The organism is Thalassoroseus pseudoceratinae (assembly GCF_011634775.1).
Lineage (GTDB): Bacteria > Planctomycetota > Planctomycetia > Planctomycetales > Planctomycetaceae > Thalassoroseus > Thalassoroseus pseudoceratinae.
Genome location: NZ_JAALXT010000004.1, coordinates 346,029 through 807,401 on the forward strand (window position 1 = coordinate 346,029; position 461,373 = coordinate 807,401).

358 protein-coding genes, 2 tRNA genes, 1 pseudogene and 1 riboswitch (2 of these 362 running past the window's edge) are annotated in these 461,373 nt (G+C 54.8%); of the genes and pseudogenes, 189 read left to right on the plus strand and 172 right to left on the minus strand.

Annotated features, from left to right (window positions below):
* On the minus strand, nucleotides 1–52 hold the beginning of the coding sequence (locus tag G6R38_RS15735; protein ID WP_166827666.1) for a hypothetical protein. Its footprint begins 341 nt before the window's first position; the window shows 52 of its 393 coding nt (coding positions 1–52); the start codon lies at nucleotides 50–52; the stop codon falls past the left edge of the window.
* 433 nt (nucleotides 53–485) lie between these two features.
* Between G6R38_RS15735 and G6R38_RS15740 the strand changes: the two genes are divergently transcribed.
* The gene (locus G6R38_RS15740) at nucleotides 486–1,454 is read left to right on the plus strand and encodes a DUF368 domain-containing protein (RefSeq protein ID WP_166827669.1); all 969 of its coding nucleotides are present in this window, start codon (nucleotides 486–488) and stop codon (nucleotides 1,452–1,454) included.
* A gap of 7 nt (nucleotides 1,455–1,461) precedes the next feature.
* Here G6R38_RS15740 and G6R38_RS15745 read toward each other — a convergent pair whose 3' ends face one another.
* From G6R38_RS15745 to G6R38_RS15755, 3 genes are all read right to left on the minus strand, one after another.
* The gene (locus G6R38_RS15745) at nucleotides 1,462–2,121 is read right to left on the minus strand and encodes a DNA-3-methyladenine glycosylase family protein (RefSeq protein WP_206028607.1); all 660 of its coding nucleotides are present in this window, start codon (nucleotides 2,119–2,121) and stop codon (nucleotides 1,462–1,464) included.
* Nucleotides 2,118–2,897 (minus strand): dienelactone hydrolase family protein, encoded by a 780-nt coding sequence (locus tag G6R38_RS15750; protein ID WP_166827672.1) that lies wholly within the window; start codon nucleotides 2,895–2,897, stop codon nucleotides 2,118–2,120. The genes G6R38_RS15745 and G6R38_RS15750 overlap by 4 nt, the downstream gene beginning before the upstream one ends.
* Nucleotides 2,898–2,998: 101 nt before the next feature.
* Complete coding sequence (locus G6R38_RS15755) at nucleotides 2,999–3,961, minus strand: LCCL domain-containing protein (protein WP_166827676.1); 963 nt, start codon at nucleotides 3,959–3,961, stop codon at nucleotides 2,999–3,001.
* Nucleotides 3,962–4,011: 50 nt separating this feature from the next.
* Here G6R38_RS15755 and G6R38_RS15760 point away from each other — a divergent pair, with 50 nt between their 5' ends.
* From G6R38_RS15760 to G6R38_RS15775, 4 genes are all read left to right on the plus strand, one after another.
* Nucleotides 4,012–4,533 carry a hypothetical protein gene (locus tag G6R38_RS15760; RefSeq protein WP_166827679.1) on the plus strand — a complete coding sequence of 174 codons (522 nt, stop codon included), beginning with the start codon at nucleotides 4,012–4,014 and terminating at the stop codon, nucleotides 4,531–4,533.
* A 116-nt stretch (nucleotides 4,534–4,649) separates the two neighbouring features.
* Entirely contained in the window at nucleotides 4,650–5,645 is a 996-nt protein-coding gene (gene moaA / locus G6R38_RS15765; protein ID WP_166827682.1) for a GTP 3',8-cyclase MoaA, read from the plus strand.
* 3 nt (nucleotides 5,646–5,648) lie between these two features.
* A complete protein-coding gene (locus G6R38_RS15770; protein WP_166827685.1) occupies nucleotides 5,649–6,812 on the plus strand; it encodes an aminotransferase class V-fold PLP-dependent enzyme in 1,164 nt (387 codons plus the stop codon).
* A 47-nt stretch (nucleotides 6,813–6,859) separates the two neighbouring features.
* A complete protein-coding gene (locus G6R38_RS15775; protein ID WP_166827688.1) occupies nucleotides 6,860–8,326 on the plus strand; it encodes a serine/threonine-protein kinase in 1,467 nt (488 codons plus the stop codon).
* 192 nt (nucleotides 8,327–8,518) lie between these two features.
* Here G6R38_RS15775 and G6R38_RS15780 read toward each other — a convergent pair whose 3' ends face one another.
* The 4 genes from G6R38_RS15780 to G6R38_RS15795 all read right to left on the minus strand — a co-directional run bounded on the left by G6R38_RS15780 (nucleotide 8,519) and on the right by G6R38_RS15795 (nucleotide 15,085).
* Nucleotides 8,519–9,850, minus strand: coding sequence for an NYN domain-containing protein (locus G6R38_RS15780; protein WP_166827691.1), 1,332 nt, complete (start codon nucleotides 9,848–9,850; stop codon nucleotides 8,519–8,521).
* A 312-nt stretch (nucleotides 9,851–10,162) separates the two neighbouring features.
* Nucleotides 10,163–12,376 (minus strand): hypothetical protein, encoded by a 2,214-nt coding sequence (locus G6R38_RS15785; RefSeq protein WP_166827696.1) that lies wholly within the window; start codon nucleotides 12,374–12,376, stop codon nucleotides 10,163–10,165.
* Nucleotides 12,377–12,485: 109 nt separating this feature from the next.
* Nucleotides 12,486–13,475, minus strand: a complete 990-nt coding sequence (locus G6R38_RS15790) for a 3'-5' exoribonuclease YhaM family protein (protein WP_166827700.1) — start codon at nucleotides 13,473–13,475, stop codon at nucleotides 12,486–12,488.
* Between the two features lie 146 nt (nucleotides 13,476–13,621).
* Entirely contained in the window at nucleotides 13,622–15,085 is a 1,464-nt protein-coding gene (locus G6R38_RS15795) for a hypothetical protein (RefSeq protein WP_166827703.1), read from the minus strand.
* Between the two features lie 165 nt (nucleotides 15,086–15,250).
* Here G6R38_RS15795 and G6R38_RS15800 point away from each other — a divergent pair, with 165 nt between their 5' ends.
* Nucleotides 15,251–17,290 carry a prolyl oligopeptidase family serine peptidase gene (locus tag G6R38_RS15800; RefSeq protein WP_166827706.1) on the plus strand — a complete coding sequence of 680 codons (2,040 nt, stop codon included), beginning with the start codon at nucleotides 15,251–15,253 and terminating at the stop codon, nucleotides 17,288–17,290.
* A 4-nt stretch (nucleotides 17,291–17,294) separates the two neighbouring features.
* Here the strand turns inward: G6R38_RS15800 and G6R38_RS15805 are convergent, their stop codons facing one another.
* Together G6R38_RS15805 and G6R38_RS15810 are read right to left on the minus strand one after the other, a co-directional pair.
* Nucleotides 17,295–18,158, minus strand: coding sequence for a succinylglutamate desuccinylase/aspartoacylase family protein (locus G6R38_RS15805; RefSeq protein WP_166827709.1), 864 nt, complete (start codon nucleotides 18,156–18,158; stop codon nucleotides 17,295–17,297).
* Between the two features lie 128 nt (nucleotides 18,159–18,286).
* Nucleotides 18,287–19,804 (minus strand): hypothetical protein, encoded by a 1,518-nt coding sequence (locus tag G6R38_RS15810; protein WP_166827712.1) that lies wholly within the window; start codon nucleotides 19,802–19,804, stop codon nucleotides 18,287–18,289.
* A gap of 195 nt (nucleotides 19,805–19,999) precedes the next feature.
* Between G6R38_RS15810 and G6R38_RS15815 the strand changes: the two genes are divergently transcribed.
* Complete coding sequence (locus G6R38_RS15815; RefSeq protein WP_166827715.1) at nucleotides 20,000–20,347, plus strand: rhodanese-like domain-containing protein; 348 nt, start codon at nucleotides 20,000–20,002, stop codon at nucleotides 20,345–20,347.
* Nucleotides 20,348–20,477: 130 nt separating this feature from the next.
* Here G6R38_RS15815 and G6R38_RS15820 read toward each other — a convergent pair whose 3' ends face one another.
* On the minus strand, nucleotides 20,478–20,777 hold the full coding sequence (locus G6R38_RS15820) for a ferredoxin family protein (RefSeq protein WP_166827718.1): 300 nt from the start codon (nucleotides 20,775–20,777) through the stop codon (nucleotides 20,478–20,480).
* Between the two features lie 442 nt (nucleotides 20,778–21,219).
* Between G6R38_RS15820 and G6R38_RS15825 the strand changes: the two genes are divergently transcribed.
* From G6R38_RS15825 to G6R38_RS15845, 5 genes are all read left to right on the plus strand, one after another.
* Nucleotides 21,220–21,795, plus strand: coding sequence for an RNA polymerase sigma factor (locus G6R38_RS15825; protein ID WP_166827722.1), 576 nt, complete (start codon nucleotides 21,220–21,222; stop codon nucleotides 21,793–21,795).
* Between the two features lie 82 nt (nucleotides 21,796–21,877).
* Complete coding sequence (gene thiS, locus G6R38_RS15830; RefSeq protein ID WP_166827725.1) at nucleotides 21,878–22,078, plus strand: sulfur carrier protein ThiS; 201 nt, start codon at nucleotides 21,878–21,880, stop codon at nucleotides 22,076–22,078.
* Between the two features lie 69 nt (nucleotides 22,079–22,147).
* Complete coding sequence (locus G6R38_RS15835) at nucleotides 22,148–22,975, plus strand: thiazole synthase (RefSeq protein ID WP_166827728.1); 828 nt, start codon at nucleotides 22,148–22,150, stop codon at nucleotides 22,973–22,975.
* A 39-nt stretch (nucleotides 22,976–23,014) separates the two neighbouring features.
* Nucleotides 23,015–23,668 (plus strand): GTP cyclohydrolase I FolE, encoded by a 654-nt coding sequence (folE, locus tag G6R38_RS15840; protein ID WP_166827731.1) that lies wholly within the window; start codon nucleotides 23,015–23,017, stop codon nucleotides 23,666–23,668.
* 19 nt (nucleotides 23,669–23,687) lie between these two features.
* Nucleotides 23,688–24,449, plus strand: coding sequence for a hypothetical protein (locus G6R38_RS15845; RefSeq protein WP_166827734.1), 762 nt, complete (start codon nucleotides 23,688–23,690; stop codon nucleotides 24,447–24,449).
* Nucleotides 24,450–24,454: 5 nt separating this feature from the next.
* Here the strand turns inward: G6R38_RS15845 and G6R38_RS15850 are convergent, their stop codons facing one another.
* A complete protein-coding gene (locus tag G6R38_RS15850) occupies nucleotides 24,455–25,174 on the minus strand; it encodes a metallophosphoesterase family protein (protein ID WP_166827737.1) in 720 nt (239 codons plus the stop codon).
* Nucleotides 25,175–25,368: 194 nt separating this feature from the next.
* Complete coding sequence (locus G6R38_RS15855; RefSeq protein WP_166827760.1) at nucleotides 25,369–27,357, minus strand: protein kinase domain-containing protein; 1,989 nt, start codon at nucleotides 27,355–27,357, stop codon at nucleotides 25,369–25,371.
* 460 nt (nucleotides 27,358–27,817) lie between these two features.
* On the opposite strand from G6R38_RS15855, the gene G6R38_RS15860 reads away from it, so the two are divergent.
* A complete protein-coding gene (locus G6R38_RS15860; protein WP_166827763.1) occupies nucleotides 27,818–28,789 on the plus strand; it encodes an OmpA family protein in 972 nt (323 codons plus the stop codon).
* Nucleotides 28,790–28,964: 175 nt separating this feature from the next.
* On the opposite strand, the gene G6R38_RS15865 is transcribed toward G6R38_RS15860, so the two are convergent.
* Nucleotides 28,965–29,369: a hypothetical protein gene (locus tag G6R38_RS15865; protein WP_166827766.1), complete on the minus strand. Its 405-nt coding sequence runs from the start codon at nucleotides 29,367–29,369 to the stop codon at nucleotides 28,965–28,967.
* Between the two features lie 222 nt (nucleotides 29,370–29,591).
* Here G6R38_RS15865 and G6R38_RS15870 point away from each other — a divergent pair, with 222 nt between their 5' ends.
* A complete protein-coding gene (locus G6R38_RS15870) occupies nucleotides 29,592–30,185 on the plus strand; it encodes a thioredoxin family protein (RefSeq protein WP_166827768.1) in 594 nt (197 codons plus the stop codon).
* Between the two features lie 69 nt (nucleotides 30,186–30,254).
* Here G6R38_RS15870 and G6R38_RS15875 read toward each other — a convergent pair whose 3' ends face one another.
* From G6R38_RS15875 to G6R38_RS15885, 3 genes are all read right to left on the minus strand, one after another.
* Nucleotides 30,255–30,680, minus strand: a complete 426-nt coding sequence (locus G6R38_RS15875) for a tetratricopeptide repeat protein (protein WP_166827771.1) — start codon at nucleotides 30,678–30,680, stop codon at nucleotides 30,255–30,257.
* A gap of 85 nt (nucleotides 30,681–30,765) precedes the next feature.
* Nucleotides 30,766–31,833: a protein arginine kinase gene (locus G6R38_RS15880; protein WP_166827776.1), complete on the minus strand. Its 1,068-nt coding sequence runs from the start codon at nucleotides 31,831–31,833 to the stop codon at nucleotides 30,766–30,768.
* Between the two features lie 125 nt (nucleotides 31,834–31,958).
* Nucleotides 31,959–32,474, minus strand: coding sequence for a UvrB/UvrC motif-containing protein (locus tag G6R38_RS15885; RefSeq protein ID WP_166827781.1), 516 nt, complete (start codon nucleotides 32,472–32,474; stop codon nucleotides 31,959–31,961).
* Nucleotides 32,475–32,686: 212 nt separating this feature from the next.
* Here G6R38_RS15885 and trpE point away from each other — a divergent pair, with 212 nt between their 5' ends.
* The 3 genes from trpE to G6R38_RS15900 all read left to right on the plus strand — a co-directional run bounded on the left by trpE (nucleotide 32,687) and on the right by G6R38_RS15900 (nucleotide 35,990).
* Nucleotides 32,687–34,177, plus strand: a complete 1,491-nt coding sequence (gene trpE, locus G6R38_RS15890) for an anthranilate synthase component I (RefSeq protein ID WP_166827785.1) — start codon at nucleotides 32,687–32,689, stop codon at nucleotides 34,175–34,177.
* Between the two features lie 367 nt (nucleotides 34,178–34,544).
* Nucleotides 34,545–35,438 carry a DUF1559 domain-containing protein gene (locus G6R38_RS15895; RefSeq protein WP_166829100.1) on the plus strand — a complete coding sequence of 298 codons (894 nt, stop codon included), beginning with the start codon at nucleotides 34,545–34,547 and terminating at the stop codon, nucleotides 35,436–35,438.
* Nucleotides 35,439–35,573: 135 nt separating this feature from the next.
* A complete protein-coding gene (locus tag G6R38_RS15900) occupies nucleotides 35,574–35,990 on the plus strand; it encodes a hypothetical protein (RefSeq protein WP_166827788.1) in 417 nt (138 codons plus the stop codon).
* 186 nt (nucleotides 35,991–36,176) lie between these two features.
* Here G6R38_RS15900 and G6R38_RS15905 read toward each other — a convergent pair whose 3' ends face one another.
* Nucleotides 36,177–36,596, minus strand: a complete 420-nt coding sequence (locus G6R38_RS15905) for a hypothetical protein (RefSeq protein ID WP_166827791.1) — start codon at nucleotides 36,594–36,596, stop codon at nucleotides 36,177–36,179.
* Nucleotides 36,597–36,815: 219 nt separating this feature from the next.
* The gene (locus G6R38_RS15910; RefSeq protein ID WP_166827794.1) at nucleotides 36,816–37,742 is read right to left on the minus strand and encodes a glycosyltransferase family 2 protein; all 927 of its coding nucleotides are present in this window, start codon (nucleotides 37,740–37,742) and stop codon (nucleotides 36,816–36,818) included.
* Between the two features lie 132 nt (nucleotides 37,743–37,874).
* Here G6R38_RS15910 and G6R38_RS15915 point away from each other — a divergent pair, with 132 nt between their 5' ends.
* On the plus strand, nucleotides 37,875–39,341 hold the full coding sequence (locus G6R38_RS15915) for a hypothetical protein (protein WP_166827797.1): 1,467 nt from the start codon (nucleotides 37,875–37,877) through the stop codon (nucleotides 39,339–39,341).
* Here the strand turns inward: G6R38_RS15915 and bioB are convergent.
* Both bioB and G6R38_RS15925 read right to left on the minus strand, forming a co-directional pair.
* Nucleotides 39,307–40,329, minus strand: a complete 1,023-nt coding sequence (gene bioB, locus G6R38_RS15920) for a biotin synthase BioB (RefSeq protein ID WP_166827802.1) — start codon at nucleotides 40,327–40,329, stop codon at nucleotides 39,307–39,309. The two genes, G6R38_RS15915 and bioB, sit on opposite strands and share 35 nt — an antisense overlap.
* A gap of 184 nt (nucleotides 40,330–40,513) precedes the next feature.
* Nucleotides 40,514–41,218: a uracil-DNA glycosylase gene (locus G6R38_RS15925; protein ID WP_206028608.1), complete on the minus strand. Its 705-nt coding sequence runs from the start codon at nucleotides 41,216–41,218 to the stop codon at nucleotides 40,514–40,516.
* 333 nt (nucleotides 41,219–41,551) lie between these two features.
* Here G6R38_RS15925 and G6R38_RS15930 point away from each other — a divergent pair, with 333 nt between their 5' ends.
* Complete coding sequence (locus tag G6R38_RS15930) at nucleotides 41,552–43,744, plus strand: diguanylate cyclase (protein ID WP_166827805.1); 2,193 nt, start codon at nucleotides 41,552–41,554, stop codon at nucleotides 43,742–43,744.
* Nucleotides 43,745–43,768: 24 nt separating this feature from the next.
* On the opposite strand, the gene G6R38_RS15935 is transcribed toward G6R38_RS15930, so the two are convergent.
* From G6R38_RS15935 to G6R38_RS15950, 4 genes are all read right to left on the minus strand, one after another.
* Nucleotides 43,769–45,349, minus strand: a complete 1,581-nt coding sequence (locus tag G6R38_RS15935; protein ID WP_166827808.1) for a DUF58 domain-containing protein — start codon at nucleotides 45,347–45,349, stop codon at nucleotides 43,769–43,771.
* Between the two features lie 219 nt (nucleotides 45,350–45,568).
* Nucleotides 45,569–46,297 (minus strand): alpha/beta hydrolase, encoded by a 729-nt coding sequence (locus G6R38_RS15940; protein ID WP_166827811.1) that lies wholly within the window; start codon nucleotides 46,295–46,297, stop codon nucleotides 45,569–45,571.
* A gap of 128 nt (nucleotides 46,298–46,425) precedes the next feature.
* Nucleotides 46,426–48,216 carry a HEAT repeat domain-containing protein gene (locus tag G6R38_RS15945; RefSeq protein WP_166827814.1) on the minus strand — a complete coding sequence of 597 codons (1,791 nt, stop codon included), beginning with the start codon at nucleotides 48,214–48,216 and terminating at the stop codon, nucleotides 46,426–46,428.
* A gap of 119 nt (nucleotides 48,217–48,335) precedes the next feature.
* The gene (locus tag G6R38_RS15950; protein WP_206028609.1) at nucleotides 48,336–51,008 is read right to left on the minus strand and encodes a PVC-type heme-binding CxxCH protein; all 2,673 of its coding nucleotides are present in this window, start codon (nucleotides 51,006–51,008) and stop codon (nucleotides 48,336–48,338) included.
* 336 nt (nucleotides 51,009–51,344) lie between these two features.
* Between G6R38_RS15950 and G6R38_RS15955 the strand changes: the two genes are divergently transcribed.
* Entirely contained in the window at nucleotides 51,345–52,820 is a 1,476-nt protein-coding gene (locus G6R38_RS15955) for a leucyl aminopeptidase (protein WP_166827817.1), read from the plus strand.
* On the opposite strand, the gene G6R38_RS15960 is transcribed toward G6R38_RS15955, so the two are convergent.
* Together G6R38_RS15960 and G6R38_RS15965 are read right to left on the minus strand one after the other, a co-directional pair.
* A complete protein-coding gene (locus G6R38_RS15960; RefSeq protein ID WP_166827820.1) occupies nucleotides 52,813–53,469 on the minus strand; it encodes a Uma2 family endonuclease in 657 nt (218 codons plus the stop codon). The genes G6R38_RS15955 and G6R38_RS15960 overlap by 8 nt on opposite strands.
* A gap of 100 nt (nucleotides 53,470–53,569) precedes the next feature.
* Nucleotides 53,570–54,826: a sulfate adenylyltransferase gene (locus G6R38_RS15965; RefSeq protein WP_166827824.1), complete on the minus strand. Its 1,257-nt coding sequence runs from the start codon at nucleotides 54,824–54,826 to the stop codon at nucleotides 53,570–53,572.
* 230 nt (nucleotides 54,827–55,056) lie between these two features.
* On the opposite strand from G6R38_RS15965, the gene G6R38_RS15970 reads away from it, so the two are divergent.
* Both G6R38_RS15970 and G6R38_RS15975 read left to right on the plus strand, forming a co-directional pair.
* On the plus strand, nucleotides 55,057–57,384 hold the full coding sequence (locus G6R38_RS15970; RefSeq protein ID WP_166827827.1) for a hypothetical protein: 2,328 nt from the start codon (nucleotides 55,057–55,059) through the stop codon (nucleotides 57,382–57,384).
* 107 nt (nucleotides 57,385–57,491) lie between these two features.
* Nucleotides 57,492–58,481 (plus strand): Gfo/Idh/MocA family protein, encoded by a 990-nt coding sequence (locus G6R38_RS15975; RefSeq protein WP_166827830.1) that lies wholly within the window; start codon nucleotides 57,492–57,494, stop codon nucleotides 58,479–58,481.
* Between the two features lie 61 nt (nucleotides 58,482–58,542).
* Here G6R38_RS15975 and G6R38_RS15980 read toward each other — a convergent pair whose 3' ends face one another.
* From G6R38_RS15980 to sucC, 3 genes are all read right to left on the minus strand, one after another.
* Nucleotides 58,543–59,070, minus strand: coding sequence for a hypothetical protein (locus G6R38_RS15980; RefSeq protein WP_166827833.1), 528 nt, complete (start codon nucleotides 59,068–59,070; stop codon nucleotides 58,543–58,545).
* A gap of 24 nt (nucleotides 59,071–59,094) precedes the next feature.
* Nucleotides 59,095–59,997 carry a succinate--CoA ligase subunit alpha gene (gene sucD, locus G6R38_RS15985; RefSeq protein ID WP_166827836.1) on the minus strand — a complete coding sequence of 301 codons (903 nt, stop codon included), beginning with the start codon at nucleotides 59,995–59,997 and terminating at the stop codon, nucleotides 59,095–59,097.
* Between the two features lie 63 nt (nucleotides 59,998–60,060).
* The gene (sucC, locus tag G6R38_RS15990; RefSeq protein WP_166827839.1) at nucleotides 60,061–61,251 is read right to left on the minus strand and encodes an ADP-forming succinate--CoA ligase subunit beta; all 1,191 of its coding nucleotides are present in this window, start codon (nucleotides 61,249–61,251) and stop codon (nucleotides 60,061–60,063) included.
* Between the two features lie 183 nt (nucleotides 61,252–61,434).
* Here sucC and G6R38_RS15995 point away from each other — a divergent pair, with 183 nt between their 5' ends.
* Entirely contained in the window at nucleotides 61,435–61,863 is a 429-nt protein-coding gene (locus G6R38_RS15995; protein WP_166827842.1) for an RbsD/FucU family protein, read from the plus strand.
* Between the two features lie 18 nt (nucleotides 61,864–61,881).
* Here the strand turns inward: G6R38_RS15995 and G6R38_RS28265 are convergent, their stop codons facing one another.
* The 7 genes from G6R38_RS28265 to G6R38_RS16025 form a co-directional block, all read right to left on the minus strand.
* Nucleotides 61,882–62,004: a hypothetical protein gene (locus G6R38_RS28265; RefSeq protein WP_261345392.1), complete on the minus strand. Its 123-nt coding sequence runs from the start codon at nucleotides 62,002–62,004 to the stop codon at nucleotides 61,882–61,884.
* Nucleotides 61,976–62,734 (minus strand): type I methionyl aminopeptidase, encoded by a 759-nt coding sequence (gene map, locus G6R38_RS16000; RefSeq protein WP_166827845.1) that lies wholly within the window; start codon nucleotides 62,732–62,734, stop codon nucleotides 61,976–61,978. The genes G6R38_RS28265 and map overlap by 29 nt, the downstream gene beginning before the upstream one ends.
* 120 nt (nucleotides 62,735–62,854) lie before the next feature.
* The gene (locus G6R38_RS16005) at nucleotides 62,855–63,406 is read right to left on the minus strand and encodes an ankyrin repeat domain-containing protein (protein ID WP_166827848.1); all 552 of its coding nucleotides are present in this window, start codon (nucleotides 63,404–63,406) and stop codon (nucleotides 62,855–62,857) included.
* A 246-nt stretch (nucleotides 63,407–63,652) separates the two neighbouring features.
* The gene (locus G6R38_RS16010) at nucleotides 63,653–63,802 is read right to left on the minus strand and encodes a hypothetical protein (RefSeq protein WP_166827851.1); all 150 of its coding nucleotides are present in this window, start codon (nucleotides 63,800–63,802) and stop codon (nucleotides 63,653–63,655) included.
* A 37-nt stretch (nucleotides 63,803–63,839) separates the two neighbouring features.
* The gene (locus G6R38_RS16015) at nucleotides 63,840–64,157 is read right to left on the minus strand and encodes a DMT family transporter (protein ID WP_166827854.1); all 318 of its coding nucleotides are present in this window, start codon (nucleotides 64,155–64,157) and stop codon (nucleotides 63,840–63,842) included.
* An 831-nt stretch (nucleotides 64,158–64,988) separates the two neighbouring features.
* A complete protein-coding gene (locus tag G6R38_RS16020) occupies nucleotides 64,989–65,450 on the minus strand; it encodes a hypothetical protein (RefSeq protein ID WP_166827857.1) in 462 nt (153 codons plus the stop codon).
* Nucleotides 65,451–65,802: 352 nt separating this feature from the next.
* Nucleotides 65,803–67,083: an adenylosuccinate synthase gene (locus G6R38_RS16025; RefSeq protein ID WP_166827860.1), complete on the minus strand. Its 1,281-nt coding sequence runs from the start codon at nucleotides 67,081–67,083 to the stop codon at nucleotides 65,803–65,805.
* A gap of 247 nt (nucleotides 67,084–67,330) precedes the next feature.
* Between G6R38_RS16025 and G6R38_RS16030 the strand changes: the two genes are divergently transcribed.
* The 5 genes from G6R38_RS16030 to G6R38_RS27865 all read left to right on the plus strand — a co-directional run bounded on the left by G6R38_RS16030 (nucleotide 67,331) and on the right by G6R38_RS27865 (nucleotide 71,867).
* Nucleotides 67,331–67,900, plus strand: coding sequence for a response regulator (locus G6R38_RS16030; protein ID WP_166827863.1), 570 nt, complete (start codon nucleotides 67,331–67,333; stop codon nucleotides 67,898–67,900).
* 324 nt (nucleotides 67,901–68,224) lie between these two features.
* Entirely contained in the window at nucleotides 68,225–69,445 is a 1,221-nt protein-coding gene (locus G6R38_RS16035; protein WP_166827866.1) for a peroxiredoxin family protein, read from the plus strand.
* A 371-nt stretch (nucleotides 69,446–69,816) separates the two neighbouring features.
* Nucleotides 69,817–70,431 (plus strand): transcriptional repressor LexA, encoded by a 615-nt coding sequence (lexA, locus tag G6R38_RS16040; protein WP_166827870.1) that lies wholly within the window; start codon nucleotides 69,817–69,819, stop codon nucleotides 70,429–70,431.
* A gap of 236 nt (nucleotides 70,432–70,667) precedes the next feature.
* Entirely contained in the window at nucleotides 70,668–70,859 is a 192-nt protein-coding gene (locus tag G6R38_RS16045; RefSeq protein ID WP_166827874.1) for a DUF6800 family protein, read from the plus strand.
* A gap of 678 nt (nucleotides 70,860–71,537) precedes the next feature.
* Nucleotides 71,538–71,867, plus strand: a complete 330-nt coding sequence (locus tag G6R38_RS27865; RefSeq protein WP_206028610.1) for a hypothetical protein — start codon at nucleotides 71,538–71,540, stop codon at nucleotides 71,865–71,867.
* 2 nt (nucleotides 71,868–71,869) lie between these two features.
* On the opposite strand, the gene G6R38_RS16055 is transcribed toward G6R38_RS27865, so the two are convergent.
* A complete protein-coding gene (locus G6R38_RS16055; protein WP_166827877.1) occupies nucleotides 71,870–72,040 on the minus strand; it encodes a hypothetical protein in 171 nt (56 codons plus the stop codon).
* On the opposite strand from G6R38_RS16055, the gene G6R38_RS16060 reads away from it, so the two are divergent.
* Nucleotides 72,039–72,860 carry a purine-nucleoside phosphorylase gene (locus G6R38_RS16060; RefSeq protein WP_166827881.1) on the plus strand — a complete coding sequence of 274 codons (822 nt, stop codon included), beginning with the start codon at nucleotides 72,039–72,041 and terminating at the stop codon, nucleotides 72,858–72,860. The two genes, G6R38_RS16055 and G6R38_RS16060, sit on opposite strands and share 2 nt — an antisense overlap.
* 18 nt (nucleotides 72,861–72,878) lie before the next feature.
* Nucleotides 72,879–74,669, plus strand: a complete 1,791-nt coding sequence (locus G6R38_RS16065; protein ID WP_166827884.1) for a TIGR02996 domain-containing protein — start codon at nucleotides 72,879–72,881, stop codon at nucleotides 74,667–74,669.
* A 1-nt stretch (nucleotide 74,670) separates the two neighbouring features.
* Here the strand turns inward: G6R38_RS16065 and G6R38_RS16070 are convergent, their stop codons facing one another.
* The 3 genes from G6R38_RS16070 to G6R38_RS16080 form a co-directional block, all read right to left on the minus strand.
* Nucleotides 74,671–76,560: a WD40 domain-containing protein gene (locus G6R38_RS16070; protein WP_166827887.1), complete on the minus strand. Its 1,890-nt coding sequence runs from the start codon at nucleotides 76,558–76,560 to the stop codon at nucleotides 74,671–74,673.
* Between the two features lie 592 nt (nucleotides 76,561–77,152).
* Nucleotides 77,153–77,638, minus strand: a complete 486-nt coding sequence (locus G6R38_RS16075) for a tRNA (cytidine(34)-2'-O)-methyltransferase (protein ID WP_166827890.1) — start codon at nucleotides 77,636–77,638, stop codon at nucleotides 77,153–77,155.
* A 69-nt stretch (nucleotides 77,639–77,707) separates the two neighbouring features.
* Nucleotides 77,708–81,343: a class I tRNA ligase family protein gene (locus G6R38_RS16080; RefSeq protein ID WP_166829109.1), complete on the minus strand. Its 3,636-nt coding sequence runs from the start codon at nucleotides 81,341–81,343 to the stop codon at nucleotides 77,708–77,710.
* 137 nt (nucleotides 81,344–81,480) lie between these two features.
* On the opposite strand from G6R38_RS16080, the gene G6R38_RS16085 reads away from it, so the two are divergent.
* From G6R38_RS16085 to G6R38_RS16095, 3 genes are all read left to right on the plus strand, one after another.
* On the plus strand, nucleotides 81,481–81,984 hold the full coding sequence (locus tag G6R38_RS16085; RefSeq protein WP_166827893.1) for a hypothetical protein: 504 nt from the start codon (nucleotides 81,481–81,483) through the stop codon (nucleotides 81,982–81,984).
* A gap of 365 nt (nucleotides 81,985–82,349) precedes the next feature.
* Nucleotides 82,350–83,447: an alpha/beta hydrolase gene (locus G6R38_RS16090; RefSeq protein ID WP_166827896.1), complete on the plus strand. Its 1,098-nt coding sequence runs from the start codon at nucleotides 82,350–82,352 to the stop codon at nucleotides 83,445–83,447.
* A 113-nt stretch (nucleotides 83,448–83,560) separates the two neighbouring features.
* Complete coding sequence (locus G6R38_RS16095; RefSeq protein WP_166827899.1) at nucleotides 83,561–85,264, plus strand: sodium:solute symporter family transporter; 1,704 nt, start codon at nucleotides 83,561–83,563, stop codon at nucleotides 85,262–85,264.
* A gap of 21 nt (nucleotides 85,265–85,285) precedes the next feature.
* On the opposite strand, the gene G6R38_RS16100 is transcribed toward G6R38_RS16095, so the two are convergent.
* The 10 genes from G6R38_RS16100 to G6R38_RS16145 form a co-directional block, all read right to left on the minus strand.
* The gene (locus G6R38_RS16100) at nucleotides 85,286–86,095 is read right to left on the minus strand and encodes a carbohydrate ABC transporter permease (RefSeq protein ID WP_166827901.1); all 810 of its coding nucleotides are present in this window, start codon (nucleotides 86,093–86,095) and stop codon (nucleotides 85,286–85,288) included.
* Nucleotides 86,085–87,338: an extracellular solute-binding protein gene (locus G6R38_RS16105; RefSeq protein WP_166827903.1), complete on the minus strand. Its 1,254-nt coding sequence runs from the start codon at nucleotides 87,336–87,338 to the stop codon at nucleotides 86,085–86,087. The genes G6R38_RS16100 and G6R38_RS16105 overlap by 11 nt, the downstream gene beginning before the upstream one ends.
* Nucleotides 87,339–87,427: 89 nt before the next feature.
* Nucleotides 87,428–88,351, minus strand: a complete 924-nt coding sequence (locus G6R38_RS16110; protein WP_166827906.1) for a carbohydrate ABC transporter permease — start codon at nucleotides 88,349–88,351, stop codon at nucleotides 87,428–87,430.
* Nucleotides 88,352–88,456: 105 nt separating this feature from the next.
* Nucleotides 88,457–89,416, minus strand: a complete 960-nt coding sequence (locus G6R38_RS16115) for a methyltransferase domain-containing protein (RefSeq protein ID WP_166827909.1) — start codon at nucleotides 89,414–89,416, stop codon at nucleotides 88,457–88,459.
* Between the two features lie 12 nt (nucleotides 89,417–89,428).
* Nucleotides 89,429–90,169 carry an MBL fold metallo-hydrolase gene (locus tag G6R38_RS16120; protein WP_166827911.1) on the minus strand — a complete coding sequence of 247 codons (741 nt, stop codon included), beginning with the start codon at nucleotides 90,167–90,169 and terminating at the stop codon, nucleotides 89,429–89,431.
* A 43-nt stretch (nucleotides 90,170–90,212) separates the two neighbouring features.
* The gene (gene gnd, locus G6R38_RS16125) at nucleotides 90,213–91,682 is read right to left on the minus strand and encodes a decarboxylating NADP(+)-dependent phosphogluconate dehydrogenase (RefSeq protein ID WP_166827913.1); all 1,470 of its coding nucleotides are present in this window, start codon (nucleotides 91,680–91,682) and stop codon (nucleotides 90,213–90,215) included.
* 133 nt (nucleotides 91,683–91,815) lie between these two features.
* Nucleotides 91,816–93,774, minus strand: coding sequence for an alpha/beta hydrolase family protein (locus G6R38_RS16130; RefSeq protein WP_166827916.1), 1,959 nt, complete (start codon nucleotides 93,772–93,774; stop codon nucleotides 91,816–91,818).
* Nucleotides 93,775–93,890: 116 nt separating this feature from the next.
* Nucleotides 93,891–94,775, minus strand: a complete 885-nt coding sequence (locus tag G6R38_RS16135; protein WP_166827919.1) for an HAD family hydrolase — start codon at nucleotides 94,773–94,775, stop codon at nucleotides 93,891–93,893.
* Nucleotides 94,776–95,008: 233 nt separating this feature from the next.
* On the minus strand, nucleotides 95,009–96,304 hold the full coding sequence (locus G6R38_RS16140; protein ID WP_206028611.1) for a diphosphate--fructose-6-phosphate 1-phosphotransferase: 1,296 nt from the start codon (nucleotides 96,302–96,304) through the stop codon (nucleotides 95,009–95,011).
* Nucleotides 96,305–96,426: 122 nt separating this feature from the next.
* A complete protein-coding gene (locus G6R38_RS16145; protein ID WP_166827922.1) occupies nucleotides 96,427–96,828 on the minus strand; it encodes a helix-turn-helix transcriptional regulator in 402 nt (133 codons plus the stop codon).
* Between the two features lie 376 nt (nucleotides 96,829–97,204).
* On the opposite strand from G6R38_RS16145, the gene G6R38_RS16150 reads away from it, so the two are divergent.
* From G6R38_RS16150 to G6R38_RS16160, 3 genes are all read left to right on the plus strand, one after another.
* Nucleotides 97,205–100,807 carry a PAS domain S-box protein gene (locus G6R38_RS16150; RefSeq protein WP_166827925.1) on the plus strand — a complete coding sequence of 1,201 codons (3,603 nt, stop codon included), beginning with the start codon at nucleotides 97,205–97,207 and terminating at the stop codon, nucleotides 100,805–100,807.
* Nucleotides 100,808–100,894: 87 nt separating this feature from the next.
* The gene (locus G6R38_RS16155) at nucleotides 100,895–101,815 is read left to right on the plus strand and encodes an ATP-binding response regulator (protein WP_166827928.1); all 921 of its coding nucleotides are present in this window, start codon (nucleotides 100,895–100,897) and stop codon (nucleotides 101,813–101,815) included.
* Between the two features lie 212 nt (nucleotides 101,816–102,027).
* Entirely contained in the window at nucleotides 102,028–103,056 is a 1,029-nt protein-coding gene (locus tag G6R38_RS16160) for a YheT family hydrolase (RefSeq protein WP_166827932.1), read from the plus strand.
* A gap of 180 nt (nucleotides 103,057–103,236) precedes the next feature.
* Here G6R38_RS16160 and G6R38_RS16165 read toward each other — a convergent pair whose 3' ends face one another.
* Nucleotides 103,237–104,157 carry a DUF1559 domain-containing protein gene (locus G6R38_RS16165; protein WP_166827934.1) on the minus strand — a complete coding sequence of 307 codons (921 nt, stop codon included), beginning with the start codon at nucleotides 104,155–104,157 and terminating at the stop codon, nucleotides 103,237–103,239.
* 154 nt (nucleotides 104,158–104,311) lie between these two features.
* Nucleotides 104,312–104,740, minus strand: a complete 429-nt coding sequence (locus tag G6R38_RS16170; RefSeq protein ID WP_166827937.1) for a carboxypeptidase-like regulatory domain-containing protein — start codon at nucleotides 104,738–104,740, stop codon at nucleotides 104,312–104,314.
* A gap of 315 nt (nucleotides 104,741–105,055) precedes the next feature.
* Here G6R38_RS16170 and G6R38_RS16175 point away from each other — a divergent pair, with 315 nt between their 5' ends.
* From G6R38_RS16175 to alaS, 10 genes are all read left to right on the plus strand, one after another.
* Nucleotides 105,056–106,582 carry a sulfatase family protein gene (locus G6R38_RS16175; protein ID WP_166827940.1) on the plus strand — a complete coding sequence of 509 codons (1,527 nt, stop codon included), beginning with the start codon at nucleotides 105,056–105,058 and terminating at the stop codon, nucleotides 106,580–106,582.
* Nucleotides 106,583–106,669: 87 nt separating this feature from the next.
* Nucleotides 106,670–107,791 (plus strand): MraY family glycosyltransferase, encoded by a 1,122-nt coding sequence (locus G6R38_RS16180; protein WP_166827947.1) that lies wholly within the window; start codon nucleotides 106,670–106,672, stop codon nucleotides 107,789–107,791.
* Between the two features lie 50 nt (nucleotides 107,792–107,841).
* Nucleotides 107,842–110,088, plus strand: coding sequence for an O-antigen ligase family protein (locus G6R38_RS16185; protein WP_166827952.1), 2,247 nt, complete (start codon nucleotides 107,842–107,844; stop codon nucleotides 110,086–110,088).
* Between the two features lie 97 nt (nucleotides 110,089–110,185).
* Nucleotides 110,186–111,397, plus strand: a complete 1,212-nt coding sequence (locus G6R38_RS16190; RefSeq protein WP_166827957.1) for a DUF1573 domain-containing protein — start codon at nucleotides 110,186–110,188, stop codon at nucleotides 111,395–111,397.
* A gap of 145 nt (nucleotides 111,398–111,542) precedes the next feature.
* Nucleotides 111,543–113,174, plus strand: a complete 1,632-nt coding sequence (locus G6R38_RS16195) for a multiheme c-type cytochrome (protein ID WP_166827964.1) — start codon at nucleotides 111,543–111,545, stop codon at nucleotides 113,172–113,174.
* Nucleotides 113,162–113,521 (plus strand): DUF971 domain-containing protein, encoded by a 360-nt coding sequence (locus G6R38_RS16200; RefSeq protein WP_240928229.1) that lies wholly within the window; start codon nucleotides 113,162–113,164, stop codon nucleotides 113,519–113,521. The genes G6R38_RS16195 and G6R38_RS16200 overlap by 13 nt, the downstream gene beginning before the upstream one ends.
* Nucleotides 113,522–113,527: 6 nt before the next feature.
* Nucleotides 113,528–114,088 carry a class IV adenylate cyclase gene (cyaB, locus tag G6R38_RS16205; protein WP_166827968.1) on the plus strand — a complete coding sequence of 187 codons (561 nt, stop codon included), beginning with the start codon at nucleotides 113,528–113,530 and terminating at the stop codon, nucleotides 114,086–114,088.
* A gap of 206 nt (nucleotides 114,089–114,294) precedes the next feature.
* Nucleotides 114,295–115,368 carry a recombinase RecA gene (recA, locus tag G6R38_RS16210; RefSeq protein ID WP_166827974.1) on the plus strand — a complete coding sequence of 358 codons (1,074 nt, stop codon included), beginning with the start codon at nucleotides 114,295–114,297 and terminating at the stop codon, nucleotides 115,366–115,368.
* Between the two features lie 85 nt (nucleotides 115,369–115,453).
* On the plus strand, nucleotides 115,454–117,070 hold the full coding sequence (locus G6R38_RS16215) for a S1C family serine protease (protein ID WP_166827979.1): 1,617 nt from the start codon (nucleotides 115,454–115,456) through the stop codon (nucleotides 117,068–117,070).
* A 145-nt stretch (nucleotides 117,071–117,215) separates the two neighbouring features.
* On the plus strand, nucleotides 117,216–119,855 hold the full coding sequence (gene alaS / locus G6R38_RS16220) for an alanine--tRNA ligase (RefSeq protein WP_166827983.1): 2,640 nt from the start codon (nucleotides 117,216–117,218) through the stop codon (nucleotides 119,853–119,855).
* Between the two features lie 9 nt (nucleotides 119,856–119,864).
* Here the strand turns inward: alaS and G6R38_RS16225 are convergent, their stop codons facing one another.
* The gene (locus tag G6R38_RS16225; protein WP_166827988.1) at nucleotides 119,865–120,935 is read right to left on the minus strand and encodes a serine hydrolase domain-containing protein; all 1,071 of its coding nucleotides are present in this window, start codon (nucleotides 120,933–120,935) and stop codon (nucleotides 119,865–119,867) included.
* Between the two features lie 6 nt (nucleotides 120,936–120,941).
* The gene (locus G6R38_RS16230) at nucleotides 120,942–122,153 is read right to left on the minus strand and encodes a MerR family transcriptional regulator (protein ID WP_240928230.1); all 1,212 of its coding nucleotides are present in this window, start codon (nucleotides 122,151–122,153) and stop codon (nucleotides 120,942–120,944) included.
* A gap of 410 nt (nucleotides 122,154–122,563) precedes the next feature.
* On the opposite strand from G6R38_RS16230, the gene G6R38_RS16235 reads away from it, so the two are divergent.
* A complete protein-coding gene (locus G6R38_RS16235; protein WP_166828000.1) occupies nucleotides 122,564–123,955 on the plus strand; it encodes an SIR2 family protein in 1,392 nt (463 codons plus the stop codon).
* 252 nt (nucleotides 123,956–124,207) lie between these two features.
* Nucleotides 124,208–125,446: a serine hydroxymethyltransferase gene (locus G6R38_RS16240; protein ID WP_166828005.1), complete on the plus strand. Its 1,239-nt coding sequence runs from the start codon at nucleotides 124,208–124,210 to the stop codon at nucleotides 125,444–125,446.
* Nucleotides 125,447–125,542: 96 nt separating this feature from the next.
* On the opposite strand, the gene G6R38_RS16245 is transcribed toward G6R38_RS16240, so the two are convergent.
* Nucleotides 125,543–126,214, minus strand: a complete 672-nt coding sequence (locus G6R38_RS16245; RefSeq protein WP_166828008.1) for a DUF1579 domain-containing protein — start codon at nucleotides 126,212–126,214, stop codon at nucleotides 125,543–125,545.
* A gap of 119 nt (nucleotides 126,215–126,333) precedes the next feature.
* Complete coding sequence (gene larE, locus G6R38_RS16250; protein ID WP_166828011.1) at nucleotides 126,334–127,191, minus strand: ATP-dependent sacrificial sulfur transferase LarE; 858 nt, start codon at nucleotides 127,189–127,191, stop codon at nucleotides 126,334–126,336.
* 224 nt (nucleotides 127,192–127,415) lie between these two features.
* Between larE and G6R38_RS16255 the strand changes: the two genes are divergently transcribed.
* The 5 genes from G6R38_RS16255 (at nucleotide 127,416) to G6R38_RS16275 (ending at nucleotide 133,807) form a co-directional block, all read left to right on the plus strand.
* On the plus strand, nucleotides 127,416–129,245 hold the full coding sequence (locus tag G6R38_RS16255; RefSeq protein WP_166828016.1) for a c-type cytochrome domain-containing protein: 1,830 nt from the start codon (nucleotides 127,416–127,418) through the stop codon (nucleotides 129,243–129,245).
* Between the two features lie 137 nt (nucleotides 129,246–129,382).
* Entirely contained in the window at nucleotides 129,383–130,504 is a 1,122-nt protein-coding gene (gene thiO, locus G6R38_RS16260) for a glycine oxidase ThiO (protein ID WP_166828019.1), read from the plus strand.
* Between the two features lie 57 nt (nucleotides 130,505–130,561).
* Complete coding sequence (dtd, locus tag G6R38_RS16265; protein WP_166828022.1) at nucleotides 130,562–131,011, plus strand: D-aminoacyl-tRNA deacylase; 450 nt, start codon at nucleotides 130,562–130,564, stop codon at nucleotides 131,009–131,011.
* 122 nt (nucleotides 131,012–131,133) lie between these two features.
* Nucleotides 131,134–132,183 carry a CvpA family protein gene (locus tag G6R38_RS16270; protein ID WP_166828025.1) on the plus strand — a complete coding sequence of 350 codons (1,050 nt, stop codon included), beginning with the start codon at nucleotides 131,134–131,136 and terminating at the stop codon, nucleotides 132,181–132,183.
* Between the two features lie 280 nt (nucleotides 132,184–132,463).
* Nucleotides 132,464–133,807 (plus strand): CehA/McbA family metallohydrolase domain-containing protein, encoded by a 1,344-nt coding sequence (locus G6R38_RS16275; protein WP_166828028.1) that lies wholly within the window; start codon nucleotides 132,464–132,466, stop codon nucleotides 133,805–133,807.
* Nucleotides 133,808–133,920: 113 nt separating this feature from the next.
* Here G6R38_RS16275 and G6R38_RS16280 read toward each other — a convergent pair whose 3' ends face one another.
* The 3 genes from G6R38_RS16280 to G6R38_RS16290 form a co-directional block, all read right to left on the minus strand.
* Nucleotides 133,921–135,435, minus strand: a complete 1,515-nt coding sequence (locus G6R38_RS16280) for a glutamate synthase subunit beta (protein WP_166828031.1) — start codon at nucleotides 135,433–135,435, stop codon at nucleotides 133,921–133,923.
* A 98-nt stretch (nucleotides 135,436–135,533) separates the two neighbouring features.
* Entirely contained in the window at nucleotides 135,534–140,162 is a 4,629-nt protein-coding gene (gene gltB / locus G6R38_RS16285) for a glutamate synthase large subunit (RefSeq protein WP_166828034.1), read from the minus strand.
* 192 nt (nucleotides 140,163–140,354) lie between these two features.
* Nucleotides 140,355–141,269, minus strand: coding sequence for a LysR family transcriptional regulator (locus G6R38_RS16290; RefSeq protein WP_166828037.1), 915 nt, complete (start codon nucleotides 141,267–141,269; stop codon nucleotides 140,355–140,357).
* Nucleotides 141,270–141,531: 262 nt separating this feature from the next.
* On the opposite strand from G6R38_RS16290, the gene G6R38_RS16295 reads away from it, so the two are divergent.
* From G6R38_RS16295 to G6R38_RS16355, 13 genes are all read left to right on the plus strand, one after another.
* The gene (locus G6R38_RS16295) at nucleotides 141,532–143,070 is read left to right on the plus strand and encodes an alpha/beta hydrolase-fold protein (protein WP_166828040.1); all 1,539 of its coding nucleotides are present in this window, start codon (nucleotides 141,532–141,534) and stop codon (nucleotides 143,068–143,070) included.
* Nucleotides 143,067–144,104 (plus strand): SMP-30/gluconolactonase/LRE family protein, encoded by a 1,038-nt coding sequence (locus G6R38_RS16300; protein ID WP_166828043.1) that lies wholly within the window; start codon nucleotides 143,067–143,069, stop codon nucleotides 144,102–144,104. Before G6R38_RS16295 ends, G6R38_RS16300 begins: the two co-directional genes overlap by 4 nt.
* Nucleotides 144,105–144,201: 97 nt before the next feature.
* Complete coding sequence (locus G6R38_RS16305) at nucleotides 144,202–144,465, plus strand: AtpZ/AtpI family protein (protein ID WP_166828046.1); 264 nt, start codon at nucleotides 144,202–144,204, stop codon at nucleotides 144,463–144,465.
* A gap of 47 nt (nucleotides 144,466–144,512) precedes the next feature.
* Nucleotides 144,513–145,010 (plus strand): hypothetical protein, encoded by a 498-nt coding sequence (locus G6R38_RS16310; protein WP_166828049.1) that lies wholly within the window; start codon nucleotides 144,513–144,515, stop codon nucleotides 145,008–145,010.
* Nucleotides 145,011–145,013: 3 nt separating this feature from the next.
* A complete protein-coding gene (atpB, locus tag G6R38_RS16315; RefSeq protein ID WP_166828052.1) occupies nucleotides 145,014–146,003 on the plus strand; it encodes a F0F1 ATP synthase subunit A in 990 nt (329 codons plus the stop codon).
* A gap of 98 nt (nucleotides 146,004–146,101) precedes the next feature.
* Nucleotides 146,102–146,401: an ATP synthase F0 subunit C gene (locus tag G6R38_RS16320; RefSeq protein WP_206028612.1), complete on the plus strand. Its 300-nt coding sequence runs from the start codon at nucleotides 146,102–146,104 to the stop codon at nucleotides 146,399–146,401.
* Between the two features lie 84 nt (nucleotides 146,402–146,485).
* Nucleotides 146,486–147,127 carry a F0F1 ATP synthase subunit B family protein gene (locus G6R38_RS16325; protein WP_166828055.1) on the plus strand — a complete coding sequence of 214 codons (642 nt, stop codon included), beginning with the start codon at nucleotides 146,486–146,488 and terminating at the stop codon, nucleotides 147,125–147,127.
* Nucleotides 147,128–147,221: 94 nt separating this feature from the next.
* Complete coding sequence (gene atpH / locus G6R38_RS16330; RefSeq protein ID WP_166828058.1) at nucleotides 147,222–147,803, plus strand: ATP synthase F1 subunit delta; 582 nt, start codon at nucleotides 147,222–147,224, stop codon at nucleotides 147,801–147,803.
* On the plus strand, nucleotides 147,766–149,301 hold the full coding sequence (atpA, locus tag G6R38_RS16335) for a F0F1 ATP synthase subunit alpha (protein WP_166828061.1): 1,536 nt from the start codon (nucleotides 147,766–147,768) through the stop codon (nucleotides 149,299–149,301). The genes atpH and atpA overlap by 38 nt, the downstream gene beginning before the upstream one ends.
* A complete protein-coding gene (gene atpG, locus G6R38_RS16340; protein WP_166828063.1) occupies nucleotides 149,302–150,186 on the plus strand; it encodes an ATP synthase F1 subunit gamma in 885 nt (294 codons plus the stop codon).
* Nucleotides 150,187–150,251: 65 nt separating this feature from the next.
* Nucleotides 150,252–151,706: a F0F1 ATP synthase subunit beta gene (atpD, locus tag G6R38_RS16345; protein WP_166828065.1), complete on the plus strand. Its 1,455-nt coding sequence runs from the start codon at nucleotides 150,252–150,254 to the stop codon at nucleotides 151,704–151,706.
* A 69-nt stretch (nucleotides 151,707–151,775) separates the two neighbouring features.
* Nucleotides 151,776–152,174 carry a FoF1 ATP synthase subunit delta/epsilon gene (locus tag G6R38_RS16350; RefSeq protein ID WP_166828068.1) on the plus strand — a complete coding sequence of 133 codons (399 nt, stop codon included), beginning with the start codon at nucleotides 151,776–151,778 and terminating at the stop codon, nucleotides 152,172–152,174.
* A 346-nt stretch (nucleotides 152,175–152,520) separates the two neighbouring features.
* Entirely contained in the window at nucleotides 152,521–152,997 is a 477-nt protein-coding gene (locus G6R38_RS16355; protein WP_166828070.1) for a hypothetical protein, read from the plus strand.
* A 59-nt stretch (nucleotides 152,998–153,056) separates the two neighbouring features.
* Here the strand turns inward: G6R38_RS16355 and G6R38_RS16360 are convergent, their stop codons facing one another.
* Nucleotides 153,057–153,800, minus strand: coding sequence for a hypothetical protein (locus tag G6R38_RS16360; protein ID WP_166828072.1), 744 nt, complete (start codon nucleotides 153,798–153,800; stop codon nucleotides 153,057–153,059).
* A gap of 265 nt (nucleotides 153,801–154,065) precedes the next feature.
* Here G6R38_RS16360 and G6R38_RS16365 point away from each other — a divergent pair, with 265 nt between their 5' ends.
* Nucleotides 154,066–154,650, plus strand: coding sequence for a methylated-DNA--[protein]-cysteine S-methyltransferase (locus tag G6R38_RS16365; RefSeq protein ID WP_166828074.1), 585 nt, complete (start codon nucleotides 154,066–154,068; stop codon nucleotides 154,648–154,650).
* Between the two features lie 17 nt (nucleotides 154,651–154,667).
* On the opposite strand, the gene G6R38_RS16370 is transcribed toward G6R38_RS16365, so the two are convergent.
* The 3 genes from G6R38_RS16370 to G6R38_RS16380 all read right to left on the minus strand — a co-directional run bounded on the left by G6R38_RS16370 (nucleotide 154,668) and on the right by G6R38_RS16380 (nucleotide 160,827).
* A complete protein-coding gene (locus G6R38_RS16370) occupies nucleotides 154,668–156,116 on the minus strand; it encodes a DUF1501 domain-containing protein (RefSeq protein ID WP_166828076.1) in 1,449 nt (482 codons plus the stop codon).
* A 142-nt stretch (nucleotides 156,117–156,258) separates the two neighbouring features.
* Nucleotides 156,259–159,354, minus strand: a complete 3,096-nt coding sequence (locus G6R38_RS16375) for a PSD1 and planctomycete cytochrome C domain-containing protein (RefSeq protein ID WP_166828079.1) — start codon at nucleotides 159,352–159,354, stop codon at nucleotides 156,259–156,261.
* A gap of 144 nt (nucleotides 159,355–159,498) precedes the next feature.
* A complete protein-coding gene (locus tag G6R38_RS16380; protein WP_166828082.1) occupies nucleotides 159,499–160,827 on the minus strand; it encodes a hypothetical protein in 1,329 nt (442 codons plus the stop codon).
* A gap of 250 nt (nucleotides 160,828–161,077) precedes the next feature.
* Between G6R38_RS16380 and G6R38_RS16385 the strand changes: the two genes are divergently transcribed.
* Nucleotides 161,078–163,969, plus strand: coding sequence for a DUF1553 domain-containing protein (locus G6R38_RS16385; protein WP_166828085.1), 2,892 nt, complete (start codon nucleotides 161,078–161,080; stop codon nucleotides 163,967–163,969).
* Between the two features lie 147 nt (nucleotides 163,970–164,116).
* Nucleotides 164,117–165,508 carry a DUF1501 domain-containing protein gene (locus tag G6R38_RS16390; RefSeq protein ID WP_166828088.1) on the plus strand — a complete coding sequence of 464 codons (1,392 nt, stop codon included), beginning with the start codon at nucleotides 164,117–164,119 and terminating at the stop codon, nucleotides 165,506–165,508.
* Nucleotides 165,509–165,540: 32 nt separating this feature from the next.
* Here G6R38_RS16390 and argS read toward each other — a convergent pair whose 3' ends face one another.
* The 3 genes from argS to G6R38_RS16405 all read right to left on the minus strand — a co-directional run bounded on the left by argS (nucleotide 165,541) and on the right by G6R38_RS16405 (nucleotide 170,763).
* Nucleotides 165,541–167,499 (minus strand): arginine--tRNA ligase, encoded by a 1,959-nt coding sequence (gene argS / locus G6R38_RS16395; RefSeq protein WP_166828091.1) that lies wholly within the window; start codon nucleotides 167,497–167,499, stop codon nucleotides 165,541–165,543.
* Nucleotides 167,500–167,706: 207 nt separating this feature from the next.
* On the minus strand, nucleotides 167,707–168,129 hold the full coding sequence (rsfS, locus tag G6R38_RS16400) for a ribosome silencing factor (protein ID WP_240928231.1): 423 nt from the start codon (nucleotides 168,127–168,129) through the stop codon (nucleotides 167,707–167,709).
* A gap of 33 nt (nucleotides 168,130–168,162) precedes the next feature.
* Entirely contained in the window at nucleotides 168,163–170,763 is a 2,601-nt protein-coding gene (locus G6R38_RS16405) for a sodium-translocating pyrophosphatase (RefSeq protein WP_166828094.1), read from the minus strand.
* 327 nt (nucleotides 170,764–171,090) lie between these two features.
* Between G6R38_RS16405 and rpmA the strand changes: the two genes are divergently transcribed.
* Nucleotides 171,091–171,348: a 50S ribosomal protein L27 gene (gene rpmA / locus G6R38_RS16410; RefSeq protein WP_166828097.1), complete on the plus strand. Its 258-nt coding sequence runs from the start codon at nucleotides 171,091–171,093 to the stop codon at nucleotides 171,346–171,348.
* A gap of 190 nt (nucleotides 171,349–171,538) precedes the next feature.
* On the opposite strand, the gene G6R38_RS16415 is transcribed toward rpmA, so the two are convergent.
* Nucleotides 171,539–172,597 carry a hypothetical protein gene (locus G6R38_RS16415; protein ID WP_166828100.1) on the minus strand — a complete coding sequence of 353 codons (1,059 nt, stop codon included), beginning with the start codon at nucleotides 172,595–172,597 and terminating at the stop codon, nucleotides 171,539–171,541.
* Nucleotides 172,598–172,890: 293 nt separating this feature from the next.
* Between G6R38_RS16415 and G6R38_RS16420 the strand changes: the two genes are divergently transcribed.
* The 4 genes from G6R38_RS16420 (at nucleotide 172,891) to G6R38_RS16435 (ending at nucleotide 177,100) form a co-directional block, all read left to right on the plus strand.
* A complete protein-coding gene (locus G6R38_RS16420) occupies nucleotides 172,891–173,439 on the plus strand; it encodes a DUF2760 domain-containing protein (RefSeq protein ID WP_166828103.1) in 549 nt (182 codons plus the stop codon).
* A gap of 139 nt (nucleotides 173,440–173,578) precedes the next feature.
* Nucleotides 173,579–175,363: an Hsp70 family protein gene (locus G6R38_RS16425; RefSeq protein WP_166828106.1), complete on the plus strand. Its 1,785-nt coding sequence runs from the start codon at nucleotides 173,579–173,581 to the stop codon at nucleotides 175,361–175,363.
* A gap of 290 nt (nucleotides 175,364–175,653) precedes the next feature.
* Complete coding sequence (locus tag G6R38_RS16430) at nucleotides 175,654–176,607, plus strand: DUF1559 domain-containing protein (protein WP_166828109.1); 954 nt, start codon at nucleotides 175,654–175,656, stop codon at nucleotides 176,605–176,607.
* Between the two features lie 103 nt (nucleotides 176,608–176,710).
* Complete coding sequence (locus G6R38_RS16435; protein ID WP_166828112.1) at nucleotides 176,711–177,100, plus strand: hypothetical protein; 390 nt, start codon at nucleotides 176,711–176,713, stop codon at nucleotides 177,098–177,100.
* A 107-nt stretch (nucleotides 177,101–177,207) separates the two neighbouring features.
* Here G6R38_RS16435 and G6R38_RS16440 read toward each other — a convergent pair whose 3' ends face one another.
* The 4 genes from G6R38_RS16440 to G6R38_RS16455 all read right to left on the minus strand — a co-directional run bounded on the left by G6R38_RS16440 (nucleotide 177,208) and on the right by G6R38_RS16455 (nucleotide 179,871).
* The gene (locus G6R38_RS16440; RefSeq protein ID WP_166828115.1) at nucleotides 177,208–177,627 is read right to left on the minus strand and encodes a hypothetical protein; all 420 of its coding nucleotides are present in this window, start codon (nucleotides 177,625–177,627) and stop codon (nucleotides 177,208–177,210) included.
* Nucleotides 177,628–177,731: 104 nt separating this feature from the next.
* The gene (locus G6R38_RS16445; protein ID WP_166828118.1) at nucleotides 177,732–178,631 is read right to left on the minus strand and encodes a DUF1559 domain-containing protein; all 900 of its coding nucleotides are present in this window, start codon (nucleotides 178,629–178,631) and stop codon (nucleotides 177,732–177,734) included.
* 134 nt (nucleotides 178,632–178,765) lie between these two features.
* Nucleotides 178,766–179,197, minus strand: a complete 432-nt coding sequence (locus G6R38_RS16450) for a hypothetical protein (protein WP_166828121.1) — start codon at nucleotides 179,195–179,197, stop codon at nucleotides 178,766–178,768.
* A gap of 44 nt (nucleotides 179,198–179,241) precedes the next feature.
* On the minus strand, nucleotides 179,242–179,871 hold the full coding sequence (locus G6R38_RS16455) for a redoxin domain-containing protein (protein ID WP_166828124.1): 630 nt from the start codon (nucleotides 179,869–179,871) through the stop codon (nucleotides 179,242–179,244).
* 194 nt (nucleotides 179,872–180,065) lie between these two features.
* Between G6R38_RS16455 and G6R38_RS16460 the strand changes: the two genes are divergently transcribed.
* The gene (locus G6R38_RS16460) at nucleotides 180,066–180,560 is read left to right on the plus strand and encodes a DUF420 domain-containing protein (protein ID WP_166828129.1); all 495 of its coding nucleotides are present in this window, start codon (nucleotides 180,066–180,068) and stop codon (nucleotides 180,558–180,560) included.
* Nucleotides 180,561–180,595: 35 nt separating this feature from the next.
* On the opposite strand, the gene G6R38_RS16465 is transcribed toward G6R38_RS16460, so the two are convergent.
* Nucleotides 180,596–181,492 (minus strand): hypothetical protein, encoded by an 897-nt coding sequence (locus tag G6R38_RS16465; RefSeq protein WP_166828133.1) that lies wholly within the window; start codon nucleotides 181,490–181,492, stop codon nucleotides 180,596–180,598.
* A gap of 300 nt (nucleotides 181,493–181,792) precedes the next feature.
* Between G6R38_RS16465 and G6R38_RS16470 the strand changes: the two genes are divergently transcribed.
* The 3 genes from G6R38_RS16470 (at nucleotide 181,793) to G6R38_RS16480 (ending at nucleotide 184,905) form a co-directional block, all read left to right on the plus strand.
* Complete coding sequence (locus tag G6R38_RS16470; protein WP_166828136.1) at nucleotides 181,793–183,046, plus strand: beta-ketoacyl-[acyl-carrier-protein] synthase family protein; 1,254 nt, start codon at nucleotides 181,793–181,795, stop codon at nucleotides 183,044–183,046.
* A 125-nt stretch (nucleotides 183,047–183,171) separates the two neighbouring features.
* Nucleotides 183,172–183,432, plus strand: coding sequence for an acyl carrier protein (locus G6R38_RS16475; protein WP_166828139.1), 261 nt, complete (start codon nucleotides 183,172–183,174; stop codon nucleotides 183,430–183,432).
* A gap of 93 nt (nucleotides 183,433–183,525) precedes the next feature.
* Entirely contained in the window at nucleotides 183,526–184,905 is a 1,380-nt protein-coding gene (locus G6R38_RS16480) for a phytoene desaturase family protein (protein ID WP_166828142.1), read from the plus strand.
* A gap of 396 nt (nucleotides 184,906–185,301) precedes the next feature.
* Here G6R38_RS16480 and G6R38_RS16485 read toward each other — a convergent pair whose 3' ends face one another.
* A complete protein-coding gene (locus G6R38_RS16485; protein WP_166828145.1) occupies nucleotides 185,302–186,333 on the minus strand; it encodes a DUF1559 domain-containing protein in 1,032 nt (343 codons plus the stop codon).
* A 783-nt stretch (nucleotides 186,334–187,116) separates the two neighbouring features.
* Here G6R38_RS16485 and G6R38_RS16490 point away from each other — a divergent pair.
* The 3 genes from G6R38_RS16490 to G6R38_RS16500 all read left to right on the plus strand — a co-directional run bounded on the left by G6R38_RS16490 (nucleotide 187,117) and on the right by G6R38_RS16500 (nucleotide 196,294).
* Nucleotides 187,117–194,082, plus strand: coding sequence for a protein kinase domain-containing protein (locus tag G6R38_RS16490; RefSeq protein ID WP_166828148.1), 6,966 nt, complete (start codon nucleotides 187,117–187,119; stop codon nucleotides 194,080–194,082).
* Between the two features lie 143 nt (nucleotides 194,083–194,225).
* Nucleotides 194,226–195,431 (plus strand): hypothetical protein, encoded by a 1,206-nt coding sequence (locus G6R38_RS16495; protein WP_166828151.1) that lies wholly within the window; start codon nucleotides 194,226–194,228, stop codon nucleotides 195,429–195,431.
* A 32-nt stretch (nucleotides 195,432–195,463) separates the two neighbouring features.
* On the plus strand, nucleotides 195,464–196,294 hold the full coding sequence (locus tag G6R38_RS16500; protein WP_166828154.1) for a zinc metalloprotease: 831 nt from the start codon (nucleotides 195,464–195,466) through the stop codon (nucleotides 196,292–196,294).
* A 25-nt stretch (nucleotides 196,295–196,319) separates the two neighbouring features.
* Here G6R38_RS16500 and G6R38_RS16505 read toward each other — a convergent pair whose 3' ends face one another.
* Complete coding sequence (locus G6R38_RS16505) at nucleotides 196,320–197,258, minus strand: HEAT repeat domain-containing protein (protein WP_166828157.1); 939 nt, start codon at nucleotides 197,256–197,258, stop codon at nucleotides 196,320–196,322.
* A gap of 183 nt (nucleotides 197,259–197,441) precedes the next feature.
* Between G6R38_RS16505 and G6R38_RS16510 the strand changes: the two genes are divergently transcribed.
* Entirely contained in the window at nucleotides 197,442–198,665 is a 1,224-nt protein-coding gene (locus G6R38_RS16510) for a protein-L-isoaspartate(D-aspartate) O-methyltransferase (protein ID WP_166828160.1), read from the plus strand.
* Nucleotides 198,666–198,698: 33 nt separating this feature from the next.
* Here the strand turns inward: G6R38_RS16510 and G6R38_RS16515 are convergent, their stop codons facing one another.
* A complete protein-coding gene (locus tag G6R38_RS16515; RefSeq protein ID WP_166828162.1) occupies nucleotides 198,699–198,968 on the minus strand; it encodes a hypothetical protein in 270 nt (89 codons plus the stop codon).
* A gap of 605 nt (nucleotides 198,969–199,573) precedes the next feature.
* On the opposite strand from G6R38_RS16515, the gene G6R38_RS16520 reads away from it, so the two are divergent.
* Nucleotides 199,574–200,032, plus strand: coding sequence for a tetratricopeptide repeat protein (locus G6R38_RS16520; protein WP_166828165.1), 459 nt, complete (start codon nucleotides 199,574–199,576; stop codon nucleotides 200,030–200,032).
* Nucleotides 200,033–200,090: 58 nt separating this feature from the next.
* Nucleotides 200,091–200,648: an HlyD family secretion protein gene (locus G6R38_RS16525; protein ID WP_166828168.1), complete on the plus strand. Its 558-nt coding sequence runs from the start codon at nucleotides 200,091–200,093 to the stop codon at nucleotides 200,646–200,648.
* Between the two features lie 47 nt (nucleotides 200,649–200,695).
* Here the strand turns inward: G6R38_RS16525 and G6R38_RS16530 are convergent, their stop codons facing one another.
* Both G6R38_RS16530 and G6R38_RS16535 read right to left on the minus strand, forming a co-directional pair.
* Entirely contained in the window at nucleotides 200,696–201,730 is a 1,035-nt protein-coding gene (locus G6R38_RS16530; protein WP_166828171.1) for a ComEC/Rec2 family competence protein, read from the minus strand.
* A 59-nt stretch (nucleotides 201,731–201,789) separates the two neighbouring features.
* Nucleotides 201,790–202,641, minus strand: coding sequence for an exonuclease domain-containing protein (locus G6R38_RS16535; protein WP_166828174.1), 852 nt, complete (start codon nucleotides 202,639–202,641; stop codon nucleotides 201,790–201,792).
* Nucleotides 202,642–202,996: 355 nt separating this feature from the next.
* Between G6R38_RS16535 and G6R38_RS16540 the strand changes: the two genes are divergently transcribed.
* From G6R38_RS16540 to G6R38_RS16555, 4 genes are all read left to right on the plus strand, one after another.
* The gene (locus G6R38_RS16540) at nucleotides 202,997–204,157 is read left to right on the plus strand and encodes a polysaccharide biosynthesis/export family protein (protein WP_166828179.1); all 1,161 of its coding nucleotides are present in this window, start codon (nucleotides 202,997–202,999) and stop codon (nucleotides 204,155–204,157) included.
* A 149-nt stretch (nucleotides 204,158–204,306) separates the two neighbouring features.
* Entirely contained in the window at nucleotides 204,307–204,846 is a 540-nt protein-coding gene (locus G6R38_RS16545; protein ID WP_166828182.1) for a hypothetical protein, read from the plus strand.
* A 48-nt stretch (nucleotides 204,847–204,894) separates the two neighbouring features.
* Entirely contained in the window at nucleotides 204,895–205,512 is a 618-nt protein-coding gene (locus G6R38_RS16550) for a hypothetical protein (RefSeq protein WP_166828184.1), read from the plus strand.
* Between the two features lie 320 nt (nucleotides 205,513–205,832).
* Entirely contained in the window at nucleotides 205,833–206,759 is a 927-nt protein-coding gene (locus tag G6R38_RS16555; RefSeq protein WP_166828189.1) for a DUF1559 domain-containing protein, read from the plus strand.
* Between the two features lie 201 nt (nucleotides 206,760–206,960).
* Here G6R38_RS16555 and G6R38_RS16560 read toward each other — a convergent pair whose 3' ends face one another.
* The 5 genes from G6R38_RS16560 to G6R38_RS16580 all read right to left on the minus strand — a co-directional run bounded on the left by G6R38_RS16560 (nucleotide 206,961) and on the right by G6R38_RS16580 (nucleotide 211,327).
* A complete protein-coding gene (locus G6R38_RS16560) occupies nucleotides 206,961–207,374 on the minus strand; it encodes a carboxypeptidase-like regulatory domain-containing protein (protein WP_166828192.1) in 414 nt (137 codons plus the stop codon).
* Nucleotides 207,375–207,467: 93 nt separating this feature from the next.
* The gene (locus G6R38_RS16565) at nucleotides 207,468–208,547 is read right to left on the minus strand and encodes a Gfo/Idh/MocA family protein (RefSeq protein ID WP_166828195.1); all 1,080 of its coding nucleotides are present in this window, start codon (nucleotides 208,545–208,547) and stop codon (nucleotides 207,468–207,470) included.
* On the minus strand, nucleotides 208,544–209,443 hold the full coding sequence (gene lpxA / locus G6R38_RS16570) for an acyl-ACP--UDP-N-acetylglucosamine O-acyltransferase (protein WP_166828198.1): 900 nt from the start codon (nucleotides 209,441–209,443) through the stop codon (nucleotides 208,544–208,546). The genes G6R38_RS16565 and lpxA overlap by 4 nt, the downstream gene beginning before the upstream one ends.
* Nucleotides 209,444–209,659: 216 nt before the next feature.
* The gene (locus tag G6R38_RS16575) at nucleotides 209,660–210,532 is read right to left on the minus strand and encodes a UDP-3-O-acyl-N-acetylglucosamine deacetylase (RefSeq protein ID WP_166828201.1); all 873 of its coding nucleotides are present in this window, start codon (nucleotides 210,530–210,532) and stop codon (nucleotides 209,660–209,662) included.
* Nucleotides 210,533–210,694: 162 nt separating this feature from the next.
* The gene (locus G6R38_RS16580) at nucleotides 210,695–211,327 is read right to left on the minus strand and encodes an OmpH family outer membrane protein (protein WP_166828204.1); all 633 of its coding nucleotides are present in this window, start codon (nucleotides 211,325–211,327) and stop codon (nucleotides 210,695–210,697) included.
* Nucleotides 211,328–211,575: 248 nt separating this feature from the next.
* On the opposite strand from G6R38_RS16580, the gene G6R38_RS16585 reads away from it, so the two are divergent.
* A complete protein-coding gene (locus G6R38_RS16585; protein WP_166828207.1) occupies nucleotides 211,576–212,952 on the plus strand; it encodes an MBL fold metallo-hydrolase RNA specificity domain-containing protein in 1,377 nt (458 codons plus the stop codon).
* Between the two features lie 43 nt (nucleotides 212,953–212,995).
* On the opposite strand, the gene G6R38_RS16590 is transcribed toward G6R38_RS16585, so the two are convergent.
* The 7 genes from G6R38_RS16590 to G6R38_RS16620 all read right to left on the minus strand — a co-directional run bounded on the left by G6R38_RS16590 (nucleotide 212,996) and on the right by G6R38_RS16620 (nucleotide 229,899).
* Nucleotides 212,996–213,508 carry a hypothetical protein gene (locus G6R38_RS16590; RefSeq protein WP_166828210.1) on the minus strand — a complete coding sequence of 171 codons (513 nt, stop codon included), beginning with the start codon at nucleotides 213,506–213,508 and terminating at the stop codon, nucleotides 212,996–212,998.
* Nucleotides 213,509–213,837: 329 nt separating this feature from the next.
* The gene (locus G6R38_RS16595) at nucleotides 213,838–221,517 is read right to left on the minus strand and encodes a tetratricopeptide repeat protein (RefSeq protein WP_166828213.1); all 7,680 of its coding nucleotides are present in this window, start codon (nucleotides 221,515–221,517) and stop codon (nucleotides 213,838–213,840) included.
* Nucleotides 221,518–221,675: 158 nt separating this feature from the next.
* Nucleotides 221,676–223,943 (minus strand): tetratricopeptide repeat protein, encoded by a 2,268-nt coding sequence (locus G6R38_RS16600; RefSeq protein ID WP_206028613.1) that lies wholly within the window; start codon nucleotides 223,941–223,943, stop codon nucleotides 221,676–221,678.
* Nucleotides 223,944–224,071: 128 nt separating this feature from the next.
* Nucleotides 224,072–225,304: a DUF1501 domain-containing protein gene (locus tag G6R38_RS16605; protein ID WP_206028614.1), complete on the minus strand. Its 1,233-nt coding sequence runs from the start codon at nucleotides 225,302–225,304 to the stop codon at nucleotides 224,072–224,074.
* A 90-nt stretch (nucleotides 225,305–225,394) separates the two neighbouring features.
* Nucleotides 225,395–227,548 (minus strand): DUF1553 domain-containing protein, encoded by a 2,154-nt coding sequence (locus tag G6R38_RS16610; RefSeq protein WP_166828223.1) that lies wholly within the window; start codon nucleotides 227,546–227,548, stop codon nucleotides 225,395–225,397.
* A 146-nt stretch (nucleotides 227,549–227,694) separates the two neighbouring features.
* Nucleotides 227,695–228,960 carry a GspE/PulE family protein gene (locus G6R38_RS16615; protein WP_166828226.1) on the minus strand — a complete coding sequence of 422 codons (1,266 nt, stop codon included), beginning with the start codon at nucleotides 228,958–228,960 and terminating at the stop codon, nucleotides 227,695–227,697.
* A 69-nt stretch (nucleotides 228,961–229,029) separates the two neighbouring features.
* Nucleotides 229,030–229,899, minus strand: a complete 870-nt coding sequence (locus G6R38_RS16620; RefSeq protein WP_166828229.1) for an STAS domain-containing protein — start codon at nucleotides 229,897–229,899, stop codon at nucleotides 229,030–229,032.
* Between the two features lie 575 nt (nucleotides 229,900–230,474).
* On the opposite strand from G6R38_RS16620, the gene G6R38_RS16625 reads away from it, so the two are divergent.
* The 3 genes from G6R38_RS16625 to G6R38_RS16635 all read left to right on the plus strand — a co-directional run bounded on the left by G6R38_RS16625 (nucleotide 230,475) and on the right by G6R38_RS16635 (nucleotide 232,436).
* Nucleotides 230,475–231,215, plus strand: a complete 741-nt coding sequence (locus tag G6R38_RS16625) for a hypothetical protein (RefSeq protein ID WP_166828232.1) — start codon at nucleotides 230,475–230,477, stop codon at nucleotides 231,213–231,215.
* Between the two features lie 158 nt (nucleotides 231,216–231,373).
* Nucleotides 231,374–232,315, plus strand: a complete 942-nt coding sequence (locus tag G6R38_RS16630; protein ID WP_166828235.1) for a hypothetical protein — start codon at nucleotides 231,374–231,376, stop codon at nucleotides 232,313–232,315.
* Nucleotides 232,296–232,436 (plus strand): hypothetical protein, encoded by a 141-nt coding sequence (locus tag G6R38_RS16635; RefSeq protein WP_166828238.1) that lies wholly within the window; start codon nucleotides 232,296–232,298, stop codon nucleotides 232,434–232,436. Before G6R38_RS16630 ends, G6R38_RS16635 begins: the two co-directional genes overlap by 20 nt.
* A gap of 100 nt (nucleotides 232,437–232,536) precedes the next feature.
* On the opposite strand, the gene G6R38_RS16640 is transcribed toward G6R38_RS16635, so the two are convergent.
* Nucleotides 232,537–233,406, minus strand: coding sequence for an SDR family oxidoreductase (locus G6R38_RS16640; protein WP_166828241.1), 870 nt, complete (start codon nucleotides 233,404–233,406; stop codon nucleotides 232,537–232,539).
* Between the two features lie 272 nt (nucleotides 233,407–233,678).
* Here G6R38_RS16640 and G6R38_RS16645 point away from each other — a divergent pair, with 272 nt between their 5' ends.
* The 5 genes from G6R38_RS16645 to gmd all read left to right on the plus strand — a co-directional run bounded on the left by G6R38_RS16645 (nucleotide 233,679) and on the right by gmd (nucleotide 242,782).
* Complete coding sequence (locus G6R38_RS16645) at nucleotides 233,679–236,228, plus strand: DUF2868 domain-containing protein (protein ID WP_166828244.1); 2,550 nt, start codon at nucleotides 233,679–233,681, stop codon at nucleotides 236,226–236,228.
* Nucleotides 236,229–236,306: 78 nt separating this feature from the next.
* Nucleotides 236,307–237,812, plus strand: a complete 1,506-nt coding sequence (locus tag G6R38_RS16650) for a DUF3482 domain-containing protein (RefSeq protein ID WP_166828247.1) — start codon at nucleotides 236,307–236,309, stop codon at nucleotides 237,810–237,812.
* A 61-nt stretch (nucleotides 237,813–237,873) separates the two neighbouring features.
* On the plus strand, nucleotides 237,874–239,307 hold the full coding sequence (locus G6R38_RS16655) for an amidohydrolase (RefSeq protein ID WP_166828250.1): 1,434 nt from the start codon (nucleotides 237,874–237,876) through the stop codon (nucleotides 239,305–239,307).
* 69 nt (nucleotides 239,308–239,376) lie between these two features.
* Entirely contained in the window at nucleotides 239,377–241,560 is a 2,184-nt protein-coding gene (gene recG / locus G6R38_RS16660) for an ATP-dependent DNA helicase RecG (RefSeq protein WP_240928233.1), read from the plus strand.
* Between the two features lie 235 nt (nucleotides 241,561–241,795).
* Nucleotides 241,796–242,782 carry a GDP-mannose 4,6-dehydratase gene (gene gmd / locus G6R38_RS16665; RefSeq protein ID WP_166828253.1) on the plus strand — a complete coding sequence of 329 codons (987 nt, stop codon included), beginning with the start codon at nucleotides 241,796–241,798 and terminating at the stop codon, nucleotides 242,780–242,782.
* Between the two features lie 29 nt (nucleotides 242,783–242,811).
* Here gmd and G6R38_RS16670 read toward each other — a convergent pair whose 3' ends face one another.
* Complete coding sequence (locus G6R38_RS16670) at nucleotides 242,812–245,865, minus strand: right-handed parallel beta-helix repeat-containing protein (RefSeq protein WP_166828256.1); 3,054 nt, start codon at nucleotides 245,863–245,865, stop codon at nucleotides 242,812–242,814.
* A 166-nt stretch (nucleotides 245,866–246,031) separates the two neighbouring features.
* On the minus strand, nucleotides 246,032–246,544 hold the full coding sequence (coaD, locus tag G6R38_RS16675; protein ID WP_166828260.1) for a pantetheine-phosphate adenylyltransferase: 513 nt from the start codon (nucleotides 246,542–246,544) through the stop codon (nucleotides 246,032–246,034).
* Nucleotides 246,545–246,902: 358 nt separating this feature from the next.
* Between coaD and G6R38_RS16680 the strand changes: the two genes are divergently transcribed.
* Genes G6R38_RS16680 through G6R38_RS16690 form a run of 3 tightly spaced genes read left to right on the plus strand, consistent with a single transcriptional unit; the run spans nucleotide 246,903 to nucleotide 248,941 of the window.
* Nucleotides 246,903–247,355, plus strand: a complete 453-nt coding sequence (locus tag G6R38_RS16680) for an Hsp20/alpha crystallin family protein (protein ID WP_166828264.1) — start codon at nucleotides 246,903–246,905, stop codon at nucleotides 247,353–247,355.
* Complete coding sequence (locus G6R38_RS16685; RefSeq protein ID WP_166828268.1) at nucleotides 247,352–247,828, plus strand: Hsp20/alpha crystallin family protein; 477 nt, start codon at nucleotides 247,352–247,354, stop codon at nucleotides 247,826–247,828. Before G6R38_RS16680 ends, G6R38_RS16685 begins: the two co-directional genes overlap by 4 nt.
* A gap of 12 nt (nucleotides 247,829–247,840) precedes the next feature.
* Nucleotides 247,841–248,941 (plus strand): DSD1 family PLP-dependent enzyme, encoded by a 1,101-nt coding sequence (locus tag G6R38_RS16690; protein ID WP_240928234.1) that lies wholly within the window; start codon nucleotides 247,841–247,843, stop codon nucleotides 248,939–248,941.
* Nucleotides 248,942–248,946: 5 nt separating this feature from the next.
* Here G6R38_RS16690 and G6R38_RS16695 read toward each other — a convergent pair whose 3' ends face one another.
* The 7 genes from G6R38_RS16695 to G6R38_RS16725 form a co-directional block, all read right to left on the minus strand.
* On the minus strand, nucleotides 248,947–249,936 hold the full coding sequence (locus tag G6R38_RS16695) for an endonuclease/exonuclease/phosphatase family protein (RefSeq protein ID WP_390881414.1): 990 nt from the start codon (nucleotides 249,934–249,936) through the stop codon (nucleotides 248,947–248,949).
* A gap of 202 nt (nucleotides 249,937–250,138) precedes the next feature.
* The gene (locus G6R38_RS16700) at nucleotides 250,139–250,774 is read right to left on the minus strand and encodes a 3-keto-disaccharide hydrolase (protein WP_166828274.1); all 636 of its coding nucleotides are present in this window, start codon (nucleotides 250,772–250,774) and stop codon (nucleotides 250,139–250,141) included.
* A 133-nt stretch (nucleotides 250,775–250,907) separates the two neighbouring features.
* Complete coding sequence (locus G6R38_RS16705; protein WP_166828277.1) at nucleotides 250,908–251,306, minus strand: STAS domain-containing protein; 399 nt, start codon at nucleotides 251,304–251,306, stop codon at nucleotides 250,908–250,910.
* Nucleotides 251,307–251,423: 117 nt separating this feature from the next.
* Entirely contained in the window at nucleotides 251,424–252,404 is a 981-nt protein-coding gene (locus G6R38_RS16710) for an aminotransferase class IV (RefSeq protein ID WP_166828280.1), read from the minus strand.
* A 65-nt stretch (nucleotides 252,405–252,469) separates the two neighbouring features.
* Nucleotides 252,470–253,288, minus strand: a complete 819-nt coding sequence (locus tag G6R38_RS16715; RefSeq protein WP_166828283.1) for an SDR family NAD(P)-dependent oxidoreductase — start codon at nucleotides 253,286–253,288, stop codon at nucleotides 252,470–252,472.
* A 42-nt stretch (nucleotides 253,289–253,330) separates the two neighbouring features.
* The gene (locus tag G6R38_RS16720) at nucleotides 253,331–253,474 is read right to left on the minus strand and encodes a hypothetical protein (RefSeq protein ID WP_166828286.1); all 144 of its coding nucleotides are present in this window, start codon (nucleotides 253,472–253,474) and stop codon (nucleotides 253,331–253,333) included.
* Nucleotides 253,475–253,508: 34 nt separating this feature from the next.
* Entirely contained in the window at nucleotides 253,509–253,832 is a 324-nt protein-coding gene (locus tag G6R38_RS16725; protein WP_166828291.1) for a DUF6793 family protein, read from the minus strand.
* A 209-nt stretch (nucleotides 253,833–254,041) separates the two neighbouring features.
* On the opposite strand from G6R38_RS16725, the gene thrC reads away from it, so the two are divergent.
* The 5 genes from thrC (at nucleotide 254,042) to G6R38_RS16750 (ending at nucleotide 258,339) form a co-directional block, all read left to right on the plus strand.
* Nucleotides 254,042–255,445 carry a threonine synthase gene (gene thrC / locus G6R38_RS16730; RefSeq protein ID WP_166828294.1) on the plus strand — a complete coding sequence of 468 codons (1,404 nt, stop codon included), beginning with the start codon at nucleotides 254,042–254,044 and terminating at the stop codon, nucleotides 255,443–255,445.
* A 248-nt stretch (nucleotides 255,446–255,693) separates the two neighbouring features.
* The gene (locus G6R38_RS16735) at nucleotides 255,694–256,647 is read left to right on the plus strand and encodes a DUF1559 domain-containing protein (protein ID WP_166828297.1); all 954 of its coding nucleotides are present in this window, start codon (nucleotides 255,694–255,696) and stop codon (nucleotides 256,645–256,647) included.
* 75 nt (nucleotides 256,648–256,722) lie between these two features.
* Entirely contained in the window at nucleotides 256,723–257,139 is a 417-nt protein-coding gene (locus G6R38_RS16740; protein WP_166828300.1) for a carboxypeptidase-like regulatory domain-containing protein, read from the plus strand.
* Nucleotides 257,140–257,287: 148 nt separating this feature from the next.
* The gene (locus G6R38_RS16745) at nucleotides 257,288–257,899 is read left to right on the plus strand and encodes a DUF3124 domain-containing protein (protein WP_166828303.1); all 612 of its coding nucleotides are present in this window, start codon (nucleotides 257,288–257,290) and stop codon (nucleotides 257,897–257,899) included.
* A 158-nt stretch (nucleotides 257,900–258,057) separates the two neighbouring features.
* Entirely contained in the window at nucleotides 258,058–258,339 is a 282-nt protein-coding gene (locus G6R38_RS16750) for a PGPGW domain-containing protein (protein WP_166828306.1), read from the plus strand.
* A gap of 48 nt (nucleotides 258,340–258,387) precedes the next feature.
* Here G6R38_RS16750 and G6R38_RS16755 read toward each other — a convergent pair whose 3' ends face one another.
* From G6R38_RS16755 to G6R38_RS16785, 7 genes are all read right to left on the minus strand, one after another.
* Complete coding sequence (locus G6R38_RS16755) at nucleotides 258,388–259,419, minus strand: AAA family ATPase (protein ID WP_166828310.1); 1,032 nt, start codon at nucleotides 259,417–259,419, stop codon at nucleotides 258,388–258,390.
* Between the two features lie 65 nt (nucleotides 259,420–259,484).
* On the minus strand, nucleotides 259,485–263,477 hold the full coding sequence (locus G6R38_RS16760; protein ID WP_166828315.1) for a hypothetical protein: 3,993 nt from the start codon (nucleotides 263,475–263,477) through the stop codon (nucleotides 259,485–259,487).
* On the minus strand, nucleotides 263,474–265,168 hold the full coding sequence (locus G6R38_RS16765) for a DUF4175 family protein (RefSeq protein ID WP_166828318.1): 1,695 nt from the start codon (nucleotides 265,166–265,168) through the stop codon (nucleotides 263,474–263,476). Before G6R38_RS16765 ends, G6R38_RS16760 begins: the two co-directional genes overlap by 4 nt.
* Before the next feature lie 29 nt (nucleotides 265,169–265,197).
* Nucleotides 265,198–267,753, minus strand: a complete 2,556-nt coding sequence (locus tag G6R38_RS16770) for a hypothetical protein (protein WP_166828321.1) — start codon at nucleotides 267,751–267,753, stop codon at nucleotides 265,198–265,200.
* Between the two features lie 52 nt (nucleotides 267,754–267,805).
* Nucleotides 267,806–270,502, minus strand: coding sequence for a BatA domain-containing protein (locus G6R38_RS16775; RefSeq protein WP_166828324.1), 2,697 nt, complete (start codon nucleotides 270,500–270,502; stop codon nucleotides 267,806–267,808).
* A 62-nt stretch (nucleotides 270,503–270,564) separates the two neighbouring features.
* The gene (locus tag G6R38_RS16780; protein WP_166828327.1) at nucleotides 270,565–271,713 is read right to left on the minus strand and encodes a prenyltransferase/squalene oxidase repeat-containing protein; all 1,149 of its coding nucleotides are present in this window, start codon (nucleotides 271,711–271,713) and stop codon (nucleotides 270,565–270,567) included.
* A 121-nt stretch (nucleotides 271,714–271,834) separates the two neighbouring features.
* Entirely contained in the window at nucleotides 271,835–273,520 is a 1,686-nt protein-coding gene (locus G6R38_RS16785) for an anti-sigma factor (RefSeq protein ID WP_166828330.1), read from the minus strand.
* Between the two features lie 329 nt (nucleotides 273,521–273,849).
* Here G6R38_RS16785 and G6R38_RS16790 point away from each other — a divergent pair, with 329 nt between their 5' ends.
* Nucleotides 273,850–274,776, plus strand: coding sequence for a DnaJ C-terminal domain-containing protein (locus G6R38_RS16790; protein ID WP_166828333.1), 927 nt, complete (start codon nucleotides 273,850–273,852; stop codon nucleotides 274,774–274,776).
* Between the two features lie 101 nt (nucleotides 274,777–274,877).
* On the plus strand, nucleotides 274,878–275,210 hold the full coding sequence (locus tag G6R38_RS16795) for a hypothetical protein (protein ID WP_166828336.1): 333 nt from the start codon (nucleotides 274,878–274,880) through the stop codon (nucleotides 275,208–275,210).
* 36 nt (nucleotides 275,211–275,246) lie between these two features.
* On the opposite strand, the gene G6R38_RS16800 is transcribed toward G6R38_RS16795, so the two are convergent.
* Nucleotides 275,247–275,840, minus strand: a complete 594-nt coding sequence (locus G6R38_RS16800) for a YcxB family protein (protein ID WP_166828339.1) — start codon at nucleotides 275,838–275,840, stop codon at nucleotides 275,247–275,249.
* Between the two features lie 232 nt (nucleotides 275,841–276,072).
* Between G6R38_RS16800 and G6R38_RS16805 the strand changes: the two genes are divergently transcribed.
* On the plus strand, nucleotides 276,073–277,239 hold the full coding sequence (locus G6R38_RS16805) for an isocitrate/isopropylmalate dehydrogenase family protein (protein WP_166828342.1): 1,167 nt from the start codon (nucleotides 276,073–276,075) through the stop codon (nucleotides 277,237–277,239).
* A 98-nt stretch (nucleotides 277,240–277,337) separates the two neighbouring features.
* The gene (lpxK, locus tag G6R38_RS16810) at nucleotides 277,338–278,423 is read left to right on the plus strand and encodes a tetraacyldisaccharide 4'-kinase (protein WP_166828345.1); all 1,086 of its coding nucleotides are present in this window, start codon (nucleotides 277,338–277,340) and stop codon (nucleotides 278,421–278,423) included.
* Here the strand turns inward: lpxK and G6R38_RS16815 are convergent.
* Together G6R38_RS16815 and G6R38_RS16820 are read right to left on the minus strand one after the other, a co-directional pair.
* On the minus strand, nucleotides 278,380–281,172 hold the full coding sequence (locus tag G6R38_RS16815) for a c-type cytochrome domain-containing protein (protein ID WP_166828348.1): 2,793 nt from the start codon (nucleotides 281,170–281,172) through the stop codon (nucleotides 278,380–278,382). The two genes, lpxK and G6R38_RS16815, sit on opposite strands and share 44 nt — an antisense overlap.
* A 380-nt stretch (nucleotides 281,173–281,552) precedes the next feature.
* Nucleotides 281,553–283,826 carry a DUF1549 and DUF1553 domain-containing protein gene (locus tag G6R38_RS16820; RefSeq protein WP_166828351.1) on the minus strand — a complete coding sequence of 758 codons (2,274 nt, stop codon included), beginning with the start codon at nucleotides 283,824–283,826 and terminating at the stop codon, nucleotides 281,553–281,555.
* A gap of 75 nt (nucleotides 283,827–283,901) precedes the next feature.
* On the opposite strand from G6R38_RS16820, the gene G6R38_RS16825 reads away from it, so the two are divergent.
* Nucleotides 283,902–284,513 carry a hypothetical protein gene (locus tag G6R38_RS16825; RefSeq protein ID WP_166828354.1) on the plus strand — a complete coding sequence of 204 codons (612 nt, stop codon included), beginning with the start codon at nucleotides 283,902–283,904 and terminating at the stop codon, nucleotides 284,511–284,513.
* A gap of 21 nt (nucleotides 284,514–284,534) precedes the next feature.
* Here G6R38_RS16825 and G6R38_RS16830 read toward each other — a convergent pair whose 3' ends face one another.
* Nucleotides 284,535–285,911 (minus strand): DUF1501 domain-containing protein, encoded by a 1,377-nt coding sequence (locus G6R38_RS16830; protein WP_166828359.1) that lies wholly within the window; start codon nucleotides 285,909–285,911, stop codon nucleotides 284,535–284,537.
* Between the two features lie 361 nt (nucleotides 285,912–286,272).
* Here G6R38_RS16830 and G6R38_RS16835 point away from each other — a divergent pair, with 361 nt between their 5' ends.
* Nucleotides 286,273–290,424: a hypothetical protein gene (locus G6R38_RS16835; RefSeq protein ID WP_166828364.1), complete on the plus strand. Its 4,152-nt coding sequence runs from the start codon at nucleotides 286,273–286,275 to the stop codon at nucleotides 290,422–290,424.
* A gap of 75 nt (nucleotides 290,425–290,499) precedes the next feature.
* Here the strand turns inward: G6R38_RS16835 and G6R38_RS16840 are convergent, their stop codons facing one another.
* The 3 genes from G6R38_RS16840 to floA all read right to left on the minus strand — a co-directional run bounded on the left by G6R38_RS16840 (nucleotide 290,500) and on the right by floA (nucleotide 293,019).
* Entirely contained in the window at nucleotides 290,500–291,558 is a 1,059-nt protein-coding gene (locus G6R38_RS16840; protein ID WP_166828367.1) for a 3-oxoacyl-ACP synthase III, read from the minus strand.
* Nucleotides 291,559–291,624: 66 nt separating this feature from the next.
* The gene (locus G6R38_RS16845; RefSeq protein WP_166828370.1) at nucleotides 291,625–291,825 is read right to left on the minus strand and encodes a hypothetical protein; all 201 of its coding nucleotides are present in this window, start codon (nucleotides 291,823–291,825) and stop codon (nucleotides 291,625–291,627) included.
* A 213-nt stretch (nucleotides 291,826–292,038) separates the two neighbouring features.
* Nucleotides 292,039–293,019, minus strand: coding sequence for a flotillin-like protein FloA (gene floA / locus G6R38_RS16850; RefSeq protein ID WP_166828373.1), 981 nt, complete (start codon nucleotides 293,017–293,019; stop codon nucleotides 292,039–292,041).
* A gap of 228 nt (nucleotides 293,020–293,247) precedes the next feature.
* Here floA and G6R38_RS16855 point away from each other — a divergent pair, with 228 nt between their 5' ends.
* From G6R38_RS16855 to dprA, 3 genes are read left to right on the plus strand one after another with little or no spacing between them, the layout of a single operon-like run.
* Entirely contained in the window at nucleotides 293,248–293,715 is a 468-nt protein-coding gene (locus G6R38_RS16855; protein WP_166828376.1) for a RidA family protein, read from the plus strand.
* Between the two features lie 49 nt (nucleotides 293,716–293,764).
* Complete coding sequence (gene aroB / locus G6R38_RS16860) at nucleotides 293,765–294,895, plus strand: 3-dehydroquinate synthase (RefSeq protein WP_206028615.1); 1,131 nt, start codon at nucleotides 293,765–293,767, stop codon at nucleotides 294,893–294,895.
* Nucleotides 294,896–294,922: 27 nt separating this feature from the next.
* Entirely contained in the window at nucleotides 294,923–296,032 is a 1,110-nt protein-coding gene (dprA, locus tag G6R38_RS16865; protein WP_166828379.1) for a DNA-processing protein DprA, read from the plus strand.
* A gap of 94 nt (nucleotides 296,033–296,126) precedes the next feature.
* Here dprA and G6R38_RS16870 read toward each other — a convergent pair whose 3' ends face one another.
* The 3 genes from G6R38_RS16870 to G6R38_RS16880 form a co-directional block, all read right to left on the minus strand.
* A complete protein-coding gene (locus tag G6R38_RS16870; RefSeq protein WP_166828382.1) occupies nucleotides 296,127–296,582 on the minus strand; it encodes a hypothetical protein in 456 nt (151 codons plus the stop codon).
* A gap of 112 nt (nucleotides 296,583–296,694) precedes the next feature.
* On the minus strand, nucleotides 296,695–298,773 hold the full coding sequence (locus G6R38_RS16875; RefSeq protein ID WP_166828386.1) for a PPC domain-containing protein: 2,079 nt from the start codon (nucleotides 298,771–298,773) through the stop codon (nucleotides 296,695–296,697).
* Nucleotides 298,774–298,840: 67 nt separating this feature from the next.
* Nucleotides 298,841–300,160 (minus strand): DUF1501 domain-containing protein, encoded by a 1,320-nt coding sequence (locus G6R38_RS16880; protein ID WP_166828389.1) that lies wholly within the window; start codon nucleotides 300,158–300,160, stop codon nucleotides 298,841–298,843.
* Nucleotides 300,161–300,417: 257 nt separating this feature from the next.
* Between G6R38_RS16880 and G6R38_RS16885 the strand changes: the two genes are divergently transcribed.
* Entirely contained in the window at nucleotides 300,418–302,889 is a 2,472-nt protein-coding gene (locus G6R38_RS16885) for a DUF1553 domain-containing protein (RefSeq protein ID WP_206028616.1), read from the plus strand.
* A 96-nt stretch (nucleotides 302,890–302,985) separates the two neighbouring features.
* On the opposite strand, the gene G6R38_RS16890 is transcribed toward G6R38_RS16885, so the two are convergent.
* The 7 genes from G6R38_RS16890 to G6R38_RS16920 form a co-directional block, all read right to left on the minus strand.
* Nucleotides 302,986–305,316 (minus strand): arylsulfatase, encoded by a 2,331-nt coding sequence (locus tag G6R38_RS16890; RefSeq protein ID WP_166828392.1) that lies wholly within the window; start codon nucleotides 305,314–305,316, stop codon nucleotides 302,986–302,988.
* 474 nt (nucleotides 305,317–305,790) lie between these two features.
* Nucleotides 305,791–306,309, minus strand: a complete 519-nt coding sequence (locus G6R38_RS16895; RefSeq protein ID WP_166828395.1) for a dihydrofolate reductase family protein — start codon at nucleotides 306,307–306,309, stop codon at nucleotides 305,791–305,793.
* Between the two features lie 33 nt (nucleotides 306,310–306,342).
* Nucleotides 306,343–307,941, minus strand: a complete 1,599-nt coding sequence (locus tag G6R38_RS16900; RefSeq protein WP_206028618.1) for a sialidase family protein — start codon at nucleotides 307,939–307,941, stop codon at nucleotides 306,343–306,345.
* A gap of 109 nt (nucleotides 307,942–308,050) precedes the next feature.
* Nucleotides 308,051–309,043: a linear amide C-N hydrolase gene (locus tag G6R38_RS16905; protein WP_315852360.1), complete on the minus strand. Its 993-nt coding sequence runs from the start codon at nucleotides 309,041–309,043 to the stop codon at nucleotides 308,051–308,053.
* 766 nt (nucleotides 309,044–309,809) lie between these two features.
* Complete coding sequence (locus G6R38_RS16910) at nucleotides 309,810–310,268, minus strand: hypothetical protein (RefSeq protein ID WP_166828413.1); 459 nt, start codon at nucleotides 310,266–310,268, stop codon at nucleotides 309,810–309,812.
* Nucleotides 310,269–310,643: 375 nt separating this feature from the next.
* Nucleotides 310,644–311,294, minus strand: coding sequence for a hypothetical protein (locus tag G6R38_RS16915; RefSeq protein ID WP_166828417.1), 651 nt, complete (start codon nucleotides 311,292–311,294; stop codon nucleotides 310,644–310,646).
* Between the two features lie 29 nt (nucleotides 311,295–311,323).
* On the minus strand, nucleotides 311,324–312,319 hold the full coding sequence (locus tag G6R38_RS16920) for an NAD(P)H-dependent glycerol-3-phosphate dehydrogenase (RefSeq protein WP_166828421.1): 996 nt from the start codon (nucleotides 312,317–312,319) through the stop codon (nucleotides 311,324–311,326).
* A 253-nt stretch (nucleotides 312,320–312,572) separates the two neighbouring features.
* Here G6R38_RS16920 and G6R38_RS16925 point away from each other — a divergent pair, with 253 nt between their 5' ends.
* Both G6R38_RS16925 and G6R38_RS16930 read left to right on the plus strand, forming a co-directional pair.
* Nucleotides 312,573–312,806 carry a hypothetical protein gene (locus tag G6R38_RS16925; protein WP_166828428.1) on the plus strand — a complete coding sequence of 78 codons (234 nt, stop codon included), beginning with the start codon at nucleotides 312,573–312,575 and terminating at the stop codon, nucleotides 312,804–312,806.
* 165 nt (nucleotides 312,807–312,971) lie between these two features.
* Nucleotides 312,972–313,160: a carbon storage regulator gene (locus G6R38_RS16930; RefSeq protein ID WP_166829138.1), complete on the plus strand. Its 189-nt coding sequence runs from the start codon at nucleotides 312,972–312,974 to the stop codon at nucleotides 313,158–313,160.
* A gap of 844 nt (nucleotides 313,161–314,004) precedes the next feature.
* On the opposite strand, the pseudogene G6R38_RS28460 reads toward G6R38_RS16930, so the two are convergent.
* Nucleotides 314,005–315,576 (minus strand): annotated as a pseudogene (locus G6R38_RS28460) (esterase/lipase family protein); the annotation flags it as partial.
* A gap of 378 nt (nucleotides 315,577–315,954) precedes the next feature.
* Here G6R38_RS28460 and G6R38_RS16935 point away from each other — a divergent pair.
* Together G6R38_RS16935 and G6R38_RS16940 are read left to right on the plus strand one after the other, a co-directional pair.
* The gene (locus G6R38_RS16935; RefSeq protein ID WP_166828433.1) at nucleotides 315,955–316,959 is read left to right on the plus strand and encodes a S1C family serine protease; all 1,005 of its coding nucleotides are present in this window, start codon (nucleotides 315,955–315,957) and stop codon (nucleotides 316,957–316,959) included.
* Nucleotides 316,960–317,039: 80 nt separating this feature from the next.
* Nucleotides 317,040–318,131, plus strand: coding sequence for a S1C family serine protease (locus G6R38_RS16940; RefSeq protein WP_166828439.1), 1,092 nt, complete (start codon nucleotides 317,040–317,042; stop codon nucleotides 318,129–318,131).
* 23 nt (nucleotides 318,132–318,154) lie between these two features.
* On the opposite strand, the gene G6R38_RS16945 is transcribed toward G6R38_RS16940, so the two are convergent.
* A complete protein-coding gene (locus tag G6R38_RS16945) occupies nucleotides 318,155–319,186 on the minus strand; it encodes a ThiF family adenylyltransferase (RefSeq protein WP_166828444.1) in 1,032 nt (343 codons plus the stop codon).
* A 402-nt stretch (nucleotides 319,187–319,588) separates the two neighbouring features.
* Here G6R38_RS16945 and G6R38_RS16950 point away from each other — a divergent pair, with 402 nt between their 5' ends.
* Together G6R38_RS16950 and G6R38_RS16955 are read left to right on the plus strand one after the other, a co-directional pair.
* Entirely contained in the window at nucleotides 319,589–320,500 is a 912-nt protein-coding gene (locus G6R38_RS16950; RefSeq protein WP_166828450.1) for a DUF1559 domain-containing protein, read from the plus strand.
* A 263-nt stretch (nucleotides 320,501–320,763) separates the two neighbouring features.
* Complete coding sequence (locus G6R38_RS16955) at nucleotides 320,764–321,165, plus strand: Ig-like domain-containing protein (protein ID WP_166828455.1); 402 nt, start codon at nucleotides 320,764–320,766, stop codon at nucleotides 321,163–321,165.
* A 146-nt stretch (nucleotides 321,166–321,311) separates the two neighbouring features.
* Here G6R38_RS16955 and G6R38_RS16960 read toward each other — a convergent pair whose 3' ends face one another.
* Nucleotides 321,312–322,370 carry a 3-deoxy-7-phosphoheptulonate synthase gene (locus tag G6R38_RS16960; RefSeq protein ID WP_166828460.1) on the minus strand — a complete coding sequence of 353 codons (1,059 nt, stop codon included), beginning with the start codon at nucleotides 322,368–322,370 and terminating at the stop codon, nucleotides 321,312–321,314.
* Between the two features lie 301 nt (nucleotides 322,371–322,671).
* Here G6R38_RS16960 and G6R38_RS16965 point away from each other — a divergent pair, with 301 nt between their 5' ends.
* Nucleotides 322,672–323,028: a hypothetical protein gene (locus G6R38_RS16965; protein WP_166828463.1), complete on the plus strand. Its 357-nt coding sequence runs from the start codon at nucleotides 322,672–322,674 to the stop codon at nucleotides 323,026–323,028.
* Nucleotides 323,029–323,096: 68 nt separating this feature from the next.
* Nucleotides 323,097–324,146: a potassium channel family protein gene (locus G6R38_RS16970; RefSeq protein ID WP_166828466.1), complete on the plus strand. Its 1,050-nt coding sequence runs from the start codon at nucleotides 323,097–323,099 to the stop codon at nucleotides 324,144–324,146.
* 78 nt (nucleotides 324,147–324,224) lie between these two features.
* Here G6R38_RS16970 and G6R38_RS16975 read toward each other — a convergent pair whose 3' ends face one another.
* Nucleotides 324,225–325,022 carry a class I SAM-dependent methyltransferase gene (locus tag G6R38_RS16975; protein WP_166828469.1) on the minus strand — a complete coding sequence of 266 codons (798 nt, stop codon included), beginning with the start codon at nucleotides 325,020–325,022 and terminating at the stop codon, nucleotides 324,225–324,227.
* 699 nt (nucleotides 325,023–325,721) lie between these two features.
* Nucleotides 325,722–326,852, minus strand: coding sequence for a glycosyltransferase (locus G6R38_RS16980; protein ID WP_166828472.1), 1,131 nt, complete (start codon nucleotides 326,850–326,852; stop codon nucleotides 325,722–325,724).
* 83 nt (nucleotides 326,853–326,935) lie between these two features.
* On the opposite strand from G6R38_RS16980, the gene queA reads away from it, so the two are divergent.
* Nucleotides 326,936–327,997, plus strand: a complete 1,062-nt coding sequence (gene queA / locus G6R38_RS16985; protein ID WP_166828475.1) for a tRNA preQ1(34) S-adenosylmethionine ribosyltransferase-isomerase QueA — start codon at nucleotides 326,936–326,938, stop codon at nucleotides 327,995–327,997.
* Nucleotides 327,998–328,026: 29 nt separating this feature from the next.
* Nucleotides 328,027–328,524, plus strand: a complete 498-nt coding sequence (locus G6R38_RS16990) for a hypothetical protein (protein ID WP_166828478.1) — start codon at nucleotides 328,027–328,029, stop codon at nucleotides 328,522–328,524.
* Here G6R38_RS16990 and hemA read toward each other — a convergent pair.
* On the minus strand, nucleotides 328,514–329,794 hold the full coding sequence (gene hemA, locus G6R38_RS16995; protein ID WP_166828481.1) for a glutamyl-tRNA reductase: 1,281 nt from the start codon (nucleotides 329,792–329,794) through the stop codon (nucleotides 328,514–328,516). The two genes, G6R38_RS16990 and hemA, sit on opposite strands and share 11 nt — an antisense overlap.
* Nucleotides 329,795–329,806: 12 nt before the next feature.
* Entirely contained in the window at nucleotides 329,807–330,700 is an 894-nt protein-coding gene (gene ccsA, locus G6R38_RS17000) for a cytochrome c biogenesis protein CcsA (protein ID WP_166828504.1), read from the minus strand.
* Nucleotides 330,701–330,915: 215 nt separating this feature from the next.
* Between ccsA and G6R38_RS17005 the strand changes: the two genes are divergently transcribed.
* A complete protein-coding gene (locus G6R38_RS17005) occupies nucleotides 330,916–334,908 on the plus strand; it encodes an adenylate/guanylate cyclase domain-containing protein (protein WP_166828507.1) in 3,993 nt (1,330 codons plus the stop codon).
* Here the strand turns inward: G6R38_RS17005 and G6R38_RS17010 are convergent.
* On the minus strand, nucleotides 334,895–336,403 hold the full coding sequence (locus G6R38_RS17010; RefSeq protein WP_166828510.1) for a SpoIIE family protein phosphatase: 1,509 nt from the start codon (nucleotides 336,401–336,403) through the stop codon (nucleotides 334,895–334,897). The genes G6R38_RS17005 and G6R38_RS17010 overlap by 14 nt on opposite strands.
* Nucleotides 336,404–336,818: 415 nt before the next feature.
* On the opposite strand from G6R38_RS17010, the gene G6R38_RS17015 reads away from it, so the two are divergent.
* Nucleotides 336,819–337,265 (plus strand): DUF4112 domain-containing protein, encoded by a 447-nt coding sequence (locus G6R38_RS17015; RefSeq protein ID WP_166828513.1) that lies wholly within the window; start codon nucleotides 336,819–336,821, stop codon nucleotides 337,263–337,265.
* Between the two features lie 108 nt (nucleotides 337,266–337,373).
* On the opposite strand, the gene carB is transcribed toward G6R38_RS17015, so the two are convergent.
* A complete protein-coding gene (gene carB / locus G6R38_RS17020) occupies nucleotides 337,374–340,727 on the minus strand; it encodes a carbamoyl-phosphate synthase large subunit (protein ID WP_166828516.1) in 3,354 nt (1,117 codons plus the stop codon).
* A 190-nt stretch (nucleotides 340,728–340,917) separates the two neighbouring features.
* Here carB and G6R38_RS17025 point away from each other — a divergent pair, with 190 nt between their 5' ends.
* Both G6R38_RS17025 and G6R38_RS17030 read left to right on the plus strand, forming a co-directional pair.
* Nucleotides 340,918–341,901 carry a YheT family hydrolase gene (locus G6R38_RS17025; RefSeq protein WP_166828520.1) on the plus strand — a complete coding sequence of 328 codons (984 nt, stop codon included), beginning with the start codon at nucleotides 340,918–340,920 and terminating at the stop codon, nucleotides 341,899–341,901.
* A gap of 29 nt (nucleotides 341,902–341,930) precedes the next feature.
* On the plus strand, nucleotides 341,931–345,788 hold the full coding sequence (locus G6R38_RS17030; RefSeq protein WP_166828525.1) for a hydantoinase B/oxoprolinase family protein: 3,858 nt from the start codon (nucleotides 341,931–341,933) through the stop codon (nucleotides 345,786–345,788).
* Nucleotides 345,789–345,847: 59 nt separating this feature from the next.
* Here the strand turns inward: G6R38_RS17030 and G6R38_RS17035 are convergent, their stop codons facing one another.
* Genes G6R38_RS17035 through G6R38_RS17045 form a run of 3 tightly spaced genes read right to left on the minus strand, consistent with a single transcriptional unit; the run spans nucleotide 345,848 to nucleotide 348,015 of the window.
* Nucleotides 345,848–346,279 carry a peptidylprolyl isomerase gene (locus G6R38_RS17035; protein ID WP_166828528.1) on the minus strand — a complete coding sequence of 144 codons (432 nt, stop codon included), beginning with the start codon at nucleotides 346,277–346,279 and terminating at the stop codon, nucleotides 345,848–345,850.
* A gap of 51 nt (nucleotides 346,280–346,330) precedes the next feature.
* Nucleotides 346,331–347,491 carry a hypothetical protein gene (locus G6R38_RS17040; protein WP_166828531.1) on the minus strand — a complete coding sequence of 387 codons (1,161 nt, stop codon included), beginning with the start codon at nucleotides 347,489–347,491 and terminating at the stop codon, nucleotides 346,331–346,333.
* Between the two features lie 26 nt (nucleotides 347,492–347,517).
* Nucleotides 347,518–348,015 carry an MOSC domain-containing protein gene (locus tag G6R38_RS17045; RefSeq protein WP_166828534.1) on the minus strand — a complete coding sequence of 166 codons (498 nt, stop codon included), beginning with the start codon at nucleotides 348,013–348,015 and terminating at the stop codon, nucleotides 347,518–347,520.
* 295 nt (nucleotides 348,016–348,310) lie between these two features.
* A riboswitch (cyclic di-GMP riboswitch) is annotated at nucleotides 348,311–348,489 on the plus strand.
* Nucleotides 348,490–348,521: 32 nt separating this feature from the next.
* Here G6R38_RS17045 and G6R38_RS17050 point away from each other — a divergent pair.
* The 15 genes from G6R38_RS17050 (at nucleotide 348,522) to G6R38_RS17120 (ending at nucleotide 364,218) form a co-directional block, all read left to right on the plus strand.
* Nucleotides 348,522–349,250 carry a hypothetical protein gene (locus G6R38_RS17050; protein ID WP_166828537.1) on the plus strand — a complete coding sequence of 243 codons (729 nt, stop codon included), beginning with the start codon at nucleotides 348,522–348,524 and terminating at the stop codon, nucleotides 349,248–349,250.
* A 67-nt stretch (nucleotides 349,251–349,317) separates the two neighbouring features.
* On the plus strand, nucleotides 349,318–350,517 hold the full coding sequence (locus tag G6R38_RS17055; RefSeq protein ID WP_390881406.1) for a pilus assembly protein TadG-related protein: 1,200 nt from the start codon (nucleotides 349,318–349,320) through the stop codon (nucleotides 350,515–350,517).
* A gap of 167 nt (nucleotides 350,518–350,684) precedes the next feature.
* Nucleotides 350,685–351,503 carry a putative hydro-lyase gene (locus tag G6R38_RS17060; protein ID WP_166828543.1) on the plus strand — a complete coding sequence of 273 codons (819 nt, stop codon included), beginning with the start codon at nucleotides 350,685–350,687 and terminating at the stop codon, nucleotides 351,501–351,503.
* A 119-nt stretch (nucleotides 351,504–351,622) separates the two neighbouring features.
* Nucleotides 351,623–352,825 carry a DUF3419 family protein gene (locus G6R38_RS17065; RefSeq protein ID WP_166828546.1) on the plus strand — a complete coding sequence of 401 codons (1,203 nt, stop codon included), beginning with the start codon at nucleotides 351,623–351,625 and terminating at the stop codon, nucleotides 352,823–352,825.
* 42 nt (nucleotides 352,826–352,867) lie between these two features.
* Nucleotides 352,868–353,659 carry a class I SAM-dependent methyltransferase gene (locus G6R38_RS17070; protein WP_166828549.1) on the plus strand — a complete coding sequence of 264 codons (792 nt, stop codon included), beginning with the start codon at nucleotides 352,868–352,870 and terminating at the stop codon, nucleotides 353,657–353,659.
* Between the two features lie 403 nt (nucleotides 353,660–354,062).
* Complete coding sequence (locus tag G6R38_RS17075; protein WP_166828552.1) at nucleotides 354,063–355,202, plus strand: arsenate reductase/protein-tyrosine-phosphatase family protein; 1,140 nt, start codon at nucleotides 354,063–354,065, stop codon at nucleotides 355,200–355,202.
* Nucleotides 355,203–355,258: 56 nt separating this feature from the next.
* Nucleotides 355,259–355,732 carry a ribose 5-phosphate isomerase B gene (gene rpiB, locus G6R38_RS17080; protein ID WP_240928236.1) on the plus strand — a complete coding sequence of 158 codons (474 nt, stop codon included), beginning with the start codon at nucleotides 355,259–355,261 and terminating at the stop codon, nucleotides 355,730–355,732.
* 134 nt (nucleotides 355,733–355,866) lie between these two features.
* The gene (gene gcvH, locus G6R38_RS17085; protein WP_166828555.1) at nucleotides 355,867–356,253 is read left to right on the plus strand and encodes a glycine cleavage system protein GcvH; all 387 of its coding nucleotides are present in this window, start codon (nucleotides 355,867–355,869) and stop codon (nucleotides 356,251–356,253) included.
* 147 nt (nucleotides 356,254–356,400) lie between these two features.
* Nucleotides 356,401–357,741, plus strand: a complete 1,341-nt coding sequence (gene gcvPA / locus G6R38_RS17090; protein WP_166828558.1) for an aminomethyl-transferring glycine dehydrogenase subunit GcvPA — start codon at nucleotides 356,401–356,403, stop codon at nucleotides 357,739–357,741.
* 75 nt (nucleotides 357,742–357,816) lie between these two features.
* On the plus strand, nucleotides 357,817–359,277 hold the full coding sequence (gene gcvPB / locus G6R38_RS17095) for an aminomethyl-transferring glycine dehydrogenase subunit GcvPB (RefSeq protein ID WP_166828562.1): 1,461 nt from the start codon (nucleotides 357,817–357,819) through the stop codon (nucleotides 359,275–359,277).
* 25 nt (nucleotides 359,278–359,302) lie between these two features.
* Complete coding sequence (locus G6R38_RS17100) at nucleotides 359,303–360,073, plus strand: lipoate--protein ligase family protein (protein ID WP_166828565.1); 771 nt, start codon at nucleotides 359,303–359,305, stop codon at nucleotides 360,071–360,073.
* 252 nt (nucleotides 360,074–360,325) lie between these two features.
* Nucleotides 360,326–361,174 (plus strand): FHA domain-containing protein, encoded by an 849-nt coding sequence (locus tag G6R38_RS17105; RefSeq protein ID WP_166828568.1) that lies wholly within the window; start codon nucleotides 360,326–360,328, stop codon nucleotides 361,172–361,174.
* A gap of 160 nt (nucleotides 361,175–361,334) precedes the next feature.
* Entirely contained in the window at nucleotides 361,335–361,544 is a 210-nt protein-coding gene (locus tag G6R38_RS17110; RefSeq protein ID WP_166828572.1) for a hypothetical protein, read from the plus strand.
* Nucleotides 361,545–361,612: 68 nt separating this feature from the next.
* Nucleotides 361,613–362,563: a hypothetical protein gene (locus G6R38_RS17115; RefSeq protein WP_166828576.1), complete on the plus strand. Its 951-nt coding sequence runs from the start codon at nucleotides 361,613–361,615 to the stop codon at nucleotides 362,561–362,563.
* 320 nt (nucleotides 362,564–362,883) lie between these two features.
* On the plus strand, nucleotides 362,884–364,218 hold the full coding sequence (locus tag G6R38_RS17120; RefSeq protein ID WP_166828579.1) for a hypothetical protein: 1,335 nt from the start codon (nucleotides 362,884–362,886) through the stop codon (nucleotides 364,216–364,218).
* A 55-nt stretch (nucleotides 364,219–364,273) separates the two neighbouring features.
* On the opposite strand, the gene G6R38_RS17125 is transcribed toward G6R38_RS17120, so the two are convergent.
* Nucleotides 364,274–364,660 carry a CoA-binding protein gene (locus tag G6R38_RS17125; RefSeq protein WP_240928237.1) on the minus strand — a complete coding sequence of 129 codons (387 nt, stop codon included), beginning with the start codon at nucleotides 364,658–364,660 and terminating at the stop codon, nucleotides 364,274–364,276.
* A 204-nt stretch (nucleotides 364,661–364,864) separates the two neighbouring features.
* Here G6R38_RS17125 and G6R38_RS17130 point away from each other — a divergent pair, with 204 nt between their 5' ends.
* Entirely contained in the window at nucleotides 364,865–366,124 is a 1,260-nt protein-coding gene (locus tag G6R38_RS17130; RefSeq protein WP_166828585.1) for a hypothetical protein, read from the plus strand.
* 93 nt (nucleotides 366,125–366,217) lie between these two features.
* On the opposite strand, the gene G6R38_RS17135 is transcribed toward G6R38_RS17130, so the two are convergent.
* From G6R38_RS17135 to G6R38_RS17145, 3 genes are all read right to left on the minus strand, one after another.
* Nucleotides 366,218–367,351 (minus strand): GNAT family N-acetyltransferase, encoded by a 1,134-nt coding sequence (locus G6R38_RS17135; RefSeq protein ID WP_166828588.1) that lies wholly within the window; start codon nucleotides 367,349–367,351, stop codon nucleotides 366,218–366,220.
* Nucleotides 367,352–367,634: 283 nt separating this feature from the next.
* Entirely contained in the window at nucleotides 367,635–368,588 is a 954-nt protein-coding gene (locus G6R38_RS17140) for a transketolase family protein (RefSeq protein ID WP_166828591.1), read from the minus strand.
* Between the two features lie 92 nt (nucleotides 368,589–368,680).
* Nucleotides 368,681–369,523 (minus strand): transketolase, encoded by an 843-nt coding sequence (locus G6R38_RS17145; protein WP_166828594.1) that lies wholly within the window; start codon nucleotides 369,521–369,523, stop codon nucleotides 368,681–368,683.
* Nucleotides 369,524–369,776: 253 nt separating this feature from the next.
* Here G6R38_RS17145 and G6R38_RS17150 point away from each other — a divergent pair, with 253 nt between their 5' ends.
* Complete coding sequence (locus tag G6R38_RS17150) at nucleotides 369,777–370,187, plus strand: anti-sigma factor (protein WP_166828597.1); 411 nt, start codon at nucleotides 369,777–369,779, stop codon at nucleotides 370,185–370,187.
* 86 nt (nucleotides 370,188–370,273) lie between these two features.
* A complete protein-coding gene (locus tag G6R38_RS17155) occupies nucleotides 370,274–370,612 on the plus strand; it encodes a DUF6122 family protein (protein ID WP_166828600.1) in 339 nt (112 codons plus the stop codon).
* A gap of 24 nt (nucleotides 370,613–370,636) precedes the next feature.
* On the opposite strand, the gene G6R38_RS17160 is transcribed toward G6R38_RS17155, so the two are convergent.
* Nucleotides 370,637–373,984, minus strand: a complete 3,348-nt coding sequence (locus tag G6R38_RS17160) for an efflux RND transporter permease subunit (RefSeq protein WP_166828604.1) — start codon at nucleotides 373,982–373,984, stop codon at nucleotides 370,637–370,639.
* Nucleotides 373,985–374,217: 233 nt separating this feature from the next.
* On the opposite strand from G6R38_RS17160, the gene rnc reads away from it, so the two are divergent.
* A complete protein-coding gene (rnc, locus tag G6R38_RS17165) occupies nucleotides 374,218–374,952 on the plus strand; it encodes a ribonuclease III (RefSeq protein ID WP_166828607.1) in 735 nt (244 codons plus the stop codon).
* A 38-nt stretch (nucleotides 374,953–374,990) separates the two neighbouring features.
* On the opposite strand, the gene G6R38_RS17170 is transcribed toward rnc, so the two are convergent.
* Nucleotides 374,991–376,310: an aminotransferase-like domain-containing protein gene (locus G6R38_RS17170; protein ID WP_166828610.1), complete on the minus strand. Its 1,320-nt coding sequence runs from the start codon at nucleotides 376,308–376,310 to the stop codon at nucleotides 374,991–374,993.
* A 330-nt stretch (nucleotides 376,311–376,640) separates the two neighbouring features.
* On the opposite strand from G6R38_RS17170, the gene G6R38_RS17175 reads away from it, so the two are divergent.
* The 5 genes from G6R38_RS17175 (at nucleotide 376,641) to G6R38_RS17195 (ending at nucleotide 383,552) form a co-directional block, all read left to right on the plus strand.
* Nucleotides 376,641–377,429 carry an MBL fold metallo-hydrolase gene (locus tag G6R38_RS17175; protein WP_166828613.1) on the plus strand — a complete coding sequence of 263 codons (789 nt, stop codon included), beginning with the start codon at nucleotides 376,641–376,643 and terminating at the stop codon, nucleotides 377,427–377,429.
* Nucleotides 377,430–377,903: 474 nt separating this feature from the next.
* Nucleotides 377,904–380,681, plus strand: coding sequence for an efflux RND transporter permease subunit (locus G6R38_RS17180; protein ID WP_166828616.1), 2,778 nt, complete (start codon nucleotides 377,904–377,906; stop codon nucleotides 380,679–380,681).
* Between the two features lie 87 nt (nucleotides 380,682–380,768).
* Nucleotides 380,769–381,647: a DUF58 domain-containing protein gene (locus G6R38_RS17185; protein ID WP_166828618.1), complete on the plus strand. Its 879-nt coding sequence runs from the start codon at nucleotides 380,769–380,771 to the stop codon at nucleotides 381,645–381,647.
* Nucleotides 381,648–381,653: 6 nt separating this feature from the next.
* On the plus strand, nucleotides 381,654–382,835 hold the full coding sequence (locus G6R38_RS17190) for an ATP-grasp domain-containing protein (RefSeq protein ID WP_166828621.1): 1,182 nt from the start codon (nucleotides 381,654–381,656) through the stop codon (nucleotides 382,833–382,835).
* A 57-nt stretch (nucleotides 382,836–382,892) separates the two neighbouring features.
* The gene (locus tag G6R38_RS17195; RefSeq protein ID WP_166828624.1) at nucleotides 382,893–383,552 is read left to right on the plus strand and encodes a DOMON domain-containing protein; all 660 of its coding nucleotides are present in this window, start codon (nucleotides 382,893–382,895) and stop codon (nucleotides 383,550–383,552) included.
* 19 nt (nucleotides 383,553–383,571) lie between these two features.
* On the opposite strand, the gene G6R38_RS17200 is transcribed toward G6R38_RS17195, so the two are convergent.
* A complete protein-coding gene (locus G6R38_RS17200; protein WP_166828628.1) occupies nucleotides 383,572–384,081 on the minus strand; it encodes a MarR family winged helix-turn-helix transcriptional regulator in 510 nt (169 codons plus the stop codon).
* 187 nt (nucleotides 384,082–384,268) lie between these two features.
* On the opposite strand from G6R38_RS17200, the gene G6R38_RS17205 reads away from it, so the two are divergent.
* Nucleotides 384,269–384,925: a sulfite oxidase-like oxidoreductase gene (locus tag G6R38_RS17205; RefSeq protein WP_166828632.1), complete on the plus strand. Its 657-nt coding sequence runs from the start codon at nucleotides 384,269–384,271 to the stop codon at nucleotides 384,923–384,925.
* A gap of 166 nt (nucleotides 384,926–385,091) precedes the next feature.
* On the opposite strand, the gene G6R38_RS17210 is transcribed toward G6R38_RS17205, so the two are convergent.
* Together G6R38_RS17210 and G6R38_RS17215 are read right to left on the minus strand one after the other, a co-directional pair.
* Complete coding sequence (locus G6R38_RS17210; RefSeq protein WP_166828635.1) at nucleotides 385,092–385,892, minus strand: hypothetical protein; 801 nt, start codon at nucleotides 385,890–385,892, stop codon at nucleotides 385,092–385,094.
* Between the two features lie 65 nt (nucleotides 385,893–385,957).
* Entirely contained in the window at nucleotides 385,958–386,416 is a 459-nt protein-coding gene (locus tag G6R38_RS17215) for a hypothetical protein (RefSeq protein WP_166828638.1), read from the minus strand.
* 283 nt (nucleotides 386,417–386,699) lie between these two features.
* Here G6R38_RS17215 and G6R38_RS17220 point away from each other — a divergent pair, with 283 nt between their 5' ends.
* The 4 genes from G6R38_RS17220 to G6R38_RS17235 all read left to right on the plus strand — a co-directional run bounded on the left by G6R38_RS17220 (nucleotide 386,700) and on the right by G6R38_RS17235 (nucleotide 390,022).
* Nucleotides 386,700–387,566, plus strand: a complete 867-nt coding sequence (locus G6R38_RS17220; RefSeq protein WP_166828641.1) for a CAP domain-containing protein — start codon at nucleotides 386,700–386,702, stop codon at nucleotides 387,564–387,566.
* Between the two features lie 88 nt (nucleotides 387,567–387,654).
* Nucleotides 387,655–388,443, plus strand: coding sequence for a sugar phosphate isomerase/epimerase family protein (locus G6R38_RS17225; protein ID WP_166828644.1), 789 nt, complete (start codon nucleotides 387,655–387,657; stop codon nucleotides 388,441–388,443).
* 8 nt (nucleotides 388,444–388,451) lie between these two features.
* Nucleotides 388,452–389,693, plus strand: coding sequence for an exodeoxyribonuclease VII large subunit (gene xseA, locus G6R38_RS17230; protein ID WP_166828647.1), 1,242 nt, complete (start codon nucleotides 388,452–388,454; stop codon nucleotides 389,691–389,693).
* Nucleotides 389,690–390,022, plus strand: a complete 333-nt coding sequence (locus tag G6R38_RS17235; protein WP_166828650.1) for an exodeoxyribonuclease VII small subunit — start codon at nucleotides 389,690–389,692, stop codon at nucleotides 390,020–390,022. Before xseA ends, G6R38_RS17235 begins: the two co-directional genes overlap by 4 nt.
* Before the next feature lies 1 nt (nucleotide 390,023).
* Here G6R38_RS17235 and ettA read toward each other — a convergent pair whose 3' ends face one another.
* The 4 genes from ettA to G6R38_RS17255 all read right to left on the minus strand — a co-directional run bounded on the left by ettA (nucleotide 390,024) and on the right by G6R38_RS17255 (nucleotide 394,158).
* Complete coding sequence (ettA, locus tag G6R38_RS17240; RefSeq protein WP_166828652.1) at nucleotides 390,024–391,691, minus strand: energy-dependent translational throttle protein EttA; 1,668 nt, start codon at nucleotides 391,689–391,691, stop codon at nucleotides 390,024–390,026.
* 126 nt (nucleotides 391,692–391,817) lie between these two features.
* On the minus strand, nucleotides 391,818–392,822 hold the full coding sequence (gene hemB / locus G6R38_RS17245) for a porphobilinogen synthase (protein WP_166828655.1): 1,005 nt from the start codon (nucleotides 392,820–392,822) through the stop codon (nucleotides 391,818–391,820).
* Nucleotides 392,819–393,748, minus strand: a complete 930-nt coding sequence (gene thyX, locus G6R38_RS17250; protein WP_166828658.1) for an FAD-dependent thymidylate synthase — start codon at nucleotides 393,746–393,748, stop codon at nucleotides 392,819–392,821. Before thyX ends, hemB begins: the two co-directional genes overlap by 4 nt.
* Before the next feature lie 125 nt (nucleotides 393,749–393,873).
* Nucleotides 393,874–394,158, minus strand: coding sequence for a hypothetical protein (locus G6R38_RS17255; protein WP_166828661.1), 285 nt, complete (start codon nucleotides 394,156–394,158; stop codon nucleotides 393,874–393,876).
* 220 nt (nucleotides 394,159–394,378) lie between these two features.
* Between G6R38_RS17255 and G6R38_RS17260 the strand changes: the two genes are divergently transcribed.
* Nucleotides 394,379–394,449 (plus strand) — tRNA-Gln (locus G6R38_RS17260).
* Between the two features lie 201 nt (nucleotides 394,450–394,650).
* A complete protein-coding gene (locus G6R38_RS17265) occupies nucleotides 394,651–395,217 on the plus strand; it encodes a hypothetical protein (protein WP_240928241.1) in 567 nt (188 codons plus the stop codon).
* A 39-nt stretch (nucleotides 395,218–395,256) separates the two neighbouring features.
* Here the strand turns inward: G6R38_RS17265 and G6R38_RS17270 are convergent, their stop codons facing one another.
* Nucleotides 395,257–395,826 carry a YqgE/AlgH family protein gene (locus tag G6R38_RS17270; RefSeq protein WP_166828664.1) on the minus strand — a complete coding sequence of 190 codons (570 nt, stop codon included), beginning with the start codon at nucleotides 395,824–395,826 and terminating at the stop codon, nucleotides 395,257–395,259.
* Between the two features lie 410 nt (nucleotides 395,827–396,236).
* On the opposite strand from G6R38_RS17270, the gene rpsD reads away from it, so the two are divergent.
* Nucleotides 396,237–396,845, plus strand: a complete 609-nt coding sequence (rpsD, locus tag G6R38_RS17275; protein WP_166828666.1) for a 30S ribosomal protein S4 — start codon at nucleotides 396,237–396,239, stop codon at nucleotides 396,843–396,845.
* A 242-nt stretch (nucleotides 396,846–397,087) separates the two neighbouring features.
* Here the strand turns inward: rpsD and G6R38_RS17280 are convergent, their stop codons facing one another.
* On the minus strand, nucleotides 397,088–397,843 hold the full coding sequence (locus G6R38_RS17280; RefSeq protein WP_166828669.1) for a Bax inhibitor-1/YccA family protein: 756 nt from the start codon (nucleotides 397,841–397,843) through the stop codon (nucleotides 397,088–397,090).
* A gap of 362 nt (nucleotides 397,844–398,205) precedes the next feature.
* On the opposite strand from G6R38_RS17280, the gene G6R38_RS17285 reads away from it, so the two are divergent.
* Complete coding sequence (locus tag G6R38_RS17285) at nucleotides 398,206–400,641, plus strand: hypothetical protein (protein WP_166828673.1); 2,436 nt, start codon at nucleotides 398,206–398,208, stop codon at nucleotides 400,639–400,641.
* A 91-nt stretch (nucleotides 400,642–400,732) separates the two neighbouring features.
* On the opposite strand, the gene G6R38_RS17290 is transcribed toward G6R38_RS17285, so the two are convergent.
* From G6R38_RS17290 to G6R38_RS17305, 4 genes are all read right to left on the minus strand, one after another.
* Entirely contained in the window at nucleotides 400,733–402,454 is a 1,722-nt protein-coding gene (locus tag G6R38_RS17290) for a di-heme oxidoredictase family protein (RefSeq protein ID WP_166828677.1), read from the minus strand.
* Nucleotides 402,455–402,735: 281 nt separating this feature from the next.
* Entirely contained in the window at nucleotides 402,736–403,320 is a 585-nt protein-coding gene (locus G6R38_RS17295; RefSeq protein WP_166828681.1) for a hypothetical protein, read from the minus strand.
* 100 nt (nucleotides 403,321–403,420) lie between these two features.
* Nucleotides 403,421–403,780: a 4a-hydroxytetrahydrobiopterin dehydratase gene (locus tag G6R38_RS17300; RefSeq protein WP_166828684.1), complete on the minus strand. Its 360-nt coding sequence runs from the start codon at nucleotides 403,778–403,780 to the stop codon at nucleotides 403,421–403,423.
* A 102-nt stretch (nucleotides 403,781–403,882) separates the two neighbouring features.
* The gene (locus G6R38_RS17305; RefSeq protein WP_166828687.1) at nucleotides 403,883–404,662 is read right to left on the minus strand and encodes an SDR family NAD(P)-dependent oxidoreductase; all 780 of its coding nucleotides are present in this window, start codon (nucleotides 404,660–404,662) and stop codon (nucleotides 403,883–403,885) included.
* A gap of 294 nt (nucleotides 404,663–404,956) precedes the next feature.
* On the opposite strand from G6R38_RS17305, the gene G6R38_RS17310 reads away from it, so the two are divergent.
* The 8 genes from G6R38_RS17310 (at nucleotide 404,957) to G6R38_RS17345 (ending at nucleotide 418,292) form a co-directional block, all read left to right on the plus strand.
* Entirely contained in the window at nucleotides 404,957–406,594 is a 1,638-nt protein-coding gene (locus tag G6R38_RS17310) for a DUF1549 domain-containing protein (protein WP_166828690.1), read from the plus strand.
* Between the two features lie 436 nt (nucleotides 406,595–407,030).
* A complete protein-coding gene (locus tag G6R38_RS17315; protein WP_166828693.1) occupies nucleotides 407,031–408,302 on the plus strand; it encodes a DUF1501 domain-containing protein in 1,272 nt (423 codons plus the stop codon).
* A 78-nt stretch (nucleotides 408,303–408,380) separates the two neighbouring features.
* Nucleotides 408,381–408,941 (plus strand): sigma-70 family RNA polymerase sigma factor, encoded by a 561-nt coding sequence (locus G6R38_RS17320; RefSeq protein WP_166828696.1) that lies wholly within the window; start codon nucleotides 408,381–408,383, stop codon nucleotides 408,939–408,941.
* Nucleotides 408,938–411,082, plus strand: coding sequence for a DUF1553 domain-containing protein (locus tag G6R38_RS17325; RefSeq protein WP_166828699.1), 2,145 nt, complete (start codon nucleotides 408,938–408,940; stop codon nucleotides 411,080–411,082). Before G6R38_RS17320 ends, G6R38_RS17325 begins: the two co-directional genes overlap by 4 nt.
* A gap of 1,116 nt (nucleotides 411,083–412,198) precedes the next feature.
* Nucleotides 412,199–413,680, plus strand: coding sequence for an endo-1,4-beta-xylanase (locus G6R38_RS17330; protein WP_166828702.1), 1,482 nt, complete (start codon nucleotides 412,199–412,201; stop codon nucleotides 413,678–413,680).
* A 74-nt stretch (nucleotides 413,681–413,754) separates the two neighbouring features.
* Nucleotides 413,755–415,548, plus strand: coding sequence for a M3 family oligoendopeptidase (locus G6R38_RS17335; protein ID WP_166828705.1), 1,794 nt, complete (start codon nucleotides 413,755–413,757; stop codon nucleotides 415,546–415,548).
* A gap of 72 nt (nucleotides 415,549–415,620) precedes the next feature.
* A complete protein-coding gene (locus tag G6R38_RS17340; protein ID WP_166828708.1) occupies nucleotides 415,621–417,075 on the plus strand; it encodes a pectate lyase in 1,455 nt (484 codons plus the stop codon).
* Between the two features lie 11 nt (nucleotides 417,076–417,086).
* On the plus strand, nucleotides 417,087–418,292 hold the full coding sequence (locus G6R38_RS17345; protein ID WP_166828711.1) for a sialidase family protein: 1,206 nt from the start codon (nucleotides 417,087–417,089) through the stop codon (nucleotides 418,290–418,292).
* 32 nt (nucleotides 418,293–418,324) lie between these two features.
* Here G6R38_RS17345 and G6R38_RS17350 read toward each other — a convergent pair whose 3' ends face one another.
* Together G6R38_RS17350 and G6R38_RS17355 are read right to left on the minus strand one after the other, a co-directional pair.
* Nucleotides 418,325–418,597 (minus strand): hypothetical protein, encoded by a 273-nt coding sequence (locus G6R38_RS17350; protein WP_166828714.1) that lies wholly within the window; start codon nucleotides 418,595–418,597, stop codon nucleotides 418,325–418,327.
* A gap of 114 nt (nucleotides 418,598–418,711) precedes the next feature.
* Entirely contained in the window at nucleotides 418,712–420,553 is a 1,842-nt protein-coding gene (locus G6R38_RS17355) for a glycoside hydrolase family 15 protein (RefSeq protein ID WP_166828717.1), read from the minus strand.
* Between the two features lie 216 nt (nucleotides 420,554–420,769).
* On the opposite strand from G6R38_RS17355, the gene G6R38_RS17360 reads away from it, so the two are divergent.
* The gene (locus G6R38_RS17360) at nucleotides 420,770–423,358 is read left to right on the plus strand and encodes a c-type cytochrome (RefSeq protein WP_166828720.1); all 2,589 of its coding nucleotides are present in this window, start codon (nucleotides 420,770–420,772) and stop codon (nucleotides 423,356–423,358) included.
* 116 nt (nucleotides 423,359–423,474) lie between these two features.
* On the opposite strand, the gene G6R38_RS17365 is transcribed toward G6R38_RS17360, so the two are convergent.
* Nucleotides 423,475–424,206, minus strand: coding sequence for a CpsB/CapC family capsule biosynthesis tyrosine phosphatase (locus G6R38_RS17365; protein WP_166828724.1), 732 nt, complete (start codon nucleotides 424,204–424,206; stop codon nucleotides 423,475–423,477).
* A 260-nt stretch (nucleotides 424,207–424,466) separates the two neighbouring features.
* On the opposite strand from G6R38_RS17365, the gene G6R38_RS17370 reads away from it, so the two are divergent.
* The 3 genes from G6R38_RS17370 (at nucleotide 424,467) to G6R38_RS17380 (ending at nucleotide 428,303) form a co-directional block, all read left to right on the plus strand.
* Nucleotides 424,467–427,331 carry a TolC family protein gene (locus G6R38_RS17370; protein ID WP_166828727.1) on the plus strand — a complete coding sequence of 955 codons (2,865 nt, stop codon included), beginning with the start codon at nucleotides 424,467–424,469 and terminating at the stop codon, nucleotides 427,329–427,331.
* Between the two features lie 151 nt (nucleotides 427,332–427,482).
* Nucleotides 427,483–427,980 (plus strand): SsrA-binding protein SmpB, encoded by a 498-nt coding sequence (smpB, locus tag G6R38_RS17375; RefSeq protein ID WP_166828730.1) that lies wholly within the window; start codon nucleotides 427,483–427,485, stop codon nucleotides 427,978–427,980.
* A gap of 11 nt (nucleotides 427,981–427,991) precedes the next feature.
* The gene (locus G6R38_RS17380) at nucleotides 427,992–428,303 is read left to right on the plus strand and encodes a hypothetical protein (RefSeq protein WP_166828733.1); all 312 of its coding nucleotides are present in this window, start codon (nucleotides 427,992–427,994) and stop codon (nucleotides 428,301–428,303) included.
* Nucleotides 428,304–428,365: 62 nt separating this feature from the next.
* Here the strand turns inward: G6R38_RS17380 and G6R38_RS17385 are convergent, their stop codons facing one another.
* The 3 genes from G6R38_RS17385 to G6R38_RS17395 all read right to left on the minus strand — a co-directional run bounded on the left by G6R38_RS17385 (nucleotide 428,366) and on the right by G6R38_RS17395 (nucleotide 434,282).
* Complete coding sequence (locus tag G6R38_RS17385; protein WP_166828736.1) at nucleotides 428,366–429,373, minus strand: zinc-dependent alcohol dehydrogenase family protein; 1,008 nt, start codon at nucleotides 429,371–429,373, stop codon at nucleotides 428,366–428,368.
* Between the two features lie 43 nt (nucleotides 429,374–429,416).
* A complete protein-coding gene (locus G6R38_RS17390; RefSeq protein ID WP_166828739.1) occupies nucleotides 429,417–431,711 on the minus strand; it encodes a hypothetical protein in 2,295 nt (764 codons plus the stop codon).
* 99 nt (nucleotides 431,712–431,810) lie between these two features.
* The gene (locus G6R38_RS17395; protein ID WP_166828742.1) at nucleotides 431,811–434,282 is read right to left on the minus strand and encodes a vWA domain-containing protein; all 2,472 of its coding nucleotides are present in this window, start codon (nucleotides 434,280–434,282) and stop codon (nucleotides 431,811–431,813) included.
* Nucleotides 434,283–434,470: 188 nt separating this feature from the next.
* Here G6R38_RS17395 and G6R38_RS17400 point away from each other — a divergent pair, with 188 nt between their 5' ends.
* The 5 genes from G6R38_RS17400 (at nucleotide 434,471) to G6R38_RS17420 (ending at nucleotide 439,279) form a co-directional block, all read left to right on the plus strand.
* Nucleotides 434,471–434,974 carry a hypothetical protein gene (locus G6R38_RS17400; protein ID WP_166828745.1) on the plus strand — a complete coding sequence of 168 codons (504 nt, stop codon included), beginning with the start codon at nucleotides 434,471–434,473 and terminating at the stop codon, nucleotides 434,972–434,974.
* 353 nt (nucleotides 434,975–435,327) lie between these two features.
* Nucleotides 435,328–436,119, plus strand: a complete 792-nt coding sequence (locus G6R38_RS17405) for a response regulator (RefSeq protein ID WP_166828748.1) — start codon at nucleotides 435,328–435,330, stop codon at nucleotides 436,117–436,119.
* A gap of 108 nt (nucleotides 436,120–436,227) precedes the next feature.
* Entirely contained in the window at nucleotides 436,228–436,533 is a 306-nt protein-coding gene (locus G6R38_RS17410; RefSeq protein WP_166828751.1) for a circadian clock KaiB family protein, read from the plus strand.
* Nucleotides 436,534–436,707: 174 nt separating this feature from the next.
* Nucleotides 436,708–438,303 carry a hybrid sensor histidine kinase/response regulator gene (locus G6R38_RS17415; protein WP_166828753.1) on the plus strand — a complete coding sequence of 532 codons (1,596 nt, stop codon included), beginning with the start codon at nucleotides 436,708–436,710 and terminating at the stop codon, nucleotides 438,301–438,303.
* Nucleotides 438,304–438,400: 97 nt separating this feature from the next.
* Nucleotides 438,401–439,279: a phosphoribosylaminoimidazolesuccinocarboxamide synthase gene (locus G6R38_RS17420; RefSeq protein ID WP_166828756.1), complete on the plus strand. Its 879-nt coding sequence runs from the start codon at nucleotides 438,401–438,403 to the stop codon at nucleotides 439,277–439,279.
* An 11-nt stretch (nucleotides 439,280–439,290) separates the two neighbouring features.
* On the opposite strand, the gene G6R38_RS17425 is transcribed toward G6R38_RS17420, so the two are convergent.
* The 4 genes from G6R38_RS17425 to G6R38_RS17440 form a co-directional block, all read right to left on the minus strand.
* Nucleotides 439,291–440,796 (minus strand): sigma 54-interacting transcriptional regulator, encoded by a 1,506-nt coding sequence (locus G6R38_RS17425; RefSeq protein WP_166828759.1) that lies wholly within the window; start codon nucleotides 440,794–440,796, stop codon nucleotides 439,291–439,293.
* 127 nt (nucleotides 440,797–440,923) lie between these two features.
* Nucleotides 440,924–441,964, minus strand: a complete 1,041-nt coding sequence (locus tag G6R38_RS17430) for a ribose-phosphate diphosphokinase (protein ID WP_166828762.1) — start codon at nucleotides 441,962–441,964, stop codon at nucleotides 440,924–440,926.
* 347 nt (nucleotides 441,965–442,311) lie between these two features.
* Nucleotides 442,312–443,070 (minus strand): 4'-phosphopantetheinyl transferase family protein, encoded by a 759-nt coding sequence (locus G6R38_RS17435; RefSeq protein ID WP_166828765.1) that lies wholly within the window; start codon nucleotides 443,068–443,070, stop codon nucleotides 442,312–442,314.
* A gap of 267 nt (nucleotides 443,071–443,337) precedes the next feature.
* Nucleotides 443,338–444,966 carry an MFS transporter gene (locus G6R38_RS17440; protein ID WP_166828768.1) on the minus strand — a complete coding sequence of 543 codons (1,629 nt, stop codon included), beginning with the start codon at nucleotides 444,964–444,966 and terminating at the stop codon, nucleotides 443,338–443,340.
* A gap of 604 nt (nucleotides 444,967–445,570) precedes the next feature.
* Between G6R38_RS17440 and G6R38_RS17445 the strand changes: the two genes are divergently transcribed.
* On the plus strand, nucleotides 445,571–446,032 hold the full coding sequence (locus tag G6R38_RS17445) for a hypothetical protein (protein ID WP_166828771.1): 462 nt from the start codon (nucleotides 445,571–445,573) through the stop codon (nucleotides 446,030–446,032).
* A gap of 196 nt (nucleotides 446,033–446,228) precedes the next feature.
* The gene (locus tag G6R38_RS17450; RefSeq protein WP_240928244.1) at nucleotides 446,229–447,491 is read left to right on the plus strand and encodes a PQQ-binding-like beta-propeller repeat protein; all 1,263 of its coding nucleotides are present in this window, start codon (nucleotides 446,229–446,231) and stop codon (nucleotides 447,489–447,491) included.
* A 64-nt stretch (nucleotides 447,492–447,555) separates the two neighbouring features.
* Here G6R38_RS17450 and G6R38_RS17455 read toward each other — a convergent pair whose 3' ends face one another.
* Nucleotides 447,556–448,353 carry a hypothetical protein gene (locus G6R38_RS17455; RefSeq protein WP_166828775.1) on the minus strand — a complete coding sequence of 266 codons (798 nt, stop codon included), beginning with the start codon at nucleotides 448,351–448,353 and terminating at the stop codon, nucleotides 447,556–447,558.
* 691 nt (nucleotides 448,354–449,044) lie between these two features.
* Nucleotides 449,045–449,980 (minus strand): DUF1559 domain-containing protein, encoded by a 936-nt coding sequence (locus tag G6R38_RS17460; protein WP_166828778.1) that lies wholly within the window; start codon nucleotides 449,978–449,980, stop codon nucleotides 449,045–449,047.
* A 43-nt stretch (nucleotides 449,981–450,023) separates the two neighbouring features.
* On the opposite strand from G6R38_RS17460, the gene G6R38_RS17465 reads away from it, so the two are divergent.
* The 6 genes from G6R38_RS17465 to G6R38_RS17490 all read left to right on the plus strand — a co-directional run bounded on the left by G6R38_RS17465 (nucleotide 450,024) and on the right by G6R38_RS17490 (nucleotide 456,142).
* Nucleotides 450,024–450,377, plus strand: coding sequence for an acylphosphatase (locus tag G6R38_RS17465; RefSeq protein ID WP_206028620.1), 354 nt, complete (start codon nucleotides 450,024–450,026; stop codon nucleotides 450,375–450,377).
* Between the two features lie 163 nt (nucleotides 450,378–450,540).
* Entirely contained in the window at nucleotides 450,541–451,476 is a 936-nt protein-coding gene (locus tag G6R38_RS17470) for an ABC transporter permease subunit (protein WP_166828781.1), read from the plus strand.
* 173 nt (nucleotides 451,477–451,649) lie between these two features.
* Nucleotides 451,650–453,701 carry an ABC transporter transmembrane domain-containing protein gene (locus G6R38_RS17475; RefSeq protein ID WP_166828784.1) on the plus strand — a complete coding sequence of 684 codons (2,052 nt, stop codon included), beginning with the start codon at nucleotides 451,650–451,652 and terminating at the stop codon, nucleotides 453,699–453,701.
* 193 nt (nucleotides 453,702–453,894) lie between these two features.
* Nucleotides 453,895–453,968, plus strand: a tRNA-Pro gene (locus G6R38_RS17480).
* A 97-nt stretch (nucleotides 453,969–454,065) separates the two neighbouring features.
* Nucleotides 454,066–455,298: an LL-diaminopimelate aminotransferase gene (locus G6R38_RS17485; protein WP_166828787.1), complete on the plus strand. Its 1,233-nt coding sequence runs from the start codon at nucleotides 454,066–454,068 to the stop codon at nucleotides 455,296–455,298.
* Between the two features lie 37 nt (nucleotides 455,299–455,335).
* On the plus strand, nucleotides 455,336–456,142 hold the full coding sequence (locus G6R38_RS17490) for an undecaprenyl-diphosphate phosphatase (protein WP_166828790.1): 807 nt from the start codon (nucleotides 455,336–455,338) through the stop codon (nucleotides 456,140–456,142).
* Between the two features lies 1 nt (nucleotide 456,143).
* Here G6R38_RS17490 and glmM read toward each other — a convergent pair whose 3' ends face one another.
* A complete protein-coding gene (gene glmM / locus G6R38_RS17495) occupies nucleotides 456,144–457,499 on the minus strand; it encodes a phosphoglucosamine mutase (RefSeq protein WP_166828793.1) in 1,356 nt (451 codons plus the stop codon).
* A gap of 313 nt (nucleotides 457,500–457,812) precedes the next feature.
* On the opposite strand from glmM, the gene G6R38_RS17500 reads away from it, so the two are divergent.
* Nucleotides 457,813–458,469, plus strand: a complete 657-nt coding sequence (locus G6R38_RS17500; protein ID WP_166828796.1) for an SOS response-associated peptidase — start codon at nucleotides 457,813–457,815, stop codon at nucleotides 458,467–458,469.
* 157 nt (nucleotides 458,470–458,626) lie between these two features.
* Here G6R38_RS17500 and yciA read toward each other — a convergent pair whose 3' ends face one another.
* On the minus strand, nucleotides 458,627–459,058 hold the full coding sequence (gene yciA / locus G6R38_RS17505; RefSeq protein ID WP_166828799.1) for an acyl-CoA thioester hydrolase YciA: 432 nt from the start codon (nucleotides 459,056–459,058) through the stop codon (nucleotides 458,627–458,629).
* 284 nt (nucleotides 459,059–459,342) lie between these two features.
* Entirely contained in the window at nucleotides 459,343–459,819 is a 477-nt protein-coding gene (locus tag G6R38_RS17510) for an RrF2 family transcriptional regulator (RefSeq protein ID WP_240928245.1), read from the minus strand.
* A gap of 99 nt (nucleotides 459,820–459,918) precedes the next feature.
* Between G6R38_RS17510 and G6R38_RS17515 the strand changes: the two genes are divergently transcribed.
* A complete protein-coding gene (locus G6R38_RS17515) occupies nucleotides 459,919–460,494 on the plus strand; it encodes a protoglobin family protein (RefSeq protein ID WP_166828802.1) in 576 nt (191 codons plus the stop codon).
* A 13-nt stretch (nucleotides 460,495–460,507) separates the two neighbouring features.
* Here the strand turns inward: G6R38_RS17515 and G6R38_RS17520 are convergent, their stop codons facing one another.
* Nucleotides 460,508–461,224, minus strand: a complete 717-nt coding sequence (locus G6R38_RS17520; RefSeq protein ID WP_166828805.1) for a flavodoxin family protein — start codon at nucleotides 461,222–461,224, stop codon at nucleotides 460,508–460,510.
* Nucleotides 461,225–461,314: 90 nt separating this feature from the next.
* On the minus strand, nucleotides 461,315–461,373 hold the end of the coding sequence (gene ndk / locus G6R38_RS17525; protein ID WP_166829156.1) for a nucleoside-diphosphate kinase. It continues 403 nt past the right edge of the window; 59 of the gene's 462 nt are visible here — the last part of the coding sequence; its start codon lies off the right edge, out of view; the stop codon is at nucleotides 461,315–461,317.

The following is a 461,373-nucleotide window of genomic DNA, read 5'->3' on the forward strand; positions in this document are numbered from 1 at the left end:
CCAAATACGGCTGGAACGTTCGCGCGGACCGGGGCGGTTCGTGGAGCTTCATCCAAACCGGACCGGTCCCCGGATCGCACGTGCACTTTTGGGCGCTCACACGACCGCTGGTTCTACGCTGCCGTCCGCACTCTGGACAGATCCAAAGGCGACGCACGTCTAAATCGAGGCGAAATCCCGGACCTTTAATGATTGGCTCCTGCTGCCTTCAAAAGGCTTTGACTCTCGACAATTGTTGACGTAACCCACACCCTGTCCGCTCTTTGCAACTTGCGACATCAGCCGGATTGGATTCGGTTGTTGGCGAGTTTTTCATGCGATCGGGCTTGGCAGATGATCCACGACAGCGATAGACTCCCGCGAATACGCACCGAAGGGGTGCCTTGAATTCAAAATGCGACGCGAATCGCGAAGCTTTAATGTGACGACTTCCTCCGACCGGAGCAAGGGAATCGTCGATTTCGCCACATTCGGGAGGGATTCTCTTGAGCGACTGGTTCAACATCATTCACGTCGGTTTCGGCTTTCTGATGGGTGGTGCCGACATCATCCCCGGTGTCTCCGGCGGTACGGTCGCATTGATTCTCGGCATCTATGAACGATTGGTAACGGCTGTCAGTCGGTTCGACACCACATTTCTTGGCCATCTCCGCAAACGGGAATGGGTGTCGGCGGCCCGCTACATCGATTTGGGTTTTCTAGTCGCACTTGGACTCGGCATCCTGACCGGCGTCGTTTTACTTGCCAACTTGATGCACTGGCTACTCGAACACCGTCAGGAACAAACTTTCGCGGCATTCTTCGGCATGATTCTCGCCTCGGCGTGGATCGTCGCCCGACTCGTGCCGCGTTGGAATGTCAGTAGCGTTGGTCTGTTGTTGCTGGGGACCGTGTTCGCGTTCTTGCTGGTCGGTGTACCGGCATTGCAAGACCCGCCCACCGGACCGATCTACATCTTCTTCTGTGGCATGATCGCCATTTGTGCGATGTTGCTTCCCGGCATCAGCGGCGCGTTTATCTTGCTCATTTTGGGCACGTACACGGATATCACGGGCGCACTCCGTGCGATGCGACACGGCACGGACCTCTCTGGAAACGGGCTGATACTCGCAGCGTTCGGACTGGGGGCGATGATCGGGATTCTGAGTTTCAGTAAGCTGTTGAAGTATTTACTCAAGCACTACGAAGCGCCGACAATGGCCATTCTCTGTGGTTTTATGTTGGGTTCACTCCGCAAGATTTGGCCATTCAAGATTGAGCTGACACCACCGGGAACGGAACTGAAAAAGAAAGTCTATCAAAATATCATGCCGGATTTTGATGCCACAAGCACATGGATTTCCTTGGGTATCTTGGTCGTCGCCGGAATTGTGATTTTCGCGATTGAGTACTTCGCTGTGGCGTACGGACACGAGCCGGAAGAAGAAATTGATGACCTCGTGGAGTCAACATAGCAACGTTTCAGCCAGCGAATGTGATGTTCTTCCGCTGAATGTATGCATGCCAAAGCAGATAGGCCGCGATCGTCCGCAAGGGGGCCCAACGGGCAATCAAGCTTTGGCTGGTTTCCATGAACTGTTCGGTAGACAACTCGAATTCGTGCCGAAGACTGTTGTTCAACGCGACATCACCCGAGGGAAAACAGTCCGTCCGGTTGAGAGCCAACATCAAGAAGACGTTGGCTGTCCACTGGCCAATCCCTTTGACTTGTGTGAGTTGCTGACGGACAACGTCATCAGAGAGTTGGGCTAGGGCAGGGATGTTGAGTTGATTCGACAACACCGCATCGGACAGTGCGTGCAAATAACGCGTTTTTTGCCGACTTACGGCACACGCACGCATGTCCTCAGTCGACAATTGGAGCAGTTCGTCCGGCGTGAACTTCGACACGCACTGCGTCAGCTTCGTGAAGGTCGCATTCGCGGAAGCCAAACTGACCTGTTGTTCCAGAATGATCCGTACTAGCGTGGTGAAGTTTGGCTCTCGCTGCCAAAGCGGCGGACGCCCGTGTTGATCGAGAATCCGCCGAAAAACTGCCTCGCGATCCGCTAGCGTCTCACAATAGGTATCGAAGTTCGAGGCGTCGAAGACCTGAGTCATATCGTCCCGCGACGGGGTCACTTCAACTTCTCTTTGAGGAAGGATTTCATGTCCGTCCACGATCGCTTATCGGCTTTTTTGTTGTAAGCGAGTGGCGGCAGGCCGTAGTCGTCGGCTCCGGGGTTTGTGAACCCGTGTTTGGCGTTTGCGTAGTAGACCATCATCCAGTCCACATCGGCTTTGGTCAGTGCTTCGCGGAATTCTTGGGCGGTCTTCTCGGGGATGAAGCTGTCACTCGCACCGTGACACACCAGAACGGCTGTCTCAATGTCATCGGCTTCCTCCTCGGAGGGAACAACCAATCCGCCATGAAACGTCACGACGGCTTTGAGTTTCTCGCCGGCAAAGGCCATCTGTAAGACTGTGGAACCACCGAAGCAGTAGCCGATAGCGGCGACGTTCTCGGAATCGACATTGTCTTGAGCGGTCAACACGTTCAGTCCACTCAATGCCCGTTCACGCCATTGCTTCACGTTTGAGCGAATCGCTCCGGACCATTCGCCCGCCTCCTTCGGATGCTGAGTCACCTTCTCGCCATACATGTCGAGAGCGAAGGCCACATAGCCAAGTTCGGCGAGCATCTCGGTGCGTTTGCGAGCATAATCGTTGAGCCCCCACCATTCGTGCACCACAAGAACCCCAGGGCGAGGCGTGTCGTACTTGTCATCGTAAGCCAAGTACCCGACGAGCTTTGTGCCATCGTGTTCGTATGGAACTTCTTTCGTCACAAGTTTGGCTTGCGTCGCGACCGGAGCTAAAGCCAGTAGAACAGTCAGAGCAGCAGTCCGAAATGTCATGAAATCATCCTCTGTAGAAGTTCGGTTGCGCTTGATTCCCGTGTTCCGCGAGAATAATCGAGTGACGTTCGGAGAATCAAGGGGCCGCTTCTGGTCGGACTTCATTCATCGATCGGACTGGAGTCAAGTTCCGACGCAGGGTCGGGCTCTGACGGTGAGGCCGGGGTCGCTTCTGGAATTTCCAACGGATCCGATTTCGGATCCTCCAAGACTTCCGGCGACACGTCGAAATCACCGGCGATACTGCGTGAGATTCGGTAACTCGCCCCGTAATTTCCCCAGGCGGACGTGGTGACGCCATTGCGGGTCGAGTTGGGGTATTTTTCTTGGCCGGGCAACAGTGTCACGCGGATCACCCCCGTTTGTCCCGACTTCAAGATGCCTGCATGGACGGCGGCCGTGGAGAGATCAGAGTCGGCCGTGTAAGTCCCCGTGCCCCAGACGGAGCCAATCGCGTCACCGGTGATCCGAAAGTAATGCACACGCTGCTTTTTCCCAGTGAAGCTGGTCAGAGTTCCTGGATCCGCCTGAATTTCGGTGGCGGGAATCACCAACGCCCGCAATGCATTCCGAACGGCAACCGCTTCCTCGAATTCTTTCTGGTCAATGAAACGGGCTAGAAGTTCCTTGAGATCCTCAACGGCCGCTTGACGGAACTTCCTGATCTTCTGATTGGCCTCCGACTGAACGGCATTGGCCTGAGCGTGGTAACTGTCGAGGATTTCCTGAGCAGCGGGCGGCACTTGGAATTCTTCGGTCTCGACAAGAGCGATCAACCGTCGCAGTTCCTCCGGCGACATTCCAGCCATCCGAGAATGAACGGCTTCCAAGAGCTGCTTTTGCAATCGCGTTTCGATAGAACTGTTGAAGGGCGTCTCAGCGGGACCATTCCAAACTTGAGCGACAGGATCTGCTGCGGGACCAATCACGATGGGCTCGGCCGCGACGGGTACCCCTGAGGGATCCTGTTCTCCAGCGGACGCAAACGGATCGAACTCAGTGACCAAAGCCAACACACCAACACCAGACGTCACAAGACAAGTCATCAGAAGGAGTTGTCGCATCGAACCAGTGTCCTTTTCCAAAAACCGCTTGAGAAATTTGAAAACTTGACGTGTTGAACGCGTATAAAGTTCCAGTGAACGCAATCGATTTCTCCCCTGAACCAACTCCGGCATTTATCAACGCCGTCAAGCACCTTCGTATCGTGGCCATCGATCTCGCACGAGCCGAGGGATGGGAACTCCACACAGAGAAGTCGAACTCAAGTGAAGCGGTTTACTGTACAATCCGGCGGAGTCGCTATTGGTACGGCATTCGGATCGCTGCTCATCGACCAGCCTATGTTTGCAGTGCCGACTATCAGCAAATCGTGGTACCGCTACGAGTTGCGGAAGTAACCACATTGGCTCCGGCCGAACGACAACTGCGTCAGGCACTCCGAAGCGGAGGACATGTGGTCGCCGACCCGGTGGAAGTGAATACGGCTTTGATCGAAGCAACGGAACGGCATTTTCAGCAGACCGGGCGAATTCGGTTGCCAAACTCCGATGCTTGTGCCATTCGGCACCGCTTGCATTTCCGCGCCCGTTGGACTTTCGACGAGGAACAAGCCAATCGGAACGGGAATCCGTGACCTGGACCATTGCAATCTGTTCATTGACTGTGAGAATGGAGTCAGAGTAATGACTCTATTGCCATTTCTGCCCCGAATTCCATCACACCACCTCGGCAGGAACAGACTTTAAGCCCATGCCCGAACGATTAGTCGATTCCTTCGGTCGCGTTCACAACAACTTGCGGATTAGCGTGACCGATCGCTGCAACATCCGCTGTTTCTACTGCATGCCTGCCGAGAACGTGCAATTCATGCAGCGGGCTCAACTTCTATCGTTCGAGGAAATCGAGCGGTTTGTGAAGTTGGCCGTGCCGTTGGGCGTCGACAAAATCCGCCTGACCGGTGGGGAACCGCTCGTGAGACGGGATTTGCCTTCGCTGATCGAGCGACTGGCCGCGATTCCGCAAATCCGTGACATTGGTATCACGACCAACGGCATTCTGCTCGCCGAACACGCCCAAGCCATGTGGGATGCCGGGCTGCGGCGAATTAATGTCAGTCTGGATGCGTTGGACCCCGTGAAATTCCAAGAAATCACCCGTCGTGAGGGCTATGAGCAAGTCTTGGAAGGAATTCAAGAAGCACAACGCGTCGGGTTCGATCCGGTGAAGGTCAACGCAGTCAGCATCCGTGGGATGACCGAAAGCGAAATCGTTCCCTTCGGGAAGTTTGCCCGCGAGACCGGTGCGGAGATTCGTTTTATCGAGTTCATGCCCCTGGATGCCGACAACGCCTGGGAACGTGAGAAAGTCTTGTATTCGCAAGAAATCATCGATGTTCTCTCGCAGGAGATTGCTCCGCTCAAACCGCTGCCAACGCAAGACCCGACCGCCCCCGCAACCGATTTCGAGTTCGCGGACGGAATCGGCCGAATCGGGTTCATCGGTTCGGTGAGTCAACCGTTCTGCCAAAGTTGCAATCGTTTCCGGCTCACCGCAGACGGCAAAATTCGCAATTGCCTGTTCAGCTTGGAAGAGACGGACATCAAGTCCATGCTCCGGGGCGAAGCCAGCGACGACAAAATTCGTGAGGCCGTCCGCGAAAGCATTCGGGGCAAATGGGAAGGGCATGAGATCAATACGGCCCGATTCCTACAACCCGATCGGCCTATGTATTCCATCGGGGGGTGATTCGTGAGTACGCGGATTTATCTCGATAACGCAGCGACGAGTTACCCCAAACCAGAGCAAGTTTACACAGCGGTTGATCGTTATCAGCGGGAACTCGGCGTGGCGGTCGGTCGTGGTGCAACACGAACTGGTAATGAGGTCTCGCGAACTGTGCGGTCTGCACGCAAACGGCTTGCGGAACTCCTGGGAGCGGAATCGCCAGACCGCATTATTTTTACAAGCAACGGCACGGACAGCTTGAACCTTGCCATTCATGGGTTGCTTCAACCCGGTGATCACGTGGTGAGTTCCGAGATGGAACACAACTCCGTGCTCCGACCGCTGGCGTGGTTGCAAGAGCATCGCGGGATTGATGTGACATTCGTTTCCGCTGACTCATCGGGACAGATCGATCCCAGCGACGTGCGCGACGCCATTTGTCCCGAAACCAAACTGATCGCGTTGACACATGCGTCGAATGTGACCGGTACACTGCAACCTCTCGCCGACTTTTGTGAAATCGCACGAACCGCCAGAGTTCGCCTCCTCATTGACGCCGCCCAGACCGCCGGAGTTGTGCCGATCGATCTCCGGCAAACCCCCATTGATCTGCTGGCGTGTCCCGGCCACAAAGGATTATTGGGCCCATTGGGAACCGGCGTGCTCTATGTGAAACCCGGCGTCGAGGAAGAACTGCAAAGCATCCGGCAGGGCGGGACGGGATCGGTTAGTGAATTGCAGTCACAACCAGAGACTCTCCCAGACAAATACGAATCCGGCAATCATAATGCTCCGGGGTTGTTCGGACTCGAAGCCGGTTTGACGTACATCCAAAAACGCACAATTCCATCAATCCGCCAGCACGAACAAGCTTTACTGGAACAATTGCTGGACGGATTTCGAGCGATCGACGGTCTGCAAATCCATGGCCCTAACGATCCAAGTCGGCAAATTGGGATTGTCAGTGTCACGGTGGATGGGTTTGAACCACAAATTCTCTCGAGTATTCTCGATGAGAGTTTTCAGATTCAAACCCGAGCCGGCTTGCATTGTGCTCCAGGTGTACACCGGCAAATGGGAACGAGTGATTTCGGCGGGACCGTGCGTTTCAGTGTGGGACCGATGACGACGGAAAACGACATCGAAACCACCATCTTGGCCATGACTGAGATCCTACAATCATCTTAGACGTACCCGTTTGAACAACATCCGCACTACAAGCAGGTGGATTGAACATGGACTCCGAAGACCGCTGGATTTGGCCGTTCGAACTTCTCGATCAAATCGGCGAAGGCGGTATGGGAGTTGTTTACCGAGCACGCTACGTGGTCAATGATCGGATTCTCGCCGTCAAGTTGCTCCCCAGAGACGTGCAAGACGAGCAAGCCCTCGCTCGGTTTGAACGGGAACTGGAAATCCTCAAGAACCTCAAGCACAAACACATCGTACGGTGCTTCGGCGGAGCCTGCGAAAACAAACGCCGATTCTACGCAATGGAACTCGTTGAAGGCGGCGCCCTGGACGATTTGCTCCGTCAGGAACGGCGGTTGCCTTGGAACAAGGTTGTCGAATTCGGCCAACAGATGGCCGCTGCATTGGCCTACGCACACGAACATCAAGTTGTTCATCGCGATGTGAAGCCCGGCAACTTTTTGATCACAAGAGAAGGGCGACTCAAACTCAGTGACTTCGGATTGGCCACCGTTGCCGCCGCTCGCAAGATCACTTCTGCCGGCAAGACGATGGGTACGTTCCATTACATGGCACCGGAGCAGATTCGCGGTCAAACGATGACCGGCCAAGTCGATTTATACGCATTGGGTTGCGTGTTCTACGAATTGCTGACCGGTCGCCCACCATTTGAAGCCGATACGCCGGCCGCAATTCTTCATAAACACATCCAAGACACCGCGAATCCAATTCGATCCCTCAATCCCGATTGCCCGGAGGCCCTTGCAAAACTCGTCCATGAGCTACTGGAAAAAAAACCAACCGACCGGCCAGCGAGTGCTCAAGTCGTTCAACGGCGTTTGGAGGAGATCTCCTCGATTGTTGTCGTGGAACCACGACGCCGAGCCAGCGAAAGCCGCGTTGGAAACCAACCGGTCGGTCGACCATTGGAATCCCTGCGGAATGCGGAACTCAACGACACCAAGACCGTTGCAACTCCCGCCACCGAAGCCGACATTCCCACGTATTCCCCAAATTGGTCGCTTCCGATAGCCGCCGGTGTGGCTGCTGTGATTGCATTCTGGGTGATCTCGTTCTTGACTCCCGCGCCGTCTTCGGCATCCGCGGAACGACTTTGGATAGACGCATTCCAATCGGGACGAACCGCGGAAATCCGTGTCGAAGCAGCCATGGCGTTGGGAGAGTTGTCGTCAACGTCCGAAAATGCCGCCGAGGTCCTGCGATCTGCATTGGAGCAAATCGAAGCCGAACCGACCCCCGTTCGAGTCGCGATCGTGGATGCGCTTGGCGAATCCGGTTATGCCGCCCGAAATAAGACCCCAGCTTTACGCAAACTTCAGAAAGCCGATCCCGAAGAATCCGTCCGCACACATGCCGCAGATGCCATCACCAAAATCAACGCGGCTGAACCTCCCGGACGTCCATGGACAGTCTATGCCAAATGGTTCATCGCGTTGACGGCAACCGGAATCATCGCCCACGCTCTTTGGAAAAACCGTCAAGCGACTTGACCACTAATGCGACGTGACAATTCACGATCGCCTCTTTCTTAGAACCGCGTTCGCTTACGTGCACAGCAAATGATGGCCTAAGTTCATTATACTAGCCCCGGACTCGACCATGTCTAGTTTTTTTTTGTGCGGGTGGCGATGCGTATTCGCTGAGAATGCCAGTTTAGACCCGCTATACAGAAGCCAAACGCTCTATCGTAGTCGACTTGTCGTGTCACCGTCATAAGTCTTCGGTTCATCGACGCTCTGCCAAATCGGTAGTACTCGCTCCAGACATTCGGTATCCACTCGTCCTAGTGATGCTTCGATCTTTTGATACATTCCTTGATAAATCTTTTGTATCACATCCGACTGTGTCGAGCAGTCTAGAAACAGTCGTTGCTCACTCAAAGGAACGCCTTGAGGGAGCCTCGCAAAACACTTCGCAGAGATCATACACGTGACGACGCCGCGAATTTCACGTTCACCATAATCAAACTCTGCAGCGAGCCCTTCAACAAGTTCAGCATAACGAATGCCTTGAACATCGTTACGATACTCAACCAAGTGACTGGCCAACTCATGTAAAACATCAAGATCCGGAACCGGGAACCGCGGTTCGATTCTTGACAACAGAGTGAAATAACTGTCAAGCGAATGAGGTCCACTGGCCCCTGGAACGCCATCCACAGTTACAAAGCCTCGAATAACGTGCTCTCGATTGATCAGTCGGTACTCACTAGGTTCCTTCAAGACGAGTTTGAGTGCCGAGCCATGAACGGTATGACGTACAAAATCAACAAACTTCGGGAATCCGCACTTGATCGGATCAAACCCAAACATTCGATACGAGAGTAGCTCCTTGTAGACGCTAATATTCAAGCCCGTTCGTGCGAGTGCATCACGGGACGAATGACTCTTGGAGAGAAACCCTAGGATTTCCTTCCCTCGATTGATCACCGAGTTGGAATCTTGAGGTTCAATACGCCGATATTTTCGACCGTAGGCAGCGACGATTGGATTATGATTCCCGCTACCTGAGGCAGAGTTTCGGGAATGCTCACTGGCCGACTCTGGCTCCTCAAGCCAGATAAAATCATCGCAGACCGCCTCGAACACTTGATTCGCAGCTCGTCGATAGGCGCAGCCAATAACCGTCTTGCTATATTCGTGTATCCTCTTCGCGAGAGAAGAGAAACCACCATCACCGGAAACGATCACGAATCGATCGATGGCAGGCTTTGTTAGCAGAACTTCCATTGCATCAATCGCTAAATGGATGTCGGAAGCATTCTTGTGTGAGCCTTTGCCGAACCCAAACATTTGAATGGGTTCAATGCCGAGTTCCACAATATCGGCTCGCAAAGTATTCAACCGAGAATCCGACCAGTTCGCATAGGCCCGTTGGATTGCAATCCCGGAAACGTCATTGTCAACGATGGCCGAATGGATGTCGGTCAGAGAAAGCTCATCAAGATATAAGGCTTTTCCATAGCCACCGATCAAATTTTCGATATCGAAAAAGATCGCCGTATTGTGAGTCATCTCAGACGAGTCCTGGCTATAGGATGCGCTCAAGCTTCCGTTTAGGTCCAATAATCGCTGAGCCGATGGCAACTACGAAAACGCTCACGTCGTTCCTGGAGAAGACGCGAGCTTCCGGATTGAAACCATCAGTTCTCAAGGATACTCGGTTACGGTTTTCATGTGTGACCATGAATGAATCGTTTGCGAGCAAAACAATGAGCCGGCGATATTGGGAGGGCATCGGGATGATGGAACAATTTTGATCGACCTACAGTCGTTCACAACATCCCACTCATCGCATTATGCCCCGGCCAGAACCTGTAAATCAACTCACTTTGCGAGTGCTCCGGTATTGTTGATGTGGTCTTTCCAGCGTCCCACCGCGGAACTGCGTTCCTGCTTCGACTCGACGAATGGGCGATAACCATAGTCGCGGCCACCGGAAAGAGTTTTTGCCCAATAGAATGCGAGTTCACGGACCACCATGTTGTCGTGATCGAGCCACGCCACGAGTTGCTTGGCAACCTCGGCATCGGAGGCTTCGGCGGGGCGGTATCCCCATAACAGCCGGTAGATCGTGTCGGGAGTCTCATCGAAGAAATAGTTCTTCATCTCGGCGAGCATGAGTTCGCCTTGAGTGGAATTCAACGCTAACCAATTCCGCAAACCGATTTCCGCAGCTTGACGTGCTTCCTCGGGCAAATTTGTTTTTGCGAGGACTGCAACCATTTCGGGCATAGCTTCCATCAAGTCCAAACATTGCACGCCCCATTCCGCAACTTGAAATGGTGTTTGTTCTTCGGCTTGTTGGACGATTTGACTGAGCTTCAACTTCATCGGCTGACCTGCCACAAACTCTTGTTCGAATGTGCTGGCTAGTCGTTCGCGGGCGGTTGTCTGCCGAGGACGACTGATACTAAGTCGTTCCGGAATACGGTCGAGCGGCCGAAACGTGACGGCAATCGGTTTGGAATCGTCGTTGGCGTCTCCCCCTGCCATGGGCACCAATAGCGGATCGACACGCATATCCTGACCACCCTCAACTTCCAATGCCGCCATCCCGATCGAGTTCACCGCGACCCGGCCAGCTTGCACACGGAACAAGCCTTCCCAATCGTCGCTGTCGAGGACTTGGTTCGGTGCAGACGGTTCACGAGGCACCAAATGGAACAGACATCGACTGCCCGGATCGAGTAATTGCACAATTAACACGGAACGACGAACGTGAATCGCGATCGTTTGAGGATCGGCAGACTCGGACGGTCGTTCCAAACTGACGACCCCACGCCGGAGTCGCACCCCCATTGCAGTTTGGTCGGTCGGAGCCAGCAACTGTGCGAAAGTGCCTCCTTCAAGTTCAATGCGATACCGTCCATTGGCGACACGAATGGAAGTCACGAAGGGAATCGGTGAAATGAGTTGCTGATCTGCTTTGAGTGGGGTATCGCTCGCGACAGTCGACCAATCATTCTCTTGGGGATCGAATGCCAACAAGACGCCTTTCGCGGAATCGTAGACCATCTCGGGCGACTTCAAGGCTGGCGGTTCCGCTTTGGGAGCCGGTTCGGCGGCAGTTGCGGGGGGTTTTGTTTCGACAACAACAGTGTCACCCTCAGTGTCTTCTGTCGGTACCGTCGGTTGCCCTGGTGTTGCAGCGATCTCGCCGGGGTTCGGTACGTCGATCTTCGGAACCGTTTCAGCATCACCTGGCGGTGCGGGGTTCATGGGAATGTTTTCACCGGTCTCTGTGAGTGCCGGTGTCTCGGTGGTGTCGACGACTTCATTCTCGGTACTCTTCGGTTTGGTAACTTCTGGCGTGGTAATGGCCTGTTCATCCGGAAGTTTGGTCAGTGTATCGTTCTGAGCAATTTCCTCTGGCTCGGTAGTCGTGTTGTTGAAGGACGGATCGTAGACGATCAACAACAACCACCCGAGTACCACCGCGACCAAGCCCGCCGGAACCAAGGCCCGTTTCCAAAACGGTGCTGGTTGGAGCTGTTTCGGTAAATGAGAAACTGGCGCTGTTGCGTGACCCGCTGCTGAATGGGTCGCCGCCTGCGGTTGACCGCTTGCCCGGGATGTCTCGTTGCTGGCGACTCCCGCATGACCAGGAATTGGTTGTCGGGTCGATGATGCCGCAGCGACGGGTGCTTCATCCGCTGACGGAGACATGCCCGGAATCAGCGAATACAAATGCTCTTTGCTAGCGTTCTCGACCGGCTTCGGCTCGGCACGCAGTTGCGTCATAATCTGATGACACGCCGCCACTTCCGCCAAATGGACATCCGATTCCAGACACTTCGCTTCCACTTCGTTGACGGCCTGCGGAGACAGCGTGTTGTCAAGATAGTCCGACACCATGTTGGCATCCGGCCCCACTGGCGGAGCGATCAACCGCCGTCGCCGCATCACGCTCTTGATGCGATTCATCAAATCGGACGCGACTTTCAACTCCGCGATTTTCGCCCCTAACGCTTTGGCCTCGGGAGGCTCTAAAACATCATCGAGATAGGCCAACAGGGTTCGCAGCGTCAATCGTAACATCGAACTTACTCCACACGGAAAAACACGCTCTCACTCTTATGAGTGGGGTTTTCCGGTGGTGTTCGTACAAGTTTTTGCCAGTTTTCTCAAAAAAACTCGGTTCGTTGTTTTACGAACCTTCGTCGCCACCACTAGCGACCACACCTTTGTACAGTTTCCGTTCAAGACGATTGACGTAGGGAGTCCAGTTCGATCCGGCGTTCGGGTCGTCTTCGATCGACCGCGAAAACTCGTGAACTTTGGCGTCGAGATTGTCCAGATAGTGCAGGGCGATCGCTTCGGGGGTCATTGGCAACTTGGCGCTGCCAAACTCGGGGCGACCGTGATGACTGAGAATCATATGCTTGAGTCGCATCGCCGTTTCGGTCGGGAATTCATCGCCGGTCAGTCGTTCGGCTTCCGCAATCTTCGCATTGAGCATCTCAACACCGATCATCAAATGGCCGAGCAATTGGCCTTCATCGGTGTAGGTGAGTGATGCATCGTACCCCAGTTCTCGCACCTTGCCGACGTCGTGCAGGAAGATACCGCACAACAGTAGTTCCAGGTTGATACTGGGATACAAATCGCCAATGCGTGTGGCGACTTCCAACATGTTGACCACGTGCTCAAGCAAGCCGCCGTGGTACGCATGATGGGCCCGAATTCCCGCCGGTGCCCGTGTGAACCCTTGCAGAAACGCATCGTCGATCAGGAAGCACTCCATCAACGTGCGAAGCGAAGGGTCTTCCAAACCGAGCATGATTTCCTTGAGTCGACCAAGCAGGGCATCGACCGCGACCGATGCACCGGGGTGGAAATCATCCGGGTCCAGGCCATCGCTGGAGATCGGCCGAATGTCGGTCACGATCATCTGCAACGATCCCTGGTACGATTGCACCTTGCCTTTGATCCGTACGAAGTCTCCGGTCTGGAAACTCGCAGTGGATTCTTCCGTGACGTTCCACATCAGCCCGCTGAGCGTGCCGGTTTTGTCGCGGAGCGTGGCAAGCAAATAAAGATTGGCGTTCCGATTGGCTCGAAGTTGCTTGTCCGCGAGGAAGTACACCTCATCTACGGAATCGCCATCTTTGAGTTCATTGAGAAATTGGCGTGACATGGTCTAGTTCGTCTGGCAAAGTGAGGAAAATGTTCCTGATACAGCGGACATTTCCCAATCGAGATGTGCGAAATGGTCATCCTAGGATTGGATCACGCGAACAGCAAGGGTGCGGGAAAGAAGAATGAGCCAGCCATCGGGGAAGATCAATCTTGAAGACCAACCAGCGCTTTGAGGTTCTTCAATTGTTCTTCCTCGGAGTTCCGTTTCGCCTCGGACTGCAGGGCGAGAATCTCTCCGACTTCTTGAATGGACCACGCCACCGTGCTGCGTCTCAGCATTTGCTGGACCTGCGAACGGTTCGGGTGATCCTCGGGAGCGATCTGAAGAAAAGCATGAGCGGCTTCCGCTTCCACTTGAGGTTCGTCTCCCATCACCAAGTGATGTAGCAACGCTCGCTGAACCCGTTCACCGCGAACTTGTGTTCCGATCGCTTCAAACGCTTTGATGCGAACTTCCGCTGATTTCGCTGTCCGTGCCACTTGCAACAATGCGTCAATGCCGAGTTGAACGCTGTGCCGATCGAGCAACTCCGCGACTGCAAGACTTCGTCCACTGTCATTCTGAACTCGTTCCCAAAACTCCTTCTCCGCCGCACTGGATAGGTTACCGCGTTTGATAGCTCGCGCGCACGCGGCGAGAATCCGAGGATCGTCCTCCGTATAACATTTACGCAAGTGTGGCAGCGTGTAGACTGGAAACACGGGAATGCGATCAATCAATTCCGCGATGTGTGCATCACTCAAGTTGTGCCGGATCGAGTGCCCCAATGCGTTCGCGATTGCCGAATCGTCATCCATCTCCCAGAGGATTCGACTGGCCTGATTGTGTATCGACAAGTCCTTATCGAGTAACGCACCCGCCAGGATACTGGTGTAGTTCGAACTCGTATCCGGCCGGAGCCGTCGAAGCAATTCGGCTTTCTGCCGTGTGGAGGCCGTGAGAAATTCCTGCCGATCCGCTTCGGTCGCGAGAAGACTGTATGGTGCAATTGCTGCCGCAATTGGCGGCGGCGGGGGATACCGTTCGGACTTCTCGGCGATCATTCGTCGGAACCCCGGTGCGTTCGGCAAGACATCTCGAAATGCTGTCCGCGTGATCTCAAGAGAGGTTTCGTCCGTAAGTTGTTGCAACAACTCATCGACTGTCAGAACGGGCGGTGCGTCGTTGGCGATCAACACATCCAAGTCCCAGGCGGCAATTGCTCGGTGAAAGGCTCGTTTCGCGGTATTGCTTTGCTGCAACTGCGCTCGCTGCCATAACTTCCGGGCAATTCGTCGTCGCTGGGAAACGGTCGCCGGTTTTGTCCGAGCACCACTCTCAATTCCGGCTTTCGCCAAGGCTTCAAACGTCAACGCAAGACGGACCTCAAGAACCGGATCGATTCTCGCGCCGCCGAATTGAACGAGGGACCTGAAGTCGGCTAGCCGGTGCAGATCAAATTCATTCATCGACTTGCGAGCGGAGAGCGTGCGGTAAAACTGGTGCTGAGCTGCGTATGATCGGTCAGCAGATCGCCCCCACTGTGCGTAGACGCTCGGTTGAAAACCTAGCCCGACGTCAATGATGAGAATGAGAATCGCAAATTGCGAGAACACGCGGCCGACCATGGACACCCTCCGAACAAGGGGACTCTAGGGGTTCCTCGACCGTATCCGGATGAGTGAACTTTGTCCAGAACTTCTCATGGATTCGCACGAATGGTTGCGACACCAGACACGGCGCGTCATGCTTCACGAGTTCAATAGAATCCTAACTCAAGGAAGTGAAAACTCATGAAACTGCGACTTGCGGTCGTTTGCTTGCTGTTGTGCTGTCTAGGCCCGTTGCGGGGTATCGCCGACGCCGACGGTCCTAAAGACAATCATCCCGATAACGTCCGCGCGGTTCCGCCAATCGGAATCGAATTGGATGCTGAAACCACACAGAAATTGTATGACCAACTTCAACCGATCGAAGATGGCATCGAACGATTGAAGAAGTCGCATCAACAGCCACAAACGATTGATTTGCTTCCCGATGTCGAGATCTTCACGCGGGCCGTTCGGGGAGCCATCGAACACCGTGAGTTCTATTCCAAGAACGACGTCAAGCACGCCGCAGAGTTGCTAAACATCGCAGCCAACCGACTTAAACAACTTGCCGCCGGAAAAACTCCCTGGACGAAAGAAACCGGCTTGGTCGTGCGAGGATTCCGTTCCCAACTGGACGGAACCGTGCAGCCTTACGGACTTGTTGTTCCGGAATCGTTTGCAACCGCAACACACACACCGCATCGCTGCGACATCTGGTTACACGGACGGGGCGAACGGTCGCTTGAAAACCAATTCCTCTGGCAGCGTTTGCATTCTGCCGGTCAGTACACACCTGCAAAAACCTTCGTGCTACATCCGTATGGACGGTACTCGAATGCATTCAAATTCGCTGGGGAAATCGACGTGCTCGAAGCGTTGGAGCACGTGCAATCGCAATACCCGATCGATGCCGACCGCATCGGCATGCGAGGCTTTTCCATGGGCGGAGCAGGGTGCTGGCAACTCGCGGTGCACTACGCAGACCGCTGGTTCGCAACCAATCCCGGTGCGGGGTTTAGCGAAACGCCGTTATTCCTGAAGTCATTTCAGAAGGAGACCCTGCACCCCAAACCCTGGGAAGAAACATTGTGGCGATGGTACGACTGCCCCGGCTACGCAGCCAATTTGACGCAGCTTCCGACGATTGCTTACAGCGGCGAAAACGACATCCAAAAGCAAGCGGCCGATGTTATGGAAGCAGCACTCAACTACGAGGGCATCGATCTGCTGCACGTGATTGGTCCCAAGACGGGACACAGAATTCACCCGGAATCGAAGACGATCATCTCGGCAAAGTGGGACAGCCTCGCAGAACGTGGACGCAACCGATTTCCGAACCGTCTCCGGTTTACGACATTCACTTTGCGTTACAATCGGATGCACTGGCTGACAGTGGACGCCCTGGAACAACACTGGGAAGAAGCTCGTGTCAATGCCCGTATCGACGGATCACAAGTCTTCGTCGAACCACGAAACGTCGCCGCGTTCACGCTTGAGTTTCCTGCTGGTCACGCTCCGTTTCCGACAGACAAACCAGTGCATGTCAAAATTGGCGAGCAAAACTTTAGGCAGCGGCCGAAATCCGACGGGTCCTGGAAATTCTCGGTCGTCAAGACCGATGGAAAATGGTCCACCGGAGAATTCGAAAAGACACTCCGAAAACAGCACGCCTTACAAGGACCGATTGATGACGCTTTTATGGATTCGTTCATCTTCGTGCGGCCGACGGGTACGGCGGCACACGCGGCCGTCGGCAAGTGGGTGGATCGTGAATTGAATCGAGCCATTGGTGAATGGCGACGCCAGTTCCGTGGCGATGTGCGAATTGTGGATGATGTCGAACTCACACCGGAACAGATTGCTTCGAACCACCTCGTACTGTGGGGTGATCCTTCTTCCAACGCCGTGATTCGCAAGGTCATCGGGAAATTGCCCATCGAATGGGATGAAGACACGCTCGCGACCGACGATTTCACTGGCACGCCCCAAACCCAGGTGCCGGTGATGATCTACCCGAACCCGCTCAATCAAAACCGATATGTCGTTCTCAACAGCGGACCGACTTACCGTGAATATGCATACCTCAACAACGCCCGTCAGGTACCGATGTTGCCGGACTGGGCGATTGTCGATGTTACGGATTCCAAGTCCGAGGAGTGGCCGCTTTCACGGTGGCCCGGACAGATCACGCAGGCCGGTTTCTTCGATGAAAATTGGCGATTCCGTAAATCGACTGACTGAGCGATCAATACGCGATGTGCACGACGGCGTCGCCTTGATGCACGAGCGGATTGTTGACGTGGCCAATGATCAGACCGGTTTCATTGGCTGCCACAACAGATTCGCCCGCACCGAAGGCGTCGCCGATTGAGCCAAGTCGCTGTTTCTTGACGACTTCCTCACCAAGTTGAATTTCCAACCGCAGAATGCCACTGCGTTTCGCCCGTGTCCATTTACTGCGAGAGAACTTTTGGACAACCGGGGCTTTTTTGCGGGGGGGAGTGATCATTCCGAGTGAACTCAACGCTCGTAAGATCCCTTTCACACCGACGGAAATGGCCTCCGAATCGAACCGAAGCGGCTCACCCGCTTCGTAGACCAGCACCGGAATCCCCAAGCTGTGTGCGGCTTCCCGGAGAGACCCGTCACGGGTGTGCGTGTCCAAGATGACCGGCGCACCGAACGCTTCGGCAAATTCGCGGGTCGCTTCCTGTTGAAGATCAGCTCGCAGTTGGGGCAGATTCGTGCGATGGTTTGAGCCGGTATGCAAATCGATCCCGTGCGTGCAATGCCGGACGATCTCCGTCATAAACAAATTCGCTAACCGCCCTGCCATAGAACCTTTTGAAGTTCCGGGGAAGGAGCGGTTCAAATCACGGCGGTCGGGTAAGTACCGAGATTGGCTGACGAACCCGAACACGTTGACAATCGGAGTGGCGATGACGGTTCCTGTGAGCTTCTTCGGATCAAGCTTTTGCAAGACCTGTCGGATGATCTCGACACCGTTGAGTTCATCCCCGTGAACAGCCGCACTAAGCCACACCCGCGGACCATCTTGCGGTCCGTGCAGCACTTCGACCGGTAACTCCAGCCACGCTTCCGTCACCATCCGCGAGACTGGAATATCAAACCGACTGCGCGTACCGGGTTCAACGGTTTGTTGAGCAATCGTCAGTGGTGTCGAGGATGCAGCCAGTTTTCAAATCGCAATTTAAAAAGATGACACAAGAAGTTTCGTTAGCCGACTCCCAACCCTTTGTCGAACGTATTCAAGTCTCGCATGAAAATTGACAGGCTCGAATGCAGCGTGTCTCGGTCGATGGTCCACACGGGATTCTCGCTCGTGTACCGATTGCAGTGATCCACCATCAACCGATACAGAAACTTAAACAGATGCCGTGGTACACGGAACCGGGCAAAAATGCCGATCAGTTCATCACGGGTAATTGTATCATCAAAGAAATCCCCGACGGTGGGATTCTTGGTCGAATTTGGGGTCGCACACGCTTGGATGCGATCGGTCGCCACGTCGTAAAGCGACTCGCCTGTCCATTCCAGCGATTGAATCAGGTTCAACTTGTCCAAACGCGACTTCTCGTAAAAACCGGCTTCTTCACGTCCCAAGTAGTGAACGACTTCGGCCGGCAGCAGCAGTTTGAACCCAATGTTCGCGTGCCGAAGGAACTTGTTGTCGAACATCGGCCAAATGAGATCCCGCATTCGCTCGGGAGCGCCGTTGATGAGGTGCGGTTCGTCCACGCGGTCGACGAGCACCATCACACCGCCATACCCCAGCGTGTCCAGGATCGAGCGGAATTTCGACAGGAGTTCGTAACGGTCGTCGCTACGATCCTTCGTCGGCATGCGTTGGCCTTCGATGTCCCGAAAATCGAATTTGCTAAGCACACGTCGCAACGTGTTTGGCTGATGATCGAAGACACGAATCTGCCGACTTGCCTGCCACGCGGCTTTCATCATGAAGAATTGCCGACGCAAAAATGGCAGCCATCCAATCAACAGGATCAACAGCGACCAGATGCTGAAAATCTGCAAAAATCCCCAGTTCACGGTCACAATGATCGTCGTCAACAAAGTGACGAACCACCCCAACCATAAATCCCACTTCGATGTCCACGTGTGGGTACTCAACCACGATTGGTAATCGAGTTTGTGCCGCAGCTCATTCCAGCGGCGATCGGGGGCCTGGTCATAAGTGTTGTTGTAGAACGCCGCGAGTAACAGCAAATCCCGCCGTTGACTGGGGGAGAGTTGTTCGACGTCTTCCACCGTCAGTTCGGCATCGGGATGCACGCCCTTTTTCTCGGCTTCCAACACCGTTCGCACGAGACGCTTGACCCCCAACGAGAGGATGGCGTCCATATGGTCGTAAAGTCGCCAATACGTCAGTGCGCGTTCGGGTTTCTTACGCCGCCCACGCAGTCGTTCGCGGAAATTATCGAGAAAAGGATTGAAGTCATCGTACTGAATGACGAAGACCTTCGAATCCGGCGATTTATCATTGTGTTGACGAATTTGATCGACGATTTGCAGCCGAAGTGCGGTCTTGCCGCTACCTTTCTCGCCAAAGACAACCGAAGTGGCCGGTTGGCCCGGTGTCCCGAGGATTTTGTCCCAAGCGGGGTGGTGCGTGCCGTTCAAGCAGTGCTCACGGAACACATGGTCCGATTGCGCGTCCTCCTGACCGAACGGGTTCTCGGCAATTCCATGATGTTCGAGTAACTCCTTGACCTTCATAGCATCCCTCCCGGTTGAATCCGTCGATCATAGATGGCGCCTTCGACTTATAACGAATCAAATCCCGAAAGTTAAGTAATCTGGCCAACGGAAACAATTTGTGAGGGCGTCTTCATGAGCCGCGTTGCGTCCACATCGGCTTCCCGCCAGAATGGGGGCTGCTTGCCAAAAAATTTTAACCAGAAAGACAAAGCCATGTCGCAAGACTCATCACTTCATCCGCTGGAAGTTAGTTGCGAAACTGTCCACCAGAAACTCGAAGCGGGAGAAGACATTCTTTTGGTGGATTGTCGCGAGCAGGCCGAATACGACACCGTCAGCATCGACTCGGCGGTGCTATTGCCCATGAGCGAGATTCAAGCCCGACTCGGCGAATTGGAATCACAACGTGACAAAGAAATTGTGATTCACTGTCATCACGGCGGTCGCAGCATGCAGGTGACGGCTTGGCTGACCCAGCAGGGGTTTGCCAACGTCAAAAGTATGGCAGGCGGGATTGACCGTTGGGCCGAAGTGATTAATCCCGAACTTCCGCGATATTAGACCGCAGACAGTCCTTCGCCGACCATTGAAACTTGTCCAGTCGCCTCCAGGCTGTCAATACACAAAAACGCCGATCCGGCATGGCCGGTCGGCGTTTTTTCTATTCGAATGTTGCGGTCGGCAAACGGAATTAGGCCGACGCACACTCGCCGCCGGTTTCAGCGAGCGAAGCTTTCTTTTCGGTGATCACCGGAGTTTGCGGAGCGAGTTCAGCGTTCAACGCTGTGTAGTCGGTCCACTCTTCTGGAAGGTTGTCTTCGTGGAAAATTGCTTCCACAGGGCATTCCGGAACGCAGGCTTCGCAGTCGATGCATTCATCCGGATGGATGTACAGCATCGATTCGCCTTCGTAGAAGCATTCCACGGGGCACACGACGACGCAGTCGGTGTACTTACAATTGAAGCAGGGTTCGGCAACAACGTGAGTCATGTTAGTTCCTTCAGAAAGTTGGTGAGAACGCTGATCTCGAGATGACTTCGAAATGACGAACGGACCCGGAGGTGAAACGGGTCTCCTGCAATGCTGATCGACCTTATACCGCGGAAGTGTCGAGTCAATTTTGGACCGGCCCGCAGGAATTTTCGCAAATCTTAGACCCGATGGAAGCACTTGTCAAGTAGTACTTTACTGAAACAAGGGCCTCCAATGACGGGGTAACATGTCAAGCAGTCTTCGACAGGGGTCCGGTTTGGTAATATGATAGTATATTGAGGGTTCAGGTTCGGCGAAACGACACCATTTTCCGGCGAACCGTAAACACAACTTGTTCCGCCATTCTGGCGCAAGTACAGTAGTTCCAACGGAGGGATCATCCATTCGCATGCATTCGACTTCCACCTCATGACCGAGGCGTGTTCCAAAGGGTTCACCTGTGGCTTTGTCCGAAAATGATCGCAAGTTGCTACAGCGTTGTCTGGCTAACGATCCGGACGCTTGGAAGGAATTTATCGATCAGCATCATGGATTGTTCGTCCATGTCATCCAGCATGTTGCGTATTCCCATAGCGTGCGGATGTCTCCCGAGGAAATCGACGATTTGTGTTCGGAAGTGTTTTTGCAAATCGTTGCGAATGACGCAGCTGTGTTGCAGCAGTTCCGCGGTCGTAGTTCGCTGCAAACCTATCTGACCGTGATCGTCCGGCGGATTGTCGTCCACGAAATCAATCGTCGGCATCGCCCTGATTCGCCTGCTCCAAGCCAAAACGGTAATCATTCCGCCCGCCTCAACAGTGACAGTGTCACTCCTGGGAACCGGCTGGAGAACCGCGAGGAAGTTCAACGATTGCTCGCTGAACTCTCCCCGGAAGAAGCACGAATCGTCCAACTGCACTACTTGGAAGGCAAAACCTACCAGGAAATCAGCCAAACACTTGGTGTGCCGTTCAATTCTCTGGGTCCCATCTTGACCCGCGCCCGCGAACGCATGCGGGGCAACCTCGGACAGTAATCGACCTGCTTGACGGTCTTTCGCCGCAGGTCTACACTCGACTGCTTGGAAACACTGTTCAAACACAGGTCGGGATTGCGTCGTGGAAATTGTTCTCAACGGGGAAAATCGTTCCGTCTCCGAAGGGCTGACTTTGGCCGACCTCGTCCGCGAGTTGAACATGCAACCTCGGTTCGTGGCTATCGAGTGCAACACGGAACTCGTTCCACGACGAAACCACGCCGAGCACGTCTTGCAACCTGGAGACCGCGTGGAGATTGTGACGCTCGTTGGTGGTGGTTAGATCGATGCCGACCACTGTCCGTCACGGTTTTCGATTTTGCGGATCATACTGAATTGACTGGCCTTGATTATGACGACTGCAACCGCGTCGACTTCGGATAAACTTCGACTGGGTTCCCACGAGTTCTCCTCACGTTTGATCGTGGGAACAGGGAAGTACCAGACGTTCGAGCTGATGCAAGAATGCCTGGAAGCAAGTGGCGCGGAAGTCATTACCGTGGCGGTTCGTCGTGAACGCCTGATCGACGCGGAGGGTCGGAACATTCTGGAGTATATCGATCTCGATCGGTACACAATCCTTCCGAACACCGCCGGTTGCTTCAACGCCGATGATGCCGTTCGTGTGGCCCGACTCGGACGCGAGATTCTCGAAGGCCTGGAAAACCCCGGTGCGGATTGGGTGAAACTCGAAGTTCTCGGCGATACCAAGACACTCCTGCCAGACCCCGTTGCCACACTGGAAGCCACCGAAAAACTGGTCGCGGACGGCTTTCAAGTTCTGTGCTACACCAGCGACGATCCGGTGACAGCGGACCGTTTGAAGAAAGCGGGAGCCACGTGCGTGATGCCGGCGGGTAGTCCGATCGGCAGCGGGCAGGGGATTCTCAACCCGAACAACATCCGAATTTGCCTGGAATACCTCAAAGGTGACGACCCGGATTATCCCGTCATTGTCGATGCGGGCGTTGGCACGGCGAGTGATGTGGCGATCGCGATGGAGCTCGGCTGCGACGGCGTGTTACTAAACACGGGGATTGCAGGTGCGAAAGATGCCGCAACAATGGCCGTCGCGATGAAGCTTGCTTGTCAGGCCGGTCATCACGCCTACCAAGCGGGGCGGATTCCCAAGAAACTCTATGCCACCGCCAGCAGCCCCGACGCGGGCAAAATTGTTTGAAGTCCTGCCTGATTTGATTCCCCAATTCCAGAGCGTTCTGTGAACGAAAACGTCCAAGACTCCGATCTCGACCGGCAACCGCCCGAGGCGACAGGAGACATAAGTGCACCGTCGAACTCCAAGGTCGATCATCCGCGAATCGAACGGGCCGTGCGGGAAATTCTCGCCGCCGTCGGGGAAGATCCGGACCGTGAGGGCCTCCTCGACACACCAGCTCGTGTGGCACGGATGTACGCGGAGTTATTCTCTGGATTGCGAACCGACCCGGCTCGGCATTTCAAGAAAGTCTTTCAAGAAGAGTACGACGAACTGGTGCTCGTGCGGGACATTTCCTTCAACAGCACTTGCGAGCACCACCTGCTACCGTTCATGGGGGTGGCTCATGTCGGGTATATCCCGCGGGGAAAGATTGCCGGTTTGAGCAAACTGGCGCGGGTTGTCGAAGAAATCGCCAAACGTCCGCAGGTGCAAGAACGAATGACGCACCAAATTGCGGACCTGATGAACAACGAACTCGACCCGAAAGGCGTGATTGTCGTGCTGGAAGCCGAACACACCTGCATGACGATTCGCGGTATCCGCAAACCCGGCAGTTTGACCGTGACGAGCGCGGTCCGAGGGTTGTTTAAATCGAATCAGTCCAGCCGAGCCGAAGCGATGGCGTTGATCACCGAACACTCCCGCCGTTCATAACGGAAATGGTTGAGACGAGATGATTGCCCAATTCGCCGCCCGTCTGATCTTCGGCATGTCGTTCACTTGGGTCTGCTTGCCGCAGCCGAAAATCTCATCGGGCTTTTTCCGCATTCAGATGCTCGTCGTGCTCGGACTCGGCGTCCTTGGAAGCTTGACCGGCAACACAGAAGAGACGATCCCAACGATCGCCTCTTCTGCCGCGTTTCTGCCGTTGTTCATCGTGATCTCGGTCCTGGCTTTTTTGGGATCGGTGTTCTGGACACTCGAACGCCGGCAAGCCGGGTGTTGGTTCGGATATGCAATCGCCGCCATTTCGCTGGCGACAGTTGTCTTGTTTGCTGCACGACCGGAAACGTCATTCCTTGAAAACCTGTTCCGCGTGGACTCGGAAGCCGCCACGTCTCTGATACTCGGCGTGACGATGGTCGCGATGTTGTTGGGGCATTGGTATCTCACGGCTCCGACGATGTCGCACGATCCATTACTGCGAGCGAACCAATTATTCGCCATTGCAGTGTTGATCCGATTCGTGATGTCAGCAATTGCGCTCGCGTTGAATTGGCAACTCGTCGGATCTGGGGCCACTCTGACGTGGCTAGCATTGCGATGGATCGCAGGCATCCTCGGACCGGCCGTGCTCGCGGTGATGGTCTGGCGAATCCTGAAATACCGCAACACACAATCCGCGACGGGTGTCTTGTTCGTCGGCGTGATTCTCACCTTCATCGGCGAACTCTCGGCTACGCTGCTGACCCGCGAACTTGGCGTACCGTTTTAATTTTCCTACCCAGGTTCGTTCGTCGGTGTCGGAAACGCTTGCCCGCCGGTTCGCAGGATTTGCTCGGCCAGTTCGAATGGAGGGCCATCCACACCGACATCCCTGAGACGCTGAACTGCGGCATCAACGTCGTATTCGAACCGACGAAACTCGACACGGCCGTCTTCAATCACCACATAGGACGCGCGGGGATCACCGTCTCGCGGTTGTCCGATACTACCGGGATTGATGACCTGCTTGTCACCGAGATCGAGATGAAACGGCATATGCGTATGCCCCACGTAGACATAGTCGGCTTCGATGTCGGCTAAGCGTTTTCGCCATTGGCGTTCATCGGGGCCGAGATATTCATCGAGCGGATCGCGGGGCGTGGCATGGACGAGAAAATGTGTGTAGCCGTCAAACTGTACATGCTGTTGCACCGGCATTTTCGCCAAGAAGGACAGGCGTTTGGTGTCGAGAACTTCCCAATGTTGCGGTCGGGTGGCGGCGGCCAATCCGCGTAGTCCCGAACCACCCAACGGAGCAACTCGTTGGGCAACCGCGTGGTCATGGTTTCCCCGCACCCAGGCGGTCGCGTTTTCGCGGACCCAATCGATACACTCCGCCGGATCGGCCCCGTAGTCGACGATGTCTCCCACCATGAAGCAAGCATCAAACGATTCATCCAACGCAGAAAGCGCCGACCAATTGGCGTGAATGTCCGCCAACACAAGTAACTTCATAAAAATGCCCGCGATTCAAACACGATGCCAGTGGACTAATCAACCGGGTGGCACCAACTGACCAAGTCGAGCCCCAATAGAGCAGCTGACAATGTCGGTTGCTGGTGATTCACAACGAATGAAGGCGACACAGAATTGAAACTCGTTCTGCAAATGCCTTCCCGCATCCAAACCTCTCCATCAGATCGCTAGATTCAAGGAATCTCCCGGATTCGTAGGTTTCGCAAGCGAATTTTGTACCGGTGATTTTGAAAACCGATATACCCCGGATCTTTCGTAACAATCCCTTCACGGTCTAAGCGATCTTGATAATACCCCCAGTCGTTGGAGAGGACTTCGGTCCCATTGATCTTCACCCAAATCCGACTGTCTTCAACACGGATAGAGGCATGATTCCATGCTTCCGCGGGTGCATCGACCGGCCGTTCACGGGGAATCACCGAGTACACAGCCCCAGTCTTCATGATTGCTGGCACGCCCTGATAGGACGGGTGATCGTCATCGAGCAGCTGAACTTCTAAACGTTGTTGATCTGAGAAATAGGTTCCGGTCCGAATGTAAACCCCGCTATTGCCACGCCGTTCGAGCCAATATTCGAACCGCAATTCGAAGTCGCCATAGGCTCTCGCGGAGACAAGCCAGGAGTCGTGGTCGGGATCCTCCAAGCGAATTTCATCGCCCACAGCGACCCATGCTTCTCGATTTCTCCCAAATACCGACCACTGCGAGAAATCACCATTGCCGGACAACTTCCGAAACCCTTCGGCATCAAGGAACACAAAAGGTTCCTCGGAGCGTGAGTCCGAATCTGCATCAGCACCGTCATCTGAATCGTTGGCCGGTCCTGGGTTAGCCGCTTCTGTGTCTAGCGTCTCGGTATGGTTTGGCGTCTCTCCATGTTGCGAACCGGTTGACGATGCTGGACCTTGGGTCGTCGCACCCGCCGATTGGGTAAATTCCGGTGTGGGGAGTGGTTCACGCCCGAAGATGATCCAGCCCAGCACCAAACCGAACAGTGTCAGCACAACTGGGCCAGCGATATACAACAGCCAACTGAAGTCCTGCGAAACGCGAGGTTTTCGGGGACGCCGAACGCGTTTTTCGGGAGCGTGTGGCTTTTCCACATCCGCCTGTTCCACGGTGTGGTCAAACAGCGACGCCCTGTGATATTTCCCCGAGGAGGTCTTCTTTTCGCCACGGAATTCGGAAAGCGATCGTTCTTCTTGAATCGTTTGGGCCTTCACCGCCGAAACCTGGGTGGCAGATTCGGACGTTTTCGTCGTGTCACGGCTCCCAAAAGTGACAATGGATTGCTGGCCCGAATCGGATTTGTTCGCTCTTAACCAATCGGTGAGGTGATCCGCCACCTTTTGCATACTTTCCGGGCGGTCTTTGGGATCTTTCGCCAGCATTGCATGACACAACCGAGACAGTTCCGGATCCACGTCGTCTCGAAACGATTGCAGGTCGGGAGCGTCAGCCGCAAGCACTTGCCCGAGAATCACCGCGATCGACCCTTGAAACGGTATCTCGCCAGTCAGCAACTCAAAGAAGATGACTCCAAGACTGTAAATATCGCTGGCCGGACCGATTTCGTCCGTTTCTCCACGCACCTGTTCGGGAGAAATATAAGCCGGTGTGCCGATCACCATTCCAGTTTGCGTAAGCCGAGCATCACTGGTTTCCAGGAGCGCCAAACCGAAGTCCATCACGACGGGTTGTTTTTGGCGATTGATCAAAATATTCGCTGGCTTTAAGTCCCGATGTACTACCCCGGTGCGATGGGCATACTCCAGAACCCCGGCGAGTTTTCGAACCAAACTCGCGATCTGTCGTTCGCTCAACGACTTGCCGCTGCCAATCAAGTCTTGGAGCGATTGTCCGTCGATGTACGCCAAGGCAATATACGGTTGCCCGTCCTGCTCGCCGATATCGTAGATCGCACACAGGTTCGGATGGTTCAGCGTCGCGGCGGCTCGGGCCTCACGGTAGAAGCGTTCCAACACCGCTTTCTTACCGTCGGCAATTTTGGGCACTTTGAGCGCCACCCGACGGTCCAATGACTCATCACGAGCCAAATACACCGTCCCCATGCCCCCTTCGCCAAGCTTCCGCTCGATGATGTACCGACCGTAGCGTTTGGGAGTGCTCGGAGAAGTCGACTTTTGCCGCGATTTCGCCATAGTCAGGGAGCTTGATCCATCAGTTGGTTTGATCACACGCCAACATGGTCGTCCTGCACACGGACTCAGTTTATCAGGGGTGGCACCGATTGTCAGCGATTCCCTGCACAGAAAATCATGCCAGACGAATCTGCCTCGCATGAGGCAAATACTCCGATCGCCGAGAAAAACCTTCGATTGGGTTGACCGGAATTGCAAGAAATTCTCGGATTGAAATTTTTTCTTCAAGTTCGGCTAGTCACGATTTCTCAATCTGGATATAACCCGCCGCGAACCGACCGGACGGGGTATCTCGCGGGAACGAGCCCCTGTCACCGAGGTTGCGTTCATCATCTCTCACTCTCCAATCTGTTGACCTCTTTCACTTCACGGATTCGCCAATCCTCAAGGTTTGTCCACGTGTATCGTCACGGACAGCGACAAGACCGGACAGGATCGAACTCTGAGAAGGAGCTTACGCATGTCCCTCTTTCGTAGTCCGTCAGAGACCCACTCCATTGGGGTTTGCTTGACGTTCACTCTGATTCTGTTGCTGATGACTGCGATCACCGGCTGCAATATGGTGCCGCAATCTCAGTTGCGACAGGCACAGTTGCGAGCCCTGGAACTGCACGAGCAGAACCAGACGATCACGGCTCAATACCAGCAGGCCGCAACGCTGGCCGCCGCTGAAACGAGCAAGAACCAACAGCTCGCACAGCAAAATGCCGGCTTGCAAGCTCATGCAGCCAGCCTGCAAAACAACATGGCTAGCCTGCAAACTCAGGTGAGTCAGAAGGATCAGGAACTCGCTGATTCGTTGGCTCAATTGCAAAATGTGCAAGGACAGCTACAGACCGCCGAGCAACGAGTTGCGAACTTCCGTTCGACGCAAGAAGAACTCGAACGACGGATGGTGCAGCTAATCAGCGAAAGCAAACGCTTGCCGAGCCCGCTCTCGGATGAGGCTTCCAAACGGTTTGAAGAATTGGCTCGGAAATATCCGAACTTTGAATTCGATCCGCTGACGGGCGTGAGCAAATTCCATTCGGACATTCTGTTCTCGTCAGGAAGCGCCCAGATTAAACGGACAGCGGCTCCGCTGTTAAAAGAATTCGCGGAAATCATGAACGAACCGACGGCCGAACGATTGCATATCCTCATCGTCGGACACACCGATGACAAACCGATCGCCAAAGCCGGTACGCGTCAAGAACACCCGACCAACGGACATCTATCGACCAACCGTGGACACTCCGTACGAATGGCTCTCAAGCAGGCCGGATTGCAAGACGGACGCATGGGTGTGGCAGGTTACGGGAAACATCAACCGTTGGTCGCGAACGTCGACGAAGATAACCGCCAAGTCAATCGGCGTGTAGAAATCTTCGTACTGGCTCCCGATGCGGTTGTTGCCGGTTGGGACCCCATCAACGCCCCCAGCCGCAATTGACGCGGCACTAGCGAAGAGCAGGGTGGCAATCCGGAAATTGCATTCAACGGAAAGAACATGTGCCAAGGCTCTAAAAGCCGTGGCACATGGAGCGAAGTCGTTTCACGTTGACGCAATTCCCCGTAACGACATACGTCGTCTTCGTGTCGTTCTCGAATGAAGATTACCAGCGTGATCAGCTGGCAAACTTGAGAATCGTCGCGGAGACTTCCGGTTCAGGAGCGGCTTCGGATTCTTCGTCTTCCAACTCATTGACTTCCGGTTCCTCGCCTTCGACATCTTCGTCGGCGACCGGACCGGTAAGGTTCTCGAGTGCTCTGATGCCCTCACCGGTGATCTGATACCGCACGCCTTCGGAGCGTCCGGCGAGTTGAAATTTGAGAAAGCCCAGCGCGAGCAGCTTGCCGTGCAGTCGGGGCAAGTCGTCCTCTTCGATGCCTTCGATCGCCATGACCCGATCCAACCAGCCTTCGAATTCCGGATCGTTGGCTTTGGCGGTGTCGCGGCATTCACGATAGGCCGTGAGGACTGTACGCCAGTCAGTGTTTTCCATGAGTTCCTGCCGTTCAAATTCTAGCATGTGGTGGATATCGGCGAAAAAATCCGCGTGATCCACACCGCATCCGCATGGCCGTAGGACCGTCAGAATCCTTCGTTGAATCGGCAAAAATGCCGTCGCTTCTTGAGAACACTCTCATGGAAGCCAAACTCCCTGGTTCCCCCGGTTGCATCACACGTCGGGATTGGTTTTACTGAAGCTAAGGATAATTTTCGAACCAATCGCTACACGGAATTGCATACGATGGTCAAAACAGCCTCGACGATGTTGCCCCTCGGCACCGCAGCCCCGGATTTTTCTCTGCCGAACCCCATTACGGGTGGCACGGTATCGAAGGCCGACTTCGCCGGCAAACCGTTGCTGGTCATGTTCATTTGCAACCACTGTCCGTTCGTCGTCCACCTAAAAGACGCACTCGGACCATTCACTGACGAATACCAAGGCAAAGGGTTGTCTGTGGTTGCGATTAGTTCCAACGATGTTGAGAACTATCCCGACGACAGCCCCGAGAAGATGAAAGAATTCGCCGCCGAGAACGGGTTCAACTTCCCGTATCTGTACGACGCATCTCAAGAAGTCGCCAAAGCTTATACAGCGGCGTGCACACCGGACTTCTTCCTGTTCGATTCCGGCCACAAGCTCGCGTATCGCGGGCAGTTCGACGACAGTCGCCCCGGCAACGACAAAGAAATCACCGGAGCCGATCTGCGAACCGCGTGCGACGAAGTCCTCGCTGGCAAACTGCCATCCGACAACCAGAAACCGAGCATCGGCTGCAACATCAAATGGAAAAGCGGAGCCGCCCCAAACTACTTCACCGGCCAACCGGCGGAGTGATCCAGAACACGGTAAATCGCTGATGATCGAGTGGTAGACAGGGTCGTGACCGAGCACGAGACCACGGCCTCATTGGAAGTGCTGGGACTTGTCCCAGCCGACTTCCTGTTCCAACCTGTACTCACCCCATTCCGCCAATTTCAACTTGGCAGCGGAATCATGCGGGGCAATCCGAACGGCTTCTTGGAACGCTCTCTCAGCGAGATCAAAATTACCAATCCTTTGATACACGTCGCCCTGACACGTCAATGAGATTGGTTCTTCCGGCATGATCTCGGCCGCCCGTTGGAACCATTCCAGTGCTTCAGTCCACTTTCCAAGCTGAAAGCACCAGTTTCCAAGAAAAAGGTGAGTCCAAGGATTGTCCGGGCATAGCGACAAGGAATGCTCGTAAGCGTCCCGCGATTCCTCATACCGCCGTTCTTGGACGTAGAGCTTCCCAAGCAATTGGAATAGCTCCGCATTTGATGGATCGTCCTCAATCAGCGAACGCACTTCTGTGATCGTTCCTGGTTGTAAGTCGTAATCCATCATGGGCGTAACTATGCAGTCAGCAGTCGCAACCTACGCCCCTGGAAACTCACTCCCGGTCATCGTCATCGTCGGTTAGCCGCAGTCGTAAGTATCCGGCTCGGGCGATGTTCCGTTCAGAGCTTTCCAACGATTCCTGCCGAATTTTCTGCAAGTGGGCGGGTTGGGTGTGGATGAACAATTCGTTGACCGTGGGGATTTCCAAATCGTCAATCAGGCCAAGATTGATGCCCATTCGCAAGCTCGAGAGCAAATGCATCGTCTCTTCAGAGGTAATCGTCTGGGCATTCTTGAGGATGCCATAAGCGCGTGAGACTTGGTCATGCAGTCCCTGGCGGTTCTCCTGAATCAACGCATCCCGCACACGACGCTCGTAATTGATGATGTTGGGCACCACATCTTTGAGTTCCGCAATGATCTGCGATTCACTCTTTCCCAGTGTGACTTGGTTGGAAATCTGATAAAAGTCGCCCATCGCCTGACTGCCTTCGCCGTACAAACCACGAACAGCAAGACTGATTTTGTGTAGCGCCTGGAAGACTTTCTGAATCTCTTTCGTCAGCACTAGGGCAGGGAGGTGTAGCATCACACTGACGCGGATACCGGTGCCCACATTCGTCGGACAGGCGGTGAGGTAACCGAGCTCATCGTTAAATGCGTAGGTGACACGTTCTTCGATCGCATCGTCGACTTGATCGATCTGCTTCCAACAGTCATCGAGTGCAAAACCGCTGTGGAGTACTTGAATCCGCAGATGATCTTCCTCGTTGATCATCAAACTGAGATTCTCTTCACTGCTGATACCCACGCCGCGAGACCCGTGGCTCTCCGCATGCTCGCGACTGATGAGCTGACGCTCCACCAGGAATTGCCGATCCAAATCGTTGAGCGTTCGCACATCAACGTAGCTCAATCGCGTTCCCACCGCCAAGTCGAACAACTGATCTTTCAGTAGCGATTCGATTTCCGTGCGAGCGGCATCGTCGGCTCGGTTCGGAAATGGAAACTGGGCGAGATTTCGGGCCAATCGGATTCGGCTGGAAATGACGATATCCGATTCCGGACCGTTCCCCCGCAACCATTCGCCACTGGTCGTTGTGAGGGAATCAAGATCCACGGGGTGTACTCCAAAAAGTTTTCTGTGGGAATCGTGCCAATCCTCGGCTCGATTTGCTGTCGTTGATTTTGACGGTCTTGTGAAACTCTGTAAACATCGACGTCGTGGCTTACGATCGTCGCCGGTTAATCATCGTCGCCGGACGAATGAACTTCGTCTTCGAGTTCGTTGATTTCATCACGAATTCGAGCGGCCATCTCGTAATCTTCCTCGTCGATCGCCGCCCGCAGCCGACCACGAAGTTTGATCAATTCGTACTGTTTTTGGCTAGCCTCCGGAGCACGTTTCGGGCATTTCCCGACGTGTTGGGTTTCTCCGTGAATATTCTCCAATAGCGGAGTCAGTTCTTTGGCGAACGCATTATAATCGTGCGGACACCCCAACCGCCCCTGACTACGAAACTCCTTGAAGGTGATTCCGCAATTCGGGCAAACAAGTTGTCCGTAGGACTCGGATTCTTCTTCCGAGACCGATTCCGACAACTTTTCCGCGAACTCGTCGGACTCGGACGTCATCGGTTCGGGTGCGGCGAGATATTGTTTCGCGCAGCTCTCACACAGATGCAGTTCCTGGGCGACTCCCTCTTGAATCTCCGTAATATGTAGTGTCGACGGCTTGGAACAACGGCTGCATTTTTTCATAATTAGCTTCCTAGGCAGCGAATGGCTGCACCATTCTAACCCTCACCCGGTGACTGTCAAGCACCGCATGAACCCGCTCGACTGACGTAACCATAAACACTGCTTTGAGATGGAATCCATACACCGCAGGAAGTTTATTCGAACTCAATCAATTCGCCAGTCCGCCGACCGGCGATGACTCTCTGTCTATTTAGCCAACTTTCCGAGACCTCATGATCCCCCACGCCCCGAATTTCGACGAATTTCAGCGACTTGCCCAGGGAGCCCGCATGGTTCCCGTGTATCGGCAATTGGTTTCGGACACCTTGACCCCTGTACTGGCGTACTGCAAATTGCAATGGGGTCCAGGTTCGTTTCTCTTCGAGAGTGTCATCGGCGGTGAGAAAATCGGTCGGTACAGTTTCTTGGGAGCCGATCCGTTTTTGCAGATTCAGGCATACGGTACCCGCGTCACGCTGACGCAGGGGGAATCATCGGAAAGCTACGATTGCGACGATCCGCTCAACGAACTTGAGAAACTCCTCAAGCAATATCCGGGAGTGCATGTCCCGGGTTTGCCTCGGTTCACAGGCGGGGCGGTGGGTTACGCCGGTTATGATTCTGTTCGTTACACCGAACATCTCCCGAACGCCCCCGAAGACGACCGCAACCTGCCCGACTTGTCGTTCGCGTTTTACGATCGAATGGTCGTCTTTGACCATGTGAATAAAACAGTCCTGGTCATCGTGACTGCTCGCACAGACGGCGACGATCTGCAAACGGAATACGATCGAGCCTGTGAACGAGTCGACGAGATTTGTCAGCAACTTCAACGCGGCACGACCGATCTGCAGTTGACCGATATCGACCCGAAAGCCGAAACGCCTTCGAAACCGTTGAAGTCGAACCGACCGGAAGGTGGATATCAGCAGACAGTCGAAGGAATCAAGGAATACATCAAAGCAGGGGATGTGTTCCAAGTCGTTCCCAGCGAGCGATGGGAATTGCAAACCCAGGCACGGCCGATCGACATTTACCGGTCATTGCGGGTCGTTAATCCCAGTCCGTTCATGTTTCTTTTGCGGACGGCTGAATGCACACTGATCGGTTCGTCACCGGAGATCATGGTGCGTGTGGAAGATGGCGAGACGACCATCCGCCCTCTCGCCGGTACACGCCGACGCGGCGCAACCGAAGCCGAGGACCGAGCACTCGCGGAAGAATTACTCGCCGACCCGAAAGAACGCGCCGAACATGTGATGCTCATCGACTTGGCTCGGAACGATGTCGGACGGATCGCCGAATATGGATCGGTCAAACTCTCTGACGTGATGGTCGTCGAACGCTACAGCCACGTGATGCACATCACGTCCAACGTCACCGGCCAACTCAAACCTGGTTTAACGGCCTTGGATGCCCTCCGTGCGGGTCTGCCAGCGGGGACGGTCTCGGGAGCCCCGAAAGTGCGGGCGATGGAAATTATTGACGAGTTCGAAACTACTCGTCGCGGTCCCTACGGTGGAGCAGTGGGGTATCTCGATTTCACCGGCGACATGGATACCTGCATCGCGCTGAGAACAATGGTGATGCAAGGTCAGACCGTCTATCTCCAAGCCGGCGGCGGTATCGTCGCCGACAGCGACCCCGAGGCCGAATATCAAGAAATCCGCAACAAAGCCCGCGGATTGCTCAAAGCCATCGAAGTCGCGGAAGCACAGCTGTGACCCGGTAGGTCAGACTGTGCCAGACACCTCCGGATCCTGAGTGACGGCATTCACAGCGCTCCCGGCATATATTGTTTTCGGGTCATTTATCCATACGATTCAAATTGAGAATGAGTCTACGTTTCACACTTGCTAAGTGTACGGTTCGTGTTATTGTGGGGGAGTCGACGAACTCGACTAGCCAACCGCAATCATTTTGCATCTGATCCCCACAGCTTCTAGCCAGCCAACTGCAAGCCAAAGTCATTTGGGGTGTTTGTGTGCTTCCTACCTGTTCGTGCTGGTACCTTCCTTGATGCGTTTTCGGTATTGAGTGACGCTTCAACGGCATCGTGCCAGCCCACCTGACACAAGCCAAGCAGTGACCATGACCAGACATCGCAATCGACACGGTTTCACCCTGATCGAACTCCTCGTTGTAATTGCCATCATCGCCATTCTGATTGCACTGCTTCTGCCAGCAGTTCAGGCAGCTCGCGAAGCAGCACGTCGAATGTCGTGTAGCAACAATCTGAAACAACTCGGTATCGGCCTTCACAACTATCTCGAAACCCATGGACGATTCCCGCCAAGCCGTGTCCGTTGGGGCAGTGGCTCCGACCGAGTGACCCATGGATGGAATGTGCTGCTGATGCCTTTCATCGAACAGTCAGCCATTCACGATAACTACGACTTCAACGTGAATTGGTACGACCCAATCAACGAGACCATTGCCCAGACGTCTGTGCCGACTTTGGTATGCCCGTCGAGCCCGAATGGCGGAGTGTTGCTCGATAACACAAGTGGCGGCACTCAGAGCCGTGCCAGCGATTACATGGCGATCGCAGGCTATCACGACCCGGTCCAAATGACGCCGACGACAGCGAATGGCATGTTGCACGACGCGAATGGCCGACCGCGTGATGTGACCGATGGACTGAGCAACACACTTTGTGTTTCCGAGCTGAGCGGGCGTCCCGATTTCTACGCGTCCGGCAAACATGTTGGCGCGTGGCCTAGTGGCTACACCTGGGCTGCCGAGTGGGGTTCATGGGCTTCGCCACAACGCGTGTTCTATGTCGGCTGGTCTCATGATGGCCTGACCAATCGTGGGCCATGCGCTATGAATTGCTCGAATGTCGAAGGCATTTACTCCTTCCATCCCGGCGGAGCGAATTCGTTACTTGGCGACGGCTCCGTTCAGTTTCTCTCCGAAACGATTCCCGTGACCACTGTCTATCGCATGGTCGACCCCGCCGACGGAACCGTCCTCCCCGACTAAGCTCACGAGGGCCGAGGAAATTCTTTTCAGCTGAGATAAGTTCGCGGTGTGACTTTTACACGCCGTGAACTCATTCGCACGATCCCTCCACGCAACAGCTTTCTGAACCAACAGAACAGATCTCAAATTCACGCCATGTTTGCATTCAGAACGTCCGCTACACTCGTGTTCGTCGGGTTACTGTTATCGGGCTGTAGTTCCAAGCCATCGTATCAGGAAGCCGATGTGTATCCGGTTTCGGGTTCGGTTAGCGTCAATGGCAAACCGGCCGCTGGCGTCATTGTGGTATTCCACCCTCAAACCGACACCGGAATGACGAAAGGCAACAAACCCTATACAACAACCGGCGAAGACGGAACTTTCCAAGTCACCACCTACGTCACAGGTGACGGGGCTCCGGCTGGAGAATACATTGTCACCCTGATTTGGCCTGTCAATCCCCGTGGACCTAGCCCCGACCGACTCAAAGGTCGCTACGCAAAACCAGAACAGAGCGAAATCAAAGTCACAATCCAAGAAGGCGAAAACAATCTGCCAAAGTGGGAACTCTAAACAAATACCGAATGGCCTCTGGCACAGCCTGACACACGAACAATACACCAACTCAAATGACTTGGTGCATCAAGACGCACCCTACATAAACTAGCTCTATTCATGACTCAAAGCTGCGTCGGGTACATCCTATCCCACACTAGAAAGCCTGGATGACGGGTGTAACTGTCATCCAGGCTTTTGATGTTAGAGCAGGGTTGTTAGTTGTTGCCACACTTCGGTGGGTTGAAATTCGAGTCCACCGAATCGGTCGAGGACGTAGAGCACGGTGGCCATGTCGACTAGTCCGAACGTGTAAGGCAACTTTCGACCGGAGAGGCTTTTAAGCCATTCCGCTTGTCGACTACGAGCTTCGAGTTTTTGGGTGGACTTGATCCAACGGGCTCGCTGCTTCTCCTTGGTTTCATACGCCTTGAGGAGTTGCAACTGTGAACCGAACGCGGTCGGTCGTCCGACTTGAACTTCGTGAGCTTTGCAGTCGGCTTCGAGGTTTTGGAAGGTTTGTTCTGCGAGTTCATAACGATCTTTGGCGCGGGTGTGCCGCAACGCTGCCACCTTCCGGAGCGTCGTCGCTAGTGCCCGCAGCAGACCATACAGGAATGCCATCGGGAATCCTTGTGGACATCAAAACCGCATTGCAGTTGTTCCTATCTTCGCAAGACAGAAAACGAAACGGTTTTGAAAAATTAAGAGAGCGGCTCGCCTTTTCCATTGCTTGACGCGAGCCAACCGGACGACAATTTGGCCAAATTGATGTCTGCCGGAATTAGACACAAGGAGTGCTAGCGGAGTTCACGTCGAACTGAACATTTTCGAGAATTTTGCTCAAACCGAAATTTCGTCGGAATCGGAACCGGGATCCTTGGGTTCAAACAATGCCGACTTTGAAAGCCCCAGGCGATGCATCCAACGTTGCATCACAACGCCAATCGTCGAGAGCCCATAACGCATACTACGACGAAAATTGATACTCGATGCTTCATCAAAGTATCGCACAGGGACGGGGATATCGCCGAGACGAAATCCGAACGCAGCCGATTGCACTAGGAATTGGCTATCAAATACAAAGTCGTCTGAATTGCGTTCAAACGGAATAGTCTCTAGGACACGTCGACTGTAGGCGCGGAAGCCGCTATGACAGTCACCGAGATTCATACCGACCGACCAGTTCTCGAACGTCGTGAGTGCCCGGTTAGCAATATACTTATAGAACGGCATGCCACCATCGAGAACTTCGCGACGGGAGCGGATTCGTGACCCGAAGACCACATCGCAGATGTCGAGCTTCAAAAACTCAACCGCTGCTCCGATCACACGTGGATCATATTGGAAATCCGGATGCAACATCACGACATAATCCGCACCGCATTCCAACGCCATTCGATAGCATGTCTTTTGATTGCCACCGTAGCCGCGATTCTTGGCATGCGTGACGACGGTGAGTCCTAGTTCATGGGCAATCTGAACGGTCGCGTCTTGACTACAGTCGTCAACTAAAATCAATTCGTCTGCGACATTCGGTGGAATGGCATCGACGGTGCGTTTGAGAGTCTCTGCAGCATTGTACGCCGGCATGACGATGGCCGTCCGTGCGGGCGGGGCATACTCTTCGGCCAATTCGTCGAGCAACGCATTCACATCTGCGGCGTGCTCCGCGTTTTCGGCATGATCGTCCGATTCCAGCAAGTCGGTAGGTGAGGGAAAGATTTTCACGGCGAACGATCCTTGAGCAGTCTCGGAATCCGAGGTCATGATGCAGTCTAAATTTAGCTCAAAAATCGAGGGGTGCTGGCTGATTTCTGTGAGATGCACGGAATCCATCAATTCGTCTGCAAACGCGTGCTATCTTTGCAACAGTCCCTTTTTCTCCCCATGAGTTTCGCGATGACCGATCCTGCTTTGAAACCAGAATCTCAACCAACGTTCTCCGTGCGGTGGGTCGCCGCTAGTGTTGGAATGTTGGCATTTCTCGTGTTCTTGCCGACGGTGAATTACGATTTTGTCAATTGGGACGATCCGTGGTACGTCATCAATAATGAACTGATCGAAAATTGGAGCTTGGAGAATCTTCACGGGATTGCGACGGAATCGGTCGCACGGAATTACGCACCGTTGACGATTTTTTCGTTTCTGGTCGATCGCACGTTTTGGGGACTGAACCCGACTGGTTTTCATCTGACGAACGTCCTGCTACACACGATCAACGCGGTGCTGGTTTTCTACTTGGTTCGGCAACTCACGGGGCGATGGCGGTTGGCGTGGGCGGTGGCAGCGGTGTTTGCGGTGCATCCGTTGCAGATCGAAACGGTCGCATGGATTTCATCTCGAAAAGGGCTGCTGAGCGGGGCGTTTATGCTGGCTTCTCTCTTGTGTTGGTTGCGTCCGGAACGGACTGGCAAACACGAAGCGTGGGGCATTATCTTTCTGGCGGCCGCGTTGTTTTCGAAGGCACTTGCGGTGGTTCTGCCGGCCATCGTGCTGAGCTACGATCTGTTCGTGCGACGACAGAAATTCGCCGAGGCATTCCCACGGCAGATTATTCCAGGGTGCCTGTCGTTGTGGGTACTCGGCGTCACGATGGGCGCACAGACGACAATCGTCGGAGGTACGCGGGCTCACTTTGATCTGAGTCGCTGGGAACTACTGGCAGTTGATGCCACCATTCTTTGGCAGTATGTGGGGATGTTGGCATGGCCGACCGATCTCTGTGTGCTGTATGACCCGCCGACCCGAAACATCCTGCTTCCCGCCGTATGTGCGGTCATTGGCTGGATGGCCGTCGCGGTTTGGGCATGGCGAAACCGCGACAGCCATTCGGACCTTTTGTTCGCATTCGTCTGCTGGGTTCTACTGCTCATTCCAGTGATGAACTTGTTCCCACTGACAACCCTCATGAACGACCGCTACTTATATCTTCCGTGCATCCCCGTGCTGACCGTCGCTTTCGCCGGTGTGCGGGTAGGGTGGTTGAAACTCGTTTCGATGACCGAGTCGGGTGAGTCCATGCGAATCGTCACGCGAGTTTCCGGAGCAATGGCAGTTGGGTGCGTGATCTTGGCGGCAACGCTGGCGACGCAACAACGCCTTCCGGTGTGGCGGAACGGAATGACGTTGTGGTCGGACGCGATCGAGAAGACGCCGACTTTGACGGTCGTGCGGATTCAGTGGGCCAACACGTTGCAGGCCGCTGGTCACACCGAAGAAGCATGCAACGTGTTGCGGGGAGCGCTCGTGGAGACCGCTCCCGATGAGATCAACACACGCCGAATTCGTGAAAAACTCGAAGCGTGGTCCGATCGCCCCGACGATTCGCAAGTCACGCTTCGTAAGCCGACTCCGCACCGCGGATAACGACTTCAAAACCGAGATCCTCAATCATCTTGAAGTCTTCATTTGCAGGTTGTCCTGGCGTGGTGAGGTAATCGCTGACGAACATCGAGTTCGCCGGATACAACGCCATGGCCTGCATCGATCGCAAGTTCACCTCCCGACCACCGGCCACACGAATTTCCGTTCGCGGATTCGTCAACCGCACGAGGCAGAGCGTTTTCAGGCAGTATCGCGGGTCAAGTTCGTCTGTGGCTTCCAACGGTGTCCCGTCGATGGCATTCAAGAAGTTGACTGGGATGGATTCGACCTGCATCGAGCTGAGTTGCATGGCGACATCGACCACGTCTTCATCCGTCTCGCCCATGCCGACGATCAAACCGCTGCAGAGTTCTAAACCCGCATCTCGTGCCGCTTGCAGAGTTTCGGTACGATCGGCGTAGGTGTGCGTGCTGCAAATTTCGGGATAGAACCGCTCGCTGGTGTTCAAGTTGTGATTGATGCGATCGACACCGGCTTCCTTCAACGCACGGGCTTGGTCGGGGCTTAGCAGACCAAGACAACAGCAGATATGCAAACCGGTTTCGTCTTTGATTTGCCGAACCGCTTCAGCGACGTGCGACACTTCGCGATCGCTGGGACCCCGTCCGCTGGAAACGATGCAGTAGGTCTTGGCTTGCGATTCAGCCGCCTGGCGGGCACCGGCGAGCAGTTTCTCATGGCTGAGCCACCGGTATTTTTCGATCGGTGCTTCGGAGCCTTTCGCTTGGGAGCAATAGCCGCAATCCTCAGGGCAGAGGCCACTTTGGGCGTTCTTCAGGTAGTACAATTGCACCTGTTTTCCGAAGAATCGCTCTCGGACCCGAAATGCGGCAGCCAAAAGCGACAGCAATTGGTCGTCATCGGAACGCAAAATTCCCAGGGCTTCTTCACGGGTCAAACCAGCACCATCGAGAACGCGGTCGGCAAGGGCGTCCCAGTTGGGAGTGGTAACGGTTGCGGTGGACGACATAAAACTTTCCTCGGATCTCAACGGTGGCCCAACAACTTTGATTTGATCTAGCGGCGAACAAGGTCTGCCCGCTCATTGGCGTGCTGATTGAACGTTCACCACCGAGCATTGGATATTGGACACTGTACTCGAATGAGGCAGAGAATAACGTTTCCGACCAATCCGAAGCAAGGACGACCCCCAATCAATGCGTTTCGGAGCTGTCCCAGTCAATCGGCTCTTGCCCGTGAGCTTCTAAAGCGGCATTGATCTGTGAAAACGGCCGACTTCCGAAAAACCCGTTTCGGGCGGAGAGCGGGGAAGGGTGGGCAGACGAAATAATTGTGTGACGGGAGTCGATCAACGACGATTTCTTCTTGGCCGCATTACCCCAGAGCACAAAAACCGCGTGTTGCCGTGACCGATCGACGGCCTTTAACATCGCGTCGGTAAGATCTTCCCATCCTTTTTTACGATGGGAATTTGCTTGCCCAGCCCGCACGGTCAGCACGGTGTTCAGCAAGAGAACGCCTTGCTCGGCCCAGCGTGTCAAACAACCATTTGGCGGTGGTTCGCAACCGAGATCGCTTTGCAACTCCTTAAAGATATTCCTCAGAGATGGCGGTAACGGCACCTCCGGTTGCACCGAAAACGCTAATCCATGGGCTTGATTGGGGCCGTGGTAGGGGTCTTGTCCGACAACGAACACTTTCGTCTTCTCCAGCGGGGTCAACGTCATCGCAGACAAAACGGCGTCCCGTGGCGGGTAGATTGTCTCTTGCTCGTATTCTCCTTCGACAAAATCGACCAAGTTCTGGAACGACTCGGTTTCGAGATGCTCCTCGAGTTCGGCACGCCAGTCAGACGGGATTTGATCGACCAGCCAATGATTGGAAATACGGGATGCCATGGATATCCGTTTCGAATTGTTTGGAAGGGTCGATTTCGAAATGCTTGACTTCGCACAACGGTGAACTAGGTTTCGGCAGTGTCGATTGAGACTGCGAGATTCCGTAGAAGCAGAATGCAATGATGGAAATCGGTTTTCAACCGCCGAGTCGAAAAATCGGAACAGATCGGTCGATTCCCGTCACCTGTGACTTTCGATGTCTCACTTTGGCAACGGGCTACTAGACGAAGTCTTGTTGTGATGTAGCAGCTGGTGCTGAGTTTTCGTTGGCGAAGACTGGTTCCGGAACGCTACCCATCATCGGAACTCGCTCCAGGAAAGCGAACACCTGCGATGCCGAACGATCTTTTGTCCCACGAAGCCACTTCAACGAAGAACCAACCCCGCCCGCAATCCGCGCAGTCGGCGGAGCTGGTGGCGACAATCGCGGAACGTCGTTTTTCCGGCAGGAATGTCGCGGAGTCATCACGCACATTGCTGTCGCTGTTGGCGTTGTCGGAAGCGGCCGAAAGCCTTGAAAACCCCGACGAATCCGACACGCTGCACGATGTCATCCAGCGGGGCGCACTGCGTTCCCTGCTTGCCGCTCTGCACGCCCGCGATGAAGGCACGGTGAATCACAGTCGTCGTGTGGCATTGCTCGCCGTTGGGTTGGCGGAACGATTGGGATGGGACGGCACACAACTCAAGCGTTTGGAAGTAGCCGCATTGCTGCACGATGTCGGCAAGATCGGTGTTCCCGACCACATTTTGTTCAAACCCGGCCAATTGAGTTCCGACGAAACGGAACTCATGGCGTTGCACTATGATGTGGGTGTCGATGTGCTGCAGGCATGTCGGGTCGATCAAAAAGTGCTCGATATCGTCGTGCAGTCGCACTTGTATTTCAAAAGTGGAAACACCAGTTCGGATGTCGTTGACAGCGAAGTGAGCCAAGGGGCACGCATCCTCGCTGTGGCCGATGCCTACGATTCCCTGCAGACACCGCAAGTTTATCGCCCTGCCAAAACGCATGACGAAATCATGCAGCACTTGATGGACTCGGCCGGCACACGATTTGACGGCAACGTTGTTTGTGCGTTGGCACGTTGGCTGAAAGAAGAAGGGTTGCCGTTCGACTGCGTTCCTTCCACGAGCGATTCGGGCACGAGTTCTCTCAGCGATTCCATGAAGGTGTTCCAGACGAATTCGCTGTTCAAGATCTTCTCGTATCTCTATGTGATGGAGAGCTTGTACGATGGCTTCGCGTTGATTGATTCCAACCTCCGCTATGCAATCTGGAATCGTGGTATTGAACGGCTGAGCGGCTATTCGGCGCAGTCATTCTTAGGGCGAACATGGTCCGGCAAACTGATTGAGTACGCCGACCGTGAGAACCAAGTCATCCCTGAGAAACGTTGCCCCGTTTGGCAGGTGATGGAGTCGGGGATTCCACAAACAGACTTGTTCCGAATTCGTCACAAGCATGGCGAGTGGGTCGATACCGAGATCCAAACGGTTCCGCTGATCGACGAAAGTGGAAGTTTCCAGGGCGTTGCACAAATCTATCGCGATGTGAGCCGAACCACACGGCGGCCCCAAGAGTTTCATGAATTGAAGATGGCTGCCACGCGAGACGCGTTGACGTCGGTCGCGAACCGGGGGGAATTGGAAACCCAATTGACTTTGTTGGTCAATCAGTGGAGCCAGGCGAGAGTTTCAGACAACGAGAATGAAGTGCCGGTGTTCAGTCTGTTGTTCTTGGACATCGATCACTTCAAATCTGTGAATGACAATTACGGACACGCCGCCGGTGACGCCGTGCTGGTGCAAACTGCCAAGATGTTGCAGAACGAAACCTATTCGGGAGAACTTGTTGGCCGATACGGTGGTGAGGAATTCGTCGTCATCTGTCCCGATACGAATCTCAAACAAGCCCGTCAGCGTGCCGAACGACTACGGTTGGCCATCAGCCGTTTGCGGTTCAAGGGTCATAACAAATTGACCGTGACGTCATCGTTTGGTGCCGCCGAGATTGAACCCGGCGATTCGGTCGAGAGTTTGCTTCGACGTGCGGATAAAGCGTTGTACCAGTCGAAGGAATCCGGACGAAACCGGACCACCACACTAACGAATGAACAGTTCATCGGAGCCGACCACACTCCGCAAGCGGAAGAACAGGGCGGCGATCCGTTTTTGGTGGAGTCGTCGTTTGCCGTTGCGGGGTCGGCCGATCTGATCGTGTGCAAACTTGGCGGGCTCGTCAACGATGACCAAGCGGTCGTCCTCAAGACCAGTCACGATGAAGCCGTTTTCCGCATGGGCACGAAATCGCTGTTTGGTGGTTGGGGCAAAACACCGGATCGGCAACCGGTGCGGATCGTGGTCAAACTCATCCGACCAGACGCCCGAAACCGTGAAGTCCGCAAACGGATTCAGCTGCACATTTCCATCTGTCCGATCGGTCGCGTGAAATCAGCGGAGGTCTTCCAAAACCGGGCCCATCAAGCACTGCGGGCAATCCGTGGTTACTTAGTAGTTGATTAACCCAGCCCTGAGGCTTGCCAAGCCTCACCGAGACTCAAACCAGAACCACGTCAGTAATTCCTCGGGTTCGCACGAAATGATGCGAAGTTCCGCCCCAGCGTCTCCTTTGGCTTGAGTTTCCTCCAAAGCGGGAATCGTGCCGTTTCGGCGGGGACGTGATGTGATCAGCAATGTCCGAGTGGTTGGACCGCGTTGGGCTCGTCCCCATGACAGCAACTCAGCCAAGTCTGGTTTTGCGGCACTTTGCAGTGTGGCCAGCAATTTCATCAGCGATTCCAACCCCGCGGGGCCGGTTGCTCCCAACCACGACTCGAAACGCTCACCGGCTGCACCGAGCATGACTCGGGAATCACGCGATCGCAACATTTGTGTGCGTGAAATCGTTGCGGCGAACGAGATAGCCAACTCAACCCGATCGATGGCGGCGGAGTCTTGGGAGTCGGGATTCCACAGGTCCAGCAGAATGACCAAGTCTTGGTTGCGGCTCTGGTGAAACTCGCGGATCATCAAGTCGCCTTGCCGAGCCGATGACCGCCAATGGATCGCACGCGGATTGTCCCCCGGCCGATACTCCCGAATCCGGTGAAATTCGTCGTCGTAGACACCACGCTTCGTGTCGGAGCGGTGCACAATTTCGTCGGCATGTCCATGCTGGCGGAACCAAGCCGGTGTGAGCCGACCGATCCGGGGAAACACAATGATCTCGCCCGGCAGGTCGATGGTAATTCCGCGTTCGACAATTCCTAATGGGTAGCGCGTTTCAATCGAAACCGGCCCTAACTGATATCGTCCGCGATCACGAAGTTCCAGTTGGTAGCGTGCGACCCGCGACTCGTTCGCGGGGATTCGTGCCACCAACGAAGACGGCTCCAAAACTTCCCGCTCGTTGGCCACCCGATCCGTCACGGTGAGCAACTGAGACGACAGAATGCTTTTCCGGTTCGTCAAATTGAGTTCCACCGTGCATCGCTCACCGGCCACCACCGACTCCGGAACCGACCGTGTCACCGACAGATTCTTCAGCATCGAAACAATGATGCCCCCGTTGAGCACAAACGGAGCAGCCATCATTGCAAAGACAAGCAGCAACATATTTGACCGTGTTTGCAGCGAACCGACAAACAACACGATCATGATCACCACATACACCGCACCTTGACGGGGCAGGGCGAAGCGATGCCGAATCGATGTCAACTCGGTCCCGGCGAGCAAGTGTTTGCTGATCTCCCGGATTCCAAAAAACAGCGACGACACAGCCATCACCGCCAAGCAGCCCCTCGCCAGGGCAATCGGCACCTTCCGGGCCATCAACAAGAATTCGACGCCGAAGAGAATGAGAATCACACCGGCCCAGGAAAACCGTTGGCTTAGGGAATCAGTCGGACGCGGTGACGCACTCGCCAATCCGAACATCGCTTTGGTTTGGGTCATCGCTCCCCAGCCGATCGCCAAGCACGCGGTGACTACGTACAACGCCCGACCAAACGGACTGACCCAAGGCAACGGCAGTAGGAATTCAAAGTAATAGAACAGCGAAACACCGCCCGCTAAGAAAGCGAACAATCCCTTCCAGGAAAATCGTGGCTGTTCCGCTTCGTCCGACATGTTCGATTCCGAATAGAACGAGATTTGGGAGCGCGATGAGTTTGAAGATCACAATCCCAGTGGAATGAAATCCAAACGAACGGTTATGAAGGTGATTCTCCTGGTTCCCGCCATCCTAACTCCTTGCCAACACCTCTTCTAGAGCGCGTTGACCGTGTATATGGCGTCTCAGGATGGTTTTTTCCCGCAGAACACATAACGCCCCTTGCTACATTAAAACTAGACATTGTCTAGCCGCTTCGCAAATGCGATCAAAGCCGCTTGGGGAATCGTGTGCGGACCGTCGAATTCAATGAACTCCACTGGCCAGCCCGATGATTGAAATAAGTCCCGCAACCACTCAGCCGCTGCGAACGGCAAAATCGGATCTTGGGTCCCGTGACTGATCAGGATAGGCAGCGAAGACCGGGCAGCAAGTCGCTCTTTCCAACGGTCTTCACAAATCAGTGTTCCTGAGAACACGGACAAGCCGGCAAACTCTTCGGAACTTTCCAACGCCACATGCGTGACCAGCATTCCACCTTGCGAAAATCCAGAGAGTGTCACAGCACTGCTTGGTACTCCGCGAGTTTCTTGGATTTCCTGAAGACACGCCGACAATGCATCAGCTGCGGCATCCAATCCCGGCGGAAATTCATTTCGGAGAATCCGTAAATCTCCCGACGCGATTGCTTGCAAACGTTCTTCCAAATCCAATGGCCACCATGCCCGGCCCCCCGGCATTCCCTGATCCGCAAGTGACAACAACGCCGCCGGGAATATGAACTGCACCCGTTCTCTAAGCGACGGAAACGCTCGCAGAGTTTCTGCCCCAATCGGAACCAAGTCGCTTCCGGGGGCACCGAATCCATGACACATGACGACGACATGCGTCGGTTGCGTTCCGTCGGGCAGTTCGTCAATGACAATGCACTGCAAACCACCCAGAGTTTCCGTTTGACGTTTCATTATTCACTTTTTGAGTTGTAGACAAAACATACGGGTGCCACGACTCTCAGGACCGTGTTCTCAAGCACCTTCGCTCGACACGTCCCACCGGACCGTGGCACACCATTACCTTTGATTGCCAGACGGAATCACTTGCCATCAACGACGGCAAACTGGGCGGACGAACCGTTCGGCTGGAACAATTCCAACTTTAGATCGTTGCTCGACCGTTTTTCGGTATCGACTCGGAACACGACGGCATGCGTCCCCCGGTCCAGTTCGGCGACGAATTCCTCATCCGATCCCATTGCCTGGCCATCCACCCAAGCGGAGACACCTTCAGCGGAATCAAGCTGAAAACCGATCCGTCCACTTGCCGTCACCTCGACATCGCCCCGCACGTACAGAACAGTTTGTTGAGTGTCCTCAGCGAGTTGGTCCAACGGCAACGTGCCGTCTACACGGGCATACGACGGTTGCCACGGAACGTTCTCCGCATGCACCAATGCATCCCCAAATTCTTCTTCGTCTGGCACCTTCTGGGCGAGCAATGCAGGGACCTTCGCCAACACTCGCCAACGTTGCATCCGTGGAGTCGACCGAACCGCGTACCGTCCCGGCTTGCCCAACTCGGAGAGGAATCGAACCAAATCAATCAACTCGTCTTGAGTCAGGAACTTCGTCAGCCCTTGCGGCATCAACGATTTTCCTTCTTTCTCGAAGTCGATATCCGCTGTGGGAATCGTGATCTCTTTTCCATTGGCGTCTTTGAGCACCAGCCGATCCGCAGCTTGATCGACAACCACACCCTGGTGAACTTCACCAGACGCCGTCAGCACCACGCGGGTCAAATACGCTTCTTTGATCGCTTGGCTCGGATAGAGGATGGAATTGATCAGATAATCCACCGGGGAACTTTGACCGACGGCACTTAGATCAGGACCAACATTCCCGCCAGCCTTGCTGACCGCATGACATTTCATACAGCTCAAATCGGCACTTCGGAAAATCGCTTCGCCACGCGCGGGATCGCCTTTCGCGACGACATCGGCAGCGAGCTTGGCAATCTCCGCCTTCGTGAGTTGTGGAGTTTCCTGGCTCACACCGGCTGCTTCGCTGAGCACATCGGACAGAGCTTTATCGTTCCGTCCCGATCCGAACAAATGTCGCAACGCCATCTTCGCGACATCCGCCGGAGGCGGGGTTTCCTGGAGCGCGGCTGCTAACAAGTCGGTTCCGTTTTGACGCACGAGGAAGGCATCAACCACGGGAGCTGGATCGGTTTTCGTGTTGGCGTTGGCTAGCACCTCGGCGGCCCGTTTCGCAGCGGCTTCCGCGTCGAGTTTCGTCAGGGCGGCGACTCCTTGGTATCGCAAACTCTGAGGATACTTCTCGCTCGTCAGTTCCAGAATCGCCGACTGAGCAGCTTCACCACCGAGTTGCGTAAGGCCGTCGATTGCCGCCGATTGCAATTCTGCATTCTCATCCGTATCAAGAGCCAACGCCTTCAACGTGGGAGCGACCGCTGTGACTTTCCATTGCCCAGCCAACTGAACGGCCAGTCCACGAGTGGCATTGTCTTGATCCTCCGTCAACAGTGTCTTCAGGGCAGCCAAGTCCCCAGCCGGTTTGACCTTCCGGTTCTGTGCCGCATCGAGCAGCGTCTTCAAAGCCGTGACGCGAGTCTCACCCGCGTACCCGTCCTTGCTAACACTTTGATCGAACAGATATTTCAAGTCGTGTTCGTTACCACGTCGTCCCACGAGTTCCACGACGCTACCGACTCGCGAGTCTGGCAAGCGACCACTCTGGAGCAGTTTCATCAGCGGTGCGACGGCACTTTGCGGTTCGTCCGCGCAGACCGAGGAAGACAAAACAACAACAAGACAGAGGCCAGAAAGCCAACGGAGCTTGCTGCCGATACGAGATTTTTCGGACATCAGACAAGTCCTCCCAATAGGTAGGAAAAACGACCCCGGCGAGAAACCGGGGTGGCGAGAAAACAATATTGAAGTGAAAAACCGGTCAGGTCAACAACGGATCATAGATGGCCTGCCCACTATTCGCTACGAGCTTCCAGCGTGTCCATCGTTTCCTTGAGTGTGTACTCAAGATAATAATCCTGCGGGTAAATTAACGACTCGACGGCCACTTCCAGAGCCTTCGTTGCTTGCTCTCCCTTGAAGAAACTCAGAGCACGAATTGCTTCCAAGCGGACGCGGGGGTGTTCGTCGTTGACCTGCGCTCGCAGCAATTCCAGCGGCTCGGAAACACGGTCCCGCCAATAGCACAACACGCGTGTGGCGGCGGCTCGGGCTTTGTATTCTTCTGCCTGAAGAACCGTTTTCAGCAAGTCCGCATCGACCATGTCGACCGCTTGATGCAGCCACAGCCACTCAAGTCGCAGTTGCTCAAAGTTGTCTGCCGATTGATCCAGTCCGGCGAACCATTTTTTCCCGGCTGTCATCACTTCTTCGACATCACGCGACCAAAGTTCCCGACGAACGCGGTAACGTGTGCGGTCTTCATAGGACGCGAGTAGGTCGAACAATTCCGGAGTCGAGGCTTCCGCGATGTTCGGACTTTTGACAAGGGGATTGTCGGTGTAGTGAATCCGCCAAACGCGACCGTGTTTCTTGTCTCGTTTCGGGTCACGGAGCGAGTGTTGCATGTGACCGATCAACGGATTGAACCAGTCGATCAGGTACAAGGCACCGTCCGGACCGAACTCCAAGTCAACCGGGCGGAAGTTCGGATCGGCTGACCGCAATAACGGTTCGACGGGTTCGGCTTTGAAGCCTGATTCGTCTTCCATCATTTTGTACTGCAGCACGCCATGAAAACCGATAACGTTGTTCAGCAGATAATTCCCTTGGGCTTCCTTCGGGAAATTGCTGCTGGAGACCAACTCACAACCGGACGTGGGACGCCATTGCTTGACAAGAAATTGTTTCATCCCTCGGTGCTGTCGTGGAAAGTCCACTTGTCCGGAGAACGCAGTCCCGTAGTAGTTGGCTCCACCGGAAGCGTCCGCGACGAAGTTTTGTCCCCAACGATCAAACGTGTGGCCCCAAGGATTTGCAAAGTTGTACGCGATGAACGCATCGAGTTTTTCCGTCAGCGGTTCGTAGCGGAAAACGCCCGCATTGGCGAGCCGAACGGGACCGTAGGGGGTTTCGATCTGACTGTGATGGAACGTGCCTTCTTGGAAGTACAACGCACCGCCGGGTCCCCAGGTGAATGCGCTGATCGCGTGGTGACTGTCGCCGGAATCGAAACCGTGAAGACGGTATTGCCGAACGTCGGCTTTATCGTCACCGTCGGTGTCTTTCAGAAATAGGATGTTCGGTTGCTGAGCGACATAAGCTCCGCCATGCCCCAGTTCAATACCCGTCGGCACGTGAAGACCGTCGGCGAACACGGTTTGCTTGTCGGCTCGACCGTCGCCATCGGTGTCTTCGAGGATCAGGATTTTGTCATCGACCGGTGTACCGGGGAGGTACATCGGATACGACCCCATCGTCGTGACCCACAATCGGCCTTTCGCGTCCCAGGCCATTTGCACGGGGTTTTCGAGTGCAGGGAAGTCCTCTTCGGAAGCGAACAGATTAATCTCGTAGCCTTTGGGCAATTTGAAGGCTTCGATCGCATCTTCTGGCGGAGTGATCCGAACTTCACTCTTGAAGTTGGTGGCGATAGTTTTCAGATCGCCGGTGTTCGAGTCATCAATTTCTTGAGGAACGTCTTTACCTTGGGCAATTTTCCAGATTCGTTCATCACGATTGTGGATCATCTTTCGCAGCTTGGCGAATTCATCGGGGAAGTTCACCACGCCGAATGGCTTTTTCCGTCCACCGTAAATGTAGAACCCGTTGATGGCTCGGTAATCGTAGAAGAATTGGAGGTTCTTCTCAGCAACTGCTGCGTGGAGTTCACTCCATTGTTTCTTGGGAAGGTCTTTTGACGCACTTCCGAAAAGGTTCTCGTCGAGAATCGGCGCGAGCTTGGAATAGCCGGCATCGTTGAGATGCACGCCGTTGATGGTGAGGGGTTCTTTCACGTCCTCGAACAGCGACTTTGTCGGATGGAACAAGTCAACGAAAACGACATCGGTTTCCTCAGCCACCTCGGACATGGCTTTCGTGTAGAGAGCCAAGTTTTCGTTGTTCGCTTTGCCATCCGATAACGTGCGGACATGCAAATCTTCTTGAGCGATCGGGGAGAACAACACGATTTGCGGGGGATCGACAGGGGCTTTGCCGTCACCATCAATCAGTTTCGGCTTGTCCGAACCACGTCGAAAATTCGTGTACGGATACTGATACTGCCGGATTTCACCGACGAACTTCTTCAGATCAGCCTTGAATTTGTCGACACCATCTGGACCGGCAAACGATTCATTGAAACCGAAGAAGGCAAGAATGGTATTTGGTTCATGGTCGTACAGAGTATGCCCATGATCATCAAAATCCTGCGACCGCAAACGGAGGTTCACGGTATCTGCCGAGAAACCGAGATTCCGAACGACCAACTGCAATTCCGGAAACCGGGCATGCAGCCGCGTCTCGAAATGATTGAAATACTGCATCCGCTCGGCGAGCGTGTTGCCGATGATGACAACCCGATCTCCCTCGCGCAGCGTGACTTTGGATGTAGAATCGGCGGCGGAAATGTTGCCTCCCCAGGAGGCAACCGCCATCACCGCAAGCAGCCCAGTGATGTGTCGAAGCATATTGAATCTCTCGTTGGTCAAAGAAGACGTCGAAAATCGGTCGCCGAAGTTTCGAATGGAGCGACCGTGGTGGGTATGTCAACCAATGTGTGGACCCACTATGCTAAACCGTCCGCCTGCCATTTGAAAACCTTCCCGTTCAAGATTATGAGACAGCCGTCAACCGCGGAACGCGTTCAATAGATTGACGAATGGGGGAAAACTCGCTCCAATAGCCCCCTCATTCGGCGTTCGAATTCTCGACGGCCAACCATATTTCATCACTTCATTCCGAAGTGCCCCTGCTTGGTTTGTATTGATTCGCTTCATTTCTCGATTGAAAAGTCTGCCCAACCGATGGAATTACAGCTCGAAGAACGGTCCTGGAACGAAGTCGCAGCCGATTGGCTCATCGTCTTGGTCTCCAAGGACGTGAGTTGGTCTTTCCCTTTGTCGGATTTAGATTCCCATCTCGACGGAGTCTTAAGCCAACTCCGAGAACGAGATGAGTTTCCCAGCGACGTTGGCGAAACCTGCAAGTTGCCGGTCGCGAAGGGGATCGCCGCGGATCGGTTGTTGCTCGTGGGATTAGGTTCCACCGAAGCCTTGACGCCGGCGAAGTTTGAACGAGCTGCGCGAATTGCCTTCCGACAAATCACGAAGAAAAAGGACCAAACCGTCGCGGTCGCGTGGCCAGGCACTCCCAATATCGACTCGGCGACGGCGATTCAAACGGCAGTGATGTCGGCCGTGATTGCCGGGGTCGGTCCAGGGGTGTACCAAAGCGAACCCAATCGACACCCGCTCAAGACTCTTACGTTGCTTCAAGAGGCATCCGACGAGAACCGTAAGAGTGGCGAAGCCGGTCACATCCTCGGCGAAACCATCAACCAAACTCGGGATCTGGTGAACCGCTGTGCGGACGAAATCTATCCGGAATCCGTCGCCCAAAAAGCCAAAGAGATGAGCGACGAGGTCGGTTTGCGATGTCGAATTCTCGATCAAGAGCAACTCGAAGCGGAACGGATGGGGTCACTTTTGGCGGTCGCCCGAGCCAGCACCCGACCGCCGCGCGTGGTCGTCCTCGAGTATCTTGGAGCCAGCAGCGAAGCACCGACACTTGCCTTGTGTGGAAAAGGCGTGTGTTTCGACAGTGGCGGGTTGTCGATCAAATCCAGCGAGGGCATGAATACCATGAAGGCGGACATGGCCGGTGCCGCGACGGTTTTCGGAGCGCTCGCCGCCATCGCCCGACTCAAACTACCAGTGAATGTGGTGGGGTATTTGGGACTCGTCGAGAACATGATCAGCGGTTCGGCGTACAAGCTCGGTGACGTGCTGACCGCTCGCAACGGTGTGACGATCGAAGTCCTCAACACCGATGCCGAAGGGCGTTTGGTCCTCGCCGATGTGCTGGCTTATGCAGTCGATCAGGGCGCGGACAAAATTGTCGACTTGGCGACCCTAACCGGTGCGTGTGTGGTGGCCCTGGGTGAGGAAGTCAACGGACTCTTCACGAACAACTCGGAATGGGGCGACGAAGTCAAAGCGGCCGCCAAGAGTTGTGAGGAACGAGTCTGGGAACTGCCGATGGACAACGACTTCAACGATCTGCTCAAGAGTGACGTCGCCGACTGCAAGAACATTGGCGGCCGATGGGGCGGGGCAATCACCGCTGCGAAGTTCCTCGAAAAATTCGTCAGCGAGAAACCGTGGGTGCACCTCGACATCGCCGGCCCGTCCTTCGCCACCAGTAGCAAAAGCCATCAAGACAGCGGAGCCACCGGCGTCATGGTGCGAACGTTGGTGGAACTCGCACGTAACTTCAAATAGTCCAATTCTGTTGGCCGTCCTGATGAACGACTTCGATGTGTGGTCGCGGTTCACCTTTCCGCAAGCGAAACGAAAGTGGCGCCGTTTCGCTTGCTAGGATTGTTCCGTTCTCAACGGTCGAGGAAGCAACGATTGCGAGTTGATCGTTCCGCAGACGATAGAGTTCCAAGCCCCAAGGATCGCGGTCGATGACTAGCAATTCCCGAGTCCCGACTGAGGCATAGAAGTCTAACTTCTCGCGAGTACGGTCATTGGGGCTAACAATCTCCACCGCAAAGTCCGGTCCGCCGAACCAATGTGTACCGCGATTTGTTGCTTTTGTGTCATTCAAGAACACACCCACGTCCGGCACGCGATAGTCTTGTCGCCAATCTTCTTCTTGGTCAGATACATTGACTCCCGCGAAGACGTGCCCGTGTGATGCCCACTGGACCGTCGCTGTCATAATCGCCGCTAACTGTGTGATCAGGTTTTGGAGTTCGTTGTTGGCTAGTGGCGACACGATGTAGACTCCATCCCAGACCTCATCGTAACGATCGGAACCGTTTTTTCGACGTTCTCGGATCACAGATGTCAGAACGGACCGGTCCTGAATGCGTAGTTCCGCGTACTCTTCCAGGATTTCCGTTTGTTCGATCGTGGAACTCATGTTGCTCTTTCAAAAGCAAAAACCGACAGGGACGAGTCTATTGCACTCGGTCCCTGTCGGTCTGTCAAGTTTTTGTATGTCCGTCGGATGACGGTTCGATCTACTGTTTCATTGCGTCGGCGAGAATCTTCGAGGTGCTCTCTCGCATGATTCGCGGGTCGACCATTTCCCCTTTTTGGAGGGTGGCACGGACGTCTTTGCCGGAGATGAAGACGGGCTTTTCGTCGGCGTGGTTTTCCATGAGATCGACACGACCGAGCGACTCGTAGAACGCGGCGAAACCGACTTTGACCGGTTGGATTTTGAGGTCGCCGTTCAGGTTGTCGAAGATTTCGTGAGCGTCGAAGTCGCCCCAAATGGCGGTGCCATCTTTGTAGGGGGCGTCGGCGTGTTTCCGACCGATCACAATGTGCGTGTAGCCCATGTTCTGACGGTAGATGGCGTGCATGACGGCTTCTTTTGGACCGCCATAGAACATTTTGATGTCCAAACCAAGCAACGCCACGCGATCTGGCACGCTTTCGCCACGTGGGCCCCAGAGTTCCGCGTCGCTATCGCCTTCACCCAAAGCACGGTCGGCGATCAGCTTCTCGTAGGTGAGCATTCGGATTTCGGCGGAGACGTCGTCGCCTTTGGTTTCACCGATCAGCGGATTGAGCACGGCACCCGCATTTTTACCGTCGCGAAGCAAGGTTTCCAAGCCATAAACCAAAGCGTACTCGTGAGCACGGTGCAGGGGGTTGCGGGTCTGGAACGCAACGACGGCATCCCAACCTTTGTCCGCGATGACCGCTCGCACTTCCTTCGGCGAGAGAACGTATTTGCCGAAGGCAGCGTTCTTCGGTTGTGGAAGGGCTTGAATTTCACCGCCGATCAGGTGTGTCTTGTCGGCATCGTTCACCAACACCATGTCGGCACCGGGATGATCGGTGCGATCCGTTTGGTACACGCTGCTGATGTATTTCTGTTTGTCCCACTCATAGACATCGGTGATGTCGAGCGTGGCGACGATTTCACCTTCCGGGTTCGTCAACGCGACTTTCTGTCCCGCGGACAGGGTGCCCGCCAATTCGGTCGTGACAGGAAACGCCAACGGAATTGTCCAAGCGTATTTCGCACCGTTACTCTCGACAACGGCTTCATCCAAGACGAGGTTGTAAGCCTTGGAATCCATCGGGCCGGTCAGCGGGCTGAGTGTGCCGTCCGCCAAACGATAGACCGTGGACAAATCAGCCGTCGAAACCGGAACTTGCGGCAGCGTTTTCGCTTCTTCGAGGAACGCGGCTTGTTGGTCGGCGGGAACGGTACGGTTGACGGGTTCGGACAGACCGCCGTGAGGGGCGATAAGATCAGCCATGAGTCATTCTCGTTGTCAAGTGAAGGTGGGTCTACAATCGCTCGAAACTTAGGGAAACCGAGCGAACACGTCAAGCCGCCTCAGAAATTCAGGGCATTGTCGAAAACTTGACCGGTGACACCACGGCTGAATCGGCGTTTCTTCGTGGGATTTGTCCATGACTGGCCCACAGCGAAATTGAAATCGGTACAATATGTTGTGCGGGTGCAATTCCAAGGAGATTTTCGACCATGACCCCCTACCGATTGACCTTGATCATCACGGCGTGCGTGTGCGGGATCGATCCGAACGCAACCACATTCGCCCAAAGCGAATTCATACTTCGGGTTCCCGGTCAGAATGGATTGACCTCGACCGCTGTGGTTGACGAGTCCCAAATTGTGATTCGTGACTCTCAAGGGCAACGCTTTGTCTACACACGGGATCGCCGAATGGATACTCGTAATGGCGAATATCTCGGCTATTACTCCCGCGGAACGCGACAAGCGTTGCGTTGGCCGGTCGATTCTCGCGGATCAATGTTGATCGGCGATCCGGCTGGCAACTGGCGACGAAGTCAGCAGCAAATTCAACCGGCCGGTCGTCGAGCGGGTCCTCGTGGAAATCGACAACCTGCCCCCCGGCAATCCATGACCAACAATCCGCCGGGATTGGATCAATTCTACGATCCGCGACAAATCGACCTGCGGGGATTGGGGTCACGCCCATCGAATTCGCAGTTCCCACAGCGAGTTGAAGCACGACGCCCCATCGTCGATCCACGTGATCGACAAACCGGACGACTTCCGGAATCGAAATCCGCTTTGCGTCGCTCGCTAGCGGAAGTGGCGTTTCTGCCGCGTCAACGAGATACGCTCGATGTCGGCTACATCGACGACCGAGGCCAATACCAACTTTATCGCGGTTGGAAAGACAAATGGAACCAAGTTTCCGTGCCCACGCGAGAGCGTCTCGTGCCCGGTGCACCGCTGGCCATGTCCACTTGGAACAACGACCAATCACGAGCCTACACCGTTGCAACCGATGGACGACTCATTGGACTCGATGACAGAGGGCAAATCGAACCGCTGACGAAAGCGAATGTGTTTGAACCGGGAAGCCATTTGTTGGCTCATCAGAGCGGTGCGAACATCAACGGGTTCAGTGTCGATCGAAAAGGCCGACTCTGGCAATTGGATTTCGACAACGTGCAGCAACACCGGCTGATCGATCCTCAACCGAACCGTTTTGATCCCGGCGTCCCATTGGCATACGTGAACGACGGACTCGGTGGTCAGCCGGAACTCTTTGGAGTCGACCGCAATGGTTCGCTTGTCAGTTATGCCCAATCGGGAAATCGGTGGTCCGGGCCGAATGTGGTCGGCAATGGATTCCCTCCCGGCGCACCGCTGACGGCGATGGCGTACACAGACGGCGGGAACCGCACGGTCACGTATGCCGCCGCTGTCGACACCGTCGGCCGAATGCAACTTCTCAGCCGACAAGGCCGCCGATGGAATGCCCGACCAATCGTGCAAAGCGGATTAGCTCCGAATGCCCCTGTTTCTTTAGTCAACACGCCGAACGGTTTGATGCTTTCCAGCGTGGACGGTCGCGGTGAATGGCGGAATTGGGTGCAAGGTGCGAACGGCTGGACGGCTCAGCAGGTTGCCTCCGGGTTCGCAGTCGCTGCACCGATTGCAGTCGATCCACTTTCAATGACCGGGTTTGGAATCGACGCTACTGGTCGTCTGCTTGCAAACACTTACGGACCACAGGGTTGGAACTCTTACCTTCTGCTGCCAGGATTGGATTACACACCCCGAATTCATACCCGTCAGTTGGTGGCAGCCGCTCCATTGCCGCCAGCGCGAGTCAACTTTGTGAACTCGGGTGAAGAAGAAATGATCATGCAGTTGGCCGACTTGTTCGCCCCCGGTCCGCCGTCGCGTCACAAAATTCCGCCACGTGGGAGCATTCCGATCGACATTCCTCGCGACTCCGGCGGCGTGCTGCGGGAAGTTTACTCGGTGCCCACGCCAGCGGGTTGGGTCGAAGAAGTCAACGAGTTTTCGCTCGCACCGCAACAACGGTTTACCGTGGTCGCCTGGGCGAATCGCACGACCTATTCCTACATCGATCCCAAAGGCGTCAGCGTGCTGCCCGACTTCGACTTGAAAACGGCAGTCAGTCTGGGCGTGTTCGATCTACCACCGGGCGAGTTTCTCCGCGATGGTGAAACGATCGATGTCTTGCAAGTCGCACTTGCTCAACGCAATCCCGGAGCGGCTCAGTTCTTCGAGTATCCGCAGGAACAACCGGAATTTATCCCGCGTGAAGCCCCGTCCGATGCGTTGCCGCCATCACTGCGACGACAATTCGAATTGCCGCGAGAGACGCCCCTGCGACCGTTACCGGAACAGCCCCGTTCCGAAACCCGCATGACGTCACCACCGCTGCCAACCCCATTGGCCCCAGAAACCGAGGTCCCACAACGCAAAAGCCCGCAACCGGTTCCAGAACGAAACGAAAACGATCCGAACGATGGCCCACAACTCGTGCCACCGTTACCCAACTGATTGTGATTCGGTGCTCATCGGTGTTCGCCCCGCTTCGATTCACAGATCGAAGCGGCTATACTTCTCGAATCAAATTGTCCGGTCCACAGCAGTAGGCAAACGCAACCATGAGCAAGATTCGATGGGGCATCCTCAGCACCGCGAAAATCGGTACGGTCAAAGTCATCCCGGCAATGCAAAAAGGACAGCTTTGCGAGATTGCTGCGATCGCTTCGCGAGGCGTTGACCGGGCCCAAGCCGCCGCCGATGAACTTGGGATTCCCAAAGCTTACGGCAGCTACGAGGAACTGCTCGCCGATCCGGACATCGACGCCGTCTACAACCCGCTGCCGAACCATCTGCACGTGTCGTGGTCGATCAAAGCACTCGAAGCCGGTAAACATGTTCTTTGCGAAAAGCCAATCGGGTTGACCTCGGCCGAAGGTCAGGAGTTGGTCTCAGCGGGGAAGGCTCATCCAGAATTGAAGTTGATGGAAGCCTTCATGTACCGCCATCATCCCCAATGGCAGAAGGCGAAGGAACTGGCAACGAACGGATCCATCGGCCAACTGCGAACCGTGCAGACCGCTTTTTCCTACTTCAACGACAACCCCGACGACATCCGCAACCAAGCCGACGCGGGCGGCGGCGGGCTAATGGACATCGGCTGCTATCCGATCTCGCTCTCACGGTTTATCTTCGACGACGAACCCGAACGCGTCATCGGCGAAGTCGAATTCGACCCGAAATTCCACACTGACCGGCTCGCGTCTGCGATTCTGAAATTCCACAACGGAACAGCGACATTCACCTGTTCAACCCAACTCGTTCCGTATCAGCGAGTCAACATCTTCGGCACCGAAGGCCGCGTGGAAATCGAAATCCCCTTTAATGCACCGCCCGACAAACCCTGCAAAATCTGGCATCAACGCGGCAGCGAGATCGAAGAAATCACCTTCGATGTCTGTGATCAATACACCATCCAAGGCGATCTGTTCTCGAAAGCTATCCTCGAAAACACGCCCGTCCCGACGCCCATCAAAGACGCCGTCGCCAACATGCGCGTGATCGAGGCCATCCTAGCAAGTGCCCGTGATTCCCAATGGATCGTGCTGTAGATCAGTAGGCTGGGTCGTGACCCAGCATTCCACTCGAATTTGTGCTGGGTCATGACCCAGCCTACACAAATTCTGTGTCGTCAGAATCCGCGAAATCGATGATGCCCATCGTCGTGAATGACGACTCATCGACGGTCGGCGGCGCGAATGCTACACAATGTCGGAGTTCGACGTGCGTGGCGATTTCATCGTCGGACCGGCAAAAATAAACTCGCTGATCACACTCTTCGCAATATCGCACATCACTTGTTTCGGTCGGTTCCAAAGACTCCCAACGATTGGGGCAGCGAAAACGAAAAACAGGCTCGCAGTTGACGACTTTTGCTGATCGTGCCCGATAGTGAAACTCAACGGCTTCTTCGACCAACGCTCTTTCGGCAGTATCGATGTTCAACCGATAGCCAGGAAAGAGAAACTCAAGATGGGCGATCTGGCTGAGCAGCTGGCGAGTCTGAGGAAGAATCAGTTGCAGCGAATCGGAAGTCGCTGCAACTAGTAGGGCAGGGAATTCGAATGCAATTGAACTAGGAACGACATCCAACGCTTCATACGAAACTTCAATCTCTTCCAGCGAAGTCAGATGAGCCATTTCGTCGTTCCTAGTTGAAGAAAACTAACTGGCGGCCACTCCCATCGCCTTCTGCACGGCGGCTCCCATGTCGGCGGGGCTGCGGGCGACGGAAACGCCGGCTTTTTCGAGGGCGGCGATTTTTTCTTCCGCGGTGCCGGCTCCGCCGGAGATGATGGCTCCCGCGTGGCCCATCCGTTTTCCAGGAGGAGCCGTCTGACCGGCGATGAAGGCGGCGACTGGTTTCGTCACGTGAGCGTCGATGTACTCCGCTGCGAGAATCTCCGCGTTTCCGCCGATCTCACCAATGATCAACATCGCTTCGGTGCCGGGATCGTTCTCGAACATTTCGAGCAGTTCGATGTAACTCGTGCCGATGATCGGATCACCACCGATACCGACTGCGGTGCTCTGGCCGAGCCCAACGTTGCCGAGCTGCCAAGTCGCTTCGTAGGTGAGCGTGCCGCTCTTACTGATCAAACCGATGCTGCCCGGTTTGTGGATGTATCCCGGCATGATACCGAGTTTGGCAATGCCAGGCGTGATCACACCGGGGCAGTTGGGGCCGATGAGTCGGGCTCCGCTGCCTTTGATGCAATCTTGCACCTTGAGCATGTCCATGACTGGGATGCCTTCGGTGATGGCAACGATGAGTTCAATGCCTTCATCGGCGGCGGAGATGATCGCGTCGGCGGCGAATGGTGGTGGCACGAAAATCAGCGAAGCATTTGCTCCGGTTTCTTTGACGGCGTCGGCCACGGAATCGAAGACTGGAAAGCCATCCACATCGGTTCCGCCTTTGCCCGGCGTAACGCCGCCCACGATGACATCGTCACCCGGGCGGACTTCCGCGGCGTATTCCCGACACTTCTGGCTATGAAACAATCCCGCCTTACCGGTAATGCCTTGGGTAATCACACGGGTGTTTTTATCAACTAAGATGCTCATTGCTTTGAAGATTCAAAATGTGAATTCGAGGAGTAAAAAAACCGCAACCGCCAACCATTCGACTTACGCGTTCAACGTCGCGACGACTTTCTGAGCCGCGTCGGTGAGGTCGGTGGCGGTGGTAATTTGTTTGCCGCTTTCGCTGAGCATCTTGCGGGCGAGTTCGACGTTCGTGCCTTCGAGGCGAACCACCAACGGCAGCGTGATGCCGATCTTGTCATAAGCGGTGAGCAGGGCTTCCACGATCGTGTCACACTTCATGATGCCGCCGAAGATGTTGACCAGAATCGCTTTGACGTTGTCGTCGGCGAGAATGATCCGGAAGGCTTCGGTGACTTGATCGACGTTCGCTCCGCCGCCGACGTCCAAGAAGTTGGCCGGTTCGCCGCCATGGAGTTTGATCAGGTCCATCGTGCTCATGGCGAGTCCCGCACCGTTCACGAGACAGCCGATGTTGCCATCGAGTTTCACGTAACTCAAACCGGCTTCGGCGGCTTGGACTTCAGTCGGTTCTTCTTCAGTCAAGTCACGGAGTTCTTCGACGAAGCTTTTGTGACGGAACAAGGCGTTTTCGTCGAAGGACACTTTCGCATCGAGCGCGACGAGCTTCTGATCTTTCGTGACCACAAGCGGGTTGACTTCCGCCATGCTGCAATCGCTGTCAATGAAGAACTGGCAGAACTTCGTGAGGAAGTTCTCGGCACTGCGGACGGCGGTGTTCGACAGTCCCAAGGCGTAGGCCAATCGGCGAGCTTGATACGGTTGCAAACCGTAGGCGGTGCCGAATGGTTCTTTGATGATTTTTTCGGGCGTGTTGTGGGCGACTTCTTCGATCTCCATGCCGCCCTCGGTCGACATCATCACCACGGGCGAGCCGTGTTCACGATCGACGACGATCCCGAGATACAATTCATTCTCGATCGGCAGGCCTTCTTCGACGAACAGTGTATTGACCTGCTTGCCTTCGTCGCCGGTTTGAATCGTGACGAGTGTGTTGCCCAGCATTCTTGCGGCATTTTCCTTCGCTTCGTCGGCAGAGCGAACCAGCACGACACCGGCTTGCTCGGGCTCTTCCTTGAAGCGACCTTTCCCGCGACCGCCGGCGTGAATCTGGCTTTTCACCACGGCCAATTCACCGCCTAATTCGGTAAAAGCAGCGGCGGCTTCCTCAGCGGATTTGGCCACGATGCCACGCGGCACGGGCACCCCGGCTTCCCGGAGAAGTTGTTTGGCTTGATACTCGTGAATCTTCATGGAATCGATAAATTTCAGAGGTATGTGAGCGATGCAGTTGTGGCAGGTGTTCGATTGCGATGTCCTCGATTGCTCTCGAACCGAACCGCCGTATCATAGCCGTCTTGGAGCAGGGAATCCACTTGCTCCGATGGGTTTTCGATCGACTCCCGAAACTCGCCGTATCTTTTCAACGAGGCCGTCATGCTCAACGGAATCCCGCCGATAATCTCCCCGGAACTGATGTACGCCCTAATGAAGATGGGGCACGGCGATGAAATCGTGCTCGCCGACGGCAATTTCCCCGCCGATTCGCACGCTCAACGTGTGATCCGAGCCGACGGACACGGCGTGCCGGAATTGCTCGAAGCGATCCTGCAATTTCTGCCGCTGGATGATTTCGTCGACTCCCCCGCCGCAGTCATGCAACCGGTCGACACCACCGCCGAGACGCCACCAATTTGGACAGAGTTCGAACACCACATCAATTCGACCGCCGAACGCCGGATCGAATTGGAATGCGTCGAACGCTTCGCCTTCTACGAACGCGCAAAAGCTGCCTACGCGATCGTTGCCACTGGAGAAACGGCGATTTATGCGAATCTGATTTTAAAGAAGGGTGTCGTTTCGTAGGCTGGGACGAGTCGCCACCTACACGGCTTCCCATTCGACAGCGACGGTGGACGAACTTTGTCGACGCAGCACATGCTCACGCAAAGCCACGAGCATGCCCCCCGGCGAATTGTTAGCCGCCGGAAGCAGAAAGCGTCGCAACAATGGGCGCTCCATTGGTGATAATGATCGTGTGCTCATATTGAGCCGACAAATTCGATCTGTGACCAATCAATGCCCAACCGTCCTCGCCCTCACCAACATGAGTGCTTCTAGTTGATAAAAAAGGCTCAATGGCAACGACCTGACCTGCGTGCAATTTCCGAGAGTCATTGTGATCGTAATAGCCAATTATGCCTGCGGGCTCTTCATGTAAGGACCGCCCGATACCGTGACCTGCCAGATTGCGAATGACCTTGAATCGATGTGCTTTTGCGACAGACTGAATGGCTTTTCCAATCCGATTGATCTTCGCTCCAGCGCGTGCCTCAGAAACTGCACTTTTCAGGGCGACCCGTGTTGCATGACATAGTCGTGCTCTTAATGGTGCGATCGGTGGCACGACTGTTGTGCCACCCGTATCGGCAAAATATCCATTCAAGCTCGCCGACACATCAACATTAACAATATCGCCTGCACAGATCACTTTCGAACCAGGAACCCCGTGTGCAGCTTGCTCATTGACACTAATGCAAGTTGAGCCAGGGAAATCATATGTGACCTTGGGTGCTGACAGTGCTCCCGCTTCATCAAGCAAGCGTCCGCCTAGGTCATCCAACTCTTGCGTAGTCATCCCTGGTTCGACCGCTGCAAGCATCGCATCTCGTACCGTCGCAACAACACGACCTGCGGCCATAATGCCGTCAACATCAGCTTGGCTTTCTATTGTCATTTACCTTCTCGTTCAGTTAATGAGCGGCGACCGACCAAAAACACCGAGTTGCCGCCAGCGACGTTGATTTCAGATTCGGACCGGACGGCAACTCCGGTGCACTGCATTTTTGCACACACTTCAGGTTGACGCCTTGGAAGCGAGTGCTCCGTGTTGCCGCAGTACATTCGCGACAGCATTGTTTTCGTTGTCGATCGCTTCATCCAATGGTGTTCGCTGCTTATTTGTCCGCCGGTTGATGTCGGCGCCATTGGCGATCAGTATTTCAGCCGTTCTTTCATACGCACCCGGATCACCTTTGCCTTGGGTTGACCCACCCATTGCGACCGCGTGGAGGGCAGTTGTTCCGACAATGGCATCCTGATTGACATCGGCGCCGCGTTTTAACAAGAGTTCAACCGCCTCAGCGCTACCGGCATCCGCGCCCCATGAAAGTGGTGTCAGCCACCAATCGCTGACCGAATCATTGACGTTCGCCCCGAGGTCGAGCAATCGCCCACAGAGTTCGGTCGCGTTACGGTGTGCGGCCCAGTGAAGAGGCGTTGCCCCGTGAAGCTGCCCCGATCGTTCCGTACGCGTCTTGGCGAGCGCTGGAAACTCGTTAAGCATATCCAGAGCTTCTTGATGGCGATTCTGACGGATCAACTCAATGAACGCCTCGACGTCTTGCATGATCCTGTCCGATTGAATTCAGAGTTCGCTTCCCGATGTCGGTGCACAACTATGTTCGTATCACAAATCTCTCGGATATTATTTCAACGCGAAACAACGGTTCAAGTCATCGTCGAAATCTGGGCCAGTCGAATGCCCTTGATCAAATGACAGAGCAAAACGCGTGTAGCGTCTGCCATACACTTCGCTTTCGATAACGACGGTAGACGAACTTCGTCAATCCAAGTCTCGACGACGGGACGATCCTCATTGCAGGCCACCGGGCAAGATGATTTTGGCGTACACCGGATTGGCTTTTGGTTGGGTTGCTTTCTTCGGTGTCGGTTCCTCCGCGTTCCCTGCGTCAGGAACGAGAATGAGCGTGCAGACGATCAAGAACAATAATCGCCGAGTCACAGTATCCCCCTCTTTGACCGAATACCTGAGTTCACTCTCAGTACGCAATTTTGAGGGTAACGACGCCCGCGATGATCAAGGCTACGCCGAGATACCGTAGGAAGGAGGATGGATCTCCGTAATGCAGGACCCCGACGGCAAAAGTGCCTGCGGCGCCAATGCCTGTCCAGACTGCATAGGCAGTTCCCATGGGGATCTGACGCTGTGCAAGCCAGAGCATAAACCCAGAAACGACCATAAACCCCACGGCTACCGCAATGCCACTCCACCGAGTTTGTGGCTCCTGAGACATCTTCAAACCAACCGGCCAACCAACCTCAAACAGACCGGCGAGTACCAAATACACCCAGCTCATATCAGTATGCCTCTGAGGCCTAACTATGATTATCCTTCAAATCGCTTGGATAATAGGCCAATGCGAAGAGTGGGTCAATTTTTTAGTTGGAGTAGGAGGCAAGATTGGTTGGACATCCTCGGTGAATGGGCAGGGTAAAACTTCCGCAGCACGTGGGATGTTGATCGCTTTGAATGAGTATGGTTCAACGCACTTCGTCAATGCAACGCATGCTCACGCAAAACCGTGAGCATGGCACCCTGCGATCCCGTGCACGACCAACTCATTCTTCTCACTACCTGAGGCTGGAGCCGTCCCAGGTATGTTCGGGATCAGGAACAAAGGTGATTCCAAAACCGGCGTTGTTCTGAAGGCTCGTTTTGCCCGTCACGAGCCAACCTCCGGGCACCTTTGAACGGGAAATTGTCGTCCCATTGAGGCCAACCGCGGCAATGGGCCTAAACGCCAATTGCGGTTCTGGTGATCCGGTCCTTTTTGAAGGGGAGTTTTGCGCGGATACATTCCTGTCACTCAAGACCAGGGGGAGGCTAGCAACCAAGAGCAAGAGAGCGATCAAGGTTGTTGCAATTCGTCGAGACATTGATTTCCGCTCCAGGTAGAAAGACAGAAGTGTTGAAGAGTTGATCACCTTCCTCCAGTTTTACATCAAGTCGGAAAGACGATCAAATTTTTGCGGAGTGCCGTAGTTTGGGACATGCCCCAGGCTTTGCTCGCGATAAGTTCACTCAACATGCTGAGGCGTGATCGTGCCTACTTCATAGACTTCATTCGTTGGATGCAAACTCGATTCGTCAGGATGACATATTACAACGCGTTCGCGGCTGTGCTTCGTTAGACGGAAACACTTTGAAAGAGAAACTCCTTGCGGCTCGGCTCATAAGTGATGAAGGGATTCAGCTCGTCGAACTCGTGGCTTACAATGACAGCCTTCCCAAGAGTATCGCCGACTAGTCGCAAATAGCCTAGCAACTCATTGAGTGCCACCTCCGAAGTCACATCGCGAGGGGAAATGTCGAACTCAATTGCAGTCGTGCCAAAGAAATGACATGCAACCAGGATACCGCCAACATAAAACCGCAGAAATGGGCTTGCGGTATTGCGAGTGTCGAAAACCTCGTCGACGGTTAATGGAACTGGCTGTGCTGTGTGATCGACTGAATACTCCAATGTGTAGGATGCACGGAGCACATCGAATAATATCTGCCAATGCTTGATGGTCGTATCAAGAACGTAGATGTCACGAAGTGCTCCATCAGGCTCAAACTCTTGTCGGCATGTGTCCCAGCGAATCATGGAGACACCCTAGTTTCGTAGGCTGGGGCATGTCCCAGCGTGTGCCCGCGTTGAGCCTGCTCATCTTGCTGGGTCATGACCCAGCCTACAAGATTTAGAATGAGCAAGATTCGCAGGGTGGCCCAGGTTGCTTGCAACCTGGGATCACAAAGTGATCAAGAGGTTGCAAGTCAGCCGCCCCCACTCGAACAACCTCTTGCTGATTTGCAGCCCAGAAAGAAATCTTTCTGGGCCACCCCGCGAAGAGACTATCAAATCATTGTGAAGAAACTAGATAGCAAGTAAGGGCCGCACAGCGGACCCTACTTGCTCAACGTGCTGGGTCACGACCCAGCCTACAATACTGTCCTGGTCACACAATCACGGTTTGCTCGCGGTCCGGGCCGACGGAGATGATTTCGACGGGGCGTTCGACGAGTTCGGCGAGGGCGTCGAGATATTCGCGGGCGGCTTTGGGGAAGTCGGCGAGTTTTTTCACGCCGCAGATGTCTTCGGTCCAGCCGGGCAGGGTGCGGTAGACCGGTTTGGCTTTGGCGAGGTCATCGATGTGGCTGGGGAAATCGGTGGTGCGTTCGCCATCGATTTCGTACGCCTCACAGATGCTGAGTTCCGGCAATCCGGTGAGGACGTCGAGTAGGGCGACGGCGATGCAATCCACGCCGCTGATCATTGCACCATATCGGGTAGCGACGGCGTCTAACCATCCGCAGCGACGTGGACGCCCGGTGACGGTGCCGTATTCTCGGCCCACGTCGCGGATGCGTTGACCGGTTTCGTCGTGGAGTTCCGTCGGGAACGGTCCGCCACCCACGCGAGTCGTGTAGGCTTTGACGACGCCGATCATGCGGTCAATGACACGCTCCGGCACACCACTTCCGCCATGGATGCCGCAACCGGAACTATTTGACGACGTCACAAACGGGAACGTTCCGTGATCGATGTCCAGCAAACTTCCCTGGGCACCTTCGAACAGCAGCTTCTTGTCGGCTTTCAACTCGCGATGGAGGAGGGCGGTGGTATCGGTAATTCGAGGACGCAGACGATCCGCGTACGCTTGGAATTCCTCGTAAATCGCGTCGGCACTTAGTGGTGTGGCATCGGGATCGAGGGCTTTGATGATGGTGTTCTTTTGCGGAACGATCTCTTCCAACCGTCTGCGGAAGACATCGGGACGGATGAAATCGCCCATGCGGATCGCGTGTGTGCGACCGGCTTTATCGCGGTAACATGGGCCGATTCCCCGCATTGTCGTGCCGATGGCCTCATCTTTGCGGGCTTTCTCGAGCGCCGCTTCTTCCAGTTGGTGCCATGGGAAGATGACATGAGCTCGGTCGCTGACGACCAAGTTATCCACTGTTGCACCGTTTTGCTTCTCGATGCTGTCCAATTCTTCCAAGAACGCTTTGGGGTTGATGACCACGCCACCGGCGATCACCGAGGTTTTCTCCGGATGCAACACACCAGCTGGCAGCAAAGAAAGCTTGTACGTCTTTCCGTTGAAGACAACCGTGTGCCCCGCGTTGTTGCCTCCGAGATACCGCACGACAACGTCGTGATCTTCGGTCAAGAGGTCAACAATTTTCCCCTTCGCCTCATCCCCCCATTGGAGACCAATGACAGCCGTTGCAGCCACGATAGTTCACCTTCAATTTTGGATTCCAGCGTGTTCATCGAAGATGCACGCCAGCCGATGCGATCAAAAAGCCCGAACGAGTCTAGGGGAACGGACGCCACTTCGCGAGTGTAAACGGTGTTTCGCTCTTTTATCTTCGCGAGCTTGCCTGAGTGTGAACAGCGTTCGACCTTGTGAGAATTCTCACATCGTGGCAAATCGTCCACTCCCGGGTGCATTTGATCGGATATGAAAAGATGGAAAAGATTTGCGGAAGTTGCTGTCGGATTTCCAGACGAGTTGGCGATTCCTAAGCGGATCGTCCGATGAATACAGAGCCAACCCAACCGCCTCCGAAGCCTGCCAAGAGGAATGCGTGATGACCACTCCGGATGTAAGTCGCGTGGATTCTGCCTCGAAAACGTGTCGCATGCCTTGCTCGAAATCGTCGCCTACCAAACGTCGTGTGCTGGTCGTTGAAGATGACAGCTCCATCGCCGAGTGCATCGAATTTGTTCTAGCGAGCCGAGGTTACGAGGTTTTTCTAGCCGGCGATGGCACGGAAGGGCTCTGCCGGGCGGAGCGAGATTTCCCGGATTTGATCATTCTCGATGTCGTATTACCACGACGCAGCGGTTTAGTATTGCTGGAACGCACTCGACATTGGCACCCCGATCCGCCGCGGATCATCTTGATCACTGGGAACGACGAACCCCGTCACCGCGACTTCGCTCTCAGCCGAGGTGCAGACGGCTTCTTCGCCAAACCGTTTGATGTCGAAGATCTCGCCAATTCGGTTGACCGCCTGTTTGCGGTTCCGACCCGAACGAGCGCCTAACTTTGAGCGTTCTGTTTCGCACTCCGACGCATCGAAAGGACGTTACAAATGTCCCGGCCTCGGATGATTCTTGAGAAAACTTGAACCTGATCTTCCCATAGTCGAAAAAATTCCCTAAAACCCCGCCAACGCCGTATGCCCATTCTGCGGGTGGTCGCGCCGTGGTGGTGCGGGAACGAGGCGGCTAAAGCATTTTGCTTTCCGCTTGGCGTGTACTGTCTCGTGGAGAGATCGCCCTCATTGGCGGTTGAATCTACCGCAGATACCGAGGCCGGAGCACGGTCCAAGGGATTTTCGTCGTTTTTTCTCAAGGATGAGGAACTCATGAGCGCGACACGGAAGTGGATCGAAACTGTTGGAATCGCATGTTTAGGCGGAGCATTCGTTTGCGGAACTTCAGGTTGTGGCAAGGACCGACCTACTCCGGAACAAACGGCAAGTCAACTGCCCACTCTGTCGATTTCGAGCCCCAAAACGACGCCGAAAATTGAAACCGGTCCCCCGGTGGATTCTGCGGAGTTGGCACTGCAAGAAATCACATTGCTGCGTCTCAAAACGTTGCCGACCGAGGCGTCGGTTGCGGAAATCCGAGAGTTCCAACGACAACGCAACACCGAAATCGTGGCACTCGCTCAACACGCCATCGCCCGATCACACGCTGACGAAGCAAAATCGTCGGAATACCGCCAAGCGGTACACCACCTGCTCGAAGCCCGCACTCAGTTGGCTTTGCAACATCCCAGTGGTGAGGAAGCTGCTCGAAACGCAGACATCGAAACGCTTTACGATCATGCTGAGCAAGTGATTGCTGCCGATCCTAGCTCTCCGGCAGCGTTGGAAGCGGGGCTGTCCTTAGTCGCATTCGCCGAGACGATGGCTCGAAAATTCGGCGGCGAGGAACCCCGATGGCTGGAAGAATACAGTCGGCAAGCCCAACTCTTTGCCCGACGTTTCCCCGGCGAAACGGAACACGTGATCAAAACCCTCGATGCGGCCGGTTGGAGTTGTGACGCCCATGGACTCACGGAGGCGGCCGCTGCTTGTTACACCACGCTTCAGGAAATGTGTCCCGACGACAAACGAACGGCACACGTCTCAGCTATCCTGCGACGATTAACTCTCGTTGGACAGCCATTGAAATTGGCGGGTCCCACGATCGATGGCGGTTATGTTGACCTGGAACAATTCCAGGGAACACCCACAGTTGTCGCATTCTGGGCCAGTGAAACTGAAGGTGCTGAAGTTCAACTCCCCGAACTCAAAAAACTCGCCGACCAATTCGCCAACAACGGCTTGAATGTTGTCAGTGTGAACTTGGACTTCGACGAAGCAATTGCCAGAGATTTTCTGTCCCGTCACCAAATCGAATGGCCAACGGTGTTCTACGCCGCTCCCGATCAACGTGGCTGGAAGAACCCGATCGTGAAGTACTACGGTCTCCGTCGGATTCCAGCGTATTGGTTGGTCAATGCCGACGGAACCGTCGCCAGCACCTTCACGACACTCCCAGAACTCGCGGAACACTGCACCGACCTACTGAAATAAACCGCACACATGATCAAACAGGCACAATTCGATTGTGCAACCAAGTGTCGACACCGATGGTCTAGAGACCATCGGTGTTTTTTTGTAGGAAATGTCACAGATCGGCAGTGTTCAATTGATCAAAAATGGCATAAAAACACTGAACACGCGGTTTTTTTAGCGGAAAATGGGGGGTAACGATATTGTTCAGGCTTGAACTATGTATGAGAGTCCATTAGTATTTCCCTTAGTGAATCTATGTTTGACCCCACACCTATTTAATGTCGCTCCCCATATCAACTCCGTCATAAACAACCGTTTCATTGGAGTTATGAAGGTTTTGAAAAGGCACTATAGACCTTTTCAACTTTTGCAACAAAGGACACAGTAGTATGGTCGATGGTAACGGCACGAAACGTCCCGCTTTGACCCCGAGACAACGTGAAATTTACGAGTTCCTCAAAGATAAAATCGTGAATCGCGGATACGGCCCAACGGTTCGCGAAATCGGCACGCATTTTGAAATCAAAAGCCCCAACGGGGTGATGTGCCACTTGAAAGCCCTGGAGAAGAAGGGCTTGATCACTCGCGAATCTCACATGTCTCGTGCGATCCAGTTGACCGACTCCCCACAAAAACGCATGAGCCTCCCGCTCGCCGGACAGATTGTGGCCGGTCACCCGGTGGAAGCCGTCGAAGATGTGGAACGAGTCGACTTTGCCAACCTCTTTGATTCCGACGATCATTTCTGCCTAAAAGTCAAAGGCGATTCGATGATCGAGGACTCAATCGCGGAAGGCGATTACGTCATCGTCAACAAGCAGAACGATGCTCGGGAAGGCGAGATTGTGGTTGCATTGGTCGAAGGCCAAGACGCAACCCTCAAACGCTTCTACCGTGAGAACGACCGTTTCCGCTTGGAACCGGCGAACTCAACTATGCAACCGATCTACGCAGATGACGTTGAGGTTCTCGGCGTTGTTGTCGGTGTTGTCCGCCAATACTAAATCCCCCAAGTCCATCAGCCGTGAGATACGAGTCACGGTGGAACTTGGTTCTGATAGGCCCCCGACCAGCACGTTCGGGGGCTTTTTTTGTCATTCCGGCGGATTCACGCCCTCCGAACAATTCTCCAGAGTTGACGGACACGAGAACGCCTGATAATTTGCTGGTTTGCCAACCATGCGGTGAATCGTTGTTGGTAATCCGTACAACTGTCTTTTCTTTGTGAGATTGAAGTGTCATGGGACGAGTGGAACGGCAACGGGATTTAGCTCGAAAACGCACACGACGGGCCAAGCTACGCCGATTGCGAGAAAAGTATCGCAAAGCGAATGAATCCGAACGCCCTGAAATTATCGAGAAAGTCCGTCTTGTCAGCCCGCTTGTGAACTTGGTCGAAGAAGAAGCCAATCAGGAAAAAGCGGAATCCTAACGGACATTTCTTGCCTGAGGCATCTTAGGCAATTGAATCGAGAAGCTATTTGCAGAGCGGGGTGGCAGTATCCACTCCGCTTGCTGCGTTTCTTGAGGTGGCTTTCCTGCTCCAAATCATTCGCTTGGGCTGTCAGCAGCACACACGAGCGGGCGAGAGCATGACGTGCTCCCCTGCATCGAGATCTTCTAGCGCCCCACAATTGCGAGATTCTGGAAATCGCATCAAGCTCAAGCATTTGAATGCGTTTCGGGCTTACCTCTCTCCGCAATGTATGTCATACACAGAACTGGTGCGCAAACACGGCTGGAAGTCGAATCGGCGTGCGATCGACGAGAACCTGGCCACGTCTCCACAGAAACCGCTTGCGTAAACCCCGACTGATCTGATAGAGATCCACAGAGCCGTCGTCAAACGGAGTTTGGGACCGCGTTTCGAGCAAACTCGTTTCAGGCGGACAACGGCGTTCCAATGCAATCGATCGTGCACGATTATGAGACTTGAGTCACTCGTGCAAACGGATCCCCCGGGTCATTTTTTCAATCCCGACGACGCTGTTTGAAGACGCTTGACACGGCCTTCGAACTTTTATAAGCAACACCATCTAATGTGTGCGTCGTGCCACAAGTTATTTGTCGTAAGTAGCGAGAAGAATTCGTTTTCAGTGAGGAAGCCAATATGGCCGGAATCGGCATGGGTCGAGAAGACTTCTGGAATGGTGGTACGGACGATCTGCTCGATTTCGACCAGGCTAACCCGTCCGATAGCATCTACTTGAGCGATGAGGACGACGACTTCGACGACTTCGATGATGATGACGACGAAGACGACGACTTCGATGATGATGACTTCGACGACGACTTTGATGATGACGATGATTTCGACGAGGACGACGAAGACTTCGATGACGACTTCGACGATCTCGATGATGATCTAGATGACGACGACGACTTCGATGATGACGACGAAGACGATGATGATTTCGACGACTTCGACGACGATGATTAGTGTCACAATCGAAGCCGGAACAACATTCCGGCTTTGATTGTTGCGGCCGTCTCATCGACAGAGTGGTAGGGACGACGTTTCTCGACGATACCGGAATCGAGCGAGTTCCATCGGTGGTCTCGCAAATACTCAATGAATCGCACGCTGTTTTGCGAAACGGGTGGAACCCTCATGCAAGGTTTGTCTGAGCAAATTGCCGAAGCCGTTCAGGCAATCCGAGAGCATTGGACTGAAACGCCCCGAATCGGTCTCATTCTGGGAACTGGTTTGGGTGGATTGGCCGCGGAAATCCAGGCGGACGCCAAACTCGCCTACTCCGACATCCCCCACTTTCCGACGTCGACCGTCACATCGCATGCTGGTCAACTCGTTTGCGGGACACTCAAGGGCATGCCAATCGTGGCGATGGAAGGTCGCTTCCATTACTACGAAGGTTACTCGATGCAGCAGATCACGTTTCCCATCCGTGTGATGAAAGCTCTCGGGGCGGAAATTTTGATCGTCACCAATGCCGCTGGTGGGATGAATCCGCAAATGTCGCTGGCGGATATCGTCATCATCGAAGATCACATTGATTTTCTGCCGGACAACCCATTGCGGGGAGTGAATGACGACAACCTAGGCCCGCGATTTCCGGATATGCTCGAAACCTACGATCGAGAATTGATCGCACTGGCCCAAAAGACCGCCTTGGAGAAATCGATCCCGGCTCAGAAAGGCGTGTTTGTCGCGGTTGCTGGACCGAACCTGGAAACACGAGCTGAATATCGCATGTTGCGTGGCTTCGGTGCGGATGTTGTCGGCATGAGCACCGTGCCCGAAGCGATTGTCGCCAAACATGCGGGCATGCGGACGCTCGGATTCTCCATCGTCACGGATTTGTGCCTTCCGGACGCGCTCGAACCAGTGGATATTGATAAAATCATCCGAGTCGCCGGTGAGGGTGGTGAGCGTTTAGGGAAACTGATCGGCGGAGTACTGGAACAACTCTAACGGCAACCGGGAGCTCTTATGCCCCAGTCCTCGGCTCCCTTTCTGCAAGCAATTGTTGACGATCCCTATAACGACACGCCGCGTTTGATCTACGCTGACTGGCTCGATGCACAAGGACAATCGTCCCGAGCCGAATTCATCCGCTTGCAATGTGAATCGGCTCGATTGCGAAAGGGCAGTTCGCGGCGGCAGGCGTTGGAGTTACGAGCTGACGAGTTGCTGTTCGAGCACGAATCGGAATGGCTCGGCGAGAAGTCGGAGCAAATCGTCCGCTGGAAATTCCGCAGAGGCTTTCTGCACTCCGCGACGATGACCGCCAACGCATTCTTAAAGCACGGCGAATCCGTCTTCCAAACCGAACCGCTGTGGCGAATCGGTTTCGTGGACGATGACGGCGAACCGCTGCAAACCGACGCACTCAATGAAGTGGTTTCTCATCCAACGTTTGGTGCCGTGCGATCACTCGACATTATCGGGGCCGCGCCTGTCTTTGAACCGCATTGGCATAGTCAATGGTCTGAACCGCAAGTGCCACTCGCCGACTGGTTGCACGCATTGGCACAAGCAACGCATGTGCGAAACCTGAAGAGTTTCGTTCCCGGAACCTGGCTGCGGTTGTTCAACCCGTTTGGCGAGGAAACAGGGACCGCCGCATCGGCTTTGGAAACATTCTGTCAGGCCGAGCATCTGCGGACGCTCCGTCGACTCAGCCTCAATGGATGCCCAATGGCCCCTGCGAGGCAATCCGACCAGCTGGCAGAATTGGTCGCGAACGCCTCGTTTGCTAGGCAACTGAAACGATTGAACTTAGAGAATTGCCGACTCAACGATACAGCAGCCCAAACGCTGGCCTCCTCGACAAACCTGCGAGGTTTGACGCAACTCACGTTGTTCGGCAATTCGCTGACCCAATCGGGATGGGAAGCGTTGTTTCAATCTCCCCATTTAAAACAGATCCGCGACGTCGACGTGTTTGGGGCCGATTTACCAGTGTTTGCGAAATCTCCGCTGACGAACCAACTTCGAGATCTCACTTTAGGTTGGAGCGATGAAAGCGGGACACCGGAAGTCGAAGCCGCATGGTACAAACTGATCAAAACCGCCCGCCCACCGCGACGATTACACCTGATCTGCCAGGAAATCAATTCCGAAATTATCGAAACGATGGCAACAAGCGGATGGCTGCGAAATTTGCGGTCGTTGTATATCGACAACGATTCCCAGTCCGAAGGATTTTTCCATCCAGAAACGATCACCGAATTGCTTCGGTCCAATGCCGCTCCGAATCTGGTCGAGTTGCGAACGCATGAATTTGCGGACCAAAAGTTCGTGCAGTCCCTCGGTGATTGGGACGGACAACGACGGCTCGAATCTCTGGACCTATCCGATGATTACTACGGTCGTGGCACAGCCAAGGACGTTTTTGAGCCTTCGAATCTTTCCCCGAATTTGCGGGAGCTCAAGGGATTTCGGATTCAAACCCAGGATGACGTGAACAGCGTTCTCAGGAGCAAGGCTGTCCTCACTCACGCCGCGTTTTGCATTACCGGCGATTTGACGGAAACGCAAACCCGGGCAATCTATGAATCACGTTTGCTGCGACACGTCGAATTCCTTCGCCTCTCGTTCCTCATCAGTTACGGCGAACAAGGCAACATCAGTGACGAGACCGTTCGCAATTGCTTGCGACCGCTTGCTTTGCCGCAAGTTCTTCCGCGACTACGCGCCTTCCGAACCTACGTATTTGGTGACGATCCGCCAGAGCTTGACGCCGTCAAACGCCGACTCGGTCCGCGAATGAAATCGTGACTTACGGTTTGGCGACGAACTTCAGAAATTCCTTGCCGTCTTCCATGTTCCAGATGCGAATGGTGCCGTCGTAACTGCCGGCGGCGATTCGCTGTGTCGACGGTGACGCAGCCACACTGTAAAGCCATTCCGGTGAGCCGCTGAATGTTTTGGCAATTTGCCCCTTCGGCCACGCGACGAGTCGTGCCGTTTTGCTCGCCTCGGCGGTGGCCGTTTGTCCGTTGGGAAGTTGTTCCAGATCGAACACAGCTCCCGAAGCCCGCACCGTTTTGACAGCTTTGGCATCCGCGACTTTCCATAGCCGAATTTGCCTGTCCTCACCTGCACTCACGACTTGTTTACCGTCTTGACTGAAGGCGACCGCATAAACGGCATCGGAATGACTGTTGAACGTGATGACCGCCTCTCCGGTCTCTGCGTTGACGACCTTCGCCGTCTTGTCACGACTGGCGGAGACGAGCTGTTTACCATCGGGACTCCAAGCCACGTCCATGACCCAGTCTGCATGGTCTTCGACATGCAGTAGCTCAGCTTGAGACTCAAGATCGAACACTCGTACGGACCGGTCGGCACCGGCCGAGGCCAATCGAGTCCCATCGGGACTTAGTGCAATCGCGAAGACGGAATCCGGCGTGATCATCAGGTCGGCAAGTAGCTGACCATCCGCAACCGCAAACTGCTTGACCTCGCCAATCTGTGCCGGTGTACCTGCCGCGACGACAATCGTGGCCCCGTCCTGACTAAACTGCACATCGTACACACGCTCCGCCAGGTTCGAGATCCGACGTACAAGCGATCCGTCTTCGGCATTCCACAACAGGACCTCATGATAGCCGGAACTGGCCAGCAGTTTGCCATCTGGACTATACGCCAACGCGGTGACGGGAATCGTCGCCGCATAGGATTCCGGTGGCTGCGGTTGTTCCGGCTTGGGCATGATTGTGAGCAGAGAGGCATCCGCTGGCTTGCCCGCATCGAGTACCGCTCCCGTCTCGATCCATCGACGAATGACGGCCATCTCGTCGGCGGTGAGCGGGTCGGCGTCTTTGGGCATTTCGCCAATTTCGATCATCGTCCACAGCATCGACGAATCCGGATCGCCTGCAACGAACGATTCCCCAGACTCGCCCCCCTTTGCCATCGCCGCAAACGTTTCCATGTTCAAACGCCCCTGAGCCTGCCGTGCGTTATGACACGCCACACATCGCCGATGAAAAATCGGAGCGACCTTCTCGGAAAACGACACCAGCTGGTCATGCTCGATCAGGTGCGATTCCACAGCTTGCTGATCTGCCAACCATGCCGCGGCAATGGTCTCGTAGGCCTTTTGACGCTCATCACGGTCTTGCCGAGCTTTTTTCAGAGCCGTTTCCGCGTTTTCGATTTTTTGCGGTGCGTCTTTCTTAGCTTGCTCTGCGGCAGTCCGTTTGGTTCGGATTTCCTGAAGCGATTTGTTGGCCGTCTCAAGCAGTTCTTGTTGCTTCTTGAGTTCCGCTGTGGTCGCAGCTTGCTGTTTCTCGGCGGCAGTCTTCTTCGCTGCATCCTCGCCCGCGTCTTTGACTACCTGGTCAGCTTTCTGTTTGGCCAGCTCGGCTTTCTGGACAGCTTCAGCCGCTTTCTTGATCGCTTCTTCCTGAGCCTTCAGCGACTTCTCCGTTTCGGAAAGCGTGCGATCCGCCTGGCGGGGAATGGATTTGGCCCGCAGCAGGTCTTCCGTCGCCTTCTGCACGCTTGCTTCCGCTTCATCGAGATTTGATTTGGCCTTGTCACGCTTTGTCTTGGACTCCGCAGCGGCCTTCTTGAGCGTCGAAAGCGGCAATTCGTCGGCAACAACACCGGATGCTACAAAAGAGAGGAGGGCGGTGAGCAGCACAGTTCGGCGAGCAAACATGGCGGGAACCTTGGGTGGTCGGGAGAGAGAGCACGCAGGTTCTTGACCGCATGACGGTGGTCTCTGTTGGCGGTGGAGGCAAAAAAGTCATGGCCTCGCGGCATCCACGAGACAAAAACCCGCGACGATCAATCGGAACCTGCACTAACAGATTGATTGACCAACCCGAGAGTGTCAAGGCATCAAGAAGGATTGATAACTTCCCGCAACGGCATGGCTGATGGTCCACAAAAAAAGCCGCAGGAATTTCCTGCGGCATGGACTCTACGGAACAGAATCGAAACGGTGTTCCATCGAGATCAACGGAGTTCGGCGTGCCTTTTCAAGCACTCGAACATTGCCTTCCTCATGGACGCGAGAAAACGTGATGTTCCCAAAATCCACAAGATCACCCAAAGACCGACAAAACTGCCTTAGTCTTTACGGTGCCGAATCTTAGCTCGGTTTCGGCGTTTCTTGCGACCCAGTTTCCGTCGACCTTTTCCTGACTTCTTCACACCCATTCCGATTCGTCTCCTATTCGTTTGAGAGTCTGCATATTGGTAATCGTGCAAACTAAGTATACCGCCAAAACCACTATTCGGCAAGTGTTTCAGTCCACTCCCGGCAAGCCACCGAATTGTCGAACCGCTTCGTACACGATGGTATTCGCGGTGCTGGCCAAGTTGAGACTGCGGACTTCCTCGTACATCGGCAACCGCAGATTACGGGTATTGTCTTCCCTCAGAATCGAGGCCGGCAAACCGCGACTCTCGCTGCCAAAGAGGAGCACATCGCCAGGAGAGAACTCCACGTCCCACGCCAACCGCTTGGCCGTCTTGGTCAGACACCAGATTCGCCGATTCGGCAGGTGCTCGACCAATTCCTGATAACTTTCGACCGCTTGCCAGTCCAAATGTTGCCAATAATCCATGCCAGCGCGTTTCAGGTAACGGTCATCGAGCCGAAATCCCAGTGGCCGAATCAGCCACAACTTCGCTCGCACCGCCACACACGTCCGACCAATGTTGCCGGTATTCTGCGGGATGTCCGGCTGATACAGGGCGACATGCAGCAGCGGTTCAGTGGAATCGTTCATGCAAGACTATTCTCAACGGGAAAAAGGATTCGGGCAACCAAACCAGCGAAGAACGGAATTCGTTCGAGTTCAACACACATTGATCGCCAATGCGATTTTGTGATCGCCGACATTCACGGTCTTGGGAGCCTCCAGTTTCCCATTCGACTCAATGCCATCCGCTCGCGTTTCGCTTTGAATGGTCTCGCCCCAAGCGGAAACCGCTTGTTCGACGGTAGCCTCGTCCGTCTGGTAACCGATTTGGATTCGTTGGTTTTCTTCGAGCTCGTTCTCCTTCCGGAGTTGTTGAACATGCCGAATGAAATCCCGAGCCATGCCTTCGGCTTCCAATTCTGGGGTGAGTTCCGTGTTGAGTGCGATTTGCAACGTGTTTTCGGAAGACGTCAACCAACCGGCCGCTTGTTCGGTTTCGGTGAGCACATCATCGGGTGTGAGTGTGATCTCCTCGCCGCCGAGCGTGATTGTGACCGACTCACCATTTTGCAGCGGAGCCAGCTCGCCCGCGTCAACGTTCGGCAACTCCTTACGAATCACACCGAGCAACTTGCCATACTTTGGTCCGAGCGTTTTCAGGTTTGGTTTGTATTTGTAACGCACCAAATCGCCGAGGCTGTCTAGAAAAGTGACCTGCTTGACGTTGAGTTCATCGCGGATCAACTCGCTCAAGGTTTTTACGGCGGCGGCTTGCGCAGGATCACTGGACGCAATCCGCAACTCGGCAAGCGGTTGTCGCACTCGCAAACCACTTTCTTCCCGCAGCTTCAACGCCAACCGCACTACTGCTTGAGCTGTCGATGCACGATGCGTCAAATCGTGATCGAGCAGGTTTTCGTCGGGTTCCGGGTAGTCGCAGAGATGCACGGATTCCGGCACGCCATCCACTGAAGACGGCTGCCCCGCATCCTCTAAGTTTCTCCCCAAAGCCAAGTTCTGATAAAGCCGCTCCGACATGAAGGGCACGCACGGCGCGAGCAATTTCGTCAGCGTCAACAACACATGGTGCAGCGTTTGGTATGCAGCGAGTTTGTCTTGTTGGTTCTCACTGGTGGCGTCTTCGTTCTTCCGCCAGAATCGACGACGACTGCGGCGAATGTACCAATTCGACAAATCATCAACGAACGCCGCCGCCGCACTACACACGCCGGGTGTATTGAAGGCTTCGAATTCCTCGCGGCACGTCTTCGTCAGTTGCTGCAAGTTCGAGAGAATCCAACGGTCGATTTCCGGACGGTCGGCCACTGGCACATCGGTCGTGTTCTGCGGATCGAATCCATCGAGAGCCGCATAGTTCACGAAGAACGAATAACTGTTCCACAGCGGGATCAGAATTTGTCGTCGCACTTCATCGGCGGGCGTGCTTGTCACTTTACAGGTGGGCAAGCCTTCTTTCGTTTCGGAGATTGTGCCATCCGGTGTCTCCAATGCCACCGGATCGTCAGGATGTCGCGTTCCGAATCGTAAGTCCGACGCCGGGTTTTGGGCGAGATACATCCACCGCAGCGTATCGACGCCCAACTGCTCGGCCGCTTCCTCGAACCAAATTGCGGTGCCGTCAGATTTGTGCATCGGCTGACCGGCTTCGTCCATCACCAATCGGTGACCGAGCAGCGTTTTGAATGGTCGTTTTTCCTCGGCGTTTTCGGTTTCGTCGTATCGCATCATCGTCGACAACGCGAGCATCGAATAGAACCAGTTGCGGAATTGGCCCGGGAAGCATTCGGTGACGAAATCCGCCGGATACCACTCGTTCCACATCGCCGGGTCTTCGCGGTAACCCATCGTCGAGAATGGCGTGATCCCCGCGTCCAACCACGGATTCCCCACGTCAACAATTCGACTCAGAACGGCTCCGGTTTTCTCACTCTTGATTTTGACTTTGTCGATCCATGGACGGTGTGGCGTATTCCCTTCGAACTCGTCCCAACCCTCGACGGCGCGTTCCTTGAGTTCATGCAAAGAGCCCATGACTTCAAAGTCAGACGGATCTTCCGGATTGACCCAGATTGGGAGCGCGAGTCCCCAGAAGCGTTTCTTGGAGATCATCCAATCCCGCATGTTCGAGAGCCATTCGGTCTCACGTTCCTTGCCCTGAATCGATTCCGGCAACCAATCGATGGTCTGCGTGACATCCATGATCTCCTGTCGCCAGTCCATGTTGATGAACCACTCATCAACCAGCCGGAAGACAAGTTCATCCCCTGTCCGCCAACAGTGGGGATAGATATGTGGATACTTCTCGACAGCCAGCAGCAAACCTTTCTCTTTCAGTTGCTCGAAGACCAAATCGGCGGTTTCGGAGTCGATCGCTTCCCGACCGGTAAACGGACCGAAACCCTCCGCGAATCGGCCGTCTTCCTTCAACGGAGCGATGCTTGGCAGACCGAGACTTTCCCCGAGCGTATGGTCGACATCCCCACAACCGGGAGCGATGTGCACAATCCCGGTTCCCTCACCGGCGGTGACCATCGGATTGCCTTTGTTGTCGCGACCGCCATCGATCACCTGATGCGAACCAGTTGCCGACGGCTTCGACGCATCTTCCGCCGTATTGCGTCCGCCTTCGAATGCGAATCCGCCCGGCGTTTGTTGAGCTTTCAGTTCATCGAACGGCCCGCGATATCGCCAACCGACCAGTTCGGAGCCTTTCAGCGTGTCCTCAATTTCATAGCCGCCTTGCTCCTTGAAGATTTGAGCGAGCGATTTCAACTTCGGCACACCGTCGGGCCATTTCCATTCGGGGCGTCCGAAACCTTCCTTGAACTCGGTCTCCATCCGCTTGGTGTCTAAGTTGGCTTTGGCGAAGTAGTAGATCGAGCCATCACGTTTGGACTTGAGCTTGACGTAATCCAAATCCGGATTGACCGCCGCCGCGACGTTACTGGTGAGCGTCCAAGGCGTCGTCGTCCAGATCAACAGATTCTCGTTGTCTCTATCGACGAGCGGAAATCGCACGAACACCGAACGGTGCACGGTCAGCTTCCGTCCGTCGGCGACTTCCATCTGCGAATACGCACTTCCCGCCCGACCGGACCAGGGCATCACGTCGTGACCGCGGTAGACTTTCTTTCGCTCAAAGCACTTCTTGAGAAACGTCCAAATCGTTTCATTGTTCTCGGTGGAGAACGTGAAATAACTCCCGCCCCATTCCGGATTGCCGAGCCGGGCGACCAACTGGTGAGCCGGTCCGGTTTCGGTTTTTCCACTGGGAGACGTAATCGTGACCGTTTGATCGGTCCCCAGAGCTTCCGCGAGATCCCGCAGTTGATCGGGATCGTCCCAATCCATCCAATAACCGAGCCGGATCGACTGCTCCGTCTGCCGAGCCGCGAACCGCAGCACGCGTCGTTTGCACTCGTTGACGAAATGATCGATGCCGTAATCCTCAATCGCCCGTTTCGTGCCGAAGCCCATTTCCTTTTCGACTTCGACTTCCACCCACAACCCCTGGCAGTCGAACCCGTTCTGATAACGCAGTTCGTGCCCGGTCATGGCGAAGTACCGCTGAAACGCATCCTTGTACGTGCGTCCCCAAGCGTGATGCACGCCCATCGGATTGTTCGCGGTGATTGGCCCGTCGAGGAAACTCCACTTCGGCTTCCCGGCGTTTTTCTCCCGGAGCTTCCGAAAAATCTCCGCCGCACCCCAAAACCGCAGCGCGTCGTGCTCACCGCGAAGAAACTCAGAATCACCAGCTTTTTGAAACATCATGACAGTCGAATACGGTAAATGGACGCGGAAGAACGAAAACGGAGCGTCAATTGTAGGTGGCCATCCCACGAATGGAAGCGTCGGGCTATGATCGCCGGCTATCCGCGAGATACTCAAACTGCAATGATATGCACTTGCATGCCGAAGAGATGCCCGCAACGAGTACGTTTTTTCCTGATAGAACAGATCTCGCAAAAAGTGAGGCAACCATGAGATCGGTTTTTGTATTCCTGTGTGACGCGTCTGAGGAAGAAGTATCAGCCCACCTCGATCACACTTATCCAACCCAGCGGGAGCCATGGTTATCATCCGTAGGTGATGATCCGTACTTGTACATCGACTTTTATCGTGAAGGGCCTACTGAATTTGAGCCGGAAGAATGGTCTGACTTGGTCGAACGGTGCAATGGCAAGCCACCAGTTGGAGTGATGGCCGACGTATCGGGTAGGCACCCAGGCGATCAGCAAGCGCTAGATTTTGTGACGAACATGCTCACCCACTTTAATGGCTTTGCAATGGATGATTACACGGAACACTTATGGTCACTCGAAGAGCTGCGAACTGGGATACGTGTCTTGGGACATCCATTCTTTGACTACGACGGTTGGTGGCTTGAGCGTGGCAGCACCTGGTTCTGAGAAGCGAATTCCAGGCCAATCTTCGTTATACTCGCTAGGCAAACGAATGCCGGATTGTTGATTCCTGCGAGACGCCCATGTTTGCTGAACTTGCTGCCGGTTTGACGTTTCCCGATTACTTCGTGCTCGCCGTTTTCCTGGCGGGGGATGTTGGTCATGGGCGTGGTAATCGCTCGCAAGCAGCAAACGAGTGACGACTTTTTCGTCGCCGGTCGCAACATGCCCACGTGGGCGGTGGGCATTAGTTTGTTCGCTTCGCTCCTGTCCACAATCACCTACCTCGACATGCTGGGAGAAACGTTCCGCACAGGCGTGGCGATTCCGGCCCCAGATTCGAATCTCAACTCTTTGGGAGAAACACCGCGATGCTTCGCTGTATCATCTACCTCTTGGCGGCGACTTGGCTGTCAACCGAAGCGAGTGTTCTGCAAGCTGCCAACATCGCTCCGCAACGCTTTCCGGTCCAATGCGGACGGCCAGGCGTCTTTGTGCCGTACGCCTCGGATGGCCCGATCGACCAGTCCAACGACAAGATCACGCGCATCATTGTGGGCATTCACAGCAGCGGATTCGATGCCGAAAAATGTCTCCGGGCACTGCTGTTGGCAGCATCGAAGGTGAGGGGGGCAACCGAATCGACGCTGATCGTAACCCCTCAGTTTTTCGATGTGAACGCCATCAAGCAGCCGATTCCGCAGGGGCTGCTCGCGTGGAAGGTGAGTCCCTATCGAGGCAGTTCATTGGCTTGCATCGGTCCGCAGAAAGAAGGGATCGGTTTCAGTGCGTATGACGTCATGAATCAGCTTCTTCCGGCCGTGGCCAATTTGGAACGCTTTCGGAATCTCAAGACGGTGGTCGTCTGCGGTCACTCGGCCGGCGGGCAGATGACCCAGCGGTACGCAATCACGTCGAAGTTTCGTCCTCCAAAGGGAGTCTCGGTTCGGTTTGTGGCCTCTGGCGCTTCTTCGTTCGCCTATCTAGACAGCAAGCGACCGCGTCAGCAGGGTCAGGAGATTGTTTTCGAAGAACTCCCGAGTGAATTCTTGGAGAAATACCCCAACTACAACAACTGGGGATATGGGTTGGATGCTCGCTATCGCGCCTTTCGCCGGGCCTCGGACGACTATCTGCGGCAGCGTTACGCCAAGCGACGCGTTCTCTATTTGTGCGGATCGGAAGACAACAACCCGAACGATTCCACGTTGTCCAAGGCGTACGGAGCATTGCTTCAAGGTCGCCAGCGGCTCGAACGCATGAAGCTGTTCTTTGCACACTTGATCGATGTGTATGGTGAGGACATCAAGAAGACACATGCGATGGCAATCGCTGAAGGGGTGAATCACAATGGCTTCGACGCCTACGCATCAAACGCAGGGCTCAAGTTTCTATTCGATCATTCCCACACCGATACTGACAAAGACGGAGAAACCGACTGGGAAGAGTGGTTGGCTGGAACCGAATAGTTACCCAATCCAACATTTACCGAATCCGCTTCCCAAGCCGCGAAACTCCGGCAAGTTGGCGTTATACTCGCTAGGCAAACAAATGCCGTTTTGTTGATTTGTGCGAGACGCCCATGTTTGCTGAACTTGCTGCGGGTTTGACGTTCCCCGACTATTTCGTGCTCGCCGCATTCTTGGCGGGGATGCTGGTGATGGGGGTGGTAATTGCTCGCAAGCAGCAATCGAGCGATGACTTCTTCGTCGCCGGTCGCAATATGCCGGCTTGGGCGGTCGGCATTAGTTTGTTTGCCTCACTGCTGTCCACGATCACTTATCTCGGTATGCCAGGCGAGATGTTTCGCACCGGCGTGGCGTTTCTGACCCGACAGTTGCCGATTCCGCTCGTATTGGCGGTCGTGTGGGGACTGTGGATTCCCTTCTTCATGCGACTCCGGCTCACCAGTGCCTACGAATACCTAGAGCGACGCTTCAACTATCCGGTTCGCGCATTTGCTGCCGTGTTTTGTCTGCTGCTGCTCTTTGGTTGGATTTCCGTCGTGGTGCTGACGGCGTCTCGAGCGATGGCGGAAATCACCGTACCGGCCATTGCCGATCCCGTCGCGAGAGCCGAAACACTCAACCGCATGATGTTCGGAATCATCATCGGGGTCGGACTATTCTCCGTGCTATACACAACTCTCGGCGGAATTCGCGCGGTCGTCTGGACCGATGTCATCCAGTTCACCGTGTTGCTCGTCGGTGCCGTCGTCACGATGATGTCGATTGCTTCCATGACGGGCACCGGCATTAGCGACTGGATCACTGCAAGCCAAGCGTATCAGCACGAAGAAGTTCAGTGGTTCGATTGGAGCGTCTCCAACCGGTCGACTGTGTTCACGATCACGGTGAACATGTTCTTTTGGTTCATCTGCACACACGGCGCCAACCAAGTCGCCTTACAACGTTATTTCACCGTTAAGGATGCTTCCGCCGCGAGACGCACTTACCTCGTCAGTGCGGTCGCTAGCATTCTTATCGGCGTGTTGCTAGCCGGCGTCGGAATTGCCTTGATGTCGTTTCTACAGATGTCCGACCTACCAGTCAAAGAGGAACTTCTCAATTCCCAAGTCGGAGCAAGAGGTGACTTGCCGGATCAAGTGTTTCCGCAATTCATTCGGATGTACTTGCCAGCAGGGATGAAAGGACTCGTGGTCGCGGCCTTGTTTGCAGCTGCAATGTCAACTATCGATTCCGGTGCGAACTCGGCTTCCACAATTATCACCGTCGACTTCATCCGCCCGTTTTCCAAAACACCAGCTTCATCAACGAAGGAATTACAACGTGCCCGAAAACTCACCGCTGCCGCCGGTGTGACGGTTGTTCTCTACACAATGCTGCTCTACCAAATCTCTAAGGGCACAAACATTATCGACTTAACCCAAAAAGGTTTCAATTGTTTTCTCGGTGCCTTAGGTGGATTGTTTGTTCTAGGGATGTTCTCACGTCGCGTGACCGCTTCTATCGCCCTCATTGCATTGCTAGTTGGTGAAGTCTTCGGAGTGGTGACAAGCTATTTCCGAGAGATCACTAGCTGGCTAGCGAACACCCAAGGCGGGTGGTGGGCCGAAAATCTCGGTGGAAAGTCAATAGAGATTGCTGGCATCCTAAACTATGAAGGCACACCGTTCTCGACTCACCTAGTCGTACCGGGCGCCTGGGTTGTCACGGTCGTAGTGGGCATCACTCTAGCATTCATCTTCCGCACAAATTGCACAGAGACCCAAAGCAACTGGACATGGAAGAAGGTCGTCCACGGCCATCAAGACGAGACAAGATAGACCTCCAATCGGCCGAACGATTCAGCCTTTGAGACCGCTCGTTGCAATGCCTTGAATAAACGTTTTCTGTGCCAAGAAGAACAACAGAATCACAGGCAGCGTAAACAGAACTGCTCCCGCCATTAGCGGACCAAACTCCGTGCGATAACTACTCAGGTATTGTTGCAACTCGTACGCCAACGGCAATCGCTTCGGATCATTCAAGTACAAAAGCGGTCCGGCGAATTCGTTCCATGTGTGCAGGAACTGAAACAAAGACACCGTCGCCAACGCCGGCCACGACAATGGAACGACAATTGTCCGTAAGATTGTCCACTCACTTGCGCCATCTAATCGAGCGGCTTCAGAAAGTTCTTCCGGAATCGTCAAGAAGAACTGCCTCAACAGAAAGACATAGAATGCTTCGCCAGCCAGAAAGCTAGGCAACACGAGCGGCCACCAAGTATTGTAGAGTCCCAGAGTAGCAAACAATTCAAACCGAGGCAACATCGTCACATGAAACGGCAACAGCATCGTGGAAATCAACAGAAAGAATAGCCAATCTCGCCCTGGCCATGTCAGCCGCGAAAACCCATAGGCAACGAGAGTACAACTAACAACGGTCCCAACCACGTTCAAAACCAAAAGCAAAATCGAATTCGCAAGGCTTTGCAGGTAATTGCCAGACTGAACAGCAATGCGATAGTTTTGCCAGTAAAGTTCACTCGGCCAAATTTCGGTTTCAAGCTGCCCCGGTGGTTTGAGTGACCCTAGTACCATATATAGTAACGGTAGCAAGAACGCGACCGCGACGAGGACTAGCAAGGGGTGCGTCAATTTCCTAGCGCTCATTTTGAACCTTGTCCAACTGCAGTTGCACATCGCGAGCCGCGTCTTGTAGCGCCTGAGCGGGTGTCTTTTGAAGAGTAAGAGCTTCATCAGCCGCTTGGTTAACGCGTTCATAGTAATACGCTTGCACGGGAATCGCAGGCGTAGGAACTTGATACTCAGACTCTGCTAACTCGACGAACAACCGAAAGCGAGGGTGTTGATCGAGATACTTTTGAAAGTGAGGATGAGCCGTCACCGAGGGACTCGCGGGGATCCATCCCCCAGAACTCGCAGTGAGCGCCGCATCCGCCTCGTGACCATCAAACCCCGACCAAAACTTGATAAACTCCCACACGCCGCGTTTCTTCTGGCAGTCTTTCGGAACCACGAAAAAATTTCCATTCACCCAACCTGCGTTTGGCCGCCCGCCAGATGGATAGGGCAGGGGAGTCACACCGTACTGAAAGTTCCCTGAAGATTCCTCTCGCACCCGATCAAGTTCAGCCACTCGCCATTGACCATCCATCATCAAACTGTAGCGACCATCTCTTAGCATGGATCCTGCACCGGCCTCTCGGTTTGTACTACGAAATGCTCGAATTTGATCGAGTCCTAGATGGTCTGTGTAAGACGTCATCCACTCAAGAGCTTCAATCACTTTCGGATGATCCGGCGTCACTAGTTGCTGTTCTTCATCATAAAAATCTCCGCCGAATGCGATTCCCCAAGCCCACAGGCGGCGGTTGTCTGGCAGGTACGCAATTGAGCGTTCTCTAGTTGCCGGCCGTTTGGCGATTTGATCAAGTTGTGAGATTGTCTTAGGTGGTGAGAACGGCTCAATAGCAGACTCCCGGTAAAACAACAATCGGATATCGAGTGCGTTGCAGATTGCATAGAGGTTGTTGTCGTAGGTCCCAATCTGTCTTGCAGGCGGATATAGCCAATGTTCGAGTCGGTGATAAGTTTGTTCGTCGGGACAGAGTTCCCGTATTGGCATGAGCACACCCGCATTCGCCCACTGCGCGATAACCTGATCGTCTTGATTCAGTAAATCCGGTGCATCGCCACCTTGCAGCGACATGAAGAACTTCATATCCAAGTTCTGCCCAGGAACGGCAATTTCATCAACCCAATACAGATCCTGTGAATCGTTAAACCGTCGAACAATGTCTTGAACAATCGTTCGTTCCGTGCCACCCCAGAAATGCCAAAACACAATCCGTTCTCGCTCGGACCGAGTCACGGCAGATTCTGAAAACTGCATGGAAACAGACCAACTAAGAGCTAAGCCGATGACGGTGACTAGTAGTATGGTCTGAATTCGGAGACGATGCATGACAACCCGAATAAAATTTAGCTTCGGTAGTGAACCCAGTGTCTCGAAGATCGAAACAACATGACAGTTAGAAACACGACCACCATAAACAGTGACCAGCAAACTGCACTTGCGTAGCCCGCGTCGAGGTATTTAAAGGACCAAAGAAAGACGTGCAGTGAAACCACAAGTGTTGATCCGTCAGGCCCACCGGTTCCACCACTGATGACGTAAGGTTGTGTGAAGTATTGCACGCTTTGAACAATCCCCATCACTGCATTGAAGAAAATGACAGGCGTCAACTGTGGCAATGTCACATGCCAGAACTTGCGGAGGGAATCCGCACCATCGAGTTCGGCGGCTTCATACAACTCTCGGGGGATGTTTTGCAGAGCGGCTAAATAGATCAGAATGAAATTGCCGACACCCCAGAGCGACATTAACACCAGGGCATCCTTAGAACCCACTCCTGCCATCCCTGTCACGATTTGACTAGGATTAAACAGTTCCGCCGAACTATTGAACCAATTCGGTGCAAGGCCTAGTAGACTCAGCAATCGATTGGCTAGCCCCTGTTGTGGATCGAGCAACCAAATCCAGACCGTCGCCGTCGCAACAGTCGGTATCACCGAGGGAATAAAAAACAGAGTCCGAAAGACCGATTGACCCCAAACTTTCTGATTAAGTAAAACCGCAAGCCCAACCCCTAGCAATATGCTTCCAGGAATCGCAAGCATTGCGTAGTAACTCGTGTTCCAGAGTGCTTGCCCGAAACCTTGTCCGCTCCGAACTTCATTAACGAGCCGTTGATAGTTCTCCGTCCCGATCCATTCCGGCGAGGTCAACAAATCGTAGCGACAAAAACTCCAGTACAATGTCGTGATGAATGGATAGGCAGTCAGTAGAAGAAAGCCCACGACCCATGGTGAGACAAAGATGAGTCCATCACGAAGTTGACGCATTGATTCCTGCCGAATCACAAATCTCGAGAAATTGTCAACACGCCAAACCTAAGACCACTTAGTCGAAACATACAGTCGATCATTCCCCGTATGATGAGAATGCAGTTAGTCGCATGGCATTGGCTGATTCGAGAGTGTCCGTGTGCCTTGCACGTTGACACCGCTGCCGATGATCAGGTTGTTCTGATAACACCAGCGATAAAACCGCCCGGTTTTCTCAGGGGGAAGGACTCGAATATCCTCAAACCCTGCAGACCGGAACCAATCCATCAATTCAGCAACGGTATGATGATGCTGATAGGCGGGGGCATACCAATCAAAAGTATCACAAATCCGGTTTTCACGACTTGGATGATTACTAAAGTTGACGACCTTGTTGAGTGTTCGGTTGAGAACGGGAATTCCGCCGAGCGTGGCACCAAAGCGAGACCACCGCTCAAGACGATCGTTACTCCATCGCACAGTACGGTGACGCAGTCGGTTATTGATCCACTCCTGCCACCACTGATTTCGACGATAGAGCCAAACCGCAAGTCGTCCGCCGGGTTTCACCATTTTAGCGGCTGCGTTAAATACGTCTTGAGTCTTGGCGTCGTGGTGCATCACACCGATTGAAAAGACAGCGTCGAAACTCTCAGGAGCAAACGGTAGTTTCTTTAAGTCGGCTTGTACGAAGTGAGTGTTCGGCTGGTCTTCGCAGAGTTTCTTGGCCTTATCGACGGCATTGCTATGATCGGCTCCGTAGACTATGGCTCCGGCTTCGGCAAGGATCTTGCAATAACGTCCGCCTCCACAACCTGCATCAAGAACTCTGAGGCCGGACATTTCCGACAACCGAAACCCTGTTTTGGCTTCGAACGTCGCACGGTCCTCGTCGGCATGCGCGACTTCATAGCGATTCCACTGGAAGCCAAAACTGGCTAGATGTTGCGACTCCACAAACCGCGGAATGCCGTTCTCGATTGGGTACTGCGTGCCACAGGTCGAGCAAACAAGTTTCTGGTCCGACTCGACGAGGGTGCCGCCATCAGCAGGACATTGGAGTTGCGTCAACCAGGTCGACATGGATTGACACTTTCAAAATTCGACAGTCCAAGGATCGCGAGCGAGTTCGGTATTTGGAAAGATCTTGCGAACGCCTTCAATCCCGATCGGGTCATCTTGTGGTTGATCAGGCCCAAAGTGCGTGAGAATCAAACGCCCAACCGACGCTTTACGGGCGAGTTCCCCCACGGCGGTTGAGTGACTATGACCGGTGGGCACTGTGTACTCAGCCATCGCGTCGGGAAAGTTGCATTCATGAATGAGAAGATCGACACCTTTGATGAAATCAAAGTACTTCTCACTGTCACTTGTCGTTGTATCTGTGATGAAGGCCAGCGACTTGTCTGGCCAATCAATCCGATACCCCATGGAACCACCCGGGTGCGTTAGTGGCCGATGTGTTAACCGACCACCTCCCGCCACTTGCCACTCGGCATCGAGTTCCAAGTATTCAAAATTCAATGGAGCCGGGAACAATCCGCTCGACAGCAAATGCGACTGAACCGTCTCTAATGTTGCGGCATTCGCGTGTACTCGCACCTTGTCAACAATGCCTTTGAGCATTGGAACGAGGAAATACGTCAAGCCGCAGACATGATCAAGATGAGCATGCGAGAGGAACACATCTAGTTCGCGGGTCTGCACGTGCTCCTGCACACGAAAGAACCCGGTGCCCGCATCGAAGACAATTCCTACCTCCGGCAACATCACACACGATGTGTGCCGTTGTTCTGTCGGATGATGTCCGGAGGTTCCTAGGAATTGAATTTTCATGGGCTAGTTCTGAATTTGATAGAGATCGTGTTCAAACGGTCGACTAGCTCAAATTGCGTTCGCGAATCCAGTCGGTGTGGAAGGTTTCGCCACGAGGTTTGTCGATGCGTTCGTAGGTGTGAGCACCAAAGTAGTCACGTTGTGATTGCAGCAAGTTCGCTGGCAACCGATCGCGACGATAACCGTCATAGTAAGACAACGCGGCGGCAAATCCTGGGACTGGCAAGCCGAGTTCCACGGCGGCGGCGACCACTCGTCGCCAACTGGGTTGGGCTTCGTCGATAGCTTTCTTGAAGAAATCATCGAGCAACAGGTTTTCCAAGTTCGGTTCTTTGTCGAACGCGGCTTTGATGTCTTGCAAGAACCGGGACCGAATAATGCAACCGCCACGCCAGAGCAGGGCGATGCTACCGTTGTTGAGTTCCCAACCGAACTCTTCGGCGGCAGCGTCGAGTTGCACATAGCCTTGGGCGTAGCTCACCAACTTCGAAGCGTACAACGCTTGACGAACATCTTCGATGAACTGCTTCTTGTCACCCTGGTATTGGCCGTCCGGTCCGGACAACACTTTCGAAGCTCGGACGCGAGCGTCTTTCTGAGCTGACAAACAGCGGGCGTAGACCGCTTCAGTGATCAAAGTCGTGGGCACACCGAGGTCGAGCGCGTGTTGGCTCATCCATTTGCCGGTGCCTTTTTGCTTGGCGGTGTCGAGGACTTGGTCGACGAGATCGTTGCCCGTTTCCGGATCTTTGACGGTGAAGATGTCCCGCGTGATTTCGATGAGATAACTCTCGAGTTCACTCTCGTTCCAGTCTTTGAAGACGTGGTAGAGTTCGTCGTTGCTCAGGCCGAGAGCGTGTTTAAGGATATAGTAGGCTTCGCAGATCAGCTGCATGTCGCCATACTCGATCCCGTTGTGAACCATCTTCACATAGTGACCGGCACCAGCTTCGCCGACCCAATCACAGCAGGGAATGTCGTTGTTTTCGCCGACTTTGGCGGAGATCTTCTGCAGAATGTCTTTGACGAACGGCCACGCCTCGGGGTCACCACCGGGCATGATGCTTGGGCCTTTGAGAGCACCTTCCTCACCGCCAGAAACGCCCGTGCCGAGGAACCGCAAACCGGCTTCTTTGAGCTCTTTGTAACGGCGGTTGGTGTCTGCGTAGTCGGAGTTACCACCGTCGATGATGATGTCACCGGGATCGAGCAACGGCTTGAGTTGATCGATGACCGCATCGACAGGGCCACCAGCTTTGACCATGATCATCACCCGGCGTGGGCTCTTCAGGTCTTTGAGCAACCCTTCCACGGAATCATAGCCAACCACCCGATCGGCGGTGCCTTCATGGACGACATCTTCCGGGCGATCTTTCAACCCGCCAACGAAATCATCGGTGGTTGCTTGAGTCCGATTGTAAACGCCGACGGAATATCCATTGTTCGCCATATTGAGGACAAGATTTTGCCCCATGACGGCCAGGCCGATGAGTCCGATATCGTGTTGTGCCATGTTCGTTGGTCTCTCTGAAAAAGCAGTATCGTCTGTTGTCGCCCCACTCTAGCGAATCACGCCAGATTTGGAAGCATCGCAAATAGATTGAGGAATAGTGTTCGTGGTCTTTGGTCAGTGTGTTAATCGAGCGTTACGGCTGTTCGGTTTCTAGACGTTCGACGGCGCCAAGTTCGAATCCGGCCTTTTTCAATGCAGCTTCGGCGTTGGCGGTATTTGCGTCGTCTCCGCGAATCGCAACGACAATCCGCGATCGCTTAGCTTCCCACCGAATCAGCGGACGACGGACCCATTGTTCTCGGATGAAGGCTCTTTGCATGGCGAAATACGGGTTGATATTCCCCTCATAGCCTTTGACGTTGAATACAACGGCTGACATCCCTGGAGGAATTTTGGGCCCCATATCACGTTCAGGCAAAGGTCGGCTCGGTCTTGGAGTCGAACCATTTCCGGGAGTCGCCGAAGGAGGCGTGGCTCCCGGTCGTGTTCGCATTGGGATCGGTGGCCGTGTTACAGGGCCTGGCTGCGGTCGCGGTTGCACCGTCGGGCTTGGCTGAGGTTGCGGCGGTTTGGGTTCCGTTTTCGCAACGGTTTGCGGAGGTTCTGGCTTCGTTTCCTTCGGCGGCTTGGGTTCTCGCGGCATCGGGTCGACAGGCTTTGTCTGAACGACCGGAGTGGACGGTTTCGATGGTGCGGTTGCCGAAGGTGCCATTTGTCGCAACCACTGTATCCCGGATGGGATGCCTTCATCGATCATCGATTGATAATGATCCCCGGTGTTCACAAGTTTCAACGAGACATCTTTTCCGAGCGAACGCAACTGATTCGCAAACTGTTCCGTCGTGACGTATGGCTCGTTGCTGTCGTCACGTGCATGGAACAAGAACGTCGGGCAGTTCAGCTGAGCGGCATGCGTCTTCGGCGAACTGCGAGGAAGGAACTCGGCAATCCCAGGCAGAATCGAGGCCGTTAACGGATTGCTGGCGACCTCGCCCAACCGAGCCATCACATCTGTTGCTGGTGCATATGCAATGCTACCGGCGAGTCGTGGTTCGTGTTCGGCCAATAATAAGGAGAGCGTTCCTGCCGAACTATGACCGGCCGAAAAAATGGCTTTCGGATTCACTTGAGGAAGCCGAGCCAACGCGAACTCCAACGCATTCCGACCATTCACAACACCGGCGTAAGCATCCTTGAATTCGCCGTACGCTTCGGAGATTTCCAAATCGGTGGCGGATTCCAAATCCGCGATCCCGCCGTCGATGGAGTACATGATCACCGCAAACCCGGCTTTGGCGTATGGTTCAGTTTCGTCGTGATAGCTAGAATCGTCCAAGCCGTTGCCGCACAAGAGGTTCGATCCAGCCGGAGCCACAAGAACACACCCCAGCGAACCGGGCGCGTGTTGTCCCGGCGGAAGATAGATCCGCATCTGCATCGCACCGCCGGGGACGCGGGTTTGATTCATTCCCACGTTGTAGACGGTCACACCGGACGGCAATCGCTGACCACCCGCAGGCAGCGGCGGAAATTGAGGAACGGCGACACTACCGACCGGGAATAAGCCCCCGCTACCACTTTCAGCGGCAAAGTTCCCGTTCGCATTTCCATTGCCGTTCCCGCCACCGTTCTTCATGGAAGCCACAGTCATGGCCCACCAGATGCCCGACAGAATGATCATCACCGCAATCACACCGACGGCGGTGTAGCGAAATTTATCGCCATCGAAGACGTCGGCTGGCGGAGGTGCAGACTTGGAACGGCGGGAACGGGAAGAGCTTCGAGAACGGGTTCCAGACCGTGATGACCGCGGGGGAGCATCGTCGGCCGATCGCGTGCGTCTGCGACCTGCGGAACTACCTGACGATGCGGTCGTTCGCGACGAAGACCGCGACGAACGACTGCGACGAGACGGGCTGGAAGTGTCCTCCCCGAACATATCGTCGAAGTCGTCATCGGCAAAGTCTTCCGCAGCTTCCTCAGGAACGCGGAATTTGGCACCACATTCCTTACAGGGCAGGGTGCGGCCGGCGAATTTCTCTTTAATCTCGTAATCGCGACCGCACTTGCGGCACTGGACGTGAATCGACATCCGGAGCGTCCTCCCCGATTGCAACGCATTGACTTGGGAACAAAACCAAACTCATTATGCGGGATCACCCTACCACCGGGAAGAACAACTCCTCAGGAACGTCGGTTGCAATCCGCCTACTTCTTCCAAGGCGGAATTTCCGGGAGGTATTCGTCGAATTCGGCGATCAGGGCTTTCTCGTAATCGCCAGCATACTCGCCATTGAGAAACTTGTCACAAGATTCATTGAAGAATCGTTCCCAACTGGCTTCCTCATTGCCGGGATTGATTGGATAGAACAGAGCCCCGACAGCCTTGGCGGCTTTCATATCGCCGGGAGCATCCCCGATCATCAAAACCTTGCCGTCTTCGTAGCCCATGTCTTTGGCTTGGCCGAGGGTTTCCTTCTTGCTTCCGGCTTCTTGACCACAGATCGCTTCAACGAATTCCGAAATGCCGTGCTCGTCCCACTCTTGCTTCAGAGCCGCATTCGGAGTGGCGGAGCAGACAATCATGTCAGCGACCGGGGCCAACTTCTGCAACGATTCACGGACGTTTGGGAACGGAGAGACGCCGTGCACCATGTCAGCGACCATCTCGTTGACAGCAACCGACCAATCCAGAGCCCGTTTCAAGTCGGGATCGTTGGTTTTTTCGACTTCGGCTTTCAGTGCTGGGTTGCCGAGTTTCGTTTCGCGTTCGATCCAATCCCGCACGCCTTGCAGCTTTGGAATTTTGACGCCGCGTCGTTGCACGTCCGGCCATTCTTCCAGCAGGTCGAGCGTCATGGTCAACGCGGGGAAACGGTTGATGCCACGCCATTTGGAGTACAAGTTCACGAACTCCGCCGCTTCTCGAGCGAACTTCGAGCACGGTTGCAAATCGAAGTATTTCACGGTGTTCGGAATGAAGCACTCTTTGTGCTTAATTTCCATCGTGTCGAAAGCACAGCCATCGGAATCGATCCCGATGAGAAATTCGTTCTTCTTGGCAAAGCCATCGTTCAGTGGGTTATCGGACATCGGTTTGGAATCCTGTTTGGGTCGGGTATTTTCGGTGGTGCAGACATCTCTGTCTGCCTGAAGTTTTCGGAGGGTGCGTCGTAACGCACCATCATTCGATCCGGTTTGGTATTCAGTAGTGCGTCGCTCATCTCCAGAGGATTCGTCAGGCACAGCCGGCCCTACAAATTCTGAATTTGTTATGGCGGGCTGGTTCAGGGCGGATGGGAATGTCTGCCCTATCCCACCAGTTTTTAGCGGTCGCTCTGTGGCACGTATTTATCAAGCTTTTGATCGGCGAAGATCTTCTTGAGCCGAGCAAAGCGGATGCGGCCGTCAATCATTGGGACGGAAATCCAGTTGTCCCCGATGAGCGGACGGGCATATTTGACGTACTCGTCGGTCACGTCGGTGCCGTCTTCGCTGATCCAGTGACTGGGGAACTTACGATCTTTTTCGGCGACTTCGCTCAGCGGAGCTTTGTCGTAACGTGGTTGGTAGTTGTCCCAGTCGGCTCGCAGAATCGTCGCCATGTAACCATGCTCACCGGCACCAGCCAACAACGCGGCTTTCTGACCGACGTAGTAAGACTCTTCCAAGTCGACCGTCGATGCGTAGGCCATATCGTTGCGTTGGTGCGTTCCCGGCACATTGCAGCGAGCGGCTCCTTTGACGGGGAGTTTCTCTTCGTTCAATGCGTTGGTCAGCATTTGAGCAATCGTGATCTTGCTCGATGAGAGCATCGCATGACCGAAGGAATCGCGGACGATAAATTCCTCAGGAATCTTGAGTCCTTCGATTTCGAGCCCTTCGCTGACCACCACGATCGCCCGGCCGTGCTCTTTGAGGCTGGAGTTGATGTTCTCGCGAATTTGATCGAGCGTGACCTTGCGTTCGGCGAGATAGATCTGCAGCGGCATTTCGCGGTTTGGATCGCCCAACCGAGCGGCGGCGGGGATGTAACCGATCTTTCGGCCCATTGCCTGTAACACCAACACGGGGTCAGCCGGACAGGAACCGTTGTTCTCTTCGTTCGATTGTTGCACGTAGTGAGCCCAATACCGTGCAGTCGAACCGTAACCGGGCGTGTGGTCGACGAGTTTGAACTCGCTGTCGCCGACATCGTTGTCGATCGTCTTCGGTCCGCCGATGCCGCATACATCCATGCCACGTTCGCGAGCCATGTTGGCAACTTTGTTGGCGGTATCCATCGAGTCGTTCCCGCCGATGTAGCAGAAGTAGCCGACATCGTGGGCTTTGAAAACTTCCATCACGCGATCGAAGTCTTCGTTCTGACCTTCCTTCAATTTGTACCGGCAAGTCCCGATCGAACCGGCGGCGGGAGTCGTGCGGAGCAGGGCGATCTCTTCCGGACATTGAGCGGAGAGATCGAGCAGTTCTTCTTTGAGAACGCCTTCGATTCCATGCCAACCAGCGTAGACGGTGCCGATTTCATCCATCTGCCGAGCCGTCTCGACAATTCCACGAAGCGTGTTGTTAATCACAGGCGATGGCCCACCGGATTGAGCCACAATCATGTTCTTCGGCACGTTTGATCTCCTCGATTCTTGTCAGTAACTGATGTGTGCCACGGCTCCGTGAGCCGTGCTTTCCATATGTGAATCGCTTGGCACGGCTTACAAAGCCGTGGCACTGGCGTATCTTCAATTCGTTATGGTTTGACGGCTCGGTCGCCGTTCCAGTCGTCTTCGGTCAATAGCGAGACTTGCATGCCCGCGTGAAAGAACCGCCGTGGGTGTTCGCGGTGGCATTCGTAGAATTCCATTGTGCGTGTCAGTTCCTCGCGTCCCAAACGCGTCAGGCAGTAACGTCGGGACTGCATCCGTTTGCGGAACCGTCGCGGCAATTCGACTTCCGTTTCCACCAATCCAGCAGTCTCCATGCGTTGCATCAACTGATAGAACGCCGACTCACTGAGATTGGCTCCGTGTTCCTGCAACAAGCCGAGCAGTTCGCGAACCGTCAAGCTTTCCCAATACGGCGAATGCAACGCCCAACAAACGAGGGCTTGCAAATGCGTGAGATTCGGTAGCGGAACAGGCTTGTAATTCACAATTCGCTAACAAGTTAGAGACGGAAGCTGAGCAATGTGCGAGAGCGTATCGAAGGCAAACAGCATCGTCAACACACCGCATACTTATCCAGCATAAACAAAGTAAATTCATTTGGCTGGGCAATGCGTGTGTGTTCGATCGGTTTCGCCGTCTTCATAAACTCTCGTGATTTGAGGGACAGCGTTCCGCTCTTTTCAAGCTGGGAAAACTGGGAATTGTTGCATCGTGACGTTGTGGGGTGTACGCTGAAGTGAGGTCGGCCATTCGGACCGACGAATTCGATCTCAATGCGTTCACACGATTTCTCACAGTTGACCAACAATTCCATCCGATTTCCTGCCCGGCTTGCCGGTTCAGGTAGGCAATGGATCTCCAATGGCCGTCACCGATCCTGAAGTCGCGTTAAGCTTGTTCCGCCAGATGGCTGACGCGATACCGCAGCCCATTTTGGTGCTCGATCGCGAAGGGCGACTGGTCCTCGTCAACAAGTGTTTGGAGAAACTCTTCAAGCACGAAGCCCAATCACTCATCGGTCAACCGGCCACGAATCTTTTGCCCAATTTGTGGTCTCACTTTGGCGACGACATCGACGAAACCAAGCTCGAAGAGCACTGCGATTCTCTGGCGGGAGGACGCGAAATTGACGTGCTCACCTACCACGGCGAGCCATTTCATGCCGAGGTGGAATTCAACCCGATTCGCACGGAACACGGTTTCTATATCTTTGGTTCGATCACCGATGTCACGGACCGTCGTCAAGCCGTCGATGCCCTACGCGACAACGAAGCCGAGTATCGCTCATTGCTCGAGAGCCTGCCGATCAATGTGATTCGCAAGGATCGCAATGGCAAACTGACCTTCGTGAATGGCTTGTACTGCAAAACGATGAAGCGTCCCGCGAAGGAACTCATCGGAAAGACGGATTTCGACCTTTTCCCACGAGAGTTGGCCGAGAAATACACCAACGACGACAGCCGCATTATGTCCGAAGGAATCGTTCTGGAGGATGTCGAGCGGCATCGCCGGACCGATGGTCCGGACCTTTTCGTGCATGTGCTAAAAAGCCCCGTATTGAATGCGGACGGGGAAGTGGTCGGTTTGCAGGGGATGTTCTGGGATGTGACCGACCGGAAGCAAGCTGAGGAATCGCTCAAGGAAAGCGAAACCCGGCTGCGAGCCATCGTCAACAGCACATTAGATTGCATCGTCACCGCCGATGCCGAAGGGAAAATCGTCGAGTTCAACCCCGCGGCCGCTCGCACCTTCGGATGGACCAAAGAAGAAGCCATCGGCCAGGACATTCACGAGCTGTTGTTCCCACCAGAGTCGCAAGAGCGTCAGAAAGCGAACACGAATCAATACGCCAGCGGTCGCGGCGAGGGTTCGTTGATGGGGCAACGAGTCGAGCAATCGGCAATTCGCAAGACCGGCGAGCGATTCATCGCTGAGATGGCGATGCAAGCCAGTTCGCTGCAAGGCCAACCGGTGTTCATCTTCTTCATCCGCGACATCACCGAACGAAAAAAGGCGGAACAAGCCCTCAATCACGAGCGGTACTTGCTGCATTCGTTGATGAACAACCTGCCCGATCATATCTACTTCAAAGATCGTGCCAGTCGGTTCACACGCGTCAGTCGGGCTCTCGCCGAGCGATTCGGTCTGAAGCACCCGCGCGATGCGGAAGGCAAGACCGATGCGGATTTCTTCTCACCAATCCACGCCGAGGAAGCGTTGGCCGATGAACGAAAGGTGATGGAAACCGGCGAACCGATTCTCTCGAAAGAAGAGAAAGAAGTCTGGAACGACGGCAGCGTTACGTGGGCATCGACGACGAAACTCCCGTTGTATGACCATGCAGGGCGGATCATCGGGACTTTCGGGATTTCCACCGACATCACTCGGCAACAAATGGCCGCCGAAGCCCTCCGTGAGGCGAAGGAAGCCGCTGAAGCCGCCAACCGGGCAAAGAGTGATTTCCTCGCCAACATGAGTCACGAGATCCGCACGCCGATGAACGCAATCATTGGCATGACCGAACTCGTCTTGGACACATCACTGACACCGGCTCAACGCGATTATCTCTCAACGGTTTGGGAGTCTGGCGAGGCATTGTTATCGCTGCTCAACGACATTCTCGACTTTTCCAAGATCGAAGCCGGTAAACTCGACTTGGAACGCACGGAGTTCAGTCTTCGAGAATGCCTCGGCGATACCATGAAATCCCTGGCGTTGCGGGCTCATCGCAAGGGGATCGAAATTGCATTTCATGTCGATGTCGACCTTCACGACACCTACCGCGGCGATCCGACTCGGCTTCGGCAGATCATTGTCAATCTGGTCGGCAACGCGATCAAATTCACCGACAACGGGGAAGTCGTGCTGGATGTCACCGCTAGCGACCAATCCGATTCGCAGTCAAACGCCCAACCGAAACAGAAGTTGCAATTCAGCGTTCGCGACACCGGAATCGGCATCCCGAAGAAGAAGATGAAATCCATCTTCGAAGCGTTTGAACAAGCCGACACATCAACCACACGCCGATTTGGTGGTACGGGATTGGGGTTAACAATCTCCTCCCGACTGGTCGACTTGATGGGCGGAAAAATCTCTGTCACCAGTGAGGTCGGGCAGGGCAGCACATTTACGTTCACTGCCCAATTCGACATGGTTCCCGAACGTGATCGATCCCGCGATCGCATGCCGGCTATGGTCGGTGGCACACGAGTCCTGATCGTGGACGACAACGACACCAATCGACTGATCCTTCAGGAAATGGTCAGCAATTGGGACATGAAACCCGTCTGCGTGACCGGTGCCGACGAGGCAATCGACGCCATCCGCGAAGCACACCAGGATGGCAATTCGTTCGGTCTGGTCCTATCCGACGTCAACATGCCCGATGTCGATGGCTTCCAACTGGCCAAGAGAATCAAGGATGATACCGAACTGGGTAGCACTGTCATTATGATGCTCACCTCGGGCGATCGTCCGGGAGATGTCCTCCGCTGTGAAAACTTAGGGGCAGCGGCTTACCTGATGAAGCCGATCAAGCAGTCGGAGTTATTCGACGCCATCATCTCAGCGATGGGCGTGATCGCTCCGGAAGATGAACGGGAAATCTCAAAAGCACGCGCCTTGGAAGATCATCCACCACTGAACGTGTTGCTCGCCGAAGACAGCATCGCCAATCAAAAGTTAGCTGTTGGCGTACTGAAGAAATGGGGACACAAGGTTACCGTCGCCAACAATGGTCGCGAGGCGTTGGACTTGCTACCGCACAACCACCCCTTTGATCTGGTCCTGATGGATGTGCAAATGCCGGAAATGGACGGCCTGAAAGCGACCCGAGCGATCCGAAATCGGGAAGCGGAGTCCGGCAGCTACCACACGCCGATCATCGCCATGACAGCCCACGCGATGAAAGGTGATCAAGAACTGTGTCTTTCCGCAGGCATGGATGCATACGTCGCCAAACCGGTTCGTGCTCGGAAACTCCATGAGACCATCTGGAAGATGATCGAACTGATGCCAACACGCGACGACACCGTCGAACTCACCCGTACGCCAGCAACATCGTCTTCGCACACATCGAACATCGCCGACGAAAACGGAAATCCGGAGAACCGTTTGGACTGGAAATTCGCGTTGGACAGTGTCGACCAAGATGATGAACTTCTGTGGGCCGTCCTTGATGCGTTTCTGATCGAAGGACCGGAAAAAATCACCGAGGCGGAACAAGCCTTGGCCAACGCCGACACAGTGACTTTGCAACGTGCGGCCCATACAATTAAAGGCGCACTCCGAATTTTCGGCGAACCCGATGTCATGGCGACCGCGGAGGAGTTGGAAATGATGGGAAAAAACGAACAACTCGATCAGGCGTCTGAAGTGCTTCAACGCCTGTCGAGTGAACTACAAGAAACACTCTCCGAGATCAGCCGGATGATGAACGCCCCGGACGGCCTCGGCAAGACATAGATTGCCAAAGAGACGCTTCACCGAATGCAACATTGACGCCCAACATGACGATGTAATCGCGGCGGAGCAAATCTGGGAGATGCACTGATGACACACATCCTGGTCGTTGACGATTCGGAAACCGATCGCCGACTCGCCGCTGGCGTGCTCCGCAAGAATCCGGAATGGAAAGTCCTCTTCGCGAGCGACGGTGAAACTGCGTTGGAACAGATGGAGCTTCATGTTCCAGATCTTGTCCTGACCGACCTGCAAATGCCGGGAATGAACGGTCTCCAATTGGTGGACCGTATCCGTGTCGACTACCCGCTGATCCCTGTTTTGCTCATGACCAATAAGGGCAGCGAAGAGGTCGCGGTGCAGGCCCTGCAACGCGGGGCGGCGAATTACGTCCCCAAGCGGAAACTCGTGCGAGACCTCCGCCCGACGATTGATCGCGTTTTGCAGATTTCGTCGGAATCACGGTCTGGTTCCCGGTTGATGAACCGCATGACCATGAGCACCACCGCGTTCGAAATCGAAAACGATCTGACTTTAATTCCCGCCGTCGTTGGATACCTTCAAGACATCGTCAGCCGCATGCGATCCCCGGAAGAATCCGAACTTCTTCGGACAGGCGTGGCATTGGAAGAGGCGTTGTTGAACGCCTACTACCACGGAAACTTGGAAGTGAGTTCCGAACTGCGTGAACAGGATCATTCCCTCTACTACGAAACTGCTGAATCGCGGGCCCAGGTGTCACCGTACAAAGATCGCAAAATCTATGTTCATGCGGAAATCACCAAAGAGCAGTCCATCTACAAAATCCGTGACGAAGGCCCCGGGTTCGACCCGTCGAGCCTACCGGACCCAACCGACCCGGCCAACATCGAACGTCCCTGCGGTCGAGGGTTGCTTTTGATGCAAACGTTCATGGACGACATTACCTTCAACCCAACCGGCAACGAAGTCACTATGGTCAAGCGTCGCCAGTGTGCGGAAGCACCGGTTCTCGCGACCGCAAGTAGTTGAGACCACGTTATTAAGATAGGGACGCGGCTAAAAATCCCATCTTGTTCTCGATGCCTCATCCGGATATAAGCACCGCCCCGATTGGACCGGTTGGGTAGGGTGCATCCCTTCGCGAGGGCTTTCTCAAGCGAATCGCTTTGCTGGACCGATTGCGAATATACAAGCCGCGCTCTGACAAATTCCAATTTGGTTCCTTCTTTCGATCGCTTGCCATGCTGCCGTTTGATGCATCGTCCGTTGCGTTCCCAGCGTTCCGGTCCCATCCCTTCTTACGCAACGGCCATTTGCAGACAATCGTGGCCAACCTGCTTCCACATGGACGACACGAATACACCGCCGAGCAGCACCACGTCTCCGTGAGCGACGGCGACACCGTTGTGCTGCATGATGACACACCCGAAAATTGGCAGCCCGGTGATGCGGTGGCCGTCCTTGTTCACGGTTTGGCCGGTTGTCATCAGAGCGGCTACATGGTGCGGACCGCTAGCAAGCTCAATGATCGAGGCGTTCGCACCTTTCGCATGGATCTTCGTGCGGCCGGGGCCGGAGCCGAACTTGCGAAACTACCGTACTATGCCGGATGCTCACCCGACGTGCTGGCCGTAGTCCGGTACGTCTCCAAGCAGTGTGGCGGCTCTCCAGTCGTTTTGATCGGTTACTCACTCGGTGGCAATGCGGTGCTCAAAACCCTGGGCGATCACCCCAACGAACTTCCCTCAACCGTCGCTGGAGCCGTCTGCGTCAACCCGGCCATCTGCCTGAAAGCAGCGGCGGAGCGGTTGGCGACATGGAAAAATCGACTCTACAACCGATTCTTCGTCCGCAAGCTCTGGCAGCAAATCTGTGAACGCCCCCACATGATTCTTCCAGAAAAAATCAAAAATTCAGCATGGCGGCCGCGTGATTTGGAACAGTTGGACGACGAATACACCAGAACCGTCCGCGGTTTTAGTTCTTTGGCATCTTATTATCAGTCCAGCGGAGCCGGCCCCAGCCTCAGCCGGATTCAATCTCCCACCCTCGTTATCACATCCGATGACGACCCAATCGTTCCCGTCTCGCTGTTTGATCGCTACCAACGGTCAAGCTCTGTTCACGTCCACGTTACACGAGGCGGAGGCCATCTCGGCTTTCTGAGCCGAAGCAACGATGACGGCGACTTTCGATGGATGGAATGGCGAATCGTCGAGTGGACACTCGCGCGGGTTGCCGTCGAGACCCGCGTCCGTCGAGCAGCGTAGACTGCAAAAGAACACAGGTTGCCAACGTCATTCTGACGTGACAACCTGTGTTTAGGCGTCTGAAATCTCCAAAACGCTTACCGTGGGATTCTTATCTTCGTTGCGAGTTCTGCCTCACAGAGACCAGGCAAGACACGCTGTTTCAGGGCCCTTGCAGACAGAGAAACCCTGCAATGCGGTCTAGAACTCGCCGAGAACCTCGGAACCTTGTGTGGTTCCCAAGCCACGCCACGTATCCAAATCCACGTTTTCGGAAATGAACCGAGCCGAGCCGTCACAAAGCACAACCTGGACACCACCAGGGTGTCGGCTGCGAGACCCGAACATAGTCGGATTACTGCTAGAGGAAGTCGTACACGGTAGATTCAAATTCGGCTGGTTGTTGCAGTAACTGGACGAGTAAATCGTATCCGGTTGCGATGAGTTCGGTGCGAGATACGTCGAAAAGCTCGATGCATCCCCCCACCAAGTGAACCCGCGTAAGTCGCTGCCCTTGCCTTGCAAGACTTCCGCGACGAGCAATGTGTTTGTCGTGCCGTCGAGAATGTCCCGCAAACCGTACACCTTGTTCGACCCATTTGCGAAATACGCAAACGGAGCCCCGCCGAAGGTCACACCATTGAGCGTGGATTGCTGTGCGTACCCCGTATTCCCGTAGTTGGCCGCGTAGTTGTGGGAGGTGATGTCTCCGATCGGGGTGTTCTCCTGGTCACTGGGGCAAGTCAAGCTCGGAATTCGCTTGGTCGTGACATCGGTATTTTCTGATCCGCCATACCGGTACTGCCCAGCTCCGTACTTGTTAGTATGGTTGTACAGGTCATACAAGTTGCCTTGTTCAATCTGTGGCAACAAGGCGACTTGCCAAGTCCCCCAGCAACAGCCATACGTGCCGACGGGGAATTTCTCGAAGGTGTCGTGGTAGTTGTGAAGCCCAATTCCAATTTGTTTTAGGTTGTTCTTGCACTGGGTTCGCCGGGCTGCCTCACGGGCCTGTTGCACCGCAGGAAGCAGGAGGGCAATTAGGATAGCGATGATGGCAATCACCACCAACAATTCGATCAACGTAAACCCGCGACGTGTTGAAGTAGAAACGTTTTTCATGTTCAACCCTTTCCAAAAGAAACGAAGAATCCAAGCCAAGTGAAATACTGGAAGAGACAAAGAGACTGGAATTCCAAAGTGGGGATTCCCACTTGAGACTTAACGTTTTCATCAATTGCTCACTCAAAGCGTGAGCGTGGGTTGGCCCGTTGGACTACGGAATTTTGAGTTCGAAATGGTTCTGGTCGCCGTCTTTGACTTCAATCGTTTGCTCGCTGGCGGCGTTCCATTCCGGTGGAATACGGTCAGGCGCGAGTTTTCGCGATTCCCCTGGCATTTCGATCTTCTCGCCCTGTTCGTCGGCACTGAAAACGCGAACAAGGTAAGTGCCAGGCGGAAGCCCACGTTCCTGCTTGATTTCGAAGTTGCCGTCTGTGATGGTCGCTCCGCCTCCAACGGTAGTTCCGTCGCCTTTGGGCTCGAAGGAGATCGAACCGGTATCTAAGGGTTCACCCTTAAGAGAAACCATTCCAGACACAGCTTGTCGGTTCAACGGATCATCAGAGCCACAACCAACCAAAGTGGCTGAAATGCACAACAAACAGGCACACGCAAGTTGATTCAGCAACGTAAGTGAATTCATTGAAGGTAATCCCGACAGAAAATATGCTGAAAACCAGGGGTGAACGAAGAACACGCTCAAGAAAGTGAATTCAGTACTGAGATAACTCCACTTATATGCATATGGTGATCCAAATTCAAATGATCTTCATCAAATTGAGAGAGATACCTACAAAAAAGCCGCTGACGTACCGCAACCTTGAATGGAAATCTTGAACACACACGCCGAGTGGAGGGTGAAATCTCGCCGAACCTGTTGCAGATCCCCCAGCGAAAACCCATGATGGAACCGGAATCAATTCCGACCATCAAATTTCGCCGCGAGAGGACAGGTGCGATGCGTTCACAACTTCCCATCTACTTAGGACTGCTTGGACTTTTCCTAAGTGGCGGCTTGGTGAATTTGCCAGCTGCGGAACGTCCGAATATTCTCTTCGTGTTTACGGACGATCATGCGTCACACGCGATGTCGTGTTATGGATCGAAAGTCAACCAGACGCCCAACTTGGATCGAATCGCCAATGAGGGCATGCTTTTCGAGAACTGCTTCTGCACGAATTCGTTGTGCGGGCCGAGTCGAGCGGTCATTCAGACCGGCAAGTATAGCCATCTCAATGGGTTTCTTCGAAATGGGAACCGCTTCGATGGCTCCCAGCAGACGTTCCCGAAACTCCTTCAGGAAGTTGGCTACAAGACGGCCGTCGTTGGAAAGTGGCATCTGGCGACGGAACCCCAAGGCTTCGATTTTTACGAAGTGCTCTATGGGCAGGGACCATACTACAACCCGCCGATGAATCGGAATGGCAAGCGGGTCAAACACGTGGGATACACGACTGATATCATCACCGACATCACACTCAATTGGTTGAAGTCCCAACGCAGCGAGGACCAACCATTCATGCTGATGTATCAGCACAAGGCTCCGCACCGGAATTGGCAGCCCAGCCCGAAGCATCTGACGATGTATGACGATGTCACCATTCCCGAGCCTGACAATCTCTTCGATGACTACTCCACACGGGGGACCGCTGCAAAGACACAGCAAATGGAAGTTGCCACGCATCTGAATGCGAACGACTTGAAACTCAAAGCCCCTGGTAACCTCACCCCCGAGCAACGCAAACTCTGGGATGCCGCTTACGAGCCGAAGAATAAAGCCTTCCGTGAGGCCAATCTAACAGGAAAAGACCTTGTCCGCTGGAAGTACCAACGGTACATGAAAGACTACCTCCGATGTATTGCATCAGTCGATGACAATTTGGGACGAGTGCTCGACTATCTCGACGAGACGGGACTCGCCAAAAACACGGTTGTGATTTATTCGTCGGATCAGGGGTTTTATCTCGGCGACCACGGATGGTTCGACAAACGATTTATGTATGAAGAATCGCTACGGATGCCGATGCTCGTGCGTTGGCCCGGTGTGATTGAAGCCGGATCAAAAAACGACGACCTCGTCTCGAATCTTGATTTTGCAGAAACCTTCCTCGACATCGCCGGCACAGCGATCCCCGCCGACATGCAAGGACGCAGTCTTGTGCCCTTGTTCCGTGGGCAAACTCCCACCGATTGGCGTGATAGTTTCTACTATCACTACTATGAATATCCCGGGGCTCATATGGTGCGTCGTCACTATGGTGTTCGCACCGACCGCTATAAGCTCATGAAGTTTTACAACCTTGATGAATGGGAACTTTATGACCTGGAAAAAGACCCGCGTGAGATGACTAACGTCTACTCGAACCCTGAGTACGAAAGCATCACCAAGCAACTCAAAGCGGAACTCAAAACACTCAGGGCACAATACCAAGTCCCGGAAAAAGATCCCGTCCAGAGCAACAAGCCGAAACGCAAGAAAAACTAGCAACTGCCTCCTTTCAAAATGATGTTGTCCTGTCGAACGGAATTGAACGCCTCTTCGATTGTCACCTTGGAACCAGTCTAACCCCGAATGCTATTTTTTGTCATTGCCTGCCTGGTTCCATCGTGCATCATCTCCGCGATCACGACCGCAATTGTTAGACGGAAGTCTTTCGCCTGGGGGCTTGTGGATCAACCGAATTCTCGCAAAGTCCATGAGTCTCCCACACCGTTGGGCGGTGGCATTGGAATTTGGCTTGGGGTTGTCGGTACGATTGCCTGTGCTCAACTCTCTGCTTGGTTTATCCACGATCGTCCGGAACTCGTGGCGAAGTTACCTGAGATCATTCGGCCTCATCTGGACGGCGTACTTTATCGCTCGGGACAACTCTGGGCCATCCTCGCGTGTGCCACCGTGCTAGCGGCAATGGGGTTGATTGATGACCGAAAGAACATTTCGTGGCTTCCCCGACTCATTATCCAGATTCTTGTGGTCGGAATCCTGGTGTTCGGAGTCGGTGTTCAAAGCACAGTCTTTGTTCCATTGCCGCTCGTCAGTCAGCTTTTGACGATGCTATGGATGCTAGTCTTGATTAACTCATTCAACTTCCTCGACAACATGGATGGGCTTAGCAGTGGCATTGCATTGATTGCAGCGATCCTGTTTGCCACCGTCATGCTGATGGGCGAACGCTGGCTCGTCGGCGGGGCATTGCTTGTGCTAGCCGGTTCGATATCCGGTTTCTTGTTTTTTCACAATTGGCCTCCCGCACGAATTTTCATGGGAGATTGCGGCAGCTATTTCCTGGGGGTGATGTTGTCATCGATGACAGTTCTCGGGACATATTTCGACTATGGGGATCAATCAAGTCGGCATGTTATTCTCGCGCCGTTTTGTATCCTCGCGATTCCGCTCTATGATTTTTGCTCCGTGATGATCATTCGAATCCTGCAACGTCGCAGTCCATTTCATCCAGACAAAAGTCACTTCTCACATCGGCTCACTGATCTCGGATTGTCCCGCCCGAAAGCCGTCTTGACGATTCATCTGGCCACACTGACAACCGGCCTGGGTGGGCTGTTGCTCTATTATGTTTCCGGCTGGGTCGGTGCTGCTCTCGTTTGCGGATTGATCGCCTGTGTGTTAGCGATCATAGCGATTCTCGAAACAACAGCTCTCCGAACAACTGCTATTCGCGATTCACAGAGCTAACAACGCAAGAGTCATCCCCCTAATCAACAACGACGGAATGAGACTTCGCGATGGCATCTCCTTCGGCAACCGGTCACAAGTCATCGCCCGTGCAGCCCGACTTGTATTCACTGATACAATGTTTGATCGCGGCACTAGTAACAGCTCGGCTACTAGTGCCAACTGAAGGGTCCGTGCTCGGCGATACGCTATGGTTGACACCACTCTGGTTTCTCACAGCAGCGCTTTGGGCTTGGGATTTGTTTCGACGACGAGACTTCCACATTGTTGCCGACCGAATTGACCTTGCGGTTTGGCTGATTGTCCTCGGCCATTTGATCTCCGCAGCCTATGTTTTCGCAACCGCAGGTGATCAACGAGCTGTTCTCAATATGACGTGGGAATGGTTAGCGTTAGGAGTTTCCTTCGGACTGATTCGACAGGCTCTCCGCACAGGAGTGGGTAAACGTAGTTGGCTGACCGCGTTTGTTTGCCTAGCCGCAGGGTTGTCGGTCTACGGACTCTGGCAGCACTATGTGGAATTCCCGGCAAATGTGAATCGTGTAGAAACCTTGGAAACGGAACTTTCCGAACTTGGTTCCACGCCCTCGCGACGAGCGATGGAGATTCAACACGAACTCCGAGCTATGGGGGTCCCGAGTGATGGTCCCGCGAAACGACTCTGGGAAGACCGATTGCATTCCACGGAACCGTTCGCGACTTTCGCATTGGCGAACACCTTCGCAGGATTCCTTGCATGTTGGTGGATCGTGGGCATCGGTTGGTGGTGGCAGGCACGATCCGTGGGACAATCCCGCACCGCACTCGCTATGGGTTTGGCAGTGCTCTTGATTGTTGGATATTGCTTGATTCTGACCAAAAGCCGGACAGCTTGGGCAGGACTTCTTGCGGGAGGCGTATTCCTGCTCGGCATGAGTTTCCGCAGACGTTCGCCGCAAGTGGGTCGATGGATACTCTACGGTGTCGCTGCGATGTTTGTGGTCGGACTCTTGTTCGCCGTCGCGACACTCAGCGGAGGGTTCGATCGCGAGGTGCTTTCGGAAGCCCCAAAGTCGTTGAGCTATCGTCTCGAATATTGGCAGGGAACCGCTGCGGTCATTCAGGATTCACCATTCTTCGGCACAGGACCAGGCAATTTCCGAGCCGCCTACCTGAAACACAAATTGCCAGGCGCCAGTGAGGAAATTGCCGATCCTCACAACTTCGGACTCGATCTCTGGGTCAGTGGTGGCTTGCTCGCCGTGTTGGCAGCCCTGTGGCTTGCCTGGTTAACGATTCAACAGTTCTCTGCCAACAACACATCGGATCTCCAACCGGGGAAGGGCAGTGCAGGATCGGAATCGGGGTGGACGCCGATCGACACGGGCGTTCTCCTGGGATTTCTGTTGGTACTTGGGCACCGATTCTTGTTCTTAGCACATTTCGATACCCGCACGATTTGGCTTGCGATCGTATGGTTGTTGGTTCGCGGCCTTTGGGTTCCGCTTCGACGTGGACAAGCGGCGATTCCCGGCGTCGTCATTGGTGCCGCATTGATAACGCTTCTGGTACATCTGCTGGGGGCAGGCGGAATCGAAATGCCGGCCATCGTGCAGTTGTTGCTGCTCTTGATCGCCATTGGAGTGGGTCCGCAAACGCCGCGGGACACCTCAGCCGTGACCGTGGGAATACTTGGCGGCTGTGGAATTGCGTTGGCAGCGGGATGCGTGTTGACGTCCACGTTGCCGGTGCTGCAACGTGAAGCAGAAGTTGCCGGGGGTGATTTGGCCTGGTTCGAGAACCAAAACTTCGCCGCCGCTACCCGATTCTACGAAGACGCCGCCGCGAGCGACCCGTACTCCGCCGAACCTCTTATTCGACTGGCCGACTTGAGTTTTCAGCGGTGGAATCGAGGTCATCAAAACAACGAACAGGATTTCTGGAAGGCAATCGAATACGGCAAACAAGCGATCGAACGCAATCCGACAACGGCCTTCGTTCACCGGTCCGTTGGGAAGTATTTCTTGCAGCGATATGACGTCACGAAAGTGAAGACCGACGCGGAACAGGCGACTGAGTTTCTCGCCGAAGCTGTCGAGCGGTACCCGTCGCTGCCAGCTCTCCAGGCGGAATATGCGATTGCGTTGAAAGCGGCTGGCGAGACGACCGCTGCTTCTGAAGCCGCTCAGACTGCTGCTTCGCTCGATGATCTTTACCAAGCCGGCGGGCATATTGACAAAGTTCTTTCGACAGCGGTGCGGGACGAGATGGAATCGCTGATTGATTCAACTCCCACCTCAAGTTCCAAATCTCAGTGAAAGTTCCGCATAACGGGCTGTTGATCCAGCTTCCGGACCGTTTAGAATGAGGAAGTTCGCACCGTCTTTTACTTCATTTTGTTCTTAGAGCCTGAAGATGAACTTTCCCACAATCTTGGCGGTTATTTTAGTTGGAATCTCTGCGGTGGCGGGGATTGTTGCATTCACAGGTGGTCCGGTCGCGACGGAGGAAGTGCCGGTCGAGGAAGTCTCAACGGATGATCCGTACGACAACCATGGATTGAAAATTGCCAAAGAACCGCCGTATCCGAAAGCGGCGCTCCAAGAGGACGCTCATCACGAGTTTGGCGTCATGAACGTCGGAAGCACGGGAAGTCACACGTTCATCATCAAGAACGAAGGTGAAGCACCGTTGCAGCTGAAAAAAGGGGACACGACCTGCAAATGTACGCTCAGTGAACTTGCAGAAAACGAGATCCCCCCCGGCGAAACTGCTGAAATCAAACTCGAATGGACCCCCAAAGAGCCGACGTCGCAATTCCGTCAGCAGGCGGACATCCACACGAATGATCCGGAAAACAAAACGATCGCTCTTAATGTGATCGGAGCCGTCGACGATTTCCTGCACGTGGTGCCAGAGAGTTCTTGGGAATTGCCCATTCTTGGGGACGATCAGCCGCGTTCCATGGAGGGGTTGGTGTACTCGACGGTTTTGGACGATTTCAACATTCAGTCCATCGAAACACCCTCGGACTACCTGACTGCGGAATGGCGTATACTCGAAGAAGACGAACTTGCCCAATACAACGCCAAATCCGGATACGAAATCACAGTGACGGCTCAACCGACGATGGAAGTCGGAAAGCACTCGGACCTGGTCACCATCACAACGGATGTCGAGGAACGCGAGCGGCTTTCGATGACGGTTTACACAAAACGCCCAGGACCTGTTCAAGCGGCGAGTTATATTCCGCCCGGCAAATCGGGAGCACACTTGAAGTGGCGACCTGAACTACCGGCTCTGAACCTCGGGCAGTTTCGCTCGGAAGATGGACAAGTTGGCTGGTACTCGCTTGTGGTTCGCGGAGTGAAAGACGACGAAGAACTCGTCGTCGAGGACATCGAAAAGGTCATCCCGAATTTCAATCCCGATGATCTGGAAGTCGAAATCAAGCGGGACGAGACGGCGAACCTGCCGAACGCACAGCGATATCTCGTGACATTCCGTGTCAAACCGGGAGCCAAGAAAGGTTCTCACTTGATGAAGGAATCCGCGAAAGTCACCTTGAAGACAAACATCAAAGGGCTGGAAAGTTACAAGTTCTACATTCAGTTCATTGTGATCTAACACGCAGGTCGGCCAGACGACGTTTCTTGAGTAATGTCGCTTGGCCGTCGAATCGTTGGCGGATATGATCCGTCTGCCTGCTCCCTAGGCGATCCGGGAGGGATCGCCGATTTGCCCTGATGCGTTTGAAAAGGACGAAACGCGGATGTCGCTTCGCCACGCAAGGTTTCATACCCCTCGGTTGATCCGTCTATCTGTTCTGCTTTTGTTCGGCGGAATGGCTGGAGTCTTTATCGGATGCGAAAAAGATTCCCCCAAAGACGTGCCACCGCCCACCAATTTCCCATCCAGCACAGATTCCGGGGTTCGCACATTGCCGCCCCCGCGATTCAAGAAATGGGACAAACCCACGGTGGCCGTCGTGCTGTCGGGAGAGCAACACGGTTATATCGAACCGTGCGGTTGCTCCGAGTTGCTCTCGGGCGGGCTTTCGCGTCGGGCCGATCTCGTCAAGCAATTGCAAGAACAATTCAAAAATGTTGTGGGTGTCGATTTGGGCGGAACGCTCGAACGTGATCGCTACCAGAGCCAGTTGAAGTTCAACCTCACGCTGAATGTACTCGAAGATCTGGGCTATCAGGCGATCGGCATGGGCCCGGAGGAACTTCGACTTGGCGTGGACACGTTGATCGGGCAGCACCAAAATCGGTTGACTGAACAGGCCACTCAGGAACCGAGTTTCGTGTGTGCCAATGCCACGATCTACGATACACCGGACCTCAGTCCCAGACGCAATGACATCATCACCGTTGGCGACGCGAAAATCGGTATCACGGCGGTGATCAGCGAAAGCTACCGCAGGAAACTCTCCGCGGCGGACATCAACGACGAAACACGGTTGAAGATCACTCCGCCAGCGGATGCATTGGCTGACGTGGTGCCAAAGTTCGAGGAAGCCGGCACCGATTTCAACATTCTCCTGGCACAAACGCCGCTCAAGGAAGCCGAGGCGTTGGCCAAGCAATATCCGCAATTCGCGGTGGTCCTGAGTGCGGAAGGCGGTGACGAACCCCCTAGCGAACTACACAAGGTGGGCGACACGCTGATTGTGCAAATTGGCCGCAAGGGAAAATACGCCGGTGTGCTCGCCTACTATGCCGACAAGGCCGAAGAACCGTTTCAGTTCGAGTTGATCGACCTCGACAAGAAACGGTTCGAAAATAGTCCACTCGTCGAGAAACATCTTCGCGTCTACCAACGGGATATCGAATCGAATTTGCAGCAGGTGTTCGCATCGTTACCGAAAAGTTTTCATCCGTCCGGTCAAACTTTCGTAGGTGCGGAGACGTGTGGGAAATGCCATACGAAGGCGTTCGCAAAGTGGAGTAGCACCAAACACGCCCACGCTTATGAAAGCATCGTCAAAGGACGGGAAGGGCAGTTTACCGAGCCGATCGCCCGCAACCTCGACACGGAATGCATCGGCTGTCACGTCACCGGTTGGGACCCTGAAAACGACTTACCCTTCGACAGCGGATTCCTCCCCGAACAATTGGCGACAGCCAAAGGTGAGCCGCAGAGGTACGAACACCTCAAAGGTCAACAATGCGAGAACTGTCACGGACCGGGCAGCACGCACGTTGAACTTGAAATGGCTTGGAAGACCGATCGCACGAACACCGATGAAAGCCGCCTCAAGGCCAGTCGGCGACAGATGACACTCACGAAAAAGGTCGCCGAAGATCGGTTGTGCATCAAATGCCACGATCACGAAAACAGTCCCAAATTCGAATTTGCGAAGTATTGGGAAGAAGTCAAACACCCTTGGCGAGATTAAGATTCATGGTGGCGAAGGCGTCTCCGAAACACATTCGCGCGATCCAAGACGAAGGTCTGCTCGAAATCGAGTGGACCGACGATCGCATCCGGCGGTATCCCTACAAGTTCTTGCGGGAAGAATGTCGGTGTGCTCAATGTGTCGACGAGAATACCGGGCGGAGAATCCTCGATCCTGATTCGGTCCCGCACACGATTCGACCGGAACACGTCAGTTTCACCGGCAACTATGCTCTCAAGTTCACCTGGAACGATGGTCATAATACGGGCCTTTACACCTGGGATCACTTCGAAGAGATGGATGCCTCGCCACGCGTTCTGAACATGCCACTCATGTCGCCGGAATAATTGCCGATGCCTTACGAAGTCGAACTCAAATTTCCGCTTACAAACGTTGAAGATGTGCAACGTCGGTTAGCGGATTTGGGGGCGAGACCCGACAAGACCTGCGAACAAGTTGACACGTATTTCGCCCATCCACAACGCGATTTTGCGACCACTGACGAAGCGTTGCGGGTGCGACGGCAAGGAAATGATGTTTGCATCACCTACAAAGGCCGTCGCGATCCGGGACCGGTGAAAAGCCGACGGGAAATTGAATTACCGGTTGGGGCAGGGGATGAACATTCCGCGAGTGAATTGGCCGATCTCCTCACGCTTCTTGGCTTCCAAGCCGTTCATGACGTAGTGAAGCATCGGGAGTTCTACCAACTCCACTGGCAGGATCGGCAACTCGAAATCTGCCTCGATCAAGTCCAAGACCTGGGCGATTTTCTCGAAATCGAAACCCTAGCGGACGAAGCCGATCGCGACGCCGCAGCCGCGGTTGTATTGTCACTTGCCAAGCATCTGGAACTTGGCGAGCCGGAGTCGGCTTCGTACCTTCATTTACTTTTGACTCGGCAGCCTCAATAATGTGGCGTGCGAGTTTGTTCGCCGCTTGGAAATCAATTCCACCAAATTTCGGAAAAACACTTCTTTTTTGAGGATCTACCCCTACTATTCCTGCGTATAACAACCGTGCGTTTGTACAATACATCCACCCACCGCAGGAGATGGTGATGGTCGCCACAGTTTCAAAACGATCCTCGACTCAAAAAAACGAAGCAAAAGACAATTCCATGGCTAAGAAATCCGCCAGCCGATCCCGCTCCAATTCGACAAAGAATACCGGCAACGGAGATTCGGATGGCATGCTCAACAACGCCCTCGGTCAGATCGAGAAAGCTTTCGGCAAAGGCTCGATCATGAAATTGACCGATCAAGGTGCCGCCGTTGACGGCATCTCGACCGGTTCCTTGTCACTCGATTTGGCTTTGGGTGGCTACGGACTTCCGCGCGGACGGATCATCGAACTCTTCGGGCCGGAATCCAGCGGTAAAACGACGCTCGCTCTCCATGTGATTGCGAATGCCCAGAAAAATGGCGGTGTCGCCGCATTTGTGGACGCCGAGCACGCGTTGGACCCATCTTGGGCGAAGCGACTAGGTGTGAATCTCGAAGAACTCCTCGTCAGCCAACCAAGTTATGGTGAGGAAGGGCTGCAAATTGCGGAAATGTTGATCAAATCGAATGCAGTCGATGTGATCGTCGTAGACTCCGTGGCCGCTCTCACACCGAAGTCCGAACTCGACGGGGAAATCGGTGATTCCCACGTCGGCTTGCAAGCTCGAATGATGAGCCAAGCGATGCGGAAGCTCACAGGGGCGATTTCGAAGAGTAAGTCGCTTGTGATCTTTATTAACCAGATCCGCGAAAAAATCGGCGTGATGTTCGGGTCTCCCGAGACAACACCCGGTGGACGCGCGTTGAAGTTCTATAGCTCCTGCCGGATCGATGTCCGACGGATCAGTACCCTCAAAGACGGCGACAACACCACCGGCATTCGCATGAAAGCCAAAATCGTCAAGAACAAAGTCGCTCCACCGTTCCGGGTCGCGGAGTTTGATATGCTCAGCGAAGGCGGAATCAGTTTCAGCGGCGACCTGCTGGATCTCGCGACGGATGATCGAATCGTCGAGAAGAGCGGAAGTTGGTTCAGTTACGGTGAAACCCGGATTGGCCAAGGGCGTGAGAAAGCTCGCCTTTTCCTTGAGGAGAACCCGGAGATCATGGCGGAAGTTCGACAGCGAGTGTTGGAGAATCGCGGCTTTGCCGACACCTCGTCTGCCGCCGCGAGCGGGGAAGAGGAGTAAACCGCAGGTCCATTCCAACAAGCCGCTTCGCGTTGTCGTTGGAAACGGAAGTGTTCGTGATTATTCACACGGAAAGCAGCGTTCGATGAGTGCGTTTTGGGATGAGATGAAACCAAGGTCGCAACCGAACGCAGCGGGAATGTTTTGCACACTGTTGGTGTTCTGGGGAGCGTGTTTCGGTTTCCAAACCGGACACGCCGCCGAACCAAATGCGTTTGCAATTGCGTTTCAGGAATCGCTTGTCAAATTGATCGCTGATGTGGAACCGGCGGTGGTCAGCATCGCTCGGGTCAATCCGGCGACACGCTACATTCCGCGGGAAAATTTCAATCAGTTCGGCCCGCCCAATCGAAATCAAGAGGCGAGAACCGACCCATTACACCCGGAGTTCGTACCAAACGAATTCGGAGCCGGGGTGCTTTTCACACCGCAAGGTGAGAACGCACTCGCCCCACGTCTCATTCTGACGGCGTATCATGTCGTTAAAGGAAGCCGGGTTTATGAGCAGAACCGTCCCGGCGCGAGTGAATTGGTGGTTCGCTTCGCGGACCGATCCGTCTGTCATGCCGCCATTGTTGCAGCGGACCCGCGTAGTGACTTGGCAGTTCTTCGGCTATACACCCCCGCCGACCGCTTGAACCTGTCCGATCGTTTAAAGAAGTACACCGGCGACATTCGCAAATTGCCAAGTTTGCCGATTGGACAAGGGGAATCGGTCAAAAAAGGCTCGTTTGTTCTGGTCTTTGGCAATCCCTACGCGATCGCACGTGATGGATCGGCCAGCGTGGGGCAGGGGATGGTGAGCAATCTGACCCGACGCCCCGCACCACCCGACGCCGAAGCCGACGTGGAAACCATCCATCACCTCGGCACGCTGATGCAAATCGACGCGCGACTCAATCTTGGCAGTAGCGGGGGAGCGGTGGTCAATCTTCGAGGCGAACTTGTCGGGATCACAACGGCACAAGCAGCGCTCGAGGGTTATGATCAGTCCGTCGGCTACGCGATTCCACTCGATGAGGGAATGCGACGCGTGGTGGATGAGTTGGCCTACGGTTATGAGGTCGAGTACGGTCTACTCGGGATCGAACCCAAAACGACGACGCTCTCGCAAGTACTCCCCGCCTCGATCCGCCAAGCTTCGGCGGCGGAGATCACAAGTGTTATGCGAAATTCCCCCGCAATGCAGGCGGGATTGCAGCGCGGGGATGTCATTCTCTCAGTGCAAGATCAGCCAGTGTTTTCGCAGGTCGATCTTCGACGTGAGGTGGGTATGCTCGGTCCGGATGCCAATGCTCGATTGAAAGTCGTGCGAGGAAGTGGACGCCAGGTGCTCACTGTCTCGGTCGCGTTGGCGAAGTGGCCATTGCTTTCTGATGAGCAAGTGGTGGCGACACGCTTGCGGTATGGTGCCCCGTACCAGCTTGGAATCGAGTACGCGAACGTACTGGTGGACTACCCTACCGGACGCCAGGAGTTTTTCGACCGCAATCAATACAACAATGCGGTCGTCATCACGCAGGTCGAACCAATTCATGAACGATTCGACACCCTACACGTCGGTGATCTTGTCACACACGTAAATCGGCGTCCGGTCCGGAATCCGCAACAATTCGCTGCTGCGCTCGCCGCTGCCACCGGTCCGGAGCTAACGCTCACGGTCCTCGGAAAGCCGTCGCCGGTGGTGATTGATCGCGAATAAAAGCCATACCTTCCCCGGCTTCTGAACCCTCACGCTTGACATCGTGTCGACATTCTCAGATTCTCCGAAAGCTGCAGGCTGATTGTTATGGGCATCTCCGGATGCTGGCCTGCGCCGAAAACTCTCGTGCCCGAGAAAGTCGACGATGAAAACAGACGAAATCCGCGAAAAATATCTCTCGTTCTTTGAAAAGCAAGGCTGCGTTCGGCGGCCCAGTGATGTGTTGGTGCCCCGCGAGGACCCAACCGTGCTGTTCACGCCCGCCGGGATGAATCAGTTCAAAGAACAGTTCATGGGCATCAACATTGATTACACCCGAGCAACCACCTGCCAAAAATGTCTGCGAACGGGCGATATCAGCAACGTCGGTGTGACGGCGTATCACCACACCTTCTTCGAGATGCTGGGCAATTTCTCGTTTGGTGATTATTTCAAGAAAGAAGCGATCCACTGGGCGTGGGAATTCCTGACCGGCAAGCAGTGGATGAACATCAATCCGCAGCAGCTCACAGTGAGTGTTTATCAAGGCAAACACGGATTCGATGAAGAAGCGTACCGTATCTGGCACGAGGAAATTGGTCTGCCGGACAATCGGATCGCGAAGCTCGAAGAAGACGAAAACTATTGGCCGGCCAGCGCTCCGAGTGAAGGTCCCGATGGGGTTTGTGGACCGTGTAGCGAGATCTTCTATCATCCCGATGGGGACTCGAAGGAAGTCGAGATTTGGAATCTCGTTTTCACACAGTTCAACCGTGTCGGTGATCCGCCGGACAACCTTCGCCCACTTCCCAAGAAGAACATCGACACCGGCATGGGGCTGGAACGGATGGCTTCGGTCATGCAAGGTGTGCGGAGCAACTTCGAGATCGACACCCTCAAGCAACTGTGTCTCGCCGCTGGCGACGTTGTTGGCAAGAAATACAGTTTCGACGATCCGGCCGGTCGTCCGCTGCGACGCATCGCTGACCACGTGCGAGCGGTGACATTCGCCATCCACGAAGGTGTGATGCCCGACAAGGAAAAAGAGAACTACGTCGTTCGGCAACTCCTGCGGCGGGCGGTGCTTGAGGGCTATTTGCTTGGGAAGACCGAACCGTTCCTGCACCAACTCGTTCCAACAGTTGCCGAGGTCATGACGTCGGCCTATCCGGAACTCAAAGAGACGGTGGCCAGCGCTCAGGGGACAATCAAAGAGGAAGAGTCGCAGTTCCTGGAAACTATTGATCGCGGACTTCACCATTTCGAATCCGCTGTGAAATCAGCCGGCAAATCAAAGAGCAACCAAATTTCCGGCGACGACGCTTTCACCCTCCACACGCAGGAAGGATTCCTGATTGAATTGGTGGAGGCGATGGCCAACAAGAAAAACTTGAGCGTCGACCGCAAACGTTTTGACGATTTGATGCTCGAGTTCAAGGATACCAGTCGAGGCGGAGAGTCCGGCTTCGATTCCGTCATGGCCGAAGGTCCGCTGGATGCCATCCGCAAAACAAGCGGACCGACCGAATTTCTCGGCTACGACAGCACAACCGCAGACGGGAAAATCGTCGGTATCATTGCCAACAAGCAATTGGTGGAGTCGCTTGAAGAAGTCGGCCATGTCTTGCCGGTGGCTGTCATTCTCGACCGCACACCGTTCTACGGGGAAGCAGGCGGGCAAGTCGGTGACAGTGGCGTGTTGCAGGCCGACGGGCTGGAATTTGAAGTCCTCACGACCCAGAAACAGAAGGAGCTCACACTTCACATCGGTCATTTGAAGCAGGGTGTTCTCAAGCTGGATCAAGCCGTGACCGCCGAAGTCGTATCCGACCGACGGGAAGGGATTCGTCGTGCTCACACCGCGACTCACCTGTTGCACTACGCCTTGCATCAGACAGTCGGGAAAGACGCTACGCAACGCGGCTCTAAAGTCGACAGCGATGAACTTCGCTTCGACTTCGCTCATGGCAAGTCATTGACGGATGACGAAATCCGCCAGATTGAAGACATCATCAACGAGAGAGTCAGCACCGGGGCCAGTGTCGAGACAGCCGTCATGCCAATCGAGGAGGCCAAGAAACTGGGAGCCATGGCGTTGTTCGGTGAGAAGTATCCCGATCGCGTGCGAGTCGTGAGCATTGGTGAATTCAGTCGCGAATTCTGCGGCGGCACGCATCTAAGCAACTCGGGACAAGTCGGCCTGTGCAAGATCACCAGTGAAGAACCCGTCGCCAAAGGTGTGCGGCGGATCAAAGCCCTTACGGGGCCAAAGGCACTCGGACAGATTCGCGAAACGGAAAACCTGGTCAAAGAGCTTGTGACCCTGCTGAAGACTCCTGGACCGGCCGAATTGCCGCGACGGATCGAACAGTTGCAGGAAGAACTTCGCCAAACACGCAAGGAAGTTCAGAAGGTTGCCAGCCAGAACGTTTCCGGACTCGTTGATGAACTGATCCAGAATGCTGAGACGGTTGGTGACGTGAAGATCGTCACGCATGTCGCGGAGAACATCACTCGCGAAGCGTTGCGAGATTTCGTCGACCAACTCCGACAAAAAGGCGGACCGATCGCGATTTTGTTGGGAGCCGAACTCGACGGTAAAGCCGCGTTGATCGCCGGTGTGAGCAAAGACCTGATCAAACAAGGCGTGAAAGCGGGAGATGCAGTCAAAGTCGCTGCGAAAGAAGTCGGTGGTGGTGGCGGAGGTCGACCAGATATGGCCGAAGCCGGCGGAAAAAATCCGGCGGCGTTGCCAGCTGCCATCAAAGCGGCTGCAGACTTCTACCGCGAAAAACTCGGCGGTTGAGCGGGAGCCCTATTCGATCGCGTCTTTCCCATCGAAAACGCGATCGACCGCTTTCTTTAACACGTTCAAATCATCGTGGATTCGGTCATCACGTCGCGCGTTGAGTAAAACGGCAATGTTGAATCCATCGCTGCGTTGTCGCGCCATGGCCGTCGTCCCCGGTAAGCTGCCGAAGAATGTGTAGCGATAACTCGGGCCCGGCTCACGCGGTTCCCCGCTGATCCAATACGCATCGAGAAATCGACACAACGCCGGTGCCGACGCGATCATTCCGCCGTGCGCATCCATCACGTCGAGCAGAAAAGCACTATCGCGGATTGGATATTCCACTTCGTTTTGCGGCCGTTTGCCGGAATCACTTGTGCCCAACCGAACCTCGTCGATGGTCTTCGGTTCGAAAACCAATTTTTGCATGACTTTGATGAACGGCTTGTCATAGGTTTTTTCCAAAACCCGGCCGAGCACGCAGTAGCCGAAGTTCGAATAGACGGACTTTTCACCGGGCGTGAACTGCAACGGCTGCTGCCACATGTATTCCACGACATCACTGGCGGTGATGTTCGCATCCGGTTGGGCCGTTTGCAGGATTCGCACGCCTTGGAACATGGGATCGAATCCAATATCACGATCCCAACCGCCTTCGTGTTTCAGCAAATGCCCGATGGTGATGTTCTTCAATCGTGGGTCTGCGGGTTCACCGTGGGCTTTTGACATCTCCAACAACTCAAACGCCTTGGTGTCGAGCGAAAGTTTCCCGGTGCGGATCGCCGTCTTGATTGCCGCCGCGGTCATGGGTTTGCTGACACTCGCAATGCGAAACAAAGCCTTCGGAGAAACCGGGGTTTGCTTGTTCTGATCGTGAAACCCGAAGCCGGCGGAGTACAGCAGCTTCCCGTTTCGCGAAACCGCCACCGTTGCCGCCTTGGCATCGACGAGACTCATAAAGTCGATGATCGCAGATTCCAACGCGGCTTGAGTTTCGCGATCAATCATCGTTGCGGCCTCATTCGCGACTTGGCTGTTTGGCTGTGCGGAAGGAAGAGAAACCAACAACAGAGCGATCAAAACGGCGTGCGTCATGATGGATCATTCTTCGTGTTCGATTTGTTGCAGACGATCTTTAGCTTCCTGAGCCCACGGGCCACGCGGGTCGCAATCCAAATAGGCTTGCCAATGGTGCCGTGACTCGTCTTCGCGACGCAATCCGTCGAGTAAGGCAGCTTTGTGACGGTGGGCGTCGGGGTATTCGGAGTGGATATCCAAAGCCGCGTCGAATGCCATCAATGCGGATTCCGTTTCCCCAGTTTCCTCAAGAACGCACCCGAGTTGCGTCCACGCTTCGATGAACTGGGAATCATGTTCTAACGCCGCGTAGTACCGTTCACGAGCAGCGGCGGTTTGGCCAGCTCGGTACAACGTTTCCGCCAAATGAAAATGAACGACCGGATCGGTGGCCTGTTCCATCAAACACAAACGAAACGCGTTGATCGCCGATGGCAAATCGCCGGAATCGCTGTAGTCGCATCCTTCTTGAAACCAACGCTCGGCGGTCCACGTCTCTTGTTCCGAAGTTTGATCGCCAGCCTGTTCGCCGATCGCAATCGGACCGGGCAATGTCGCGGGAGAGTCGTCCTGCTCGACTTGCGTGAAATCGAAGTATCGTTGACGGCTAACAGGCTCGATCAAACCGGCGTCGTCTCGATAGAGCAGGGTGGTTCGGTTCTGCATCAGCACTTCGAGTTGTGCCAATGGTCGATCGACGTGTGGCAACAGTTCCCGAATCTGCTCCAAGCTCGCTTTGAGTCGCGTGCTGGAGACCCCCGCCTCAAGCAATTCACTCAACCGCCGAGCGGCAGACACTTCGGAGAAATCGAAGTACGCCAACCGGAAGACCTTCTTGACTGGACGAATCAACCCAACGCGTTCCCACCGGCGAACCATCGAGACGGAAACGTTCAGCAACTGACTCAGCGTTTCGCTGGTACACAGTCGCCGTGTCTGCCGGGACGGATCGGTCAACCCGATGAGTCGAAGCCAATCCGACTCGGCGACCAACCGTGATTCCGCTCCACGTTGCTGCCATTCCAGGAAACGAACGAGTCGCTGCGTTGGTTGCCCATCGGTGTCGAGCGGGCACCCCTCATCGCCGACAACCAGCATCGTCGTTTGCTTCGCGACATGCTCCGTAGCGGAACCTCCGTTTTGCTCGACGAGTTCGCACGCCTCTCGATGCGTCATCGAGGCCAACGTACCGGTAAACGCGACCAGCTCTCCTTGTAACGGCGGAGAACTTGTCATCGTAACATTGGAAGCCGGAGGCGATGGGGGATCGCTTGAATCTGGGGGATGTGTCGCAGCCATAACGTCTATAATCGACCAAACTCCCCGAGGTTGTCAATTGGCGTCGAGCAATGTTTGGAGAGTAGAGAGCAGGACATGAACAAAGCGATGAAAACGGGCTCGGCTCCTCGCCGCCCGCAAGAGCCACCGATTCCTGAACACGCTGCTAGAGTTGGAATTGCGCCGAGTCCCTCGCAGCTGTGCCCGGTCGCGAAATTCTTCCCCCCATTGGCTCGTTCTGCCATGTCAGCCACGCTTGCGGCTGCCTTTGCCGGGATATATCCTTTCATTCATGAACAAATACATCAGGGTTCTGTATAAACATAAGTTACGCCTACAAGACGTACATAACCTAGATTGACTCATAGATGACAGCGTACGCGGATTACCAAGAACATTGCATCACGATGATTAGAGGTATCATCAGCGATCGTGGCTGCCAACCGATCCTCTTCGCTGGCTCGGGACTCTCAAAGCGTTTTTTTGATGCTCCGAGCTGGGATGAGTTACTCGACCATCTTTGCAATTCATGCCCGTCGATTAAGTACGACTACGGATACTACAAACAAAAGCACAACGATCTTCCTACGATCGGGTCGGAGATCGCTGAGCATTATCGGGAATGGGCTTGGTCAAAATCAGGCAAGAAAAGATTTCCCTCAGAACTATTCAGTTCCGAGCAGCCCACTGACATTTACCTAAAACACTGCGTTGCCGAACACTTCCGTAAAATTACACCTACGCCATCCCGAATAAAGACTGCGGCTGCCAAAAGAGAGTTAGAGGCACTTCGAGAAATACAGCCTCATGCAGTGATTTCGACGAATTACGATGAATTCTTGGAACGTGTGTTCCCAGACTTCGAGCCGATTGTTGGCCAACAAATCCTCCGAGCAAATTACGTTAGCGTCGGAGAGGTTTTCAAGATCCATGGTTGCGCAACAGATCCAACATCACTGGTTCTTACATCCGAGGACTACAGCGAGTGGACACGCAAGAAGAAGTACCTAAGTGCCAAACTTCTCACTTACTTCGCGGAGCATCCACTGGTCTTTCTTGGTTATAGCGGATCCGATGACAATATTAGAGCAATCCTTTCCGACATTGACGAGATCCTCGCTGAACCAGATGGCTTAGTTTCAAATCTGATTTTCGTAACATTCCGACGTAATGCGAAGTCGGCTGAAAGTCTGCCAGTCGAAAAGCTGATTGAACTTCGGGATGGCCGGTCGATTCGCGTACGGAATATCGACGCATCCGACTATGAGTGGATATTTCGTGCTCTTGGTACTGGAGCACCGATCGAGAAAGTCGATCCAAAAATTTTGCGTGCATTACTCGCAAGGAATTATGACCTCGTGCGACATGACATTCCGAGAAAGACCGTGCAAATCGATTTTTCGACGCTTGAGCATGCCGTAAACACTGACGGGCAATTTGCACACTTGCTTGGGATCTCGACCTTAGATAATCCGAGCGTCTTCAATGCCGTCTATCCATATACGCTGACAAGTGTCGCAAAAGAGCTCGGGTTCTCGTACTGGTCGCATGCAAACAAACTTCTAAAGCAGATCGAAGACGAGCACGGCGTCGATATCAAGAGCTTTGATAACAAGTATCACATTACCGTAAAGGTCGGCGCTTCAGACACGTCGGTCGCACAAAAGTATTCGCAAGCCTGCGTCGACCTGTTGGCAGCTGTGCGTGACGGTTTACCATATTCAGTTGACCATACAGAACTCAGCGGCCCAGAGCAGTAGATTGTCGTAACAATGCGTTGCACGCCGAGTCGCCGAACGATCCGTTTTGGCAATGAACAATCCTTCGCGGCGACTGGATGATCGCCGCCGTTGGCTGGCTGTTGCTGAACCTCACAGGTTTCCGGTTAGGACGACACTTGCCCCCAGTCGCGTGACAACTCTCTCGGAAGAGACGTATTGAGCAGTGGCAAATTCGCTCGCTGAGAACTATAACCGAGCGGAACAATGTCGATTTGAACCAGAGGTGAACTTATGTCATTGCGAGATGCCGATCCGTCTGTTTGGGATATGATTCAGCGTGAGGAAACCCGACAAGTTGAGGGATTGGAACTCATCGCGTCGGAAAACTACACCAGTGCCGCGATTCAGGAAGCGGCCGGCACGGTGCTGACGAACAAATACGCGGAAGGTTATCCCGGTCGACGATATTACGGCGGATGCGAATTCGTCGATGAAGTCGAAACGTTGGCTCGCGACCGTGTGCGGGAACTGTTCGGAGCCGAACACGCCAACGTCCAACCTCACGCCGGTTCCCAAGCGAACATGGCAGCTTACATGTCCGTGTTGAAGCCGGGCGATACCATTCTCGCAATGGATTTGGCCCAAGGCGGACACCTGACTCACGGCATGCACCTGAACTTTTCGGGTCAGTTGTACAACGTGGTCCACTACGGCGTGCGTGAGGACGATCACCGGATTGACTTCGATCAAGTGGCCAGTCTTGCGAAAGAGCACAAGCCAAACATGATCGTCGCGGGCGCGAGTGCGTATCCGCGAGAAATCGATCACAGCAAGTTCGCCGACATCGCCCGTGAAACGGGGGCAAAGTTGATGGTGGACATGGCTCACTACTCCGGTTTGGTGGCGGGGAAAGTCCACAACAACCCGGTGCCGGTCGCCGACTTCGTCACCACGACCACGCACAAAACGCTTCGTGGTCCGCGTTCCGGCATGGTCCTTTGCAAGGAAGAATACGCCAAAGACGTTGACCGCACGGTCTTCCCCGGTCTGCAAGGTGGACCGTTGATGCACATCATCGCCGCGAAAGCCGTCTGCTTCGGTGAGGCGTTGCAACCATCGTTCCAAGAATACGCGAAGCAAGTCGTGTCCAACGCGAAAACGCTGGCGGAGACACTGGCGGCCGGTGGACTTCGCTTGATGAGCGGTGGAACCGACAACCACCTGATTCTGACCGACGTGACATCAATCGATCTCACCGGAAAAATCGCCGAGAAAGCACTCGATCAAGCGGGCATCACGGTCAACAAGAACATGATCCCTTACGATCAACGCAAACCGCTCGACCCCAGTGGGATCCGCATCGGAACGGCGGCGCTCACCACCCGTGGCATGAAGGAAGATGAAATGCAGCAGGTGGGGCAGTGGATTCTCCGCGTGATGAAATCCGCTGACAACGACGCTGAGATTGAGAAAGTTCGAGGCGAAATCCAAGAGTTCGCCCGCAACTTCCCTGTGCCGGGAATCAAGTAGGAGTTGGAGTTGTCGGTGGTCCTTCGATCACCAATGATTAGTGGGGCAGACATCCTTGTCTGCCCCACCTGACAACTCATGTTGAAGCACTTCGAATCACTCGGTCGCGTCCGTCGCCTTCTTTTTGTTGCGACGCTGTTTGGCCGGCTTCTTCGCTTTCGACGCGTCTCCCGCCTGACGGGTATAAGCGATTTCCATCGACTTCATTTCCGGCATGCCGGGCACGGTCATGAACATCGTGAAGGTGAATGCGTCGTCCGATTGGTAATCGGTCACCATCCGGAATTCGATCTGCCCCAGCGGACTGTGGGAAGTTCCACTTTCGACCATTTGGTGCGTCTCTTCGTTGTATTTGCCGGTCGTGGACATGATGCCGGTGCCCATGGTGTCCATCCAACTGCCGACATACTTCTTGGTCGCTTTGTCGTATCCGCTGATCCCAATGCCGGTATATGGCTTGCCTTCGTATTCGCCTTGGAACCGCTGTTGCAGAAACCGCCCGCCTAAAATCATGCGGAACTTGGCCGATCCTTCGGTCACGGTGGGTTTCTCGGGGTTGGGGTAGTAGCTGGTGGTTTTTGTTTTCCAATCACCAACCATCCGCCGAAACTGTTTGTGCTCTGTGCCGGGAGTTGCGTACTCCTCGAACAGCTTTTCCATCTCCGCAGGGTCGAATCCCTCGGCCGCCTCCGATTTATCTTGGGACCATGCTGTTCCCGAACTACTCAAGATCACCGCCAACGCAACGAGCCAACACGATTGACGCATCTGAACTCTCCTGCCACAGGGAAATAGAATCTCACTGAAAATTCTTCTACCATGGCGTCTGCCGACGAACAAGTGTTCGCCACGTGAGAAATCGGTGAAGCAGATGATCAGAACCGGCGTCAACTGGAGAATCGCTGGAGTTGCTCGACCGGAATCACGACGTTCAGACTTCCGGACCGAAACCCTTCCAGATCGACCGTCACGAAGCGAAAACCGAGACGTTTGAATTCCGCGGTGACGCGTTCTCGGTGTGAAGGCTCCAACAGTGTTGGCAAATCGGCAAGTGGCACTTCGATTCGGGCAAGCTCGCCGGCCTCATGACGGACCCGAAATTCTCGGAATCCGAATGTCTGACGCAGAAATTGTTCGGCGGCATCGACTCGACGAACCCGTTCCGGCGTGACCTCCACACCATACGCGATCCGACTGGAAAGGCAGGGCATGGCAGGTTTGTCCCAGACCGGTAAATCCCACGAGCGGGCGAGTTCTCGGACGTCGGTCTTGTTGAGACCGGCCTCGATAAGCGGACTCCGCACATGATGCTCACTCGCCGCTCGCATTCCGGGCCGGTGATCACCTCTGTCGTCCAGATTCGCCCCGTTGACAATGACGACATCGTTCCCGACCGACTCGGATAGCAACCGCTCCAACTGATCATACAGTTCGGTTTTACAAAAATAGCAACGATCGGGGGCGTTCTTGGCGTAGTCGGAGTTTGCAAATTCTTGCGTGTGAATCACCCGATGTCGAATGCCGATCTTCGCCGCAAGTTCTTTCGCTTCATCGAGTTCGCCACTCGCCAAGCTTGAACTGACCGCCGTGACCGCTTCCGCGTTCTCGCCGCACGCCAACCAAGCCGCTTTCGCGACAACCGTACTATCGACACCTGCCGAAAACGCAACGACCACATGCTCGTAGCCTTGCAAGATTTCGATCAGCCGGTCGCGTTTGGTGTCTAAGACGGTCGGGGAGGGCATACGATTCCATGACTTGAGAAGATTGGGCCGCTATCTTCATCGTAAGATGAGAATTCCCCCTAATCAACTGCCTGAATCGGTCCCATGTTTCCGGAAAGCGACGAACAAATTGCCGATTAAGTGGGTAAAGTAGCGGAAGATGGCCTACGCCGTCAGATTTCATTAAAATGAAGTCACAACTCAGAAAATGTTTTAGTTGATCCCAAAGCGGGGAAATCAGTTCGATGGGAATACGTCTAGTTGCGATAGCGGCCGTTCTGTTCGGCTTGGTTTTGACGAGTGGCGATGTCGAGGCGGCGTTGAATTCAGCTCAACGGCGTGAGTTGCAAACGCTGCAACGGGAGTTGTCCAAAGTTGCGTCGATGGTGCTGCGTAAAGACGTTGAGGGAGCGGAGAAACTGCTTCAAGAGACGCAAAAGCAGATCGACGAGATTGTCAAAGAAGCCAAGGCCGAAGACGATCGCTTCGTGAAAACCTTGCGGCAAACCATCGACCGCCATCAGAACAAGATTCGTTCGCTTAAAGGCGAAGATCCTGCCAAACCCGAAAATGGCGAAGCGGGCGGCATGAGTTTCAAGGACGATGTGCGGCCGATCTTGGCAAAATACTGCGGTGGCTGTCATATCGACAACGCCCGTGGGGGGTTACGGTTGGGATCGGCTGCCGCAGCGGTGCAGGGGGGGCAGAAAGGTCCTGCCGTTGTACCGGGCAACCCGAACGGCAGTTTGATGCTGCGACGAATTGCGGCCGGTCAAATGCCGCCTGGTAATCGACCAAAGCCGAATCCGCAGGAAATCACGGTTCTGGCGAAATGGATCGCCGACGGTGCGAAAGAGGGCGGGCCATCGAAAAAATTACCGAAAGTGGACGTTCCCAAACCCACCGGCAACGAAACCGTCTCCTTCAAGGAAGACATTGCACCGTTCATGGTCAATCTGTGTGTGGGGTGTCACAGCGGCAACGATCCACGCGGCGGACTGAATCTCACCACCGTTCGCAACATGATGCTCGGCGGCGACACGGGAATGGTCATCTTGCCTGGAGATTTGGAGAACAGTCGGATGTATCGGCTGGTTGCCGGTAAAGAAGCGCCACGAATGCCGCAGGGACAAGCTCGAATCACTCGAAAAAACCTTAATGACTTCACAAAGTGGTTTGAGGAAGGCAATAAGATCGATGTTGATGACCCCGATAAGTTGCTTCGCGAAGTCGTACCGACTCCCGCCGAGTTGTTGGCTCGTGAGTTGGCAGCGTTGACACCCGAAGAGTTCTCGCAAAGGCGACTCCAGCGCAGTCACGACGCGTGGAACCGGGCATTGCCGAAGCAGAATTATCGCATCTACGAAACACGGGATTTCGCCGTTCTTGGCAACGTGCCCGGTGAGCGTTTGCGTCAAATCGGGGACTGGGCGGAAGAGCAAGCTGTCACGCTGCGAGACATGTTCGGTCACAAAGCTGACGAAGAACTTTGGAAAGGGCGGTTAGCGATCGTCGTCTTGAAAGATCGCTACGAATTCGGTGAGTACAATCTCATCATCGAACGCCGTGAAAGTCCCGCTGAAATGACAGGATATTCGCGGGTCACTTCCAATGGTCAAGACGCCTACGCGGTGTTGCTCGACGTGGGTGACGAATCCAGTGCTGCCAGTCCGGGGATGCGAGTGAATGTGATTTCACAGATCATCGGAGCATATTTGGCACGTGGGGAAGGGCAGTTGCCGGAATGGTTGAAACGCGGCACGGGGTTGGTGATCGCCTCGCAGAGTGTGGAAGAAGACCCGTACCTGCAAGGTTTAAAGAAGGCCGCTCAGACGCCGTTGCAACGATTGACGAAACCGGCGGACGTGTTCGCCGACGGCCAGTTCTCGCCCACGGAGGTCGGACCGGTCGGCTATGCCTTGGTCGACTTTCTGATCAAAGGCGGAACGAAGCGGAAGTTCGGCGAGTTCATTCGGGCATTGCAATCGGGGGCGAGCGTTAATAACGCCATCCAAAGTGTCTACCGAGCTACCCCGCAACAACTTGCGATCAACTTCTTCGCAACATTTCGCTAGCAGACTTTGTTGCTCGTCGGCTGGGTTCGCATCGCATGAGCCCAGCTTCGAGCACGCTCCAATGTGAATGAGTGTAGGGACTTGTCTCAGCGTACAATTTGGTGAGATCTCGCGGTCAATCAACGGGATGAATGTGAATGGCGGATGTGGTGGTGATTGGTGGCGGCGTGATCGGCTTGTCGCTGGCTTGGGAGTTGGCCGGGCAGGGGGCGAAAGTCACGCTGCTCGATCGGCAACCGCTCGGGCAGGAAGCCTCGTGGGCTGGTGCGGGAATGTTGTCGCCGGGGAAAGTTGGCCCTGTGATGAATCCCGAGCAACGATTGCGAGCCCACAGTCACGAACTATGGAAACCACTCAGTGAAGCTCTCGCTGATCTCACCGGTATCGACAACGGTCTTCGAAATTGTGGGGCGATCGAGGTTGGTTTTGCTGGCGAACAGGATCGGATTTCGCGTGAGATCGACACGTGGAAATCGGAAGGCGTGAGCGTTGAACCGCTCGATGCCGCAGACTTCCCCAAATACGAATCCGCTCTGAGTCGCGAAACGGAATCAGGATACCTTTTGCCGGAGATGGCTCAAGTTCGCAATCCCCGACACCTCAAAGCGTTGGCAGTAGGATGCGGCCTGCGTGGCGGCGTGACGGTGCATTCCGATCTTGAAGTCATTGGTTTCGAGACCGAAGGCGACCGTGTCACATCTGTACGCACTCCTTACGGAAATATCCAAGGGGATCAATATTGCCTCACGGCGGGAGCGTGGTCGGCGAAATTGGCATCCCAACTGGGACTGGGAATTTCGGTGTCTCCGGTGCGTGGGCAGATTGTCTTGCTTTCCACGGTTCCACGTGTGCTGAGCCGAATCGTACAACGCGGCCGACGGTATCTCGTGCCACGCCCCGATGGCCGATTGCTGGTGGGAGCCACCGAGGAATACGACACCGGATTCAAAAAAGAAAACACCGCGGGTGGTGTGGCGGAGATGCTTCGATTCGCCGCAGAGATCGTCCCAGCCTTGGAACTTGCCAAGATCGAACGGATGTGGTCCGGACTGCGGCCCGGTTCGCCGGATGGACTCCCCTACCTCGGGAAAGTCCCTAGCTTCGAGAATTTCTTCGTTGCCGCCGGGCATTTCCGTTCCGGATTGCAAATGTCACCGGCGACGGCTCGCGTGATGAGGCAACTCATTCTCGGCCAAGAACTCGACTTCTCCCTGTCCGGATTGGAATGTGACCGCGACACACGCGGCCGAAACGACTGAACCGATCGGGCAACACGTTCCGAGCATCACCCCTTCAACTTCTTCATTCCCGAAAATATGCGTGCGGTTGTTCAACGAGTTACGGAAGCCAGCGTCACTGTCGAAGACGAGACGGTCGGCCAAATCGGGCATGGGTTCCTGGTGCTCCTGGGTGTTGGTCAAGACGACACCGAAGCGGACGCGGATTATCTCGCTCAAAAAATCGTCGGTTTGAGGGTCTTCGAAGACGATGCCGGGAAGATGAACCGCGGGTTGCTGGATGTTGGCGGGGAACTGTTGGTGGTCAGTCAGTTCACGCTTTGGGGTGATTGTCGCAAAGGACGCCGCCCCAGCTTTGTCGCTGCGGCACCGCCAGAAAAGGCCGACCCGCTGTATCAACACTTCGTATCGGCTGCCCGGTCCGCCGGGGTGACGGTTGCCACCGGTCGATTCCGGGCGGAGATGCAAGTTTCTCTGATCAATGATGGCCCGGTGACGTTACTTCTCGACAGCCGTAAGGAATTCTGAGCGGACAATCTGCTCTTCTCAACGGACGTGCGAAGTGGTTATACTCCGCGCGTGACCCGCCTCTGACGCGATCGGATGCGGGAATTTCACGTCTCAAGGAAGTCCCAGCGGCAGGAAGCCCTATGTGGTACGACTTACTGATTGCCTGCATTCTCATCTATGCGACTTTGCGTGGTGCGCAAAAGGGAATTACCTGGCAGCTGGCCGTCATCGGTTCCGTGCTGATGTGCTTTGCATTCGCCGGTTCGCTTTCGGAAAAGATGGCTCCGTTCTTCACTGTTGAGCCGCCATTGAATAAATGGCTTGCGATGCTAGTGCTCTACGTGATTTTCTCGATCATCTCGTTTGCGATTGCTCGACAATTGCGATCACTGATCGAGAAAATGAAATTCCAAGAACTCGACAGTCACTTGGGTGCTGTCCTGGGACTCGCGAAAGGGGGACTGATCGCGTTTATTCTGACGTTCTTTGCCATCACATTGACGCAGAAGTTTCCTCGGCTACGCGACGAAGTTTTTTACTCCTACACGGGGCATTACGCGGCTGTTGTGGCCGACCGTTTACACACGGTGATGCCAGAAGAACTTTATGGAATTGTGCATCCGCATTTGGACCAACTTGATCGCACTGGAATCGATCTCCACGCACATTCGGACGATGACGTAACCGACTCCGACGACAACCATCCGCATCCTGATCATCCAGACCACGATCGACGCGACCAACCACCGGCTCCCATTCGGATCATTCCACCGAACGATCCGTTGGCAGAGAACAACGGCTGGGAGAGCGATGGCAACAAACCGTTTCCTTTGAATCCGCCCGCGAGAGACAAGAACAGCGATAGCGATCTCGTTGCCCGTCGGGAGTGGGAAAAACTATTGCGGGAAATCGGTTCGGTTTACTCGGACGACCCCAGTGCTCAAAATGCAATTACTGACGAAGTCAGCGATGCGTTGGGCGGTTTGCCAGATCGTGTGAAGCTCGCGGTCATCAAAGATTGGTACACCGACTTGCTCGTCTTTGATCGCTCGTCCGATCCCGACAAACAAACCGATCTCAGCAGTCCGCTCGACGAACGGATTGTGCGGCAACTCGAACGCATTGGAGTGCCGCTCTCGACATTGTCGGCTGACTTGCAGACCCGGTTACGAGGCCAACTTCGACGATGAGAAGTGGAGTTTCCGATTCCTATTGTTCGATGCACAGCCATCGCCGACGCCCGTGAGTTCCAGGCCATTTTTACGCTGAAGGTAACATAAGGGACATTATCGGACGTTGGGTCCTACCGTATTTTTGCGGGTCGGTCCTTATCGATCGAGATGCTTCGAATATGAAAAAACCGTTTGGGCGGCTGACCGCTCAAGCGGTTTTGTTGTGCTCGGCTTTGCGAATCGGCTACAGTGCCTTCGCGCGAATCACTCCAGTTCAAACAACCGAAAGTCTCTTGAGATGGCCGACTCACACTCACGTTCCCCCCGCCGACTTTTGACCGGGATTGTGTCAATCGCTTTGTTGGCATGTCTGCTCTGGTTTTCTTCCCGACCGAGTCAGCCGACGACAATCGCAGCGACATTGGAAGCCAGCGGAGCCACCAAGTGGTATCGAGGAAACATCCACACACACTCGCTGTGGAGTGACGGCGACGACTATCCGGAAATGATCGCGAAGTGGTACAAGGACCAAGGTTACCAATTCCTCTGCTTCACCGATCACAACGTGCTGGCGACCACCGAACGTTGGATCGATGTCGAAAAGAACAAAGGCGGACTCAAAGCCTTCAACAAACTCAAACAAGCATTTCCCAAAGACTGGGTCGATGAGCGAATGCGAAACGAGCGTCGGCAAGTTCGACTAAAACGGTTCGACGAAGTCTCGAACAAGTTCAACGAAATCGGAAAGTATCTTCTGATCCAAGGAGAGGAGATCACCGACCGATTTGGAAATCTGCCGATTCACATGAACGTCAGCAACATCAAGGAACTCATTCCACCGATGCGTGGCGAGAGCGTTGCCGACACCATGCAGAACAACGTGAACGCTGTCGAAGCTCAACGACAACGCACGGGCCAGTCGATGATGATTCACCTCAATCATCCGAACTTCGGTTACGCCGTCACCGCGGAGGATTTGATGGGGATTGTGGGCGAGAAATTCTTCGAGGTCTACAACGGCCACCCCGGTGTTCGTAACTCCGGTGACGACAAACACGCGGGCACGGAACGCATGTGGGACATCATCTTGACCAAACGACTTGGCGAATTCGATCTGCCGGTTATGTACGGTTTGGCTGTCGACGACGGACACAGTTACCACAACATTCCGAGCCGTTCGAGCAATCCCGGTCGTGGTTGGGTCATGGTGCTCGCGAAGGAACTGGAATCGGAAACCATTGTCGAAGCCATGGAAGCCGGTCAGTTTTATTCATCCTCGGGCGTGGAGCTACGAAAGGTCATTTCGAGTGACCAGGGGTTGCGGGTCGAAGTCGAACCGGAAGAGGGCGTGACCTACCAGATTGATTTCATCGGCACTCGCACCGGTTACGATCCGGAAGGCAAACCCGTCCTCGATGCGAAAGGTCAGCCCATGCGTGTGACCATGCAGTACAGCGACGACATTGGCAAAGTGCTGAAGACAGTCACGGGGACGACGGCGGACTATCAGTTTGAAGGCGACGAACTCTATGTCCGTGCTCGCGTGACTTCGTCGAAAGCCCACCCGAATCCGTCGGAAGTTGGCGAGAAAGAACGAGCCTGGGTGCAACCGCTCGTTGGGCCGGCAACCAAAACCAAATAGGTTCAACCGACAAAACAACCAACGAAAAATCCGGAGGCAGGGTGTTGATTCACCCCACCTCCGGCTTCTTGATTTTGGACGTCACGTCCCCTGGTCTCTTACTCCTTGACGGACTACGGCAGTTGCGTTGAGCCCATGAGATAACGATCGCATTCGCGAGCGGCTCCGCGACCTTCATTGATGGCCCATACGATCAAGCTTTGACCACGACGGCAATCGCCCGCTGCGAACACACCTTCGATGTTGGTTGTGTATTTCTCGAATTCGGCTTTGTAGTTCGTTCGCACATCGAGTTCGAGATCGAGCTGATCGGAAATCACCGCTTCCGGTCCTAAGAACCCGAGAGCCAAGAGAACCAAGTCGGCGTCCCAGATTTTCTCGGTGCCCGGAATGACCGTGAATGGCGGGCCACCTTCGGTGACTTGGTTCCAATCGACATCGACCGTCTTCAACGCTTTGACGCGTCCGTTGCCGTCGTCGATGAATTCCACTGTGGAAATGCAGAACTCTCGTGGGTCGTCCGGAACTTTCTTGAGTTCGTTATGGCTGTAATCGAACTTTGCAGCGGCCTCGGCGTGACCGTAATCAACGCGGAAAATCCGTGGCCATTGAGGCCAGGGGTTGTTGTCCAACCGATCCTGCGGCGGTCGCGGGACGATCTCGAAATTCACCAGCGATTTGCAACCATGCCGCACCGATGTCCCGAGACAATCGTTCCCGGTATCCCCCCCACCGATCACGATGACGTTCTTATCTTTCGCGGAAATGTAATTCCCGTCGGCCAACTCGGAGTCGAGCAGACTTTTCGTGTTGGCGTGCAGGAATTCCATCGCAAAGTGAACGCCATCAAGCTCACGGCCGGGCACGTTCAAATCGCGAGGACGAGTCGAACCGGTACATAGCACGACGGCATCAAAGTCGTCCACGAGCTGTTTCGCGGTGATGTCTTTGCCGATCTCCGTATTGGTGACGAACTCGATCCCCTCGGCAGCGAGCAGATCAACACGGCGTTTGACGATATGCTTTTCGAGCTTCATGTTCGGGATGCCATACTCCAGCAACCCGCCGATGCGGTCAGCCCGTTCATAAACGGTGACCTTGTGCCCGGCTTGATTGAGTTGAGCCGCACACGCCAACCCCGCTGGTCCTGACCCAACAACCGCAACCGTTTTGCCGGTGCGTTCCTTCGGAGGGTTTGGCTGAACCCAACCTTCCTCGAATCCGCGATCAATAATCGACGCTTCGATGTTCTTGATCGTCACTGGTGGTTCGATAATCCCTAGCACGCATGAACCTTCACACGGAGCGGGGCAAACTCGCCCAGTGAATTCCGGGAAGTTGTTTGTCTTGTGCAGCCGATCAAGCGCTTCCCGCCATTGATCGCGGTAGACCAAATCATTCCATTCCGGAATGAGGTTATTGATCGGACAACCACTGGCCATGTTGGCCATCAGATCGCCGGTGTGACAGAACGGCACTCCACAATCCATGCAACGCGCCCCCTGCTCTTGCAAGGCGTCGACATCCATGTGTTCGTGGAATTCGTTCCAATCAAGGATCCGCAAAGCGGGGTCGCGGTCGGTCGGGACTTTTCGTGTGAACTCTTTAAATCCGGTCGGTTTACCCATGATGTATCAGTCTGCAAAAAATGATCGCTTGGACGAATGATAAGAAACTGGATGGGCCACAGCTCACGGAACCGTGGCCCCCATTGTTCGTGAACACTCTATGAAGTCGCCATTTCGGTCTGTTGACCGCCGGCTTGGGCAGCCATCTCCTGCAACGCCCGTTTGTAGTCCGTTGGCATGACTTTCACGAATTGCGACACCGACGTTTGCCAATTCTCAAGAATCTTCTGGGCAACCGTACTACCGGTGTACTTCTCGTGGTTTTCGATCAATTCCTTGAGTTCCACGATGTCGGAATCTTCCAGCCGTTCCAGTTCCACCATTTCCAGATTGCAGTTAATGCGGAACTGATCTTCAGGATCGTAAATGTAGGCGATTCCGCCGGACATCCCAGCCGCGAAGTTTCGCCCGGTTGGTCCCAGGATGACGGCACGACCGCCAGTCATGTATTCACAACCGTGATCCCCAACGCCTTCGACAACAGCCTTCGCCCCGGAGTTTCGCACGCAGAAGCGTTCGGCGGCCATCCCGCGGAAATACGCCTCACCCATGACAGCCCCGTACAAAGCCACGTTACCGATGAGAATGTTCTCTTCCGGCACGAAACCACTGTTCTTCGGAGGGGCAATGATGATCCGTCCGCCGGAAAGACCTTTACCGACGTAGTCGTTGGCATCGCCTTCGAGTTCGAGCGTCACTCCCGGTGCCAACCACGCACCAAAGCTTTGCCCTGCCGAGCCAGTCACGTCGATGTGAATGGTGTCATCGGGTAGCCCGCGAGATTCCCACTTCTTCGCAACTTGGTGCGACAACATTGTGCCGAATGCGCGGTCGATGTTTTCGATCGGAATCGAAAACCGAACCGGCGTGCCCTCATGGATCGCGGTCCAGGCTTTCTCGATCAGCTTGTTGTCGAGAACCTCATCGAGCCCATGATTCTGTGCCATCGTGCAGTAGGTTTGCACATTGTCATGGGGTTTCAGAGCCGGGGTGAGAATCGGCGTCAGGTCCAATCCCCTGGCCTTCCAATGCTCGATGGCGTCATCCGCTTCAAGCATATCGACTCGTCCGACCATTTCGTTGATCGTTCGGAAACCCAGCTCCGCCATGATCTGCCGACATTCCTCAGCGACCATAAAGAGGTAATTGACGACGTGCTCGGGCTTGCCGGAGAACTTCTTACGGAGTTCCGGGTCCTGCGTGGCGATGCCGACCGGACAAGTATTGAGGTGACACTTCCGCATCATGATGCAACCCATCGTGATCAGCGGAGCGGTCGCGAAACCGTATTCCTCGGCACCGAGCAGTGTCGCGATCGCGATATCCCGGCCGGTTTTCAGTTGGCCGTCGGTTTGCAGACGGACCCGGCTTCGGAGATCGTTCATGACCAGCGTTTGGTGCGTCTCGCTGATGCCAAGCTCCCAAGGCAACCCGGCGTGCTTGATACTCGTCAACGGAGACGCCCCCGTGCCACCTTCGCATCCGGAAATCAGAATGTTGTCGGCGTGCCCTTTCGCCACACCGGCGGCAATCGTACCCACCCCGACCTCAGACACCAATTTCACACTGATGCGAGCCGACGGATTCGAATTCTTCAAATCGAAGATCAGTTGCGAAAGGTCTTCGATGGAGTAGATGTCGTGGTGTGGTGGCGGACTGATCAACCCCACGCCCGGCGTCGAATGCCGAGTGGCGGCGATGATGCGGTTCACCTTGAAACCGGGAAGCTCACCGCCCTCCCCTGGCTTCGCTCCCTGAGCGATCTTGATTTGTAGTTCGTCGGCATTCGTGAGGTAATACGCGGTCACGCCAAACCGACCAGAGGCAATCTGCTTGATCGCCGATCGTTTGCTATCGCCGTTAGGCATGGGAGTGAAACGGTTGTAGTCTTCTCCGCCCTCACCCGTATTGCTTTTGCCACCAAGACGATTCATGGCGATTGCCAGCGTCTCGTGCGATTCGGCGGAAATCGAACCGTAGCTCATCGCACCGGTGCAGAATCGCTTCACGATTTCGGCAGCCGGTTCGACTTCCTCGATCGGAATGGAATTGCCCGGCTTGAACTTCAGCAAGCCCCGCAACGTGCAATTGCGGTTTGCTTCCTCGTTGACCGCTTCGCTGAACCGTTGGTAGGCGGTTGCATCGTTGGTGCGAGCGGCGGTTTGAATCGCAGCAATCGTATGCGGATTCCAGGAGTGCTTCTCGCCAGTTTTGCGATAGGCGTACAAACCGGGGTTCGGCAGCAGTGGCAGTTTGGCTTGGTCACGTTCCGGAAAACCGATCGCATGTCGTCGCAGCGATTCCTCGGCGATCACTTCCAATCCAACGCCTTTGATCCGGCTTGCAGTTCCCACGAAAGCGGTTTTGATCACGTCTTCGTTAAGCCCGACCGCTTCGAAAATTTGGGCACCTTTGTAGCTGGCCAATGTCGAGATGCCCATTTTGCCCATGACTTTGAGCATGCCCTTCGCCACACCTTTACGGTAAGCGGCGATGATTTTCTCATCGGTCCAAGTCTCGTCGAGAATGCCATCGCGACGGGATTGAATCAATGCTTCCCACGCCATGTACGGGTTGATGGCGTCGGCACCGTAGCCAACCAAACAACAGTGATGGTGAACTTCCCGAGCCTCGCCGGACTCCAAAACGATCCCCACCTTGGTGCGTTCCTCGTGCGCGACGAGGTGATGGTGCACCGTACCCGACGCCAACAACGACGGGACCGCAACCTGCTCATGACTCACGGCCCGGTCAGACAGAATCACCAAGCTGTATCCATCTTGAATCGCTTGCCGAGCTTCATCGCGGATTCGGTCAAGAGCCCGCAACATTCCGTCGGCTCCTTCGGAACGCGGCCAGGTGATGTCGATGGTTTTCGACTTCCAACCCCGATGATCAAGCTGCTTGAGCGCGGCCAATTCTTCGTTGGTGAGAATCGGATGCGGAATTCGCAGACGGTGACAGTGTTCCGGCGTGACATCGAGCAAGTTGCCTTCCGGACCGATGTAGCACTCCAACGACATAATGACTTCTTCGCGGATCGCGTCGATCGGCGGGTTCGTCACCTGAGCGAACAGCTGCTTGAAATAGTCGTAGAGCATTCGTGGTTGATCGGAGAGACACGCCAACGCCGCGTCGTCACCCATCGATCCCAGCGGGTCTTTCTTGACATTGACCAGCGGAATCAACATGAACTTGAGCGTTTCGATCGTGTAACCGAACGCTTGCAAGTGATCGAGCAGGAAATCGGGGTCCGGTTGTTCCGGAACATTATCGTGCGGCAGTTCGCTCAGCTCGATCCGTTGTTCCCGCAACCATTCGCCGTAAGGTCGTTCGGAAGCAACAGCGTGTTTGATTTCTTCATCCGGGATCAGACGGCCCTGCTCGAAATCGACCAGGAACATCCGGCCGGGTTGTAGACGACCTTTGATTTTGACGTTCTCGGGTTCGATATCCAAAACGCCGACTTCACTCGCCATCACAACGCGATCGTCGTGCGTGACGTAATACCGACTCGGACGCAAACCATTGCGGTCCAAAACGGCTCCGATGTAGTGCCCGTCCGTAAACGAGACCGATGCCGGTCCGTCCCACGGTTCTTGGACGGCCGAGTTGTACTCGTAAAACGCCCGTTTTTCTTCCGGCATCGTGGCGTGATTCTGCCACGCTTCGGGAATCATCATCAGCACAGCTTCGTGCAGTTCCCGACCGGAGTGGTACAGCATTTCCAAAGCGTTGTCGAAACGGTTCGAGTCGGACCCACGCGCTTCGATCACTGGGAAAAGCTTGCGGATATCGTCTTTCCACAGGTCACTTTTCATCAAGCCTTGGCGTGCGAACGTCCAGTTTGCGTTCCCACGAACGGTGTTGATTTCACCGTTGTGTGCCATCATCCGACATGGCTGAGCCCGGTCCCAACTCGGGAAGGTATTCGTGCTGAATCGGGAGTGCACCATCGCCAGATGGCTGGTGTAATCGGGATCACGCAAGTCGGCGAAGTACGGCATCAACTGCGAGGGCATCAACATGCCCTTGTAGATGAGAATGTTCGGCGACAGCGAGCACACGTAGAACATCAACCGCTGCGAGAGTTCACTCTCTTCCCGAACGCGACGGCTGATCCACTTGCGAATCAGGAAGCATTGTCGTTCGAAGGCTTTGGTTTCGATCCCGTCTTCGGCACCGATGAACAGCATTTCCATTTGCGGTTCGCCAGCCCGAGCGGTCGGGCCGATGTTCGCGTTGTCAGCATCTTGGGGAACGTCCCGCCAACCGAGAAGTTGCTGCCCCTGCTCTGCCACGATCTCCGCGATGAGGCGTTTGCATTCTTCCCGTTCGGCTTCGTCGGTTGGCAGAAAAACCAAACCGGCTGCGTATCGCCCGCGTTCGGGAAGTTCGATTCCCGCTTCCGGTGCGACTTTCTCCAGAAACTCATAAGGCAACGCGGTCAACATGCCGGCTCCGTCGCCGGTGTTCTCTTCACAACCGCAAGCTCCACGGTGGGTCATGTGAATCAGAATGCGATCCGCATCGTCGAGAATTTGTCGCGAACGCTTGCCTTTGATATTCGCCACGAATCCCACGCCGCAGGAGTCGTGTTCGTTTTCGGGGTCGTAGAGCCCGTGAGCATCGGGCAATCCGTTTTTAGCGATCGCATTCCGGGCAGGCGCACCGGAAAGTGGATTGGAAGCGTCAAAGCGATCGGAAGGAAACGGAAGAATTGTCATGAGGTTACTCGCTAGATCACGCAAAATACTGAGCTGGACTTTGATAGCAGCCGAAATATGTGGTTTCAGACTGGCTTCGAATTATCTCGACGTTGTGGTCTCACAAAAACTTTCAATCGGAACGGTTGCGGTTGCCATCGCTTCAATAGGCCCTATCTGGTGGATATTGCTGGGGTCTCGAATCAAACGACTTTAAACGACTGCCGGGATGTCACTTCTGAGCAGATCGATGAATCGTTGGGCAGCCGATGAGAATGCTTTGTGCCGCTTGTGCACAATCCCGAGTGGGCGAGTCCATTCTCCATCGTCGTGTTCCACCTGGGAAATGTCCAGGCGAACAACCGCGAGCGTTTGGGCATCGCGTTCTCTGAGGACTGTCGGCTCGGGCAATAGGGAAATTCCCGCTCCGATCTCGACGGCCCTCTTAATCGTTTCAACATTATCAAACTCGTGCACGACATCCACCGCAACCCGAGTTCGTCTCAACCAACGGTCAATGCGGCGACGGAGCGTCAATTCCGTCGTAAAACCAACAAACTTCTCACCGTCGATCTGCCCCGGTTGTATGGACTCTTGTTTCGCAAGTGGGTGCGTCTTGGGAACGACCAACACCAATTCCTGGTTCTGCCAGGGAATCGAACCAATTTCGCCCCCATCTCGCGGAAAGGACACAAGCCCTAAATCCGCTGCATCATTTAAGATGCGTTCATAAACCTCGTCGGGATGCAGATACTCCAACTGCAACTCCGCTTCCGGATAGCGACGCTGGAACTGCTTGACATAAGCATCCATTTGCAGCAGTCCCACCGAGTAAATCGACGCCACACACACGCGACCGGCGACAAGATTCTCTGCTTCCCGGGCTTGGTCTTCGATCCGTCGGAAACCATCAAGCAGGTCCCGACAACCTTCGTAATAAATCTGACCAGCAGCGGTGAGTTCAAACGGGCGTTTCGATCGATCGATCAGTTGCACGCCCAACCGTTTTTCCAGATGATGAACCGACTGACTGGCCGCCGACTGTGAAACGTGATGAACCTCCGCAGCTTTCGAAAAGCTCCGACGACTCACGACCTCACAGAAAATCTCGACGTTCCGCAAATGCATGGATGGTCAGCAGGTGTTCGGGCCAAGGTTTCGACGGAAACATTTTCCTGACCGCTCGTGGAAGACGATTGCGGTCGGGACAACAGGTTGCGATTTGTTGGGTCCATCCAAGACATTAGCAAAAGTAATTATCAATCCAAAAGCGAATCAAAATTCAGGATAAAGGTACCGTCTTCGCCACCGATTCGTCAAGCGTCTTCTTTCGGCTGATGCATTGGTCAACCGCGAAAACGTGGCCGCCTTCCAATCGAGGATTTTTCATATGATTTCGCGTCTTTGTGACCAAACTCGCTTTCACGGACTCCGCCTGGCATTTTGCCTGATCTGGCTCGTCGCCCATGCCTCTCGTGTTAGGGCTGACGCCCCCACATTTGAGTTGCGGTTTGATCAATCCCTTCGCAGCCGCCCCTACACCGGGCAAGTCACCATTTTCTTTGGGAAGTCCAACCAAGAACCCCGATTCGGCCCGAACTGGTTTCATCCGGAACCCTTTGTGACAAAACACGTTACAGACTGGAAACCTGACGAACCACTAACAATTTCACTCTCCGCCCCAGACCTCGCCACATTTCCCCGCTCGTTGGATTCCATTCAATGGACCGACTTCAAAGCACAGGCGGTGGCCCGCTGGAACCCCTGGGAACGCGAAGTTGGAACCGGCACGGGCAACGCCTACAGCGATGTCGTCGAACTCACAAAGGACAACCTGGACAAAGTCGTCTTGCGACTCACCAAAACCGTTCCTGAGCGACCTTGGCCCGATTCCAAATGGACCAAATTGCTGCGAGTTCACTCGGAGTTGTTAAGTGATTTTCACAGAAAAGATGTCTTCCTCCGGGCGGCCGTCATCTTGCCGGACAGTTACTACAACCAACCGCAGCGACGATATCCCACGATATTCAATATCCCGGGCTTTGGCGGAACACACCGACATGGGTACCGAAACCGCCCCGTTAAAGAGGACAACCCCGAGGGCGTAGAGTTCATTCGTGTCATGCTGGACCCGAGTTGCCCCCTGGGACACCATGTGTTCGCCGACTCCGCCAACAACGGCCCATTTGGGACTGCACTCGTCCAAGAGTTTCTTCCGGCGTTCGATCGAGAATTTCGAACGATCGCCAAGCCAACCGCTCGCTTTCTTACAGGCCATTCTTCCGGCGGGTGGAGCAGTCTCTGGGTGCAGATCACACACCCGGACACCTTCGGCGGCGTATGGAGCACCGCTCCGGACCCTGTCGACTTCCGCAACTTCCAAAGAATCAATCTCTATCAACAAGGCGAGAACATGTACCGCGATGCCGACGGCAAACGGCGTCCCTTGGCACGACGAAACGGTGAGGTCTTGGTGTGGTACCGGGATTTCGCGGACATGGAAGACACACTCGGTCCGGGCGGACAACTCCATAGCTTTGAGGCGGTATTTAGCCCAAGAACCGCCGCCGAAACCCCTGCCCTGCTCTGGGATCGCGAGACCGGTGAAATCAATAGCGATGTCGCCAACGCCTGGAAGAAGTACGACATCCGTCTGTATCTCGAGCGTAATTGGGACAAGCTCAATGAAAAACTGGCCGGGAAAATCCACGTCTTCATGGGAGAAGAAGACACCTTCTATCTTGAAGGGGCGACCAAGCGGCTCAAGGAATCTCTGAAGAATTTGGGCAGCGATGCCGTCGTCGAGTTGCATCCCGGCAAAGATCACGGCACGCTGATGAGTCAGGAGCTACGCCAACGCATCCGCAAGGAAATGGCCGAGCAATTCCTTCAGCACCATTCCGTGAAATCAGGATCGCCGCAACCATGACAACCAGACTCGCTCCAAGCCTTCTACTGATGGCACTAATCGTCGGCACGACATGCCCGTCTTCATTCGCCGCCGATGCACCAACTGGCGACTCCTCCATTCTGCCGAAGAACGCGGAGCTGGAAGAACTCTGGAACGAGGGAGAATTCACCGAAGGCGTCGCTGTGGCTCCCGATGGAACGATCTATTTCAGCGACATCGCCTTCGCGGAAGACGGCGTCGGTCGCATCCTCAAGTTTGACCCCAAAACCGAGGCAACCAGCGTCTTCTGCAAAGATAGCGGCAAGAGCAACGGACTGATGTTCGACAAGAACGGCCGACTGCTCGGCTGCTGCGGAGCGATGGGCGGTTTGCGGGCGCTCGTCGAAGTTCGCAAAGACGGCTCAGTCCACTCGCTCGTGAAAGAGTTTGAAGGCAAACGCCTCAACTCTCCGAACGATCTTGTTGTCCACCCAAATGGGAGCGTCTATTTCACCGACCCCCGCTACGCCGGAGATGAGTCGGTTGAAATGGACGTCATGAGCGTGTACCGACTCGACACCGACGGCAGCGTCCATCGTGTGACCAAGAGCAAAGGGAAGAACGGGATCGAAAAACCGAACGGCGTGCATGTTTCCCCAGACGGCAAAACGCTCTATGTGGCCGAGACCAACAACGGCAGCCTCGATGTGCGGAAGACCGGTGGTCGCGACAACCCAGGACGCATGACGCTCAACGCGTTTCGGATCAAGCAGAATGGTTCCTTAGGGAAAAAAACCGTGCTCGTTGACTTCGGCAAGCAAACCGGAACCGATGGCATGACCATCGACACCGACGGTCGCATCTACGCCGCCGTCCGACAGCCGGAACGTTTCGGAATCATTGTTTACACACCGAAAGGCAAAGAACTGGCCTACATCCCAACACCGGACCTGCCAACGAACTGCAGCTTCGGCATCGGCGACCAAGCCAACACACTGTTCGTCACGGCTGGCAAGGGACTGTACCGCATCAAACTCAAGACGACCGGTTTTCACACCACCCAAAAACAGTAATCTCGCGAATCTTGCTTCTCACTTTTAAGAAAACGGTTGGAATCTCCAACACGGCTTTGACCGCGCCTCATCGCCTCTTTACACTGCGAACTCGAATATGCCTAATGACCGCAAACCCGCCACTTCACCGCTCGCCGCGGGAATGGCATGGGTCGCCCGCATCACCACCGTTGTTGCGGAGATGGTCATCCCCGGTCTATTCGGACGTTGGCTCGACTCCACTTGGGGTACCCAATACTGCGTCGTCATTGGTTTCATTTTTGGACTCGTGATTGGAATTTGGCACCTTCTGCGAATGACAAGTTCATTCAATCCGCCAGCATCACAACCACCTGACTCCGGAAAACAAGACGAATCATAAAGTTTTAACTAAGTCGCTTGACTCTGGCTGACAGTAAGACTATTCAGGTGACTCAACATCACATTCATGCCGACTCGAATTTCGCCAACGATCTTGTGAGCGTTTCCACCCAACCATCGCAGGCAAGCCCCGCCAAACGCGCTATTGCGTCATGTGGGCTATTGACCGCCACGGTCGTGCTTGCACTGCCATTGGCACTGTGGTTCTTTGAATCACGGTATGGCGTCGATGGGGCATGGGCGGCTGGCTTCGCTGCTCTCATTTGTTGGCTCGGCGGCCTGTTGGCTCTCGCTGTCCATGTCTTGTTTCGGAAGCCTCAACACGCGATCGCTGCCGCATTCGGCGGCATGCTCGTCCGAACGGCTTTTGTCTTTACTTGGGCACTGATTATCCTGAAACGCTGGGAAGCAGCCGAACAATCCGGCTTTCGGTTTGCTGTTGTGGCATTCTTCCTGCTGACATTAACAGCAGAGACAGCACTCAGCTTATGGTTAATGAGGTCGCAGTTGGCATCGACAAGCTCTAACGAGGTGGAGGCGGTCTAAGCAATGGCAAGCGATCTTCTTCACATCAAAGATAGCTACTACTTTGAGGTTCCCAAGTTCCTTTGGAAGCCGAACTATCAAAGTTTAGATGACGTCCCGGAGTTCTTGCTGGAACTCCATAAAGATGACTTCCACCTCACTAAAGAAGGTGGCGTCACCAAGGCTCCAACCGAAGCCGAAACCGAACACGCCCTGCATGAGTTCAACACTCAAATGGCGGGCAAGATTCTCATCCCGCAACCGCCGGGTGTGAAACTCAAGTCACTCTACCGCTCGGAGACGCCCTTCGCGTTCTCAAAGTTTATGGTGCTTGAGTTAGCAGTCGCGATCTTTATGATCCTGCTCTTTCGTTGGATGGCAAAGAAAGTCAATTCCGACGGTCCACCAAAAGGGCGATTGCCGAACCTTGTTGAAAGCGTGATGCAATTCGTCCGCGTCGACATCGTCAAGGCGAACATTCATCACGGGGCATCAAAGTTCCTCCCCTTGATTTGGACAATTTTCTTCTTCGTTCTCTTCTGTGACTTGCTCGGCTTGGTACCGTGGATGGGTACCGCAACCGCCGCATTGAGTTGCACACTGGCTCTTGCCTTCGCAGTGCTTGTCGCCGTCTTTACGGGCGGGCTTCAAGAATTTGGGCCGAAGTGGTTATGGTCAGGGTTTGTTCCAACGATGGACTTGCACTGGACCCTTTCACCGCTCAAGGTCTTTATCTTCCTGATTGAAGTCTTAGGGATGTTCATCAAACACGCCGTGTTGGCACTGCGTTTGTTTGCAAACATGGCTGCTGGTCACTTAGTGTTGTTAGCGATCCTGGGTTTGGTGATCACTGCGGCGAAAGACCCTAATATTCCTTACGGAATTGCAGCCTTCTCGGGCGTCATTGGAACGACTGTTCTGAGTTTGCTGGAACTCTTTGTTGCTGTGTTGCAGGCGTATATTTTTGCTCTGCTCGCATCACTCTTCATCGGTTCGGCAGTACACGAACACTAAGGTTTCATTGAAGCCATAATATTTAAACTGTAGTCAACAAATTGGTTGAAGACTTTCAAAGGCTTTTTCTTTTTCCCACAACTAGGGAGACGTGACTCGTGAACAAGTTGGTACGTATTGGCTCGCTCGTGGTTGTATTGCTCTTGGTCTTCGCTGCTCCAGCCATGGCGCAAGATGGTGAAGGCGAAACCGGCCGGGCAGCCATTGAATTCTCAAGTGCGTTTGGTGCAGGTTTGATCGTGATCGGTGCTTCCTACGGGATTTCCCGAATTGCCACCGCTGCACTGGAAGCAATGGCGCGTCAGCCCAGCATTGCTGGTAACGCTCAGTTGGCCATGATCATCGCGGCAGCACTGATCGAAGGTTTCACCTTCGCCGCTTTGTTCGTCGGTCTTTGATTCCGAAGATGCATTGCTAGCTCGTTGCTTCTTCGTATCGAGACAGCGATTCGGTTCCAGAAACTTGCGTCAGGAGCTTCGGCTGTGAGATTTTGTCTAATCATATTGCTTCTTCTGAGTGCTTCCATTCAGCCTCGCTGGGTTGTGGCAGCAGAAGAGGGACACGGACACGGTGACCACGTCCATATTGGTGTCGCCCCCGAAGATGAGGCCGCTGAACTAGTGGACCTTGAAGCGGGGCTCGACCCACGTGCCGACTTGGCTGTCTACACTTTCATCGTGTTCATCCTCTTGCTGGTGATCCTGACATCGACTGCCTTCCGGCCGATTTCCAAGGCGTTGGCGGAACGCGAAGATCGCATCCGCAACAACATCGAGGAAGCGAAAGTCGAACGCGAGAAAGCGGAACAGCTTCGCAAGGACTACGAAGGACAACTGGAAGCCGCGGACGATCGCGTGCGAGAGATTTTCGCCGAAGCCAACGCAAAAGCCGAAGCTCTGCGAGCCGAGAAACTCGCCGAAGCCGACCGCGAAGCGGAAAGCCGAAAGCAGAAAGCTCTCGAAGAAATCGAACGGGCAAAGGATCAAGCAGTTCAAGAACTATTCGATGCGATGTCAGCGCGAGTTGCTGATGCCACCGAACATGTTCTTGGCCGAAGTTTGTCGGACGAAGACCAATCGCGACTCATCAACGATGCTCTCGCTCAGTTTTCGACAAAGCGTTAATTGTTTAGTTCTCGAGTCTTAACGTCTCTAGTACGGCGTCGAAAGTCAGGTTATGACCGAGTCGGAATCAATACCAACCAAGATCCCTAGCATTATGCAGGATCCAAGTGCTCAAGCAGTTGCAAAGGTCTATGCCAATGCCCTGCTAGGCGCTGCCGATGGGGATCAGATTCTCGAAGAAGGTCAATCCTTTGTCGACGACGTACTCGACAAGAATCCTGCATTCCGTGACCTCCTGTTTTCAACAGTGGTCAACCAAGACGATAAGCTAGGTTTCATCGAACGGGTTGTTGCTCCCCGTAGTACGCCCCTGTTCGCCAATTTTCTGCGAGTCCTCGTTCGCAATCAACGGATGGAACTGCTGCCATTAGTGATGAAAATGGCAGCGATCGAGAATAATCGACTCCATGGACGCCAACCCGTTGTGATCCGGACGGCTCGAGCGTTAACGGATGAGCAACATCAGCAAATTCAGGATCAGCTACGAAGTCGTTTACCCTTCGAGCCGATGCTGGAAGTCGAAATTCAACCGGAACTCCTCGGCGGACTCATCATCCAAATTGGAGATACTGTTTACGATTCATCACTCCGCAGTCGCATGAAACAGCTGCGCGGGCGGCTGCGTCAGAGGAGCCATCATGAAATTCAACGCGCAAGAGATCGCTTCAGTTCTTGAAGCGGAAATTCGCGATTTTGAAGGTCAAATCCAAACCACCGAAGTCGGGCGTGTGCTCGAAGTTGGTGACGGGATCGCTCGGGTCTACGGTCTCTCTTCCGCGATGGCGGGAGAAATGGTCGAGTTCCCGAACGGCGTGAACGGATTGGTCTTCAACCTGGAAGAAAACTCCGTCGGGATCATCCTGCTGGGTGACTATAAGACGATCCAAGAAGGTGACGAAGTCCGTGCCACCGGTGAATTGCTCTCGGTGCCAGTTGGGGAGTCACTGATTGGTCGTGTTGTCGATCCACTCGGAAATCCGATTGACGGTCAAGGCCCAATCGCTGCCACGGAAACACGCCCGTTGGAAACTGCCGCACCTGGTGTGGTGGCCCGCCAGCCGGTGAAGCAGCCGATGCAAACCGGGATCAAAGCTGTCGACGCCATGACGCCGATCGGCCGCGGTCAACGGGAACTCATCATTGGTGACCGCAAAACCGGGAAAACCGCGATTGCGTTGGATGCGATCATCAACCAAAAAGGCGGCGATGTTATCTGCATCTACGTCGGTTGTGGTCAACGCCAAGCGAACATTCGACAGGTTGTGGAAACACTCAAAGAGCACGGAGCGATGGATTACACCATCGTCGTCTCCGCTGCAGCCTCCGACCCGGCCCCGCTGCAATACATTGCACCATACGCCGGTTGTGCGATGTCCGAGCACTTCATGTACAACGGCAAGCACACGTTGGTGGTCTACGATGACTTGTCGAAACAAGCCCAGGCTTATCGACAACTGTCGTTGTTGATGCGTCGTCCTCCGGGGCGTGAAGCCTATCCGGGTGACGTGTTTTACGCTCACAGTCGCTTGCTCGAACGGTCCGCAAAACTGAGCGACGAGCTTGGTGGCGGTTCGCAGACGGCATTGCCGATCATTGAGACCCTAGAAGGGGAAGTCTCGGCGTATATTCCGACCAACGTGATTTCGATTACCGATGGTCAGATTTACCTCGAGCCGGACTTGTTCTTTGCGGGTGTTCGTCCGGCGATTAACGTGGGGATTAGTGTGTCCCGTGTGGGTGGAAACGCCCAAACCAAGGCCATGAAGAAAGTGGCCGGCGGGATGAAGCTCGACCTCGCGGCCTTCCGTGAATTGGAAGCGTTCGCCCAACTCGGAACCGAACTTGACCCAGCGGCTCAACGGCAACTGGATCGTGGTTATCGAATGGTCGAACTGCTCAAGCAAAAGCAGTACAACCCGATGGATACGACCGACCAGGTCATTAGTATCTACGCGGGAACCAAGGGCTATTTCGACAAAGTTCCTGTCGACAAAGTGCCGGAAGCTGAAGAAGAACTCCTTCGGTACATGCGGGACGAGAAGAACGAGTTGTGGAAAAAGCTTGATGAATCCAAGGCTTTGAGTGACGAGCATGAGACCGAGTTGAAAGAGGCTCTCAAGCACTTCTCCGACTGGGCAGCCCGGACCTACAAGACTGAAGAGGAAACCGCTTAGATGGCTAAAGCCCGAGCGATTATCAAACGTCTGCGGGCGGTGCGGAATATCCGCAAAATTACCCGCACGATGGAGTTGATTGCCACCGCCCGCTTCAAACGGGCGATGGACCGCGCCACCGAAGCGTCGGCTTATACCAAGAAGATCAACGAAATCGTGGCGGATCTGGCCCAAGCAGATCTCAAGATCGAGCATCCGCTGTTGCAACAGCGTGATGAGGTCAAAAACGCAATTGTCCTCGTCATTACCGCAAACCGCGGTTTGTGTGGCGGGTACAATGCCAGCGTCTTGCGTCAGGGAATTTCCCGAGTCCAAGAACTGCGGGGTTCCGATGTCACCACGCAAGTGGAAGTCGCGGGCAAGCGTGGAATCTCGGTGATGGGATTCCAAGGTTATGAACTCGAACGGACTTACACGCACTTTGAAGATAAGCCCTCGTTTGAGGAAGTCAACGAGTTAGCCGAACGATACATTTCCGAGTTCACGGACGGTACAATTGACCGACTGGACGTGGCCTGGATGGAGTTCCGAACAGCGAGTCGTCAGGAAGCGTTGGTGGAGACCCTGCTTCCGATCGGCAACCTACAAGGAAGTGAAGAGGAACAGGAAGCGGAGCCTCAAGCGTCGGTGGACTACGAGTTTCTGCCATCCGCGAACGAGATCCTCGAAGAAATCGTTCCCGCTGCGTTCAAGGCTCGTTTATTCAAGTGCTTTTTAGATGCCGCTGTCAGTGAGCAGATCTTCCGAATGGTTGCCATGAAGGGCGCCACGGAAAACGCAGACGAGATGATCGGCGCTCTGAAACAACGTTACAACCGAGCAAGACAACAACAAATTACGAGCGAGTTGGCTGAGATTATCGGTGGAGCCGCAGCCCTCGAATAGATACCGATCGGGTTTGATCGATCGGACTTAGCAGACACCAAGCGACTGAATTTGGACTTACACTTATGTCTACAGCCACAGCGACCAATGTCGGTCAAGTCACTCAGGTGATCGGTTCAATTTTCGATGCCGAGTTTGATGATTCGCAATTGCCTGACATTTACAACGCTTGCGTTGTCGATACCGAAGTCAAAGGCGTCCCGATCAAAGTGACCGGCGAAGTGCAACAGCACCTCGGTGGGGGTCGGGTTCGTTGTGTGGCATTGGGATCGACCGACGGCATGGTTCGTGGCATGCAAGTCACCGATACGGGTGCTCCACTCTCCGTTCCCGTTGGAAAAGGAACACTCGGTCGCGTGTTTAACGTTCTCGGTGAGCCGATCGACGGTCGCGGGGATGTCGAACACGATGTTCGCTGGCCAATTCACCGCCCTGCCCCCGACCTGACGAACCTCTCGGCCAAAACCGAGCTGTTCGAAACCGGGATCAAAGTGGTCGACTTGCTCACCCCGTTCGTGCGTGGTGGGAAAGCTGGTTTGTTCGGTGGTGCCGGTCTTGGTAAGACCGTCATTTTGACCGAGTTGATCGCCCGTATCGCCAGTCAACACGGTGGTTACGCGGTCTTCGCCGGCGTCGGTGAACGAACCCGCGAAGGAAACGACCTCTGGCTCGAAATGCAAGAAACGGAGATGGGGAAAGACGAAACCGGCCGGATTCGTCACGTCATCGAGCAAACTTGTATGGTCTTCGGTCAGATGAACGAGCCACCAGGTGCTCGTTTGCGGGTGGCTTTGTCCGCTCTCACGATGGCCGAATGGTTCCGTGATGAAACCGGGATGGACACCCTGCTCTTCATCGACAACATCTTCCGTTTCTCGCAAGCTGGTTCGGAAGTGTCGGCGTTGCTTGGACGGATGCCGTCCGCTGTGGGTTACCAACCAACCCTGGGAACCGAACAGGGTGAACTGCAAGAACGGATTACCTCGACGAACAAGGGAGCAATCACGTCGGTGCAAGCCGTCTATGTGCCTGCGGACGACCCGACCGACCCTGCTCCTGCGACGGCGTTTAGCCACTTGGACGCGTTCATCTACCTGGAACGACGAATTGCGGAACGTGGTTTGTACCCCGCGATCGACCCACTGGCGTCTTCCAGCCGAATTCTCGACCCGCAGTACGTCGGCGAACGCCACTTCAACTGTGCCCGTCGCGTGCAACAAATTCTGCAACGATACCGTGAACTCCAAGACATCATCGCGATTCTCGGGGTCGATGAATTGAACGAGGAAGACAAGCAGGTCGTGCATCGTGCTCGTCGAATCGAGCAATTCCTCTCGCAACCGTTCATCGTCGCCGAGCCGTTCACCGGCAAGCCGGGTGAAGTGACCTCGCTGGCCGACACGATCCGCAGCTTCGAAGAGATCTGCGACGGTAAATGGGACCATCTCCCTGAGTCTGCGTTCCGATACGTCGGGTCGATCGAACAAGCGGAAGAACAAGCCAAGAAGATGCAGGAATAGGCACGCTTGGCGGCGACTAGCGTGGAAACTTTTTGAGACACTCAACTTCGTAGATTTGAGCAGAACGGCATGGCCGATTCCGATCGATTACAACTTGTCGTCACGACTCCGGAGAAGACTGTGTTGTCGACTCCGGCAGATTCGCTGCAGTTTCCTTTGTACGACGGCTCCATTGGTATCTTGCCTAAGCGAGCACCGTTGGTTGGCCGATTGGGATACGGCGAGTTGAAAGTGACAATCGGCTCGGAGCATAAGTCCTACTTCATTGATAGCGGATTTGTTCAGATCGTTGATGGTGTGGTCTCGCTGCTGACAGAGCGTGCGATCGCCAAAGATGACTTGCAGCGATCAACGGCAGAAGAAGCCTTGACCGCTGCCAATGCCCTACCCGCGTCCACCGACGAAGAATACGCTCATAAGCTCCGCGAGCAAGAACGAGCACGCCGCATGCTCGACATCGTTTCGTAACATCGAGGACGTGTTCGAGATTTCAGAGTCGCTGGCAATACGTTCGGAGACTTGCCTGATCGATATAATCGGGCGCAAACCGAACGCTGCCGAATCTCTCATGCGATCCCTCGTCAATTGACGAAACCTCTTCTGGTTGGTTTGGTCGATCGCCGTATTTTGCGAGACCTGCGAACCATGACCAACCATTGGGTTGCAGATTCTTTTCTGAGTTGACAGTTCCGATACTTCTCAAATGCCCGCAAGTCTGCGTGCAGACGAAGTTCGAGAATCTGTTTTATGCAGGTGGTTCGTCCACCGTTTGCATCGCTCATGCCATATTCGGCTGAATGCCAAGGATTCCAATTTGGCTTTTAATACCGATGACCGATTGCAGTTGGAAGGCTCCGAAGCTGGGACTGGCTTCGATGAAGACAGTCTCAACGAGCTTTCCGTCCTTGAACTAGTTGAACTCATCGAGCAGGAAGAACAGCTGGTCGACGCGTTTGAACGAAACCGGGAGCTTGGTGCGAGTGCTTTGCTGCACCGAGTGGCGAATTTTTCGGTGGAACAACAAGATGCTGCCCCTGCTCTTGAGGTGGGTGGTCAGACGACTGAATTGCTGGACGAACTCCACGATCTCATCGATCAATTGGAAGTCGTCAGTGATCAGCTTGATCAACGCTCGGCTTGTCTCGATCAGCAAGAAATCGCACAGGCGGACATCGCCGCGATGTTGTTGGAAGCGCAGAAACAGCTTTCCATCCGAATCGATCAAGCACACGCATCAGTCAGCGAAGAAAAACGCGGTCGCCGACAGCACACATTTCGGCGTGCTGCCTGACAAACCGCGGAATGGAACAAGATTTTACCGAAGCGTCTTGTGACTTAACCTAAGTCGTCTCAGCGGGCCGAGATGGCTTGGGCAAGCGGTCGAAGGACTTGGTCGACCACGAACCGGTCCAGCAATTCTTCGCACTTGGCTCGCAGAACGGCCAATTCGCTCTCGTAGGACGCGCCCGGGTCGAGGCTGCCGTATTGGCGGACGGTAAAGTAAACGCTGATTTGGTCTTCGGAGAATTCACCGCGACGCAATTGATAGGGCGTTGTCCGCGTTTCGACCAGCAAACGTGCCCACTGGCGACAATCCTCATCCAACACAAGCGTCATGGACGGCTTGTAGTTGAGAATTCTTGCTCCCGGTACATCCACCAGACCATCAAATGCGGGTCCCGCTCCGAGTGCCTCGGCGACCAACTGATCGTGGTTGCCTTGGTAGGAGAAATCGAAGCCCATCATGTAATCCAAGGCTTCGCAGTCCAGCGGGCTCACGGACAGCATGTACGGAACCAATTGCAACACGGTGGAATGTTGCTCGACAGCCAAGTCCACATCGGCGGGGTTCACCTGACCGCTGCAGATACAACGTGGCTCGAGAGATAACCACCGCTGGCTGCCCTGCTCCTTATCCTCTTCCAACACGAAATCCCCGTTCTCTCGGGTGTAGAAATTTCGCATGGTCGGGTAGGTTTTTTGGATCCGTTCAAAGAAATTGAGTATCGTTTCGCGGCTTTCCGGTAGCTTCATCTCCGTGCTGAGATTCATGTTGATATAAAATTCATCCGCGATCGAATCGTAAAGATTCATCGGATCCACCTCATCAATTCAGGGCACGTGGTCCGCCCGACATGAGCCGTCGCCTCGATGGCTTGTCGAGTGATCCCCCGCGCGTGAGTGAAAGTCTGGGCGTGCACATCTTGCTCGCACGTTTGCCCATCCATGCATCATGCTAAACGTCGTGTTTAGCCGTGAAGATCAAAATTAGTTCATCAGGGTCGAACGGAATTGTGCTTGAGTGTATTCTATCTTGGTTGAGAAATGAGGTCAAAGTCCCACATTTATCGAGACTGCCATGGAAACTCAGCCAACGATGTCCGCAAACGAAATGCCATCCGGTTATGTTTTCTCGACCTCGTTGGGCTGGTGGGGCTATGCGCACGTGGATGGAGCGATTATCGGGGTCGTGATTGGCCATCGGACCGAATCCGCGGCTTGGAAGGCCCTGAAGCAGCGAGTTCCGGGCTTGAAATCTAGGAACAACGACGGACTCTTGTTGCAAAATCGGTTCAAGAATTACATCGCTGGGGAGATCGACGACTTCCAGGACATTTTGGTGCGACGGTCTCGCCTGACCTCGTTCCAATCGAATGTCCTAACCGCTTGCCGAGCGATTGAACACGGCGAAACCGTAACCTACGGAGAACTGGCCCGTCGCGCCGGATCACCAAAGGCAGCCCGAGCCGTCGGAAGTGTGATGGCAAATAACGTCATGCCGGTGATCATTCCCTGCCACCGGGTTGTTCCCTCAAGTGGACAGTTTGGCGGTTTCTCCGCACCGGGTGGGGTGACACTCAAGAGACAACTGCTCGACTTGGAAAGCCGTTGTCATGTCCCCTCAGAAGGCCACGCCCGCTCGTTGTTCGCGGAATTCGTGTGAGTGAAGTCAGTCTCTCGTTAGGCCAGAATCTCCTCGACGACGTTGCCATGCACGTCGGTGAGGCGGAAGTCTCGACCTTGGAAGCGGTAGATCAAACGTTCGTGGTCGATGCCTAAGCACCGCAGAACGGTTGCGTTCAGATCGTGAATGTGGACGGGTTTGTCGACGACGTTATAGCTGAAGTCATCCGTTTCCCCATACGTGATGCCGCCCTTCACGCCCCCGCCAGCCATCCAGACGGTGAAACAACGCGGGTGATGGTCGCGTCCGTAATTCTGCCGAGTCAGACCACCTTGGCAATAGATCGTGCGTCCGAATTCGCCGCCCCAAATCACGAGCGTGTCATCGAGTAATCCGCGTTGCTTGAGGTCTTGAACCAACGCGGCCGCAGGTTGATCGACATCGCCACATTGCAACGGCAGATCACGTGGCAACGCACCATGATGATCCCAGCCACGATGGAAAATTTGCACGAATCGCACGTCCCGTTCAGCCAGACGGCGAGCGAGTAGACAGTTGGCCGCAAAGGTGCCTGGCTTGGTGACATCGGGGCCGTACTGCTCCAGGATGTGTTTCGGTTCGCCACTGAGATCCATCAAATCCGGGACGGACGTTTGCATCCGGTAGGCCATCTCGTACTGAGCGATTCGCGTGTTGATCTCTGGATCGCCAACGGTATCGAATTGCTGCTGGTTCAGTTGTCCGAGTGCGTCCAGCATGGTCCGACGCGTTTGCCCATCGACGCCGGGAGGATTCGACAGATACAATACCGGATCGCCTTTGGAACGCAGCGACACCCCTTGGTGTTTGGACGGCAAAAAGCCGCTGCCCCACAATCGCGAGTAAATCGCCTGGGCGTCACGTTTGGCGCTCCAAGTCGAGTGCAAGACCACGAAACCCGGCAGGTTCTGGTTTTCCTGGCCGAGTCCGTAAGACAACCACGCTCCCAAGCTCGGACGGCCCGGTTGCTGTGAGCCGGTTTGAATGTAGGTAATTGCGGGGTCGTGATTGATCGCTTCCGTGTTGACGGTTTTGATGAACGCCAAATCGTCCACGATCTTCGCGGTGTGCGGCAGCAATTCGCTGACCCACGCGCCGCTCTTGCCGTGTTGAGCAAATTTGAATTTCGACGGTGCGATCGGAAAGCGTTTTTGACCACTGGTCATGGTGGTCAATCGCTGACCTTGCCGAATCGAATCCGGCAGGTCTTTGTCGAACATCGCGTCCATCTTCGGCTTGTAGTCGAAGGTGTCGAGTTGCGACGGCGCTCCGGACATAAACAGATAGATGACCCGTTTCGCTTTCGCAGGGAACGGCAGCGAACTCAGCACGCCGCCCGTTTGTTGCGACGGCTCATTCGCGGCGGCCGAGTTCGAGGAATTCAACAGCGAGGCCAATGCCGCAGTGCCGATACCGGTTGCCGTGCGACTGAAGAAGTGTCGGCGAGTTTGCAAAAGCGGATGCATGATTGCGTTCCTGAAATGTCTATCAACTTGTAATCGCCAAACTGCATTTGTTGAGTCAATATGTGCCACGACTCTGCGAGCCGTGTTGAGCAATGTTCCCGGTGAAGCACAGCTCATAGAGTCGCGGCACCAGCATCGTGACTCACCCTTTGGTGATGGCTTCATCGAGATTCATCAGCAAACTGCCGATCATCGTCCACGCGGCTTGCTCGCCGGGATTGTCGGCTGGGGTTGCTGGTGAATCTCCGACAGCCAACAACTTCGTAGCCGCTTCCGGTTGATCTTCGTATTGCTGACGATACTGGTTCAGTACCTTGGTCAAGACGGTAAGTTCCTGCGGTTGAGGAACACGCCCCGTGGTGATTCGGAAACCGAACGTCAGTCGCCCCTCATCGGACTCGCCACCTTCTTGAACAATTCGCGAACCGAAATGCCGAGCCGCTTCAACGTACTGCGTGTCGTTCATCAGCACGAGGGCTTGCAACGGAGTGTTCGTTCGCGGACGCCGCACGGTGCATGCTTCACGTGTCGGGGCATCGAAAGTGGCCATCGACGGCGGCGGGCTCGTTCGCTTCCAGAATGTATACATGCTACGGCGATACAGGGCGTGACCGGCGTCTTGCTTGAAGTTCGCGGTATTGCTGGACGTGTACCCGACGGCTTTCCACAACCCGCCCGGTTGATACGGCTTCACACTTCTGCCGCCAATTTGTTCGACCAGCAAACCACTCGTGGCGAGGGCATAATCTCGAAGCATCTCAGCGTCTAAACGGAAGCGTGGACCACGCGCGAGCAGGCGGTTTTCGGGGTCTCGCTTGAACGCCTCACTGGTCGCATGGCTGGACTGTCGATAGGTGTGCGACATCGCGATTTGTTTCTGCATCTGTTTCACGTTCCAACCACTCTCACGGAACTCGACGGCAAGCCAATCGAGCAATCGGGGATGAGATGGCCAATCGCCCTGGGCTCCAAAATCCTCAGCGGTTTTGACAAGCCCGGTTCCGAAAAACCTCTGCCAATACCGATTGACGACCACGCGAGCCGTTAGTGGATGCGTGTCGCTGACTAACCACTGGGCAATTGCCAAGCGGTTCCTCGGGGCGTCTTCCGGCAATGCGGGCAACACGCTGGGCACGTTCGGGAAGACTTCCCGCTCTTTGTCCGGTTTGTCGTATTCGCCACGCTCCAACACGTAGGTCGGTCGCAACTTGGGTTGGTCTGCCATCACAAGTGTGCTGGGAGCGTTCTTTTCGATCGCGGCAATTCGCTCGCGAGTCTGCTTTAACTCCGTTCGCAGCTGATCGAATTCCGGTCGGGATTTCGTGTAAACTTCGCTGATGAAATAGGCTTTGACGAGTTCGCTTTGCGATTCGGAACGCTCTGCCGATGTGACCTTCAGGGCAGCCGTCAAATCGGGAGCGAGACCGTCATAATTGCGAGCGGCCACCGATTCTTCCCAAGCCGTTTGCGAGGCGAATCCCGCTCCCGCTTGGCGATTCTGCGAGATGATTCCCGCTTTGTCCCAATAGACAGTGCCACCGAACTGAGTAAATGCCCAGCCTTTGATCACACTGTTCGGTTTCAATCCGACGTCCTGCGTCTTGACTTCCAGACGGACCCACTTCCCGGGTTCTGGTAGCTCTCCGAAGAAGCGACGACTGGGGGTGTCCTTCTGGCCCCAATCGATTTTGTCGGCTCCCCAAACAGCACGGTGATCCCAACTGCCGTCGTTGAATTGCAGCATGATTTCTTGCGGCGGATTCTTCGGATCGAGATACACATACGCAAACAGCGTGTCGTTCTCGCCAATCAGCAACCCCGGTGATGCGTCTTGAAAGAAATGCTGGCTGAGTTCTTTTGCTGTCCGTTTGCTGGCTTTCTCGCCGCTGAAGACGGGGTCGGTCACGAACTCCCAGGGGGAATTGCCCATCGGTTTCGCCCCCGATGGAAGACCGTCTTCGATCCAAACAAACTCGTGCAGTGATCCCGCAGACTTGTCGGCGTCGGGGCCAGGATCTTGGTAGGGATAGTGAATCGCCTTGGTGGTCAGTGTGTGTTCAATTTTCGTGACCTTCGCTTGCAAGTCGGCGATTTCTTGGAGTTGCTCTTTCGTGGGAACTCGCACAGACGGCGGCGGCAGAAGTGCGTTGCCGTCCATCGCTTTGTCGGCGGTGCTGTTGTAGTAGGCATAGAGTTGGAAGAACTCGGCCTGAGAAATCGGGTCGTATTTGTGATCATGACAGACCGCACAACCGACGGTCAGTCCCATCCAAACGGTGCCTAACGTTTCGGTGCGGTCGATGGCGTACCGGACACGAAATTCCTCGGCGATTGAACCGCCTTCGCTGGTCGTCACGTTGCAACGATTGAAGCCGGTGGCGATCCGTTGCGTCAACGTCGGTTCCGGCAACAAATCCCCCGCGATCTGCTCGACGGTAAACTCGTCGAACGGCTTGTTGTTGTTGAACGCATCGATCACATAATCCCGGTACGGCCAAATGCTGCGTTCGTTATCGAGATGCAAACCGTGCGTGTCTCCGTAGCGGGCGGCATCCAACCAATACCGCGCCATGTGCTCGCCATAGCGGGGTGATCGCAACAGCCGATCGACGACCTTCTCGTATGCATCCGGCGATTCATCTGCAAGAAACGCATCGATCTCGTCCAACGTCGGCGGCAACCCCGTCAGGTCGAAGGTCACACGACGAATCAAGGTTTCTCGATCAGCTTCCGCAGACGGCGATAGCCCTTCTTTCTCCAAACGTGCGAACACGAACCGATCAATGGGATTCTTGACGAGTTCTTCCCACTTCGTCGGTGGCAAATCCGATTTGCGAGGCTCAATGAAGGACCAATGATTCGCCCACGGTGCACCAGCATCAATCCAACGCCCAAGCGTTTCGACTTCCTCTTTCGAGAGTTTTCGTCCCGAATCCGGAGGCGGCATTTTCAAGTCGGGATCGGTCGAAGTGATTCGCTCCCAAATGGCCGACTGATCGCGATCACCGGCCACGATGGCGTGGTTGCCGTAATCGGTTTCCGCCAATGCACCTTCTTCAGTGTCCAACCGCAAACCGGCTTCGCGATGTTCGCCGTCCGGACCATGACAGTGATAGCAACGATCCGACAACAACGGGCGGATGTCCCTGTTGAAATCCACGGGCTCCGCACTTGCGGCCGTTCCAGGGATCGAAAGCAAAACACCAATCGCGGCGAAATAACAGAAACGGATTTCCATGAATGAAACCTCGTGTCGTATGGGCACAGTCGAAAGACTGAGAACCAGCGGTCACAAGTCAGCAACCTGCTTATCCACCGACGACTCAGACGAAAAGCTGAGCACCGGTTGCATGGTCTTCAGTAACGCATCAATTCTATCAGATCAGTCTAGTGATCGGAAACCAGGCACTTCCGTCCACTCCAAAACGATCCGCCGGTTATCGGGATCGACTTCGACCAACCGTCCAACTCGCAGTCGTTTCGCGAACGCCGACACATCTCGAACGGGACCCACTTGGCTCGTCCAATGCTTTTGTCCCGGAAGCTCCAAAACATCGGCATCCCCGGCGATGGCGGCTTCCAAAGCAAGAAACAGCACGTCCTCCGCGGACTCATCGAGTTTTCCCCGCACCTCGACCGTCACATAATCCTCTTGGGTGGCGTTGGTGATGGGAACCGGACCGGCATTCTCAGTTAATGTCGTCGACTCGTCCGTAGCGGGTCCGGTCGTGGTGATGGAAGTCTCGACGCCAGCCCAGGTGCGGAGTTGTCCGATGATTTGATCACGCACCACCGCATTCACATCCCGCTCCCAAATCTCAGTGAACTTCTTCGCGGTCGTCGCCGCTGTCAGTTCGGTCAAAACTCGGTCGGCTTGTCGCAGTGATTGCAAACGGTTCTCGACCGCTCCCAGCGGTTCGGTTGTCGATTGCAACTTTCGTCGGGCCAGACGCACTTGCTCCCAGACGGCGAGCCAATCCGCCGGCATCCACGAACGCTCGTGACGAACCCACAATTCGTCGCGAGTCGGCTCTTCGGCACCCGCTTGTACCCAACCAATTCGGGCCGTCGTTGCGTCTTCCGTCAACACGCGTGGTTCCGCATTCAGCGGGAAAAGCCATTCTTCACCGAGTCGCGACGGCGAAGAGTCATTCACATCCTCGATGGACGAAATCCACTCCGCTCCATTCGCTTTGAGAAATTCTCCAATGCTGATTCGGCGAAGTTTCGTCAGGCTCGACAGGTCGCTTTCCAAAATCGTCTGCAACATCCCAGCGACTTCGACCAGCCGATTCCGCAGTCGTTCCTGTTCGACCGAGCTTAGTTCTTCAAGCCCCGGCAGATTGAGGACGAAGTCGGTTTGTTGATCGAGAACGGCATGCACTTTCCGCCAACTGTTGAAGGCGTTTCGCCAAAGTTCCTCATCGACTCGGTCGGCGAATTCGTGAATGAGGGATTCTACATCGTCGCGGAATCCAGACGGAAGCAAATACCACGGAACTTGCAATTGGCGATCACGAATCCCCTGACGCATTTCCAAAACCGTCGCCAACACCGTCCGTTTCGATGTGGGGGCGAGTTGCGGTGTCGAGCCGTTCGCATTCTCGGTCGGTTCGGGATTTGCGGACGGTGCCGGTGGTTCGGGCGGATCGCCGGAACAACCACTCCAGACGAGCGTACTCAGCATCACCAAGCATGCCAACTTTTTCATCGAGGATTCCCCATTCCAACCGGTCCACAATTCCCCGAGTGTACGCGATTTCCTCGCACATCGCGACGACAACACCTTCCACGAGAACGCATAAAGACATGGACAAATTTCACATTCGATTTGTCAGCGCCTCAGAATTCGGTTAGGATTTGGTGTCAAATTTTTGTGAGGACATGAATTCAAATCTCGATTTCTTCCCTCGCAACGATGCTCCACGCCCGCCTGGCTTCCTTCCATTTGGGACGCTCTGATGGAAATTCCCGCGCTCCTCACCGTTCGCAAACTCGTCTTGATAGTCCTTGGTTTATTCTCTGCGGGCACTTTGCTCGCGGACGATGCCGAACAAGCTGAATTCTTCGAAAGCAAAGTTCGGCCGTTGTTGTTCAAACATTGCTACGAGTGTCATTCGGCGGAATCCGAAGAACTCAAAGGCGGTTTGGCGGTCGATACCAAATCCGGGTGGGTCACCGGCGGCGACAGCGGACCAGCGATTGTTCCCGGCAAACCCGATGAAAGCCCGCTGATTGACGCCGTCAAATATCTGACGTTCGAGATGCCCCCGCAGGGCAAACTCTCAGACGCCGAAATCAAAATTCTGGAAACGTGGGTTCAAACCGGAGCCTACGATCCACGAAAAGATGACGGCCATGTGAAAGCAGTCCGAAAAGGATACGACTGGTCAACCGCCCGCGATTTCTGGGCCTTCCGTCTACCGGAATCGTCGGGACCGCCAAGCGTCACGGATTCGAAGTGGCCGAACGATGATCTGGATTACTTCGTGCTCGCTCGATTGGAGTCCGAGGGCATGTCCCCTGCCCCGGATGCCGACCGTCGAACCTGGCTACGACGCGTGACCTTCGACCTCACTGGTTTGCCGCCGACAATTGAGGACCAACAAGCGTTCCTAGCCGACACAGCAAGCGATTCCGTCGCCAAGGCGAAAGTCGTTGACCGCCTACTCGCATCTCCACAGTACGGCGTGCGATGGGGACGTCACTGGTTGGATGTCGCCCGCTATGCCGACTCGAACGGCAGCGACTTCAACGCGAGTTTCTACAACGCCTGGCGATACCGCGACTACGTCGTCAACGCCTTCAACAAAGACAAACCTTACGACCAATTCGTCCGTGAACAACTCGCGGGCGATCTTCTGCCATATGCCAATCGTCACGAGCAAGCCGAGCAACTCACCGCGACCACGTTCCTGAACATCGGAGCGAAAATGCTCAGCGAACGCGACAAGAAAAAGTTGCAGATGGATGTCGTCGATGAGCAAATCGACACCGTCGGCAAAACCTTCCTCGGGCTTACCATCGGTTGCGCCCGTTGTCACGACCACAAATTCGATCCCATTCCGACCGCCGACTACTACGCTCTCGCCGGGATTTTCAAAAGCACCATCACGCTCGAAGGCGAAAGCCAGCAGTATGTTTCCGCTTGGAAAGAAACCTCGCTGCCAGTCTCCCCCGAACATGCAGAAGCCCTCAAAAAGCACAGCGAGTCCGTTGCGGCGATGAAATCCCAACTCAATTCAGCCAAGAAATCGCTCGACAAAGCCAAGAAAAACCTGGGACGACTTACCAGCAGTTACGAAGGCATCGTCGTCGACAACACAGAAGCCAAAATCGTCGGAGACTGGAAGGAATCCACATTTAGCCCGAACTACGTGGGTGAAGGTTATCTCCACGATGAGAAGACCGATCAGGGACAAAAATCCGTCACCTGGACACCAAAACTCCCGCACGCCGGACGCTATGAAGTTCGCATTGCCTACGCGGGCAGTTCCGGCCGTGATGACGCCGTTCCAGTCACCATTCAACACGCCGGCGGAGTGCATGAAGCCAAACTCAACCAAGCGAAAGCCGCTTCCATCGATTCGCTCTTTGAACCGCTCGGGACATTCGAATTCCAAGCGGGAACACAAGGTTCGGTAACAATCTCCAATACCGGCACCACGGACTATGTCATCGCGGACGCCGTCCAATTCATTCCCGTCAAGAAGCAGACAGTCGCGGCAGCCGAGTCTTCAAAAACGACCGATGAGACCGCAAAACTCCGCCAAGAAGTGAAGGCGGCAGAGAAGGTCGTCAAATCACTCGAGAAAGAATTGAAATCGTTGGAGCAGAATGCCCCCGCTCCGGCCCCAATGGTTATGGCTGCTCGTGAAGCCCCGCAAATTGATGATTGCAACATCTGCATTCGTGGTGAGGTAAAGAATCAAGGCAAGAAGGTTCAGCGGGGATTCTTGCAGGCACTCGATTCCGGACCTCGTCACATCCACAACTCCGAACAAAGTGGACGGTTGGAGTTGGCTGATTGGATCGCTCGCACCGACAATCCGCTAACGGCCCGTGTGATCGTTAACCGGGTTTGGCATCACATGTTCGGAGCGGGCCTCGTCCGGACAGTCGACAATTTCGGCCACCTCGGCGAACGTCCTTCACATCCCGAACTGCTGGATACACTCGCTGTCGAGTTTGTCGAAAACGGTTGGAGCATTAAGCAACTCATCCGAAGAATTGCGTTGTCTCGCACCTATGCCATGAGCACAGAATTCGAAGCAGACTACGCTGAATCCGACCCCGACAATCGACTCCTTTGGCGATCCAACCGCAAACGCCTCCAAGCCGAATCAATCCGCGATGCCATGCTGTTTGTGAGTGAAGAACTCGACCTCACCCCCAACGAAGCCCCAATGAAAGGTTTTCGATATTTAGTAGTCAACAACAGCAGTCAAAGTGCGAGCGGTTCCAAAAACACGTCGCTTCGCCGCAGTGCTTATCTACCGATTATTCGGAACCAACTTCCCGCATTCCTGACAACCTTTGACTTTGCAGACCCTGATGTTGTCGTCGGCAAACGCTCCCTCACGAATGTCCCGGCACAAGCGTTGTACCTATTGAACTCACCATTCGTCGCCGCCCGTGCGAAAGCCATGGCGGAGAAGTTGACGCAAGACGAAACACTGACAATCACCGACCGTTTGATCCCGCTCTATCAAAAAGTCTACGGACGCACGCCAACCGCAATTGAAGTGGAGCAGTCCGAACAATTCCTTGCCGATCAGACCGATGCAAACAGTGCCTGGACACAACTGGTCCAAGCTTTGTTTGCAACAACAGAATTTCGCATGCTCGACTAGCATTTTCGTCGAGAACCAAAACTAAGATCCGGCCAATTTTCGTTTCATATCTCAGCCGATGCTGTGTTTCCGATGAAGAACGATAGTTCCTCGATGCGACACAGAATCGAACCTTGTTCTAGCACTCACAACAGAAGGTTTCTTCCCATGCGTTCCCAACAACCAACAGCGACTCCGCTTACCCGCAGACAACTGTTGCAATCCAGCGCATGCGGATTTGGATACCTAGCCTTCGCCGGCATGGCCGCGGAAGCCGCTAGTCAAGCCGACCGACTTCCACGCCCGCACCACGCACCACGTGCCAAGCGTGTGATTTTTCTGTTCATGCATGGCGGCCCTAGCCAAGTCGACTTATTCGATTACAAACCGAGACTTCAAGCCGATGATGGTAAGAACTTGCCATTCGATCCGGCTCCGAACATTAGTGCCAAACCCAAGCTGATGAAGTCTCCGTGGAAATTCGATCGGCATGGCGAAAGTGGGCTTTGGGTGTCCGAACTCATGCCGAATGTTGCCAAGCATGTCGATGACTTATGCGTCGTGCGGTCGATGCATAGTCGTGGGCAGTCACACGGCCAAGCTGTTTGCATGCTGCACACCGGGACCGACAATTTTGTCCGCCCGAGTGTCGGCGCATGGGTGAGCTACGGACTCGGTGCAGAAAACCAGAATCTCCCGGCCTTCATTTCCATCAGCCCCCCAAGCGGACACGGTGGACCACGCAATTACGGTTCCGCGTTTTTGCCAGCGGCACATCAAGCCACAACAATCGGTAGTTCCGGCCGACTCGGTAGCGGAAAAATCGAAAACCTCTCCAGCGGTGATGATCTCACAACCCAACGAAAGCAGCTTGATTTACTCCAGAGTTTCAACCGCAACCACTTGAAACGTTCCGTTCAGGACGAGCAAATTGAAGGTGCTATTGAGTCCTTTGAACTGGCATTTCGGATGCAACAAACAGCGCCGGATGTTCTCGACTTGTCTCAGGAACCGAAGTCGATTCAAGAGCTATATGGAGTTGATAAAAAGGAAACGAGTAACTTCGCCAAGCAATGCATTCTTGCAAGGCGATGTGCCGAGGCGGGCGTGCGGTATATTCAAGTCTCGACCGGCAATGTCTGGGACCAGCACGGCGGATTGCGAAAAGGACATACACGAAACTGCCTCGCGGTGGATCAACCGATCTCCGCATTGCTAGCCGATCTCAAAGCCCGTGGGCTTTTAGATGACACGCTCGTTGTCTGGGGTGGAGAGTTCGGCCGCACGCCAATCGCCCAAGGCAACGATGGTCGCGATCATAATCCGCAAGGCTTCACGATGTGGTTGGCCGGTGGTGGCGTGAAAGGCGGCATGGCTTACGGTGAAACCGACGACTACGGTTATTACGCCGTCGAAAACCGTGTGCACATGCACGATCTGCACGCCACCATCCTGCACCAACTCGGTCTCAACCACGAACAACTCACCTACCGTTACTCCGGCCGCGACTTCCGTTTGACGGATGTCTACGGCAACGTGGTGCATGACATTCTTGCGTAGGTTGTCCGTGTTGAGGTCTTGGCTAGCGAAGACTACATACGTTCGCAGGTTTCGATGCCTAGCAGTGCGAGTCCTTGCTGCAACACGCGACAGGTCAAGTCGCATAGCAACAGTCGGCTCTGCTGGACATCACCTTCACTCTTGAGAACCGAGCACTGCTCGTAAAACGTGCTATACTTATTCGCGGTTTCGAATAGATAGCTCGTCAAGAGATGCGGACGTAGTTCGCTGGCGGCATCATCAATGGCTTCACCGAACTTGAGTAATGCCAATGCGAGTTCGCGTTCCGCTGGTTCTTGAAGTTGGATTGTCGCGTTGGAATTGCGAATCGTTTCGCGATCGAACCCACCTCGACTGAAAATGCCGTTTACACGTGCATACGAATACTGCATGTAAGTCGCAGTGTCTCCGTTGGTGGCTAGCATTTGATCCCAGTCGAAGACATAGTCGCTCTCGCGATTGATATGCAAGTCGGCATACTTCACACCGCCAATCCCAACCTTCTCGGCAACATCTTTGCGAGTTGCATCGTCAAGTTCTGGACCATTCGGTTTTGATTTGTCATTCTCGGTCACAATCTGATAGGCGCGATTGACCGCCTCGTCGAGCAAACTTTCCAGCCCGACGGTGTCCCCTGCTCTCGTCTTGAACGGTCGTCGATCCTTGCCTAGCACTGTGCCAAAGTTGACGTGCTGAAAATTCTTGTCGTGGCCCCATTTTCGAGCTGTTTCAAACAGCATCTTGAAATGGTCGCCTTGACGCGAATCGACAACATATAGCATCGCATCCGCGTTGAACTCGTTCACACGGTATTGAATGGTCGCGAGATCTGTCGTGGCATAGTTGTAGGCACCGTCGGACTTGCGAACAATGAACGGTGCTTCGAACTGATCGAGAAACACACACGTGGCACCTTTGCTTTCCGATGCAAGCCCCTTCGCTTCCAACGCTTCCACGACTTCGCCAAGCATCGGATCGTAGAAACTCTCACCGAGTGTGTGATCGAATGAAACTCCGAGTCGATCATAGACTTTTTGTAAAGCGGTAAGACACGCCGGAAGAAACTCATCCCAGAGTCTTCGATTCTCTTCATCACCACTGTGCAGTTTAGCAGTTTCGAGTCTTGCAAGCCGTGCGATATCCGGATGGTTGTCCGCAAGTTCTTTCAGTTCCGGATCGGCTTCAAACTTTTCGATCGACTGCTGGAGTGACTGCACAGCCTTCTCTTGCGAAGTGACACCTGCTCGTAGTTTCTTGAGTTTTTTCTTTGCTGACTTTTCTGCGGGGTCAGAGTTCGCTTCTGCGTCGGCGAGTTGTTGCTCGAATTCTTGCAATCGCTGCTTCGCACTAGGCAACTTTTCGTTGACGTTCTCGTGATAGTCGCTCAGTATATTGACGAGTCGATAAAGTCGCGCAAGTTCCGTTACCGCATCCGCTTTGTAGGCTTCCGGATTGAGGAAATTCTTATAGCCATAGATGATCATCCCGAACTGAGTGCCCCAGTCGCCGATGTGATTGTCGCTGATCACCTTGTGGCCTTGGAACGTCAGAATTTTGTACAAAGCCGCTCCGATCACACTGCTACGCAGGTGTCCGACGTGCATCGGCTTGGCGACATTGGGAGCCGAGTAATCAATGACAATCGTTTGCGGATTCGCAACGGGCTTCACACCCAAGCGATCATCATGAGTGACCGCGTTGACCTGTTCGGTCAGCCAGTCTGTGCGGAGTTTCAAATTGATGAAACCGGGGCCGGCAATCTCGGGAGTTTCGCACAAGTCCGAGACGTCCAGGTTCTCGACAATCTTCGCGGCGACATCGCGAGGTTTGTCCGAGAGTTTCTTGGCCAATGGCATGGCACAGTTCGCTTGATAGTCGCCGAATTGGGTATTCTGAGCCGGTCGCACGAGAGCGGCGTACTCAGCCGGATCGTCCGTTAGCGTGGCAAGTGCGGATTCAAAACGACGACGCAGTTCAGCAGAAATATTCATAGTCGGACCAAGCGACAATCCGTCGCGGTGTTCGGTGAAAGGAGAGAACAAATAAAAACGCCCTCCAACGTCTAGCGAGTGGAGAGCGTTCGTTCAAGGTCGGCTAGATCAGTTGACGTTTCGAGGTCGCAGGTTCTGTCGCCTGATCGCCCGTCAGCAATTGACGTGACGGACTGACCACAGGCAGAGAACCCTGTTCGTTAAAACCTATTCAACAGCACAGTTCTCGGAACTGGATTCTTCCAAAACGCTTTGCCAATCGATGCGCTTCGCGTCGGCCCACAACGACTCGAGGTCGTACATCTCTCGCGATTCTTCGGTGAAGACGTGCAAGATGATGTCGCCATAATCTTGCACGATCCAGGTGCTTTCGTCGTAACCTTCGCTGCCCCGCTTGGCAGTCCCAGACGTCCGCTGCAATTTGCTGACCTCGTCAGACAAGGCATGCATCTGCCGACGGTTCGTGCCAGTCGTGATGACGAAGTAATCGAAAATCGGTGTGATGCCGATCATTTCCAGCACCAGCGTGTCGCGACCACGCAAGTCTTCACAAATGCGTGCACACCGACAGGCTTGAATCAGAGACTGCTGTTGTTCGGCCGTGCGTTGTGTTTGAACTTGTTCGATCACGATTAATCTGGACTCCCAGTTTGCGGTAACGGTTTAGAAAATTCGCAGTGCACATTGCACGATGAAACCGGCGAAGACGACGGACACCATGCTCATCAATTTGATCAAAATGTTTAGGCTCGGGCCACTGGTGTCTTTGAAGGGGTCGCCCACGGTGTCGCCGACGACGGTTGCCTTGTGAGCTTCCGTCCCTTTCCCACCATGTGCACCAGCTTCAATGTACTTCTTGGCATTATCCCATGCCCCCCCGGCATTTGCCATCATAATTGCTACCGCGAAGCCGGAGGTCAATCCCCCCGCGAGCAAACCCATCACTCCGGGCACACCCAAAATCAGCCCAACAATGATCGGCACGCCGAATCCGATTGCCGACGGAACGATCATTTCACGCTGAGCGGCACGCGTACTAATAGCGACACACCGACTGTACTCCGGTTCGCTGGTTCCCTCCATGATCCCAGGAATCTCACGGAACTGGCGACGTACTTCCTCGACCATATCACTCGCAGACCGCCCCACCGCCTTCATCGTGAGTGAACAGAACACGAAGGCCAGCATCACACCGAGGAACATTCCCACCAACACCGCCGGATTCATCAGGGTTACGTTGTAGTACCGTACAAAGTCCGGCATTGTCGCGGTCGAGTTCTCGACGATGGCTTCGTTGGTCACCATCTCTTGGAGATTGGCACTGACAGTTTGACCAATCTCTGCGTTCTCAATCGCTTGAACGGATTCGCTGGGATTCCGACCGACCGGATAGAGCAAATAGGCATGGTTTTTCTCGCCATCGTTGAAGACAAGTACGTCACGATCGATTTTGAGTAGCGTGGCATTTGTTTCGCTTTCGCTGGCGACCACTTCGGACTTCACCGCCCACCGCTCGAAACCGATCCGAACTTCCTCCACATACGCTGCCAGCAAAGCCAACGCCGTCAGAGCCGCGGAACCAATCGCAAAGCCTTTCCCGGTGGCGGCGGTGGTGTTGCCGAGACTGTCGAGGGCGTCGGTGCGTTGTCGGACGGTTGGATCTTGATGACTCATCTCGGCATTGCCACCGGCGTTGTCGGCGATTGGCCCGTAGGCATCTGTCGCGAGTGTGATTCCGAGTGTGCTCAGCATTCCGACGGCTGCAATTGCCACGCCGTAAAGCCCTAAGGCAAACACGCGAGGGTCGGCATAATTGAAGTTAGTGGCGAATCCGAAGGCGAGCAGAATTGCCACGCCGACGGTCACAATCGGCACCCACACCGAATAAAACCCTTCAGCAACACCACCAATGATCACCGTTGCCGGACCAGTCACGGACTGATCGGCGATTCGTTTGGTCGGTGCGTATTCCTCGCTGGTGGAATACTCCGTCCACTTGCCGATCACCCACCCCGCGAGCAAACCGGTGACAATCGACCCGTAGACCCAGAACAGCCCCCACCCTTTCGGTAAGTTTTCACTGGCATCGGCGGCGTAAGTTAGGTTGTTGGAGGGCAGAACGAGTGTGATGATCACCAAAATCGCTGCCACAACCGCTACACCGATACTACTTCCATTGATTCCCTTCGCCAGAGCGCTGAGCAAATTGCGTTGGGTCGCCCCCTCTTCCGTGCGAACCAGGTAAATCCCGCCGATCGAAAGACCAATTCCGCACGCCGCCAACAACATTGGCAGCAAGAGCATCATGAACTGCATTTGCGATGAAACACCGTGGAACGCAGCCACACCGAGAGCGGCACTGGCGAGAATCGAACCGCAGTAGGATTCATATAGGTCGGCTCCCATCCCGGCAACATCTCCGACGTTGTCGCCCACATTATCTGCGATGGTGGCGGGGTTTCGTGGGTCGTCTTCGGGAATATTTGACTCGACTTTCCCAACGATATCCGCCCCCACATCAGCCGCTTTGGTGAAAATTCCACCGCCGACACGTGCGAACAACGCCTGAGCACTCGCCCCCATACCGAAGCACAGCATGGTCACGGTGATTTCCGCCAGCTCCATTTTCCAAATCCAATTCAGAAAACCGAACCATAGGCAAATGTCCAAGAGCCCTAATCCAACGACGATCAATCCCATCACCGCGCCGCTACGAAACGCGACTTGCAAACCTTCGTTGAGGGAATTCTTTGCCCCTTGCGTGGTGCGGGAACTGGCCATTGTGGCGGTCTTCATGCCGTACCAACCGGCTAAACCGGAAAACGCCCCACCCGTGAAAAACGCGAACGGCACCCAAGTCGACTGCTGACCGAAACCGAAAGCCAAGATCGCCAACAACGCACACACCAAGACGAAAAACACCGTCACGACTTTGTACTGCTGGAACAGATACGCTCGTGCTCCCTGCCGAACGTGTTCGGCAATGCGGATCATGTTTTCGTCGCCCTCGTCCTGGGCAGCCATCCAGGTGTAAAATTTGTAGGCCACAAACAACGATGTTAGCGAGGCCAACAGACTGAACGCCCATCCAATCGCAACGGGCCAACCGCCGGTATCGTGTGCCAAATTATCCGAGGCTGCCTCTTCAGCGGCCTGGCAGATATCGACATGACCGAACAAAGCGAGCGTAAATGCCAATCCCGCAAGAAGACTCAACCGAACTGATAACTTTGACGAAAATGATGAGCGACGATGTGTTTGCATCCGTGTTGCCTACTCTCTGTCTTGAAACCAAGGGAAGAATGGAAACGTCTGCTGATGAAAGTTGATGGAAGTTCCCACTCAACTTCTGTTGGGAACACACTTTCCGAAAGTCAACTTTGATGGGATGTGAGTGTATCCACCGAAATTTCCGATTGTCAACTAGGTGGGAACCGCGATGAAGCAATGAAGATTGCTCGGTTGGCCAAAATCCCAGTCACTCAGCCTTGCATGGGATAAACCAAAACATCAAAATGCGGGACTCTGTCACAAATCCGATGGTAATTTGAATCGTCCCCCCAACGGCGGACGTGTTTGAAGGATGAAGCAATGGCACATAAGAAGGGGCAAGGGTCCAGTCGTAACGGACGAGACTCAAATGCACAACGACGCGGCGTGAAGAAATTTGGTGGCCAAAGCGTCATTCCGGGGAACATTTTGATCCGTCAGTGCGGAACCAAATGGCATCCTGGCCAAAACGTCGGCATGGGACGGGATTACACGATTTACGCATTGGTTCCCGGCACGGTCTACTTCGACCGCAATGGTCGTCGCGTGAACGTTGCTCCCGCTGAAGCCAACGCATAGTTCGAACTGTGGTCGCTCAACACTGCAGACCGCGCAACCTCACGCGACCGTACGCAGGCTGGGTCGCCTTGCTTGGCTGACCCAGCTCACCCGACTGCACCACAGTCGCCTGTGTGCGTGATCGACGCGAAAACCCTGCTATCCCCTGGTCTCTACGAAACAAAACTCGCACTGACCGAGCAAGACTGCTTCAGTCGGCAGCTTCATCTTCGGCAAGTTTGCGAAGCGTTTCTCCAGGGTCGACGAAGTCCAAATCTTGAAGCGTTTCAATCGCTCCGGGTGTGGCTGCGGTGAAGGTACGGACATGCCGATCGCCGAATCGACGATCACTGACCCGAAACCGCCATAACGTGATGCTCAGCCCAATGGCAATAGCCACCGCAAGACCGATCACGTAAGGTATCAACCCCTGCTCCGTGGGCCCAACTTCTTTCGGGCGAGATTGCACGACAAGCGGCTCGATCATGGGGCCGATCAAAGTCGGCGTTTCCTTGACGCCATCGTTTGATTCATAACCTTCACGCTTAAACAGATAACCGGTGAACTGCACCGGCACTTCGATCTCCATGCCCGTCGGCAAGTCATCAGACACATTTGCAGCAATGATGCGATACGGGAACAACCCCGAATCCTTGGTCATCACCCAACCTTCCCAAAACTCAGCCACGTTGGCAGCATTTGTGACCGCCTCCGTCCTTTGCAGACGGCGAAGTGTCCCGCGAAGATGGACTGGCTCACCACGAAATGCCGCGGTTTCATCCATGAGAACCGCGTAAGACAATCCGTCTTCCACGACAGATTCAAGCTCCTGGGGTTGCACAGAATCGGCGTAGTCCAGGATGTGAAAGAAGATCTCTCGTTCAGCCGCACGGACGCCCACGGAACCATCGTTGACTTTCTGTTTCAATTCCCGCCGTAACGACAATGGCAAACTTGGCTCACCTTGAGATTTCGTCTTCGCCTCGTTCTTCCGTCGTTCGGCCGGTTCCGCGATTGCGACATTGACACCGGCCTCATCGTCGAGAGAAAACTCTCCGATCCGATCGGCTGCCCCGGAATCAGTCCCCTCCGGCGTTGACGAATTCTTGGCTTCCTTCGGGAACATCCATTCCCAGGTGCTCGGCTTGGCAGCGTACTGTGCCGCCAGCACGACGGCCATCAACATGCCCACCATCATCAACATCCGTGTTTGATCACGGCGGTTGAAATAGGGAGTCGAAGAGTTTGATTGCCGACGGTCAAAACGCATTCGCACACTTTCGTCGTACACGGGATCAGTAACGCGATCACAAAGGTTCTGGCTTGTGGAGGCCAGCAAACAATGGTTTTCTCGAAGACCACTGCAGACAAAGAAGACCGGATTCCGGTCATTATTCATTCTAGACGTGACATCGATGCGTCTCAATCAGAACACGGGGATTCTCAGTCGGAATTGAGACATGCAAGCGAAAGCCGACCGATCGGTACCCAGGGCCGACTTCAGGCTCTACAATAGAGTTCGATTGGAATTCACCTTAGTTTTTATTGATTCGATTGAGATCCATGGGACGCATTGGAACCGCCTTTCGGGCATTCTTCGGCAGTTTGTTCAATCCGGAAACGGCCACGCGAGTTGGGCAGGCACTTGCGGATGAACCAGCCAAAATCGAACCGTCAGAACAGCCTACACCCAAACCGCAACCGACCCCGCCCGCCCCCAAGCCGCCGGCACGCAGTGAAGCGGTCACGTTGTTGGCCACACTGCAACGTGAAGCCCGCCTGATTGACTTCGTGAAAGAACCGCTCGACGGTATTCCCGATGCCCAAGTCGGTGCGGCAGTCCGCGAGATCCACCGGAATCTGGCCGAGTCACTGAACCGGATGTTCCAAATTCAACCCGTCCTGACCGATGCCGAGGGAAGTTCGGTTGAGGTTCCATCCGGATTCAATGCAGGACGGTATCGGCTTGTGGGCAACGTCACCGGAGAAGCACCGTACCGGGGCACGTTGGCTCATCACGGCTGGCTTGCAAACTCGACCCAACTGCCCGACTGGACCGGCAACGACGACAGTGCCGACATCATCGCCCCGGCAGAAGTCGAATTGAAATAACGAAATCGAACACCATCGTGTTTGCCGAGACCGGCCGTCCGTGTTCGCAGTGGACGTGAGAAAGCGGTTGCTTCCTGGCCTCCACGAGACAAAACCCGCTACGATCAATAGTCAACAGCTTTAGAGGAAGTACGCACCGATGTCCGCGGACTTTGTGATTGGGATTGATCTCGGCACGACAAACAGCGTGCTTTCGTACTCGGCTTTGAACGCTGAGAAGCCAACAATCGAATTGTTGCCGATTCCTCAACTGGTGGCCCCTCAGACGGTCGAACTGCACACGACTTTACCGTCGTTCCTGTATCTGCCGACCGATCAGGAAACTGGCGGCGTTTACGACTTGCCTTGGCAAGCCAATCCGAAGACGGTCGCCGGGCGTTTGGCGCGTCAGCAATCGGCGGATGTGCCAGACCGAACCGTGGGAGCCGCGAAGTCGTGGCTATGCCATAGCAAAGTCGATCGGCACGCGGCGATTCTTCCCTGGAACGCTCCGGATGACGTGCCGAAGGTGTCTCCCGTCGAAGCATCTCAACGGTACCTGGAGCACCTCGTCGCTGCTTGGACTGACGCATTCCCGAACGCTCCGATTGCAGATCAAAATGTGGTACTCACGGTGCCCGCGTCATTTGACGCCTCCGCTCGGGAGTTGACTCGTGAAGCAGCATTGGCGGCTGGTCTTCCAGACGATTTGGTGCTTCTGGAAGAACCGCAAGCCGCCGTGTATGCGTGGTTGCAAGAAGTTGGCGACGAATGGCGGAAGATCCTGACCGTCAAAGACACGCTACTTGTTTGCGACGTCGGCGGCGGCACGACCGATTTGTCGCTGGTCACAGTCGTTGACGAAGACGGCGACTTTGTCCTTCGTCGCTTGGCCGTCGGTGACCACTTGCTGGTCGGCGGGGACAACATGGATCTTACCCTCGCCCACTACGTCGCGGGATTGTTCGAGGAAAAAGGAATCTCCCTCGACCCTTGGCAATCGGTTTCGCTGTGGCACTCCTGTCGTGCCGCCAAAGAAGCCCTGCTCGCTCCCGATGGACCGGAAACGCATACGGTGTCCGTCCTGGGTCGTGGCAGCCGACTGATCGGCGGAACCGTTTCCGTCGAAGTCGAACGAAAAGCGGCTCAGCAGATTTTGGCAGAAGGATTCTTCCCGGAATGTGCACTCAACGATCGACCACAACGTCAACGAGCGTCTGGGTTTCAGGACATCGGCTTGCCATTTGAATCCGACCCCGCCGTCACCCGGCATTTGGCGGCCTTTCTAGCGGCTCATGGTGGTGACGAAGCGATTCGGCCATCGCACGTGTTGTTCAACGGCGGTGTTTTCAAAGGCGAGAACTTAACGACCCGCTTGATGAGTGTGCTTGGAGATTGGTTCGATCAAGGCGGCGAAAAGCCGCAAATCCTCGAGGGGGCCCACGACTTGGATCACGCGGTCGCTCGAGGAGCGGCGTTCTACGGGTGGTCGAAAAAGACGGGCGGACTGCGAATTCGCGGCGGCACCGCTCGGGCGTACTATGTGGGAATCGAAACCGCCGGCTTGGCCATTCCCGGGGCACCGCGTCCGTTGCGTGCCCTTTGCGTTGTTCCATTTGGCATGGAAGAAGGCACCGCCGCCGATGTGCCCTCCGGAGAAATCGGCCTCGTCGTGGGTGAGGCGGCGCAGTTCCGGTTCTTCAAATCGTCGGTCCGCAAGGAAGATCAACCTGGCGACACCCTCCCCAACGCGCCAACCCACGAATTGGAAGAAACGGATCCCCTGGAAACCGTTCTCCCTCCGGACGAAGACAGCGAAGACCCATTCGTTCCCGTCAAATTTCACTCGAAAGTCAACGAGCTAGGGCTACTGGAACTCTGGTGTGTATCCACACAATCGGACAAACGCTGGAAACTTGAATTTAGCGTGCGTGAAGAGGACTGACAAACCGTCTTAGAGCCTGACCCCGGGATACCACATATCAAACAAGTGCGTTTCCTAAAAATTCTGTGAGCAAACTGGAAAATCTTCGAAGATTTTTCACATCAGTCGGGTTTTACGGGTAAGATGGGTGACCAGATTTCCCGGGTGACATTCCGTTCAATTAACACCACACTTGTTAGGTCTGTTCCTCGCGGTCGTCTGTTAAAGGTTGAGCATTTTTTCTTCGCCAAATTTCATGTTGGTGATGCTCTGTCATCTTTTTCTTAATGTCTTTTTGAGGCTCGTCAATCATGCGAAAACCTACGCACCGTCATGGATTCACGTTGATTGAGTTACTGGTGGTGATTGCCATCATCGCCATTTTGATTGCACTTTTGCTGCCCGCGGTTCAGCAAGCCCGAGAAGCGGCTCGGCGAACGCAATGCAAGAACAAGTTGAAGCAAATCGCCTTGGCGTTGCACAACTATCATGATTCTGTGGGTGTGTTTCCGTTTTCGACAATCTGTGGGATCAACACTAACAACACGGGAATCTCTAACAGCAACTCTCGGCAGTCTTGGTTTCACATGGTCTTGCCATATGTGGAACAGGACAACCTCTACCAAGACATGCTCGTTAAGATCGAAGCCAACCAGTTCCCTGGTGGCTGGAATCCAGAAGCCTCGGTCGTCGTCGACACCTTTATGTGCCCGACAGATCCTGTGAACCCGAAGACCACACAACAAGGGTTCCATGGAAACTACATCCCTTGCCACGGAGCCGGTAATACGGGAAGCGGAACAGGAACCCCACCGGCCAATCTCCGGGGAATGTTCTACCCGCTGTCCAAGACGAAGCTCACCGACGTCAAAGACGGAACGTCAAACACGATCATGCTCGGTGAAATTCGCTTGCAGGAAGACAGCGTCCCAGCGTCGGGGAGTGGTAACGTCGTCTGTGGTGGTTCTCACGACTTGCGGGGGCGGTACCACAATACGCGTCACGGCAACTCAACGTTCACAACCTTGCGTTCGCCGAACACTCCTACCGGTGACGCCACACAGTACTGCAACGGCACGGAAGATGTCCCCTGCCGCGAATGTCGCTCGACCAACGGTGAAATTCACGCTCGCAGTTGGCACGCGGGCGGCGTTCAAGTTGCGATGGGAGATGGCTCGGTTCGCTTCTTCTCAGACAACACAGACCAAGCCACGTTCCAAGCATTGGGCACAATGCGAGGGAAGGAAGTCATCGATCTCGATTGAGAGCCCCGTCACGGTTGTTGATTCAATTGAGACCCCGCGTTTCGGCCTGCGGATGGCGGGCCGATTCTCGCTTTTGCTAATTCCCACACCTAGAGATTGACCCATGCGACTCTGCCTCAGACTCTGTGTATTCTCTCTCACCCTGGCTGTCCTACATGGCTGCGGTGGTTCCGATGAGATCGAAAAGTTCCAAGTTACTGGCACCGTCACCTACCAAGGCAAACCGATTGAGAAAGGCAGTATCACATTCGACCCTGCCGACAATCAGGGCATTTCCGCGATGGGTGGAATTGAGAACGGCCAATACACCGCCGAAGTGCCACCGGGTGAGAAAATCATCCGAGTCAGTGCCGTTCGCGTGACTGACGAAAAAGACGAGTACGGTGAAGCCATCACCGAAACCTACATTCCTGCAAAGTGGAACCAAGACTCTCAGCTCAAAAAGACCGTAAAGCCGGGCGAAGAAAACAAATTCGACATCGCGCTCGACTAGACCAATTGATCAAAACGAAAAAGAAAGACCATGCGGCGATCGTATTGAACGCTGCATGGTCTTAGCTTTTGGTACTGACTGCGTGAGTCCCCGCCCCGAACCAGTGATTAGGAAGCGTAGTTTTCTAATTCAATATCACCCAAGTCATGACTCCCACCCACCTCGTCTTCGGGGATTGTGACTTCGATGGGCGTTTCCTCCTGCGAGAACTCCCCTTCCAACGCATCTTTGCCGTAGCCGGTTTGATCGTGGAAGATCGCAATTTTGTATAAGCCGGGTGCGATTCCTTTCCCTGGTCCAAGCAACTGAAAATTGCCTTCTGTGTCGAGTTCCGTAGCCTCCATCCCGGTGTCGTTGGTATCATTCACTGGATGGAACTGCACTTCGACCCTGCCAAGTGCAACTTCGGGACGATCCATCTTGAGAGGTTCCCCACTCTGAAGGATTCGCCCGGTGACAATGACGCCCTCAGGAACTTCCGGGTTGGCATTTCCACCACAACCCACCCCGAAGACAGGAAGTACCATCACCAATCCCAACCAGTAATTCGTTATCGAACGCAATGTAATATCCCCTGCAAAAAGAACGATGGAAACGCTGACTTGGTTCAGTTTGTTGAACGCTAAGTCGCTTAGGGGAACGTGGTGACATTGCCATCGCCACGGTAACCGAGATCTCGGAAAGTGGCATTGTCGATGTTGTAGCTAATGAAGTGAACGGCACCGTCCGTAAACATTGCGTGAAGCCCTCCCGGATGTGACGACCCGAAACGGCTATCCCCCGTTCCAGACCGTGGATCGGGTCGCGGTTCTCGGTTACTAAACCGAATGACATCATGGTCCCACCCCGAGGTGTATCCTTCGTTGTCATCCGATTGGTAGCGTCCCAAATTCGCGATATTCAAGCGTTTTTCACCGATCGCAAAAGTGCTGGAGGTGCCATCGGTGATGTCGCGGAACGCGATCACTTGTCCGGTTTGGTCACTGTTCGTGCGAACGATGACACCGTTGCTGTTGCTGCCGACACAGCCTGCATAGTCAGTTTGAGCGTGCTCATAGGTACCGCTGGGACCGTACCAACTTCCAGTCGGGTCCAATGCGATTGCCGCACGTCGGCTTGGGCAGTGAAGTCCTGCAACCGGAGTGGAAATCGCCTGACGTTGCCGATCTGCATTCGATGCCATGCCACTTCCGTCCCAGAGGTTCGTCTGCTCCATAAAGGGCAAGATTTGAAACCCCCAACCGGCCCGTTGACGTGGAGCAACTTCCGGGGTGCCTTCGGATGAGTAGTCGGGCGCGTAGGACCAGTGATGCCCGCCGGACGGCAAGAACCCGTAGGTATCGTGGTGGTTGTGGAAGGCAATGCCAAGCTGCTTCAGATTGTTCTTGCACTGAGTGCGACGGGCCGCTTCTCGGGCTTGCTGAACTGCCGGGAGCAATAACGCAATCAAAATCGCGATAATGGCAATCACGACCAACAATTCGATCAGTGTAAAACCGTGTGGAGATGAAGACGCACGTTGACGACGCATAGGAGAACTCCTTGAGAATGAGATGGACCGAACGATCCGTATACCTGAATTGGAGTCCTCAATATAAACAGAATTTTCGATTTTTCGTATGGTCTTTGCGTACCATCCCTATTTTTGTTGCAAAAAGTCGACACCTACGGAGCCTGAACCGATTGCGCAACGGCACGATGGAACGATTTCTGCCGCAATCGTTGCTCAGGGTCGGGTTGATAGAGATGCACGTGTAGCGTTTCGTAAGTTCGCAGGTCGCGGTAGCTGGAGACGAACTGCAGCAGTTCCGTGACGAATGCCTCCGCTTGACGGTGATCGGTCTCAGGATTGAAGGGCACTTGCATCACGATGCGGAAGGTGAGCGGGCCATTCTTGTGGGTTTTGTGACGACCGGCTTCCACGCGGGGTTTCGAATCCTCGTAACGAGCGGCGATTGCATCTTGCACGTCACTAAATGGAGCCGTGTGCCATTCCCAATACAGGAACAACAAGGACGTGGCGGAGAGGCCGAAACAGAACATGCCCAGCACGACCCAATGGCCACTCGTCAGATGGACTCTGGAAGGCTTGGACATCAGAAACATTTACCATCGAGGTCGAATTTCACCACCACTGCGGATCATAACCCGTCATCGCTACCCGATGCCAATGCATCGATTGTTTGCATTGGGTCAGCCAACGGAATCGGTCGGTCGCCACGGTAAGGAATCCGCCCTGCTCGGTCAATCAGGAAGACACCGGGCAACTCTCGTAGCGATTGCATCGTTTGGGTTTTTGGCTTCGAGGAGTCTTCGTCGATGCGTCGGTACGCTCGCTGTGTGGCGAAGGTTGGGTCCGAGAGAATTGGAAACACCCACCGCGGTTGATCCGGATTGATAGTCTTCATCCGCCCCCGATTGGTTTGGGGCAACGCGGAACTCAATGCGAACAGCTTGATTCCTCGCGATTCCAACGCATCGGCGGACTTCGTGAGCTTACGAATGACGGGGTCACTGTCGAATGGCTTCTGCCCATCAAAGAAGACAAGCAGAATACGATGCCGCCCTAAGTAACTCGACAGCCGCACCAATCGTTGAGGCTTGCGAGCATCGTAGACGGCGAAATCGGGAGCTTGTCGAAGGGTAATCGTCGATTGATCACTCGCCGGATTCTGTGCGGGCGGCTGGCTAACCTTCCAAACACACAACGCAATGATGATCGCTGCCGAAATCGGCAACACCAGGAACCGAAAACGTTTCGCTCCACGCATAAAAAACCGTCGTTTCGCAGTAGCAGCGTCGATGGCACGAAGATTGACACGGGTCGCCGAGAACACCGGGAACGACGACGCAAAATTGGCAAGGATACTATTCGCTTCTAGGATCTGTTATACCGTCTCGACCGCAGAATCAACACACGCAGCCCTTGATCGACCTGACTCCTTCGACAAATCCGAGCGAACTGATGAAGAATGGATTTCTGGGATACAACGCCTCCTTCATGCTGGATTTTGTGGTTTCGGCCTTGGTGCTGATCGTTCCGGTGTTGATCTGGAGCATTTGGCTTGTCAAATATCGGCAGTCCTTTTTGCTGCATAAGCGTGTGCAGATTGCCCTCTCCGCGGTGCTGTTGCTGGCGGTCGTCGCCTTTGAAGTGGACACGCAGTTAGTACACGGTGGTTGGCAAGCAATCATCAACAAGCCTGATCAGCCACCACTACGAACCGAGACGCAACTCGTCGAAATCTCCGGTGTCCTGAGAATTCACCTCATCTTCGCCATCAGCACACCGGTCTTGTGGGCGATCACCCTCGGACTGGCATTGCGAAGGTTTCCCGAACCGCCCACACCGGGACAGCATAGCCGTCTTCACAAGACGCTCGGCTGGATTTCAACGGTCGATCTCACGATGACGGCGGTCACAGGGCTTTGGTTCTACTACGTTGCATTTGTTGCGTAGCCAAAACAACTTCCGCGCTCCAAGCGTGAACCCCTCTATCGCCGGGGAACCGCTGCGGTTTGACGTTCGTGTTCGTGAGCATGATCCGACACGAATTGCTCAGCCGGGATCGACGGACCTTTCAAGGCGTGTTGCGAAGCCCATTCGATACGAATCATTCGGTCGCCGAGGTAGTCAATCCGTTTGGCGACTTCCTGAGAAGTTTGCTCCAAACCGCCCGAAACCAACGTAATCACGCCGAGAAACAACAACATTTGCCCGGTGATTGTGACGAGCCAACCGGTCGGTGTGTATTCCTGCCATTCCGTGCTGCCGAAGTAACCCATCAGCAACATGGCGGCACCGATCGTCAATGCCAGCACACCACCGTACGCGAGCATCTGACCCCAAAACGCCTGCAGATTCGACTTAGAATCCAGTTGACCAACCGATTGAACATCAAAATGCGGTGGCCGTTCACCGATGGCGTGAGGATCGTGCATCCGAGCCGGTGCGGACCATCCCGCTTCGGGTTGTGGAGGAACCGCGTAGTTCGGCGGAGTCGGAGCGGATTGCGTAACATTCTGAGCGCCAACAAGTTGCGCATGATGAGCGACATCGTCCGACGAATGATTTGGAGCGGACTGCGTCTGCGAACCGGACTGATGCGGCAACGGGTGTGCAGAATCCAATCGATACGCCGGTTGCGTCGAAGCTGGTGTGGTCGGCTTGCCTGATCGGTTGCCAGTGCCAGCCTGATCGTCCGACTCAACTCCCGGCAGTTGCGGACCTTGCGACCAGCGTTGAAGCAACTCCCGAGCGTGAGACGCCGAATCGCTGGCACGCGATGCATTCGCGGTCGGAATCACCGTTCCACAATTTGCACACCGCGCTTGACGGTTGTCGGCTGTGACTTCCGCCGCCACGTCGGCTTCACATTTGACGCACCACATCCTCACCGTCCCTGCTGGATGAACCGCTAATCCGATCGTTCACAATCAAAATGGACGCCCGCCGCAAACCATTTGCAATTGATTCCGGCTGACGACGCATTCCTTGGAAACTTGGGGTCTTACCCCAATTTCAGGCTTTAACGCAAGAGGTTTTTCCGGAAGACGGGAAAGACGAGAACAGAAAACGGAGAGTAACCCGGCGTCAGCGCCTTGCTTGTCAACGGCGAAAGGGTTAATCTGCGGTGCTGTCAAAAAGTCACATTTCTCGGCGGTTTTCGAGCAGACACACACGGCAACAGGATGCGTACACCACTGGCCGACCACGAACGTGTGGTGATAACCGGTGTCGGCTTGACCGCACCGAATGGAAACAATCTCGCGGAGTTTCGATCCGCCTTGCTAGCCGGTGAATCCGGCGTCGTCCCGTTCGAAACTCGATACATGGGCGAAGTGTTAGCAGGCGTATGCGATTTTGAAACGACCCGCTATCAAAAAAGACGCGAAGTCCGTCGGGGGACCCGTGCGGGATCGGTCGCCGTCTACTGTGCCAATGAGGCCATCCGCGACGCGAACCTCGATTGGGAAACTGTCGAGCGAGACCGCGTCGGTGTGTATATCGGCATCACCGAGCACGGGAACGTCGAAACCGAAAACGAAATCTGGGAGATTTCGCAATTCGATTACGATACGACGTGTTGGTCGCATCACCACAACCCACGAACGGTGGCGAACAACCCAGCGGGTGAAGTCACACTAAGCCTGAAGATTACCGGCCCACACCTGACGATCGGTGCCGCCTGTGCCGCTGGCAATGCCGGTTTCATTCAGGGCGTGCAGATGCTGCGTCTCGGCGAAGTCGATATGGCGATCGCTGGCGGGGTTTCGGAAAGTATCCACACGTTCGGCATCTTCGCGAGTTTCCAAAGCCAAGGCGCACTGGCTCGGCATGACGACCCCGCCAAGGCGTGTCGTCCTTTTGATACAAATCGCAATGGAATTGTCGTCGCAGAGGGCGGCGGGCTTTGCACACTCGAACGTCTATCCGATGCAAAGGCACGCGGCGCCAAGATTTATGGCGAAATCGTCGGATACGCTATGAACTCCGACGCCACCGATTTCGTGCTGCCGGACTCCAATCGGCAAGCCGAGTGCATTCGTCTGGCGTTGAAACGAGCGAACCTCACGCCGGAAGACATCGACATCGTCAGCAGCCACGCAACGGCCACCGAACAAGGTGACATCGAAGAAGCAACGGCATTGCACGCGGTATTCGGTGAAAGCAAGAACACCGTCGTGAACAACACCAAGAGTTTCATCGGCCATGCGATGGGGGCGGCTGGAGCACTCGAATTGCTCGGAAATATTCCATCGTTTGACGATCGAATCGCACACGCTACAATCAACCTCGACCAACGTGATCCCAATATCCCCCTGCAGAACATCGTGGCAAACGAACCACGGTCGCTCGATCGGGTGGATCACATCCTGAACAATTCGTTCGGCATGTTGGGCATCAATTCCGTGGTCATCGTCCGACGATATTTCGGAGAGTAACCAATGCGAATGGGGTCGCCCGTTCGCCTTCCTTTTTTGATATTTGATAACTCGGCAGACTGAATTCACCCTCTTTGTCATCCGTGATGAAGTCCGTCGCCGCGATCAGAGAATCGGAGTTTTGCATGAGTCCCGGAGAGATCCGACAGGTCATTCTCGACATCCTCGACCAAATTGCCCCCGATGAGGATCTGTCCGACCTCCAAGACAGCAAACCATTTCGGGAGCAAATGGAACTCGACAGCATGGACTTCCTCGACATTGTCATGGAACTCCGCAAGCAATATCGAGTCCAAATCCCCGAAGAGGATTACCCCGCCTTGGCTTCGATGGACAGCACCGTCGAGTACCTCAAACCAAAGCTGGAAGACGTCCCGAAGCGTTAACAGTATACTTGATGATGTGATGAGGTCTGAGGTGATGACGGGAACATCCGATTCGGACCTCTCCCGTGATCCCTGCCCCGCGATCTGACTACCGTGAAATACGATACCATCATCATCGGAGCCGGGTTGTCGGGTTTGGCGGCTGGGATTCGGTTGGCTCACTTCGAAAAACGAGTCCTCATCCTCGAACGGCACACGACCATCGGCGGGCTGAATTCGTTTTATCGGTTGCGGGCGCGGAATCACGATGTCGGTTTGCACGCCGTCACCAATTATGCCAAACCGGGAACGAAAAAAGGTCCACTAAGCAAGTTGCTTCGGCAGCTTCGGCTATCGTGGGATGATTTCGGCCTGTGCCCGCAAGTCGAGTCGGCAGTTGCGTTTCCCGATTGCACCTTGCGATTCACGAACGAGTTTGCGTTCCTAGAATCGCAAGTGGCCGAGCGTTTCCCGTCGCAGATCGATGGATTCCGCCGGTTGGTCGAGAAAATCGACCAGCATGACGCACTCAGTCTCAACCGTGAGCCGGTTTGGTCACGACCGATTCTGGCAGAGTTCATTTCCGATCCCCTTCTGATCGAAATGCTGCTGTGTCCCCTGCTCCTCTACGGCAGTGCAACGCCACGGGACATGGATTTCAACCAGTTTGTGATCCTCTTTCAAAGCATCTATCAAGAGGGATTCGCCCGCCCGTACGGTGGTGTGCGACAGATGCTCAAACCCTTGGTTCGCAAGTACAAAAGTCTTGGGGGCGAACTTCGACTTCGATGCGGCGTGAAGACGATCCACACACATGGTGATCGGGCGGTATCGGTGGAACTCGATGACGGTGAAATCATCGAAGCTGATAATGTTCTCTCATCAGCTGGTTCCACGGAAACGTTGCGACTTGTCGAAAATGCTCAGAGTGAAGCTCAGGAGTATAAACCCGGCGAACTATCGTTTGTGGAAACGATTTTCTCGCTCGACCGCGAACCGCTCGATTTCGGTCACAAAGAGACCGTGATCTTCTACAACTCACTCCCGAAGTTTCATTACGAATGCCCCAGCGAACCGGTTGATATTCGTAGCGGGATCGTGTGCTCGCCAAACAATTTCCAGTATGACGAACCGCTTGATGAGGGCCGAATCCGGATCACCGCGTTGGCGGACCCCGATCCCTGGATGAGTTGGCCGGAAGAAAAATACGTCGCGGAGAAGGAACACTGGTGTGCGGCGATCGCCGAAGCCTCGCAGCAATTCATTCCCGATTTCCGCCCACATATCGTGGACACCGACATGTTCACGCCCCGCACGATCACCAAGTACACCGGGCACTTGAACGGTGCGGTCTATGGTGCTGCCGAAAAAGTCGTCGACGGTCGCACGCATTTGGAGAATCTGTATCTCTGCGGTACCGATCAAGGCTTCCTCGGCATTATCGGTGCGATGCTCTCAGGCGTTTCAATCAGTAACGCTTACCTGCTTCGATGATTCTTCGAAACCCTTTGACTGTCTACCGCAGTTTGCCTTTCAGGAACTCTGCCAAGCCGAAAGCGACCAAGACGAAGTTGTTCCGTCTTGATCACTCTCGGCTTGAAGTTAACGCAGATTGAACTGTCAAAAGGGCACAGTTAACTTTCACAACTCAGTGCGAATTCCCTTCACGGTTCTAGACGTTCTTCGCCACCAGGGTTGTTGATGTTGACGTCATCCACATCAGCGACTGGTTCCTCGTCGTCGGGAGACTTTGTATTCGAGGAGCACCCAGCGAATGACACAATGCATAACGAAATGCTCAATATCAGGCTCGGAAGCCAATGTTTTCGATCCAATGGAGTCGTCCTCCTAACAGCGTTTACACAAGAGGCCAAGGGAAATGAATGCCGATTATTGGTCATCAGTCACTTGCCCGTCGTGAATTCGAGTCAGCAACGCATAGGTGCTTTGATCCATGTTTTCGTTCAGGAATTTGACGGATCCGTCTCCAAAGAGATACTGGGCACCGCCCGGGTGAACGCTTGAGGTCACGCCCACGTGACTACGAGAATCGGTCGCTGTCGATGGTCCATTGATGTGATACCGAGTGTTATTGTTGTGGTTGGGGTCAATGTTCGGGTGGTTGTTGATGAAAGTCCCATACCGCCGATAGCCACCCCAAATTGGCGTATAAGCATCATTAGTTCGGTTTGCAATCGCGAGCTCGCCGACAGCAATTGTGCTACTAAGACCATCACGCACAGCAGCGAACTTGGCAGCACCGTTGAAGCCAAACATTCCTTGATACTGAATGCCCGTGCGTCCATCCGAGAGGTTGCTGGCACTCGTTTGGTACACTCTGTAGTAGGCCCCCCCCGGCCAACCGTTACCATGACCGCCAGCGCAGAAACCATAGTTGGTTCGGGCATGATTGGCATGGTAACCTGTGACATCTGAGCGGACCTCAAGATCGTCGCCGATATCCGACGGACATAGCAACATCGGAATCTTCGTTTGGACAAGCGTCACATTGGGGTTCGATGCCGCGTCCCAAACACCGGCAGGACCGGTGGCATTTCCTGGGTTGCTGTCCAGATAGTTGTTGGACATCTGGTTAAAGTCCCATTGCTCATGCATGTTGCCTTGCTCAATAAATGGCAGCAACAAAACCCAACCAGTGTGATTCAAAGCTACGTGGGGTGGGTCGACTGAGTGGCTCCGCCCCGCATTGATCACGCCCGAAGGAAAGACGTCATAGACATCATGGTAATTGTGAAGTGCGATCCCAATTTGTTTGAGATTGTTTTTGCACTCAGTACGCCGAGCCGCTTCCCGTGCTTGTTGAACAGCAGGTAGTAGCAACGCGATGAGGATTGCGATAATTGCAATCACAACGAGCAACTCGATGAGGGTAAAACCACGACGGAGCGATGTTCGTGACATCACAGCCTCCAACAGAAAGGAAGAGAGAAGAGATGCGGAGAATCCGCGTTAGTGTGACATGATGCCAAGGGAAGGCGATATCCTCCCAATAATTTTCAAGTTATCGACGATTTTCGATTTGTCCACTAAAATCAACAGAAAAGTAAATTCATTTGATGCAACCCCTATACATGGCATTAACTTCCGAATTCCTAACAACTCCAAAAAAAATTAGAAATTCCGGCAACGAGTAGCACACTTGTCAAGCGTATTCACGACGTCAAGTTTGACTGGTCCCTGAGAACAAGACGCGATGATTCCAGCAGTGCAAAGTTGCTAGCATCACTCGAAAAGCACGCCGAGATCGACAGACGGAACTGCACTTATTCAAGAAAGCATCGTGTGCTACGAAAGACGATTTCGCCGATTCTGCGTGTTCTTAATGTCTGACAAGTTAAGCACGTCCTACGATCTCGCACGGCGAGACCAATGTTGCGGAACGAGTACGAGACCGCTTATTCCGAACGATTCACGTAATCCTTACGTACGTTGAATTAGCCGGACTTCCGAGAAAGTTCCTAAGTTGCCCATTGAGACGGGTCTCTATAAGGATGTACTATAGTAGGGCGAACGCGCTTTGTTCCGCGGGGAGTCCGAGTTGCGACGAATGGATGTGTCGAAGTGATCCTCGAAGCGGAATGGTCTTCAAGAAGGACATACGAAGACCTGAGTTAGCGATTTTGATCGCTCTCGAAGAACTCAACTCATCATCCAATCGGTTTCTTCTCGAAGCTGGGCAGCGACATGGCTAATTGTCCTCAGTGTCAGGTCAATCTCTCTCAAGACGATCTCGAAGCATCCCGGTGTTCCCAATGTGGATACCAGTGGAATGCCGATGAAGTTCCTGCGGATGTTCCCGCACCAGATGCCGCTGCCGGCCATTGGTCCGATGACCAAGACGACGGTGGCGTGACGATCGACGTGCGCGAGATGTCGAGCCAGGAGATCCAGCGTCTTGAACAAGTGTGGGGCACATCCGCAAATCAAGATGCCACACCGGGAATGACGATCAAGGCCCGGGACGACCAATACCTCGATGAAGACTTCAACAAGGGTGGCGGTGGTGCACAATCCGCGGATAGTGGTCCGAACGGGGACTCCGCGACGGGCGATAGTGAAAAAACAATGACCGCGCCCGGTTACGCAGCCGATCTTCCGCCGGCCAGTCCCGAAGACAAGGAAACCAACCAAGCCAGCCCGACCGACGAGGTGCCACCAGTGGATCCTTCGGACTCCGCTGACGATGACGAATGGTCCGCGGACAGCCATGAAGTGACCGTCGAATCCAACGAATTCATTGACGAAAGTCAATCGGCCGACGATTTGCGAACCATTCCCGATGTGGCTGCGGGCGGCGATTCGGAAGAGATTGACCACGAATCGGCCACGTTCGCATCGGATGAGTTCATCTCGGATGACGCGGCGGAATCGGCATCGGATTCCGGCGACGAGAACGACAGTTACGATCAAACCATTATTTCAGACGAATTCGGTGAGTTCGACGAATCGCCCGATTCGAAGACGTACGAGTCAGACGCTGATCTCGAAAGCGACTTCGACGAACTTGGAGCGACCATCCCGGATGTCGGTTCCCTCGGTGCCAGTTTGCCGCAAGAAGATCGAGGCGATCAAACAATCGTCTCGGATAGTTTGGAAGTTGAAGGTGCCGATTCGGCCGACCAAACGTCCAAGACCGACGAGTTCGATGCTGCCGGGTCAATGGGACCACCTCAGGACGACAGTTACGATCAGACAATCGTTTCGGATGAATTCGCTTCGGACTCGAAAACGTTCGACTCGAACGAGTCTGGTGGAGTCTCGAACGATCGCACGGCTGCGATGGATGCCGACGATTTGAAACGTTCGTTGTCGTCCGGTGGGTTGGTCATCAAACGCCGTTCGCTCCGTTTGGAGGGAACTCCACGAGCCGAAGATGCCGACTATGTGTTGATGAACCTGCTCGGCGAAGGCGGGATGGGCAAGGTCTACAATGCCCGGCAGACATCGGTCGACCGCTCAGTGGCCGTCAAGATGTTGAAGGTCAAAAGCAAAAAACTCCGCGAACAACAAGCGAAGTTTTTGACGGAAGCGGTTGTCACCGGTGACTTGGCCCATCCGAACATTGTGCCGATCTACGATGTGGGCCAAGACGAAGAGGAAGCGTTGTTCTATTCGATGAAGCACGTCACGGGGAATCCGTGGATTGATACGCTTCGTCAGAAACCGTTGGATAAGAACCTGGAAGTTCTGATGCGAGTCGCCGACGCCATGGCGTTCGCACACTCGAAAGGCGTGGTCCACCGCGACCTCAAACCCGAGAACGTGATGCTCGGTGAGTTCGGTGAAGTCCTGGTGATGGACTGGGGCCTGGCCATGCCGACCAAAGAATTCTCTCACGGCAAACGGGGGATCACGCCCACGAACAGCATGGGCGGGACGCCCGCTTACATGGCACCGGAAATGGCGACCGGCCCGCTGAGTTCGATCGGACCAGCCAGCGACGTTTATCTCCTGGGAGCAATTCTCTACGAAATTGTCACCGGCGCTCCCCCGCACCGTGGCAAGAACGCCATGAAGTGCCTGATGGCGGCGGCGAAGAATGTCATCCATCCTGCGAAAGAAGAAGGCGAGTTGATGTCGATTGCCATGCGGGCAATGGCGACCAACCCGCGAGAGCGACACGGCAGCGTCCATGAGTTCCGCACAGCGGTGGAGGATTACCTCACTCACAGCGAAAGTTACGAACTCTCTGATCGAGCCGAAGACGACCTACGGGAAGCTCGGGAAACCGGAAACTATCAAACCTTCAACAAAGCGGTATTCGGTTTCGAGGAAGCACTTCGTCTGTGGAGTGGAAACAAAACCGCCGCGACCGGTCTTGCAATCACTCAGGTCGCATACGCCGAACGTGCGTTGGAGAACTCCGACTTTGACTTAGCAGCCTCGCTGTTGGATCAGAATGATCCCGACCATCAACCAATTTTGGCCACGATCGCCAAGTCCAAGAAGGAACGTGACGACCGCATTCAGAAATTGAAGCGGGCGAGACAGGTCGGATATGGATTGGTCGCAACGATCTTGTTAGTCGTTTCGGCGGCGTTCTTGTGGGTGAATGCAGCTCGTGCGGAAGCCGAAGAACGACGAGTTGCGGCCGAGAACAGTGAACGTCGGGCGGCAGGATCGGCTGCAATTGCCGACTTCAACGCCATCGAAGCGGGAATCCAAGAAGAACAAGCACTGAGAAACTTGGCGATTGCGGAAGCGGCGAAGGAAGCCGAAGCGGTTCAGGCTCGTCGGGCGGCCGGTGAAGCCGCGATCGCGTTCTTCAATGCCATTGAAGCCCAAGCTCAGAAGAAGCAAACCGAACAGGCGTTGCTAGCGGCTGAACTGGCTCAAGCGGCCGAGGAAGCCCAAGCGAGAATTGCAGCGGGTGAGGCCGTTATTGCGGACTTCAACGCGGTTCAAGCGACGGTCCAGCAACACAAAGCCGAACTGGCTCAATTGGCGGAAGCCATCCAAACACGAATTGCCGCCGGTGAAGCCGCCCTCTCTGACTTCAACGCCGTTCAAGCCTCCGTTGAAGAGCAGAAAGCTGTGGCGGCTCAGAAAGCCGAAAGCAAGCAACGCAAACGGGCGGCCGGTGAAGCCGTGATTGCGTTCTTCAATTCGATCGAAGCTCAAGCACAGCGAAAACAAGCGGAGATCGCTCGAGCCGCCGAGGTGATTCAATCTCGACGTGCAGCGGGTTCGGCTGCGTTGTCAGACTTCAATGCGGTTCAAGCCTCCGTCGAGGAACAGAATGCCCGTGTCCAAGAACAACGAGCCGTCGCCAACCTCGACTTGGCGTTGACCGAACGGAAACGAGCCGACGGTGAAGCCGCTGTGGCTCAGTTCAATGCCATCGAAGCTTCCGTTCAACGGACCATCGCCGAAGTCGAGCGGAATGAAGCCATCTCCGCTCGTCGCCGAGAAGAAATTGCTCGGAAGGCCCAAGAATACGAATCTTACGGGGCACTGATCGGTTTGGCGAAAGCGAAAATCGAAGAGAATTCGTTCGATTTCGCCCGGGACTTGCTCAACCAAACCAACCCCTCATTCCGGAACTGGGAATGGGGTTATCTGATGCATTTGTGCTCGCAAAGTGAACGTGAGTTCGAGCAAGGCAAGCGGATCGAATCCATTGCATTGTTCCACCAAGACGATCGCTTTGCCATTGGTGGAGCCGAAGGATTGGCTCGAGTTCAAAACCGATTGGACAAAGACGATGTGCAAGACATCCCCCTGCCCGCTTCGGTGAATGTTCTCTCCATTGCCGTCTCGCCCGACAACCGTTTCATCGCCTTGGGAACCGACGATACACGCAACGGATTCATCAAGTTGTGGAATGTCGATAACCAAGAATTTGTCGAAGAATCATTCGGACCGCGAGACATTTTCTCGATCGCTGGCAACGAAGATCAACGGATGGCGTTGGGTCACCTGAACCATGTGGTGAGTGTGGAATTCTCACGCGATGGCCGACTCTTGTTGACGGCATCCATGGACCGAACGGCTCGACTGTGGAACGTCGCCACCGGCGATCTGATCCGCACGTTTGACGCTCATAGCGACTGGGTCTGGGATGCCACGTTTGCCTCCAACGACTCCGGGTTGGAAACGCAGATTATCACTGTCAGCGAAGACGGAACCGCCGTGGTTTGGCGAGACCCCACCGGACAGTGGACGGAAGAAGCGAACGTCAGTTTCTTGTTGCCGTTCCGAGGACACACTGGACCAGTTTACTCGGTCGCGTGTTCACCGGACGGTCAAACCGTCGCCACCGGCGGATACGATCGGAAGATCCTGGTCTGGCAACCGGAAGACATTCCACAACTCACGCAGAAGGAGTACTTCGCGAAGCTCTACCGCAGAGAGCCGGTTCCCCGAACGAAGTTCACAGTCCTCAGCGGACACTCAGCGCCTGTGACAAGTGTCAGCTTTGCTGATGCCACCTCGTCACCGTTCAATACCTCTCAAGATTTCTTGGTGGTCCTCAGTGGTGCGAACGACAATCTCGTGAAGGTCTGGAAAGTTGCGCGAGGGACCACGACCGCTCAGATCACTCCTCAAGTGACGTTCAAAGGACATGGCGGCTGGGTCCGTGATTGTGTCTTCAGCCCCGATGGAACTTGGATTCTCTCGACTGGTCATGATGGTTTCGTGCGACAGTTCAGTACCGGCGAGAACGCCGAAGACGCCATCTATCTCGTTGATGGCCCCGAACTCGGCGGTCACGCTGCTTCCATTGAAGATGTCGCCATCACGACCCGCGACGGTGAACGACGAGTCGCCACCGTCAGTCGTGACAAGACAGTCAAAGTCTATAATCTGAACCGGAACCAATCCGACGATGCTCTCACGGAAACGCTCACCGAAGGCCATTCGCCGGATGCTTCCGTGCCATCGGGGATGTTCCTGTCGGATGGGCAGACGTTCGTCAGTTCCGCTTCTGATTCAACGACACGCATCTGGGACCTGACTTCGGGCACTCAGCTGATGACGTTGGAAGGAACCGGCGACGGCTCCGCGTTGGCGGTATCATCGAGCAAGGGTCGATGGGTCCTCACCGGTGGCGGCCAAATTGATCCTGAAGACCAATCCAGCGCATGGCAGGCAAAACTTTGGGACGTGACCGACCTCGGATCGTCGGATTCGTCATCGATCAATACCCCACTGGTGAGCTTCGCCGAACACCCGACGCCAATCAACGCCGTCGCGATCTCGAACGACGTGAATTCCAATGGCCAACTCGTCCTGCTCACTGCCGACCGAGCCGGCCGGATGCAGCTGTGGGCGTGGAAGCCGGGAGCGAAAACGGTCACACTATTGCGTGCTATCGCCCCATTTGAAGGCAAATACGCTCACAAGGGCGCTATCGTGGCGGCGAAGTTCCTGCCCAACGACGATGTCCTCGTGACAGCCGGTGCGGACCAAGTTGTTTCCCTATGGAACGTCTCGACGGGTGAGGAAATCACAGACCGTCGAATGCCACACCCGGGGGCAATTTTCTCAATGCAGACGACCCCCGATGGCAGTCGTATGGTCACGGCTTGTGCTGATGGAAAGGTTCGTGTCTGGGATCTGGCAACCGCGGAAGTCGAGCGAGTTTATGCACCGCATGGGGGACTGAAGACACTTCTCTCAAACGTACGACAGGAATTTCGCTCGAAACGCCACTCGACCGAGATCATGGAGCGAGCGTGGCAAATCGTCAATGCCAATGGTGACTTGTCGAACTTCCGCGAGCGAGGCGGTTGGCAACAGAACGTGGTGACTTTGCTCTATCAATTGCCCAAACGGGTCGCCCAGACAGCTGCGAACAAAAATCTGTCGACGGACTCCGTAGCCGCCGAATCTCGTTTGGCCAAGGAGTTCGCCGAGCAATTCGCAGAGGAAGTTTTCGACGGTGTCAGCGTGGATTCGCTTCTGCAACCGCGAATCGGATCGGTGGCGATCTCCCCGGATGGCGGGATCGTGCTCGCCACAAATTCCCAAGATGCCTGGACGCATCTTTGGAATGTCGAAAACTCAGCGAACGAAAACGCGACTGCCGACCAACACCTGAATGCGAACGGGCGACTTCTGCAAGGCGTCATCTTCTCACCGGAACCTGGTGTGAACCGATTTGCTTTGCTGGGTCTGGCTGATGTCCAGGTCTTTACGATTGAAAAGGGCTTTGAGGATCAATCGAACGTCCAGTTGGTGATGTCCTTTAACGCTCACGATCAAATTGTCTCCGCCGACTTTGCTCCCGACGGTCTGCACCTCGTTGCAAGCGGTCTCGAAAACTCGGCTCGCGTTTGGGACGTGCAAGCACGCCGCACGATTGTCAAACTCGAAGGGGCACATCGTGGACCGGTTCTTAACGCTCGTTACTCTCCCGATGGCCAACGTATTCTGACAGTCAGTGCTGATGGCACGGCGAAACTGTGGTCGATCGAGCCGGTGGATGTCGATGGCGAAACCCGCCTGAAAGCATCGGTGGTTCAGTCATTCACAGGTCACCGCAGTGACGTGACCGACGGGGCATTTTCGCCAGATGGGCAAACCATCGTCACCGTTTCCAAAGACCGAACCATTCGCCTCTGGGATGCTGCCACTGGAAAAGTCCAGTTCACCAGCCCGGCCGAGGAAGACTCGCTGTTGTGCGTCGATTTCTGTGGTGACGGTCAGCGAATCGTGGTCGGTCACAACAACCGTATCGCGACCATGTGGAACCTCGAAAACCAAAACGGTGAGTTGTCACTTCAGAAGAAAATGACATTCGCCGGCCACTCGGCAGCCGTTACGGATGTTGTGTTCTCGCCGTTGGAAGACTTCAACAACAACGGTCAGCAAGATGAATTCGAAACCTACGGGGATCGTATGATGTCGGCCAGCGAGGACAACAGCGTGATCGTCTGGGACACGCGAATTCCTGAAGAGGACGGCGTGGATGTGCCACAGGCGAAACAAATTCTCACGCTTCGTCGACATACTCGTGCCGTGACGTCAGTCCGCTTCGCACCGGATGGCCGATTGGCTGTGACCGGCAGCGAAGACTCGCGAGCCATCTTGTGGCCCACGAAAGATTGGCGAACGGAAAAACACGAGGAACTACTCAAAGAAAAAGAGCAGAACGTAGCCGATCGTGTGCAACCCGCGAAGGAAATCGAAACCGCCGAGCGGTAACTGAAGTTTGCAGACCTCGCCGCAACCGTGGTTGCCCGTGAGTCGGTTTAAATCGGAGACTTGTCGAAATACAAGTCGATTCCAATTCACGACGGGTTTGGCGATGATAGCCCTGCCCGTCGTTTTTTTGGAGATTCGATTTCATGAGTTTCATGGTGGCGTATCTTTCGCGAGGTCGGTTGTTGGTGCAATCGCCTGGCGAATCGGCTCGCGAAGTAGAAAGTCTGTTCGCTCGGCAGACGCAAGAACGTCGTGAACGCCAACGCCAAGCTCGAGGATGGCAAGAGTCCAGCGGCCTTTGGGGCAACATGGCGATGGAGGAAAACCCGTTGGAAGCGATGGCCGCAAACGTGGCTGTCCGCCGACCGATCCGGTTCAGTTCGCTCGCACCGGGACATGATTCCGGAGATGTCTTCTATCTGCTCGATCTTCACGGCGTGAACGGATTGTTTCGCTATAACGCCGCACGGGATGAAGAAACTCGGTTGATGCACCGCAACGACTTTCCGGCTCGCGATTTGGCTTACCATGCCGCATCGAAGAGCCTAGCTTTTTCACTGCCTCGGGAAGACGGTTCGGTGGGCATTGTTGTCGGTGAGAATGACGGGCGGTTCCTGCGTGACATCACTCTCGGTGATTCCCTCGACGAAAGTGCCCAATGGGTGCCCGGAGAGAAACGCCGGCTCGTGTTTCAGTCAGCCGGATTTTTGCGGGATCACCTGGGCTATCCGCGAGGAATGTCGCCGTACCGCATCGAGCAAGCCGATTTAGAATCCGAAACATTCGAAGTCCTGCTGGAAGAGTCGGACTCCGATTTGTTGCACCCAAGAGTTACTGACGATGGCGATTTGTATTTCATTCGACGACCGTATCGCTTCCAGGGGCCGCAACGTCGCAAACTCGGAACAACGTTGAAAGATATCGTGCTGTACCCGGTCCGATTTCTGATTGGGATGCATCACTTTTTTAGTTTCGTCACAACGGCTTTCGGAGGTCCCCCGTTGATTTCCTCCGGTGGTCCGAAGCGTCAGCAAACGCCGGAAGCTCGGTTCATCATGCTGTCCGGGCAAGCGATCGATCTGCACAAGCTTCAACAGAAAAGCACTCCCGACTCCCCCGCTGGATTGGTCCCGAATGATTGGCAACTCGTTTGCCGAAAACCCAACGGAGACGAAACCGTTTTGGCCGAGGGCGTGGTCCATTACGATTTGAATTCCGCGGGTGAAATCCTTGTGACCAACGGCAGCGTGATTCGCAAAATTTCGGCCGACGGAAAGACCGATCGCATCGCCACCGACCAACTCATCGAGCGAGTGGCGTTCGTGCCGGTCACGAATGACGAACATTAGTGTGAGTTTCCGATCATTCGTCGGTTATAGTGATGGCTCTTGTATCCGCGTTCGCCTTTGAGTTCAAAAAAACCATGGTTTTGCTGCTGACCGTTTGTTGGTTCGCCTGTGTGATTCTCATCAGTCAGGCCATTACGCGGATGGTGACGTCGGCCACAAACGGATTCGTCTTTCGGCTACTGGTTTTTCCGGGCGTGTTAGTTCACGAGCTTTCCCATTACGTCGCATGCAAACTCACCGGAGCGCGGGTCGAGAAAGTTCAGTTGTTCGGGCGGCTTCCAAGTCCCGACTCTAAACCCGTCTACGGTGGCTACGTGATGCATGGGCCATCGAAGCTGCCGCTGGTGGGTGATTTGCTGATCTCGTTCGCCCCCGTGTTCGGGGGGTTGGGCACGATGACTTTGCTCACCGTCCTCGCTGGCGATCCGCTTGGACTTGATCAAAGCCCCGCCGAAGCTGTCAGTGACGATGCATTGCCTCAGCACAATCTTCAAAGTGCATTCTGGGGGATGATCTTCACGATGGGACGGCTACCGATGAAAATCTACGAGAACTTCACGAGTTGGAGTTTCTGGGGATACCTCTATCTCACCGCGTCTATGGCGGTCGCGTTGGCGCCGAGTCGGCAAGACTTCGCCAACTCTTGGCAATATCTTTGGAAAAATTTTCTCTGGCTCGTGTTGCTCTTGGGCGTTATGTATCTCGTGAGCCGGATTCTGGGAACATTTATCGACAGCGTGATCGCCCCGTATCTGGTGGGACTGTTCGCGTACACGATTTCGATTCTGCTGATCGTGCTCGTCCTCACAACCATCGTCACACGGGTTTGGTTGCTAATCCGTCGTCGTCCGAAATCGTCGTGAACAGACCAAACGTGCGTTCAAGGTTCTATTGTCTTGCCGTCGGCACTGTCGCCATGAGATCGAGCGTGCGTTTTGCCGCTTCACGGACATCGGCACTTTCGTCTTTCAACGATTCCCGGATATCCGTCATCGCAACGGCGGAATGTGGCCCGAGATTGCCAAGCGCGATGAGTGCCATCAACCGATGATGCTCTGCCTCGGACTTGAGCAACCCTCGCAAAGCCGGCACCAGTTGCGGCGGCGGATCTTGGAATAGCGACAACGCTGTTGCAATGTTAATCCGCACATCCGCCGACGGATGACTCAACGCTGTCGGCAAGACCTGAAAGACACGAATTCGCAAGTCGTCGGGAAATGACGGATCGACCAACAACGTCTCCGGAAGAATCTGCAAGAGCATCATGGAGGCCAACTCTTGCTGGGTTGTCGATTCCGTGGTGGCATTCTTCGCGGCGAGTCGATCGAGCAACACCGGCACTGCATCGGGACCGAACCGCAATAATTTTGCCTCGGCAACTTGGTAGTCGTCCGGCTTTTGACTTTCGTACGCAACCTGCATTTCTTGGAAGGTGTGTGCGGCGGCGGTCATCTCGGCTTCACGGGTCGGAACCCGCAGAATTCGAGTATGCGGCAAGAGGTTCGATGCTTCCACACGTTCCGGCGTTGCGACCGGTGTGGACGTCGGCACCGGTTCCGGCGTCGGCAATTCGGTTGGGAGTTCCAACTCGGTTGGAATTTCCAGAGACACCAACTCAGTCTCCGCTGGTTTCTCGGGCACGACTGGTCGCGTTGGAGATGACGACTCCACAACGGGGCCGTTTGCAGCGGTTGCACTGGCGTTCGGCGTTGGTTTTTCCACAACCGGTTGGTCCGGTGTCTCCGACCCGCAACCCGGACCGACAATCATGCCGATCACAAGCAATCCGGACCACTGATTTCGTTGTGAACTCGATGTTCTCTGCATGGTTGCGCTCCTTCGCAATACGGATGCACTGTCTGTTTCGGTTGGTTGGGTCGTGAGATTCGAGCGCAATTCGCCGTCTGTGCGCATTCTTGATGGAGCCGGTTGGTTCAAGCATTTGAGTTGGACGCGACCGATAGTTCTCATTAGTCTGTTTGTAGGGATGCTGCTGATCAGGAGGAACTCATGATACACCGCACGCAATTTCGATTGGTCTTCGGTGGACTACTGGTCCTCCTGTGTCTTTCGGAAGCGGCCCAACCACAGGACCGCTTCGAAGAGGCACGCAAACAAATGGTGCAGCGTTGGCTGCGGGATGAGGGCATCTCGAACCGACGTGTGTTGCAGGCGATGACGAAAGTCCCGCGACACGAATTCGTCACGCGGACTCATCAGCGATCCGCCTACACGGACCAGGCGTTGCCGATCGGTCATCGGCAAACGATTTCGCCACCGTTCATCGTTGGCTACATGACGGAATCGATTGATCCACAACCAACCGACAAGGTTCTCGAAATCGGTACCGGCAGCGGATACCAAGCGGCGGTGCTGGGGGAACTAGCCGATGAAGTCTACACAATCGAAATCGTCAAGCCGCTCGGAGAATCTGCCGCTCGGAGATTGAAGGCGTTGGACTACGAGAATGTCCACGTCAAAGTCGGCGATGGTTACCAAGGTTGGCCGGAACATGCTCCGTTCGACAAAATCATCGTCACGTGCTCCCCGGAGAAAGTGCCAATTCCGTTGGTTCAGCAACTTCGCGAAGGTGGCACAATGATCATTCCGCTCGGCGAACGCTACCAGCAGGTGTTTCATCTGTTAAAGAAGAAGGACGGCAAACTCGAACAGGAACGGCTAATCCCCACGCTGTTCGTGCCAATGACGGGCATCTCGGAAAACAACCGCGAGAAACTGCCTGACCCGAAAAATCCAGAACTCGTCAACGGCAGTTTCGAGCACGACGACAACGACGACGGACGAGCCGACGGTTGGCATTATCAACGTCAAACAACGTTAGAAACCCGCCACGCTCCCCACGGAAAACGCTGTGTGACCTTCGAGAATGAAGAGCCGGGGCGATTGGCTCAGATGCTGCAAGGCATGGCGATTGATGGCCGTGAGATTGCTCGGTTGCGATTTCGCATGGCGATTCGGATGGAGAATGTCCGTCGTGGTCGGCAACGCTTTCAGCAACCCGGTCTGGTGATGCATTTCTACGACGACATCCGCCGTCCCGTGGGGGAAATTAGCATCGGTCCGTGGTTGGGCTCACAAGATTGGGAAGTCTACAGCCAAACCATCGTCGTGCCTCCACGTACTCGTGAAGCGGTGATTCGCATGGGACTCAATGGCGGCACCGGCACGCTGAGCATCGATAACATTCAGATGGAACTTGCACGTCGTCAGTGAACCTTCTGCCCTGTTCGCGCCTCGATACTGGTGTTACGGCACAACCAACCCTGAGCCACGACACGCTTGGCAAGGTTCGACGTGAATCAGACCGACGTACTGCCCTCGTCCACCACAATCGGTACAACGATGTCGGGGGAACAGCAGGAACTGAAGATGTCCGCGGTGGTAGTCGCCGTTAATTTCGACTCGGCCGCAGTTCTCCGGTAATCGCTCCTGGTGCTGATCGAGTAACCCCTGAAATGCAGCTTCGGCCGAATGACCGACAAACTGCACATCGGGAGCGTTCTCGAATCGAGCCACCCATTCATCGTGGCGGATCCGTTCGACGCCTACCAAAATTTCACTTGTGTCGGGAGTCACTGTCATCGAATTGCCAGACCAATCCAGACAAATGAACAGAACGCTGCAAAGGTCGAATTCTCCGCGAACGCGAAAATCACGACTCGAAGATGAAAATATTATCGCCAAGATCGCGGCGACAGCGACATGGAAGTCATTCGATTCCACTATTCTTGGAAATGCCAGTGTCGACTGGCACTTCAGCACCAATTTTCAGGATTTTTCGACTCTGTTCACGCTGCGAACGCTAAATCCGTCCAGCTTCCCGAAATACGAGCTGACTCCGCAACGGGTTCCTTGCGATTTGCAGCTACAACCCTGGCACTCTGCAACGAAATCGCAAGAGTCCCCAAAGAAGCCCTGTCTTTCCTTCGGTCCGCTGCATAGGATTCCCGAAGAAGGAAGAGGAGAAACATCGGCAGGAGGTCGAACCGCGTTTCCTTCCCCATTAGTTCCCATTTGCAAATAAGAGTTGCATCTTGACATTTTTTCCCTCCAGTGGGGCCAACAACCGGCCCTCTTCGAAGTCTGGCAATCCCATTTCGAGCTTCTGGACAGGTGCCGGCATGAATGTTCCCGCGAGTCCGAAATTGATGAAGCGTCTCTCAGCGGCGGAAGGATACCTGGATCTCGATTTACCCGAACGAGCATTGATTGAACTCGATGCCGTCCAAGATCCGGGCCCATGGGAAGCCACCGTTGAGTACATGAAGGGTGAGGCGTTCATTGCCGCCCGGCGATTTGAAGAAGCGATCCCCCCGCTGAAAAAAGCCGCCCAGCTCATTCCCGCGCCACACAACAAAAGCGTCTGGCAATCGTTGAGTGAATGCTACCGCAGCCGTGGCGACGACGAGATGGCGGAACTCACGGAAATGTTCGCCGACAACCCGCAGGCCGAATCCGCTCCCAATGTGATTCAAGTCTTACAAATCACATTGATGCTTGAACAAATGGTCGAGCACGAAGAAGATGAAGACGAGGCAGCCTTCTGGGACGACGACTTAGATTGGCAAGACGAGGACTGAGATCAGCTCCCTCGAAAGCCTCAATGAATTCCCAATGGATTTTTTGAGGAGACGAGGGATGTCAACCCGCCGGTTTTCGCTGTTGCTAACACCAATCACCCTGCCCTGTCTGATTCTTGTCGGTTGGTTGAGCGTTCCGGAATCGTCCGGAGCAAACCAAGACGCCGCCGACGAGAAACCTCTTGTCATCGAGCTTCGCAACCAAATTGAATTGGCCGAAATTCAAGTCGCCATCCGCGAGCAGATGGTGAAAGTTGCGGAAGCGGAAGCAACAGCCGATCCGGCGGAAATCCTCAAGACGGAAGCGGAACTAAAAGCGGCTAAGGTCGCTTTGGAGAGTTCCATCAAAGACGTCAAACGTGTTGAGGCTCTTTTTATACGCGGTGCGACAACCGCGTCGGAGAAAAACGCAGCGAACGCGATGGTGTCCCATCACGAGAGTCGCATCGGCGTTTTGGAAGCCCAACTCAAAACGCAAAAGAAGCCGTCGCGTGCTGACGTCGAACGCATCCGTTTACTTGAGTTGAAGGCTAAGAAGGCCAGAATCAAACTCGACCATCTGCGTCAGAGTTTGAAACGATTCCTGTCATCGATTTCCGGTCCAGCGTTGCCTTAATAAGTTCGGCCAAGACACCTCTGAGCGGCCGCTTCCCACGCTATCACCTACCGCGTTTGGTAGGTGCGTTTTTTTCCGTCGGGTCCGATTTGCACGGTGTAGCTTTTTCCGTCTGCCGCAACTGAGGCTTTCACCCAGCGACCGGGGCACGTGTTGGTCCGCTCGCTGTTAGCGATGAACTCAGGCGGTGCTTGACCGGAATCCGGCACGGCGATGTTGCGATGGAGTTGATACAAGTCCTTTAGTGATTCCACCTGTCTCAACGTCGCCAGCGTTTGTGGATGCCCTCCCTTCTTCGGTCCATTGCACATGACTGCCACGACTGGATCGATGGCTTTCACCAGAACCGGATTATTACTCACCGGCAGCCCGTGGTGCGTGACCATGAACATGTCGACTTTGCCAATCGGATTGTTCGGAGTCATTAATTTCGCTTCGATGTTCCAAGTCAGATCCCCGCAGCAAAGAAACTTGAATTCACCGAACGACAGAAGAAAACTTAAACTGTCGGCGTTGTCGCTTTTGTCTTCCGGATTCGGTTTGTGCTCGGCCGCAAACGGGTTCGGCTCGCCCGTATTGGGAATCACCTTGCGACCACTGGTGATGATCTGAATTTGCAGCGGAGTGTCCTGCGACTTCAGCGGCAATTGATCCCCGACCGATAACGCGTTGGATTCGTTCTGAGCCGCGGCGCGGTAGGCGAAGATTCGTTCGGAGAAATTCTTGTCCTCGGGGATGTCATCGGGAATGCCGCGATCCCAGAAGGTTTTGATGGGGATCATCGTCGACAAAGCTGCATGGTTGCCGTAATGATCGAGATGCCAATGCGTGACAGCGGCATGATCGAGTTGATCCAGCTTCGCCACGTTTTTCACCACGTCGAGAATACGATCCCGATCGCGACCGTTGTTGTCTGGATAGCCGGAGTCGATCAGCAACGATTCCCCTGCCGGTGTCACGAACAGTGTGGCCGCTCCACCTTCGACATCGATGAAGTAGATATCCAAGCGACCGTCCGCTTCACCTGCGAAAGTGTTACACGCGCACAACAAAATCATAGCAACGGATGCGAAACGCAACATCGAGAAACTCCGGAACACAGGGGCTAATCAGACTTGTTGAAAATCGACTCTCAGCAAAGTTACTCACCGCTATCGACATGAAAATCTCGGATACGATCGAGACGATATTGCTTCTCTTTGCGGTCTGTATGGCAGAAAGCCAATAGATAAACGGTATTGCGAAACTGCACAAACTTACGCGGCGTCACGGAGCGTTCCGCCACGCCTCGTTTGGCACTTTGGTATTTCATGAGCACCGTAGAACGGCTATCGGCAGCGGCTTGGAGAGCGGCAAATTCGCTCGGCAAGCACGGTGTTTTTTCCGGAGGTTTGGTCGCACGAAAAAACTTCGGTTTCGCCAGCCGCAGAAAGTCGCCGACGGTCTCGACAATCAGTCCTTCTCGCATCACTCCCAGAAAGACATCCTTCAACACCAGCGAATCGGACAACCCGCGGTGCTCCACGTAATCGGCTACGCCGAAGTGCTGTCCCAACGCCGCTAAGGTGTAGCGTCGGCAATTGTGAACCCAGCGACGCGATAACCGCACGGTGTCAATCACCGGAGTCAATGGGCACACCTCGTTGCAGCGATGAAGGGCTCGATTGAGAAACCCGACATCGAAAGCCGCGTTGTGAGCCATTCCAATCGCCTCCGCATCGCCCAGGAATTTCAGAAACTTTGGCAGAGCTTCCTCGATCGGCGGTTGGTCAGCGACCATATCATCGGTGATTCCATGAACCGCTGTAGTTGCGGCGGGAATCCGGCAGCGTGGATCCACCAACTGTTGAAACCGTGCGATTTCGGTTCCATCCAATCGAAACCGAACGGCTCCGATCTCCACGATCTCACTGAAGTCCGGCGAACAGCCGGTGGTTTCCAGATCAAACGCGATAAATTCGGCATCAAGAATTGAACTGCTCGGGTCCAGCATCCAGCGTTCCCATCAGAAGAAAATTCAAATAGGCAATCTGCCCAGTTTAACGGTTTCATAGGCGGGAACAACCAACGCACGTCTCGCAAGACCGCCCAGACGACACGCATTTTGCCGCAACAATCCCAAACATGATATACATAACACCAGACAAATTACAGATGGCGTTGCAGTCGTTCCAATCGGTAGAACCCGAAAAGACCGTGCGAATCGGTAAAGTCGACGCATTTTATCAAAGAGCAAGTATGCTCTGGACCGATGAAAGACACAGTACCGAATCCACTGGATTTGTGCGCAGAGTGTATCGGAGCCGAAATTCGGGTCCTCGTATCGACGTTGACGGTGAGAGGAACAAATGCGATCGCCATCTCAGACTTTGCGTTCGTCGATCTGCATTCGTTTGGTCGAATACTTCGGAATTCTCCTGTTGCTGCCGGGGTGCGCTGCCCCGTTGGTAACGACCAATTACCAGGAGGTTTGTCCTCCGGACGCGATCGAGAGTGAATCGTACGTTGGTCATTCCGAATTCGGAGTTTGTGAAGCTCCGCGAGAACTGAACAAGGTTTCGTTGCCTCGGTACACGGTGGAACCGCCGGATATTTTGCTGGTGGAATCGACCCACAACTTACGTCGTCACGATGCCCCGCTCCGGGCAGCCGATCAACTGATGATTCGCGTGGCCAACACTTTGCCGATCGACCCGCGAGACGGCGAAATCATCCAGGGCTTCAAACAGATCGACGGTGTTTTCGTCGTTCAAACCGATGGGAGCATCGATTTCGGTCCGGAGTATGGGAAAGTTCGCGTGGCCGGTTTGGCCATCGACGAAGCTCAGGCGGAAATCGAGCGGCACCTTCGCAACAACAGTAACCTGGCCCATCCGCAATTGATCGTCTCGTTGATGCAGCCGGACGGCAAACAGCTCATCTCCGGCGAACACCTCGTTCGTCCGGACGGCATGCTTTCGCTTGGCGTGTATGGCGAAGTTTATGTGGCCGGGATGACGTTGGCGGAAGTCAAAATGCAGATTGAACGGCATTTGTCGCGATACTTGCATCACCCGGAAGTCAGTGTCGACGTGCTCGCGTACAACAGCAAGTTTTATTACGTGGTGACGGATGGTGGAGGAGCCGGTGAACGGGTCCACCGTTTCGTTTGCACGGGCAACGAAACCGTTCTGGACGCGATTTCGCAGATCAACGGTTTGCCGATTGTCTCGTCGAAGAAAGATATCTGGATCGCCCGCCCCACACCCGCAGGCGGCGGATTCGACCAAGTCCTGCCGGTTGATTGGGATGCCATCGTCCGGGGCGGCCAGACAGATACCAACTACCAATTGCTTCCCGGCGACCGCATCTACGTCAAAGCAGATCACTTGGTCAAGTTTGACACATTCGTGGCCAAGTTGACGGCTCCGGTTGAACGGGTGCTCGGTTTCGCGTTGCTCGGGAATGGATCGGTGCGGGCGATTCAATTTGGACACCGCTTCAACGGCGGGACCGGTGGCGGATTCTAAACCGTATTGCGGTCATCTGTGTCTGTAGTGGACGTGAGAAAGCAATTGCTTTCCAGCCTCCAAGAGACAGAACCCGTTTCGATCAGAAGTCTAGTGGTCTGAATATATCCGGCAACGACTGTTGAACCATCGACGATTGCGGGGAAAACATGACGAATTGGATTCGACTGGGTATCGCAGTGCTTGTCATGAGTGTCAGCCAGTCGGCTTGGGCTCAGTACAACGGATATCTCCCGAATGCACAGGCGAATCCGTTTGGCCGTCCTACGGTGAGTCCGTATTTGAACTTGCTTCGACAACCCAACAATCCGGTGTTGGATTACTACGGCATCGTCCGACCGAACCAGCAATTGCAAAGAGAAATTGATCTCAATCGGCAAAATGCCGAACCACGCTACCTCGCCCCTGGAGACGGGTTGATTCGGAATCCACAAGCGTTCCAAAGTTTGGCTCGCGGTGGTGCCCCGTTGCCACGAACCGGACACTCCACCCAGTTCCGCAGCAACTTGGGAGGCAATGACATCATCGTCAATCAGACGCTGAAAGCTCGACGAGCCGCCGTTTTCGATCGTGCCCAAAGGTCTGCGAGTCTCCTGCCCAACAGCGGACACCACGCCTTTTTTGGCAATCATTACCAGTACTACGCGAAGCCGTTGCAACCCGTCTACGATGCCAACAATCCGCAGTGATGAACGCTCCGCAGATGCTTCCATTCCCGTAATCGACAGGTGACAAACGTGCCCAAAGTACACCGAAGTTTGGTTTGGACCGTCCTGCTAGCCACGGGAAAAGTGTTAATGTCTTCATCGGCGGCTTCGGGGGGGATCTGCGACTGCTGTTCCAGCGAGGAAGAACGCCCCCGCTACGTTCCGGCATACGACCCGTCCTATGGATTTCATCGCACTGGCTGGCGACCGTGGAACCCCGAACAACTGCACTGGCATCCAAATGTCAGTCAACCAGTCAGCGGGCCAACCAATTCCGGTCCCGAACCAACTCCCTCATTGGCCCCTGCACCGACGCCAATCATGCCACACTGGATTCCCCAACCGACGGCACCTCCACCATCGCTTGTTCCACCGCAACCGTCGCTGGAATCTCAACAATTCCCCGCGATGCCACAATCCCCTATGACACGACCGCCACTCTCTGAAGACTCAGCCGCGGAAATACCTTCGACACCGCCGCCATTGCCCACATCGCAGTTCGAGCGGGAGGCCCGTCCGGTTGTTGGCAAACTTCCGATGCTATTCGTCGGTCACAGCACGTTGAAACCACCCAAACCGGCAACACAGCCGAATGCGGTCCCCAGCCAAGCGAATCCCTACGGCGACTACCGACAAACGCAACCGTAAACCCTGCCAAACGACTCACACAATCGTCAATTTCAAACCGGTTGGTCCGCTTATTGCTCGGGCCGACCGGTTTTTCGTTTCGTACCCCGTATATCCAGGCAAGTTAACCGGTTCAGATGAGTACATCACCACGAGCGAACACCCCCGCCAGCACATAGATTCCCCGAAATTTCATCGGGAATATTAATTGTCTTCATATCTTCACTTGCATATGATTCGACTCCAACTTGCTCGTCGAGTACCTGCCTAGACCTCACCCTCAGGCCCTTACCACCGACGATTCCACAATTTCAACTTTCTTTGATTGATTAGGATTCTGAATGCGCACACCGTCCGTACGTACACGCCACGGGTTCACCTTGATTGAACTGCTTGTCGTGATTGCAATCATCGCCATTCTCATTGCATTGTTATTGCCCGCCGTGCAGCAAGCACGTGAGGCCGCACGCCGAACCCAGTGCAAGAACAACCTGAAGCAAATGGGATTGGCGCTACACAACTATCACGACACCTTCGGGAAACTGCCGCCGGGGATTACCACGTCCAATCAATTGGCTTGGAGTTCGAAAATCCTTCCGCAAATCGAGCAAACGAACTTGTTCGAGGCGATCAAAGAATCCGGAGCATTCGATCAACCCTGGGAAGACGTTCCAGAGATGGTCACAACGGGAACCACCCCGTTCGCGAAGACGATCATTCCGGCGTTCATCTGCCCTTCGGATCCCGGCAACGAACTGAATCAAGACTTGGGCGGTGGCGGCTCTGGCAGCCAGACGTTCGGCAAGTCAAACTATGTAGGCGTCTTCACGGCATACCATAACCCCACGGACCCAACAGCGACCAACGGCAGTGGTGGAACTGATCGATACGCAACTTTCTACGATAACTCTGCAGTCCGGTTTCGCGATTTCACCGACGGCCTCAGCAACACCGTCATCGTGGCGGAGCGAGGCACGGGCGGTAACCCAGCGGGTTCACTTTGGGTCGGGTATCACAACGATCACGGTGGAGCCATCAGCGGATCGGTCTCCCAATTCCAAGTTCGGTTGCGGATGGAACGCTCCTCAAACGATACCGACTACATCATCAACGGAACGACCGTCTACAACCCAGGTAGCGAACACGCCGGAGGAGCCCAATTCCTACTTGGCGATGGAACCGTGACGTTCCTGAGCGAAAACATCAACCTGCGAACTCAAGCTGCCTTGGGAACTATCGACGGCGGCGAAGTGATTGGTGAGTACTAGACCAGAATTCGGACTTCCGTACTTAAGCTAATCAGGAAAACGCTGTCGTTTTCCGGCCGCCTCAAAACAGAACCCGCAGGGTCCGAGCGGCAACTGCTTGAACTGTTTTGACGGTCAACAAAATTGATAGCGACGAAAATAAAGAAAGCCCGCCGTCCTGTTTTGGGACGGCGGGCTTTTCTTTTTGGACGGGAGGATCGATCACGATTTCAGATCGAAGTTGTGCTCGTTGCCACCTGACTCGACTTCGACTTCCAAGGTCGTCTGAGTGTTGTACTTCGCTGGGATTTTTTCTGTGTTCCCGGCTGCCGATTCCTCACCAGAGACTTGTCCGGTTGAGATTTCGACGGTGTGTTTTCCCAAAACTGCCCCGGTGCGGTCTTCGGTGTACTCCAATTCGTAGTCACCGTTGGCATTCGTAGTTCCGAACGATGGGCGTCCGCCTTCGACCGGAGAAAACTTGACCGATGCCCCTTCGACGGCGTTACCATCCAGCAGGACGCGACCACTGACTTCCCCCAGTTCCGGTCCACTTTCGCCACCACAACCAGCAAACAAAGCCGCTGACCAAAGGGCGAAAGCCGCGATCCCCAGGTGATGTTGAATCCAATTCATATTTCACGAGCGTCCGTTCGAGTTCAAAATTTGATCGCGGATCATAGAAGACCGAAGCTCCCATGTCCAGAATCGCGATGAACTCACGCTCGCTTAACCGGCTTTACGTTGCGGTGTACTGAATGTTGCGTGCGGTCCGATGGCTCCGGTAGAGGTGCCGTCCCATTGGTGTGTTAACACGCAGCGTTGGACGCGGTCGGCCACTTCCATCGCCTTCAGAGCATCTTCGCCAGAACACTCCGGTCGCGATCCGGTTCGCACGCTGTCCGCGAAACTTGAAAGTTCGGCAGTCAACGCATCGCCTTCTTCCACGGGAATCGAATCAACCGTGACGAATTTGCCGAAGACGTTGCTTTTGAGTTGCTCAATGTTCGCTCCCGGTTGTTGCGAACGCTCCAACGGGGATGTGCCGAACAACAGCGTTTCGGACGGAGCATACCGAGTGACTTCGCGACTGGTGAAGTCCACCGTCGTCGTGCCTTGCGGAGACCAAATTTGCATCGACCGACTGCCGCTGGGATTGATCCGGCTTGCGGTCAGATCGGCAATACAGCCGCTTTCGAAGATCAACCGAGCTTTGACGACATCCTCGTTGCCGCCCATGACACACATGCCGAACGCTTGAACGTCGCGGACCGGTGAATCGACAACATCAAGGACCAAGTCGATATCGTGAATCATCAAATCGTGAACCACGCCGATGTCGGTCGAGCGGAATGAGTATGGACTGAGTCGCTCGGCCGAGATGTACTTCGGCGTGCCGCAGGCGTTTTTCGCAGCGACGGTTGCCGGGTTGAAGCGTTCCACGTGGCCGACTTGCAACGGGACATTCATCTCCGCCGCCACTCGGCAGAGTTCGCGGGCTTGATCAACGTCGATCGCCAACGGCTTTTCGACCAAGACCGGAATTCGCGCTTTCAGGAACGGCAAGGCAACATCAAGGTGATACGTTGTCGGGACGGCAATTGAGACTGCATCGATCACAATCTCCGACCCGAGTAGGTCGCGGTAATCGTCGACGCATTGGCAATGACACGACTGAGCAACACGCTCTCCGTTTGGGCTGGGGTCGGCGACAGCCACCAGTTCCACACCGGGCATCTCCGAGAGAATTCTCGCGTGATGTCGCCCCAAAGCTCCCACACCCACCACTGCCATCCGCAACCGTTTCATGCCGCTCTCCGATGAATCGTTGTGTCCTGCGGACTCGCTTGCGCTGCTGAATCCGCTGGAAGGGTCTCTTTTGGTTTTTCCACACTTCGGACGGCCTCACGCGACCGCCCCATTTTTCCATGTTGCTGGGCTTCGACGAAATCGAGCAGCATCGTCAACTCGTTGGGAAGCTCAACCCCCAACTCGGCTGTGAATGTCTTACGAATGGAGTCGAGGCGTTTGTGTTCCCGATACAACAGACGGTGCGCCCGCTTGATGACGCGAATCGTGTCGTTCGAAATTCCTCGGCGTCGCATACCAACAATGTTGATCGTCTTGATTTCCGGATTGTCACTGCCGGCGGTAAGCATGAACGGAGGCACGTCGTGCGGCACACGACATCCACCGCTGACAAAGCAAAGTTTGCCCAACGTGGAAAAGTGATGCACCACGGAATTCCCCGAGACGATGGCTCCATCGTGAACATGCACATGCCCACCGAGCAGCACCCCGTTTACCAAAATCACGCCATTGCGGATATGGCAATTATGAGCCACATGAGAGTTGATCATCAGCAAGTTGCCGTTGCCGATGCGAGTTGTGTGGTCTTCTTTTTCCGCACCCCGGTTGACGGTCACGCCTTCACGGAATTGGTTTTCGTCACCAATTTCAACGTACGTCTCACCTTCCTCACGGTAACTGAGATCCTGAGGAGCCGAACCAATGACCGATCCGGAGAAGAATTCATTCCGCTCACCAATTTTGGTGTGGCCGACGATCGTCACATGATCGTGCAATCGCGTTCCGTCGCCGATTTCGACGTGCGGGCCAACCACGCAAAACGGACCGACTTCAACATCGTCACCAAGCTGGGCGTGCGAATCGACGTGAGCGAGGGGGGAAATCTTGCAAGACATAGCATCGTCCTTGTGCTACGACACGACTGGCCGACGCAGTCCTTGCATCGCCCCGATTGGTCATGCAATTCACCTCATGACCAAAGTCGTTCGATCCGAATTGAGGTTACCTTTGTTTGTTCTTCGGCACACCTCACCCCTTGCCAGGAGTCAAGAAATTTGAATTCGGCACTTTCGGTAAACTTTGCCGTTTCGAGACACTCATCAGGGCCGATATCAAGCCGCGCGGTTCTCGATGGCGACGGCATTCTGTTGGCTCAGGAGGGTTCGCACCATCTCACGGTTCATTTGGTGTCCCGAGCGAACCGCTTGGAATCGACCGCTCAGAGTTGTACCGGATAATGCAAAATCACCGAGACAGTCCAAGATCTTGTGTCGAGCACACTCGTCGGCGGCTCGGATCTCGTTCCCGACGACACCATTCCGTCCGAAGATCAACAGGTCGCTGGCTTTCGTGCGTTTGCCGTAGCCGAGTGCCCGCAAGGCTTCAATTTCTTCTTCGAGAATAAATGTCCGAGCGAACGCGATTTCGTTGATAAACGTTTCCCGCGTGATTTCGAAAGTACGGGACTGGGCCGGAATTGGCGAATCCGGGCCATAGTCGAGCGAATAACCAATGACGAGCTTTCCGCCCTGTGTCGGTTCCGCTTCGACCCGACTGTCCTTCCCCGAGACCACCAGCGATCTTCCGACAGCAATTTGGGAGCAATAGGCATCCTGCTCGACCACCCCACCCTTCAGCAAGGCTTCCACAAATGCTTGCGAAGAGCCGTCACAACCGGGGGGTTCGGCGGCATTGAGTTCGACCAAGCAGTTGTCGATCTCCAAACCGGCCAGAGCCGCCATCACGTGTTCGGTGAGTTCCACCGTCACACCGTCCATACTGATCGCGGTTCGACGCTCGCGCGGAATCGCGTACTCAATGCGGGCGGGAATGGCCTTCGATCCCGGAACATCCGTCCGTAGAAACCGAATGCCATGATCTGGCGCGGCGGCATGAAAGTACACGCGAACATCGGCACCGGTGATAAATCCGATTCCGTCCGTCCACACCGAATGGGCCAAAGTTTGCTGACGTCGTGGCGTCACGAGTGCTCTCCCAACCGCGGGTGCTCACGTCCATTCCAGAGATTCTGGGTTCCACTGCTGTCTCGTTCAGCAATGCTTCCAGCAACTGACAATCCGGTCTGATTCGTCGAAGCCCGGAGGATACAAAGATCCCCCGGGCTGAAGATTCGACGAGCGTTCGCACTATTTGGTGCTGGTGCCGGTTCCGCCTTGAGCGGTCATGTACTTGCGGTTGAGGTACTCGAGAACCGTGTCGGTGATGTCGAGTTCTTTGCCGAAGCTGACAACCTGACGGTTCATGCTTTGCAGAATTTGTTGTGGGTTGCCACTGGCGTCTTCAACACCATCGCGGCTAAATCGCATGATCAACGAGTACTTGTAGTGGTTGGCGTACAGTTCGACGGCTTCGCTGACTTCGAGGTAAACCGTCTTGTAGATTTCGGCTTCTTTTCGCAGGAAATCTCGTTGAGCGATTTTACGGAAGGCTTCGAATTGGGACGCTTTTTGAGCCAATTCTGACTCGAACTGTTTGAACTCCGAGCTGCCTTCTTTGAACTGCTTGGCTTTCTCCTGGATTTGCTTCAACTCACCAGCCATTTGCTTGGCTTTGAGATCGCTTTGTTCGATTTCCGCTTTCAAATCATTGCGGAGAGCTTCGAACTTCTTGTAGTTCTTGAACACGAAAGCCATGTCGATCAGACCGACTTTGAACTGACCGCTGCTGGCGGCCGGCTCGGCTTGTGCGAACGCCGCTGGGGTGGCAGCAAGTCCGGCGACTAAAACGAACGATGCAACGAGGGTTGTGAACTTCTTCACGGCCTGCACTCCTTTGCTGTGCCGAAGAACCCCAGTGAATTTCACTTCCCAGGGGCTACGAATGGAAATTGGCGTCTCGATCGGTCAAGAAGACCGTCGCCGAACATCGGCGGAAATGTTGCACATTCGAACCAATGGGTCAACACCATTCTCAAGTTTCGGGATTGGGAAATTTGAAATTGAGTTTAGGATGCAGGAACACCGCCAACACGTAAGTCTTTTCACTCCTTCAAGAATACGTCAAACCCATGCAATTCACCTCCTTCGGAGCTGCGGGCGAAGTCACTGGCAGTCAGCACTTGATCGAGACGGAGTCCGTCCGCTTGCTACTCGATTGCGGACTCTTCCAAGGTGAACGCGCGGAAACCTACGCCAAGAACGCCCATTTCCATTTTGAACCGAAGAAACTCGACGGCGTGATTCTCTCGCACGGCCATATTGACCACTGCGGAAATTTGCCGCGGTTGGTGAAGCAAGGCTTTGCCGGTCCGATCTTCTGCACACCAGCCACGGCGGATGTCGCGGAAGTCATGTTGCTCGACAGCGTTCACATTCAACACGAAGACGCCGCGTATCTCGCGGAGAGTCTTGGTCCGGATGCTCCCCCCATCGAACCGTTATACACCGAAGCCGACGTGCGAGCCGCCTGCGAGCGGTTTGAAACGTTGGAGCCGGGGGATTGGCATCGCGTGGGCAAACCCCTGCAAATTCGTTTCCAACACGCCGGTCACATTCTTGGTGCCGCCATCACGGAATTGGAAATCGAAGACGACCGGGAACTTCGGCGGGTCGTTTTCACTGGAGATTTGGGGCGTTGTGGCATGCCGCTCCTACCCGACCCGCAACAGGTCGATGCCTGTGATGTCTTGATTGTCGAGTCGACGTACGCCAACACCGTCCATCCACCGTTAGCCGACCTCAAAGACCGTCTCGCGAAGATTGTTCATCAAGCAACCGAACGGAATGGGCGTGTCATCGTGCCCGCATTCAGCTTGGGACGCACGCAAACTCTGCTGGCGATCTGGCGGGAACTTCAGGAATCCGGCCGTCTGCCCGAGATGCCTCTGTACATCGACAGCCCGTTGGCTCATCGCTTGGAAACCGTTTACGAACGACACCCCGACGCGGTGAAGTCGCCGGATACTTCGATCTTTGCCGATCTTCCAAACGTTCACACCATCCGTACACAACGCGACAGCATGGCATTGAATTCTCGGCAAGAACCATTCGTGGTCGTTGCAGCGAGCGGGATGTGCGAACACGGGCGGATTCGACATCACCTGTTGCACGCCCTGCCCAACGAGAACAACACAATCGTGCTGATCGGATTCCAAGCCCGAAATACGCTGGGCCGCTCACTGAGCGAGGGAGCGAAAACGGTTTCCATTCTCGGATACGAAACCCCGGTCCGGGCCGATGTCGAAGTTCTTTCCGGACTCTCCGCCCACGCTGACGCCGAAGACCTGCGTTGGTGGTTTCGCAGCATGACAGAAACCGGCGGTGTCGGCCAAGCGTTCATCGTTCATGGCGAACCTCAAGCCGCCACTGCATTGGCGGCTCAAATTCGCGACGATTGCAACGAAGACCCAATCATCCCTGAATGGCGTGAGACATACACCACATGAATTTCACGCATGGAAGGTGATCGTCAACGCGAACGTCTGGACATCATTGCATTTCGTCGTCGACTGGGAAACCATCCGGACCGAAGACCACCGTCCGCATGTTTTTCTCTTTCGGTGCGGAACTCGCCGCCTCACTTGGTTTTTCATCGCTGGACCGTTGGAACGGACCTGCGGAATCCGACTTCGATTGCTCTGCCACCACTGGCTCGGGCGGTTTTGGTTTGGCGGGCTCCTTCGGTTCTGGAGTCGGCTCAAACGTCGGAGACTTCGGGGCTTCCTTCTTGATGTTCTTCAGAATCGGCCCGCCAGCTTTCATCTGAGCATACTTGCGAACACCTTCCAACTCAGGAAGCTTTTCTTCGGTAGCCTGCAAATCTTCGTTCACGGCTTCCAGCAGTTCATCAAGCAATTCCGGCCGCAGTTTCGATTCGGACAGGTCAGCTTTCTTCCGTTCGACGTACGACTGAATGCCCTTCAGCTCGACAATTTCCAACTCGGCATCTTCGATATCTTTTTGAACATCTTCCAGTAACTGCGAGAAATCAATGCCCGACATGAGATGACACCTTCCAATCAAGCCGACCGACCGATCCTTGCAGCCCAGACCGATCCAAAATTGTGAGACCCAACTTCGCCGAGATGGATGAGTATCCATCACAGACGGTTTATCGTAATCGAAACCGGTACGCGTTCAACCCGAGTCCACCCGGTTCGATTGTTTCCTCACAGACAAGATCACATTTCGAGGATTCGGCAGGACAGGCAAAGTTGGTTGGTGCCCAGCTTGATCGACCTGTCCCACCTCTCAAAACCATTCTCGTCGAAGTCGCTTGAAAAGACGAGCAAATTCGCCGAACGGCTCGATTGATCGCACCTTTGCCTCGCTTACGGTGCGTCGATGCTGTTGGCGTCGGCTTCAAACTGCCGGAGCATTTCCGGCAACGCTAGCCGACCACGAGCGTACTTCGCGGCCTCGCTTTCGGGGTAATCCCAACGACACTTGTTGTATCGTCGGTACGCCTCCCGATTATTCTTCGCCATCCGGTAACTCTCGCCCGCCCAGAACAACGCATCCGGTGCCAGAGCGGCATCGGGGAATTGTTTCGTGAACCGGTCGAACGAAGCCCCACCATCACGGAACTGTTCTGCTTTGAAGTGACATTGCCCAATGCGGAACGCCATCCGCGAAGCATGCTCATGAGAAGCAAACTTGATCAAGAACCGCTCCCCAACCTGAGCCGCAATGTCGTACACCTTGTTCTTGTAGAAGTGATCGGAAATACGAATCATCACGCTAGCGATCAGTGGGCTCTTGGGATAAGTCGCGGCCAAAGTCACGTAGGCTTCCAACGCCGCATCGAAGTCTCCGGATTCTTCATGGGCCTGAGCCAGTTTGTATTGAGCATCCGGAGCGAGCGAGTGTTCAGGATGCTGATTGACGATCAACTGATAGGAGTCGATCGCCGCATCCCATTCGCCCAGTTCTTGCGAAAACTGTCCCAATAAGTACGCCACGCGTGGAATGTACTTCGGATCGGGATAATCCTCCATCACTTCCTGCAGCAACCGACGACCCGCTTGCAGGTCCGCTTGTTGTTCGTCTTTGCGACCGAGATCCTTGTGGCTTTTGAACAACTCGAAATAGCTTTCCGAGATGTGGAACTTTGTTTCGACGGCCAACTTCTCGTCACTGAAGGTCTTACTGAACGCAGCGACCAAGCCATCGGTTCCAATGACAACCGGAATCGTCGTTGATGTTTCCAACTCGCCGGACTCCGTGCTCGCCGCCGGATCAGTGTACGTCACGGTGAGGGAATCGCCGAAGTACGTTTCGATGGTCGGATCGTCGAGACTCAAATTGCCGGGTGTGGGTTCCTCGCTCGCTTTGAGCGTCAGCGAACCGGTGAAGATTCCCGAGTGAGCCAACGTCTCAGCCAACAGCACTTCCTCGGCTTCACCGCGTTCGGTCGTTACTTGCACGGTGGTGGTGTCGCGTTTGTCGGACGTGTCCCGGTCGGCATCGGTCACCATCAGGAACAGTTTCTCGCCGACGTGTAATTGTTCGACCGGATTTTCGTAGTCGCGATCCACACAAGCCAACTCGCCATTCGAGATCAGCCTCCCCTGTGTCGTGACGGCAGAGTCCCCATCTTTGGCATGTCGTTCATCGGGATAGGTCGCGGTGATCACGTCCTGTCCGGTGAGGTTCAACACCTTCGTCACGAGATTGCGATCAAAATCGGAGAGGCTGTCGTCATCAATCGGCGGACCTCCGATGAGATTCCGTGGCATCTCCGCCGACAATGGCACTAAGACCGGACTACTCGCCCCACCAAGTTGCAGCACGACTTGCCCGACAAACCGCCCTTCCCGCAGTGGCCAATTCTTCGGCCCCGCATTTTGCTCCCGAGTGGCAAACGCATTCGAGATGACACATTCCAAATCAACGGTCGCACCATCAGTTGTCGCGAGTTGCAATTGAACCCGGCTCCGACTGTCGCGAGCCGCATCGGGGTCGATCACCTCGATCGTCAGCGGGGCCTCAAACGCGACCCGGCTCAACTTCTGATCTTCGTCTGGCAGTTCGTAGCCAACCCGTGGCGGTCGATTGGAATTGGGTGGCGACGGGATCAACCGAGTTTCGAGAATCCGAATCTTCGCGGTCGACGGTTTCGCCACATACACAATACTTTCACGTGGCACGGAATGACCTGGGAACGTGTTCTGTTCATCAATATACCGGCAGAAAATCCGATCCCCGGCCTGAACTATCAATCCGTCATCGTCTGCACTTTCCGCGGTATCGACCTCCTTCGTGAACACCCCGGAATACGGCTCCGTTTCTGTCGCGGTGAACCGAACTGGCTCACCATCGTTGACGACCACCTCGAATTCGACCGTATCGCGTTCGCTGGTTTGATCACGGTCGTAGTCCACGATTTCCACGATAATTCGCTCGCCAGGATCGATTCGCATGAGTTCCTTGCGGACTTCATCCACGGCCCCGTTCCGTTGCTTGACGAAATCGTAGGCAATCGGCGTGATTGCGGCGTTGAAGTATGTAGCGGTCAGTTCGTCACTGAGCAACCGACTTCGCCCCCCTGCACTTTGCGTGAACTCGTCGGTGTACGTGGCGGTGACGACATCCCCACCCGCAATTTCCAGCGTGTTGTTTGAGGCCAACGCTAAGACATCGGTTTCCGTAGGAATATACGGTTCCGCAGTTTCGTTGCGAATCTCGATGTTGCTCACCGCGACCGCTTCGCCGAGATACTCGTCGATCGAAAACCGCACATAACGCACGTCTTTCTCAGGGAACGCGAAGGACCAATTCCGGTCGGTCAACACGACGCTCTCGCCGCTTGTCGGCTCCAATGTGACACCGAACAGGTCCATCAGACCGCCACCGTTGATCGTCTCCGGTTTGATCGAAAGCGAGTGGGCCTCCGCCGCGGTCAACTCGACAACGCCGATTCGCAACGGTCGTGAGCGATTCCAGTCGCCTGTGTTGGGAACCTCGAACGAGATGCGTTGGTCGCCCAATTGGAAGATGCCCCGACTACGACCGCCGCCGCCATGCGAAACTTCCAGCACAACTTCGTACCGACCGGCTTTCGCAACCGGAGTCTTCATCTCCAGCCAGTCTTCCGTGTTCTGCCAATAGCCAATGGCCTTCCGTTTGTCTTTCATGTCTTGCAGGCCAAACTGTTCTGTCTTCTTGTGAATCTCTGCAGATTCGACCGACAGCAGTATGGGTTCGCCGGTGGCTTCCGGTGACGACGCAACCGGATCGATCTTGGCGGCAGGTTGGGTTAGATCGAAATCCGAATGGCGAAACGCATGAAGTTGAATCGACGACGCCTGATGATCGGCCCGCATCAATGTCGCGGTGAGCTGCCGAGTCGAAGTTGTGGCCGCCGCGAAAATTGTGAGCGAATGCCGACCGCGTTCCAACCACACGTCGGCGGATCGGGAACCGTTTGCCACCGGCAGGTATAGTCGTCCGTCGACGGCGAATGCTGTTTGCTGTCCTTGGACGGCGATCCGTACCGCTCCGGCTCGCTCCTGCACGAAGCCACCGTTCCAAATCACTCCATAGGAATCACCACGTTCACCCTCTTCCAACTGCTCCTCTTCTTCGCGAATCCAACTGAGGGTTTCGACTTCCTTCTGATCGATAGCCGTGCCATTGTTCGCAAGATTAAGAACATCGCTCCACGAGTCTTTTCGGTAGTGATTTCCCTGGTAGACTCGCCGCGTCATCTGAAGCGTTTCCCACTCGGGATGCTCGACGCTGGGTAATTGCGGATGACTAGCGAGATGGAACCACAACAACCCATCATTGCTGCCGTACACACCGCCCCGCACAGGCCGATATTGATCCGCCTGCGGTGTCGTGACACTTACGCGGGAAACCGATTTCAAATCCTTCATATCCACTGTGAGCCACTTCGGTGTGGCGCCATCGGGTTCACTCAGCCAGAAGGACTCCGCATCCTGATCGATCGCCATCAGCGGGCTATGTTCAATCGCGGTATCACTGGCGAGGGCACCGGCAGGAAGTTCCTGCGTGCTCAAAGTCCCCTCGAACAAGCCAGCGTGTGACTCCGTTTCGGTCAAGGTGACTTGGACTTCGTCTCCACTATCCGCTTTGACTTTCACAGTCACCGCGTCCGCTTCCTCGGAAATATCCCGGTCAGGATCGGTAACCCGCAGATAGACGGTGTTCCCCGGCTTCACCTGGTTGGCCGGCCGCACCTGGGAAATTGGCTGATCGGAGTCCCGCAGAGCTTGTTCTCGCGCAAGCCGTTCGCTGAAAGTTTCCTCGTCTTCGTCAACGATTTGACTACTCGCCAACTCGAACTCCGCATCGGCAGCCACTTGGATTTCCGCATCCGACAAAGCCACATTCTTGAACTCTTGCTTGAACTGGTCTGGGTAATCGCAGGTAATCACATCGCGACCAGAGAGTTGAAGCACATTGTCACCAGACTCGACGGTGCCCAACTTAGTTTCAAGATCGGCACGGAAGAGTCCTTTACCCGCTCCCCCACTCGTTAGGTAGATCGTTTCATCATCACCGCCAGGCACCGTCCGGATGCGAACCGGAATCTTGTTGTGCCCGCGGCTAATTCCTAAGTCACTGTCTTGAACGACAATCGACAATGGCGTTCCAGGCCGATGCCAACGTTTGCTGGCCCGCCCCAGTCGTCCCACGGTTCGGAGCAAGTTTAATTGATCCATATAGCGTTCTTCGTCGCCATAAACTTCCGCTAAATTGAACAACGCCTGATTCGCCAGCGTGACGTTCGGCACCCGGTCCAGAACCGTCCGAAAGATTTCCCGAGCGTCATCCCGATCACCCCGACGGTAGGCAAGCACACCTCGCAGGAACTCGGCCCGCACCGTGACATCCGCCTCGCGACTCGCAGCGAGTTTTTGAAAAACCTGCTCCGCCTGGTCATAGACCTTTTGAGCCATCAACGTCTCGCCAATGCCAAACTCCGCTTCGATGGCTTCTGATGTGTCGGCATAGCGATTGAGAACGGTTTGATACTCACTTCGAGCAACATCGTACCGTTGAGCTTTGACATAACTCTTGGCAAGCAAAAGTTGAACTTTGGCTTTGGTCTCGGCGTCGTATTCCTTCGACTCACTGTTCTTGACTAGCCAAGCTCTTAGGAGATCTTCCACGCGTTGATAGTTCTCGTCCCCACCTGCTGCCAAGTGGCGATCACTCACAAACAGCAAGAGGTCAATCGGAACTTGCGTTTGATACTTATCGAACAGAGCCCGATTCGCCCGGTAGGTTTCGTCAGCTAATGCACGATCGCCCAACCGCAAATACAACGCTGCTTGCAAGAGTGGTGCAATGGGGCTGTTTTCGTCAATCGTCAGCCCAACGGCCCCCATACGTGAATACGACTGAGCGACTAACTCTCGTCCTCGTTCCACCCGCCGCGATTCGACATTTTGAATATTGGCTAGCATTCCCGTCAGCAGCGTTGCGGCAACTTGATACTGTTTTTGTGTCATTGCCGACTGCACACTCGAAAGCACGACATCCCACTGATGGGAACCATCGCCAACAATTCGAGTGACATCTTGAAAGTCCAACAATTGCTGAAGCGACGGAGCCCCCTCGCCAAGTTCCGCCTGCAACAACAAGAGTTCCGCCGCAGCAGATCCCCACGACAACCCCAAGTCACGGACGGCGGCAAAAACGCGGTGTTGATCTTCCGGCGTCACTTCTTGATCGGCGGATTGCACCAAGCGAATTGCATTGCTCGCAAGCCCGTCGTCGAATCCACTATTGCGAAATGGCCGTTCGTCTTGCCGCGCACGAGCGTCCGCATAGACTTTCAAAAAGGCATCGTAGTTCTTCAGTTTCAAATGCTCGTATGCCAGAAGCTGCGAATAGCGCCCATGAAAATCAGACTCGACTTGCAATCGCTTTTGGAGGAATTCTTGCCGCTGTTGAGTTTGTTCGGCTTCCATCCGACTCAGCAACCGATCAGCACATTGATAGCAATCGTAGTCCGTTTCACTTAAATCCAGATGTTTCGTCCAATAGTCGACTGCGTCCTTTTCCAACTCCAGGCGTGTCAGCACGTCACCGATAAAACTAGCCGCATACGCGGAAGGACCGTACTTACTTTCCGCCGTTTGAATCCATTTCAAGGCACGTTTGGCTAGCTGTGCATCTTGATTTTTGTCACTCGCAATCATCAAACGTCGCCACGCATCCGCTTCCTGTGATTGTGGCTGAAAAGTCAGCAAATGCTCGGCGGCTTGTTTCTGGACTTCAGGGGGAGCCGTATCAGTCGCAGCTTGCAGATACCAAAGTGCGATGTCGTATCGCTTCGGAAATCGCTCCGCGAGTTGACCATACAACTCGGCCGACCGTGAACGCTGGTCGCTAGGAGAATAGTGCCGATAGTAATATGCCTGCTGATACAAGACCTTCTCGGCCTGAACATCGCTCAATTGAGAATAATAGTCTTTCCGCAATAAGCGACTTCGAGCCGCGATAGATTCCTTTTCCCGATAACCTTTGATGTCCATCCAAACTTTCACATAGGCATCTTGATTCTGCTGATTGAGTTGCTTCTCCAAGTAATCCGCGTGAGTTGCGGTTTCCTTCCGACGCTTAGCGTTCTTGATCCATTGCCGAAGATAACCTTCTAGCCGGTTGAGATGGATATGTTCGCGTCTTGACTTGAGAATCTCTGAAACGACGGTTCGAAATTTCCCCTCGTCTTCTACATTCGACAACAACCAACTCATAGCGCTCGAGGTGTAGTTGTCATTACTTGGGGAATCGAGCACAAGTTGTCGCAGGGTTTGCCGAGTTTTCGACTCCTCTTTCATCCGATCTCGATAGAGTGTGTAAGCAAGCACATACCGCAAGTAAGCGCGATGTTTTTCATTTTTCTGAACGGCCACTTGCAGAGTTTTCTCGACATGCTTCAATCGGTCTGGCTCGGTGCCGTTCCACTGAACGAAGTACTGGGCTGCACCATGAGACTGTGCATCGTGTGGCAGGCACTGCTCAAGGATTTGAGCCGCTCCTTGTTGGTCACCACTCTTGGCGACTGCGTGTGCATACCGAATTCGTTTCGACCAGCGATCGTCCGCGTCAGGGTATTTTGATTCGTACTGTTTGACCGCAGCTTCAATTCGATTGATGGGAGCTTCCGACTGATAGAGTTGATCGACAAGCTGCCCCCGCAGATATTGGTCATCTCGGATCTTCAAAGCCGCTTCGATACTTTGTGCGGCATTCGCATGCTGACCGAGGGACCAATAGTTCTCGGCTGTATAACGGTGCAACGTCCACTGTCGCTCCTTATCTTTGGGCAATCCGGCTTTGGCCAACGCCACGCCAATCTGGTTGCTCTCCGCCCGTTTCCCGATGCGTCGCCAATCCCAGAACGCTTTCCATCCACACTCTTCCGTGAACGACCCTGCCGGCAACGCATGAAACATTTCCGCAGCGAGTTTGGCCCCTTCGTCGATTGATTTGGAATTGTTGACGCGGCTATAGAACTCGACCGCTTTCACACCAGCCTCACGTCCTTTTGCATTCGGTTGCCGACTCCACACTGCGTGCCATGCCCGTGCAGCCGCGAGTCGGTCGTCCATTTGGCTTAACGTTTCAGCGAGCCGTCGTTCGACATCAGGGCAAGCTGCGGATTTCGGATACTTAGCCAGAAGTTGTCGAGCATAGATTGTAAAATCTTGATTTCGACTCGTTGCCTCAAGACCGTCTAGCAGCTTGAGCATCACCGCCTCATGCCGAGGGTCATTCGGGTGAGAAACCGTAAACCGCTGACCGATCCGAATGAGCCCGAAAACCCGCGAATTCTTGTGGTACAGCTCGACAAGCTTCACCATCACATCGGCAGCTTCAGGAGTACTATCGTTGTACTTCCCGAGTTGCGCCTCTAAGTCTGAGACTTGCTGACTGACATCGTCGGCTTGCGTATCCTCTTGGGACAACGCCATCGAAGCTGGAGTCAAACATAGACTAAACAGCACAATCCATATGAGTCGGTGTGACATCGTGGGTGGCTTTCAATAATTTTGATTGACTAGGTAAGTCAAAGCGAGTCGACAAGTTCTAAGACCCACAAGACCAAATCTAGTTTTCGTGTCGCGACTGACGTTTCATCTTCACCAGAAAACACCAAATCGGACGCAACACACATCATCAATGTGATCTAGACACCAGCTCTCGCCAGAGCATCGGAGATCTTCTTCGCATCAGTGGCAAGCGGACTTTCGGGGAACTCGGAGATGAGTTGGTCAAATCGCCGCCGAGCATCGGCACGCCGGTTCATGCGATACAAGCATCGCCCATAGTTAAAAAGAATCACATCAAGAAACTTCGCGTCTGGGTAGTCCGTTAGCACAGTTTCGAACGTATCGATGGCTCGGGCGTAGTCTTGTTGTTGGTAGTAATGGTTCGCCATCTTGGAAACGGCTTCACCGACTCGTCCACTTTCGGGGAACTGATCAAAAACCTTTTTGTACTCCTGGAAAGCCCGGTCGAGAAGTTGTGACCGTCTTGCTTCATCGGTGTCTTCGGCGAGTTGCTCGTAGCAAGCCGCGATTCCGAATTGCGCTTCGCCACGCAGGTCACTACTTTGCATGCTTACCAGACGGTTGTAGATACCGATCGCACGGTTGATATTGCCTTGCGTTCGAGCCACATCCGCGAGTTGTAGTAAGGCGTCGTCAACGAACCCGCTATTAGGAAACTCGCGTTGTAGTCGTGTCGCCATTGCCGCTGCGAGATTGAGATTATCCATCTCATAATAGATTTCCCAAAGCTGCACGTAAGTCTGTTCGAGCAGTGCCCCACCGAGTTTGACGGCATCGCGAGTCACGTCTTCACAAACTTCCAACGCTTGTTGATACTTGGCATCCGCTTGCTTTTGCAGTCCAAACTCTTTGTAACGGTTACCGATATTCGTAAGGGCGTCAGCGGTTCGCAGTCTTGTGCGAATTCGCAATTCTTCATCGCTAATTACGCTTCGTGTCACGCGTACTCCACCGAGGTTTCCGTCAACGCACTTTGCGGACGCCTGAACCGAGTTTGCACCGGCACTAGTGTTTTTCTCGTCGAGATAAGTCACGCGGATGACATCGCCCGTGAGTGCTTGCAGAATGTCGTCATCACTCACGACGGTTTCCGCTTTAATGAGTGGAACCGTGGTTCGGAACACTCCGGTAAACACCCCTTCGACAGTAGTCTCCGAAGGACTATCAGCCGCCTGGTCTTCATCCTGCAATGACTCAGCGAGTTGAACTGTCTTTGATTCCGTCAGCGATAGTTCGACCCGGTCGATGAGTTTGTAAGGGTCCGGTTCGATGGCTGCTTCGGAGTCTTGAGAAACTTCCACAGAGTTTGCACCGGCTAATGTCGCGATCTCATCGTTGAGTTCTTCTTCAGTCTTGCGACGATAGACTTCAGCGACAGCCGTTACCGATTCCACACTCGCGCCACGATCTCGATCGTAATCCGTGATTTGCACATTGACTGGTTTTCCCAGCACAACGCCTTGCAGTGTTTCGCGATAGGCACCATCCGTCATTTGCACAATTGCGTTCGCGACAATCGGAATGTTGCGGGTAACCGGGCGATTGAATTCCCGGTCGGCGGTGTGTTCATCGATGTAGCTAATAGTGATGGAGTCATCACCCTTCACTTCCAATGTCTCGTTGTATTGCTGTGGCGGTCCGAGTTGCGTGGAGATGTTGCCTAGCATTACACGCACATTGCGCCCCAGTTGAAAGCAACGAACTTTTTCGCTGTCCCCACCACTCGTTTCACAGAGAACTTCAATGGATTGGCCTGGCTCTAAGGCGGCGAGGTCGGCATCGTCGATTTTGATAAAAAGCCGTTTGCCGGCTTCCGCTTTTTCGCGGCGGCTGTCGTCTTCGGTCAACGCCGTGCCGACCTTCTCAAGCGAATCAATCGCCCGACTGTAATGCCCCAACTGGAAGTGCCCGAGTCCGATGTAATAATAAGCTCTGTTAACTTCGCTACTCACCGGGTACTGCTCGATCACATCCCGCATGATCGCGAAACATTTCCCGTAATTGCGAACCTCGTAAAAACAAATTCCCATTTGCACAAGAGCTTTGGCTCGTGCGTCGGCATCTCGATTTTCCTCGTCGGCTGCCGCTTGGAACTGGGCTCGTGCGCGGTCGTAAGCTCGTTCACGATTGAGAAAGAAATCGCCCAATCGCATGTGGGCCTCGAAGCGAACTTTGCTCCGTGGATAGCGTTCGATCACACTTTGCCAAATTTCGACTGCCTTGCGTGTTTCGTCCGCTTCCAAACGGGCATCACCGGCTTCGAGAAGCTTTTTGGCGGCACGGTCCTCAATGAACGAACCTCGGCTAGGCCGTGGCGACTCTTGGGCCACGAGTGATGTCTGTCCAAGAATGACCAACGTAACAAGGAGAAACAATCGAGCCATGAGCATGACATTATCCAGGCAGATTCGAAACACGATCGGTCAGCAAAGAACCATTCGTATTTTGAACAGTCGATATTGAAAAAGCCACAAGCGAATCGCTCGTGGCTTGTCGTAGAATTTTGGACACTTTAGCTAAACAGTTCGGAAACTGGCGTGCCGTTGTCGACCAGTTTCATCGGTCGCTGTAATGGTGTGAGGACTTCCTTGTCAGGATCAATCCCCAATGTGTGACAGATCGTGGCGTGCAAGTCGGCGACTTGTACTGGCCGATCATGCGGATCGAAACCGTCGGCATCCGAGGAGCCAATCACCTGCCCGCCTTGAATCCCACCACCAGCAAGGAAACAACTAAACACGTTCGGCCAGTGATCACGACCGGCGTTCATGTTAATCTTGGGCGTTCGGCCGAATTCACTAAGCATGATGATCAGTGTTTTCTTCAGCATGCCGTTCTCATGCAGATCGGCGATCAACGAAGCGAGTGCCGAATCCATCGCCTGGCCATGCCCACGCATCGCCGGGAAATTGTTGGAGTGCGTGTCGAAACCACCACGGTTGACCTGCACGAATCGCACGCCCGTTTCAATCAACCGTTTCGCCAATAGTGCCCCTCGACCGAACGTGGTATCGCCGTAGCGGTTTAGTGTTGTCGTGGGTACGGTGTTCAACTCAAAAGCTTCCAACGCAGGCGACCGCATCAACGTGACGGCATCGTCGATGGCGGTTTCTGTGGCAGTCAGTGCGGCGGCTTGCTTGTTGCTAGCATACCGATTGTTGTACTTCGACAGAATTTCCAGTCGGCGATCACCTCGTGTCCGCGTAATTCCTTCGGGGAATGCCAGATATGGGTCCTGAGCACCAGGCCGGGGGACGAAATAGGCTTCGCAGCGTTGTCCAAGATACGAGGCTTTCCGAGCCCGACCGCTGATCGAAACAAATGCCGGCAAATCGCCGATTTTCTGTTTCTCATGGGTCACCACCGAACCGATCCCAGGGTGCTGAATGTTCGGCGTTTGCGTGTAACTGGTTTGCAGGTTGTACGTCGCTTGACCGTGGGCACCTTGTGTTCCGGCAATCGAGCGAATCAACGCGGCATGGTGCATTTGCTTGGAAAGTTCGGGGAAGATCTCCGAAATCTGCACGCCTTCGGCCGAGGTGTCGATCGGCAGAAACTCCCCAGCGGTGGGCCGCCCCGGTTTGGGATCCCAGGTGTCGATGTGGCTCATGCCGCCGCCATTCCAGAACAGAATGACGTGTTCGGCCTTCTGCTCGCCAGCTGTTCCGGCGTAGGCCAAAAGGTGCCGCACTTGCAACCCTAGCAAAGTTGCGCCGGTCGCTCCCAGCATGGCTCGGCGAGACATTCGATAATCTGCACATCCTCGACTCATACCTGGCACCCTTTGCATCCAGAAAGGAATTGGTGATTTGACATCAAGACATTGTGTTCGGCCTTACGGCAAGAACCGAAACTCATGAGAGTTCAGCAAGACCCAACGCAGATCGGCCAAACCTTGCTTCGGTGTTTCGGCGAATCCGATAACTTCCCGACCGTTCTCCAAGTCAGATTTCGTTGGTTTTCGGGTCAGAATTTCGCGGTAGGCCAAACGAATTGCGGAATCCAGATCAGGACTCTCGCCGGAGATGTAAGGATAGATCGGCTCAAGTTCCCCAACACGAGCCGCTTCATTCGTCAACTTGCCGTTGAGAATCATCAAGGCTTGCCGCATCGTGGGGCTTTGATCGCGTTCAGCACCGAGTTCGTTGCGATCGGTTTGACCGAACACTCGCACGAAGTGCCCATCAGGTGCCGGTGACTGCATCCGCATGGCGGTGGAATAAACCGGGTTGTCATCGACAATCGCTCGAGTAAAGACATCGACATACCCCATCCGCTGACGCTTCATCTCGTTCGCAAGTCGTTCAGCTTCGAGTTCTTCCGGTGTCTTGACGGTCATCTGTTCGACTTCGATGGCATCTTCAGTCTTGGCATCCGCGAGTACGGCATCGAAGTCGATCTCAATGGCCTTCTCAAAGTCATACCCAGACTGCTTGGAAGACATCGCTTGCGGCCCGGACATCGTTTTTGACATCGCCGCATTTGTTTTAGGTTTCGTCTGAATTGCAGCCAAATCGATGGAATCATTCCCTGACGGCTTCTTGGTCAGGCGGCTTTCTTTCCAGACCGTTTTGAGATTTTGCCCTTCCGGATGCTTCACCTCAAAAAGATGACCGGCGGTGATAATACTGTCGTAAAGAACTTCACTGATCATGCGACGCATCGGAGCTGCTTGGAAATTGCGTTCCAACGCCAATCGCTCGGCTTCCGGCAAACCGTCGGCCCGTGAGCGGCGGTAGGCATCGCTCAGTACAATCATCTTCACGAGTTTTCGCAGATCGAAACCGTTGGCAACAAACTCATCCGCGAGAAAGGCGAGTGTTTCAGGATGGGTAGCCGGATTGTTTTCGCTGAAGTCATCGATCGGCTCCACGAACCCTCGCCCTACCAACTCTGCCCACACACGATTGACGAATGAGCGAGAGAAGTACGGGTTTCGCGGGTCGGTGATCAATTCGGCGAGCTTTGCCCGCAACTCGCTGTTTCGATAGGCAGCAGCTTTGAGATCGATCCCGCGAACATCGTTCTTGGCTTCGTCAAAGACATCGAGTGAGCCCAAAGACCCATCGGTTTGCCGCTCGGCTTTTTTGGCCGCACCGGCGAGCAGATCATCAAGCGAGGGCTCATTCGAGGCGACTGGCTCTGGAGCCTCATCCTTTTGACGAAGTTGATTCAGCCGAGCCAACGGACGATACCGGCTCTCCTCCTCCACAAAGGAAATTGGAAAGACGGGCGGCATCGGCTGACGCTTTTCGGTGTCGGCCGCACCTTCCGGCGGCCACATGACGGTCGATTGTGGAAGCTCGGTGGTATAGACCCCGAGAACACGATCGTTGATGCGTCGTTCTTGACGTCGCGTTTTTCCGAAGTAGGCCGCGAATCCGTAGAAGTCCTTCTGGGTCCATTTGTCGAACGGATGATCGTGACACTGGGCACAGGAAATCCGAATACCCATGAAGACTTGCGACGTGATCCCAGCGAGCGCCATGGGATCAGCGTCGTCCCCCAAAATAAAGCCAACTTCAGGAACGGCCCCGGCTTTTCCGCCGGAAGAAATCAATCGACGAGCCAATTCATCGTAGGGCATGCCCTCTTCGACAGCATTATGGACATATGCGATCAACGCGGCTCCGCCTTCGGCGTTACTCCGCAAACGAAGCAGATCGGCATAGAAAGCGGTCCATCGGTCGGAAAAGCGTTCGTGTTGAAGCAACTTCTCGACGACTTCCTGCCGACGAACGGATTTTGGCCACGCCATGTACTCGTCGATTTCCGCTCCAGTCGGAATTCGGCCAATCAAATCGACACTGACTCGTCGCAAGTACGCCAAGTCGTCGACTGGGGACAATGGCTCGGAGTCGACTCCGCCGCGTTCAAGCTCTGCTTGCAGAACTTCGTCAAGCGAGGGAATTTCCGCCGCCGATCCCACGGAAACGATTCCGCAGAAAGCGACGAACAAGCCAATTGTCCAACGGGAACTTGTGATCATCCGAGAATCCTCTCCCACGAATCGTTGGAACGAATATCCAAGTTTTGGAACGTGTGGTTATCAAGGAATGAGCATTCTCAGAGCAGCGTTACCCCAAAACCGAAGTTTTTCGACATTTTTTCCTGGGAATCGTCTCAGAAATTCCGTCAGGACCGGTTTTCGCCGAGCGTTGACGACAACATCAGACGATGCAGTTCCTCAATACTGGTTGTGCCCGCCAGAACTTTCTTTCGCCCGGCGGTCTCAAGGGTCATCATGCCGTCTTGCATGGCGAGTTCGCGAATCTCGCTACTGCTTTTCCCTTTCAGAATCGCCTCACGTACCGACTTGGTGATCGCCATGACTTCGAACACCCCAACTCGTCCCGAATAGCCGGTGTGAAAGTTTTCGACAGAGGGAATTCCCCGTGCCAAGTTCACGGAGGCGGCGTCTTCAGGATCGATGTCCAAGATGCGACATGTGGCTTCATCGGGATGGTACAACTCGCGGGCTTTGGTACAGACCCGCCGCACAAGCCGCTGAGTGATGATGCACCGCACACTGTCAGCGATGAACATGGGGGGCACGTCATATTCGCGGAATACGTCAATGGTGCTTGCACAATCGTTTGCATGCATCGTGCACAGAACCAACACGCCGGTCAAAGCGGCCCGGCAGGCAATATGCGAGGTTTCCGCATCACGGATTTCGCCGATCATGAGCACATCGGGGTCCTGCCGCAATACGCCCCGCAATGCCTCGACAAATCCGAAGTTGATCTTGTTGTCCGTTTGAACCTGCACGACGTTTTCGAGACGGCGTTCCACGGGATCTTCGAGCGTGGTCAAACAGCGGTGCGGATCGTTGAGACGTTCCATGCAGTTATACATGGTCGTGCTCTTGCCCGACCCGACGGGGCCGACACTCAACAACATTCCGTAAGGTGACTCGAGTTGTTCACGCAGCACCTGCGCCTGCTCCGGTTCCAGCCCCAAGTCTTCCAATTCCTGGAACCCGTCCGTTTGGGGCATTAGTCGAAGAACAATTCGCTCGCCGTGAATTGTGGGCCCGCTTCCGACTCGGATGTCCCGAGGCTGATCAGCCATGGAACCTGAGATTCGGCCATCCTGTGCCAACCTTCGCTCGGTGAGGTTCATGTTGGCCATCAGTTTGACACGAGAAATCACGTGTGAAGTCATTGATGGCGGGAGCTTGACGATATCGTGCAGCAAACCGTCAACTCGCAACCGAACCCGAAGTCCATTACTGGTCGGGTCGAGGTGAATATCGGTGGCTTTCAGTTGGAATGCCCGTTCCAAGAGCAAATCGACCAACGGCCCCGGACCGACCACGTCTTGAAGTTGGTTCAATTCGGCCCGCAACGCATTCTGCCGGCCCTCCAAATCCGAATTTCCCTGATTACTCTGGTTCATGGGGAGATCGTCTCTTCAATTCTAGATGGCGGTTGAGGCATCGATTGCGGAGATACTCTCAGTGTTTTCTCATTTCAGATCGTCTTCCGGCAGACTTCCTTCGTCTTCACCACTCCCATCGGAGGGTTCCAAGACCGCCGAATGCGGGTCGGCACCGGCATCGTCTTTCCCGACTTCGTTTTCACCCTCGATGACGGGTTCTGCGTGCTCGACGGCGTTGGTATTCTCGATGTCTTGCTCGACGTCATTGGCATCGGGATCGGCCAGGGCATTGCGAAGAGCCGCCCGCAACGATGCAGGATCGACTAACTGGCTCATTAGGATCGTGCAAACCGCGACAGCCACCGTGCACGCTCCCAACACGCGAAGACCACCTTGGTATTTCGCGATGCTCAACACCCCGAGAATTGCCGCGACCGTCGCATTCCCGATGATCAACGTCGTCCAAACCAACTGATTGAATAGCGTCGGCTTCAACCAAAACAGGATGCAACAGCCGAATGCCACGATCGCCATCAGCGGAGCCGCCACGGCGACGACCTGACTTTCCCGTTTTTCGATCTGAGCCTGACGCGGTTGCCCGAGCTTCTCCAACCCCTCCTCTCGCGAGTCGGCGGTTTCCCAGACCTTCAGTAGTCCGGCGATCTGCAAGACCTCCTCGACAACCGGATGAGTCGTGACCACAATCATGCGACCACCGACGGCATTGACCGATTTCCAAATCCGCACCACCAATGCCACCATCGTGCTGCTGATGTAATTCAGCTTGGTGAGATCGACGAGAACCCCTGGTTCAGTGTCTTCTCGGATCAGTTGAATCACATGGCTTCCGGCGGCTTCGACGTCGGTCCAAGGAGCATCGGCAAGCACGGGATTGAGCACAACGACATGCCGCCCCGAAAGTGTCTCATAGTGCAAAGTGGACTCACCTGTGGACACGAGAGACCCTCCTTATGACGGGCCGACGATCTGAAAATCACAAACGAATGATTGATGCTGAATTGGACGGAACAGTGGCTCCGTCGAATGGCCCGACCGACAACCGTTGATAAGCATAAAATTTGGAAATAGTTGAAGATAGATGTCTGAATCAAGAGTACAATCTTGAAGAAACACCCTCAGTCATCATGGTCGGCACCAGCGTGAAACGCAATGGTTCCCCTGGGGAATTTTCTGGGAAGTTCCTCTTCACCTTTTCCGGGGATTCTGCCGCGAAAGTTTCGTCAGCGATCCGGTCGCGCCCGTTGGAACGAAAACCGTGATCGTGGTGACGGTATCAATCGTTGCAACAGTTGCCCAGGACTTGGCTTCCGACTTGATCAGTGGTCTGGAATTTGTTTGACAGCCCCTCGATTGGCTCGTAAGATCAAAAAGTGCAGGGTTCCGTGCCCAAGTCACATAGATTCAGATGTCACACAACGTCCCCAATCACAATAAGGATTGCCTCCAATCCCAACTCAGCGGGACGCCAACTCGATAACCTCCCCGGTTGATTCAACTCTTGAAGGTGCGGTGTGTTAACGACAATCAGCAAAGTGTTAGCGGTTCTCGTCACCGTCTTCAGCCTCGGATTCCTGGCCATCGCCGGGGTTGCGGGTGTGGGTGGTCCGAACTGGAAGGGAATCGCCGAAGAAGAGCTTCCCGAGTACCAGTTCACTCGCTCGGAAGGCGAAAACCCGACGTGGTCGGTCAAGAACTTGGAAACCGGTCAGAACGTGGGTTCCCCATCGCCGGTTTTGGCTCAGAAGATCGTGGATGCGTTCAACGAAAAGAAGCAAAAACAGCAAACACGAATCACCGAGTTACAGCAAGGCTCGCCCCAGCAACCGAGCATTCCATTCTTGAAACAAAGTATTGCAACGACGCAAAACTTTATTCTCGCTGACATTAAGTCCATCGAACTCACGCAAGACAATCTGCGAAAGCAGATTGCGGGCCTGAACCAACAAGTTCACGACGCCCAAACCCAATTGGCCCAGAAGGCTCAGGAAGCCGAAGCCCTGCACGATGAAGCGAAGTTGCGTCGCGATGACGTGTTCCGTCTGCAGAATCTCGTCGAGGAACTGGAAGCCGACCGCTTCCGAATCGTTGAGTTGCAACGGAAACTACGCGATGTCCGCGAACGCTATCAGGGCACGATCAATCGGCTCGAGAATCGACGCGAACAATTGAAGACTCGGCTGGCAAAGCAAGATTCGGACAAGACCGTTAGCTCGGTCCCCACTGCCTCAGCCGTTACCAACGAGCGTTCGTGATTCGAGTGTCGCGGTTCATGGAACCTACAGTGCGGTTCGTCGCACATTGGCATTCGGGTCTCGAAGGCGTTCACCCCATAGGAATTCGTTAATTTTTTCCGATCCCGTCAGTTTTGCAGCCCAAACAGACGCCGATCGATTTGACAAGGAGCGGCAGGATGACTTTCGTTGGAAAAATTCTGGTCGTTGTGCAAATGATTCTCAGCGTTTGCTTTATGGCATTCGCGGGAGCCGTGTACAGCTTCCAAGAAGATTGGCAAACCGCCTACAACAGTTCTCAGGATGAAGTCACGAAGCTCAGCGGCCAACTCAGTGAGGCCAACGAGAAAATCCGACTGATGGAAGCCGACGAGGCAGCAGACGAGGTCATTGAAACCAACCTGACCGAATACCTGCAACAAGGCCGCTTCGATGAACTCACCAGCCACATCGCCACTCCGGGCGTGAAGGCCCAACTGAAGCAGTTGGCCAACAACCTGGCGGATGCCCAAGCGCAACTGCAACGACTTGACATGGATTTGACGAATACCAAAGTCGAGCTGGAACGTCAAAAAGAGGAAACCAATCGGCTGCAAGTCCTCTCCGACCTCAACCAACAAGAAGCCAAACAACGGGCGGTTGAGGCGAAAGAATACAAAGACATCAACGCCAAGTTGAACGAAGAATTGAATCAAGCAGTCGTGAAGATGCAGGACTTGCGAGATCAAATCTTCAGCAAAGAAACCCAACTCGAGCAAGTGGCCGCGAAGCAAACCAAATTGCTCGACGAAATGGCGAACTACGTTCAAGCCGTCAACCAAGCTGGCATTGATATCGATGAATTCGTTGCCGCTTCCGAACCCCCGCCGGCTGTGAGTGGTAAAGTGGTTCGCACTCGGAAATCCGATGGCGGAGTCGTGTTGGTGGAAATCACCATCGGTAGTGACGACGGCATCGCCAAAGGTCACGTGATGGATGTTTACAACACCGACGGACGCGGAAAATACCTTGGTCAAATTCAAATTCTGTATACCACGCCGGACGCCGCCGTTGGCCGCGTGATTGACGAAGTCCGCAACGGCAGAATTCGGGAGAACGACGATGTCACCACGAAGCTCTAATGAGCCACCATCCCTGGGAATTTACACCGGCCTGATGCTCGTGGCGTTCCTTTCGCTCGTTCTTGGCTGCGTGATGCTCGTTCTGCAACTCGGTCAGTACAACTGGACCGCCGCGAATTAGCCCCATCATTGAATACTCAAAAAGCCCGCCAATTTCCTTGGCGGGCTTTTTCTGGCTTCGTTCTGTTGTCGGGATATCGATTCCAGGATCGCAGAATGGTCTAGAACGGTGTCTGACCACCGGTTGCGCCGTAAACCTCTCCAGTCACGTAACTGGCGTCTGGCGATGCAAGCCACACGAAGAGCGGAGCCAACTCGGCTGGTTGGGCTGGCCGCCCGAACAACGTTTGCTGACCGAAATTCTCGACTTGTTCCTTCGGCATTGTCGAGGGAATCAAAGGCGTCCAAACCGGCCCTGGTGCGACCGCGTTCACGCGAATCCCTTTCGAGATTGCTAGTTTCGCAGCCGCTTTGGTGAATCCGATCAACGCGGATTTGCTCGACGCGTAAGGCAGCAGCATCCCAGACGGGTCGTAACCTTGAATCGAGACGGTATTGACAATGCTCCCACCGGGTTGCAAGTGCGACAACGCCGCTTTGCATAGGTAGAACGGCGCGTACAAGTTCGTGCGAATGATGTCGTCGAAGACTTCAGATGAGAACTCCTCGATTGAGTCGCGTGTCTGCTGGTAGGCTGCATTGTTGATGAGCACATCCAAGCCACCCAGCTCATCGACTGTCTTCTGAATGACCTGTTGACAGTGTTTCTCGTCTTTGAGATCGCCAGGAATCAAGACTGCCTTGCGGCCGGTGGCTTCGACAAGTGATTTCGTCGTCTCAGCATCTTTGGTTTCGCTGAGGTAGGCGATTGCAACGTCCGCCCCCTCTTTCGCAAATGCGATGGCCGTTGCTCGTCCGATTCCGCTGTCCCCCCCAGTGACCAGTGTGCGGTAGCCCGAAAGCTTGCCACTGCCCTGATAAGATTCCTCGCCATGTGCGGCCGGCGGATTCATCTTTTCATCGGTGCCTGGCACCTCTTGAGGCTTTTGCGGAAACGGAGGTTGTGGATACAGTGTCCGTGGATCCTTCATTGGCTGTTCCTTTCAAGTGAATTTCGCTCACTTGCGAATTATAGAAGCGGCCTGACACAAGACGATTCGTGCGAAGCCCCATTCTGCGGTGGGTTATCTCCCCGGGCGGCATCTGAGCGGAACCGCAAGTTGTGTGCCCGATTCATCGTCACCGTCTTCGCGGAAAGCGAATTTCCTGATTGGCACAATCGTCGCAAACCTCATATGATGAGGGCGAACTGATACGCTCGAATCCATGCCCTTTCGCATTCTGTCTGTTCCTGTCTGGTGCTATGACTTCACCTCGCCGTCGGCTTCCATTCGTCGATTTACTTGCCGTGCAGACAGTCCGACGGTTGGAAAACGAAACGCCGAAGTATTACCCCGATATCGATTTGCGTCTGTCTGACGAATCGAAGCGGGGCGGCGACGGTCATCTCACAGAACCGGAAGGCGTGCTCGCCGACCGTGCGGGTGAGATTCTCCAAACTCGCTATGGATTCCAAACCGGTTGGGTCGGCGAACTCGTCGGCTGGTTGAAAGTCTCACGGGTGTTGGGATGCATCCTGGCATTTGCGTTGGCGTTCAGTGCCGCCGAGCCTTGGCTGAGCGATGGCGAAGTGGTGAATGTCGAATGGATTTTCGGCTTCCTTATCACGCTGGTGCTGTCGATGGCGATTGCCACACTGCTGATGGTGACGGCCATTTTTTCTCGACGCGGTACTCAATCCGAAGCGGGACTCGCCACGCGGTCGCTTTCGAAGTTGCTTGTCGTGCATTGGGTCATGTCGTTTTTGATCCGCCAAGTGCTTCCGTGGGTGCAGCGACGCATCCTCAAACGCGAGAAGGACCGCACACCGGAGCAAGTTCAGCAGACAGAAACCCTCTCGAAAGCCGCCCTGGAAACCCTGAGCCAGCAGTCCCGGCGATTCGCCTTGGAGACAGCCGCGACGAGCAACTTGATCTGGTTGCTGATCAGCCTCGGAATTTTTGTCTCGCTCGGCAAAATGGGGCTGTTCCGCGAATACAATTTCCGATGGCGAGCTACAATTGTTTCCAGTGAGTTCATGTTGGAGTCAACGCGAGCGTTGTCGCAACCGATTCAATCTTGGCCGATGGTGATGGTGCCGGACGCGGCTGATGTTCATTGGCTGACGACTGGCGAAATTCCCGCCCCGCCCGATGAAAAACTCAGCGAAACGGAAATTGCGGAACAATCGCAAGCCGCCCGACAAGCCTGGGGACGATTGTTCCTGGCGTTTGTGCTGTATTACGGTGTCTTGCCCCGTTTTCTGCTGACGTTGATCTCGTTTGCCCTCGCACGACGTGGTTGGCGGGAACTCGTTCCGAAAACGAACGAACCGTACTTCCGGCAAATTCTCGATTGGATCGAAAGTCCTCCATTCCGCACGGAAGAACATCCATCACCGCAACCACCAACGCCAGTCACTGTTGTCTCCCCTGCTCCAGTTTCGGCACCAACCGTCGACGATTCCCCCGCTGATGCAGACATCGAGACCGAACCACCACTGGGAAACAACGTGGCCGTCTTTGGATTCGACTTGGATTCGCCGAAGAACGGCTGGGAGACCGCTCTGCCGTTGCGATTGCTTGGTCAGCCGTTGGATCTTGGAAGCGGTGCTACCCGCGATTCCCGCAAACGAATTCTGAACACACTCGCCGAACAGCAAACGGAGATCGGGAGCGTCGTGTTGGTCTCGAACTTGACCGACAATCCCGATGGATTGTTCGAAGACTTCGCTCGTAAGGTCGTCGATGCCCTCGATCATCGCACGAGCAAAACGATGCTACTCGCGGGAGGCGAGCGTTTGCGACAACGGTTCACTGGCGATGCGTCGAAGATTTCCGCCCGTGTCGAATTGTGGACGCAACGAGCGGTTCAATCGGGTTTTGAAGAGAGCGGGATACTGGAATACGATTTTGAGAATGCGACCGCGACGGCACGCTCGGCGTTGGAAGATCGGTTATCCAGACTCGCGGAACTTCGCAATGGAAATGGCTCAGCGAGTGCCTCGGTTCAATCAGCCGGACATATCCGCAAAGCGACCGCGTTGATCTCCGGTTACGCAAGCCGAGACACCGCGCAAAAAACGGAAGACGAACTGCGAAGCGATGCCATTCGTTTGCACGACGAACTCCGCGGGTTGTACCAGAAACAAGCGAGTCAACTCGAGAACGCGTTTCGGAATGTGTCGATCGATACCAATCGATTGCAAGCCGCCGTTCAGAAAACAACCGGAGCCGTCGGCGGGCAATTCGAGAAACTCGAACACCTCAGCCGCATGAGCGAAACAATTGGCCGATACACGCAACGACTTAGCGGCAAATGGGCCGTGGCGGGTGGGGTGTTGTGCGGTGTTGGCAGCGGAGCACTTACCATGATGGCTTCCCCCGCGCTGATCCCTGCCATTGTTCCGGCGGCCATGATCGGGGCGAAAGCGGGAATGCTGGGTGGAGTGGTCTCGGCTCACGCTCCACATTTGGCCGCCAAGTTCGGCTGGTCGGGCGACGACGCCGCGACAGAAACTCCGATCGAAACCGAAACGGAATCAGCAATCCCAGCATTCACACTCGACGACTTGGTTCGGCCGAACGCATTGTGGGCGTTGATCCTCGAATTCCAAGGCACGGCGGAAGAACAGATTGCCCGGATGTTGGAGCAAATTCTCGATCCGCTGTCCGACGATCCGTTGACGACCTCCGAACAGACCCATGCCTGGTTGGAAGAACTCGCCCGGCGGACGGAAACCATCGTTGCCGAATCGACGGTCGCAAGCGATAATCATGCCAGTCCGGCGGTTGGAAACTCTGGGCAGTCGTAAATTGCACTCTTCAACCCGCCGTGATTTCCAACAATCGTCTATTTACCATTCGTGTCGTTTGAAACGAAATGATCGGAAATGAGCACCGGTTCGGCTTCCCACCATTCCACGCCGGGCAATCTCGATACCCTTCTGCACGGCTATAGCTTTGCGGATTTGGAGCAGATCAACGAAGATCCGATTGTTGTGACGGTCGCCGGTCACGCGAACCATGGGAAGACGTCGATCATACGGACGTTCACACGGGATCGCAAATTCGGTGAAGTGCGGGACGAACCCGGTGTCACTCAGGAGGTTGGTTTCACAAGGTTCATCTTGCAAGGCAAGACCTATCTGAAGCTTTACGACACACCCGGCTTCCAATATTCCAGCCTAGCGATCGAAGAATGCGGTGAACTCGCGCAGATCGAGGACTTCGAGCGATTCTTTCAGGACGACCGATACCGCCACGACCGGTTGGCTCTCGAACAGGCAAGGAAGAGCCATATCATTTTGTATGTGATCGATGTCAGTCAACCGCCGAGCGAACGACTCCGCGACGACTTCCACATCCTCTCGAAATGCTTGGTCCCGGTGTTGCCATTGTTCAATTTTGTGGGGAGCGAACGGGAAAACCACGAGCAAGATTGGAAAACCACACTCCGACGGTTCAATTATCACGAGTTCACCCGCTACGACGCTCACCACTACAGCCCTGCACACGAGCAGCAACTCTACAAGCGGATGATCGAGAAACTCGACGACGATCCGCTTCATCGCAAGTTTCTTCAATGGCGATCCGAGGATAGCCGTCGTCGCAATGAGGAAATGGCCAAGCACGCTCGACGAGCAATTGCGGAAATGCTCCTCGATTGCGTTTCCTATCGGGAGAGCGCGACGAGTGTCACCAAAGAAACACGCAAAGACGTGGAAGCGATTGTTGTCGACAAATTCCGCAAGCAAATTCAGGATCGGGAATTTCAAGCCTTCCAACGGATTCTAGAGATCTACGACATCGAACCCACCCGTTTACACAACCAAGGCGATGCCGGTCGAGCCGCCCCGCTGTGGACTCGGGAAGTCTTCAGCAAAGACTCACTCCGCGTGTTCGGCAAAGGTGTCGGTGGTGGCGTGATTGGGGGAGCAACAACTGGCGGGACGATTGATGCATTCGTTGGCGGCGCGTCTTTCGGAACCGGTGCGGTCATCGGCGGATTGATCGGCGGGTTGGCGGGCTTTTTCGGAACCGCCATCGACAAACGGCAATACGACGAGGAAACCGGCACGGTGGTCATCCAAGCCGATCGGGATATGTGGCAAATGCTGACGGGTCGGGCGGCGGCGTTGCTCAAAGACGTTCAACACTGCGGAGCCGCCAGCGATGCGGAGTTTGAAGTCACCACTAAACCACCCCACTTCTCAAAAAAACAACTCAACGACCTCAATCAAATAATGTCGGAGATCGCCACTCAGCCACGGTTCACAGATAGCCAACTTGGTCGCATCATCGCCCGTCCGCTTGCCCCACGATTGGAGGCTCAACGAACGGAATTCCTCACCAAAATTGAACAATGGCTTCGGGGGAATCTCGAGTCTTCCTTCTGATCTCCCGTCATGTTGATTGCCGGCTTCTCCCTTCACTTTTCATTCGAATCGACGGTTTTTCATGGTTCAGCGTCTTCAGGGTTTGATCGTCGTTCTGGCTTTCTCGCAGGGAATCTGTTTTGCCCAGCGGTCCGAGTTGCCCAAAGCGATCGAAAAACGTGCCGATACCGATTGGCAAACGGCCCGACAAATCTGGCAATGGGCGGAACCGGGGTATCAGGAGCGGAAGTCTTCCGCGTTGTTGGCGGAGCAATTGGAACAAGCTGGACTGAAAGTCACTCGAGGCGTTGCGAATATCCCGACCGCCTTCACCGCAGAATACGGTTCCGGCAAACCGGTGATTGGGATTCTCGGCGAGTACGATGCCCTGCCCGGTCTGACGCAAAACGCAGTTCCGTATCGGGAGCCGAACCCCAAGGTCACGTACGGACACGGTTGCGGTCATCACCTGTTCGGTGTGGCATCCGCGGCGGCGACGATCGCTATTGCGGAACAAATCAAAGCCGGTGAGTTGCAAGGAACCGTGCGGTTCTATGGATGCCCGGCGGAAGAAGGCGGGAGTGCGAAAGTCTTCATGGTCCGCGAGGGATTGTTCAAGGATTGCGATGCCGTCCTGCATTGGCATCCCAGTTCGCAAAACTCCGCGGGGGACCGGTCATCGTTGGCACGAATGGCCGTGAAGTTTCAATTCATCGGACGCAGTGCCCATGCGGCGGGGGCTCCCGAACATGGTCGTTCGGCTCTCGATGCAGTTGAACTCACCAACTTCGCCGCTCAACTTCTGCGAGAACACACGCCGGACTTCACCCGCATTCATCACGTCATCACAGCAGGCGGCGGAGCACCGAACGTGGTCCCAGACTTCGCCGAAGTCTACTACTACATTCGACACCCCGAAGGCGAAGTCGTGCGGGGTTTGTACGAACGCTTGGTGAAATGTGCCCAAGCCGGCGCCCTTGGCACGGAAACCGAATTGAAGATTCGCTTCGAAGGCGGCATTCGCGAGATCATGCCGAACAACACGTTGGCTCAGATTGCCAAGAAAAATCTCGAAGAACTCAACGATTTGAAATACACCGATGAGGAAATTCAATTCGCTCTGAAGTTGCAAGCGACGATGCCGCACGCAAAATCGCTCGATGAGATTCACCAAGTCAACGACCGTAGCGGGACGATCGGAAAGGGATCAACGGACGTGGGTGATGTCTCCTGGGTCGTGCCGACCACGGGGTTTTCGACCGCGTGTTGGGTGCCGGGCACACCGGGACACTCTTGGCAAGCGGTCGCGTGTGGCGGAACCAAAATCGCAAAGAAAGGCATGGTGCTCGCCGCGAAAACCCTTGCGGTGACGGCATGGGACTTGTTCGAAAGCCCCGACGTGCTCCGAGCCGCAAACAAGGAATTGAAACGTCGACTCGGTGACGGTGAGTATCAATCACTCATGCAACCCGGTCAGAAACCACCACTGGATTACCGCAACCCCGCAAGCCGCTAAACCCGAATCATTGGGTGGCATGCCCATGGCTTTGCATGGGCATGATTCGACGTTCGTAACTGAAATCTCATGCCCACCCAAAGCTGTGGGCATGCCACACTTTGCCGATTTTGTGCGGCTCATGTTGTCATGCCCGATGATCCCCTGCTAACTCCGCTGCAATATCTCCCCGGTTGCGGGCCGGATCGTGCGGAGTTGTTCGCTCGGCTCGAGTTGCGAACCGTGGCGGATTTGTTGTGGCATCTGCCGCGGGAAGTGCTCGATCTGACGCACATCAGTGACCCACGAGAACTCGTGCCCGATGTTGTGCAGACGGTGCGGGGCGTGGTCATCGATCGCGAGAGCCGCCCGACTCGCAACAACCGCACGCTGACGAAAATCCTGATCGATTGCGGCAGCGAATCCGTGCGGGGAACATGGTTCAATCAGCCTTGGGTTTTGCGAAAATATCAGCTCGGACAGGTCGTCACCTTCGCGGGGAAACCGAAACGGAGCCAAGGTCGATGGGAGTTCACGCACCCGATCGTGCAGGAACTTCAGAACATCGACGATGAGACCGGTGGCGAGATGCTCGCACGATACGGTCTCACCGAAGGCTTGCAGCAAAACCACGTTCGGCGAGTGATGCAAACCGCAGTGGAGCAATACGCCGACGCCATACCCGAACATCTGCCGGATACGTTTCGCGAAGCACACAACTTGCTCCGACTTCCCGCCGCCCTGCGAAGCGTGCATTTGCCGGAGTCGTCCGACGAATACCAAGCGGGCTTGCGGCGGATTCTGTTCGACGATCTCTTCGAGTTTCAACTTGCGTTGGCGTTGCGTCGACGGGCTTGGCGAAAGCGACACGCCGCCCCGGTTCTGCCGATCACAGCCAAGATCGACGCTCGTATTCGTCGGCTGTTTCCCTTCCAATTCACAGCCGGTCAGGACCAAGCGATTGACGATATCACGCGAGATTTCGCCAGCGGTCAAGCGATGCATCGGCTGTTGCAAGCTGACGTTGGAGCGGGCAAAACCGCTGTGGCGGTCTATGCGATGTTGGTGGCGATCGCGGCGGGTTATCAAGCGGTGCTGATGGCCCCCACGGAAGTTCTCGCTTCGCAACATTGGGCGACGTTCGATGCGGCACTTTCACACAGTCGCGTGAAACGGGTATTTCTCACCGGACAGTTGACGGCGGCTCAGCGGCGGCGAGTGTTGGACGACATCCGCGTCGGGGCGACGCAACTCGTCGTCGGCACGCAAGCGGTCATTCAAGAGGGCGTGAAGTTCGGACGGTTGGGAGTGGCCGTCATCGATGAACAGCACAAATTCGGGGTCATGCAACGAGCGGGTTTCTCGACGGACGAAGAGACATCGCCACACGTTCTTGTGATGACTGCCACGCCGATTCCGCGGAGTCTGTGCCTCACACAGTTTGGTGATCTTGATGTCACCGCCATCACCGATCGCCCCCCTGGTCGGCAAAAAATCGTGACCAGTCGCGTCATCGGACCGAAATCCCGCGAGCGGGCCTGGAAGTTCATCAAGGAACAACTCCGTAAAGGTCGGCAAGCGTATGTTGTGTGTCCTCGGGTGGCGAGTGAAGACAACGACGAATCGATCGCATCCCCTGCACCGTCGCAAGATGGGAATTCTTTGTCCGCGAGTGCCGAGGACGTTTACGAGCAACTCCGGACCGGCGAACTGGCGGATTTTCAAGTGGGGTTAGTTCACGGGCAACTTGATCGCCAAGTCAAAGCCAACGCGATGGACGCCTTCCGCGAGGGCGAGACGCAAGTGCTCGTTTCGACGACGGTGGTGGAAGTCGGTGTGGACGTGCCCAATGCCACTATGATGATCATCAACCAAGCCGAACGATTCGGGCTGTCCCAATTGCATCAGTTACGCGGTCGGATCGGGCGAGGACGGTTCCAGGGATATTGCTTCTTGTTTTCCGATGCCGAAACCGACGAAGGAAACAAACGTCTGACGGCGATGGAGCAAACTTCCGATGGTTTCCGGATCGCCGAAGCTGACTTTGAACTCCGCGGCCCCGGCGATATTCTCGGCACCCGACAGCATGGCCAAATGCCACTGAAAGTCGCGGACCTGCGGCGAGAATTCGATCAGAAAATGCTACGGGAAACTCGGAAGGTGGCGTTTCGAGTGGTTGAAGTGGGTGACTTCGATGCCCCCGAGTTCGCTCCCACCAAAATTCGCGTACTGGAGCGTTTCGGAGAACTCATGGACTTGCCACAAACCGGGTGATCCGCCCGCCTTCACCAATTCGATAGAACCGTCTCCGAAATTGTAACATCCGAGGAAACGGCGGTCATAGGCGTTGCCAGTGGACCGAGTCGTAAGTCATAGTGCGTAACACATTCATGTGTAGCGTCCACTGAGGGGTATTTCTCAGGGAATACCCAACTCCATCCGCTACACTATAACGAGACTTGGTCTAGCAATTGACGATACTCGCAGGACAGTTGGGAACGGAAATTCAGTGAAACGTGTGGCTTTGATCACCGGCATTACCGGTCAAGACGGTTCGTATTTGACCGAATTCCTGCTGGAGAAAGATTACGAAGTGCATGGAATTTCGCCGTGCACTTCACATGGATTTTTCAATCACGACTCGACGATCCACTTCGCCGACTTGGCCGACGGCACGAATCTGCGAGAGATCGTCGATTCCGTCAAACCGGATGAAGTGTATCATCTCGGAGCTCAAAGCCATGTGAAGTTGTCGTTTGAGTTGCCCGTGCGGACGGCGGATGTCACCGGAGTCGGCACCACACGCATCTTGAATGCCATTCACGAACACCAACAGCACACCGGTCGACAAGTTCGGTTTTACCAAGCGTCTTCGAGTGAGATGTATGGCAAAATCGTCGAGTCGCCGCAGACCGAAACCACCCCGTTCCATCCGCGAAGCCCGTACGCCTGTGCGAAGGTGTACGCCTACTGGCAGACGATCAACTATCGAGAAGCGTACGGCATGTTTGCCTGCAACGGGATTTTGTTCAATCACGAATCTCCGCGACGTGGTCAAGCGTTTGTGACTCGCAAAATCACGCAGGCGGCCGCTCGCATCAAACTCGGACTGCAAAAGGAACTGCGGCTCGGTAACCTCGACGCAAAACGCGATTGGGGTTTCGCGGGTGACTATGTCGAGGCGATGTGGCTGATGCTACAGCACAGCGAACCCGATGACTACGTCATCGCCAGCGGCGAAACGCATTCCGTGCGAGAATTTCTTGACGAAGTTTTTGGACACCTCGACCTCGACTGGCAAGATTACGTCGTCGTCGATCCGGAATTCTTCCGCCCCAGTGAAGTCGACCACCTGCATGGTGATTTCGGCAAAGCCCGTCGTGTGCTTGGTTGGGAACCGAAAGTCAGTTTCCGCGAACTCGCACAAATCATGACCGACCACGACCTTGTCGCCGCCAAGAAAGAAAAAGTCCTCGCCGACCACGGAGTCGAATGATCGGCTGAGGTTTTTGAGATGGCGACCCGTTAGGTGTTGACGCCGAGATCCGAAAACGCACGACGGTTTCGCCCGGTAATCGGATCCCAGAAGAACAAGCCGTAGCTGAACAATCCGTCTTCGGCTTCGACGAATACCGCCTCGATCTGGCTGAACTCGCCATTGATGGCGGGCGACTCGATCGGTTCAGCGTCGATCGAGAACGACACGACATCTGCCGCTGGCTCGGTCGAGTTCAACAGCAATCGATTCCGTCCACTCCCGGACTGAAACGCGAACACATCGTCGATTCCGTCTAAGTCGTAGTCCCCGACAACGAGCATGGAAAAGTCGTTGCCATTGATTGCCGCCGGTTCGATTGTGTTGTTCGTGAGCCGATTGAATGTGAGAAACCGCTGATCGGTGAACCGCGTTGTCGAAGGAAGGCTGTCCAACTCCACCAATCGATTGCGTCCCGAGGCGAAATCGACAAACAAGAGTTCGCTCAGACCACCCGAACGAAAATCTCCGGCAACGACCTGATCGAATTCCCCGTTGATCGACGAACTCGGGATCACATCCCGTTGAGCCGACAAACGAATTCGCTCGCCTGCGTAATTGGTCGGCTTGAGTCCTTGATTGAACACGAAAACCAAGTTTGCCCCTGAACGTCGATTCCAGAAAAACAAATCGTCCGAGGAATCCGCATCGAATCGAGCCACGATCAACTCGTTGTACTCATTGCCATTGATCAGAATTGAAGGGATGACATTCGTTTCAAACGTGGCTTGTGTGTTTCCAGTCGTTTGTTCAAATCGAACAACTCGGTTCTTTCCGCTCGTGAAGTTCCAAAACAAAATTTCGTCCTGCCCCTCACCATCGAAATTGCCGACGATGAGATCTTGGAAATCGAAGTTAATCACACTCGGGTCGATCACGTTGGATTGAATGCGACCGTCTCCAAAGACCAACCGATTTTCTCCCGTAACCGGGTTCCAGTAGAAGAAATCGTCGTCCTGATCCAACCCTGGCGACGAGGTATTGTTCCCAAAATTCCCGACAACTTGCCGCGTGTAACTTCCGTTGATGACGGTCGCGTCGATGGGTTCGTCCTGAATTTCCCCCAACGGATCGACTTGAAAACCGGCCTCGACGAAAGAGCTTTCAACCGCACCGATATCCACTCGTGAACCGACAATTCTCGGAAAGCCCGCCCCCCGTTGATCGGTGGCGGCTCCGCCGGGAATTTGCAAATTGTCACCCGCACCAATGGCGGGACTATCATCCACCAACGCATGAGTCCGAGTCGTGCCACCGTTGTGGGCCAGGGTTGTTTCGATCACGGTGCCAATGTCACGTGTCCCGCTTCCACCGTTCCCCACCTGATTCCGATTAGTTCCATCGACGAGCCCGCCCGACGTTGCCGCGTCTCCAATCAGGTTTGAAGAGCTGCTGGCATCAACAGTACCGTTGTCCAAATCGTTGGGTGTGCCGTCACCGAGTTGATTGCCGGCGACAATCGAATTGTGCAATCGCGTGACGGCAAAAGAGTCCGAATCCGTCCAGATTCCGCCGCCCACACCAGCGTCCATTGATTCAGAATCCGCCGTATTGAGCACGAGCGTGGAATTCCGAAGTGTGACATCGCCTTGATTGCCAATGCCGCCACCGACACCGTTGGCAGAATTTGACGCGACCGTGGAATTGTCGATCACGACCGTGCAGCCCTGGTCAATCCAAAAACCGCCGCCGCCCCGCGTTGAAACATTCTCCGAGATTTCGCTCTGCGAGACCAAAACGGTCGCTTGCTCCCGGGCAATGATTCCACCGGCGGCAACATCGGTGACGTTGTTCGAGATCTGCGACCGCACGATATGGACTTCACCACCGGTCACGTAAACCCCACCGCCAGCGAAGCGGATATCGTCGCCGACAATGCCGTTGTCAAGCGATTGCGAATCGAACACGTTGGCTCGAATGTACTCAAAATGGAACCCACGACCATCGTTGGATTGGACGCGTGTATTCTGAACGGTGACGTGGGCGTCGTTCGCAATCGCGGCGTCGGTGTTTTGAATAAATCGGAGCCCACCGAATCGGTTCCCAGTTGAACTCAAACCATCAACAATCGCGATGTCGTTCAAATTGAAGACGTCGAATCCATTCGCCGTGTTGTCATTGACGGTTGTGGAATAGACTTCGAGGGTGTCAACTTCCGACATGAAGACCCCGCTAACCCGTTCACCACTCGGGAGCGGACCGTTCGCGTCGACCTGACTCTCGCTGATGACAATGGAACCAGTCACACGTGCGTCGAATCCGTTGTCGACATTGCGGTTGAACTCCGATTCAGAGATCTCAATCGTGCCATTGCGTGAGGCGTAAACGCCTTCGCTTTGGTTGTCGTTGAACTGGCTACCGAAGAGAAAGACCTCGTCAGTCTCGCGAATGTCAGCACCGTCCCGGGTATTTTCCGATGCATTGGAATCCACGATCGCAACGGAACCGGCGTTAAACACAAAAATCCCGCGGTGGCCATTTTCGGTCAGATTGCTGCGAAAAACGCTTGCGATGCCGACATCGATGGCCGCCACTCCGCTGAGCTGATTCGTACGAGCATCGACATCTTCAAGACGCAGCGTCCCTAAGTTTCCACCGGACGCCACGCCCTGGATTTTGATTCCGTCGCGTCCACCAATTAGGGTAAGATTTGCCAGGTTGAATGACTGCCCGCCCGACGCTTGAATGTTCACCGTGTCGGTCAGTGTTGCCGCTCCACTACCATCGATGACGACATCACCGCGATCCTGTCCAAGTCCACGAAAGGACAAGTCGCCGTCTTGCCCGCTGATCATCACATTCTCAACGTACGTGCCGGGAGCAATGGTGATGGCGTCGTCTTCACCGTTGTTCGCCGCTGCATCGACGGCGGCTTGGATCGTCGTAAAGTCCCCACCGCCCGTCGCATCGACCAAGAACGTGGTCAGCATCGTTCGGTATTCCAACCGTTCCACCGCCTCGATCCCCGGATGGCGTCGCCGTCCGATTCGAGCTCGGCGAGCGATTGGACGAGACAATAGACCACTCAATCGGGACACAATCATTGCGAGCAACCTTGGTAGGAAACCCCGATTGAGAAGTCGGGACTTCAGCTTCGACGGCGAGAAATGCTTTCAAGTCAAAACTACAGCCGGAAGCCAGCAATTGTCCAGGTGTCACGGAAGAATTCATCGCAAATTTACAGACTCTCGATCATCTTGATGCACGCATTCAGGACGGGCGAATTTTCTCCAAGAGAGCCGGAATAACATTCGCGGGGACGAAGTTTTCCAGTTGTTTCGCAGTGCCTTCCCCTCCCATTTGCGCGATTTGCTTGATGAGCGAACTGGATATGTGCGTGTATTTCTCACTCGCCATGAGGAACACCGTTTCCAACTCCGGCGAAAGGACACGGTTGGCCAACGACATCGTAAATTCTGCTTCGATGTCCGTCAGCGTTCGCAATCCGCGGAGCATGACTTTCGCCCCCAAGCTGCGGACAAAATCAACCGCCAAGCCGCTGAAGGACTGAACTTGCACATTGGGCAAGTCTTCGAAAGTCGACCGGATCAGCGTGATTCGCTCCTCGACTGTGAACAATGGTGATTTCGAAGGATTGATCCCCACGCCCACCGTAAGAGAGTCGAACACATCGGCACCACGGCGGATCAAATCCTCGTGCCCCAGCGTCACAGGATCAAAACTACCGACATAGACCGCATGGCGAGAGTTCTGCGTTGGCATCGGTCCCACTTTCCAAAAACGGATTCATTGATGTCGTAGCTTATCAAAAAATGATCCGTCGGTTGGAAATAATCAGGACGATCCAATATCTGCCAAAATGTCAGATTCCTCTCTAAACAGCCCTAGCGACACCTAACAACACAAACCCAATAACAAAAACAACTTACAACAAACAACCGTTCACAACAAGCATCATCGAAGGCCCCATCTTCCTGTTGGCACGAAAAGTGCATGTCGTAAGCTACGAACGTTATTTCAATAAACCGGCCGATTGGTATGCCAACATCAGGGCATCTTTCTCGACTGCCTGTGATCTTTGCCGGATTGTTAGTTGATAGTGGAGTGAGGAGAGCCGATCATGCCCATATTCCGTTGGGGGCAGGCTTGGGGCGGTGCCTTCCGCGATCTCGAACGTGAGGTCGATCGGCTGTTGCAAGGTGTGAACCTGACTTTTGAAGGCGTCCGTTTTGGGCGTCAGTACCCACCGCTGAACCTCTACGAACTGCCGGACGAATACCTGTTGACCGCCGAATTACCCGGAACGCGGAGCGAAGACCTGGAGCTGACCGTCGCCGGTGGCATCCTCACGCTCAAAGGACGCCGGGACGAACTCAAAGACGTGCCTGAAGAGAAATTCCGACGCAGCGAACGGTTCCACGGCAATTGGCAACGATCCGTGACCATTCCCGACCGTGTTCGCGACGAGGAAATGACTGCGGAATTCAATGACGGCATCCTTAAGGTCCATCTACCGAAAGGTGAAGAAACTTCGCCGCGTCAAATCCCGGTAGTGGAAAGTCACGACTCATGACCGATCAACCCGATTCCACACGATCTGGGGACGAAGTCCCGATTGAAAAACAACCGGACGATTCCAAGGCCCTTCCCACCAGCGACGCACCGCCACGGGAAGGTGAGGAATATTCGGGCGAAGATTACGGCAGCGAAGAGCGATTCATCTTCACTCCGCCGATCGATATCTACGAGACAGATGAAGGACTCGTCCTGCATGCCGATCTGCCGGGAGTGTCGCTGGAGACACTCGACTTGCAGGTCCAAGACAATAAGCTCACACTGTTCGGACGGGTTTCGCCCCCGGCTCCGCCGGAAGCCCAATTGACCCACTGCGAGTACCGGGTGGGCGATTTCCTGCGGTCGTTCATTCTCAGTGATGAGGTGGATCACGACCGCATCCGAGCCACACTGAACAACGGTGTGTTACGTGTTGTCCTTCCGAAGGCCAGAAAATCCGAGCCGCGACGGATTCAGGTCCAAACCGATTGAAAGCCCCTGTTTGTGATTCAAGAACCTTTTGGCAAGCCGCTGGCGGACCTCGATACGCCGGCGATGTGCATCGATCTCGAAGCGATGGATCGGAATATTGAGCGGATGGCGTCCCACATGCGGGAACGCAACGTTCAATGGCGACCCCACCAAAAATGCCACAAATCCCCTGCGATCGCCCACAAATTGCTGGATGCCGGTGCGATTGGGATGACCTGTGCGAAGGTGTCCGATGCGGAAGTGATGGCCGGTGCCGGGGTACGGGACCTGCTGATTGCGAACATGATCGTGGGGGAACAAAAACTCGAACGATTGGCCAGTCTTTGCCGCTGGGCCGATCCCGTGGTCGCCTGCGATCACTTCGTGCAAGCGGAAGCACTGGCCGAAGTCTGTCGACGTCGCGGTGTGACTTGCCGCATGATTATCGAAGTCGATATCGGCATGAATCGAGTCGGAGTGCGTCCCGGGCGTGACACGCTGGAGTTGGCTCAGGGCATCGACAAGCTCGAAGGCGTGCGTTTGGCCGGCATCATGGGATACGAAGGGCACCTTCTGCGAATTGCCGATCCCGACGAAAAACGACGGCAAATCAACGAAGCGATCGGCACGCTCTTGCATTGTCGCGATCGTCTGCTCGAGAATGGTCTGAATTGCGACATCGTCTCCGCGGGCGGCACGGGGTCTTACCGAATCACTGCCGACTGTGAAGGTGTGACCGAACTGCAAGCTGGCGGCGGCATTTTTGGCGATCCGTTCTACCGTCTCGAATGCGGACTGTCTGATCATGAATCCGCGTTGACCGTGTTAGCCACAGTCGTGAGCCGTCCGACTCTGACGCGTGCGGTACTCGATTCCGGACGCAAAACGCTCCACTCGGATCTGCAACTTCCGATCGTCAAGAATTTCCCCGATGCGATCGTCCAATCACTTTCGGCGGAACACTGCCTGGTGGAACTTGGACCGGAATCGCAAAACTGGACGATCGGCGACAAGGTCGAGTTATTCGTCGGCTATGCCGATCTCACGACGGTCCTGCATGACCGGTTCCATGGCATTCGAGACGGCATTGTCGAAACCGTGTGGCCGATCCTCGGTCGTGGGAAGCTGCAATAAACCCGCTACCAAGTGAGTTCCGTCACCACCGCTTGGTGATCGGAATAAGGTGACGTAAGATGCCTCGTGGTGAGACTATGAATGTCACCGGCCAACCAGATTTGATCGAGCGAAAGAACCGGTAGCGGTCTTGGCCAAGTTGCCGATTGGCCGCGTCCGGATTCCTCGAACGCGTTTCGCATCGACGGTCGCCACGTATCAAAGAACGCAGAATCCGTCGGCGTATTGAAGTCGCCGAGGACCATCACAGGATTCTCCGTGACGCTTGCAATCCGATCTTTGAGCGCGTTCAAGGCATTCGCACGGTGCGTGCCCCAAGCCTTGCTCTTGATATCAACAATAAACACCGTCAGCGTCTTGGAATGCAATCGGAGATCAACCCTGCCAAAGAACGATCCCGGATGGAGCACGCCCTGCTCCGTAGCTATCACCTCGCCTTGCGTCATGACGACCATTTGATGATCGAAAGTGACAACCGTTCGATCGTCAAATTCCCGGTTCCAAAACTCGTGGTGATTCGTGATGATCGGTGCGGCTTCCACAAGTCCGATGATCGGTGCATCGTGAGCGCGAATAAATTCCGCGATCTTCAGCCAAGAGTGAGCCCCCCGTTGCGTGTTCCACAGAAGTGCCGACATTTTCGGTGTTGCGTCGGAGCTGGCATGCAGAAAGACGCAGGAATTCAGCCACCAACCGGAACACAGGACTGCAAACACCAGTGCCCATGTGGCCCGACGCCGTTTGCGACGAAACCAATACACAACGGCAACACCAAGATAGCCCACAGCCAACATGATCAAAGGCGTCATGTAGTACACAACCGCGAGTCGCGGGATTCGGTCTTGGAATGTGACCCGAAGCAACAACCCGACGATACAAACAACCGCAGCGGAGTTGGCAATCCACTCGAGGAATTGGGCGAACCCAGAATCCCGGCGAAACCGCAAACCGTTCCACGAGGATGACGCGTCGGGTGGAGATTCGGTTTCAAGCATCGCGGGCACTTGAAGGGTTCCTCAAACCTGGAGAGACGATCGTGAAGCCTACCTTCCGGCAACTTTAATAGCATCCCTCGCAGCGAGATCGAAACCACCATTCTGTTGGCAGAAACCGTCGAAACCAACAAAGTTGGCCCGATCGAAACGGAATAATCGTCTCAACCGGACCATCTTAAACTTCGCGAATAGCCAAGAGTTGTTACTTGGACTCGTTCAACGGCCGAATTTTGATGCTGCGGTAGTAGACAACGCTACCAGGATCGTGCGCTTGCAACGCAATACTGCCGGAACTGAGTTTCCGTCCGCCTTTGATGTCAGTGGGCTCGGTGTAATCGACGATGGTTTTTCCATCCACTTTCAGCGTGATCTGTTGACCTTCGACTTTGATATCGTAGGTGAACCACTTGTTGTCTTCATGCGGACATTTGAAGTTCTTTTCCACGTTGTACAAGCTGCCGGTTTTGACCGGGTCCTTGTGCGTGCAATTCACCTGAGCCTCGTGCCCCAATTCCGGCCAACCGGATTCTTGGAACTTGGTGTGGAAATAGATTCCCGAGTTACTGCCGGGCGTCGTCATGACTTCGGCTTTCAATTCGAAATCTTTGAATTGTCGTTTCGTGAACAGGTGAGACCGCTCACCACTGACGACGATTTTGCCGTCTTCAACTTTCCACTTGCCATTCTCGCTGATCTTCCAGCCGGTCAAATCTTTGCCGTTAAAGAGATCGATCCAACCGTCTTCGTCGGCCGCTTTGTCTTCGGCGTACACGGCTCCGAACGAACCGCATGCGATTGCAACCACTGCCCAAACACTCAATTTCCAGAACGTGCGCATCAATATTACCCTTAGAAGATGGAGTTTCCACGAGCGCGATCAGAAACGACTTCGCGCCAAAGCCAGGACTTAGCCTAATCGAGGTCCGTGAGCCAAGCAACACAGCCGGAATCAGCCGATAACAGACAACGACTCAGACAGCCGGTTCGAGTTCGGCCAAAGCGTCTTCGCGGGTGGGGCATTCGGACCATAGAAAACTGAATTGGTCGTTCTCAATCAGTTGCGACTTCTTGAGCAGTTCTCGCACGCCGTCGTTGATCCCACACAGCCGGGACTGCCCTTTGCAGATCTTGGCTTTCTTGGCCAAACTGAGGCACACGCCGATGAACGTGGAATCGATGAAGTCAATTTGCCCGAAGTCAACCACGAGGTTCTTGATCTCCGGCTGCTCGAACAAATGGTAAATTCGATTATATTCGGTTTGAATATCGTTGTAGCGATAACCGAACGCCTCCCCTTGGGGAGTGACGACGATTGTGTGTTCGCCCTGCTCGGCTTTGAGGACTTGATGAAATTCGAGAACCGATTGCAAAATGCTGAGTCTCCGAGAATACGGATTTGGGAGCCCGTTGGTGGCGCGTCCCCTAGGGCTTCGTCAGATTTTAGCAGTCCAATTCACTCGATGCTATCGGCTTGAGATTTCGATTTGTCAGTGATCGGCACGAACCCGCCCAGCGGTTGCTTCACGTTCCAACCATTCTTTTCGGCGGTTCGCGAAGTTGTGAGCTTGGGCGACAAAGTCCACGTCAACGAACGATTTCCAAGCGGTTTGCAGTCGTCGATAGACAGGACCGGGACGCCCATCGCCAATTGCGCACTGTTGAAATGTCGTTCCGTATAGTAAACAGAATGACGTGGCCGTGCAAAAAATTTCGTCCGCTTCGTGGAAATTTTCGATCGTCAATTCGGTCTCATGGGTGGTGAGTCCGATTTCCTTCGCCAGTCGCAACGTGTGAAACCGGCTGACACCGTCCAAAACCAACCGCGTCGATGGCGTGAGCAATTCCCCGTCACGCACCATGAAGACGTTCCACGACGGCCCTTCCGTAACCAGCCCGTCGGCGGTGCAGAGCAACGGCCAAGCTCCCGGCTCGATTGCATTCGCCTGCTGAATCGCCAATTGGGTGTGCAGCCGACTGCGGGTCTTCACATGCGGATTTTTCAGGTCCGGTGGCATCGCGTGCTGCTCAGGAATGACCAATTGAACGCCGGTCTCATAGAGATTGGCGAATTTTGCAAGCCGTGCGATCAGTGGGAAACACTGGATGCAAACGGTCGGCCGCAGCTCTTCATCGGCGAACGCAACCCGATACTCACCGCCCGGCCCGGACGAAATGTTGTGCAGGATCTGCCATTCCATATCCTCCGTTTCGGTGGCCTTGTTGAGTTCCAAAGTCTCCAGTGTGATTCGCTCGATCTCCGCGAGCGATAAGCCACAGTCAATGCCCAACGAACGCAGCGAACGATCCAAACGCCGCAGATGATGCCCGAGCTCAAACGGTCGGCCGCCGAACGTGCGGGTGGATTCAAACGCCATCTCGCCCCACAACACGCCCGCATCGTAAAACGATACACGAGCCTCGTGTTCCGGAACGAACGATCCGTTGAGATAAGCAATACGATTCGGCATGACTTGGGCAGATGAGGGATAGATGACGAAATGCGGTCAACGCTGTGTCATCATATCATCGACGATCATGCTGGCCAGATTTGACTACCGCCGTCGACCCGGAGAACTTGTCCGCTGACGAATGCACCATCGGGGCCAGCGAAGAAGCGAATCACGCGAGCGACTTCATCGACGAGGGCAATCCGGTCGAGTGTCCCGCCTTCCATGAGTTTGTTCGGGTCGGCTTGCCGGGTGCCGAGATACCGTCCGGTTCGGGTATCACCGGGGGCGAGCGTGTTGACGTTCACGTTGTGCGGGCGGAGTTGCTCAGCCAAACACCGCGTGTATTCAACAACACCGGCTTTCGCGGTCGAATAGATCGCACTGTTGGCGTTGCCTTTGAACGCGGCGATCGAACTGATCGTGATGATCCGGCCTTGCTTGCGTTCCATCATGCCAGACGCGACGGCTTGGCAGATGTAGACTGTCGTGAGCAGATTCCGTTCGAGCACGCTGCGAACGTCTTCGGGTTTGATGTTGACGGAATCGTTCGGGTTCGGTTTCCCGCCAGCCGCCGCGATGTCACCGCCAGCGTTGTGGACGAGAATGTCAATCGGCCCGAGTTCGCTGGTGACTTCAGCGACGATTCGTTGCACGTCCTCCGGTTTCGTCAAGTCGGCGAGTACACGATGTGTTTTCACGCCGTGCGTCTCGCCGATGGCTTTTGCGGTATCGGTCAGGGTGGTGCCTTCGCCGTATTCGCTCGGCCCATGCTCTCGCATGCCATGCACACCGATCTGGCAACCCAACGCTGCCAATTGCTCCGCGAACGCACGCCCCAACCCTCGCCCCGCACCCGTAACGAGAGCCGTCTGCCCCGACAATAACCGTGTTGAATCAGCCAACGAACCAAGTTCCTTCGATCGAATGATGGCAAACAAAGCGAATTATGGAATGTTACCGTTGAGCAAATTCACTAGCCCAAGCGGACTAAAAAGAACGGCCCACGTCAGAAAGACAGCCAACACGGAAACGAAGATGACCATCACCCAACCGAGCGGCGTGATTGATGGTTCTGGTTTCTTTGGCATTTTGACTTTTGACTCCCGTCCGCAGTCTTCTGCACTACCAGCCCAGCGACATGTTCGTCTCGATCGCCCGCTGAGCTTCGTGGAGGTCGGAGCCGGTGTCTTGCATGAACAGTCGGATGGCGTGGAGTTTGTCGCCGCGAGCCCGAGCCAGGCAATCACGGGCGATGTCCGAGGGCTCCGACGTTCCTTGCACGCCGAGCAGGGCTTTGGAGATCACCCAGACGTCGCGTGGTCGAACCGTCGTTCGCAAGACTTCATCGTCAGGATAATTTTCTTTGGCGAGCGCGACGGCTGCGTCTTGGTCGTCCGCCCACCCAATCATGATGTGTGCGTTGGTTTCAATTTCGTAAAGCGGCATGGTTGATCTCCTCTTCCACCAACGTGTCACTGATTGCCCCACCATTTGGCGCATTTTTCCGATGCGGATTATAAACGGACATCCGGAAATTCACCATCCTACCGCGAATCGTTTCTGGACCCCGAAACCGGGTTGCCAGCGATCGCCTGGATAATCAGAATACACGTTTGAGTCGGCTTCTTCGCTTCGTTATGGGAATATTGTCTGCGATGTCCACAACACTCCACCAAGAGTTTGCGTTTCAACGTTCGATTTCGCCGACCGCGACCGAGCAGTACAGTGTCGATGAAGTTCATCACGCCAGCCCCGAAGATGGCGAATTGCTCGATGTCGTTTACGACTGGGATCGCGTGCCGGTTCCGTCGTCGTTGAAGGAGTTCGGTGCTCGGCGAGCGAACGTGCAGAATCCGTTGGATGTCAGTGGAGTTTGGCGATTCCGGGAACTGCTCCCCTTTGCCCCCGATGAGCAAATCGTCACGATCGGTGAAGGGCAGACGATGCTTCGCCCATCCGATGTGGCCGCCAAGCACGTCGGTGTGGATGTGGGGAATCTCTTTTTGCAATACGAAGGACTGAACCCCAGCGGCAGTTTCAAAGATAATGGCATGACGGCCGCTTCGACTCACGCGCGGATGGTTGGTGCGAAAATCGCCGCGTGTGCGTCCACGGGAAATACGTCGGCGTCATTGGCGATCTTCGCCAGCGCGACCGGGTTGTTTCGAGCCGTTGTGTTTGTCGGCAGTGGAAAAATCGCTTACGGCAAACTCTCGCAAGCGTTGGATTACGGTGCACTCACGCTGCAAATTCTCGGTGACTTCGACGATGCCCTCTCCCGTGTACGGGAAGTCTGTCGCGAGCGGAACATCTATCTGTGCAATAGCGTGAATCCGTTCCGTCTCGAAGGTCAGAAGGCGATCATGTATCGCGTACTGGAAGGGTTGAACTGGGAAGTGCCGGATTGGATCGTTGTTCCTGGCGGCAATCTCGGGAATTCCAGCGCCTTCGGCAAAGCGTTCATGGAATTGAAAGAACTCGGCCTCATCGACCGGATTCCGCGATTGGCTGTCATCAACGCCGCCGGTGCGAACACGCTGTACCGTTTGGTTGAGGAAGACGGACTCAAGTGGAACGGTGGCGACGTCGAACGTTCACTCGTTCAGAAATTCTACGGAGACATGGACAGCGAAAACCGTCGTGCTTCGACCTTGGCCAGTGCCATCGAAATCAACCGGCCGGTAAATCTCACCAAATGCTTGCGTGCGATCGAAGTGTGTGATGGCGTCGTCCGCGAAGTGCCGGATCAAGCCATTCTGGAAGGCAAGGCAGTCGTCGGACGTGGCGGCTTCGGTTGTGAACCGGCGAGCGGCGCGAGCGTGGCCGGTGCGAAACTCCTCCGCGAACAAGGCGTGATTGCCCCCAGCGATCGCGTGGTTTGCATTCTCACCGGTCATCAACTCAAAGACCCCAACATCACAGTCGGTTGGCACATGAGCGATACCGATAAAATCAACGCCATCCTCGGCCAAGAAACCATCCAAGCCACCCCAAATGCTAATGGCCCGGTCGTCGTCGAGAACGATCTCGAGAAGATCATTGCGGCTTTAGAGTCCTAAAACTCCCCCACCCCATTCATCGCTGAAATCATTTCTGCATGAAAACCACGTATGGACCGACTCTGTCCATACAACGCGACGAAACGGCCTAAACACATCAAGAAACCAGGACATTTTGCGGAACCACACACATTCCGCAGGGTTAACGTTTCTTATCTATTGTGCTTTCACTGTGAAAATTTCTACAGTTCTTTCACATGAACATTGGCTAAGTCGCGTTTTTGTAATCTTTAGTACAGGAGAGTTGGATGCCACACCCGTTGCGACGTAAAGGATTTACCCTGATTGAATTGTTGGTCGTAATCGCGATCATTGCGATTTTGATCGCGCTGCTGCTCCCAGCCGTTCAGCAGGCCCGAGAAGCGGCTCGGCGAACTCAATGTAAGAACAACTTGAAACAGTTGGCCTTGGCCCTTCAAAACTACCACGACACGTACCAAAAGTTTCCGGCTGGTTTCGCCCGTAACGCCGCCCGACTTGCCGTGAGTTCCTGTCCGGAAGGCCAATGTGCCAACTGGTCGTGGGGTGCCGCCATTCTGCCGCAGATCGAACAAGACAATCTGTATGAACAAGTCGATGTGGGCAACGCTGCTTTCGAGGCCGTTGTCAACGACACGAACTTGCGTCCGTTGTTGCAAACCCCCATCACCGCATTCCGTTGCCCTTCGGACACCGCACCGGATCTCAATAGCGATCAACACGTTCCCGGCAATGGCGATGCCAACTGCGCCGGAAGTTGTCAACCGATTGCGACCGCCAACTACATTGGTGTCAACAACAGCTACGAATTGGAACGAGACACCCACAACGGGATTTTCAACAACGAACAGCATTACATCGGTATGCGAGACGTCACCGACGGAACCAGCAACACGCTGATTCTCGGCGAGCGAGCTTGGCAAATCGGTGGAACGTCATTGCAAGCCGCCGTGATTTTCGGAACGAATGGCGATAGTGAAAACCACAACGATCAAGGTTTGGTCTACGTGATGGGAGCCGGTCGCTACCCCATCAACGACAACTGCACCAACTGCACCCGAGGCTTCAGTAGTCGACACAGCGGAGGTGCCCAATTCGCCCTGACTGACGGCTCGGTGATCTTCATCAGCGAAAACGTCGATCACAACACCGATTCCGCCGTCAACAGCGTCTATGAACGACTGATCGGTCGCGATGACGGTCAAGTCATCGGTGAATACTAGACGGAATGACGGTCGACTGTGTCCACAGTGAACTCACTCCGATCAACAATGAACTGTTCTAGGATTAATCATCGAATGCGTTTGAAGCTGTGTTTTGTGCTCGCTGTGTGTGGATTGACGGGTTGTGGCGGTGGGTCAGATGACATGCCGGATGTCGGGCAAGTCACCGGCGTCGTGACGCTCGACGACGCTCCTCTTGCCGACGCGCGGGTGTACTTCAGCCCCACTGAAGGCGGCCGAACGTCGGAAGCCGTGACCGATGCCGAAGGCAAATATGAACTTCGCTACATGCGGGACATCATGGGAGCCAAAGTCGGTCAACATTCCGTGCGTGTGACCACGGGTTCCCCCGCTGTCATTGGTGACGACGGGAAAGTCGAAACCCCGGCTATTCCTGAGAAAGTCCCCGCCAAATACAACACCGAATCCACGCTCACCAAAGAGGTCACGGCTGGCGACCAAGAAATCGACCTGCCACTCACCTCATCGTAATCCGGAACGCCGTTCCGTTGATTGCTACCAGTTTTCTCCATCAACGCGTATCTTGGGCAGACGAATGTTGACCGCATTCGCCTGCCCTTTTTACTTTGATGCACCATGGTCGGATGCGGCTTGAACCAATCACGAGGAGGATTCAATCATGAGTCGGCGTTCCGAGGAAGACGTTTATCAAGTGGTTAGTCAGATCAAGGTCTTTGTGATTGTCAGCATTGTGGGGCTGCTGGGATTGACCTTGGTGGTCATCGTATTGGATCGGACAACCGAGACGTTCGAGCAAGCCGCCCGGTATCGTCCCCCCGTTGAGAGCGCGAACCCAGGCCAAGGGACGCCGTCCGAGTCCATCATCAACCCGGTACATGGCCAATTGGTTTATGTGCCCGCCTACTCACACATTTACCACAAGGATGGCTCACCAACACTGCTGACCATTACTCTCAGCATCCGCAACACCAGTCTCGACCATGGAATCGTGATCGACTCGGTCCGCTATTTCGACACCAACGGCAAAGAGGTGAAGTCGTACCTCAAGAAGCCGATCCGTCTCGAACCACTGGCGACCACGGAATTCCTTGTCGAAAGAGACGACACGAGCGGCGGTAGCGGTGCGAACTTTCTCGTTCGGTGGACGGCAGAGGACTTTGTCTCAGCTCCCGTCATTGAAGCCGTCATGATCGACACCGAAATCCAACAGGGCATTTCCTTCGTCCGCAACGGAACCGTGATCGAAGAAATCGGCTCCGAGACGAATTAGGGACCTCGTTGCGGTCCCTCACAACACCAACCCATGCCCGGAATTCCCCTTGTTCGCACAGATTTCACGATCTGCGGACACGAAATTCGCAGAAGCCTCCAAGATGTATGAGTTGAGATTCCCTCACGAATTCGTGACAACCGCAACTCATTCCATCAATGTTGAACATTCTGCTCCAAATCGGCGGCCTTCTGGTGCTCATTGCTGGGCTCGCCACGCTTCCATTGCCACTTCCCATCGGTTTGGTGCTGATCGTTGTGGGGCTTTCCCTGTTGGCGACATCAAGCCAGCGAGTTCGGAACATGATCCGTTCATGGAGAAAACGGAATACTCGCTTCAACGAAACGATGCGGAATTCCGAACAAAACTCCCCTAATTGGATCAAGTCCGCCATCCACGAAACCGATCCGGATGGCGAATTCAATGAGTCAGAAAGCTGAGTTCACCAACCGAACCCGATCAGCGGCTTCCACCATCAACACTTCATTTCACGCGGCGGGGCGTTCGTACTTTTTGTCGGACGGAATTTCCTTCAGCAGCATCTCGATGAGTTGTTCGCTACCGATGTCATTCGCTTGAGCGGCGTAGTTACCGGCGAGACGGTGTCGCAACGCGGGACCCGCAACAGATTTGACGTCTTCGACGGTTGCATGGTAGCGGCCGTAGAGAATGGCACGGGCTTTGGCAGCGGTCACGAGTGTGAGCACTCCCCGCGGACCGGCTCCCCAACTCGCCCATTTGTTGATGAACTCCGGAGCTTCCGCCTCACCAGGCCGAGTTGCCCGCACGAGTGCCCAGGCATAACCAAGGACTTGGTCACTGACAGGCACACGATTCACAAGATCCTGATACTTGATGATTTCCTCACTGCCCATCACCGACGAAATTTTCCCCATGTGGCCCCCCGTGACCCGTCGAGCGATTTCCCACTCCTCCGCCCCGGTCGGGTAGCCAACACGGATGTAGAGCAGGAACCGGTCGAGTTGGGCTTCCGGCAATGGATAAGTTCCCTCTTGCTCCAACGGGTTCTGCGTGGCAAGCACGAAGAACGGTCGTGGCAACTTATGTCGCGATCCACCGGCGGAAACTTGCCGTTCTTGCATGGCTTCGAGCATTGCCGCCTGCGTCTTGGGAGGTGTCCGATTGATTTCGTCTGCCAGCAGCAAATTCGCGAAAATCGGGCCGGGAAGGAAAGTGTATTCCCGCCGTCCGGTTTCCAGATTCTCTTGGATGATTTCCGTCCCGGTCACGTCGGACGGCATCAAGTCTGGTGTGAACTGAATTCGTTTGAACGTCAAGTCGAGCGCTTCCGCGAGCGAGGAGATCAGCAGCGTTTTCGCCAACCCCGGCACACCTTCAAGTAAAGCGTGTCCACGGGCGAAGATGGCAATCAAGACTTGCTCGATCACTTCATCCTGGCCCACGATGACTTTGGAAAGTTCATCACGGACACGGTTGTAGGATTGCTCACAAGCTTGAACGGCCGCGAGATCATCGGGCGAGGCGGTGGTGTCGGTCATGGTCAAATCTTTGTTGGTGCTAAGTGAACTTTGATTTTCGAGAGTTCCGGTTGTACGCGTGCGGGCTACTCGATGCTTTCGAAGTACCGTCGCAAGCGTTCTTCATATGCCCGCGGGGCTCGCATGGTGCTTCCGGAACGGATGGCGTTTCGGATTTCCGGCGGAAGTTTGGTGAGCCAAGTATCACGTCGAAAACGTCGCGATTGGGCGTTGGAATCCTTGTCGCTACTGGCGGTCCGGCTATCACCCTCGTTTTGCGGGGGCGAATCGTCGAGTTCGCCATCTTTCAATCCGTCATTCTCAGCGGACGTTCCTGCAACCGAAGTACTGCCACCGATCGCCGTGGGAGACGACGCAGCGGATGGTGCCGCGGGAGTCGGTTGGGCCGCGGGTGTTTGCCCCGGCATGGGTGGCCCCGGTTGTCCCGGCATCGATGGACCAGCCGGGCTCGCAGCGGCCATTGCCATTTGAGCGGCTTGCGGACCAGCCATCATTTGAGCCGTCAATTCAGGTGAGTTGGGAATGAATCCCGTGCCCAAATTCGGATCGATTGGCTGAGCCACTGCTGGTTGATCCCCTTGAGCCACCGACGGTGGTGCGGGTTGGCCTGGTGCGGATTGCCCAGGTGTGGGTTGTCCCGCTGGAGTTCCCTCACCGGCGGGTGGTGCTTGACCTGCTTCTCCAGTTGCGTCGGCTGGCATCGGTGTGCCTTCCGGAGGTGCGAACGGATTCAGATTCGAGGCCAATTCCAACGCTTCCCGAATCGGTTGATTCGCGATTTCTTCCTGACCGGCAATTTGAGCAGCCCCCTGTCCCGTCGCCCGCTGAGCTTGTGCGAACAATTCCAATGCTTTCGCCAGATTCGGGTCAATCGGTTTCGCCGGTTCGTTCATTGGCTCCCGATTGGCCGCGATTTGCTCGGCGGCGTCTTGTTGCTTCTTTGCCAAGTCGGCCAATGCTTGGGCGATCGCTTTGTCCTGTTCGATTTGCTGCTCCTGAGCCGCCAAGTTGGCGACGGCCCGCTCCATTGCTTCCTGAACAGCATCGTCGGCATTCGCGACAGCCTCGGCACCGGTCTGCTGAGCGGGCATGGGCTTTGCCGACTTTGCGGCTTCGCGAAGCGCGGATGTGGCCCCTGGATCGACGTTCGCCGCCTGCTGGGCCAACTTCATCGCCTGATCAGATTGCTGTTCCATCTGAGCGTTCTGCTGCTCCGCCAGATCCTTCAAAGCCGAGTCAATCGCTTCCTTCGCATCGGCTAGGGCCTCGCCGGCATCTTTCTGAGCAGGTTTGGCGGCATCGGCATTCTCGTCTGCGAGTGCTTCAGCGGCCTTCTTCGCTTGTTGTTCAGCTTGGGCGAGTTTGCCCGCAGCGGAATCCGATTCCATTTGAGCCAATTCCGCGGCCTCACCAGCGTTCTTTGCAACTTGCTGCTGAGCCTCGGCGTCGGGATTGCCAGTTGGCTCGGATTCAGCAGCTTTCTTGGCTTCCGATTCGGCCAGTTCACTGGCTTGATTCAACGCTTCCCGAGCTTCATCACGAGCCTTTTTTGCGGCTTCGGTGTTGCCTTCAAGTGTTTGCTTGGCCGCCTCCGCTGCCGCTTGTTGAGCTTTCGCCAGAGTCTCGGAAAGTTCGTCTTTTTCCCCGGCCTCTTTCTTCGACTGAGCCGCGTTCCGATTCTCCGCATTCTTTTTGGCGTCTTGGAGAGCGTCGGCGACTTCCTGTTGATTCGATGTGGCATCGAGCGGAGTCGCGGCATTTCCATTGGCCAACTCGTTCGCGGATTGATCAGCGGCATCCTGTTTCTGCTTCGCTTGCTCAATGGCTTCGGCGAGTTCCATTGCTTCGGCGGCTTCGGGGCGACCGTTCGCTTTCTGCTGTGCGATTTCGGCAGCGGCCGTCTTGGCTTTGGCGTCTTCGAGTCGCTGAATTCGTTCCGACAACGACTTCGGACGCTCGTTCAACGCATCCTCGACCGCCTCACGAACCGGCGCGACCGCTTTAAGCTGCTCATCACTGACGGCGACCAACTCGTTTGCGGTTTTGCCGATTTCCTCACGCAGAGCATCTGCAGCTTTGGAAAGCTCTTCTGCGGTCGCGTTCGCTTCCTTGGCGACCTCTTTCGCGGCTGGCTTTGACTCCTCACCGGGTGCCTGTTTCGCTTTGGCTAACGCATCCTTGAGGTTCTCAGAGTTCTTCGTCGACTCGTCCAAGGCTTTCGCGGCCTCGGGTGCGGTTTGTTTCACCCCTTCGGCAACCTTCTGAGCAATCTCGTCGACTTCGGCTTGATCGGATTCCAAGTCGGCAGTGTCTTCGGCTTGCAAGCCTTCGTTCTCGGCAGCCTCGTTCGCTTTTCGAGCAATCTCCCGTTCGACAGCGGCAGCACGTTCGAGCGACTCGGCCGCACGAGCCAACTCACCCACCTTGACGGCTAACTGCTTTCGTTTCGCCTCCGCAAGCGTGGCTTCGATTTCAGCAGCGGCACGTTCCAACGCTTCTTCCGCCGTTTGGACGGCCTGCTCTTTTGCAGCTTGCTCGTCACTTTCCGGCTTTGCTTTGGTTGCCTCTTTCAATGCTTCCTCGGCCGCCTTCGCCGCATCGCTGGCTTCGGCAAGTCGGTTTTCGACGTTCTCCGGAAGCTCCCGTTCTTTCGCGGCTTCCTCAGTCTTCTTGGCAACTTCCGCTTCCGCTTTCATGGCTTCTTCGGGTTTTTCAGCCGCTTTTTCACTGGCTTCCGCCTGTTTCTCCTGAGCGGCTTTGACATCCTCGCGAGCGGCTTCCAAGTCTTCGATTGTCTTGGCCAACTCGTCGGCACTTTGATCGGCCGAATTGCCATCCGACATGTCTTCCAGCAATTCTTCCAACGCTGACAAATGCCCCAAGATTTGCCCTTGCTCTTTCGCGGCTTCTTTTTTGTTTTCCTCGAAGAGTTCCATCGTCGCTTTTTCGGCGGCCTCGCGGGCTTGATCCAAATGCGTTTCCGCACGCGGTTCGTCCGTCAATTCGGCGGCCAGTTCGGCGATGTCTTTTTGAATCTCGGCTTGTTCCTCGACCAATTCTTTGGCCGCGTCCATCTTGGCGAGATCGGTCTTCTCAGTTTTTTCACGAAGTTCCGTTTGCTCGTCCTGCAGCTCTCGGACTTTCGCTAGCAGTTGTTGCCGCTCTGTTCCGATCAAACCTTGGGCTCGCTCGACAACTCGTAAGAGCTGCCGCAAACCGTCGATGACTTTCTGCTCATGAACGACTGCCGCGGTATACTGAGCCGTCTCCAGTCGCGCGAGTGTTTCGTCGAGATGCATGCCCGTTTCGGCAGCCGCAAGAATACGAATTCCCTTCGCAGCACCAGTCGCGAGTGGACCATCCCAACGACTGACATCCGCTAACGTTTCCAGCAAATTCAAAAAGAGTTTGTTGATGTCGCGTTGGTCTTCTTGAAGCGTGAGAGCCAACTCTTCGCGGCGTCCCGGAGTTTCCGAGGGCACTTGTTTCGTTTTGTCTTGAACGGACGTTTCCAGACGAATCAATTGCCGCACCAACTCGTTGATCTCCGCAGCCTTCAACCGCCGTAGCAGTTTCCGACGCTCAACCGACAACTGAATGATGATCCGGCGAATCAGTCGACGAGCTTCCACGATCTTTTGTTGTCGCCCGTTCGCATCCGCTTCCTGGGCATCCGCGAGGAGTGCGACGACTTGGTTCATTTCGTTTTCAACGAGCGTGCCGATGTTGGCTCGCATCGTCCGGATGTCGTTGTAAATCGTTTCCTGCTGCAACCCGTTGATTTCGAGTTGTTGCAGTTGCGTGTCGAGAATGTTGGAGAGAAGTTCCCGGGCCAACCGCCGAGCACGACTCTGAGCCGCCTGCCGAGCGCGGATGTCCCGATCGGATGCCCCAGGCTGACCGAAGGCGGTTGGGCTTTTAGTCGCAGCGAATAGCATCACCAATGCACACGACAACAGAACGACTGACCAACGAGTTCGTATCACAGTCTCCATCGCGATCTCCGGACCTTGGTTCATGGTTTGAGCGGTGTTGCCAACGGTTTTTGAGCGGTTCATTCGGTATCCCCTGCTCCCAATTCAATGATCGTCCCCAGGTCGGCCGCCGCTTTCTCGTCTCCTTCGCCGAGCGCTGCCAAAATCCCCTGGAGATCGGTAATTTTCATCACCAACGGTTCACTGAAATTCGATTGTGGTGGAGCCTCGCCCCGGTAATCAAATGCTTCCAACGTGAGCTTCAACTCATCGCCCTTTTCCAATTGAAAGGGCTCCAAATCGAGACGATAATTTCCCGCCAAGGTCCGCTGCGGTTGATTGGATTGCGGAACCACGATGAGTTCTTGTTCCCGAGTTTCCATCTCTCCATCGTTTCGCACAACCTGCACTCGCAACCGGATTTGGGACAGGCCGTAGTCGTCGCTGGCCTGGTAGGACACCATTTGCTTGGCGGTCGGTAAGACTTGTTTCGTTCCCAAGAGGACGTTACGCAAAATCGGCTTTCGGTCAGCCCGAATTCGAATGGTTCCCCGAATCGGATGTTCCAACTGCAAGCCGTCCCCATCTTCGACCTGAACGGTGTAACTGACGGACTCGGTCACGTCCCACAATGGAGATTGCTCACCGGCCAATCGCCACGCGTGACCGTCTTTGTCGGATTGTTCCAGCGAGAATTCCTGTTCATCGACGGTGAGCCAAACCCGTTGAAGCGGCTTGTTGTCGCACTGCACATCGATGACAACATCGGTTCCCTCGATGACGGCCAGTTGCCGAGTGCCCTCCCGTGCGACGAGTGAATCGTCCTCAACCAAAGTGGCGTAACGCGGAGGATTGGGCGTGAGATTCACGGAAACCACCGGTTGCGGAATGACTTCGATGGTCAGCGGATCGGTCCATGCATCGCCAAGAAAGACCTGATACTGCACCGTATCAATCAATTTCGAAACGCTGCCCGCATAGGTGTTTTGGTCAGTGGCTTGCGAACTCTTGAGCTTCGGAAGTTCTTCCTCGACGGAGAGCCCGTGTTCGGAGTTGGTCATGCGGACGCGGCCTACGTCTGGCAACACACCAGACGCCTGCACTTCAAACGCCAGCGGACGGCCATAAGGCACCGTGAGTGTGTGATTCTTCGCATCTTCACCGGCTCGGAATGTAGTTTCGCCGTTGATCACAATGGCATCAATTCGCGTGTCAGTCGGATAGTGTGCCGAACCGAACAGCATGCGATTGCCAAACACTCGGAGATAGGCTCCCCAGAAAATCGCGAGAGTTCCGAGCACGAAGATCGTGACCAACAAGGCGATCACACGGCGACGAAAACGACGGTATCCAAACCCCTCGAAGACATCCAAACTTGGACTGAATTCAGCGACGTAGTTGACGACAGCTTGCTTCAAGTCAGCCGACCCCCAACTGCCGGACTCCGCTTGCTCGAACTGCAACGCTGCCACGAGATCGCTGTCAATATGCTGACGATCTTCGACGATCAACGCGACATCGAGCAGGTCTTCTCGGTGTCCCAGCCAAGGCCAAGTGTATCGTCGAAACACCCACGCAATCGCAAGACCGGCGAAGACTAACCCCACAATCCGTTGCGGCACGCTCATTTCGAGCAGCCAGTCCAGAGCGAACAACACCAACACCGCCCACAGACACGCCAGGATCGTCGCCGACCAAGCTGTTGCCCAGCGTGTTAGCAGGCGACGCCGACGGAGTCGGTTGAGTTGTGTTGTGAGTACGGAAAGTTGAGACATTTCGAAAGTCGGCTTAATGGGCGTTCAAATTACGGAAGGCTGGATAGTTTCCGAATCCACCATTCACTCAGACACAGCAGCACCAGCACCACGAAACACGGCCAAGTGGCCCAGAGCGGGCGGATGTCGGTCGTTCGTTCGGTGAGCGCAGGGGCTTCGGTGTCGGTCAGGAAATTCGGAAGCGTATCCAGTTCGTAGGACTGGCCGTTCGTGGCAGTTGCCAAACCGGTTTGCACCGAGACGTTTCGTGTCGGATTGCGACGTTCCACAGACAGACTCGCCACCTGGAAGTTTACCGGATCAGCCCATTCCGAGGTCACCGGATCACGAACTTTGAGCGTATATTCCCCCGGCTGAAACACCGGGATGCGAGCTTCAAACACCCCAGGCCGAAGTTCGGAGACACGACCTTGTTGGACGTTGTCCAAATCAATGCCCTGATTCGGCGGCAGCAGTTCGTAGTCGAGACTGCGTTGCAGCGTCATAAATTCGACATCGTCTTCACTGAGAGGTTGAAAGTCTTCATCGTAGGCTTCGATCGAGAGCAACACTTTATCGTCGGCTTGGTATTCCTTGCGATCGGTCCGCACGACGAAGCGTTTCTGTTGGCCAAGTGCATGACTAAGCCCAAGTCGCTTAATCAGCGGCCCCCAGAAGTTCCGGTAGTATTTTTCACCGTAGAGTCGTCGGAGTCGCCACAATTCATCGAAGGCAATGTAAACGACTTCGCCGCGTCCGTATTGTCGGACGGCAATCAACGGTTGCTTCGTTTGGCCGTTGAGACACATGTCGGTGGGATGTTCCGCCAGAACCGTGGTTGCGGATGGTTCTACGGCTTGCACCGGCTGATACCAGTTGAGCCGTCCCATGTTCTCCCATGCCTTCTGAGTTTCCTCCGGAGTTTCGCCGAGCTGCATGAAATCGAATTGCGACGCCGAGGCAATCGGTGTCCGCTGGATGCGGAACGGACGGTCGGTTCGCGGACGGGCATCCGGATCGACGAACACCGGCAGCATGTCGGCCAGCGGCGTTTTCGCCAGTTGACCAGGACCGAAACGCGAACCGGCAATCACCACCAAGCCGCCACCGAACTCGCTAACGAATTCTTTCGTCATTTCACAGAATCGCGTAGACAACGCATCCGCCGGCATATCGCCGAGGAAGATCACGTCGTGACTAAAAAACTCGTTCCGCGGCAGCGTGAGACTCGGTAAAAACAGTTCGTTACTTTCACGGACGATCGGATCGGAACTCCGCAAGAACGTGCGAAACCCTCGCATCCCGACCAATTCATCCCGGTGAAACACTTCTTTCACGAACCGCCATTCCCAAGTCGGTTCATAGGCGACATACAACAGCCGCATGAAGTCGTCGATGACGGTAATTTCCCGCGTGGTGGCGTTGTTCTGACTGACGATTTCCTCGCCCAACGGTTCGATGGCCGTGAGCCCTTGTGGATCGGTGCGATCCCCGATTTGCCCGACTTCCGCGGTCAGCACATAACGACCGGTCTCGCTGGGTGTGAAGGGGAAGTCGACGGAAAGTTTGTTGGAAGCAAATTGCACATCCTTTTCACCAATGATGATCGGTGCAGCCAACGTACCGGAATCCCCACCAATCGCATGAGCCGACAACCGCACATGCACCGTTTCACCGGGCAACTCTTGTTGACGAATCGAGACGGAAATCGTCGACTGCTCGGCTTTCTTCAGTTTCACAGGGCTTTCGATGTGATCAATTGCCAGATCAATCGCGGACTTCGCTCCCAACCCCACCGTGTAGACCGGCGTCTTGAGTTTCTTCGCCGCCGGTTCAGGAAGCGGTCCGGCGTTGCGGTTGAAGTCTGAGAACACCAGCAAGCCGGCGACTTGTCCGCTGGCATGTCGAAGCGCCAAATCTTCAAAACCCGCGCCGAGTGCCGTCACCTCGCCCGTCGCCGTCAACTGTTCAGCCACGAGGTTCGCATCGAATTGATTGTCGGAATCCGTCAATTCAATCGCTCGCACACCGTCGGCACGATCCAGCACATACCCTCGCAGCCGATAGCGTTCCGCGAGACTCTCGAAAAAATTTCCTTCCGTTTTTTGCACGAGAGCCTGAAGGTAATCCATCCGGGTCGGCGTCTCAGGGAGTGCATCACCATTCGCTTCTTGTCGTTTGCGATAACCGCCCCAGTCCGTCGCGGTGGCAAGTTTCTCCTGTTGGTCAATGGGGAGTTTATCTTCGATCGCCATACTCTCCGTGCCATCGAAGAGGACCCAGAGAATTGGTTTCGGGTGATCGACCAAACGAATTTCTAGGATCGGATCGGCAAGGACGAACAACAACAGACACATCAACACCGCTCGAGACACGCCGAGACACACCCGGCGTCGGCGTCGCCCCTGTTTCTGAAACTTCAGATAGAACAAGACCGACAGCACCGTTAACGCCAGACATCCGAAGATTAGCCACGCCGGACCGTTGTGCGCCCAATCGGCTCCGAAACTGACCCGCCAGGATTCAATCCGCGAGACGTTGTCGTAACCGAGCGCCCGCCCGATCCAAGTGGTCCAAATGTCTGTTGTCGATTCCGAGCCGTTCATTCCCAAAGTTCTGTTAGAAACCGAGTGCGAGGGGGTGACCAATTCATCAATGTCAGGTGGCGTTCGCTTGATCTCCAAGAGCCGCGTCTGTGGACTGGTGCAAATGAGGCCAAGCCAAAATCAACATTTCCGCAAGCAGCCCCACGATGACGAGGCCAATCAACACACGCCAATAATTGCGTCCTTGAATTTCAGCCCCTTCGATGGTGATTTTCTCACCAGGGCCGACCCAATGCCAAGGTGTGCCGTCATTGGAGCCGAGCCGTTCCGCGAGGCTGGTCTCATCGAGATATGCCATTTCCGATTCGCTGACCGGAGCATTGACAACCAAAGGAATCGTCTGCTTGCGAGATGTCTCATCCAATTCGCTGCCGTCACCTTCGGTTCGTACCAGTTGATAGACGCCACTTCGATCGGCGTTGGTGATGCCGACACCGAATTGGTCTCCGCCGAGTGCCTCGACCGTGAGCGATTCGGTGTCGCCATCCGGCCGGTGGAGCGTGTAGCGAAATCGGCGATCTGGCGTAATCGGCAATACGATGCGTTCGCCGGATTCGAAATTTCGATCGGGGAGTGTCTCTTCGATCAACCGACGCAAAATTCGGTCGAACATCCCGATGTTACTGTTCTTTCCTGAAAGCGTGTTCCAACTCGAATACACGCCCGACGAGAAGAACAACACCCGCCCTGCTCCCACGTTTCGCTCGACCAAGAACGGCAGTGGTCCGGAAGTGGAATCCGGCGAGGCCACGTCGAAGGCCGCCAGAACTCGGGGTTGCATTTGCCGAGCCACGGAGTCGATGGCCTCCGTCGAGCTTGGCAATTCGGCCGCTCGTTCCGCTGCCCACAGCAACCACCGGGGAACGGCCGTTGATTTCGCAGTCTCTTCCGGTTTGTCGGAATCCAATTCTTCCACGGTCGTCGCAGCGTCGGTTAACCGTTTTCGATCCGCAACCAGTAATCGTTCCAAAACCTCGTCCGACGTCTCCGCGATCACGGCTTTGAAAAAGAGAGTCTGTCGATACCAGTCGTTCAGAAACTCGTCGTCTTCGTTTTCCAATACGAAGTACGGATGCTGCATCGTGCTGTAATCTAGATGGAACAGCTTCAAGGAATCCAAATTGGCTTGCAGCTCCAATTGTTCGGGTGTTTCGCCGAAGGTGTCGCTGTCGAGTGGAACGGGCAGAATGCCGGCCCCATCGTGCCAAGCCATTTGAGTCCAAATCGCTGGATCGAATTCCCCGCCCGCGGTGATCACGAGCGACCCGCCCTGCTCGACGAACTCTCGCAGGATTTCCACGGTCGGTCCCGGTGATTCGATTCCCGAGACGACAACCAACCGAGCATCGGCGAGAGCTTCAACGTCGACTTCGTCAATCGTGAGATGTCGCACATCGATGAGTTGACGTTGGTATTCATCGCGACTCAGCTTCGGTGCCAAATAACGACGAAGCGGATAAGTCTCCCCGACTTCACCACTGGCGACATTTTCTTTTTCGCCAATTGCATCGACAAACACTACCGGCAAACCGGCGACCACGGGAACAATCAACGACCGGTTGTTATCTCGTTTGAGTCGATCACCATCGACGGTCGGTGTTTCAACAAGTAGTTCCGCCGTCACAAATTGCGGTCGCCCCGGTTCGGCAGGGATGTCGATTTGATATTTGAATTCAACTTGGCGTCGCTGACCCGGTTCAAGATCAACCGACTGACTTGCCACCGACATGCCATCAAGCGACAGCGTGACTTGCAAGTCTTCGAGTGGACTCGCTCCAGAGTGCTCGAGTTCGGCGAGAAAGGTGGACGGTGTTTCAATGTCCGCCACGCCACTCGCTAAGCGAAATTCCGAGATCCAGACGTTTTGCGGTTCCTCGGGCGCCACTTGCACAATCTGAAGTTCCGGGAGCCGATTCAGATCTTCATCCGCCTTATCCGTCGGCCAGCCGGAGGTTTGTTGATCGCCAAAGAGGACCACCCGTTTCGCTGCTAATTCCGGCAGACGGTCACACGCTTCCGCCGCCAACGCGAGCGCGTTCGACACCGAGGCGGACTGGTCAACAACATCGATTCGACCGACTGCATCCCGTGCGTCGTCTTTGTTTCGATAGGCGTCCAAACTGAACGACTTCCCGGTGCCGCTCGTGGGAAGCACACTGATCCGGCTGCCCGATGGCAGTTGATCGATAAACTCGGCGGCTTGGGCTTGGGCACGATCAAGAAGATCGCCTTCCAACGTTTCGTAGGCCATGCTGAGACTGTTGTCGATCACGATCACGGCGTGCACTGGTTGACGGCTATTTGTCGCCGAATCCGCTACCATTCGCGATCGAGAATTCTGAAAAACTCCCCAACCGGCGAGACCGGTAAGCAACAATGCAATCCCGGCGGTAACCACTTTCACAGGTTTCGTCGATGCCACCACTGCGCCAATGCCGGCAACAATGGCTCCCAAGGCAACCACCCACGGCCAAACAGTTGCGAAGAGCGAATCGCTTCCACTGTTGCGAAAAAACGGCTGTGCCAACGCCAATCCAATGCACAACACGATCAGACAGCGGAGCAAGAGCAGCAACAAGTCGCGTAGTTGCAGCACACGACGATTGCGTTGCATCGCCTGTCGTAGGAAGTCCATCGCTGCCCAAGAGACCGTCCGAAACCGCCGCCGATTGAGCAGGTGGATCAAGATCGGTCCTGCGGCAGCAATTGCTCCAGCGATCGCAAAGGGTTGGGCGAGAAAGTCGATCATCGCGACAAGACAATTCGATTGGTGAAAAGAAAAGTATCCGTTGACGAGGCCGGCGAAAGAATTCAATCGAGCCCAAGTTTCTGCGTCAGCCCTTCGATTTTGCCTTCCTGAAGAATGGGAAGATACCGATTCGGAATCGCCAGAATGAAACACGCGACCGCAGTCCCGTAGAGCCGTCCTGGTTTGCCACCGACGTGGCCAGTCGCGTCCCAGGAACCGTGTTCATCAACGTCGCCCGGTTTCAGTCGTTGGCAACCGATGAGATGGTCACGCAGCTTCGGATAGTTTCGTCGCCAGTAAGGCTCGTTGATGTCTTCACGGTCGCCGACCTGATACAACGCCTGACCGACGTAATACAGCGTGTACGCATCGAACGGCAACCGACCGTTATGACTATTCTCAACTTTCAGTCGCTCGATTTCACGAGAAATGAGCGTCATATTTTTGGGAATCCGCCAATCGTCGTATTGCCCGTATTCCTGCAAACAAACGACACCCGCGGCCGCCATTGCGGTTGTGCCTCGGTTTCCGTCGTAGGTGAATTGCCCTGGGCCTTCCTTGACTTTCGGGTTATCGAGGCCACGAGTTCCGTTCTTTGCTTTGTAATGTTCGCGGACACTTTGAATCGCCAGCGGGACAATACCGGGAGGCACCGCTAACCCACTGTCAGCCGCACTGCGAATCGCTTTGGCCTGCATCACGGCGAGGCTCAAGTCGTGCCCCCGATCTTGCCGACGGGCTTCATAGTCCCAACCGCCGTCACGGCATTGTGTGTTGTAGATGAGCTTCAAAGCCGCATCGAGTGTGCGGCCGATCCGGGCGTCATCGGTCATCCCATAGGCTTGACCAAGCACAAATGTCGTCAGGCCATGGTTGTACATATCGCGATGCGGAATCGAGATATTCAGAAGCCCAGACGGTTTTGCATTTTCAAGGATGAAATCGAGAGAGCGATCTACGTTGTCCCCGTACGGACCGTGTCCCGGCATGTGTCCGGCGGCGAGAAACGCTAGCGTGCCCATCCCGACCAAACCGAGATCGTTGGAACCCCAATTGCCTTTCGGGCCCTGATTGCGAGCCAACCACTCTAAACCACGCTCCAACGCGGCTTCGGCTTCCGGGTTCGTTTCCCATGGCCCGACTGCCCAAACCGGACGTGCGACGAGCAGCACAAGCAATCCACCGATGAACGCTATTCGAAATCTGCCCACGAAATTTCAACTCCCTCAGATTCAAAGAATCAATGTTGTAGGGAGTTGTCGAAAGGGCCAGCGACGTTACGAAGCTTTTGCAAAATTCCGAGATTGCCAGAGACGTGTCGGAACTGCAAGTTCAAGCGGCCCCTGCATCTTCCGGCAATGGCGGCGGAGGCGGTTGTGGGTCTTGAGAGACCAAGATAAACAACAATTGCACCGGACGCTCCGACTGTGCGGAGGCCTTCAACTCGTTCGCTTTGGCAAGAGACCGAGGCGAAGATTTCACTCGCATCCGGCCAGGCGGTCGAGGGGCTTCCTCACCACCAAACCCAGTATCAGCAGCAGCAGCAGGTTTGCCCGGCGCCTGACGCAACGCCGACGCGCCCATAGCACCACCGATACCAACACTGCCCGCACCGCGTTTGTCACTCGGTACCAAAACCTCGTTCCGGACGATCAAACGCCGCTGACGAGCACGCGAGGCCAATTCCACTTTTCGCTCGGTCTGGTCGTCGACGGACTCTACCTCAGTGGCGGGAATTCGATCGGGTTTGGCGGACGACTCCTCAATCTCCGGTTCACTCAACGCACGGCGGGCCGCCGACTTCCGCATGGGTCCGGCAAACGGTTGAGTTCTCGGCTTGTCGGCCGATTGAGCTGCGAACGGTTTCCCTTCCCTGACAAACTGATCGTTGTCGGAAGCCATCGCCAGTTGGGTGGGCGAGATTGACGGACGCTGTTTAATCTCTGCAACCGCGGCCGCAGATCGTAATTCGGCAAGAGCGGCCTGCAGTCGATCACTTGGAGCTTCCACGTGAACGGCCAACAACGCGTTTGGCGTCTTGGGGGAATTCGACTGGGTCTGCGGGGAATCCGTTTTCGCAGTCGCCAGCTTTTCTGCGGGTCGGTCCAACGGAATTCGATGACGAGCCAACAACAACTGCAAATCTTCCAAACCTTGCCGCCGATCGACGACCGTCAATTCCACGACGATCACTTGATCATTTTGCCGCTGCAAAGCTCGGACGACCTCTCCGACCTGAGCGGTCTTCAAATCATCCTTAAATGCGAGATTCGCATCAGCTGGCAAACTCAACGTCTCCGCTGCCGAGGCAGCCGCGGGACTGCCCTCGACCGCCATTTTCTTCAACTCCCTTGGCTGCTCCGGAGCCGCACCGGCCATGTCCGACATTGTAGCGGACGGAGCCACCTTCGACCTCGCTAACATGGGAGCCATTTCCCTCTCGGCATCTGATTCCACGCCCGCAGGCGCCCGTAACGCTTGTGGTGGAGGGAACGATTCCTGCATCACCACGCTGTCGGTAAGTTCTGCCTCTTCCGAGACCCCGTGTTCGGCTTCTCCGGTCCGGGAAATCGGCATCAATTCGTCCGGCAATGTGCGAGTCGCGGCAGATTCGCGATCGCTGTTCATCGCCATATCCATCATTTCGCCGCCGGAATTCCACCAACTCATCGTGATACCGACAAGCACCACCGATGCCAACAAACCACCCATGCCAGCCCAGACAGCCAACCGTGAGCGTTTCGACTTTGGCTGCGGGTCGGACTGGGGCGCCGCCGGGCGAACATCGTCCAGAAGCATATGCTGTTCGCAAGCATGCAGAACTTCCGCTGGGAAAGTTTCCGCCAACGAATCCGATGGTAACGAAATTAGCAGTTCCCGGACCTGACGAAGTTCCGCCAGTTCTTGCCGAGCCGCTGGTGATTCTGCCAACAGCGACTCCACAACCGCACGCTCCTCGGGCGACAATTCGTCGTCGAGATAAGCGGAAAGTTGTTCGTGAGCCGACTGTTCGTTCATCTGTGGCCTCAATGACCGTTTCTGGAGAACTCGATTTTATCCTGAACCATTAGAGGTCTATTCGGTTCCAATCGTTCCCTGTATTTGCGTGAAAATCAAAAATCCCAATTGTGATCGATCCCACAGCCGATTCAAAGCCTAAGTTACGGAGGAATTGTCAAGTCAACAACATTTCATGACTAGTGCCCAAATCCCCACCACAGTGGAGAATCCATGTGGGAACGACCATTCAAACGACTTTGCGGTTGACGCTTGTGTTTTCCTGGAAATGATAGAACCATCATCCGATACGGCATCGGTTCATTGAATACATCAAGATCGTTTTAACCATGGCCTCAGACGACTATTACCAGACACTCGGCGTTTCCAAATCGGCTTCCGAAGATGAAATACGTAAAGCCTACCGGAAATTAGCCAAGCAGTACCACCCCGATCGCAATCCCGACGACGCCTCCGCTGCGGAAAAATTCAAGGAAATCGGCGAAGCCTATTCGGTTTTGAGCGATCCGGAGAAGCGTTCCCAATACGACCGGTTCGGCAAAGCGTTCCAACACGCTGGCGGAGCGGCAGGCGGTCCCGGCGGTTGGCCGGGTGGCGGAGCGGGCCCGATCGACTTGGGTGATTTGTTTGGCGGAGAGCTTGATCTCGGCGACATTTTCGGCGGTGGCGGTGGACGACGCCGACAAACCCGCCAACCGCGACCGTCTGCCGGTCAGAACATCGAAATGGAAGCCGAAATCCCCTTTCACATGGCGGCCGAGGGCGGCAACTACGGCGTGCCCATTCGTCGTCCAGATGGATCGACGGAACGCATTAGCGTCAAAATTCCCGCCGGTGTGCAAGACGGGGCGAAAATTCGACTTTCCGGTCAAGGCCATCCCGGTCAGCACGGCGGACCGGCAGGCGATGTCCTACTGAAACTCAAGATTTCTCCGCATCCGTACTTTCGACGCGAGGGCAACAATCTGCTCATCGATGTTCCGTTGACGCCCGCCGAAGCCGTTCTCGGGGCCAAAGTGGAAGTTCCCACGCTCGCCGGTGATCGCGTCACATTGACGATCCCCCCCGGCACATCAAGCGGTGGTAAACTTCGCATGGGGGGGCTCGGCGTAGCCGATCGAAAAACCGGAACACGCGGAGATCAACTCGTCGTCGTAAAAATCGTTGTGCCGAAACAAGTGGATGACGAAACCCGCACGCTCTACGAGCAACTCCGCGATCACGACACCCACCAACCACGTGAGGGACTGTGGTGATCTCAGTCATCACCAGAGACGAACGTGTGCCACGGCTCTGTGAGCCGTGCGATAGTCCTTGCGCTGAAACGAGATTCACTCGGTGGCTGTTTCCGTTGGTCATGCTGTTCGCAGTGATGTTCAATCAGCATTTACACGCCGCGGACGTCAACAAGCCCTCGCCATCTCAGGCATCGTCTTCCGAAAGTTCCGAGAAAGACACCGACGACACCCGCGACCGCAAAGAGCAATCCGCGATCGTCGCGGGTTTTCTCCTGTTGTTGCTGGTGATCGTCAGCGTCTCTGCCGTCGCTCTCCTCGCGATTTGGGGACGAAGAACACGCCGTCTCGCCCGCCAACCGCTCCCGAAAACCAGCGAACTCGATCCGATGTGGTATCTGCGGAAACCGAACCGCTCAAGTGCCGAATCCGAAGACTCGACACCGCAGGAATGATCGCTGCCGAGACGGTTCGCGGGATTCGCAATCAACTCAAACCGCAGTCGCCCGATACACAACCTGATCGGGCGACATCTTCGCGGTCACCAATTCCCGCAGTCGTTTGGGGTCGTCTTCCCCGTCAAGCGATACGTCCGAAAACCAATGAATTGTATTCGGCTTTTTACAGAGAAGCACGCCATCGTCGAAAATCACGGCTTTAGAAAATGCGTGCCAGGGAATTTCGGCTTTCTCGTAGACCGATTCGATGAAAAACCCTTCGTCCGACAGGTGAACAGTGACATCATAATCAAGGTTCGGCATGTTCCGAATCCTGTTGGTTGAGAAGTGTTGCCCGACCATCGGGAGAACGAAAACCACAAGGACCAGAACGAAAGAGACAACCAGTCCGAACTTTGGCATGTGATAGAACAATAATCCCAACAGGCCACTGACGATAAAAAGTATCCAGCTCCATGTGCCATCGCTGGGCCAACCTTCCGGTTGCTCACTCTGATACCGCTTCAAACTTTCCAAGTAAAGTTCGCCCGTGACTTGGAATGTTGCGGTCACGGTACCGGGAGATTTTGCATTCGGAACACCAATCTTTTCCGAGGATTCCGGGAATTGCGGTTCGCTGGGGTTCACGAGATTTGACAGGGAGTGAGGAACGGTTGTTGACCAAAATCGGAACCAATCGGCCCAAGTATCGCTGGCTTTGACATAACGTCAATTCCCGATATCGAGATTTCCATAAACTTTGCCCTGGCCTAAGAGCTTCGTTTCGTTCGGACATAAGCCGTATCGGCCAATACTTGCAATCGGAATTTCCCTGTGTTAGCTTCCCGACGGACCTCATCCTCTTTTGACGAAACGAATCATGTACCGAGTAACGCTTATTCCCGGTGACGGGGTTGGCCCGGAAATCGCTGAAGCAACCCGGAAGTGTATCGACGCCACCGGCGTGAAGATCGACTGGGACCACCAAGAATGTGGCATCGAGGTAATCGAAGCCGAAGGTGGCGTGCCCCCACGCGTTCTGGAGTCGATCCGCAGTACCGATGCCGCACTGAAAGCCCCGATCACCACGCCGATCGGCAAAGGCTTCCGCAGCGTCAACGTGTATCTCCGACAGGAACTCGGCCTCTACGCGTGCGTTCGTCCCTGCAAAACCTACAAGGGTGTGCGGACGTTCTTTGAAGAAGTCAAAGTCGACTTGGTCCTCATCCGTGAGAACACCGAAGACTTGTACGCGGGCGTTGAGTTCAAAGCTGGCGAAGACAAAACCGCCACGCTGATCGACCAAATCAACGCCGCTGCGACCGGTAAGAAGATCAACACCCCCGCCGCAGAAACCGGCGTCAGCATCAAACCAATCTCCGTGCCCGGCACGCGAGACATCTGCAAATACGGTTTCGATTACGCCATCAAGCAGAAGCGGTCTTCCGTGACCAGCGTCTGTAAGGCGAACATCATGAAGTTCACCGATGGCCTGTTCTACGACGAATGTCGAGCCGTCGCTTTGGCTTACGGTGCCAAATTTGAATGGGACGAACTCGCTGAAGGTGTGGAAGCTGATCCCACGCTCAAAGGTAAAGTCGAAGACGCCAGCGGCGTAACTTACATGGAACGACTCATCGACAACATGTGCATGCAGTTGGTCCAAAAGCCCGAGCAGTACGACGTGATCGTCACGCAGAACCTCTACGGCGACATCTTGAGCGACCTGTGTGCCGGCCTCGTCGGTGGATTGGGTGTGGCCCCCGGTGCGAACATCGGCCCAGACGCCGCCATCTTCGAAGCGACTCACGGGAGTGCTCCGAAGTACAAAGGTCAAAACAAGGTCAACCCGACCGCGTTGATCCTCTCCGGCAAAATGATGCTCGACCACCTCGGCGAACACGAAGCCGCCGCGAAGTTGGACAACGCCGTCGCGGAAGTCATTGCTGAAGGGAAAGATGTCACCTACGACATGAAACCCGATCGCAACGACCCCACCGCTGTCGGCACTCAAGAAATGGCCGAAGCGATCTGCAAAAAAATGTAAATCAACGCAACTCGGCATATGGCACGGCTCTGTGAGCCGTGCCATTCAACTTTCAGCCCCAGGACAACCCGCCTGGGGCTTTTTTGTGGACGACGGGCATGGATACCGCTTCGTTTCTCGATCTGATCTCCGGCCGAAAACAGGGACTGCTCGCCAGCGGAAGTCGGCTCGGACTACGAATCCTCTCCTACGGTTATTCCGCCGCGGCTCGCATTCGCAATCTGTTGTTCGATGTCGGCTGGAAACGTTCGCATGAGGTTTCGGCGTCGATTATCAGCGTCGGCAATCTCACCACCGGCGGGACCGGGAAAACACCGTTTGTCGCGTATCTGGCGAACTACTTCACCGAACGGAATATCAAAGTCGGTTTACTTAGTCGGGGGTACGGTTCGCTTGACGGCGAAGAGAACGACGAGAAGCGCGTCTTGAACCGTCTCTGCCCTGGTGTCCCGCACCGCCAGAATCCCAATCGTGTCCAAATTGCACGAGAATCGGTTGCCGAGGATCACACTTCGGTTTTGATTCTCGATGACGGTTTCCAGCATCGGCGACTTGCGCGGGATTTCGATATCGTGCTCATCGACGCCACTAACCCATGGGGATACGGACACATCTTGCCGCGAGGCTTGCTCCGTGAACCCCGTACCGGATTGAAGCGGGCGAGTCTCGCGGTGATCACGCGTGTCGATCAGATCTCGCCGGATCAACTCACACAATTACGGACCGAGATCAACCGAATTGCTCCGGATCTCAAGGTCATCGAAGTCAGTTACCCAGCCGATCAATTCATCGGCCTCGACAACGAACTCACACCACTCGTTGCCCATCCGAACGAAAAGGTCGTTGCATTCTGCGGGATCGGTAACCCGGATAGTTTCTACCAAATGCTAACACACGCCGGTTTTGCCCTGGCACCGGAGACGTTCCGCATCTTTCCGGACCATCACGCCTACTCAAAAACCGATTTGAATTCGCTCGCGGAATTCGCACACCAACACCACGCCAGCAGCGTGCTCACGACGCTCAAAGACCTCGTTAAAATCTCGCCCAATGATTGGACCGGCCCGCCGTTGAAAGCCGTCAGCATCCGCACGCAGATTCACGCCGGAGCCGACGAACTTCATCAGCACTTAGACCGGTTCATTCAACCGAAGCCTGCGAGCGATCCCGACGCACATGGATAATTGCCGGCGCCGACGCCTGCCCGCCACCCGATCCGGTATTGAGATGGAACGTTCGCGTGCCTTCCCGTGTGATCGGCGATGCGGTAATAAAGAACACGCGTTCGTTCTTCTCAGGCATGATGAGCAAACCGTTGAGTCCGATGTTGTCCACAAACGCCCCGTGCGGCAGATTGCGACCAGAATCATCTTTGCCGAAACTGATCGGCCCGCCCACACCGTTGCGTTCAATCCGCACACGAGCCGCAATTGTTTCTCCCGGCGAAACCGTGAGTTCGAGTGGTTTCGAGGGATCGAACGACGTATTCGGGTCGGCGGGGAGCAACTGAAGTCGCAAACTCGGTTTGTCGACCCGTTCCAACTGCCCCAGGCTATTGACGGTTTTCGTAATCCGCTCTCCATGGATCTCCGCAGATGCAGTGACTTTGATGGCAGGCGGCGTGTCGGCCGGTGTCTCGGCGTTGTCGGGCATCTCTGCTTTGGCGGTCACAACACCGTAAGCAATCTCCTGACCGGCTTCGATCACCAACGGCGTCGTCACTTCGAAACCCGGCGGTACGCTGGCAATGTCCACTTGAATCGGGCCGCTGAAATCGTCTAGACGTGTTGCTTCGACCCGGAACTCTTTGCCGCTCCCAGCATTGACCTTGGGGTTTGCTCCGACCAATCGCACTCGAAAATCGGGTTGGCGAGGCCGAATGGTGAGCTTGTATTGATAGTTCGCCCCTCCAAACCCACGAACATCTTGAATGCGAACCAAGTAATCTCCATCTGCCGGAGCGGTGAAGGTCAGTTTGGAATCCGCACCGAGTTTGCGTTGGCCGTCATCGTCGTTTTCGAAATAGATTGGAAACACCGGCAACCCATTGGGTACGACTTCCTCAGTGGGAGGAATCGGTCGCACGATGTAACCCGGCTCGCCCAGTGCATGCGACAAAGCGGGCGTATCAAAGTACGTGTATCGTTTCCCCCGGCCAGGGTAGACTTTGAATCCCGAGTCCGGCCCGCGAGGGTACAACCAAAGCCGATTGACCTCGCCATTCGAGAAGAAGTATTCGTCGAGTTCCATTTCCTGCCAATTATGCACGCGGAAGTCGTCGCTGGTGTTGGAGTCCTTGCCACGGAATGTGAAATAAGAATCCCGAACAGCTTGCAATTGCGTTCGCAAGATCGGATCACCAATCGTGGTGAGCACTTCAATTTTTGTATCGAGCGGCGACTTGGAGCGGGCGGCGTTCGTTTCAATCACCCACTGCTCACCCGCCTTTGCCGACCAACGAAATAGGTCAACTTCCCCGGCGTCTTCGATCACACCTTGAATTTCGGCGGGAACCGAAACGGGCGTGGCGGTCCCTGGCTGATTGTTCGGCTCTGCTTCCGTGACCTTCTTTGTCTCACCGGCAGACTCGACCAATCGAGCCTCAATCTTCGCGGCATTCGGCTGTGAATTCGGCTCAATCGTGGGGACGGTGCGTGTCGACAATGTGCCATCCATAAGCCCCAACACAAACTGCCGACCATCTGGTGAGAATGCCAACGTTTGCACGACATCCGCCTGATCTTCCCAGGCTTGCAACTCGGTATAGCCGTCTGTTTCCCATAGTTTGACAACTCGGTCTTCCGAGGCCGTCAGCAATCGTTTGCCATCCGGCGAAAATGCCATCGCGACGACTGCTCCTTCATGAGCAAATCGAGCATGCAGAAGTGGATTGATTCGCTGCTTCGTTCGCGAGACAAATCTCCAAACGCGAATTCGATTGTCAGCCCCCGCAGCAACAACCTGATTGCCGTTCGGGTGAAACGCGATGACGTATTGTTCGGCCTCCGGTTGAGAGAGCGTGTCGAATCGACGCCCACTTGCAACATCCCAAATCTTCCCAGTTTCGTCGCCACTAGCACTCGCAAGCAATTTGCCGTCTGGGTGAAATGCCAAGTCGTAAACCGCCCCGTTGTGGCCTTCGAGCGTTCGCAACGGCTCACCGGTTTTCACGTCCCACAGAATGATCTGCCGATCGTACCCCGCAGTGGCAAGCACCGAGCCATCGGGACTTAGCGTTGCCGCGTACAACGTATCACGATGCCCTCGAAACTCCTGAACAACGGACCAATCTTTGGTATCGAAAAGAAGAACCTGTCCATAAAGTCCCGAGACACCGGTCGCAACGAGCAATTGTTTGCCATCAGCAGTAAATTCCAGATCGTTGACGGCCCCGTGAGGTATTTCGAGTGGTTGCGGTTGCCCGTTACCACTCCTGGGAATGATATTCACTCTTTGAAAAGTTCCCGTCGCAACCGTATGCTCAGACGACCAAGCCACCGCAGTGATCGCCGGACTCGTTTTGGCCGGAGTCAGTTTCGGCACGAGCAATGTTCGACGACTCGGTTCTGCGCCTTCTGGTCCCTTCGCACCTGACTCGACCCACGATTTCAGAGTCTCGATTTCCGCTTCCGTAGGGACATCCAAACCATCTGGCGGCATAACAGGCTTCGCTTTGCCAGTCATCATGGCAATCATGCGACTGGAGTCCACACTTCCCGCGGTCAATGCTGGTCCGTGTTTGCCACCGGCGTTGATCTGGGCAAACGTCTCTAGTGACAATCCGCCTTCCTTGTCTTCCTGGTTGTGACATCCCGTGCAATACTTCCGCAGAATCGGCGCCACATCCTTGGCATAGTCCGGTTCGGGATCCGCCGCTTGAACGATCGAAGCTAGTATGCAGTTCAAAGTCAATAGAATATGTGAAAGTCTCATAGTGTATGCCTGAGTCTAAAACCAGACTTGTAGGCTGGGACTCGTCCCAGCTTTCATTTGCGTGAAGTATGTATCAAATGGCTTGCATCATTAAAAACGTCAATGGACCGAAGAAAACAAAAACGGAAACAGTAAGACCAATGACAAACCCCACCACTGCTCGTTACTGCTTCTCAACTCTTTCATTCCGCTTTGTTGTGACGATTCCAATCAAGGCCCCGATGAATGGAGCCGAAAACATCGACAGTATGACAAGCAAAAACAACGGATCCATATATGATGTCCAACTAGCGAACTTGTAGGCTGGGACAAGTCCCAGCACTTCACGTGTTGAGTTGAAATCAAAAGCTGGGTTACGCTGCGCTAACCCAGCCTACAAGTTAGTGGCTAAACAAGAATTCTTTACTCGTCAAAACAGCCCAAAACAAGTCTTCAATCGCTGTGCGTTTCTCTTGTTCCGGCGCCGCTTCGATCAAAGAGGTCAGCTGTTCTCGTTCACGAACAGTTGGCAGCCGAGACAAAGCCGATAGATAGACTGTCTCGACAATCTCATCAGACGACTTCTTCTCATTGAGCAACTGAGTGACTCGGCTATCGTTGGCTCGCAGTTTCTCGTTGACTGTATCCCCATTCGAAAGATGCAAGACTTGGACCATGCTAGGTTCCTCGCTGCGTTCACACTCACACGTGATATCACGCGGGTTGCGGCCGAATGTTTTTAGGAAATAGGAACGCACAGCCGAATCATAAAGGGCAATCGCACGCGTGCCGGGCTTGTAAAAGTCTGTCTTGCGAACATCGGCACCGGGAAACTCAATCTCTTTAAACTGAGTTGGTACGGACGTTACCTGGGAGATGCCGTCCAACAGAACCTCTGCCATCATTCGCTCCGGATAGTACCGACTGTAGTACCGTTGTTCGTCCTCGTTTTCCGGTAGCGGCTGACTACTGCGTTGATAGGTCGCCGACTGCAAGATAGTTCGCATCAGCGATTTGAGATCAAAGTCATTTTCGACGAGATGGTTCGCGAGTGCGTCAAGCAACTCTTCGTTGCTAGCAGGGTTTGACTTTCGCATGTCATCAACGGACTCAACCAGCCCGACATTCATAAAGTTCGCCCATACTCGATTCGCAATCGAACGTGAGAAGTACGGGTTCTCCGGTGAAGTTAGCCAGTCGGCAAGTTGTTCGCGTCGGTCCCCTGGATCATCGAACGGCAGCGGTTCGCCATCGAGTGGGGTTGGTGGTTGGGGTTTGCCGGTGAGCGGCTGAACTAAGTCGCCACTTGTTGCGACATACAACGTCCGCAAGCCATCGCCATTGCGTGAGTCCCCGCCCCAACCTTTGGTTCGCACTCGGGCAAAGAGATTCGCCATTGCATAGTATTGGTTATTCGTCCACTTCTCCAAAGGATGATTGTGACATTTCGCACACGCAATCGACAGACCAAGAAACGCCTGTGAGACATTCTCTGTCATATCCTCGGGAGTTTGATGCAACGAATAGAAATTCGTCGCCCCGTTCTCATAACTCGATCCTTGAGCCGTCACAATTTCTCGAACGAACTCATCCCAGGGTGTATTCCGTTCGACGTGCGAGTGAATCCACTGATAATATGTTTCTAATGCTTTTGGCCGAAGCTTAGTGCCGCTGAGCAACAAAATGTCAGACCACTTGAGAGTCCAATAGTCATTAAACTCCGGACGGGCCAGGAGATGGTCAATCAAACGATCGCGTTTATCGGGGCTCGTGTCTGCCAGGAAATCACGAGTTTCGTTAGCGGTGGGCAAAGTGCCAATCGTGTCAATATAGGCGCGACGAAGAAATGTTGCGTCATCGGCTAGTGGGGACGGTTTGAGATTGAGTTCTTTCAGTTTTTTCAGAACCAGGTCATCAATAAAATTGTGGCGTTCGGCTGTTGTATAGACTTCCGCAGAGATGTTCTGATCATAGGGAACCGTCATCCGAGCAACTGAGATTTGGCTTGAGAACCAAACCGTCACTGCACCTTCTCCCGAACCGACCACATTGACGACTCCCTCGTCATTGACACGGCAGACGGCTTCGTTGGTCGACGTAAACATGGCCCAGCGGGTCACGTCTTCGACACGGCCATCGGTATAGTGAGCCCGCACGGTCAACGGTTGCTCGTCTTGGGGTTTGAGTGTGATTCGGTTCGGTAGAACTTCGAGTTTCTTCAATCGCGGATCGTCGGCCTTTGGGCTTGGTGCACCGGCAGAGATCCAGTCGGCAAGGATTCGATAATCCGAGGAGTCCGGTTCAAACCGAAGTCCACCTTTGTGCGGGATGGCACCGGTTGGTTTCGCGAGGAGCAAACTCCGTCCTGGGTCACGCGGAGCGATACGGCGTCCGCGAGCTTGGCGAGTAATCACATAGTGATCACGGTCGGGATCGTACCCGCGAAGCGACAACTTGAAACCGCCCTTCCCCGCCAACGCCCCGTGACACGCTCCAGAGTTGCAACCGTATCGCGAGAGAATCGGCAACACGTGATTGCGGAAACTCCAACCGCCCTCAGGGGCGTTGATCGTTGTTTCGTCTGCGTTCAGAGATATCGGATCGAGTACACTGCTGAGTGCGATCAGCATCCCGATACCGAGGGCGAATGTTCGCGGAGTGCCCATTGTGTTCATGATTGAAGCCCGTTACAGTTTTTGAACCACTCGCTCAAGTCGTCAAGACAAAAACCAAGCTAAGATTCTCTGCCGATGAATAGTCGATCTGCCGGTGTCATTGCCTGTCTGTTGTTACTGTCGTCTTGCGCTGCTCCCGAGGAGTGGCGGACAGTGACTGACAAAACCGGCGAATACAAAGTCGATTTGCCGGCGGATCCGCAAGACATCGCCCGAACGGCTGACGCCGACGGTCTGGAAATCTCGGTCATCGGCAAACTTTGTGAAATCGATAATGGATATATTTCCTGTGGTGTGACCGTTAGCACGTTTCCCGACGAGTTCCTCAAGGATGTCGATGCTTCCGTTCTACTTCATGCTGTTTCCGACCAACTGGATGCTAGCTTGGACAAGGTTGAGGTGACGGAAAATCCGGAAACGGAGTTCGACGGCTTCCCGGCTCGGATGTGTGTGGCAACCGCTGGTGAAGCCCCCAAACAAGATCGAATTACCTATCGTGCCGTCAAAGTCGGCAACCGTGTGTATATGCAAATTCTTGCCGAAACCTCGGGAAGACGATTGCCCCCAAAGTCTCGAGAACGATTCTTGAACTCTTTCGAGATCACCGCCGCCAAACCGACCGTCGAGACGAAATCGAAAGCTCCCGATCAGACACCGACAGAACCAGCCAAGGCAGAGACCCCGTAGCGAGTTTGGTACTCGTTGCCGTCAAAACAATTCGTGGATTTCCTTGTGACCGAAATCAACAAGCGGAAACGGTCGACCCGCGGGACCGGGCAAAGTGGATTCCAGATCGAAGCCTAGACTGTGATAGATCGTTGCGGCGATGTCGGCGGGTTCACAGGGCCGATCGGCGGGAACGCCACCGATGGGGTCACTCGCACCAACGACGCGTCCCCCCTGAACGCCACCGCCCGCGAAATATGTGGTGAAACACTGCGGCCAGTGATCGCGTCCGCCAGCCGGATTGACTTTCGGCGTCCGGCCGAACTCGGCCAAATTGCACACCAAGGTGTTTTCCAGCAATCCACGATCGACAAGATCCTCGATCAACGCCGCATACGCTTGATCGTACATCGGAGCCACGTTGTTCTTCATGCCTTCAATGCTGGTGAACGGCTTAGAGCCGTGGATGTCCCAGGTCAACTCATTGAAGACGGTGAGGAAAGTGTTAATCGTGATGAATCGCACGCCAGCTTCGATGAGTCGCCGAGCAAGCAAACAACACTGGCCGAAACGCGTCATTCCGTATTTTTCCCGAAGCGACTGCGGTTCTTTAGAGAGATCGAACGCGTCTCGGGCTTGCGGGCTGGTCATCAAGCGGAAGGCGGCGTGGAAGTTGTCGTCGAGCAACTGAGCATTCTCGGTGGCTTCGAAGTTGCGGATGGTTTCGTCGACAATGTCCCGCATTTTCCGCCGACGGGTCAACCGGGCTTCCCCCAATGTCTTCGGTGGGAGTAAGTCCGGCACTTGGAAATTTGGTTGGGAAGGATCCGCCATCAATGCGAACGGATCATGAGCTTTACCGAGAAATCCCCCGCTTTGTCCGTTGGGCAGGTTTCCACCGCCGCGCCCCATCGTTTCCGGCAGGACCACGAACGGCGGTAAGTCGGTTTTTCGTCCGCGAAGGTAACTCACGGTGCCGCCGATGTGAGGCGTGTTGACGCCTCCGGTGAACAACCGACCGGTTTGCATCATTTGCCAACCAGCATCATGAACGGCCGCACCACGATGGTGACACGAACGGACGAACGAGATCTTATCGGCGATCTCCGCATGTCGTGGTAGAATCTCGGACAGATGCAAATCCGGAACGGCAGTTGAGGTCGGTTGGAACGGTCCGCGAATTTCGGCTGGTGCATCCGGTTTCATGTCGAACGTGTCGAGCTGACTCGGTGCCCCCAGGTTGAAAATCATGATGCAAGCGCGGTCGTCTTTGGAACCATCAACCGTACCGGCAGCTTGGGCAGCCTGATAGTCAGCGAGCGTCAAGCCGGTGACACCCAGCGTTCCAACCTGAAGAAAATCTCGACGATTCAGGCCGTCACAGGTGTGTGCTGTTCCGCGACCGGTTAGGTTCAACATGCTATCATGTCCTTCGTGGCCTAAGGCATTCTTGGTAGTCGAAAGACGGGAGTCTTTCTACTTTCCCCACTCTAAACCGATTTTTCGAGAATTCCTTGTAGGATGTCCGCATTTTTTGGCATTATTTGCGCATCAAGCAGATTGAATCAGTCTCTCCAAGTGCGCGATGAGGAACAAACGGGGTGAGGGAATTTGCTCGATTTGGAACGCCGAAGTTGAGCGGAAGGATGCGGTTCGGGTAGCAAACACGATTGGTGCGGACTCTCGCCTTTCCAAAGTGAGGCTTGGTTGTTCTACTTGACACTTATCAAATTGAGTTTTGGACAAGAACACGGTCGGTTTTCGGTCGTTTGGTTGAAACATGGCGCAACGGAAGACGAAATCCTCACAGGCGGCTGCCGGTCACACAACCCCGGTGGCCAACATCTCTTTAATGGGGTACTTGAACTTCTCGCGAGGTGAGGCGAACGCGGAATTTCAGCGAGGAGTCAACGATCTCTGCCGCGAATTGGGGCCGGGGTGGCGACCACACGAACTTCGAGATTCGTTGCTGGCGTCGTTGGAGCATGCGCCGACTCAGAACGCAGCCTTTCAGGATGTCGGGCAGGCAAAAGCCGTCATCGACTTGACGCTCAATCGTTTGCTGCCGACGTATCGAGAATTCCATCATGACCTGTTGTTTCACCTGTCCGACGAGGATTTCGCGCACCCGTTTCTGCTGACGCGAATGTTCGAGGCCGTTTTGTCGCAGGGGCCAAGTTGGGACGAGACCGAACGCATCGTGCAAGGTGCGTTGGATCAATTGAACGACTACCTCGGGTACCGTCCGCTGGCCGTGCTTGAAAACGGTCAGCAAATGCAGCCGTACCCGCACGAACGCTTCCGGCCGGCCCCGCTCTACATCCGTGATGCCGGCGTGGCATTCGGACCGTACGAGGAATTGATCACACGCACGTTGGAGTTCTTCGAGCGAACACCTGCAAGCATTCAGCAATCGTCGTTTTTCGATTTGGCTCAGTTAGATGAGATCGCTCTCGATCTACGGGCTCACGATCACTTGCACCCCGCTAACAAACGCACGAACTATATGTTCGGTGAATGGGACCCGCATTTGATCGACAGCAAAGGCTACTTCAAACGATTTGTCCTGCGGAAAGTCATTCTCGATGCCTTGCTCACCTGGATGACCGACGCCGCTCGCCGCCAACGCGGAATCGGACGAGACGAACTCCTCCACGATGCCTCAGCGGTTCTGTGCGGCACGATGTTAATGGCATCGTCGATCAGCGGCAGCGGACCGGGCATGCACGATTCGCTCACAACACTCACGTCATTGCTGCCGAAGGTGGCTCGTCAGCGAGATGCGTTCTATGAACGACTTTTGCAAGAAGCCAGCGGTGCGCGAGCAAAGCGATTGAAGCGTGAGGCCCGTTTGACTCAGCAACCGTTTGGTCATGTGCGACAGCGGTTGAATATCGAACTGGCGAAATACGGAGCCCGACAAGTCCAAACGCGACACCTCGGGCAACTCTACGCTCGTATGGGATACTACTCGGCTGCCCGCAAACAGGCATTGGCCATTCCGGTTCCGTCCGCTCGTTTCGAGTGCGAAATTCAGTGCCTGATCACCGAAACGCATCTCCGCAGTGAACGCGGCGAATTGACGAAGGCCGTGGAATGCGTTCGCTCGATCGAGGACATGCTTCATCGAGGCATCGAATGCGGTGCGCTGATCGACCCGTGGAATATCCTCGGTTTTCAGGGACAGTTCCCGTTGTTTCATACACGCGAGGATTCGCTCCACGACATGCGAGCGGAATCGCTGATCGAAATGATGGAACGCATTTTCCGCGCCCATAGTCACGCCCTGACAGAGTCCGCTGCCCGCGGAAACTCGGAACTTGGGCGGGAGTTGTCGCAGCGATTCGGCCGGCTGGCGGACTGGTGGGACCGGTTTGCCACCACGGTCGTCGAGGATTTGCCAGACGTCTCCGGTGCGGAGTCCGTCAGTTCCGCTCGTCACGTTGCGGCGGCGTTGTCGGAATGGCAAACGGCGGGTGCAGAGGCGGGAGATATTTCGTTCTGGCGACAACACGTGGACGATTTCCAATCCTCGAAAGCGTATGCCGTCGTCGTAGATGCCCTGCTCGAACGAAGTGACCGCGTGGCTGCGTTGGGATTGCTGATGCAATGGCTCAGCGAAACCGAGGACATCGGCCTGGAATCCGGCACGTATTCGCTCACGGTCCGCTTGGTGCGTTGGATGCGATTGGTCACCGACGATGCCGTCACCAATTCCGACAGCAGCTCCCTATCGACGGTCGTGCGATTGTTCGCCTTGTTGGAAGCCAATGCCGAGCATCTCTGGCAACCGCCGAGCCTCGGTGACGCTCTGGGTTACGGCAGCACTGACGACATCGACGAAGACTCAGATGAGCACGAATCGCTCGACGATGCGTACGAAACCGGCGATTGGGACGATGACGACGACGAACAGGATGAACTCTTCGGAGCCGCCTACGATGACGTTGTTTTCAAAGACAGCGCGGACGACGGATTCGACAGCGACACCGTCGATGAAGGCAACCGCAGCGGCGATACCGCCATTGAGCAACTCGCCGACCAACTTGAACCACGACTGCGATTTCTCGAAACACTCGCACAACTGTGGGAGATGGCCGCTCAACCCGTTGCAGAGCGATTGCGAAACGTCACGGAACCGCTCAGTAACGAATCGGACGCGTTGTTAAATCACGTCCAGAGTTGGATTCAACACGTCAACCGCTTGCAACGCGGCTTGCAAAAGTTGATGACGAACATCTGGGACTTCGATATCCTGCCGTCCTCGGGCGATCCGGATTCGAACGTCGAATACGACGAGCAGGTGCAAACGCAGTTCTACCTCGTGCAAACGATCATGACGACGGCAGTCGGTTTGCAAGGTGCGGAACGTTCGCTACGAAGTTGCATTCCCGTCGGCATCAACCTGCTGGGCGAGTCTCGTAAACGATCGGCCGAGGAAACCGCCATCCTCGAGGTTTACCGCGGAATCCTCACTCGCAAACCGACTCAGGTGCAACAAGCGTTGCCACGTTTGCTCAAGCATCTGTCGCGAAAACCACTGTTGTATGTCCCGCTGAGCAACGACGGCGACCCCGAACTGATTCGCCAAGTTCAGGGCTTGCAATCCTTGATCCGGTTCTTGCTTGCGCAACTCCCTGGGCTGGGATTGTTGCGTGAAACTTGGCAGGTTCTGCAGACGGCGTTTCGGATGGAGCGATCATCGCGTCCGATGGGCCAAGCCGTGACGGAGTTTGATCAACTCTTCCGCATCGCATTGCGAAGTTCCGTCGACAGTGTGATTCGTTCGTCCTCAAATTGGCAATTCAATACCAAACAACCTCGATCATCGCGGCGGCGACGATCCCAACGACAACAGCACCAGCCGCGAATTCGTCACCGTCGTCGTCGTGGTTTAAACCCTCGACGTCAACAGCGAACACGCGAGCAACGGAACGCAGCTTTGGTGGAGATTGTTTCGGTCATCGTGCAGCAATACAGCGGACTTTGGCTAAAACACAGCCAGACGACGCGGCTGTCCACGGTTGAAGGCTTGGCGGACGCAGGGCTCTGGAAAGACGTTAAGGATTTTATTCGCCGATACGGAGCCGACCTGTTCCACGCCCGCATGCTGACGCTCGGGAATGTGCGGACGATTCTCCACAGCGGCGTCGATTTGTTCCTCGACTACCTCGAAGAAACCGCCGACCCGTTGCGGCCGATGAAGCTGATTGACGACATGGACGACGGCACGATCGACCGGGACCAAGTGGTTGAGTATCTCGAACTCATCTACGGCACGCTCGTCGACCGGATTGATCGGTTCGTCGAGTACAATTCAACGACCACGCAGTCCGATTACGGCGAGAAATTCTATTGTCTTTTGGATTTCCTACGAGCGGAAGCGGCCTACGAACGCGACGCTTGGAATCTCACGCCGTTTGTTGTTGCTCATGAGCAACTGGCGGCCCACGCCGAACCAGAAGTCGCTCGACTGTGGGAATCGGTTTTTGCACGTCGCAATCAGGAAACTGCCGAACAACACGTTCTACGTTTGCAACGCTTGGAAAAACTCCATGGCATGCATTTGCCGGCATTGACGGACCGCATTGAAGAACGTTTCGTCAAACCGCTAGCGGTCAATCGGATGCTCGCACTCGTCGAACCGGCGGTCGAGGATGCCCGCAACAATCGGCAACCGTCGGCCGCATTCGAGGCACTCCGTGAGGAAATTCAGAACTATTTGGAATCGACATCGGGATCGGGAATCGATGTCGCACCGTGGCTACGGAACATCGAGAAAGAAGTCGAGCTAGCCGACCCCTTCGGCAGTTTCGCCGAACGCCCCTTCGGCCCCCGCCGCACCACCGACTCCGTCCGCCTCAACCTCCCCCAACTCCACCGCCAACTCAGACGCTGGATGAAAACACGAAAACGTGCGGGGGGGAAGTAATTGCTGGCAGACAGCGACGCGTTCCCAGTATTATTCCGAATCGTCATCGAACTCGATGCCAGGTCGCGTTTCAGTCTACTTCGTGCCGTTCCACTCTAGGCCGAGCATCAAAGCGTTCAAACCACTGCCGATGCCGAGGAGGGCGAGGCGATCGCCTTGCGTGATATGGCCGGCTTGGACACCTTCGGCCCAAGCAATCGGAAGTGCCGTGGAGCCGGTGTTACCGAAGCGTTCGACGGTGGGGAAATCTTTCTCCAACGGAATGCCGAGTTCGTCAAGCAACAGTTTTCGATGCGCCCGCCCGACTTGGTGCGTGCAGACTTTGTCGATGTCGTCGGCGGTCCATTCGAGTGTGCCGAGGAAAAACGGCCACAACTCTTTCGCCAGTCCGACGCCGGCGTGCAGCAAGGCTTCGGAGTTGGTTTGCATGCGGGGACGGTCGTCGCCATGTGTCGCGGATTCCACGCCACCGGCACACAATTCGTGACTGGCGGTGTCGGCACGGTAGAGTCCGCCGACCAAGCGGTTCCCAGTTTGCGTCAGACGTTCATCGCACATCACGATGGCGGCGGAACCGGACCCGATCGTCAGCGAGGCGAACTCACCTTTCAATTGTTTGCGGGAGAGATTCGGATCGGCAAGGAGTGAATCAATCGTGCCTTCGACCAACGGGCGACCGATTTCGGTTCCGACCACCACACCGGCCCGCACTTGGCCGAGTTCGATCATGTTCGCCAGCAGAATCATGCCATTGAGCAAACCAAGACACGCATTGCTGACATCCAACACTTGGCACGCCTGTGGAAGTCCCGCGTGATGATGCACGCCGTTGGCGGTCGCAGGCTCCATTTGGTCCCGACAAACTGAGCCGTGAATCAAGGCTCCCAAATGACGCCGATCCACCCCAGATTGCTCAATCGCCTTTTGAGCGGCGACTGCGCTGATTTCACCGGGACGGGTGCCCGGCGGAAAAAACCGCCGTTCCCGAATACCGGACATCAGTTCGAGTCGGCCTTCGGGAAGACGAAGACGCTCGTAGACCGGTGCCAACCGGTCTTCAATATCGGTCGAGGTCACCACTTCCGGTGGTACAACCGTCGTGACCGATTCAACGTAAACATGCCGATAACGCATGACTCCATCCACCTATTGAGGGGAACGCCCAATCGAGCCTCTTGCGACGTTCGGCGCGGTGTTTGTTCAAGCGTGCACGGCTTTTTCGCGGCTTGAGAAGTGTTCGATCAAGGACTCGACTTCCTGCAGCTTGGTTTCGCGGTCGGCCCGAACGTCGTCGGACGGAAAACGCGGCTCAAGCAAAATGCTGCTTCGCAGGAACCGCAGCCCCCGCACGACAAGGTCAAGTTGTTCGGTATTTAGGCCGATGGTGTTGGTTTCGGTCATTAGAATTCAGCCTCAACGAGGAATTTTCATCTCGAATAATAATTCGCCGGTTGGACCAGCAGTGATGTTTCGAGCGGACTTTGCATTATCCTACGGTGCGAATCCGGGGTTCTCAAGCACGGAGGTTCCTGGCGCGCGAAGAATTTCCAGAGTGTGATCCATTCAAACAGGCTAGTCAAACTATGCCGATTACGAAAAACAGAGGGAAACGACTCAATTGGTATGGTCGGCCGAGCCATTCTGATCGGGATCGGCTCGGAGGAAACCGGCTCGGAAGGCGTCCGCCATCGCCCGTGGAACATCCGCTTCCGCCAAAACCACATGGGCCTGGTTTTCCTTGGTGAGCGCTTTCATTTCCTGTTCTTGAGCAACCGCTGCCGCCCGTCGTTCTTCAGCTTTGGCCCGAGCAATCCGCACGTCGGCTTCCGCTTGGTCCATTTGCAGACGAGCACCAACGTTGTCACCGACATCGATATCCGCGATGTCGATCGAAACGATTTCGTACGCGGTTTGGGAATCGAGCCCTTTATCCAAGACGCGACGGGCAATCATCATGGGATTGGCCAACACTTCGCGGTGATTCTCACAAGAGCCGATCGCGGAGACGATCCCCTCCCCCACACGAGCGATAATGGTTTCCTCGGTCGCCCCACCGATAAGCTGTGACAAGTTCGTGCGAACCGTCACACGAGCCCGTGCTTTCAACTGAATCCCGTCCCGGGCGACACCATCCAAGGTGTTCCGACCATGCCGACGCGGATCGGGACAGTCAATGACCTTTGGATCGACACTCGTTTGCACCGCTTCCAACACATTCCGTCCGGCCAAATCGATGGCGGCGGCGGTTTCCCATTCCAGCTGAATGTTCGCACGGTGGGCAGCAATCAGTGATTTCACCAACCGCTGCACGTTTCCGCCAGCGAGGTAGTGCGCTTCCATTTGAGTCGTGCTGATCGACGACAAACCCGCTTGCACGGCCATAATTTTCGCATCGACAACCACCTGCGGATTGACTTTCCGCAACGACATCGACACCAAACTTAGCGGGCCAATCCGAGCTTTGGTCACGAAGGCACGCAACCACAGCTTGAAATACCGGCTAAACAGAATCAGAAAAGCCAAAAAGAACAAGCCGAAAATGGCCACCGCCACAAAGATGAAAATCATCAACGTGCTGTTGTTTCTCGGGTCCATTTAAGATTGGCCTTCGTAATTAAAAGGATCAACACAGACGTGCGGGATCTCATTCTAGACATGCGCCCGGTAAAGTGGCAAGGATGGGCGACCTGTGATTGTCCGTTAACGATTGACTCAATTCTGTAGTTTCGATTGGTTTTCCATCGCCAAGTGCTTATCCTTGACGGCAAATTCACCACGCTCGAACAACCGTTCCGTAATGGACTCTAGAAAGACAGACCAACGATGAGTGCTGACGCCCGTATCGAAGAATTGAAATTGGAACTTCCGCCCGCTCCGAAACCAGCTGGTGTTTACAGCCTGTGCGTGCAAACAGGATCACTTTTGTACGCTTCGGGACACGGCCCGCTGAATTCGGATGGCTCGATGATGACCGGCAAAGTCGGTCTCGAAGTCGAAGAAGCTCACGGGAAAGCCGCGGCCCGTCAAACCGGACTAGCCATGTTGGCTACGTTGAAATCACAACTCGGCAGCTTGGACAAAATCGCTCGCATCGTGAAAGTGCTGGGCATGGTCAACGCCGCTCCGGAATTCCAAAATCACCCCCAAGTCATCAACGGTTTCAGCGAATTGATGGTAGAAGTGTTCGGCGAAGCGGGGCGAGCCGCCCGAAGTGCAGTCGGCATGGGATCGTTGCCATCGAACATCTCGGTCGAAATCGAAGCGATCTTCGAAATGCATCCTGATGCTTAGGTTGATTCCGTAAGGAGTCAGTGAACACGACAGTTCCAAGGAACATGAAATGACGACATCGGTTGCGCAAAACAGCGTGCAGGTTTATCTTGGCTCACGAAGTTATGATGTGTTCATCATCACGGATTTTCTAGCCTCTCTCGGGGCGGGAATTGAGCCTTGGTTCGAAGACCGAGCTGATATGCCTCCCGGTCGCCGGCAAGCGATGATCGTCACCGACCAGAACGTGGTTGATCCGCACGCCAACAATGTGCGAAAGAGCCTGGAGGCCAACGGTTGGCAGTGCGGACTTCACGTGATGGAAGCGGGCGAGCAGTCAAAATGCTTAGAAACCGTTTCCGAGATTTACGATGAACTTGTCGAAATGAAAGCCGGTCGCCAAGTCGTCATTTTGGCGGTTGGTGGCGGTGTGGTGGGTGATGCAGCCGGGTTTGTGGCGTCCACTTACACACGCGGCGTGCCCGTCATCCAAGTTCCAACAACGTTACTCGCCCAGGTAGACAGTTCGATTGGTGGCAAGGTCGGCATCAACCACAAAAAGGGCAAGAATCTCATCGGGCAATTTCATCAGCCGTTGGGAGTGGTGATCGACACGGCCACCCTCAACACCCTGCCCGACCGCGAATACCGTGCAGGCTTGGCGGAAGTCGTCAAATATGGAGTCATCTTAGACGACGAGATGTTTGCTTACTTGGAGAAATCCGTCGATGGACTGAACAATCGTGATATGGATGTCCTCCGGGAAGTCATCCGACGAAGTTGCCGCCACAAGGCTGATGTCGTCGAGGAAGACGAGTTTGAAACCACCGGTCGACGGGCCATCTTGAACTACGGCCACACGTTCGCTCACGCCTACGAAGCCCTTACCCAATACGGTGCATTGTTGCATGGCGAAGCGGTGTCGATTGGCATGATCCACGCCAGCCAACTCGCCGAGCGTTTGGGCATGGTCGACTCCACCGTCACCGAACGGCAGCAGAAACTGTTGAATGCCTTGTCGCTTCCAACGGAACTGCCAGAGTCAGTCGAATTCACCGCCGACGATGTACTCGACCGAATGAAGTTGGACAAAAAGAACGTTAGCGGGAAATTGCGATTTGTCTTGCCAACTCGGATTGGCGAAGTCCGTGTGGTCACGGATGTGAACCCAGATGACGTGCGAGCGGTGCTCCCGGTTTGAACCGAATTCTCGCCGGAGCGGACCAAGATGGACTCCGACATTCTCAACGCGATCCAACTCAACTTGATTCCCGGTATTGGTCCGCGAATGCGACAGGCGTTGTTGCATCGCTTCGAGACTCCCGCAAATGCGTTGGCTGCGTCGCGTCAGGAATTGCGGAAAGTGCCGGGAATCGGCACAAAACTAGCCGCCGCAATCGAAAATGAGCAAGACCCGGTCACTGCCCAACGGGAACTGGATCGCTGCCGGGAACGGGGGTTGCAACTCGTCCTCCGAAACCAACCGGAGTACCCGCCGCTATTGGAAGAAATTCCAGACCCGCCGACCCTGCTCTACTGTCGGGGTGAACTGACGCCAGCAGATCGATTGGCGGTGGGAATCGTCGGTTCCCGGAAATGCACCCATTATGGTCGCACGCAGGCCGAGCGGTTTGGTCAGATGCTTGCGCGAGCGGGAATGACCGTCGTCAGTGGATTGGCTCGCGGGATCGATGGAGCCGCCCATGAAGGAGCGTTGTCAGTGGGCGGACGCACGATCGCCGTCACCGCGACGGGGCATGGCACGATTTATCCGCCGGAACATGCCGACCTCGCAGAACGCATTTCGCGAAGCGGTTCCGTCGTCACGGAAATGCCCTTCGATCAAGCTCCTACTCCGGGACTGTTCCCGCAACGCAATCGGATTATCAGCGGGCTATCTCAAGGCGTTTTGATTATCGAAGCGTCTCGCAACAGCGGCGCGTTACACACAGCAAGACATGCCATGGAACAAGGACGAGCCGTGATGGCGTTACCCGGTCCGGTGCACAGTTTGGCCAGCGAAGGTTGTCACGATTTGATCCGCGAAGGTGCCACACTCGTCCGGCATGCCGATGATGTACTGGAAGCCCTCGGTCCACTCCCTGAACCGGCTCCCCGTGAGAACAACGAAACCGTGCTCAGCCCGCGAGAACTTTCCCTTTCCGATCAAGAAAGAATGGTCCTCAACCTCGTGAGTACCGACCCGCAACCGATCGACATTATCCTGCGTTCCGCCGACATCGAACCCTCTCGCGTTTTGGCCACGCTGACGGTATTGGAGATGAAACGCTTCATCCGCCGACTCCCCGGCAGTCGTATGGTTCGCGTGCCGACGTAGTTTTAGGGCGTGTTTACCGTATGTGTAGCGTTTTAGGATGGGTTTTTCCCACAGAACATATTGCGCCACCCGCTAAATTAAAACTAGACATGGTCTAGTGGATCGAGTTGGTTCGTCGCTTCACCAAGCCGGAAATGAGAGAAGCAACAACCGCAACCGGAAGCGTCGCTGCCAACGGTCCAGTCAATGTCCAGAGTTCTGCGAACAGAAACCGAACTTGGTCGCCGTTCGACAAGTCGATTCCCCTAAACTTCAGGTAGGTGCTTGTCAGAACAAGCAAGACAAATGGAGTCAGTGTGATCAGCACTCCTAGACCTGCCACAGTAATTGCGGGAGCGAGTTTGCCAGTCGCCCCCGCTATCCCACAGATCACCACACTCGCAATCAGCGTGCCGCTTAAGGAAGCCAAGTAGAACGACTGGCTAACCATTTTGTTAGGATTGCGTTTCGCCACGGCATCGGCTTGGTCGTGGGCAATCGTGTAACCCAATCCCACAGCAAGCAAAACGCCTAGAAAAGCGCCGAACACTCGGGATTGAGATTCGTTCATGATCGTGACCGATAGAAGTCGAGATTGAATCGGTGGTTCATCAGTCCACGATATTCACATCAAGCCACGAGCGGAAGACACTGTTTTGATGGCAGCCTCACATCAAGAACTGCTATTCAGCCGAAACTGTCACGAACAACGGCTCGCTAGCATAGGTGGCTTTCATCACGAAATTGAGAGAGACGTTAGCCATTACGACCGCTTGCTGTTTCTCGACTGGTGAACTGTCAGCCGCACACGTGAGGGTGATATGCCCTTTGGTCGCGCCGGCGGTGAGCAGCGTCTGACTGTTCTTGGTGTCGATACTCACCCCCTTCGGCAATGGATCGGCGTAAGTCCGACTAAGATGCCGAAATTGCAAATCGAGTTGGACGTTCTTATCGAACCCTTCGGCTCGTTCGAGCGTGACTTCGATTCGTTTCGACTCACCGGGCTTGAGCGAGATATCGTAAGTCGAAAGCGTGACACGTGGTACATCGGCCGCCACGCCAACAGCCACGGTATGCCAATTCACCGGCCATTGACCGCGTCCACCGCCCGGTTGATACGTCTCCTGATACGGAGCTGCCACACGCGTGATTTTTTCCTCGTCGTCGCCCACAATCGCCGAGCCTGTGATCCGGACATTCGCCATTTCCGGTTCCGCAGTTTCATGGGCCTGGAACACGATACATCCGGAATCCCGCCCCGGAAGAATTCGGCCGCAGTGAGCGATCATGCCCGTTGGCATGTCGTCGACGGCTAAATCAATTGCGTCTTGAAAACCGTTCTTCCGAACGACATTTACAAACACGACGCCGCAACTGCCTGGGAAAACTTGAGTCTTATCGGTATCCAAATACAAGTCGAATGTCGGCTCGGCTCGCGTGACCTTAATAAAGTACGGGAACGTGTCCCCGCCTCGCAGATGCAAATCGCGAATTTCAATGATGTAGTCGCCGTCCGCGGGAGCCGCCCAGTTTTCAACGCCTGAGTCGGCATACGTTCGGCGGAACCGGCGGAGGTCGTCGTTCTCCGTCAACCGCTTGCCATCGGCATTCAGGATTCGCAAGTTGGAATCGAGTTCCGACTGGAACTCTCTCGCCAAAACTTCAAAGCTGAATCGTTCGCCCTTCTTGGCGGTGAATCGGTAGCAGTCGATGTCCGCATCGGTGCTGATTCGTCCGTTGATTCCACCAGGAATCGACACGGGCATGGCGGATTCCGGCGTGTTGTTCTCGTCGGTCGACTCGGTGATCAGCGGCAAATCGCTGATCACGACTGGCACCGGATTGGTCGGTTGGTCACCGAATTGAAGCGGTAACTCCATCACCTGTGTGCCCACGGCGGCGGGTGCGGCGACGGTGGCAGTTTGATCGCCTGGAAGATTGACACCTGCCGGTTGAACAGTTCCCGTTTGCCCGGCCGCCACCCCCAACGGAAACAACGTTTGCACGAATGGGCGGTCGTGGACTTCAATCGCATACTGCCAATACGTATTGCCTTGGTAACGGACATCGCGAACTTCCAGGAGGTATTCCCCATCCTGCGGCAACTCGACAGACATTAGCGGATCAGCGGCGAAGTGGTTATCGACGACGGCGATCGTTGTGCCACTTGCGTTGCGAAGGGCAATCAACGGATCCGCATGTTTTTGCAGATCGTGGATTCGATCCTGCAACCGCATACACCGCACATGGAAGACCAACCTTGCCCCCGCTTTGCCGGTAAAACGGAAGAAATCGACATCCTCGGCTCGCTCGATTCGCCCACAAATTGTCGCGGGCAACGTGACTTCTTGAGCCTCCGCAGCTGTGTTGTTCTTGGCGATTTCGTAGACGACGGGATCGCGAACCACGACCAACTGCCCGAGTGTGCTGGTGCCCCGTGGCGTGAGCAACCGTAAATCCCGAACGCCCAGTTGGGCATCTTCGGATGCAGTTATTCGCAGATTGATCTTCTGAAGCTTCGGCGGGTCTTTGTCTGGCGGGAAGGTCATATCGGTAATGACTTCCGCCGTCACCCCTTCCCCGCTGACGAAAACGGTCGTGCTGCCGTGCATGCTGTAACGCGAGTTGACCGCAACTTCCGAAACCTCACCCGCCTGCACCGCCACCGGTTCGATGCTCATCAACATCGGATACGAGGTCTGCGCAAGAACCGGGCCAACACTCCCCACGAAAACCATCAACAGTGATAGGAGGTAACGCATTCGATTCATGGTCGTCAGGCTTCGGTCAATTGAGGAAATCGTCAATCGCAATCGCGTTGGGTGCCGATCAAGTCCATTCGCGGATTGGTTCGCCTTCGATGAGCCGCACGGGACGCCCGTCGGGACTTTGCACAATCAGATCGGTAGGAATGCCGAGTTTGTGGTAAATCGTGGCGGCGATGTCGGCGGTGGTGTATTCATTGCGGATCGGGCGACCGCCTTCGTCGTCCGTCGCACCAAGCACCGAACCACCGGGGATACCGGCCCCCGCCATGATGGCAAACCCCGAACTCGCCCAGTGATCGCGACCGCTGGCCGAATTGATCTTCGGCGTGCGACCGAAATCGGTCAGCCACAGCACTAATGTCGTATCCAACAACCCGCGTTCTTCCAAGTCGGCCAACAATTGTGGCAGGGCTTGATCGACGGGAGGAATGCGATTGGTTTTCAGGGATTTGAAGTTGTTTTGGTGGGTATCCCAACCGCCATCGGTCACCGTCACAAACCGCACGCCGGATTCGATCAATCGGCGAGCCAAAAGACAACTTTGACCAAACCGATGCCGACCGTAGGCATCGCGAAGTGAATCGGTTTCACTTTGAATGTCAAAGGCTCGTTTGGTTTCTGGAGCCGTAATCATATTTAACGCGGCTTTGTAATGTTCGTCGAGAGCGGCGAATGCGGACGGTTGCACATCCGTTTGTCGTTGGAGATCGTCAACTTGGGCCAGCATTCGCTTGCGGCGTTCGACACGGTCCATCGACATACCATTGGGCGGCGTGATATCTCGCACGGTGAACGCTTTGGCGTTCGGGTCGGCATTCATCGTAAACGGGCTGTGTTCCAAACCGAGAATCCCGGGAGTCCCGCCACCAAAGCGGTTGTCGACTTGCTCCCCCAGTTGCACAAACGGAGGCAACGCCGACTGAAAACCATGCTGGTGACTCACGACCGATCCATACGTCGGATACGCCACAGCCGCATTGAACTTCCGGCCGGACATCACAAATTGATCGGCCATTCCGTGGCTGCCGTTCTGCGGGTTCCAACTCCGCAGCAACGCGAAGCGGTGCAGTTCCTTCGCCATGTTCGGCACGATCTCTGTGAATTGCACGCCGGGAACGGCCGTCGAAATCGCACTGAACTCTCCCTTCACACTCACCGGAGCTTCAGGTTTCGGATCGAATGTGTCGTGGTGGCTGGTTCCCCCACGTGTCCACACGAGAATACAGTTCGTGGTCGGCTTGGTCGATTCCGACGCCATCGCTCGAGCCGCCATCCACGACGGCAACGACAACCCCAACCCCGCCAACGAACCGACTTGCAAGAAACTTCGACGGCTTTGACGTTCACAATCCGACATCGTACGGGTGAGAAAGTTTAGCATCGGAGATGCTCCAGGTAGGTCGAGAATGTGGATGGCAGGAAGGCAGGTGGATAACGGAATTATCCATCATCATTGCTCTAGTTTACTGAAAGCACCGAAGACAAATCAACACTTCGTGATACGAAAAATCTTCGATATCAAAAATCGTTTATCTATGGAATCGGACGGTCACGCCTGACATAATGAGACTTTGAATCACTTGCCGATTTCCTCCCTCAACCGTCCCGACCGGACACCCCGCCTAGGAGGTTCGTGACATGGCCAGCAACATCACCGATTCGATTCGCAGCCTCGCCTGCTTGCTAATCGCAGCGGTTTCGCTTCTCGGAACGACAAAAGCACATGCGGGTTTGATCGTGAACCCGGCGGAAGTCACGCTTGATGGAAATTTCGCGCGGACACAACTGCTCGTACGCTCGGAAGGCTCGGCGATGCGGGCATCCGATCGAACGCATCAAGTGAGTTATGCATCGTCGGACGATACCATCGTGACCGTCGACGACACCGGTCGTCTGCTCGCCCATAGCAATGGGACAGCGACCATAACAATCACAGCCGACAACGAAACCGTTTCGATCCCCGTCACCGTCAACAACGTTGCGGAGTTGGCGACCGTGGCGTTTGACCACGACGTTCGACCGGTCCTCAGCAAAGCCGGCTGCAACATGGGAGCTTGCCACGCGAGCCAATACGGCAAAGGCGGATTTGTGCTCTCAGTGTTTGGATTCAATCCGCAAATGGACTGGAACAGCATCGTGCGGGATCGTCAAAGTCGTCGCACGAATCTGCTCGACCCCGAACGAAGTTTGTTTCTGCTCAAGCCAACAATGCATGTCCCTCACGGCGGTGGGCAACGACTGAAGAAGAACTCCATCGATTACCAAATCCTGGCGGAATGGTTGCGTGGTGGCGCGGCCGCTCCGATCAAAGACGCCGCCAAAGTGACGGAAATTCGGGTCTTGCCGGATCGCCGAGTGGCTTCGATTGGTGATCAACAGCAACTTCGCGTGGTGGCCACTTACAGCGACGGCACGACACGAGACGTCACACATTGGTCCAAGTTCGACACACTCGACGATGCCGTGGCCAGCGTTTCCGATGACGGAATCGTCACAGCCGCCGGACGTGGACAAGGCCCCATCATGGTGCGATTCGAACGCCGAGCCGCTCTGTCAATGTTTGTGGTGCCATACACGGAGTCGTTCGAGCTGAAAGATTGGCAGAATCAAAACTTCATCGACGAACTCGCGGCCGCCAAATTTGAAGAACTCGGTTTGCAACCCTCCCCGCTCTGCGATGACGCAACATTTCTGCGGCGGGCATACCTGGATGCCATCGGCTCGGTTCCCACGCTCGAAGAAACCAAAGCGTTCTTGGAATCGACTGATCCCGACAAACGCACGCAATTGGTCGATCGGTTGCTGGGGCTCACCGGCGACCCGACTCTCGATATCCACAACGACCAGTATGCCGCCTATTGGACATTGAAATGGTCCGACCTGATCCGCAACAGCAGCCGGACCGTCGGCGAACAAGGCATGTGGGCGTTGCACAACTGGTTGAAGGCCGGCTTCCGCACAAACAAACCGTTCAACGAATTTGTAAAAGAGTTGGTCACAGCGAAGGGGTCGATCTATTCCAATGGACCGGCGAACTACTTCCGTATCAATCGGACTTCCACCGATTTGGCCGAATCGACGGCTCAATTGTTCCTTGGCGTGCGGTTGCAATGTGCGAAATGTCATCACCACCCGTTCGAAAGTTTCAGCCAAGCCGACTACTACGGATTCGCGGCGTTCTTCTCCCGCGTGGGCACAAAGAACAGCGAGGATTTCGGGCTATTCGGTCGCGAATCCATCGTTCTGGTCAAGTCTTCTGGCAGCGTCCGACATCCCCGCACCGGTCAGGTCATGGAACCAACCCCACTGCAAGGCGAACCAGTCACGCACGATTTGGATCTGCGAATTCCGTTGGCTGAGTGGATGACTTCGCCAGAGAACGACTATTTTAGCAAGGCGGTTGTCAATCGGTATGTGTCGTATCTGCTTGGTCGTGGTCTGGTCGATCCCGTCGATGATTTACGAGAAACCAATCCCCCCACCAATCCCGAAATACTCGATGCATTGGCGAAGAAGTTCGTGGATGACGGTTTCGATATCAAGCAACTGATGCGGACAATCATGACGAGTCGGCTGTACCAACTGAGCAGCGAACCAACACCTCAAAATGCCGCAGACGAACGGTTCTACAGTCACTACCAAGTCCGTCGACTTCCCGCCGAACCCCTCTTGGACGCGATCGATATCGCCACCGGCAGTAGCACCAAGTTCAAAAGCTTGCCCCCCGGCACACGCGCGATCGAACTCCCCGATGCCGAATACCCGAACTACTTCCTCACCACATTCGCCAAACCCCGCCGAGCGACAGTCTGCGAGTGCGAACGCATGCCCGACGAGAACTTGGCTCAGGCATTGCACACTCTCAACGGCGACATCCTAGCCGACAAAATCGCCGCGAAAGACGGCCGCATCGCCGAACTTCTCAAGTCCGAAAAACCGCCGGAAGAAATCGTGACGGAGTTATATCTCGCCACGCTCTGCCGCCAACCCACCGCAGCGGAAATCACCGCCGCGAAGAACTACCTCGACGAATCGCCGACCCCCAAAGAGTGCTACGAAGACATCCTATGGGCATTGCTCAACTCAAAACAATTCCTGTTCACACATTGATCTAGGTCAGTTTGCTAGGGCACGCCCTTTCGATACCATCCCACACGCAAGTGGGCTGGGCTATGCTTCGTAAACCCAGCCCACTTGCTCGGGCCTTTAGTCATCGTAGGAAACCTTCGTTGTCTTCAGTGTGCCTGTGAACTTGAAGGGTTTTTGGTCATAATAGAATTCAGAGACGGGGGAGCCGAGGTCGCTACCTAAGTCGAGGCAGTCATTCGCTGTGAACGTTAGCGGAGCTGAGCGAGGCACCTGACCGCCAGCGACTTTTTCACCGTTCACTTTCAATGTAATCTCGCCGACAAGGTTTGGCTTGACGAGCCTGAACTTGCTGACGACTTCAAACTGAACTTCCCCGGCGGGCACTCGTTCCTTTGATCGGAACTTCGTGCGTTCGATCTCGAATAAGTTGTACTCATAGCAGAGGTAGCCGTCATCTAGGTAGCATGTCAGCCCACCAGAGAAACCACCCAAAGCGTAGAGCACACCGTTCGCTTTCTCAGGCACGATGGCTTCGATAGTCACAGTATTCGGTCGGGCCCCGAGCGCTGGAGCGGCGAATTCCGGCATTCGGGTGATGGCACCACTAAAAGTCCATTTGGTATATGGAGGAGCGGGTTTGTCTTCGGGATGCAGCACCGGCACCCAGAGACCTCCACCAATTGGCAAGTTTTTGTTCTTTGTCGATTCGATCAAGAACAATTCTTTCATATCCCGAACCTTCTCAGGCATCTTCGCTGCCAAGTCGTTGGCTTGACTCCAGTCCTCTTCTAAGTTGTAGAGTTCCCAAGTGTCGTCACGTGGGTCCCACACCGACAGGTCCGGCGAGCCGGGCGTCCAAGGCGTACGGGGGCCAAACGTGCTAGCGATCCAACCATCGTGGTAAATTGCTCGGCTCCCCATAATGTCGAAAAACTGCGTTTTCCGCTGACCTTCCGCTTCGGGGTCGCTGAAAGTGTATCGCAAGCTGATTCCGTCAATCGGATCCTGAGGTACACCGTTGATCTCACGAGGCGGGGTGATATCTAGGATTTCGTAAATCGTCGGTGCGATATCGACGACGTGATGAAACTGAGGTCGTGGCGTTTTGTCAGCTCGTAGTTTTTTGGGCCAGCTCACTGCCATCGGCTGACGCGTTCCGCCGAAGTGCGCAGCGACTAGTTTTGTACTCTTGTAAGGAGTACTCCCCGCCCATGCCCATCCAGCGTGATACATGTTGTCAGTTTTTGCCGTGCCTAGCACGTCGAGACCACCCAACTGATTGAGAGCCCGAATATGGTCTTCGACTTTCGTTGCAATGCCGTTTTGAGCTAGCAATTCACTGATCGTACCGTGTTGGCCTTCGGCACTGGAGCCGTTGTCCCCCCAAATATAGAAGACCAGCGTATTGTCAAGCTTCTCTAGCCGTTCGAGCTCGTCAATGATTCGCCCCGCATGATGGTCGGCATGTTCTGAAAACCCAGCGAACACTTCCATCAGACGGCGTTGGAACGGCTTTTGATCTTCGGGGATTGAGTCCCAAGCGGCTAGCGAATCGGGACGTGAAGTTAGTTGGGTGTTCTCTGGAATCCAGCCAAGTTTCTTGGCCCGTGCAAACACCCGGTCGCGATACTTGTCCCAGCCATCGTCGAACTTGCCTTTGTACTTATCAGCCCACTCTTGCGGAACCTGGTGAGGACCATGGGATGCTCCGGTAGCCCAATACATAAAGAAAGGTTTATCCGGAGAAAAAGCCTGTTGTTCACGGAGCCACAGAATTGCATCGTCGGCGATATCTCCCGTCAAATGATACTCGCTGCCGTCGTCAAGCTTTTCAGGAGTCTCAACGCTAGTGGTGTTTCGAACTAGATGCGGTTCATACTGCGAGGCCTCACCCGCTAAGAATCCATAAAAGTACTCAAAGCCGTAGCCTGTTGGCCAATAATCAAACGGGCCTTTCGATGTTGTTTGTGCCGCTGGCGTATTATGCCACTTCCCCCAAGCCGCGGTGTTATATCCATAATCTTTAAGCACCTCGGCCAATGTGCCGCTCGACTTAGGAATCGTGCCGCTGAATCCATCCCAATCGTTGGCTAGTTCAGCGATCTGCCCGTTGCCGACTCGCGTATGATTGCGGCCAGTCAGTAATGATGCCCGCGTCGGAGAACACATTGCCGTCGAATGAAAACGATTGTAGGAAATCCCCGCGTTTGCAACTCGCGAGAGATTCGGGGTATGGATTTCACCTCCGTAGGTATCGGGGGTTCCTGGTCCAACATCATCGATTAAAATGATCAAGATATTTGGTGCATCCGCTGGAAGTCGGCGTGGTTCCACACGTTTCTTGTACACCGATTCCTGCATCGTAGGACCAGCAACAGATGCCGAAGGTGTTGGCGGGAACGGCAGCAATTCTTGCGCATGATTCAGTTCGGTCAATAGCAGCGTCATACTGCAGAATATCAGCGCACTAAGCTTCCTTATCATCTCGGGCTCCAGCAAAAGTAAAATGCATTGAACTAGCTGACCGCAAACACAGTGCAATCAAGCATATCCGACTAAAAATCCGAACAGCCGAAGATTGAACATTTAAAGATATGCCATCTCCAGCTGGCATGGCCCGACCAACACCGGCATAGCATACCGAGATGCACCTACAATGTCATCTTTAACCTCGGGTCCGCCCCCGAAATTTACAATTCTCCTTACTGCTAGAGAACCGATATCATAAACGCTAGGTTGTACAACTAGCTTGCGTCGCAGTATGAGGCATTAAACCTCTGCAAGTCACCGGGCGAGAGCGAGTTTGGAATGTGTAACGTGTGCAGGAACAGTTAATATCCAATGAATATGCAGCGAAAATCACCATACTCAAACGACACCGGGTCTAACCCAGCTGATATGCATCAATGCTGTCGTTAGTACCTAAAAGCGGACTGTGATCGTCTTGAAGCCGTTTTTTGATTCGACAGTCTTTGATTGATGCGGAATTTCAAGGAGCATGTGATCGGAGAACAGCGGGATGCCGTTTCCCAGTTTGACTGGAAGTTGTGTTACGCAAATTGTGGTGATTAGTCCTCGATCCAGGAACGCAGACGCCAACTGACCACCGCCGAGCAACCACATATGCTTCACACCATAACTCGTCGCAGCATTGATGAGTTCTGTCACTGAACTGGTGGCATGCAGATTGGCGTTGGGAAGTCGGTCCAGAGGTTTGCTCGTACAAACCCACGCGGGAGCGGCTCCGTAAGGCCAAGCACCAAAATCAAAGACGAAGTCGTAGGTCTTGCGGCCCATTGCGATCCCGTCAATTTCGGCCATGAACTCCGTTATGCCGGTTTCCTCCAGATTGATGTCTGCCTGTTCGAGCCAAGTGACATCGCCATCGGGACGTGCAATCAACAAATCCTCACTCGCCGCGACATGATAGGTAATCTGCATCAGACCGCTCCTCAAAATCTGCACCACTTGGCATCACCGATCAGACGCGGCAGGTGTTGGCGCGGGGATCTCTGAAACGAGGACGGCCGTGTTAGGTTCTTTGCCAGAGTAAAACGAGAGGTAGTGAGTGTCACCAATTTTGGTTGCGTTGACGTTGCCAGCATCGAACTTCACTCGACTACCAACCGCCACCGCTTCGGCATCTGGCCAATCGAGCGGATGACCGAGAATCTTTTGGGGATCGACAACACGACGACGAAGAACACCTTCGCCGCGATGATAGTAATAGTTGCTCAAGAGTCCGGTTTCTGTATCGTAGACGAGACTCGGTGTCGAGGCGGCGACATCTGTGATGTTGGTTTGCGAACGTGTCCATGTGACTCCATAGTCTGTGGATTCCAATTGAAATTGAGATCGCACCGTCGAAATATCGCCTAACTCAGTCCGAGCAACTGCAATGATTCGGCCATCGCCGAGATAGGCTGCAGACGGCTCGGTTGGCCATTGCGATCTGGCCAAATCCGACTCGACCGTATTCTGCGTCCAAGTCGTTCCGTTGTCGCGACTTGTCAACGTTCCCCACGCGTTCGGCCGTTTACCGCTATAGCTTCCACCGAACCAGAGACACATCAGACCGACCTCGGGAACAGCAAAGACATCGGTAATTTGAATGGGCTGGACTTCAAATTTCGGCGTCGCTACGAGAGTGAATGTCACACCGTCAGTGGTCCGATACAAGTCGTGCTGCCAATCCGGCCCCACTCGTCGCACCCAAAGCAACATCGCCCCATCGGAGTCGAGCCCTTTTCCGACTGGAACTTCACCGTAATTCGGCGTATCGGCGACGACCGTTTCTGGCGTCCAAGTTTTCCCACCATCAGTGGAAGTTCGGGCATAAGTTGCGCGGGCGTCTTCACTAATGGTGTGCTTCGCACCGCGACTGTAAGTACAGACGAGTTTCTTACCAATAGCCTGCATCATTGGCCAAGAATTATAGCCATTCACATCTTGCACCACATGAGACTTTTTAACCTTGGCGACCGGAGTGACTTTAACCAATGCTAAGCCGGTCGGACGAATAAAAGTATCCGCTGGATCGCCAGGCTCCCGCTGAATACGGATCGCAAGAGGTGCATTCGGAACAACCTCGTAATAGGGGTCTAATAGGATCGTCCGAGTCTGAAACGGAGCATCTGGAAGTTTCGTCCGCACCGGCCGGCCTCGATAGTACTGAGACGTGAACGACGCATTCTCGACCATCTGCGACAGGTGAACGCGGTAAACGTCCTCGAATCGACTGCTGGTCGAGGCATCGGTTGTGGTGACAACGATTTCAACCTTCACGGCGGCACAGTCATCAGGAAGTTCTCCGACAAGACCGGCGACAGACTGCCCAACGGTTCCCCCGGACATCGACCAAATCGGAATATGGACCGACCCCTTCGACATTGGCACAAGCGATGGCTTGCCTGTTGCAATCGACAAGTCATTCGCAGCCAGCCATACGGACGGTTTGCTGTTCGACACGGTATTCGCAGGACGCGTCGGACTTGTGTAATCCTCCTCCGCAACCCCCAATGTCGCAAACGCCCCAAAGGCAACAGCGATAACTGCAATCGGTTTCAATTTCACCAAACTCTCTCCATCACAGTTGAACTCACTCGTCCTCACACTAGCAGTTCCCTGCTAGCTGCCATTCAGTGTGAAATATAGGGACCGCTGCACTATCCTAGTCCGCTCACTAGAACGGTTGTGCGGCTTTTTCAAATCTCTGGCTGACACTTCCTGATAGTTCGATGTTATCGGGATCAAGAACTTGCACATCTGAGCCTGCTGACAGATCTACCTTCGCGAGATCGACCCAAATGACGTTCGGACTCGTGGTCAACTCAAAGAAGTACCGCCGGCCATTCAGATTGGTGACCGTACGATACTCGGTATCATAGATCGTTCCGACTCTCTTGTAAGGCGCGTTGAAAGGAACTGAAGCATTCCGAGCGATGGAAAACACAGTCGCGATCGCGGCCCGTTCGTCCTGGGGCTCTCGAAGCGTTTGCAGGAAATAGTTCGCCCGCACAAACCGATCAATTGGATTCACGTTTCCTGGTAACGGCGTCTCGCGTGTTGCGTCCTTGAAATTCCACTTTTCCAGTTGGCGTAACTGCTCATCGTACGGCGGGTCATTGGTCATCACTCGATGTTCCGGCCCATGGTAGATCTTCAGTTCACCGGCAGCGTATTCGATGATGGCCGAGTCCCCCGTTGCGTCTTCAATCGCAAGATGCAAGGACGTCTTGAACCCGCCATGCTCGACCATGACCGGTTGAATCTGTTCATGCAGCTTCAATGCCTCTTCCACGGTGGATGCGTTGTCGAGCAAATACTGTCCCCAAAGCCCTGCGTGAACTCCCGCTTTCTCTGGATCGCGTGGCCCAAAATCAGTCGCGGTGAGAAACAAGAGATGCATTCCCAAGCCGACTTCGTTGATTCCATCAACGGAAGCAAGCCCGTAAGCCGAAACCACGACCGACCCATACTTCGAAGTCCACTTGGCTGGATTCTCCGCAATGACGTTCACAGGTCCGACACGCCCACCATCTCTCGCGAGACCTTTAGGAAGGATATAAATCCTTGGTTCTGTCGATTCCGCCCAATCCATTGTTCGGCCGACAGATGTCGCCACCGTGTTGGTATTCCACAAGATCCGCGTACACATAACAAACAATGACTCCATGAACGTTCAATGTAACAGCAGGCTGCGTGATTCATTCTCGTTCGTGAAGTTTACTCGCATTCGCGGTTTCTTTGTAGCCGTCGGCAGACTGTCACAAAGTTAATCAACCGCTTCATTGACATGGTGGGCAAGATATGCAATCGCCGTCGCGGACGCACCCAATACCAAACAAATTGCACTCCATATCACCAGCAGCATGGCTGTCGATGGAGCTTGGTATTGCAACCACAGAGAAAAACGGCCTATGGAGATGAAACGAAGAGCAAACATTAACGATGTGCCACACCCGTAAATATACGTGACGGAATACTTTGCTCCAGCAGTCGCAAGGCGACACGCCCCAAACATCAGGACAGCGAATGCGGGAGCAATTCCGGACCAATTGTTTGAGTGGCTGGTCGCGGGCATCGTAAGGAGAAGAAGGAGGAACGCTATCGAATAAAACGTAATCCATATAAAAGCGATTGAGCGCCGATTTGGCATGTCACTTGTTCGGGCAGTAGCAGACGCGTGATACGGATTCTGTTCTTCGGTCATAGCACCGCACGAACCTCGCCAGTCGAAGACAGTAGGGTGCGTTGCAACGCACCATCATTGACGTGTTCTCCAAAGTGGTGGGTCACGACGCACCCTACGACTACTTCGCATCGTCAAGTGTGATGCCGGGACCGTGAATACGTGTCAACAGATCATGTAATTCGTTTAGCGTAGACTCACTCATGTGTTTTTTGTTGGCGAAGGCCCTATTGAATAGTACAGGTTGCGGCTATTGCTCCGAACGGTTCGAACGCAAGTAGTCGAGAACGATTTGATTTGGCTCTCGGCTTCGCCAATGACTATCTGTGCCATCAGCGAGTGTGATGACTCGAAAGCGTGCAGTCTCAGCGTCTTTTGACTGTGCCAACAATTGTACTGGATCAACCTGCCAATTAACTTCGGTGCGGGTCGACAATTCGGCGAACGACCAGGACTGTCCCGAACGCTCAATACATATTTGATAGTCGTCCCTGAGATCTTCCCAGCCCTGCGGCCACTGATTGTTGTTGGATTTCATGTGTTCAACGACCATGTTGGCGACCCACCAGACCGCGTACGAATTGCGAACACCTTGGTCGAGGCGGTGGAGATAATATCCGGCAGCGAGAATAAGGGCGGCGGTGACTAAGCAGCCAATTAGTAGCGTTGAGCGCTTCGTATTTCCAGATTTCGGGTCTGCAATTGACATGACTCCGGTCTTTACCAGCGAACGACTAAGGTCACCCAGCGGGTGCCACTGCTGGCTCGTCCAGCAGTGCGAGTATAGAGTGAATGACAACAGCCGTGTCTGCCCCAATGCAGGCCCGGCTTCTCTTCGTTTCTAGTTCCGCTGACAGTGAGCGATTTAATACGAAGTTACAGGGTGACGCTCCGTTAGTCCTGCTTATGGTGCTACCCTTGGGGCAACGATCTCGAAGCGGACTAGATCACTCGCCGCGCGGGATGCCATGCTCATCGTCTGCCTTGAGCATGCTTCAAACCACAAACACCTGCCGGTCGCCAGATAACTTTGCCCCCCCAAAGCACTGCTGGACGAGCCAGCAGTGGCACCCGGCGTTTCGCTCTACGAGAGCTGAATTCGCCGTATCGCATCAGTGATCAACTCACGGGCTTCTTTGTTACAGTAGTTAGGATAGGTTCGATTAGCGGCAGCGCGAAGTGACGGTAACGCATCGCTAGCGATCGGCCCCAGGAGGCCTAATGCCTCGACAACCACAGTTGGATCTTGGATTTCAGAATTATCCAATAGTCGAATCATTAACGGGATGAAGAAAGAAATATTATCGCCTGGGCCAAAATCAATCACGTATTGCGCATATCGTTCAACTTCGATGTAAGGTGGACAACCACGGAGCAGTCCCAAAGCAGTTCGTTCAAAAACATCAATCCATGTTTCGAGTCGTCTTGTGTCGTCTGGCGTAATGAGGTTGTTGCGTTGAAGCATGCCGTCGGGGTGGATTCCCCAAAAACGCATTGATGACGAAGTTGACCAAAGCGATTCGATAAGTGGTCGGTCGACCATCTCTGCATTGTGAATACGTTCGCCGACAACGAGCAGTGCTTCCATGACAACATGGAAATTGCCCTCGATCAAACCACGATACGGGCGAAGCATCCCGCAAAAACCCGTATCCAAAAAGATCGGTTCTCCGGCCTGATCGAAAAAACCAGAGCCGTGCACCAATAGTAAATGTCTGGCTTCGTCATAGTTCATTGGTGTGTGAGTTTGCAAAGTTAGCTAGATCACTCGCCGCGCGGTGGCCGTAACATCAGCGTGTCGGTGCCCTCCTCCGGCGATTTGTTGTCGAAGAGGACGCGGTAGACTTCGGTGGTGATGGGCATGTCGATGCCGCGTTGTTCGGCGAGTTCGAAGACGCTACGGGTGGTCGTCACGCCTTCGGCGACGGCGTCCATGCTTTCGAGGATTTGATCGAGCGTTTCACCTTTGCCGAGACGTTCGCCAACTTTGCGGTTGCGGCTGTAGGGACTGATGCACGTGGTGATCAAATCGCCGATGCCGGCCAGTCCGGAGAACGTACTCGCTTCCGCACCGAGGGCGACACCGAAGCGGGTCATTTCGACCAAGCCGCGGGTGAGGAGTGCACTCTTGGCGTTGTCTCCGTAGCCGAGACCGTCGCAAATCCCGGCGGCGATCGCGATGACATTCTTCAATGCCCCGGCGAGTTCCACGCCGACGATGTCGGAGTTCGTGTAAACGCGGAAACGATCGGTGCTGAAGATTTCCTGCACGCGTTTGGCGAGTGTCACATCGCCACTCGCAGCCACGACGGTCGCGGGTAGACGACGGGCAATTTCCTCGGCATGACTTGGGCCACCGAGCGTCACGACCGGACGGCTGCCGAGCACATCCTCGATGACTTCACTCGGTCGCATGAAGGTTTGGTTCTCGAGCCCTTTGATCACACTGACCACCGATCGGTTGCCGGTGAGGTGCGGTTTGAGACCTTCGAGTGCTTGCCGAAGGAACTTCGTGGGGATCGCGATGACGAGAAAGTCCGCATCGGCAACGGCGGCGTCGATATCACTGGTGATTTCGACGGAGTCCGGAATCGGCACTCCCGGTAGCAGGCGACGATTCTCACGATGCGTCCGCATGTCGGCGGCTCGGTCGGCATTCCTCGCCCACAAGGAAACGCGTTGATTGGGGTTTTCGGTCAGCAATGTGCAACAAGCCGTCGCCATTGCTCCGCCGCCAAGAAGGGCAATTTTTGTCGTCATGGGTGTCCGCTTGTCCGGCTGGCGAAAGATAAAAGCCGCTTGAATAGGAATGTCCCGAAGTGTTTTTCCGACATTGATTCAGAAAAAACATTTGCGAGCATCGGATTCTGGACCTAGGTTCTTGCATGGCCCACTCTCGACCGTATCACGGTCTTCTGTGTCTGCGGTGAGAACAACCTCAACTGTGCGTCGACGCACCTCCGCGAGACAGAACCCGTTACGGTTCAATGTGAACCGCTCTAGGAGTAGTTTAATGAATACCGTGACCGAGCAGAAGTCAACGTCGTTTGTCGATCGTCGTGAAAACCGCGATTCCAATTATTCCGGCCCGAACCGCCGACAATTTCGAGACTCGCATGACACGCTGCGTCCTGAGGTCCGAGAACTCGCCGAAGCAGTCGATGAATACAAGGCTGTGAACCGCCGACGGTTCATCACGTATGAAGAATTGCTGAGCGTGATCGAACGTCTTGGCTATCACAAGTAGAAATGCTCGCAATCGGACAAATCTCGCCAATTGAAGAGAATTCTTCAGTCGACATTTGGCCGACGAGCGCTACCATACCTGGTCGAATGAAGAATTCGTCAACCGAATACGTTTTCACTGGAAGGCGATCAGGATCGGTAGCGTTACTCTGAAAGGAATCAGATGATGTTGGTACTCACACGGAAAGTGGGCGAGCAAATCCAGATTGGTGAGGAAATTCAACTCACCATTACGCAGATCAAGGGCGATCGAATCCGCTTGGGGATTGCGGCTCCACGGGAAGTCTCTGTGGTTCGACGCGAGTTGCATTCTCCAGACGAGGCAACCGACTTTGCGACGGTTGGCCCGGAGTAATCACGGGAACGACAACCCGTTTCGGTGGAGCGGGCGTGCTTGGCATCGGTTGAGTTGACGCTGGCAACGGATTTTCTTGCCTTCGCCCCGGTACGATAGTTGGCCAAACTCTTGGTGACGTCGACGGCTCCACCTGTTCGGTTCTTGGCTGAGTCGCTGACTGTGTTCGCGATGACCACACCCCTTGCGGTGGTGACGTGGAATCCTCCTGCGGGATGGCATCTCGTAACTGCGAACCTGACTTCCCTTGGGACTCCCACTGCGTGATGGAGTCCTCGAACGATTGCGGCGTTGAATCCGGGACGGCAGCGAACTGCGGTGGCGGAATCGTGCGAGCCGGTCGAATTTCCTGCGGAGCTTGTTGCCATACCACACGGGATGGCGTTCGCGAATGCTGCGGCAATGGCGTGGATGTCGAGCTTCCCACGCCGCTCGGTGGCGTCATGATTGTCGGCCGCGGAGTCAACTCCTCGTGATCCAACAGTTGGATCGGTGAACGACGGCTGGCGGTTTCCGCGAGATGCTCTCGTAAGATCCGTCGAAGTTCGAGAATTGTCCTGGGATGTCGATGGACCTTACTGTGATCCGCTTGCACGACGATCTCGGATGCCACATCCTCACGGTGAGCACTCAAATATGCGACGACGCCATCGCTGTTCTGTTCAAGCGGCCGATCTTTGTGTTTCACCCCAACCACGTTGTGGTAGATCACGCCTGGCGGTTTTGGCGTGCTGTGCATGACTTGGAGGATCGGTGAATCCGGTGAGAGCGAATCGATGCTGGTCGATCCTCCCAACGGACCGTGGTGCCGAAACGCACGCGGATTGAGCGTGAGCAACTCTTGTGTGGTCTGCAACGTAAATTTCGGAATAGCAATGAGCCGTTTGGCCAACCATTTCGTAAACGAATTGGCGTATTCGCTGCCCTGGTGCGGACTAGCAATCGTCACTACACGCCGCACCGCCGAGTCCCCGTCAAAGTAATAGAGCCGCTGAAGATCGCGTTTGACCTCATCCGAGGCACTCACCTGAGCCAACGGCGTATTGCTGACGGCAGCCCAATAATTGTCCTGACTGTCGTAAGTGATCAGTCGAGAAATCAGCCCACCCATACTGTGACCGACGACAACCATCTCATCGAGTTGATTGTCCGGATCGCGACTTCCAAAAGTCAGACGAACCTCCGCCAGATCCTCTCGCAAGTCCGCCGCGGATTTCCAGAATGGTTCGGCAGTCGGGTACAAATAGAACCAAAACTGATAGTTTTCCCGCAAAATGGGATCGTTGCGTAGGTCGTTGAAGGCTTCCATCCAGGTCATTGGGCTCGACCACAGACCGTGCACCATCAGCACCGGAATTTTCCCCGGCTGATACGGTTGTACCATATACAACCCGGCCACTTTGCGAATCTTCTCCGGCCGAAGCAAACCGAAGGTCTCTACCTGATGGACCTCGGGATTGTCGAGCAAATACGCCAAGGGCGTACTGACATCCGATTCGATCGGCACCGCACGGTCGGCAACCCGCACTTGTTGAATTTCCAGCGGGTCGTAAAGTTCGACCGTGACTCTCAACCGATCGTTCCCGGTCGCAGATTCCTGCTGTTCCAACCGAAGAAAAGCCGTCACCGGGAAGCTAAACCCTTTGGCGTAATACTTTTCTACCTCCGGACGATGCACACCCGATCGCCGAATCGCGATCAACGGAACTCCAAGACCACTCTGCCGATGATGGTTCGCCAACCGTTTCAGGTTGTAGTCCGAGACGAACTGAAACGACTCGAAATCGTCGGCTTGCCAATTAAAACCGCGTGGTTCGATCGAAACATCAATCGTTCGCCCACAGCTTTCGATGCTGTATTGAGTTCCCGGCGTGAACCGACCGCGGGACTGTGCAATCCGCAAGCACTTTTCCAAAGCCGTGTTGTAGACAACACTTGCGCCACGGAACTGCGGATCGTATGGGTTGCGTCCGTTGTCCAGACGTGGATCGAAGAGATACCCATACGCGAACGCCACCGCATTCATGTAGAAGTCGGCTGCTTGGTCGGGGTTGAGCAACTCCGCTTTGGCGGCAGCGACGTAACTCAATTCAGCCAAAGCATATGCAGTTTCCGGGGTTGGTTCGGTATCGTGGAATTTCGATAACGCTTCGATCGTTCCCCCGATATCGCGTCCCCCATCCGGTGGCAACGCATACCGTCGCAACACCGAAACGGTTCGCTTGCTCGGTTTCGGACCACCACGTGCATAGAGATTCAACGTATCTGCAAGCGGATTCCGGGGTTCGGACCGCAACTCAACGAAACGATCCGACGCGCACCCAGTCAGTAGATGGACCCCGAGCCAACCGATCACGAGGGCAATCATTTGCCGACGGATCGCCGCATTCACAGAGCATCTCGCTGAACCGCTCATGTGGCACACGAGAAAAAAGGAGTCCGAAGAGTGGGATTGGTGGTTATATCAATGGTAAGATCAAAGCAGGTGATATCAGCAGAATGGGTGGGAAGGATACGTATTTCCGAAACCGCGTCAATGTCAGCCGAACGGAGTCAGTCGGAACCACCATGCTCGCCGAAGCCTGCGACAACCTTGCGAATAAGCCAAGTGTCGGGTTCGTATGCGAAAACGATGATTGGTCGAAATGGCGGCTTTTTTTCACTCTCAGGGCAACATCGGTGGAAAATAGTTGTCAAACGCCGACCCAGACGTTTAACGTAGTACGTTGACTAAACGCGACACGTCCCGACCGGAATACCGAACGGCGGCCGCATGATTGACGAGGGAAATCGCATGTTCCGAACTCTACTGGTTTTCGCAGTTGCATTTGCAACCCGATTTCCACTCGCCCCACACGACTCCGACGCGCTCCGTGCCGAAGAAGTCGTGACGGCTTACCGGAAGTTACTGCCGGAATCCATCAACGACCTGCGTGACTTGGAAAAAGCCGTTCGGAAAGTCACCAAACGTGTCATCAAAAGCACGGTGGGCGTTCAAGTCGGTCCATCTCAAGGCAGCGGAGTGATCGTCAGTGAAGACGGCTATGTCCTGACGGCGGCTCATGTGGTTGGCGGAAGCAGTCGATCGGTGGTCATCACCCTTTCGGACGGTCGAGAGGTCAAAGGGACGTCGCTGGGTTTGAACGCCAAGAGCGACACCGCACTTGTGAAAATCAATGAATCTGGCACATGGCCGGCCGTTAAAATGGCCGAATCGAACGATGTGCGAGTTGGCGATTGGTGCTTGTCTCTAGGACATCCCGGTGGATACCAAGAGGACCGGCCTCCAGTGTTACGGGTGGGACGCGTCCTGCTGAAGTATCGCCAGGTGCTGCAAACCGATTGCACGCTCATCGGTGGTGACTCCGGCGGCCCGCTGTTCGATCTCAACGGCGAAGTGATTGGAATTCATAGCCGAATCGGGGAACGAACAAGCTGGAACTTTCACGTCCCCGTCGAATTGTATCGAGAAAATTGGGACCGGCTCGTCGTCGGGCGACCGTTTGATTTGGCTGAGGAATCCCTCGAAGTGGCTTACCTCGGAGTCGGCGGCGACGATCACCAGCAAGGCGTGCTGCTCACCGTCATCGGTGCCGACACCCCAGCCGAAGCCGCCGGGCTGAAAGAAGGCGACATCATCGTAAGTGTCGACGGAAACGCCGTCACTGGTTTCAACAATTTGGCTCGGCGAATACGGCGTTATCAACCCAACGACAAGGTTGTGCTCGAAATCATTCGAGACGACGAAAAGCGTAATCTGACGGTGAAATTGGTGGGTCGTCGAGTGACTGCCGAATGACCCATTCGAGTGTCTCCACTCGTCGTTCAATAATTTTCAAGCTGGAAACAAACCGAGACGGTTCAACCTGGAATAAGCATATGGGAACTCAGACCGGTCATTACACTTCTCCTTTCCGTCGGCTATTGCAATCGTGCTTGTTACTCGCCGGGTTGTGTCTTTGCCCGACTCTAGGGTCGGCGGAAGAAGCGTTGCGGCCGGCGTTCTACAAGAATGCTCCCGCCTTTCGCAGTGCGTTCAGCCGGGTGGTGGCAGACGTCAACACATCGGTCGTTCGGGTGATTTCCGATGAACGTCAACGGGCGTTGGGAACCATCGTGGATGCCAGCGGGTACATCCTCACGAAAGCCAGCGAGTTGCGTGGGGATATTGAAGTCGAACTCCGCAATGGGAAAACCTATGCCGCTGATTTGGTTGGTATCGAAGAAGACTACGATCTAGCGATGCTCAAGATCACCGCCGATAACTTATCAGCCGTGAGTTGGGCCGCCGAAGAAACTATTGAGGCGGGTCAGTGGTTCGTCAGTCCGGGAATGGATGATTCGCCATCATCGATTGGTGTCGTCAGCGTTCCCCTCCGCAAGCTACCGCCCGCACGAGGCATCTTAGGAATCGGCATTGAAAACACGCCGGACGGGACCACGCAAATCACCACCATTTATCCGAACAGCGGTGCCGAACGGGCCGGGCTGCGGGTTGGGGATGTCGTTTCGCGGGTGGCTGGCAAATCGATTCGCTCTGCCGATGCCCTGGCAACGGAAATCGGTAGCCACCGGCCTGGCGAGATCATCGACTTGGAAGTCACTCGGAATGAGAAGTCACTCACCATCCGCGCGAGATTGGGACAAGCCGAGCCACGAATGTTGTTCGATCGGCAGCGTTTCCAAAACCGAATGGGTGGCAAACTGAGCCGACGTCGCACGGGATTCCCCACCGTCATTCAGCATGACTCGGTACTGGACCCGCAAGAATGTGGCGGACCGGTTTTGGATATTTCGGGAAATGTGATCGGCTTGAATATTGCCCGTGCCGGCCGCATTGAATCCTACAGCGTTCCCGCGAGTATCGTACTCAGCTTGCTCGACGACCTGAAATCCGGCAAGCTCCGACCAGAGACGCCGGATGAACAACTCGTTTCCGAGAAAGCCGACCCGATTGACGACGTCAAATAAGGGGCAGCAGTGGAAACGGGTTTTCAAGAACCAAGGTACCGAGCGTAGAGTCCGCGTGCGACCGCGGGATCTTCCGTGCCCTGAATGATCGCGCGACCGTCCCGAAAAACGGTAATTTCGTAGTCGGGGTCGCTCAGCGTGAGACGCAACAGAAATTTGTTGGCAGTCACTGGGCCAAGCCCTTTCAGTTTTTCAGCCAACCGTTCAAAGTCCGGTTTGTTGGTGTTCGGCGGGGAGACTTGAACCGAGTTCCGTCCGCAAAGGATCGTGCTCTCGGCTCCCTGTTTTCCCTCGAGCCAATCTCGTTTTCCTTCGTGACAAGCGGGGCAATTCGACTGTTCGCGAAGGTTGGCGACATTCATCTGTCGCAAAGTGCCATCCCAGACGTCAACGATGGTCAGCTTCGGTTCGACCGCATCCCGTCCGCCAGCGAGAATTTTCATCGCCGTCACCGCTTCGAGCGATGCCACAACATTCACCGCCGGCCCGAGCACACCCGCAGTGTCGCAAGTTTCCGTGGTTCCTGGTGCGGGGACCGATTCGATTAAGCACCGCAGGCACCCGGTCTCGCCAGGGAAAATCGGCATGGTCTGTCCGTGACTGCCAATAACGCCCGCATAGACCCAAGGCAACCCGGTGGCGTGCGAAGCATCGTTGATCAGAAATCGAACTTCAAAATTGTCCGTGCCATCGAGAATCAAATCGACATCGCTGGCAAACTGCAAAATGTTTGTGTGATCGATATCCGCGACAATCCCCTGCACGTCCACATCGCGATTGATCCGACGCAATTTCCGCTCCGCCGCCACCGCCTTGGGAAGTTGCTGCGCGATATCATCCTCGTCGAACAGCACCTGTCGTTGAAGATTACTTAATTCGACGAAATCCCGATCAACGAGACGAACACTACCGACACCCGCACGGACAAGCGATTCAGACAGAACACTCCCTAAAGCGCCGCAGCCACAAATCAAGACCCGACTCCGAACAAGCGCTGCCTGCCCCTGCTCTCCCAACCCGGTGAACAAAGTCTGCTTGTGGTAGCGATTATGCATTGAAGTCTGAGTTGGCGGCACGATTGCGTCTGACTTTCCAACGAACATCTTAACTTGCAGGTTCTTGCTGCAGTCATAGCGGGTTCGAATTCGACTTTCAATCTGTGGGTACTTATCCGTTGAACGCAAGTTTATTGTGCAGCACTGCCCACGATGCCTACACTCACCACCGCCAACATATCAGCAGTTTTTGAAATATCTTCAAAAAATACTGGCGAAATTGAACAGCGGGCAGTACGATCGAATCCATCAAGCAGACGGCATACGATTTGCGTTTTTCTAAAATCGGATGATCTATCCGATGCAATCAGTGCCAACGTAATCCTTTTTTGAATGGCATTCGTCCTTCATCGTTTTCGGAATCAATTCCAATTTCACTTCCTTACTCTCTAGGAGCAAAGCATGCGTAGGTTACGTTCTGGGTTTACGCTTATCGAATTACTCGTCGTAATTGCCATCATTGCAATTCTCATCGCACTCTTGTTACCTGCGGTGCAACAAGCGCGAGAAGCCGCCCGGCGAACACAGTGTAAGAACAACCTCAAGCAACTGGGTTTGGCTCTCCACAATTACCATGACACCCATCGAATTTTCCCACCGTCCGCGATGAACCCAGGGGAATCGGGATCGGCTGCTTGGATTCCTTCCGGCCAAATCCGCAACCACACTGGCTATATGTTTATTCTGCCCTTCCTTGAGCAGAACAACCTACACGAGCAAATTGACTTCGGCCGGGCAACCGGGCAAGCGGACTGGGAGAGCGTTGGTGGCGGTGAATATCAGCCTGTCACCGAACAGAAAGTCGCCGTCTTTCAGTGTCCATCGGATACCGACTTCGATAACCCGCACAACTACACGACCCAGAATATGTATACCGCACAAAATGCCTATCGTGCGAGCTACGGTTTCGTCTCTTGGACGACCGAATACAGCATGAACAAGTACAAGATCACATCTGGTGCTGAGTCGGCTTTTGGTTTCAACGGTGCTGCTCGAATTGCAGACTTGGCTGATGGTACGACCAACACGCTTTTGATGATCGAAACGCCATTGCGAAAAACAAGTACGTCATACGGGCCGTACTGGAACATGTACACTCACACGCACGTTATCGTTCCAAGCTACGGGATCAACAAACCGTATTCCGCAACCAACCCACTCCAATATGCTTGGCGAGCCGGAAGTGCGCATCCCGGTGGATGTCAGGCGTTGCTGGGCGATGGCTCAACAGTCTTTCTCAGCGAAAACATGGATCAAACAACCCTCAACAGTATGGTTTCCATCGCTAAGGGTGAAGTCATTAGCAACAACTAATCGGCATCGCAATCTCTAGCGTAGGCCAGTCCAAACACGCGACCGAGTATGAAACTAAGACAAGACATCTTAGTGAATGCCGTTTGAAACCAACGTCCAATCGTTTGACTCAATCGGGGAAGTTGTCGCACTCTTTGTCTGCTCGTCTTCGACGGCTGACCTGACTAGGAGGCTTCCCCGACTATTTTGCCGGATCCTTATCAATACAACCGCAGCAAAAATATAGTTTGTGGAGCCTCAGAAGAATGCCGCTCAGGACTAAGATGCGTTTTTTTGTTTCGATGGCGATGTTGCTGTCGATGACACTCGTTCTCAATGGATGCGGAGGGGGAGCCTCGGATGTGCCTGACGTGTATCCCGTGTCAGGTCTTCTCAAAGTCAATGGACAACCCGTTGCCGACGTGCAGGTGACATTCCAACCAGACTCAGGGCCAATGTCTGTTGGAGTCACTGACGAAGAGGGCAAGTTCGAGTTGCTACTTAACGCTGATACAATGGGTGCTGTCGCCGGTCAACACACCGTCAGCTTTAGCAAACGCGGTGGTCCCGCAGGCACGGATGAACTCATCCCGCCGCAGTTCGGAACTCATAGCCAACTCAAAGAAACCGTGTCCGCTGATGGAGAAAACGAATTCGAGTACGAAATCTCCGCTGAAAAGCTCTGAGTGAGAAATTCAAAGTCCTGATTACCCCAAGGCGACACGTATCAGTCGATACTCAAGCCGCAACATATGAAAAGAACTTCGACGAACTATCGTCGAAGTTCTTTTTCATTTCGAATGGGACTGTCAGACGAACCTTGACCCAGACTTCAAACGTTCGCCGTTTCCGTGGCTAGTTCTTCGTAAGCGGCAGTGATGATGTCGGCTGTTTCATCCCAACCGATGCAGCCATCGGTGATCGAAACACCATACTCGAGTTTCGCGGGGTCATTGAGCTTCTGATTCCCGGCGTGCAGATTACTCTCAAGCATCATGCCGATCACGGTGTCGTTGCCGCCAATTCTTTGTGCCAGCACGTCTCGCCAGACATCACCTTGCTTGCGGTAATCTTTGTTGGAATTTGCGTGACTACAATCGACCATGAACCGTGAAGGCAAGTTGGCTGCCGCGAGTCGTTCGGTGGCATCTTGGAGATGCTTGGCTGAGTAGTTTGGGCCCGATCGCCCCCCTCGCAGAATCAAATGGCCGTCTGGGTTGCCGGTTGTTTGCACGATGCAGGTTTTTCCCTCCGCGTCGATGCCCAGAAACGAGTGTTCCGCACGGGCCGCCCTCATGGCATTAATGGCCACGTCCAGATCGCCGTCGGTACCGTTCTTGTAACCGACTGGCATAGACAGCCCGCTGGCCATCTGGCGATGCGTGGGGGACTCTGTCGTGCGTGCGCCGATCGAAGCCAACGAAACCAAGTCGGCAATGTACTGCGGGGTGATTGGTTCGAGCATTTCCGTCGCCGCGGGCAATCCGAGCTTGGCGATTTCGAGAAGAATCTCACGGGCGCGGCGGAGACCAAGACCGATGTCGAAAGTGTCGTTGAGATGCGGATCGTTAATCAACCCCTTCCAACCGACCGTGGTTCGCGGTTTCTCAAAGTAGACCCGCATGACCAGCAACATTCGGTCGGCAACCTCGTCCGAAAGTTTCTTCAGACGCCGGGCGTATTCCAATCCGGACTCACGATTGTGGATCGAACACGGTCCGACCACCACAATCAAACGGCGATCTTCCCCCGCGAGGATTTGCTTGATACTTGCACGAGCCGTATCCACGCCATCATAGAGTTTTTCGCTTGCGGGAAGTTCGGTCTTCAGATCGTTCGGCGAAACAAGCGGCACGGTGTCTCGAACGTGTAAGTCTTGGGTCTCTGGCATGATCAATTGAACTATCAAAACGCGAACGGGCAGAATCCATAACGGCGACGATCATCCCGACGCATTTTCAGCGGTGGATGTTCGCGTTTATCTTAGACTGTTCTTGTGACCTTGCAAAAGGGAGAGAAGCGTGCGATCTTACAATTCTTCCTGCAAACCCAGCCGGAAGGTCTTGAAAAGACCGAATCACTTCACCGACTTTTGGGACCATACCCCCCAGCAAAGGCCCATGTTTGACCGATTGTCACATAACATGACCAGCCTACCAGACTTGCGTAACTCGATGGGATAACCGATTTCGATGGCCCGCTGCGACGAAGGCTACCTCTGTGACGTGTGCGGTGATGAAGTCAAAAACATCATCGAAAGCGATCTGTACCTTCGTTACGTGCTTGGTGAAATCGATTCACGGTCACTTCTTTCGGGCGCGGAACGACACATCCGCTGCAACCCGACACAGGCCCAATTCATCGTTGACGAAGCTTTCAAACCGGTCGTGGTATCCGGCCCATTTTCCAAGACGGAGTTGGATGCGGAGTCCGTGCGGGAGCGAGAGGAGTTCGTTACACGCGGCTGGCGACGACTGCGAGAAGTTCACCGTCTCGGGTTGCCGATCAGCGAATATCCGTTGGCAAAAGCCGATCGAAAGCCAAGCTGATGAACCTGTGGAAAGCTGCCCCTGTATTCTATTCCCGAAGCGTCGGCTGAGCACGAGTATCGACAGTAATGAATCGCCCCCTACGTGCCGATCGTCGGATACACCGATTCCGCCCTCAGCGGTCGCGTTTTTCCTCGGGGATTTTCACAGTTGCTGCGTTGTTGTTCCTGCTCACGCTGGCAGGAACGGTTGGGCTGAAGACCGTCGTCAACGATGCCACGTGGTTCGACTGTTTCTACATGGCGATCATCACCCTGACGACCGTCGGGTTCGCCGAGACCGTGGAACTGGGCCAAGCCGGCCGGTTGTTTATTGTCGGGTATTTGATCGTCGGTATCGGTGTGTTCACGTATTGCGCGTCGCAAATTGGCAGCTGGATTGTCAACGTTCAAATGGGACGCTTGCTCGAAAGGCGGAGGATGGAACGCGAATTGGCAAATTTGAGAGATCATTACATTATCTGTGGCCTCGGAAGAATGGGCGAGATCATCGCCTGGAAACTCGACCAACGTGGTTTGCCGTTCGTCGTCGTTGATATCAACGAGGATGTGCTCGATTCGACCTGCACCGAAAACGGTTGGCTCTTCGTGTTGGGTGATGCCACGGATGATGAAGTACTGCAGAAAGCCGGCATCGAACACGCCGCTGCATTGACCACGGTTTTGCCGACCGATGCGGATAACGTCTACGTTACGTTGTCTGCACGAATGAACTCCGCAAAGATCCAGATCATCGCCCGATCAAGCACCGAAAAGGCCGTTCAAAAATTGGAGCGAGCTGGAGCCAATCGCGTGGTGAGTCCCTTCACGACCGGTGCGATGAAAATTGCTCGGTTCATGCTGAATCCGGCGATCGAAGACTTCTTGGAAGTCGCCGACCACCACGGGAACGAACTGGAACTCGCCGACGTACAGATTGACGAGACCAGCCCGTATGTCGGTCAACGACTGATGGAAACGGACCTCCGCGAACGAGGAGTTATGATCGTGGGAATCCGTCGTGCGAGTGGGGAACGATTGATGCCCCCGCCCGGCACCGCAGCGATACAAGCCGGGGATAGTCTCTTCGCGTTCGGCAGCAATCAGGCTATTAGCCGACTCGTTGAAAGAGACGACTAAGCCGTATCACCACGTTCTGTGTCTGTGCGATCACAGCACAGACCTGCGAGAATCTATCGTCGCATACAGGCGAGCCATTCACCGTTTGCGAAGAACGTACATCACATCTTCGCTGTCGGGTCCGATGGTGACCGGGCGTTTCAAGTCGTACGTAAAGTCGTAGGTATCAAGAATCTCCCAACATCCGGCATCGTCGATCAACTTCTGCATCTGCTTGGCAGAGTAAGTCCGAAAGATGGTTTCATCTTGAATTTGAAACTGTCGGGTCGGTGTGTAGATATCGAACGTCATTCCGATCCGCTCTTCGCGTTTCTTTTCGTCGATACCTTTTGACCACAGATACGAATTCACCGCCAGATGCCCACGTCGGGCAGACCAGGCTTCATCGGAAATCGCTTCGCCTTCGCTCGGCTTGAGATGCAACCCCAGCAAATACAGCCCGCCCTTTCGCAACACATCCCCGACGCAACGCAGATGATTCCGAGCTTCCTTTTCACTGAGGAGATGGCGGAAACTATTGATCGGATTGAAAGCCGCGTGGAATAGCGATCGCGTTCCAAAATCGCGAAGACGGAAGTCACTCATATCCCCAACAATGGCGGGAGGAGCGTAGCCGTTACGGACGAACCGCGCGTTGCAGAACTCGACGGCCTTCTCGTTCAAATCCAAGCCAGCGGTCTCGTAGCCTCGCCCTGCCAGACGGACAAGCAGTCGGCCAGTACCACAGGCCGGTTCGACCAAACGCTTGATTGGTCGGTTGCTGTATTTCTCGAAACACCCTAGCAGGAAGCGAAATTCCGCCGCCCAATCCGACCCAAAAACGAGGTCGTAATATTTGGGAAAGTCATAAAGGTTCTGCTGGATGACTTCCGGCATGCGAATTCTGTCGATCTGACCAGGTGATGACGAAACTCGTGGTCAAAGTCTGCCACGAGGCGAACAAGGTTGATCGTGATCGTAGCCAGTCGGTTCCATTTTGGAAACCATTGCTCGACATCTTCAAGAACGTCTCAAGCAAAATGCCTATAGAAAAGCCTCTGACGGAGTCCGTTCCGCCGTACGAGGCAAATGGACGAAAACTGACGGGGGCCGTCGATCATCACCCATTCATTCAGCGCCATTCCATGGCGTTCAGCATTCAATTTTCATGTAGACTCAACAAGATTGCGGAAGATATGCAGACCAATGGCATGTTCCGAACGATCAATGGTTTCGCATCACAGCTTGATAAGAAAGCGATCAGTTTTGGAGAGAACCCTCCCCGCTGGTCACGGATTTTGTGACCCAAAAAATACTGTACCTTCCTCGCACTCTGTCTTTGCTTAGAGAGAGATTTTCAAAGGATGTCGATCAAGTAGGAGTTGGATTGGCCAGCCGTCTGGATGTGCCTAACGTGTTGAAAACTGACCGTTGACCAACACTCTACATATCCCGATGAGCCAGTCAAGTAATTGGATTGAGGTGATACATCGAATGACCGAGTAGAATACGCGTAGGTTGTTATGCTGTCTCTAATTGGATCAATTTGAAGAAATTTTAACCCCTTCATGGAATGGGCAATTTGGAACAATTTGTTCACGATCCTGACACCAATTCATGGTAGAGACTGTCGTACCTTTTCGCGAACTTCTCCCACGTAAACTCTTTCCGACACATATGTTGTGCCGCTTGCGCGATCTTGTCGGCTTCGTTTTGATCATTCAAAATTGACACCATCGCGGATTGGCAACCCGTTAGACATTCACTTTCGAACAGGCTTCCGGTGACGCCGGGATCAATTAGTTCGGTCACGCCGTCCACTGCCGATGCCACCACGGGCAGCCCGGCAGCTTGGGCTTCCAGAACGACGTTTGGCATCCCCTCCCAACGCGATGGCAACACCAACACAGTTGCCCGCTGCATCAACGCCGGAATGTCAGATCGGCTCCCTAAGAACTGCACACGATTCTGCAATCCGAAGGACAGCGTTTGGTTCCGTAATTCCGTATCGAGCGGTCCACTGCCGACGAACACAAGACGCGTATCGGGGAAATCGGACGCCAGACCCGCGAACGCTTTGAGAAGCAAGTCGGGATTTTTCTGCGGGTCGAGTCGGCCGACGAACAACAGCACTCGGGAATCCGCTGGGATGCCGACTTCGGAAAGATCAGCCGGACGTGCGGAGGCGAATCGCTCGGCATCAACGCCGTTGGGAATGGCGATCAGCTTTCGTGTTGGCAGGCCACCGACCTCGGCGGAGAAGTTCGCCACGCTTTGACTCACACACGCATGGTGTTCGACCAGAAAGTCAGTCCAACGGTCGAGGCGAAGACGGAGTCGACTGCGACGTTCCGCCACCCGGATGCCGGAAACGACATGCGGCACACCGGCCAATCGAGCCGCCACTCGACCTGCCATGTTCGCGTGATACAACCAAGTTTGTAGAATTTCTGGACGGAATCGGCGAAGTGATTTCACAAGCCGCCACAGGACTCGGAAGTCGGCTCGATGACGTACACCGAGACACTCGACATCAATCTCCGCGTCTCGCAACTCATTGACTAACTCCCCTTCCCCCGACAAACACAGCACAAGCGGCTGCCATTCCCGACGATCCAAACGCCGGACAAGCTGCACAAGTGCGTTCTCTGCCCCACCCCGATCCAGCTCGGTGATGCAGAATGCGATTCGACGGTGAGACGGCTCGGACGAAGAAACCTGGGACATGGGCCGATTCTAATGCTGTTTCGAGGAAGATTCAGTATACTGAGGCCAAGTTTCCTCCCAAGTTCTCCCCCACGCAACCGGCTATGGATCAACTGTCCGACTACGACTACGAACTCCCTGCGGAACTGATTGCCAGTCATCCGTTGCCCCAGCGAGATGCGTCTCGGTTGTTAGTGGTCGACCGGGAACGCCAGCGGCTCGAACACCGTTCGATCGCCGACTTGCCGGAATTTTTGCAACCGGGAGATTCTCTGGTTGTGAACGACACGCGAGTGCTGCCGGCTCGGTTGATCGGTCAACGGACCGCTACCGGTGGTCGCTGGGAAGGTCTGTTCCTGAACACAACCACCGATGGCGACTGGCGACTAATGGGGCAAACACGGGGTCGGCTTCAGATCGGTGAAACCGTGACGGTCAACCCGATTCACCCCGACCGTGCAACCGACGACGCTCAACTTGTGCTCACCCTCATGGAGCGTGCCGACGACGGTGTTCAGATCTGGCATGCGGAAAGTGACGAATCGGCAATCACGCTGCTGAATCGGTTCGGCACCATGCCATTACCTCCGTACATGCAGCGAAAGACGGCGGACTCATCCGACTTTGAACGCTACCAAACCGTGTATGCGCAACATGCCGGTTCGGTCGCGGCCCCCACCGCCGGGTTGCATCTGACCGACGAACTTCGCCAGCGGTGTCAGCAAGCAAAAATTGGTTGGGAACAAGTCACGCTGCATGTCGGGATTGGAACGTTTCGTCCGATCAAAACCGAACGGCTCGACGAACACGTGATGCATCGCGAGTGGTGTGCGATCGACGAGGCGACCGCGAAGCGATTGCAAGCCGTCCGAGATGCGAACAAGCGGGTTGCTGCCGTCGGCACCACCAGCGTGCGAACACTGGAGACTGCCGCAGCGAACGGCACGATTCAAGCCTTCGAAGGCGAAACCGATCTGTTCCTCCGACCGGGATCGGAATTCCATGCGGTCGATATCTTGCTGACGAACTTCCATCTCCCGCGTTCATCGCTGCTAGTTTTGGTATCCGCGTTGGCTGGACGCGAACTCATCCGCGAAGCGTACAAGGAAGCCATCCGCGAGCGATACCGCTTCTTCAGCTATGGCGACGCGATGCTGATTCTGTAACCTCAATTTTCTTGATCCGACTCGATACCATGCGAAGTTTCTCGTTGATGATGGCTCGGTTTCTCGTTTCCGCGTGGTGCGGTGCGGCGATTCTGTATGTGATCGTTTCAGTCACCGAAATTCGCTATCCGCTGTTCGACTCTCGTATACGAGACATGCTCGCGTTCGTGCGATTTCCACCGTACTACGTCTGCGGTTTTGCGACGATTGTGTTCGCGTTGATTTTCAATCTGATCGCCATCGGACACCGAGCAATCGGCGAACGCCGTAGCTTGATCTCATTGGGCATAGTGACAACCACGCTCGCATTGATGACGCTGGATTACTACTTCGTGTACAGGCCGCTGTCGGAAATGATTCGCCCACCCGGCGGACCGAAATCCAGCGAGTTCACGAGTTATCATCGTTGGTCGGAAATCATTAACACAGTCGAAGTCGTGCTGTGTCTAATCGCGGCGGGAGTGTTGAATTGGCCAAGAACCGTCGATGACAACGAATCATCATCCACGCGGGTCTCTACTCAGTGAGATGAAAGAGCCGTTTGAGTGCGTTGAGCAAACCGTCTGGTGGGCCGGCTTTCGCTTCGTCTTTCAACACAGACAACGGTGGATGCAACAGCTTGTTGATGATCCGCTCGACGGTTTTTTCAATGGCTTGCTGATCGGCTTCCCCGAGGTGAGGCAACTTTCCGAGCAGTAAATCGACTTCCTGCTGCCGAATCGCGTGCCATTCTTCACGCAACCGCTGGATAATCGGCCCGGTGGCACGGTGATAAATATTGTGCATGAACTTTTCGGTTTCGTCCTGCACAATCCGTTCGGCTTTTTCGATCTCTTTCGCGCGGGTGTTACGGTTCCGCTCGCAGGTCGCTTCGAGATGGTCGATGTCGTAGAGAAAAACGTTCTCGTCCAACCCGCCAATTTCGGGTTCGAAATCCCGCGGGGCTCCCAGGTCGAGAATGAAAACGGGTTTGCCGTCGGATTGCTCACGGATCTGCCGGAATGTTGGCACATCCATGATCGGTCGATCCGCACCGGTCGTGCTGACGATCACATCGGCTTTGGCCATCCACGTGTGAAGCTCATCCATGCCCGCCGCCGAACCGCCCCAAGTTTCCGCGAGCTTGGCGGCACGTTCAGGGTTGCGGTTGATGACGACCACTTCGCGGACACCTTCGTCCTTGAGATACCGCAGCGTTTCCTCGGCCATTTCGCCAGCACCGACGATCAATACAAGCTTGTCATCAAAGCGGTCGAAGATGCTTTTGCCGAAATCCCCAACCGCAACGCTCGCGATCGAAACTCGGCCGCGTTCCACTCCCGTTTCGCTGCGAACCCGCTTAGAAACCCGGATCGCCCCTTCGAACAAGGCACACGTCAGCGGACCACAGGCATCGTTCTCCTGGGCACGCCGATAGGCTTCTTTCACTTGATTCACAATCTGCGGTTCGCCGAGCACCATGCTGTCGAGACTGCACGAAACTTGGAACAAATGCCGCACCGCTTCCGGTCCTGCATGTCGCAGTAAGTCGTCTGTGAAGACATCCAACGGAACGTTGTGAAACTCGCTAAAGAACTGAGCGATGTCGTCGCGCGAGGGGGTCGGCCCGGTTCCTTCTTGTGCGGTATAAACCTCGACACGGTTACAGGTGGAGACCACCACCATTTCCGAGGTGGGAAACCGATTTCGCAAGGCTTCATACGCTCGCTGAACCTGTGTTTCAGTCGCGAAAGCCAACTTCTCCCGTACGGAGAGATCGGCGGTATGGTGATTGCAATAAACGACTTGTAAATGCATCGGCGGCTCTCCTCAACCACCGACTACAAGAAACGGAGACTCGACGGGACCGCCGCCGTGTTGGGTGTCGAGCACGCGTCCGGACAACAATGAAAGACTCAAAATTGTTGCCAACAAGAACCCGCCCGCCCCGAGTGTCAACCACGCCACTTGCTTTCCGGTTGGCCGACGTGTGGACAGCAACCAAACAAACAGAACCATCATGACCAACCAACCGACACTGTTGCCGATAATCACCGGATCGCTGACCCAGGACATCGGTGCCACGCTCTTTGAGGACAGAATCAAACCAATTCCGGTGGCCATGCCGAGCGTCAACAACGGGACCGCGAGCACGACGGCCCACCAATTCCAACGGGCCAATTTTTGCAGATTCGGCAGGGTGAGACCATTGATCATGGTTTGGGCGGTTTTCAATCGACGGTGTTGGACCAAGTACATCAAACTCAAAATAAATGCCGACGCAACTCCGGCCATGCCGAGGACTAACAACGAGGCGTGCAACATTTTCCATTCGCGTTCCGCATCGAGCAAATCCTGCGGAGTGCTCTTGACGAAGGCACTAGCCGTGATCAAAACCAAGACCAGCGGCAACAGGAAGGGTCCCACGATGACGTCCCGATCCAAGGACATCAAGACCACGTAGAACATCATCGCCAACCAAGCCAGTACCAGCAACCAATCGTGCACGGAGCTCAACAGTGGTGGTAGGTTCGCATGTTGCGACCGCACCATCAAATACGCCGTGTGCGCGACCAGTCCTGCAACCGCGAACCCCAACATCAGCACGCGATTGACGGTCGACTGGCGAATCAAACGAACACATTCCAACCCGAGCGTCACTCCATAGCTCGCCAGGAAGCAGAACAGCGTCACCTGATTCAGGGAGGAAACCAATCCGCCCATACGAAAGCACTCCTCGGTCACATCGTACAAATCAATTCCATTGAGTCCAAGTTATTGTATGCTTTCAGTCCGGCCGGACAAAGGGTGAGAGAAATGGTGGCCGACCGAGACGATCCATACCGACTGCGTTTGTGCAGACATGTTCACGCAACCGTGGAAGGTGAAAACCGGGACGGTTACAATCGGGTGCCCTCTTTTACATCGTGCGGAGTCCTATGGTTGTTCCACTCGAAGCCTACGCCAGCTATGTGCCACGGCATTTGGTGGAGCGGTTCCAAGCCGACCCCGCTCCCCCACATGAACCGCGTGAGGAGAATCGAACGGCGGTTCTCCTCTTCGCCGACATTGCCGGCTTCACACGACTGACGGAAACCCTCGCCCAGGAAGACTCGGACGGAACCGAGAAACTCACAGGGATTCTGAATCGGTTTTTCGGACAGTTAATCGCGGTCGTTGAAGGCTTCGGCGGAGACGTGATCAAGTTTGCCGGTGATGCTTTGCTGGCGGTTTGGTCGGTGAAAGATGACGAGTTGCTGTCATCGGTGATGAGGAAAGCCATTCGATGCGCGTTAATGGCTCAACAGAAGCTCACGCCGTTTGAAGCCGAAGGCCAATCGCTCGCCATGCGGATCAGCGTGCATGCCGGTCCCGTCCGACTCTTGGAACTTGGCGGAGGTTTGGGACGCTGGGAACTGCTGATTCTAGGTGATCCCCTGCAGAAACTGTGCGGCACGGATTTACGATCCGACGTGGGAACCGTCGCGGTGTCTCGATCGGCTTGGGAACCAGTGAAAGATCAATTCGCAGGCGAGATTCGCGAAAACGGGTCTGTGGTCCTTGAGCCGTCCGTATCGAATGTCTCCATCGATCAGGCGACGAATCTCCCCATCGCACCGTCCATGGAAAGGGCGCTCCGAGCATTTATTCCCGGTGCTGTTGTCACACGGTTGGCATCCGGTTTGACCGATTGGCTCGCGGAACTGCGTTGGATCACGGCATTGTTCATTCATCTGCCGATGTTGGATTTCGACGTTCCCATTGAATCCGCTCAAGCGGTGCTGTTGGAATTGCAGCGGGTGATTTACCGCTTTGAAGGCAGCGTCAATAAGCTCTCGGTTGATGACAAAGGTGTGACAATGGTGGCGGCGTTTGGGTTGCCACCATTGTCTCACGAAGACGATCAACGACGAGCCGTGCAAACCGCGATCGCGTTGCGTGAGTTTCTCGACCAACCTGGTTGCGGCATTGGCATTGCCACGGGGCGAGTGTTTTGCGGTTCCGTCGGAGCACGAAGTCGGCGGGAATATACAATCATCGGCGATGCGGTGAATCTCGCCGCCCGATTGATGCAAGAGGCCAACGCCGACAATCGAATTCTCGTTGATGAATCGACGTGGCGAGCCTGCAAAAACAGTTTGCCATTTGGACCGGCGAATACGCTCCACTTGAAGGGCAAAGAGGGAGCAATCACCGCGTACGAACCGTTGCCAGACGTCCCCCCCACGCACGACAACGACTCGGAACCGTTTTCGTTTGTCGGCCGCCACGCGGAACGGGATATCATTCAGCATCGAATCGCGGCATTGGCACAGACTGAGAAACATGGCGTTGTGATCATCGAAGGCGAGGCGGGAATCGGAAAGAGTTTTCTGATCGATGAACTCATCCGGCAAGCGAACCACGAGGGAATTCGCGTGTGCCTGGGTGTTGGCAACGCCATCGAAAAATCGCTGCCATACGTCGGTTGGCAAGCGATTGCCGAAGAGTTGCTCACCGATGACTTCCAAGAAACTCACAAAGAACTCGCGGAAGTTTTTTCCTTGATGAACGCGATTGTGCCGCTCGGATTGCCGGAGACGGAAACGACTCGGCAAATGAGTGCCGCCGCCCGAGCCGACAACACGCGACAAATCCTGATTAAACTGATTCGCCATGCTGCCTCGAAGAATCAACTTTTGTTAATCCTCGACGATGCCCAATGGATCGACTCGGCATCCTGGGCGATTGTTCGATCGCTGGGCCCGGTGATCGAGCGATACAAACTACCGATCCTGCTTGTCATCGCCACACGTCCGTTTGATGACCAAACGCCAGAGGAATACGCCGCACTTCGGCAGTCGCCACAGGTCGACAAAATTGATTTGCTTCCGTTTTCTTACGAAGACTGCCAACGTCTCATTTGTGACCAACTGCAGACCGAATCGGCACCGAATGAGGTTGTCGATTGGATTTACCGTCGCAGCGAAGGTCATCCGTTGTATTGTGCGGAGCTGACGCATTTGCTCTGCGACACCGAACGGCTCCATGTTCAAGACGGTCTTCCCGAGTTGCAATGTTCGTTAGAGGAATTGGAACGTCTCAATTTTCCCGAAGCCGTACAGGGTGTTATCCGAGGCCGCTTGGACCGCCTCACGCCCGAACAACAAATGCTCGTCAAAACCGCGAGTATCGTGGGACGGATTTTTGAACTTCGCGTGGTGCGGTCGGCCTATCCCATCGAAACCAAACGCAACCTGCTGCCCAACTATTTGCAAACGCTGCAGCAGCGTGACATCACCATTCCAGAGCGACGTGTCGAACCGGCTCACGCCTTCAAACACGCCTTGATTCAGGAAGTTGCCTACAATTTGATGCTGGCCGAACACCGTCGGCGATTGCATCAGAGCGTGGCTATTTTCTACGAACGGTTGATCGAATCGGGCGAGCCCGTCGAAGGGTTGGCCAATGCGTATCCTCTGTTGGCATATCATTGGCAACGTGCCGAAGATGATCAGAAAACGCGGGAGTATGAACAACTCGCCGGTGAGTACGCCTTGCAAAACGCTGCCTATCGGGAGGCGAAAGCGTATCTCACCGATGCGTTAGCCAACTGGCGTCGGCATGTTGGTTCGGTCCCCGCGTTGCGACTAGCACGTCTGGAGCGACAAATTGGGGAAGCGTGCTTCGGATTAGGACAACTCACCGAAAGTCGACAACACTGCCTTGCTTCGCTTGAGGCACTCGAGGAAAGCGTTCCGACAACTAGCCTGGGTCAAGCCGGACGAATCGGGTTGCAAGTGACCCGCCATTTGGGACGCTGGGCATTGCGTGCCGCGAGGCTTCTTCGGGAATCGAAGGAAACGCCTGATCCGAACGAATCGCCAACACTCGAGGCGGCACGAGGATTCGATTTGCTCATGGAATTGAGTTATTTGGCGAACGATTCCAACGCAATGTTGTTTTCCGCAATGCGAATGCTGAACCTCGCCGAGCAAGCCGGTCCGTCACCGGAACTGGCCCGTGCTCGGGCGACCGTCGGGCTCACCGTTGGCCTGGTTCCGCTGAAACGTTCGGCAAACGCTCATTTCCGTGCGGCACGTCAAACGGCCGACGCGACGAGTCACCTGCCGTCGCAAGCGTGGGTGGCATTGCTCCAGGCGGTTTACCATGTCGGCCGAGGCGATTGGCAAATTGCTCGGGAATGCGTGGCGGAGTCCCGGGACCACTATCGTCGACTTGGAGACCGACGCAATCAAGGGTCATTATTTGCCATTGAAGGAGTCACGTATTTCTTCCGTGGCGACTACCAAACTGGTCTCGATATTTGGACCGACCTCCACGAATTTGCTAACCGAGGTGATGATGTCTTACAGCAAGCATGGGGGTACGGCGGACGGGCGTTGAACACGCTTCGACTGGGGGATGCCGCGACCGCAGCGGAATTGGCTCATCAAGGTTTGGAGCGGTTCCGCACCAATCGTGATTTCATTTCGGAAGTCACAACGCGAGGTGTTCTGACCGTGGCGAGTTTGCGGCTGGACGACTGGGACGCCGCCGCCACCGCGGCCGATCGAACTTGGCAGCAACTGCAAGAACTCGGACGACCATCGGCGTACTATCTTTTGGAAGCGTACTCCGCCGTCATCGAGTACCGAATGGCGACGGTTCGTCAGCGACATCGGACCGATGCGGAGACGATCAACTCTGTTCGCGAAGCTCTGCGAGCCCTGCAAACTTACGCGAAGGTGTTTCCCATTGGGCAACCGAGAACCTTGCTATGGAAAGGTCGATGGGCACTCCTGCAAGGTGAGAAATCTCAAGCCATCCGAAACTGGCAGCGAGCAATGACCATCGCCCGCGAACTGCAAATGGATGCCGAGGAACACACCGCGGAACGCGAACTGATGGCAGTCGATGCCAACCAACCCGCTGCGTCTACAGAACTTTGACGACGACCATCGTCACATCATCCTTCTGTTCGAAATGATCGGCAAACTCCACCGATTGTTGATAGAGCCGTCGAATGATCTCCCGGCTGCTCTCCGCACGGGATTCGTACAGCAAATCCAATGTTGGTTGCCAACCTAACATCTCTTGATCGGAATCAGACGTTTCCCGCAATCCATCGGTCGGAATAAACAAGATATCCCCCTGTGATAACGACACCGTTTCCGTGGTCGGTGAGGCATCGTTACGCAGCATTCCCAAAACCATTCCCGTATTCACAAGTTTTTCGACCGTCCCATTCGATCTCATCAAGCGAGCATCGTGACCGGCTCCCGCGTAGCGAAGTTTTCGTTTCCCCGGTTCGATCTGAACCAAGAACAACGAGACGAACGAACCTTCCGCCATGTCGTCGCAAAGATGACGATTTAGCTGGTTCAGACTTTCCGTGAGATCAAGCCCGCTCTGCAGCAACGCCCGCAAACACACACGGGTTTCCACCATGTGCAATGCCGGCCCGAGTCCATGCCCGCTCACATCGCCGACCGCAATCACCACCGAGCCATCGGCCAATGTGATAAAGTCGTAGTAGTCACCGCAGGCGAGTTCCGCAGAGTAGGCAGCTCCCGCGATTTCAAAACCCGGAATCACCGGCGATCCGGACGGATAAAGACGCTGCTGCACGCGTTCGGCCGCTTCAAGTTCTGCCAAAGCATGTCGATGTTTCATGCTGTCGGTTAAGTCGCGAAACGTAACGACCACACCAATCGTTTCATCACCGTCCTGAATGGGCGAAGCCGTGTACTCGACTGGAAAACCAGTTCCATCGGATCGCCAAAAAACTTCGTGGTCGACCTGCCGAGGTTGGCCGTCTCGTAGAACCGAATGAATCGGACATTCCTCGACTGGGTACGGGCTTCCGTCGGCATGCTTGAAATGCAAAACGTCGTGTTGTTTTTTTCCAACTAGTTCTTGCGCTGGCCATCCAATCATTTTGGCGCCGGCGGCGTTGATGAATGTTGTCCGCCCTTCGCAATCCAATCCATAGACGCCTTCGTTCACGGAATCCAAAATCAGCTGCAACCGATGGCTGACTTGCTCGCGTTCCTGTTCCGCCGCCACTCGATCGGTGATATCCGTAGAAATCCCCGACATCGCATAGATCCGACCTTGTTCGTCTCGCAGGGGAAACTTCACCGAAAGGTAAATGTGGATTCCATCGTCTTGGGGAACCACTTCCTGAAATTGGATCACTCGCCCTTCTTCCGCCACGCGACGGTCGTTCTCCTGAAAGGCAGCAGCGGTTTCGGCGGGGAAAACGTGATAATCGGTCTTCCCAACCATCTCCTCCTGTTCGACGGAAAACAGTTCGGCCCACTTCCGGTTGATGTGCAGATAACGCCCAGCCAAATCCTTCACGTAAATGACAGCGGAGGTATTATCGACCAAATCCCTCAGATACGGCTCACCATCGGGAACTGGTGGAAACTCCGCGTTCATAGAATTGGTTTCAGATTGGTCGTGTGAACCCACGGGGAACCTCGAAAGGATAGACGTCGTAACTGAATAGTCGACGACTGCACTCTACTTTACGAGAACTTCACGCTTGTTTCACGTGATCACCCGCGATTTTTGACCTGGAACACCGAAAAACAACACCAGAACAAAAGCACATTTTGATCCATATTCGTCCCCCCCATATCAGATTTTCGAAGAATCCCACAGACATTTTGGTTGCCTCTACGACAATCTGGCCGAGATTCACCCAACATTTCCTTGCGAACCGCCACCACCTGAGAACACACAAAGCCAACCAAGATAATGCCTTACAACACAAGCACCACCTTCCTCCACCTTCGGCACGCAATCTGCATCAAGGTTGATTCATAATTGAGACCACTACTGAGGACTTACCATGACAACCGCTACAGAGCTCGAAAGCCAAAAGCCAGTTCGCCGCGTGGAACCGCACGAGATTCAGAAAGACGCCCGCACCGCACCGCCGCTCTCAGACGAACAACGGATGGAGCGGTTGCGGAAAGTGACACGAACGATGGACGAAGCCTTCTCGCTGCCGGGCACGAACTTCCGTGTCGGTTGGGATTCCGTGATCGGCCTCGTTCCCGTCGTCGGCGACTTGGCAACCACGGTCGTCTCGGGATGGGTGATCCGGGAAGCTCGGCAAATGGGTATTTCCCGCTGGCAAGCCGTTCGGATGCTCGGCAACGTCGGCATCGACATGGTTGTCGGTCTTGTCCCCGGTCTGGGAGACGTGGCCGACGCCGCGTTCAAGGCCAATACGAAGAACATGAAGATTCTGGAAAAGCACGTCGAGAAGCAACAACGCAAAGCCGCGAAGTAGTGTGTTAGAACGCTCGACCTAAGAAAAAAGTCAGAACGCTGGGTTACCTGATCGTAACCCAGCGTTCTTTTTTGCAATCGCCGTTTTCAGCCAGTCGTGGGCGACCGATTAATCGGTGTTGCCGGCCCACTCTTGTAGGGATTTCACCTGTGGGATCGGATTCGCAGCGAGTGCTTCCAGGGCTTGGACGACAGCCAAACAACCGGGGAGCGTGGTGACACACGGAACGCCATAGGCGACGGCGGCGGAGCGAATTTGTCCTTCATCGGTGCGAGCACCTTTGCCGCTGGGCGTGTTAAAGATGAACTGCACTTCGCCGTTAGCCATCTTGTCGAGAATGTTCGGTCGCCCTTCTTGCACCTTGCGGACCGTCTCAATCTCCACACCGGCTTCGCGGATCGTCTGAGCGGTCCCCGATGTGCCGATAAGGTTGTAACCCAGTGCGTGCAACCGTTTGGCCGCGTCGACAACTCGGGACTTGTAGCGGTGAGCCATCGAGATGAATACCGTTCCTTCCATCGGCAACGATGACCCGGCAGCAACTTGGCTTTTCGCAAACGCGAGCGGGAAGGAATCGTGAATGCCCATCACTTCGCCGGTCGAACGCATCTCCGGTCCCAGGATGATGTCCACACCCGAGAACCGATTGAACGGGAACACGCTTTCTTTCACCGAGCAGTGCCCGGGGGTGATTTCTTCGATGATGCCTTGATCCGTCAGTGAAATTCCCGCCATGACTTTCGCGGCGATTCGAGCCAGCGAACGGTTGGTCGCCTTGGAAACAAACGGAGCCGTCCGGCTGGCACGCGGGTTGACTTCCAAGATGTAAACCGTGTAGTTCGTGCCCGCGGACCAAATTCCGCTGGCATCGGCAGGTGGTTCGTCTTCTTCCCCAATGTCGATTTTGACCGCGAACTGCAAATTCATCAGTCCACGCACATCGAGTTCTTTGGCCAGGGCGTAAGTCGCTTGCTTAATTTCGTCGATGACTTCGTCGGGCAGTGAGTGAGGCGGCAATGCACACGCGGAATCTCCTGAGTGGACACCGGCTTCCTCGATGTGCTCCATCACGCCGCCAACCAACGCGATTTCACCGTCGGCAATACAATCGACATCGACTTCAATCGCGTCTTCCAAGAACTTGTCGATCAGCACCGGTTTCTCCGGCGAAGCATCGACGGCTTCTCGCATGTATCGCACGAGTTGGCTTTGATCGTAGCAAATCTCCATGGCTCGTCCGCCGAGCACGTAACTCGGCCGCACCAAGACCGGATACCCGATTCGATCCGCAATGGCACGGGCGGCATCGGCGTTGGTCGCGGTGCCGTTCGGCGGTTGACGCAAATCCAGTTTCTGCAGGATCGCTTGGAAACGGTCGCGGTCTTCGGCGGCGTCGATCATGTCTGGACTTGTCCCGATGATCGGCACCCCCGCGGCTTCCAACCCCCGAGCCAAGTTCAGCGGTGTCTGCCCACCAAACTGGACGATTACACCATCCGGTTCGAGACGGTCGTAGATATTAAGGACGTCTTCAGTCGTGAGCGGTTCGAAGAACAGCATGTCGCTGGTGTCGTAGTCGGTCGAAACCGTTTCTGGGTTCGAGTTGACCATCACACTTTCGATGCCGAGTTCCTTCAACGCGAACGCCGCCTGACAGCAGCAGTAATCGAACTCGATCCCCTGCCCGATCCGGTTCGGTCCGCCACCGAGGATCATCACCCGTGTGTGCGGCGAGGAATGGTTCGCATGTTCCGGAATCGGCTCCCCCTTCGGTCCGCGTTCGGTGCCGGGTGTTTCGTCCTCGTCCTCGTAGGTGGAATAGTAATACGGTGTGTAGGCTTCAAATTCGGCCGCACAAGTATCGACCAGTTTGAACGTCGCCGCGATCCCCAGCTTCTTCCGGCGACGACGGACATCCATTTCGGTGGAATTCCACCAGAGCGCGAGTTGTTTGTCTGAGTACCCGGCGCGTTTGGCTCGACGAATCAGATCCGCGTCGATGTCTTCCAACCGCTCGAACTGACGAAGTTCATCTTCCAATTCGACCAATTCACGGATGTGATGCAAGAACCACGGGTCAATTCCGGTAAGTTCCTGAATGGTCTCGACGGTCATTCCGGCTTTAAATGCAAAGCGGAGGAAGAAGATGCGATCGGATTGCGGCACGGAAAGTTTCCGGCGGATTTCGTCTTCGGCCGGCTGATTTTCGCCGCCCCACAAGTCGGGTTTGCCCCCGCTGAGGCCGAACGCACCGATCTCCAACCCTCGCAACGCCTTCTGGAACGATTCCTTGAACGTCCGTCCGATCGCCATGGTTTCGCCAACGCTTTTCATCGAGATCGTCAGCGTGGGGTCGGCTTCGGGGAATTTTTCGAAAGTCCAACGAGGAATTTTCGTGACGACATAATCAATCGTCGGCTCGAAACAGGCGAGCGTTTCGCGAGTGATGTCGTTGCGGATTTCGTCCAAACGATAGCCGACCGCCAACTTCGCAGCGATTTTGGCAATTGGGAAACCGGTGGCTTTCGAGGCGAGTGCCGACGAACGGCTCACTCGCGGATTCATTTCGATGATCGTCATCCGCCCGGTTTTCGGATTGACGGCGAACTGCACGTTCGACCCGCCAGTTTCCACACCGATCTCCCGCATGCAGGCGATCGTCGCGTCCCGCATGCGTTGGTATTCTTTGTCAGTCAGCGTTTGAGCCGGGGCGACCGTGATGGAATCCCCCGTGTGCACGCCCATCGGATCGAGGTTTTCGATGGCACAAATGATGACGACGTTGTCGGCCACGTCACGCATCACTTCCATCTCGTACTCTTTCCAGCCGAGAATGGATTCCTCTAACAGCACTTCGCCGGCTGGCGAAAGTTTCAGCCCCTGCCGAACTTTCGACTCAAATTCCTCTTTGTTGTAAGCAACACCGCCGCCCGCGCCACCGAGCGTGTAGCTCGCACGGATGATCATCGGCAGACCGATCTCACGAAGTGCCTGCCGGGCTTCATCGAGGTTCCGCACGATCTGGCTGCGTGGTACATCCAAACCGATTTTGACCATCGCTTCCTTGAACGACTCGCGTTCTTCGGCCTTGGCGATGACTTCCTCTTTGGCACCGATCAGTTCCACGCCGAGTTGCTGCAGAATCCCACGGCGTGCGAGATCCATCGCCGTGTTCAAGCCGGTCTGGCCACCAAGTGTGGGCAAGAGCGCATCGGGTTTTTCTTTTTCGATCACCTTCTGGACGTATTGCCAGGTAATCGGCTCCACGTAGGTGCGGTCGGCCACCTCCGGGTCAGTCATGATGGTCGCCGGGTTGGAATTGACCAGCACAACTTCGTACCCTTCTTCCCGCAAGGATTTGCACGCTTGCGTTCCGGAGTAGTCGAATTCGCAGGCTTGGCCAATCACAATAGGGCCAGAACCGATGATCAGAATTTTTTGGATGTCGTCGCGTCGAGGCACGGGAGGATGGCGGGTTGGAGGATGAATTCAGGATGTGCGCATTCGCAGCGCAAAATTTCACCAACACTAGCAAGCTCCGCCGGAGATTCAAGTTTGAACGACCTGTTTGAAGCGAGTTGACACCGAATTCGCGAGTGAAACCGGAAGAGCCGATCCGAATACGCCAAATTTCAGGAGTATCCACAAAACCATGAGCCGATTCGACGCCCCGATGTTTCAACCCCATTGGTTGATTCGTGGCGGGCACGCCCAAACGATTGCCGGAACGTATCTGCGATCGGTCGACAAACTCGAAGAAACGATCGTCCATCGCGTATCGCTACCCGACGGCGATGTGCTCTTGCTTCACGAAAACCGTCCCTCGTCTTGGCAACCGGAAGACCGGGTCACACTGCTACTTCCGGGCCTAACGGGTTGTCACCAAAGCGGTTATCTACGACGAACAGCGTGCAAACTCAATACGCGTGGCGTGCGAACCTTTCGGTTTGATCCGCGTGGATGGGGAGCTGGCGAAGGCATGTCGGTCGGTTGGGCACACGGCGGTCGCACGGACGATCTGGCCGCCTGCATCGACTTCATCGTCAACCTTGCACCGCAATCGATGCTGTCGGTCGCGGGGTTTTCGCTGTCTGGGAATATCTTGTTGAAGTATCTCGCAACTTTCCCAAACCGGCCAAAACAACTTGAACGAGCTATCGCATCGTGCCCCGCGATTGACTTGGCTGCCTGTGCCGATCGCCTGGATCAACCGTTGATCAACCGCACGTACGGCCGACATTTTCTGCGTTCCCTGTCCGCCCATGTGCAAAAACGCGGCGAATGGCCAACGGAATTCGAAAAAACCGCTTGGCAGAACTGGACACTTCGTGATTTCGACGAACGCCTGACCGCTGCACGGGCCGGTTTCGCCAGTTCCGCCGACTACTACCGCGAGAGTAGTTCCAAACCCCACCTGCCGCAAATCGACGTTCCGACACTGATTATCGCCGCCGAAGACGACCCCGTGGTCCCGGGTGACTCGTTCGCAGACCTGAAGATCTCGCCCTGCACGAATCTGCATCTCACGAAATACGGCGGCCACCTCGGTTATATTGGGCGACGTGGAATTGACCCCGATCAGCGTTGGCTCGACTGGCGAATTGTCGATTGGCTCCTGCCCGACGCCTCTAAATAACTCCTAATTACCTACAAGCCATACACCGCATGAACACAACGAACCGCTGGGAATTCTGGATCGACGTCGGTGGCACATTCACCGACTGTATTGCCCGTTCCCCGAAAAACGAACTGCAAACGCTGAAAACACTGAGTTCCGGTGTCATCAAAGGGCAAATCGAATCCCTTTCCGATTCGACGACGTTCGTTGATCCCCTAAGCATCGTCGGACCAGCCGATTTTTGGCGGGGCTACGACGTTCGATTTCTAGATTCCGCCGGTCGCCCGACGCACACATCGCGTGTGAGCCAGTCCGAGGGACCCACGGGAACTCTCACGCTCGCAGACGAGTTGCCGGACGGTGTCGGTGTCGGCACGTCTTACGAACTGACATCCGGCGAACCGGCACCGATCGTGGCGATTCGTCGAATCCTCGGCGTGCGATTGGACGAACCGATCCCGCCCGTTTCGCTGAAACTCGGCACCACTCGCGGCACCAACGCCCTACTCGAACGTAAAGGAGCCCGTACAGCATTCATCACGACCCGTGGTTTTGCTGACGTGCTGCTCATTGGGAACCAGAACCGCCCGCGATTGTTTGACCTAGCGATTGAGAAACCATTTCCGTTGTTCGAAACGGTGGTCGAAATCGACGAACGACTCGCCGACGACGGCTCGGTTCTCTCCCCGTTAGACACCGCTGCCGCTCGGAACGAGTTACAACGATTGCACGCCGATGGTGTGGAATCCATCGCGATTTGCCTGCTACACGCCTTCGCGAACCCAGAACACGAACAGCAAGTCGCGGCGATCGCCCATGAGGTTGGTTTCGACGAAGTCAGTGTGTCCAGCCGATTAGCCCCGTTGATCAAGATCGTCTCACGGGGCGATACCACGGTGATGGATGCGTATCTCAATCCGATCCTCCGAGATTACGTCAGCACCATTCGGCACGCGCTCGGTGACTCGAAATCCGAGTCGCGGTTGCAACTCATGACCTCGGCCGGCGGATTGGTCGGTGGTGATCAATTCGTCGGCAAAGACAGCATTCTCTCAGGACCGGCCGGTGGTGTGATTGGATTTTCCCGCGTCGCGATGGCGGCGGGATTCCCGAAAGCGATCGGTTTCGACATGGGTGGAACCAGCACCGATGTCGCACGTTTTGACGGTTCACGTGGCGATCATCGCTACGAAATGGAATACGAGACCGAAAAAGCCGGTGTGCGGGTGGTGGCTCCGATGCTCGCCATCGAAACCGTCGCGGCGGGCGGCGGAAGTTTGTGCGGATTCGATGGTGTGAAACTCTTCGTCGGACCGGAAAGTGCCGGTGCGGTGCCCGGTCCGGCATGTTATGGACGCGGCGGACCGCTCACTGTGACGGACGTCAATTTGTATCTCGGTCGAATCCTCCCTGCTCGATTCCCCTTCCCACTCGATCGCGAGGCTGTCGAACAACGGTTGCAAACGCTCTGTGACCAAATCGCTGCTTCCCCGTTGGGAGCGGACTACACGCCGACGAAGCTCGCGGCTGGTTTCGTCGAAATCGCCAACGCAAACATGGTCCGGGCGATTCGGCGAATTTCCGTCGCCAAGGGTTACGATCCGAGTGAATATGCCCTCGTCACGTTCGGGGGTGCGGGGGCTCAGCATGCGTGTGAAATTGCCGACCAACTCGGTGTTCAACACATCCTCATTCACCCGTTCGCAGGTATTTTGAGTGCCTATGGAATCGGCTTGGCGGATGTCCGCCGATTCGCGGAACACTCGGTGTTGCAAGCGGGAACCGATGACGCGCTTCAAGAACTTTCCGCAACTTTCGAGGAGATGGAATCGCGTCTCAAAACGGAAATCGAAGCGGCTGGCGTTCCCACCGAGTACATCCAACCGCCGCGACGGTCGCTGGATTTGAGGTATGCGGGCGTGGAGTCGGTCATCAATATCCCGATGGAAAAGGCCGACACGATTGCGGACATTCGCAGCCGATACGAACAACAACACGAACAGCGTTACGGTTACGCTCATCGCAGCCGAGAACTGGAAATCACCGCCGCTCGGGTTGAGATGATCGGTTCCACACCCGAACCGCCGGATCGAATTGCCGATCGCGTGCCCCGCACTCCAACCCCCACCGAGTCGACCCGCGTGGTCTTTGGTGAGACGGAACACGCAACCGGTGTTTATCTCCGATCCGACTTACAACCCGGAGACACGATTGCCGGGCCCGCGATCATCTGCGAACCAACCTCGACGGTGATCGTCACCCCCGACTACACCGCCACCATTCAAACTCGCGGCGAAATCTTGTTGGCACGGCAGAACGCCAACTCCGGCCCCATCTCACGCGACTCGGGCTCCAAGGCCGACCCCGTTTTGCTAGAAATTTTCAACAACTTGTTCGCGTCCATCGCCGAGCAAATGGGACTCACGTTGCAACAGACGTCGTGCTCGACGAACGTCAAGGAACGCCTCGATTTTAGTTGTGCGATTTTCTCGCCGACAGGTGATTTGGTCGTCAATGCCCCGCACATTCCGGTGCACCTGGGAGCGATGAGCGAAACCGTCAAACGGATTCTGAAAGACTGCGGTCCAGAGATGCAGCCGGGCGATGTGTTCGTCACCAACGATCCGTACCGCGGCGGCTCCCACCTGCCGGATGTCACCGTGGTCACGCCGGTTTACGATGAAAGCGCAGCCGAACTTCTGTTCTTCACCGCCAGCCGAGCCCATCATGCGGAGATCGGCGGTATCGTGCCGGGAAGCATGCCGCCGTTCTCGAAGAACTTAGCCGAGGAAGGCGTGTTGATCCGCAATGTCAAGCTGATCGCACAGGGCGAATCGCGGGAAGACGAATTACGAGCGTTGCTGCAAAGCGGATCGTATCCATCACGATCCGTGGCAGACAATCTTGCCGATGTCTCCGCTCAAGTGGCGGCCAATACGAGTGGAGTCCGGCAGCTTCGCGACTTGATCGAACACTATTCGTTGCCGGTCGTGCAGGCGTACATGGGACACATTCAGCGGGCGGCGGCCGAGAAAATGCGGCTCGCGTTGCGGGGCTTGCCCGACGGCGAACACCGCTTCACCGATCACCTCGACGACGGTTCGCCGATTTCGGTAACGGTGTTTATTGATGGCGACTCCGCCCGAGTTGATTTCACCGGCACTGGTGAGGTGTTGCCGACGAATCTGAACGCGAACCGGGCCATCGTCACCGCTGCCGTGTTGTACGTGTTTCGATGTCTGATCAACGAAGACATTCCCCTCAACAGCGGCGTGCTTGATCCCGTCGAAATCGTGCTGCCGGAGTGTTTGCTCAATCCGCCCGAACACGACGATCCCGCCGAGTGTGCCGCAATGGTCGGCGGGAACGTGGAGACGTCGCAGCGGGTGGTCGATGTGCTACTCGGTGCCCTTGGACTTGCGGCGGCCAGTCAAGGCACGATGAACAATCTCACCTTCGGCGACGACACGTTCGGTTATTATGAAACCATCTGTGGCGGCAGCGGAGCGACCAAAGACGCTGGCGGAGCCGATGGCGTGCATACGCACATGACGAACACGCGGCTGACGGATGTGGAAGTCATCGAACGTCGCTATCCGGTCCGGATTCACTCGTTCGGTATGCGACGGGGCTCCGGCGGAGACGGCCAGAAAACCGGCGGTGACGGCATTGTTCGCGAAATCGAATTCTTGAAACCGCTTCGTGTGTCGATGCTCTCCGAACGTCGCGGGGAGTTCACACCGTTCGGTTTGGATGACGGAACAAACGCCGCCGCCGGTCGCAATTCACTGCGTCGCGGCGGCGGGTCGGATGTCGAAGACTTGGGTGGCAAATTCTCGATCGATGTCGAGCCGGGCGATGTGCTCATCATCGAAACACCCGGTGGCGGCGGGTTTGGAGTCTAGGAATCAGGAGGCAAGCATCAGGAGTCAGCGAATTGAACTGTCCCCTGCCTCCTGACCAACTACTCGACCGTGACTTTGGTCATCGTGTCGCCGACTTCGATGCTGTTCACGACATCTTGGCTTTCTTGATCGACAACTTTGCCGAAGACCGAGTGACGGTTGTCCAAGTGCGGCGTGGGCACGTGCGTGATGAAAAACTGGCTGCCGTTGGTATTCGGGCCGGCGTTGGCCATCGAGAGAATGCCTGGCGAATCGTGCTTCAAGTCGGGATGGAATTCATCCTCGAACTTGTACCCCGGTCCCCCGGTGCCTGTGCCTTGTGGGCAGCCGCCTTGGATCATGAAGTCCTGGATGACACGGTGAAATTTCAAACCGTCGTAAAATCCATCCTTGGCGAGTTTCTCGAAATTCTCCACAGTTTTTGGGGTCTTGTCGTCATAAAGTTCCAGACGAATCGTGCCTTTGTTGGTTTCGATCGTCGCGTTTTTCATCGTCACTATCCTGTCATCAAATTCCTGTGTGGGTCCATTCAACAGCGGTCACTATAGCGAATCCCCATTCAAGGCACCACTGGCCGACTCGTCGTCGATCCGGCGGATCGGTTCGGTAGTCGCTATCTTTCGAGCTAGGAGATCGCAGGCGATTCCGAAGATGGTCCACAGAAACAACATTGCCACGATTCGCGAGACCCAATCCGCACCGTTGGCGGTTAAGGCGTATATTGAGGTGTACGCACCAAACACCAGGAAAAATCCCCAACGGACGGCACGATGTTGTTTTTGCTGCTCGTCATGCGGCTTTCTGGATGGGCCACGCGGATGAGCGTTCCACGGCCACAATGCAGCCACATACAAAAAGATGTAGAATGCGCCGAACATGGCAATCGTAACCAAGACACGTGCTGCAAGATCGGGATCGTGGAAGAGGAATGTGAAAACCGGTTTGGCAGATTTCATCCCAAGAAACCAAGCGGCTGGCCCTAAGAACAGCATGGCCGCCCCCGCCACGTTCGCCACCCACTTCCACGCAAACCGATGCTCCCACGCCGTTCGCCGAGGCAAATCGATGAAGGTGAGAAAGTCGATCCACCGTTTTCTCGACTCTTCGGTGAAACCCACGGATGCCCGGTATTCTTGATACTCGTCGCCGGGGAATACCAACAGCAATGCCGACGCGTTCGGATAGAGTTTTTTTCCACCGAAGGTCGTGTGCCAGGACGGCCCCAGATACCATTCGACTTTCGACAGGCTAGCGTATTCAGACCGTTGATTTCCGAGGCGGATCGTTAAATGTCCGTTATTCACAAACACACGCGGTCGACCCAATCGGTAGCCCAATGCTTGGGCCACACTGTAGAGCAGACACATGGGAGCGAAGAATACTTGCATTGCCAATAAGGCTTCGACAGCTCCTTCCCAACCTGCTCTTCGAAAGGCGAACCAGAACATGAGGCCGCCGAAGGTCAGGTTTGTTGAAAGCCAATAGAACAAGAACGATTGCCCGAAAGCGGTCCAAGGGCTGAACGGCATGGTTTCTTCGAGTTCGAGGCCAGACTTCGCCGCGGAATACAACGTCTGCGAATGGGCCTTCAAGCACGCTTCGCAATAAGCGTGGCCATCCCAGAGCGGTAGAATTGGCTCGACGTCGGTACTGGCACCACAGCGATGACACTCATTTGTTTGTCTGACTGGTTCCCGATCCACAATTCTGAACTCCGAACCGATGATTCTCAATCACTGCTGATATTCTCTTCGACAACGACCGAATCACCCACACGGATCTTGCCGCCTTGGATGACGATGGCGGTGATTCCGCCGTGACCGCGCATGGCGTTGTAGCCGCCGGGGCCGAGTTTTTCTTCCATCAGCGAACACGGCACACACAGGCCGCTGCCTTCCAAGAGGCACTCACCGATGCGGAATCGGCGGTCTTTGAGAGCGAGCAGATTGATGTCGGAGACGACAAGGTTTCGCCGCAGCAGTCCCGGTCCGACGGACTCGCGATGCACGAGTGATGCGACCGCCGGCAGATGCTCCGATTGGATTAGCGTCACTTGGCGTTTCGATTGGCCACTGTTGGCGTGATGCTCACCGACGATGCCCGTCCCAGCTTGCAGTTCGGCTTCCTTCAGTTCTGCAAGCGGTGCACGACGCGACGGAGCTGCACCGATCCAGCCCAATCGTCCGATTTGTGGCAAAGTCGATTTATAGTCTTCGATTGTCTTCATCCGGATCACCTTACATCACGTCAAAACGCACGCATGAACTACATGTATGCATAGGGCAAGTTGTTTTTTGGCAACACTTTCATTTTATACAACATCGCGTTTCAAAAGCGATACAGCTTAAAAAAACTGCAAAATCCGCTGGACAACGTCAGAACTTATACTAGCTTTCATCTAGCGATTTTTGGAGTTTACTAGGAACTGAATAATTTCAACATAAATAATTACGGGCCATTCGTGAGATACATCTGGACGCCGCAACGTGCAGCGTCCTAGAGGACCTTCTGAAACCGTGGGTCTTCGATAAAGGCACCCTCGTCGTGAGACGAGTCCGCAAAGCTATGGATCTTGTTCTGAAGTGAGTTTTCAATCATTCGGGATCTTCTGAGTCGACTAGCACTCGTACGTCCTAGTCAACTCAGTCTGAATGCCCAACCGCTTGAAATCCGCCTTGCTCAAGACCGCCAAGCTACCGAAAAGGTTTCACTTCATGACAGAAGGGACCGTAAATGGACCGCATCACCTCACCAGTCTATCCACAGACTCCTGCTCCACCAAAACGGTGTGCAATTCGCCGCACTACGCAGTTGAGCCGACTCGTCTTCGCGGGATGCATCGCTGCACTCTGCATTTCAAGCCCACTATGGGCTCAAGACGCGCCTCAACCGGACGTCTTTCTAATTGAAGAAGATTGGGAACTCAAAATCGGCGTACCCGACCCAGCGCTTGAGGCACCACAAATCACTGCCACAATTTCGCCGCGTGGCAATCTCAACGGGATTCACTCCGTTTTAGAACTCAACAACGCCACATTAGACGAATATGCGAGTGGGGGAATTCAACTGCAAAGTTGGATTGGTGAGTTTGATGGAAACATTCGCAACTTCCCTAAGTTTCAATTGCTATCCACCCCTGATGAAACAATTACGTGGACAATGCAAATGAAGCATAATGGCGACCACGAGGTGAAGTTTGAAGTCCTTAACGGTCGCTCTACGACCTGGGGAAATTTCGGTGGCCAAGGGTTCCTCAAATTCAATGCGTCTACGGTCTTGCATGACCTCAACCAATACGATCCTGATGTTAGCGTGGCGAATTCTCGTATCGGCTATGCCTCTCATCGTGTCAAACTCTTCTGCCTAAGTGAAATTCGCTACTATGACGCGAGCGGCCAACTCATCAAAACCGACACCACTGATCGCTGCATTCATCAATACAACCCGACCGAAGTTCAATAGAAGTTCGATTCAACCATCAGTGCCATCACTTTCTGAATCACTTCTTTTTCAACAGGGTTGATACACCATGCGAAATGCAACTATTAGATTCTCCAGACGACAGAAACTCACAACAAGACGCGGAGCTGTCGTATGCCTGGCAGCTGCAATGATGATTATGATTCTCGCATTCCTCGCATTTACGGTTGATGTGGGATTCATCGCACTCACAAAAGCCCAGATGAAAGGCTGCTCCGATGCGGCGGCATTGTCTGGATCTCAAGAACTTATTCCACTCTTTAAACCCGGTGCGACCCTGACGTATGGACTCGCCCAAGACAACGCGGGACTAGCAGCTGAGGATATCGCAACTTACCATCGTTCAGGCGACCACAAACAGGCCTACTTAGAACGTAGTCGAGACGTCAAATTCGGCCAGTACTATCAAGACGAAAATAGCGGCGCCATGGTCAAACAGTATGATGTATGGCCGGCTAACTTTGTTGAAGTAACAACACGTCGTGATCAACCTCTCGGTCAGGGCGAAACGGCGGGCACTGGTAGCCCTGATTCATCACTTCCCCTGTTCTTCGCTCCCGCACTTGGCACACGCAGTGCTGATCTCCGTGTGCGATCCACAGCGGCTATGTTGCCGGGGATCGGTTTCCGCAAGCCCCCCGGAAACGGGCAAACCGTCGACATCCTGCCAATCGCACTCGACATCGAAACCTGGGAAGACCTACTTGCAGGTGTTGGGGACGATAACTTCAGTTACAACGAGCAAACCAAGCAGGTGTCATCAGGCACGGACGGAATCCTGGAAGTGAACCTGTACCCAACTGGTGATGGCTCACTGCCCCCGGGAAACCGAGGAACAGTCGACATCGGTGGCGCGAACAATAGTACGAATGATCTCAAGCGTCAGATTCTCTATGGAATTAGCCGTGAAGACTTCGACGAACTTGGGTTTGAACTGCGGTTCGATCAACAGTGCATTCTCAACGGCGACACTGGTCTGAGTGCTGGTATCAAAGCACAACTTGAAGCGATCATCGGCCAACCGCGTGCGATTCCACTTTTCAGCGACGTTTCGGGCCCCGGAAACAACGCGAACTATACGATTGAAAAATTTGTTGGTATTCGCATCCTAGAAGTCAAACTGACTGGCAGCCCAAAGAAGAAACGAGTGATTGTGCAGCCTTGCGAGTTTGTCAGTTCCTACGTCATCCCTGGCCCCGGCACGATCCAAGTCGACTCCATCCTGACTACACCAAGACTCATCGAGTAAGCATGGACGCTAGTCCTCTGAGGAGCATCGGCATTGTCTTACGACATGCCGATGCTTTTTTGTTGACTACACCTTGAGGAATTGCAATCGGCGGTCGAATTCGTACTTGAGGGGAGCTACAATGAGATGAGTCAGAGTTCGCTCTGATGAAGTTACCGAAATCATCAATGACAAAAACAGGACCACGACGATTGAAACAGATTGACCAAACACAGTCGGCGTCCGCGGTCCGTGAGGCTTGCCGTGCGGAACTCTGCACGGGTCCAACGTCAGGACTGGCAGCGGGATTCACCCAAGCGAATTTGGTCATCTTGCCAAGTGATTGGGCGGAGGAATTTCACGAGTTTTGTCGACTCAATCCGAAACCGTGCCCGTTGTTGGATGTCTTACCGGCCGGCGACCCGCACCCGCGAAAATGGGCCGACAACGCCGACATCCGCACTGATCTGCCTGCCTATCGTGTTTGGAAGCATGGCGAACTTGTCAGCGAGGTGACAAACATCGTCGATCTTTGGCAGGACGACTTTGTCAGCTTTCTGATTGGTTGTTCCTTCACATTTGAATCCGCACTCCTTGCAGACGGGCTGCCTGTGCGGCATATCGAATTGGGCACGAACGTCCCGATGTACCGCACAAACCAGCCCTGCACACCCGCTGGTCGCTTCCAAGGTAACCTGGTGGTTTCCATGCGTCCGTTCCAACCGGCCGACGCAATTCGGGCGGTGGAGATCACATCCCAGTTTCCGCAAGTTCATGGTTCACCGGTTCATATCGGTCTGCCGGAAATGATCGGTATTCACGACCTGCACCAGCCAGATTTTGGAGACCCTGTCCCGGTCCATGCCGATGAACTTCCGGTATTCTGGGCCTGCGGTGTGACACCGCAGGCGGTGTTGATGGAATCGCGTCCGCCGCTGGTCATCACCCATTCACCGGGCTGCATGTTCGTGACGGACCGCCGAAATTGCGACCTCCGTTCAGCGTGAGTTTCGCGGGAAATTCGTTTTGTCTTCGTGAAATCAACATCGACACATGCCAGGATCGCTCCACCCTCTCGGTAGCGGATTGTTTCCGTTACGCGAACGTTTTTGGTGGAGATCCTTGGATGTTTTTGGAATCGCTGACGGCGTTACAGTTTCGGATGGTCCATTCCCGAAACTTGGTTTACAACACATGTTGGGAAGATCCCCGTCTTGACCGTGTCGCATTGCAATTGGGTGAGAACGACACCATTGCCATGATCACCTCCGCCGGTTGCAATGCTTTGGATTACGCCTTGGACAATCCCAAGCGGATCGACGCGATCGACATGAATCCCCGCCAAAACGCCCTGCTGCAATTGAAGCAAGCGGCGATCCGAACGTTGGATTACTCCACGTTTTTTCAACTGTTCGGTGAAGGTCGACTGTTGAACTGGCGTGACATCTACGAGGGCAACTTGCGAGACATGCTGCCCGCTGAATCACAACAGTTTTGGGATCGTCGCGGCCACTCGTTCTTCACCGGCAAAGTGCGTCGCAGCTTCTACTTTCGAGGGTCCTCGGGAATATTCGCCTGGTTTGTGAACCACTATATGGATCGCGTCCTTCGAATTCGCGAAGCACTTGCGAACATGCTCTCGGCAAAGACGGTCGAGGAACAATGCGAAATCTATCAACGCGAACAACTCCGAAGTCGACTGTTCAAACCATACGTGCGATGGCTCGTGCGACGGAATTCGGTGCTGTCTATGCTGGGTGTGCCGAAGGCTCAACGGTTGCAGCTCGAACGAGGCCACGAAGGCGGAGTTGCTGAATACATCATGGATTGTATCGAAGCCGTCTTCGCCCGTTTGCCATTGCACGACAATTACTTCTGGCGGGTCTACATGACCGGAAGTTACACCAAGGATTGCTGCCCGGAATACCTGAAACGCAAGAACTTCGAGCGTCTCAAAGCCGGTCTGGTCGACCGCATCCACACGCACACCACAACTGTGACAGACTTCCTCAACAATCATACGGAACCGGTTTCGCGGTTTGTACTGCTTGATCACATGGACTGGATGAGCGTCGGACATCGGCAAAAGTGGTTGGCTGAAGAGTGGCAAGCCATCGCCGATCGATCTGCCCCCGACACCCGACTCATTTGGCGAAGTGCCGGTTTGACGGCGGACTTCATCGACTCAATCGAGATCGAACGCAACCAGACGCGAAACCGTGTGGGAGACTGGCTCGAATACGACACTGATCTAGCCACCGCACTGCACCCGAAGGATCGCGTCCACACGTACGGCAGCTTCTACATCGCCAAGACGACCAATTCTTGACGCGATCCCTATTGAAACTCCGGCCTCCAGATTGCTCGATTGATGACTTCCGAAATCTCGAAAACGGCCTCATCCTCCACTCCGCCGCGGTTTAACGATCTTCGCATCCTGTGGCACATGGTGGTGACGAGAGGTCGCGGAAAAACGCACCAGGAGCGACTGGAACACTTCTATGAGGGCCAAGCCGCGGGTTACGACGCCTTTCGTCGCCGCTTGTTGCACGGCCGAAGTGAAATGATCCGCTCCCTGCCCTTCCCGGAAAACGGTGTCTGGGTCGATCTGGGAGCCGGCACGGGAGAAAATGTCGAACATGCGGTTGAGAAACTCCCGAACTTGAAATCGGTGTACTTGGTCGATCTGTGTCGCCCACTGCTGAAAGTCGCTGAACAACGGATTTCCGATCGCGAATGGGACAATGTGGAAGTCGCGCACGGCGATGCCACAACGTTTTCCCCACCCGATGGCGTCGCCGATGTGGTAACGTTTTCCTACTCGCTGACTATGATTCCCGACTGGTTCGCAGCTCTGGAGAATGCACGTCGACTCCTCAAGCCTGGGGGAGTCATTGGGGTTAGTGATTTCTATGTATCGAGGAAACATCCTCCCGAGGGACGTCGTCGACATGGATGGGGAACGCGGACCTTTTGGCCGACTTGGTTCGCCACCGATGATGTCTTTCTCCATCCGGACCACCTCCCGGCGTTGCATCGGTATTTTGAACCGATCGACTGTGTTGAGGGCCGTGGAAAGGTTCCATACATCCCGTTTTTGCGGGCCCCGTACTACTACTTCATCGGTCGAAAAAAGGCCGATGCGTCTCTTCCGAACACATAACCTGAGACATCCCAATATCTTGCCAACGTAACAGGTCTCGTTGCGTGAATTTGTTGCCAACGGTTTGCAGCTTGAATAGGTGTGTCAATCTCCGTATACTCTGTGCGTTTGAAGCACACACCTAAGCTTGAAGTGTCAGCCGAAACCATTTGCAATCATCATCTCTTCCTACGTTGATGCGGTTGCCAACCGGCGAGCGTCGGTTTTTCGCAAAGCCGCTTCCAACAACCTTTCCCGCGGAACGGCCGCAAGCGGACTGCAATCGCCGACTCAAGAATTTGAATGCATCGCCACTCGCCAATCCTGTTGTGAGTTGAGCCAATCGACGCACCAGAATTGATGACTCGCGATCACGTATTGCACGCTTTTACCATCCTTTATTTGAAAGCCTATAAGTCGCGACATGACCGAGGTAGTTCCCTATCAGCAAACCAATGACCCCCGGGACGTTGTGCATCGAGCCGCACAACTTCTCGCACAGGGACATCTCATTGCGTTGCCGACAGATACCGTGTATGTCGTTGCTGCATCAGCACTTCAGGCAGAAGCCGTTGAGAAAATGGCGAAGGTCTTCCCGGATTCTCAAGCAGATGAGTCCGCTCCTCTTGCTCAATTCGCAGTGCGGAGCCGAGACGAACTTGAAGACTACATTCCCGAAGTGTCCGACGTCGTGAAACGGCTCATGCGTCGTTGCTGGCCGGGACCGATCACGCTTTCCTTGCCCACGGCTGCCAATGAGGGCCTGCTCGGCCAACTTCCAGAGCGAACACGCCAGGCAGTCACGCACACCACATCCGGTCGTGATCCGCATTTATGGTGCCGGATGCCCGATCATCCGTTCATTGACGATTTGCAATCACTGATGAAGGCGCCTTTGGTGCTTTCCCAAGACCGTTTCTCGGGTTCCTCGACGTGCGACGGCTTGATCTCACAAGTCGGTGATCATTTGGCAATGGCCATCGACGACGGTGACACTCAATACGGGTTACCGGCGACTGCCGTTGAAGTTGACGGCGAGCAGTGGCAAATTCTTAGCGAAGGTGCTGTATCGGCAAATCTGCTGAAGCGACTGACCGGACGAGTCTACCTATTCGTCTGCACCGGAAACACTTGTCGAAGCCCCATGGCCGAAGGTATCTTCCGCAAACTTGCCGCAGAGCGAATCGGTTGTAGCCAGGAAGAACTGGCCGACCGGGGCATTTTAGTGGTCTCCGCGGGACTGGCCGCCCATCGTGGCAGCCCAGCGAGTCCGGAATCGGTCGAAGCAGTTCGGGGATTGGGCGTCGATTTGGTGTCCCACTCCAGTCAACCATTAACATCCGACCTGCTCGATCAGTCAGACCACGTATTCACGATGACACAAAGTCATCTGGATTCGATTTTGATTGCCCGGCCCGACGCCGCTGACCGAGTTCGCATGCTCACGCAAGATAACCGAGATGTTCCCGATCCGATCGGGGGTACTCAAGATGACTACATACATTGCTTTCAAGAAATCGAACGCCAAGTCCGGGCCATTGTGGAAACCATCCCACAACCGTAATTCGTTACGCCCCGTCTGGCATGTCTTTAAATTTCTCAATCTTCCTTTGTGAGTCCATGATGAAAATCGCCATCGCGAGTGACCATCGCGGACGTTCTGCCAAAAGTCAAACGGCGAACCAACTTCGGGAACTTGGTCACGAAATGACTGACTTCGGTCCCGCCGATGACGAGAGCGTCGACTACCCCGATTTTGCCTCTGAAGTCGCCCAAAAAGTGAGCGCCGGTGAGTTCGATCGAGGAATTCTGATCTGCGGAACCGGGATCGGAATGTGCATCACCGCCAACAAATTTCCGGGAATTCGCGGCGTCAATTGCCATGATGAACTGACTGCCGAAATGAGCCGACGTCATAACGACGCCAACATCTTGTGCCTCTCGGGCGACCTGCTCAGCGACCAGTTGGTGGCTCGCATCGTGGATGTCTGGCTCAAAACGGAATTCGAGGGCGGACGGCATGCCCGGCGAGTTGACAAAATCTCACAGATCGAAACGCAGTTGAATAACGAGAACTCGACCAAGCCGAACTGAGTTCACGGTACGAATGAATCGCAACGGCATTAGTTGCCCAACGATCCCTGATTTTCGCGGATTGTTCTCTTGCAATCGAGCGGGCGTCTTGTCACCTTCAAACGCATTCGCACTTTTGCCCACAAGGACGCGTCATGGATCCCCAAACACTGCGGTTCGCAACGACACACGAATGGGTTGCTGTCGATGGTGACACTGCTACCATCGGCATTTCCAAATTCGCCGTCGATCAACTCACGGACCTCGTCTACATCGAACTTCCCGAACCGGGAACAACCTTTGAGAAAGGTGACGAGTTCGGTGTTGTCGAGAGTGTCAAAGCGGCCAGCGATTTGTACGCACCGATCAGCGGCGAAGTGGTCGAAGCCAACACCGCCTTGGAAGAAGACCAGTCGGCACTTTCGGACGACCCCTACGGTGACGGCTGGATTCTCAAGGTGAAGATTTCGTCGCAGGATGAAATCGAGCAACTACTTGACCATGCCGCTTATCAGCAGCACTGCGAATCGGAATCTCACTGAAAAACCGATTCAAACCCTGTTTTTTCGCAGCTTGCTGACTAGAATCACGCAAGCCGCGCTCTGATCCTTCACAAATTTTTGCTTCAGTTAGTCCCACCGAACTCGGGTTCCGGCCCAAGATCGGCAAGGACAGGAAGACATTCCGCCGTGCCCTATTTGTTTAACACTCCCGATCAAAAAAACGAGATGCTCGAAACGATCGGCGCCCGATCGGTGGATGAGTTATTCCAACAAATCCCTGCCCCGTTGCGGTTAGATCGCCCGCTCGACTTGCCAGCCCCACGGTGCGAACTGGAACTCGAAGCAGAAATTCGGCAACTGGCGGCGTCTAACGCGAACACAGCGAACCGTGTCTGCATGATGGGGGGCGGTGCTTACGATCACTTCATTCCCTCTGCGATTGATGAAATCGCGTCCCGCGGGGAATTCTACACCGCCTACACGCCCTACCAAGCGGAAGCCAGCCAAGGCACGTTGCAGGCGTTCTTTGAATACCAATCGCTGATCTGCCGTCTAACCGGCATGGATGTCTCCAATGCCAGCCTTTACGAAGGCGCGACGGCTGTCAGTGAAGCGGCATTCATGGCGATGCGAGTGAAGAACCGCTATGACCGAGTGGTCATGCTCGGCAGTGTTCATCCTGAATATCGGGAAGTTTTGGAGACGTACTGCTCCAACTTGCCAACCGAGATCGTCACCGTTCCCACACCGAACGGAGTCGCCGATCCCGACGCTGTGCGGGAAGCGATGAGTGAATCCACAGCTTGCCTGGTCATTCAACATCCGAACTTTTTCGGTTGTTTGGAAGACGCGAAAACACTGACCGACATCGCTCACGAATTCGGAGCGCTCGCGGTCGTGTCTTTCGATCCCATCAGTCTCGGGCTACTGCAAAAACCTGGTGAATATGGTGTCGATATCGCCGTCGCGGAAGGGCAATCGCTCGGTGTGCCTTTGCAGTATGGTGGACCATACTTGGGCATCTTGGCGTGTCGTCAGAAGTTCCTCCGCAAGATGCCAGGACGATTGATCGGGACCACCGTGGATCGTGACGGCAAACCCAGCTATGTCTTGAACTTGCAAGCCCGCGAACAACATATCCGTCGAGACAAAGCAACCAGCAACATCTGTACGAATCAAGGGTTACTCGCGTTGCGGGCGACGGTTTATCTGTCCCTGATGGGTCCACAAGGTCTGCGTGAGGTCGCGGAATTGTGTTGTCAGAAAGCCCATTACGCAGCCGAGCAACTCACGCAAATCGACGGTTTAGAACTCATGTTCTCGGGACCGTTCTTCAAAGAATTTGCCATTCGTTGTGAGCACGATCCGACCGAAATCCTGGAGAAAGCCCAGGCCGCTGGTTTCGACGTCGGCCCGAATTTGAAACAGTTCTCGACCATTGATTCCGGCAACGGTTTCCTCGTGGCTATCACAGAGAAACACACCAAGGCCGACATTGACCGCCTTGTGAACGTGCTCCGTGGTTAGGCCGTGTCACCCCGACCGACAAGATTGAATACTCTCCCGCTCGCTCTCCCCTGTCATTGAAATCTTCGATTGCACATGCGAAATACTCTCGCAACTCAAAGTCTGTTTGAACTCTCCCATGCCGGGCGGCGTGCGACTCAACTCCCGGAATGCGATGTCCCGGCTCGCCCGTTGGATGAACTACTCCCGGCGGAAAGCCTTGCAGAAGCACCGCCGGAGTTGCCGGAGATCACGGAGCCGGATGTGATTCGGCATTTCGTGAATCTGTCGACGTTGAACATGTCGGTGGATACGCATTTCTATCCACTCGGCAGTTGCACGATGAAGTACAACCCGAAGCGTCACGAACGCTTTGCGGGGATGCCGGGAATCGTGGATTTGCATCCATATGCGCCGGAGTCGGTCAGCCAGGGCATGTTGCAGATCATGTTTGAAATGCAACAGATGCTCGGTGAGATCGCCGGTTTGCCGGCCGTCTCCCTGCAACCGGCTGCGGGAGCCCAAGGTGAATTCGCGGCGTTGCTCACAGCGGCGGCATACTTCCGCGACAAAGGGGAAGACCGGCGGAAAGTTTTGTTCCCGTCTAGTGCGCATGGCACTAACCCTGCCAGTGCGGCTCTCGCAGGTTTCGAAACGGTGCAGCTGGAGGAATCTCCCGGCGGACTGGTTTCCATCGACGAGTTGCAATCGCACCTCGATGACCAAACCGCGGTGTTCATGATTACCAACCCGAACACTCTGGGGTTGTTCGAGCGGGACATCAAAGAGATTTCCAAGCGATTGCACGATGTGGGCGGCTTGGTTTACATCGATGGCGCGAACATGAACGCCATTCTGGGCATCACCCGGCCGGGCGACTTCGGTGGCGACATGATGCACTACAATGTCCACAAGACTTTCACCGGTCCACACGGAGCGGGTGGTCCGGGTGCCGGTCCGATTGCCGTGCGGGATTTCCTGGGCGACTACCTCCCCGGCCCGATCGTCACGCAAAGCGAGGACGGCACTTATCAACTGACCGACCCACCGAAGTCGATCGGACGAATGCGGTCCTTCTTTGGGAATGTTGGAATTCTGTTGCGAGGGTACTTCTACCTGCGAACCCTCGGACCGGACGGCCTGCGAGCTGTCTCCGAGAATGCGGTTCTCAACGCGAATTACCTCAAAGCATTGCTCAAAGATGTGCTGCCAGTGCCTCATGGCGAGTTCTGCATGCACGAATTTGTTGCGTCAGCCAAGGCATTGAAGACCGATCGTAACGTTTCCGCAATGGACATCGCCAAACGCTTGCTCGACTTCGGATTCCACGCCCCGACGGTTTACTTCCCGTTGGTGGTCGCCGAGGCGATGATGATGGAACCGACCGAAACCGAGTCGAAAGAAACACTCGACGCCTTCGCCGACACCATCAAGACCATCGTTACTGAAGACCCCGAGTTCCTGCGAAACGCACCGCACTCGACCCCGGTCAATCGACCCGACGAAGTGCACGCCGCCCGAAATCCCGTACTTCAATGGGTTTCCGGTCCTGCATAATTCGATCAACCAAGACGAGGACGACGTGACATCAGAACTCTGCATTGTCGAGCACACGCCAAATTCCGGGGCGTGGAACATGGCTTTGGACGAAGCGTTGCTCGAGGCGGCACTTGCGGAGGAGTTCGTCGTCTCGCGATGGTATCGCTGGTCGGAACCCACGTTATCGCTGGGATATTTTCAATCCCCCGATGATCCGCTGATCGACACGCGATTCCGAGATCTTCAGAAAGTCCGGCGGTTGTCGGGTGGTGGCGCGATTTTGCATGATCGCGAATGGACCTACTCCTGTGTGATCCCACCGTCGCACCCGCAATCGGAAACTCCGCTGCAGGTCTATCACCAAGCCCACGATGCGATCATCAGCGTTTTGAAACGCCATGGCGTTCCGGCGGCCTTGCGTGGTGAATTTCTCGACGCGTTGGAAGGGAATTTCCTCTGCTTTCAACGTGGCGATTCCCGAGACATCGTCTGCGATGGCAAGAAAATCCTGGGAAGTGCCCAACGCCGCCGACGCGGAGCAGTCCTGCAACATGGAAGTTTGATCGTCGAGGCCTCACCCGTCGCGCCGGAAATTCCCGGATTGAAAGAACAAGCCAATCTGGACACGTTGGATAACGACATCATCACCGAATTGGCCCAGGCACTTCATTCAGTGCTGCGGATAAATGAATTGGAATCCGGCAACCAGCTTTCCGATGAAACAGCGTATCCGCAATCCATTCTCGATCGGGCTACCGAACTCAAACACGAACGCTACGACGCTTTGGCCTGGGGTCGTCGACGAAAGTCATGAACCCTATTCCTGATGTCTTGATCACATCTCCACTCGATAATCGTTGTAATCGGGTAAACTGCTGAACTCAACGATTCTTCTCCGATCTTTCCAATCGTCTCGTTGACAGCCTCTAAGTCGGCTGATAGCGTGAATTTGATACGGGAGTATTCTTTTCCCGTTCACCGTGTCCGTGAGTCGTTACCAACCAGCTTCGCGGATGTACGATGTCAGCCCTCCGTTCTGAACGATTTGTTCCTGGAGCCGTCACTTATGTACAAAGTCCGCCTCAAAGCAATTGGCGGGAAGCATGATGGCCGCACGATCGCTGTCAAGAAGAACAAGTTTCTCATCGGTCGTGAACAAGACTGCCACCTACGCCCGAAGACCGACCTGGTGAGTCGCCATCATTGTGTCTTTTCGATTGACGACTATGGCGTCCGCCTCCGAGACTTGAGCAGTCGAAACGGAACATTCGTCAACGGCACGCAACTAACCGAAGACCGCAAGCTCGAACATGGCGACAAAGTCAGCTTTGCAGGTCTCGATTTTTGGATGATCATCAAGGAAGTCGAGTCGGACGAGTTGCAGCAATCGACTCCTTCTATGGAGCCGAGCGAGTTCAGTGAAGGTGCGGACGCGTCGGAACAAACGGCGGAAATGCCGATTCCGCAACTTCCCGAAGGCGGAGACCCCAACCAATTCCAGCCACAACCGCAGCAGCCGGGTATGCCGATGTCAGCGGAAGGCCAACCAATGCCCCCCTGGCCGGGTTACGGCATGCAACAACCACCAGGAGGCTACCCGCAGCAAATGCCACCGTGGGGATATCCGCCGCAACAAATGCCGCCTTGGGGTTATCCGCCGCAGCAGATGCCGGGATATCCACCTCAACAGTACCCTTATCCCCAGCAAGGATACCCCGAGCAACCTCCAGTCGAGGAAGAAGAACCGGAATCTGACGAAATGGAGTTGGACATTCGTTTGCCCGATCCGGATGAAACCGGAGCCGTCGAAGAGGAGCAAAAATCGGATGCCGGTCCGCCCCCCGAACGGGAAGGCAAGACCCCCGCGGAATTGGCGGCAGAAATGCTGAAGAAAGGTCGACGCGGTGGTGGTTAGATCGGACCGAAGTTGAGTCCAGCAAACGGTTCTCGACCATCCGCCGGACGATCGGATTCCCCCGAAAACGATTTAGGCTCTGGCGGATTGTTGGTCTTTGCATTAGGATCTTGGGTATCTCTATTCAGTGTCCTCCAGGTTTCCGTTCGGGAGACGAGTCGTGGCCGAGACAACAGACGCCCAACGTGATCAACAACGCCGCTACCGAGAATTCCTTGATTTGCTACCGCTAACGCTTTCTCTCGCAGGTCTTCCTGTTAGCGATCACGGAAAGTACTACACCGAAGACCAAATCGAAGCGCGGCTATTCACAATTCGCCACGCCTACAAATTCGCTCGGCAAGTTGCCCGGGAATGTATCAAAAGCTAGGCCGGAGTGCTGGCTTTGTGGTGTCGTGCTGTCTGGCTTCCGCGATTCTGAACGGGAAAACCTCTAAGATGCTGCGATTCGGTTTGCTTGCGATGTTCCTCGGCGTCCTCCTCGGCGGATGTTCCGGTGATTCCCCGTCACAGCCACAGAATACCACCGAAAACGAGGCGGCTCCGTCGCCCAACCCGGATGAAGTGGCCGACACGACTCCGTCCGATCCAGCAGCAACCGAACAAACGGAACCCCCAACTCCCAAACGGGAATTCCGTCCGATTCAACTTGGTGGCGGCACTTCGACGGACAACACACCATCCGCAACCGGCGATCCGAATGCCTTGGCTTCGACAGAATCGATTGAAGACGTCTTCAATGCTCTGCAACCGTTGAACATCCTCATCGGTGGTTGGGATACGACCACTCGAACGCAAGGTGCTGGCAAAGCCTCATGGCGAATTGCCCCCGAAACCGCACGCACCCAGCCAACATTGGAGATGACCACCGAAGACCACCCGTATTTTCAATCGGCCAAGCTGACGTATCTTCCCAGTCGGCAGGTGTTCCGAATGCTCGCTACCGACCGCGACGGAAAACAACGGACCTATGAAGGACAATACACCAAGAAACCCGAACTGAATCCGGGTGACGACGGAAAGTTGCAACGCACCTACGAGTTGGAACTTGCGGAAATCGGAAATGAGGACGCAAGAAAACTCGTAGGGGTCCGTTTCAACCAACAACGGAACAATCGGATGCTGATGGTTGTTCTGCGGCGAGTCGGGCAACGCATGCTTGTCCAAGACACGGTTGCAAACCAACGTCAAAACACGTCTTTTGCGATCTCCGACACCGATTACGGCGAGCGAGAGTGCATCGTTTCGCAAGGCTTGGGAACGTCGACAGTTAGCTTCATGGGGCGAACTTATTACGTGTGCTGTAGCGGCTGCCAAGCGGCTTTCAACGACAATCCGGAGTTCTGGATTGCCCAAGCCAAGGAACGCAAATCCAAGTCCGACAACTAAAGCCGTAAGATTTGCCCAGTCGACCGCACCCCGGTGAAATTCATCAAATCTTCTGAATTCGCGAATCGGTTGCTTGGCGGAAATCGTTCAATCGCTTAATCTGTAGCATAATTGTCACATTGGCGATGCTTGGGAAGCTCCGAAACATTCCCATTCCATAGCCTACTGACCAACATACAACGCTAGAAAACCATTGAATCACATGATGACCCCGCACGGGATGTGCGATGGAACTTGCTTCCAAGAATTGGGTTAGGGACATTCCTCGTGAATTTGTCATCGTTTCCCTACCGTTTTGTTTGCTTCATTGAGGAAGCTCCATGGAAGATGTGCTGCCTCCTTTCGATTCGCACCCTACCACATGGCTGACGCTGTCATCCCTATTGGTGATCGCAATCTTTTTTCGCTTTCATCGGTTGTGGTCGCTACGTAACGTGGATTTGTTGCTGCTGACTGGCTTCTCACCAGCGTTGCTGTTTCTACGGTCTGACCCCATGATCGCGAACACATGGTTGTTTGCATTGTCGCTGGGACTTTTGGTCCGTTTACTTTGTGATGGCTTGTTCGTTCGTCGGCCCAAACTGGACCAGAACCTAAACGCGACCGGTCTCCTTTTCTTGACGATTTGCGGAACCGTTTTACTTGTTGTTCGCGTGGTCACGCTTCCGGTTCCTAACTCGACATTGAAAACCGTGGAACGCAGCGAGCAAATGCGAAACCGGGTGGACGCTTCGAATGAAACGGCCGCGGCCGGCCCGACACCGACAATTCTGGCAGCCCAAGTTGGAGCCATTTCCGATGCTGTTGCGGCTGCCGACAACGTGACGACTGCCCCGACGATTCCGTCACGGAAGGCCGTCATCGCGGCTCGTGGGCTGGCAATTGTCGCTCACTTGGGAACAATCCTCGGTCTACTGGTTCTTGGACACCGAACATTTAGCGATGGTTCGCTTGGCTATGCGATGGCCCTGCTCTACTTGCTTCTGCCTTGCACGTTCTATCAATGTAGTGAAGTGATTCACGTCCTCCCGGCGGGTCTGGTTGTTTGGGCGTTCGTGTTCTGGCGGAAACCCATCGTCGCCGGTGTGTTCCTGGGACTCGCCTGCGGGACCTTATTTTTCCCGATTTTCCTCCTGCCGGTTTGGGTGGCGTTCTACGGGCGAACGAAATTCCTTCGCTTCGCGACCGCGTTGCTGATCGTCGGCACCTGCCTGCTGGGAAGTCTCGCACTGACCTCCGCAGACCCAAGCTCATTCGGTCGACAGACATTCGGAGCCATCGACTGGAGCGTATTGAGCTTTCAGTCCGCCGGTGCCAACGGATTTTGGGGAGCCGGAATGAACGCCTATCGTCTTCCGGTATTCGTGGCGTACGTGATTATGCTCGTCGCACTGACCGTCTGGCCGCGTCGGAAATCCCTGGAACACTTAATGGCATCATCGACGGCCTTAATCGTTGGCACTCAGTTTTGGTATCCGCAAGCTGGCGGAGTGTATTTGCTCTGGTATCTTCCCCTGACACTCGCCGTCTGCTTCCGACCACGCCTCATTCAGCTTCAACTTGAGACCCCAGTACTCAACGACCGAGCCACCACACTCGGACCTGCCGGGCGACAGTTGGTGAAACCCACCTCAACCACCGCCCTCTTCCGCTAACGCCGTTGACTTCCAATCGAGACAGTTTCTGTCTCGTAGAGACCCGCAGGACGTATCATTCGTTGGCAAACTGCGTTGGCATTCGTCCCAGACTGACGATGCTACACGCTTGGATCACAGTCAGACCAAGCTGTTCGGCCTCCGCTACGACTTCATCGCTTTCGCTGCCGGGGTTCAACCACAGTTCGGCGGGGTGCACTTCAGCAATCTGCGGTAGCAACTCCAGAACGACTTCCGGTGGCAAATAAACGCTGACACGGTTGAGGCGTTCGACCGGGATATCGGCAAGCGTTTTGTAACAGGGGAGCCCTTCAATCTCTTCCGCCGACGGGTTGACCGGATAAACGGCGTACCCTTCCGATTGGTGGGCCCGGACCGCCTTGTTCCCAAACTTGTGACGTTGCCGGCTCGCACCGAGAATTGCAACCGTTTTCTCACTCACAGCATCCCCTCCTGATCCAAGAACAGCGTTCATCACGTGCCCGCGATTTCCGGTCCTGCCATACTATACCAAGAACCGTGGAAAGTAGAGGGAAGATAAATCCTGACTTCAACTGGGAATGATGGCATGGTGTGGGGGGATTCCTTACAATGCCAGCCCGAAACGACATCACCTCAGAATTTCCCAGACAGGCATGACAAGACGATGGAACGAGTCATTGAGCCCTCAACCGTGGAACTCGATCGGTTACGGTATCGACGATTGTTCCCATGGATTCACCTGACCCGTGCCTTCCGGATTGCACTCGATTTTCGCAAGCTACTGCTTGGCGGACTGGCCCTCCTGCTTTTGTCGCTCGGGCAACAGGCAATCGTGCATTTGCCGATCGGTCCCCCCGATGGCATGCCGAACGTCTCGGCGGTGGAATTCACCCCCACAATCCCGGTGACTGGTCTCGGAAACCCGGCGACTTGGTTCACAAGCTGGCCGATTTTAGTCTCGCCGTTGCAGTCGATCTGGAAACCGGCCGCGATGTTGCTTCAACCGGAACTGACCTGGACGGAAGCCATAGTGGCATTGGCCCTGCTCCTCTGGGCAGTTCTTGTCTGGTCGTTTTTCGCAACGATGATCACACGAATGGCGGCCGTGCAGTTTGCGCGAGATGAAAAGATCTCCCTCAATCAAGCAGCACGGTTTGCCATCGCCCGATTCTTGCAGGTCTTTTCTTCCCCCCTGCTTCCAATCGGGTTCATTTTCGGATTTTGGATTCTGCTGTTTTGTGGTGGAATCATCGGCCGCATCCCGGCAGTTGGGCCGGTTCTGGTCGGCGTCTTCTGGGGAATTGCCCTCGTGTGCGGGCTCGCAATGACGCTGCTTCTGATCGGTCTTGCCGTTGGTTGGCCAATCATGATCGCCACCGTCAGCACTCAGGGCACCGATGGATTCGACGGGTTTAGCCGTTCCTTTGACTACGTGTTCAGCCGGCCAATCCACTTTGCGTGGTTTACAGTCGTTTCAATCGGCCTCGGTGTGCTGAGTTTGGCTTTGGTTTCTGTCGGGGCATTGCTCATCTTGTATTTGGCGTCCTGGCCAATCACGCGGGGAATGGGTGGTTCCGATCTCGTGACCTGGAACACGATCTTTGAACTATTCACCTCGAAAGGCTTTCCCAGCCCACAATACCCTGCAGTGATGGCCCTCACGATTTGGCTGCGGGCTTTTGGACTATTGGTGGCGGGGTTCGTGCCAAGTTACTTCTGGACATCCAGCACAATCATGTTCTTCTTGCTGCGACAAAGTACGGACGCCAATGAACTGACGGAAGTCTGGATGCCACTCGATGACGAGGACGACGAGAACCTCATCCGCTTGGCTGGAGTGGCCGCGACTGATCACCCGGTCAGCGAACGTCCCGTTCATCCGGAAGGAAGCAGCACTCCCGATCCTGGAGAGAACAACGAGTAAGAACACAAACCGCGAGTGGCTCGGACCGGCAACGGTCCGACTGCAGCGGGTCTGTCTCGTGCCAAACGCGGAGACGGTAAACGGTGATATCGTCTAAGAGATTTCTGTGGGACGATCGTCGTCCATCAGATTGCCGATGTCCGTCAGCGTTGTTTCACTCTCGATGCCCTGCTGATCGAACACGGGCGGTTGGATAGCGGTTTCGCCGTCGTCAAACGGTGCATTGTCGCCATCCGCCTGGTTGGCGGCCTCCATGGAATCCACGGATTCGCCATCTTCAAGCAGCCGGTAGACAACACCCGTATCAACCTGCTCAAACCCGGCGGATTTCAGCGTGGCCATCGCAGCGGAGTTTGTCTCACTGGCATGAGCCTCCACGCGAGTCACCATTTCTTCCCGCATCCGGCGACAAACTTCGACCAAGAGTGCCTGACCATAACCTTGTTGCCGTTCCGAGTCGGCAACTTCCAGGTTCGTCAGACCGATCGCACGTTCTTGCCAACGATCCAAATAGAGATCGAGTCCAAGAACAGTCACTTCAGCGACAGGGACATTATCCCCGCGACCGACGAGGTGAAACCGCACTGTGTCGAGACGACCAAGCCGCGTGATCCACCACCAATCAAGTGGTTGCCGTTGGTAGGCGATCGCGAGCTGGGTCTTTCGCCGCACACCTGCCAAACGCATATTGACCGGATCGGTCTTGTTGCACAAATCCCTTTGGAAAATCGCGTGTCGTTCAAACGGAGCGTAACCGACGGACCGAAAGAAGGGGTCGGCAGCAGAATCGGAAAGCAGAAAACCCGATGGTTGACTGCCACCGTACATCCCGAAGTAAAATGAGTCGAGCGGTTCCGCTTGACCGGCGAAGATGGTCGCAGCACCGCGATCTCGCAGATAAGCTTCCGCTTTCCGCACGAGTTCACGACCAATCCCTTGGCGACGAAAGTCCGGGTGGACCAACACCATGCAGATCACACCGGTTTGCTGATCCAGGTTGGTTTGGTCCTCATTCACACCGAAACCAGCGTGAACCATGCCAACGACGTTTTCTTCTTCACAAGCGAGGATCAGCCCCGCACGGTCGAAGTAAGGTTGGGCAAAGTTCAAGTATTCGAACGCATCGGTCCTGAGATTTCCGGCGGCACCGCGACCCAAACCGCTGTTTTCCCATAACTCGGCGACCTGTGGTGGGTCACCGTTTTGGAACGTTCGATACTCAATCACGAAGCTGACGCCTTCCGCAAAGTGCAAACGCCGTTCAGATGAACCACCAACCGTGGGACGGGGACGTCAATCACCCGATATCTCATCACCAAAGGCCCATTGTAACAAATCGACGCGCGGACACGTTCCGGATTTCTTCAAACCCATCAGAAGAACGACATTTTTGAAACAGCGACTTCGTCAGCAAGTTCGAATCTCGGTCAATTTCCCGCCAATGAGCGTGGACGATATTGCTCGGACGATTGGAATCGAGCTGCCACGCTGCATTGCCTGGGCCAGAGAATTAGAGAATCGATCGTGCGGCTTCGACGATGTTTCCTGCCGTCAAACCGTATTTTTCCAACAAACCATCCGGGTCGCCACTTTCGGCGTACTGGTCGCCGACGTTGACGAAGCTCATGGGCACAGGTCGCGTGCGAGCTGTCACCATGGACACCGCGGAACCCAATCCACCGGCGGCGAGGTGTTCTTCGGCAACGACGATTCGACCGGTTTCCGTGGCCGCTTTGATGATTGCTTCTTCGTCAATCGGCTTGACCGTGTGCATGTCGATGACGCGAGCAGCAATTCCACTGTCTTTCAGGCTTTTCGCTGCATCCAACGCCATGCCGACCATCAGACCGTTGGCGATGATGGTGATGTCGTCTCCGTCAGTGAGCTGAATCGACTTGCCGAATTGGAAATCGCAACCATCTGGGTAGACAACCGGAGCTTTCGGACGTCCCAAACGGAGATAAACCGGCCCGTTGTGCTCCAACATGGCCTTGGTCGCAGCTTGGGTGCTGACAGCATCGGTTGGAACGCAAACGGTCACACCGGGCAAGCAACTTGCCAAGGCGACGTCTTCGATCCCCATCTGCGAAGGACCGTCTTCGCCGATGGAAATCCCAGCGTGCGAACCAACAAGTTTGACGTTCAAGTTCGGGAACGCGACGGACATCCGAATTTGGTCGAACGCATTGTTCAGTAGAAAGCACGCAAAGCTTGCGACCACAGCGGTTTTGCCCTGTGCTGCCAACCCGCCAGCCACACTGACCATGTTACTTTCAGCAATACCGACGTTGAACGATCGGTTCGGGAACTTCTGCGCGAACCATTCCGTTCGGGTCGAGTTTCCAACATCGCCGTCGACCGTCACTACTTCCGGGAACTGGTCGCCCAAGTCTCGCAACGCCTCGCCGAAGGCATCGCGGGTGGCCTGCCCCATTTTCAACCCACTAATTTCACCAATTGCCATGGTGGGATCTCACTCTTGTAATCTAAATGTCTTGTGAACGAAGGAATGCGACTGTCACAACATCCGCGTGTTTCCGCTTGACTGCACTGTCTTTAGGACAGCATTGCCAAGGCTTTTTCGGCCATTTCCGGTGGCAGCGGTTTGCCGTGGAAGTTCGTGTCGCCAGCTTCTTCGAGTAGCGGCAGAATCCCGAAGCCTTTTTGCGTTTCAGAAACAATGCAGGTAGGCCGATCGGTCACGGTTTTTGCCGTTTCCAGGGCTTTGACGACGGCTTCCATATCGTTGCCGGGAATCGTCTGCACATGCCAACCGAACGCTTCAACCTTTGAGGCGAACGGTTTTTGATCGAGCACGTCTTTGGTGGCACCGGTTTGTTGGTAGCCGTTTTGATCGATAATCGCGGTCAGGTTGCCGGTGCCGTACTTCTGAGCGGCAGCCATGGCTTCCCAGACCTGTCCTTCGCCCATTTCGCCATCGCCGATCATGACGTAAACTTGCGAATCGAGGTTGTCCATTTTGCAGCCGAGCGCCACGCCCAAGCCGATCGACAACCCTTGTCCGAGCGAACCGGTGGAAGCTTCGATGCCGGGCATCCGCTTCATGTTCGGGTGGCCTTCGAACTTACTGCCGAGTTTTCGCAGCGTCATGGTGTCTTCGACGGGGAAGTACCCCCGCTCTGCCATGGCCGCATACAAGACGGGCACTGCATGGCCTTTGCTCATGATGAACCGGTCACGAGCTGGGTCCGTTGGGTTGTCCGGGTCCACGCGGAGGAAGCCGCCGAAGTACAACGCCGTGACCACTTCCGTCGCCGAAAGGCTACTGGAAGGGTGACCGCTCCCGGCTTCTGTTGTCATCCGAATAATTTCTTTGCGGATGTCCAACGCTTTGGATTTTAGATCGTCAAGAGATAGTTGTGTCGCTGTAACACCCACGTTCGGTCCTTTGGATCGAGTCAGCTACAGAAATGGTTATCGCGAATGCCAGTTTTCAGAGAAAAGCGGCCGACGGATTGCCGTCTTCGCGACCGTCTCAACATGCTAACGACCCCGGTTCCGACTCGCAAGCAGCGCAAGCGGGGTTTGTCGCGCCCGTTCCCGAGATTCCCTGCACCGAGACTTGCCGATCAGGAACCGAATGCGTGAAAATGAGCAAAGATGCCGACCCCCGAATCATCGGAGTCCCCACATGCACGACAGTGAACTCTCGGACGATCAACTCCTCGCTTGGTTAGATGAAGCGTTGACTCCGGAGCGGATGTCGGAGATCGAAAGAGAACTTCGCGACTCGGAACCGCTCAGAAATCGCATGGCGGGCCTGATTCGTCGACGCGATGACGGCGTGCATTCCGTGGGAGAAATTTGGCGGCGGCACCGCCTCACCTGCCCGACCCGAGTCGATCTCGGTAGTTGGCTCCTGGGATCGCTCGATACGGAATACGCAAAGTATATCGACTTCCATATCCGTACCGTCGGATGTCGCATTTGTTCCGCCAACCTGACTGACCTGGAAAACTCTGCCCAACCCACCGAAGACTCCACCCGCCGACGCCGCCGCTTCTTCCAAAGCTCCGCCGGACATTTACCGAAACCCGAATAAACGCGTTCCACACAACTCGTGCAGAAAGAAACGCGAGACACAGCCCGGCGGCCACACAGACACCAACGAGGAAAGACAGCCACTCAATGCCGGTTGACACCGAGATATTTCGCCATCTGATTCACTACTCCTGCCACCTCATCGTGCCCTTTGCTTTCGCCAAGCTGTTTTGGGGAGGAAACTGGCGGATGGCCGGGTTCATTATGCTGGCCACCATGTTGATCGACTTGGACCACCTGCTCGCCGACCCCATTTTCGATCCGAATCGGTGCAGCATCGGTTTCCACCCACTCCACACGATCTGGGCTGCCGTTGGGTATGGCTGTCTACTCCTGATCCCATCTTGGAAATGGCGGGCCGTCTCGGTCGGCTGCCTCTGGCATCTTTGCGTCGACCTCATCGATTGCCAACTCGGCGGGTTGTAGTCGTCGCGATTGACACACCCGCGATCACGAAACCGCAACGAATTCTTCTTCCGGTTCGGATTCGCTGACGGCTTCTTCGGATTCCTTTTTGCCAGTGACGAGGTAACGCAGATCGAAGAAGACCATGTTCAAACACGGTACAATGATCAGCGTTAGAGCGGTGGCGAACATCAGGCCGAAGGTGAGTGTGACCGCCATTGGAATCAGGAATTTCGCCTGAAAACTCGTCTCGAACATCAACGGCGTGAGCCCGGCAACGGTCGTGGCGGTGGTCAGAAGAATCGCTCGCAAGCGGAGCTTCGCACCTTGCACGTTGGCTTCAAATTCCTCAATGCCACTGCGAATCCGACTATTGATAAAGTCGACAAGCACGAGTGAATCGTTCACAAGAATGCCTGACAACGCGACCATACCGATGAGGCTCAAAATTGTGACGGGGTTGTCGGTGACCCAATGTCCGATCACGGCTCCGAAGAAACCGAACGGAATCGCACTCATCACAACGAACGGTTGTGCGTAGGACCGAAACAAACCGGCCAACAACATAAAGATCAGCAGCAAAGCAACGGGAAACGCGATTCGCAAGCTCGAAAATGATTTGCTCATTTCTTCGGCTTGTCCCAGGAATTCAACACGAACGTCCGGATGGGTTTTGGCAAGCTCGGGTAGGAATTCGGCTCTTAAACCGGCGAGCACTTCTTGCGATTTGATCTTCGCCGGGTCGACATCGCCGAACACGCTGATGGCTCGTTGCTGCTGAGCGCGACTAATGGATGCGTAACTCTGATCTTCGGTGACATTCGCGACTTCCGAAAGCGGAATCCATTTCCGATCCAACGGGGTGGCTCCGACGGGAATCCACATCGACTCGATATTGTAAACGCTTTGGCGGAATTGCTCGGGATACCGCACCATGATCTTGACATCTTCCCGATTTCGGGTCAGCCGGCGGGCTTCGCGACCGTAAACCGCCGACCGCACATGCATCCCAAGTTGCCCGACGGTCACACCGGTCGGTTCGGCGGATGGTTTCAGACGCAGACGCACTTCCCGCAAGCCACGGTCGTGGTTGTCATCCAAGTCTTCCACGCCATCGTATTTCGACAACGCCGCCTTGAGTTCATCCGCCGCGACCACAAGTTCATCGAGATTACTCCCACTCAGGCGAATTTCCAAATCCTTCCCGCCCGGACCACCGCTCTGAGCTTCCCAGGCGACGGAATTTACGCCCGGCAACTTCGCGGAAACCGCCCGCAGTTCCACCAGAATTTCCGTGCTAGATCGCATGCCGAGCTCGTCCCGTTCGTCGGACGGTTTGAGCTCAACGACGATTTGCCCCAAGTGGGACTGATCACTCGTGCCGACCGCCCCTGCTCCACCGAAGTCGTATTGTCGAGCGACGATCATCTGCACGGAGTCCACTTCCGGCAACGCGACGGTGGCATCACTGAGAGCTTGCAACCGGGCTTTCACCACCTCGGCGTTGGTGCCGACGGGCATTTCCATTTGCGCGATGAGGGTTTCGCTGTCCATCTTTTGAATGAACTCAAACGGCACGATATTCCCAATCACCAATCCCCCGGCGATCAACAATAACGAAAACGCCGTCGTCAGCGTGACGTATCGCCATCGCATGGTGAATCGCAGCAGCCGTTCATATTGCCCAGCCAACCAACCGTGCAGGAAGGCATCTCGAGAGTGCTGAAACCTTGCCCAGCGGGATTCATGTTCGACATCCGCCGCTGATTTCTTTTTCGGCGAGGGCAGATGGCACAAGTGAGCCGGCAAAATCACCAGGGCTTCCAACAACGAAACCGACAACGCCGCCAGCACGACCAACGGCAACTCGCCCATGAAGTCACCGATTTGCCCCTTAATGAACAACAACGGACTGAAGGCCGCAATCGTGGTGGTGACGGCGATAATCACCGGCCACATTACCTCTTCCGTGCCGTGCACCGCCGCCCGCATGGCGGGCATCCCCTCCTCGACGTGACGGTAAATGTTCTCACCGATGACGATGGCATCGTCGACGATAATTCCCAGCACGATGATCAATCCGAACATCGAAAGCAGATTGATCGAAACTCCCAGCCAACCCATTACGATGAACGTGCCGAGAAACGACACCGGCAAACCGACCGCCGCCCAAAACGCAACCCGCCAGTTCAGAAAGAGCATCAGCGAAATCAACACCAACAGCAGCCCGCTTTGCCCGTTTCGCAGCATCAAATCCAATCGACCTTCGACGAAGCGAGCCAAATTGTTGTGCATGGCGAGTTGGTAGGAATGTCGAAACGGATTCTGCTTGCTGCGTTCGTAGTACTCGACGGGGTCCGGTTTGCCGCTGATCTTGTTGATGATCGGTCCCAGCGACGCCTTCACCAACAGGAACGGCTTGCTGTACCACGGTGCGGCGTATGCTTCGTCATAACCATACGGATCGAACGGCAACCCCTGCTTACCTTTAACGTACCCCCGCACCAAGTTGGCAATTTGAATGGCGTCCTGCGTGGAGTTCTTGAAGACCGTACATTCGACGGCCGGGTAACTGTTGAAGTAACTTTCCAAGTCTGTCTCGATAAACTCGTCCCGCACGATCGCGAGATCGCTCACCGTGAGACTCCGACCATCCGGCATCGTGCGGACGACGATATCTTCCAGCTCGAACCCCTGGCTTTCCTCCCCAAGTGTTCGCACGGAGATATTCGCCCGATCGCCTTTGAGCCGTCCCCCCGAAACATCCAAGTTTGTGCGGCGGATGGCATCGGCGACTTCATCAAAGGTGACGTTGTATTCCAGCAATCGTTCCGGCCGAATTTCCACGCTGATTTCATCATCGCGTGTGCCTGTGATGCTCACGTTTGTGATGCCGGGCAGCAGTAACAAGTCGTCCCGCATCTCCCGAGCGGCTCGCTTCAAACCGGCCTCGTCGCCACTACCGAAAATCGCCACACTGATCACCGGCAACATCGGCTCGAGTTTTCGGATCGTGATCTGCTCGATCTCGTCCGGCAAATCCTCGATCGCATCGACTTGGTTTTTCACTTCCTGCAAGACGGGGTTGATGTCGTTCACATCGTTGAACAACGTCACGGTGGTGCTGGAGAAACCTTCGGTCACGGTTGAGTCGATCTTCTCGATCTCGTCGATCTCCCGCAGAGATTCCTCGATCTTGATGGTGACGGCTTTTTCGAGTTCTTGTGGCGATTCGGCCGGGTAGACCACCGCGATGGACAGTTTGTCCGGCCGGCTTTCGGGAAACATCTCCCGCACGAGCGTCACCGCGAAGACGCCGCCACCTATCAGGACCACAAGCATCAGCATGTTGACCAACACGCGGTTTTCGACGCTAAATTTCGGCAATGACATGGACAGATGGTCTTCCCAAGTCGACACAGGAGAACAAAACGCACGCTCGCGTCTCAATCATATCTGGCAGGCAATCGCTTGAACAACGTCAAACATCCCCCAGATCCCATTGCGGAACAGATCGGCAATCCGTTGACAGCGAACACGCAGAGGGATAGCTTGTGGACATCTCATTCACTATTTCTTTGGAACCTACCCGCTCAACCTGGGTTCGTAGACACGAGAGTCGCGGCATGTCGAACGCACCGCGGATCGAGACGATCGCCGATCGATTGGAACTCTGCCAACAGCAAATTGGCTATCAATTTCGCGACCTCGCCTTGCTTCAACGGTGTCTGACCCACGCCTCCGCCGCCAATTCCCGCGAGGAATGCAACGAACGCTTGGAATTTCTCGGGGATGCCATTCTCGGGGCCGTCGTTTGTGATTTGTTGTTCCAAATGTTCCCTGATGCCACCGAAGGCGAACTCACACGAATCAAATCCGCTGTCGTCAGTCGGCACACGTGTGCGATTGTCTGTGGCGAATTGAAACTCGAATCGTGCTTGATTTTGGGAAAAGGTCTGAGTGGTGGACAGCGGGTTCCCTCCTCAATTCGGGCAGCGGTGATTGAATCTCTAGTTGCCGGTGTCTACTTAGATGGTGGATACCCCGATGCGGTGGCGTTCGTTTCACGAATCATGAACCGTCAGATCGAACAAACCGGCCAACGCAGTCGCACACGAAACTTCAAAAGCCAACTGCAACAACTGGCTCAAAAGGATCTCGGCGAGACCCCCGTCTATCGGTTGCTGGACGAAAAAGGCCCCGACCATTCCAAATGCTTTGAGGTCTCAGCGATCATCGGCCAACAGGTGTTTCCACCCGCCTGGGGACCAACCAAGAAAGAGGCCGAGCAACAAGCGGCCTGCAACGCCCTGCACGATATCCAAAAAACCACTGAAGAAGCCGAGTCAGACGATTTCTAACCGGCCTCCCCTCTCCTGACGGTTCGCGAAACCCGTGCTTACCTCATCGCGCGGACCGAAGTTGCCAAGCGTTTCATCGCCTCGTCAATCCCCGCCGGGTCTTGCACACCAAAACTGAGTCGCATGTGATTTGTCGGCCGGTCGTCGCCGTTGGGATCGCCGGAGGCAAAACAAATCTCCCCCGGCACGTACATCATACCGGTCTCGTGCACCGTATGATGGAAAAGCTCGCTGTCGAAGCCGGTCGCGATTTCCTCCGGCAACGACATCCACACGTACAGTCCGCCTTCCGGATGCATCCAATGCACTCCGGGAATGTCGGAAAAATACCGATCGGCAGCGGTCAGCATGGCATCACGTTTGACGCGATAGGCGTCACGGACGGACTCCACATGCGGACCGTACAAACCTTGCTCAAATACAGTTGCCAACAAGTGCTGATTGAAATTCGCCGACCCGAAGTCTTCATTTCCCTTTCGGACGCAAACTGCCTGATGCAAGTCCGCCGGCACGACTCCAAACCCGACTCGCAGACCGGGCGAAAAACTCTTGGAGAACGTTCCGGCGTGAATCACGTGTTCGCCATCCGGATCCATATTCAACAAGCTCGTTTGCGGAGAACCGTCGTAACGCAACTCGCGATACGCGGCGTCTTCGAGCACAAACAACCGATGCTCACGGGACCATCGCCGGGCAATTTCGAGAACCGCTTGCCGACGATCGTCAGATAAACAGTATCCGCTCGGGTTCTCAAAATCGCTGACCAGATACACCAACTTCACGCGATCCAGTTCCCCAACACCTTTCAAGCGTTGAAGTTCCGATTCCAACGCCGCCGGTTGCATGCCATTTTCGTCGGTCGCTACGGGAATCGCCCGCGCTCCAACGCCATCAAGTACCCCAAGAAACACAAAATACGTCGGCGACGCCACCAAACAGATATCACCCGGATCAAACAACACTTCTGCCACCAATGACAGTAACTGCTGCGATCCCGTTGTCAGAACAAACCGATCGGTGCCCAATCGCGGATCATCCGGCGACATGCCCTCTCGATTCGCCAAGTGACTCACCAACTGTTTCCGCAGCCGCATAGCCCCGGATGTGGTTCCGTACTGCAACGCCGTTCTCGCCAATGCATCGTCGGCCATCATGGCTTGAAAAGCGGATCGCGTCGTGGACACCGGCAGACTCCCCGGGTCAACCAATCCTGCCGCCAGCGAAATGACATCGGGGTTCTCAACACCCTGCTGCATCAAAAAACCGATCATCCCCTTGCTCGCCCAACGCCAACGCTGGCTAAGTTTCGCGGGGGGACTCGATGGATCACGCGGTTCGATGGTGGCCTTGTTAGTCATGGAAGTCCATTCATCATGGGAACTTGGGTCTGCTGTGAGAATCGCACTCGGCGAGACAAACTTCAAGACTATGAGGTTCGGTTCGGAAAACCAGAATGATCATTTCCTGGATTCGCAGAATGAAGGGACTAGAATTCCACGGAAAGATTGCACAGAATCCACGCAATCACCGTTTTCAATCCCCCCTTCGAGTCATACGATACGGACCCCGAAGGGAAATTCCGCACTCGGTGTGCATCACACGTGAGCACCTGATTTCCGAGACTCACGGCAACTTTCATTGTCACAGTGACGACGAGCCGGGCAACCACCCGCACGGAGCAAATAGGCATGGAACCGAGACGTGAAATATTTCCACACGTCATCGAAATGAACTACCAAGCCCGAAGACGTTTGGGCTGCTGTGTTTATCTCGTCTTCGACGACAACAACAATTGGATGCTCATCGACATCGGCTACACCGACACGGTGGATGAAATCGTCGAAATGGCTCGACGCATGGACTTCCCGCTGGCGAATTGTCGGTACTTGGTCGCCACTCATGCGGATGTCGATCACATCCAAGGACTCAAACGTGCCAAGGAATTGCTGCCGGAAGCAGAAATCGTTGGTCATCCGGACACAGCGGAATTGTTGCGAGAAGGTGATCGAATTGCCACTTACGCAGAGATTACCGCTCAAGACATTTCGCTCGAAATGCCGCCTGTCAAAGTCGATCGGTTGATCAACGAAGGCGACACCCTCACCGTGGGGAATTTGGAATTCGAGGTCTGGCACACCCCGGGGCACACGAACGGCCAACTTTCTTTCCGAATGGGTAACCTTTTATTCAGCGGCGACAATATCTATCGTGACGGCTGTGTTGGGAACATCGATGCTCATCATGGATCGGACATCCCGGATTTCATTGAATCGCTGACGCGAATTCGCAATTCGGATGCCGAATGGTTACTGCCCAGCCACGGACCGCCGTTCCGCAAGGATGACAAACAACTTCAAGCCACAATCGACCGTCTCGACGGATACCAACACATGGCCGACTTCGGTACGTGTGCCGTTGACTGGCCGTTGCTTGACGAATGGGAAGACGAACTTGTAAAAGGGTTCCAACCCGATTAACTGATCAAGCAAACACAAGTCAATCCACTTAACGGACACAGCCAAATCCCGGTCTCTTCACAGGATTTTTTCTAAAAGTTGATTGAAGATTCGGTTTTATGGGCGACTTCCAGACTCCATCACGGTATCTAATTAATACAACTTGTATAATTGTTTTGGGCCAACCCCCCAAATAAATGTCGGATAAGCATTCGCTTTCTTCATTCTATTATCAAATGAAGTCTTAACGGCGTTTGATCCGATCCTACCTAAATCGTACGGCAGCCATTCGGAATCTTGGTGATCTCCGAATTTGAAAGTTGAAATCGACCTCGCAACAAGAGCGTGAGGTGACTTTTGCACGCCGAACGACGCTTGCCGATCACTTCGAATGCTAACCCATTGCGCAGCCTGTAAGCTGCTGGTTCGCTCGACCAACGGTCGAAACAGCCACTGTGAAATCGGCAAATCTCTGACTTTGCAATTTCGATGACAATGAAGCATTTCTTTGAACGACGCGATTTCTGGGGCAACCACAGCGCTCTTTGGGTGCTGGTGGGGATGGCATTTATCCTGCCAATGAGCTTAGCCGCGTTGCGCACCCTGGAAATTGACAACGACGTCACCGGTTGGTTGCCAAAGAACGACCCACAAGCTCTGACCTACCAGTGGTATCAAGAAGTTTTCCCTAGCGAAGACCAGATCCTCGTCTCGTGGGACAACAGTTCGCTCAACGATCCCCGACTCGCAGAATTTCAGAGACGACTGTCCCCACCAACAACCGAACACAGCTCGCAGACCGGCGAAGTCCCCTACATTCGCAGTGTTCTCAGCCCGCATGATGTCATTCAGCGGATGAAGAATGGCGGAGTTAGTGAACAAAAAGCAATCGAGCAACTCACGGGAGTCCTCATTGGTGAAGGCTCCCTGAAAGTCCAACTCGACGCATCAGCGAAGCCCGAGTTGGAAACCGTTGAAGCCGCTATTGTTGAGCAAGTTCGTGATCAGGTCGGTTTGGATGTGGTCATCGAACGACCAATCCCATATGCCACCGAGGAAACGGACGGAGCGGAAGACTCCGATCAACCAACCTACCCACGAAAGCCATTCGACTTCGCAGTGCGTTGGCCGGGAATGCACTCGCAAAACGGGCAAGTTGATGATGTCCGCAATGTTGTGAAGAACGTGGCACTGTCTGACGGTTCCCAACCGATCGACGCAGTCTTCCAAGAAGCCGGTGATCCGATCGCGTTGGGTGTGGTGTTGTCTCCAGCCCACCATGGACACACCCAAGATGTCATTCGGACGATCCGCGAAGCGGCCAAGGCGTCGGGAATTCCTCCAGAGACCGTTCACATGGGCGGCCGAGCCATCGCAGGTTCCGAGTTGAACCGCAAGGTGAATGAAACCATTTGGGACGCATCCGTTCCATGGTGGCAAATCCACCGGAGCTCCCCTGTCCTGCTGTCGATGCTGGTTTCGGCAGTTGTGGTATTCTTTATGCTGCGAAGCGTCCGATTGACGACGCTGGTCTTAGTCGCCACTTCGTTCGCCGTTATTTTGAGCGTCAGCGTCATTCCTTGGACCGGCGGAATTGTGTCGACCGTCTTGGTGGTGATGCCACCTCTGTTGGCGGTTCTGACGTTGTCCGCGGCGATTCACGTTGCGAACTACTGGAAACACGCCGCCATTTATTCCCGTGAACACGCCATCGTTCAAGCGTGCAAGATGGCCCGCCAGCCATGTATTCTTGCCAGCCTGACGACCGCGATTGGTTTGGTTTCCCTGGCAACCAGCTCGCTAAGCCCTGTCAAGAACTTCGGTTTGTACTGTGCCAGTGGTTGCGTGATTTCGCTTGTTGTCGTCTTGTACGGTTTGCCGGCGTTGCTCGTCTATTGGCCTTGCAAGCGTCCTTATCGCGCGGAAGTCGAGCACACCCGATGGCAACAACTCGCGGATGTGCTGGTGGACCACTGGCGAAAAATCTCTCTCGCTGGCATCGCTTTCTTCTTAGTTTGCGTTTGTGGATTGTGGTTCTTCCGTACGGAAACGAAAGTCATTCGGTACTTCGCAGAAGACTCCGAAGTCGTTCAGGACTACCAATTCCTTGAAGATCAACTTTCGGGAATCACTCCGGCCGATATCCTGGTTCGGTTCAGTAAAGACGCTCAGAGTGAATTGAATTTCTACGAGCGGTCCGAACTGATCCGCAAGATTGAACACGACTTGCGTGACCATGCGGAAGTCAGCGGCACGATCTCATTGGCTGACTTTCTTGCCTTTGAACCACCTAGCGATGAAGCGACCGGTCGGGATCATTGGAAGTTCAACCTTCGCGTGAATCACACCCAAAAGCGGTTGCGAGAAGGTGACGAAGTCGGGGCCTCCTCGTTGTACACGGTTGCAGAAGCACCGTTCATCCTTGAACAAGCGGGTGGCCAGCGAACGCAGGTGTTTCCTGGCGACGAAATCTGGCGAATCACCGCTCAGGTCTCCGTGCTCTCCGAACGTAGTTACGCCGAGTTGGTGGGTCGATGGCATGATCCGGAGACATACCCCGGTGATTTGAACGTCATCGTGCAATCGAATCTGAAAGACCACGCCGGGACGTTCCACGTGATCACGGGAATGGTTCCGTTGTTCCTGCAGACCCAGGAAGCCGTGCTAAGCAGCTTGATCAACAGCTTCGGCATCGCATTTTGCATCATCGGCGTGATCATGATGATTTTGCTGCGAAGCATGACGAGCGGTCTCATCACGATGGTCCCGAATGTTCTGCCGGTGGGAATCGTGTTCGGATTGATCTCCTGGTATGGCTTGCCAGTCGACATTGGCACGATGGTCACAGCTTCGGTCGCATTGGGAATCGCGGTGGACGGAACCCTGCACCTGCTGACTTGGTTCCGCAAAGGCATTCTGGACGGAATGTCCCGTCACGAGGCAATTGCACGGGCTTTGGGTCATTGTGGACCGGCACTCTGGCAAACGAGTGCTACCGTCGCGATCGGAATGTTAATGCTCTACCCCTCCGAATTGCTGATCGTCAGCCGGTTCGGATGGCTGATGGCGGCCCTCATTTCCGCCGCTTTGGTCGCCGACCTGATAGTCCTTCCTGCATTGCTAGCGGGACCGCTGGGAGCACTTATCGAACGGGCGGTTTGGCAGCGTCATGGCGAACCGGTGCCGGTGGGTTACGTGCATCCCCACCTTCCTACAGGACCACACACCCACATGGTTTCGGTCAGTCCACACGAACATACCGTTATCGACTGACCAATCATCCGCTGATGCTTTGTGTTGGCAAACGGCATTGTGTTTCGTAGATTCGATTCCCCCGAAACACACATCGAGTCCGTTTCCATGCGTAGTGACCCTGAAGTGCAGCAAATGGCCGACACCTGGCAGCTTGGTTTGCCACGGATGCCGGTCTCAGGACGGGCCGGTGAACTGCTTGGACGCGGAACGGGGAGCTCGCTCGAATTCCAAGAGCATCGCGAATACCTTCCCGGCGACGACATCCGCCACCTCGATTGGGCCGCTTACGCCCGTGCGGATACACTAATGCTGCGAATGTACCGGGAAGAAATCAGTCCCCGTACGGAAATCTTTCTCGATTGCAGCCGGTCCATGCTGACATCACCGCCAAACGCGGGCACAGCGGTTTCGATGAAATCGGTCGTTGCCCGACAGTTGGCCGGGTTGTTTGTCTTATTGGCGGCTCGATTGGGGGGACGTCCGCAGCTGACGTTGCTCGACGATCACACTCCACTTCGACGCCTTGAACTTGAGTCGCTTGAAGAACTCCGAAACCTCGATTTCTCCGGCCTGCGTCCAATGTCGGACACCGTCGCACAGAACTTGATTCCACCGGCTAAGCAGTCGGTACGAATCGTGATCAGCGACTTCCTGTTTCCCCACGACGCCGAACCGATGATTCGCCGATTGGCGACCGGGTGCAGTGCGTTGTGGGTGCTACAGACGCTGCATGCGTGGGAAGCTGATCCGACGCCGCTCGGGGGGCGACGGCTGATCGATGTCGAATCGGGTACGGAAAGCGATTTGGTTCTCGACGAAGCGACAATTCAGGGATATCGGGAACGCTTCGGACGGATGCAAGCGGAACTATCGCGAAACTGCCGACGGATGCACGCCCGATTCGTCCCGGTCATTGTCGACCCCGGACTGGCCGAGGTCTGCCGAGGACCGCTCGCCCAATCCGAACTCATTCGACCGGCGTGATCGGCAATGGATTCGTCCCGTTCGCTGACCATCATCGGTGCCAGCACACGAGCCGCGGCAATGTCGGCTGTTCGCGGCGGTTGGCAACCGTGCTGCATCGATGCGTTCGCGGATGTCGATCTCACCCGATTGGTCAAAGTCATCCACCTCCCCGAATATCCACGTGGCATCGCCAAGGCCGCTCGAGAACTTCCGCCAGCTCCATGGATCTATACAGGCGGTTTGGAAAATCGTTCCCGACTGGTCCATGGGATCGCGACAAGAACTCCACTATGGGGAAACTCCGCGGAGGTCTTGCGGCAAGTTCGTGACCCGTTTCATTGGACCGCGATATTACACCAAGCAGGTTTCCCGACGCTTGACGTCAGGCCTTTTGACAACCCGCCCCGCCCCGATGGCACGTGGCTTCGCAAACCAATTCGAAGTGCGGGCGGAATTCAAATCGAACGCTGGACTGATCCGAAACCAACGTCCCGAAGGTTCTTCTTTCAACGAATTGCCAACGGCGTTTCCTACTCTGCGACGTTTCTTGCGACTTCCTGTACTCAAGGAAACGATGTCAGATTAGTTGGAATTGTCCGGCATATTGCAGACCGTCACGGACTTCATGCGCCGCCGTTTGGCTGGTGCGGCGGGGTCACGGTTCGAAAACTCGCCGGTGTTGCAACGGAATCGATCACGCAGGTGGGACGAATCCTGGCGAATCAATGTCGGCTGACAGGGCTCTTCGGAATTGATTTTCTCTGGGATGGCGAGACGGTGTGGCCGGTGGAAATCAATCCCCGTTACACCGCTACGGGGGAACTTTGGGATGCCGTCTACCAACGTTCGCTCATCGCGGACCACATCGACGCCTGCAAAGGAATCGCAAGTTGGCCCACTGAAATGGAACCAACCGCGACGGCCGCCAAGTTGATCGTCTACGCACCGCGGACTCTCATCATCCCCAATCAATTCCCAGAAGCCATGTTTCGGCAGATCACGCAATCGAACAGTCGCGAACTACCACCGTTCGCCGACATCCCCCATGCCGACACAAATATTCCCGCCAGTTGGCCGATCTGCACAGTGACGGCGGTCTCAGACTCGGAATCTGCAACACTCGGCATCCTCCGAAAACGCCTGGCGTGGTTAGCGGAGCAGCTCCCAAGTAGTGAACAAGATATCGCATGGCATTGCCAATTCTGACCGCGTCGGCTATCACCGAATTATCGCACTGATTTCGCCATTCCGATGAGAACTCCGATGTCGCCCGTCATTCCACCGAGCTTTCTATTCCGTTACGAAATTCCGGTCCCCCGGTTGAAGTCGCTCGATCAGACCGAAGAAAAGTCGGTGCTGTTACCGAAATTGTGCCAGATACCGTGGCCAGCCGGATTGAATGGGAAAGCATTGTGGGCAGATGTCCGTGTTGGTTGGCATCCTGATGGCTTCGCGGTTTCCTTACTCGTCGAGAACAAAACCGGTTTCCCAGCCTGCAACCCGAGTGAACCGGAACAGTCCGATTCACTATTCGTGTGGATCGACACACGCGACACTCAGACAATCCACCGGGCCAGTCGATACTGTCACCTCTTTTACTTTCTGCCAACAGGCAGCGGACGAGGGGCAAAAAGTCCGGTCGGGCAGGAAGCGGGAATCGCTCGGGCGAAGGAATCCCATCCGTTGGCCGACAGCAGTGACCTCAATGTTCAAAGTGAGGTCCGCAAGGATGGTTACTCGCTACGTGCGGAAATTCCGGCCAAATGCCTGAAGGGATACGATCCCGAAAACAGCCCGCGTCTTGGGTTCTACTGTGCAGCGTTCGACGTCGATCACGGCGCACAAACCTTGAGCGTGGACAGTGCGTTTCCGTTCGACAACGACCCGAGTCTGTGGTCAACGCTGCAACTGGAAGACGCATAACCCGTGTGGCCGCGTGACCTCACTCCGACTCCGCCCCGCGAACCGATTCCGCGCGAACCGATGGGGAAGTGGCCGGGCCGTCGCTATTGATCGAACAATCGTCGTTGAGATTTGTCCGCAATTGATGACACACGCGACGGAAGGTTTCCAAGTCGTCCTGACTGATCCCATTCGTAGCTCGACGCCGCACACGTTGGCAGCATTCCACAGTCCGGTTCCAAACCGCCTCGGCTTTCGGAGTGGCTTTGAGGCGTTTTCGACGACGATCGTCGGGACAACAATTGCGTTCGAGCCAACCGTCTCGTTCCATTCTCGCGATGATTCCCGCGAGTGTCGGCGATTCGATTCCCAAGCAGTCGGCAATCTGTGTTTGTGATGGCTCCCCGTGGACGGCAATCCAGGCCAATACTTCCCACTGCCGAAGCGTGATGTTCTCTTTTGCGAGTTCTACTTCTAACGCCCGGCGAATAGCATGCGATGCCGTACACACCCAATAACCGACGCTTTCCTCCCAATCGAACGAAAGCACAGTTTGTCCGCCTTCCCAAATCTCGCAAAATAATACGTTTTGTGATTTATCACACAAAGAAGTGTAAGTAACGCCCTGCTCGACCGACAAGGGTCAATCTTGCCGCACACCTCAACTTGCGGGTTTTTCAGGCGTGAGGTATCAAGAAGACATCGACTCTACTCGCCCGACACAAGGGACAATCCGCATGACTGCATCAAACCCGGACCCGAAGTACCAACCAGATGAACCGCCTCGACCGCACGATCTGGATGCCGATGTCGTTGTCAGTCCGGACACCCACCGTGAGAACCGCATCCCGCCCGGCCAAACACGCACACGCAAATGGCCCGTCCTGCATGCGAGTGATGTTCCGAGTGTGGCCACGGAATCGTGGACGTTGGAGATCAAAGGCCACGTCGAAACACCAACGACACTCGACTGGAACAGCTTCCGTGAATTGCCAAGAACAACGGTCTTTTCCGATTTTCATTGCGTGACGACTTGGTCGCGGTTGGGCAATCTCTGGGAAGGTGTATCCGCCAAAGCGTTGATGAACCGCGTTGGCATTCGCCCCGAAGCCAAGTTCGTGATCATCACCGGATACGATTGGGGCTGGACAACCAATCTATCGTTGGAAGAATTCCTCGCTGATGATGTGCTTTTCGTCGACACTCACGACGGCGAACTCATTGACGCAAACCACGGTGGCCCCGTCCGCTTAGTCGTGCCGCGATTGTATGCCTGGAAAAGTGCGAAATGGGTCAGACGAATCGAACTCACCGACCAAGACCAACCCGGATACTGGGAGCAACGCGGCTACCACAACACCGGCGACCCGTGGAAAGAACAACGATTCGGATAAGTCGTGATTGACAACAATCAAGTTCTCTAATTGCATTGAGAGCGCATGAAAAACGGCTTGGCATCAAGAATTGTGCCAAGCCGTTTTGCGTTGCTAAACGATGTTGAGTTTTTCGTGTCCGCTAGTCGATAACAGCTTCTCAGCAATACACGAAACTAGGCTTACTCTAACGGTTTCGTCGCCGATTCCGTTTTGGAGATTCGCCAAGATCTTCATCAGCGTCCTCAACAGCATCCTTCACGAACTTGGGACGGATATATTTGATATCAACCGTTTTTCCGTCCGCGTGAACACGTCGAGCTGCGATAACACGCATATCTTGTGCTTGGAGACTTTGTCCCTGCACAGATAACCGCTGACCTTCTTTGATATCCCAAGCTTCGAGATTTTGTTTTGGTCCGAGATCAACAATCTTCCGGCCACCGAAATCGGTCTTCAATCGAACGACCAAGTGTTCGGTATCGGTCCCATGAATCGGTACGGTCTTATGATCGGTGACTTCGCCACTAACTTCCTGCAAACCGTCATGATCTGGGAACTGATGTTGATTACGTAGCTGGTGACGCATCCGCTCACGCTGCTGTTGCATTTGCTCAGGCCGTTTAACTTGCGAGTCGCGTTCTTTACGGTCTTGGGACCGCTTTTCGATCGTCTCAACGATCACTAACGCTGAGTCATCATAGCCATCGTAATAGCCCTCACTATATCCGGCATAGTAACCTGCAAGGAAATGTTGCAGGGCTTCCTGACGCTCCGATGAACTTCGGCGGTCTGATGAACTTGTCTCGCTACGGGTATTGGACCGAGTTCGCCGGTCTGTCCGGCCCTGACGATCACCTCGGTCTGTGTTATCAATTGCTCTCGACTGATTATTGGTTCGCTCTGTGCGATCCTGGCTATATAGTGGACTAGTTCCAACAACTAGCAAACTCAATGTCGGGATCGCTGCTTTCCATGCCATTTTCATATAGTCGTTCCTTTCAAGTAGATACTTTTGATCTGTTCGTCATCTGCGTAGACTTTGTTGACCGACTAGTCAATCAACGCATCACTATCCCCATCGAAATAGTCGCTGTAGCCATAGTCGTATGGCGAATAGTCTGGCAGATCTTGACCGTAGCTAACTCCATAGTCGCGGTCATAGAAGTCGTAGTACCAGTCATCATTCCGATCAAGATCGTTGTACCGGCCATAGCCATAGGGGTTTAATCCATAGCTCGTATAGGGGTTATTGGAGACGCCATAGCCGTAGCGATAGGGATTACGATTATGAAATGCACGGGGATAACCCGCATTGTCAAAACCGTTGTTTAGCCCATAGCCAAAACCGTAACGTCCGTAGCTTAACCCGTAGCGTGGTCCGCCAGCCCCATAATAGTTGTAGTTGAATCCGCCCGTACCCACGCCAACCTGAGCCTGGCTAGGTTCGGGCATCATGGCAAAGCCAATGAGCCCGATCCATGCAACGATGGCTTTTGAAGTCAGTTTCATTCCATTCCTTTCTGATTCGCTTGTCCTAAGAACTGCGTTCGAGTTCAAGGACGATTTCCCATCCGGAGAACATCACTTGAACTGCGCGCTTCATTGTGCAAACCGTGTTCCACTGGCAGATCTCCTTGAGTTGCTGCTAATTCGTGTTAACGCTGGTGTCGAAACTGCCAAGGTGGTTGAAATGACCACACATAGTTTTTTTTGGTGGTGTCTGATCGCTCCTCGCTATACTTAAAAGAGTGTAATGACTAAACACGAAGTCGAATCAAACTTGGAACATACGATGAATAAAATCGCTCTCTATAGCTTAGTACTGACGCTATTCCCAACACGCGTGCCAATGGCAATCGCAGAGACGGACGAGACAACAACCGCCCAAGAAATCACGGTCGAGAAGGTCGGGGAATATCGGCCGAAATCGATGGCGGACAAAGCAGAAGCCGCGGCCCTGATCGTGAAACAGACCAACGAATTTCGTAAGACGAAGGAACTTTCCATCCTCACAACTAACGAGACACTCACTCAAACCGCGAAAGAGTTCGCCGAATACATGGCTCGTACGGGACGGTACGGACATCAAGCGGATGAGCGGACGCCCGCAGAACGTGCCAAAGATCAGAAATACGACTTATGTTTCATTGCTGAAAACATCGCATATCAGTTCCGGACGACTGGTTTCGCGACCGCCCCCTTGGCAGAACGTTTTGTCGAAGGCTGGAAAGAGTCGCCGGGGCATCGTAAGAACATGCTGCGAGAGGCCGTCATCGAAACCGGCGTGGCTATCGCGCAGAGCGAGACAACGGGCGTGTACTTCGCCGTACAACTGTTCGGTCGCCCCAAATCTGCGGCTATTGATTTTCAAGTCACGAACCAAGGTGATCGAGAAATTCGATACCGAATTGGCAACCGAAAATTCCGTTTGCCGTCACGGTTCACTCGAACTCACCATCAATGTCAGCCCGGTCACCTTGAACTCCTTGCGACGTCCGAGAACAGCGAAGGCTCGAAAATGGTGACCAAGATCAAACTCCGAACCCAAACCAAGATCATCGTGACACAGGGAACCGATGGAACTCTCGAAACCGAGATCGAGGAAATTGAGGCGAGCGAGCTGAAATTGAAGTCCAGCGAAAACGATTCGCCAAAGTGATCCGCTTCCTGGTCCACGGTTCGCGCCGCTGCCGGTTGGTCGCTACAATACCGCTGAAGTGACCGCCAATTTGAACTGGACCCAATCGATGCGACCGTTACGCTTTGCTGTGGCGACCCGATGTTTTCGCCAACCATTGAAACACGCGATGCAAACTGCTGCCGACTCCGGTGCGACCGGAATCGAGTTGGACATCCGCAACGAAGTGGTTGAGTCCGAACTGTCGGACACGGGGCGTCGTCATCTGCTGCACTTCCTCGGCGAACATGGTTTGACTGTTGCAGGAACGACATTCCCACTGCGGTCCTACTTGCTCGACCCAAACCATTTGGATGCCAGAATCGGGGGCGTGAAACGCGGTTTGGAATTCAGCTATCAGTTGGGTGCCAAAGTCATGACGGCTCGTCTGGGCCGTGTGCCGACCGATCCGGACTCCCCTGCTTTCCAGACCGCTGTGGAAGTCTTGAACGACATCGCCCGCACCTCAAACCACATTGGTGTCGTCCTGGGACTGACGCCGTCGCGTGACTCGGCTAGCGATGTGCACCGATTGCTGTCCGCCGTTGATCAAGGACCAATCGGCATTCACTTCGACCCAGCAGGCATCGTGATGGGTGGCGAGAACGTGCCGGCAGCCTTTGTGACCTTGCATGAGTTCGTGCAACAAGTCCAAGTCCGCGACGCCGTCTCCGATGTGGACGGCGGCGGTGTGGAAGTTGCGGTCGGTCGAGGCGATGTCGTCTGGGATGAGTTCCTGGCCATGCTCGATGAAGCCCCTTACAACGGTTGGCTTGTCGCGGAACGCACCGTTGGGCCCGACCCGATCGGTGATATCCCCCGTGCCATCCAATACGTGAAGAATGTGGGACTCGGATAGCACCAAGCATGCCAGAACTCGAACCACTGACAGTCACAGAACTCACGCAGCAGATCAAAGGCGTGATGGAAATGACGTTCCCCCACATGGCGGTGTTGGGGGAGCTGTCGAATTGCGTACGGGCCGGCTCGGGGCATGTGTATCTTACGCTCAAAGACTCTGACGCCCAAATTCGGGGTGTCATCTGGCGACGAGCAGCTTCGAAGATCAAGTTTGATTTGGCCGACGGTTTGGAAGTCGTCGCGGTCGGCGGAGTCGAAGTATATCCGCCACGCGGACAGTACCAGTTGATCATTGAGGAGTTGTTGCCACAGGGCATCGGTGCACTAGAATTGGCATTTCGCCAGTTGCAAGAAAAATTGGCTCGCGAAGGGTTGTTCGATCCAGAACGCAAACGCCCGCTGCCCCGATTTCCCAAGCGAATTGCCATTGTCACGAGCCCTACAAGTGCCGCTGTCCGCGACATGTTGCAGGTCATCACCCGACGCTGGAACGGCTGCAACATCGTGATTCTTCCCGTTGCCGTGCAGGGTGCGAAAGCCGCCGGTGAAATCGCCAATGCGATTCGCTCGGCTCCGTCGATTCCGGATGTCGATGTGATTATCGTTGGACGCGGTGGTGGGAGCTTGGAAGACCTTTGGTCATTCAACGAAGAAATCGTTGCCCGAGCGATTTTCGATTGTCCCTTGCCGGTCGTCAGCGCAGTGGGACACGAGATTGACGTGAGCATTTCCGATCTGGTCGCCGACGTACGAGCGCTCACTCCCAGCGAAGCCGGTGAACTTGTGGTGCCACACCGTCAGGAAGTCGCCGCGGAAATCCAACGCTTGCAAGACCGGCTGATTGATGGACTTCGCGGTCGCATCACGACAGCTCGCAGCACGCTCGAAAATTTGGCTTCCCGTCGTGCCTTCACGCGACCGCTTGACCGCGTTCATCAGGAGACTCGAACTGTCGATGAGTTGTCCGAACGCCTGAGCAAGTCGATTCGCCGGGTTGTCGCCACACAGAAACAACGAATTGACGGCCTGTCCGAAACCCTCGACAGTCTGAGCCCGCTCAAGGTTCTTTCGCGGGGATATTGCGTGGCTCGCAATCCTGCATCGGGCGACGTGATCCGCAGTGTACGTGATGTTGCCCCCAACGAACCACTCGAAATTCTCCTCCGCGATGGCCGCTTGCAGAGCCGCATCGAAACGGTGGAACCAACCGAAACCGATCCCCCTTCCGCGAATCAACAGGACTCATGAGCAAGAAATCACAGCCAGAAACCGAACCATCTTTCGAGGAATCACTTGAGCAATTGCAGGCAATTGTTCGGCAACTCGAAGATGGCACGCTCGGCCTGGATGAATCCATGACGCAGTTCGAACAAGGCGTCAAACTGCTGCGGAAATGCTACGCCGTTCTTGATCATACGGAACAGCGGATCGAACTCCTCACCCGCCTCGACGACGACGGCCAACCCGTCCTCGCCCCTTTCGACAACACCGGCACCGCCGACACCAAAGAGAAATCCAAGGCGGGTCGCCGCAAACGTGCGTCAAAGACCGAAGACGAGGATAGCGGTCTCTTTTGAATCACGCCGTTGCCGGTCGGTAGCGGAAGCGTTTTGGTGAGCCGTCTTCGCCGTCGCGTTTTTTCTTGGCGTTTTCGTAGCTTTCAAAATTGCCTTCGTGGAAGACAACTTTGCTATCCCCTTCAAACGCGAGAATGTGGGTCGCCAGTCGGTCGAGGAACCAACGGTCGTGGCTGGAGACCATCGCACAGCCGCCGAAACTTTCGAGACCTTCTTCGAGTGCCCGCAGGGTATCGACATCGAGATCGTTCGACGGTTCGTCGAGCAGAAGAAGATTCCCGCCGGAGCGGAGTAACTTCGCCAAGTGGACGCGGTTACGTTCCCCACCGGAGAGTTTACCAACCTTCTTTTGTTGGTCGGTGCCTTTGAAGTTGAATCGGCCGACGTACGCCCGAGCGTGAATCCGGGTGCCCCCGACTTCGAGTTGATCCACCCCCCCGGAGATTTCCTCATAAACCGTTTTATCGGCGGCGAGAGCGTCGCGATTTTGATCGACGTAGGAAATATCTACGCTATCACCGATGCGGAGTGAACCGCCGTCAGCTTCTTCTTGCCCAACGATCAACTTGAACAACGTGGTTTTCCCGGCCCCGTTCGGGCCAATGACGCCCACGATTCCCCCGCGTGGCAAATCGAAGTTCAAGTCGTCGAACAACAACTTCTCGCCGAAGGCTTTCTTGACGTTTTCAGCACGCACGACCAAATCGGACAGCGGACGTGCGACGGGAATTTGAATATCGGGAGCGTCGTCACGGGCGTCGTATTGCTGAGCGGCAAGTTGCTCGTAGCGGTCGAGTCGCGATTTGCTCTTGGTCTGCCGAGCTTTCGGCGACATTCGCACCCATTCGAGTTCGCGGGCCAATTCTTTTTGCCGTTTCGATTCGCGTTTCTGTTCGACGGCAATCCGGGCGGCTTTCTTTTCCAGATAGGTCGAGTAGTTACCTTCGTACGGATAACCATGGCCGCGATCGAGTTCCAAGATCCAACCGGCGACGTTGTCGAGGAAGTACCGGTCGTGTGTGACCGCGACGACAGTACCGGGGAACTTGTGAAGATACTGCTCCAACCAGGCCACCGATTCCGCGTCGAGGTGGTTGGTCGGTTCGTCGAGTAGCAGCATGTCCGGTGCCTGCAACACGAGTCGACACAACGCGACTCGGCGTTTCTCCCCCCCGGAAAGATTTGTGATCTTCGCGTCCGACGGCGGAACGTTGATGGCATCCATCGCGATTTCGACTTGCCGATCAAGTTCCCACAAATTGTTGGCGTCAATTTGGTCTTGGAGCTTGGCCTGTTCGGCGATGAGGTCGTCCATTTCGTCGGGATCGACCTCGGCGAACTTCATGTTCACTTCATTGTACCGGTCCAGAATCGACTGCGACTCTTTCACGGCATCTTGGATACATTCGCCAACGGTTTCCCAGTCGTCCAAACGCGGCTCTTGCGGGAAATACCCGATGCGAATGCCCTTCATCGGGCGTGCGGTGCCCATGAAGTCTTTGTCTTCACCGGCCATGATTTTCAGAAGCGTACTCTTACCGGAACCGTTGTTCCCCAGGACGCCAATCTTCGCGCCGGGATAGAACGCCAGCCAGATATTGCTCAGAACTTCCTTATCGCCAAACTGCTTGGTCAGACTTTCGATCGAAAAAATGTACTGCTGCGACATGGAACAACTTTTCGGGGGGGTAAGAATTCAGGGCAAGAACGCGGGTATTCTACGGAGTCTGTGCGTGAAGTGTAGAGAGTGAGGGTGAGAGTCGAGAGTTTTCTTCGACTCTCGCCTCTTCACGCCCTACGCTCCGCCTCGCAACAACCGGGCCGCTTCGATGGCGAAGTAGGTCAGTACGCCGTCGGCACCGGCTCGTTTGAAGGCGAGCAGGCTTTCGAGCACGACCCTGTCACGATCCAGCCAACCTTGCTCCGCCGCACCGGCGAGCATCGCGTACTCACCGCTGACTTGGTAAGCGTACGTTGGTAAACGGAACTCCGCTTTCACGCGATGCACGATATCGAGATACGGCATTCCCGGCTTGACCATTACCATATCGGCTCCTTCGGCGATGTCGAGAGCGACTTCCCGAAGAGCTTCATCACCATTGGCGGGGTCCATTTGGTAGGTGCGTTTGTCACCGCTACCAAGATTCCCCGACGAGCCAACCGCGTCCCGAAACGGACCATAAAACGCGGATGCATACTTCGCGGCATAAGCCAAAATTTGCACGTCATCGAATCCGGCTTCGTCCAAAGCGGAGCGAATTGAGCCAATGCGTCCGTCCATCATGTCCGATGGGGCAATCACTTGGCAACCGGCTTCGGCCTGCACGACCGCCTGTCGACACAACATCTCGACCGTCTCATCGTTGACAACATAGCCATTCTTCACCAAGCCGTCTTGCCCGTGACTGGAATACGGATCGAGTGCAACATCACAAATGATGCCGATATTCGGAACGGCTTCGCGGACGGCTCGCACGGTGCGACAGACGAGATTCTCCGGATTGGCGGCTTCGCGGGCATCGCTGGTCTTGAGAGACGGATCGGTCGCAGGGAAAATGGCCACCGCAGGAACCCCCAAGTCAGCCGCTTCACCGACCGCATCGACAAGAAGGTCAATCGTCAGCCGTTCAACGCCGGGCATTGATGGAATCGTCTCGCGTTCGCCCTGCCCCTCTTTCACAAAGACCGGCCAAATCAGATCGTTCACGGTCAGCGTGTGTTCTTGCACCAACCGTCGCGACCAATCATGACGCCGATTTCGACGCATCCGCGTCCCGGGAAATTGTCCGTAGTCACTCATGATGCATCCGCCTCATCGGCCTTCAGAATTCCCATGCGTTGCAGTTTCGCTCGGCACTCGTCGCGTTCGCGACAACGCTTCAGATCCTTCCAAGTTGCATCCTGACACTGCAAAAACAACTCGTCCGTGAATGGTGGCGAAAGACTTTCTTGCCCGCCCGTTGCCATCAACTTGGCAATGACTTCCTGATCCAACCGCGTGAGGAACTGACCACCGAGCCGGTAATCTTCAAAGGCTTCCCAAACAACCGGGAAGAGTGGCTTGACGATTTTCTCACCGATCGTCGTGGCGTACTCGCGGATTTCCAACTGAGCGTGAGAGTCCATCCGTAAGCTTAGAAAGTGCAACAAGTTGTGCAGATCGATTTTCCAGTAGGCCTCCGTGTAAGTCGAAAGCGGCAAATCCTTTCGGGCCTGCTCGCGGGCCACACCGGCATCAATGCGGTTCTGATAGAGTGTGCGAGAGCGATCTTGGAAGTCTTTCTCCGCCGCAGTCAATTCCTCGCCAACTTCCGATGCAAGAAAGTCGCCACTTCCCTGACGATTGGAGTCCGCCTGACTTCGCCATTCACCTGGCAATGTCGTCTGGGCGGCGTCGATCGCAAGGGAATACCGCGTACTGTATTCGTTGACATTGGCGGTGCGATGACGAATCCACTGTCGCCAGCAATCCATCGGAACCCGAACGAGCAGTTTGATTTCCGCCATCTCAAAGGGCGTGCTGTGCCGATGTCGCATAAGATAGCGAATGAGCGTGCGGTCGTCGGAAACCTTTTTGGTTCCTTCGCCATAACTGACCCGAGCTGCCTGAACGACAGAGGAATCGTTGCCCATCACATCAACAAGGCACACGAAACCATCATCGAGGACGGGAAATTTTTCCCAACGGAGTTCTTCCATGGACGTTTCAGTCGACGGTGCAGTCATTTGCGACCATCCTGATCAAAATAAGGGGCGACAATTTTCAAGACAGCATAGAAAAAGACGCCGCAGCAACAAAGGCTACGGCGTCTTGAGTTTTCATATGGACTCAACAGAGCCCGATGCCAAGATTACTCTGGCAATTTCTCGACGTCTTTCTTTTCGCCGGAACCACCTTCAGGTTCTTCAGCGGGCGTCGGCAGTTTTTCTTCTGGCTCTTCGGTCTCGGCCGGTTCTTCGGTTTCCGCTTCGGCGGGTGTTTCAGTGCCTTCGGTTTCTTCGCCTGGTTCGGCGGGAGCTTCTTCTTCACCAGTCGCTGGTGGCTCTTCCTTTGGTCCACAACCGACGAAACCAGCGGTCATGCCGACCATGAACAACATTGCCAATCCTTGCGCGAACAATTTACGCAAATCCATGAAAGTGTCCTTTCGTAGCAAATTCAAAAGCGCGAATAGAAATCCCAGACGGGGATTGTGCCATCAATAGGAGTGGTTTCAACCCAATTTATTCCGCTCAATTCCAGGATTTTTGCGAATTCTTGAGCAATTTCGCAGGAACTGGCCAACCAACCGTCGAGAAGGATTGCCAGATTTGTCGCGAATGTCTAGAATCCTCCCGCACGACCGAAAACATCCTTACCCGGTAGTGTAACGGTAGCACCACGGATTTTGGTTCCGTTAGTCCAGGTTCAAATCCTGGCCGGGTAACTTTCTTTTCTTGGCCGTCGTGCCCACGCTGGCAACCGCTTTTTGCCACCGACCGTGTTCAAGCGAAAACACGAATCAACCCCCTTTGATTTCTCCTCAAAATTGGGGTTGTTGCATTTTGGCGATTCTGCCAAACTCCCGCCCTTCTCTCAGCGGATTTCTCAACCTTTTCCATACCCTATCTCGAATGATGCGGTTCTTATGCCTCATTCTTGTGCACCATTCTGGCTTTGTACGCTGGTTGTGTTGGCGAGTGGTTGCCAACTCATGCAGACTGCGTCCGCGCCACCGAACAACGCACCCTTGTATGTCGCCACGACCAACCAAGACTACCTCTGGGAACGCACGGTCGATGTCCTCCACGAGTACCCGTTCGAAGTCGAGCGTGAAAGTCGGTTGGACGGCATCATCGAAACGCGTTACAAGATTGGCTCGGGGATCCAGGAGCCGTGGCACCGGGAGTCGATCGGTCTCGAGAACCGACTCGAAAGCACGTTTCAATCGGTCCGACGCAAGGTCGTCGTCCACATAACACCGGTCGATGGCGGCTACACAATCGCAGTCGAAGCGTACAAGGAACTTGAGGACGTCGTCGGTTTAGCGGCCAACTCGGCTGGCGGTGCGACCTTCCAAGACCATACGCCACTTCAACGCGACCTGAATGCAGTTGTCGGTCAGACCGCACCATCAGGATGGATTCTGCAAGGTCGAGACGTGCTGCTCGAACGCGACATCCAACGCCGACTGCAACGAATCTTTGCCAAGTAGAAAACCGATTCTCGTCCGCTGGTAATCAATCCTCGGCGATCAATTCCACTCCGGATTCGCAGGCCAGGACGGAAGAATCCGATTTTTCTTCGTCAATCGAGACATTTGCTCGTCCCAAAGTTCATAGGGATCGGTCTCGTAGAGCGAATCGGAATCGGCGGGCAAGACGTACCAATCTCCACGACTGAGTTCGCTTTCCAACTGCCCGGACCCCCAGCCGGCACATCCGGAAAATACCCGGATTTGCAGCCCTTCACGGGTGCCCGCCGCAGCGGCTTGAACCACACGCGAGAACGCCTCCGCACTCCCACCGACAAACACATGAGGAAGCACCGAGGACTCCTCCTCATCGAGATCCCCCGCATTGTGCAATACAAAGAGCGCGGACGGTTCGACGGGCCCACCGAGAAACACAACTTCATCAGTTTCCGGGTAGGAAAAATGCTCCGACAACGCATGGGATACGCGGATCGACGAAGGACGGTTCACCACTAACCCCATCGCCCCATCATCGCCATGCTCGATGACCAAAACGACAGTCTTGAAGAAATTCGTATCGCGAAGCTGCTTGCCCGCGACGAGATAATGGCCGCGCAGAGACTCTGTCATGCAAACATTGTAATGTCGATTCCTTTTGGATGCGACTGTAACGCCAATGGATGCCTCATTCCGCATCAGATGCTTGAAATTTAGTCAAGCACCCTGTTCTCACCCCTTGCTTTTCTGCTGCGGAGACATTAGCTTCACCCTTTCCCAGTTCGCGGCTGCCGTGCGCGTTGATCGCGGTGCGGAGTCTGGGACTTCAACGAGAATGGTTGCAAGAGACAAGGTGGAGCCCCAATCGGGCGGCGTTTCCTGTTCTCTGAACATGAATGCAAGATCGGTTTCGCTTGCGATCTCCGATCTTCCCACGGTCTGATTCCTTCAGCCGCCAATCATTCTCATCGGTTGTGAATTGATCGGTCTTGGCGGTCAAGACGATCGACACAACAGGAAAACTCATTGGGAGTTAAGACAAGATGGGGCGTTACGCAGGTCCGAAAGGTCGGATCAATCGTCGATTGGGAACCCAGGTGTTCGAGAATGCCGGTGCTATCAAAGCACAAGAACGGCGAGACTTTCCACCGGGAATGGCTCAACGACGACGGAAGATGTCAACCTACGGTTTGGCACTCCGTGAAAAGCAGAAGATTAAGTTCTATTACGGTTTCCGCGACAAGCAACTGTTGAAGTACTTCAACAAAGCCCGAGCGATGAAAGGCAACACCGGCGAACAATTGCTGGTGCTGTGCGAACGCCGTTTCGACAATGTTGTGCGACGAGCTGGTTTCACCAAGACTCGTCCGCAAGCTCGTCAGGGAATCGTGCACGGTCACTTCATGATCAACGGACGTAAATCCGACAAACCTTCGATCATGATGCGTCCGGGCGACGTCATCACCCTACGGAACCGACCGAACCTCAAGGGATTGTACTCCAGCATCATCGAAGAGGGGTCGCCCGAACGTTGCAGCTGGATCGATTTCGATGCCAACAGCCTCACGGCAACCGTTTCGACGCTGCCAACATTTGAGGACGTGAGTCTTCCCGTCGATGTCGGCCAGGTCGTGGCGTTCCTCTCGCGATAGGCATTGGTCTTTCGACGAGTCGACAGCGACCGACAAATACAGAAAGCCCTGGAGAGCAATCTCCGGGGCTTTTTCTTTGGCCTCTCCGCTGGGGCAAATACGAAACCGTTTCGAGTTGTGTCTTGCTAAGCAACAGAATCGCGGGACGACAGTCAATAAAAACGGACCGGCCGGGGTGTTCCGAGGAACTCCCTGACCGGCCCGTCTTGAATCGTCCGATCACCAAGAATTTGCGTTCGCGATTAGTCGTCGCCTGCGAACATCATGACGAGGCGAATCATGTACCAGAACAGTGTCGCGATGGAGGCGAACAACTCCAGGGATGCGGCCACGTACATGTGCGTCGGGAAGTGATGCAAGATGTTCGAGGTGTCGTAAAGAATCCAACCACTGAACAGCACAACCATCGCCACGATGAACCACAAACCCAGGGAAATTGGGGTGAAGAAGCTTGCGACGATGAGTCCGAGAGCAGCCATCGTGATGACGCTGAGGATGCCTCGCATGAATGAGAAGTCGGTTTTCGTCAGCAGCACGAAGGCGGTCAGCCCACCGAAGATCAGCAAGGTGAGAAATGCGGCGGTAGGAATCACATGAGGGCTACCACCGACGGCGGCAAACCGAGGATCGCTTCCCGAGGCAATATGTAACAGCGGGGCAAAGAAGAGTGCCTCTGCAAACACATACACACCAAGCCCGACATACTGCGTTTGTTGGGACACTTCACTGTAGGCCCATTTGTGGCAGATCCAGCTGACGGCAATAAATCCCAGCAGGATCAGGCCGTTGGTAGCCACAAACATGCCGAACAATGCGTCGCGGAGGGGAGCGATATTCAAAATTACCGCTTCCAAGGCAATGAAGGCGACGATCGCACCGAAGACGTGAACGTACACCTTCCGCAGGAACGCCAGCCGATGTTCAAGCGACAAATCCGCGGCAAAGGCATTCTGGCCGTCGAACCGATCTGACTCGGCGTACTCTTGTGCGTAACCCATCTGCATGGTCCCTAACAAAATTGGTGACGAGAGAAACTTTTTTCATTCTCGCAAGTTCAAGTGTGAATATCCACAGTGATTTTTAGTTTTTTCGGTCTGAAAATTCGATCAGTCAACAACACTTGAGTTAACTTCTTCGCCAACTTCCAAAGTCGAGGTCAACGAGCCTGATTCTGCGGTTGAGTTTGGTGATATCGCTGCCCCATAAAACTCTGATGGAATCACAATCCCTACAACCGATCCCAGATGGTATTCGGTGAAGATCGGTTGCAACCCGATCCGATTTGCCGAAAGCCGGTGATATTTTCGCTTGCTTCAGACAAGCGTCCGGCGTGGGTATTCAATCGGTTGAAAGGGATTCCATGACCGACGCTTTTCGGCTCCGAACCGTTCGCGGTCAATACGTGTTCTTGGTCTACCTGGGAGTCGCTTGCATCGGCGTGGGAGGTGTGCCCGACGTGAAGGCACAGAACCCGTTCGGCTCTCGTTTCGGCAACACCAAAAAAACGAGCACGAGTGGGTTGCAGGGGCTTCATCGCCGCGGCGTCCCCCTCGGATTGCAACAGGCAGACTTCGATGGTCTGGAAAACCGTTGGCAACCGCTCGCCAATCCGATCGTCAAAGATATCGTGGCGTTCTTCAACGAGAAGCCCGACAGCATCGCGGCACAACGCAAAGCCCTCGAAACTTTGCTCCAGCACGCGAAACAACTTCGGCAGGCGTCTCGAGAGGAAACGGATCCCAGCCAACAAGCGTTGCTGCTCTCGCTCTCGGGACAGCTCAAACGAAAAGCCGAGTTGTACTGGAAGACCCTGCGAGTCTTGGAAACCAACGCTCTCGCCAACCCGCTGCTAGCGGCACGCATCCGGTTGGACAATCTGGAAGACCACCTTTCCAATCAGAAGGGCACCGAGAACGACAACAGTGCCGGCTGGACGAAATACCTTAAGCTCGAGGACCTCGATAAATCGCTGAACCCCGAGCCCGAAGACGCCCCCGACAAAAACGACGACCAAAAAACGAAATCGGAAGCGGGGTCTCGTGAGGCTGTGGAGGTCACTCGAGAACGGTTGCGCCCCCTGCCCTCGCATTCGGAATTGGTCCGCGAGACTTTGTCATCCCAACCGTTCAGCGCCCTCGCGAACGCCTTGGATTCGCTGCTCAACCAATGGGAGTCAGCGACCGCCAGCAACAACGATGCAATCATTCGGTATCGGAAACTTCGCGATGCCGTGTCTCGCAAAAACCCGGAGGACGCGTACGACCGGTTGGGTTTCCTGCCGACGGTTTCCGATTACGAGAAAGCGCGGATCGAACGTCGTGTGAACGGACAGATGGCGATCGACATTCAAACCGAATTCCACAATGTTTCGGAAGTTGCCGAGGAATCGGCGATGCCGTTGGGACAATGGCTGCGACGGACCTATTTCAATTACGACACTCACACCACGGCCTTCGAAGGTGCGTTGCAAGATCTCGCGGATCGTCGGGACCGCCGAATCGAACCAGTGCAAGAAGTGGTCGCCGGTGCCCAAGTCAGCGGACACAGCGACACGGTCACGACCACAACCATCGACGTGATCCCCAATGATTCCGCCGCCGAACTCCACCTGCTTGTAAACGGCGTGACGAACAGTCATACCGTGGGCGAACGCTGCAACATCAGTGTGCGGAATGCGGGGCGGGCGGACTTCAAAGCCACGAAGCCGGTTTACATCACACCGGATGGTTTTCGCACCGCTCCCGCTGGTGCCGGAGCCCAAGCGGGCAACATGCCATACGATCCGCAAACGCCAATTAGTTGTTTGCCGGTCTTCGGTACGGTGCTGGAAAACTTGACGCTCAAAGAGGCCCGCAGTCGCATCCCGGATGCGAACGCCATGACTCGGCGTCGGGTCGTTACCCGCTTGACACAAGAACTCGATGAACAAGTCGGAAACGGTCTGATCGAAGCGGAAAAGATGCTTCGCGAAGGACAGTTGGCCCGACTCGAAAAATACGATCTACACCCGAAAGCCGCCGAGTATCGTTCCACCGATACGCTCGTATTTCTCACGAACCGGATTACACGGTCCGATGAGTTCGGGGGCGGCGAATTGCCGGTTGATTTCGTCGAGGAATCTGGCTTTACGTTACACGTGCACGAAAGTGCGATGACCGCCTTCGTGGATCGAGCCAGCTTGGAAAACCGCACGATGGACGAGAAAGCCCTGCGAGCCGAATTCGAACGCTACTTCAGCGACCTCTTCGGCCAAGACCTCGACTTCTCCGCCGAAGTCACCGGGCCCGACAAGTTCACGTTCTTCGAGCAAGACAACATCCGAGTCGTTGTCGAAGGTGGCGAAGTTTATGTGCTGCTGCGTGCGAAGTTCGAAGTCGAAGAAAACGTCTCCCCGCAACTGATTTCGATTCCATTCCGATTGGATATGAAGGGCGACAAAATCTTGCTTCGTCGTGGCAAAGGCCAAGACATCTACGCCGAAACCCTGCCGGAATACGAAGAAGACGATGACGTGCGACAGAATCAACGGTCGGGCGTGTTGGTGTCGACGGGAGTTCGGAACCAATTCGAAAAATCGATTCCCGCCACCATTGAGTTTCCTCGCTTCATCGAATTGAAGACGCCGGAAGAACCGATTCGGTATTTCGTTCGTCGGATCACGGCGGTGAATGGCTGGCTGTCGGCGTGGTTGATTCCCGAAGACGATGCGGCGTCGGTCATCGCGAGTGAAGCGGAACCCAACATCCCGCTGCCGGAAGCACCGGAAATCGAAACCGCACCATCACCGGAATCGTAGGACGATCGCGGAAGCCCAAAAACACAGAAAGCCCGCCGAATTTGCTCGGCGGGCTTTCGTGTTGGTCGTCATACTAGTTTTCGTCGGCAACCTATCGAACGGCTAATTCGGCGGTCGGAGCCGATAGAGATTTCAAGAACGAAATCAGTTGCAGTCGTTGTGATGGTTTCAGGCTGAAGAACATCTGAGCCGACCGATTGGCTTCCCCGCCGTGAAGAGCGATGGCTTGTTCCAAAGTGTCGGCACGACCGTCGTGCAAATATGGTGCGGAGTCGCGAACGCCCCATAGCGGTGGAGTTCGCCATTCCTGCTGCAACGCCCCAATGATTTTGGTCGCTTGAGCTTGTTCGCCTTGTGCGCCGAAATCTTCGGCTACTTGCTGTGTTGGCTGCATCATTCGCTTGAGTTCCGTGAGCTGCGGAACGGGGCTCGCATCTTCACTACCGGGTGAATTTGGAACGAACACACCGTAGCTGCCGGTGTCACCCAGTTGAGCCCCCATATCATGCAACAGAAGATCGCTGTAGATGTCTTTGGCGTCGCCAAGTTCCGGGGTGTGACAGGTTGCACAGCCGACTTGTTCAAAGAGCTGTTCGCCGGTCGAAAGGTATTCCACTAACGGTTTCTCAGCGGGTTGGTTTTTGATTGGCGCGGGCAAGTCGTGCAGATAGTTCACGAGTGAATCGCATTCCGCCTTGGTGAGGTCATAACCTTCGCTGGTGTATTCCGGATCGAGAGGATTACCGGACTGGGCATGCCCTGGCACGTTCAAACCGAGTTCGACGGCACAAGCTGTGAGGGTGAAGTCTTCGAGAGTCGCTTTCTGAGCTTTCCAACCGAACCGCCCGATGCGACCATCGGCCAATCGTGCCACTCGACCGCTGACTTCCGGAAACTTCTCGAACTTGCGTTTCGCGGCGGCTTCGAGAGCTTCATCAGAAACCTGATCCATCGCCCCGATGCCAAATAACGCCGTCGGATTTCGTTGCGTGACTGTCACGGTGAAGTTGCCGTGCTGCATCACATGATTGGCGATATTCCGGGCCTGCATTTTGGCGTTGTTCAATGCCTGCCAATCGACCGCCTGTTGCACGGGTTGGTGTGTGTGTGAATGGGCTTCTTCAGGGACGGATTCCAACGCGAACGCCTCAATGTCCTGAACGACTGCTTGAGGAGCATCGAACGACTCGTTCAGAATCAAGGCTTGATTCGGCGCGGCGAACGTTTGGACTCCTTGAAACTGATTGAATCCGTTGTTCAGGAACTTCGATCGCCAATTCGGATAACCATCTGCCGTCGAACCATGATGCACCACGACGCTGCCCGCCGTGCGGAAACCAGGGTGAATCGCGGCGACTTCATCAACCAATTGCTTCCGCCGTTTGGCGACGGTTTCATCGTTGATCTTGATCACACGGGGTTGCCGAGCGTTGTTGTCCAAACCGATCAGCGAGCGGAAAAGTTGCTCCGGAACGGAACGTCTCGGTTGCGGGATCATGCCGGGAGTGGTGACACCGTTGAAGACGGCAGAGATAATGTTGACGTTCTTACCAAGCGGTCCACCGCCGCCGGCTCCGCCTTGGTTATGACACGCCACACAAGAAGAGTCATTGAAGACCGGCCCCAACCCGTCGCCCCCATGGCTTCGGCTATCGTCGGGCAACCATTCACGTTGGAACAACTCCGCCCCCGAGATTTCCGCAACCGCGGTTTTCTCCTGGGATTCGGTCTCCTTCGCGGTACTCCAAATGGGTCCGGCGATCAAACCCAGAACCAACAATCCACCGGCGATCAGGCATCGACGACGCGTCATGACCAACTCCTTCGAGTGCCTTGTCAAGGCTTTGATTGTGGAAGCGGGTTGACGTAACCCGCTCCGTTGTCGCTGCTCGCAGATTGTTCAACACGAAAACCAGCGTGTGACGCTCTCCGAGGACGAATTCGGTTAACCTCTTTTCAGGTATAACGAGTTCAACCCGGAAATCACGCAAAAAATAATTGATTGTTACAATCGCGTGACGGAGATCGGCGGTGAAGGACCGCTTCGAAACCGTGGTCCGAAAGTTGAAATGTCAGACACAGCCTGAGCTACGACTATTGCCGCGCGAAACCGTATTTCGGGAATTGGTAGTCAGCCGGAAAGTCAGGGAGAAGTAATTGAGTACCGTTTTTCTCGATGTAAGCACCATCGACGTACTTCCAATCGGTCGCTCCGAACCTTTGAACGCCAACCTGATAACCAACCGCTTTGATTCGCTGGTCACCAAACGTGACAACACTTGTGAATGGGACAACCGAAAACCGATTGGCCTTCGATTGGAGAAAAGTCGGAGCTTCATGAAACGTGACCGACTCGACCTCCATATTTGCCGATTCGAATTCCGAGTAAACCTCTTGGATCATTGCTCTCAACGGTTCTTCCCCACCTGCCAACTTAATCACTCTGGGATGAGTGTAGTCGAGGACTGTCTGCACCTCTGAGTCATAGACCGCTTCCACAACAGCCCGCAACTCTCGCTGAATGCGATCGGTCTCCGATTGAGAGTCGGTTTCTTCCTGAGTGTTCTGATCGTCCTGGGCTTTCTGAGTGTTCTGATTGCCTGGCGTGTCCCTCGGTGGTTCTTGTGAGCCACATCCAAGAACGAGTAGAAGCCCCAACAGCACGATTTTGGTCCGCACAGAACACTCTCCTCACCCTGGCCTGTTGGCTAGTCAAAACATCAGGCAGATCCTGACCGACGATGGACTGGAGTTGAAGGCCATTTTTGCGAGTTGGAAACTACAAGCTCTTCAGATCAATGCCGTCGATTTTGGCGGCGAGGATGAAATCGTTTTCGGAGAGGCCGTCGATGGCGTGGGTGGAGATTTCGATTCTCACATTCTTGTAGCCTTCCAAATGCAAATCGGGATGGTGCTGCTCCGCCTCCGCGACTTCGCCGACATGGTTCAAGAAGTTCAAGCATTGTTGGAAGTTCTTGAAAACCCACTTCTTTTCAATCCAGTTGGCATCCCGCGTCAGCTTCCAACCGGCCAATTCGATGATTTGTTCTTTGGCCTGCTGCTGGTTCATCTTCTGCACGCCACCTTCGCAGGGCTTGCAGGTTTTACCTTGGAGTTGATCAGGAGTTTGTGTCGCCATGGAAAAGGGCTCCTTCCATTCAAGGAATCAATGAATACACACGGGTCACCATTTGAGATTCCCCGTGTTGACCTCCGCGATCTATGGGGATTTCTCCGATTTTCACTTCGGTGGCACGCCAAGCGATTTGCCACCATCGATGGCGATCGCGGTTCCCGTGACCATCACGCTGACATCACTGACGAGATACAAAATCGACTCCGCAACCTCCTGCGGGGAAATCATGCGATCGTAAGCGGCCGCCAACGGGCTGGCTCCGATAAACTTCTTCGCCTCCGCCTCACGATCAGGAGCTTTGTCCAAATCCGCGTTGACCATACCAGTATCACCGACCGGACCCGGACAGACGCAGTTGATGCGAATCCGATCTCCAGCATGACATAACGCCAAACTCTTCGTCAACGCGACCAGCGACATCTTGCTGATCGAATAAACCGGATCGTGAGCCCGGGGCAACAAGCCGGCATTGCTCGCGGTGTTCACGATCGCCCCGCCCTCACTCATGTGCGGAATCGCCGCTTTGCACCCGAAGAAGGCAGCCTTCAGATTCGTATCCAGACATTTGTCCCAATCGTCTTCACTGACATCGCCAATCTGCTTGACCATCGCAATGCCAGCATTGTTGACGAGAATATCCAACCGCCCGGTTCGCTCGGTGGCTCCGTCGATGAGTCTGGCGATCGCATTGACATCACGGACGTCGCATTCTTGCTGTTGGATACCAAGTTCACGGAATTGGTCGTCGTTCGCCGGGTCCAAACGATAATCGCCGATGGAGACTTGCGCACCATGTTGAGCGAGCAGAATCGCGGTGGCTTTGCCGATACCGCTCGCACCACCCGTCACGACGGCCGTTCGGTTGCTGAGATCAATGGTTGTCATTGGAACCTATAGGGAGGGATTGTCGGAATTACGAACTTTCGAGACATTGCGTTATCTTGGCAGGTCGATAGTCTTCTGGCAAATCGCAAGCGGAGATCGCCGGTTTCGCCCACGAATCCGCAAAAAAATCCTGGCAAACGTAAAAACCGTAAGTGTATAATGAGCAATGGATTAGCGTTTTCGCGAGAACCTGTCCCCAACAATTCCTTCAAATTGACGACGCAGGTTTCTCAGGCGAAATGGGTTTACTGGTAGAGCAACAAAATTGCATCGATAACACGAGGAGAATCAAGCATGGGAACTGTCTGGGTGAGATGCCTGGCCATCGCGTGTGTGTGCTGGCCGATCGGGACACTCTCGGCGGCCGATTCGGATCGGGCCTTCACAACCGGTTCGTCAGACGCGATCGTCGAGTACATCAATTCCCGTATCCAACAAGGATGGACGGATAACGAGATTTCCGCCTCGGCAGTCGCCGATGATGCGGAATGGGTTCGCCGCGTGTATCTGGACATTGTCGGCCACATCCCTCCCGCAGAAGAAGTCGCGGAGTTCCTTGAGAACGATGACAAAGCCAAACGAGCCAAACTCATCGACGAACTTCTGGATTCTCCCGACTACGTCCGCAACTGGACCAACATCTGGACGAACCTCACCATCGGTCGGCAAACTCCCGATCGTGTGAGCCGACTAGGCATGCGGAAATTCTTCCGTGAGTCATTCACCAAGAACCGCCCTTGGAACGAAATCGTTTACGATCTCGTCTCCGCCAACGGCCACTTTGAGCAAAATGGTGCGGTGAACTACTTGCTTGCTCAAATGCAAATGCCCGACGAAGGTGTGCAAGCCACCGCTAAAACGACTCGGCTGTTCATGGGCATTCAGGTGCAATGCACGCAATGCCACAACCACCCCTTCAACGATTGGCAACAAAGCCAATTCTGGGAGTTCAACAGCTTCTTCCGTCAAATGCGGCGGATCGATCACGAACGCTACGACGAACGAACCGGACGGATGGTCGACGACTATTCCGAATTGGTTCAGTCCAATCTGATGAAACCCTACGTCACCTACGAGAAACGTAGCGGCGTGCTTGAGGTGGCTTATCCAAAGTTCTTTGAAGACACGATCGAAGAGGCCCAAACGGACCTTTCGATGGATCGTCGCGAGAAACTCGCGGAGTTGATGTCGAAAGGCGATCAACCGTGGGTCGCCAAGGCAATGGTCAACCGCATGTGGGGTCACTTCTTTGGCTACGGCTTTACCCGCCCTGTCGACGACATGGGACCACACAACCCTGCGAGCCATCCGGAATTGCTGGATCGTCTCGCCGATGAATTCATCAAGAGTGGTTACGATGTCAAACAACTTGTCCGTTGGATTGCCAATACCGAGGCGTATAACCTGACGAGCAAGTTCAACAAATCCAATGACATCGACAACCCTGGTGCCGGCGAAATCCCACTATTCAGCCACATGTATATCAAGGTGTTCTCGCCGGAGCAGTTGTACGATTCGCTGATCATCTCGACCGAAGCTCACAAGAGCGGACGCACGAGTTGGGATTCCGCCGAGCAAGAACGTCAACGCTGGATGCAGCAATTCGTGATCGCCTTCGACACCGATGAAGCCGACGAAGTCACGCAGTTCAACGGGACCATCCCACAGGCGTTGATGATGATGAACAGTGAACTCATCCGGAACGCAATTAACTGCCAACCCGGTAGTTATCTGCACACGGTTCTGACCGGTCCCGGCAGTGCGTCGAAGAAACTCAACACCCTTTACCAAGCCACGTTGGGTCGCAAGCCGACGCGAACAGAGATTTCCAAGTTCAACACTGTCACACGGGGTTACACCAGCCAACTCGACGCCTTCCAAGACGTCTTCTGGGCTCTGCTCAACAGTAACGAGTTTATTCTGAACCACTAATTTCTTAGCAAGTGCGTGGAGCAATGCGAAACGCACTCAAGACAGTCTATTGAAATGACAACGACGAAATTGCCAAAAGATCGAAGTTTCGATCGCTGCAAGAAATGCGGTTATCTCGCTTCAATCCAAGTCGATGAATCTGCTCGGATGCACGATCAAGTCAATTACGAATGCCCGCGGTGTCATGGTTCGAATGTGACAACATTGGTCATGCGTAATGCTTATCGTGGGGCCGGGTTTTTCTTGAGCGGTTTCCTGTGTGGCGAGGCCGAGCACATATCGACGACTCGTCACAATGCCAAGCGACTGAGCAAACATTTGAAAAGAAGAATGTTCTAAGCCGAAATGGTTCGGTGCGTTACGCTTCGGTGCACGCACTCTACAAAAACACAACCCACAACCAACCACTGACAACTCACTCTCTCTGGAGCTACTGATGAATCTTACGATCCCGCGAGGCATGAATCGTCGTCACTTTATGCAGCACTTGGCGACGGCGGCCACGACGATTCCGACGATGCAGTTTCTTTCGCACTTGCAAGCGAACGCCGCTGAAGTCAAGAAAAAGCAAAAAGCCTGTATCTTGATGTGGATGGGTGGCGGTCCGCCGACGATCGACATTTGGGACCTCAAACCCGGTTCGAAGAACGGTGGGGAGTTCAAGCCGATTCAAACCGCCGCTCCCGGTGTGCAGATCAGCGAACACATGCCCAATACCGCGAAGGTGATGGACAATCTTTCGATCGTTCGTTCGATGAGTACTCGTGAAGCGGATCACGGTCGCGGTCGGTACTACATGCACACCGCTTACGTTCCTAACCCCACGGTGACTCACCCAACGTTCGGTTCGGTTGTCAGTCACGAATTGAGCAAGCAACGTCCGGAACTCGAAATCCCGGCGTTCGTTTCGATCGGTGGAGCCAGCAACGGTCCCGGTTTCTTGGGCATGGCTCACGCTCCGTTCGTGGTGGACTCCAACGGCAACATCCGTAACGCCGACATGGGCGGCTTGTCCAAGCAACGGCTCAACTCCCGTTTGCAAATGCTCGACGTTGTTGAAACAAACTTCATCAATTCCGATCGGGGCGACACACCGAAAGCGCACCGTGAAGTTTATCAAAAAGCGGTCAATCTGATGACCAGCGATCAGATGAAGGCGTTCAAAACCGCCGACGAAACGCCGGAAACCGTTGAAGCCTACGGCAACAACAACTTCGGTCGTGGTTTGTTGATGGCTCGGCGATTGGTCGAAACCGGTGTGCCGTTCATCGAGGTTAGCCTCGGCGGATGGGACTTACACAACGATGTCTTCAACACCCTCCGGGACCAACGTCTGCCGGTTCTGGACCAAGGGATCGCTGCTCTGACGAACGACCTCAAACAACGTGGCATGCTCGACGATGTCGTGCTCGTTTGGATGGGTGAATTCGGACGAACACCGCGAATCAACCAGAACGTCGGTCGCGACCACTGGGCCGCCAGCTGGAGTGTGATGATCGGTGGGGGTGGCCTCAATAATGGCCAAGCTGTTGGTGAAACCGATGCCGATGGTGTGCGAGTCGTCGGCAAGAGCTACCAACCCGGCGATGTCTGGGCCACGGTTGCTCATGCGTTGGGCATTCCGCTCGATACGGTCTTCACCAGCAAACGTGGTCGTCCAATGCGAATTGCCAACGGTGCCGCTCCAATTCCGGAACTGATCGGTTAATCGCCACTGAGGTCCAAACTCTCTCTCTGCTGAGCCGCCGGCCTGTCGGCGGCTCAGTTTTTTCCAACATCAAGACTCATGACGACCTCCGAACCATCATCAACCGATGGACCATCGGAACCGCCGGTTCCCGAGGAGTTCGTACAGCTATTTACACGGAACCAACGAAGGCTTTACCTGTTTATTTTGGCACAATGCCCGAATCCGGTGGAAGCCGAAGAAATCTTGCAGGAAACCAACGTCGTCATTTGGCGGAAGTTTCGACAGTTCGAAATGGGGAGCAGCTTTCTGGCATGGGCCGGCAGAATTGCCCATTATGAAGTGCTCAAATTTCGGGAACGTCGGCATCGAGATCGACACCGTTTCAGTGATGAGTTCGTCAAGCATGTTGCTGAAGAAGCCCTGGAAGAATCCGACCAACTCGAAGCCCGACGAATGGCGTTGTTAAATTGTTTGCAGAAACTGCGAGCCTCCGACCGTGAATTAATTCGGCATCGCTATGCCACTGGCCACAGTGGCCAGGATGTCGCTGACCAACTCGATCGTCCCGTGAATTCGATCTACCAATCATTGAGTCGAATTCGCCGCACACTCATGGAGTGCATCAATCGACAGTTGTCGACGGAACGCCCCTCATGAAGAACTTTGAATCCCCAACCAATCCCGACTTGCTCACGCTACTGGAACGGCTTTGCGAAGACCGTCTCAGTGACGACGAATGCGAGCAACTGGAACAATTGGTGCTCTCAGATCCCGCTGCGTCGCGGATGTACCTCGATTACATCCACCTCCACGGTGCCCTGCACTGGGATGTGGGTTCCGCAGCGGATCTGCCAGCGATCGACCTTTCAGAAGCGCTGCCGACACCAGTTCCCGTTCCTTCACCACGAAATGGGCGACGAATCGCGACAACTGTGGCTGCCATTTGTGCGATCGTCACGTTGGCTGTCGTTTTGAATCGAACGCTGTTCTCCCCGACCGACGTCGTCATTGGTCCGAACGAGGATCTCGCATCGCAGCCAGATGAAATCGCTGCTTCTGATGCGTTGGAACCGATGGAAAATAACCGCCGTCCGAATCGCGTGATGGAACCGGTCCGTCTGATCCAACGTGACGACAAACCGGCCCCACAACCGCATCGGGAACAACCCGCAGCCGTGGCAGAGAAGTCGCCCGATGCAAAATCGTCGGACTCGCTCACTCCGAGACCAACGGAACCGTCTGGATTTTCGACTTCCGAAATGGTGGCGTTTGTTGACGGTCAAATTCGACAAGGTTGGGAGGCGGCGGGTGTCGCCCCGACTGATCGAGCGAGCGATGCCGAGTGGGTGCGACGGGTGTATCTTGACTTGGCTGGACACATCCCGCCCGCGATTGTCGTTGAAGAGTTTCTTGCCGACCCCCAGCCGAACAAACGCGAACAGTTGGTCAACGCATTATTGGATGACCCCGACTATGTGCGGCATTTCGCCACGGTGTGGACGAATTTGCTCGTCGGACGTTCGACGGAACGCCCGGTGCATCGCGAGTCGCTTCACCAGTTCCTGCGACGAAGTTTCGCGGCGAACCGGCCGTGGAGTGAAGTGGTTTCCGAACTCGTTGCGGCCGAAGGCACGCCAGTCGAAAACGGTGCCGCCGGTTTTCTGCTGGCTCACTTGAACAACGAAGCCGTCCCGGCAACGGCGATCACGGCTCGATTGTTTCTCTGCTCTCAGGTGCAATGCACGCAGTGTCATGCCCACCCATTTAACGAAGCCGACCAGAACCAATTTTGGGAACTCAACAGTTTCTTCAAGCAGACGGAAATTGAAACGAAACGCGTGCGGGATCGCCGAACCGGTCAAACGGTGATGCAAGATGCGTTGGTATCGCGACCGGTGGGCGGGCCGACATTGTACGAGAATCGTCGCGGTGTGATGCAGGCGGCTTACCCGAAATTCGCGGGTGTGTCGATCAGTGACGACGCTGTCATTAACCGTCGAGAGCAGTTGGCCCATTTGATGACTAGCGGCGAACGGCCACCTGTGGCGCGGGCGATGGTGAATCGAATGTGGTCACACTTTTTCGGTGTCGGTTTCACGAATCCCGTGGACGACATGGGACCGCACAATCCTCCCACGCACCCGCAATTGCTCGACCGACTCGCGGAGAAGTTCGTCGAAAGCGGCTACGATGTGAAGCAGTTGATTCGTTGGATTTGCCTCTCGGAAGCTTATCAGCTTTCGTCGGAATTGCGATCACGGTCAAAGAGTGATCCACAAGTCACGGCCGATGAACTCGACGAGCGGCTTTTCCACCGCATGCCGGTCCGCCCCATGACTGCCGAGCAATTGTACGATTCACTGCTTGTCGCCACGAAAGCTCATTACGTGGGCAGCGAAAGTTGGGAAGACATCGAACTTCAACGCCGCAAGTGGCTACAACCATTTGTGACCACGTTCGACACCGAAGAAAACGATGAAGCCACCAACTTCAACGGAACCATTCCTCAAGCACTCATGCTGATGAACAGCGAGTTGGTTGATCGGGCATTGAGTGTCGATGGTGGCACGTCGTTTCGGGATATCGTCACCAAGCCGGTCAGCGATGCGGAGAAGATTCGCCAACTCTGTCTCGCGGCGCTCTCACGTGAGCCCCTGCCCCGCGAGTTGTCCGCAGCCCGGAAGATGTTGCGGAGCCGAACCACTCAAGTCGGCAATCGGGAACAAGCCAAAATCGAAGCCTTCCAAGATATTTTCTGGGCATTCTTGAACTCCGCCGAGTTCGTTTTGATCCACTGATGTCACAGTCTCGCGACTCGTCACTTCCGTTTGCAGCCAAGCGGTTCCCTCATCGACGAACTTCCAGACCACGGCGGTCACGCATAGAACCGTCAGTGTGCCGACGACGGTCTCGAACCATTCCAGCTGGAACAAGACACTGAACACCCAAAGCTGAATTGTGAGCAACACAATCACGATAGCCAACCAGATTAAGATCCCGACGTCACCCAAATCGCCCATGACCACGATGGGAACTCGGTTGAACCAGAGCACCATACTGCTGGCGACCACCCAACCGAGAAACGCGATCGTGCGGTGAACCGCGACTCGGAAATCGGAGAAATCCAAATCGAGACCGGTCGCGAGCAACAACAGGGCCAACACACTCAGCGGCAAACTAATCAGCCAAACGCTCCCCGCCATCAACAACCGATACCCAAACGCGTCTCGACCGTACGGGTCACGAATCGTGAGAATGGGTTGTTCTTGTTGAAGCGTGTCATTCGTTTGCACATGAACAGCCGCAATTTCCGCGTGATCGACTGGGGACCGGTACGGCAGTTCTTCACCGTCCTTCGTTTTCACGACCATTAGCGATGTGTCGGCGTTCAGAAGATCTCCCGGTTGGACAAGGAGCTTCAAAACAGTCACGTCCGAACGCATCAGCCCACCGACCGCGACTCCGGTGAACGGGACAATCCGCTGCCCGGAAACGAACCAGGCAGTCGGAATAAGCATCAGGAGCCCGAACACCAGCAAGACCCAAGTCCGAGTCCCCCGGTATTCCGGTTCAGCGATTGGGTTGTCCTCCTCAATCGGCGGACGGGTTGTATCGTCCTTGAACATCTTCAGGCCCCCGAATTCGTAAGAGAATCCATCTGCCAGCCCGCAGTGTGGAATATTTGTTCCGTCATAACGGACCGTTCTCTCGATGACAATATGTCGACGAAGTGTTTTTGACTTCCGGCTTCTGAATTCGCCGGTCATTCAAGTTTGCAATCGCTGATGCTTGACGGATGCCGTGCCGATTGTTGAACATTTGCAAATGCGAGATTACACTGACCCGCAACTGCGACGTGTTGTATTCTTCACCAATTTTGCCAGCAATGCCACCGGGGACGCCGGATGGGAGTGATGCGGTTTTCGATCCACCCAGTGGATCAACTCGACAACTGGCCCGAAATCCGACGTGCTTACGTGCGCGGTTTCGACGGTCGGGTGCACCCCACGCGTGTCGAAATCGATGGGAACGTCGTCGCGTATCGGCGTCAGAACTCTGACAGTGGAAAGTTGCACGTAGCGTTGCCGATTGAAGGCTTCGGGCGTCCGATGGCCAGCACCTCTTCGCTGCCCGAGCGTGAGGAACCCTACATTTTGCTGGTGGAACTGGCGCGAGGGAAGTTGGCACAGCTTCGCGATCAACTCGCTGCTTGGAACATGGCGGGGATGGATGTTCCCAAAGATTTCCCCCCACTCATGCAGGAGTCGCACGAACTGTTGGCTGAGGCTGTCTCGAACCAGGACGACGCACCGCGTGCCAGCGAAGTTGCTCGACAGTCTTTGGAGACGACATTCCGAGCGGCGGACGTGCTTTCGAAATCGTATATTGCTCAGCGGTTGGCAGTCCGGCGTGCCCGCACGACTCACTTACCGGCTTCGCTCGGATGTGGCTTAGGACATGCCCCGCCCAATCCGGACTGGGAAGACTCGTTCGTCAACGCGTTCAACGCTGCCTTGGTTCCGATTGAATGGCGGTTCATCGAACCCGAAGAAGGCAAATACGAATGGGACACCAACGACGCGCAAGTGGAATGGTGTGAGAAAAATCGATTGCTCATGACCGCCGGTCCGCTGCTTGATCTCTCACCGGAAGGACTTCCCGACTGGTTGTGGCAATGGCAGCATGAAGTTCTGAATTTGCAAAGTTTTGTCAGCGATTTTGTCGAGACGGCAATCACGCGATATGCCGGACGGATTCGATTTTGGGAAGTCGCCGCGCGTGCCAACACCGGGGGAGCCCTCGCGTTATCGGAGGAAGATCGGCTATCGCTTGCAGCCCGCACCTTGGAAATTGCCAGCCAAGTTGATCAAGACAACCAACTCATGGTTCGTGTGGATCAACCTTGGGGAGCCTATCAGGCGAAGGGCAAACATCGCTTCAGCCCATTGCAATTCGTGGATGCACTCGTGCGATCCGGCGTGGGTCTTTCGGGGGTGAATCTCGAAGTGGCCATCGGCTACCACCCAAATGGATGCACCCGACGCGATTTGCTGGACTTTTCTCAACTAATTGACCTGTGGAGTTGCCTACAAATTCCGTTACGGGTCACGTTGGCATTCCCGTCGAGCGTCCAGCCGGACGAATTCTCCAAGCAAAATCAACGTCTCGACGGTTCCGCCGGTGCGAATGCATGGAGCGACCGGATGCAGGCCGATTTCGTCGAGAATTTCCTGCCGATGCTGATGAGCAAGCAAGTCGTTGTTGGCATCTATTGGACGCACATCAGCGACGCGGTGCCCCATGATTTCGCCAATGCAGGTCTGGTTCGTCCGGATGGTGGCCCCAAACCCTCGCTCGACCGCATCATTCAATATCGTCGTGAATACTGGACGTAACCGGCAGGTCGGCCAAAACGCATCCACCACACACGCATGACGCCCGCCCCTTTCAACTGAGACGCTGAAACATCATGACTTACCCGATTCAATGGGATCTTGATTCCCTGCTGCCACACCCGGAAACCGACGAATTCCGCACGCAAGTCGAGACCGTCAAAGCGGAATTGGAGACCCTCGCCAAACAATCGGAAGAGTTGCCGGAACCATCCGGAGACCCGAACGTGGTGTCGGCATGGCGGGACTTTCTCAAAAGTCGTGAAACGACCGCAATGCGGATGACGAGTCTTGATCATTTCGTGGGCTGCCACGCCGCCGGAGACGCGGGCAACAAGTTGTTTCAACGATACGAAGCACAGTTGGCTTCGTTGGCACCGCTTCGGGAAACGATCGCGACGAACCTGGAATTCGGTCTCAAGCACGCGAGTGATGAAGACTACGCCGCCTTCGTGAACGGTGACGAGTGGCTCCAAGAAATTCGATTCGCTCTCGATGACGCCCGGAGTAACGCGGTTCTACGTTTGCCGAAAGAACAGGAACTGTTGGCCGCCGATTTGGGTGTTGATGGCATTCACGCCTGGGGCCGATTGTACGATCGGCTTTCCGGTGAACTTCGCGTGCAGGTCATGGAGAAAGGCGAACTCGTCGAGAAATCGGTCAGCCAAGTCCAAACCGATTCGTCACAGCGAACCGTCCGCGAAAACAACTTTTACGCCAGTGACAAAGCGTGGAAAACGCTCGAGGATACGTGTGCGGATTGCCTGAACCACATCAGCGGCACACGGCTCTCGCTGTATCGGCGGTTGGGATTGCAAGACCACCTCGACGCCCCGCTGCGATACAATCGGCTCAAACGCGAAACACTCGACACGATGTGGAACACGATTTCCGCACGGAAGTCGATGCTGGTTTCCTACCTGCAACGGAAGGCTCAATTGTTGGGTGTGGATCGTCTCGCGTGGTATGACGTGGCCGCTCCCCTGCCAGTCGGAACCGGCTCGAATACCGAGTTGGATTGGGACACCGCCTGTCAAACCGTCGTGGAAACCTTCCACGGGTTCAGTCCCGACTTCGGTGAGTTCGCGGAGATGGCGTTGCGTGATGGTTGGATCGAAGCCGAGAACCGTGCCGGCAAACGCCAGGGCGGTTTCTGCACCGGTTTCCCCACGCACAAGCAGTCACGGATTTTCATGACATTCACGAACTCCGCCGACAGCATGTCGACGTTGGCTCATGAGCTCGGGCATGCCTACCACAGTTGGGTTCTCAAGGAACGCCCGTGGATGCTACGACATTATCCGATGAATCTTGCCGAAACCGCGTCCACGTTTGCCGAAGCTGTACTGGGCGAGCAACGTCTAGAACGCAGTGAAAACGACACCGATCGCTCATTGATCCTCGACAATATGCTTTCGGATGCCGTCGCGTTTCTGATGAATATCCACTGCCGCTTCCTGTTCGAAGATGCCTTCCACAAGGAACGTGCCAGTGGCGAAGTGCCGGCGGATCGACTTTCCGAATTGATGCTATCCGCCCAGAAATCCGCCTACTCCGACGCCCTCGCCGACGACGGTTGGAATCCACGATTCTGGGTGTCGAAACTGCACTTCTACATCTCCGGTTTGCCGTTCTACAACTTCCCCTACACATTCGGCTATTTGCTGTCACTGGGTATTTACGCCCTGCGAGATGAGATCGGCGACGAGTTCCCCGAACGCTATCGGCAATTGTTAATCGCGACCGGTTCGCAGACGACCGAGGACGCCGTGCAGTCCACTTTTGGCTACGACCTGACCGCTCCCGACTTCTGGAACAAAAGTCTCGATATCGTCGAGAACCGGGTCGGGCTGTTTCTCGACGCGACTTGAATCCCCCCGCACATTCGCCCACACTGATGCCAATCCATTGATCAACGTCTTCGCGCGAAAGGTGAAGTCATCATGCGAATTGGCCATGCGTTCTTGCTATTCGGATTCTTGCTAACGGGCTTTCCGACTGACGGCTTGGCTCAGGAATTGACGACCGAATCCGTTACCAAGACGATGCGGAAAGCGGCGAGATTCTACCGGGAAGACGTCGCCACACACGGCGGATACGTGTATGTCTATGACATCGACTTAGACCGACGTTGGGGCGAAGGCGAGGCGACCAAAGATCAAATCTGGGTGCAACCGCCCGGCACACCAACCGTCGGCCTGGCGTATCTCAAAGCGTATCAAGCCACCGGCGATCAATACTTTTTGGAAGCCGCTCGTGACGCGGCAAATGCGTTGGTCTATGGGCAAGTGAAGTCCGGCGGTTGGACGAACTGCATTGATTTCGATCCCCGTGGCAAACGGGTGTCGCAGTATCGCAATGGGCGTGGTCGCGGCCGGAATACGTCTTCCCTGGACGACGGTCAAACCGCCACCGCGTTGCTCTTCCTCATCCGGATGGATGAAACGCTGAAGTTCCAAGACGAGACAATTCACGAAGCCACGAAATTCGGTTTGAACGCGTTGCTCGATGCGCAATTCCCGAATGGTGCCTTCCCGCAGGTCTGGCAAGGCGAACCGAATCCTGATCCGCCCATCGTGAAACCAAAGTTCCCCGATTACGATTGGCGAACCGAAGGTCGGATCAAAGCGTATTGGAATCTCTACACCCTCAACGACAACGTGCCCGGCACCGTCGCGAACACGTTGATCGCCGCCCATGAAGTCTACCAGGACGAGAAGTACTCGGAGGCCCTCAAGAAGTTGGGCGACTTTCTTATCCTCGCACAAATGCCGGATCCGCAACCGGCGTGGGCTCAGCAATACAATTACGACATGATTCCCGTATGGGCTCGCAAGTTCGAACCACCGGGAATCTCAGGGGATGAGTCTCAGGAAACGATCAAAACTCTGATGCTGATCTACCGCGTGACCGGCGATCGCAAATACCTCGAACCGATTCCCGCGGCCCTTGATTACCTGGAGAAATCACTGCTGCCAGACAATCAACTCGCCCGCTATTACGAATTGGAAACCAACAAACCGCTCTACATGCAACGACGCGGTAAGGTGTATTCGCTCACGTATGACGACTCGAATCTACCAGACCATTACGGTTGGAAAACGGGATCGAAGTTGCCTTGGTTTCGGCAGGAGTATGCCAAGCTTTCCGGACGCGAGTGGAAGCCAAGCCGTTTGAACAAACCTCGTGAAGTCAGCGACCAAGAGGCTCGTCGGATCGTCGAAGACCTCGACGAGTTTGGTCGATGGGTCACCATCTCGAAGGGTGAGAAACTCATCGGTGACAATCGGTTCGCCAAGGGAGAGCCGTATCTCGCTAGCGAAGTCTTTAGCAAAAACCTCGAACGACTCAGCGACTATCTTCTCACCACCGATCAAACTCGACGCTCGAAGAATTGAAGGTTTTGAACATGCATCATTGGCGACAATTCGCAATTTGTCTTGGTTTGTGTCTCCTGACCACCGCAACGGTCTTCGCCAAAGAATTCTCGGCGGTCCCAGTCTTTGAAGCCGGTCAGGACGGCTACAACGTCTACCGAATTCCCGCGATGATCAAAGCAGCGAATGGCGATTTGCTCGTCTTTTGCGAAGCAAGAGTCGGGGGAGATGCGAGCGAAATCGACCTTGTCCTAAAACGCTCAACCGACTCCGGCAAAACCTGGGGGCCGTTGCAAGTCGTGCAGGAAAGCAGCGACTTTCAATCGTACTTCCCACAGGATGCCAAGGTGGACATCACCATCGGCAACCCTTGCCCTGTTGTCGACCACATGGACCCGGATCATGCCGGTCGCATTTGGTTGCCGTTCAATCTGGAGAACGATCGTGTCTTCGTCACGTACAGCGACGATCACGGTCAAACGTGGGCGAAGCGGCGGGACATCACCAAAGATGTGAAACTTGAAGGTTGGGGTTGGTACGCGACCGGTCCCGTTCATGCGATTCAAATTCAACGCGGACCGCACAAAGGCCGATTGGTGGTGCCGGCGGATCATCGCATTGGCAAGCCGGGACAAGACCGTGGCGTGAACGGCGTGCAAGTCGTCATTAGTGACGATCATGGCCAAACGTGGAAACTGGGAGCCGTCGACGACAGCTACGATGACGGGCTGAACTCCAATGAAACCACCGTCGTCGAATTGAACGATGGCAGCTTGTACTTCAACACCCGGGACCAACACGGCTCCGCACCTGGCACGCGAGGCGGTACCATCAGCCGGGACGGCGGCGAGACGTTCGAGAAGTCGACCGACTCGAAACATTCCCCATTTGTGCCCGTGCTCGATCCGATCGATCCCCCCGTCGTGCAATGCGCGTTGTTGCGAGCCGCCTCCAAATTGGACGGCGACAAACAGAATTTGATTCTGTTCTCCGGCCCCGATGAAAGCGGACCGACCGGCAAAGGCCGCAGTGATATGCGAATCCGTTACAGCACCGACGAAGCCAAATCCTGGCAAGACGGCCCGCTGATCTACACCGGACCGGCGGCCTACAGCGACATGGTCAAGCTCGCTCCAAACACCTTCGGAATCGTCTTCGAATCCGACAAACCCGGCGGAAAACTCTACACACGCATTCAGTTCACGCGATTCACCACACAGGACGTGCTCGGCCAATAGACACGGTTCCAACCGAGTTTTCGCCCAGGCTGCTATGCGGCTTTCGGAAGCTGACCGGCATTGAACGGCAGGATTTCGGACTTTTCGACAATTCCGAGAGTTCTCAGCCGCCTTGAGACGGTCACAAGATCCGCCGAACGCACGGTGTTTTCGTTTTCCGGTGCCGTTAGCGCAATGACTGTGCCGGTTTCGGTGTGATGAAACGCCAGCGTTTGGTGGATTTTCGCGGGCTGTTCAAATCCCACGCGACACAGATATTGCTTCAATTCGTCGAAGCTCAGTTCACTTTGGATCACGTACGACATCGCGGAACGCTCCCTCATCCCCACAGTTCGATCAGCAACCGGAACTGTATTCTTCGGATAGATCGCGATGGACCTTAACGAACAATTTGGTTTCGGTCTTAATCTTTTTTGGCCTTAATCTTTTCCGCCGAGAGCACGGTCGAGATTGAAGCCCGCACTGATCAATGCAAGGTGTGTGAAGGCTTGCGGGAAGTTGCCGAGAGCTTCGCCACTGGCGCCGGTCTCCTCCGCGTACAAACCGAGATGGTTCGCGTAACCAAGCATCCGCTCGAACAGAAGTCGAGCTTCATCGAGTTTTTCGGGGTGCGTGTGCCCGGCGCGTGTCAACGCTTCCACCAACCAGAACGAACACATATTGAACGTGCCTTCGCCGCCTTCAAGTCCGTCAGGTGAGCGTTCCGCGTCGTAGCGGTAAACCATACCGTCGGAGACCAAACCGCCTTCATGCGGAGGCCGATTGGTCGCGTCGATGGTCGCCAACATCTTGGGATCGTTCGGAGCCATAAAGAAGACCAACGGCATGATCAAATTCGAGGCGTCGAGACAGTCGCTCTCGTAATGCTGCGTGAACGCCTGAAGTTTGGGGTTCCATCCGCGGGTGAGAATTTCTTCGTAAATTGTGTTGCGAACGGTTCGCCAATGCACCTGATCGGCTGGCAGCGAGCGTTTTTCGGCGAGTCGCAATCCCCGATCCATCGCGACCCAACACATCAGCTTGGAATACACGAAGTGCTGGCGACCGCTGCGAACTTCCCAAATCCCTTCGTCTTTACGATGCCAATTTTCGCAAAGCCAATCGAGCATGTAACGCAAATCGCACCAGGCATCGTAGGAAATTGGTTCGGCGTACTTGTTGTAAAGGTAGACCGAATCGAGCATCTCGCCGTAGATGTCGAGCTGCAACTGCGAATGAGCCCCGTTCCCAATACGGACTGGCGTGGAATTCCGGTATCCTTCCAAGTGTTCGAGCGAGGTTTCCGAAAGATCGGTTCGGCCGTCGAGACCATACACAATCTGCAATGGTCCCTCATCGTGGGCGTGCCGATACCGTTCGCGTAACCACTCCATGAACGCCTTGGCTTCCTCGGTGAATCCGAGTCGGAGAAACGCATAGACGGTGAACGCGGCGTCGCGAATCCAACAGTAACGGTAGTCCCAGTTCCGTTCGCCGCCGATTGATTCCGGCAGACTACACGTGGGAGCGGCGACCATTGCTCCGGTTGGCTCGAAGGTAAGCAGTTTCAGCGTCAGCACCGCGCGGTTCATAATGTCTCGCCATCGGCCTTTGTAGTTGGACCTCGAAAGCCAATGACGCCAGTAACTTACGGTGCGTTCGAACATTTGCTCGGCTCGTTCCTCGCTTGGGCAGTGAGCCAGCGATTCCCCCGGTTCCACGGGTCGGAGAATGAACGTCACTTCCTCGCCCTGCCGCAATGTGAACCGCCCGCGAACGCCGCCTTTGTTGGTCGGTTTCAATTCGACTTCGGTCGAGAGCCCCATCGTGAGTTTTTCGGTTTCGAACGCCGCACCGCAGTCTTCGAGAATGTGCGTTTTGTGCGTCCCACGGGCATAATCAAACGCCGGTTCGCAGAGGATTTCGAATTCCATCTCCCCCCGTGAGACCCGCACCCGTCGGACCAATTCATCGTGCCGATCGTCGACGTCCGCTGCTCCGACCGGCATGAAGTCTTGCAGTTCACCGACCCCTTCCGGCGACAGAAACCGCGTGACCAGCACGTTCGTGTCGGGCCAGTACAGTTGCTTCGTGTTATGACCGTTGTGGACGGGCGAAATCCAATACGAACCGCCTTTTTCGCTGTCCAGCAACTTGGCGAACATGCTGGGGGAATCGAAATACGGGAAGCAATACCAATCAATCGAGCCGTTGACGCCCACCAACGCCGCGGTCCGCATATTCCCGATGATGCCGTAATTCTCGATGGGTTGATAAGTCATGAGTGCCTGCTTCGCGTCGAATTCTGGTTTATTTTGGGATTCGCTACGTGCTTTGTAGTCCCGTTTGGCGGTCGGAACAAGTACACGGAATTGGTGAGTGGGTTGACCGACCCCGTCTCGGAAACGATTCTAGTAACCTACATTTCACGGATTTTCACGGTTTTTGACCGTGCGAATCTTTGAATCCACACACAATTGAATCTGGGGAGAGTCCGTATGCCACGTTGGCTGACTGTTTGTTGGGTCGGTTGTTTTTCGCTGCTTGCGACGGCTGTTCAAGCCGCTGAACCGCAGGCAACACCGATCAATTTGTTGAAGATCAAAGATGGTTTTCAGGTCGAATTGTTGTATTCGGTCCCCAAGGACAAAGAAGGGTCCTGGGTGAGTTTGTGCACCGATCCGAAAGGCCGATTAATTGTTTGCGATCAATACGGCGGGTTGTTCCGTGTGACTCCGCCGGGAATCAACAACAGCGAAGAAACAAAAATTGAGAAGATCGACGTCCCGATCGGGGAAGCCCAAGGATTGTTGTGGGCGTTCGATAGTTTGTACGTGATGGTCAATCGCGGCAAGAAATACGCCAGCGGACTGTATCGTGTTCGCGATACCGACGGTGATGATCAACTCGATTCTGTTGAAACGCTGAAAATCCTCGACGGCGGAGCCGAACACGGTCCGCATGCGGTGTTGCTCTCACCGGACAAAAAGTCGCTGCACGTCGTCTGTGGGAACCGCACGAAACAACCGAAGCTCAGTGAATCCCGTGTGCCGGAGGTGTGGGATGAAGACCTGTTGTTGCCACGGATTTACGGTCGTGGATTCATGAAGGGCACGCCCGCCCAAGGCGGATTCATCTGCCGAATCGATCCCGATGGCAAGAACTGGGAATTGGTCGCCAACGGCTTCCGCAACCAATACGACGCCGCCTTCAACAAAGATGGCGAACTCTTTGCCTACGATGCCGATATGGAATGGGACATGAACACGCCGTGGTATCGCCCGACGCGGGTGTGTCACGTGGTCAGTGGTGCCGAATTCGGTTGGCGAAACGGAGCGGGCAAATGGCCGGTTTACTATCCGGACAGCGTGCCGCCCACGATCAACATTGGCCCCGGTTCACCGACTGGCGTGACTTTCGGTTACGGTGCGAAGTTCCCCGAGAAATACCAAGAAGCCCTGTTCTGCTGCGACTGGAGTTACGGCAAACTCTACGCCGTCCATCTGACGCCGCAAGGGTCATCGTACACAGCGAACCTGGAAGAATTCATCACCGGCACACCGCTGCCGTTGACGGATATCGTCATCAACCCGCAAGACGGTGCGATGTACTTCACCATTGGCGGACGCCGCGTGCAATCAGGTTTGTATCGCGTGACGTACAAAGGGGGCGAGAAGAAGCAATCGACCGAGGAATTGGCGGCGAATCCCAAAGCCGCCGCCGATGCCCGAAAATTGCGGAAGCAACTCGAGTCGTTCCACCTCCAAGAAGACCCGCAAGCAATCGCGTTGGCATGGCCGAATCTGAGCAGTAAAGATCGTTTCCTTCGATATGCCGCACGGGTCGCAATCGAACAACAACCGCTCGATCAATGGCGTGAGAAAGCACTCGCTGAAACGAACCCACAAGCCTCTTTGGAAGCGTTGTTGGCCTTGGTGCGACAGTACCGGCGTCCGGATGCCGTTCGTCGTGATCCCGAGTTGGACACCGTCCCGCCGACCTGGACCAAACAAGACGCGAAAATGCGAGCCGCCTTCAGTGGTGAAGCAAAAGCGACTCTCAAGGACGTTCTGAAATCACTGGAACGCTTGGAGTGGGATTCACTCAGCCAGCGGCAAAAACTTCACACGTTGCGAGTGTTGGAAGTGGCATTTAGTCGTCTCGGACCGCCAACGATGAAAGATCGCAAGCAGATCATTAGCCGTTTCCGTCCGCACTTCCCGGCCAAAACTCCGGCGTTGAATTTGAAGCTGATGGAATTGCTCGTGTACTTGGAAGCCGATGACTTGGTGGAACCATCGCTGAACCTGTTGCACGCCGCTCCCACGCAGGAAGAGCAAATCGCAATTGCCAAGACACTGCGAGAACTCAACAGCGGTTGGACAACCGAGTTGGCAACTAGCTACTTCAAATGGTTCTTGGAAGCTGCGACCTACAAAGGTGGTGCGAGTTTCGATCTGTTCGTGCAGTCCATCAAGAAAGATGCCATCGCAGCGTTGGACCCGGCTACCAAAAAGAAGCTGAAACCCCTGTTGGAAGCCAAAGCGGAAGAAACTCCAGAAATCGCTGCCGAACCGCGTGAATTCGTGCGGGACTGGAAAATCACCGAGCTGCTCCCGAAAGTCGAAGCCGGACTCACCGGACGCGATTTCACACAAGGCCGAGCGATGTTCGCCGCCGGAAAGTGCTACTCGTGTCACCGTTTCAACAACGAAGGTGGAGCCATCGGTCCCGACCTGACAGCGGTTTCCGGCCGATTCAATCCACGGGACTTGCTGGAGTCGATCATCGAACCGAGCAAGACCGTCAGCGATCAATATCAAGCCATGAAGTTCCTGATGGATGATGGCAAGGTCATCGTGGGGCGAATCGTCAACTTGAGTGGCGACACCTTCCGCGTCAATACGGACATGCTCAATCCGAACGACTTGCAAGGCGTCGATCGCAACAAGATCGAAATCATGGAACCGGCTACCACGTCGATGATGCCCAAAGGTTTGCTCAACACACTGAGCGAAGACGAGGCACTCGACTTGATTGCCTATCTCCTCTCACGGGGCAATCCGGACAGCCCAATGTTCAAGTGATGAGATTCGTGATTTGAATCTGAGATTTTGAGGGAGAATCCATGAACGTCATGGGTTCTCCCATTTTTTTTACTCGAACAAATTTCCGCAGACGTGACGTTTGCTGATTCGTGGCGTTACCCCGCGAGTCCCAACACTTCTTTGGGACCGTGATGCAGCAGTTGGTGCAGCTGTTCTTCACCGACAGTCGCCTCGATGGCATTCAATCCCCGCAAACGCTCGTCGAGTGCATGCGTGCCGTGAAGATCGCTGGCAATGATCCGATACCGATCGGACTTGAGCAATTCCATCCCGCGAGCCAGCGCCAGACTGCCCTCGTAACCGGCGAGGCAACGCAAGTTCCCTTGCAGCCACACCCCCAGCGTTTCCAAGCGATCAATCACCGCTTGCCATTCCTCATCGTTGAAGTCCATCCGCTCGGGATGTGCCAAAACCGGCTGAAACCCTTCGGATTGCAAGTATTCGATGGTTTCCCATCCGCAATCCGGCCAATGCCGCCCGAAATAGTCGACCAACACGCAGCGTCCTGGCCCAATCGTCGGTATGCCATGCCGTTCGAGATCGGCGATGCAATGGTCGGAAATTCGCACTTCGCCACCGGTCCAGAGTTGGTACCCCGGCACCTCACGTTCCACAATTGTCGACCACCGCTGAAGTTGTTCCTCAATAAACGCAGGCGTGTTCTCAAGGAACGAGGAGACGCACACATGAGGCGTGCACACCGAACCCACGAACCCCGCAGCTTGTATTTGCTTCAGACACGCGATCGTTTCCTCGATGCGTTCGCATCCATCATCGATCCCGGGAAGCAAATGGGAATGCAAATCGAAAAAATTTCGCTCGGGCACACCGCTCTCCGTTGGGGTGAATTCAATCCATAGGAACGCTCTACTTCTCCTGTAGCGAACTGAACCGATCAGGAAAAGGGTATCGACAAAGTTCCCAGATTTGCAGGGCCCTCCAGTTCTTCACAACTTGCCCGTTAAACCGTTACGACTGTTAAAGTTCCTTTAGCCTACTAACCGATTCGAGAGTAACGACTGATTCATTGAGTCGTGTTTCGGGTCGTGCAAACACACGTTTTGCGAATTTGGGGCGGGGACAAAGAATGAGCAATCGACGAGCGAAGCGAACTTTCGTGCTCGCGGTGACGGCTGTTCTCGGGTCGTTTGTGACATCGGGATGCAATCGCTACGAGTATCGGCAAGAGGCCGACGACGAAGCTTATTGCCTCATCCATGAGAAAGACAACGACCCTCGATGGGACTCGCCAGGGTTCACCATCGAGATGGACCCACGAAGTCGGTACTACGACGTCTACGACGAAGTCGAACCGCCGATGCCACCGGACGATCCGGTGTCGCATACCTTCATGCATCACGTCGACGGCATGGACCATTGGCCATATTGGCACCAGTTCGGCGATCGGCCCGATTTGGAAAATCCGTTCTGGAAAGAAGAACTCAGAGCGTCTCACAAAATCACTGACGAAGGCAAAGTCCGCTTGGCTTTGGAAGATGCCATCAAGCTGGCATTGATTCACTCGCCGGACTACCAGCAACAATTCGAAACGGTTTACTTGTCCGCGCTCGACGTCAGCACGGAACGATTCCGATTCGATGTGCAGTTCTTCGGAAGTTTCGATCCAGCGTTTACAACGGTCGGTGAAGAACGCGCGAACGTGTTCCGATCTGTGCCCCCGCGAACCGGCAACATCTTCACACCGGCACGTGACGGCAGCAACCAAGTCTCGCTCGATTCCGGTCTGCGAGCCGAACGACAACTCTCGACCGCTGGTGAAGTTCTTGTCGGATTCGCCAACTCGACGGTGTGGGAATTCGTTGGTCCGAACCGTGGATTTACGACCTCGCTTCTCAACTTCAGCTTGGTGCAACCACTCCTGAGAAACGGTGGCCGAGCATTTGCGTTGGAACAATTGACGATCGCCGAGCGGGCGTTGCTCGCGAACTTGCGAGCATTGGAACGGTACCGTCATGGTTTTTACACCAACTTGGCAATTGGGAACTCCGGGGTTAGCGGACCAAGTCGACGCGGTGGTTTCTTCGGCGGCACCGGTTTGACCGGGTTCACCGGTCAAGGGAGCGGCGGTTTCGGGGGTGTCGGCGATGCCACCGGATTCGGTCGCGGCTTCGGCGGCGGCACCGGCGGAACGGGTGGCGGCAGCGGAACCACTGGGTTCGCCGGGGGTGGTGCCGGAACGCTCGGCGGATTCCTCGGTCTGCTGCAACAGCTGCAACAAATCCGCAACAGTGAGCAAAGTCTCGAAGCCCAACTTGGCACACTGGAATTGCTTGAGGCCGCGTTGGATGCCGGTCTCATCGACATCGCTCAGGTTGACCAGTTTCGACAAAGCATCGAAACCGAACGGGCCACCCTGCTCCAAGCACAGAACAACTATCTAGATTCGTTGGAAGGCTTCCTCACGGGTAGACTCGGCCTGCCTCCCGACACCCCGGTGGAACTCGACGACGAAATGCTCGAACCGTTTCAATTTGTCGGCGACGACATGATCGAACTGCAAAACGCATTGTCCGAACTCGCCGGTGACTTCGGGGATATCGCAGACGAACCCACCGCCGAAACGTTGACGGAATACATCGAAAGAACTGTTGATCTCTCCGGGAATATCGAAGCCCTGATCCAGCAAACTCGTGATGAGTTGGACGAACTCGAATCCAGTGCCTTGGCTCGATTGAATACCATGACTGAAGCCGAGCAAGGACTGTTCAATACGGATCGTCGGCGTTTGAAAGAAGCCTTCGAAAACTTGCGGACAGAATACGCGCGGCTGGAATCCGCACTCGAAGCGTTGCCGAAAGGGCTCGAACGTGACGGTGTGAAGCCATCGCGAAACAAATTGGTGCAAATCCAGACCGATCTCGAAAACGTCGTTGGCGAACTCTCGCTGATTCACGGACGGGCACGGTTGGAGACCATTACGGTCGATCCGGTGAACCTCGATCCGCACCACGCCTTGGAAATCGCACGACGCTACCGCCTGGACTGGATGAACAACCGAGCCGCTCTCGTGGATACCTGGCGGCTGATCGAGTTCAACGCCATTGCTCTCAAGTCCGACATCACCGTGCGGTTTGAAGGCGATCTGCAAACACTCGGTGGCGATAACCCGCTGAAATTCCGCGACGACACCGGCACCCTCCGAGCCGGACTCGAATTCGACCCGCCGTTCACACGGCTTGTCGAACGCAACAACTTCCGTCAGCAATTGATCGAATACCAACAATCGCGACGCCAGCTCATTCAGTACGAAGACAACGTGCACCAAACGCTTCGGCAACTCTTGCGACAACTCAACGAGTTGGAAATCAACTTGGAAATTCAACGCCGAGCCGTCGCCATTGCGATTCGCCGAGTCGACCAGACACGGGAAATCCTCAACCAACCGGCTCCACCCGCTGGTCCGGATGGAGCGGCTACGAGTCGGGGATTCGGACCGACGGCGGCACTCAACCTGCTCACTGCTCTCTCCGACTTGCGAAGCACGCAGAATAACTTTCTCTCAGTTTGGCTGAACCATTACGCCACGCGGATGGTACTGATGAGGGAGTTGGGCTTGATGCGAGTCGACGAAAACAACATCTGGATCGACGAACCACTCGACCTCGCGATTGCGACGGCTGAAAGTTACGTCTGTGACGAGCTTCCGCCGGAAGTGATCGGCACCTGGTTGGAACCGGTTCCGAAACCGGGCGTGAATCGGCCGGACGCACAAACCGCTCCGGCACCGGCACCGGCTCCGCTGAGTGAAGAAGACGAGGATGACGACAACACGCGATCGGTGCCACCAACACTTCCGATGCCGAACACGCTGCAACCAGCACCGGCGGAAACGATTCAGAACATCCGACCGATTCACTTCGAAGAACCGGCGAGCCCATCGCCGGAATCGATTCGTCACTTTCCGCGGTCACGGTTCGGAACCAACCGTTAGGAATCCGAACCTTGGTTCCGGCTTGGCCTCGGTATATACTTCCCATCGCGTGGCCGAGACTGTGAATTCGGCCACGCGACACGGAACCATAATCCATCGTCAGGCACCGCCTGACCTACTTGCGGAAGCGTTTTGAACGTATAATCCGACGATGAGTAAATCCAAGAAGAAAAAGAAGCAGTCGGCAAGCGACGATCCCAACAACCGCACCGTCACCCGCAATCGCAAAGCGAGACACGAGTACGAAATTCTTGAAGACCTCGAATGCGGCGTTGTTTTGCAAGGCAGCGAAGTCAAAAGCATTCGCAACGGGAAGGTGTCGATCGAGGAAGCTTACGGGCGAGTTCGTGATGGAGAGTTGTGGCTCGTCGGTGCGGATATTGCCGAGTATCCGCAGGCGAACGTGATGAATCACGAACCGAAACGCTCACGGAAGCTGTTACTTCACCGTCGGGAATTACGTAAGTTCGCCGAGTCCGCCGATCAAACCGGCCTCACGATCGTGCCGCTCGCGTTGTACTTCAAGAACGGCCGCATCAAAGTACAAATGGCCGTCGGTCGTGGTCGCAAAATGCACGACAAACGCGACAAACTCAAAAAGCAATCCGACCGCCGTGAAATGCGTGGAGCGATGATGAAACACCAGTGAGGTGTGATGGCATGAGTGAGGATAACTCAACCACGACGGCATGGACGATGGCGGCGGAAGTCGTTCTCCTGCTATTCACATCGTTCATGGCTATGGTGTCAGCGATCAACGCCCAACCCGACGGCCTTGGTTTTGGACCGCTGCAGTTCGGTTTATATCTCTTGGTTGTACCGTCGGGAGCTCTTGGGATCGTCTGGTGTATATTGGGAATGGTCTTGCAACACAGGCAGCTTCCTGTACTGGTTCGCTACTTCGTTTTCATTCCATTTTTCGCGTTGGCCTTGTATCTCGGAAACTGGGTTGCCGCTGCGATCAATTTTTAGTGAGGTCGGCTGGGACAAGCCCCAGCATCATCCGCACGCAACGTGCTGGGTCACGACCCAGCCTACAGCTCGCTGATCTTGATCAACACTTTCCCACCGCGACCTCGCTCCTCGGAAACTCGGACGGCTTCGGCGACGTCTTCCAGCGGGAACACATGACCGACTTCGGACGTTAACACGCCGTTCGAAATCAACTTCGCAACCTTCCGTACGGTGTTGATCCGACCAAGCAGGCCTTGTGCGTCCATCCAACGGGCGAGCCAAAAGCCTTCAATTCGCGTTTCCGTGCCAATGAGATGACGCGGTGAAAATACGGCGTCTTCTCCGGACAGCGTGCCGAAGCAGAGCAACCGTCCGCCGACCCCCAAACATCGCACGACCGCCGTTGCCGTCGTTCCACCAACGGGGTCGATGGCGTACTTCACTCCCTGGCCATCGGTGATCTTTGCGACTGCATCACGCAGTTGATCCGGTTCGTGATCGGCACCATCGAAGACTACGCACTCATTGGCACCGGCGTTTCGAAGTTGCTCCGCTTGCTCCTCCCGTCGCACCACGCACAATGTGCGAAACCCCAGGTGTTCGCCGAGTCGAATGACCATCTGCCCCAATGCGGAACCGGCGGCGGTTTGCAGGAGCCACTCGCCTTTGGGAACCGCCAAGACTTCCTGCGTCATCACGTAAGCGGTGGTCGGGTTGACGAAGAACATCGCCGCCTGTTCCCAAGGAATGCTGCTCGAAAGCGGCACGGCTTGCCGAGCGGGAATCACCACCTGTTCGGCCCAGTTCCCGCCCTGCTTGTTAAGCACCGCAATGCGTCGGCCTTTCAATAATTTGCCGAGAACTCCGCTGCCGTCTTCGACAATCCCGACGCCTTCGTAACCGGGCGTCGCAGGCAATTCCGGTTCGATGCCGTAACCACCACGCACGGTCATCAAGTCCGAGGGGTTCACCGGCACACCGATCATCCGCACGCGAACGTGCCCGGATTGCAATTCGGGCGGTGAGACATCTTCACACGTTAGCACTTCACTGGGTTCGCCGAACTTATGGAATACCGCCGCCCGCATAGTTTGTCCTTGATGATGTGATGAGGGGTGATGTGAAACGTCGTTACACCAAGCCGCGTTTTTTGCGGAGGGCCCATTCCAACGTGAGTAGCCCGACGAATGCCAACAGGAACCACCAGTTGTCCCAAAGTCGAGTGGACTGCACTTGCTCGGCGAGACTTTGCGGCGGATTGGCGATGAGGTCTTGAAGGTATCCCGGCAGTTCTTCCGGCGTGAGGAACCGTCCACCGGTAGTTTGGCTGATCTCCCGCAACAACTCCGGATTGGCCGACGGATTGTCGAGTTCCAAGTCACGGGATTCGACGAGATACCGCGTCCAAGCATCGGGACCAAGCGATTGCCCGTCCTTCTCGGCGCTGACACGGACCCAATGATCGCCGGACGGTGAAGTCTCGCGAACTGTGGCCGTGTGGGTGTCCGCCGTTCGTCGGGGTGTAACTTTTCGTTCGGTGGTGTTGCCGTCTTCGTCTGCGGGTGGCAATACGCGGACCGTGAAACTAGCATCGGGAATGGGTTCACCGGTCGCGGTGCGAGCACCGAATTCCAATTCCACCGGTTGACCCGGAAACACCCGACGCGCTCGCGACATGGCCCAAACTGGTTGGTCGGCATCGAGTTCTTTGTGCGTGAGATACAACAGCATTTGACGCCAGAACTGTTGATGCGGTTCCTCCTCGCCAGCCATGACCCACTGCCAAGTCGTGTCGCCGGCGAAGGTCATCACACGAGCCCCACCCACATCCTGCGTGAACAACAGCGGAATCCCGGCTCGGGGATAATCCGGATTTGTCGCAGCCAGCACCTGCACTGCGGCGTTTTTCTCGCGAAGTCGGTTGCCACTCTGAAGTGCCGGGAGTTTCGCCCAGGCCCTTTGAGAGTCCGCCGCCCCCAACCGCATCACGAAGTGATTGACGCCCTCGCGGGTCGGACGCATCGGCAAATCTTCGAGGTAGTGAGCCGCATCGGTATCGGCTCGCAGGTCCACCGGCAACAACGGTTCCAACGCGGACCCCGCGTAACCACCCGGTCCAAGCGTGTTGAATCCGCCGAGCATCAGCAAACCGGCTCCGCTACGAACACGGTCGGCGAGTTGCTGAAGATTCTCGTCACCGAAGACTTCGCGAGGAACATCGCCAATGATGTAGGCGTCGTAATTCTCGGCACCTTGGTCTTGGAAAATCGTGGGATCGAGTTTGTTTTGATTGGAAAACGGCGTTGGTCGGATCGCGAAAAAGTCGATGTCGATTTTCTTCGACGACCCGGCCAGCCGAATGTATTTCTGCTCCCAATACGGTTTGTCGAAGTAAGCGATTTTCAGTCCGCCCTTGCTGACGTTGATGATCGTCGCCCGCTGGTTATTCGTGGTTTTCAATTCGCCTTCGAGTTCCTCGACTTGCACGGCGAGCTTGTACTCCCCGGCTTGGGGCGGCACGAACGAAAGTTCAAACGGGATCATCTCCGCGTTGCTGCGTGGTTTGAGTTGCATCACCGGACGCGAAGTACTGGTCGCGGGGATCTCTTTGAGTTCGCCGGTCTCTCCCGGTTGTTTGCCACTGCGGTCTTCGAGGAGCACCCGGACTGTCAACGTCCGTCCCGCCGCTCCGGTCGTGCGAATCCGTCCTGTCACCGGCACGGTGGTTTTGACAAAGACTTCACTAGCAACATTGACCTCCTCCACCGCCAAGTCCGAGGCACCTTCGAGCACTTCGCTTCCGAAACCAATCGTCGAAACCGGAACCCGCCGCACCGGATGCCCAGCGATCTGTTCGGCAATCCGGCGTGGGTCCACATCGTTGGGCGGTAGTGCCCGTTGCGTGCCATCACTGAGGACAAGAATCGCCGCGAGGTCTTCCCGATCGACTGTGTTCAACGCCTCTTCTAAAACATAGCCGATTGCGGTCTGTTGGCCCTTGGCATCGGTGGTGACGGTCTCAGTCGGTTGAAGGTTCTCGGCGAAATCGAAGAACCGGACATCGACAATTTCTTCCAGGTTCGTGAACAGACCATCGACGCTCTGCAACGTCTGCTGAACCGACTCCCGTCGCGACGCCCCCCCCGCGATGTCACGGGTTTGCATGCTGCGACTGGCATCACTGAGCACAAGCATCACATGACGCTCGTCATCGTCATTGTCATCTTGTTGCCGCAACTCCGGACGGAACATCGCCAGAATCAACACCAATGCCACGAGCAACCGCAAACTGAGTAGCGATCGTCGCCAGAGCGGGGGCAGATGCCGAATTCGCGGCGGATAGGTCCGCAGCACTAACGCGATCAGTCCGACGGCTGTCAGCAGAACACTCGACCAAGACCAAATCGGATTGAAGTGCAACGTCATGAGGGCTTCGGTGATTCCGGTTCGCGATGATGATTGAAACGGTCGGGTACATCTTGACGCACTCGACGGCTTGATTCAAAAATTCCTAACGGAAATGGTTTAACCTTCGGTTTGCAAATCGCCACCATAGAATCGATTCGCGACGAGATGCTCAAGACAAAACACAAGGATCACAATCGTCAGGACGTGCGGATAGAGTTCCTGCCCCAACCGACCGACCGTGATCATCCGCTCCAAGTCTTCAAAGTTCGTGCCAATCCGGTAACCATCTTCGCCGAAGAACGTGGCCAACTCTTCAGACGTGAGTTTTGTTAGGTCACTTTCTTCGCTGCGTCGGTTGATGCTGAAACCGGTGCGAAATTTCGACTCCGGTTCTGAACTCAGAACGGTGTAGGAACCGACGACATCGGTGTCGGGCACGATGAGCCAATTCTCGTCACCTTCGACAGGCACGACCGACTGTGCACCATCCGGCTTGCGAAGAATGTATTCCGAAAGCGTCACGCCGTCCGGTAACGGTAGCACGATTTCCTCACCAGCCGTTCCGTTGACTTCGACCGTGTCGCCAGCGTTGAGGTACTGCATCATTTCATGAGCGAACACGAGAAACTGCCAACTTGGTTGGGCGATGTTGCTCCATCCTCGCGGCGTGATGGCGGTCGTCAACATCACAGTTTTCCCGGCAACGTGCGGTCGACTCAGCAAGGCGGGGATCGCGGGGCGACCGAGATCGGTGCGGGTATACGAGGTGAGCACCACCGCTTCTTCATGCGGTTCCACACTCCAACACTTTTCCACATACCGCGACGACAATCCGGTGACACCATCGAGTTCAAATAACCGATCCAAAATCGGATGTCCCGCACGATCGAGAGCCAACGATTCCGGTGGATCGAATTGATGAATCACGGAGAGTTCCGCAGGCAGGAATTCCTGAGCCGTCACGGAATTCCAAGAAACGGAATCCTCGACGTTTCGCATTCCCAAAAACGCTGCCATGCCGCCGCCGCGTCGCACGAACTCCTCTAACGCTCGCCACGACGGTTCGGGAAAACCGGGCACATGCACCAAGCAAACGACATCGTATTGGCCCAGATCATCGCGATGCGAATTCAACCAATCCGCTTGAAACTGATCGACTTGAAACGGTGCTTGGCCCAACTCCGCCAACCGCGACGGTGCGAGTGCTTCCTGAAGGTAATCGCCCTCCCCGTCTCTTCCGGAAAGAATCAACACTCGCGGCGGCGGTTGAACTCGCACGGTGAAGTGGCGTTCGTTGTCGGCATCGAGTGGGTCGCCGGTCGTCACCATCACACGTCCTTGGAGATACGCCCCAGAAAGGTCGTCCAACTGAAACGACTCCACAACGGCTTCGCCGGGTGTAATGGTCACACTGCGTTTGCGTTTGGTCGCCTCCTCACCGCCGGGAGCGGTCGTGCGAATTTCCACAGTGCGGGACTGCGGTTGTCGCCCGTCCGCTTTCATCGTGACATCCACAGTCAACGACTCCCCACCAGATAGCGTCTCGTCGGAAAGTTCCAGTTTCGAGACCGCGACGTTCACCGGATCGGCCACGCTGACATCAATCAAATAGACATGCACAAACGGCAGGCGTTGCAACTCCGCTTTGAGCTGTTCGGCTCCTGACGTTTGCCAACCGGAAGCGGCCACGTCGGTAAACAGATAAATCTCCCGCAAATACCGATCAGACTGCGAAGCGGCATCTGCTTCCATCGCCGGAGTCGCAACCGATTCCAATAATCGCCCCCGATCCGACTCTTGTGCCAACGCCGCCGCACGAACACGTTCATTCAGCGGAACACTGACTGCTCGCGGCGTCAGCATGTTGAGATCATCTTTGGCGACAACCAAATCGTCTCGAAAAACCAGCGGCTCCTCGTTTTGGGAACTTGTCACGGCAACGCGACTGCCCCGTGGAAGTTCTTCGAGGTAATCCGCCGCCGCCGTTTGAGCCGCTTCCAACCGGGTTTCCCCTTTGAAGCGGTAACGCATGCTGTCGCTGGTGTCAAAGATGAACACAGCGGCGACCGGGAGATTGTCTTTGAGTTCCGCCACCGGGGCATCGACTTCGGCGGCAATTCGCCGTTGGTATGGCCATGCGACCAGCAACGCAAACAGAATGAGTGCCATCGTCCCCACACCGCCACGCAATACGGAGCGACGGTACACAAACGTCTGCGGTGGCAGCCGTTGACTTTGCCATCGCCGTACGAAAAACAGATACACTCCGGCCGCAAGCAACACAATCCCCGCCAGCACAGCGGCTTCAGTCATCGTCAGACTGTAATTCGCTGCCGGCAATGATGGCCGTGCAATCGCCAACACCAACAATGCGATCACCAAAACTCGCAGCAAGAGCAACCACAAATGCCGAAGCTGCAAACGCCGAACGGTTTGTTTGCGACGATTCTGCAGCAATCGCAATGCCGGAAAGGGCAACCGCTTCGGCTGACTCTTGAGCAGAAAGTGCAGCACGATCGGCACGGCAATAAACGCCACCCCCGCGAGCAATCCAGGATTCAAGAACAGATTAGGACTAAAAAACGACATGGTTTCCGTCTTGTTCGCATGCGTCCATTGGGCGTTGCTAAAGTGAGGAGTCTCCGTCCTCCACGGAAATCTCGTGGATTTGCTGAATCAACGCACCAGTCTCCTCAACGTGTTGATTATACTCAAACGAATCGTTTGCCGAACCCGTGCATGAAAAACTTCCCACAACTTTGAATATCGACCACACCATGAAAACCGGATTGCTTGCCCTTTGCGTTGTCGTCAGTTGGGCCGACGTCAGCATTGCGGACCGTTTTGTTTTTACCGCGAGAGTTGAAAAACAGGAGTATTGTCCGGTTTACACCAGTCGCCGTGTGTTTCCCGGTAGTCGTGTCGAGCGGTATCAGGGCATCAAAATTTATTTCAGCAGTGACGATGCAGCTCGAAGGTTTCTTCGCGACACGCATTCTTACTTGGACAAGAAAACCTTGCCGCAACTCAAGGGATTGAACCTTCCCGTGCGGCCATTGAAACAGCAATTCTGCCCGATCAATCCCACGCGACGTGTGTCGATTCTCGATCCAGTCGTCATTTACGATCACCATCAAATCCATCTGTTCGATCAGCATTCCGTACGGGTCTGGAATCGTAATCCCGACAAATACGCCGACCCGGAAATCCTGGTGCAACTCAAGAAAGAACCTTCCGTCCAAAGCGAGACGAGCGAGGACGATGCCACCGATTCTCCATAAAATCAAATGAACCCTTGCAATCCCTATGATCAACATATCGAAAAAAACCGGGTTTGGTATTGCAGGACGATTTGATTTTCGATACAAGGTACGGTTGACTCGTGACAGCTGATTGCACAAGGACGTGCAAAACGCATCACTTTCCAGCAAGGAAGCCGGAAGTGAACCGATGCGGTGGAGACTGAATGGCAGAGAACGCCCTCATCTCCAACCGGCTGAGACAGGAATGTCGGTGTTGCGTTTGGTGAAGCCCCCCCGCACACCAAGGCAACCATCCCTCGATTCACAAGTCCGACATCGACTGATCGTGAGATTGTTCTCAACGATTTGTATTCTTGGTATGGAGACCCACGATGCTTGTCTTAACACGTCGCGAAAATGAACGGATTGTGTTTCCCGAGGTGGGAATCACTGTCGAACTTGTTGCAATCAACGGTTCCCGCGCCCGAATCGGTGTGGATGCCCCTTCTGAAGTCCGAATTCTTCGTCACGAAATTGCTGAAAAAGAAGGCGTGACGTCCGAAACACCTAGCTTGTCGATCCCCCTCCAACGTCACCCAAAGTTGGAAAAGCTCGGCAAAGCTTCGCATGAAGTTCGGAACCATCTCAACAGCACGAATATCGCTGCGCAATTGCTCCGACGGCAAATTGACGCCGGAATGCTCGACGACGCGGAATCCACCGTGCGGACCCTGCTTCAAGAACTGGAATTGCTGCAAACCGAGGTGCTTCAACCTCAGCCGAAAGCAGTGCCCGCTCCAGAATCGACTGCCACTCCGCCATCTGCATTGCTGGTCGAAGACGATAAGAACGAGCAATCGCTGCTCGCTGGTTTTCTGCGAATGGCCGGCTTCGAAATCATTACCGCAAGTGATGGTCGAGAAGCTCTGGACTACCTCTTGAACAACGAACGTCCGGATGTTGTCCTGATGGACATGCTCATGCCGCATGTCGATGGTCCAACAACCATTAGCGAAATCCGCCAGCACCCTGCTCTTCGAGACCTGAAAATCTTCGCGGTCAGCGGAACCTCGCCAATGAAACTTGGCGTGGAAACCGGCCCCGAAGGAATCGATCGCTGGTTCCACAAACCGATTGACCCCGAAGAACTCGCCCGCGAGATGGCTCGGGATTTGGTATCGTAACCTTTATCCGGGCGTCCAAGACGTCTGAGATGCCAGCTCTCGGACTACCGAGAACTTCGTGACTTCAACCTTTTTGCGTTGGGCCGAATTCCAAGCATTCATTGAAAAATGAACGTCCGCCGTCATCGGGCAGTCGAACTCGCCCTAACGCTCTACGTTTCTCGCCTCGATTCCGACCACGAGTGCATGGTTCGGTCTCTACGAGAAGCCATAGAAAATCGGCTCAACACGGACCAGACCTACGCACTTGAGGTCATCGATGTTTCCACGAAACCCGAGTCAGCGCGGGAACACATCGTCTATGCGACGCCAACGTTAGTCAAAATATCTCCCGCACCGGAACGAAGAATCGTGGGAGATCTCAACAACTGCCGTGAGATTCTCGAGGAATGGATGCTTGTCGAAGAACAATAACTCACACTGCACCTATGGGATGTTTTCCGATTGATAACATTGGCGACGTCGTGTTGATACACCAGCTTCGTCAGCCGAAATTGCTACCTCATCCTGATTCGATTCAGTTTCCATTACCCATCAAGGTTGGGCATTAGTACTGGGTTTTATGCGATAGAAGGAAGGAGCCGCACGATGCGGCGTTCCAATCTCCGAGAAGGCGATACGTGGGAATGGTCTCGCTCTGGATGCGACGATGCCGCCCGCATTGCAGATCTTGAACGTGCTTTGCAGACGTGCAACAACGCGTTTCACAGCATTGTCGATCGGTCGGGCGATGGCGTTCTGGTCATTAATCTCGAAGGAAAAATCTGCTACTCCAACCCGGCAGCCCGCAAACTCCTGGCAACGCCGCGTGATGCCCTGCTTGGTGATGCGTTCGGCATCCCCGTCGCCGCAACCGAGCGAACGGAGATTACAATCCTCCGAGATGGACTTCCGCACCGCATTGCGGAAATGCGGGTGACCAAGACCGAATGGCAGGGAGAACCCGCCTATTTGGCAATGCTTCGCGACGTCACCGAACGAAGACAGTCCGAAGATCGCTCCAAAGAAGATGTGCGGCGGCGTGATGTCTTCCTCGCAATGCTCTCCCACGAATTGCGAAACCCATTGGCGGCAGTTTCGAACGCCGCCCGATTGATGGCTCGCCCCAATATCACTTTGGAGATGTTCCATGAGGCCCGGGAAGTCATCGAACGCCAATGCGGGCAAATGACTCGGCTTCTTGAGGAACTCCTGGATGTCTCACGCATCTCCCAAGGAAAAATTGAGCTCCGAAGAACGTGCGTCGCACTCCGCGGATTGTTGGATGACGCCGTGAAAGCCACCGCGGGAATGTTTTCCGAGCGTGAGCAAACGCTCAAAGTTGATTTCCCCGAAGAAGAATTATCCATCGAAGCCGATACCGTTCGTCTGCATCAAGTCTTAGTGAACTTGCTTTCAAACGCTTCCAAATATTCCGAAAGCGGCCAATCGGTTCTGCTCCATGTCGAGAATATGGGGCAATCCGTCCGGATTGCCGTTCGAGATGAAGGCGTGGGCATGTCCGCCGATCAACTTGAAGATATCTTCGAGCCGTTTGCCCAGATCGACTCCTCGCTTTCACGCTCCGACGGTGGACTTGGCATCGGACTGTCGTTGGTTCGCAGCCTTGTCGAACTCCACGGCGGAATGGTTGAAGCTCACAGCGAAGGACCAGGAACCGGCAGCGAATTCATCCTCCATCTTCCCTTAAGCGCGGAATTGCCGGACGAGCCGGTCCTCGACCGTCTCACGGAAACTCCCAAGACGTTGCGAATCCTTCTTGTGGAGGACAATAAAGATGTCCGCAGAATGCTGCGGTCCCTCCTGCAAATGGAAGGCTACGAAGTCGAAGCGGCTGAAGACGGGACGAGTGGGCTCGAATTGCTCTCGTCTTTCTCACCAGACCTGATGTTCATCGACATTGGTTTGCCGGGCATTGACGGTTACGAAGTCGCACAGACCATTCGTCTCGACCCTGCGAATGAGCACATTCATCTGGTCGCCTTGACGGGTTACGGCCAACCAAGTGACCGAGAAAAGGCCGAGCAGAGCGGCTTCGACACTCACCTTTCCAAACCGATCGACTTTACGCTGCTCGCTGAATTTCTTGGCGAGCGAGTCCGTCATCTTCGGAACGCGGAACCTGTTGTGCTTGATCGCCCGACGGCGGTCGTCAACCGCACGGAACCCACCGATTCCGCCTGAAAACGCGAGTTGTGCCATCGCTCGCCGGTCGGGCTTGCACATTCCGGCAACGCTTGCCATATAAAGAGGAACTCACAATCCCAGCAACGAGTTCCCTATGTCTGCACTGATCAATACAAACCTCCCCGGACTCACGCCGCATCGGGGCAAAGTCCGTGATATTTACGACTTCGGTGACCAACTTCTGCTTGTGGCGACCGACCGAATCAGCGCGTTCGATTGGATTCTCTCGGATGGCATCCCCGACAAAGGACGACTGCTGACGCAACTCAGTCGATGGTGGTTCGACAAGCTGGAAGTGCCGAACCATCTTCTCGACGCTGACCTGACGGATCTCCCACTCCCATCCGGCACGGACTTGGCATCGCTGGAAGGTCGGTCGATGGTCGTGCGACGGGTCGACATCGTCCCGATCGAATGTGTGGTTCGCGGCTACTTGGCGGGGTCGGGCTGGAAGGAATACCAAGCGAGTCAGACGGTTTGCGGGGTTCCGTTGCCGCCGGGACTGGTGGAATGCAGCCAACTTCCCGAACCCATCTTTACCCCGGCGACGAAAGCCGAGAGTGGTCATGACCTCAACATTTCGTTTGAAGAGATGCAATCGCGAGTCGGTCGTGAGTTGTCAGAAAAACTCCGTGATCTGAGTTTCGACATCTACAACAAAGCCGCCGCCATCACCCAGGAAGCAGGAATTATTCTGGCCGACACGAAGTTCGAGTTTGGTCAAATCGACGGCGAATTGCTGCTGGCTGATGAAGTGCTGACGCCAGACAGTTCCCGCTTCTGGCCGATCGATCGGTACCAACCGGGACGCAATCAACCGAGTTTCGACAAACAGTTCGTGCGTGAATGGCTCGAAAGCACGACATGGGACAAGAACAGTCCACCGCCGCAAATGCCCACCGAGATCGTCCAGAAAACCCGTGAACGATACCTCGAAGCTTATCGCCGTCTCACTGGTGAAGACTTCGCCTGAGTTAATTGCGCTCAATCATCATCGGCCTCTTCCATCCCGAGTTGACGCATCTTGCGATACAAATTCGAGCGGTGCAGCCCAAGCGATTCGGCGGCGGTGCTCATATTGTTTTGGCATTGGCGGATGATGCGGCGGATGTGGTCTTGCTGAAATTGCTGCGTCGCGTCTTTCAAATTGGCCTGTGGAATCGAAACCGTCGCCGAGGATTCCGACGGGGTCTGCAAATTTAGATCGACGGCCTGCAAGCGATCGCCTGTCGCCCTCAGCATCGCATGTTCCATCACGTTTCGCAGTTCGCGGATATTGCCCGGCCAGACGTGTTCTTGCAACCGTCGTCGGGCATCCGAGGTGAGTGGAATGGGCGACCGCCGCAGTCTCACGGCAATCTCTTTCACGAAGTACTCCGCCAGCAACAGAATGTCTTCGGGCCGGTCGCGGAGTGGCAATAACCGTTGAGTGACGACGGACAATCGAAAGAAGAGATCGTCGCGGAAGCTTGCCCCGTTCGATCGGTTTCGCAACTCGTCACTGGTGGCGGCGATCACTCGTGCATTGACCGGAATCAGTTGTGTCCCGCCGACCCGTCGGATTTGCTGCCGCTCGATCGCTTCCAAGAGTTGCGTTTGGGCCGCTCCACTGAGCGAACCGACTTCATCCAAGAACAGTGTGCCGCCTTCGGCTTGCTCGAACCAGCCGGGACGCGTTCGTTCATCCTCCCGCAACCCTTTGTCTTGCCCGAACAGTTCCGCTTCCAACTTCGAAGGCGAAAGCGAGGCACATGGAACCGAAATAAACGGAGCCGCCGCTCGCGGTCCGTGAATGTGGATGGCCCGTGCAATTCGTGACTTGCCCGTTCCGTGTTCCCCGACCAGCAACATCGGCAATTCCGACGTGGCCAGATCGGGAATCGTCTTCCGCAAGGCCACCAAACTGGGGTTGTTGCCGATGAGCTTGGTTTCGTCGCGAACAGTTTCCAACGACAGCCGATGCGACCGCTGCATAGGTCCGTCGGCGATGGGTATGTGTCGCGACTGCTCGACCATCGTCGCAATCTCGCAGCACGCGCCGAGCAACCGACCGACCGCAACCGCCATCGGCAAGTCGTCCGCTTTCAAGTGACGTCCCGCGAGTGCCAAGAGTTGTGGCGTGGGCGTGTCACAGGTTGGCACGACGATCAACGTCCAACCGGTCGGTTTTTCCAGACCGCAACAACCGCCTGCTTGTCGTGATCGACAACCAGAAAGCAGATGTTCGGGAATGTCGCCCGGTGCTTGCCGACCACATTGTGCGATCGGCTGCCACCCTGCATCGGGCGTCTCGCTCCAAACCGCGATCCATTGGACCGCGAACTCAGTCGCGATCATGGGAAGTTCATCTTCGAGGAATGCAGCGACGTTTTGCGTTTCGGTCGCTGCTTGCAACAACTGATCTGCGACCGCAAGTGCGACACCACTTCCATCCGCGCGGGCAAACCAAGGCAACTCGTCCCATGTCGTCCACAGGGTTTCGGAATCCATTCGCCACGCCCCACCGGTCGGGTGTCGTCAGTTGTATCGAGACGAGAAGTCAAATTGACATCAACGCACACATTGCGTGATCATAACGACTTCACTAATCCGAACAACCGCACTCAGCGATGACCGTTCAGTTGAGCAGTTCACTGATCGAACCACCTTCCTCATGGGTCCGGCGGATCGCTTGGGCGAACATCATTGACGTTGGGATTACGAACAGTCGGTTCGCGAAGGCGTCGCGGTCGAGTCGGAACGGGTCGATGGTGTCCATGACGATGACCCGTTCGATCTGCGAGAGATTTTCGTTCGCTTTCCCAACGAACAGACCGTGCGTGGCACAAGCGGCCCAGACTTCGCCACCGTGTTTCGCAACGGCACCGGCGGCGATCGCAATCGTACCGCCGCTGGAAATCATATCGTCGAGAATGATCACTCGTTTGTCTTTGACGTTCCCCACGATTTTGCTGCCGGCCACTTCGCTTCCGCTGAGTCGCTCTTTGTCGAGGTACGCAACATCGATGCGGTTGGGCGTTCGAAGGCGTCTTTCCAAGGCGTTCCGGAAGCGTTTGGCCCGACCCATTCCCCCGCTATCCGGAGCCAGCACAACCAGATTGTCCGGATTGTCGATGAGTGGGTCCGGTGCGTGAGCTTCCACCGGAAGTTGGCTGTGTCCACCGGCATCGACACCACAGAGAAAGTCCGCGATGAGATTCTTCGCTTCCAGCGTATCGGTCGGGATGCGAAAAGCATTCTGGAACGCAGAAAGATTATGCACGTCCATGGTCAACACCCGACTGGCTCCAACCGCTTCCAGCGATTGTGCCAAGTATTTGATGCTGATCGGAGCGCGACTTTCGGTTTTGCGGTCCTGACGCGCGAACGGCAAATACGGCGCGACCACGGTGATACGTTTCGCGGACGCGTCGACCAAGGAACCGAGGAAGAACAACAGCTTCGCGAACTTCTCGCCAACCGATTGGTTGCTGTCGGCGTACAGAGACGAAATCACGTAGACATCGCACCCGCGAACGTTGACGTTACTGCGAATATATGGTTCGGTATCTTCGAAATGCTGCTCGACATGGCTCGACACGGGTTCATCGAGGAAACGCGACACATGCTGAGCAAACACACGTGAGCCGTCGAGACCGAAAAGACGGAAATTGTGCAAGGGAAAATGTCCTCATGCCGGAAGGTTACGACCGTCGATCGAACCCACGTTCATTCTCGGTTTCACGACATCGACGTTGACAGTCCAGAGAGTAAAGACCGGCATCTTTGGTGGTCAAGCGAGTTGTCAAGAATTCATGAAGATTGACGGTTTCTTCAACAAAAGACGCGACGCCCCCAACCTGGGCTGAATGGCGTCCTACCAGACCGCATGACGGCCCTTTGAATCTGCGGTGAACTCAAAAAATTTAGGTTCCTGGCGTCCATGGGACAGGACCCGCTGCGACGATCCAGAAACCTCTCTCAGTGAACGTTATGCCCCCTGACCATAATGATTGAATTCCATTGCTACGGTGCAAACGCGGACCGGGAAACAAGCTGACTCACGGGCGAATCAAGAGATTCGGTATGAACTTGCTGCCGGCGTGGTTGCAGTCGATCGGTTGCCAATACGGTGGACAATACAAGTCCATCACGTTCTTCGAGTCGCCAATGCGGAATGTACACGGCGGGCGAAGAATCGTAATGAACATGCCATTGTTGACCAGAAATCGGCACCGCTTCGACACGTCGCGGTACGAAACTTTCTCCACGATGACAGGATTTGTACGCCGCTTCTTTCATCGCCCAAATCTGAGCGGTTCGCCAACAATTTCCTTCTTGAATTGCAGTTCGTTCCCGTTCCCCAAACCAAAAGACCAAACTTTGCGCGGCCAATTGGAGCGGTTCGGCTAAGTCGACGCCGATTCGGAATCCCGGTTCGCGTGTGAACCCAATGAGTACCGATTTTGGGGAATAGGCGATCGACAATCCCCACGGCTTCAATTGGCCATCGATTCGCACTTGCGGGCGGATTCGGCCGCCCGTGGCGTCCCGAGAAAGAATCTCAATGCTGGCGTTTCGTTGTTCGATTGTCGCGAGAGAATCTTGAACGACCTGCTTGGCCACCCAACGACCAATCCTCCAACGCTCACGGGATTCGGAATCGGGGAGTCGTTCGCATTCTCGTCGCTCCGCTAGCGTTAACCAATCGAAACGCTCGGGCAAATGTTGTTGACGAATATCGTCAAACAACATGTACTGCGTACTGTAAGCTGGTGATTGCATATTGATTACTCAACAACGGTGCCACCAGCCCCCGTCGCGAAAATCATGGTATGGAAGGAAGTTGGGGAGCCGGCGTCTCTAGGGTGTCGATCAATTCGCGTGTCAGAACTCCCCTTGCGGAAGCTCCACCCATCAAAGACTTCACATCCCGTTCCTGAATACGCCGACCAACGCTTCCACAGCGCGGATTGGCAGAGCCAATCTAAAACCAATCCGTAGAAGCGGCAAAGAAGTTCGATTCGCTCTAACCGGCGTACCCGAACTGTCCTATTCGCTCGGCGGCGGGAGACGTTTCTTTTTGCGTCGCTTTTTCTTCCGTTGGGGAGCGTCGGATTCCGGCGGGTCTTCGTCGGACTCGTCGTCGGTTGCGAGCATTGTGGATGCTCCCCAGGCCAGACGACCAAGCATTCGGGGATAGACCATCAGGAACGCCGCCAACATCGGCCCAAGCAAGAACGCCGCGAAAAACGGATACGCCAACAAAGCCTCACCAACGAGAGCCATGCCGAGAACCCATCCGCCAGTCACCAGGTGAAACAGCAACCACCCCTGCGGATAGAAAATAAGCGTTCGGAGAATTGGCACGGTGAGCGGGGTCAGCGGGTGATTGGCTTCGAGTGAAGACAGCAACACCACTGGCGCAATCAACAAGAACGCAAACGCCGTCCAGGCCCAAGGCGTTCCAAGAAACATGCCGATCAACCGCCCGAGGAAAAACGCCATCACATTTGCGACGAACAATTGAAAGACGACAAAAACCAGCGAACCGGCCCACTCTTTCCAATCACGCTCGGGCCATTCGTCGATGCGATCGCTGCCGCTGGCGGTTTCGATCAGAATGCACAACCCACCGGAAGCGGCGTAAGCGAGAGCCCCCATGAGAATCCAAAATGTGGGCATCGCGAGAAACGCCACGCCCAGAATGCCGCCTTGCTGCTGCGTGCTGTACAGCAAGAACATGGCTGTCATCAACAGCAACGAGAGTGTCAGTGCAACCGACAACACACTCCATCGAAACCAAGTCTCCGGACGCCATGGAAAGCTGAGCGTTCCGGAAAAGAACGTCCAACGTGGCGGCGGGGCAACTCCGACTTGCCGAATTTCCGCCATCCGATCGAAGACTCGGCCGACAGCCTCACGATTGGTCGTCGTCGGATTTCGAGAATCGTCTGTGGAATCCCGATCCGACCGCTCGGCGGTTTTTCGTTTTTTCTTCCGTGTCCGTCGTCGAGAGGGATTCGCTCGCGACTTCGGAGCTTCCGCTTCGAACGGGATCTCCTCAGCATCGAAGACCGCGTCACTCGAAGAACTCACTGATTGCTTAGGAGTTGATTTTCGACGCGACATCCTTTTTTTGGTTGTCTGCTTCGGCACCTCGGATTCGGCCGGGACGGGAACGTCTTCCAAGCATTCCGGGCAAAGAACAATCTGTGGTTGATTGATCAAAGTCGGTGCGAACGGAGTATCGCAAGAGGGACAGCGAACGACAAAAGCGTTTCGATCCGGTTCCGCGACCGGTTCCGCCTCGACACCGGAAGATTCGTCATCCAATCCATATTCCGAAAATGTAATGTCTTCCGGTGGCGAATTTTCGGACAAATTCCCAACTGGCAACCGGGGTGATTCATTCACAGGAGACGGCGCCCCGTAGCCCGACATTTCAAGGCTGTCTCGCACGTCCGGCGGCAAAGACAAACTATAGGTGCCCACGTCTGGTTTCTGCCGATTCGCCTTCGGCAGCTTTGCGATGACCTCCGCTCGTGATGGCACAGGAGCCGGCGTAAAGCAGTCGTGACACTTCACTTCGTAGGCGGTTTCTCGCAGATCCGGGTGCATCCGCGTGCCACACACTCGACAAGTGACCAGAACATAATCCGGATTGTTCTCATCTGTCACCGGTCTGGCCTATCCATTGTAGAAGTCATGAAATTCGACCGAAGATTCGGTCAAACAAAGAGTATCATCGCGACGCACAGCATTTTCCGTAGAAATTCGCACATGGTCAAGGATATTCACCTTGGTGACGTCCAATCCCCAAAACTGCCCGTCACGCATGTTGTACAACTTCAAACCGATCAAAACGAATCACCAGGGCATTTTGCAACACCTTCCGGAACCTCGCTCAAGAGCCCCAAAATAAATCCAGAAAACACAAACCCTTTCACGTAAAAACCTTACGAACAAAGACCAAACAAACACCTCAGAACGGTACGTAACGTGCAGCTAAGAGATATCAACGCGGAGGAAAGGGCGTTGGCCCGCACTCTTTCCGAAGCACACGAAAGCGTCTCGAGCATTTTGTTCGGGACGCTTTTCTTTTTTTCGCCCCATCTCTTTTTAATTTTCCCATGAACCTCTGAACCGGGAATACGTTCTTATTAGTAGAGGGTGTGGTCGTCCACAAAACACCACATAGGGAAACTCTTTTACTACTTCAAATTTAAGACAGACAAACCGGCCTTTCATGGCCAATCTCTCTTCATTGATGGGGAGGTGCGTGATGCGAAAATATTTGAACAATTCTTATGTAAAACTGATGGCGGGTCACTTGGCGGTCATACTGCTGATGATCGGTTTGCCGCTCACGATTATCTTGGCGGCCACCGAGGTATGGGCGTTGCCATTCGCAATGTTGGCGGTCTTGAGTATCGTTCACGTGGCAATTCTGGCGTTGCAAGTCAGTATTAACGGTCGTCTGATTCCAGAGAATTGGAACTGTGCGTTCTTCCTGCCGCTGCCGATTTTTTCGGCTCAGTATACGGTGAATATGGCGGAAACTGGTCTTTATGCATGGGCGGTTTTGGGATTTCTGCTCACGGCCGCCAGTGCCATGATCGTCGTATTGATGGTTTTGAACATCTGGCAGAAGTTCAAGAATCCAAAACGCAATTCGACCGTGGTTGCGGTCAAGCGAGTGACCTCCGATTCGCAACTGCCGGACGAAGAACCCATGATTTACTAACCATTCCAGATGACCGTCCTCGCAACATTCGAGGATTCCATCACGAACAGCGAAGCCGTCGGGGAGTGATCCTCGGCGGCTTCTTTCTTGGAATGGTGGGTGGAGTTTTTTTCAGAGCAGGCTTCCCGTAGACTGGCTGAAACCGTTTATCGGAAACCCCTACCCATTTCACCCCGCCTGCAAGAAGGAAACTGCTGTGTCTCGATTGATCAATAGAATTGTTGCGGCCATCGTTGTTGTTGCAGCGACAACCGCCACCGCAAGTGATTGGCCGCAATGGCGGGGACCGGAACGAACCGGCCGATCCGCCGAAACCAATCTGCTGACCGAATGGCCGGCCGGTGGCCCCAAAGTCGCCTGGAGTCGCAACGATCTCGGCGAAGCATACTCATCGGTTTCCGTGGCCGGTGGTCGCGTCTACACACAAGGCAATATGGCCGACGAAAATGGCAATGGCGACAACCAAGAGCACGTCATTTGTCTTGAGGAAAAGACCGGAGAACTTCTCTGGTCCGTTCCCCTACCCACAGGAAAAAAGTCATACGCGAAAGGCAAACGCGGAGCCGGTCCTCGTGGCACTTCCACGATTGACGGCGACTACCTTTACACCGTCGGTGCTGGTGGCACGGTAGCGTGCTTGGAAGTAAAGACCGGCAAGATCGTTTGGCACAAGCACTTCATCGACGACTTTGGAGCGAAAGGCGTTCCGACCTGGGACTTCAGCGAAAGCCCACTGATCGACGGTGAAAAGTGCATTGTCACTCCCGGTGGAAAAGAGGGCACCATCGCTGCGCTCAACAAAATGACCGGCGAAACCATTTGGCGAAGTACCGATGTGACCGACGCTGCCCACTACTGCTCCGCGATCGTCGCGGAAGTCCATGGCGTGCGGCAGTACATTCAATTCACGAAGGATCGCCTCATCGGTGTCGAAGCCGAAACCGGCGCGTTTCTCTGGAGCTACGACGGCACGGCCAACCGCACCGCGAACATTTCGACCGCAATCTGCATTGACGATCTCGTATTCAGCGCATCCGCATACGGAACCGGGGGCGGGCTGGTCAAACTCATTAAAGACGGTGACAAGTGGACCGCGAAAGAACAGTGGTTCGAGAAGAAAATTCAGAACCACCACGGGGGTGTGATCTACGTTGACGGCTACATCTACGGCACCGGCAGCAACACCCTGCTCTGCTTGGATTTCAAAACCGGCGAGATTCAATGGCAATCCCGCGGAGCCGGTAAGGGATCAATCACCTATGCCGACGGCTACCTGTACCATCTCGGCGAGAACAACACAATGTGCCTCGTCAAAGCGAACCCCGAAGAATACGTCGAGACCGGCCGCTTCAAAACCCCCAGCACGTCGATGCCCGACTGGGCCCACCCCGTCGTCGCCAACGGCCGCTTGTACCTACGCGATCAGAACTTACTAAACGTCTACAACGTCGCGAAGTAGGCTGGGTCGCGACCCAGCAAATAGTGCGGTTTCGGTATCAAAATGTGCTGGGACGAGTCCCAGCCTACGAGTTTTTCTTCAAAAAGAACCGGCTGACAGATTCGAGTTGATCGGCCCAGAACTTCGCGTCTTCGGTATCGAGGTCGCGGAGTTTTTTTGTGGCTTCTGTCAATGCCGCATCACCATCGGCTCGTGTAGATTGATCCATTTGTTGAACGATGGCGATGTACCCACGGGCCATCCATTCGCGATCGGTGAGATTTGCTTTCTTCGCGATTTCTGCGGCTTGCGTGAATTGCTCGCTCGCCTTCTTGATTTCACCGGCAGCCAGCAATTGCGCTCCGATTAACCAATGAGCATCGGTCATCGGAACGGCATCGCGTTTGAGTTCAATCGCGAGTCGCAGATTCGTGCGAGCGGCGTCGAGGCCGAATGCCATGTCGGATGCTGTGATCGTGATACCCTCGTCTTCCCAAGCGGGCCACGTATTCACACCGACGTTGAAGCAGATCTCTTTCGCGGTCGATTTGAGTGTGTTTGCTGTCTCGGGTGACTCCGCACGCTTGGCTTGCTCAAGTCCGAATTGAATTCCTCGGCGGCCGAACATCGTCATCAACGGAACGTTCTTTTCTTGGTAGTAGCAGACTCGGACGAGCGACGAATACCAAGTCACCACTTCCTCCGGCTTGCCGCTCGACTCAAGATGCACAAAAGCCGCGAACGAGTCTTTCGACTTCGCTAGTTGCAGTGTTTCCTTGAGGATTTGTTTCGTCTGTTGGTCGAGTTGCTGCTGCGCCAAGGTCGTCTCCGCAAAAACAAGAAATCCAAGGATGACGAGTCCTGTACCGCACATACGAATCATATCTTGGATCCCCAGGCGTTTACCTGATTAATGACATGCGAACCCGCGACTAAAACCTGTTGTGGTCGGGCTGTCGCTAACAAGCCACCTTTTCGCGCCGACGCATAGCCAGGCCGTATCAGAGCGTTGACACTAACAAACCGCAACTTTCAACTTGTGGAGATCAACAAACGCAAAGCGTACACGTTCCAAATACATAAAGCTAAACAAAGCGTTGTACCTGCTAGACACCAAAACTGTTTTTGTTCTACCCAATCAGCCGCAAGCAAACTACGACAATAAAACCACAGAACGACGACAAGACTCAAGAAATGGAGGACCAGAGGCCATCCTAGTAAAAATGAGACATATGAGCGCTTCCTTTCCAAGTCCATGGTACCTCGAAAGCTTTCCAATTGCGCCTTGACTTCCGATGCAATCTCTTCTTCACTCATCTTATATTCAGAGGCGACATTAAACGTCCTTAAAATACTATTCACGTACGCTTTGATTATTGTTCGTTCGGCGGAATGTCGTATCTTCCTCCCTGGTTCACGAGGCAGTATTTCGGTTCCACGACTACTGACGACCAAGTGAATCTGGAAAACAACCGACATGCTTGCGACTAGCAAAATGGCTACTGATCTCATTAGTCTTCTTTACACGCAGGCTTGAGCAAGCCTTGTCTAGACAAGACGGCTACGAGCAATCATCAATACTCCCCCACGGTTTCTCCACCCGCTCGGGTTGCGAGGGCATCGTACACGTTGGCGTTCATGGTTTCACTCAGGAATCGCGCTGAACCGTCGCCGAGGAGGTGGAAGACTCCGCCGGGGTGTTGGCTGGACGGTCCGTAAAGTGCGTCGATGGCGCGATAGGTCTTGTTGCCGTCGCCATCGCGTTCGACTTCGTAATACGGCTGGTAATTCAACGGTAATTCGGGACCGGCGTAGCTGGGGAGGTTGGTGGAATCGTACCGGCGTGATGCGAGGGCGGCCGCTCCACCATCAATCCAGACGGCCGAACCGGTGTCGCGGGTCTCGGCGATGAACACGGTGTTCGAGAGCCCGTCGGTGATGTCGGCGAAGCGGGTCTTCGACAGCGGATAGAACACGCCGTCCGCGTTCTGCCAGAGTTTCCCGATGTCGGAAGCTCCCATCGCCGCGTAATTTCTGAGCGCGTACGGACTTCCCATGTCGGTGTAGAGCGGATCATCACTGAAATCCGGGCCGGAATAACTCGGACAGCGATACACTGGCAACACCGTGCCCGCCGCCGTTTGGTTCACCGGGTCGAGAGCCGAGACGTTGTAATCCACCAGGTTCTGCAAGTTCGTTTGCTCCATCTGCGGGAGAATCAAACTCGCCCAACTGTGGAGGTGGTAACGAAACGGCCGATCTCGCCACACGCCCTTCTCGACATCACTGGTACTGCTTGGCGGGAGGACCTGGTGCGTGTCATGGTAGTTGTGGAGGGCCAAACCGATCTGCTTGAGATTGTTCCGACACTGCACACCCCGAGCGGCCGACCGCGATTGCTGCACCGCCGGCAACAACAATGCGATCAGAATGGCGATGATTGTGATCGAAACCAACAATTCGATCAGTGTGAATCCGGAACGTCCGGCGGATGGAGAACGCTTCAGCATCGGGAATTCCTGGTTGAGGGCTGTCGACAGAAGCGGTGTGGATATGTTACTCAAAACGAATTCGACCACGGAACTTCAACAAGATGGCCAGAACATGTCGGATGCGGACTCGAAGATTTGCCGACGTATCGTGTTTCACGGGCGTGTCCAAGGTGTGGGGTTTCGGATGACCACCGAACGCTTGGCACAGAAATACGAAGTCGTCGGGTACGTCAAGAATCTCACGGATGGCACCGTCGAAATGTTGGTCCAAGCCGATGCGGACGAAATTGAACGGTTTCTCAATACCGTTCGGCAACGGTTCTCCGGTTACATTGAGGCGGAAGAATCATCATCGTGTGAGGAATCGATGAAGAAAGCGGCAAACGGGTGCCGTGCGTTCACCACTCGATACTGATTGGGTTCAGAAAATTCAGGCGTGTGGCGTTTCGTTCCGCGAATCCTCGATTTTCTGCAGTGACTGCGCTTTTCCCGTTAGATCACGCTCGATAGATTGAATAGACATACCTCTTTTTTGATTTGCGTTGAACTTTGTTTCTCTGTCTTGAGGTCTCGAATCGATGGACGAAGTCGATTTCTCCACAGCTGTTTCGCAACTTTTCCAGGGAATTTCCCAGGATTGGATTATCGCTTTGGCCGTTTTGGTCGGGTTGATCGCGACGCTGATTGCGTTTTGCTATACCACTCAAGCCGGCGTGATTGCCCGCGCGACGACCAAAGAAGCCGTTCGGCAACCCATCTTTTTCCTGATGTTGTTCTTGGCGATGACTTTCCTGCTCTTGAACACTTTCCTCCCCTTCTTCTCGTTGGGTGAGGATTTGAAGATGTTCAAGGACGTCGGGCTAATCACGATCATGTTCTGCGGGATGTTTCTCGGCATTTGGACGTCGAGCATCAGCATCTCTGAGGAAATCGAAGGAAAAACCGCGATGACGCTGTTGTCGAAGCCGATCAACCGGCGACAGTTCATCACTGGAAAATACTTCGGCATCATGAATGGCGTGATTTTCCTGATCGTGCCCTTGGTTGTCGTGTTCGCGGCATTGATCTACTACAAGGTTGGTTACGATGCCCGTGAGGGTTCGCAAACCGGCATTACGGCCGCCGATCGACTGAGAGAAGTCATCCAAGTTCTCCCCAGCACATTGTTGGTGTTTCTGGAAGTTGCTGTGATGACGGCCGTCAGCGTGGCGATTTCCACTCGACTACCGATGATCGTCAATATCGTGACCTGTATGGCGATTTTCGTCGTGGGACACCTCACGCCAGTTTTGGCTCAGACGGTGTTCGCGAAGCTTGAGTTCGTGAAGTTCATGGCCCTCATGATTGCCACCATTTTGCCCGCGCTTGAAGCATTCAAGACAGACGCCATCGTCGCCACCGGCAAAATTGTGCCCCCCATGTATTTGGGGACCGCATTGGCCTATTGCGTCTTCTACACCACTGCCGCAATCCTGTTGGCGTTTATCCTGTTTGAAGACCGCGACCTGGCCTGATCAACGGGCGGTTTCGCGAATTTGCCCGAAAACACGGATGCTTTTCCTTCAATTCGGGGTTAGGATCGAAGATGAGGACCGATTCGCGGTAACTGCACGCAGGTCCTCAACATCCAACGGAAAACTCACTGAATTCCCACGGACGATTTCCTCCTGAAAGAACGGCTGAATTCGTGGAAGGTTTAAGCCCCGCATCCGTCGATTCCTTCGATCGCCTGTTCCCACGTCGCGAATTGTTTCGTGGGAAAGCGTTGGCATCGATTCTTTGGTCGTTCTTGGATACCTGTTGTCTGGTTCTTGCGTTATTCGTCATCTTTCTAGTTGTTGATCTACTCGAAACGAGTGGCGAATTGGTCATCTCGGCCCATCAGCCGACACAAACTCTGGCAGAAAACAAAGCAACCGCCGAAACGGAATGGGCCGAGCTGGAACCGATTATCGGGCCGGAAAACTTCGCTGCCCTTGCTCCACGTGTTTCCACCGGCGAAACCGAATACCGGATGACGCTGGACAACACCGGCGTGCTGCCCACGGTTTGGAAAAGTCGACATCATTGGTGGGGCGGACTGATCGCCAACGCGTATCGCATGTTGCCCTCTCTGCGATCCAATCGACCGGCGTTGGCAGCGTTGGTGTTCATTGGCATTTGTTTGGGTCTCGTGCGAACGCTGTTCGCGACGTTGGCCCGTCGAGCTCGCAGCGACGCCGCTTTGCAGGTCGCGGTTCGATTGCGGCAGATGATTCACCGACAACGGTTGCGACTTGGTCCTGGCGACCTCACCGATAGCGAAGCACAATCCGTCCGCGACATCTTCATGAACGACACGGAAGTTGTGCGTCGAGGGATTTACGATTGGATCGGGCGTTTCGGGCGGTACCCGCTCACATTGGCATTGCTGTTCTTGTTGGCGATGTCCATTCACTGGCGATTGACGCTGCAATGCATCATTCCGCTTGCGTTCGGCTGGTACCTGCTGCAACGACAACGATTCTCGACCCAACAGAAAGCCCGCTACGCCGATAGCCAATCGGAGGAGCAACTCCGAATCCTCGCCGACGGTCTGGACAAAACTCGCCTCATCCGTGGATACGGGATGGACGAATTCGAGTCCGCTCAGTTCCAACATAACCTGGAGCGATATCGAGCCAGCACATCGCAAATTAGCCGAAGCGAACGAGGTTCGCAGTGGATTTCGCGATTCATCGTGATCCTTGTTGTGAGTGTCGTACTGATCATACTCGGCCTGAAAGTTCTTGAACCGGCGGGAACACCGTACGGACTGTCGCTATCTGCAACGTTGGTTCTCATGACGATCTTCGCATGGATGTATCGTCCGTTGGAGGAATTGTTTCACGCCGTCCGTGCACGTCGGGATGTCGCCACAATTGCCGACCGAATCTATCGCTACCTCGATCGCGTTCCGACCGTCGGACAAGCCGTGGGAGCCAAGTTCCTTCAACCATTGTCGAAACGAATCCACTTCGAGAATGTTTCGTACACTCTGAAGAATCGTGGCCGACTGCTGAACCAACTGGAACTCAAGATTCCGGCAGGCAATTCGGTCGCATTGGTTTCGCATGACCCGCTCGTACCGAAAGCCTTGGCGTATTTGCTGCCCCGATTTATCGAACCCAACGAGAACGGTGGTCGGGTGCTGTTCGATGGTCAGGATATCGCCTGGGTCACGCTGGAGTCATTGCGAGCGGAAACCGTCTACGTCAGCGGTTCGGACCCCCTGATGACGGGAACGGTCCGCGAAAACATCGCCTGCGGACGGTCGGACCATTCGCTGCAAGATGTGATGGCCGCCGCGAAGCAAGTGCACGCCAGCAAGTTCATTCTGGACCTGCCTCAAGGTTACGAAACGATGCTCGGCGAACACGGCGAACAGCTTGATCCTGGCCAAAGTTTTCGTCTTGGGCTGGCCCGTGCGATGCTCCGCGACCCGGCCTTGCTGATCATCGAGGAACCGGTTGCCCAGTTGGACGAAGACACCAAAGCCCTTCTCGACGACGCGTACAACCGGATTTTCCGGGACCGAACCGTGATTCTGCTGCCATCGCGTCTCTCATCCGTGAAGCGGGCGGATCGGGTCGTCTTGCTGCACAATGGCCGCGTGGACAGTATCGGACCACACGCCGAACTCGCCAGCACTTCGCAGCTCTATCGGCATTGGGAATACCTCCGATTCAGCGCGATGAGCAAGGAAGTCACCAGTCGATAGAGAAAAATTGTCGACGGGTTTCGGCTCGAATTCGCCGTTAACGCCCTGACAACTGGTGGAATTTTGATACCTGCTGATTCCACAACCTGGGAAAGCTTGACTTTCCAGACTTGTGTCCGGAATCGGTAGTGACTATTATTCCGCCGGATCGGAACTCACAAACACTCTGTTTGGTGTCCGAGCAATAGCCAATCGGGACGTAGCTCAGCTTGGTAGAGCGCCTGCTTTGGGAGCAGGAGGTCGCACGTTCAAATCGTGTCGTCCCGACTTTCGCTGTTCAATTCAAACGAACAACATTCTTGGACGCCGAGTTAGGACGACTGACTCGGCTCATTTTCATTCTGCTGACTCAACTTAATCTGTCATGCCTCGGATCAACGATCACTATTTGAAACTCAAGGCGGGCTACCTGTTCCCAGAGATCGGCCGTCGAGTCAGAACGTTCGCGGAAGAGAATCCTCAGGCGAACATCATCAAATTGGGCATTGGCGATGTCACCGAACCGCTGCCGAAGGCCATCAGCGATGCCATGCACGCTGCGGTCGATGAGATGGGCACGCGGGAAACCTTCCGTGGGTACGGTCCGGAGCAAGGCTACGACTTTCTTCGCGAAGCCATCGTAGAGAACGATTACAAAGCTCGTGGCGTGGACATTTCCGCCGACGAGATTTTTGTGTCCGACGGTTCCAAATGCGATACCGGAAACATTCTGGACATCTTCGGCCCCGACAACACCATCGCCATCACCGACCCGGTGTACCCGGTGTATGTCGATACCAACGTGATGGTCGGGAACACTGGCGAGGCCAATGAAACGGGCCAATACGACGGCCTCGTTTACCTGCCGGTGACGGCGGAGAACGACTTCATTCCGCCCCTGCCCGATCGCCCCGTTGATTTGATCTACCTCTGCTACCCCAACAACCCGACGGGTACGGTCGCCTCGAAAGAAACACTCAAAACCTGGGTCGATTACGCTCGCAACAACAACGCGATCATCTTTTTCGATGCCGCCTACGAAGCATTCATCACCGACCCGGAAATTCCGCATTCGATCTTCGAGATTGAAGGCGCCCGTGAGGTTGCGATTGAGTTCCGCAGCTTCAGCAAAAAAGCTGGATTCACCGGCGTACGATGTGCGTTTACCGTTGTTCCTAAAGAACTGACCGGACGCACCGCCGACGGTAGCGAACAAGCCATCCACCCATTGTGGAATCGTCGACAAAGCACGAAGTTCAACGGTGTGTCTTACATCGTTCAACGAGGTGCAGCCGCTGCGTATTCGCCGGACGGTAAGAAGCAAATCCAGGAACTCGTTGACTTCTACATGCAGAACGCCTCCATTCTTCGTGAAGGACTGGAGAAGCTCGGCATCTCGGTCTATGGCGGCGTGAATGCCCCGTATGTTTGGCTGCAAACGCCGAACAATTTGCCAAGCTGGGACTTCTTTGACCAACTGCTGACCAAAACGGAATTGGTCGGGACTCCTGGCAGCGGATTCGGAGCGGCTGGCGAAGGCTACTTCCGCTTGAGTGCATTCAACAGCCGAGCCAATGTCGAAGAAGCCGTCGGACGTCTCAACAAAATGCTCTCTTGATTTCCTGTGATCCTGCTTGCTCAAGGATGAGCGACTCATGACCGTCGGAGACTACGCAGAAGCCATCATCCTGGGAATTGTCCAGGGAATCGCGGAGTTTCTTCCGATCAGTTCGTCGGGCCACTTGGTCATCATCGGCGAGATCATCCGTAATCTCACCGGACGCGAAATCGATCCGGAAGCCAATGTGCAACTGATTGTCGCGTTGCATGCGGGAACGTTGTTGTCGATTCTCGTGGTCTACCGAAATCGACTGTTGGCGATCCTGCGTGAACGGTGGGTTCTGATCGGCATTGTGGTCGCGACGTTACCGCTGGTCATCATCGCCCCCACACCGATCAAAGATTTTCTCGAAGAAGGTATGGCAACTCCGATGGTTGCCGGCTGTTGCCTACTCTTGACCGCGTTCCTGCTGTTAGTCAGTCGATCGATGGAACGCGGCGAACGATCGCTCGAGCAGATGACACCGCTCCACGCCTGGCTGATCGGGCTGTTCCAACTTCTTGCGATTTTGCCGGGCGTCTCGCGATCGGGCAGCACGATTTCCGGTGGTTTGATTCTCGGTTACACCCGGGAAGCGGCGGCAAACTTTTCCTTCTTCATTGCAATCCCGGCCATTCTTGGCGCGACGGTCTTGAAAGCCGCTGATATGCTCGGTGGAGACGCCACCGGTGCGAATTTCCCCATCGGACCGCTCGTCGTGGGCACAGCGGTGTCATTCATCGTTGGCTGGCTGACGCTGAGTTGGCTGCTGTCCATCATCGCTCGCGGCCGACTCCATTGGTTTGCGATCTACTGTGCCATTGTCGGCATCGCAACGATTGTCTGGCAATTGCTGGTCTGAGCTACTCCATTCCAACTGCAGCACGGACGGTTTCGACCGCATCGCTGCAAAGCTTCTCCGCATCGTCTTTCTGAGGAGCTTCGGCAATCACACGGAGAATTGGCTCGGTATTGCTGGCCCGCACCTGCACCCACCGATCATCCCAATCCAACCGCAAACCGTCCCCGGTCGTGGCGGCGGCATCGGGATACTCCGCCTGCAACGCAATGCAAGCTGCCTCGACTTCGGTGCGAGGACAGGTCAGCTTGTCTTTGACAATCGTGTATTGCGGTAGCGAATCTGCCCAAGTCGCGACCGATTCCTGCCCAGAAGCCAAACCGTCAAGCACATAAGCCATCGCCAGAAAACTGTCGCGGACGAAACCGACTTGAGGATCGATCAACCCGCCATTGCCCTCACCACCCAACACCGCCGAAACGGCCTGCATCTTGGCAACGACGTTCGCTTCACCCACGTGCGACCGGTGAAACTCGCAACCGTGTTTCTCCGCGATGTCGGCAGTCACGCGACTCGTCGAACCATTCACAACCACCGGACCTTTGCGACGACCGAGCACATGATCGGCACACAAGGCAAGTGTTAGTTCCTCACCGATATACCGGCCTGTGTTGTCCACAATCGCGAGACGATCAGCATCCGGGTCCTGAGCGAACCCCACATCCGCCCCACTCTGCTTCACACGCTCGCAGAAAGAAGCAAGATTTTCTCGCGTCGGTTCCGGAGTGTGTGCGAATTGACCATCCGGTGTGCCGCCGAGCACTTCGAAATCGCAGCCGAGTTGCTCCAGAAGAGTCGGCCCCAACACCCCGCCCGATCCGTGATTGCAATCCAAGAGAACCTTGAATCGACGGCTGCGAATCGCTTCGATGTCGACCAGTTTCAATACCCGATCCAAATGCGGTTGCCCTGGGTTCGCCAATGTTTCGACACGCCCTAGCCCGTCGAAACTCGACAATTGGAATGAACCATTTTCTAAGATCCCCAGCAATCGTTTCCCAGCCGCAGCGTCCAAGACCGAGCCAGTCGGCAGGAACGGTTTGAGTCCATTCCACGGAGCCGGATTGTGACTGGCCGTAATCTGCAAACCACCCGCTGCCTGGTGATGCGTAACCAGCACACCGCAGGTCGGCGTCGAGGCGATATCGGCATCAAGAACGCGACAGCCAGTCGCCAACAAACCGGCCACAACGGCATGCTTCACCATTTCGCCACTGGCCCGACCATCACGGCTGAGCACAATCGTCCCGCCCTTGGTCATCGTTCCCAACGCCATGGCAAACCGCGTCACATAGTCCGGTTCCAGACCATCGCCAATGATTCCTCGCAAACCGGAAATACTGACAATCCGTTGTGTCATCGTTTTTGCCTTTCGATGGACCGATCCTGTCACTGGCTTTTTAGCGAATCTGTGTTGCTTCCGGAACGGTTGATGCCGACCAATTTTCTCGTCAACCAATTCTCTCATCGACTAACCAGAGCCCAGAACGTGCAAATTATCCAAAGCGAACCGCAATTTTCGAGTCTTTCGCCACGGGAGATGACAGGAGTAACGAGCGTGGCTCCCACTCCACACAGATAGTCCTGACGTTATTTAGCTCCCAACACGGGCGAAACTTGAACCATCGTCAGACCGCTGGACTTCGAGGCAAAATTTCGAGACGATGGATACCATGTGCGGACGTTTCAATCTTCGAACCAACCTAACCGTCATCGCGGACACATTCGGTGTGAAACCGCGACAGATGGAATTGCCACTCCGATTCAACATTGCCCCGACTCAAGACGTGCTGGCGATCCGGCAAGGCGACCAAGAGCGGGAACTGTTCCAACCGCGTTGGGGGTTGATACCGTCATGGGCGAAAGACCCGTCCATCGGCAACCGCATGATCAACGCCCGCTGCGAAACGGTCGCCGAGAAACCATCGTTCCGGTCGGCCTTCAAACGCCGTCGTTGTCTAATCCCCGCGACTGGTTTCTATGAGTGGAAAGGGAAAAAGTCGCCGAAACAACCCTTCCACATCCACATGCAAGACGATTCCGTATTTGGATTCGCTGGCCTATGGGAAACTTGGAAGAGTCCGGATGGGCCAACCGAATCTTGCACAATCATCACGACGGAACCGAACTCGTTGACCGCGGAAATTCACGACCGCATGCCGGTCATTCTTCACGAAGACGACTACACGATCTGGCTCACTGACGACGAACCTGACGAACTCCGGGGCCTGCTGATGCCGTACCCTGCTGATGAAATGGTGGCGGAACCGGTCAGTCGACACGTCAGCAACGCTCGCAATGAAGGGCCGGAGTGTTTGAATCCAGCGTGACTCCGACCATCACAAGTTGAACTTTCAACGACGAAGCCAACAGTGCACCGGATGGTTTGCTCGCTTCGAGTCGCCGCCTGCCACGCCTTGACGTCGACCAGCACCGCACGCTGGCTGCTGGAATTGTGGACACGCAAATCCGAATCGCCGACTCAATTCACACGGTGGTCGAAGCGACTTTCTTGATGCGTGTTTTGTTTCCTGCATCGTCGATGGCGACATAGGTAAAGTCAGCTTCGGTGACCATGAACCGGGGGCAACGAAACTCTTCCTGCCGAAGGACCGGCTTGACCCAGACTTCTAAATGAATTGTGATTGAGGTATTCCCAACCCGTTGAACGGCACCGTAACAACAAACCACATCGCCAATTTTGACCGGTTTGTGAAACCGCATCGCCTCGACTCCCACGGTCACCATGCGTGGATGGTTCGCAGCTTCCTTGGAAAGAATGCCCCCCGCGATATCCATTTGCGACATGATCCAGCCACCGAAGATATCACCATTGGCATTGGTGTCGGCGGGCATAGCAAGCGTTCTCAACACCAGTTCCCCATGAGGGTTCAGGCACTCTTCCGTTTCATCGGTCATGACGACTCCACTTGTAGGTTGCATATCTTGCCGAGGACAGTTCAGGTCAGTTTGGCATCGATCGAAAGGCAGCTAAAACGTCTTACCAATAGTTCATGCGACGTTGTTTCCAAGACCGAGCCGCCCGAACCCGTTCCTGCCCCACTTTCAACGACCATACCGTCAAGCAGCGGTTCCGACACGACCCAAAAACACTCACACGAGAGAAAACTGGATTTGAGCACCAGACGAAGTCGGGGTAGATCGCTTCAAACTCACAATCCATCGTGCGATTGAAATTTCTTTTACTTGGCTTCCTGATCGCTCACGCTGGGAAAATCACAGAGCGGAATGCTGGTGGATGGCTCCATCAGAATATCTGCGAGCGTTGTCTCGGCGAACGCTTTCTCGACGCTCTCCAATGCGGAATCGAGGCGTTTGTGTAGCGGGCAAAGTTTCGCGCCGTGGGCGGAGAGTTCGAGTGGGCACGTTCGGATTCGAATGATGGGATCGACGGCATTGACGACTTCGAGAAGCGTTAGTTCTTCCGGCGTTTTGTGAAGCGACATCCCCCCACCGACACCACGTTGCGAGCGAACGACCCCACCCCGCCCCAAAGCCTGCAACACCTTCGAGAGATACGCCGGCGGAATTCTCGTCGCTTCCGCAATCTGATTGGTCGTGGAAGCCTCCGGTGCTTCACTCGCCAGAAAAACAACGGCACGAAGCGCATATTCGACAGTTTGTGAAAACAAATTCACTCCCTCGTTAAAACTGGACATTGACATCCAATATTAGAGGATGTACGATCCGATCAAGCAATAGAGTCACTTTAAGATTTGTTATTCAGTATAACAGTTCCACCAAAACCGAGCAGTCCTATGCAAACCATCGACGAAGCCAAGCTGGAATCCGATCTCGCCTATCGATTCGCCTACCTGACGGAATTTATCGGTCTTGGAAAGGACGACATCGAAGCCATTCACGCGTCGGCACCGCTTCTCGCTCCGCTCGTGCCGGCTTTGGTGGACGCCGTTTACGAGAAACTCTTCAACTACGACGCCACCAAACGACACTTCGTCCCGAAGCAATCGGGATACGAAGGCGAGACGCCGGAAAGCTTGGAATCACTCACGCTCGATCACGAGATGATTCGCTTCCGCAAGCAGCATCTCGGCAGGTACTTGGAAGCCTTGGTCACCCGCCCGTACAACGACAAAATGGTTGCGTACCTCGACATGGTCGGCAAGATTCATACTCCCAAAGCAGGCAGTGATCAGCTCGACATTCCGCTTGTGCAAATGAACGCATTGATGGGCTTCGTGGCAGACGCCTTCAACGCGACCATCTTCGGATTGAACCTCGACCGAGACACAGAAATCCGTACCGTCCGCGCCTTCGGCAAATTGCTGTGGGTGCAGAATGATTTAATCACGCGACACTACGCAACGACGTAGACGCAGATGACTTCTAACTGAATGTTGGATTTTCAAAGCCGAAGCGTTCGCCGGCTTTCCAAGCGTTGCGGTCGTTGCCTTCATTGGGGATACCGCCGGCGTCTTTCAACATTCGGGCAAGGTGCAGACAGTTCCAAGTCATGATGGTCGTGTTGCGTTGAGTAAAGTCGTTGTCAAAACCGACTCGGGTCCCGTCCTCATTTAAGTCTCCGTACGACAGACCGGGACCGGCTTCGCCAATCCAACCGCAATCGGCTTGGGGCGGTATTGTGTAGCCAAGATGGTTCAAGGCATAGCCAATGCTCATCGCGGTATGCTTAATGCCATCTTCGTTGCCGGTGATGATGCAACCGCCGACCTTGTTGTAGTAGATCGATTGTCCTTTCGCATTCAATTCGCCGGACATAGCGTAGAGTCGCTCGATGAGAATGCGGCAAATTGAACTTTCCTCGCCAAGCCAAAGCGGTGTCCCGACAATGAGAATGTCTGCCGCTTTGACTCGCTCCCAAAGTTGCGGCCATTCATCGGTGTTCCAGCCATGCTGTGTCATGTCGGGATAAATACCCGGCGGGACATCGTGAGCAGCGAGATGAAGATGCTCAACCGCAACTCCATTCTTCCGCAGGATCCCCGCAGAGGCATTCATCAACAACCGGGTATGACTCTCGTCCGCGTTTTTCTTGAGTGATGTGTTGATATACAACGCTGACAAATCTGGCGATCCAGCCATGATTCCTCCGAAACAAGATCAGATTAACGTCTGCAATCTTCGAGGCATGGGCTTTGTTAATCAGTGCTGAATCGCACAAAACACCAACGATTACTTCTCGTCATCCGCGCAGGTCAGAGAATCGAGGTTTGTTGGGTAGTCGATGAGTT

What these genes read in the sequence shown, in the direction of transcription:
- G6R38_RS16845 (WP_166828370.1), bottom strand. Translation starts at nt 291,825, where the DNA reads ATGACCGAAACCAACACCATCGGCCTAAATACCGAACAACTTGACCTT.
- G6R38_RS16290 (WP_166828037.1), bottom strand. Translation starts at nt 141,269, where the DNA reads ATGCATTTGCGGAACGTCGAGATTTTCTGTGAGGTCGTGAGTCGTCGG.
- G6R38_RS15930 (WP_166827805.1), top strand. Translation starts at nt 41,552, where the DNA reads ATGCCGAACGATCTTTTGTCCCACGAAGCCACTTCAACGAAGAACCAA.
- hemB (WP_166828655.1), bottom strand. Translation starts at nt 392,822, where the DNA reads ATGAGTGACTACGGACAATTTCCCGGGACGCGGATGCGTCGAAATCGG.
- G6R38_RS17390 (WP_166828739.1), bottom strand. Translation starts at nt 431,711, where the DNA reads ATGACGTTGCACTTCAATCCGATTTGGTCTTGGTCGAGTGTTCTGCTG.
- G6R38_RS17335 (WP_166828705.1), top strand. Translation starts at nt 413,755, where the DNA reads ATGACTTACCCGATTCAATGGGATCTTGATTCCCTGCTGCCACACCCG.
- G6R38_RS16520 (WP_166828165.1), top strand. Translation starts at nt 199,574, where the DNA reads ATGAATGTTCCCGCGAGTCCGAAATTGATGAAGCGTCTCTCAGCGGCG.
- G6R38_RS17235 (WP_166828650.1), top strand. Translation starts at nt 389,690, where the DNA reads ATGAGCAAGAAATCACAGCCAGAAACCGAACCATCTTTCGAGGAATCA.
- G6R38_RS15905 (WP_166827791.1), bottom strand. Translation starts at nt 36,596, where the DNA reads ATGGCATTCCTGTATGGTCTGCTGCGGGCACTAGCGACGACGCTCCGG.
- G6R38_RS16765 (WP_166828318.1), bottom strand. Translation starts at nt 265,168, where the DNA reads ATGTCTCAACTTTCCGTACTCACAACACAACTCAACCGACTCCGTCGG.
- G6R38_RS16945 (WP_166828444.1), bottom strand. Translation starts at nt 319,186, where the DNA reads ATGCATAATCGCTACCACAAGCAGACTTTGTTCACCGGGTTGGGAGAG.
- sucD (WP_166827836.1), bottom strand. Translation starts at nt 59,997, where the DNA reads ATGAGCATCTTAGTTGATAAAAACACCCGTGTGATTACCCAAGGCATT.
- G6R38_RS17300 (WP_166828684.1), bottom strand. Translation starts at nt 403,780, where the DNA reads ATGGCGACACAAACTCCTGATCAACTCCAAGGTAAAACCTGCAAGCCC.
- thyX (WP_166828658.1), bottom strand. Translation starts at nt 393,748, where the DNA reads ATGACTGCACCGTCGACTGAAACGTCCATGGAAGAACTCCGTTGGGAA.
- G6R38_RS15795 (WP_166827703.1), bottom strand. Translation starts at nt 15,085, where the DNA reads ATGGTCGGCCGCGTGTTCTCGCAATTTGCGATTCTCATTCTCATCATT.
- G6R38_RS17360 (WP_166828720.1), top strand. Translation starts at nt 420,770, where the DNA reads ATGCCACGTTGGCTGACTGTTTGTTGGGTCGGTTGTTTTTCGCTGCTT.
- G6R38_RS17140 (WP_166828591.1), bottom strand. Translation starts at nt 368,588, where the DNA reads ATGGCAATTGGTGAAATTAGTGGGTTGAAAATGGGGCAGGCCACCCGC.
- alaS (WP_166827983.1), top strand. Translation starts at nt 117,216, where the DNA reads ATGAAAACAGACGAAATCCGCGAAAAATATCTCTCGTTCTTTGAAAAG.
- G6R38_RS16870 (WP_166828382.1), bottom strand. Translation starts at nt 296,582, where the DNA reads ATGAACGAATCTCAATCCCGAGTGTTCGGCGCTTTTCTAGGCGTTTTG.
- G6R38_RS17395 (WP_166828742.1), bottom strand. Translation starts at nt 434,282, where the DNA reads ATGTCGTTTTTTAGTCCTAATCTGTTCTTGAATCCTGGATTGCTCGCG.
- G6R38_RS15835 (WP_166827728.1), top strand. Translation starts at nt 22,148, where the DNA reads ATGACGACTGCAACCGCGTCGACTTCGGATAAACTTCGACTGGGTTCC.
- G6R38_RS15755 (WP_166827676.1), bottom strand. Translation starts at nt 3,961, where the DNA reads ATGCGACAACTCCTTCTGATGACTTGTCTTGTGACGTCTGGTGTTGGT.
- G6R38_RS16105 (WP_166827903.1), bottom strand. Translation starts at nt 87,338, where the DNA reads ATGCAGTTTTCAGAATCTGCCGTGACTCGGTCCGAGCGAGAACGGATT.
- G6R38_RS16700 (WP_166828274.1), bottom strand. Translation starts at nt 250,774, where the DNA reads ATGCGCACGTTCTGGAAATTGAGTGTTTGGGCAGTGGTTGCAATCGCA.
- G6R38_RS17180 (WP_166828616.1), top strand. Translation starts at nt 377,904, where the DNA reads ATGAAGCATTTCTTTGAACGACGCGATTTCTGGGGCAACCACAGCGCT.
- G6R38_RS15900 (WP_166827788.1), top strand. Translation starts at nt 35,574, where the DNA reads ATGTTTGCATTCAGAACGTCCGCTACACTCGTGTTCGTCGGGTTACTG.
- G6R38_RS15975 (WP_166827830.1), top strand. Translation starts at nt 57,492, where the DNA reads ATGAGCAAGATTCGATGGGGCATCCTCAGCACCGCGAAAATCGGTACG.
- atpD (WP_166828065.1), top strand. Translation starts at nt 150,252, where the DNA reads ATGTCTACAGCCACAGCGACCAATGTCGGTCAAGTCACTCAGGTGATC.
- G6R38_RS16820 (WP_166828351.1), bottom strand. Translation starts at nt 283,826, where the DNA reads ATGAACACAATGGGCACTCCGCGAACATTCGCCCTCGGTATCGGGATG.
- G6R38_RS16385 (WP_166828085.1), top strand. Translation starts at nt 161,078, where the DNA reads ATGGAAATTCCCGCGCTCCTCACCGTTCGCAAACTCGTCTTGATAGTC.
- G6R38_RS17115 (WP_166828576.1), top strand. Translation starts at nt 361,613, where the DNA reads ATGCTGCGATTCGGTTTGCTTGCGATGTTCCTCGGCGTCCTCCTCGGC.
- trpE (WP_166827785.1), top strand. Translation starts at nt 32,687, where the DNA reads ATGATCCCCCACGCCCCGAATTTCGACGAATTTCAGCGACTTGCCCAG.
- G6R38_RS16645 (WP_166828244.1), top strand. Translation starts at nt 233,679, where the DNA reads ATGACTTCACCTCGCCGTCGGCTTCCATTCGTCGATTTACTTGCCGTG.
- G6R38_RS16070 (WP_166827887.1), bottom strand. Translation starts at nt 76,560, where the DNA reads ATGTTTGCTCGCCGAACTGTGCTGCTCACCGCCCTCCTCTCTTTTGTA.
- G6R38_RS16090 (WP_166827896.1), top strand. Translation starts at nt 82,350, where the DNA reads ATGCTTCGCTGTATCATCTACCTCTTGGCGGCGACTTGGCTGTCAACC.
- G6R38_RS16190 (WP_166827957.1), top strand. Translation starts at nt 110,186, where the DNA reads ATGAACTTTCCCACAATCTTGGCGGTTATTTTAGTTGGAATCTCTGCG.
- G6R38_RS15965 (WP_166827824.1), bottom strand. Translation starts at nt 54,826, where the DNA reads ATGGCTGATCTTATCGCCCCTCACGGCGGTCTGTCCGAACCCGTCAAC.
- G6R38_RS16005 (WP_166827848.1), bottom strand. Translation starts at nt 63,406, where the DNA reads ATGCAAGACGTCGAGGCGTTCATTGAGTTGATCCGTCAGAATCGCCAT.
- G6R38_RS16470 (WP_166828136.1), top strand. Translation starts at nt 181,793, where the DNA reads ATGCGTACACCACTGGCCGACCACGAACGTGTGGTGATAACCGGTGTC.
- thiO (WP_166828019.1), top strand. Translation starts at nt 129,383, where the DNA reads ATGGCGGATGTGGTGGTGATTGGTGGCGGCGTGATCGGCTTGTCGCTG.
- glmM (WP_166828793.1), bottom strand. Translation starts at nt 457,499, where the DNA reads ATGACACAACGGATTGTCAGTATTTCCGGTTTGCGAGGAATCATTGGC.
- G6R38_RS17035 (WP_166828528.1), bottom strand. Translation starts at nt 346,279, where the DNA reads ATGAAAAACGCGACGATCGAAACCAACAAAGGCACGATTCGTCTGGAA.
- G6R38_RS16475 (WP_166828139.1), top strand. Translation starts at nt 183,172, where the DNA reads ATGAGTCCCGGAGAGATCCGACAGGTCATTCTCGACATCCTCGACCAA.
- G6R38_RS17325 (WP_166828699.1), top strand. Translation starts at nt 408,938, where the DNA reads ATGAAGAACTTTGAATCCCCAACCAATCCCGACTTGCTCACGCTACTG.
- G6R38_RS16450 (WP_166828121.1), bottom strand. Translation starts at nt 179,197, where the DNA reads ATGTCCAAGCCTTCCAGAGTCCATCTGACGAGTGGCCATTGGGTCGTG.
- rpsD (WP_166828666.1), top strand. Translation starts at nt 396,237, where the DNA reads ATGGGGCGTTACGCAGGTCCGAAAGGTCGGATCAATCGTCGATTGGGA.
- G6R38_RS16815 (WP_166828348.1), bottom strand. Translation starts at nt 281,172, where the DNA reads ATGAGACTTTCACATATTCTATTGACTTTGAACTGCATACTAGCTTCG.
- G6R38_RS16545 (WP_166828182.1), top strand. Translation starts at nt 204,307, where the DNA reads ATGACGAATTGGATTCGACTGGGTATCGCAGTGCTTGTCATGAGTGTC.
- G6R38_RS16350 (WP_166828068.1), top strand. Translation starts at nt 151,776, where the DNA reads ATGGCCGATTCCGATCGATTACAACTTGTCGTCACGACTCCGGAGAAG.
- G6R38_RS16435 (WP_166828112.1), top strand. Translation starts at nt 176,711, where the DNA reads ATGCGACTCTGCCTCAGACTCTGTGTATTCTCTCTCACCCTGGCTGTC.
- G6R38_RS16175 (WP_166827940.1), top strand. Translation starts at nt 105,056, where the DNA reads ATGCGTTCACAACTTCCCATCTACTTAGGACTGCTTGGACTTTTCCTA.
- G6R38_RS17280 (WP_166828669.1), bottom strand. Translation starts at nt 397,843, where the DNA reads ATGGGTTACGCACAAGAGTACGCCGAGTCAGATCGGTTCGACGGCCAG.
- G6R38_RS17160 (WP_166828604.1), bottom strand. Translation starts at nt 373,984, where the DNA reads ATGTCATTGCCGAAATTTAGCGTCGAAAACCGCGTGTTGGTCAACATG.
- gltB (WP_166828034.1), bottom strand. Translation starts at nt 140,162, where the DNA reads ATGACAATTCTTCCGTTTCCTTCCGATCGCTTTGACGCTTCCAATCCA.
- G6R38_RS16115 (WP_166827909.1), bottom strand. Translation starts at nt 89,416, where the DNA reads ATGTCGACCTGGTTGACGCAACTCCAATGTCCTGCTGATGGCGGCACC.
- G6R38_RS16160 (WP_166827932.1), top strand. Translation starts at nt 102,028, where the DNA reads ATGCTGCCGTTTGATGCATCGTCCGTTGCGTTCCCAGCGTTCCGGTCC.
- G6R38_RS15935 (WP_166827808.1), bottom strand. Translation starts at nt 45,349, where the DNA reads ATGTCGGACGAAGCGGAACAGCCACGATTTTCCTGGAAGGGATTGTTC.
- G6R38_RS16225 (WP_166827988.1), bottom strand. Translation starts at nt 120,935, where the DNA reads ATGACGCACGCCGTTTTGATCGCTCTGTTGTTGGTTTCTCTTCCTTCC.
- G6R38_RS16170 (WP_166827937.1), bottom strand. Translation starts at nt 104,740, where the DNA reads ATGAATTCACTTACGTTGCTGAATCAACTTGCGTGTGCCTGTTTGTTG.
- bioB (WP_166827802.1), bottom strand. Translation starts at nt 40,329, where the DNA reads ATGTCGTCCACCGCAACCGTTACCACTCCCAACTGGGACGCCCTTGCC.
- G6R38_RS16505 (WP_166828157.1), bottom strand. Translation starts at nt 197,258, where the DNA reads ATGCAGAGAACATCGAGTTCACAACGAAATCAGTGGTCCGGATTGCTT.
- G6R38_RS16830 (WP_166828359.1), bottom strand. Translation starts at nt 285,911, where the DNA reads ATGTTGAACCTAACCGGTCGCGGAACAGCACACACCTGTGACGGCCTG.
- map (WP_166827845.1), bottom strand. Translation starts at nt 62,734, where the DNA reads ATGACAATAGAAAGCCAAGCTGATGTTGACGGCATTATGGCCGCAGGT.
- ccsA (WP_166828504.1), bottom strand. Translation starts at nt 330,700, where the DNA reads ATGGGCGGATTGGTTTCCTCCCTGAATCAGGTGACGCTGTTCTGCTTC.
- G6R38_RS16230 (WP_240928230.1), bottom strand. Translation starts at nt 122,153, where the DNA reads ATGACAAGTTCTCCGCCGTTACAAGGAGAGCTGGTCGCGTTTACCGGT.
- G6R38_RS15850 (WP_166827737.1), bottom strand. Translation starts at nt 25,174, where the DNA reads ATGAAGTTACTTGTGTTGGCGGACATTCACGCCAATTGGTCGGCGCTT.
- G6R38_RS17320 (WP_166828696.1), top strand. Translation starts at nt 408,381, where the DNA reads ATGACGACCTCCGAACCATCATCAACCGATGGACCATCGGAACCGCCG.
- G6R38_RS15855 (WP_166827760.1), bottom strand. Translation starts at nt 27,357, where the DNA reads ATGGCGAAATCGCGGCAAAAGTCGACTTCTCCGAGCACTCCCAAACGC.
- G6R38_RS16960 (WP_166828460.1), bottom strand. Translation starts at nt 322,370, where the DNA reads ATGCCAGAGACCCAAGACTTACACGTTCGAGACACCGTGCCGCTTGTT.
- G6R38_RS16670 (WP_166828256.1), bottom strand. Translation starts at nt 245,865, where the DNA reads ATGATTGTGTCCCGATTGAGTGGTCTATTGTCTCGTCCAATCGCTCGC.
- G6R38_RS16275 (WP_166828028.1), top strand. Translation starts at nt 132,464, where the DNA reads ATGGCCGACTCACACTCACGTTCCCCCCGCCGACTTTTGACCGGGATT.
- G6R38_RS17460 (WP_166828778.1), bottom strand. Translation starts at nt 449,980, where the DNA reads ATGCTGAAGCGTTCTCCATCCGCCGGACGTTCCGGATTCACACTGATC.
- G6R38_RS17435 (WP_166828765.1), bottom strand. Translation starts at nt 443,070, where the DNA reads ATGCAATCACCAGCTTACAGTACGCAGTACATGTTGTTTGACGATATT.
- G6R38_RS17130 (WP_166828585.1), top strand. Translation starts at nt 364,865, where the DNA reads ATGGAACGAGTCATTGAGCCCTCAACCGTGGAACTCGATCGGTTACGG.
- G6R38_RS17515 (WP_166828802.1), top strand. Translation starts at nt 459,919, where the DNA reads ATGCAAACCATCGACGAAGCCAAGCTGGAATCCGATCTCGCCTATCGA.
- G6R38_RS15775 (WP_166827688.1), top strand. Translation starts at nt 6,860, where the DNA reads ATGGACTCCGAAGACCGCTGGATTTGGCCGTTCGAACTTCTCGATCAA.
- G6R38_RS16490 (WP_166828148.1), top strand. Translation starts at nt 187,117, where the DNA reads ATGGCTAATTGTCCTCAGTGTCAGGTCAATCTCTCTCAAGACGATCTC.
- G6R38_RS16885 (WP_206028616.1), top strand. Translation starts at nt 300,418, where the DNA reads ATGGCCAGCAACATCACCGATTCGATTCGCAGCCTCGCCTGCTTGCTA.
- G6R38_RS17030 (WP_166828525.1), top strand. Translation starts at nt 341,931, where the DNA reads ATGAACACAACGAACCGCTGGGAATTCTGGATCGACGTCGGTGGCACA.
- G6R38_RS16825 (WP_166828354.1), top strand. Translation starts at nt 283,902, where the DNA reads ATGAATAGTCGATCTGCCGGTGTCATTGCCTGTCTGTTGTTACTGTCG.
- G6R38_RS16235 (WP_166828000.1), top strand. Translation starts at nt 122,564, where the DNA reads ATGACAGCGTACGCGGATTACCAAGAACATTGCATCACGATGATTAGA.
- G6R38_RS16110 (WP_166827906.1), bottom strand. Translation starts at nt 88,351, where the DNA reads ATGCGTCAACTTCGTGATGGACTCATCTTTGTCTCACCATGGGTCGTG.
- G6R38_RS16130 (WP_166827916.1), bottom strand. Translation starts at nt 93,774, where the DNA reads ATGTCGATTCACGTCCAGTGCCGCAAGTGCGGTCGCGATTACGAGATT.
- G6R38_RS16695 (WP_390881414.1), bottom strand. Translation starts at nt 249,936, where the DNA reads ATGCTTGAAACCGAATCTCCACCCGACGCGTCATCCTCGTGGAACGGT.
- G6R38_RS16500 (WP_166828154.1), top strand. Translation starts at nt 195,464, where the DNA reads ATGGCTCTTGTATCCGCGTTCGCCTTTGAGTTCAAAAAAACCATGGTT.
- G6R38_RS16745 (WP_166828303.1), top strand. Translation starts at nt 257,288, where the DNA reads ATGAGTCGGCGTTCCGAGGAAGACGTTTATCAAGTGGTTAGTCAGATC.
- G6R38_RS16655 (WP_166828250.1), top strand. Translation starts at nt 237,874, where the DNA reads ATGGTTCAGCGTCTTCAGGGTTTGATCGTCGTTCTGGCTTTCTCGCAG.
- G6R38_RS15750 (WP_166827672.1), bottom strand. Translation starts at nt 2,897, where the DNA reads ATGACATTTCGGACTGCTGCTCTGACTGTTCTACTGGCTTTAGCTCCG.
- G6R38_RS16560 (WP_166828192.1), bottom strand. Translation starts at nt 207,374, where the DNA reads ATGAATTGGATTCAACATCACCTGGGGATCGCGGCTTTCGCCCTTTGG.
- G6R38_RS16600 (WP_206028613.1), bottom strand. Translation starts at nt 223,943, where the DNA reads ATGGCTCGATTGTTTCTCCTTGTTACGTTGGTCATTCTTGGACAGACA.
- G6R38_RS17290 (WP_166828677.1), bottom strand. Translation starts at nt 402,454, where the DNA reads ATGACGCGTCGTCGATGCCTGATCGCCGGTGGATTGTTGGTTCTGGGT.
- G6R38_RS16855 (WP_166828376.1), top strand. Translation starts at nt 293,248, where the DNA reads ATGAGTGCTGACGCCCGTATCGAAGAATTGAAATTGGAACTTCCGCCC.
- G6R38_RS17345 (WP_166828711.1), top strand. Translation starts at nt 417,087, where the DNA reads ATGCATCATTGGCGACAATTCGCAATTTGTCTTGGTTTGTGTCTCCTG.
- G6R38_RS15940 (WP_166827811.1), bottom strand. Translation starts at nt 46,297, where the DNA reads ATGAAACGTCAAACGGAAACTCTGGGTGGTTTGCAGTGCATTGTCATT.
- G6R38_RS17220 (WP_166828641.1), top strand. Translation starts at nt 386,700, where the DNA reads ATGAATAAAATCGCTCTCTATAGCTTAGTACTGACGCTATTCCCAACA.
- yciA (WP_166828799.1), bottom strand. Translation starts at nt 459,058, where the DNA reads ATGACCGATGAAACGGAAGAGTGCCTGAACCCTCATGGGGAACTGGTG.
- G6R38_RS16930 (WP_166829138.1), top strand. Translation starts at nt 312,972, where the DNA reads ATGTTGGTACTCACACGGAAAGTGGGCGAGCAAATCCAGATTGGTGAG.
- G6R38_RS15980 (WP_166827833.1), bottom strand. Translation starts at nt 59,070, where the DNA reads ATGGCTCATCTGACTTCGCTGGAAGAGATTGAAGTTTCGTATGAAGCG.
- G6R38_RS16775 (WP_166828324.1), bottom strand. Translation starts at nt 270,502, where the DNA reads ATGATCGACTTTCTCGCCCAACCCTTTGCGATCGCTGGAGCAATTGCT.
- G6R38_RS16835 (WP_166828364.1), top strand. Translation starts at nt 286,273, where the DNA reads ATGGCGCAACGGAAGACGAAATCCTCACAGGCGGCTGCCGGTCACACA.
- G6R38_RS17405 (WP_166828748.1), top strand. Translation starts at nt 435,328, where the DNA reads ATGCTTGTCTTAACACGTCGCGAAAATGAACGGATTGTGTTTCCCGAG.
- recG (WP_240928233.1), top strand. Translation starts at nt 239,377, where the DNA reads ATGCCCACCCAAAGCTGTGGGCATGCCACACTTTGCCGATTTTGTGCG.
- G6R38_RS16915 (WP_166828417.1), bottom strand. Translation starts at nt 311,294, where the DNA reads ATGAACTATGACGAAGCCAGACATTTACTATTGGTGCACGGCTCTGGT.
- G6R38_RS17445 (WP_166828771.1), top strand. Translation starts at nt 445,571, where the DNA reads ATGCGAAAATATTTGAACAATTCTTATGTAAAACTGATGGCGGGTCAC.
- cyaB (WP_166827968.1), top strand. Translation starts at nt 113,528, where the DNA reads ATGCCTTACGAAGTCGAACTCAAATTTCCGCTTACAAACGTTGAAGAT.
- atpB (WP_166828052.1), top strand. Translation starts at nt 145,014, where the DNA reads ATGGCAAGCGATCTTCTTCACATCAAAGATAGCTACTACTTTGAGGTT.
- G6R38_RS16440 (WP_166828115.1), bottom strand. Translation starts at nt 177,627, where the DNA reads ATGGTACTTCCTGTCTTCGGGGTGGGTTGTGGTGGAAATGCCAACCCG.
- G6R38_RS16920 (WP_166828421.1), bottom strand. Translation starts at nt 312,319, where the DNA reads ATGACGACAAAAATTGCCCTTCTTGGCGGCGGAGCAATGGCGACGGCT.
- gcvPB (WP_166828562.1), top strand. Translation starts at nt 357,817, where the DNA reads ATGCGAAATACTCTCGCAACTCAAAGTCTGTTTGAACTCTCCCATGCC.
- G6R38_RS16925 (WP_166828428.1), top strand. Translation starts at nt 312,573, where the DNA reads ATGAATACCGTGACCGAGCAGAAGTCAACGTCGTTTGTCGATCGTCGT.
- G6R38_RS16990 (WP_166828478.1), top strand. Translation starts at nt 328,027, where the DNA reads ATGCGAAGTTTCTCGTTGATGATGGCTCGGTTTCTCGTTTCCGCGTGG.
- G6R38_RS17355 (WP_166828717.1), bottom strand. Translation starts at nt 420,553, where the DNA reads ATGACTTATCAACCCATCGAGAATTACGGCATCATCGGGAATATGCGG.
- G6R38_RS16955 (WP_166828455.1), top strand. Translation starts at nt 320,764, where the DNA reads ATGCGTTTTTTTGTTTCGATGGCGATGTTGCTGTCGATGACACTCGTT.
- xseA (WP_166828647.1), top strand. Translation starts at nt 388,452, where the DNA reads ATGCCAGAACTCGAACCACTGACAGTCACAGAACTCACGCAGCAGATC.
- G6R38_RS16120 (WP_166827911.1), bottom strand. Translation starts at nt 90,169, where the DNA reads ATGAAAATTCAATTCCTAGGAACCTCCGGACATCATCCGACAGAACAA.
- G6R38_RS15820 (WP_166827718.1), bottom strand. Translation starts at nt 20,777, where the DNA reads ATGACTCACGTTGTTGCCGAACCCTGCTTCAATTGTAAGTACACCGAC.
- dprA (WP_166828379.1), top strand. Translation starts at nt 294,923, where the DNA reads ATGGACTCCGACATTCTCAACGCGATCCAACTCAACTTGATTCCCGGT.
- G6R38_RS15960 (WP_166827820.1), bottom strand. Translation starts at nt 53,469, where the DNA reads ATGAGTTCCACGATCGAACAAACGGAAATCCTGGAAGAGTACGCGGAA.
- atpG (WP_166828063.1), top strand. Translation starts at nt 149,302, where the DNA reads ATGGCTAAAGCCCGAGCGATTATCAAACGTCTGCGGGCGGTGCGGAAT.
- G6R38_RS16595 (WP_166828213.1), bottom strand. Translation starts at nt 221,517, where the DNA reads ATGTCACACCGACTCATATGGATTGTGCTGTTTAGTCTATGTTTGACT.
- G6R38_RS16135 (WP_166827919.1), bottom strand. Translation starts at nt 94,775, where the DNA reads ATGTCCGATAACCCACTGAACGATGGCTTTGCCAAGAAGAACGAATTT.
- G6R38_RS17045 (WP_166828534.1), bottom strand. Translation starts at nt 348,015, where the DNA reads ATGAAGACAATCGAAGACTATAAATCGACTTTGCCACAAATCGGACGA.
- G6R38_RS16445 (WP_166828118.1), bottom strand. Translation starts at nt 178,631, where the DNA reads ATGCGTCGTCAACGTGCGTCTTCATCTCCACACGGTTTTACACTGATC.
- G6R38_RS17500 (WP_166828796.1), top strand. Translation starts at nt 457,813, where the DNA reads ATGTGCGGACGTTTCAATCTTCGAACCAACCTAACCGTCATCGCGGAC.
- G6R38_RS16720 (WP_166828286.1), bottom strand. Translation starts at nt 253,474, where the DNA reads ATGCCAAAGAAACCAGAACCATCAATCACGCCGCTCGGTTGGGTGATG.
- G6R38_RS16215 (WP_166827979.1), top strand. Translation starts at nt 115,454, where the DNA reads ATGAGTGCGTTTTGGGATGAGATGAAACCAAGGTCGCAACCGAACGCA.
- G6R38_RS16295 (WP_166828040.1), top strand. Translation starts at nt 141,532, where the DNA reads ATGATTTCGCGTCTTTGTGACCAAACTCGCTTTCACGGACTCCGCCTG.
- G6R38_RS17075 (WP_166828552.1), top strand. Translation starts at nt 354,063, where the DNA reads ATGACCGAGGTAGTTCCCTATCAGCAAACCAATGACCCCCGGGACGTT.
- G6R38_RS17150 (WP_166828597.1), top strand. Translation starts at nt 369,777, where the DNA reads ATGCACGACAGTGAACTCTCGGACGATCAACTCCTCGCTTGGTTAGAT.
- G6R38_RS16055 (WP_166827877.1), bottom strand. Translation starts at nt 72,040, where the DNA reads ATGAGGGTTCCACCCGTTTCGCAAAACAGCGTGCGATTCATTGAGTAT.
- ettA (WP_166828652.1), bottom strand. Translation starts at nt 391,691, where the DNA reads ATGTCGCAGCAGTACATTTTTTCGATCGAAAGTCTGACCAAGCAGTTT.
- G6R38_RS16685 (WP_166828268.1), top strand. Translation starts at nt 247,352, where the DNA reads ATGACCGATCAACCCGATTCCACACGATCTGGGGACGAAGTCCCGATT.
- G6R38_RS15885 (WP_166827781.1), bottom strand. Translation starts at nt 32,474, where the DNA reads ATGAAAAAATGCAGCCGTTGTTCCAAGCCGTCGACACTACATATTACG.
- G6R38_RS17010 (WP_166828510.1), bottom strand. Translation starts at nt 336,403, where the DNA reads ATGAACGCGGAGTTTCCACCAGTTCCCGATGGTGAGCCGTATCTGAGG.
- G6R38_RS16770 (WP_166828321.1), bottom strand. Translation starts at nt 267,753, where the DNA reads ATGAACGGCTCGGAATCGACAACAGACATTTGGACCACTTGGATCGGG.
- G6R38_RS15915 (WP_166827797.1), top strand. Translation starts at nt 37,875, where the DNA reads ATGACCGATCCTGCTTTGAAACCAGAATCTCAACCAACGTTCTCCGTG.
- G6R38_RS16650 (WP_166828247.1), top strand. Translation starts at nt 236,307, where the DNA reads ATGAGCACCGGTTCGGCTTCCCACCATTCCACGCCGGGCAATCTCGAT.
- G6R38_RS15895 (WP_166829100.1), top strand. Translation starts at nt 34,545, where the DNA reads ATGACCAGACATCGCAATCGACACGGTTTCACCCTGATCGAACTCCTC.
- G6R38_RS16150 (WP_166827925.1), top strand. Translation starts at nt 97,205, where the DNA reads ATGGCCGTCACCGATCCTGAAGTCGCGTTAAGCTTGTTCCGCCAGATG.
- G6R38_RS15780 (WP_166827691.1), bottom strand. Translation starts at nt 9,850, where the DNA reads ATGACTCACAATACGGCGATCTTTTTCGATATCGAAAATTTGATCGGT.
- G6R38_RS17195 (WP_166828624.1), top strand. Translation starts at nt 382,893, where the DNA reads ATGTCGCCCGTCATTCCACCGAGCTTTCTATTCCGTTACGAAATTCCG.
- G6R38_RS16185 (WP_166827952.1), top strand. Translation starts at nt 107,842, where the DNA reads ATGGCATCTCCTTCGGCAACCGGTCACAAGTCATCGCCCGTGCAGCCC.
- G6R38_RS15790 (WP_166827700.1), bottom strand. Translation starts at nt 13,475, where the DNA reads ATGTCACGCCAATTTCTCAATGAACTCAAAGATGGCGATTCCGTAGAT.
- G6R38_RS16840 (WP_166828367.1), bottom strand. Translation starts at nt 291,558, where the DNA reads ATGCGTTATCGGCATGTTTACGTTGAATCGGTCACGACGGTTGTACCA.
- G6R38_RS16610 (WP_166828223.1), bottom strand. Translation starts at nt 227,548, where the DNA reads ATGATCACAAGTTCCCGTTGGACAATTGGCTTGTTCGTCGCTTTCTGC.
- G6R38_RS16585 (WP_166828207.1), top strand. Translation starts at nt 211,576, where the DNA reads ATGCAATTCACCTCCTTCGGAGCTGCGGGCGAAGTCACTGGCAGTCAG.
- G6R38_RS16370 (WP_166828076.1), bottom strand. Translation starts at nt 156,116, where the DNA reads ATGCATCCGCTTTTGCAAACTCGCCGACACTTCTTCAGTCGCACGGCA.
- atpA (WP_166828061.1), top strand. Translation starts at nt 147,766, where the DNA reads ATGAAATTCAACGCGCAAGAGATCGCTTCAGTTCTTGAAGCGGAAATT.
- G6R38_RS16360 (WP_166828072.1), bottom strand. Translation starts at nt 153,800, where the DNA reads ATGAATCTTTACGATTCGATCGCGGATGAATTTTATATCAACATGAAT.
- G6R38_RS16910 (WP_166828413.1), bottom strand. Translation starts at nt 310,268, where the DNA reads ATGTCAATTGCAGACCCGAAATCTGGAAATACGAAGCGCTCAACGCTA.
- G6R38_RS16240 (WP_166828005.1), top strand. Translation starts at nt 124,208, where the DNA reads ATGTCATTGCGAGATGCCGATCCGTCTGTTTGGGATATGATTCAGCGT.
- G6R38_RS16390 (WP_166828088.1), top strand. Translation starts at nt 164,117, where the DNA reads ATGCGTTCCCAACAACCAACAGCGACTCCGCTTACCCGCAGACAACTG.
- G6R38_RS17285 (WP_166828673.1), top strand. Translation starts at nt 398,206, where the DNA reads ATGACCGACGCTTTTCGGCTCCGAACCGTTCGCGGTCAATACGTGTTC.
- G6R38_RS17490 (WP_166828790.1), top strand. Translation starts at nt 455,336, where the DNA reads ATGACCGTCGGAGACTACGCAGAAGCCATCATCCTGGGAATTGTCCAG.
- G6R38_RS16740 (WP_166828300.1), top strand. Translation starts at nt 256,723, where the DNA reads ATGCGTTTGAAGCTGTGTTTTGTGCTCGCTGTGTGTGGATTGACGGGT.
- G6R38_RS16495 (WP_166828151.1), top strand. Translation starts at nt 194,226, where the DNA reads ATGAGTTTCATGGTGGCGTATCTTTCGCGAGGTCGGTTGTTGGTGCAA.
- G6R38_RS17185 (WP_166828618.1), top strand. Translation starts at nt 380,769, where the DNA reads ATGCGTAGTGACCCTGAAGTGCAGCAAATGGCCGACACCTGGCAGCTT.
- moaA (WP_166827682.1), top strand. Translation starts at nt 4,650, where the DNA reads ATGCCCGAACGATTAGTCGATTCCTTCGGTCGCGTTCACAACAACTTG.
- G6R38_RS15815 (WP_166827715.1), top strand. Translation starts at nt 20,000, where the DNA reads ATGTCGCAAGACTCATCACTTCATCCGCTGGAAGTTAGTTGCGAAACT.
- G6R38_RS16895 (WP_166828395.1), bottom strand. Translation starts at nt 306,309, where the DNA reads ATGCAGATTACCTATCATGTCGCGGCGAGTGAGGATTTGTTGATTGCA.
- G6R38_RS17510 (WP_240928245.1), bottom strand. Translation starts at nt 459,819, where the DNA reads ATGTCCAGTTTTAACGAGGGAGTGAATTTGTTTTCACAAACTGTCGAA.
- G6R38_RS17105 (WP_166828568.1), top strand. Translation starts at nt 360,326, where the DNA reads ATGTACAAAGTCCGCCTCAAAGCAATTGGCGGGAAGCATGATGGCCGC.
- thrC (WP_166828294.1), top strand. Translation starts at nt 254,042, where the DNA reads ATGTCCACAACACTCCACCAAGAGTTTGCGTTTCAACGTTCGATTTCG.
- sucC (WP_166827839.1), bottom strand. Translation starts at nt 61,251, where the DNA reads ATGAAGATTCACGAGTATCAAGCCAAACAACTTCTCCGGGAAGCCGGG.
- queA (WP_166828475.1), top strand. Translation starts at nt 326,936, where the DNA reads ATGGATCAACTGTCCGACTACGACTACGAACTCCCTGCGGAACTGATT.
- G6R38_RS16790 (WP_166828333.1), top strand. Translation starts at nt 273,850, where the DNA reads ATGGCCTCAGACGACTATTACCAGACACTCGGCGTTTCCAAATCGGCT.
- lpxA (WP_166828198.1), bottom strand. Translation starts at nt 209,443, where the DNA reads ATGTCTTGCAAGATTTCCCCCCTCGCTCACGTCGATTCGCACGCCCAG.
- G6R38_RS16935 (WP_166828433.1), top strand. Translation starts at nt 315,955, where the DNA reads ATGTTCCGAACTCTACTGGTTTTCGCAGTTGCATTTGCAACCCGATTT.
- G6R38_RS15860 (WP_166827763.1), top strand. Translation starts at nt 27,818, where the DNA reads ATGTCCCTCTTTCGTAGTCCGTCAGAGACCCACTCCATTGGGGTTTGC.
- G6R38_RS15800 (WP_166827706.1), top strand. Translation starts at nt 15,251, where the DNA reads ATGAAACTGCGACTTGCGGTCGTTTGCTTGCTGTTGTGCTGTCTAGGC.
- G6R38_RS16530 (WP_166828171.1), bottom strand. Translation starts at nt 201,730, where the DNA reads ATGTTGCGTTTCGCATCCGTTGCTATGATTTTGTTGTGCGCGTGTAAC.
- G6R38_RS15870 (WP_166827768.1), top strand. Translation starts at nt 29,592, where the DNA reads ATGGTCAAAACAGCCTCGACGATGTTGCCCCTCGGCACCGCAGCCCCG.
- G6R38_RS16615 (WP_166828226.1), bottom strand. Translation starts at nt 228,960, where the DNA reads ATGAACCAGAGTAATCAGGGAAATTCGGATTTGGAGGGCCGGCAGAAT.
- G6R38_RS16630 (WP_166828235.1), top strand. Translation starts at nt 231,374, where the DNA reads ATGACTTTCGTTGGAAAAATTCTGGTCGTTGTGCAAATGATTCTCAGC.
- G6R38_RS17380 (WP_166828733.1), top strand. Translation starts at nt 427,992, where the DNA reads ATGAGTGAGGATAACTCAACCACGACGGCATGGACGATGGCGGCGGAA.
- rnc (WP_166828607.1), top strand. Translation starts at nt 374,218, where the DNA reads ATGTCGAACGCACCGCGGATCGAGACGATCGCCGATCGATTGGAACTC.
- G6R38_RS16375 (WP_166828079.1), bottom strand. Translation starts at nt 159,354, where the DNA reads ATGGAAATCCGTTTCTGTTATTTCGCCGCGATTGGTGTTTTGCTTTCG.
- G6R38_RS17210 (WP_166828635.1), bottom strand. Translation starts at nt 385,892, where the DNA reads ATGAAAATGGCATGGAAAGCAGCGATCCCGACATTGAGTTTGCTAGTT.
- G6R38_RS16180 (WP_166827947.1), top strand. Translation starts at nt 106,670, where the DNA reads ATGCTATTTTTTGTCATTGCCTGCCTGGTTCCATCGTGCATCATCTCC.
- G6R38_RS16980 (WP_166828472.1), bottom strand. Translation starts at nt 326,852, where the DNA reads ATGTCCCAGGTTTCTTCGTCCGAGCCGTCTCACCGTCGAATCGCATTC.
- G6R38_RS17370 (WP_166828727.1), top strand. Translation starts at nt 424,467, where the DNA reads ATGAGCAATCGACGAGCGAAGCGAACTTTCGTGCTCGCGGTGACGGCT.
- lpxK (WP_166828345.1), top strand. Translation starts at nt 277,338, where the DNA reads ATGGATACCGCTTCGTTTCTCGATCTGATCTCCGGCCGAAAACAGGGA.
- argS (WP_166828091.1), bottom strand. Translation starts at nt 167,499, where the DNA reads ATGAATATTTCTGCTGAACTGCGTCGTCGTTTTGAATCCGCACTTGCC.
- G6R38_RS15970 (WP_166827827.1), top strand. Translation starts at nt 55,057, where the DNA reads ATGACCCCCTACCGATTGACCTTGATCATCACGGCGTGCGTGTGCGGG.
- G6R38_RS16640 (WP_166828241.1), bottom strand. Translation starts at nt 233,406, where the DNA reads ATGAAGGATCCACGGACACTGTATCCACAACCTCCGTTTCCGCAAAAG.
- G6R38_RS16255 (WP_166828016.1), top strand. Translation starts at nt 127,416, where the DNA reads ATGGGAATACGTCTAGTTGCGATAGCGGCCGTTCTGTTCGGCTTGGTT.
- G6R38_RS17155 (WP_166828600.1), top strand. Translation starts at nt 370,274, where the DNA reads ATGCCGGTTGACACCGAGATATTTCGCCATCTGATTCACTACTCCTGC.
- G6R38_RS16875 (WP_166828386.1), bottom strand. Translation starts at nt 298,773, where the DNA reads ATGCGTTACCTCCTATCACTGTTGATGGTTTTCGTGGGGAGTGTTGGC.
- G6R38_RS16965 (WP_166828463.1), top strand. Translation starts at nt 322,672, where the DNA reads ATGGCCCGCTGCGACGAAGGCTACCTCTGTGACGTGTGCGGTGATGAA.
- G6R38_RS16590 (WP_166828210.1), bottom strand. Translation starts at nt 213,508, where the DNA reads ATGTCGGGCATTGATTTCTCGCAGTTACTGGAAGATGTTCAAAAAGAT.
- G6R38_RS16760 (WP_166828315.1), bottom strand. Translation starts at nt 263,477, where the DNA reads ATGAACCGCTCAAAAACCGTTGGCAACACCGCTCAAACCATGAACCAA.
- G6R38_RS16975 (WP_166828469.1), bottom strand. Translation starts at nt 325,022, where the DNA reads ATGCCGGAAGTCATCCAGCAGAACCTTTATGACTTTCCCAAATATTAC.
- G6R38_RS17215 (WP_166828638.1), bottom strand. Translation starts at nt 386,416, where the DNA reads ATGAAACTGACTTCAAAAGCCATCGTTGCATGGATCGGGCTCATTGGC.
- G6R38_RS16415 (WP_166828100.1), bottom strand. Translation starts at nt 172,597, where the DNA reads ATGCGTTTTGACCGTCGGCAATCAAACTCTTCGACTCCCTATTTCAAC.
- gnd (WP_166827913.1), bottom strand. Translation starts at nt 91,682, where the DNA reads ATGGCACAACACGATATCGGACTCATCGGCCTGGCCGTCATGGGGCAA.
- G6R38_RS16795 (WP_166828336.1), top strand. Translation starts at nt 274,878, where the DNA reads ATGCTGTTCGCAGTGATGTTCAATCAGCATTTACACGCCGCGGACGTC.
- G6R38_RS17060 (WP_166828543.1), top strand. Translation starts at nt 350,685, where the DNA reads ATGACAAAAACAGGACCACGACGATTGAAACAGATTGACCAAACACAG.
- G6R38_RS16020 (WP_166827857.1), bottom strand. Translation starts at nt 65,450, where the DNA reads ATGATTCGCTGGGACACATGCCGACAAGAGTTTGAGCCTGATGGAGCA.
- G6R38_RS16565 (WP_166828195.1), bottom strand. Translation starts at nt 208,547, where the DNA reads ATGAAACGGTTGCGGATGGCAGTGGTGGGTGTGGGAGCTTTGGGGCGA.
- G6R38_RS16425 (WP_166828106.1), top strand. Translation starts at nt 173,579, where the DNA reads ATGTCCGCGGACTTTGTGATTGGGATTGATCTCGGCACGACAAACAGC.
- G6R38_RS16405 (WP_166828094.1), bottom strand. Translation starts at nt 170,763, where the DNA reads ATGCAAACACATCGTCGCTCATCATTTTCGTCAAAGTTATCAGTTCGG.
- hemA (WP_166828481.1), bottom strand. Translation starts at nt 329,794, where the DNA reads ATGCATTTACAAGTCGTTTATTGCAATCACCATACCGCCGATCTCTCC.
- G6R38_RS16755 (WP_166828310.1), bottom strand. Translation starts at nt 259,419, where the DNA reads ATGACCGACACCACCGCCTCGCCCGATGATCTCGCGGCCGTTCAAGCT.
- G6R38_RS15925 (WP_206028608.1), bottom strand. Translation starts at nt 41,218, where the DNA reads ATGGCATCCCGTATTTCCAATCATTGGCTGGTCGATCAAATCCCGTCT.
- smpB (WP_166828730.1), top strand. Translation starts at nt 427,483, where the DNA reads ATGAGTAAATCCAAGAAGAAAAAGAAGCAGTCGGCAAGCGACGATCCC.
- G6R38_RS16510 (WP_166828160.1), top strand. Translation starts at nt 197,442, where the DNA reads ATGATACACCGCACGCAATTTCGATTGGTCTTCGGTGGACTACTGGTC.
- G6R38_RS16485 (WP_166828145.1), bottom strand. Translation starts at nt 186,333, where the DNA reads ATGTCACGAACATCGCTCCGTCGTGGTTTTACCCTCATCGAGTTGCTC.
- G6R38_RS16725 (WP_166828291.1), bottom strand. Translation starts at nt 253,832, where the DNA reads ATGCCGCTTTACGAAATTGAAACCAACGCACACATCATGATTGGGTGG.
- G6R38_RS16555 (WP_166828189.1), top strand. Translation starts at nt 205,833, where the DNA reads ATGCGCACACCGTCCGTACGTACACGCCACGGGTTCACCTTGATTGAA.
- G6R38_RS16465 (WP_166828133.1), bottom strand. Translation starts at nt 181,492, where the DNA reads ATGTGGTGCGTCAAATGTGAAGCCGACGTGGCGGCGGAAGTCACAGCC.
- G6R38_RS16280 (WP_166828031.1), bottom strand. Translation starts at nt 135,435, where the DNA reads ATGGGTAAACCGACCGGATTTAAAGAGTTCACACGAAAAGTCCCGACC.
- G6R38_RS16035 (WP_166827866.1), top strand. Translation starts at nt 68,225, where the DNA reads ATGAGCGCGACACGGAAGTGGATCGAAACTGTTGGAATCGCATGTTTA.
- G6R38_RS17350 (WP_166828714.1), bottom strand. Translation starts at nt 418,597, where the DNA reads ATGTCGTACGTGATCCAAAGTGAACTGAGCTTCGACGAATTGAAGCAA.
- rpmA (WP_166828097.1), top strand. Translation starts at nt 171,091, where the DNA reads ATGGCACATAAGAAGGGGCAAGGGTCCAGTCGTAACGGACGAGACTCA.
- G6R38_RS16950 (WP_166828450.1), top strand. Translation starts at nt 319,589, where the DNA reads ATGCGTAGGTTACGTTCTGGGTTTACGCTTATCGAATTACTCGTCGTA.
- G6R38_RS16460 (WP_166828129.1), top strand. Translation starts at nt 180,066, where the DNA reads ATGAAGAATGGATTTCTGGGATACAACGCCTCCTTCATGCTGGATTTT.
- G6R38_RS16100 (WP_166827901.1), bottom strand. Translation starts at nt 86,095, where the DNA reads ATGAGCGCTAGGAAATTGACGCACCCCTTGCTAGTCCTCGTCGCGGTC.
- atpH (WP_166828058.1), top strand. Translation starts at nt 147,222, where the DNA reads ATGCAGGATCCAAGTGCTCAAGCAGTTGCAAAGGTCTATGCCAATGCC.
- G6R38_RS17415 (WP_166828753.1), top strand. Translation starts at nt 436,708, where the DNA reads ATGCGGCGTTCCAATCTCCGAGAAGGCGATACGTGGGAATGGTCTCGC.
- G6R38_RS16880 (WP_166828389.1), bottom strand. Translation starts at nt 300,160, where the DNA reads ATGCTAAACTTTCTCACCCGTACGATGTCGGATTGTGAACGTCAAAGC.
- G6R38_RS16735 (WP_166828297.1), top strand. Translation starts at nt 255,694, where the DNA reads ATGCCACACCCGTTGCGACGTAAAGGATTTACCCTGATTGAATTGTTG.
- G6R38_RS16165 (WP_166827934.1), bottom strand. Translation starts at nt 104,157, where the DNA reads ATGAAAAACGTTTCTACTTCAACACGTCGCGGGTTTACGTTGATCGAA.
- G6R38_RS17455 (WP_166828775.1), bottom strand. Translation starts at nt 448,353, where the DNA reads ATGATTCGTATGTGCGGTACAGGACTCGTCATCCTTGGATTTCTTGTT.
- G6R38_RS27865 (WP_206028610.1), top strand. Translation starts at nt 71,538, where the DNA reads ATGGCCGGAATCGGCATGGGTCGAGAAGACTTCTGGAATGGTGGTACG.
- G6R38_RS16710 (WP_166828280.1), bottom strand. Translation starts at nt 252,404, where the DNA reads ATGCCGAATCGTATTGCTTATCTCAACGGATCGTTCGTTCCGGAACAC.
- rpiB (WP_240928236.1), top strand. Translation starts at nt 355,259, where the DNA reads ATGATGAAAATCGCCATCGCGAGTGACCATCGCGGACGTTCTGCCAAA.
- G6R38_RS17520 (WP_166828805.1), bottom strand. Translation starts at nt 461,224, where the DNA reads ATGGCTGGATCGCCAGATTTGTCAGCGTTGTATATCAACACATCACTC.
- G6R38_RS15955 (WP_166827817.1), top strand. Translation starts at nt 51,345, where the DNA reads ATGGAATTACAGCTCGAAGAACGGTCCTGGAACGAAGTCGCAGCCGAT.
- G6R38_RS17205 (WP_166828632.1), top strand. Translation starts at nt 384,269, where the DNA reads ATGACTGCATCAAACCCGGACCCGAAGTACCAACCAGATGAACCGCCT.
- G6R38_RS16680 (WP_166828264.1), top strand. Translation starts at nt 246,903, where the DNA reads ATGCCCATATTCCGTTGGGGGCAGGCTTGGGGCGGTGCCTTCCGCGAT.
- G6R38_RS17425 (WP_166828759.1), bottom strand. Translation starts at nt 440,796, where the DNA reads ATGGATTCCGAAACCCTGTGGACGACATGGGACGAGTTGCCTTGGTTT.
- G6R38_RS15950 (WP_206028609.1), bottom strand. Translation starts at nt 51,008, where the DNA reads ATGCTTCGACACATCACTGGGCTGCTTGCGGTGATGGCGGTTGCCTCC.
- floA (WP_166828373.1), bottom strand. Translation starts at nt 293,019, where the DNA reads ATGGACCCGAGAAACAACAGCACGTTGATGATTTTCATCTTTGTGGCG.
- G6R38_RS17485 (WP_166828787.1), top strand. Translation starts at nt 454,066, where the DNA reads ATGCCTCGGATCAACGATCACTATTTGAAACTCAAGGCGGGCTACCTG.
- recA (WP_166827974.1), top strand. Translation starts at nt 114,295, where the DNA reads ATGGCTAAGAAATCCGCCAGCCGATCCCGCTCCAATTCGACAAAGAAT.
- G6R38_RS16155 (WP_166827928.1), top strand. Translation starts at nt 100,895, where the DNA reads ATGACACACATCCTGGTCGTTGACGATTCGGAAACCGATCGCCGACTC.
- G6R38_RS16750 (WP_166828306.1), top strand. Translation starts at nt 258,058, where the DNA reads ATGTTGAACATTCTGCTCCAAATCGGCGGCCTTCTGGTGCTCATTGCT.
- G6R38_RS17305 (WP_166828687.1), bottom strand. Translation starts at nt 404,662, where the DNA reads ATGACAACCATTGATCTCAGCAACCGAACGGCCGTCGTGACGGGTGGT.
- G6R38_RS16080 (WP_166829109.1), bottom strand. Translation starts at nt 81,343, where the DNA reads ATGTTTCAAAAAGCTGGTGATTCTGAGTTTCTTCGCGGTGAGCACGAC.
- larE (WP_166828011.1), bottom strand. Translation starts at nt 127,191, where the DNA reads ATGCCCTCCCCGACCGTCTTAGACACCAAACGCGACCGGCTGATCGAA.
- G6R38_RS17255 (WP_166828661.1), bottom strand. Translation starts at nt 394,158, where the DNA reads ATGGATTTGCGTAAATTGTTCGCGCAAGGATTGGCAATGTTGTTCATG.
- G6R38_RS16045 (WP_166827874.1), top strand. Translation starts at nt 70,668, where the DNA reads ATGGGACGAGTGGAACGGCAACGGGATTTAGCTCGAAAACGCACACGA.
- G6R38_RS17005 (WP_166828507.1), top strand. Translation starts at nt 330,916, where the DNA reads ATGGTTGTTCCACTCGAAGCCTACGCCAGCTATGTGCCACGGCATTTG.
- G6R38_RS16540 (WP_166828179.1), top strand. Translation starts at nt 202,997, where the DNA reads ATGCGATCGCCATCTCAGACTTTGCGTTCGTCGATCTGCATTCGTTTG.
- G6R38_RS15945 (WP_166827814.1), bottom strand. Translation starts at nt 48,216, where the DNA reads ATGTCCGAAAAATCTCGTATCGGCAGCAAGCTCCGTTGGCTTTCTGGC.
- G6R38_RS15865 (WP_166827766.1), bottom strand. Translation starts at nt 29,369, where the DNA reads ATGCTAGAATTTGAACGGCAGGAACTCATGGAAAACACTGACTGGCGT.
- G6R38_RS17340 (WP_166828708.1), top strand. Translation starts at nt 415,621, where the DNA reads ATGCGAATTGGCCATGCGTTCTTGCTATTCGGATTCTTGCTAACGGGC.
- G6R38_RS17310 (WP_166828690.1), top strand. Translation starts at nt 404,957, where the DNA reads ATGGGAACTGTCTGGGTGAGATGCCTGGCCATCGCGTGTGTGTGCTGG.
- G6R38_RS16305 (WP_166828046.1), top strand. Translation starts at nt 144,202, where the DNA reads ATGCCTAATGACCGCAAACCCGCCACTTCACCGCTCGCCGCGGGAATG.
- G6R38_RS16420 (WP_166828103.1), top strand. Translation starts at nt 172,891, where the DNA reads ATGGGACGCATTGGAACCGCCTTTCGGGCATTCTTCGGCAGTTTGTTC.
- G6R38_RS16455 (WP_166828124.1), bottom strand. Translation starts at nt 179,871, where the DNA reads ATGCGTGGAGCGAAACGTTTTCGGTTCCTGGTGTTGCCGATTTCGGCA.
- G6R38_RS17470 (WP_166828781.1), top strand. Translation starts at nt 450,541, where the DNA reads ATGGACGAAGTCGATTTCTCCACAGCTGTTTCGCAACTTTTCCAGGGA.
- G6R38_RS16940 (WP_166828439.1), top strand. Translation starts at nt 317,040, where the DNA reads ATGGGAACTCAGACCGGTCATTACACTTCTCCTTTCCGTCGGCTATTG.
- aroB (WP_206028615.1), top strand. Translation starts at nt 293,765, where the DNA reads ATGACGACATCGGTTGCGCAAAACAGCGTGCAGGTTTATCTTGGCTCA.
- G6R38_RS17315 (WP_166828693.1), top strand. Translation starts at nt 407,031, where the DNA reads ATGAATCTTACGATCCCGCGAGGCATGAATCGTCGTCACTTTATGCAG.
- G6R38_RS16905 (WP_315852360.1), bottom strand. Translation starts at nt 309,043, where the DNA reads ATGGAGTCATTGTTTGTTATGTGTACGCGGATCTTGTGGAATACCAAC.
- G6R38_RS17175 (WP_166828613.1), top strand. Translation starts at nt 376,641, where the DNA reads ATGGAACCGAGACGTGAAATATTTCCACACGTCATCGAAATGAACTAC.
- G6R38_RS17385 (WP_166828736.1), bottom strand. Translation starts at nt 429,373, where the DNA reads ATGCGGGCGGCGGTATTCCATAAGTTCGGCGAACCCAGTGAAGTGCTA.
- coaD (WP_166828260.1), bottom strand. Translation starts at nt 246,544, where the DNA reads ATGCCAACGCAGAACTCTCGCCATGCGGTCTATGTCGGTAGTTTTGAT.
- G6R38_RS16380 (WP_166828082.1), bottom strand. Translation starts at nt 160,827, where the DNA reads ATGAAAAAGTTGGCATGCTTGGTGATGCTGAGTACGCTCGTCTGGAGT.
- G6R38_RS16365 (WP_166828074.1), top strand. Translation starts at nt 154,066, where the DNA reads ATGGAAACTCAGCCAACGATGTCCGCAAACGAAATGCCATCCGGTTAT.
- G6R38_RS16535 (WP_166828174.1), bottom strand. Translation starts at nt 202,641, where the DNA reads ATGCTGGACCCGAGCAGTTCAATTCTTGATGCCGAATTTATCGCGTTT.
- G6R38_RS16890 (WP_166828392.1), bottom strand. Translation starts at nt 305,316, where the DNA reads ATGACGCTGCTATTGACCGAACTGAATCATGCGCAAGAATTGCTGCCG.
- G6R38_RS16245 (WP_166828008.1), bottom strand. Translation starts at nt 126,214, where the DNA reads ATGCGTCAATCGTGTTGGCTCGTTGCGTTGGCGGTGATCTTGAGTAGT.
- G6R38_RS16060 (WP_166827881.1), top strand. Translation starts at nt 72,039, where the DNA reads ATGCAAGGTTTGTCTGAGCAAATTGCCGAAGCCGTTCAGGCAATCCGA.
- G6R38_RS17420 (WP_166828756.1), top strand. Translation starts at nt 438,401, where the DNA reads ATGTCTGCACTGATCAATACAAACCTCCCCGGACTCACGCCGCATCGG.
- dtd (WP_166828022.1), top strand. Translation starts at nt 130,562, where the DNA reads ATGCGTGCGGTTGTTCAACGAGTTACGGAAGCCAGCGTCACTGTCGAA.
- G6R38_RS17400 (WP_166828745.1), top strand. Translation starts at nt 434,471, where the DNA reads ATGAAAACCGGATTGCTTGCCCTTTGCGTTGTCGTCAGTTGGGCCGAC.
- G6R38_RS16430 (WP_166828109.1), top strand. Translation starts at nt 175,654, where the DNA reads ATGCGAAAACCTACGCACCGTCATGGATTCACGTTGATTGAGTTACTG.
- G6R38_RS17025 (WP_166828520.1), top strand. Translation starts at nt 340,918, where the DNA reads ATGAGCCGATTCGACGCCCCGATGTTTCAACCCCATTGGTTGATTCGT.
- G6R38_RS16075 (WP_166827890.1), bottom strand. Translation starts at nt 77,638, where the DNA reads ATGAACGATTCCACTGAACCGCTGCTGCATGTCGCCCTGTATCAGCCG.
- G6R38_RS16195 (WP_166827964.1), top strand. Translation starts at nt 111,543, where the DNA reads ATGTCGCTTCGCCACGCAAGGTTTCATACCCCTCGGTTGATCCGTCTA.
- lexA (WP_166827870.1), top strand. Translation starts at nt 69,817, where the DNA reads ATGGTCGATGGTAACGGCACGAAACGTCCCGCTTTGACCCCGAGACAA.
- G6R38_RS17190 (WP_166828621.1), top strand. Translation starts at nt 381,654, where the DNA reads ATGGATTCGTCCCGTTCGCTGACCATCATCGGTGCCAGCACACGAGCC.
- G6R38_RS17120 (WP_166828579.1), top strand. Translation starts at nt 362,884, where the DNA reads ATGGAAGATGTGCTGCCTCCTTTCGATTCGCACCCTACCACATGGCTG.
- G6R38_RS17050 (WP_166828537.1), top strand. Translation starts at nt 348,522, where the DNA reads ATGGACCGCATCACCTCACCAGTCTATCCACAGACTCCTGCTCCACCA.
- G6R38_RS17330 (WP_166828702.1), top strand. Translation starts at nt 412,199, where the DNA reads ATGCGGTTTTCGATCCACCCAGTGGATCAACTCGACAACTGGCCCGAA.
- G6R38_RS16065 (WP_166827884.1), top strand. Translation starts at nt 72,879, where the DNA reads ATGCCCCAGTCCTCGGCTCCCTTTCTGCAAGCAATTGTTGACGATCCC.
- G6R38_RS16635 (WP_166828238.1), top strand. Translation starts at nt 232,296, where the DNA reads ATGTCACCACGAAGCTCTAATGAGCCACCATCCCTGGGAATTTACACC.
- G6R38_RS16270 (WP_166828025.1), top strand. Translation starts at nt 131,134, where the DNA reads ATGTGGTACGACTTACTGATTGCCTGCATTCTCATCTATGCGACTTTG.
- G6R38_RS17265 (WP_240928241.1), top strand. Translation starts at nt 394,651, where the DNA reads ATGCCTCATTCTTGTGCACCATTCTGGCTTTGTACGCTGGTTGTGTTG.
- G6R38_RS15810 (WP_166827712.1), bottom strand. Translation starts at nt 19,804, where the DNA reads ATGAAGGTCAAGGAGTTACTCGAACATCATGGAATTGCCGAGAACCCG.
- G6R38_RS16805 (WP_166828342.1), top strand. Translation starts at nt 276,073, where the DNA reads ATGTACCGAGTAACGCTTATTCCCGGTGACGGGGTTGGCCCGGAAATC.
- gcvH (WP_166828555.1), top strand. Translation starts at nt 355,867, where the DNA reads ATGGATCCCCAAACACTGCGGTTCGCAACGACACACGAATGGGTTGCT.
- G6R38_RS17270 (WP_166828664.1), bottom strand. Translation starts at nt 395,826, where the DNA reads ATGACAGAGTCTCTGCGCGGCCATTATCTCGTCGCGGGCAAGCAGCTT.
- G6R38_RS15805 (WP_166827709.1), bottom strand. Translation starts at nt 18,158, where the DNA reads ATGGTGACGGAAGCGTGGCTGGAGTTACCGGTCGAAGTGCTGCACGGA.
- G6R38_RS16300 (WP_166828043.1), top strand. Translation starts at nt 143,067, where the DNA reads ATGACAACCAGACTCGCTCCAAGCCTTCTACTGATGGCACTAATCGTC.
- G6R38_RS16785 (WP_166828330.1), bottom strand. Translation starts at nt 273,520, where the DNA reads ATGAACGAACAGTCGGCTCACGAACAACTTTCCGCTTATCTCGACGAC.
- G6R38_RS17225 (WP_166828644.1), top strand. Translation starts at nt 387,655, where the DNA reads ATGCGACCGTTACGCTTTGCTGTGGCGACCCGATGTTTTCGCCAACCA.
- G6R38_RS15995 (WP_166827842.1), top strand. Translation starts at nt 61,435, where the DNA reads ATGCTCAACGGAATCCCGCCGATAATCTCCCCGGAACTGATGTACGCC.
- G6R38_RS16970 (WP_166828466.1), top strand. Translation starts at nt 323,097, where the DNA reads ATGAATCGCCCCCTACGTGCCGATCGTCGGATACACCGATTCCGCCCT.
- G6R38_RS15785 (WP_166827696.1), bottom strand. Translation starts at nt 12,376, where the DNA reads ATGTTACGATTGACGCTGCGAACCCTGTTGGCCTATCTCGATGATGTT.
- G6R38_RS17465 (WP_206028620.1), top strand. Translation starts at nt 450,024, where the DNA reads ATGTTACTCAAAACGAATTCGACCACGGAACTTCAACAAGATGGCCAG.
- G6R38_RS16095 (WP_166827899.1), top strand. Translation starts at nt 83,561, where the DNA reads ATGTTTGCTGAACTTGCTGCGGGTTTGACGTTCCCCGACTATTTCGTG.
- G6R38_RS17065 (WP_166828546.1), top strand. Translation starts at nt 351,623, where the DNA reads ATGTTTTTGGAATCGCTGACGGCGTTACAGTTTCGGATGGTCCATTCC.
- G6R38_RS17015 (WP_166828513.1), top strand. Translation starts at nt 336,819, where the DNA reads ATGACAACCGCTACAGAGCTCGAAAGCCAAAAGCCAGTTCGCCGCGTG.
- G6R38_RS16525 (WP_166828168.1), top strand. Translation starts at nt 200,091, where the DNA reads ATGTCAACCCGCCGGTTTTCGCTGTTGCTAACACCAATCACCCTGCCC.
- G6R38_RS15845 (WP_166827734.1), top strand. Translation starts at nt 23,688, where the DNA reads ATGATTGCCCAATTCGCCGCCCGTCTGATCTTCGGCATGTCGTTCACT.
- G6R38_RS16015 (WP_166827854.1), bottom strand. Translation starts at nt 64,157, where the DNA reads ATGAGCTGGGTGTATTTGGTACTCGCCGGTCTGTTTGAGGTTGGTTGG.
- G6R38_RS17410 (WP_166828751.1), top strand. Translation starts at nt 436,228, where the DNA reads ATGAACGTCCGCCGTCATCGGGCAGTCGAACTCGCCCTAACGCTCTAC.
- G6R38_RS16605 (WP_206028614.1), bottom strand. Translation starts at nt 225,304, where the DNA reads ATGTCTCGCCGAGCCATGCTGGGAGCGACCGGCGCAACTTTGCTAGGG.
- G6R38_RS17070 (WP_166828549.1), top strand. Translation starts at nt 352,868, where the DNA reads ATGACTTCCGAAATCTCGAAAACGGCCTCATCCTCCACTCCGCCGCGG.
- G6R38_RS15910 (WP_166827794.1), bottom strand. Translation starts at nt 37,742, where the DNA reads ATGACCTCGGATTCCGAGACTGCTCAAGGATCGTTCGCCGTGAAAATC.
- G6R38_RS17170 (WP_166828610.1), bottom strand. Translation starts at nt 376,310, where the DNA reads ATGACTAACAAGGCCACCATCGAACCGCGTGATCCATCGAGTCCCCCC.
- G6R38_RS17055 (WP_390881406.1), top strand. Translation starts at nt 349,318, where the DNA reads ATGCGAAATGCAACTATTAGATTCTCCAGACGACAGAAACTCACAACA.